The organism is Acidovorax sp. LjRoot194, assembly GCF_964253015.1.
Classification (GTDB): domain Bacteria; phylum Pseudomonadota; class Gammaproteobacteria; order Burkholderiales; family Burkholderiaceae_C; genus Acidovorax.
Window position 1 is genome coordinate 2,122,501 of record NZ_CAXUQB020000001.1, and the last position, 453,575, is coordinate 2,576,075.

Genomic DNA, 453,575 nt, shown 5'->3' on the forward strand with positions numbered 1-453,575 from the left:
ATTTAGGTAGTGCCTCAAGTATTACCGTCGGGGGTAGAGCACTGTTTAGGCTAGGGGGTCATGGCGACTTACCAAACCTATGCAAACTCCGAATACTGACGAGTACAGCTTGGGAGACAGAGCACCGGGTGCTAACGTCCGGACTCAAGAGGGAAACAACCCAGACCGCCAGCTAAGGTCCCTAAAATTGGCTAAGTGGGAAACGAAGTGGGAAGGCTAAAACAGTCAGGATGTTGGCTTAGAAGCAGCCATCATTTAAAGAAAGCGTAATAGCTCACTGATCGAGTCGTCCTGCGCGGAAGATGTAACGGGGCTAAGCCAGTTACCGAAGCTGCGGATGTGCAATTTATTGCACGTGGTAGGAGAGCGTTCTGTAGGCCTGTGAAGGTGTCTGGTGACGGATGCTGGAGGTATCAGAAGTGCGAATGCTGACATGAGTAGCGTTAAAGGGGGTGAAAAGCCCCCTCGCCGTAAGCGCAAGGTTTTCTACGCAACGTTCATCGGCGTAGAGTGAGTCGGCCCCTAAGGCGAGGCAGAGATGCGTAGCTGATGGGAAACAGGTCAATATTCCTGTACCGATCAATAGTGCGATGTGGGGACGGAGAAGGTTAGCTCAGCCAACTGTTGGATATGTTGGTTCAAGCCTGTAGTCGTGCCTGGTAGGCAAATCCGCCGGGCTTAGATGAGGGGTGATAACGAGTCTGCTTGCAGACGAAGTGAGTGATACCCTGCTTCCAGGAAAAGCCACTAAGCTTCAGCTATTGACGACCGTACCGCAAACCGACACTGGTGCGCGAGATGAGTATTCTAAGGCGCTTGAGAGAACTCAGGAGAAGGAACTCGGCAAATTGATACCGTAACTTCGGGAGAAGGTATGCCCCAAGTAGGTGAACCTGTACAAGGCGAGCCCAACGGGGTTGCAAAAAATCGGTGGCTGCGACTGTTTAATAAAAACACAGCACTCTGCAAACACGAAAGTGGACGTATAGGGTGTGACGCCTGCCCGGTGCTGGAAGATTAAATGATGGGGTGCAAGCTCTTGATTGAAGTCCCAGTAAACGGCGGCCGTAACTATAACGGTCCTAAGGTAGCGAAATTCCTTGTCGGGTAAGTTCCGACCTGCACGAATGGCGTAACGATGGCCACACTGTCTCCTCCTGAGACTCAGCGAAGTTGAAATGTTTGTGATGATGCAATCTCCCCGCGGAAAGACGGAAAGACCCCATGAACCTTTACTGTAGCTTTGTATTGGACTTTGAACAGATCTGTGTAGGATAGGTGGGAGGCTTTGAAGTGGCGTCGCTAGATGTCATGGAGCCAACGTTGAAATACCACCCTGGTGTGTTTGAGGTTCTAACCTAGGTCCATTATCTGGATCGGGGACAGTGCATGGTAGGCAGTTTGACTGGGGCGGTCTCCTCCCAAAGCGTAACGGAGGAGTTCGAAGGTACGCTAGTTACGGTCGGACATCGTGACGATAGTGCAATGGCATAAGCGTGCTTAACTGCGAGACTGACAAGTCGAGCAGATGCGAAAGCAGGACATAGTGATCCGGTGGTTCTGTATGGAAGGGCCATCGCTCAACGGATAAAAGGTACTCTGGGGATAACAGGCTGATACCGCCCAAGAGTTCATATCGACGGCGGTGTTTGGCACCTCGATGTCGGCTCATCTCATCCTGGGGCTGTAGCCGGTCCCAAGGGTATGGCTGTTCGCCATTTAAAGAGGTACGTGAGCTGGGTTTAAAACGTCGTGAGACAGTTTGGTCCCTATCTTCCGTGGGCGCTGCAGATTTGAGGAAGCCTGCTCCTAGTACGAGAGGACCGGAGTGGACACACCTCTGGTGTATCGGTTGTCACGCCAGTGGCATTGCCGAGTAGCTAAGTGTGGAAGAGATAACCGCTGAAAGCATCTAAGCGGGAAACTCGTTTCAAGATGAGATCTGCCGGGGCCTTGAGCCCCCTAAAGAGTCGTTCAAGACCAGGACGTTGATAGGTCAGGTGTGGAAGCGCAGTAATGCGTTAAGCTAACTGATACTAATTGCTCGTGCGGCTTGACCCTATAACTTTGATAGCCAACATGCATCCAGAAATGAATGTGTGCCAAGCTCAAAGATTGTTATGCCAAGTTGACGCAGTCAAAACACCAAAAGCTGATTTAACTCTATGAATTCGTTGTACTGAACTCCAAACGTGACGTTCAGTATGGCAACCCTTTATGCCTGATGACCATAGCAAGTTGGTACCACTCCTTCCCATCCCGAACAGGACAGTGAAACGACTTTGCGCCGATGATAGTGCGGGTTCCCGTGTGAAAGTAGGTCATCGTCAGGCTCTTACAGCCCAAACCGCCCTTCTGCTCTATGAGTAGAAGGGCGTTTTGCTTTGTGGCTACGCTTTTGATTGGCACTTTGCAATGAACATGGCCAGGATGACCAGTAATGCCGCAAGCTAAATCCTGGTGTGCTGATTAAAGGCACTGGCGTGCTGAGGACACAATGCAGTTACAAGACATTCTCTATTCGCAAGGGTTCGGGACGCGCCGCGTTTGTGCTGGGTTGATCCAGCAAGGATTCGTCGAGGTGAAACCGGCTGGTGAGTCGGCCTATCAGCAGTTGCTGGAGGCCGCTGCGCACATCGATGAAAACGGCCTGCACCTTCGGGTCCAGGGCGTCGAGTGGCCTTATCACGATAAAGCCTACGTGATGCTGCACAAACCTGCAGGAACCGAGTGCTCGCAAAAACCTTCCACCTATCCAAGCATCTACACGCTGCTGCCTGCTCCGTTGCGCCAACGGCCCACGAAGAGTGCGGTGCAGGGAATTCAGGCCGTCGGCCGCCTCGATCAAGATACGACGGGGTTGCTGCTGCTGAGCGATGATGGACAGTTCATCCATCGCATGAGCTCGCCCAAGAAGCACGTGCCCAAGGTGTACCAAGTGACGACCAAGCATCCTGTGGATGAAGTGCAAGTCTCGAAGCTGCTGGCTGGCGTGGTTCTGGACGACGACCCCAAGCCCGTAAAGGCCGCAGCCTGCGTGATGGTGGATACCCATCGATTGGATCTCACACTGACCGAAGGTAAGTACCACCAGGTCAAGCGCATGCTTGCAGCAGTGGGTAACCGCGTGGAAGGCCTGCACCGGTCCAGCATGGGCGCCATGGCACTTCCCGCGGATCTGGCTCCGGGCCAATGGAAATGGCTCAGTGAAGCGGATCTGCAACTGCTGACCCAAGCTGCTTAATGCGTTTTTGACGACCGTCCAGGTGAGTCCTTCGCGCTGATGAATCGGTCGCCAAAGCCTTCCGTCCATTCCAGCACACGTACTGGCGATGCGTTGGAGTGGGGCGTGTGCCACGGACGCTGCAATCAGTCCGATCATCGCTTGTCACCATTGGCTTACAAAAGCAAAAAATCGTTCTATATCAAGGATGTTACGTGTGCCGCACCGGGCTTTGCCAAGCCACGGCGCTACACTTGAAGGCTGTGTTGAAAGTGGCTTTGTGAAGATTTTTTCGATTGCACGCGTGTGCGTGGCCCTCGGTGGGCTGTGGATGTCGATGGGCGCTGTGTTGGCTGCACCGCCGCCGCCCTTGTTTGTGCTGAACTCTCTGGAGGCCAGTGTCAGTGTCATCGACCCTGCGACCTGGACAGAGACGTCGCGCATTCCGACCGGCAAGGAGCCCCATCACCTCTACCTCACCCCCGATGAGAAGTCGCTCATCGTTGCAAATGCTCTGGGTGACACGCTGACCTTCCTGGATCCGCGCACGGCGCAGGTCCAACGCACTGTGCGCGGCATCGTGGACCCGTACCACCTGCGGTTCACGCCCGACATGAAGTGGTTCATCACCGCTGCGAATCGGCTGAACCATGTGGACTTCTATCGCTGGGATGGCAAGGACATGACGCTGGTTCAGCGGGTCGCCACGTCGCGCACGCCCAGCCACTTGTGGATCGATAGCAAGAGCACGACGGTCTACTCGACCATGCAGGACAGCGACGAGCTCGTGGCCATCGACATTGCGACGCAGACCATCAAATGGCGCATCAAGACGGGCGCCATGCCAGCGGATGTGTACGGCAGCACGGACGACAAACGCGTGTTCGTCGGCCTGACGGGCAGTGACAGTGTCGAGGTCTTCGACGTGTCGGGCCGTGAGCCGGTGAGCATCCGCAAGATCAAGACCGGCAGCGGGGCGCATGCATTCCGCGCGGCAGGGGATGGTCGGCATGTGTACGTGAGCAATCGCGTGGCCAACACCATCAGCAAGATCGACATGAACACCTACCAGGTCGTGGACTCCTATCCCGTACCGGGCGGACCGGACTGCATGGAAGTGTCAGCCGACGGCCGGTTCCTCTATGTGAGTTCCCGCTGGGCGCGCAAGCTGTCGGTCGTGGACACCGAGACAAAGAAGGTGGTCCGCCAAGTCACGGTGGGCAAGTCACCCCACGGCGTATGGACACTGCAGCACGCGCCACGGTGATGGCTGATCCCGGCGTTGCCATGGTGGCACGGCGAACCCCGCGGAGACGGGTGCTTCGGTTTGCTACGGTATTGATAGCTGCTTGCGCTTACGTATCAAGCGGTAGCGCCCAAAATGCTTGTGAGAAACCAATCTATCTGACCTTTGATACTGGTCACATGGAGATCGCTCCCTTGGTGGCCGAGGTGCTCCATCGCCAAAAGGTGCATGTCACCTTCTTCGCGGCCAACGAGCGCACCAAGCAGGGCGACGGAAGCCTGGGCGACCATTGGGCGCCCTGGTGGAAGGCACGGGCGGCCGAAGGCCATGAGTTGGCCTCGCACACCTGGAACCACACCTACTGGCGCGCGGACCTTGGTGACGCGCGCAACCCGTCCTTTCGCGTCCGTCCCTCTGCGGGGTCGCGTGAGGGGCAAAGTTTTGTTCTGACGGCAGCCCAATACTGCGAAGAAGTCACACACGCTGCAGAGCGCCTGAAAGCCATCACCGGCAAACAACCGTTGCCGCTGTTTCGCGCGCCCGGGGGCAAGACCTCACCCCAGCTGCTGGCCAGCGCGGCGGCCTGCGGCTACGCCCACGTGGGTTGGTCGCCAGCGGGCTTTCTCGGGGACGAACTGCCCAGCGAGAGCGCCAGCAATGATTCCCTGTTGCGCAAGGCGCTGCGCGATGTGCGCAGCGGCGACATTCTGCTGGCGCACCTGGGGATCTGGTCGCGCAAGGACCCCTGGGCGCCTGCGGTGCTGGAGCCATTGATTGTGGGTTTGAAGGAACGTGGATTTTGCTTTCGCACGCTGCGTGAGCACCCCGACTACGCCAAGCCCGCAGGGCGGTAGCGGGCGTTGGGGGCCGGGCGATCGGCACACGACACGATGCAGCGCAGCAACGCGCAGGACTAAACCGGATGGAGCATGAGCATGGGTTGGCTAGGCAACGGGTTTGACACCGCGCAGCAGTGGCTGTTCGAGAGCGTGATGCAGCCCCTGATGTTTGCCATGGGGCTGGGCAATCAGCTGGAAAGCGGCTACGAAGCGTCGGGCTGGATCCTGGTGGGGGTGCTGCAGCTGGTGGTGATTGCTGCAGTGATAGGCCCTCTGCAGCGCTGGAAGCCCGTGGAGGCCGTCACCGACCGGGCCACGATCCGCACCGACATCCTGTACACGCTGATCCACCGGCTGGGTCTTTTCCGGCTCGGCCTTTTCCTGGCGGTGGACCCGCTGGCGGATTCCCTCTTTGGCGCCTTGCGGGTGGCCGGCGTCAGCACCTTCCAGCTCGACGGCGTGTGGCCTGGCATCACCGATGTGCCGTGGGTCAGTCTGCTGCTGTACCTCGTGGTGTTCGACTTCGTGGACTACTGGATCCACCGCGGTCAGCACCACTACGAATGGTGGTGGCGTCTGCATTCACTGCACCATGCGCAGCGCCAGATGACCATGTGGAGCGACAACCGCAATCACCTGCTCGACGACCTTCTGCGCGACACCATTCTGGTGGTGGTGGCCCAGCTCATCGGTGTGGCGCCTGGCCAGTTCATTGCCATCGTGGCCATCACGCAGCTCAGCGAGAGCTTTCAGCATGCCAACGTGCGGTTGTGGTTCGGGCGCTGGGGCGAACGGCTGTGGGTCAGCCCGCGGTTCCACCGTCTGCACCACAGCATCGGTATTGGCCACGAAACACTCAAGCCTCTTGCGCCAGGGGCTGGCGGTGGGGCCACGCACCGTGTGGTTCTGGGCGGGCACAACTTCGGTGTACTGCTGCCTTGGTGGGACATGCTGATGCGCACCGCCAACTTCGAACAACGTTACGACCCCACCGGCATCCGTGACCAGGTCGAGCCCGGCCCGGGCGGCCGCGTGCGCGACTACGGCACCGGCTTCTGGTCGCAACAGTGGCGGGGCGTGCTCCGGCTCATCGGGCGCGCCTGACGGGCCGTGCCACCCTCAGAAGGTATGCTCGCCGACATGGGACTACTGCTTGATTCTTTCTGGCGCGCAGCGGCCTATTGCCTGCGCCCGCGGGTGATGGCGCTGTCGGTACTGCCGCTGTTGGTGATGCTGGGCCTCGCGCTGGGCCTGGGCTATCTGTACTGGGACGCCGCAGTGCAGGGCATGCGCGGCATTCTTGACGCGTCCACAGTGCTGGCCACCTTCTGGAACTGGCTGCAAGGCTGGGGTCTGGGGGATGTGGCCTCGGTGGTGGCGCCTCTGATGGTGATTTTGGCAGTGGCGCCTGTGCTCGTGGTGCTGTCACTGCTGCTGGTGGCGGTGCTGATGACGCCGGCCCTGGTGAGCCTGGTGGCTGATCGGCGGTTTCCCAACCTCGAACGCAAGAAGGGCGGCTCCTTCATCGCCAGCGTGGCGTGGTCGCTCGGTTCGACCGCGCTGGCGTTGATCGCGCTGGTGGTGTCGGTGCCCCTGTGGCTGGTGCCGCCTCTGGTGCTGATTCTTCCGCCGCTGATCTGGGGCTGGCTCACGTACCGGGTCATGGTGTTCGATGCACTGGCCGACCACGCCAGCAAAGAAGAGCGCCAGGAGATATTTCGGCGCCACCGCAGCAGTTTGCTGGGCATCGGTATCTTGACCGGCTACCTGGGCGCTGCACCCAGCATCGTGTGGGCCTCAGGCGTGGTGTTCGCCGCTGCATTTGTCGTGCTCGTACCGCTGGCCATCTGGATCTATACCCTGGTATTCGCCTTCTCGTCGCTGTGGTTCGCCCACTATGGGCTGGCTGCACTGGAGCAATTGCGCGCAGAAAATGCTGCATTGGCCCACGCGCCGCCCGCCGGCACGACACTGACTCCCCGCGGTGCGCCGGACGTTGTGCCACCGGGCGTCGACGCCCCTGTGGCGGTGCCTACAGCACCGCCAGCCCCCGCCGCGCTGCCCGCGCCAGAACCATCAGCCCACGGAACCCCTGCACCATGACGACCCCCCAGTTCGGCCTCATCATCGTCGGCGACGAAATCCTGTCCGGCAAGCGCGCCGACAAGCACATGCCCAAGGTCATCGAGCTTTTGGCCGCCCGCGGGCTGGCCCTGTCGTATGCTGACTATGTGGGCGACAGCCCGGACCGCATCACCGCCACGCTGCAGCGCGCGTTTGCCTCGGGCGACGTCGTGTTTTCGTGCGGTGGCATCGGTGCCACGCCGGACGATCACACCCGGCAGTGCGCTGCGCGTGCCTTGGGACGCGACCTGGCGCTGCACCCCGAGGCAGAAGCCTTGATCCGCGAGCGCATGCAGGATGTGGCGCGGGAGCAGGGCGTGCCGTACGAGGCCGATCGCCCGGACAACCTCCACCGGCTCAACATGGGCACCTTCCCCGCGGGGGCAAGCATCATCGCCAACCCGTACAACAAGATCCCCGGCTTCACCTGCGAAGGGGCAGGGGGCGGGACCGTGCACTTTGTGCCGGGGTTTCCCGTCATGGCCTGGCCCATGATCGAGGCGGTGCTGGACCAGCATTACGCAGCACATTTCAACCGCACGCCGCAGACCGAGCAGTCCGTGGTGGTGTACGGCGCCATGGAGGCTGCTTTGACCCCTTTAATGGAGCGCATCGAAAAATTGCATGCGGGAGTCCGCGTGTTCAGTTTGCCCAGCGTGGATCATCCACAATACGGGCGGCATATCGAGTTGGGCGTCAAAGGGCCCGCGCCGCTGGTCCCAGCGGCGTGGGAAGACCTCCAGCAGGGTCTGCACGAATTTGGTGCGCAATGCGGCCCTGAATTGGTGCGCAATCTTTGAGGCACAAAGATAAATAGTGATTCGCACCTTATTGGTGCAATCCGATGTGTGCGCCCATGGTCTGTAGTCCGTGGCGCTCCTTCATAGTGCGGCGGCTGCACCCAGCTGGCACGCAAACTGCTTTTGTTTACGCAAAATCCTTTTTTCAACAAGCGCTTTACCCAGGAGAACCTGATGGCCAAGACCGTTGCAGACGTGATAAAGATGGTGAAGGAAAACGAAGTCAAGTTCGTTGACTTCCGTTTTACCGATACCCGTGGCAAGGAACAGCACGTGACCGTGCCTGTTTCCCACTTTGATGAAGACAAGTTCACGTCCGGCCACGCATTCGACGGCTCCTCGGTGGCTGGCTGGAAGGGCATCGAAGCTTCGGACATGCAACTGATGCCCGACCCGAACACGGCCAACATCGACCCGTTCTTCGAAGAAACCACGCTGTTCCTGCAGTGCGACGTGATCGAGCCCGGCGACGGCAAGGCATACGACCGCGATCCACGCTCCATCGCCAAACGCGCTGAAGCCTACCTGAAGGCCTCCGGCCTGGGCGACACCGCTTTCTTCGGCCCAGAGCCAGAATTCTTCATCTTCGACGGCGTGCGTTGGTCCAACGAACCCGGCAAGGTCATGTTCGAGATCGAAGAGTACGAAGCCCCCTGGAATTCGGGTGCCAAGCTCGAAGGCGGCAACCGCGGCCACCGTCCCACGGTCAAGGGCGGCTACTTCCCAGTGCCTCCCGTCGACAGCACGCAAGACATGCGCGCTGAAATGTCCCTGATCCTCGAATCCCTGGGCATCCCGGTCGAAGTGTTCCACCACGAAGTGGCAGGCGCTGGCCAGAACGAAATCGGCACCAAGTTCAGCACGCTGGTCGAGCGCGCCGACTGGACGCAGGTCCTGAAGTACGTGGTCTGGAACGTGGCCAACGCCTACGGCAAGACCGCCACCTTCATGCCCAAGCCCTACGCTGGCGACAACGGCTCCGGCATGCACGTGCACCAGTCCATCTGGAAGGACGGCAAGAACCTGTTCGCAGGCGACGGCTATGCCGGCCTGTCGGACTTCGCTCTGTACTACATCGGCGGCATCATCAAGCACGCACGTGCCCTGAACGCCATCACCAACCCTGGTACCAACTCGTACAAGCGCCTGGTGCCCGGCTTCGAAGCCCCTGTGAAGCTGGCCTACTCGGCCCGCAACCGCTCGGCCTCGATCCGCATTCCTTACGTGGCCAACCCCAAGGGCCGCCGCATCGAAGCGCGTTTCCCCGATCCATCGGCCAACCCCTACCTGTGCTTCTCGGCGCTGATGATGGCCGGCCTGGACGGCGTGGAGAACAAGATCCATCCCGGCGAAGCCGCCACGAAGGACCTGTACCATCTGCCGCCCGAAGAAGACAAGCTGGTGCCCACCGTGTGCCACAGCCTGGACCAGGCGCTGGAGTATCTGGACAAGGACCGCGGCTTCCTGACCAAGGGTGGCGTGTTCTCCGATTCCATGCTGGATGCCTACATCGACCTCAAGATGCAGGAAGTCACGCGTTTCCGCATGGCACCTCACCCTGTCGAATACGACATGTACTACTCGCTGTAATTGCCTGCCTGCAGGCTCTTACTTCCCAAAAGGCGGCGCAAGCCGCCTTTTTTCATGGCGCGCTAGCTTTTGACGGCCTGAAACGGAACCAGTGGCTGGGCCGTTGCATCCTTGTACAAAGCCCCGTGGGGGTCTGCTGGTGTTGGATTGGCGATGCACGGTGATTGGTGGATACTCCACCGCACCCCCTGCATGGCAGTGCGAGGAAACCGAATGAAGAAAACGCTCATCTCCCTGTTATTGATCGCTGCGGTGGCTCCGGCCGCCTGGGCGCAAGACCGCATCTACCGCTGTGGCAACGAATACACCAACAACGCCCAGCAAGCCAAGGAGCGCGGCTGCAAGCTGGTGGAAGGCGGCAACGTGACCGTGGTGCAGGGCAACCGCCCAGCGGGCGCTGCGGCCCCTGCAGCTGCGGCCCCTTCAACAGGCGGCGGTGGCGCCACCTCGGCTTCGCCACCGTCTGCGCCGCGCGTGAACACCAACGACCAGAAGGCCCGTGATTCCGATGCGCGCGCCATTCTCGAATCAGAGCTGCGCAAGGCCGAGACCCGCCACGCCGATCTGGTGAAGGAATACAACGGTGGCGCGCCCGAGCGCAATGCGCTCGACCTGCGCAACCCGCAGCGCTACATCGAGCGCACCGCAGAGCTGAAGGCCAACATCACCCGCAGCGAAAGCGACATCGCCGGCATCAAGCGCGAGATCGCGCGCCTGCCTGCTGCCGCCAACTGACTCGCTCACCGCAACCCCGCCCAAACCGCCACCAACCCGTAGTCTTTACAAGCGCGTGAATTCCCAGCACCCCACCGATGCCCCGTCCACCGACACGGGGCGTTTTCATTCTCTGGACCTGATGTCCACCCTGGTGGCCGTGCTGCGGGCCGACGGTGCGGTGCAGTTCGCCAACGCCGCGCTGGAAAACACCCTCGGCCTGTCGCGCCGGACCTTGGAGAACGCGGATTTCTCCACCTTCTTCACCGACCCCGCGCTGCTGCAGACCGCCCTGGCGGGCGCCCGTGGCAAGGACTTTGCCGCGCTGCGCTACGAGGCCGGCCTCAAGCGCGTGCACCAGGACCCTGTGCCCGTGCATGTGAGCGTGGCCGACGCCGAGCAGGTCGGCGAGATTCTGGTGGAACTGTGGCCGCTGGAGCAGCAGGCCCGCCAGGACCGCGAAGAGCGCCTGCTCGACCAGGCCCAGGCCAACAAGGAACTCATCCGCAACCTGGCGCACGAGATCAAGAACCCGTTGGGCGGCATCCGTGGTGCCGCCCAGTTGCTGGAGATGGAGCTCGAAAGCCGCGAGCTCACCGAATACACCCAGGTCATCATCCACGAGGCGGACCGCCTGCAAAGCCTGGTAGACCGGCTGCTGGCGCCGCACCGCCACCCCCATCTGGTGGGCGATGTCAACATCCATGAAGTGTGCGAGCGAGTGCGCTCCCTCGTGCTCGTGGAGTACCCGCAGGGCCTGAAGGTCGTGCGCGACTACGACACCTCCATCCCAGAGTTCCGCGGCGACCGGGCGCAGCTGATCCAGGCCCTGCTGAACATCGTGCAGAACGGCGCCCAGGCCCTGACTGAGCGCATCGCCGCGGGCGACGCGGTCATCACGCTGCGCACCCGGGTGGCACGACAAGTAACGTTTGGTCGCCAGCGATATCGGCTGGCACTGGAATTGCATGTCATCGACAACGGACCGGGCGTACCCGACGCGATCAAGGAGCGGATTTTCTATCCCCTCGTATCGGGTCGGGACGGCGGATCGGGGCTGGGGCTCACGCTGGCACAAACCTTTGTACAGCGGCACCACGGGTTGATTGAATGCGACAGCGTACCGGGTCGCACCGACTTCCGCATCCTGATCCCCTTGCCCTGAGGTCCCTGACACGCAACCACAGGGAAGGTAAGAAAAAGATATGAAGCCGATCTGGTTAGTAGACGACGACCCTTCGATCCGCTTCGTGCTCGAAAAGGCGCTGGCCCGCGAGAACCTGCCCACGCGCAGCTTCACCCACCCCCGCGAAGTGCTCGACGCGCTGGCCGACATCACCGCTGGCGACCCGGCCCGGCAAGGCCCCCAGGTGCTGGTGAGCGACATCCGGATGCCCGGCGGTTCGGGCCTGCAGCTGCTGGAGAAAGTGCGCGAACTGCAGCCTGGCCTGCCCGTCATCATCATGACGGCGTACTCCGATCTGGACAGCGCCGTGTCGGCCTTCCAGCGCGGAGCATTCGAATACCTGCCTAAGCCTTTCGACCTGCCCAAGGCGGTGGAACTGATCCGCCGTGCGGTGGAAGAAAGCCAACGCGAAGAGGTCATCGAAGAGCGCCAGGCCGAGACCCCCGAAATGCTGGGCCAGGCGCCCGCCATGCAGGATGTGTTCCGTGCCATCGGCCGCTTGAGCCAAAGCCAGGTCACGGTGCTCATCACCGGCGAATCGGGCTCGGGCAAGGAGCTGGTGGCCCGTGCGCTGCACAAGCATTCACCGGTGGCCGACGGCCCGTTTGTCGCCATCAACACCGCCGCGATCCCCAAGGACCTGCTGGAGTCCGAACTCTTCGGCCACGAGCGCGGCGCCTTCACCGGCGCGCAGACGCAGCGGCGCGGCCGCTTCGAGCAAGCCGAAGGCGGCACGCTGTTCCTGGATGAAATCGGCGACATGCCGTTCGACCTGCAGACGCGCCTTTTGCGTGTGCTGTCTGACGGCCAGTTCTACCGCGTGGGCGGCCATGCGGCCGTCAAGGCCCATGTGCGCGTGATCGCGGCTACCCACCAGGACCTGGAAAAACGCGTCAAGGAAGGCGGCTTCCGCGAGGACTTGTTCCACCGCCTCAACGTCATCCGACTGCGGCTGCCCGCGCTGCGCGAGCGGCACGAAGACGTGCCCGTGCTCACGCGCCACTTCCTGCAGCAAAGCGCGCGGCAGCTGGGCGTGGAGCCCAAGCGCATTGCCGACTCTGCCATCGCGCGGCTGGAGCAGTTCGCGTTTCCGGGCAACGTGCGGCAACTGGAGAACATCTGCCATTGGCTCACGGTGATGGCGCCTGCCCAGGTCATTTCGCAGCAGGACCTGCCGCCCGAGGTGCTGGAGGCCCCTGTGAACCCCTCAGCGCAGCGCGCAGGGGCCACTGGCGACTTGGCCGGAGCCCAGCAGGCGCCAGCATCTGCCGCTGCGGGGTCTGTTTACGCGGCAAACGCTGCATCCGCAGCGCCCGGCGAGCGGGTCGGTGGTCTGCATCCGCCGGTGCCCTCTGGCGCCGCCTCGACCGGGACCACAGCAGGCTACGGCGCCAACGCAAATTCGACGGCAGCGTGGTCCGGGGCCGTGGATGGCGGTGCGCCTTCGTCTGCCGGAGTTGCGACCGCCGCTGTGGGCGGCGCTCCGGGTGCAGGCGCAGTCAACACCTGGGAGCAGGCGCTGGAGACCGAGGCGCAAAGGCTGCTCGCTGGTGGTCAGCCCGAGGTGTGGGACGCTCTCACACGTCGCTTTGAATCGCGTCTGATCCGTACGGCATTGACCGCGACGCACGGACGCCGCATGGAAGCCGCGCAGCGCCTGGGCATCGGGCGCAACACCATCACGCGCAAGATCCAGGAGCTGGGGCTGGACGCGCCCGACGAAGCATAAAAATGGCCGCTGCCGCTTGATAGACAAGCGGTAAAAGCTATACATTTTGTAGCATCTGCGCGTGATGTGGCATGGCTTGCCGCGTTGCGCTGCAGAAGGCACACACCAGCGCCCCCATCCACAAGCCAAGGCTGGCGCTGTCCTACATTCAAGTCCTCCATGGGCCGACCCGCTTGGCGCGGCGTGACTTCAACAATGAATTCACTGTCAACCAACCGGAGAGCTTCTATGTCGGATTTCAATGATGCCAACCGCGACCCTTTGACCAATGAACCAGGTTCCCATCCTGTGGGCACCGGTGTCGGTGCTGCCCTGGGCGGCGCCGCAGCAGGTGCAGCCGCAGGTGCCTTTGGCGGCCCCGTGGGCGCCGCAGTCGGTGGTGTGGCTGGCGCAGTCGTCGGCGGCCTGACGGGCAAGGCAGCTGCTGAGGCAGTCAACCCCACCGCAGAAGACGCTTACTGGCGCGAAACCTACGAGCGCGAGCCCTACTACGTAGGTGGCCGCACGTATGACCAATACCGTCCTGCCTACGAGCTGGGCTGGTCCTCGGTGGGCCGCTACGAAGGCGACTTCGATTCGGTTGAGCCCCGCCTGGCGGACGACTGGCGCGCACGCCACGCCGATGGCCTGGCATGGTCCGATGCACGCCCCGCAACGCGTGCTGCCTGGGACCGCGCTTCCCGCTACGAAGCAGGCGACACCCGTCCATTCGATGTCGTCGACAACGATGACGTGGTCGATGTGCTGAACGACCTGCTGGAGTCGGCACGCGACGGCGAATATGGCTTCAAGTCGTGTGCCGAACACGCCAAGTCGCCAGAACTCAAAGCGGTGTTCCAGCGCCATGCGCAAGAATGCGCCGCCGCCGGTACCGAGCTGGAGCACGAAGTGCGTCGCCTGGGTGGCGAGCCAGCCTCCGGCGGCACGGTCTCGGGTGCGCTGCACCGCGGCTGGGTGTCTGTGAAGACGGCCCTGTCCATTCAGGACGACAAGGCGGTGCTGGAAGAGTGCGAGCGCGGAGAAGACGCTGCAGTGGCCCGCTATCGCAAGGCACTGAAGAACACGTTGCCCTCCCAGGTGCAGGCTCTGGTGCAGCGCCAGTCGCAAGGCGCACAGCGCAACCATGATGAAGTGCGCGCACTGCGCGACTCGTTCTCCTCGCGCACTTGATCTCCTAGGGGCGCAACCTTCAGACTGAGGGGCAGGGGTTTGGCGTAAAGCCAAACCGCTTCCCTGGTCTTCAAGTTGCCCCTGACTTTGGATCAAAAAAAGGGCTGCCATGTGCAGCCCTTTTGCTATGGAAAGAGCAAAGTTAGTTCATGGATGTCCGCGAGGCGCTAACGTTGCTACGTATTGGCCTTTACCCGAGAGTCGCCACCACCGGCGCGTGGTCACTCGGCTGCGGGTTCTTGCGCGGTGCGCGGTCGACCGTGCACGCAGTCACCGTGGGGCGCAGGGCCTCGCTCACCAGAATGTGGTCGATGCGCAAGCCGCGGTTCTTCTGAAAACCGAGCATGCGGTAGTCCCACCATGAATAGGTTTTTTCAGGCTGCTCGAACATGCGGAAGGTGTCGGTCAGGCCCAGGGAAATCAGGTCCTGAAAATGCTGCCGTTCCTCCACCGTGTGGTGGATCGTGTCCTTGAGTCCTACCGGGTCGAACGAATCACGGTCTTCCGGTGTCACGTTGAAATCGCCCACCAACGCCAGCCGTGGGTGCGCCGCCATCTCCTCGCGCAGCCACCGGTGAAGCGCCTCGAGCCACAGCATCTTGTAGGCAAACTTTTCGGTGCCGGGGGCCTGGCCGTTGACGAAATAACAGTTCACAAAACGCAATGGGCCGGCAGGGGTGTCCAGCGTGGCTGCGATCACCCGGGCCTGCTCATCCGTGTGGCCTGGGATGTTGCGCACCACATCCCGCAGGGGGTGGCGACTCAGGATGGCCACGCCGTTGTAGGTCTTCTGCCCGAAGGTCACCGTCTCATAGCCGGCTTCCTTGAGCGCGTCGTGCGGAAACTTGTCGTCGGTGAGCTTGAGCTCCTGCAGGCCCAACGCGTCCACCGGATTGGCCTGTAGCCAATCCAGCACCTGGGGCAGGCGTACGGACAGGGAGTTCACGTTCCAGGTGGCAATTTGCATAGTTGACATGATGATTGAAACAAGGGCCGCTCAGTGGCATGGGGTATCTGCGACATTCTGGCGGCCGGTAGTGGGCTCTGATTCGTGGATGGTACCTACCATCGGCGCGCGATTGGCATTGCTGGCTGGATCCGGGCGCGGCGCAACTTGCGCTGGCGCCTCTGCCGTTGCGGGAGGTTGTCCGACTTTCACGCGGTGCTTGTGGGGCGAGACTGGTGCCACCTTACCGATGGAGATTGTCCATGCGAGTCATTCATACGCAAACGCTGGCCCTGCCGCTGGCCTTGTCTCTGGCGATGGCCGCCTCGGCAGCGGCCGCGCAGGGCGTCAACACGCCCGCCGTGGTTCCAGGCCTGCAGCCTGCCCAGGCGCCGGCCTCCGCGCCTGCCGCACAGACCCCTGTGGGATCCCCGGTGGGCTCTCCCGGGTCCAGCCTGACGCCCGCCCAGACACCTGCGCCACCTCCCGCGCTTACGCCATCACAGACGCCAGAACCAGCGCCGGCCCAAACCCCATCCCAGACATCTGCACCGGTGTCGCAATAGCGCCGGCCGCAGCCCGCAGTACGCATACCGCGCCGCACACGCTGCTGCACGGAACAACGCTTCACGCTGCGCGCACGTAGCTCACAAAGCTGAAGGGCAGCCCATTGGTGCTGACATGCTCGCTGCGCTCCAATACCACCCATTCGTCGCCCACCACGGGCGCGTATGCATCGCCCTCGAAGTCCCGGTCGATCTCGGTCACTTCCAGCCGGTCGGCCAGCGGCAGGGCCTCCGCATAGAGCTGCGCGCCGCCGATGACCCACACCGTCTGGCCGGCGGTGCACTGCGCCAGCGCTTCCTGCAGGCTGCCTGCGCGGCGCGCGCCGTCAGCCTGCCAGTCACCCTGGCGCGTGACCACGATGTTGGTGCGGCCGGGCAGGGGGCGAAAGCGCGGTGGCAGCGAGTCCCAGGTCTTGCGCCCCATCACCACCGGGCAGCCCTGCGTGAGCTGCTTGAAATGCGCCATGTCCTCCGGCAGGTGCCAGGGCAGGGCGTTGTCCTTGCCGATGACGCCGTTGGCCGCGCGGGCGTAGATGAGGTGCAGGGGCATGTGTGCAGGCTCCTCAGATGTGCAGGGCCGCGGCCACGCCGACGCCCAGGCCCACGGCGGCGACACCGTACATGCCGTATTCCAGCCACTTCTTCTTGGTCAGCAGCGCAATCGCCGCCAGGGCGATGGCCACCTGCAGCGCCGTCGTGGCCTGGGCCCAGCGGTGGTGCTGGTGCATCTGCACTTCGCTTTGGCGGTCGAATTCGTGGGCGTCGGCTTCCAGCTTCTCGGCCACGACCTTGATCTCGTTCTTCTCGGTTTCGTAGCGCTGGATCTTGGTCTGGTAGCCGGCCTTGCGGTCCTCGGGCGCCAGGTCGCGGGCCAGCTCGGCCAGGGACTGCTTGGTGCTCTTGGACTGGAAGTAGTTCCACTGGTTGGACGCCTCGGTCTTCTTGATCGCAGCGTCGTTCTTGAGCAGGCCGGCATTGGCCTGCGTGGCCCCGCCCATGTACGAGAAGATCGCGCCCACCGTGGCCACGATGGCGGTGAACATCGCGATCTTGTTCATCGACGAGATGCCGCCACCCTCGTTGCCGTGCTCTGCAGCATGGTCGCTGTGGTCGCCGTGGCCCTGGGTCGCATGTTCCACCGCGTGGTCGTGGGGCCCGTGTACGTGAAATCCGCCGGAAGACATGGTTGATAGCTCGTGGTGGTGTGGTGGTGGTCTGCAGGCAGGGCACGGTGGCACCTGCCGATGGGCTCAAAAGGTCAGGGGCCGATGAAGCGCCGTGGCGGGATCAGACCGCCACGGGCGCCTTGATGGCTGGGTGGCACTGGTAGTCCAGCACTTCGAAATCTTCGAACTGGTAGTCGAAGATGCTGTCCGGCCGGCGCTGGATGTTCAGCACAGGGTAGGGGTAGGGCGTGCGCGCCAGCTGCGTCTGCACCTGATCGTGGTGGTTGCTGTAGATGTGGCAGTCGCCGCCGGTCCAGATGAAGTCGCCAACTTGAAGGTCGCACTGCTGCGCCACCATGTGGGTCAGCAGGGCGTAGCTCGCAATGTTGAACGGCACACCCAGAAAGATGTCCGCACTGCGCTGGTACAGCTGGCACGACAGCGTGCCGCGCCCGCCGGGCTCCTGCGCTGGCGCCACGTAGAACTGGAAGAACGCATGGCAGGGCATGAGCGCCATCTTGTTGAGCTCGGCCACGTTCCAGGCGCTCACGATGATGCGGCGCGAGTCGGGGTTGGTCTTCAGAGTCCGGATGACGTCGCTGATCTGGTCGATGTGCCCGCCGTCCGGCGTGGGCCAGCTGCGCCACTGCACGCCGTACACCGGGCCCAGGTCGCCATCTTCGCGCGCCCATTCGTCCCAGATGGTGACGCCGCGTTCTTTCAGCCAGTTGTTGTTGCTCGACCCCGTGAGGAACCACAGCAGCTCCTGGATGATGGAGCGCAGGTGCACCTTCTTGGTGGTGACGAGCGGAAAGCCTTCCTTCAAATCGAACCGCATCTGGTGGCCGAACACGCTGGTCGTGCCCGTGCCCGTGCGGTCCGACTTGTGCACCCCGTGGGTGAACACGTGGCGCATGAAGTCTTCGTATTGCGAGCGGACGGGGCGGGCGTGTTCTGTCATGGCGGTTGGAAGGCGAAAGACGCGATTTTAGAGGGGCGCGGGCCGCAGGTGCTGGACAGGCTAAGCTCGCACACCTTTTTGTCCAGCTGCTCTTTTCAGAAAGAAGCCCCCGATCATGCGCCTGGTCTCCCTAGCCCCTTTGTGCCGCGCCGTGCTGGCCGTTCTTCCATTGGCAATCTTGCTGCCAGGCTGCGGCGGCACTGCGCCCACCGCGTCCCACAAAGTCGTGCGCCCCGTGCCCACGGTCGCATCCGCCGCACCGGCCAACCCTTGGGCCAACCTGCAAACCCAGGTGGGCAACTATCCGGTGGGGGGCGCAGACTTCCTGCGCGCCGGCCCGCTGGCCGAGCGGCTGCGCGGGCTGCTCGGCCCGACCAACTACAACGTGCTGCTGGAGAACCTGCAGGTGAGCGGCCCCCTGCGTCAGGACGGCTCGATGCTCTACATCACCGGGAACCGGCAGCATGAGGGCGGCACGGAGGCCGCTGCCGTCGTGGTCCACGCCGCCAACGACACCGTGCGCGTGTGGCTGCTGACCGGTGGGGAGGAATGGGACGTGCAGGACCAGGGCACGCCGAAGACCTTGCCGGCCGACGTCGCCAGAATGATGGAAAACGCAGCGCGCTGAGCAGGCGCCCCCCGCGCGGGGCTGGGCACAACTGGGAATGCATTTCTATAATCAAGAATCATTCTCAAAAAGGCCGCCACGCCATGCCTGCCGCTCATCCCCTGCACGCGCTCTACAGCCACCACCACGGGTGGCTGCAGTCCTGGCTGCGCCGGCGGCTCGGTTGTGCCGACGATGCGGCCGACCTGGCGCAGGACACCTTCGTGCGCCTGCTCGCACGGCCCACCGCCATCGCCCCGGACGCGATGCGCGAGCCACGCGCCTACCTGACCACGGTGGCACGCGGGCTGCTGGTGGACTTCTGGCGCCGGGGTGAACTGGAGCGCGCCTACCTGGCAGACCTGGCCCTGCAGCCCGAGGTGCTGCAGCCATCCCCCGAAGAGCGCCTGGCCGCCGTGCAGATGCTCCACGCGGTCGATGCATTGCTGCAGGGCCTGACGCCGAAGACGCGCGCAGCGTGGCTGATGAACCGGCTCGATGGCCTCACGCATGCAGAGATTGCCGAGCAGCTGCAAGTGTCGGTGCCCCGCGTACGCCAGTACCTGGCCAACGCCATGCGCCACGCCTACCACCTGCGTTTTGGCGGCGCGGCGTGAGCAGTGCGGGTTGGACCACGGGTGGCCCACCTGGCGGTGCAGCCGACGACCATCCCGTGCCGCCTGCCGTGCTGGAGGCCGCCATCGGCTGGCAACTGCGCCAGGGCGAGGGCGATATCTCGCCGGCGGACGCGCAAGCCCTGGCCGACTGGCTGGCGGCACACCCCGACCATGCCCGCGCCTGGCGCCAGTTGGGCGCCATCGACCAGCACCTGACCCGCGCCGCCGCAGGTCCCGGAGCCCGCGCAGCGTTGCTGCTGCCACCGCGCCGGCGCCGTCCAGCCCGTGTGGCGGGCGCCGTGCTGGGCCTGGCGTTGGCGCTGGCCTGCGGCGTGCTGGTGCTGGACCGCTACCAGCCCGTGGGCCAACTGCTGGCCGACCACCGCACCGCCACCGGCGAGCGCCGCACCATCTTGCTGCCCGACCAGACCGTGCTGCACCTGAACACCCGCAGTGCCGTGGATGTCGTGTTCAGCCAAGACCAGCGCACCATCCACCTGCGCGCGGGCGAGGTGGCCGTGGAAACCAGCCATGCCAACCCGGCCGAGCGGCGCCCGTTCGTCGTGCTGACCGAGGACGGCAGCCTGCGCGCCCTGGGCACCCGCTTCACCGTGCGCCGCTGGCCGCAGGCGCACGCCCCTGGCACCGATGGGGCTCAGGGCCGTGGCGCGCCCGCCACCGAGGTCGCCGTCACTCAGTCCGCCGTCGCGGCCCGCCCGGCGACCTGTGCGGCAGCAGCGTCCGAGCCGTGCGCTGCCGAGCGCATCGTGTCGGCCGGGCAGGGCGCGCGGCTGGAGGGCGGGCGGGTGGACCCATGGGCGGCCCCGCCCGATGCCGACGCCTGGAAGGACGGCATGCTGGTCGTGGACAACCAACCCTTGGGCGAGGTGGTGGCCATGCTCGCGCGGCACCGGGTCGGCCGCCTGGCTGTCGACCCCCGTGTGGCCGGGTTGCGTGTGACGGGCACGCTGCCCCTGGCGGACACCGACCAGGCCCTGTTGGCGCTGACCGCGGCCGTGCCGGTGGACGTGGTCTGGACCACGCGCTGGTGGGTCACGCTCAAGCCGCGTGCTGCGCCCTGAGGATGAAAATGTGAAGAAAATCGGCCGCTACCGCTTGATGGGAAAGCGCTAGCAGCTATCAAAAGATGAGCAACTTGGTGCGGCTGATCGACGGTTCCATTCCGTTCAACCCAGATCCAGCAGCCCAAGCAGATCAACCCAGATCGCCCCTGCCAGCCGGCAACTCACCCACCAGCGATGCCGGCCCGAAAAAGAAATTGCCCCGGCCCCCTCTCACTTTTCGGCACCCGTTCGGCAATCAGACAGAGACCGTGCATTGGCGCGGTTGCCCCTCTTTTCTGACGTGACCCGTTTCGGAGCCTGACCCATGCCCTCTGCTCTTCTCCCCTTTCCGCTGAACCCCTGCGCTGCGGCGCTGCTGCTCGCGTTGGCGGCCTCTGCCGCGGCCGCACAGCCAGCCACGGTGCAGGCCCCTGCGGCCCCGGCCAGCGCTGCGGCCGTGCGCGACTACGACCTGCCCGCCGGGCCGCTGGGAGCAGCCCTCAACCGCATCGCGCGCGATGCAGGCTTGGCGCTCACCGCCGATGCGCAGTTGGTGGAAGGCCGCAACGCCGCGCCCGTGCGGGGCCGCTTCGATGCACCCGATGCACTGCGCCGCGCGCTGGCGGGTTCGGGGCTGGAGCTGTTGCGCACCGATGCAGGCGGATACACCGTGCGGCTTGGCGTGCCGATATCCACAGGGCCGTCGGCTCAAGGGTCCGCGCGCGTTGTCTCGCTGCCCGAGGTGCGCGTGGCCGCCGAGACCGACACCGAAGTTGCCATCGGCCCTGTGCACGGTTACGTGGCCAAGCGCAGTGTTACCGGCACCAAGACCGACACGCCCATCATCGAGACCCCGCAGTCCATCACCGTGGTGACGGCCGACCAGGTAGAGGCACAAAAGGCGCAGAGCATCGTGGACGTGCTCGCTTACACCGCAGGCGTCGGTTTTCGCGAGTCGAGCCGCGCCACGGAGGCCTTCGTGCTGCGCGGCTTTCAGGCCGACGGCAATTCGGGCAGCCTGTACCGCGACGGCACCAAGTACTCGAGCGGTCTTTACCAGGGCCAGCAAGAGCCCTACGGCCTGGAGCGCATCGAACTGCTGCGCGGCGCATCGTCGGTGCTGTACGGCAGCGCGGCGCCCGGCGGCGTCATCAACCTGGTCAGCAAGCGACCCACGCTCGAGCCGTTGCGCGAGTTCAATGTCGAGCTGGGTAGCTTCAGCCGCAGGCAAGTCTCGGGCGACTTCGGCGGCAAGCTGTCTGACAGCGGCGAATGGTCGTACCGGGTGACCGGGCTGCTGCGCCAGAGCGACACCTTCATCGACCACGTGAACGACGACCGGGTGTTCATCGCGCCCGCCTTCACTTGGAGTCCGTCGGCCGCCACGTCGCTCACCTTGCTGGGTCAGTACCAGAAGTCCGACAGCCGCTATGTGGCGGCGATGAGCCCTTTCGGCATGATCAAGGCGAATCCCAACGGTCGCATTGAACGCAATCGATTCATCGGCGAGCCCGCGGCGGATCAAGATCGTTTCGAGGATCGGTCGGCGCAGCTCGGGTATCTGGTCGAGCACGCGTTCTCCGACACCATCAAGCTGCGTCAGAACTTGCGCTGGAGCACGCAGGACGTTCGCTACGGCTACACCGCCGATTGGGGCTTTGCTGACGACAACCAACGCGTAATCAACCGGGGCGGCAGTCACACCAGCGCGCGCAACCGCGCATTAACGGCCGACACGAACGTGCAGATCCAATGGGGAAGCGAGGGATCGCGCCACACCACGCTCGTGGGCATCGACTACGCTACCCTGCGTGAGGACGCTGAGCGTTACGACTGGAAAGTCGCTCCGCTGGACCTGTTCGCGCCCGTCTACGGCAGCCCCTGGTTGAATCCCAGCAAGAACATCTATTCCGACAATCGACGCTTGGAGCGCACGGGAGCCTACATGCAGGACCAATGGAAGATCCGCGACCGGTGGGTGTTGCTGGCGGGCGTGCGCTACGACTGGACGGAGAATGGCATCTCGTCCTTCGTGGGCGACGGTAGCTGGTCGTATGAAAAGAACAATGCGTTGACTGGCCGCGTGGGGGCTGTCTATCTGGCGGACAACGGCCTGGCCCCCTTTGCAAGCTTCAGCCAGTCGTTCGAGCCCGCCGCCGGACGTGGCCGCCTGGGTGAGCGTTTCAAGCCCACGGAAGGCAACCAGTACGAAGTGGGTGTGCGCTATCAGCCTGAGGGTTCGCGGACGCTGCTCACCGCATCGGTATACCAACTGACGCAGCAGAACCGGCTGACGCTCGATCCTCTGGACGTGGGCTATCAAGTGCAGACTGGCGAGGTGCGCTCGCGCGGGCTAGAGCTGGAAGCCAAGACACGCGTGGGTAGCCATCTCACGCTGCTGGCAGGCTACGCGTACACCGATGCACGCACCACCCGTAGCAATACGGCTTCGGACGTGGGTGCACGCAACCCCTTCACGCCGCGCCACCAAGCCACTGCCTGGGCTGACTACAACATGGCTGGTGTCGGCTTGCCGGGCGTGCAGCTGGGCGGCGGCGTGCGCTATGTGGGCAGTTCCACGGGCTTTGCATTCCTCAACACCCGTGTGCCGAGCTACGCCGTGTTCGACCTCGTGGCCAGCTACACCACGGGCCCCTGGCGTGTGGCGCTCAATGTGCGCAACCTGGCCGACAAGACCTATGTGTCCAACTGCACCTACGGCTGCTTCTATGGCGAAGCGCGACGCGTGATTGCGACGGCCACTTATCGGTGGTAAGTGGGAAGGGCAGCGCGTTTCTGGCCCTAGCGGGCCAGGCCGCCTGACCTGCAGAAGCAGGGTCGCGCGGTTGGCAGGGCATCCTCAAATTGCTGTTGAGCGCTGACGGTCATTCACATTGTTGCTATCTTTTGTGTAGCTTATGGGTAGTGCTTTCGACCCCGCGCGCTCCGTGTATCCGGGCTGGTTTAGATACCCAATTGACAAATCTAGGTATAAATCCTGAGTATCTGGTGCAAATTAGTATTTGTGGAGGCGTCTGGAGTACCAATCGAGCATCGCAGCATCGGTATCGTTCAGTCCGTCAATGCCTGCATGCCTTGCGCCGGTGTTGAAAGGCAGATTCCCATACCAACGACCGAGGAGACTTTTCCGATGCCACATTCCACCCCTGTCACCATGCCCCAGCGCCTGGCCGTTGCCGTTGCGCTGGCCTTGACGTCGCTGTGCGGCGCCGCCAGCGCGCAGACCGAGCTCGTGATCGCCACCGTGAACAACGGCCACATGATCGAGATGCAGAAGCTCAGCAAGAACTTCGAGCAGGCGAACCCCGACATCAAGCTCAAGTGGGTCACGCTCGAAGAAGGCGTGCTGCGCCAGCGCGTCACCACCGACATCGCCACCAAGGGCGGCCAGTTCGACGTGATGACCATCGGCATGTACGAGGCGCCCATCTGGGGCAAGAAGGGCTGGCTGCAGGAGCTGAAAACCGACGCCGCCTACGACGTGGACGACCTGCTGCCCGCCGTGCGGGGCGGCCTGTCCATTGACGGCAAGCTGTTCGCCGCGCCGTTCTACGGCGAAAGCTCCATGCTCATGTACCGCAAGGACCTGGCCGACAAGGCCGGCGTGCAGGTGCCCGAGCGTCCTACCTGGCCGCAGATCAAGGACCTGGCCGCCAAGATGCACGACCCCAAGAACGGCGTATACGGCATCTGCCTGCGCGGCAAGCCGGGCTGGGGCGACAACATGGCGTTCCTGACCACACTGGTCAACACCTTCGGCGGCCAGTGGTTCGACATGCAGTGGAAGCCGCAGCTCGAATCCAAGCCCTGGAAGGACGCGATCACCTTCTACGTGGACCTGCTCAAGAACTACGGCCCGCCCGGCTCGTCGGCCAACAGCTTCAACGAGATCCTGGCGCTGACCAACTCCGGCAAGTGCGGCATGTGGGTGGACGCGACCATCGCAGCATCGTTCGTGAGCGACCCCAAGCAGTCCAAGGTGGCCGACCAGATGGCCTTTGCCCAGGCGCCCACCATGAACACGCCCAAGGGTGCCAACTGGCTGTGGTCGTGGAACCTGGCCATCCCGGCGGGCTCGAAAAAGGTCGACGCCGCGCAGAAGTTCATCACCTGGTCCACCAGCAAGGACTACATCCAGCTGGTCGCCAAGACCAACGGCTGGGCCAACGTGCCCACCGGCACGCGCAAGAGCACCTACGCGTCGCCTGAGTTCCAGAAGGCCGCCCGCTTTGCCGCCGCCGAGAAGGTCGCCATCGACTCGGCCAACCCGACCGATTCGACCCTGCCCAAGAGCCCGTACGTGGGCGTGCAGTTCGCGGCGATTCCGGAGTTCCAGGCCATCGGCATCGCGGTGGGCCAGCAGATGAGCGCGGCGCTGGCGGGCAAGACGACGGTGGATGCGGCGCTGAAGGCATCGCAGGTGTCGGCGGACCGTGAAATGAAGAAAGCTGGCTACTACAAGTAAGCATTCATCCGGCTACTGCGCGGCCCGATCTGGGGGTGGTGTTCCTCGCCGTACGAGAGTACGGCTGCGGTACAGCACCCCCACCTCGGACCGCTCGCTACGCCGGCTGAACGCTTACTTCTCCGATGTCGGTGGCTTCGCCGGATGCACGCCGACTCGAAGCCTGTCCTGTCGCTCTCTTCGCTCTGGCCTTCAGGGTGTGACCCCGTCCAGATTTCTCCGAGACTCCCATGAACCGCCGCCTGCTTCCCCGCCTGCTGCTCACGCCAGCCATGGCCACGCTCTTCCTGTGGATGATCGTGCCGCTGGTGATGACGATCTACTTCTCGCTCATCCGCTACAACCTCATGCAGCCCGACCAGACGGGCTTTGCGGGGCTGGAGAATTTCGAGTACTTCGTCACCGACCCATCGTTCGGCGCGGCGGTGGTCAACACCGTCTTGCTGCTGGGCAGCGTGATCCTCATCACGGTGTTCTTCGGCGTGGCGATCGCGCTGCTCATCAACGAGCCGTTTCCGGGCCGGGGCATCGTGCGGGTGCTGCTGATATCGCCGTTCTTCGTCATGCCCACAGTGAATGCGCTGATGTGGAAGAACATGATGATGAACCCCATCTACGGCGTGCTCGCGCAGGTGTGGATCTTCTTCGGCGCAGCGCCGGTGGACTGGCTCACCGACCACCCGCTGTTCTCGGTCATCGTCATGGTGTCGTGGCAATGGCTCCCGTTCGCCACGCTGATCTTCATGACCGCGCTGCAGAGCATGAACCACGAGCAGCTGGAAGCCTCGCGCATGGATGGCGCCAACTACCTGCAGCAGCTGCGCTACCTGTACGTGCCGCACCTGGGCCGCTCGGTGGCCGTGGTGGTCATGATCGAACTCATCTTCCTGCTCAGCATCTTTGCCGAGATCTACACCACCACGGCCGGCGGGCCGGGCGATGCGAGCACCAACGTCACCTTCCTGATCTTCAAGCAGGCGCTGCTCAACTTCGACGCGGGCGTGGCCTCGGCGGGCGCGCTGTTCGCTGTCGTGCTGGCCAACATCGCAGCGGTGTTTTTGATCCGCATGGTCGGCAAGAACCTCGACAAATAAGACCAGAGGCAACGCACATGACTGCAACCACCACACGACGCCGTTCCAACTTTCCGCTGGGCCTGCTGGCCCTGCGCACCGCTGCTGCCTGGGGCGTGGCGCTGCTGCTGTTCTTTCCGCTGGGGTGGCTGTTCCTCACCGCCTTCAAGACCGAGCTGCAGGCCATCGCGGTGCCGCCGCTGTTCGTCTTCACGCCCACGCTCGAGAACTTTCATGAAGTGCAAGAGCGCAGCGACTACCTGCTGTACGCCAAGAACTCGGTCATCACCAGCGTGCTGTCCACCCTGGTGGGGCTGATGCTGGCTGCGCCCGCGGCGTATGCCATGGCTTTCTTCAAGGGCAAGTACACCAAGGACATCCTCATGTGGATGCTGTCGACCAAGATGATGCCCGCCGTGGGCGCGCTGGTGCCCATCTACGTGCTGGCGCAAAAGAGCCACCTGCTCGACACGCAGCTCGCGCTGATCATCGTGTTCGCGCTGTCGAACCTGCCCATCATGGTCTGGATGCTGTACTCGCACTTCAAGGACATCCCGCACGAGATCCTGGAGGCCGCGCGCATGGACGGCGCCACGCTGTGGCAAGAGGTGCGCCTGGTGCTGCTGCCGCTGGGCATGGGGGGCCTCGCATCCACCGGCCTCCTGTGCCTGGTGCTGTCGTGGAACGAGGCCTTCTGGAGCCTGAATCTGAGCGCTGCCAAGGCCGGCACGCTGGCCACGCTGATCGCGTCCTACTCCAGCCCCGAAGGCCTGTTCTGGGCCAAGCTGTCCGCCGCGTCGCTGATGGCCATTGCACCCATCGTGGTGTTCGGCTGGTTCAGCCAGAAGCAGCTCGTTCAGGGCCTGACCTTCGGCGCGGTCAAGTAAATCCGCAGCCTGTCTTCCCACAGTTTTTCAAGATTTCAGGAACCTGATTCCATGGCCTACCTTCAACTGCGCGGCATCGAAAAATTCTTCGGCGAGCACCGCGCCATCAAGGGCATCGACCTCACCATCCAGCAGGGCGAGTTCATCGTCTTCGTCGGCCCGTCGGGATGCGGCAAATCCACGCTGCTGCGGCTGATCGCGGGGCTCGAAGCCATCGACGGCGGCTCGCTGATGCTCGACGGCCGCGACATCACGGACCAGCCGTCGAGCAAGCGCGACCTGGCCATGGTGTTCCAGAGCTACGCGCTGTACCCGCACATGAGCGTGTACGAGAACATGAGCTTCGCGCTCAAGCTCGCCAAGGTCGACAAGCAGGTGATCGACGACAAGGTGCAGAACGCCGCGCGCATCCTCAACCTCACCAGCTACCTGCAGCGCACGCCCAAGGAGCTGTCGGGCGGCCAGCGCCAGCGCGTGGCCATCGGCCGCGCCATCGTGCGCGCGCCCAAGGTGTTTTTGTTCGACGAGCCGCTGTCCAACCTCGACGCGGCGCTGCGCGGCCAGACGCGCGTGGAGATCGCCAAGCTGCACCGCGACCTGGGCGCCACCACCATCTACGTGACGCACGACCAGGTCGAAGCCATGACGCTGGCCGACCGCGTGGTGGTGCTGCGAGACGGCGTGATCGAGCAGGTGGGCACGCCGCTGGAGCTGTACGACAAGCCCGCCAACCAGTTCGTGGCCCAGTTCATCGGCACGCCGCAGATGAACGTGGTGCCCGTGGACAAGCTGCCGCAGCCCGTGCAACAGCAGGCCCCAACGGCCCGCGATGGTGCCGCCGTGGGCGCCATCGGCCTGCGCCCCGAGAACATCACCGTGCGCCACACCGGCGCCACGCCTGTGGGCGGCCAGGTGGACCTGATCGAAGCACTGGGCGCCGAGACGCTGATCTACGTCAGCACGCCCGGCGGCGCGCAGTTCGTCTCGCGCCAGAACGACCGCACGGGCCTGCGCGCGGGCGATGCGGTCAGCCTGGACATCGATGCATCGCACGCGCACTGGTTTGACACCGCCGGCCGCGTTGTGGCGGGCCACGCAGCATGAGTGCCGCGCAGACCCTGCAAGGGCAGGTGGCAGCGGTCACCGGCGCTGCCTCGGGCATCGGATTCGCCAGCGCCAAGGCCATGGCCGATGCCGGCGCGCGCGTGGTGCTGATCGACCGCGACGAAGCCGCGCTGATCAAGGCGTGTGCCGCCATCGGCCCCAGCGCCTTGACGCTGGTGCTGGACCTGCTCGATGCCAAACAATGCGCCAGCCTGCTGCAGCGCACGCTGGCGCTCGCGGGGCAGCTCGACATCTTCCACGCCAACGCGGGGCTGTATGTGGGCGGCGACCTGGTGGATGCCGACCCTGATGCCATCGACCGCATGCTGAATTTGAACGTCAACGTGGTGATGAAGAACGTGCACAACGTGCTGCCCCACATGATCGAGCGCGGCCGGGGCGACATCATCGTCACCAGCTCGCTGGCCGCGCATTTCCCCACGCCGTGGGAGCCCGTCTACGCGTCGTCCAAGTGGGCGGTCAACTGCTTCGTGCAGACCGTGCGCCGCCAGGTGTTCAAGCACGGCATCCGTGTGGGCTCCATCTCGCCCGGGCCCGTCATCACCTCGCTGCTGGCCGACTGGCCCGCGGAAAAGCTCGCCGAGGCCAAGGCCAGCGGCAGCCTCATCGAGGCCTGCGAAGTGGCCGACGTGGTGCTCTTCATGCTCACCCGCCCGCGCGGCATGACCATCCGCGACGTCGTGATGATGCCCACGAATTTTGATCTCTGAATACCCGTCTTCACGCACCATGAATTTCATCCTGCATCTGGGCCTGGGCTCCTTCCACCGTGCCCACCAGGCCGTCTACGTCCACCAGCTGCGCCAGCAAGGTGGCACGGGCTGGGCCATCGCGGGCGGCAACCTGCGCCCCGACATGGCCGACACCATCGCGGCCCTGCAGGCGCAGGGCGGCCGCTACACGCTCGAGACCGTCACGCCCCAGGGCGAGCGCAGCTACACCGTCATCGAATCCATACAGCGCGTGATCCCCTACCAGGACGACCTGGCCCCGCTGATCGCTGTGGGCGCCGACCCCACCACGCGCATCATCAGCTTCACGGTGACCGAGGCGGGCTACTACCTCGATGCCCAGAACCAGCTCGACTGGCCCACGTTTGCCGACCTGCGTGCCGACCTCGCGGCCGTGAAAGCCGGCCAGGCAGGCCACACCATCTACGGCGGCCTCGTCAGCATCCTGCGTGCGCGCATGCGCTCGGGCGCCGGCCCCGTCACGCTGATGAACTGCGACAACCTGCGCCACAACGGCGACCGCTCGCGCGGTGGCCTGCTGCAGTTCATCGACGCGCTGGGCGACGCAGAGCTCAAGGCCTGGGTGGTGCAGCACACCAGCAGCCCCAACGCCATGGTCGACCGCATCACCCCACGCCCCACGCCCGACGTGGCCGAGCGCGTGCGCGCGGCCACCGGCTGGGACGACAAGGCGGCGCTGATGGGCGAGAGCTTCATCCAGTGGGTCATCGAAGACGACTTCATCGCCGGCCGGCCCGACTGGGAGACCGTGGGCGTGGAGATGGTGCAGTCTGTGCAGGCGCATGAAGAGGCCAAGATCCGCCTGCTGAACGCCACCCACAGCTGCATTGCCTGGGCCGGCACGCTGGCGGGCTACCAGTACATCCACGAAGGCACGCACGATGCCGCCATCCGCCAGATGGCCTACGACTACGTCACCGACGACGCGATCCCCGTGTTGCTGCCATGCCCCATCGACCTGGCGGCCTACCGTGACGTGGTGCTGGACCGCTTTGGCAACCCCGCCATCGCAGACACCAACCAGCGCGTGGCCATGGACGCGTTCTCCAAGATCCCCGGCATGATCGCGCCCACCATCCGCGACAAGCTGGCGCAGAGCGCGCCGTTCGACAGCGTGGCCATGCTGCCCGCGCTGTTCCTGGCCTACCTGCAGCGCTGGCACGCGGGGCAGATCCCCTACACCTACCAGGACCAGGCCATGGACCCGGCCGTGGCGCACGCCATCTGCGACGCCGCCGACCCGGTCGCCGCGTTTGCCGCGGACACGGTGCTGTGGGGCGAGATGGCATCGCACCCGCGCCTCGTCGAGACGCTGCGCAGCGCCTATGCCCGTGTGCAGGCCTTTGCGGCCGGTCGTGCCGAGCCCGGGGCTTTGGTGTAAGTTGAACGCCCCGCCCACCGGAACGATGCCATGACCGTGAAGACGCCCGTCTCGCCACGCCAGACCAAGCCCGAGCTGGAGCACGACTATGTGCGCTCGACCGAGCTGGGCTACGAGCCGCCGGACACCGCGGGCTTCATCCGCTGCCTGTCGCACGGGTTTCCCACGCCGCTGGCGCGCTGGCACTACCACGACGAGTACGAGCTGCACCTCATCACCGCAACGTCGGGCAAGGTGTTCGTGGGCGACTGGATCGGGCAGTTCCAGCCCGGCCACCTGGTGCTGACCGGCCCGCGCCTGCCGCACAACTGGATCAGCATGGATCTGCCCGAAGGCGGCGTGCCGCTGCGCGACCTGGTGATCCAGTTCTCGCACGCGCCGCTGGTGGCCAGCAGCGAGAGCATCCCCGAGCTGCGCGAGGTGCTGCCCCTGCTGGAGCGCGCGCGCCACGGCATCGAATTCTTCGGCATGGAGTCGCAGGCGCAAGAGCACTGGCACCGCATCAAGGCGCGCCAGGGGCTGGCCCGGTTCGGTGCGTTCTGCGAGTTTCTGAGCGACCTGGCACGCTGCACCGACTTTCGCCTGCTGTCGAGCACCCAGCTGCAAAGCGAGGACAACGATGCCCAGCTGGACCAGATCAACGCCATCGTGAGCCGCATCACCGACCACCTGGCCGAGCCGCTGGCCGCCGCCGACCTGGCGCAGGAGCTGGGCATGACGGAAAGCCGCTTCTCGCGCTTCTTTCGCCGCGCCACGGGCAACACCTTCACCGACTTCGTGAACCTGGTGCGCGTGAACCGCGCCTGCCAGCTGCTCATGGAGTCCGACCGCTACATCACCCACATCGCGTACGACGTGGGCTTCAACAACATGGCCAACTTCAACCGCCGCTTCCTGGACGTCAAGGGCATGACCCCGAGCGAGTTTCGCAAGCAGGGGGCAGGGCGGTTCGGAAAGGTGTGAGATGGGCGGTGCCGTTCGTCGTGCCGTCCGTGGTGCCGTCCGTGACGCGGTAAGTGGTGCGGTAAGTGGTGGTGGGGCCGCAGGCAGATGCCGATGCGGCGATGAAACCACCCACCCCCGTCACCCAACCACCCACCGTTCGGGCTGAGCCTGTCGAAGCCAGGGCGTGCTTTCCGCTGACCCTCTCGCCGTGCGCAGCAATCTTCCATTTACAAGAACCTCGATCCACCATCCACCACCCACCGTTCGGGCTGAGCTTGTCGAAGCCAGGGCCCGCCACCGAGTCCGACCCTTCGCCCGCGTGCCATTCCACCGACCCCGCCATTCACCATGTACCTCGGAATCGATTTGGGCACCTCCGGTGTCAAGCTCCTGCTGCTCGACGCATCGCAGACCGTGCTGGCCACGGCCGACGCTGCCGTGCCCCAGCACCGCCCGCAGCCCACCTGGAGCGAACAGCACCCAGCCGATTGGCTCACCGCCACCGAAAGCGCCGCGGCCCAGCTGCGCGCCCAGGTGCCCGCCGCGTGGGCGCAGGTGCGCGGCATCGGCCTGTCGGGCCACATGCATGGCGCCGTGGTGCTGGGTGCACAGGGCCAGGTGCTGCGCCCCGCCATCCTGTGGAACGACGGCCGCGCCAGCGCCGAATGCGCGCAGCTCGAAGCCGCCGTGCCCACATCGCGCCAGATCACCGGCAACCTCGCCATGCCCGGCTTCACCGCGCCCAAGCTCCTGTGGCTGCGCACGCACGAGCCCGAGGTCTTCGCCAGGATCGAGCAAGTGCTGCTGCCCAAGGACTGGCTGCGCCTGCAGCTCACCGGCACGGCGGTGAGCGACATGTCCGATGCGTCCGGCACGCTGTGGCTCGACGTGGGCCGGCGCGACTGGAGCGACACCATGCTGCAGGCCAGCGGCCTCACCCGCGCGCACATGCCTGCTCTGGCCGAAGGCAGTGCGGCCAGCGGCGTGCTGCGCGATGACGTGGCCCGGCGCTGGGGGCTGCCCCTGGGCGTCGTCGTGGCCGCCGGGGCGGGCGACAACGCCGCCAGCGCCGTGGGCGTGGGCGCGCGGCAGGCGGGGCAGGGCTTCGTGTCGCTGGGCACCTCGGGCGTGGTGTTCCGCGTGACGGACGCGTTTGCGCCCGCCACCGACCGCGCGGTGCACGCATTCGCCCACGCGCTGCCAGGGCGCTGGCACCACATGTCCGTCATGCTCAGCGCGGCCAGTGCCTTCGGCTGGGTCACGCGCCTCACGGGGCAGGCGAGCGAGGCGCACCTGTCGGCCGCCGTGGGCGCGCTTTCGGCGGCACGACAGGCGCAGGCGCCCCTTTTCCTGCCGTACCTGAGCGGCGAGCGCACGCCGCACAACAACGCTGCCGCCACCGGCGTGTTCATGGGCCTCCGGGCCGAGCACGATGCGGCCGACCTGGCCTACGCGGTGATGGAGGGCGTGGGCTTTGGCCTGCTGGACGGCCTCAACGCCATGCGCGCTGCGCGCACGGCCCCGTTGGCCGCATCAGATAGCGCCGCCCTGGCCCTGGTGGGCGGCGGCGCCCGCAGCGACGCCTGGGCGCAAATGCTGGCCAGTGGCCTGGGCTGCGTACTGCACCGCCCGATGGGTGCACACGCCGCGGCTGCGCTGGGTGCCGCACGGCTCGCGGCCATGGCCTGTGGCGGCAATGACGGTCATGACGGCCATGAGGCGAATTGGTGCCAGCCGCTGCCCGCCGACGCCACCTTCACCCCGCAGGCCGCGCAGCAGGCGCTGCTGGCCGAACGCTACGCCCGCTTCGTGGCCCTGTACCCCGCGCTGCAGTCGCAGTTCTGAGCGCGTCCTTGTTTGCCCTTCATTCGCCCTGCCATGTCATCTTCTGCTCCTTCCTCCTCCTTGCCCGTTGATGCGCCTGCCGTCCAGGTCGCCGTGGCCGGCGAGGCCTTGATCGACCTGATCCGCAACCCCGACGGCACCTACCTGCCGTGCCTGGGCGGTGCGCTGTACAACCTGTGCCGCGCGCTGGCGCGCCAGGGCGTGGGCACGCAGTACCTCAACCCGCTGTCGCGCGACCGGTTCGGCCGCGAGCTGGCGGCGCAACTGCAGGGCGACGGCGTGCACCTGGCGCAGCCCGAGCCCGTGCAGCAGGTCACCTCCTTGGCCGTGGTCAACCTCGACGCGCAGGGCCACCCCGACTACGCGTTCTACCGCGACGGCGTGGCCGACCGCGCCGTGTCGGCCCACGGGCTGACAGCCGCATGCAGCGCCTTGCCCGCGCTGCAGCTGGTGTGTACCGGCGCCCTGGCGCTGGACGCGCGCGATGCTGCGGTCTACGTGCCGTGGCTGCAGGCGCAACGCGCTGCGGGGCACTGCGTGGTGGTCGACGCCAACCTGCGCCCGTCCGTCATGCCCGACCTGGCCGCCTACCGCGCACAAGTGCACGCGGCGCTGGCCGAGGCCGACATCATCAAGGCGAGCGACGAAGACCTGGAGCACCTGCAGGTGTCCGGTGCCGATGCACTGGCCCGCGCACGCCACCTGCTGGCCGCCAACCCCCGCGCCGTGCTGATGGCGCTGACCCTGGGCGGCGAGGGCGCCTGGCTGCTGCACAAGAACGGCGGCCAGTGGTTCGCCAAAGAGGCCCAGCCGCTGGCCGTGGTGGACACGGTGGGCGCGGGCGACAGTTTTCTGGCGGGCTTGCTCGCGCACCTGCTGCAGCGGTCGCAGGCGGGCGGGGCTGCTGACGGTGGCTTTGCGGCGTGGCTGAATGGCCTGTCTGCAGATGCGTGCCAGGCAGCTTTGCGCCACGCCCTGGCCAGCGCCAGCCTGTGCGTGATGGAGCGCGGCTGCGTGCCGCCCAGCTGGCAGGCTGCACAGGCGCGGGCGGCGCAATACCCGGCGCTGGCGCGGTAGCACACGGCGATTTTTTGAATGAAAGTTGCTCTACCGCTTGATGAGAAAGCGGTAGAGGCTATCAATTCAATAGCAATTGCAGTCCGTTTGAAACGGCTGCGGTCTGCCGGTCAAAGCTCCTGCGCATACACGATGAAGCCGTGGTGCTTGGCCATCTTGTCGTACAGCATGCCAATACACGCGCGACGACCTGGCGGCCCGCGCTGCGGCGTACACCGCGTCGATGAGCGCACGCCCCACGCCCCGGCCCCGCGCAGTTTCGCGCGTGAACAGGTCGCTCAGGTAGCACACGGGCTCGATGCGCGTCATGCTGCGGTGAAACACGCAGTGCGCCAGGCCCAGTAGCTCGCCGCTGGCGTCGTCCTGTGCCACCAGGCACCACATCGGCTCCGACTCGTCATGAAACCGCTGCCATGTGGTCTGGGTGATGTGCTCGGGCAGCGCGGTGGCGCCAAAGCGGCCGTAGAACCCGTTGTAGCCGTCCCAGAGCGGGCGCCAGGCGGCGTAGTCGGTGGGCTGCAGGGGGCGTACTGAAAATGCGTGGTTCATGGGCAGCTTGGCAGTGTTGCAGGTAGTTATTTTGGCGCAGGCAGTGCTCGAACATTGCATAGCCGCCAGCGATTTGCCTGCAGGGTACAAGGGCGAAAGTTGATGCGATCGTGACGGTGGGTGCGGCTCTTGCCAAGGCACGGGGCGGCAGCGTTGCGCGCTCGCATACGATGTGCGCTGGATTGCATTCCCTTCCTTTTTTTGCGTTCTGCCCAGTCATGAGCTATGTCCTGCACCTTTGGCGCCATCCCGTTCCTGTGTCCAGCGAGGACGCGCAAGCCATGCTGCGCGACCTGCGCCAGCAACTGAGCTTCAGCCCCGATGCTGCTGCGGGCCAACTGCTGGAGGCCATCGCATCCGCACTGCCCCCGGACGGCGAGCCGGACGACTACTGGACCGAAATCCCGGAGCCAGACCCCTTTGCATTGGTGCAAAGTCTCAGTCCCTCGGTGGCCGAGCTGGAGGTCGTACTGCCGGTGATCGAGAAGACGGCCATTGCGCTGGGCTGGGTGGTTTTTGATCCACAGAGCGGGCAGGTGCACACGCCCTCCGGGCAGGTGATCGGCCCTGCCGGGGCCGGCCCGGCCGTGGCGGATGTGCCTGTGTCGCCGGATCTCGACGTGTCACCCTCGGCGCGCAGCCGCTGGGTGCAGCAATCGCTGGAGCCCTTGTTTGCGCAGCGGGGATGGCGCAAGCTGCGGGGCGAAACCTGGTTCCAGAAAAAGCTGCCTGTGGGCGAGGCGCTGGTTTACTCGAAAATGGTGCGGGACACCTTGCACCACGGCGTGTGGATACGCCTTGCGATGCCCTCCCACCTGCAGCACGCGCTCAATATGGATGGCGGGCCAGACTTTACGGTGTCCCTGCAGCACTTCGCGCAGACGCACAGACTGCCCTTCACTTACCTGGAGCCGCCACCACTTTTCAAGCAACGGGCGGGAGGGGTGACCTACGAGTTGCCCATGGGCAGCGCAGACAGTGCTGCCACGCGCCGCGATGAGCTGGCAGCGTTGTACGACGGGCCCGTGCTGGACTGGCTGGACCAACTGCACACCCTGCAGGATCTGGACAGATGGGCCAACCGCGTGCCGGATGAAGAATGCCCCTTCGTGGGTCTGCGCCAACGCAGCGCCTACCGCTTGCTGAACCACCACCCTGATCTGCTGGTGGCTGCCGCAGTCAACGCCCCTGACTTCGAGCAACGCGCGCTGGAGCGGTATGCCCTGTACGAGGCCGATGCCTTTGGCCAGGGGTTGTTGCCACCTCTGCGCAAGCTGCTGGCTGCCTGCGGCCTGCACTTTGCACGCTGATGCAGCTGATGCAGAGCTGATGGTTGGGCGCCGCCTGCTGCACGCCGATGGACGCGGCGGGACAGCCGCTTGGTTTCGTCAGGCCTGCAGCACCCGCCCGGGGTTCATGATCCCCTGCGGGTCCAGTGCCGTCTTGATGGCGCGCATCATGCCCAGCGCCACCGGCGACTGGTACTTGGCCAGCTTGTCGGCCTTCAGCTCGCCGATGCCGTGTTCGGCCGAGAACGAGCCGCCGAACTCTGCCACGGCTTCGTAGACCAAGTGGTTCACCTGCGCTTCGTGGTCGCGCAGGAAGGCCTTGGTATCGCCTTCTGCGGGCGCCTGCACGTTGTAGTGCAGGTTGCCGTCGCCCAGGTGGCCGAAGTTGACCAGGCGCACGCCCGGGATCTCGCGCTGCAGCACCGCGTCGGTGTGTGCCACGAACGCGGGGATGCGCGAGATCTGCACCGAGATGTCGTGCTTGATGTTCAGGCCCTCTTCGGCCTGGGCGAGCGGAATGTTCTCGCGGATGTGCCAGAGCTGGTTCGCCTGCGTGAGGTTCTCGGCCACCACGGCGTCGGTCACGCAGCCTGCTTCGAACGCGGTTTCCAGCAGCGATTCGAAGCGGCCGCGCGCGTGTTCTTCGGATTCGCTGTCGGAGTTTTCGAGCAGCACGCACCAGGGCGCGTTCTCGTCGCCGAGGAACGGCACGCGCAGCTGCGGCATGTGCTTGCCCACCAGGCTGAGCGCGAACTGGCCCATCACCTCAAAGCCCGTCAGGCCCGCGCCCAGCTGCTTGTGGGCCAGGCCCAGCAGCTCGACCGCGTGCTCCATCGACGGCACGGCAGCCCAGGCGGTAAGGCGTGCGGCGGGTGCGGGGTACAGCTTGAGCGTGGCGGCGGTGATGATGCCCAGCGTGCCTTCGCTGCCGATGAACAGGTCGCGCAGGTCGTAGCCGGTGTTGTCCTTGCGCAGGCCTTTGAGGCCGTCCCACACCTCGCCCTGCGGGGTGACGACTTCGAGGCCCAGGCACAGCTCGCGGGCGTTGCCGTAGCGCACGACCTGCGTGCCGCCGGCATTGGTGCCCAGGTTGCCACCGATGGTGCAACTGCCCTCGGCCGCGAGCGACAGCGGGAACAGCAGGTCCGCCTTCTCGGCCACGTCCTGCAGGTTCTGCAGGATGCAGCCGGCTTCCACCGTCATGGTGAGGTTGTCAGTGTCCACGCTGCGCACCGCGTTCATGCGCGAGAGGCTCAGCACGACCTGCGTGCCCGAATCGTCGGGCGTGGAGCCCACGGCCAGCCCGGTGTTGCCGCCCTGCGGGACGATCGCCGTGCCGCTGGCGGCGCAGGCCTTGACCACGGCGGCCACTTCGGGCGTGCTAGCAGGGCGCACCACGGCCAGGGCCTTGCCGCGCACACGGCGGCGCCAGTCCTGCTCCCAGGCGGTGAGGTCGCCTTCGGTGATCACATGGGCGGGGCCGACGATGGCGCGCAGGGTGTCAAGCAAAGTGGTCATGGCAGAGCTTCTTCAAAAATCAGGAAAAAAGGTGTGGCAGCGGTGGCATCGGTCGAAGCGGTGACGGCAGCAGCATCCACGGTGTTGTACGGCATCGACGGCATCAACCTGCGTTGACAGGCATCAAGGCGCAGAGGTGGCCGCAGGGACTGCCGCCGCAGCTGCTGCTGCTGCAGCCGCCGCCTTGGCATTGCGCTGGCGCAGCCGCACGTGCAGCGTGCACGCGGTGAAGAGCACCAGGCACAGCGCCACCTCGGCCCAGGCGAGCCACTGCGACGGCGGCTTGTCGCTCCAGCCGCGCACCACGCCTTCGATGAAGTACAGCCAGATCACCAGGCTGACCCAGCGGTAGGTGTACATGCGGTTCTTGAGCACGCCCGCCAGCGGAATGCACAGCGGCAGCGCCTTGAGCGCCAGCCACGAGCCGCCGGGGCGCAGCGGTGCCAGCACCAGCTCCCAGGCCAGGCACAGCGCGATCAGCCCCAGCAGGCAGCCGGTGGCAACCCAGCGCGTGGCGGCCACGGCGTTGTCGGTGGGAGCTGCGGGCAGCGCAGTGGCTGGCAGGAGATGCGTGGAGGCGGTGGCGGGGGCGGCAGGGGAGGGCGTCATTGGGGTGGCATCATATCGGCCATGCCCTTCTCCTTACAGGCAGTAGCGTCGCGCTTCGAAGCGCTGATGACCGAGCTGTCCCACTTTCCCTGGAGAACCACCGTGCAGACCTTGCGCGAGCGGTTCCGCGAAGACCACCTGGGCCTGACCGCCAGCAGCCTGACCTTCACCACCATTTTGGCGCTGGTGCCATTCTTCACCGTAGCGCTGGCGGTGTTCACCGCCTTCCCCATCTTCGGCAAGCTGCAGGATGCGCTGCAAGGCTGGCTGGTGACCAGTCTGGTGCCCGACAGCATCGCGCGCCAGGTGCTGGGCTACCTGAACCAGTTTGCCGCCAAGGCCAGCGGGCTGGGGGTGGCGGGCTTTTCGATCTTGCTGGCCACGGCGCTGGCGCTGATCCTCACCATTGACCGCACGCTCAACGACATCTGGCGCGTGCAGCGGCTGCGGCCGCTGGGGCAGCGGGTGCTGATCTACTGGGCCGCCATCACGCTGGGCCCGCTGCTGATGGGCGCGAGCCTGGCGGTCACGTCGTATGTGATGTCGGCATCTGGCGGGCTGGTGCGGCGCCTGCCGGACGGGGTGCAGTTGCTGTTCGACTCCATCCAGTTCGTGGTGCTGGCGGGCGGCATGGCGTCGCTGTACCACTATGTGCCCAACACGCCGGTGAAGTGGCGGCACGCGTGGACGGGCGGTTTCTTCGTGTCGGTGTGCATCGAGCTGGCCAAGAAGGTGCTGGCGCTGTACCTGGGCAGCGTGCCGACGTACTCGGTGGTGTACGGCGCATTCGCCACGCTGCCCATCCTGCTGGTGTGGATCTACGTGGCCTGGGTCATCGTGCTGCTGGGGGCGGTGGTGACGGCCTACCTGCCCAGCCTGCTGGCCGGCGTGGCACGGCGGGCCACGGTGGCGGGGTGGAATTTTCAGCTGGCCATCGAGGTGCTGCAGGAGCTGCATCGCGCGCGCAGCCAGCCCATGAAGGGCCTGCGGCCGAGCCAGCTGGCGCAGCTGCTGCGGGTGGACGTGCTGCAGCTCGAGCCCGTGCTGGAGGCGCTAACGGCGCTGGACTGGGTGGGCGAGCTGACCGAGGCCGCCGTGAGCGCGTCCGACGTGCCCGAGCCGCGCTGGGTGCTGCTGGCCGACCCGGCACGCACACTGCTGGCCCCCTTGGCCGAAAAGCTGCTGATCGAGCGCGCGCCGAGTCTGGCACCGTTGTGGGAGCGCTCAGGGCTCGACCGGCTGTTCATGGCAGACGTGCTGGGCGATGCGGCCGAGGATGCGGTGGTGGCGGCGTTGGCGCTCCCAGCCACCCGGTCGTTCCAGTCGTTTGCTATCAAATAAATAGCTGCTGGCGCTTGTTGGATGAGCGGCAGGGGCTTTTTTGCCTGATCAGAAGCGCACCTTGCCCGTCCAGATGTCCTTGTACATCACCCAGTCGCCCATGAAGCTGTAGAGCGGCCGCTTGAAGCTGGCGGGCTTGTTCTTCTCGAAGCCGAAGTGCCCGACCCACGCGAACCCGTAGCCGCACAGCAGGCCGTACAGCAGGTACTGGGGCTGGCCCGTGACTACCAGCGCGGCCAGAAACGCCAGGCTGAGCGTGGAGCCCACGAAGTGCAGGCGCCGGCAGGTGCGGTTGCTGTGCTCGCTGAGGTAGAAGGGGTAGAACTCCGCAAAGCTCTTGAAGCTGCGCGGGTCGGTGCCGGCCGTGGAGGCGGGCGTGGGTGCAGGCGTGGCTTCAGGCGTAGCTTCAGGCGTAGGTGTCGGGGCGCTGACATGCATCGTTGTCTCCTGGTGGTGGTCCACGGCCTGTCACCGACGCTCTTGCACAATCGCTGCAGGCTCTGTGCGCTTTATACGCCTGCGCGCCCGCCAGCGGGTGCCGCCTTGGAGACGCGGGCAGGGCGGCGTGACCGCGCTGGTCGGCCGGTCCGTCCACCCCACAATTTCCAGGTTTTGGAGCGAATGCTTTGAATGCCGCCAGATGATCACCAACTTGCCCGCCGACCCACCGCCCTCGCATCCGCCTGCCAGTACCTTCGCCCCCCAGGACGGTGGCATCGACCCGCACCCCGATCCTAACCCCCGCGTTGAACTCGGCCCCCACCGCGAACACGCTATCGACGCGCTGCGCGGCTTTGCGCTCCTGGGCATCCTCATCGTCAACTCGGGCTGCTTCGCGTCCACCTACTTTGGCCTGGGCGTGTTCGAGCCCGCGTTTTCCCGGCCTGTGGACCAAGTGGTGCGCTGGCTCGTGAGTTTTTTCTTCGAGACCAAGTTCTACCTGCTGTTCTCGCTGCTGTTCGGCTACAGCTTTGCGTTGCAGATGGAGTCGGCCCAGCGCGCAGGCGCTGCGTTCGGGCCGCGGTTTTTGCGGCGCTTGCTGGGCCTGTTGGTGCTGGGCGTGGCGCATGCGTGGCTGCTGTATGCGGGCGATATCCTGGTGACGTACGCCGTGCTGGGTTTGCTGCTGCTGGCGCTGCACAAGCTTCGGCCGGGCAGTGCGGTGGCGTTGGCGCTGGTGTTGCTGGCGCTGGTGTCGGCAGGCTGGGGCTTGATCGCCTGGGGCTTTGCGCAGGCCCCGATGGCAGAGGTGCCGTTGGCAGAGCTGCAGGCCAAGGCGCAACTGGCGGCCGATGCCTACCGTGCCAGCGCTGGGGACGCCATCTTGCAGCGGGGGCGCGACATGGCCGACGGTGTGTGGTTCGTGCTGGTGTTCGTGCAGGGGCCGTGCGCGTTGGCGATGTTTTTGCTGGGGCTGGCGGCGCGGCGTTCGGGCTATCTGGCTGCGGTGGCGCAGCAGCCTGCGCGGCTTGTGCGCTGGATGGCGTGCTGCCTGCCGATCGGGTTCGCAGGGGCTTTCGTGTACGCGTGGGGCCAAAGCAGCGGCACCCGCCAGAGCGACCATGTGGCGGCCGCTGCGCTCGCGGTGGACCTGGCCACGTCGCCTTTTCTCAGCCTGGGCTATGCCGCTGCGCTGTTGTGGGTGCTGCAGCGCGGGCCGCTGGGTCGCCGGCTGGGCGCGGCCCTGGCGCCCGCAGGCCGCATGGCGCTGTCGAACTACCTGCTGCAGTCGGTGGTGGGGGCCGTGGTGTTCACGGCCTATGGCTTCGCGCTGGTGGGGCAGGTGTCGCCGCTGGTGGTGCTGCTGGGCTGCGTGGCGCTGTACGCGGCGCAACTGGCGCTCAGTCGCTGGTGGATGGCGCAGCACGCCTACGGCCCGGTGGAATGGGGCCTGCGTGCGTTCACTCTGCTGCGCAGGCCCGCGTGGCGGCGCGACAGGCTCGCCGGAGACGCCCGAGAGTAAGCGCGTCTGGCGCGCACGGGGCCGTGTACTGCGTTACCGGCCCAGGCCCGATGGGCGGGCCTACTTCGCGAGGAAGTCGCGGATGGCCATCAGCGTCTCGTCGGGCGCCTCGCTCATCTGGTTGTGGCCCACGGGCAGGCTGGTGGTCTGCACCACCTTGCCGGCAGCGCGCGCGGCGGCCACCAGGCCCTGGGCGGCCTTGGGCGCGGTCATCTGGTCCTGCGCGCCCAGGGCGAACAGCACCGGGCACTGCACGGCCGCCATGGCCTGCTCGCCGTTGGCATAGCTGTCGCACGCCACGAAGCCGCGGTGGAACACGTTGACGGCAGTGTTGCTGCGCATCACCTTGCGGCCCAGCGCCATGCCCGCGTTGTAGACCCAGAAGCCCGCGCCCGACGGCGGCGCCAGCGTGCTGCGCGAGAACACGTTGACCATGCGCAGCGCCTTCTCGGGCTCGTTCAGCGCGGCGTCGATCAGTGCGGGCGACACCTTCATCGGGTAGGCCGTGCCCACCAGCACCAAATGGCTCACACGCGCGCCCAGGCGGGCTGCGGCTTCCAGCGCGATCAGCGAGCCGAAGCTGTGGCCCACCAGCGCCGCACGCTGCAGGCCTGCCGCATCGAGCAGGGCGGCGATGAAGTCCGCGCCGGCCTCCACGGTGGCCGGCGCCTCGCCCGCGCTGCGGCAGTGGCCGGGCAGGTCCACCGCCAGCACGTTCCAGCCGTGATTGGCCATGTAGCGGCTTTGCATGGCCCACACGCTGTGGTCGTTCAACACGCCGTGGATGAACACCACGGTGGGCTTGGCGGCGTCGAAGGGCTTGCCGCCGGTGTAGCAGTAGGTGGTACTGCCGTTGACTTGGATCTGCATGGTGATCAGGCCCCCGCTTTTTCTGCGGCCTTGAGGGCGCGCTTCAAGTCGTCGATCAGGTCGTCGGCATCTTCGAGACCGATGGACAGGCGGATCGTGCCCTGCGTGATGCCGGCGTTCACCAGCGCCTCGTCGCTCATCCGGAAGTGCGTGGTGCTGGCCGGGTGGATCACCAGGCTGCGGCAGTCGCCCACGTTGGCCAGGTGGCTGAAGACCTTGAGCGTCTCGATGAACTTCTTGCCCTGCTCGCGGTTGCCCTTGAGGTCGAAGCTGAACACCGAGCCCGCGCCGCGCGGCAGCAGCTTTTGCGCCAGGGCGTGGCTTGCATGCGACTCCAGCATGGGGTGGCCCACGCGCGAGACGAAGGGTTGGCTGGCCAGGAACTCGACCACGCGCGCCGTGTTGCGCATGTGCCGCTCCATGCGCAGCGGCAGGGTCTCGATGCCCTGCAGGATGAGCCAGGCGGTGTGCGGGCTCATGCACGCGCCGAAGTCGCGCAGCCCCTCGCGCCGCGCGCGCAGCAGGAACGCGCCCACCGAGCTTTCCTCGCTGAACACCATGTTGTGAAAGCCTTCGTAGGGCGCAGTGAGCTCGGCGAACTTGCCCGCCGAGCGCGGACCGTCCCAGTCGAAGCTGCCGCCATCGACCACGATGCCGCCCACCACCGTGCCGTGGCCCGACAGGAACTTGGTGGCCGAGTGGTAGACCAGGTCGGCACCCAGCTCCAGCGGCTTCATGAGCCAGGGCGAGGTGAGGGTCGAGTCCACCAGCAGCGGCACGCCCGCCTCGTGCGCGATCGCGCTGATGGTGGGGATGTCCAGCACATCGAGGCCCGGGTTGCCCACCGTCTCGCCGAAGAAGAGCTTGGTGTTGGGCTGCACGGCCGCGCGCCAGCCGTCGATGTCGCCGGGCTTGACGAAGGTGGTGTCGATGCCGAAGCGCGACAGCGTGTAGTGCAGCAGGTTCTGCGATCCGCCGTACAGCGCCGTGCTGGCCACGATGTGGCTGCCCGCACCCATCAGCGTGCAGATGGCCAGGTGCAACGCCGCCTGCCCGCTGGCGGTGGCAATCGCCCCCACGCCGCCTTCCAGGGCCGAGACGCGCTGCTCGAGCACCGCATTGGTGGGGTTGCTGATGCGGCTGTAGACGTGGCCGGGCCGCTCCAGGTTGAAGAGCGAGGCCGCGTGGTCGCTCGACTCGAACACGAACGACGTGGTCAGGTGGATGGGCACGGCGCGTGCGCCGGTGGCGGGGTCAGGCGTGGCGCCAGCGTGCAGCGCAAGCGTGTCGAAGCCGGGGTCGGAGTAGCCGGGCATGTGGTTTGTCTCCCAGAGGGTCAGGCGGATGTTCTGAATCCATGTCCTGCACAGTTGCTTGCGGGACAGGGCACGCGGCATTGTGGGCTATATTTGGTGGCAGACCTGTGCAGCGCGCGACGCGCTCTTTTCGCCTTCCCGGAGACCTACACCATGAAAGTCAGCGACATCCTTCGCGTCAAGGGCAACACCTTGTACACCGTCACCCCCGAGGAGCCGCTGGCCGACGCCGTGAACCTGATGGCCGAGCGCGACATCGGCTCGCTGGTGGTCATGGAGCTGGGTGACCTGGTGGGCATGCTCACCTTCCGCGAGGTGATCCAGGCCATCGTGAAAAACGGCGGCAGCGTGGGCACCATGCAGGTCCGCTCGGCCATGGACGATGCGCCCCTGACCTGCACGATGGAAACCGAGATGGACGAAGTGCGCCGCATGATGCTGGACCGCCACGCACGCTACATGCCGGTGATGGACCGCCGCATGCTGATGGGCGTGATCAGCTTCTACGACGTGGCCAAGGCCGTGGTGGACAGCCAGAACTTCGAGAACAAGATGCTCAAGGCCTACATCCGCGACTGGCCCGAGGACGAATCCGGCGGCTGATGCCGGGGGGCAGGGCATTGCCCCTGCACCCTGCGGCCCCAGCCTTGTTGTTCGCGGGCTGCGGTGGCGTCTTCGTCAGCGCTTGTGCGGTGCCTGCGCGCACAGCCAGGCCTCGATCTCGTCGGGCGGCATCGGCTTGCCGAACAGGTAGCCCTGCATCACCGGGCACCCGTGGGCCTGCAGCCACTGCTGCTGGCCGGGTGTCTCCACCCCTTCGGCCACCACCGCCATGCCCAGGCTGTGGGCAATGCTCAGCACCGACACCGTGAGCGCGCGCGCCGTGGGGCTGGTGGTGAGGTCCCGCACGAAGGCCATGTCCAGCTTCAGCTCCGAAATCGGCAGGCGGTGCAGGTAGCTCAACGACGAGTAGCCGGTGCCGAAGTCGTCCAGCGACAGCCTGAACCCCCGGCTGTGCAGGGTGTCGATGTTGGTCCGCGTCATGGGGCGCGCGTCCATCATCACGCTTTCGGTGATCTCCAGCAGCACGTCGCCGGTGCGCAGGCCGTGGCGCGCCAGCGCCTCGCAGACCTGCTGCGCGAACTCGGGCTGGTGAAAGCTGCGCCCCGACAGGTTGACCGCGACGCAGGGCACGTCATGCCCCGCGGCACGCCAGGCGGCCAGCTGTGCGCAGGCCTGGTCGAGCAGCCACAGCGTCAGCTCGTGGATCAGCCCCGCCTCTTCGGCCACCGCGATGAACCGGCCGGGCGGCACCATGCCCCAGTCGGCATGGTGCCAGCGCGCCAGCGCTTCCACCCCGTGCAGGGTGCCGGGTGAGCTGCTGAGCACCTGCGGCTGGTAGTGCAGCGTGATGCCGCTGCGCTCGGCCATCGCCTGGCGCAGCGCGCGCTCCACGGCCACGCGCTCCTGGGCGTGCCGGTTCATCTCGGCACTGAACAGCTGCAGGCTGTGCCGGTGGTCGCTCTTGGCCTGGTACATCGCCTGGTCGGCGTGGCGCAGCAAGGTGTCGATGCTTTCGCCGTCGCCGGGGAACATGGCGATGCCGATGCTGGCGTGGCAGACGTGCGCCTGGCCCTCGATGTCCATGGGCGCTGCCACGGCCTCCAGCAAGGAGCGGGCCGTCTGCACGGCGCGGTCGGTGTCGCATTCGGGCAGCAGCAGCACGAACTCGTCGGCCGCCAACCGGCCGATCAGGTCGTGCTCTCGCAGCGCACGGGACAGCCGCCGGGCGACCTCGCACAGCACGGCGTCTCCGGCAGCGTGCCCTTGGGTGTCGTTGACCTGCTTGAACCGGTCCAGGTCCACGAACAGCACGGCGCCGCCGTGCCGGGCAGCCTGCAGCTGGGCGAGCCGGTGCTCTGCGCTGTCGTGGAACAGTGCGCGGTTGGGCAGACCGGTGAGGGCGTCGAAGAACGCCAGCTGGTGCAGGCGCTGGCGGGTGGCGTTGCGCTCGATGGCCAGTGCGCACAGGTGCAGGCACATGTCCACCAGCCGCTCGTGCAGGGCATCGGGCTGGCGGGGCTCGCGAAAGTAGAACGCGAGCGTGCCGGCGACCTTGCCCTGGTGGTCGCAGATGGGGCTGGACCAGCACGCCTTGAAGCCGCTGGCGAGGTAGAGCGCGCGGTCCTGGTCCGTCCACAGCGGGTCGGTCGCGATGTCGGTGGTGAGCACCGGCTCGCGCCGGTAGGCGGCGGTACCGCACGAGCCGGCACTGGGGCCGATGGGCAGGCCGTCGATGGCCCGGCTGATGGCGGCGGGCAGGCCCGGTGCGGCCAGCGGGCGCAGACGGCCCTGGTCATCCACCGCCAGCACCGAGGCCGTGACCTCGGGGGCGATGCGTTCCACCTCGTCGCACAGCAAGGCCATGAGCCCGGACAGGGGCAGCTCGTTGACCAGGCCTTCCAGCACGCGCTTTTGCAGCATCTCGTGCATCTTGGTGAGCGTGATGTCGGTGAGGACGGTGATGCTGCCGCCGGGCCCGCCCGAGGCCTCGTCGGAGGCATTGATCATCATCGACACCCAGCGCGGCTGGCCCGACTTGCTGTACAGCAGCGTCTCCACATGGAACGAGCCGCTCGTGCCCAGGCTGCCGCGGATCTGCCCGAGCAGGTCGGGGTCGGAGCGCGGGCCGATGAGCACGTGGCTGAGGTTGCGCCCCAGCACTTCGTGGGCTTCAAAGCCGAACAGGCGGGCGAAGCCCTCGTTCACATACACCACCAGCCGCTCGCTGTTGCTCATCACGATGGCGTTGTCGCTGTCGTCGAGCGCCTTGCGCAAGGGCGCATCGGCCAGCCAGGCGGTGGGGGAGGGGCTTGGGATGCCGGGGCTCGGCGGGGCGGAGGTGGGCATGGAGGTCCCGGTGATCGTGCTGCGATGCTAGCAAGCGCGCAGGACAATGCCAAGGCCGCCAGCGTGGCCGCGCGTTGGCGCGGCGCGCCCAGGCCACACCCGGACTTTGGCGGCCTCTGCTCTGGGATAATCCTGCGCCATGAGCGGCAACACCTTCGGATCCCTATTCGCAGTCACCAACTTTGGTGAATCCCACGGCCCGGCCATTGGCTGCGTGATCGACGGCTGTCCGCCCGGCATGCCGCTGACCGAAGCCGACATCCAGGCCGACCTGGACCGCCGCCGCCCCGGCACCAGCCGCCACGTCACCCAGCGCAACGAGCCCGACGCGGTGGAGATCCTCTCGGGCGTGTACGAGGGCAAGACCACCGGCACGCCGATCGCGCTGTTGATCCGCAACACCGACCAGCGCAGCAAGGACTACAGCAACATCGCCGAGAGCTTTCGCCCCGGCCATGCCGACTACACCTACTGGCACAAGTACGGCATCCGCGACCCGCGCGGCGGCGGCCGGTCGTCGGCGCGCTTGACAGCGCCCACCGTGGCCGCCGGCGCCGTGGCCAAGAAGTGGCTGGCGCAGCGCTACGGCGTGCAGTTCCGGGCGTGCATGACGCAACTGGGCGAGCTGGCCATTCCGTTCGAGAGCTGGGACCACGTGCGCAGCAACCCCTTCTTCGCCCCCGTGGCCGACGTGGCGCAGTACGAGGACTACATGGACGCGCTGCGCAAGGCGGGCGATTCGTGCGGGGCCCGCATCCGCGTGCAGGCCACCGGCGTGCCCGTGGGCCTGGGCGAGCCGCTGTACGACAAGCTCGACGCCGACATCGCCTACGCCATGATGGGCCTCAATGCCGTCAAGGGCGTGGAGATCGGCGCCGGCTTTGCCAGCGTGGCGCAGCGCGGCACCACCCACGGCGACTCGATGACGCCCGGCGGGTTTCGCACCAACAACTCCGGCGGCGTGCTGGGCGGCATCAGCACCGGGCAGGACCTGGAGGTGAGCATTGCGATCAAGCCCACCAGCTCGATCATCAGCCCGCGCGAGTCCATCGACGTGCACGGCCAGAGCACCGAGGTCATCACCAAGGGCCGCCACGACCCCTGCGTGGGCATCCGCGCAGCACCCATCGCCGAGGCCCTGCTGGCGCTGGTGGTGATGGACCACGCACTGCGCCACCGCGCACAGTGCGCCGACGTGGCGCCGCCCGTGCCGCCGATCCAGGCGTCGTTCCTGTAGCCGCGGCGCAGCGTCGCCGCACCTTGGCGTCGGGCGGACCATGGCGGCTGGGCGTGCAGGAATGCGCGCCCTTTTTTTATTCGGTTGAGCAACAAAGGCACACCCATGCGCAGATTGAAGGCACAGGCATCCGTGGGGGCGGGATGGGCGCGCAGCGCTGCGGCGTGGGCGGCGGCAGGCGCTGCGGGCGCCTTGCTGGCGGGCTGCGGCACGGTGGCGCCCCCGCCGGGGCAGGCGGTGCCCGACCACATCGACATCACGCTCATCGGCTTCAACGACCTGCACGGCAACATGGAGCCGCCCCGCATGGCGCACACGGTGCAGACGGCGTCCGGGCCGGTGGCGGTGCCTGCGGGCGGCATGGCGTATTTCGCGAGCGCCATGGCCTCGCTGAAGTCCCGCAACCCGCACCACGCGGTGGTGTCGGCGGGCGACATGGTGGGCGCATCGCCCCTGGTGTCGTCGCTGTTCCTGGACGAGCCGACCATCGAGGCCGTCAACGCGATGCACATCGACTTCAACGCCGTGGGCAACCATGAGTTCGACCGCGGCTGGCGCGAGTTGCTGCGGCTGCAGCAAGGCGGCTGCGAGAAGTTCACCGTGCGCGAGCCCTGCCAGATCAGCCAGCCCTTTGCCGGCGCGCGCTTCGGCTTTCTGGCGGCCAACACCGTGCGGGTGGAAGACGGCCGCACGCTGCTGCCCGCCACCGGCATCAAGCGCTTCACGCAGGGCGGCGCCACGGTCACGCTGGGCGTGATCGGCCTGACCCTGCGCGCCACGCCCACCATGGTGAGCCCGTCCGGCGTGGCGGGCTTGCGCTTCGAGGACGAAGCGGACACGGCCAACGCGCTGATCCCGCAGCTCAAGGCCCAGGGCGCCGACGTGATCGCGGTGGTGATCCACGAAGGCGGCAACACCACCGCAGGCGTAGAGGCCACGAGCTGTGCAGGCCTGTCGGGCGACATCGTGCCCATCCTGGAACGCCTGGACCCAGCGGTGGACGTAGTGGTCTCGGGTCACACGCACCAGGCCTATGTGTGCGACTACGGCACGGTGAACCCGGCCAAGCCCTTCCTTTTGACCAGCGCGGGCCAGTACGGCACGCTGCTCACCGACATCGCGCTGCGGGTGGACACCCGCACGCGCCGCGTGGTGAGCAAATCAGCGCGCAACGTCATCGTGCAGAGCGAGGCCTTCACCGGCAGCCAGGGGCGCGTGGACATGACGGCCGCGGTGCCGTCGTTCACGGCCGACCCGGTGGTGCAAAAGATCGTCGACACCTACCGCGCAGCCGCCGTGCCGCTGGCGCAGCGCCCGGTGGGGCAGGCGGCGGGGCCGATGCGGCGTGTGCCCACCCCATCGCTGGAGAGCACGCTGGGCAACCTGGTGGCCGACGCGCAACTGGCGGCCACGCAGGCGCCGGAGCAGGGCGGCGCGCAGCTGTCGTTCATGAACCCGGGCGGTCTGCGCGCCGACCTGGTGCCGGACGAACAGGGCCTGGTGCGCTACGGGCAGCTGTACGCGGTGCAGCCGTTCGGCAACCAGCTGGTGGTGAAGACCTTCACCGGCGCGCAGATCAAGGCGGTGCTGGAGCAGCAGTTTGCCAGCGGCACCAACACCGTCCAGCGGCCTCGCGTGCTGTCGGTGTCCGCAGGCTTTGCCTACCAGTTCGACCGGGCCCAGCCGCCCGGCGCGCGCGTCAGCCAGTTGGTGCTGCACGGAGTGCCGCTGCAGGACGACACCCCCGTGCGGGTGGTGATGAGCAGCTACCTGGACAGCGGCGGCGACAACTTCACCGTGCTGACCGAAGGCCGCGACCGCCTGGTGGGCGGGCTGGACCTGGATGCGCTCGAAGCGTACTTCCGCACGCAGAGCCCGGTGGCGGTGCCCGCCACAGACCGCATTCGGTCCGCCGCATCTACCGCACCGACAGCACCTGCCGCACCACCGGCGCGCTGAGGCGGGTGTCGGCTACCCCTTTCCAAGGCGCAGCGCGGCCAGCCAGCGCAGGGGGTTGAAGCCCGTCACCAGCCCGGTGGCCACCAGCACCAGCGCGCCGCCCCAGAGCATGCCGGGGCCCAGCGCCTCGCCCAGGAACACATGGCCCCAGGCCACGCCGAACAGCGGGATCATGAACGCCGAACTCATGGCCGCCACCGGCGACACCTGGGACAGCACGCGCAGGTTGAGCCAGTAGGCCAGGCCCGAGGTGAAAACGCCCATCACCACCACCGCCGCCACGGCACCGGTGGTAAAGCGTGCTTCGGGCAGGCTCCAGGCCGCGCCCGGCAGCAGCAGCACCAGCGCGGCGGCGTGGATGCCCGCCGCGATCGACAGGGGCGACATGCGCGTGGTGGCGCGCTTCATCCAGGTGGTGGAGATGCCATAGCAGGCCGACGCGACGATGCAACCCGCCGCAGCGATCAGCAGCGCGGGCGTGGGCTGCACCGGGCCCAGCTGCACGATCAGCGCCACGCCCGCAAAGCCGCACAGGCAGCCCAGCCACTTGCGCAGGCTCAGCGTGTCTTCCTTCATCCACGCAGCGGCCAGCACGCTGAACGGAACGGCCATGGTGTTGAGCAGCGAGCTGTAACCCGCTGGCAGATACAGGGCCGCCCACGAATACAGCAGAAAGGGCGCAGCGACCGTGAGCGTGCCCAGCCCCAGCAGCTCGCGCCAATGGCGCCACGGCCAGCGCTCGCCTGCCACGCGCATGATGCCGATCAGCGTGAGCGTGGCCAGGCCAATGCGCAGCGCCGCCATCACGTTGGGCCCGAGCACGGGGCTGGCGATGCGGATGAAGAGGAAGGAGGCGCCCCACAGGGCAGAGAGCAGCACCAGCTGCAGGAAGTGGCGGGATTTCACCGGGGGCATTGTCGGGCACTGCGCTGGGGCTGGCGGCACTGCTCAAGCGGTGGTTTGGGAAGAAAACGGGCTCTACCGCCCGACTGGTGAGCGCCAGTAGCTATTGAAAATATAGCAATTCAATGGTGGAGTGCGGTGTGCAAATAGCGGAGGTGCGACGCGACGTGCGGCATTCGACATGTAGTGGTCGATGTAGAAGCGATGCGCGCAACTGCCATGGGTACCGCTGCAGCAGGTGCAAGTTCCAAGGGGGCTTACAGCAGGGCGGGCCACCAGCAGCGGGTGGCCAGAGGCCGGTCAACAGGCGTACCAGACGGCTGAGGCCATCACAATAATGCCGCTATAAAAATAATAGCTACTGGCGCCCGTCAGATAAGCGGTAGCCGGTATTTTTGCCAATATTGTCGAAGAACAAGCCACGCCCAACCGGCCCGTGGTGAGCCAGTCGCGACTTACTTGCGGACCTCGTCCACCATCGCGCGGAAGTCGTCGATGTCCTCGAAGCTGCGGTACACGCTGGCAAAGCGGATGTACGCCACCTTGTCGAGCTTCTTGAGCTCGCGCATCACCAGCTCGCCGATGCGCGCGGACATGACTTCACGCTGGCCGAGGTTGAGCAGTTTTTCCTCGATGCGTTCGATGGCGCTGTCGATCTGCGTGGTGCTCACCGGGCGCTTGCGCAGCGCCAGGTTGAACGAGCCCTGCAGCTTGCCGCGCTCGTACTCGATGCGTCGGCCGTCCTTTTTCACGATGGCCGGGAAGCTGACTTCCGGCCGCTCGTAGGTCGTAAAGCGCTTGTCGCAGGCGCCGCACTGGCGGCGGCGCCGGATGAAGTCCCCGTCTTCAGACACCCGTGTTTCGACGACTTGCGTTTCGAGGTGGCTGCAGAAGGGGCACTTCATGGATGCGGATCAGCGTGATTTTTAACGGTAGACAGGGAAGCGGGCGGTCAGGGCGTTGACCTTCTCGCGCACGGCGGCGATGTTGGCTTCGTCGCGTGGGTTGTCCAGCACGTCGGCGATCAGGTTGGCCGTGATGCGTGCTTCTTCTTCCTTGAAGCCGCGCGTGGTCATGGCGGGGGTGCCAATGCGCACGCCGCTGGTCACCATCGGCTTTTCAGGGTCGTTGGGGATCGCGTTCTTGTTGATGGTCATGTGGGCGGCGCCCAGCACGGCCTCGGCTTCCTTGCCGGTGATGCCCTTGGCGCGCAGGTCGACCAGCATCACGTGGCTTTGCGTGCCGCCGGAGACGATGCGCAGGCCGCGTGCGGTCAGCGTCTCGGCCACCACCTTGGCGTTCTTCACCACCTGTTCCTGGTAGGCCTTGAAGTCGGGCTGCAGCGCTTCCTTGAAGGCCACGGCCTTGGCCGCGATCACGTGCATCAGCGGGCCGCCTTGCAGTCCGGGGAAGATGGCGCTGTTGATGGCCTTCTCGTGCTCGGCCTTCATCAGGATGATGCCGCCGCGCGGGCCGCGCAGGCTCTTGTGCGTGGTGCTGGTCACGACGTCGGCGTGGGGCACGGGGTTGGGGTACACACCCGCGGCGATCAGGCCGGCGTAGTGGGCCATGTCCACCATGAAGATCGCGCCCACGTCCTTGGCCACCTTGGCAAAGCGTGCAAAGTCGATGTGCAGGCTGTAGGCCGATGCACCGGCGATGATGAGCTTGGGTTTGGTTTCGTGGGCCTTCTTTTCCATCGCTTCGTAGTCGATGGCTTCGTTGGCGTCGAGCCCGTAGGAGACCACGTTGAACCACTTGCCCGACATGTTCAGCGGCATGCCGTGCGTCAGGTGGCCGCCTTCGGCCAGGCTCATGCCCATGATGGTGTCGCCGGGCTTGAGGAAGGCCAGGAACACGGCCTCGTTGGCAGACGCGCCGCAGTGAGGCTGCACGTTGGCTGCTTCGGCGCCGAAGATCTTCTTGACGCGGTCGATGGCCAGTTGCTCGGCCACGTCCACATGCTCGCAGCCACCGTAGTAGCGCTTGCCGGGGTAGCCTTCGGCGTACTTGTTGGTCAGCTGGGTGCCCTGCGCCCACATCACGGCGGGGGAGGCGTAGTTCTCGCTGGCGATCAGCTCGATGTGGTGCTCTTGGCGAGCGTTCTCGGCCTGGATGGCGGCAAAGACTTCGGGGTCGGCTTGTTCGACAAGAATATTGCGGTCGTACATTTTTTGGCAGTCCTATGAACTTGTGTCCCTTGAAACAAGGGCTGCCCAGGCGAACGGCTGAACGCGGCGGGCATGACACCCGTGCGGCACGCTCCCCAGTGGTTCACAAGAGGCCAGCCCTTGTCGGTTTCCACGTCAGCGGCAGTCCCGTACAGGAGCTGCGCCTATCGCCAGTTGCGTACCCCGCTAGTGTACTTGAGGTGAAGAGTCGGGTGGCATCGCCGGAGGGGGCAAGGTGCGATGCCCTGGCGCAAGAGCTATCGCAAGAAGCGCGCTGCGCGCAGCGCAGCCATCAAGAACCAGTGGCCTGCTATCACAGGTCGGCCAGCAGGGCCACCTTGTCGGCGCTCGGGGCCACGGGGGTCGTGGCGGGCGTGTTGGCGGCAGGCACCATCTGTGGTGTTGCCTGGGTCGACAGCATGGGCGGTGCCGTGGGCATGTTGCGGCCACCGGCCACCTGGCGCAGGCGGAAGTGTTCGGCCATCACCTTGGCGGCATAGCCACCGTCATCGGCCAGGTTGGCAGCACCCACGTAAAAACGCAGGCCGCCTTCCACCGAGCCAGCGCGGGCGATGCATTCCTGCAGCACCTTGACGCCCACGCGCAGATTGCTCACGGGGTCGAACGCGGCAAAGTGGCCACCGAAGTTCTGGTACTTGTCGGTGTGGATGTTGGTCATCACCTGCATCAGGCCCTGCGCGCCCACGGCGCTTTGCGCAAACGGGTTGAAGCTCGACTCGATGGCCATGATGGCCAGGATCAGCGTGGGGTCGATCTTGGCGCGGGCGCCGATGTCGTAGGCCTCGGCCACCAGCACGGCCAGCGGTTCGGGCGCCACGCGGTACTTCTTGCTCAGCCAGAAGGCGACGGCGGCCTGCTCCTTGGGCAGGTCCTTGGGGTTGCCCGCGGTGGCGCGCTCGCTCGCTTCGGGCTCGATGGGCATGCCGACCACTTCAACCTGGCGCGCCTGCAGCCAGTTCATGAGCTGCTCTTCGCCGGCCTGGCGCAGGTCGGGCCGCGCCGTGAGGGTGATGGCCACAAAGGCCACAGCCAGGCCGATGAGGGCGAAGCTGTTGTGGGTGATTTCAACGAAGCCTTCGGTCACGTCGGACACGAAGGTCCGTACGCCGGAGACTAACTTTCCTGACGCTGTCATAGCTCTTCCTTTCTGAAGCGCAGCAGGACAGGCGAGTAGGTCAGTCAGTGACTGAGCCTGCGCCTTTCCCGGCTATCGCCTGGATTGGTACGCCATCGATCCGGGGCCGCACGGTGTGGGAACGTGCTCTGGGCCCTGGTCGACTTAGCCGGGTTCGGCAGCGGGTTGGGGTTTTTACTAGCCCTGTTTTTGGGGCTGGCGGATTCTAGAAGTTCACTAAATACATAGTCAATACTAAGAAACGTATTTTATAGATTGATAAGTCATGAAAAACATGTGAAAAATCACAGGTTTCGGGTGTTTTTGGCTGCGCAGAGCACCATGTGGCGACATGGCTTGTTACAAGCCGATGTCAAATTCAATCGGGCGGGATGGCGCCATTGAGAATGCCGTTTGAGTTCGCTTCGCAACTTTGTTAAGGTTCACCTGCCTGTAGTTTTCAGGCATCGCCGGACGAAATAAGTCTCCCGCCGAAGGCATTCAGTGCCCCGGTGCAGCAGACAAAACTTCCATGGCACCCCCCTGGAGGCAATACCTTGCCTCCTCGCCTTGCGGACCTTCATCTCCGCTTTGCGACCGATGGCAAAGACCGTTGTGTCAGCCGTCAAGCCCGGCAGGCAGGCCTTTTTGGCACTGTCTGTCGGGCTTTCTTGTTGGGGCGTGCGTCTCGTTGATTTCTGAGTGACCTGTGCGCCTGTCACTGCGCCGTCGGCGGCTGCACTTGGGCTGCGTGGTGCGGGACGTGCGCACGTGCTGCACGCGTGGTACATGCAGCTCGTGGCGCCAGCAGATGCTCGCAATACATGGCGCTGTTTCAGTGCTTTGCGCGTGACAGCCCGGCCCGGTCCGCAGCTCACACTTTTTGCCCAATTCGTGCGGACGCTCCCTTGGCAATTGGGCATTGGCGTCTATATATAGATAATGGGGGCTGTCCCTGGTGGCGCGTGGCCACTGACAAGGCCCGCAGCGAGAGAAGTCCTGCCCCGAGCCTTGTGTCAGATCACATCTCGGGGCCTGGCGTGGTGCCCGCAAGGGCCCGAACCCAGAACCCGGTGAAAATAGCCCCTTTGTCGCCTCGGCTCGCATGCAGTGCGGTGGCCGTGGCAGGTCCTTTTGGCAGTGCGCCAGGGGACGCCCTTGTTATCCATTGGATCCATGTTTCCATTTTTTTCCCGCAGCAAAATGTCCGACGCACCTGACGTGAATCCGGCTCCGGCCAAAACCCATGAGCCCCATCCGCTGGATGCGCTGACCGGCGGCGCTTTTTCGGCCGCCACGTCTGGCGAGCGCGCCTCCCGCATCCGTGACTGGCTGGCCACGCAACCCGCGCCCGAGCAATTGCAAGAGGTGTTCAAGGAGCTGAGCGGGCGTGACAAGGGTGCGGCACGTGCCGTGCGCGAGCGCCTGGACGAAATCCGCCGCGCCAAGGGCCAGGAAGTCATCGCGGCCGAGTGGGCCGAGAAGGCCCAGGCCCTGCTGTCCGCACCCAAGCTCAACATCGCCGATGCGCTGGCATGGCAGCGCGATGCCGCCAAGGCAGGTGCGCCGCTGTCGCGCGAGCCGCTGTCGCTGCTCAAGGTGCAGGTGGCCGACCGCGTGAAGGTGATCGAAGATCTGCAGCACCGCGTACAGGTCCAGCGCGAGGCCGCTGTGTTGCTGGCCCAGCGCATCGAAGTGCTGTCCACCAAGCCCTGGCGCGACGCGCAGGCTGCGCTCGAACTGCTGCGTGCCGATGTGGCCCGCTGGCAGGAGCAGGCGCAGGAATTGACCGGCGACGCGAGCTGGGCCAGTGTGGAAGCGCGCTTCCCGCCGCTGCTCGATGCATCGCGCACTCAACTGTTGGTGGTGTGGGAGGCGTTCCAGCCGGCTCTGGCCCAGGCCGTGGCCGCCGCAGAAGACACCAACGCACCGCTGCCGCCGGTGCCCGTGTGGGCCGACGAACTGCGCGCTGCGCGTGGCCTGCCCACGGAAGCGGCTGCCGCTGCTGCAGCAGCAGCCAAGCCTGCCCGCGCGCCCAAGCCCAAGGTCGCCCCCGAGGTGGTCGAGAAGGCGACCCAGGCCGTGCGCACAGCGCTGGACACTCTGGAGAAAGAAACCGCAGAAGGCCATGGCAAAGCCAGCGCCGGTGCTGCCGCCGCGCTGCGTGCGGTGCTCAAGGTGCACGGCAAGCACATCGACAATGCGCTCGAACAACAGGTCCACACGGCCCTGGTGGCCGCTGGCGAGCTGGAAGGCTGGCAGCGCTGGAGCGCCGACCAGGTCCGTGAAGACCTGGTGGCCAAGGCCGAAGCGCTGCTCAACCGCCCCGACGGCCAGGCCCTGGGTGGCCGCAAGATGCAGGAAACCCTGCGCACCCTGCGCGAGCAGTGGAAGCAGGCAGACCAGGGCGGTGCGCCCAACCACGCGCTGTGGAAGAAGTTCGACGAAGCCTGCAACGCCGCGCACAAGGTCGTGGAAGCCTGGCTGGACAAGATCCGCTCGGAAGCCGCAGAGCACAAGGCCCAGCGCCTGGCACTGATCGAAGAGGTCAAGGCCTGGACGCAGGAGCACTCCACATCGGGCGACTGGAAGGCGATCAACCGCGCCCTGCATCAGTTCGGCGACCGCTGGCGCGAAGGCGGCCATGTGGGCGAGAAGCTGTTTGCCGAACTGCAACCGCTGTGGAAGCAGGCGATTTCAGGCGCTGCGGCACCGTTTGAGACTGCACAAAAGGACAGCCTGGCCCGCCGCCACGCCATGATCGACGAAGCGACGGCCCTGGGCGCTGCGCCCGCGCTGCGCATCGACGCGATCAAGGCGCTGCAGCAACGCTGGCAGGCCGAAGCGCAGACCGTGCCGCTGGATCGCAAGCACGAGCAAAAACTGTGGGATGCCTTCCGCAAGCCTATCGACGAAGCCTTCAACCGCAAGTCGGCCGACCGCGAGCGCTCGGTGACCGAGCTGAGCGCGCGCGACCGCGTGGTGCTCGATGCCTCCAAGGCGCTGGAAGCGGCCAACGCCACTGGCGATGCGCAGCAGATCCGCTCTGCCTTGCAGGCACTGGAAGCCGCCCTGCGCGGCCAGGCCCAGGCGGCAGAGGCGGCCAGCGCTGCCGCAAAGGCCGAACCATCCGCGGCCCCGGCGCCCGCGCCGGCAGATTCTGCCGAGCCAGCTGCAGGTGCTGTCGAACCAGTGGCTGGTGAGTCAGCAGCAGAAGGCGATGCCGCCGCTGCCGCCGCTGCCGCCGACGGCACGGACGCGGATGCATCGGCACCCGCGCCTGCTGCTCCGGTCGCTCCACCCAAGCCTGCGCGCCCCGTGGTGGCGGTGCGTGGCGATGACCGCCCCGGCATGAAGAAGGATGCGCCTGCAGCCCCCGGCCGCGGCGCGCGCCCGGGTGACCGCCGTGACGGCCGTCCTGGTGACCGCGATGCAGGCCGTGGTGCCCCGCGCAGTGATGGCCGCTTCGGTGGTGCAGAGCGGGGCGACCGCGGTGGCCGCTTTGGCGACCGCCCAGCATACGAAGACCGTGGCCCCCGTCTGGGTGACACCGCCTTCCGCGCCCAGCGCGATGCCATGGAACATGCGCAGCAGGCCCTGAAGAAGCTGGCAGCCCAAGCCCATGGCGAGGCGCTGACCCAGTTGATGACCGCGTGGGAAAAGCGCGATGCAGCCCTGGTGCCCAGCACCCAGGATCTGGGCTCCGGCGTGACCGCATCCGTGCGCAGCGCCTGGACGCAGGCCGTGTCGTCCGCACCCAAGGGCGAGGCTGGCGAGGCCCTGCTGCGCCTGGAGATGGCAGCCGACGCACCCACGCCGGCCGAGCACATCTCGGCGCGGCGCATGCTGCAGCTGCAATTGCTCACCCGCCGCAATGACCCGGCACCTGCGCAGACCTGGGGTCAGGACGCCGCGCGCGTGCTGGCAAGCCCGAGCGACGCAGGCAGCGCACGCCGCCTGCAGACCGTGCTCAAGACACTGCTGCGCAAGTAAATTGGCGCCAGCCAGCAGGTAATGGCCATGGCTGACGCGTTGCCGCCTGTGCGCATTCGTGCGTTCAGGGTGGCCGACGAGGCCGCCGCAGTCGCGCTATGGCGTGACTGCGGCCTGGTGCGTCCGTGGAACGATCCGCACAAGGATATTGCCCGCAAGCTGCTGGTGCAGCCCGAGCTTTTTCTGGTCGCCACCGTGGCGCACGACGGGGAAGATCGCCTGGTCGGAACCGCCATGGCCGGCTATGACGGACACCGGGGCTCGGTGTACTACCTGGCGGTGGCACCCGGTCACCAGCGCCTGGCGCTGGGGCGGCGGTTGATGGCAGAGGTTGAAGAGCGGTTGCTTGCCATGGGCTGCCCCAAGACCAATGTGCTGGCGCGCACCGGGAACGCCCAGGTGCTGGGCTTCTACGACAAGCTGGGCTACGAGCGCCACGAAGCGTTCAGCCTGGGCAAAAGACTGATCCCCGATATCTGAGAGCGTGTGGGCAGTTGGCGGTGCGCGCAGTGCTGCACTCAACTGGAAACTGACCTGCTGCGCCTGCGCTTTGAAGTAGGGCAGGCCGGTACTGCGCCGGACTCCGCGGCACTCACCAAAGATGCCGCGCACAAACCGTGCACAAACAAAAAAGCCGTTGCGAATGCAACGGCTTTTTATGTGTTTGGTGCCCAGGAGAGGACTCGAACCTCCACGATGTTACTCGCTAGTACCTGAAACTAGTGCGTCTACCAATTCCGCCACCTGGGCTTTCAGATCAGCCTCGAATTATAGGACAACAAATTGGGGTGCCGGATCAAATGGTGAAAATTTTTGAAAAATGTCTCCAACGCTTTCCATGGGAGGCCTTTTGGGGATGCGGTGCGTAGAGAGAGCGAGAGAGGGGGTGTGTGTGCGACACGACACGGCATTGCTTGGCGTAGTGACCGGAGTGTCGGACAACTGCGGGGCAAAGCCCCGCACTTCGCGCCGTAGTGCGCAGCAGCTGTAGCCGGCAACCCGATGATGCCGATCCAGGGATCGCACGTGACCGCAGCCGATGCGCGCCTCTGCGGCTGAACCGGAAAATAAAAAAGCCGCTGTGGGTACAGCGGCTTCGATATTTTGAAAACCTTCACAGGTTCTCGTTAAACTTGGTGCCCAGGAGAGGACTCGAACCTCCACGATGTTACTCGCTAGTACCTGAAACTAGTGCGTCTACCAATTCCGCCACCTGGGCATTTCAGGAAAGACTAAGATTGTATATCAAAAAAACCACCCCCGGCGCGCAGTCCGCGCATTTGTCGGACGAGATTGAAGGCAGCGTGCAGGGGCACCGTGATGGACACGGTTTTGTCATCCGTGACGATGGCGAAGGCGACATCTATATCCCCCCCAATGAAATGCGCGCCGTCCTGCACAAGGACCGTGTGCGCGTGCGCATCGTGCGCCAGGACCGCCGCGGCCGTCCCGAAGGCCGCGTGGTCGAGATCATCGAACGCCCGCCGCAACCCATCATTGGCCGCCTGCTGCAGGAAAGCGGCGTGTGGCTGGTGGCGCCGGAAGACAAGCGCTACGGCCAGGACGTATTGATCCCCAAGGGCGCCACGGGCGCTGCCAAACCCGGCCAGGTGGTCGTGGTCGAACTGACCGAGCCGCCCGCACTGTTCGGCCAGCCTGTCGGCCGCATCACCGAAGTGCTCGGTGAGGTGGACGACCCGGGCATGGAGATCGAGATCGCGGTGCGCAAGTACGGCGTGCCGCACGAGTTCTCGGCCGAGTGCCTGGCCCAGGCCAAGGAGCTGCCCGACAAGGTTCGCGCGCAGGACAAGAAGCGCCGCGTGGACCTGACCGACGTGCCCCTGGTCACCATCGACGGCGAAGACGCGCGCGACTTCGACGATGCCGTGTACTGCGAGCCTGCCAAGGTCGGCCGCAGCAAGGGCTGGCGCCTGCTGGTGGCCATTGCCGACGTGAGCAACTACGTGGAGACCGGCAGCGCCATCGACATCGATGCGTACGACCGGGCCACCAGCGTGTACTTTCCGCGCCGCGTGATCCCCATGCTGCCCGAGAAGCTCAGCAACGGCCTGTGCTCGCTGAACCCCGATGTGGAGCGCCTGTGCATGGTCTGCGACATGCTGGTCACGGCCAAGGGCGAGGTGCATGCGTACCAGTTCTACCCGGCCGTGATGCACAGCCACGCACGCTTCACCTACACCGAGGTGGCGGCCATTCTGGCCAATACCCGCGGCCCCGAGGCGAGCAAGCGCAAGGACCGGGTCAAGGACCTGCTCAACCTGCACGACGTGTACCGCGCGCTGCTGATTGCACGCCAGGCGCGTGGCGCGGTGGACTTTGAAACCACCGAAACGCAGATCGTCTGCGACGAGAACGGCCGCATCGAAAAGATCGTGCCGCGCACCCGCAACGATGCGCACAAGCTCATCGAAGAGGCCATGCTGGCCGCCAACGTGTGCAGCGCCGACTTCATCGCGCAGGGCGGCCAGCCCGGCCTGTTCCGCGTGCACGAAGGCCCCACGCCCGAGAAGCAGGAGATCCTGCGCAACTACCTCAAGGCCATGGCCGTGGGCATGACCATCGGCGACGACCCCAAGCCGGGCGACTTCCAGGCGATTGCCACGGCGACCAAGGACCGCCCCGACGCGCAGCAAATCCACACCATGCTGCTGCGCTCCATGCAACAGGCCATCTACACGCCCATCAACAGCGGCCACTTCGGTCTGGCGTTCGACGCGTACACCCACTTCACCAGCCCCATTCGGCGCTACCCTGACCTGCTGGTGCACCGCGTGATCAAGGCCATCCTGGCCAAGACGCAGTACAAGCTGCCATCGCTGCCCACACCGGGCGAGGCGCATGCCAAGCTGGCCAAGCGCCTGGCCTCCCGCGTCGCCGCGCCCGGCATGAAGCCGCGCAAGGACGTCAAACCGCCGAGCCGCGAAGTCCAGGCCTGGGAGGCCGCCGGCCTGCACTGCAGCGCCAACGAGCGCCGTGCCGACGAGGCCAGCCGCGACGTGGAAGCCTGGCTCAAGTGCAAGTACATGCGCGAGCACCTGGGCGAGGAGTTCAGCGGCGTGGTCAGTGCGGCGACCAGCTTCGGCATCTTCGTCACGCTGGACGCCATGTACGTCGAAGGCCTGGTGCACATCACCGAACTCGGTGGCGAGTACTACAAGTTCGACGAGGCGCGCCAGGAGCTGCGCGGCGAGCGCACCGGTATCCGCTATGCCATTGGCGCGCGGGTGCGGGTGCAGGTCAGCCGCGTGGACCTGGACGGCCGCAAGATCGACTTCCGCCTGGTGCGCGAAGGCGAAGAGCTGCTGGGCCGTGCGCTCAAGGACAAGGGTGTCGGCGGCGGTGGCCCCGGTGGTGGTGGCAGCGCGCGCAAGTCGGGCGGCCGGTCGGGCGGGCGCAAGGCCGACAAGGGCCCAGCCCCGTCAGCCACCGAGCAGGCGGGCCTGTCGCGGGAGCGTGCTGCACGCTCGCCGATCCAGTCCTTGAAAGCGTCGGTCAAGAGCGCCGTGGCCGGCAAGCAAAACAAGGCCAAGGCGCGCAAGCCGCGCCGCAGCTGACCGAGGCGGCGCTCGCCCGTGCCCACGGCTGCGTGCCTGGGCAACGGGCATCTGCCTGCCTGAGCTGGGTGCTCACTTATTGATAGCTGCTAGCGCTTGATGGACAAGCGGTAGCGGCTATTTTTATTTCAAGAAGCCGCCAGCCGCCCGGGCAGATTGGGCAGGCTGGACAGAATGAGCAGCCTCGGCCAGCGACCCCAGAAAACGGGCGTATCGCTGCGCTGTGTCTGCCGGTGCTTCCATCATGGGCAGGTGGCCGATGCCGGGCAGCGTTTCGGCCTTTGCCTGGGGCAGCAGTGTCTGCAGCCGCTGCAGCCCTGACGGGTCGAACACGCGGTCGCTGCCGCCCCACAGCGCAAGGGTGGGGTGGCGCTGCAACTGGTCCAGATGCTGCTCCAGCAGGTAGCGGTCCTTCAACTGCGCGTCCCACAGCCGGGTGTTGGATGCCGCGTTGCGCAAGGCATCCTGCTCGGAGGCCTGCAGGATGGGGTAGGGGAGAAAGGGGCGCTTTTCAAACACCAGCGCCATCATGGCGTCAAAGGCTGCCGCATCGTGCGCCACAAGGGGACGTTGCCCCGCGTCGATCAGCCGGTCCATCGCGCTGGGTTGTGGGGACCGGATGCCGTGCGGTGCACCGATGAAGGCCACGCTGGCCACGCGGTCCGGGTACTGCACCGCAAAAAGCGCGGCGATGGTGCCGCCCATGGAATTGCCCGCCAGGTGAACGCGCTCCAGACCCACAGCATCGAGCCACGCGGCCAGGCGCTGCGTGTGCGCGGCATAGTCGTACGGCTGATCGTCACGCCGGGTGCTCTCGCCAAAGCCGGGAATGTCGGGGGCAATCACCCGGTACTGACCGGTCAGGGGTCGCGCAAAATCCACCCAATGGTCCTTCTCCGCAAAAATGCCGTGCAGCAAGACGATGGGCATGCTGCCGTCGCGCGAGCCCTGCGGCGCGGGGGCTTGGGGCGTGCCGCTGTCCAGATAGTGCACGGTGTGCATCGCGGCGGTGATGGTCTTTTCTTCCATGCCCGACAGGCTGCGGTTCAGATGCAGCAACGGCTCCTTGAACAGCGACGGAGCACCGTAGTAGAGCGCGGGGGCGCTCATCAGGGCCAGGGTTGCTGCAGCAGTAGCAGAAAAGAAAGCGATGCGTTTCAAGAGTGGGTCTCCCTGAGGTGGTGTGTTCATGCTGCGGTGGCGCGGGCTGCGTGGGGGGGTGGGTGGAGCCACGCAGGTCCCCGGTACGTCATCGCGTCATGGCGGCCGGGCGAGGCTACCGAGAACACGCTCATAAAACTTGCAGGTTTGGGCTATGCCAGCGACCAACACACTGACTCTCTGCACTGACAAGGCGCTCTATGTGGGCGAGATTCCGGCCACGGGCTGGCATTGCCATGCGGCTCCGGTTCTGCTCATCGGCCTGTCGGGCCGGTTTGCGTTGCACTGGGGCGCCGGGCGGGCAGAGACGTGCCGCAGCGCGCTGGTGGCGGCGGGCGTCGAGCACGTGTTCGACCCGTGTGGCGAGACGGTGGCGTTGGTGTACCTAGAGCCCGACTCCCACGAGGCACGCAGCCTGCGACGACCGTTCGAGCAACTGGGCGGGGTGGTGCTGGATGTGGCGGTGCCTGTGGCGGCGCGCAGCACCATGGATACCTATCTGCGCCACTTCGACCTGCCCGCATTGCTGCCGTGCGTGGGCGGTGACCCGGGGCGGCCGCTGGATGCGCGGGTGGCGCGCAGCCTGCAGGCTTTGCGCCATCCCCCGCAGGAGCGCCGGGAGCGCATTGCACGCGCCGGGCTGGCCACTGGCGTGCAGCTGTCCACCTCGCGTTTCAACCACCTGTTTCGCGCCGAGATGGGCGTGAGCCTGCGCAGCTACCGGGTGTGGTCGCAGGTGCGGCTGGCCATGGCGGGCCTGGCCGTCAGCCCCCGCCTGACCGACGCGGCACTGCACGGCGAGTTTGCCGACTCGGCCCATTTCAGCCGCATGTTCCGACAGACCTTTGGCATGACGCCGTCGAGCGTGCTCAAGCCCTTGAGGCAAGTCACGCTGCTGGCGTGAGAGTCAGGCAGGCGCTGCACCCAGCAGCGCGCCCTGTGCACATGATGCTGGGGTCGAGGTAGAGGGATAGGTCGAAGTCAATGCAGGTCTGCGGCGGCCTGGGTTGCCTTGCGGCGCAGCTCACCCAAGGCAACGCGCGATGTTCGATGTCGATGTGTATCTGCTGCACGCAATGCGTTGCGTCAGCCGCCCAACCGCCGCGCCAGCGCGCTGGCGGTCAGTGCCTGGCCCGCAGGCCATGCATCCGCAGCCTGGCCGTGCAGGTAGACCGCTTCGCTGGCTGCGCGCAAAGCGCTGGCACCTGCGGCCAGGTGGGCCCCCACCATGCCGGCCAGCACATCGCCGGTGCCTGCCGTGGCCAGCCGGGCATTGCCGGTGGGGTTGATGGCCGGCGCCCGGTCCGCCGCCGCCACCACGGTGCCTGAGCCCTTGAGCACCGCCACACAGTTGAACTGGGCAGCCAGCTGGTGCGCCGCGGCCAGGCGGTCGGCCTGCACCTCGGCGGTGGACAGGCCCAGCAGCCGTGCGGCTTCGAGCGGGTGGGGCGTCAGCACCGTCGGCTGGCCGCGCTGGCCGCGTGCGACCACCAGCGCATGCAGCGCGGCATTGGGGGCGATGGCGTTGAGCGCATCGGCATCCAGCACCAGGCGCGCCGCGCGCTCGATGACGTCGGACAGCACGCGCTCCACCGCCTGGCCGCCGCCACAACCGCAGACGACGGTGAGTTGCTCCAGGTCCAGCGCTTCGAACCGGCGGAACATGAGTTCAGGCTGCTGCAGGTCCAGCTGCAGGTGCCCGTGGTCGAGCAGCGCGACCAGCACCCGGCCCGCCCCCGCATGCAGGGCCGCCGATGCCGCCAGCAGCGCCGCGCCGCCCATGCCCATGCCGCGGTCGGCCAGGCCCTCGCCACCCACCACGGCCACATCGCCGTAGCTGCCCTTGTGGCTGGCATGCGCGCGCGGCGTGGCCTGGGCGGGGCCCGACAGCCAGGCAGAGGGGGTTGCCTGGCCGATGTCCATGCCCAGGGTGTCCAGCCACACCTGCCCTGCCGCATCGCGCCCGGCGGCGGTGAACAGCCCGGGCTTCAGGGTGAGCAGGCTCAGTGTGTGGCGCGCGGGTGCAGTGTGGTGGGCGGCAGGCAGATGGTGCTCGGCCGCAGGCGCGAGGCCGCTGGCAAACTGGCCGGTGTCGGCATCCAGCCCGCTGGGCAGGTCGACGCATAGTACCGGCGCCGGGCTGGTGCGCAGTGCGTGCAGGCAGGCCAGCAGGCAAGGGTCCGGCACACGGCTGGGTGCGGTGGGTTTAGACGACACGCCGATGCCCAGTAGCGCATCGATGCACAGGTCTGCAGCCGTCATCTGCTCGGGCGGGCCATCGGCCCAGCACACGCCCGCATCGCGCGCCCGGTGCCACGACGCCAATGCGTCGGCGGGCGCGCGGTCGGGCTCGCCCAGCCAGGTCAACACCACCTGGCGGCCGCTGCGCTGCAGATGGACGGCGGCTTCCAGGCCGTCTCCGCCGTTGTTGCCCGGGCCGCAGGCGATCCACACCGTGCGGGCGTGTGGGGCAAGGGCCAGGGCCAGGCGGGCCACGGCAGCGCCCGCGCGTTGCATCAGCGTGTGCGGGGGCAGGGCGGCTGCAGCCGCGTGCTCGATGCGCCGGGTAGCGGCGGTGTTGAATAGCGGGTGGGGCTGGTGGGGCGCGATGCGGTGCATGGGGTGTGAGGCTGCGCGCCAGGTGCGGTCCGAGACCGCTGACGGCGCACTGCAATGCTGCAAGCTGTGGTGGCGGTCATTGTGCCCCTCGCGCGCCTCGTGCCCTGCGGGGGTAGGGGGGCTTCATGGTGTTGGTGGGGATCGAAAGATGCCGGCCTCAGCAGCCTGCCTGCCCGGCCGACGACGTTGCACAGCCTGCCGGTGCGCCAGGGGCAACGGCGCGCCGCGTGTGCTGCGGGCGCCGGGGCAGGTCAGAACCTGCGCATGCCCAGGCCGTCGAGGTTGATTTCGGGTTCGCGTTGCGCAACCAGATCGGCCACGGCCCGCGCGCTGCCGCAGGCCAGGGCCCATCCCCCGGCACCGTGGCCGGTGTTGAGCCACAGGCCCGGCAGGCCGCTGGCGCCCACCACCGGCGCGCCGTCGGGCAGCATGGTGCGGGCGCCGCGCCAGATCTGCAAGCTGGCGGACAGCTGTGCGCCGCCCGGAAACCAGTCGTTGAGCGTGCGGTACAGGCGCTGCAGCGTCGGTGTGTGGTGCTCGGCATTGGCACCCGCCAGCTCGGCGCCACCGGCGATGCGCACGCGCTGGCCCAGCCGGGTGATGCTGATCTGCTGGGCCATGTCCACCACGCTGGAGCGCGGGGCGTGGGTGTCTTCCCGCAGCGGCGCGCTGACCGAATAGCCGTACACGGCGGTCATCGGCAGGCCCAGGCCCAGCGCGGGCAGCAGCGCGGCAGAAGCCATGCCCGCGCACAGCACCACCGCGTCGAAGCGGTGCAGCTCGGCCTCGCCCTGCACGGTCACGCCGGTGGGGCTGCTGCTGACGCGGTTGATGCGGGTGCCGAACGCGAACTGCACGCCTGCGCCCTGCGTGCCCTGGCGCAGCAGCTGGGCAAACAGGCGGCAGTTGCCCGCCCAGGCGTCGGGCAGGTGGATGGCGCCGGCCAGCGGTGCTTCGGGCGACAGGCCGGGCTCGATCTTGCGTGCCGCATCGGCATCGATCTCGTGCACGGCCACGCCCGCATCGCGCAGCACCTGCAGCGCAGGCTGCAGCGCCTGGCGTTCGGCCTCGCTGCGCAGCAGCACCAGCCGGCCGTCGCAGGCTTCGAAGTCGAGTTCGTGTTGGGTGGCAATCGTCTTGAGCCGCGCCAGGCTGTACTGCGCCAGGCGTTCGAGGGCTGGGGCGGGGGCACTGTGCTGGCGGGCGGCGCTGCGCCAGCGCCACAGCCACGCCAGGTTGGCGCGCCCGATGCCGCCGGCCAGCCGCAGTGTGGCTTGGGCGCCCGTGAGCCGCAGCGCCTGGCCGAAGCCGGGCACGGCCCAGGGGTTCAGCACATGGGGGGCCAGCAGGCCGGCCGTGGCAAAGCTCGCCTCTTCGGCCGCAGCGCTGCGCTGTTCAAAGACGGTGACCTCGTGGCCGTCGCTGGCCAGTTCGTAGGCAGTGGTGACGCCGACAATGCCGGCGCCCACGATGGCAATCTTCATGAATATGCGGTTTTAGGCCGGTAGCGCTTGATAGGCAAGCGCTGACAGCTATTGTTTTTGTAGTATCTGCTCGATCTGCTGGCCGACATTGAGCACCGCATCATCCCGCAGCGCCCCGTGCCAGACCATGATGCCGACCGGGAGTTCCCCGGCCACGTGGCAGGGCAGCGAGAGCGCGCAGCCGTCCAGCAGGTTGATGGCGCTGGTGTTGCGCAGCAGCAGGTTGTTGACGCGAAAGAACTCGGTGTCGCGCTCGGCCCCGGGGGCCACGTCGGACAGCAGTGGCGCCACGATGGGCACGGTGGGCGACAGCAGGGCATCGTACCCGTCGATGGCATCCTGTATGCGCGCTATCCACTGCTGGCGCGCCTGCAGCAGGTCGATGTATTCCCAGGCCATCACCGTGGCGCCTTTTTCGATGCGCTGGCGCACCCGCGGGTCGTAACGCTCCGGCACCTGCTGGAGCAGGTCGCGGTGCCAGGCATAGGCTTCGGGCGCGGCAAAGCCGTAGGCGGGCTGCTCCTGCACGGCCGGCAGGTCGATGGTGTCAATGGTCGCCCCGGCCGCGCGCAGCGTGGAGAGGGTGCGCTCGAACGCCCGCGCCACGGTGGCGTCCATGCCGTCCAGGAACAGCGTGCGGGGCATGGCCAGGCGGTACTGCGATAGCGGTGCCTGGCTGCGCGTCACGCGCCGCGCGGCCAGTATTTCGTGCACCACGATGGCATCGCGCACCGTGCGGGTCAGTGCGCAGGCGGTGTCGAGCGTGGTGGACAGCGGCACGGCACCCGACGTCGGCACGAGCCGCGCCGTGTTCTTGAACCCCACGATGCCGTTGAGCGCCGCCGGAATGCGGATGGAGCCGCCGGTGTCCGACCCGAGGCCTATAAATGCCGCCCCCGTGGCCACCGAGACCCCGGCGCCTGACGAGGAGCCGCCCGGCACGCGCGGCGCGCCAGGCAGGGCGCCGTGGCGCGCGTCGAATGCCGCCGGAGTGCCGAAGTGCGGGTTCACACCCACGCCCGAAAAAGCGAACTCCACCATGTTCGTGCGGCCGATGACGGCGGCGCCCGCAGCCCGCAGCCGCGCCACCGCAGGGCTGTCCTGGGCGGCTGCCGGCGCCCCTGCCAACGCCGTGGAGCCGGCTGCCGTGGGCTGGCCTGCGATGTCGAACAGGTCCTTGACCGAGACCGCCAGGCCCGCCAAAGGCAGGCGGTCGATGCCAGGTTGCACCGCAGTGGTGCGTGCGGACTCGAAGTCCGTGCGCAGAAAGCTGTGGGTGTTGGCGGGTGCCAGCGCTGCGTCCATGCAGCGCTCGAGCTCGGCTGGAGCGGTGGCGGCGCCACCCTGCAGGCGGGCGCGGGTGGCGGTCAGGTCGGCAAACATGGGTATGCTAGAATCCTTGGGTTTTGCTGGGAGCAGTAGCGCGGGCAGGGCGGCAGTGCAGAGGGGGAATCGATGTCGAGTCGATTCGTTCAATGAAAGCACCGTAGCCGGCGCGTGTGGCAGCTTTCGCAAGACTAATCGCAAACCAGCCCTGTCAAGGTGTTGCGCTGCTGGTGCAAACGCACCGCATCGCAAGTATTGGGGCTGGATTTTAGACCCAACCTTTGGAGTATTTTTATGTCCGTTACCATGCGCGAAATGCTGGAAGCCGGTGTCCACTTCGGTCACCAAACCCGCTTCTGGAACCCCAAGATGGCCCCCTACATCTTCGGCCATCGCAACAAGATTCACATCATCAACCTGGAAAAGTCGCTGCCACTGTTCCAGGAAGCCCAAAAGTTCGCCAAGCAACTGGCTGCCAACCGCGGCACGATCATGATGGTCGGCACGAAGCGCCAAGCCCGTGAAATCCTGTCCACCGAAGCCCTGCGCGCAGGCGTGCCCTTCGTGGACCAGCGCTGGCTCGGCGGCATGCTGACCAACTTCAAGACGGTCAAGACCTCGATCAAGCGCCTCAAGGACATGAAGGCCCAGCAAGAAGCTGGCCTCGACAGCCTGAGCAAGAAGGAGCAACTGACGTTCTCCCGCGAAATCGCCAAGCTCGAAAAGGACATCGGCGGCATCCAGGACATGGCTGCTCTGCCAGACGCCATCTTCATCATCGACGTGGGCTTTCACAAGATCGCCGTGGCCGAAGCCAAGAAGCTGGGCATTCCGCTGATCGGTGTGGTCGATACGAACCACTCGCCTGAAGGCATCGACTACGTGATCCCCGGCAACGACGACTCGGCCAAGGCCGTGACGCTGTACGCCCGTGGTATCGCTGACGCGATCATCGAAGGCCGTGCCAACGCCGTGAACGAAGTGGTCAAGGCCGCTACGACGACCGAGAGCTCCGACGAGTTCGTGGAAGTGCAAGAAGCCGCCGCCTGATACCCGGCTGCGCGACTCGTCGCGAATGAAAGCGGGGCTCCTGGTTAGCCCCCTTTTTTTTAGGCTGAATCCAATCCGATCCGATCGATCAATCGATTGAACTGAACACTGAAGGAATAAAGATGGCTGCAATTACCGCAAGCATGGTCGCCGAACTGCGCGCCAAGACCGACGCTCCCATGATGGAATGCAAGAAGGCCCTGACGGAAGCCGAAGGCGACCTGGTCAAGGCTGAAGAGCTGCTGCGCGTCAAGCTGGGCACCAAGGCTGGCAAGGCCGCTTCGCGCGTCACCGCCGAAGGCGTGGTCGCCAGCTTCATCAACGGCGACGTGGGTGCGCTGGTCGAAGTCAACAGCGAAACCGACTTCGTGTCGAAGAACGACAGCTTCCTGGCCATGGCCAGCGCCGCTGCCAAGCTGGTGGCCGAGCACAACCCTGCCGACATCGAAGCCCTGGGCGCGCTGCCCTACGAGCAAGACAGCTTCGGCCCCACGCTCGAAGACGTACGCAAGGGCCTGATCGGCAAGATCGGCGAGAACATGTCGTTCCGCCGCTTCAAGCGCTTCAGCGGCTCCAACCTGGCGGCCTACCTGCACGGCTCGCGCATCGGTGTGGTGGTGGAGTTCGACGGCGACGCTGCTGCCGCCAAGGACGTTGCCATGCACGTGGCTGCCATGAAGCCTGTGTCCCTGACCAGCGCCGACGTGCCTGCCGACCTGATCGCCAAGGAGCGCTCGGTCGCTGAAGGCAAGGCCGACGAAGCCAACAAGGAGCTGGTCGCTGCCGGCAAGCCCGCGCAAAGCGCCGAAATCACTGCCAAGCGCATCGACGGCGCCGTGCAGAAGTACCTCAAGGAAGTCTCGCTGGCTGACCAGGTCTTCGTGAAGGCCGCCGATGGCAAGCAGACCGTGGCCCAGATGCTCAAGGCTGCCAACACCAACGTGAAGGGCTTCACGCTCTACGTCGTGGGTGAAGGTATCGAGAAGAAGGTCGACGACTTCGCCGCCGAAGTGGCCGCGCAGGTCGCTGCTGCCAAGGCCGCTGCAGCCTGATCGGCTGCACCCAAGCCCTGCCCCCACACTCATTGCCGTACGTATTGCCACTGGAGAAAACACACATGTCCAACGCCGCACCAGCCCACAAGCGCATCCTGCTCAAGCTGTCTGGTGAGGCGCTGATGGGTGATGACTCCTTTGGCATCAACCGCGCCACCATCATTCGCATGGTGGAAGAGATTGCCGAAGTGACCCGCCTGGGCGTCCAGGTGGCCGTGGTGATCGGTGGGGGCAATATTTTCCGCGGTGTGGCGGGCGGCTCGGTCGGTATGGACCGGGCCACTGCCGATTACATGGGCATGCTGGCCACGGTGATGAACGCACTGGCCCTGGCCGACGCGATGGACAAGCAGGGCCTGGTGGCCCGCGTGATGTCCGCCATTGCCATCGAACAGGTGGTCGAGCCCTATGTGCGCCCCAAGGCGCTGCAGTACCTCGAAGAAGGCAAGGTCGTCGTCTTTGCCGCCGGCACCGGCAACCCCTTCTTCACCACCGACACGGCTGCGGCCCTGCGCGGTGCCGAGATCGGTGCCGAGCTGGTGCTCAAGGCCACCAAGGTGGACGGCGTTTATACTGCCGACCCCCAGAAGGACCCCACCGCCACGCGCTATACGAAGCTCAGCTTCGATGAGGCCATGTCCCGCAACCTGGGCATCATGGATGCCACGGCGTTTGCGCTGTGCCGCGACCAGAAGCTGCCGGTGCGTGTGTTCTCCATCATCAAGCACGGCGCCTTGAAGCGCGTGGTGATGGGTGAAGACGAAGGTACGCTGGTTTACGCTTGATGATTTGCCGCCGCGCTGTGCATTGCCGGTGACTGGCTAGAGGAGAACAACATGACGATTGCCGATATCAAGAAAAATGCAGAAACCAAGATGGACCAGTCCATCACGGCGTTCAAGAACAACCTGCAGAAGATCCGCACCGGCCGTGCCAATCCTGCATTGCTCGACTCGGTCCAGGTGGAGTACTACGGCTCTTTCGTGCCGCTGAGCCAGGTGGCCAACGTCTCCCTGATCGACTCGCGCACCATCAGCGTTCAGCCCTGGGAAAAGGGCATGGGTGCCAAGATCGAAAAGGCCATCCGCGAAAGCGACCTGGGCCTGAACCCTGCGTCCATGGGTGACCTGATCCGCGTGCCGATGCCGCCCATGAGCGAAGAGCGCCGCAAGGAAATGACCAAGCTGGCCCGCAACGAAGGCGAGAGCGCCAAGATCGCCGTGCGCAACCTGCGCCGCGATGCCAACGAATCGGTCAAGAAGCTGGTCAAGGACAAGCTGGCGTCCGAAGATGACCAAAAGCGCGCCGAAACCGACGTGCAGAAGTTCACCGACCGCCACATCGCCGAAGTCGATGCACTGGTGGCGGCCAAGGAACAGGAAATCATGGCGGTCTGAGTTCCCGTTACCAGGGTTCTCTGAACGTTTTGCATGTCTGAATCTCCGGTGGTGCCTCACCACATCGCCATCGTCATGGATGGCAACGGCCGCTGGGCCAAGCGCCGCTTTCTGCCGCGCCTGGCAGGCCACAAGCAAGGGGTCGATTCGCTGCGCCGCTGTGCGCGCGCCTGCGCGCAGCGCGGCGTTGCGGTGCTGACCGTCTTCGCTTTTTCTTCCGAAAACTGGAATCGCCCGGCCGATGAGGTGTTCGGCCTCATGGAGCTGCTGGCCATGGCGCTGGCGCGCGAGGTGCCCGAGCTCAAGAAGGACGGCGTGCGCCTGTACTTCGTGGGCGACCGCGCCGGCCTGTCGCCCAAGGTGCAGGCTGGCCTGGCCCAGGCAGAGGCCGCCACCGCCGGCAACGACCGCCTCATTCTGAACGTCTGCTTCAACTATGGCGGGCGCTGGGACATCGCGCAGGCGGCGGCGTCACTGGCCGCGCGTGGAGAGCCCATCACCGAAGCCAGCCTGCAGGGTGCGATGGGCCTCGCCCACGTGTCAGACCCTGACCTGGTGATCCGCACCGGGGGTGAAATGCGGATCAGCAATTTTCTGCTGTGGCAGGCCGCATACTCCGAGTTCATCTTCAGCGACCGGCTGTGGCCGGATTTCGACGAGTCGGCGCTGGATGAGGCGATTGCAGCCTACAGCGGCCGCGAGCGCCGTTTTGGTAAAACCTCCGAACAGATCCTGTCCGCGCATCCCCAGTCGATGCCCGGTTGAGAACCTGAACGGGTTCTGAAAGGTCCCATGCTCAAACAGCGTGTCATCACAGCCCTGGTCCTGCTGGCTATTTTGTTGCCAGCGCTTTTCTATTCGTCCACCGTGCCTTTCACCGTCGTGGTGCTGGTGCTGATGGCCGCCGGTGCCTGGGAGTGGGGGCGCCTGAGCGGTTTTGGCCAGGCGGGGTCTGTGGCCGTGGGCGCTGCGTGCGTGGCCCTGTGCGCCGGCTCGTGGGCGCTGGGCTGGGTGGGCCGTCCACTCACCGGGCTGTGGGTAGTGGGCGGCGGGCTGTGGGTGCTCTCGACCGTATGGCTGCTCAAGGCGGGTGTGCCGGGCTGGGCCCGCATTCCGTCCGCGGTACGTCTGGCCGCCGGGGTGCTGGCACTGTGGTTGGCCTGGCTTGCGGTGGTGCAGGCGCGCAATGTGGGCATCAACTTTTTGCTGTCGGTGCTGCTGCTGGTGTGGGTCGCCGATATCTTTGCGTACTTTGCCGGCCGCGCGTTCGGTTTGCGTTTCACCAAGGGCAAGCTCGCTCCGTCCATCAGCCCCGGCAAGAGCTGGGAGGGCGTGTGGGGCGGTCTGGCCGGCGTGGTGGTCATGGCCTTCATCTGGGTGGCGGCCGATGCCCATTGGCAGGCGGCGGTGCCAAGTTTCTACAGCCGCATGGCACAGCAAGGCTGGTGGCTGCTGGTGATTGCGGCGCTGTTCATGGTCGCCATGAGTGTCTCGGGCGATCTGGTCGAATCGCTGATCAAGCGCAGCGCCGGCGTGAAGGACAGCAGCAATTTGCTGCCCGGACACGGCGGCGTGCTCGACCGTGTGGACGCCTTGCTGCCCACCTTGCCTCTGGCCATGATGCTCACCAGCCTGACGGCAACTTTTTGATGATGAAACAACGACTCACGGTCCTGGGCTCCACAGGCTCCATCGGTACCAGCACGCTCGATGTGGTGGCCCGCCACCCGGACCGCTTCGAAGTATTTGCCCTGAGCGCAGCCACGCAGGTCGAGCTGATGCTGGCGCAGTGCGCGCAGTTCACGCCCCGCTTCGCCGTGATGGCCAGCGAGCCGCATGCGCGGGAGCTGGCCGATAAATTGAAGGCCAATGGCCTCTCAACGCAGGTCCTGCAAGCGGCAGATGCTCTTGAAACGATAGCGTCACATCCTGAGGTGGATGCCGTCATGGCGGCGATTGTGGGCGCTGCAGGTTTGTCGCCGTGCCTCGCGGCGGCCCGCGCTGGCAAGCGCCTGCTGCTGGCCAACAAGGAGGCCTTGGTGGTCGGCGGCGGGTTGTTCATGCAGACCGTGAAGCAGGGCGGGGCCACGCTGCTGCCGATCGACAGCGAGCATTCGGCCATCTTCCAGTGCCTGCCAGAAGACCCCGCCACCTGGCCAGACCGGGTGGACAGCATCCTGCTCACTGCATCAGGCGGGCCCTTCCGCCAACGCGACCCGGCAACGCTGTCAGAGATCACGCCGGCCCAGGCCTGCGCGCACCCCAATTTCTCGATGGGGCGCAAGATTTCGGTGGACTCCGCCACCATGATGAACAAGGCGCTCGAAGTGATCGAGGCGCGCTGGTTGTTCGACCTGCACCCGGACCAGATCAAGGTGGTGATCCATCCGCAGCAGATCATTCATTCGATGGTGCAGTTCAAGGATGCATCGATCCTGGCCCAGCTGGGCACGCCCGACATGCGCGTACCCATCGCTTGCGGCCTGGCCTGGCCCGAGCGCATTGCCAGCGGAGCGAGCCGGCTCGATTTTTCCACGCTGTCTGCGCTGGCCTTCGAGGATGCCGACGCCATCCGCTTCCCCGGTTTGCACCTGTCCTGGCAGGCGCTCAAGGCCGCAGAAGGGACCACAGCCGTCCTCAATGCCGCCAACGAGGTCGCTGTAGGGGCATTTCTGCAGGGGCGGCTGCGGTTTGATCGTATCCACGCGGTAAATCTTGCAACTTTGGATGCGGTGTCGCCCTCCAAGCCAGATTCACTGGCTGCGCTGCTGGACCTGGACGCCCAGGCTCGCCATGCTGCCGAACATGCGGCCGTCCGCATGGCGGCCTGAGCGCCTCCCCAGAGATTTACGGAAACCCCACCATGCTGCTCACCATCGTTGCCTTCATCGTCGCCCTGGGCATTCTGATTGCCGTGCACGAGTACGGGCACTACCGCGTGGCAGTGGCGTGTGGCGTGAAGGTACTGCGGTTCTCCGTGGGGTTCGGCCACCCGCTTCTGCGCTGGCAGCCTAAAGGGTCGCCGACGGAATTCGTGCTGGGAGCTTTCCCATTGGGCGGCTACGTCAAGATGCTCGACGAGCGGGAGGCGCCGGTTGCGCCCGAAGAGCGGCACCTGGCCTTCAACACGCAGCCTTTGCGCTCGCGTGCTGCCATCGTGGCGGCAGGGCCCATCGCCAATCTGCTGCTGGCAATGCTGCTCTACGCCATTGTGAACTGGAACGGCGTGCAGGAGCCCAAGGCGGTGCTGGCCAGCCCGGTGGTGGGCTCTGTGGCCCACAGTGCAGGCCTGCGCGGCGGTGAACTGGTAGCGCAGGCTGCGCTCGGCACCGACGACCTGGAGCCCGTGCGCTCGTTTGAAGAACTGCGCTGGCTGCTGACGCGCGGCGCTCTGGAGGGCGACACCGTGCGCCTGGATGTCCAGCCCCAGTCGGGCGCGGCGCACCGCGAAATCCGGCTCGACATGTCCAAGATCGACACCCGCGAGGCTGACGCACAGCTGTTTCGCAAAATCGGCATTCTGGGGCCGTGGACACGGCCTGTTCTGGGTGACTTGATGGCCGATGGAGCCGCCGCACGCGCCGGATTGCGCCAGGGCGACGTGATCCTGAAAGTGGGCGCCACCGATGTGGTGGACGGCCAGCAACTGCGCGAGCTGATCCGCCAGTCGGTGAACGGTACGCAGCCTGTCACCCAACCGTGGCGCATCGATCGCTCTGGCCAGGTGCTGAACCTGGACGTGACACCAGACGTCAAGTCCGAATCGGGCACGACCGTGGGCCGCATCGGCGCCTATGTGGGGGCGGCGCCGGAATTCGTGACGGTTCAGTACGGTGTGCTGGAGGGCGCGTGGAGTGGCGTGGTCAAGACCTGGGACGTGTCCATCCTCACGCTGCGCATGATGGGCCGGATGGTGATCGGCGAGGCGTCGCTCAAGAACCTGAGCGGGCCGCTCACCATTGCAGACTATGCCGGCCGCTCGGCCAGCCTGGGCCTCACGCAGTACCTGGTCTTCCTGGCGCTCATCAGCGTCAGCCTGGGCGTGCTGAACCTGCTGCCGCTGCCAGTTTTGGACGGTGGGCACCTGATGTATTATCTTTGGGAGGGTGTTACGGGCAAGGGAGTGTCAGACGCATGGATGGAACGCCTGCAGCGCGGAGGCGTTGCAGTGTTGCTTGTCATGATGTCCATAGCCTTGTTCAACGACGTCACCCGGCTTTTTGGCTAACTTTTGCCGCACTTGCAACGCAACTGCGGCTCCAGCTTCATTCATGAAAAAACACATCAATCGCCTGGGCGTGCGTACTGCATCGGCCGTTGCAGCCATGATTTTCGCTGCCAATGCGGCATGGGCATTGGAGCCCTTCAAGGTGCAGGACATCCGCGTCGAGGGTCTGCAGCGCGTGGAGCCTGGCACCGTGTTCGCATCCATGCCGCTTCGTGTGGGCGACGACTACAGCGACGAGAAGGGCGCGGCCGCCATTCGTTCGCTGTTCGGCCTGGGCCTTTTCAAGGATGTACGCCTGGAAGCCAGCGGCAATGTGCTGGTGGTGGTGGTGGAAGAGCGCCCTACGGTGGCGGACGTCGACTTTGCCGGCACACGCGAGTTCGACAAGGACACGCTCAAAAAAGCCATGCGCGATGTGGGCCTGACCGAAGGCCGCCCCTACGACAAGGCGCTGACCGACCGCGCCGAGCAGGAGCTCAAGCGCCAGTACATCAACAAGAGTCTCTACGGCGCTGACGTGGTGACCACGGTGACGCCCATCGAGCGCAACCGCGTCAACCTCACGTTCACGGTGACCGAGGGCGAGCCTGCCAAGATCAAGGAAGTGCGCATCGTCGGCAACAAGGCATTCAGCGAATCCACGCTCAAGGGCCTGTTCGATCAGGACACGGGTGGCTGGCTCAGCTGGTACACCAAGTCCGACCGCTACTCGCGCGCCAAGCTCAATGCCGACCTGGAGACGCTGCGCTCGTACTACCTGCAGCGCGGCTACCTCGAATTCCGCGTGGATTCCACGCAGGTCGCCATCTCGCCGGACAAGCAGGACATCTCCATCATCGTCAACGTGACGGAAGGCGAGCGCTATGTCGTCTCCGGCGTGAAGCTCGAAGGCAACTACCTCGACCGCGATGACGAGTTCAAATCGCTTGTCACCATCCGTGCCGGCGAGCCCTACAACGCGGACCAGATCACCGAGACCACCAAGGCTTTCTCGGAATACTTCGCGCGCTTCGGCTTTGCCTTTGCCCGCGTCGAGGCCGTGCCGGAAATCGACCGCGAGAACAACCGCGTCGCCTTCGTACTGCAGGCCGAGCCGTCGCGCCGCGCCTATGTGCGCCGCATCAACGTCAGCGGCAACAACCGCACGCGCGACGAAGTCATCCGCCGTGAGTTCCGCCAGTACGAAGCCTCGTGGTACGACGGCGAGAAGATCCGCCTGTCGCGCGACCGCGTGGACCGCCTGGGCTTCTTCACGGAAGTGAACGTCGAAACCCAGGAAGTCCCGGGCTCGCCAGACCAGGTGGACCTGGTGATCAACGTGGCCGAAAAGCCCACGGGTTCGCTGCAGATGGGCGTGGGCTTCTCCAGCGCCGAAAAGGTGTCGCTGTCGTTCGGTATCAAGCAGGAAAACATCTTCGGCTCGGGCAACTACCTGGGCATCGATGTGAACACCAGCAAGTACCGCCGCACGCTGGTGTTCAGCACCACCGACCCGTACTTCACGAAGGAAGGCATCTCGCGCACGCTGGACCTGTACTACCGCACGGACAAGCCGTACGAAGACCAGGGCGGCAACTACCAGTTGGTGACCACCGGGAGTTCGGTGCGTTTCGGCGTGCCTTTCAGCGAGACCGACACCGTGTTCTTCGGTGGCGGCCTGGAGCAGACCAAGATCAAGCCGGGCACCAACATCCCTGCCACGTACCTAGCCTACGCCGACCAATTCGGCTACAGCAGCACGTCGATTCCGCTGACTATCGGCTGGTCGCGTGACGAGCGTGACAGCGCGCTCGCACCCAACTCTGGCCGCTACCAGCGCCTCAATTCCGAGTGGTCCGTGGCCGGCGACGCCCGCTACGTGCGCGCCAATTACCAGTACCAGCACTATGTTCCGCTGAACAAGCGCTTCACGCTCGCGTTCAATGGCGAGGCGGGTATCGGCAAGGGCATGAACGGCCGTCCGTTCCCCGTGTTCAAGAACTTCTATTCGGGCGGTCTGGGCTCGGTGCGCGGTTTCGACCAGGGCACGCTGGGGCCGCGTGATGTGACCGGTGCGTCGCTGGGCGGGCCGAAGAAAGTCACCCTCAATGCGGAGCTGATCGCTCCGTTCCCTGGCGCTGGGAACGACCGGACCCTGCGCGTGTTTACCTTCTTTGACGTGGGTAACGTGTACGGAGAGAACGACAAGGTCACCTTCAGTGACATGCGTGCATCCGTGGGGCTGGGTCTGAGCTGGATTTCCCCACTCGGCCCGCTGCGTCTGGCGTTTGCGCAACCGGTGCGCAAGTTCGCTGGCGATAGAATCCAGAAACTGCAATTCCAGATTGGAACGTCTTTCTAATGAAATCCTTTTCTCGCCATATCTCCTTGGCCCTGCTGCTCGGCGCAGTCGCCGTCGCAGCCCCTGTGCAAGCGCAAGAGTCCTTCCGCGCCGGTTTTGTCAATACCGACCGCATCTTCCGTGAGGCCACCACGGCCAAGGCAGCCCAGGCCAAGCTCGAGCAGGAATTCGCCCGCCGTGAAAAAGAACTGGTAGACCTGGGCAACACCCTGAAGACCGCCAGCGAAAAGTTCGAGCGTGAAGCGCCCACCATGGCTGAGAGCCAGCGCACCACGCGCCAGCGCCAACTGGTGGACCAGGATCGTGACTTCCAGCGCAAGCGCCGTGAATTCCAGGAAGACCTGAGCGCCCGCAAGAACGAAGAACTCTCCCAGGTTCTCGAGCGTGCCAACAAGGTGGTCAAGCAGGTCGCAGAAGCTGAAAAGTACGACGTAATCCTGCAAGAGGCCGTCTACATCAACCCCAAGCACGACATCACCGACAAGGTGATCAAGGCACTGAATGCCGCTGCCGGCGCAAAGTAAGCCGCAGCGCAGGACAGGTGGCGCGTGAGCTTGCTTCTCGGGCACATTGTTGATGCGCTCGGTGGCTCGCTGGAGGGAGGGGCGGTGGCTGACACCACCATTTCCCGCATCGCGCCACTGGAGGTTGCGGGCCCGGGGGACCTCAGTTTTCTGAGTAACCCACGCTACCAACAGCAACTGGCCGCCTCCCGGGCGGCCTGTGTCATTGTGGCGCCCGCCATGCGCGAGGTGGCGTTGGCGCGTGGCCCGTGCATTGTTGCGGACAACCCCTACGTCTATTTTGCAAGGGCTACCCAGCTCTGGCGCCAGCATCTGGCACCTGCTGCCGTGCAGGGCTCGGTGCATGCCAGCGCGGTGGTGGACCCGACTGCCCAGGTACACGCCACGGCCACCATCGGCCCGCTGTGCGTGGTCGAACGCGGGGCTCGCATTGGTGCTGGCACCGTGCTCAAGTCGCGCGTCACGGTCGGTGAAGATTGCCACATCGGCGAGCGCTGCATCGTGCATGCCGGCGTGGTCATCGGTGCCGACGGTTTCGGGTTCGCTCCTGAGAAGGGGCAGTGGGTCAAGATCGAGCAGCTCGGCGCCGTCCGCATCGGCGACGATGTCGAGATCGGGGCCAACACCTGCATCGACCGCGGTGCACTGCAGGACACCGTCATCGAAGACGGCGTGAAGCTCGACAACCTGATTCAGGTGGGGCACAACGTGCGCATTGGCAAGCACTCGGCCATGGCCGGTTGCGTGGGTGTGGCCGGCAGTGCGACCATCGGTGCGCATTGCACCGTGGGCGGAGGCGCCATCGTGCTGGGGCATCTGGAGCTGGCCGACAACGTGCACATCTCGGCGGCCACCGTGGTCACGCGATCCATCACCCGGCCAGGCCAGTACACGGGCATGTTTCCCATCGACGACAATGCGCGCTGGGAAAAGAACGCTGCGACACTCAAACAATTGCACAGCTTGCGCGAGCGCATCAAGGCGCTGGAGCAGGCATTGAAAGCAGCATGAACGGAAGAAGAACTCGATGATGGATATCCACGCAATTCTCAAGCAACTGCCCCACCGCTACCCTTTCTTGCTGGTAGACAAGGTGATCGAGCTTGAGAGCAACACCCGCATCAAGGCGATCAAGAACGTCACGTTCAACGAGCCTTACTTCGGCGGGCATTTTCCAGGGCGTCCCGTGATGCCCGGCGTGCTGATCCTCGAAGCCCTGGCCCAGGCGGCCGGGTTGCTGGCTTTCGATGCCATGGGCAAGGTGCCCGATGAGAACAACATCTATTACTTCGTCGGCATCGACGGTGCGCGTTTCAAGCGCCCCGTGGAGCCGGGTGACCAGTTGATCCTGACCATCACCATCGACCGCGTGCGCGGCGGCATCTGGAAGTTCAAGGGCGTGGCGAGCGTGGGCGACGATGTGGCCTGCGAAGCCGAGCTCATGTGCACCATGCGCAGCGTAGGCTGATTGCCGCTGACACCGCTTTGACTTGATCTGTAGACCGTGAGCAATATCCATCCCACTGCCCTCGTGGCAGACGGCGCGAGCCTCGACCCCTCCATCACGGTGGGGCCGTACGCGGTCATTGGTCCGCACGTGAAGATTGGCGCAGGCACGGTCATCGGTCCTCACTGTGTGGTCGAAGGCCACACAACCATCGGGCAGGACAACCGCATTTTCCAGTTCGCTTCGGTCGGTGCAGCAAACCAGGACAAGAAGTACAAGGGTGAGCCCTGCGAGTTGGTCATCGGCGACCGCAATACCATCCGCGAGTTTTGCACGCTGCACATCGGCACGGTGCAGGACAAGGCCGTCACCCGCATCGGCGATGACAACTGGATCATGGCGTACACCCACGTGGCACACGATTGCGTGGTGGGCAACAACACCACGCTGGCCAACAACACCACGCTGGGCGGTCACGTCGAGCTGGGCGATTGGGTCACGGTGGGTGGCCTCACAGGGATCCACCAGTTCGTCAAGGTGGGTGCGCACGCGATGGTCGGTTTTGCCAGTGCGGTGTCACAGGACGTGCCACCGTTCATGATGGTCGATGGCAATCCCCTGTCGGTGCGTGGCCTCAATGTGGAGGGCCTGCGCCGCCGTGGTTTTTCGGCAGAGCGCATCGCGGTGATCAAGCAGGCGCACCGGCTGCTGTACCGCCAGGGTCTGACCCTCGCGGCGGCCCGCACCGCCATTGCCGATTTGCCGGTAGCACACCCCGAAGCGGCGGCTGATGTGGCGATGGTGCTCGGCTTTCTGGACCATTCCACACGCGGCATTGCCCGCTGATCGCCAGCATGAACGCATCCCCCCGCGTCGCCATGGTGGCGGGCGAAACATCGGGCGATCTGCTGGCCGGGCTCCTGCTCGATGGCATGCAGTCGCATTGGCCTGCGCTGCAGTCCTTCGGCATCGGCGGGCCGCAGATGGCGCGCCGCGGATTCGAGGCCTGGTGGCCGAGCGAGAAGCTGGCCGTGCACGGCTACAGCATGGAGGTGCTGCGCCGCCTGCGTGAGTTGCTGTCCATCCGCAAGTCGCTGCGGAGCGACCTGTTGAAGAACCGACCCGACGTGTTCATTGGCGTGGACGCCCCGGATTTCAACCTGGGACTCGAGGCCGACCTGCGAGCCGCGGGCATCAAGACAGTGCACTTCGTCTGCCCCTCGATCTGGGCATGGCGCGCAGACCGCGTCGAGAAGATCCGCCGCAGCGCGGACCATGTGCTGTGCATCTTTCCGTTCGAGCCCGAACTGCTCGCCCGGCACGGCATCGAGGCGACCTACGTCGGCCACCCGCTCGCTGGTGTGATTCCGATGGTGCCCGACCGCTCTGCCGCGAGAGCGCAGTTGGGCTTGCAGGATGCGGACGAGGTCGTGGCCATCCTGCCGGGCAGCCGCTCGTCCGAGATCCAGTACATCGCCAAACCATTCTTCGAGGCTGCAGCGCTTATCCGTCAAGCGCGGCCAGCTATCAAATTGGTAGTACCCGCGGTACCCGCCTTGCAAAGCCGTATTGCGCAGGTTGCGCAGGAATGCGGCTTGCAGGATGCGGTACAGATCGTGGCGGGCCAGTCGCATGCCGTGCTGGCCGCCTGTGATGCCACGCTGATCGCCAGCGGCACGGCCACGCTCGAGGCAGCGCTGTTCAAGCGGCCGATGGTCATCGCATACCACATGCAGCCCCTGAGCTGGTGGCTCATGCGCCGCAAGCAGTTGCAGCCCTGGGTAGGGTTGCCGAACATTCTGTGCGGTGAATTCGTGGTGCCTGAATTGATCCAGGATGCCGCCACGCCCGAGGCACTGTGCGCTGCCACACTGGATTGGCTGGACGCACGCAGGCACAATCCGTCCCGTATCAGTGCGCTGGAGCAGCGCTTCACCGTGCTGCATGAAAGCCTTCTCCGCAACACACCCCGACTGGCAGCCGATGCGATCCAGAAAATCCTCGCTCCCACAGCCTGAGCAAGCCAGCCTGCAGTGGCACCCCCCCGGACTCCTCGCCGGGGTGGACGAGGCCGGTCGCGGGCCGCTGGCCGGCCCGGTGGTGGCCGCTGCGGTCATCCTGGACGACCTGCATCCTATCGCGGGCCTGGCCGATTCCAAGACCCTAACCGCAGCCCGGCGCGAGAAGCTCTATGACGAGATCCGCGCCAAGGCCCTGTGCTGCTCCATCGCCGAAGCCACCGTCGAAGAGATCGATACCCTCAACATCCTGCAAGCCACCATGCTCGCGATGCGCCGTGCCGTGATCGGCCTGCGCCTCAAGCCCGTGCGGGTGCTGGTGGACGGTAACCGCTTGCCCCTGCTGGACGTGCCCGCCGAGGCCATCGTCAAGGGCGATGCGCTGGTGCAGGCCATCTCGGCCGCCTCCATCCTGGCCAAGGTGCACCGTGATCGCTGGTGCGCACAGATCGACCAGGACTTTCCCCATTACGGCTTTGCCGGCCACAAAGGCTACGGCACGGCCGTGCACATGGCTGCGCTGCGTGAGCACGGCGCCTGCATCCACCACCGACGCTCGTTCGCCCCGGTGGCCCAAAGCCTGTTCGTGTAATTGGCCAGCCCGACCGCGTTGATGACATCACCTTCCGTCACTCCCATCCATTCCCGCGACAACGCATTCGTCAAGGACCTGCGCCGCCTGGCGCAGGACAGCACGGCCTATCGCAAGCAGGGCAGGGTGTGGCTGGAGGGCGACCATCTTTGCCGCGCCGCGCTGGAGCGGCACCAGCGCCCAGCGGTAGCAGTGTTTGCAGAGTCTTTTTGGCCGCTGGCGCAGGTGGAGTGGGCGCAAGCAGCTCCTAAAATCATAGTGCTCTCGGATGCACTATTTGCCGAGATCAGCGGGCTGGAGTCGCCTGCGCGCATGGGTTTTCTTCTCGACCTGGCCTCGCCCAGGGCTTTGCACCCCGACGCCGCCACCGTGGTGCTGGACCGCGTGCAGGACGCAGGCAATGTGGGCTCCATCCTGCGCAGCGCCTCGGCGTTCGGATTCCGTCAGGTGGTGGCCGTCAAAGGCAGTGCGGCGCTGTGGTCTCCCAAAGTGCTGCGTGCCGGCATGGGGGCGCACTTTGCGCTCGACCTGATCGAAGGTGTGGAACATGCCGAACTGCAGGCGCTGCAGGTGCCCCTGCTCGTCACCAGCTCCCACGCAGGCGACTGGCTGCACCGCGCCGCATTGCCCTGGCCCTGTGCCTGGGTGATGGGGCACGAAGGGCAGGGCGTGTCGCCGGTGCTGGAAGAGCGCTCTGCGCTGCTCATCCGCATTGCGCAGCCTGGCGGCGAGGAGTCGCTGAACGTGGCGGCCGCTGCCGCCATTTGCCTGCATGCGAGCGGTGCTGCGCGCTGAAGGCGTTGAGCTCGGGGGGGCTTCGCGAGTGGGTTGGCAAGGTGCCGTGAAAGCCCGCCCAAAAGCGAAGCGGGCCGACTTGCTTACTGCTGGTTGCGCAGGAGCTGGCGCACAAAGTCAGCTTGGTTGGGCGCGTCTTTTTCGGTGGTGAACACGACCTGTTGACCTTCGACGCGAATCTTCAGGGCTGACGCGAATTTGCATTGCACCTGACCCGGGCTGGCAGTCTTGGTCTTGACCGCAGGGGGCTGCGGAACAGGGATTCCAGTCGGATCGATGCCCAGTCCACCCAGGTCTTCACTGGGGTGTCGCAGGCGGCGCTGACATCCTGGTCCATTTTGGCGAGATAGGCCTGAGCGCCGGCCCTGCGCTTGATGCGGTCAAGCGGGCCAGTTTTTCCTGTACGCCTGCAGGTTCGTCAGTTTGAAGGCCCTGGTCTTGTCTTCGTGGAAGCCCCGCATCACGCCGTCGCGCTTGCCGGGCAGTTACACCACCTGCTGCTCACCCCCGACATGAGCATCGGTCTGCTTTGCGCAGCAGGCCATAGTTGCGGCCATCGATGCGGGTGGTACGCACGTTGCGCGCTGTGCCTTGCCTTGCGTAACAAGGTTATGCAAGGTCTGCATTTGCCGCTGAGAGGGGCCCGAAGGGTATAATCGGGAGCTTTTCTCGCAACAGCGTCGCCCGATCGCACCCAAAGCAACAATCTATCTGAGAGCAGCCACCAGCACTGCGTACGTTTGCGTGTACGAGTGGCCTGCAGGCGCCGGGCGACCGTAACCATCCGGAGAACCCAGTGCTTTTGTCTCTCAAGGGAAATTTCCCGCCCGCCATCCTGGCGCTCGCAGACGGCACGGTCTTTATCGGCAATTCGATTGGTGCCACCGGCACCACCGTCGGTGAGGTGGTGTTCAACACCGCCATCACCGGTTATCAGGAAATCCTCACCGACCCCAGCTACTGCCAGCAGATCGTGACACTCACGTATCCGCACATCGGCAACTATGGCGTCAACACCGAGGATGTCGAAGCCGACAAGGTCTATGCCGCGGGCCTGATCATCAAAGACCTGCCCCTGCTGGCCAGCAATTTCCGCCAGACGGAAACCCTGTCCCAGTACCTCGTGCGCGAGAACACGGTCGCGATCGCCAACATCGACACCCGCAAGCTGACCCGCCTGCTGCGCAGCAAGGGCGCGCAAAACGGCGCCATCGTCGGTCTGGCACAGGGCCAGGTGGTGACGCAGGCGCTCATCGACGAAGCCCTGGCGGCTGCCAAGGCGGCTCCCAACATGGCCGGGCTGGACCTGGCCAAGGTGGTGTCGACCAAGACCTCCTACGAATGGACGCAGACCGAGTGGGTGCTGGGCACGGGCTACGGCAAGCTCGAGTCTCCCCAGTTCCACGTGGTGGCTTACGACTACGGTGTGAAGCTGAACATCCTGCGCATGCTGGCCCAGCGCGGCTGCAAGGTCACCGTGGTGCCCGCGCAGACGCCTGCCGCCGATGTGCTGGCTATGAAGCCTGATGGCGTATTCCTGTCCAACGGCCCTGGCGACCCGGAGCCCTGCGACTACGCCATCGCCGCCACCCGCACCATCGTCGACAGCGGCGTGCCGACGTTCGGCATCTGCCTGGGCCACCAGATCATGGCCCTGGCTGCGGGCGCCAAGACCTTCAAGATGACGAACAGCCACCACGGCGCCAACCACCCCGTGAAGGACCTGGACAACGGCCGTGTGAGCATCACCAGCCAGAACCACGGTTTCGCGGTGGACATGCAGTCGCTGCCGGCCCACCTGCGTGCCACGCACGTCAGTTTGTTCGACGGCACGCTGCAGGGCCTGGCGCACAAGGACAAGCCGGCGTTCTGCTTCCAGGGCCACCCCGAGGCCTCGCCCGGCCCGCACGACATCGCCTACCTGTTCGACCGCTTCACCGACGCCATGCGCGCGGCCAAGGCGGCCTGAAATCAAGGAACAGCGCCATGAAATTTTTCAGCTTCCCCCTCGCGACCCTCGAAAAAGCGATCCACAAGCGCGTCCTGACGCTGCCGTCGCCCCACCGCGAATGGTTCACCGAGCGATGGGCGCAAAAGCCCTACAAGAAGGCCTTTGTCGAAAACAAGGCGATGCCCCTGATCACGCTCGTGGCCAAGGGCAAGACGCTGGACGACGCAGAGTTCGAAGAGCTGCTCAAGGACTGGGAAGTGACCTTTTATGACGCTGAAGAGGAAGTCCTGCGCCCGCTGATCCAGGGCGACGGCCTGCTGCAACTGATGCAGAAGAACCTTCCCCCTGCGCGGGCCGAGGCGCTGCTCACCAAGCTGACCGCCCGCCGCCCCCAGGCAGACGCCGCACCCTCTGTAGAGACCCCTGGCTCCCAGGCAGCCGAACCTACGATCGACTGATCGACGCACCATGCCAAAACGCACAGACATCAAAAGCATTCTCATCATCGGCGCTGGCCCGATCATCATCGGCCAGGCCTGCGAATTCGACTACTCCGGCGTACAGGCCTGCAAGGCCCTGCGTGAAGAGGGCTACAAGGTCATCCTGATCAACAGCAACCCCGCAACGATCATGACCGACCCGGCCACGGCCGACGTGACCTACATCGAGCCCATCACCTGGCAGACGGTCGAGAAGATCATTGCCAAGGAGCGCCCCGACGCCATCCTGCCCACCATGGGCGGCCAGACTGCGCTCAACTGCGCGCTGGACCTGTGGCACAACGGCGTGCTCGACAAGTACAAGGTCGAGCTCATCGGCGCCACGCCCGAGGCCATCGACAAGGCCGAAGACCGCCTGAAGTTCAAGGACGCCATGACCAAGATCGGTCTGGGCTCCGCGCGCTCGGGGATCGCCCACAGCATGGACGAAGCCTGGGCTGTGCAAAAGAGCGTGGGCTTTCCTACCGTGATCCGCCCCAGCTTCACGCTGGGCGGCACGGGCGGCGGCATTGCCTACAACCCCGAAGAATTCGAGACCATCTGCAAGCGCGGCCTGGAAGCCTCGCCCACCAACGAGCTGCTGATCGAAGAGTCGCTGCTCGGCTGGAAGGAATACGAGATGGAAGTGGTCCGCGACAAGGCGGACAACTGCATCATCATCTGCTCCATCGAGAACCTCGACCCCATGGGCGTGCACACCGGCGACTCAATCACCGTGGCCCCCGCGCAGACCCTGACCGACAAGGAATACCAGATCCTGCGCAATGCCTCCCTGGCAGTGCTGCGCGAGATCGGCGTGGACACGGGCGGCTCCAACGTTCAGTTCTCGATCAACCCGCAAGACGGCCGCATGGTCGTGATCGAGATGAACCCGCGCGTCTCGCGCTCCTCGGCGCTGGCCTCCAAGGCCACGGGTTTCCCCATCGCCAAGGTCGCTGCCAAGCTGGCCGTGGGCTACACGCTCGATGAGCTGCGCAACGAGATCACGGGCGGCATCACGCCCGCATCGTTCGAGCCCTCCATCGACTACGTGGTCACCAAGATCCCGCGTTTCGCGTTCGAAAAATTCCCCACGGCCGACAGCCGCCTGACCACGCAGATGAAGTCCGTGGGCGAGGTCATGGCCATGGGCCGTACCTTCCAGGAATCCTTCCAGAAGGCCCTGCGCGGCCTGGAAGTGGGCGTGGACGGCATGAACGAGAAGACCCAGGACCGCGAAGTGCTCGAAAAGGAGCTGGGCGAGCCCGGCCCCGAGCGCATCTGGTACGTGGGCGATGCCTTCGCCATGGGCTTGTCGGTCGACGAAGTGTTCGACCTCACCAAGATCGACAAGTGGTTCCTGGTGCAGATCGAGCAGATCGTGAAGATCGAGCTCGACATCGACAAGCTGGTGGCCGAAAAAGGCGAGGGCGCCCTGGCTGCGCTCGACGCGGGCACGCTGTTCACGCTCAAGCAAAAGGGCTTCTCCGACCGCCGTCTGGCCAAGCTGCTCAAGACCACCGAAAAGGCCGTACGCGAAGCACGCCACGCGCTGAAGGTGCGCCCGGTGTACAAGCGCGTGGACACCTGCGCGGCCGAGTTCGCCACCAACACGGCGTACCTGTACTCCACCTACGAAGCTGCCACGCACGGCGGCGTCGCGGAATGCGAGTCGGAGCCCACCAACAACAAGAAGATCATGGTGCTGGGCGGTGGTCCGAACCGCATCGGCCAGGGCATCGAGTTCGACTACTGCTGCGTGCACGCGGCGCTGGCGATGCGCGAGGACGGCTACGAGACCATCATGGTCAACTGCAACCCCGAGACCGTCTCCACCGACTACGACACTTCCGACCGCCTGTACTTCGAGCCTGTGACGCTCGAGGACGTGCTGGAGATCGTGGACAAGGAAAAGCCGGTCGGCGTGATCGTGCAGTACGGCGGCCAGACGCCTCTGAAGCTCGCCCTCGGCCTCGAAGCCGCTGGCGTGCCCATCATCGGCACAAGCCCCGACATGATCGATGCCGCCGAAGACCGCGAGCGCTTTCAAAAGCTGCTGGGCGAACTCGGCCTGCGCCAGCCGCCCAACGCGACTGCGCGCACCGAACCCGAGGCCCTGGAAAAGGCCGCCGCCCTGGGCTACCCCCTGGTGGTGCGCCCCAGCTACGTGCTGGGCGGCCGCGCGATGGAAATCGTGCACGAGCAGCGTGACCTGGAGCGCTACATGCGCGAAGCCGTCAAGGTGAGCAACGACTCGCCCGTGCTGCTGGACCGCTTCCTCTCCAACGCCATCGAGTGCGATGTGGACTGCGTGCGCGACTCGGCCGGCGTCACCTTCATCGGTGGCGTGATGGAGCATATCGAGCAGGCCGGCGTGCACAGCGGCGACTCCGCCTGCTCGCTGCCGCCGTACTACCTGTCGCAGCCGACCATCGACGAGATCAAGCGCCAGACCGCCGCCATGGCCCAAGGCCTGAGCGTGGTCGGCCTGATGAACGTGCAGTTCGCCATCCAGGAAGTCGACGGCAAGGACGTGATCTACGTGCTGGAAGTGAACCCGCGCGCCTCGCGCACGGTGCCCTTCGTCAGCAAGGCGACCGGCATCCAACTGGCCAAGGTGGCCGCGCGCTGCATGGCCGGCCAGACGCTGGCATCGCAAGGCATCACCAAGGAAGTGACGCCCCCGTACTTCAGCGTGAAGGAGGCCGTGTTCCCCTTCGTGAAGTTCCCGGGCGTGGACACCATCCTCGGCCCCGAGATGAAGTCCACCGGCGAAGTCATGGGCGTGGGCAAGACCTTCGGCGAAGCCTTCGTGAAGAGCCAGCTCGGCGCGGGCACCAAGCTGCCCACGTCGGGCAAGGTGTTCCTGACCGTGAAGAATGCCGACAAGCCCCGCGCTGTCGACATCGCTCGCCAGCTTGTCGCCCTGGGCTTCGAGCTCGTGGCCACCAAGGGCACAGCCGCCGCGATTGAGGCGGCCGGCGTGCCGGTCAAGGTGGTCAACAAGGTGACCGAAGGCCGCCCGCACATCGTGGACATGATCAAGAACAACGAGATCGTGATGGTGATCAACACCGTGGAAGAGCGCCGCAACGCAATCGCCGATTCACGCGCCATCCGCACCTCGTCGCTGCTCGCCCGCGTGACCACCTTCACCACCATCTTCGGCGCCGAAGCGGCGGTGGAAGGCATGAAGTACCTGGACAACCTGGACGTGTACTCGGTGCAGGAACTGCACGCGCAACTGGCGGCCTGAAGGCCCCCAAAAGCGGCATAATTGGCCGCTGAACAACACCGCCGCGCGGCAACGTGCGGCGGTTTCCTTTTGTAGGGTCGCCAATCGCACAGCATTGCTTGCCATGCGGGCTGACCGACCGGTGCAGCGCTAGAGGCGCGCGCCGGCCTTGTTGACCTATGGAGACGAACGAAGAACATGGCCACCATTCCAATTACCAAGCGCGGCTCTGAAAAGCTCAAGGAAGAACTGCACCGCCTCAAGACCGTGGAACGCCCCGCGGTCATCACTGCCATCGCCGAAGCCCGTGCGCAGGGCGACCTGAGCGAAAACGCCGACTACGACGCCGCCAAGGACCGCCAGGGCTTCATCGAAGGCCGCATCCAGGAAATCGAAGGCAAGCTCTCGGTGGCGCAGGTGATCGACCCCAGCGCTGTCGACGGCGGCGGCAAGGTGGTCTTCGGCGCCACGGTCGAACTGGAAGACGAAGAGTCCGGCGAAGCCGTCAAGTACCAGATCGTGGGCGAGGACGAGGCAGACCTCAAGCAAGGCCTGATCAACATTTCGAGCCCCATCGCCCGTGCGCTGATCGGCAAGGAAGAGGGCGACACCGCCGAAGTGCAGGCACCCGGTGGCGTGCGCCGCTACGAAGTGGTGGGCGTGAGCTACCAGTGATCATGCGGGGCATGTTCCAGCGTCTTCCCGCCCTGGTGGCTGCCCTGTGGTGGGGCAGTTTGACCACCATCGGGTTCCTGGTGGTGCCCCTGCTGTTCGCGCACCTGCCGTCTCCCTCCATCGCCGGCAACATGGCGGCCAGGCTGTTTGCCGCGCAGACCTGGGTGGCGGTCGTGTGCTGCGTGGCACTGCTGCTGATGTCTCGCCCCAAACAGGCGATAGCGCAGTACCCGTGGGCGAAGTTTGCTATGATTTTTATACTGGGCGGCATGCTGCTGGCACTGCTGTCCCAGTTTGGCGTGGCGCCCCGCATCGTGGCTCGCCAGGACCTGCGCCTGTGGCACAGCGTGGGGTCCGTCATGTATGTGCTGCAGTGGGGCTGCGCGTTGGTGGTGCTCTGGAGCACCCTGCGTCCGGGTGCCACCGATGCACCTGTGGCCTACGCTGACGATGCGTCTGTCGACACCGATACTGTCTAAAACCGTTGGGCGGTTGACGCTCGGCAGTGCTGCGAGAGGGGCGAACCGTTCCTCTCCCCGTCAGAAAGTCAGCAGGTCAATCAGCTGCTGAAGGCGCCTGCACCGGCATCTGCTCAGGCATCCGGCACCCTGGCGTTGTGATGCGGTGCACTGCGTGACGCTGGTGCCCGCAGTGCGCCTTTATTTATTCCCGCCAATGCTCTGCCACCCAAGTCGCCGGCCGGATGTAGCGAAACCGGCGGTTGCGCCGCCCGGCCAGCGCATCGGGCGGATTGCATTCCCCGTGGAAGACCACGATGCGGGCTCCCGGCGGCACAAAAGGGGGCCGCCAGTAGTTGGTGGGCCAGCGGGGAATGCCGTGGTATTTGAAGCTCGGGCACCACTCTGCGGGCCAGTACTGCAGCTTGCCTTGCTTGTGCAAGAAGTCTGACAAATAGGCCTGCTCGTTGCGAAACTCCTGCCGAATCTCGGCGAAGTGCGCGCGGAAATGCTCCAGCACGTCCGGGTGCGCGCCCAGCTCGAACCGGTAGACCGATGAGTTGCCGGTGATGCGCCACGGGCGCTTGTAGTCGTGAATGATCAGGAACTGGCCAGGCTGGGTGAAGAACCCTTCCAGGCTCCCGGTGATGACCACGTCCACATCCAGAAACAAGGCAGTGCCCCGCAGCCCGTGCAGATCGGCAGCAAAGGTGGCCAGCTTGGTCCAGCCGCGCTCCGGAATGCCGGGCGGCAGGTCGAGCGCCGGAATGGGCAGGCACAGCACCTCGCTGCGAATGCCGGTACTGTCGTCCGTCAGGCAGACGAAGCGAAAGTCCCCAGGCAGATGCCTTCGCACCATCGCGTAGAGCCGATTGACATATTCGGGGCCGTATTTCGTGCCCCACTTCATGCAGAGGATGTGGCGCACGGGCGCCGGGCCGGCCGGGCCGGGTGGGGCGGCAGAAGCTGCAGTTCCTGCAGAGGCTGCAGGGACGCTCATCAGTCAGCCTGGCGCTTCTTGATGGATTTTTGCTTGGGCTTGGCGCGCTTGATCTGGCCGCCGGAGGTCAGGCGCTGGTTGCCCAGCACGCGCAGCTGCTTGATTTCCGGGCGCTGGCCGCCGCGCTTGCTGAACTTGAGCACCTTCACATCGCGTGGGCCGGGCATGCGGTCGTCGTCCACCGTCTTTTCCTTGGCCGGGACGGGGCGCCAGAGCACCAGCAGCTTGCCGATGTGTTGCACGGGGGCGGCATTGAGGTCGGCGGCAAGTTCCTGGTACATCAGCTCGCGGGCTGCGCGGTCATCGCCGAACACGCGGACCTTGATGAGTCCGTGGGCATTGAGCGCGGCGTCGATCTCTTTTTTGACGGCAGGGGTCAGGCCGTCGCCGCCGACCAGGACCACGGGGTCCAGATGGTGGGCATCAGCGCGGTGAAATCGGCGCTCGGCGGGGGTCAGTTGAATTTGGGGCATGGGCCGTATTATCCGCGGCCTGCCGTCCGGTGGCCGTATTTCGTCGGGCGCGGGGGGCGCAAGGACGGCAATATCGCGTGTCGAGAGACAATACGGCGGTATGAAAGTCAAAACGCAGAGCAAGAAGGTCAACAAAGCCTGGCTGAACGACCACGTGAACGACACGTACGTCAAGCTGGCCCACAAAGAGGGCTACCGCGCACGGGCGGCCTACAAGCTCAAGGAGATCGACGAGCAATTCGGGTTGGTCAAGCCGGGCTACACCGTGGTGGACCTGGGCTCGACGCCCGGGGCCTGGAGCCAGTACCTGCGCCGCCGGATGTCGCCCACCGGGGCGGCGGCGGGGCAGCTCAACGGGACCATCATCGCGCTGGACATCCTGCCTATGGAACCCGTCGAGGGCGTCATCTACCTGAACGGGGATTTCCGCGAGGCCGATGTTCTGGCACGGCTGGAAGAGGCCCTGGCCGGCAAGGTGGTGGACGTTGTGGTGTCCGACATGGCGCCCAACCTGTCGGGCATCGAGTCGGCCGATTCGGCCCGTATCGCCCATCTGGTCGAACTGGCGGTGGATTTTGCTTGCAACCATTTGAAACCGGACGGGGCGCTGGTGGTGAAGCTGTTTCACGGCAGCGGGTACAGCGACCTGGTGACGCTGTTCAAGCAGACCTTCAAGGTGGTGAAACCCGTCAAGCCCAAGGCGTCGCGCGACAAATCGTCGGAAACTTTCCTGGTGGGAATGGGCCTGAAAAAAGCGGCCTGACGCGCCTTGTCCAAGGTCAAGAAGCGTGAATTACGGCCGCAAAGCCCGTGCTGTTTCCATGGCCGCTAGGGGGAATAGCTATGGCCGGGTGTCTTGAAAGACCTAAAATGAGCCACACATGCGAGCCGTGACGTGACGTGACGGCAGTGTGTCCGTTTTCTGTTTCCTGCAACTGGAGCCCCGCTTGAATAATCAGTGGTTTTCAAAAATTGCCGTGTGGCTGGTCATTGCCATGGTGCTTTTTACGGTGTTCAAACAGTTTGACACCCGTTCAGGCGCCAGCGCAGGCCACGTCGGCTACTCGGAATTCCTTGAGGAAGTCCGCAGCAACCGCATCAAGAGTGCAACCATCCAGGAAGGCCAGGGCGGCACCGAGATCGTGGCCGTCACCAACGACGACCGCAAGATCCGCACGACCGCCACCTACCTCGACCGTGGCCTCGTGGGCGATCTCATCAACAACAACGTCAAGTTCGACGTCAAGCCGCGCGAAGAAGGCTCCCTTCTCATGACCCTGCTGGTCAGCTGGGGCCCCATGCTGCTGCTGATCGGCGTGTGGGTGTACTTCATGCGCCAGATGCAGGGCGGCGGCAAGGGCGGTGCCTTCAGCTTCGGCAAGAGCAAGGCGCGCATGCTGGACGAGAACAACAACCAGGTCACGTTTGCGGACGTGGCCGGTTGCGACGAGGCCAAGGAAGAAGTCAAGGAAGTCGTCGACTTCCTCAAGGACCCGCAAAAATTCCAGAAGCTCGGCGGTCGCATTCCGCGCGGTCTGCTGCTGGTGGGGCCTCCCGGTACCGGCAAGACCCTGCTGGCCAAGTCCATCGCGGGCGAAGCCAAGGTGCCGTTCTTCAGTATCTCGGGTTCTGACTTCGTGGAAATGTTTGTCGGCGTGGGCGCAGCCCGGGTGCGCGACATGTTCGACAACGCCAAGAAGAACGCTCCCTGCATCATCTTCATCGATGAAATCGACGCCGTGGGCCGCCAGCGTGGCGCGGGCCTGGGTGGCGGCAACGACGAGCGCGAACAGACCCTGAACCAGATGCTGGTCGAGATGGACGGCTTCGAAACCAACCTGGGCGTGATCGTGGTGGCTGCCACCAACCGCCCGGACATTCTGGACGCGGCCCTGCTGCGCCCCGGTCGTTTCGACCGCCAGGTCTACGTGACGCTGCCCGACATCCGTGGCCGCGAGCAGATCCTGAACGTGCACATGCGCAAGATCCCGATCGGGCAGGACGTGGCCCCGAACATCATCGCCCGCGGTACGCCCGGCATGAGCGGTGCCGACTTGGCCAACCTGTGCAATGAAGCTGCCCTGATGGCTGCGCGCCGCAACGCACGCACCGTGGAAATGCAGGACTTCGAGAAGGCCAAGGACAAGATCCTCATGGGCCCCGAGCGCAAGAGCATGGTCATGCCCGAAGAAGAGCGCCGCAACACGGCCTACCACGAGTCGGGCCACGCCCTGATCGGCAAGCTGCTGCCCAAGTGCGACCCGGTGCACAAGGTCACCATCATCCCCCGCGGCCGTGCCCTGGGCGTGACAATGAGCCTGCCTGCACAGGACCGCTACAGCTACGACCGCGAGTACATGCTCAACCAGATCAGCATGCTGTTCGGTGGCCGTATTGCTGAAGAAGTGTTCATGAACCAGATGACCACTGGTGCCAGCAACGACTTCGAACGTGCCACGCACATTGCGCGCGACATGGTCACCCGTTACGGCATGACGGATGCCCTGGGCCCGATGGTCTATGCGGAAAACGAGGGCGAGGTGTTCCTGGGCCGTTCGGTGACCAAGACCACCACGATGAGCGAGCAGACCATGGAAAAGGTCGACATGGAAGTGCGCCGCATCATCGACGAGCAGTACAACTTGGCCCGCCGCCTGATCGAAGAGAACAGCGACAAGATGCACGCCATGGCCAAGGCCCTGCTCGAATGGGAAACCATCGACACCGAGCAGCTGGACGACATCATGGCCGGCAAGGAACCACGTCCGCCCAAGGACTGGACGCCACGCACGCCTCCCTCATCGGGCGGCGACAACTCCAGCGGCGGCACACCTGCCGTGGCCACGGACACCGCTCCTTCGGCTGCCTGAAGGCTGAGGTGCATTTGAACCGCTGAACGGGGCCTTGTGCCCCGTTTTTCTGTTTCCGCACTGCCGATCTTGCAGCGTTGCATTTCACTCCTCCTGTCCATGCCCATCTCCCAGCGATTTGTCCGCTGCTTTGTTGCGTTCAATAGCTGCGTGCGAATGGAGCATCTCCGGTGACCATGATCTGGCAGACCTCCCGCTTCGTCATCGACCTCTCCCGTCCGCAGATCATGGGAATCGTCAATGTGACGCCCGATTCGTTTTCGGATGGCGGACACCACGGCTCCACCACTGCGGCGTTGCGGCATTGCGAGCAGTTGCTGAGCGATGGCGCGGACATCCTCGACATTGGTGGCGAGTCCACGCGCCCAGGCAGCCCGGCGGTGCCTCTGGATGAAGAGCTTGCCCGCGTGGTGCCCCTGGTACGGGATGCCATCAGCCTCGGCGTGCCGATTTCGGTAGACACCTACAAGCCCGAGGTCATGCAAGCCGTCCTGGACCTGGGCGCTGACATCGTCAACGACATCTGGGCGCTGCGCCAGCCGGGCGCCGTCGCCGCCGTGGCCGCGCACCCGCGCTGTGGCGTGTGCCTGATGCACATGCACCGCGATCCGCAGACCATGCAGGCTGCGCCCATGGAGGGCGATGTCGTAGCGCAGGTGCTATCTTTTTTAGAGCTGTCAGCGCAGAATCTGCTGGCCGCAGGCGTGCAAAAGGATCGCATCGTGGTCGACCCGGGCATTGGCTTTGGCAAGACCGTGGCGCAGAACTTCGCCCTGCTGGCGCACCAGCAACGGCTGCGCGATGCGGGCCATGCGGTGTTGGCCGGGTGGTCGCGCAAGTCGTCGCTGGGTGCGGTGACGGACCTCCCTGTGGACCAGCGCATGGTGCCCAGCGTGACCGCAGCCGTGCTGGCTGTGGAGCGGGGAGCATCTGTCTTGAGGGTGCATGACGTGCGGGATACCGCGGCGGCGTTGAAGGTGTGGGGTGCGATGCAGCAGCAGGCCGCGGGCTGACGCTGCGATGTGTCGCCCGCGCTGGTCGGCGCAGGCGGTGCGGTTTTTTCAGGGCGCCGAGGGGCGCTCTACAACGAATAACGAGATACACGAGGAGACGCTCGAACATGACACGCCAATATTTTGGAACCGATGGCATCCGCGGTACGGTGGGGCAGCCCCCCATCACCCCGGACTTTGTGCTGCGCCTGGCCCATGCCGTGGGCCGCGTACTGCGCCGCACCGAAGAGCGCCCCACGGTGCTGATCGGCAAGGACACCCGCATCTCCGGCTACATGCTCGAGAGCGCGCTCGAGTCCGGCTTCAACTCCGCCGGGGTAGACGTGGTGCTGCTCGGCCCTCTGCCCACCCCCGGTGTGGCCTACCTCACGCGGGCCCAGCGGGCCAGCCTGGGGGTGGTCATCAGTGCCAGCCACAACCCGTATCCCGACAACGGCATCAAGTTCTTCAGTGCCCAGGGCACCAAGCTGCCCGACGCGTGGGAGCTGGCGGTAGAGACGGCCGTGGCAGAACCACCCGTGTGGGCGGATTCGGCCAGCCTCGGCAAAGCCCGGCGCCTGGACGATGCGGCCGGCCGCTACATCGAATTCTGCAAGAGCACCTTTCCGCAGGACCTCACTCTCAAGGGCGTCAAGATCGTGGTGGACGCTGCGCACGGTGCGGCCTACCAGGTGGCGCCCAAGGTGTTTCATGAGCTGGGGGCCGAGGTGCTGTCCATCGGCTGCGCGCCCGACGGCCTCAACATCAACCGCGACGTGGGTGCCACCCACCCCGATGCGCTGGTGCGCGCCGTGCGTGCCAACCGCGCGGATTACGGCGTTGCCCTGGACGGCGATGCCGACCGGCTGCAGGTGGTGGACGCCACCGGTCGTTTGTACAACGGGGACGAGTTGCTGTACCTGATGGCCGCCGACCGCATGGGCCGCGACGAGCATGTGCCCGGCGTGGTGGGCACGCTGATGACCAACATGGCGGTGGAAGTCGCATTGCAGGCGCGCGGCGTGAAGTTCGTGCGTGCCAAGGTGGGTGACCGGTACGTGCTGGAAGAGCTGGCCCGTAACCGCTGGGTGCTGGGCGGAGAGGGCTCCGGCCATCTGCTGGCCCTGGACCGCCACACCACGGGCGACGGCCTGGTGAGTGCGTTGCAGGTGCTGCAGGCCTGCGTGCGCAGTGGCCGCACGCTGTCCCAGTTGCTTGCCGAGGTCACGCTGTATCCGCAGGTACTGCTCAACGTCCGTCTGGCGCCGGGGCAGGACTGGAAGGCCAATCGTCTCTTGGAGGACACCACGCGCAGCGTGGAGCAGGAGCTGGGCTCGTCAGGCCGTGTGCTGATCCGCGCCAGCGGCACCGAGCCGCTGCTGCGGGTGATGGTGGAAGCGCGTGATGCCCAGCAGGCCAGCCTGTGCGCGCAAAAGCTCGCCGACGCGGCCCGTGCTGGCTGATCGCGCCGAAGCATCTCGCGGGCAGCCGGCCCAGCCGCTCAGCCCGGCCAGCCCAGCCCAGCCCAGCCCAGCCAGTCGCTTACCTGTCTCCGCTTGCCGAAAAGTGGGCGGGTGGGGCGATCCGGTACGCTGTCACCGTGACTGCCGAAGCCACCTTACCGAAGCCACTTTAAGCCGCTCAGGATTCCTCTCATGTCGTCTGCCGCTTTGACTTCCACTTCGACACCCATCGCCATCGCCATCGACGTCCGGCGCGTGGACTTTGCCAACGCCCGCGATACACAGGCCTTGGTCGATCTGCTCGACGGCTATGCGCGCGACGCAGCGGGCGGCGGCGAGCCGCTCAGTGACGAGGTGAAGCAGGGGCTGCCAGAGGCGCTGCGGCAGCGCCCACAGGCCTTCAGCGTGATCGCCTGGGCTGCAGACCCTTTGGCTTCAGGGGGCGAAGTGCCCGTGGGGCTGGTCAATTGCCTGGAGGGCTTTTCTACCTTTGCCTGCAAGCCTTTGGTCAACTTGCACGACGTGGTTGTCGCGCCCGGGTGGCGCGGCCACCGCATCGCGCAGAGCATGCTCAAAGCCGTGGAGGCGATGGCGCGCGAGCGTGGCGCCTGCAAGCTGACGCTGGAGGTGCTGTCGGGCAACCACAGCGCCCTGCGCGCCTATGAGCGCGAGGGCTTTGCGGCCTACACTCTGGACCCCAGCATGGGGCAAGCGCAATTTTTGCAGAAGGTGCTGGACGGGGCAGGGTACCTGCCGCCGGCCGCACCCTGAAAATTTCCCAGGAGATAACACCGCATGAAGACATCGTGGGACCAGATCGCTGTGATGGGGTTTGCCGCATTGACAGCGTTGACAGCCCTGGCTGCGGCGCCCTCGGCGCATGCCGGCAAGACGCTGGACGGCATCAAGGCGCGGGGGCAACTGGTGTGCGGCGTCAACACCGGCCTGGCCGGGTTTGCGATGGCCGACGCGAGCGGCAAATGGTCGGGCCTGGACGTGGACGTGTGCCGCGCTTTGGCGGCCGCGGTGCTCGGTGATGGACAGAAGGTCAAGTACGTGCCGGTGGACGTGCCCCAGCGCTTTACCGCGCTGCAGTCGGGCGAGGTGGACGTGCTCTCGCGCAACACCACGTTCTCGCTCACGCGCGACGCATCGCTGGGCTTGCACCAGACGGTGGTGACCTACTACGACGGGCAGGGCTTCATCGTCCCCACCAAGAGCAAGATCAAGAGCGCCCGCCAGCTCAAGGGGCAGACCGTGTGCGTGCAGTCGGGCACCACCACCGAGAAGAATCTGCTCGACTATTCACGCGCCAACGGCCTGGACGTCAAGCCCGTGATGTTCGAGAAGATCGACGTGGCCACCAGTGCCTATCTGGCGGGCCGCTGCACGGCCTACACCACGGATGCGTCGGGCCTGGCGTCCTTGCGCAGCACTGTGCGCGACGGAGCTGCGGTACACACCATCCTCCCGGACCTGATCTCCAAGGAACCCCTCGGCCCCCTGGTACGCCGGGGCGACGACGAGTGGTTTGCGGTGGTCAAGTGGGTCATTTACGGCCTCATCGAATCCGAAGAATATGGCGTGACGCAGGCCAACGCGGACCAACTGAAAGCCAGCAGCACGAACCCGGTCGTGCAGCGCATTCTGGGCACGTCGGAAGACACGGGCAAGCTGCTGGGCCTGGACCGGGACTGGATGCTGCGGGCCGTCAAGACCACGGGCAATTACGGCGAAATCTTCGACCGCAATGTCGGCCCCAAGTCCGCGCTGGGACTGCCCCGCGGGCTGAACAACCAGTGGAACAAACAGGGGCTGATGTACGCCTTCCCGATCCGTTGAAGACTTGACGGTGTTTACGGCGTAACGGCGTGGGGTGTGACTGCTACCGCGGTGGATACGGCCCAGCGTGCCGGTAGGCCTGCTGCTGCGTGGGTAGCAGCAGCAACAGCAACAGCGCAGAAGCACCTTGGGGCTGCAAAGAGGTCGGCTCTTGGCTTGCTATTAAAAATATAGCTGCTTGCGCTTGTCTATCAAGCGGTAGGTCTTGTTTTTATCTAGATCCGATGCGCAGTGGCCCTGAGCTGGAGGCAAAGTTGTCGCACTGCAGAGGTGTGTTGTCTTGGCGCAAAGACAGTCAGTGCACCAGTTGCTGCCGCATGAAGACTTCCAGCTCCGGTGCGGCCAGGGGCATACTGAAGTGGTAGCCCTGCGCCTCGTCGCAGCCTTGTTCCAGCAAAAAGGCCAGCTGCCCTTCCGTTTCCACACCCTCTGCCGTGGTGCGCATGCCCAGTGCCTGGGCCATGCGGATGATGGCGCTCACGATGGCTCGGTCGTTGCCATCGTCGCCCAGGTCGCGCACGAACGATTGGTCGATCTTGAGCTTGAAGATCTGAAAGCGCTTGAGCTGGCTCAGCGATGAGTAGCCCGTACCGAAGTCGTCCATCGACATGCGTACGCCGCGCGCATGCAGTTGGTCCATGGTGGCCACGGCGGCATGGGGGTCGTCCACGGCCACGCCTTCGGTCAGCTCTAGTTCCAGCGCATTTGGCGGCAGGTCGAACTCCGCCAGGACGCGGCTCACCATCTCGGGCAGTTGCGGCTGGCGGAACTGGATCGCCGACAGGTTCACTGCCATCATCAGGCCAGGGAATCCATCGGCGCGCCACACCTTCAGCTGTGCCAGCGCCGTGCGAAGTACCCACTCGCCAATCTGCAGGATCTGGCCGCTGTCTTCGGCGATAGGGATGAACTCTGCAGGCGAGATGGCGCCCAGTTGCGGGTGGTTCCAGCGCAGCAGGGCCTCCACGCTGCGCACGGCGCCTGTGGTCAGGCTCATCTGGGGCTGGTAGTGCAGTTGCAGCTGGTTGCGCTCCAGGGCGCGGCGCAGGGCGTTTTCAAGCTGCAGCGCGCGCACGGACTGGGCCTGCATCTCGGGCGTGAAGAACTTGAAGGTGTTGCGCCCATCGAGCTTGGCCCGGTACATGGCCACGTCGGCCGACTGGGTCAGCGTGTCGAAGTCGGCGCCGTCCTGCGGAAACAGTGCGATGCCCATGGAGGGCGCCATGGTCAGCTCGTGGTGATCGATCTGGTAATGCTGGCGCGAGGCCTCCTGCAGCTTGCCTGCCACGCGGGCTGCGCCGTGGGCATTGGCACCCGGTAGCAGCAGCACGAACTCATCGCCGCCCAGGCGCGACACGGTGTCCTTGTCCCGCACCACGGCGCGCAGCCGCTTGGCGATCTCCACCAGCAGCACATCGCCCACGCGGTGGCCCAGCGAGTCGTTCACGTGCTTGAAATGGTCCAGGTCCAGGAAGATCACGGCCAGCGGCGTGTTGCCCTCCTGCGCCACGCGGATGGCCTGCTGCGCCCGTTCGGACAGCAGCGTGCGGTTGGGCAGGCCGGTCAGGGCGTCGTAGTGGGCCAGCCAGTAGATGCGCTCCTGGTCCGCCTTGCGGTCGCTGATCTCGCGGTGCAGGTTGTCCACCGTCTCGCGCAGTTCCTGGGTGCGGTCCTGTACCTGTTGCTCCAGGTCCTCGTGCGCCCGCGCCAGGGCCGCTTGGGCCTGTTTGCGCTCGGTGATGTCCATGGTGATCCAGATGGCGCCCTGCGACGCGTCCGCAGGGTCCAGCGACTTGCTGCGCACTTCGCAGATCACGGGGGTGCCGTCCTTGCGGCACAACTCCACCTCGCCCTCGTAGGTCAAGCCTGCCGCCATGGGCGGATAGCACCGGCGGCCCACCTCGTCCCAGGCCGCGTCGCTGGCATACCAGCGGCGCGACGAGCTGCCGACCAGCTCGCCAGGCTGGTAGCCCAGCATCTGCTCGAAATGGTGGTTGCAGCGCGTCAACTGCCGGTCGCGCAGGAAGACGATGCCCACCATGGCACTGTCGAACAGCAACTGTTTTTCGCTAACGGCCGCGTTCAGTGCGGCTTCGGCGCGTTTTTGTTCGTCGATGTCGTCAACGATCCAGATCGAGCCTTCGGCCGTGTCGTGCGGATTGATGAGGCGCCCCGTGAGGCTTCCCCAGAACAGGCTGCCATCGCGCCGGCGCAGGGGGCGTTCGATGCGAAACGACTGGCCCTGTGCCAGCACCGGGTAGGCCGTGCGCCCCAGTTCCCTGAAGGCGTCGCGGTCGGGGTAGAAGGCTTCGGTGTTTTGCCCCACCACCCGCTCGGCACTGGCGTAGCCAAAGATCTCCGCATACCGCTGGTTGCACCGCACCACGCTGCGCTGGCGCAGAAAGACGATGCCGACGCCTGCACTGTCGAGCAAGGTTTGCTGTTCGCGCAAGGCGCGCTGCAGGGGTGTTTGGGGGGCGGCTCCAGGACGCTGCAACTCTGGAGCGCCGTAGGGCGCGGACATGGAAACCGGGAGCGATGGAATGCCGGAGGCAGGAAATTTGTACCAAATTGTAGCAGTGCCACCTCACAGCCGAACCTGCGGGCGGATGGCTGCTCGGTAGTGCAGCCCCTGAGCACCTGCACAGCAGGCGTTGCTCGTGCTCACCTTCACCTGCTTGCTGGCCCCTTCAGAGCTTTGCAGCTACAGCAGGCTGTGCCAGATGGCTGCGCAGGTACGCTTCGAAGTCAGCTGCGGGCAGGGGCCGGCTGAAGAGGTAGCCCTGGCCCTCGTCGCACCCCTGCGCCCGCAAGAAGTCGAGCTGCCCATCGGTCTCCACGCCCTCGGCCGTGGTCTGCATGCCCAGGGCTTGGGCCATGCGGATGATGGCGCTCACGATGGCGCGGTCGTTGGCATCGTCTTCCAGGTCCCGCACGAACGACTGGTCGATCTTGAGCTTGTAGATCTGAAAGCGTTTGAGATAGCTCAGCGACGAATATCCGGTGCCGAAGTCGTCCATCGACAGGCGCACGCCACGGTCGTGCAGCTGGTCCATCATGGCCAGCGCGGCGGCGGGGTCGTCCACGGCAGCGCCCTCGGTCAGCTCCAGCTCCAGCCGCCGCGCGGGCAAGCCGGCCTGCACCAGGCAGCGCGTGACCATCTCGGGCAACTGCGGGTGGCGGAACTGCACGGCCGACACGTTCACCGACACGGCCCTGAGCGGCAGTTGCATGTCCAGCCAGCGCTTGATGTCGTTCACGGCGGTGCGGATCACCCATTCGCCGATCGCGACGATCATGCCGCTGCTCTCTGCCACCGGCACGAACTCGGCGGGTGACACCATGCCCAGCTCGGGGTGGCGCCAGCGCAGCAGGGCCTCGGCGCCCACCAGCTTGCGGGTGTCCAGCGACACCTGGGGTTGGTAGTGCAGCTCGAACTGGTTGCGCTCCAGGGCGCGGCGCAGGGCGTTTTCGATCTGCAGCGCGCGTGCGGTGCGGGCCTCCAGGTCGGCGGTGAAGAAGCCGTACCGGTTGCGTCCATTTTGCTTGGCGCGGTACATGGCTGCATCGGCCCGCTGGTAGAGTGTGTCGAATGTTTCACCGTCCGCCGGGTACATCGCAATGCCCACCGACAGCGTGGTCGTGAGCTCGTACGGGTCAAGCTGAAAGGGTTCAGCCACCGCTACCAACAGCTGGTTGGCTACCTCCGCGGCCGCGGCTGCCGAGGTGGCGGGCAAGAGCAGCAGGAACTCGTCGCCACCCAGGCGCGACACGGTGTCGTGCGACTGCAGCAGCGACTGCAGCCTGCGCGCCACCGCCACCAGCAACACGTCGCCAATGCGGTGGCCGAGCGAGTCGTTGACGTTCTTGAAGTGGTCCAGGTCCAGAAACAGCAGCGCCAGGGTGCCGCCGCGGGCCCGCTCGTCGTCGATGTACCGCTGGGCCCGCTCGGCCAGCAGTGCGCGGTTGGGCAGCTCCGTGAGCGGATCGAAATGCGCCAGGCGCTGGATGCGGTCTTGCGCCTCGCGCTGCTGGGTGATGTCGCGAAACAGCGTGATCGAATGCGTCACCACCCCTTTGCCGTCGCGCACGCTGCTCACCGACAGCCACTGCGGGTAGGTCGTGCCGTCCTTGCGGCGTCCGCGGACCTCGCCCTCCCAATGCCCATCCTGCGTGAGCCGCGCATACACCGTGTCGGCATCGAAATCCCGCACGGACTCTGCCGCGGTGAGCAGGCGCACCGACTGGCCGATGGCCTCCGCCTCTGAATAGCCCGTAATGCGCGTGAACGCCTTGTTGATGCGTACGACGGTGTGTGTCGCGTCGGCGATGACGATGGCTTCGCTGCTCTGGTCGAACACCTGGGCGGTGAGCTGCAGCTGCTCTTGCGACCGCTTGCGTTCGGTGATGTCGCGCGAGAGCACGATGTACCGTGGTGCATCGCCGCCAGGCGCGGCGGTCTTGCGCGCGGCAGACAGCTCGAACCAGCTGGTGCCCAGGCCGGGCAGGTCGACCATGATCTGCCGCCCGTTGGACCAGCCGTGCTGCTCGGCCTCGTGCAGCACGTCCATCACTGCAAGCGCCGCCAGCGCGGGCAGCATGTCCGTCACATTGCGCCCGATCAAATCCTCCACAGGAGCCATCAGCAGTTCTGGCCGCTGGCTGTGCACGCTGCAATAGCGGCCCTCCTGGTCGATTTCGAACAGCGGATCGGGGATGGCGTCGATGGTGGCGCGCAGCTGCTGCTGCGTGGCCTGGATCTCGGCCGTGCGCTGCTCGACCTGTTGCTCCAGGCCTTTTTCGTGCGCCTTGAGCCTGAACAGCAGCCAGGCGAGGTACGCCATCATCAGTGCAAACCCCAGGCCCAGGGCACACCGCACGGCCAGCACGCCGGGGTGGCCCCAGCCCTGCGCAGGGGCCAGGCTCAGCATCCACTGCCCGTTGGGCAAATTGAGCGGCCTGCCAACAGCCTGCTCGGCGGCGGGCGGTGGCACAGAAGCTGCAATGGTCTGCTCTTCCTGCGTGCCAGGCCGCACGCGCCACAGCCGGTAGTGGTAGCCGCGCTGGGTCAGCTGCGGCAGCCGCGCCACGTCCAGCACCTCGGGCAGGCGAATCGTGACGTACGTGAAGCCCCAGAACGTGCGCTGGCCCTGCGCGTTGTCGAGGTACACCGGCTGGCGCCCCACCACGCCCAGCCCGCCCTGCACCAGCTCCAACGGGCCTGCCAGCGTCAGGCGGCCGGACTCGCGGGCGCGCGCGGCCTCGGGGCCCTGGCGGGGGTCGTTGAGCTGGTCGAATCCGATGACGTTTTCATTGCCCTGGCGCGGCACAACCTGCTTGACCACCCCCTGGGGCGCCAGCCCCATGGCTGCGATGCCGGGGTAAAACGGCAGCAATTGCGTGCCGATGTCTTCGAACTGGGTGACGGTACCCCGGCCCTGCCGGACCAGAGCCACCAGGGTGTTGTTGGCCGACAGCGCCAGCTCGATGGCCCGCTGCAGCGCCTGCACATGGTCGCCTGCGATATCGGCCACCTGGGTGCGCTGCTGATCGCGCTCTTGCTGCTCCAGCGTCCAGATCAGCCCGGCCGCACACAGCTCTGACAGAACAAAAACCACCAGTGGTCCCGTGAGGGACCTGCGGGATCGGGCGGGGAGGGTGGTCTGCACGGCGAGGTTTCCTGAATCCATTATGCAGGCGCACGGGCCCCCTCCCGCGTCGTGGAAAACGCTTGCCTGTCATGCCGCTGACATGCCATCGACATGCCGATGTCATGGGCCCATCCCACACTGCGGCGCAGGGAACAGATTCCCTGGCCGCTGCGGGAATGTTCGCTCCTGTGGCCCTACATCAGGAGATGTTGCACCATGAATGAGCTGTCCGCCTTGACGCCGATCCTGCCCCACGATGCGCTGCCCCATGGCGCCCTGCAAGCCCCAGGTGCCGTGCCCGGCGCAGCAAGGACAGCGCCCGAGCGTGGCGCCATCCAGGTGACCTGGGCGCGGCACGAAGATGAAGTGCGCCAGGCGCAGAAACTGCGGTTCGATGTGTTCGCGGCGGAGATGGGCGCTCGATTGACGACCCCCATCGCCGGCCACGACGTGGACCTGTTCGACGATTATTGCGAGCACCTGTTGGTGCGCGATGCTCAGAGCCAGCAAGTCATTGGGACTTACCGAGTGCTCACGCCAGCCCAGGCCCGCCGCGTCGGCAGCACCTACAGCGACACTGAATTCGATCTGACCCGCCTGCGCACCCTGCGTCCGCGCATGGTCGAACTGGGCCGCAGCTGCGTGCACCCGGACCACCGCCACGGCGGCGTGATCATGGCGCTGTGGAGCGCGCTGGCCGACTTCATGGTGCGCAACCAGCTCGACACCATGATCGGCTGCGCCAGCATTCCCATGCTGCACAACGGCGTGATCAGCGGCGATGCCGCCGCCAGCATCTGGAACCAGGTGCGCCAGACGCACCTGGCCCCCATCGAATACCACGTGCTGCCCCGCCTGCCGCTGCCCATCGACCAACTGGACGGCTCGGTCTTCGTGGAGCCGCCGGCCCTGATCAAGGGGTACCTGCGCCTGGGTGCGCGGGTGCTGGGCGCCCCCGCGTGGGACCCGGACTTCAACACGGCAGACCTGCCCATGCTCATGCGGCTGGCAGACCTGCACCCGCGCTACCGCAAGCACTTTCTGGGGGCCTGATGCGCGCCGCGTTCGACGCGCTCGGCGACTGGACTGCACACGTGGGAGGTGGGCAGGACCCTGCCGCCGACGCCGCCGACGACGCGCATCCACCAGGACACCGGCATCTGCGAGCGGTGTTCATCTCCGACCTGCACCTGGGCACCCCCGGCTGCCAGGCCGAGGCCCTGCTCGACTTCCTGAAGCACCACCCCAGCGACCATCTGTACCTGGTGGGAGACATCGTGGACGGCTGGCAACTGCGCCGCCGCTGGTTCTGGCCCCAGGCCCACAACGACGTGGTGCAAAAGCTGCTGCGCCGTGCGCGCAAGGGCTGCCGCGTGGTCTTCGTGCCCGGCAACCATGACGAGTTCGCCCGCGCCTTCGTCGGCCACTCGTTCGGCGGCATCGAGGTGGCCGAGGACACCGTGCACACCACGGCCGACGGCCGCACGCTGTGGGTGACGCACGGCGACTACTTCGACGGCGTGATCCAGTGCGCCAAGTGGCTCGCCTACGTGGGCGACAATCTCTATGAGTTCACCCTCAAGCTCAACCGCTACCTGAACACCCTGCGCGCGCGCATGGGGCTGCCGTACTGGTCGCTCTCGGCGTACCTCAAGGGCAAGGTCAAGAAGGCGCTGAACTACGTGACCGACTTCGAGGTGGCGGTGGCTGCCGAGGCCCGCCGCCGCGGCCATGGCGGTGTGGTGTGCGGCCACATCCACCGTGCCGAGATGCGCGAGATCGACGGCACGCTGTACTGCAACGACGGCGACTGGGTGGAGAGCCGCACTGCGCTGGTAGAACACATGGACGGCCGGCTCGAACTGGTGCAATGGCATGCGCCCGCGCCGCAACGCGCAGCGTCCCCTGTGGCAGCGGAGGCTACGGTATGAGAATCGCACTGGTCACCGACGCATGGCGTCCCCAGGTCAACGGTGTGGTCACCACCCTCCTGGAGCTGGTGCATGAGCTTGAGGCGCTGGGGCACGAGGTGCGGGTGATCGAGCCCGGCCAGTTCCAGACGCGTCCCTGCCCGGGCTATGCGGGCATCGACCTGGCGGTGCGCCCCGCAAAGCAGGTGGCCCGCATGCTCGACGAGATCCAGCCCGACGCCATTCACCTGGCCACCGAGGGTCCGCTGGGCTGGGCCGGGCGGCGCCATTGCCTGCGCAAGGGCCTGGCCTTCACCACGGCGTTTCATACCCGCTTTCCGGAGATATTGCAGGCAGCCCTGCGCGTGCCGCTGTCGTGGGGGTATGCGCTGTTCCGGCATTTTCATCGGCCTTCGTCAGGTGTCATGGTGCCCACCCAGGGCGTCCTGCAGATGCTGGCACAACGGGGCTTCGGCAACTTGCGCCTGTGGACGCACGGCGTCGACACGCAGGCATTTTCTTTCCACGGCGAAGTGGCCCACAGCCCGCTCACGGGCACGCTGGCCCATCCCGTCGCCTTGTACGTGGGGCGGGTGTCGTACGAGAAGAACATCGAGGCCTTCCTGCAGCTGGACATGCCGGGAACAAAAGTGGTCTGCGGCGTCGGGCCGCTGGAGGCGCGCCTCAAAGCCCGCTACCCGCAGGTCCGCTGGCTGGGCATTCTGGAGCGGTCGGCGCTGGCTCGGGTGTATGCGGCGGCCGATGTGTTCGTGTTTCCAAGCCGCTCGGAAACCTTTGGCCTTGTGATGCTGGAAGCCATGGCCTGCGGTACGCCGGTGGCGGCATTCCCGGTCGACGGGCCCATGGAAGTGCTCGGGGCCCATGCGGGCGAGGCACCGCAGGGCGGCGTGCTGCATGACAGCCTGCTGATTGCTGCGCAGGAAGCGCTGGCCATTCCCCGGTGTGAGGCGCGTGCCCGTGCATTGGATTTCACCTGGGCACACGCGGCACGCCTGTTCGAGCAGCACCTCGTACCTGCGCGCTCCGGCACAGTGACGGTGCCGCCATCTGTCACAAAATCTGTCACATCACTGTCATCTGGGCGTTAAATACTGAGGTCATCCCGCATTTGCCGCGTTGGCGTACCCATGCTGCCTTTGCTTTCCGATGACGCTGCCGCCATGCGGTTCGATACCGCTGCCATGACCGAACACCCTCTCGCTGCCTTGTCACATGACCGTCATGACGGTGCCCCGGCTGCACTGACGCAGGCCGCGCAGTTGCCTGCGTTCCTTGACCGCGACCACAGCATCCTGGCCTTCAACGAGCGCGTGCTCGACTGGGCGGTGCGCAGCGATGTGCCGCTGCTGGAGCGGCTGCGCTACCTGTGCATTGTTTCCTCCAACCTCGACGAGTTCTTTGAAGTGCGGGCTGCGCCGCACATCACCGCAGCGCAAAAAGGCGAAACGCAGGGCCGCTATTCCACCGCCTCGTTCGAAGCCGTCGCCGCCAAGGTGCACGGCCTGGTCGAGCGCCAGTACGCGCTGTACAACGAGGCGCTGGTCCCCGCGTTTGCCGAGCATGGCATCCGCATCTTGGGTCACGGCGAGCGCTCGCCAGCGCAAAAGCGCTGGGTGCTGGACTACTTTGCCAGCGAAGTGCGGCCCCTGTTGATCCCGGTGGGGCTTGATCCAGCGCACCCGTTTCCGCAGGTGGCCAACAAGTCGCTCAATTTCATCGTGCGCTTGAAAGGGCACGATGCCTTTGGCCGCGAAAACGAAATCGCCATCGTCAAGGTGCCACGGGCGCTGCCGCGGCTCGTGCGCATCCCGGAGCGCGTGGCCTCCGAGCGGAACCTCTTCGTCAGCCTGTCCAGCATCGTGCGGTCCCATCTGGAGGATTTGTTCCCCGGCCGGGAGGTCACGGAGTTCTCGCAGTTCCGGGTGACCCGGCACTCGGACCTGGCACTGGACGAGGAAGACGTCCGCAACCTGCGGACCGCGCTGCGCCAGGGGCTGCAGCACCGCCACTACGGCCAGGCCGTGCGGCTGGAAGTGTCCTCCGGCTGCTCACAGTTCCTGTATGACTTTTTGCTCGCGCAGTTCGGCCTGCCTGCGGCGGCCCTGTACCGTGTGCAAGGCCCCGTGAACCTGGTGCGCTTGACGCAACTGGTGGACCTGGTCAACGACCCCTCGCTGATGTTTGCGCCGTGGAACTCCGCGTGGCCGCGCCAGTTGCAGCCCGGCATGCCGATCATGGAGCAGCTGCGGCGGCGCGACGTGCTGATCCACCAGCCGTTCGAGAGCTTCGACGGCCTGCTGGCATTCCTGCGGGAGGCGGTGAACGACCCCAACGTGCTGGTCATCAAGCAGACCATCTACCGCACGGGGTCGGACTCCGAACTCATGGACCTCCTGACCGAGGCGGTGCGCCGCGGCAAGGAAGTGATGGCGGTCGTGGAGCTCAAGGCGCGCTTTGACGAAGAGGCCAACATCAACTGGGCTGAGGCGCTGGAGTCCATCGGCGCGCAGGTGGTGTACGGGGTGGTGGGCCTCAAGACCCACGCCAAGATGCTGCTCGTCACTCGCAGGGAAGGGCGGCAGCTCAAGCGCTACGGGCACCTGTCCACCGGCAACTACAACATGCGGACCGCCAAGCTCTACACCGACCTGAGCTACCTCACCGCAGACGAAGACATGACCGCCGACATGGACGGCGTCTTCAACCATCTGGCCAGCCAGAACCGGCCCCCCCGGTTGCGCAAGCTCATGTTGGCCCCGTTCCATCTGCACCGGCGCATGCTGGAGAAGATCGAGCAGGTGGGCCTGGCGGCCAGCCGGGGCGAGGATGCCCGCATCGTCGCCAAGATGAACTCTCTGACGGACGAGGCGCTCATGCGGGCCCTCATCCTGGCAGGGCAGCGCGGTGCGCGCATCGACCTCATTGTGCGCGGTGCGTGCATGCTGCCGGCCGGGCTGCCGGGCGCGACGGAGAACATCCGGGTGCGCTCGGTCATCGGACGATTCCTGGAGCACACGCGGGTCTTCTACTTTCTGGCGGGCGAGCAGGAGGACCTGTACCTCTCCAGCGCCGACTGGATGAACCGCAACATGATGCGGCGCGTGGAACTGGCCTGGCCTGTGACCGACCCGGTGCTGCGCCAGCAGATCGTGGACGAGTGCCTGGTAGCCTATCTGCACGACAACCGCGATGCCTGGACGCTGAACGCCGAGGGCGGTTACGACCGTGCGGAGCACCCGACCGACGGCGTGGGTGCGCAAGACGCACTGATGGTTCGCTACGGGCCTGTGCCGCCCGCGGGGGCTGTCGAGCAAGGGGCTGCATGATGGACCTGATCCTGTGGCGGCATGCAGAGGCGGAAGAGCCGCAAGAGGGCCATGACGACCTGGCACGGGCGCTGACGCCGCGGGGTGAAAAACAGGCCGCGCGCATGGCCGCGTGGCTGGACCGCCAACTGCCCGAAGGGCTGCGCGTGCTGGCCAGCCCCGCGCGGCGTACCGAACAGACGGCCAGCGCCCTCGGACGCAAGTTCAAGATGCGCGCCGAATTACTGCCAGGGTGCACGCCGCAGGAGCTGCTGGAACTGGTGCAGTGGCCGCGTTCGAAGGGCGCGGTGCTGGTCATTGGCCACCAGCCTGTGCTGGGGCAGACCATTGCGCAACTGATGGGGCTGCAGGCCGCAGACTGCGCGGTCCGCAAGGGGGCGGTGTGGTGGCTGCGGCAGCGCCAGCGCCTGGATGAAAGCCAGACATTGCTGTTGGCTGTCCAATCGCCGGACCTGCTGTAGGCGTTGCCTCGCGATGGGGCGGCCGGCGGCGGCTGCAGACCAGCCCCTAAGCCCCTCAGCCCATCAACCCCTTAGGCACGGAATACCTCGGTCAACGCGTTGACCAACATCGCCCTGTGCTTGCTGGGCGCGTCTTCACCGGCCACCTTTGCAATAAGTTTATTTGCGGGTGGCCTTGGCCGTCTTCGCTGCAGGCTTGGCCGCGCTGGATTTTGCGGGTGCGGGTGCAGCAGGTGCAGGCTTGGCACTGGTTGCCTCTGCTTTAGGGCGGCCTGTCTTGATGGATGGCACGGCTTGCAAGGCAGAGCGCAGGGCGCTGTCCGACAGGGCCGCCAGCACCTTCAGGCCGGCACGCAGCAGCTCGCTTTTCTTGACGGGCTGGGCCAGTGCGGCCGAGCGCTGCTTCAGCGTCTCGATCACTGCGTATTCATCTTTGGGGATGGTGAAGCTGTCGCGCACCAGCTTGGGCTTCTTGGCCTTGCTGTCCTTGGCGCTGTCGGCCACCGGGGCCTTGGCGGGCTTTGCAGCCTTGACGGCTTTTGCAGCAGGTGGCTTGGGTGCCGCGGCCTTGGGCTTGGCGGCGGGCTTTGCTGCAGCCTTGGTCGTTGGCTTGGTAGCGGGCTTGGCCACCGGCTTGGGCGCTGCAGCAGTCGCTTTCACCGGTTTGGCGACGGGGGCCGGGGCGGCAGCAACGGCGGGAGGGGTGGGGGTGCTGGAGGTCTGAGCGCTGGAAGTTGTCATGGTGCAGGTTGAATAAACGGTATAAACAGTTTATACCGTTTTAAGACCACACTCAGCCAGGACGCCGCTGGCGGCGGCGCACCGCAGTCCGCACCATTCAGGCCAGACTGACGGCCAACTCCCACGGGGTCTTCAGCCAGGCCTGCGTTTCCTCGCGCAGCAAGTGCGCCGACTGCGGGTATGCGGCGGCCCAGCCAGGGCGCGCTGCCAGGTGAAAACGCGGGCCATCCTGCCTCAGCGCCAGGCCGGCGGTGTCCGGGTCGCGGCGGGCGTGGCACAGGGCCACGGCCAAGCGCAGGCTCAGCAACTGCAGCGCGAACATCGGGTCCAGCAGATCCGCCTCGATCTTGCGGACCTTGCCGCGTTGCCCTTGCACCAGAATGCCCAGACGGTGCAGCTCCGGTACGGCAAAGCCGGCGGCATCGGTGTTGTCGAGGATGTAGGCGCCGTGGCGGTGGTAGTCGCTGTGCGATATCAGACAGCCGATCTCGTGCAGGCGCGCTGCCCAGTCGAGCTTGCGCGCGGCGCGCTCGCTGCCGGCCGGTGCTGCCTGGTCGAACAAGGCGCATGCCGTGCGCGCCACCCGCTCAGCGTGCTCGGTGTCCACGCCGAAGCGCTGCATCAGCCCGTTCACGGTGGTGGTGCGCAGGTCGGTGCCGGGCTGTTCACGGTCCAGCAGATCGTACAGCGCGCCCTGGCGCAGCGCGCCTTGTGCGACCTGCATCTGGTCGATCTCCAGCAGGTCGAACACGGCCCGCAGCACGCTGACGCCGCCACCGATCACGGCCCGGCGCTCTTCCTTCAGACCGTCCATGCGCAGGCGGTCGGCAGTCTGTGCGCGCAGCAACCGTTCGTGCAGCCACGCCAGTCCCTCGCGGGTGATGGTGCCGGGTGTGCCTCCGGCAGCGGCCAGAATGTCGCCCACCGCACCCGCCGTGCCGGACGAGCCATAGGCCACCTCCCAGGCATCCGGGCGAAACGTTCCCAAAGCCTCGTCGAGCACGGCCTTGGCCGCAATCTCCGCGGCAAGGAATGCCGTGGCCGTGAATTCGCCTTGCGGAAAGTAGCGCTGCGACCAGGCCACGCTGCCCACGCGGAACGATGCCACCGCATGGGGCGTGAATTGCTGTCCCAGAATGAGTTCGGTAGACCGCCCGCCGATGTCGATGACCAAACGGCGTTCATCGGACTGGGGGAGCAGGCGTGCAACGCCCTGGTAGATCAGGCGCGCTTCTTCGGGCCCCGACACCACGTCGATCGGGTAGCCCAGCATCTCGCTGCCGCGCGACAGGAATTCCTCGCGGTTGCGCGCCTCGCGCAAGGTCTGCGTGGCCACGGCGCGCACCTGGGCGCGGGGAAACCCCGCCAGGCGCTCGCCAAAACGCGCGAGACACGCCCAACCGCGCTCCATGGCTTCGGGGGTCAGGTTGCGGTCTTCGTCCAGGCCGTTGCCCTGGCGGACAGTTTCTTTCAGATATTCGACCCGCTGTATGTGACCGAATTCGTAGCGCCCAATTTCAAGGCGAAAACTGTTGGAGCCGAGGTCGACTGCGGCGAGGCGTGTGCCGTTGTGCATATTGTTCTGGTAGGAGCTTCAACCGGCATCCTACCGCGTGCCACGGCGCATGGAAGCTGCTGCCCGCGCACGGCAGGAGAAGAGGAGGGAATGGCCAGCGTCAAACCAGTGTGTGTTGGTTGTGTGACGGGTTCGTGACATTGCCTTAGAGGGCGTTTCCCTCTGTAGTAGCTGGATGAGAGGGTGGCTTTTTGTCACTGAATTGTCATCTTGCACCCCTAGAGTTCACGGTGTTCCTGTTAACCCTAGTCCAAAGGTAACCTCATGAAACGCACATTTCTCAAAACCGTTGCAGTCGCACTGGCCACCTTCGCGGTCGGTGGTGCCTTTGCAGCGGACATCACCGGCGCTGGCGCTACCTTTCCCTTCCCCATGTACGCCAAGTGGGCAGAAGCCTACAAGAAGGAAACCGGCACGGGCCTGAACTACCAGTCCATCGGCTCGTCCGGCGGCATCCGCCAGATCCGCGCCAAGACCGTCGTGTTCGGCGCCACCGACGCCCCGGTCCCCGGTGCTGACCTCGACAAGGACGGCATGGTGCAGTTCCCCGCCATCATCGGCGGCACGGTGCCCGTGATCAACCTGGACGGCTTCAAGCCCGGCGAACTGCGCGTCACGGGCCCTGTGCTGGCCGACGTGTTCCTGGGCAAGATCGCCAAGTGGAACGACGCCAAGCTGGCGGCCCTGAACCCCGGCAAGACCCTGCCTGACCAGAACATCACCGTGGTGCACCGCGCCGACGGCTCCGGCACTACCTTCAACTGGACGGACTACCTGTCGGCAGTCAGCAAGGAATGGGCTGACTCCGTGGGCAAGGGCGCTGCCGTCAAGTGGCCCGCAGCATCGTCCGTGGGCGGCAAGGGCAACGAAGGCGTCGCCGCCAACGTCTCCCGCGTGAAGGGTGCCATCGGCTACGTCGAGTACGCCTATGTGAAGAAGAACAACATGAACTTCCTGCAGCTGCAAAACGCTGACGGCAAGTACGTGAGCCCGGACGACAAGACGTTCGCTGCCGCCGCTGCCAGCGCAGACTGGTTCAGCGTTCCCGGCATGGGCATCTCGATGGTCAACGCCAAGGGTGCCGACAGCTGGCCCGTCAGCACGGCCTCGTTCATCCTGATGTACAAGGACCCGGCCGACAAGGCGCAATCGGCCGAAGTGCTCAAGTTCTTCGAATGGGCCTTCAAGAATGGTAAGGGCATGGCCACCGAACTGGACTACGTGCCGCTGCCTGACAGCCTGACCGCCGAGATCCGCTCGAAGGTCTGGTCGCAAATCAAGAAGTAAGTAATCCGAACAATAAAAGCAGTCTGCCCCAAAATAGTACCCATCGGCCGGCCGGTCTGGCCGATGGGTACTGGTTTGTGGGGCCTCCAGAAGCCAGATGGGAGTCAACATGAGCGTGGGAACCACCATGAGTTCGCAACCCGTGTCCGTCAACAAAGTGACGGGCGCCCCCACAGAGTCCATGGTCTCGATTGCCAAGCGGCAACGCCTGCAGGACATCTTTTTCCATCGCCTGACCCAGAGCCTCTCGCTGCTGGTGCTCGCAGCGTTGCTGGGCATCATCGTCTCTCTTTTCGTCTACGCGTGGCCTACGTTCCACAAGTTCGGTGCCCAGTTCATCTGGCGTGTCGAATGGGACATCATCAATGAAGAATTCGGTGCCGCGATCGCCATCGTCGGTACCCTGGCCAGCGCGGGCATTGCACTGCTGATTGCGGTGCCGCTCGCCTTCGGCATCGCTCTGTTCCTGACGGAAACCTGCCCTGTGTGGCTGCGCCGCCCGCTGGGTACGGCCGTGGAGTTGCTGGCGGCCGTGCCATCCATCATCTACGGCATGTTCGGCCTGTTCGTGTTTGCGCCGCTGTTCGCAGACTACTTCCAGATGCCGGTGCAAAAGCTGCTCGGCTCCATGCCGCTGGTGGGCTTCCTGTTCGGCGGCAGCACCAACGGCTTCGGCATCCTGGCGGCGGGCATCGTGCTCGCGTTCATGGTGCTGCCCTTCGTGGCTGCAGTGATGCGTGACGTGTTCGAGATCGTCCCTCCCATCCTGCGCGAGTCGGCCTATGGCCTGGGCTGCACGACATGGGAAGTGGTGCGCCGCGTGGTGCTGCCCTACACCCAGAAGGGCGTGATCGGCGGCGTGATGCTGGGCCTGGGGCGCGCTCTGGGCGAGACCATGGCCGTGACCTTCGTCATCGGCAACGCCAACCGCATGCCCACGTCGCTGTTCTCGCCCGGTACGTCCATCGCTTCCACGCTGGCCAACGAGTTCGGCGAGGCTGCGGACTTCCACCTGTCCACGCTGTTCGCCCTGGGCTTCCTGCTCTTCGTCATCACCTTCGTGGTGCTGTCGGTCGCCAAGATCATGCTGCTGCGCGCCGAGAAGGCCAAGGGCCTGTAAGCCCTTCCATGAATCCACTCTATTGAGGCCAAGCTCCATGGAATTCAACCAAACAATCTACAAGAAGCGTCAGCGCTCCAATGCCATCGGTCTGACCCTGTCCCTGGGTGCGATGGTGCTGGGCCTGTTCGTGCTGCTCTGGATCCTGAGTGTGCTGCTGTCCAACGGCTTCGCCGCGCTGGACTGGAACATGTTCACCCAGTCGACCCCGGCCCCGGGCTCCGAAGGCGGTGGCCTGGCCAACGCCATCGTGGGCAGCCTGATGATGGTGGGCTTCACCGTGCTGGTGTCCACGCCCATCGGCGTGTTGGCCGGTGTTTACCTGGCCGAGTACAGTGGCCAGAGCAAGACGGCAGAGCTGACCCGCTTCGTGACCGACATCATGCTGTCTGCGCCGTCCATCGTGCTGGGGCTGTTCGTCTACGCGATCGCCGTGGCCACCGTGGGCAACTTCTCCGGCTGGGCCGGCAGCCTGGCCCTGTCGCTGATCGCAGTGCCTGTGGTCGTGCGCACCACGGAGAACATGCTGCGCCTGGTGCCCGGCAGCCTGCGCGAAGCGGCGTTTGCCCTGGGCGCACCGCGCTGGAAGGTCTCCGTCATGGTCACCCTGCGCGCAGCGCGCAGCGGTGTGATGACCGGCCTGCTGCTGGCCGTGGCCCGCATCAGCGGCGAGACGGCGCCCCTGCTGTTCACCGCACTGAACAACCAGTTCTTCAGCACCAACATGAACGCCCCGATGGCCAATCTGCCCGTGGTGATCTTCCAGTTTGCGCTGAGCCCGTATGAAAACTGGGTGCGCCTGGCCTGGGGTGGTGCATTGCTCATCACGCTGTCGGTGCTGATCCTCAACGTCGTGGCGCGGGTTTTCCTGCGCGAGAAGACCCGCGGCTGACCTGTCTGACCAGACACGCAGACACGCACCCCCAGACATCTCCATTTTCAGGATTTGACAATGAACGCCACCGCTACCGCCACTGCCAGCAAGAACGCGCTGGAACTGCGCAACCTGAGTTTCTTCTACGGAAAATTCCAGGGCCTGCGCAACGTCAGCCTCAACATCGCAGAGCACAAGGTCACCGCTTTCATCGGCCCCTCGGGCTGCGGCAAGTCGACCCTGCTGCGCACGCTGAACCGCATGTACAGCCTGTACCCAGGCCAGCGTGCCGAGGGCACGATCAACTTCTACGGCCAGGACATCCTGGATGCCAAGCAGGACATCAACCTGCTGCGCGCCCGCATCGGCATGGTGTTCCAGAAGCCCACGCCGTTCCCCATGTCCATCTACGACAACATCGCCTTCGGCGTGAAGCTCTACGAGAGCCTGAGCAAGAGCGAGATGGACGACCGCGTGGAATGGGCGCTGTCCAAGGCCGCGCTGTGGACCGAAGTGAAGGACAAGCTGCACCAGAGCGGCCTGTCGCTGTCCGGCGGCCAGCAGCAGCGCCTGTGCATCGCACGCAGCGTGGCGGTGAAGCCTTCGGTGCTGCTGCTCGACGAGCCCACCTCGGCGCTGGACCCGCTGTCCACCGCCAAGATCGAAGAGCTGATCGACGAACTCAAGCACGACTACACCATTGCCATCGTGACGCACAACATGCAGCAGGCCGCACGCTGCAGCGACTACACCGCTTACATGTACCTCGGTGAAATGATCGAGTTCGGTGCCACCGAACAGATCTTCTTCAAGCCCGAGCGCAAGGAAACCGAAGACTACATCACCGGCCGTTTCGGCTAAGGAGACAACGAGATGCCCGATAAACATCTTTCCTCGCAGTTCGACAGCGAACTCAACAGCGTCTCCGCCCGCGTCATGGAGATGGGCGGCCTCGTGGAGTCGCAGATCCGCCAGGCGGTTTATGCCCTGTCCCAGTTCAGCCTGGAGGCCGTGGAAACCGTCGCCTCAATGGAGACCCGCATCAACGCGATGGAGGTCGAGATCGACCAGGAGCTGTCCTCCATCATCGCCCGCCGCCAGCCCACCGCGCGCGACCTGCGCCTGCTGCTGGCGTTCTCCAAGGCCACGGCCAACCTCGAGCGCATGGGCGACGAAGCCAACAAGATGGCACGCATGGTGCGCTCCATCATCGAGAGCGGCGCCCCGCGCTCGCTGCCGTCGAGCGACCTGCGCACTGCCGCCGAGCTGGCTTCGGGCCTGCTGCGCAAGACACTGGACGCATTTGCGCGCCTGGACGTGAAGGCCGCCGTGGCCATCCTCAAGGAGGACGACCTCATCGACAAGGAGTTCGACGGCTTCGTGCGCAAGCTCGTCACCTACATGATGGAAGACCCCCGCACCATCTCCCCCAGCCTGGACCTGCTGTTCCTGGCCAAGGCGATCGAGCGCATCGGTGACCATTCCAAGAACGTGGCCGAGCTGATCATCTATCTGGTCAAGGGCAAGGATGTGCGCCACACTGCCCTCGACGAGATCGAGTCGGCCGTGCTGTAAGAAGAAAGGGCTTTGGCAACACCATGACAGAACTCACCCCCACGCTTCGCCGCCACGCGGGACGCTGCTTTCTGAGCGCAGCGCTTTCTCACCTGGGGGCGGCCCAGCGATGAGAAAACTCCCACGCGTCCTCATCGTCGAGGACGAACCCGCGATTGCCGAGCTGATTGCCGTCAATCTGCGCCACAACGGATTCCAGCCCTTCTGGGCGGAAGACGGCGAGTCCGCCCAGCGCGAGCTCGATGCCGTGCTGCCCGATGTCATCCTGCTGGACTGGATGCTGCCGGGCCAAAGCGGCCTGTCGCTGGCCCGCAAGTGGCGTGCCGACAGCCGCACCAAGCCGATCCCCATCCTCATGCTCACCGCCCGCGGCGACGAGCCGGACAAGGTGGCGGGGCTCGATGCCGGTGCCGACGACTACATCACCAAGCCGTTCTCCACGCAGGAGCTGCTGGCCCGCATCCGCGCCGTGCTGCGCCGCCGCGCGCCGGAGCAGGTCAGCGACAGCGTGACCATCGGCGAGCTGGTGCTCGATGCCGGAACCTACCGCGTGACCTTCCAGGGCCAACCGCTCAAGGTGGGCCCCACGGAGTTCAAGCTGCTGCACTTCTTGATGAAGCATGCCGAACGCGTGCACAGCCGCTCGCAGCTGCTCGACAAGGTGTGGGGCGACCACGTCTTCATCGAGGAGCGCACGGTGGACGTGCACGTCAAGCGCCTGCGCGAAGCCCTCGGGTCCGCGTCCGTCATGGTGGAGACCGTGCGCGGCGCAGGCTACCGCCTCACGGCGCAGCCGCAGGTGCAGTTGCAGGCCTGATATCCATTTGCCTTCAAAAATATAAAACCCGTTCACGCTGAGCTTGTCGAAGCGCCGCGCGAGGCTTCGACAAGCTCAGCCCCAACGGCATTAAATGATTGAACGCAAATCCGTATGAGCTTGTTTTTCTTGCTGTCTTGAACGGGGCGCACGCGTTGCGCCCCTGGTGTTTTTGAAAAGGCGTTGCTGACCGGATGCTGTGGCGAATTACGTATTTTCTGCTCTGGCAGATTGCGGGCGGTAGCCTGGGCTGGTGGCAGGGGGGGCCGTGGGGCGCCGTGCTGGGTGCCGCGCTGGCCGGCTGGGCCTGGTTCGTGTGGGACCTGCTGCGCGGTGTGCGCGTCCTGCGCTGGCTGCGCACGGGCGACCTGACCGATGTGCCGTCCATGCGCGGCATCTGGGGCGAGGCGGCCGACCGGGCACGGCGTCTGCTGCGCCGGCAGGAGGCGCAGATCCGCGACAGCCAGGACCGGCTGCAAGAGATTCTCGCGGCGCTGCAGGCCACGCCCAACGGGGTGGTGCTGCTCGATGCGCAGGGCCGCATCGAGTGGTGCAACCAGATGGCCGCTAACCAGTTCGGCTTTGATGCGCAGCGCGATGTGATGCAGTCCATCGGCAACCTGGTGCGCGACCCCGAGTTCACCGCGTATTTTTCAGAGCAGAACTTTGCGCACGACGTGGTGCTGGAAGGACGCTTCAGCACGCCGTCGCGGCCGGTGCGGATTTCGGTGCACCTGCATCCCTACGGCGACGGGCGCACCTTGCTGCTGTCGCGCGACGTCACGGCCCTGGAGCAGGCGGACGCCATGCGGCGCGACTTCGTGGCCAACGTGTCGCACGAGATCCGCACGCCGCTCACGGTGCTGACGGGCTTTGTGGAAACCCTGCAGACCCTGCCGTTGAATGCGGACGAGCGGTCCCGCTACCTCGGGATGATGGCCCAGCAGGCCCAGCGCATGCAAAGCGTGGTGCAAGACCTTCTGACCCTGTCCCGGCTGGAAGGCAGCCCGCCGCCCGGCATGGCCGAATGGACCCCGGTGCAGGCGCTGCTGCAGCGCTGCGAGGAAGAGGGGCGCGCGCTGTCTGCGCTGCTCACGCAAAACCTGCCGCGGCAGCATGTGATGGTCTTTCCGGGGGCTGAGAGCCTGCGCATGGAAGGCCAGATCGCTGGCGTGCCTGCCGAGCTGCAAAGTGCCCTGTCCAACCTGATCAACAATGCCGTGCGTTACACGCCAGCAGGTGGCTCCATCACGATCGCCTGGCAGCGCAAGGACGACGGCAGCGCCGTCTTTTCGGTGCAGGACACCGGTCCCGGTATCGCGCCCGAACACATCCCCCGCCTGACCGAACGCTTCTACCGCGTGGACCGCAGCCGCTCGCGCGAGACCGGTGGCACCGGCCTCGGGCTGGCCATCGTCAAGCACGTGCTGCAGCGGCACGGCGCCACGCTCGAAATCACCAGCACCTTGGGCAAGGGCTCGGTGTTTGCGGTGACCTTCCCGGCCAACCGGCTGCGCGGGTTTGCGCTGCCTGCCGCAGCGGTCACGGCCTGATGCGTCCTGATGCTGATCTGATGCGGCCAGACGCGGACAGGTTCTGACAGATGCGTCTTGGGTGCTGCCCGATTCGTATCTGACGACGGGCCGCTCAGCGCGCCATCAGGGCGGTTTCAGCTGGACTGGTGCCGGTGAACGGCCCGCCACACCATGCCCATGAACAACGCCGCCGTCGCCAGCAGCGCGGCCGCACTGGCGGACCAGAACGGCGTGGGCGATGGGGTCACCGCCCATACGCCCGAGCCGTGGTAGGCCCACAGGTAGCCGCCGCCCAGGCCCGCGCCCCACAGCAGCACGCAGTACACCAGCAGCGGCGCCACCGTGATGCGGTAGCAGCGCAGCACGAAGACGCACAGGGTCTGCATGGCGTCCGCCAGGTGGTAGGCGGCCACCCACACCAGCACGCCCCCGGCCATGGCGACCACGGCAGCGTTGCTGGAGTAGATGCTGCCCAGACGGTGCCTTGCTATGAATAACGTAGCTGCCAGCGCAATGGCAGCCAGCGCAGCAAGCTTGAAACCCAATAAGACCACCTGCCGGGCACGCACCGCGTCGCCCGCCCCCAGCCAGTAGCTGGTGCGTGCGCTGGTGGCAATCGACAGCGACAGCGGAACCATGTACAGCACGGCCGCCAGGTTGGACGCGATCTGGTGCGCGGCCGATGCGATGGTCCCCTGTCGCGCAATGAACAGCGCCATGAGCGTGAAAGAGGTCACCTCCACCATCACCGCCAGCCCCGCGGGTACGCCCAGCCGCGCAAAGCTGGCGATGGTGGGCCAGTGGGGCGGCTCGATGCGCCGCCACAGTTGCAGTGGCTCGTAGATGTCGCGCGTGCGCAGCAGCCAGACCGCCAGGCCCAGCATGCTGCAGTTGACGACCAGCGTCGCCCAGGCGCAGCCCACCACGCCCTGCGCAGGCAGCCCCAGGCCCCCGAAAGTGAACCAGATCGACAGCGGCAGCTTGATGAACAGCGAGCCCACCTGCAGCCAGGTGACCAGATGCGGGCGGCCCAGCGCCTGGTTCAGCGTGCTGTAGATGCGAAAGAGCAGGGCCGGTGGCAGCGCCAGGGCCAGCACCGCCAGATAGCGTCCCACTTCGGCGCGCAGGGCGGGAGGCACTTCCGTCCAGCGCAGCAAAGGGCCGGGCGACAGCAAAATGGCCATGCCCACCGCCGAGGCCGCGGCACACAGGTACAGCGCCTGCCGGAACGAGCTGCCGATGGCTGCGGTCTGTTGGGCGCCACGCTGCTCTGCCCACACGGGCAGCAGCGCCTGCAGTACGCCGATGAGCGCTACGTACACGCTGATGAAGATGGCCGAGCCGACCGACAGCGCGGCCAGCGAAGCCTCGCCGTAGCGGCCCGCGACGATGGTGTCCGTCACGCCGAACGCCATGACGGCCAATTGCCCGGTCAGCACAGTGATGGCGTGCCGGGAGATGGTGGATAGCTCGGACATATCAGTTTCTTGTTGTTCTGCACGCGGCTGTCAGCGCTCGCAGGCCTTGCGCCCACAGCATGCGGCACGCGGCGCGGTTCAGGCCGGCAGGCGCCGTCAAAGCGGATTTGCCCAGCCGCTGGCGTCCGTCCGCTTTAAGGACGGTACTCACCGGCCGGGGAGTGTGTCACCGCGCTGCGCGCCGGAACACCAGGAGGTGATCGTTCTTGTCGGTAGGGCGCGGCACCACGGCCATGCGCTCCCACCGGGCCGCGTTGACCATGCGCTCGGACGCGGGCCAGGACTCCATGTCCGCCACCAGCCAGTTGCACTCGTCCTGCAGGCCCGCGCGCTCCAGGGTGAGGTTGCCGTGGTACTGCAGCGCGGCCACCTGCGCGCGGCTCAGACCCACGGTCTGCACGCAGCCCGGGTCGGCGCCCAGCACTGCTTGCACCGCGCGCACCTGCGGGCCGTAGCTGCGGGCGTAGTCCAGCAGCGGTAGCCACAGCGTCATCAGCAGCACCCAGCCTAGCGCCGCGCCGCCAGCGGGCAGCACCAGGCTCTTCCAGATGGGCGCGCGGTCGCGCGAGGCGCGCCACCACACCAGCACACACCAGCCGGCAGTCGCCGCCAGGGCCACCACCAGCGCCAGTGCAGAAAACTGCGGCACGAAGCCGGGCGCGAGCTTGGCCACGTTGGCCGCCGGCTTGGCCGGAACACCCGTCTGCATCGCGATCCAGATCACCCAGATGGCCAGGGCCGACACCGTGAAGAACAGCAGCGTGAACCAGTCGATCAGCGCGCCCACACTGCGCCGCAGGGTGGGCAGGGCAAAAGCAGCCAGCGCAGCCAGCGCCGGCAGGCCCAGCAGCAGCGCCCGGTCCGCCGGCTGCGTGGTAAGCGTGGCGGCAATCGATACGGCAGAAAACCACAGGGGCAGCAGCAGGTGCCGATGGCCTTGCCGGCTGAAGATCTGCTTGCGCCAGCGCCACAGGGTCCACAGGGCCAGGGGCCAGGCGGGCCAGCCAAACCACAGCAGCAGCCGCGCCAGGCTTTGCCATTCCTTGCCGCCAAAATTTGCGCCCACGATCCGCCAGCGCCACAGGTCGAGCTTCCAGGCGACCAGCGCAGCCACCACGGTGATGGCGGCCAGCGCCAGGGTCCAGGGCAGGCGGCGGTCGGTGCTGCTGCCCGGGGCCAGCACCACCAGCACCACGCTGCCCACGCCCAGCAAGGTGGCCAGCGCCGGGGCGCCTGCGAGCGTCAGGCCCAGCATGCCCACCACCAGCGCGATGGCAGGGGCCACGGTGCGGTGGGGCATGGCCGCTACGGCAAAGAAGAGCAGGGCAGTGCAGCTGAGCTGCACCAGATAGCTGGTCACCTCGTGCGACAGCTGGGCCAACCCCAGGCAGGCGATCAGGGCGAGCAGCGCGCCGTCGGCGATCGCGCGGGCATAGTCGGGCGGGTTGGCCTCGCCGCCAAACGCAAAGGCCACTGGCTGCGCGCCCGGGCTGCGTGCCAGGTAGTACACGCCGTACCAAGTGGCCATGAGGGTGATCACCAGCAACGCGGCAAAGGGCACGCGCACCGCCATCTCGGGCGACAGCAGCCACGATGGCGTGATCTGGATCGCCCAGGCGCCCAGCCAGTAGGGCAGCAGCCCCTCGGTCTCGGGGGCCATGCCGCCCAGCAGGGGCGCCAGCCACGGCGTGCGCTGCTGCGCCAGCTCCAGCATGTAGCCGAATGCGGTGACATCCGCACTCTTCCAGGGATCACGGCCCACGAAGCCCGGCACCACATAGGCGATGCACAGCAACAGCAGCGCCCACCGCGGCAGGGGGCGGACGGCGCTTTGGGTCACGATGGCGGGGGTGGGAGGAGTCACGCGTCAGAAAGGCAGCAAAAGCGGAGCCGTCGAGAATAAGCGCAAAAACGCACCAAAACGATACAGGATGCAGGGACCGCCAGCGTCGGGATCAAAAACTCCCGCGTTCTTGTCCCCGCCGGCCCGTGGCCAGCGCGGTGATGCCCACCACGAACCAGCCGCTGCAAAGCAAAAAGGCAGCACGGTTGCCCGGGCTGCCTTTTGTGGCGGTAACGCGCAGGAGGCGAATTACTTCGCTGCGGTCTTGCCGAAACGGTTGCGGAAGCGCTCGACGCGGCCACCCATGTTGTCAACCGACTTTTGCGTGCCGGTGTAGAAGGGGTGCGACTCAGAAGAGGTATCCAGCTTGAACAGCGGGTATTCCTTGCCTTCGAAGGTTTCGGTTTCCTTCGTGTTCACGCACGAACGGGTCACGAACTTGAAACCGTTGGACAGGTCCGAGAACAGGACTTCGCGGTAGTTGGGGTGAATGCCTTCTTTCATGATCAATCCTTGTCAAGTGCGGGAGCCGTGCTGAACCCGGTGCAACCTTTGCGCCGTGGAACATCCAGCGTACTTTCCGCAGAAAAAGCCCTCTATTATGGCACAGGGCAAATATGTGTCTTTTTCAACGTCGCTGCGCATCCGTCATAGCGATGGAAACCGGCGCGGCCCAAGACCAGTGCCACCGTGGAACTGGCTCTGCCAGGCCACGGGTGGCGTCCCCCTCCCGGGGAAGGCGCCAAAGGCGACTCAGGGGGGCTTACCCGCCTCTTCTCATCATGTCGAAAAAGTCCACGTTGGTCTTCGTGGCCTTCATGTTCTTGATCATGAGCTCCATCGACTCAATCTCGTCCATGTTGTACATGAACTGGCGCAGGATGCGGGTCTTTTGCAGAATCTCGGGCGCCAGCAGCAGCTCTTCGCGGCGCGTGCCGCTCTTGTTGAGCTCGATGGCGGGGAACACGCGCTTTTCGTACAGGCGGCGGTTCAGGTGGATTTCGCAGTTGCCGGTGCCCTTGAATTCTTCAAAGATCACTTCGTCCATGCGGCTGCCGGTGTCGACCAGTGCGGTGGCGATGATGGTGAGCGAGCCACCTTCCTCGACCTTGCGCGCCGCGCCGAAGAAGCGCTTGGGGCGCTGCAGCGCGGCGGCGTCCACACCACCGGACAGCACCTTGCCGGACGACGGCACGACGTTGTTGTAGGCGCGGGCCAGGCGGGTGATGGAGTCAAGCAGGATCACCACGTCCTTCTTGAGCTCGACCAGGCGCTTGGCGCGCTCGATCACCATCTCGGCCACGTGCACGTGGCGGGCGGCGGGCTCGTCGAAGGTGGAGGCGATGATCTCGCCCTTCACCGTGCGCTGCATTTCGGTCACTTCTTCAGGGCGCTCGTCCACCAGCAGCACCATCAGGTGCACATCGGGGTTGTTGGCCGTGATGGCGTGGGCGATGTGCTGCATCATCACCGTCTTGCCGCTCTTGGGCGGGGCGACGATCAGCGCGCGCTGGCCGCGGCCGATGGGCGCGATGATGTCGATGATGCGGCCGGTGATGTTCTCTTCGCCCTTGAAGTCCCGTTCCAGGCGCATCTGCTCCTTGGGGAACAGGGGCGTCAGGTTTTCGAACATCACCTTGTGCTTGTTCTGCTCTGGCGGGCCGTCGTTGACCTTGTCGAGCTTGGTCAGGGCAAAGTAGCGCTCGCCGTCCTTCGGCGTGCGCACTTCACCTTCGATCATGTCGCCGGTGTGCAGGTTGAAGCGGCGCACCTGGCTGGGCGAGATGTAGATGTCGTCCGTGCTGGCCGTGAAGCTGGTGTCGGGGCTGCGCAGAAAGCCGAAGCCGTCGGGCAGGATTTCCAGAACGCCATCGGCAAACACCTGCTCGCCGGCTTTGGCGCGCTTCTTGATGATGGCAAACATCAGCTCCTGCTTGCGCATCCGGCCGGTATTTTCGATTTCGAGTTCTTCGGCCTGCTTCAGGACTTCAGACACGTGCAGTGCCTTGAGTTCGTTTAAGTGCATGGAGTGACTCCTTGGCGGAGCTGGTGTGAATCTTGGGGGAGAGGGCAGGTGCCGGGAAAGCTGCTGTTTGCAGGCCTGGCATGCCGTGGATCTTGTTCCGGCTGCCAATGCGTGCAGGCCGGTGATCGGAAAGAATTATGACAGGAAAAAAATCGGGATATTCAGGGGCTTGCGATTTGATCGTTTGCCCGCGCTACCCACCGTGCGCAAGCCCACAGAAAAGAATGCCCCGCCAGACTGCCAGGTCTGCGGGGCATGGGGAGGATCAGGCCAGTTGCTGATCGATGAAGGCGGTCAGCTGGGCCTTGCTCATGGCGCCGACCTTGGTGGCGGCCAGTTGGCCGTCCTTGAAGAGCATCAGGGTGGGGATGCCGCGGATGCCGTACTTGGCGGGGATCTCGCGGTTCTCGTCCACGTTCATCTTGGAGATCTGCAGCTTGCCCTGGTAGGTGCCGGCCACTTCGTCCAGGATGGGGGCGATCATCTTGCAGGGGCCGCACCATTCGGCCCAGTAGTCCACCAGCACCGGGGTGCCGGCTTGCAGCACGTCGGCGTCAAAGCTGGCGTCGGAGAGATGTTTGATGAGTTCGCTGGCCATGGCGTATTCCTTGTATCTGGGCGGGTTGCGACCGGGGTACGTATAAAGTCTGGGCATTGTGACAGAAACCAATCCCACGTACACCGGTGTGGCCGGGCCCTGTGACGCTATGACTGTCATAGCGAAAACCGATCAGTGCACCCTCTTGTGGCGGCGTGTTCTGGCCCAGGTCGCCCACCACATAGTGCAGTGCGCAGCCCACCCCGCGCGCACGGTGGTGCTGGTGCCGTATGCGCAGCTGATGCCCTGGGCACAGCGGTATTGGGGCATGGCGCACCCGGATGGCTTTGCGCCCCGGTTCGAGACCACGCGCAACTGGGCGCGCCAACTGGCGGCTTTCGTGCCGCAAGGGGACGACCTGGCGGGGGACGTGGCGCGCGATACGCTCACCGCGCGCCTGTTGCTCGACAAGGCCGGTTTGTCGGCGCAGCGTGATGTGCTGGCCACGCCCCTGCAGGAGGCGGCGGCCCAGCTGGCACCGGCAGTGGCTGCCGTGCCGCCGTCGCAGCGCGAGGCCTGGGGCGAGCAGGCGCGCGCACTGCTCCCGCCCGCGGACGAAGGCTCGGCCCTGCGGTTCGAGGCCGTGGTGGCGCGCATTGCGCTCGAATGGGTGCTGGCTTCGCGCCACGCCACCGACGTGCTGTTCGAGCCCGGCGTCGCAAGATCGGTCGACGCGCTGGTGCTGCTGCCCGGCTTTCAGCCCGATGCGCTGGCGCAGACCCTGCAGGCGCATTGGGGCGACAAGGCAGCGTCGCTGTCGCTGTGGAACCCGTCTGCCGACAGCCCCGCGGTCGGCCGGGGCCACGTTGCGCTGCACGCGGCGCAGGACGCCGAAGACGAAGCCCAGCGCGCCGCCGCCTGTGTGTTGGCGCACCTGGCCGCGGGGCGCATTCCGGTGGCCCTGGCCGCCAACGACCGCGCGCTCACCCGCCGCATCGGGGCGCATCTGGCCAGCGCCGGCGTTTCGGTGCGCGATGAAAACGGTTGGACCCTGTCCACCACCCGGGCCGCGGCGCGCCTGATGGCCGCGCTGACCGCCTGCGCGTGGGATGCGACGTCCGACGCCGTGCTGGACTGGCTCAAACACGTGCCCAGTGTCGACACCACCTTGCTCGCCCGGCTGGAGCGCGCACTGCGCAAGGCCGCCATGGCATCGTGGGGCCATGCGGCACAGCACGACTGGGCCAGCGTGCCCGAAGTGGCGCCTGCAGTGGCCCAGGTGCAGACCTGGCGCGACAGCCTGCGGGCCGCGCGGACCTTGCCGGAATGGCTGCAGGCCCTGCGTGCACTGCTGGTCGACACCGGTCAATGGACCGTGCTGGAGGAAGACGCCGCCGGCGCGCGCGTGCTGTCGGCCCTGCGCCTGCAAGACGGGCAAGAGGCAGAGCTCGACGGCTGGGGCGAGGGCGCAGGCCGCCGCATGACGCTGGCCGAGTTCACGCGCTGGGCCAATGAAGTGCTGGAGGCCGCCCGCTATGTGCCCATGCACACCGGCGACGCACCCGTGGTGGTGCTGCCCATGCCCCAACTGCTGGCGCGCCCGTTTGCCGCGCTGGTGCTGCCCGGCTGCGACGAGAAGCGGCTGCAGGCCGCGCCAGAGCCTCCGGGCGAGTGGACGCAGGCGCAGCGCGAAGCCTGGGGCCTGCCCACGCGGGCATCGACAGAGATGGCCCAGCGTGCCGCGTGGCAACACGCGCTGCAGACCCCCGCCGTGGATGTGCTGTGGCGCACCGGCGACGAGGGCGGCGAGCCCCTGCTGGCCAGCCCGCTGGTGCTGGCCTTGCAGCTGGATGGCCAGGCACCGTTTGGCGTGGACAGCCGCACGCAGCGCACGGTGGACGCAGCCCCCACCGAGCGGCCCCAGCCCCAGGGGCATCGACTGCCCGTGCTGCGCCTGTCGTCCACGGCGTATTCCGACCTGCGGCATTGTCCGTACCGTTTTTTCGCGCTGCGCCAACTGGGCTTGCAGGAGTCCGATGAACTGGCCGCCGACGTGGACAAGCGCGACTTCGGCAACTGGCTGCATGCGGTGCTGCAGCACTTTCATGAGGCGCTGCTGGCCGACCCGGTGCAGAGCCCCGCAGAGCGCGTGGCCCGCATGGACGCCGCCTCCCTGGCCGTGACGCGCCAGCAGGGCCTGGGCGCGGGCGACTTCCTGCCCTTTGCGGCCGGCTGGCCGCAGGTGCGCGACGGCTACCTGCGCTGGCTGGCCCAGCACGAGCAGACCGGCGCCCACTTTCGCCAGGCCGAGCTGCGCACCACGCAGCCGCTGGGCAGTCTGGAGCTGATCGGCACGCTCGACCGCGTGGATGTTGTAGACGCCGTCAATGCGGTGGCTGCGCAGGGCGATGCTTCCACGTTGGTCATCGACTACAAGACCGAGAACGACACCGTGACGCGAAAGCGCATCCAGTCTGGCGCCGAGGACACCCAGCTCGCGTTCTACGCCGCGCTGCTCAGCCACGACACGCTGCGCGCCGCCTATGTGAACGTGGGCGAGCGCGGCGAGACGCAGATGCACGAACAGGAAGAGGTGGTGCACCTGCGCGACCTGCTCGTCGAAGGCATACAGCACGACTTCGAGCGCATCGCCGCGGGGGACCCCTTGCCTGCGCTGGGAGAGGGCATGGTGTGCGAGTACTGCGCGGCGCGTGGGTTGTGTCGTAAGGATTTCTGGAATGAGTAGAGTGCACCCCCCTGAGGCGCTGCGCGCCTTCCCCCCGCTCTCGCTTCGCTGCGCTACGCGGGCAGGGGGACGACACCCTCGCTGCGGGGCGGCCCTTGCTCGGTGTCTCCACGCCTTGACCGCGCCAGTTTCAACGTCCGCTTGCTCATCGCCGTTCAAAAGGACCTCTTCAAAGGGGCTCGTTAAATGAACGCCGCCTACGAACACAACGGCAGGCCCGTCTCGCGCGAGGCTTTCTACGCCATCGCCTGCGACCCGCAGCGCAGCGTGGCGGTGGAAGCCTGCGCCGGTGCAGGCAAGACCTGGATGCTGGTGTCCCGCATGTTGCGGGCGCTGCTCGATGGCTGCGCGCCGCACGAGATACTGGCCATCACCTTCACCAAGAAGGCCGCGGGCGAGATGCGCCAGCGGCTGCAGGAGTGGCTGGAAGCCTTTGCCCATGCCCCGCTGCCCGACCTGACCCGCGAGCTGATGGCGCGCGGAATCAGCCCCGAGGGCGCTCTGGACAAGCGCGAGGCGCTACAAAATCTATACCGCCAGATGCTGGCCAGCGGGCGGCCGGTGCAGATCCGCACCTTCCACAGCTGGTTTGCCGCGCTGCTGGGTACGGCCCCGCTGGCGCTGCTGCAATCGCAAGGGCTGCCCGCGCACTTCGAGCTGCTGGAGGACGACGCCGAGGCCGTGCGCGAGGTCTGGAGCCCCTTCCTGCAGGCCGTGGCCGACAGCCCGGACTTGCGGGCCGACTACGAAGCCGTGGTGGCCCAGCACGGCCGCTCGCAAACGCACAAGGCGCTGGCGGCTGCGCTGTCCAAGCGCGTGGAGTTCGACCTGGCCGATGCGGTGGGCGTGGTGGATGCCTCGGTGCCGCCCTTTCAGGCGGCGTACCCAGACCTCGCAGGCCGTAACGACCCGGCCGATGCGCTGCAGGGCGACGTCTGCCACCAGCGCTGGCTCGCCCGCGCCAAGGCCCTGGGGGCCGAAGCCAACAAGACCCCGCAGAAGGCGGCCGACGCCATCATCGACGCGCTGGCGTGTGCTGACCTGAACCAGCGGCTCGACCAGCTGCGCCGCGCGATGTTCGTGGCCAAGGAAGACCGGCTGTCCAAGAACCTGGAGAAGTTCCCGGCCGCGCAGGAGGCCGAGCCCGAGCTGCAGCGCCTGCTGCTCGCACGGCGCCAGCACGCCGCCTGGCAGCACCAGCAGCGCATGGCACGCCTGGCGCGGCGGCTGATCGCGGAGTTCGCCGCGGTGAAGAACCAGCACGGCTGGGTGGACATGAACGACGTGGAGCGCACCGCGCTGGTCATGCTGTCCGACCCCATCCTGTCGGGCTGGGTGCAGGAGCGGCTGGACGCCCGCGTGCGCCACCTGCTGGTCGACGAATTCCAGGACACCAACCCGCTGCAGTGGCAGGCACTGCACGCGTGGCTGTCGGGCTACGCGGGCTCGGGCGGCGGCGCCACGGCGCCGAGCGTGTTCATCGTGGGCGACCCCAAGCAGAGCATCTACCGCTTTCGCCGCGCCGAGCCGCAGGTGTTCATCGCTGCGCAGGCCTTTGTGCGCAACGGCCTGGCGGGCGACCTGCTCAGCTGCGACCACACGCGCCGCAATGCCACCGGCGTGATCGCCGCCGTCAATCACGTGATGGGCACGGCGCAGGCGCAGCACGAGACCACGGGCTTTCGCGACCACACCACCGAGTCGACCGACTCGGGCACCTTGCTGCGCTTGCCGGCCATCCTGCCCGCGGATGCCGACGATGGCCCCGGCGCCGACCCCATGGCCTGGCGCGACAGCCTGACCGAGCCCCGCCACGAGGCCGAGGAAACCCAGCGCATGCGCGAATGCACCCAGGCCGCCGCCTGGGTGGCCGCGCAGATCGCGCAGGGAACGCCGCCGAACGAAGTGCTGGTGCTGGCCCGCAAGCGCGACCGCCTGGCGGCCATGCAGGACGCCCTGCGCGCCCTGCACCTGCCGTGCGTGCAGCCCGAAAAAGCCGACCTGTTCGACGCGCCCGAGGTGCAGGACATCGTGGCGCTGCTGGACGCGCTGGTGTCCACCGGGCACGACCTGTCGCTCGCGCGGGCTCTGCGATCGCCGCTGTTCAGCCTGCCTGATGACGCCCTGGTGGCGCTGGCCCTGCTGCGCCGCCAGCCGGAGCACGCTGGCACCAGCTGGTTCGATTTGCTACAAAAAACAGAGCTGCTAGCGCCCGACTATCAAGCGGTAGGGCCTGTTTTGATGCAATACAAGGCCTGGGTGGACAGCCTGCCGCCGCACGACGCGCTGCACGCCATCTACCAGCACGGCGACGTGCTGGCCCGCTTTGCCGCCGCAGCGCCTGCCACCCAGCGCCTGGCGGTGCAGGCCAACCTGCGCGCGCTGCTGTCGGCCGCGCTGCAGCACGACGGCGGGCGCTACCTCACGCCCTATGCGTTTGTGCGGGCCATGAAGCGCGGCGGCGTGCGCGCGCCGGGCCGTGCCGATGCCCAGGCGATCCGCCTGCTGACCGTGCACGGCGCCAAGGGGCTGGAGGCGCGCTGCGTGCTGCTGCTGGACACCGACACGCGCTCGCAAAAGGCCGAGACCATGGGCGTGCTGGTGGACTGGCCGGGCGAGCAGACCGCGCCCACGGGCTTCGTCTTTCTGGCCAGCGAATCGAGCCCGCCGCCCAGCGCGGTGGACGTGCTCGCCACCGAGCAGCAGGCCCGCCAGCGCGAAGAGCTCAACATGCTCTACGTGGCCATGACACGCGCCAAGCACTGCCTGGCGATCTCGTCGGTGCAGCCCAGCGCATCGGCGCCGGGCAGCTGGTGGAACCGCCTCACGCCGCTGATGGAGGATGTGCGCGTGCACGGCCCGGATGCCTCAGAAGAGGGGCAAGCCCAAGGCGCCGAACATCCCGAAAACGCTGAATACGCCGAAGAGGGTGGTGCCGAAAATTCACCGGGCATCGCATCGCCCGAGCGCTTCACGCTGGCCGAGCTGCCGCCCGTCCCCGAACACCTGCGCATGCCTGCCGCCAGCCCCGCAGCGCCTGCTGCAGATGCATCCACCGTCAGCGCGGTGGACTTGGAGCACGGCGTCGCGACACCGTCCACCCCCGCATCGCGCCTGGGCGAGGCCATGCACCAGTTGCTGGAGCAGTCCGGCGTGGCCGGTGCGCCGCTGGCCGACCTGCGGGCCCACGGCTGGCCCGCCGGGCGTGTGGCCCGCCTGGCGCAGGACTTCGACATCGCCACCGCCGCGGCCCGGGTGGCCGCGCAGACCGCCCAGCGCATTCTGGCGGGCGAGGGCGCCTGGGCGTGGGACCCTGATGTGGTCGACACCGCCATCAACGAAGCCCCGCTGCGCCACGGCGGCCAGAGCCTGCGCCTGGACCGCCTGGTGCACTGCACGCAACCGGCCGAGCGTGCCGGTTGGTGGGTGCTCGACTACAAAAGCGCCGCCGAGCCCGAGCGCCAGCCCGCTCTCATGGCCCAGCTGCGCCGCTACCGCGACGCAGTGCAGCGCCAGACGCCGGGCGAGCCGGTGCGCGCAGCTTTCCTGACAGGCGATGGGCGGATGGTGATCGTGCAGGAGGGTAATGCCGAGGTTGCGAGGGTTGCCGCGCCTGCCGTGGAGGCACCACCCGCCGCAGTGGTGGCGCAGGCAGCAGCACCAACGCCAGCACCAGCACCAGCACCAGCACCAGCACCAGCACCAGCACCAGCACCAGCACCAGCACCAGCACCAGCACCAGCACCAGCACCAGCACCAGCACCAGCACCAGCACCAGCACCAGCACCAGCACCAGTGTTGGCGCCGCCAGCTGCCGCTGGCCCCGCCCATCCGGCCGCCCCCGCGGGGAGCGGCCAGGGCATCAGGCATACTCCGGCCCCCGCTGCGCCGCCTGCAGCGCCCGCGCCCACATCCACGCCCGCTGCGCCTGCGGGCACCGACTCCGATTCGCCCCAGCGTTCACTGTTCTGAACCTGGCACGCCGCTACCCGCTACCGCCACACGCTCCCCTTCACAAGGTTTCCTTCATGACAACAACCACGCCTTCTTCGCCCGACCCGGTGGCCGACCTGCACTGCGAAGTCGCAGTGATCGGCGGCGGCCCCGCCGGGCTGATGGCGGCCGAAGTGCTGGCGCAGGGCGGCGTCGGCGTGCATCTGTTCGACGCCATGCCCTCCGTGGGTCGCAAGTTTCTGCTGGCCGGCAAGGGCGGGCTCAACCTCACGCATTCCGAGCCGCACGACGCCTTCGTGGGGCGGTACGGATCGCGGCAGCCCCAGGTCGCGCCGCTGCTCCAGGGCTTTGACGGCCCCGCGCTGCGCGCCTGGGCACAAGGCCTGGGGGTGGAGACTTTTGTCGGCACCTCGGGCCGCGTGTTCCCGGCCGACATGAAGGCCGCCCCGCTGCTGCGGGCCTGGCTGCAGCGCCTGCGGGGGCAGGGCGTGCAGTTCCACATGCGCCACCGCTGGCTGGGTTGGGCGGGCGATGGCGCACTGCGGTTTGCTGCTCCACCGGCGGGCGGTGAGCCTGCCGAATCGACGGTGCGCGTGCGCGCCGTGGTGCTGGCCCTGGGCGGCGGCAGTTGGGCGCGCCTGGGGTCCGACGGCGCCTGGGTGCCCTTGCTGGCCGAGCGCGGCGTGGCCGTGGAGCCGCTGCGGCCGTCCAACTGCGGCTTCGACGTCATGCGCTCGGCCGCGCCCACCGGCGAGACCCGCCGCGAATTCCTGCAGGAGCTGCTGGGCCGCACGCCCGCCCCGGTGGTGGGGTGGACGCCGCACTTTGCCGAGCGCTTTGCGGGCCAGCCCTTCAAGACCGTGCAGCTGAACTTCACCGACAGCCAGGGCCGCACCTTCAGCCGCCGCGGCGAGTTCGTGGCCACCGCCACGGGCGTGGAGGGCAGCCTGGTCTACGCCGTGTCGCACCTGCTGCGCGACGAAGTGCAGGCCCATGGGCACGCCACCTTCCACCTCGACCTGCTGCCCGACCACAGCCCCGAGCGTGTGCTGGTCGAAGTGCGCCACCCGCGCGGATCGCGCTCGCTGTCCAGCCACCTCAAGAGCCGCCTGGGGCTGGATGGCATCAAGGCCGGCATCCTGTACGAACACCTGGGCAAGGACGGCGTGAACGACGCCGTGGCCCTGGCCCACGCCATCAAGGCCCTGCCCATCACCGTGGTCGCCACCCGCCCGCTGGACGAAGCCATCAGCACCGCAGGCGGCGTGGCCTTCGAAGCGCTTGACCCGAGCCTGATGGCCACGGCAGTGCCCGGCGTCTTCTGCGCCGGCGAAATGCTCGACTGGGAAGCCCCCACCGGCGGCTACCTGCTCACCGCCAGCATGGCCAGCGGCCGCGTGGCCGCCGAAGGCGCCCTGCGCTGGCTGGCGCAAGGCGTTTGAGAGGGCGCGACGGTTAAAACTGGCGCGTCACCACCGCGAGCGCACCCGTGGATCCGGCTCCGCCGGTCCACCGGGTGCGTCCCCCTCGGGGGGAAGACGCGCAGCGTCTCAGGGGGAGTCAGAGCTTCAGGGGGGAGTCAGAGCTTCAGGGGGGTCAGAATTTAGCTCGGTAGTACAGCATGGGCCCGCCCTTGCGCGCCCGCAGCACCAGGCGCGAACCGCCCTGCAGCTGCACCCCGATGGCGCCGAACTCCGGCACCAGGCCGCGGGTGCGCGACGAAGCCCACTGCATCTCCACACGGGTGCCGTACACCGGCTGCTGCTGTTGCCAGATCAGGCCCATGGCATCGGGCGACTGCGACAGCTGCGGCGTCTGTGCCCAGGCCGACACATCCAGGTGCCGGCCGCTGTCCAGGCGCGAGCGCCACCGCACGCCCAGGTCCAGGCTGGTGGGGGCGACTGCGCCATTGCTGTTGTTGAAAGCGCTGGCATGGGAGGAGAGCGCACTCGCCGACGGCGCAGCCGACGTCATCCCCAGCGAGAAGCCCACGCTGCGCGGCGCATCGGGCGTGAGCCAGCGCGTCACGTCGATGTGCTGCGTGGTGTTGGCAAAAGCGCTGGCTCCGCTGGCGCCACCGGCGCGCTGGGATGCGTTGCTCCACGGGACATCGCCCAGCTGCGGTAGCAACAAGCTGTTGACTTCGTAGGCCGTGGGCGACGCGGCGGTGCGGGTTTCGGTCTGCAACGCCAGCATGGCTTCGTCACCGAAGGTGTTGGTGTCTGCCGCAAAGGCAGGCATTGCGAGCGCCAGGGTGAGGCACGGAGTCATCAACGTGCTCGCCCGCACCGTCACGGCGGTGCGCGGGGCGGCACTATTCGGTGAGCGGGCTTTGCACAACCCAAGAATTTTTGTTGCCGCGAATGGTTGGTTGGAAGACACCTGCGCTGTGTGGATGTTTGGCATTGCGGCACCCATGAAAAGAAAGGATGAAGCGATGCAACAAAGTGTGCAGCGAGGCCTTTTTGGGGTTCAGCATCCATCGCCTCAAAGCCGCGTGGGAAATCGCCGACATTTCGGGCGCTCCGTGGGTGCGGTGTCGGGGTATCGGGGTGTTGGGGCAGGCGTATGCAATGGCTGAGCGTCAGCGGCGCTGCGCACAATACGCGCTACGCCGTGCCTTGTGCGCATCGACGCGCAAAGGCCAGAGAGTTTGGTCAGAAGGAACTGATGTGAATCCAGAGCAGCACGAACGGCACTCTGGCGATCTTTGCGCCGCCTGCAGAGGTGCAGCGCGGCATAGGCAAAGAAAAAAGAAGAAGTTGACGAGCCTTACCCCCGGCACTGACTCCACAGTTAGGGCTGCTTGGTTCCCCACCTGACCCGGTTGGCCGCTTCACCATGCGGGGAGGCCCGTCACCCACGATTGTACGCCGGATGTGGGGCTGCTTTTTTGGGTGGGAGCGCATTGCCACAGCACCCGAAAGGCTTCAGCCCGTCGGTCGGCTCCAAGTCGGTGCGGGTTGCCGCACGCACAAGTCCCAGTGGTCGGGTGCCCCATCACCGCGGACTGCCCAATCGCCCGGCCCAACCCGTAGAATCGACCGAATGTCCTATCTCGTGCTCGCCCGCAAGTACCGTCCCCGCAATTTCACGGAAATGGTGGGGCAGGAGCACGTGGTGCAGGCGTTGACCAACGCCCTCACGCAGCAGCGGCTGCACCATGCTTACCTGTTCACCGGTACTCGGGGCGTGGGCAAAACCACGGTGTCGCGCATTCTGGCCAAGTCGCTCAACTGCCAGGGTACGGATGGCCATGGCGGCATCACCGCTACGCCCTGCGGCGTGTGCCAGGCGTGCACCGACATCGACAGCGGCCGCTTCGTGGATTACACCGAACTGGACGCCGCCTCCAACCGGGGCGTGGACGAGGTGCAGAGCCTGCTGGAGCAGGCCGTGTACAAACCAGTGGCGGGGCGCTTCAAGGTCTTCATGATCGACGAAGTGCACATGCTCACGAACACAGCGTTCAACGCCATGCTCAAGACGCTGGAAGAGCCGCCCGAATACCTCAAGTTCGTGCTGGCCACGACCGACCCGCAGAAGGTGCCGGTCACCGTGCTGTCGCGCTGCCTGCAGTTCAACCTGCGGCCCATGGCGCCCGAGACCGTGCTCGACCACCTGACCCGCGTGTTGGCGCAAGAGAACGTGCCCGCCGAACCCCAGTCCCTGCGCTTGCTGGCGCGCGCGGCGCGCGGCTCGATGCGCGATGCGCTGTCGCTCACCGACCAGGCCATCGCCTTCGGCAGCGGCCAGTTGCAGGAAGCCGGCGTGCGCCAGATGCTGGGCGCGGTGGACCGCTCGTACGTGTTCCGCCTGATCGACGCCCTGGCGCAGGCCGACGGCCGGGCGGTGGTGGAAACGTCCGATACGCTGCGCCTCAACGGGTTATCTGCTGCTTCCACGTTGGAAGAGATGAGCGCGGTTCTGCAGCGCATGGCGGTGTTCCAGGCCGTGCCGCAGATGGCCGCTGCCGTGGATGCCAACGACCCTGAAGCCGTGGAAACGGCACGCCTGGCCAGTGTGCTGCCCGCCGACGAAACCCAGTTGCTGTACAGCCTGTGTCTGCACGGGCGCGGTGAGCTGGGCCTGGCGCCGGACGAGTACGCCGCGTTGACCATGGTGCTGCTGCGCCTCCTGGCCTTCAAGCCCAGCGGCGAATCGGCTGAAAAAAAAACTCTGACGCGGGCTGAAACCGCCCCGGTGCAAGTCCCCGCAGGACCTGCACCGGTCGCTGCGGCTGCTCCTGCTCCGGCGGTGACGCACGCCGCGCCGGCCGTCGTGCGGCCCGTGGCTGCTGCAGTGCCTGCTGCGGCACCAGAAACCGCTGCCGTCGCGCCCCAGCCACCGGCAGTGCAGCCCCCCGCTGCGGCCGCCGTGGCCGCCGCGCCGTCTCCTTCCGCACCACCGGCAGCGCCTGCCGCCGCGATGTCTGATGATGATGCATCGTCGGAACCGCCGCCCTGGCCGGGCTCCGACGAAGAGGCGGGCGGCGCAGTGGTCGCGGTGGCGCCCGCAGCCTCCGGCACGGCCATGGCCTTGCCTGTGCGCGATGCCCAAAGTTTTGAGCGCAATGCCCGCCCGCCGCAAGCTGAATCAGCGCAAGGCGCTCCTGAATTCGTAGCAATACCCGTGCGTGTGGCGCCCGAGCCCGGCGCGCGCATGCAGCCCACACCCCATTCGGCCCCGGTGCCCGTGTCCTCACGCTACACCCCCACCGAAGAGGGCGACGTGTGGCACACCACCGTGCAGCAACTGGTGGCGGCAGAAGCCATCACCGCCCTGGTGCGCGAACTGGCCCTGCAGTCCCAGCTGGTGGCGCGCGACGGTGCGCACTGGCTGCTGCGGGTGGAGCGCGAATCGCTCAACCAGGCCACGGCCCGCGAGCGCCTGCGCGCTGCGCTGGAGAATGCCGGGCATGCCAGCCAGATCAGCGTGGAGGTGGGTGTGGTCATCGACAGCCCCGCGCGCCGCAACGCCGCGGCCGCGGCCGAGCGCCAGCGCCGCGCCGAGGACATCGTGGCCAACGACCCCTATGTGCAGTCGCTGGTGCGCGACTACGGCGCGAAAATCGTGCCGGGCAGCATCAAGCCGGTGTAGAGGATGAAGCTCCCCCTGAGTCGCCCGTGCACCCCGGGGCAGCCGCCAGAGGCTGCTGCTCTTCGGGACCGTCCAAGCCTGCGCGGGCAGGCTTGGAGTCGCGGACCTCAGCCCCTCTCTCGCTGCGCGGGAGGGGGACGCACTCGGTGGCCTGGCGGAGCCAATTCCACGAGTGCACTGGCCTGTGGAGCGCCCGTTTCTGAGGCTTGCGGCGTTGCAAAGCACAATGTTGTTTGTGCATTTCAGATACCGAATTCAGGCCCCTTCAGGGGCATCGATCAACCAGAAAGAAAGCAAAGGAAACACACCATGTTCAACAAAGGACAACTCGCCGGCCTCATGAAGCAAGCCCAGGCGATGCAGGACAACCTCAAGAAGGCCCAGGACGAGCTGGCGTTCGTCGAGGTCGAGGGCGAATCCGGCGCCGGCCTGGTCAAGGTCGTGATGACCTGCAAGCACGACGTCAAGCGCATCACCATCGACCCGAGCCTGCTGGCCGAAGACAAGGACATGCTGGAAGACCTGGTGGCGGCAGCGTTCAACGCGGCGGTGCGCAAGGCGGAGGAGACTTCGCAGGAGAAGATGGGCAAGCTGACGCAGGGGATGCCAGGCCTCCCCGGCGGCATGAAATTCCCGTTCTGAGGATGGCTACCGAGCGGGCGATCTGCGTCGTTGGGCGGTGCTCGGAATCCTCACGTACTTCAAGTACGTTCCGGTTCCTGCGCTCCGTCCGCCTAGCAGCTCGCTACGCCCTTGACGGCGGCGTTTGAATACCGGATTCAGCAAGAAATTTTTTAGTGGGTGGTTCGTGGTTGCGGCTTTGCTAGGGTGAAGCCTTCTCCCACTAAATCACCGTTCGGGCTGAGCTCGTCGAAGCCAGCATCCGCACCCCAGCCGTTCGGGCTGAGCCTGTCGAAGCCAGGGCACGCACCTCCAGCCTTTCGGGCTGAGCCTGTCGAAACCGTTCTTGGCGCCACACGTACCCCAAGTTTTCCAGATTTCCATCCCACTCCATGTCCACCACCGATTCCCTAGACGTTTTGATCCAGGCGCTGCGCCGGTTGCCGGGGGTGGGGATCAAGTCTGCGCAGCGCATGGCGTTCCATCTGCTGCAGCATGACCGGGAGGGGGCGCAGGTGTTGTCGCAGGCGCTTCAGCATGCCGTGGGGTCGGTGCACCACTGTGCGCGCTGCCACACCTTCACCGAGGCCGAGGTGTGCAGCACGTGTTTGGACCCGTCGCGCGATGCGTCGCGGCTGTGCGTGGTGGAGACGCCGGCGGACCAGGCGGCGATGGAGCGCACCGGTGCGTTCAAGGGGCTGTACTTTGTGCTCATGGGGCGGCTCAGTCCGCTCGATGGTGTGGGGCCGAAGGAGATCGGCCTGCACAAGCTGCTGCAGCGCGCTGCCGAGGAGGGGGTGCAGGAGGTGATCCTGGCCACCAATTTCAATGCCGAGGGCGAAGCCACGGCGCATGTGATCAGCGAGACGCTCAAGAGCCGCGGCGTGCACGTGACACGGCTGGCGCGCGGTGTGCCGGTGGGCAGCGAGCTGGAGTACGTGGACCTGGGCACCATCGCGCATGCGCTGTCGGACCGCCGCTGACCGAATCCGCGGCCGGGGCCCATGCCGAGTCGTTAGAATACTCACAATTTAATAGCTGCTAGCGCTTGCGTACCAAGCGGTAGCGGCCCAAAAGGCATACAAAATGAATACCACCATGCATGTCGCACGGTTTACGGTGGCCTACTGGTGCGTGCTGATCGCGGCGTTGCTGCCGCTGGCCTGTTCATGGCTCGCCAAGAGCGGCAACTGGGGCAAGCCGCGCAAGGACGGCGGCTTCGACAACCACGACCCGCGCGCCTGGATGGCGCGCCAGACCGACTGGCGCGCGCGCGCCAACGCGGCGCAGGCCAACAGTTTCGAGACGCTGCCGTTCTTCATCGGTGCGGTCATCATTGCGCACCTTTTGGGTGCCGGGCAGACGCTGCTCGACATCCTGGCTTTTCTGTACGTGATGCTGCGCGTGTTCTACATCCTGATGTACGTGTCCGACATGCCGACGGTGCGCAGCGCCGTCTGGGCTGCAGCCCTGCTGGTGAACATCGCGATCCTGTTTGTGGGGTATCGGTAGCCTGGTACTGGCAGCCCCACGAGGCACTGCCCTCGGGGTGATGCGTGCCCTCCCGCCGGACGGTGCGAACTCTGTGAAGTGGCGGAGCCAGACATGCGGGTGCGCTTTTCTGGGGGGCGCCGGTGTCAGGCGATCCGCCCGAGGGGTGGCGTGCCCTCACTCGCTGGTCGTCGTAAAGTGCTACGGCCCATGAAAACTGGCGCACGTCAAAGCCAGTGCATCCGTGGATCTGGCTTTGCCAAGCCACCGGGTGCGTCCGCTCCCGCGCAGCGAGAGAGGGGAAGGCGCCGAAGGCGGCTCAGACGTACATACCCTTTCCCTACGTACAAACCCGCTGGGAATCCCCCTAATGCGGAATGGCCCACTCTGCGGCACGATTGTTGCGGTGCAACAATGTCTATTTTCTGATCCCATGAACCGTCCTTTGCACACCCGCCGCGCCTTTGGTGCACTGTCTGCTGCTTCCGCAGCTGCGGTGTTTGCGCCTGCGGCCGTGCGGGCCCAGACGGACGCCACGCCGCTGGGCCGCGTCACCATCGCGGTGGGGGGGCAGGGCGTGCTGTACCACCTGCCTCTGGCGCTGGCGGACCAGTTGGGGTTCTTCCGGGCCGAGGGGCTGGACGTCACGGTGCGGGACTTCGCCGCCGGTGCGTTGGCAGTGCAGGCGGTGCAAGAGGGGGCGGCAGACGTCTGCGCTGGTGCTTTCGAGCACACGCTGCGCCAGCAGGCGCGGGGGCAGGCCTACCGCTCGCTGGTGGTGCAAGGGCGCGCGCCGCAGTTGGCTTTGGGTGTGTCGCAGCGCTCCCTGCCGTCCTTCAAGGAGCTGGGCGATCTGGAAGGGCGGCGCATCGGCGTGTCGTCGGTGGGGTCGTCCACCCACCTGGCGGCCAGCCTGCTGCTGGCGCGGGTGGGGCTCTCATCCAAGGATGTCTCGTTTGTGCCCGTGGGCTCCGGCACGGCGGCGCTGAATGCGCTGCGCGCCGGGCAGGTGCATGCGCTGTGCCATGCCGACCCGATCATGACCTTGCTGGAGCAAAAGGCCGACACCCGCATCGCGGGCGACATGCGCTCGCTCAAGGCGGCGCAGGAGATATTCGGTGGCAACATGCCCGCCAGCTGCCTGTACGCACCGCAGGCCTTCATCCAGAAAAACGCACCGCAGGCACAGGCGCTGGCCAACGGCATCGTGCATGCGCTCAAGTGGCTGCAGACCGCGGGCCCGGCCGACCTGGTGAAGGCGGTGCCGCCGGGGTATCTGATGGGCGACCGGGGGTTGTACCTGGCGGCCTTCAGCCGCGTGCGCGAGACCTACTCCACCAACGGGCTCATGGCCGACGACGGTGCGGCCACCGCCTTGCGCGTGCTCGCGCGGGTGCACCCCGAGATGGCGGATTTCAAGGTCGACCTGGCGCGTACCTACACCAACGAATTCGTGCGCAAGGCACGGCAGAAATTCAACGTCTAGGCATTGGCAGGACCTGCCAGAGCCTGAAGGGGTGCTGGGGGATGAAAAGGGATTGGCGGGCCACGCCTACAGCAGGCTGGCGCTCCGTCCTGCGACGCAAAAATCAGCCAACGGATGGACTACAGTCCTGGGCAGTCGGCACTGCGCACCATCCCGGCATTGCACTGTGCCGTCGTCGCCCACACCGCTTCCACGCTCGTTGTTTTCTTCTTTTTTCTACATCAAGGATCGCGCCATGACGTTCAGCCTCAGCATCGGCCCTCTCGTTTCCCTGATCGCCGGCATTCTCATTCTGGTGATGCCCCGCCTGCTCAGCACCATCGTGGCGCTGTACCTCATCATCATGGGCATTTTGGGGCTGCTGGGCATGCACAACCTGCGCTTTTGAGCCCAGCCCCAGCGCTCGACTGAGGGCTAAGGCAGCGCTGTAGCCATCAGGCAGTCTTGTGGAGGGCAGCGCGGCTGCCCTCGTCGTCCGTGCGCTTCAGCGGCGCTTCACCTTCGACGGCGTGCCACCCTTGCGCGCCGGTGCCGACACCGAACGCTTGCCGCCACCACTGCTGTTGGCCGAGGCGCGCGTGCTGCCGCTGCTGCGTGCGCTGGCCTGGGCCTGCCGCACGGGCAAGTACACCACCACCTGCTGCCCCAGCTTGAAGGCTGCATTGGCGCGCACGTCGTTCCAGTCGGCCACGCTGGAGGCTGCCAGCTTGTAGCGGCGCGCGATGCTGGCCACGGTTTCACCCTTGCCGGCGCGCACAGTCGTCTTGCGCGTCACCATCTCCGGCGCAAAGGCCAGCTGGCCGTTGTCCGCCAGGTGCGACGACACATCCTGGCGGATGGCTGCCGAGCGCGGCACCATCAGCGCCGATCCCGCCTTGATGAGCATGCGCGGCGGGATGTTGTTCAGGCTGCGCAGGTCGTTCTCGCTCATGCCCGCACGCTGGGCGGCGTCGGCCACCGTCATGTTGGAGGGCACGGACCACACGGTCCAGCTGGCGTACTGGCCTTCGCGGCGCGCTTCCAGGTTGCGCTGGAAGACCTTGGCGTTGTCCCACGGCAGCAGAATCTGCGGCGTGCCGGCGGCCAGGATCACAGGCCGGTGAAACGACGGGTTCAGCGCGCGGAAGTCATCCTCGCGGATGCCGGCCAGCTGGGCCACCAGCGCCACGTCCATGTCGTGCGTGATGTCCACGGTCTGGAAGTACGGGTGGTTCTCGATCAGCGGCAGCTCGGTGCGGAAGGCCTCGGGGTGCGCCACGATGTTCTTCACCGCCTGCAGTTTGGGCACATACATGCGGGTCTCGGCCGGCATGTTCAGGTCGGTGTAGCTGGTACCCAGGCCTTGCTTCTGGTTGCGCGCAATGGCGCGGCCCACGCTGCCTTCGCCCCAGTTGTAGGCGGCCAGGGCCAGGTGCCAGTCGCCGAACATGCCGTGGAGCTTTTGCAGGTAGTCGAGCGCGGCGCGGGTCGAGGCCAGCACATCGCGGCGGTCGTCACGGAATGCGTTCTGCTTGAGGTCGAAATAGTTGCCGGTGGCGGGCATGAACTGCCACATGCCGGCCGCCTTGGCGCTGGACACCGCCTGGGGGTTGAACGCGCTCTCGATGTACGGCAGCAGGGCCAGCTCGGTGGGCATGCCGCGGCGCTCCAGCTCTTCGACGATGTGGAACAGGTACTTGCTCGAGCGCTCGGTCATGCGCTGCATGTAGTCGGGCCGGGTGGCATACCACTGCTCGCGGTCCTGCACCAGTTCGTGCTGCAGGTCGGGCATCGCAAAGCCGCGGCGGATGCGGTCCCACAGGTCGGCGGGGGCCGACAGCGATGCGACTTCGCCGCTGGCGGCCTGCGCAGCGGTGATGGGGCGCAGCGGGCCGTTGGGAATGACGGGGGTGTGCGGGGCGCGGGCCGCCGGCGTGCTGGCGGTGGTGGTGGCCTTGGCGTCCTTGGCTGCAGTGTCTTGCGTGGTGCCTGTGGTGGCGCAGCCAGTAAGCCATACGGCGGCTGCCAGGCAGGCAATGTGCAAAATTTTCATCGGAACTCGTTCTTCCATTGGCGCAGTGCGGCCAGAACCGCTACGGCGTCGTCTTCGTGGACCTGCGCATCGAAAACCTGGGCCGCGTGGGCCACACCAGGCTGCCGTGTGCGCAGGAAGGGGTTGATGTCTCGCTCCAGCGCCATGTTGGAAGGCAGCGTGGGCTGATTGCCGGCACGCAGCGCTTCGCACTGGTTGCTGTAGTGGAGCAAAGCTGCGTTGCCGGGTTCCACGGCGCGCGCAAATTTGAGGTTGGACAGTGTGTACTCGTGCGTGCAGCACACGCGGGTGTCGCCCGGCAGCGCCGCCAGCTGGTCGAGCGAGCCGAGCATCTGCGCTGGCGTGCCTTCGAACAAACGCCCGCATCCGCCAGAAAACAGTGTGTCGCCGCAAAACAGCAGCGGCGCCCCATCGAACGCCGCGCAATAGTAGGCGATGTGGCCCGCCGTGTGTCCAGGTACGTCGAACAGGTCGAAGTGCAGGCCCAGCGCGTCGACGGTATCACCCTGCGCCAGGCGCACCAGCGGCTCGGGAATGCGCTCGCGGGCCGGGCCGTAGACCACGGCGCCGGTGGCGTCGCGCAGCGCATCGACCCCACCGACATGATCGGCATGGTGGTGCGTGACTAGAATGGCCTGCAACTGCACGCCCAGGCGCTGCAGTGCCTGCACCACGGGCACGGAATCCCCAGGGTCGACAACGATCGCATGGCGCCCGTCGTGCAGCATCCAGATGTAGTTGTCGGTAAAGGCGGGCAGCGGCAGCAAGTTCATGAGCGATCAAATTATAGGTTTGCACCGGTGGTTCGACTCCCCGCCGGGCCGGTACCTGCTGGCATGGGAGCAGGCGCGCTTCGATGACGCGGTGGCCGACATCTTTGGCTACCACAGCCTGCAGCTCGGCATGCCGCTGCTGGACGGCCTGCGCGCCAACCGCATGCCCCACCAGTGGCTGGCCCTGGGGCAGGAGGGTTTTGCCGTGGGGCACGCACCGGGTGCGGCCCACATGATGGCTGGCGCAGACCGGGGCATCGCCGTGGATGGGCGCGCGGACCCTGGTGCCGTGGCACAGCCCCAGCGCCGCACCATCGACTTGCTGGCAGAGTCCGTGGCCCTGCCGTTTGCAGAAAACAGCCTCGACCTGCTGGTGCTGCCCCACACCCTGGAGCTGAGCATCGACCCCCACGCCACGCTGCGCGAGGTGGAGCGGGTGCTGGTGCCCGAGGGGCGGGTGGTCATCAGCGGCCTGAATCCCGCCAGCCTGTGGGGCCTGCGCCAGCGGCGGGCGCGGCTGTACCAGCGCCTGGGCAAAGGCCACCTGTACCTGCCCGACGTGGGCGAGTTCATCGGCTACCGCCGCCTGCGCGACTGGCTGCGGTTGCTCAGCTTCGAAGTCGAATCGGCCCAATTTGGCTGTTATCGTCCTGCAGTGCGCAGCACCCAGTGGCTGGACCGCTTCGGCTTCATGGACCCCTGGGGCGAGCGGTGGTGGCCCATCTTCGGGGCAGCGTACTTCGTGGTGGCCGCCAAGCGGGTGCACGGCATGCGCTTGCTGGGGCCCGCCTGGCGCACCCAGCGCCAGCGAGCTGCGGGCACGGTGCCCGTGGCCAACCGGGCCCACGCGGCTGGCGCGCCAGCGGTACCCGCGGCGCGGCCCGCCACCCGCAAGCCCCACGCATCGTTCAAAAAACGCGACAAAGACAGGAACACGGTTTGAATCAGGTAGTGATATACACAGACGGCGCCTGCAAGGGCAACCCCGGCCCCGGCGGATGGGGCGTGCTGCTGCGCGCGGGCGACACCGAAAAAGAGCTGTTCGGCGGCGAGCTGGGCACCACCAACAACCGCATGGAGCTGATGGCGGTGATCGAGGCGCTGACGGCGCTCAAGCGGCCCTGCGCGGTCACGCTGTTCCTCGACAGCGAATACGTGCGCAAGGGCATCACGGAGTGGATCCACGGCTGGAAGGCCCGGGGCTGGCGCACGGCGTCCAAGCAGCCCGTCAAGAACGTGGAGCTGTGGCAGCGCCTGGATGCGCTGGTCAGCACCGGCGGCCACCGCATCGACTGGCGCTGGGTGAAGGGGCACTCGGGCGACCCCGGCAATGAACGGGCGGATGGCCTGGCCAACAAGGGCGTGGACAAGGCCCTCGGCAGGGGTTGAAGCGCGCTTTTTGGCATTGAAGCTGGCACGCGGTGTGCATTCCAGCAACACAGCGCCTCGGGATATTCGCCTGAGCGCCTGGGTGAGTGGTCGCTTTGTGTAAAGCCTGCGTAAAACCGGGGAATTGACCTTCGGTCAAGGCGCCAGTCACTGCAGTGTCTGACACGGACTGATACATTCTTTGGTTGCATTCCGCTCTTCCACCGGTTTCATTGATCCATGGCGTCCAAGAAAAGAACCATCGTTTTCGCTGTCATCGGCATTGCAGCCGCCCTGGGTGCTGCATGGTGGCTGCAAAAGCCCACCCAGGCTCCGCGCACTGATGGGGCGCCGGCAGCGCCTGCAGCCGCCAACGGCGCGCCTGCGGGCTCTGCACGCGGTGGAGCGCAGGGCGGTGCAGGCCGGGTGGCGTCGGTAGAGGCCGTGGCCGTGCGCCAGATGGCGATGCGTGACGATGCCGAGGCCGTGGGCAGCCTGCGGTCGCGCCAGAGCGTGGTGCTGCGCCCTGAGGTCAGTGGCCGCATCACCCAGCTGAACTTTCGCGACGGCCAGCGCGTCAAGCGCGGCCAGGTGTTGGTGCAGTTCGACGACCAATTGCCCCGCGCCCAGATCCAGCAGAGCCAGGCGGAGATGTCCATCGCCCAGGCCAACCACAAGCGCAACCAGGAGCTCGTGGCCCAGGGCTTCATCAGCCAGCGTTCGGTGGACGAGAGCGCAGCCAACCTCGAAGTGGCGCAGGCCAAACTGTCGCTGGCGCAGGCCACCGCATCGCGCCTGAAGATAGTGGCACCCTTTGACGGCATTGCCGGCATCCGCGGCGTGAACGTGGGTGACTACCTGAAGGACGGTGCCGACATCGTCAACGTGGAAGATCTCGACGCGGTGTACGTGGACTTCCGCCTGCCCGAGCGCCTGCAGAGCAAGGTGCGCACTGGCCAGACGGCGCAGGTCTCCTTCGATGCGCTGCCAGGCGTGCGCTACGGCGCCGTGGTGCAGGCCATCAATCCCCAGATCGACGCCGATGGCCGCTCCATCGCGGTGCGCGGCTGCATCGACAACCGCCGCCTGCAGCTGCGCCCGGGCATGTTCGCCCGCGTGACCGCCGTGTTTGCCGAGCGCGCAGATGCGAGCGTCATCCCTGAAGAGGCCGTGGTGCCTGAAGGTAGCAACCCCTATGTGTTCAAGATCGTCGAGGGCAAGGAGCCTGGCAGCCGCATCGCCCGCCGCACACCCGTGAAGCTGGGTGTGCGCACCCCCGGGTTTGTCGAGGTGGTGGATGGCTTGAAAGCGGGCGACGTGGTCGTTTCGGCGGGGCAGCAGCGCATCCAGAAGGACGGCGCTGCGGTGCGCGTGGTGGAACTGGGCAAACCCTCCAGCGGCGCCGCGCCTGGGGCCGCACGTGCAGCATCGGGCCCCGGGGCTGCGGTCAGCGCAGCGGCGCCGGCCGATGCGCCTGCCAACGGCGCGGCGGGTGCGCCCAATGGTGCCCCCATGGCTGCGGCCGCTGCACCCGCTGCGGTGCCGGCAGCCCCGGCGGCAGCGCCATCCGCCGCGGCCCTGGTGGCACCGCTGCCAGGCACCAACCCTTGCCTGGCCGCCGGTGGGCCCGGCGGGCGCGCCGCGCCATCTGGTGCACGTGCACCTGCCTGATCCCTTCCCCGCCCGCCCGACCGACCGACTGACCGAAGCCCCCCACTGCCATGCAACTCGCTGAAATATCGATACGCCGGCCGGTCTTTGCCACCGTTCTGTCGCTGCTGGTGCTGCTGATCGGTGCGGTGAGCTTCACACGCCTGTCGGTGCGCGAATACCCCAAGATCGACGAGCCCGTGGTCACTGTCAGCGTGCGCTACGCGGGCGCCTCGGCCGAGGTGATCGAGTCGCAGGTCACCAAGCCGCTCGAAGACTCCATCGCCGGCATCGACGCGGTGGACGTGATCACCTCCATCAGCCGCCCCGAGCAAAGCCAGATCAGCGTGCGCTTTCGGCTGGAGAAAGACGCCGACAACGCCGCCGCTGAAGTGCGCGACCGCACGGCCCGGGTGCGCAACCGCCTGCCCGACGCAGTGGACGAACCCGTCATCGCCAAGGTCGAGGCCGACGCCTCGCCCGTGATGTGGCTGGCCTTCAGCAGCGACACGCGCAGCCCGCTGGAGATCAACGACCTGGTCAACCGCATCGTCAAGCCGCGCCTGCAGACGGTGACCGGCGTGGCCGACGTGCCCATCTACGGAGAGCGCAAATACGCCATGCGCGTATGGCTCGACCCTGAACGCATGGCCGGCTACCGCCTGACCACGCAGGATGTGGAAGACGCGATCCGCAAGAACAACCTGGAGCTGCCCGCGGGCCGCATCGAGTCGCAGCAGCGCGAGTTCAGCGTGACCTCGCAGACCGACCTGTCCACGCCCGGGCAGTTTGCCGAGGTGGTGATCCGCACCGTCAACGGGTTTCCGGTGCGCATCCGCGACGTGGCGCGGGTCGAAGAGGGTGCCGCCAGCGACCGCAGCCGCGTGCGCCTGAACGGGCGCGAGGCCATCTCGGTCGGCGTGATCCGCCAGGCCACGGCCAACCCGCTGGAGCTGGCGCAGGGCGTGCGCGCGATGATGCCCGTCCTCAAGTCCGACCTGCCGCCGGACATCGTGATCGACGTGGCCAACGACAACTCGCTGTTCATCGACCGGTCCATCAAGAGCGTGTACTCCACCATCATCGAAGCGGTGGTGCTGGTGGCGCTGGTGATCTTCGTCTTCCTGCGCACGCTGCGCGCGTCCATCATTCCCATCATCACCATCCCGGTGAGCCTGGTGGGCAGTTTTGCGCTGATGTCGCTGGCGGGCTTTTCGATCAACACGCTCACGCTGCTGGCGCTGGTGCTGGCCATCGGCCTGGTGGTGGACGATGCCATCGTGATGCTGGAGAATATCTACCGGCACATCGAAGAAGGGCTCGACCCGTTCTCCGCCGCGATCAAGGGCGCGCGCGAGATCGGCTTTGCCATCGTGGCCATGACGCTCACCCTGGTGGCGGTGTATGCGCCGCTGGCCTTCACGCCCGGGCGCACCGGCCGGCTGTTCGTGGAGTTTGCGCTGGCGCTGGCCGGGGCGGTGGTGGTGTCGGGCTTCGTGGCGCTCACGCTGTCGCCCATGATGTGTTCGCTGCTGCTCAAGCACAACCCCAAGCCCAATTGGTTTGACCGCTCCATGGAGCGCTGGCTCACCGCGCTGTCGGACGCGTATGGCCGCCTGCTGCGCTGGATCGTGACCGCCCGCTGGGGCGGCGGCGCGGGCCAGGAGGGCGCCGGCCGCGGCAGCCGCATCCGCGGCGCGATCTTCCAGGCCCGCTGGATCGTGATCGCCATCATGGCCGTGAGTGGCGTGGCCCTGGTCCTGGTCTATCCCACCATGCGCCAGGAGCTGTCGCCGCTCGAAGACCGCGGCACAGTGCTGGTCAACGTCACTGCGCCGGACGGCGCCACTCTGGACTACACCAACCGCTACGCGCTGGAGCTGGAGAAAATTGGGCAGCAGTACCCCGAGTTCGACCGCATCTTCGCCAACATCGGCAACCCCACCGTGGCCCAGGGCAGCGTCATCTACCGCACGGTGGACTGGGAAAACCGCAAGCGCACCACCCTGGAGCTGGCGCGCGAGCTGCAGCCCAAGGTGGGCACACTGCCGGGCGTGAGCTCGTTCCTCATCACCCCGCCATCGCTGGGCCAGGGCTTTCGCGCACGGCCGCTCACGTATGTGATCCAGACGTCCGACAGTTATGAAAACCTTAACCAGGTGGCCACTGCCTTCATGGCAGAGATTGCGCAGAACCCCGGCATCATCGGCCCCGACATCGACCTGCGCCTGAACAAGCCCGAGCTGCGCATCGAAGTCAACCGCGAGCGCGCGGCCGACCTGGGCGTGAGCGTGGACGTGGTCGCCAAGGCCATCGAAACCATGCTGGGCGGGCGCACCGTCACGCGCTACAAGCGCGATGCGGAGCAGTACGACGTGATCGTGCAGACGGCCGCACGCGGCCGCACCACGCCAGAGAACATCGACACCATCTACGTGCGCGGCCGCAACGATTCGATGATTCCGCTGTCCAGCCTGGTCACCGTGCGTGAGAGCGTGAGTCCCCGAGAGCTGAACCACTTCGGCCAGCGCCGCTCGGCCACCATCACCGCCAACCTGTCGCCCGAGTACTCGCTGGGCGAGGCGCTCAAGTTCATGGACGACACCGCCGCCAAGGTGCTGCGCGCCGGCTACACGACCGATCTGAACGGCACCTCGCGCGAGTTCAAGAGCTCGCAGGGCGCGCTGGGCGTGGTGTTCTTGCTCGCGCTGGTGTTCATCTTCCTGGTGCTGGCAGCGCAGTTCGAAAGCTTCATCGACCCCCTGGTGATCATGGTGTCGGTGCCGCTGTCGATGATCGGCGCCCTGCTGGCGCTCAAATGGAGCGGCGGCTCGCTCAACGTGTATTCACAGATCGGCCTGATCACGCTGGTGGGCCTGATCACCAAGCACGGCATCCTGATCGTCGAGTTCACCAACCAGCTGCGCGAGCAGGGCATGGACATGGTCGATGCACTGGTCAAGGCCTCGGCCCAGCGCCTGCGCCCCATCCTGATGACCACCGGCGCCATGGTGCTGGGCGCCATTCCCCTGGCGCTGGCCACCGGCGCGGGCGCCGAGACCCGCATGCAGATCGGCTGGGTGATCGTGGGCGGCATGTCGCTGGGCACGCTGCTCACCATCTTCGTGGTGCCCACCATGTACACGCTGTTCGCACGCAGGACGGTGCCCGGGGCGAACACGGCGGTGGCGACCGAAGAGCCGGCGCATGCGGTGCACATGCACGACTACGTGGGCAAGTAAGTAGGAAGTAGGGGCCTCGCCGTACTGACCCATCAGAGCAAAAACACAAAAGGCCCTGTCGGGGCCTTTTGTTTTTGGGGGCTGATGGAGAAGATGGTTCGGCTTCAGAAGTGCAGCAAGCCCTGGAGACTGCTGCTCCTGCAGATCCATCCTCGACCATTCCATTTCCGTTCGGGCTGAGCCTGTCGAAGCCTTTCGCAGTGCCTCTGCAGGCTCAGTGTAAACGGCTTGATGGGCATCAGCCTGCTGGCGCTGCCAGGACTTGCAGTGCATCAGCGATCTCCTGCTGACCCTGCGGCCGCACCAGCCGCTCCACTTCCTTGCCGTCCTTCAGGAACACCAGTGTCGGCCAGAGCTTCACGCTGAAGCTGCGGCCCAGGCGCTGGCCGGGGCCGTCTTCCACCTTCACGTGGGCGACGTCACCACGGTCCTTCAAGGCGCCTTCGATCAGCGGCTGTGCGCGCTGGCAGTGGCCGCACCAGGGCGTGCCGAACTCCAGCACGGCAGCGCCCGTCAGGCTGTCGATATCTTCGCGAGCAGGGGGCTGGGCAAGGTGTGTGGCGGTGTAGGGCATGGCGGTTCAACGAGTGAAATGAAAAGTTGGGACACAGGTTATGGCGAGGGAGCGCGCTCTGCACCAGCGATGTGCCCATGGCTGTGTCAGATCATGCCTTCAAAGACCATCACATCCACCGTGTCGCCCACCGCCACGTTGCCCTGGCCGTGGTGCAGCACGATGAGGCCGTTGGCCTGCACCATGGAGCTGAGCACGCCCGAGCCCTGGTTGCCGGTGGTGCACACCTGCAGCGTGCCGTCGGCGGCGGTGGTGACGGTGCCGCGCTGGTATTCGGTGCGGCCGGGCTTCTTGCGCAGGGGCTCGGTACACACGGCGCGCAGCAGGGGCGGCGCAGGGCGGGTGCTGCCCATCATGCGCAGCAGGGCAGGACGCACGAACGCGAGAAAGGTCACCATCACCGCCACCGGGTTGCCCGGCAGGCCAAAGAGGACTGCACCTTCACCCCCGCCTGTGCCTGTGCCTGTGCCTGCACCCGCGTCACTATTGCTACTGTTTTGATAGCTGATGGCGCTTTCTGGATGAGCGGCAGGGGCTTTTTTTGCTTCAAACTGGGTGCTTGGCAGCGTGCCGGCGATGGTTCCCACCGCCATCGGGCGGCCCGGGCGCATGGCGATGCGCCAGAAGGCCACGTCGCCCAGCTTCTTCATCATGGTGCGGGTGTGGTCAGCCTCGCCCACGCTCACGCCGCCGCTGGTGATGATGGCGTCCGCCGGCCCTGCGGCCTGGCGGAAGGCGGCTTCGAGCAGCGCGGGCTCGTCGCGCACCACGCCCAGGTCGATCACCTCCACGCCCAGGCGGGTGAGCAGGCCGAACACGGTGTAGCGGTTGCTGTCGTACACCGCGCCTTCGCGGGGCGGCTCGCCCAGGCTCAGGATCTCGTCGCCGGTCGAGAAGTACGCCACCCGCAGGCGCCGGAACACCGTCAACGTGGGCAGGCCCAGGCTGGCCACCAGGCCCAGCGCTGCGGGCGTCAGCAGCTCGCCACGCGCCAGCGCCACGCCGCCTTGCATCAGGTCTTCGCCCTTGAAGCGGCGGTTGTCGCCGGTGCGCAGCACGTCGGCCGCAATGCTGATGCGCTGGCCACTATCCGCTGTGCTGCCGGCTGTGTCGGAAGACGTGGTGGTGAACTCCTGCGGCACCACGGTGTCCAGACCCGCGGGCATGATCGCGCCGGTCATGATCTTCACGCATTCGCCAACTGTCACGCTGCCCGTCCACGCCTTGCCTGCCAGCGCCGTACCCACCACGCGCAGCGCCAGGGGCTGGCCCGCTACCAGCTGCGCGCCTGCGAAGGCGTAGCCGTCCATGGCGGAGTTGTCGTGCGGCGGCACGCTGATGGGCGACACCACATCGCGGGCCAGTACGCGGCCCAGTGCGTTGAAAAGCGGCAGCTCCTCGGTGTCCTGCACGGGCTCGACCAGGCGCTCCAGGAACGCGTTCACATCGGAGGCTTTGAGCGCCTGCGGGTCGTAGCCCTGAAGTTCAGCAGCGATCTGGGCAATGGTCTTCATGGGCAGCAAACAAACAATCAATCAATCAGTCGGGTATGCCGCGCGGCAATCGTCACAGGACGTCGCGTCACCGGGAGCGACAGGCGGGAAAGGGGTCGGAGGTCAGCAAAAGCAGCATGTGCAGCTTGTCGTACGCCACGTTGTCGACGATCACGGCGCGCGGCAGCAGGCCCCAGGGATGAAAGCCCGCCTGCTCGTACAGCCGCACCACATGGGTGTTCGACGCGGTCACCGTGAGCACCAGCTGCGTGAGGCCGGGGACCTGGCGCGCAGCCAGCACGCAGGCTGCAATCAGCTGCCGCCCGATGCCCTGGCGCTGCGCACCGGGCGCCACCATCATGCCCACCACGCTGGCGCAGTGGCGCTGCTGGGTCCGCTGCTCGCGCTCGCAGCCCACGCAGCCGAGCAACCGGCCGGTGGCATCGAACGCACCGAGAAAAAACGTGCCCGATGCCACCGGCCCGAAGCGCCCGGCGTATTCCTTGGCCGCGCGGCCGATGGACGACGCGTAGTCCGAGGTGAAGGCGTCGGGTGCCGTGCGCAGCGCTTCATCGCGCACCGCCTTGTAGGGCACGGCGTCGGCCGCTGTGAGTGCGCGGATGCGTACCGCCGCAGGCTGGGCGGCAGTAGTCGCCACCGGAATCGACGTCGCTGCGGTGCCTGCGCTGTGGGGAGTGGGCATGGGGAACAAAAGCGGGGGATGGGTTGGTGCAGACCGGAGCAGGGGAGAGCCGTGCGTGCAGGCGCGGCAACTCAGCGCCCCGCCGTGCCCTCCAGCGCATGCAACTCGGCCAGGGTGTTGGCGTTGAAGAACGCTTGCGCGTCATCCCCAGGCTGATCGAACGGCACCAAGGCACAGCGGTGCTGGCCGGTCCACGCGTCGATCTTGCGGCCACCGGCCTGCGTGAAGGCCACCAGGCTTTCCAGCAGCTCCACGCGCAGCAGGCAGAACACCGGCTGCGGGCGCACGGTGATACGCCCCTGACCGTCGTCCTCGGGCGCGCAGGCCATGGCGATCTCGGCGTCCTGCTCGCTGGCGGCAGCGGCCAGGCGGGTTGCCAGGTCCAGCGGAAACAGGGGCGTGTCGCACGGCACGGTCAGCAGCCACGGTGTTTCGCAGCGCTCCAGCCCCGTCAGAAAGCCCGCCAGCGGCCCCGCATAGTCGGCCAGCACATCGGGCCACACCGGCGCACCGAACGCCTCGTACGCGGCCAGGTTGCGGTTGGCATTGACCATGGTGGACCCGGTCTGCATCTGCAGCCGCATCAGCGTGTGCAGCGCCAGCGGCAGGCCGCGAAAGTTCTGCAGGCCCTTGTCGACCCCGCCCATGCGGGAGCCCCGGCCGCCGGCCAGCACGAGGCCGGTGATGTCTTGGGTATCAATCATTCGTGATCTTCAAAGAAACTCAGACGGGTGCTTCGCGTGATCCTGGAACGGGCGCGGCCAGGCCAGTGCACCCGTGCAACCGACTTCGCCAGGCCACCGGGTGTGCCCCCCTGCCGCACGCAGCGAGAGCGCGGGCAGACGCCGAAGGTGGCTCAGGGGGCGCTTCACTTCATCCACCGATATAACTCATCTCCACCCGGCGAGCACCGCCGCCCGCGTCCGCAGGCAGGCTGCTGCGCAGCTCCGAATAGCGGTCGGTGCGCTGCTGCCAGATGGGGGCGATGGCCGATGCGATGGCCTCGTCGCTGGCACCACCGCGCAGCAAGGTGCGCAGGTCGTAGCCCTGGGTGGCGAAGAGGCACAGGTAGAGCTTGCCTTCGGTGGACAGGCGCGCGCGGTTGCAGTCGTGGCAAAACGCCTGGGTCACGCTGCTGATCACGCCGACCTCGCCCAGGCGCGGGTCGTGCTCGCCAGCGGCGTTGGCGTAACCCCAGCGTTCAGCGGTTTCGCCGGGTGCGCTCGGGCTCAGCGCCACCAGCGGCAGTTCGGCGCGCAGGCGCTCGATGAGCTCGGCCGAAGGCAGCACCTCGTCCATGCGCCAGCCGTTGGTGGCGCCCACGTCCATGTATTCGATGAAGCGCAGCGTGGTGCCCGTGCCCCGGAAGTGGCGCGCCATGGGCAGCACCTCGTGGTCGTTGGTGCCACGCTTGACGACCATGTTCACCTTGATTTGCGAGAGGCCCGCCGCGTGCGCCGCCTCGATGCCCGCCAGCACGTCCGCCACCGGAAAGTCCACATCGTTCATGCGGCGGAACACCGCATCGTCCAACCCATCGAGGCTCACGGTCACGCGGTTCAGGCCCGCGTCCTTCAGGGCCCGGGCCTTGCGCGCGAGCAGCGACCCGTTGGTGGTGAGCGTCAGGTCGGGCGGCAGGCCGTCCACGGTGCGCAATTCGGCCAGTTGCGCCACCAGGGCTTCAAGGTTCTTGCGCAGCAGCGGCTCGCCGCCGGTCAGGCGGATCTTGCGCACGCCATGCGCCAGGAAGAGCCGCGCCAGCCGCGTGATCTCTTCAAAGCTGAGCAGGGCGCCGTGTGGCAGGTAGGGGTAGTCCTTGTCGAAAACTTCCTTGGGCATGCAGTAGTTGCAGCGGAAGTTGCAGCGGTCCGTCACGCTGATGCGCAGGTCCCGCAGCGGCCGGCCGAGCGTGTCGGTGAGCAGCCCGGTAGGCGCCGAGGCGTGCAACGGCACCTTCGCCGCCAGAGCGGCGATGCGTTGGTCCACCAGGGGGATCACTCGTTCGGCCATGGGGTGATTTTGCCGCATGGGCTTCGCCTCGCGGGGGAAGCCCTTGGTGCCGGAGTTGATCGGGGTCAGTTTTGGCGCAGCAGTGCCTTGAGCGTTAACGTAAGCAGACCAAGATGCCAAGTTTTCGTAAGCAATGAGTTGACTGTTTCTTCGATGACGGCTATTGATTTTTATGACTCGGGACGTTGTATTTCACCTCGAGTGGCTAAGCTGGATAATTTCTCCATTTTTTTTAATCCTGATGTGCGCAGTTCCTCCAACTTCCTGAGGGCTAAGCGATCCTTTAATATCCCAAATGTCCCCGTTCAAATTTGCAGAAAAAGGTCTTTGCTCTTTTATTTGATTGACTCCATAAATTTTAATTAAAATTATTTCTGCCACAGCGATTGCGGTTGCCTCATCTGGCAGAAATCCTTCCTTGGGAGTGAAGCTTTGCGTATCGCGTCCTGCGGCATACGGGGAGAATAATATCAATGAAGTAGAGAGCATCAGTCCAAATATCATATTAATTTTGCTTTGACCTTTTTGATGGTTCCGTCTCTTTCAGTCTTGTAATCGTGGCGCTTTAAATTTTCAGACGGTGTTCCGACATATCCGTCAATGCCATGTCCGTCTGCATCACGTGAATCTGAAGTAGAAAAATCTTCGCTATCATCCTCTGGATCGGGGCCGTCATGAGTATGGTAGTGGGCTGTCGCTTTGGTGTTTGGGGGCACGAACCCGGGCCTCCCGGGTTTCAGCAGATTTTCCACCGCGTTTTGGTCGTGTGTATTAATATTTGCCTTTGTTGTCTTGATAAATCATCCGGCCAAACTCAGGGTTTTTCTACTTGGTGCAGGATTGATATAATTTATCTCGGCTTTTGCCGAGGTGAGGTTTTTTAACTTTTTTTAGCGACCTTTTGTAGTGAAATATGATTTTTCTGGCTGATCCAAACTGCTATTCGAAAAAAATTCAATGTAGGCGGCTTGTGGTTTTTCGGAGTTCTTGCATGACTTGTACCAAATCCGCACAGCAATTCCGGTGTTGAGCTTCGAGATTTCTTCATCCCCTCCAAATGCCGAGTATGCCTCTTTTAATTCTCCCAGTTTTACGGAGACAATCTTTCTATCAGGGTATTTTTCTATTTTTATTTCTTGATTGTTTTTCTCAATTAAGTATCCGGCAAGATTTCTGTTGGATGTTTGTCCTTCTTCTCCGTCTGGTACCGGCAACACACATTTCGCTTGTGCTGAGAAAGAAAAAAATGCCAAGCATACGATTGTATGTTTGTGAATATTCATGAGCAGTTTGTTCGTTGTTACTGTACTTTTGCATTGGTTATGCCGCCGTTAGGCAGTTCGCCATTCCTGATGTAGTCTATTGAGTTATTCGGATTGTTTGTTTTAAAATCTTCGGAGGCACTGCATAGTTTTTCAATGTCTTCATTTTGAGTGCGCGTGCATCCTAGAGTAGGGTTCCAGCCTTGCCGGGGGGAAAAGGGATCCTTTAAACTCGATCCTCCTCCATGAATCCATCTTTGCCTATTATCCGTCGTCATCCATTTGGCCGGCCCAAATGCTTTGTTGAACTTTGGGTATTGGCATTTTGTGAATTTCCCACTGTATGCATCCGAGGCGCCAGCTTTCGCCTTGCTGGTAACCTGATTTCTCGATTCCATTTCTAGTATCGACCTGCCGTTGGAGTCCATCATTATGGTTTTTCCATTGTTTATGTCGGTGTAAACTAGTGCGTTGCCTGAGCCATTTCCTATAGCGTCCAACCCTAAAGGGTCTAAAATCTGCACTGGATTCAAGTTCGCATATTGATATGGTCTCGGCCCGCCTGCCAGTCCAATAGGATCCTGAGTCACATACTGCCCAACCCCCGGGTCGTAGAAGCGAAAACGGTTGTAATGCAGCCCGGTCTCCGCATCAAGCTGCTGTCCCTGCAAGCGGATGGGTTGATGGATGCGGTGGGGGTTGTACTCCTGCTCGATCTCGCCCCAGGCGCCGTATCTTGCAGCCCAACTCACCTGTCCCGCCTCTTTTCCGTTGGCGTTGACCAGCGCAATGGGTGTGCCCAGGTGGTCCGTCAGGAAGTGCCGGATGGTCAGCGGGTGGGCATCCTCGGTGTGGGCTTGGGTGTCCTTGAGGAGCTGCAGTGACTGTTCCACTTGGCTTCGCATCTCCTGCGGCAGCAGGGCGGACAGCTGGAAGTCCGGCTGCAGGACCTCCTTCAGCGCTTGGTGCAGCATTTCCTGATCGCGGTGCTGCAGCTCTGGTTCTGGCGCTTGTGGGTCGCCATTGCCGGCCAGGTCCAGCAGTGTTTTGACGGGGTTGGTCTGCCCATCTTTGTGGCGCTCGATCTGCAGCAGGGGCACAAAGCTGCCCGGCTCGTACACCGTGTGCTGGATCTGACCTTGGGATTGGGTGTGCACCAGCCTGTCCCCATCCCAGCCGTAGTGTGTGTTCTGGCTGTCCTTGCCGGTTTTCTGGTGTGCCTTGCTCACCCTGCGTCCGAACGCGTCGTAGCGATAGCTGGTTTTGCTTTGCACCTGTCCTTGCGGGTCGATCTGTGTGACTTGCCTGAGCTGGTGCAGGGCGTCATAGCGCAGGGCGGTGGTGCTGCCGTCGCCATGGCAGGCTTCGATCCGGTTGCCCCAGTCGTCGTACCGGTAGTGGGTCGCTCCTTCATCATCTACGCCCTGGCTCCAGCCGATGCGGTTGTCCCGCCAGCGCTCCACGTACTCTGTGGCCGGGCTGTCTGTGGTGGGTTGAGGCTGCAGCAGGTTGAAGCGTGGGTCGTGCAGGTGCTGCTGGACCTGGGCGGCCCAGTCAGGGTTGCCTGTGTTCTTGGTTATTGAGCGTTGAATGGTTGCCTGCTCGGGCAGCCGGTTGCCCGCCGGGTCCAGTCTCCAGCGCGCTTGCTGCTCACCCTGGGCACTGGCGCTGCGCTGGCCTGTCAGGCGCTGGCGGGCGTCGTACTGGTACGCGTCTGCGTGGGTCGGGGTCTGGATGCCCACCAACTGGCCCAGGCTGTCGTAGGTGTAGCGGCGTTGCCGCAGGCCGCCGATGAGGGGCGCTGCGCTGGCGGGGGCACTGTTTTGTCCGGGCAGGCCTTGCCAGCGCTGGTGCAGCAGGCGGCCCAGGGGATCGAGCTGGCGGCTCTGGGTGAGCGCTGCGCTGGCCATCTCGCCAGGCAGCAGGTGCAAGGTGCGGCCCACTTCGCGGTGCAGCTTGTCGCGCTCCAGCGCCACCAGGGGCATCTGGTTGAGCAGCACGCCGTGCACGTGCCCTGAACCGCAGCTGAGCCAGTCGAGCTGGCCGATACCCTGCAGTTCGCTGGTCTCGCGTTGCCCCAGGGCGCCCAGGCGGTGGTGGATGCGGTGTTCGAATTCAATGACAGGCTCGCCGCTGGAGTTGCTGTACAGCGTTTGCACTTCGCCAGTGGGGCGCCTCAGGGCATCGCGCTGCAGGTCCACGCGGCTGGTTTGGTGCAGCCGGTGGACTTGCAGATTTTGCAGCAGGGGACTGCTGGCCAGAGTTTGGGCGTCGTGCTGTTGGCTCAGGGCACTGTGAAGCTGCTGGGTGTTGATCTCCAGCCAGGCGGTGATCAGGGCGGCTGGCGCACTAACTGCCTCAGCACCTAATGCATTGCCGTGTTCTTGCTCTCCAGACCCTTCCAACTCCCAGCCCTGGGTGTCCAGGAGCTCCCCGCTGTCGCTGTAGCCGAACTGGTGGATCTGCAGGTCTGTGTCTGCGTCGCGTGTGGCCGACTCTGCTTCACCAACCCTCCTAACCTTGCCGGTCACGCGGTAGATCAGCCGCCCTGCGCTGTCGTAGTGGTAGCGGCTGCACACAGTGCCATGGCCTTGGCTTTGCGCGCCCATGCCGCTGTCCTGCGCATCGGTCTTCTCGATCAGCTGGCCTGCCGCGTCGTAGCTGTAGCTCTGGCTGCGCCCATCGAACCCTGTCTCCCGGACCAGTCGGTCTTGGCTGTCGTAGGCGAAGCGGGTGACCGCGTGGTTCTCGTTCACGAGCTCGGTCAGGCGCCCGGCCACGTCGTAGCGCAGGTGCAAGCTTGCGCCCGCCTGGGTCTGCGCGGTGACGCGGCCCCACAGGTCGTGCCCGTAGGTGATCGTGGTGGTCTGCACCGGCGCACCGGATGGTCCTGCTGTGGGGTTTGCCAGGGCGCCCAGCGTGATGGCCTGCACCTGCTCGTTGTCGCCCCAGCGGTATTGCACCAGCGTGCCGTCCGCCTGGGTCGTCTGCTGCAGTCGCCCCATAGCATCGCGCTGGTGGCGTATGCGTTGACCCAGGGCATCGGTCTCTTCGATGAGCTCGCCCCAGGCGTCGTGCTGCCAGCGGCTGGTGTGGCCCGAGCAGTCGGTGTAGCTCGCGAGCTGGCCGACGGCGTTGTAGCCCAGGGTCTTGCGCCCGCCCTGGGCATCGATCAGCGCAATGGGCTGGTCCACCCAGGCGCGGGCGTTGCCTGCGGCGGCGTGGGGCGGGCCGCTCAGGTATTCCAGTCGGGTGGTGAGGGCGATGTCGCCCGCCACCACGGTGGTTTGCACCAGGCGGGCCCAGGGGTCGTACTGGTAGTGGGTGTGGATGCCACTGGCGCTCGTGCTGTGCAGCAGCAGGTCGTCGGCGGCGGTGCCGGGCAGGCCCCAGCGCTGCTGGCTGCTGCGGCCGTCGGGCCCTTGGACCCCGAGCAGGTGGCCCTGGCCGTCGTAGCGCCAGTGGGTGGTGCGCCCCAGGGCGTCGGTGGCGGCAATGCGCCGGCCTGCGCTGTCGTACTGGTAGTGTGCTTCGCTGCCGTCCGGGTGCACCTCGCGGGTGATGCGCTTGAGGCCGCCGGTGCCTTCGTGGTGGTACCGGGTCACGCGCTGCAGGCTGTCGCGCACGGTGGTGCAGCTGGCGGCCCGGGGGGCCTGGGGGTGGGCCTCTTCGTAGTCGAAGTAGTAGCTCAGGCCTTCTTCGTTGTGGTGTTCGGCCACGCGGGCGCCGGGGCGGGGGGAGAGGTGGCCGAGGTTGCCGCTGGCGCGCTGGTCTTGGCGCTGGTCTTCGTAGATGTAGGTGTGCTCGGGGCCGTTGCCCACCCGGTGGGCGACCATGCGGTGGGCGCTGTCGTAGGTGAACTGGCGGGTGCGCCGGCCGTCTCGGGCGTGCACGGCGATGAGGTCACCCTGGGGGCTGTAGTAGTAGCGCACCAGGGGGATGGGGTCGTGCCTGTGTGCGCCAGCACCGGAGCCTGAGCCAGAACCCGCATGCTCGGGGTCGTGCGGGTTGTGGGTGCAATCCACGCCGATCAGGCGCAGGCCGCTGTCGGGGTTCAGGCCTGGTAGGGAGGTCTGAGTGGACGTGGCCGTTGCTGCGCCGTTAGGCTGGTTGTACAGCAGCGCATAGCGCCGGCCCGCCCCGTCGGTGATGCCTTGCAGGCGTCCGTGCTCGTCGTGCTGGTAATGCTGGCTGCGTCCGTACGCATCCATCAGGCCGATGAGCCGGCACAAACCTTTGGAAGAGCCCTCGGCCTGCACCTTGAAGAGCCAGACGGTGCGCCCGCCCTGCGTGGCGGCCAGGACGTAGTCGGAGCCGGCCTTGGCGGCGGCAGGAACGTGGGCCCAGCGCTGTTGCTGGTGCCAGGGCAGGAGTTCTTCTGCGGTGTTGGGGTGGGGGTTGGAGGTGGAGGTAACAGTGGCCGCCGTATCCGTCGCCGGACTGTTCCCGGACAGTTTGGTCAGGGTCGGCGCCACGCCCATGCCCCCTCCGCGCATCAGCAGCAGGCCTTCGCTGTCGCTGTGCAGGCTCTGGCCCGGCTCCAGCGCTTCGTCGAACGTGATGACGCGCCCGCCCGCATCGCGCAGCAGGGTCTGTGTGGCTTGGAGCTCGATGCTCAACTCGTGCGGCAGCTTCCAGCCGTAGCCCAACAGCCCGCAGTCGCCGCCGTGCTCCGCGTTGACGTAGCTGCTGTACTGGCGCTGCCACACCAGCGGCATGGGGCCGGGCAAGGCAAAGTCCAGGTCTTCCGTGCCCACCAGCACTTTGGCGCCCAGCGTGGGGTTGACGGGGCTGCCGATGGCTTTGCCGCCCGGGCAGCTGGAGCAGGCGATGCCCCCTTGTGAGCCGATCAGCACGGTCAGCGATCCCTGCGTGATCGGCCCTCCGGACTTCGTCAGATCTCCCAGCCTTGCTGCCGGCTTGCCCATGGTGATTCCCTCTCGATATCATTTTTTGTGTAGCGATGTCCCCTCTGGAAGGGGGCTTCAAATCGCCGCGCATGATAGGTTCGAGGGAGTGCAAAACAGCTGCCGGGGCGTGCTTGTTTTATCGTCCGATACAACTCTTACGCGGTCATGAGAGACCTGTCGAAAAGACGTTGTAGTTCAGTGTTTCATTGGGATTTTCGAGGTGCATACGCATTTGAAAATCTTGATGGCGAGGGCGATACGCCGGGCTTGCTACACCTGCTGCTGAAGCAGCGCAGACGTCGACGGCGTCGTCGACGTTGCTGTCAGTTATGCAATGGGCCGCTGGTGGCCTGAAACAACCCGGCGCGGCGCAGTGCGCTGGCGAGCGCGCCCGGCAGCGCCAGGCGCCGCCAGGGCGCTATTACACGCAGCGCGCGCCGTCCACCTCGATGCACACGCCGCTGATGAACGCGCCTTCGTCGCTGGCCAGGTACAGCGCGGCGTTGGCCACGTCCAGCGCGGTGGAGAAGCGGCCCAGCGGGATGGTGGCCAGAAACTTGGCGCGGCGGGCTTCGTCCACCGGGCCGCCCGCGAATTCGGCGGCCAGGCCAGTGTCGGGGTTGAACACGGGGTTGATGCAGTTCACACGGATGTTGTCGGGGCCCAGTTCGGCGGCCATGGACTTGCTGGTGATGATGACGGCGCCCTTGGAGCCGTTGTACCAGGTCAGGCCCGGGCGGGGGCGCAGACCGGCGGTGGAGGCGATGTTGATGATGCTGCCGCCGCCCGCCTTGCGCAGTTCGGGCACGGTGTGGATGGCCGACAAGTAGATGCTTTTCATGTTGATGGCATAGACCTTATCGAAGTCTTCTTCGCTCACTTCCAGCATGGGGCGGTTGCGGTGTGTCCAGCCGGCGTTGTTCACCACCACGTCCAGGCGGCCGTACAGGCGCACCGTTTCGGCCACCAGGGCCTTCACTTCGGCAGAGCTGGTGACGTCGGCCTTCACGAACGCCGCCGTGCCGCCAGCGGCGGTGATCTCGGCCACCACGCGCTGGCCGCCGGCTTCGTTGATGTCGTTCACGATGACCTTGCCGCCTTCAGCGGCCAGGCGCTTGGCGATGCCTTCGCCGATGCCGTTGCCGGCGCCGGTGACGATGATGGATTTGTTCAACACGCGCATGGAAAGGCTCCTCGATTCAGTCAATCAGATACAACAATAAAAACGTGAACAATCAAATTCGATAGCAGCTGACGCTTGTGTAGAAAGCGGTAGCGGCATTTTTGAATGCGATAGCAGGGGGTCACGCGGGTGGCACCGTCGCAGTGGCCGTCTCGGGAGCGCGGTCGGCGTCGAGTGCGGCCTGTAGCGCAGCCTGCACCGCGCCTGCGACCTGGGGCGCGCGCCGGTAGAACTGCGGAAAGTACTCCTTCACGCCGTCGCCGTTGAAGTCCCAGCCCGTGCACTGCCCCAGGTGGCGTGGCGGCTCGTCGGGCTGGGCCGATGCGAACACGGCGGGCACCGACTGGAACGCCGCGGTCGCCAGGTTGAACAGCAACTCGCGCAGGTGCGTGCAGCTTTCCACGCCGCCCAGGTGCTTCTGGATGGACTGGCGCCAGCCGCGCGCCATGCTGCAGCCGACCATGCGCTGCAGTGCGGGCTGGGCGGCGGTGCAGTCCTTGAGCGGGTGCGCGTCCATGGCGACGTCGATGGCCTGCACCACGAGCTGGCGGTTCACCGTCACGCGCAGCCACATGTGGTGGATGGGCTCGCCGGCCCGGCGCGTGCCGGTGGGGTCGCGGAAGGAGGGTGCGTCGTAGGCCTTGCTGTCGTGCAGCTCGCCTTCGATATCCCACAGGCCGTCTTCACGCTCGAAGCCCTGGTAGTTCACCCGGCGGACGTGCTTCAAGGTGCGGGGTGCAGGGGGGCTCAGCGGCATGTGGTTTGGGGCGTCGACAACAAGAAGAAGCACAGGTTAGGGCCGGCGGGCCGCGCCGTCGCGCGCGAACGCGACAGGCCGAGGGCGGAAGGGCCGGCCGCGCAGCGATCAGCCGTACTTGATGGCCACGGTTTTGAGCGTGGTGAAGCCGTACAGCGCCTCGAAGCCCTTCTCGCGGCCGTAGCCGCTCGACTTGACGCCGCCGAACGGCAGCTCCACACCGCCTGCGGCGCCGTAGTTGTTGATGAAAACCTGGCCGCTGTGCACGCGCTTGGCCATGCGGAACTGGCGGGCGCCGTCGCGGGTCCAGATGCCGGCCACCAGGCCGAATTCAGTCGCGTTGGCCAGCTCTACCGCGTGGTCTTCGTCCTGGAAGGCCATGGCCGACAGCACGGGGCCGAAGACTTCTTCCTGCGCCAGGCGGTGGTTCACCGGCACGTCGCGCAGCAGCACGGGGGCCTGGTAGTAGCCGGTGTCGGGAGCGTCGGGCACCACGATGCCCTGGCCCACCATGGGGATGCCGGCCACCTGTGCGTCCGACAGGAAGTCCCACACGCGCTGCTGCTGTGTCTGGCGGATCAGCGGGCCCAGGTCCAGGTCCATGGCGGCGGGGCCCACGCGCAGCTTGTCAAACGCCTTGCCCAGGCGCTCGAGCAGGGGCTCGTAGATCAGCGAATCGATCAGCACGCGCGAGCCGGCCGAGCAGGTCTGGCCGGAGTTCTGCACGATGGCGTTGATGACCACGGGAATGGCGGCGTCGAGGTCGGCGTCCGCAAAGATGATCTGCGGGCTCTTGCCGCCCAGCTCCAGCGTCACGGGGCAGTGGCGCTCTGCAGCCACCTGCTGGATCAGCGTGCCGATCTTGGGGCTGCCGGTGAAGCTGATGTGGTCGATGCCGGGGTGGCGCGCCAGTGCGTCGCCCACCTCGTGGCCGTAGCCGGTGACGATGTTCAGCGCGCCGGACGGAAAGCCCACCTCGGCCGCCAGTTGCGCCACGCGGATCAGCGACAGGCAGGCGTCTTCGGCCGGCTTGACCAAGCACACGTTGCCCGCCGCCAGGGCGCCGCCCACGCTGCGGCCGAAGATCTGCATGGGGTAGTTCCAGGGGATGACGTGGCCCGTCACGCCGTGGGGCTCGCGCCAGGTGAGCACGCTGTAGCCGTCGGGGTAGGGGATGGTCTCGCCGTGGAACTTGTCGCAGGCGCCGGCATAGAACTCGAAGTAGCGCGCCAGCGCGATCGCATCGGCCCGCGCCTGCTTGGTGGGCTTGCCGCAGTCGCGCTGCTCCAGCGCTGTGAGCTCGTCGGCATGCTCCAGGATCTTGGCCGAGAGCTTTTGCAGCAGCCGGCCGCGCTCCACGGGGGCCACCTTGTGCCACACCGCGTTGTAGCACTGGCGCGCCGCATGCACCGCCGCGTCGATGTCTTCGGCGTTGCTGCGCTGGATCTCGTCGAAGGGCTGGCCGTCCGACGGATCGATCACGGGAATGGTGCGGCCCGAGGCGGACGCCACGGAGGCGTTGGCAATGTAGTTCAGTTGCATGGCCGCCATTTTGCCCGGAAATGGAATGTGTGCTTAGTATTTGTGTGCAAAGCGCTGCTGCCGCCCTGCCAGCAGGCGCAGTGCGCTATGGATATGAGAGCGAATTCAGTGGCAGGACGCGCGCAATGCGGCCAGGTCCAGGATCTCGACCTCGCCGCGCTGCACGCGCACCAGGTGGCGCTGCTCCAGGTCCTTGAGGATCTGGTTGGTGGTCTGGCGCGAGATGGCCAGCATCAACGACAGCTGCTCCTGCGAGATGGACAGCACGCGGCGCGACTGGCCCTCGGCCGTCCACTGGCCGTAGCCCTCGGCCATCATCACCAGGCGGCGCGCCAGGCGCTGCGGCGCGGGCAGCAGGGCCAGCTCTTCGATGGCGACGAAGGCGGTGCGCAGCTTGTCGGTCAGCAGCAGCGCCAGCGCATGCCAGTGCACAGGGTGCGCCTGCAGCCAGGCCTGGAGCCGCTCGTGCGGCACCTGCACCAGCGTGCTGGCCTCGGTGGCATGCGCGTCGTGCGTGCGGGCCGAGCCGTCGAACACCGAGATCTCGCCAAACCAGTGCGGCGGCTCCAGCCGCGTGAGCAGCGCCGAGCGCGCCTCGTTCGCCCGCCCGCCCGTGCCCGAGATACTGATGGCCCCGCGCACCACCGCATACAGCCCGCAGGGCGCATCGCCGCGCAGGAACAGCACCTCGCCCGCGTTCAGCTGGCGCAGGTGCGCCATGTCGATCAGGGGCTGGGCAAAGTCGGGCGGCAGGTGCGCAAACCAGCGGCCGGACGCAAGGATGGGCAGGTAGGCGGCAGGGTCGGTCATGCGGGCTGGATGGGGCCTGAATGCGGCGCGGTGTGGGGTGAAGGTGGGTTGAGGGAGGGCGGGGATAAGCCGGTGCCAGTGTGCCTTTTTTGTCGTGTGCACGACAGACGCTGGCGGGGCCGCGGCGCGAGTATCGATGCTGCTCAAAACAATAGCCGGAGACACCCATGAAAACCCTGATCGATCACCTGGCCCAGTACGCCGACTACCACCGCGACCCGCGCAACATCCACACCCATTTTGTGGGCGTGCCGATGATCATGTTCGCGGTGGTGGTGTTGCTGTCGCGCCCCGCGTGGATGGTGGGCGATCTGCCGCTGACGCCGGCGCTGCTGTGCGCGCTGGCCGCCAGCATTTTCTACATGCGGCTGGACACGCGTTTCGGCCTGACCATGGCCGCGATTTTGGCGGCCATGCTGGCCGTGGCGCAATGGCTGGCCGTGCAGAGCCTGGCCGTGTGGCTGGGTGCAGGCATCGGCCTCTTCGCGGTGGGCTGGGTGATCCAGTTCGTGGGCCACTACTACGAGGGCCGCAAGCCCGCGTTCGTGGACGACCTGATGGGCCTGCTGGTGGGGCCGCTCTTCGTGGTGGCCGAGTGGGCCTTTGCGCTGGGCCTGCGCAAGGACGTGCAGGCCGCCATCGAAGCGCGCAGCGGTCCGGTGCGCCTGCGCACGGGGCAGGCCGCGGCATAACGCACGCCGCTGGCTCGCTGCGCGCGCTTCCTGCTTTGTCTTCCTTTTCGTCTTTCTTCTCCTTGTCGTCGGGATAGCGGCATCCTGCCCACGGCGCCTGTCCAGGTGCCGTGGGCGCTGCCGTTCGTACCCGCATTGAACGGAGCGCGGCCCCCGCTGGCCGCGTGCGCCCATGAGTTTCGTTGCCATCTTGCCCACGCTGCTGTTCATCGCGCTGGGCCTTGTCATGTTCGGCCTGGGGTTGTCGCTCACGGTGGGGGACTTCGCGCGGCTGGCGCAGCACCCGCGCGCGGTGCTGCTGGCCCTGGTGCTGCAGGTGCTGGTGCTGCCCGCGGCGTGCTACGCGCTCATCGTGCTGCTGGGCGTGGCGCCGCTGTACGCCGTGGGGCTGATGCTGCTGGCCGCATCGCCCGGCGGCGTGTCGGCCAATTTGTTCAGCCATTTGTTCGGTGGCAACGTGGCGATGAACATCTCGCTCACGGCCATCAACACCGTGCTGTCCATCGTGAGCCTGCCGCTCATCACCAACTGGGCCATCGGCACCTTTGCGCACACGGGGCAGGTGGTGCCGCTGCAGTTCGGCAAGGTGGTGGAGGTGATCGTCATCGTGCTGGTGCCGGTGGTGCTGGGGATGTGGGTGCACCGGCGCGCACCGGCCTTCAGCGCCCGCATGGAAAAGCCGATGAAGATCTTCAGCGCCGTGGTGCTGGCCGCGTTCGCGCTGATCGCCATCGCCAAGGAATGGACGGCGCTGGTGGAGTCCTTCGCAGGCATCGGCCCGGCAGTGCTGCTGTTCAACGCCATCAGCCTCGCATCGGGCTACTACCTGGCGCGTGCGGCGGGGCTTGCCAAGTCCATGGCCACGGCCATCAGCTTTGAGATCGGCATCCACAACTCCACGCTCGCCATCTTCATCGCGCTGTCGGTGCTGGAGAACTTTCAGCTCGCGCTGCCGGCGGCCATTTACTCGGTCAGCATGTATGTGATGGCGACGCTGTTCGGCATGGTGGTGCTGCGGCGGCGCGGCGCGACCCCTGCAACGTGATCTGCGTGCGGCGGGGGAGCGATGAGGTTGTGAGCCGCGGCCGCCGTTCGGGCTGAGCCTGTCGAAGCCTTGCGCAGCGCTTCGACAGGCTCAGCGTGAACGGCGATGGGCGGTTCGGTGCAGGCTGCCGGCATCACGGCATCACGGCATCACGGCATCACGGCATCACGGCATCACGGCATCACGGCAGGCGTTCGCCTGCCACGGGCCGCGCCCGGTACAGCACCCCGGCCGTGCACACCGCACACAGCGCCACCAGCGCACACAGGTAGGGCAGGGCTGCTGACAGCGGCGCGCCCAGCTGGTTGAGCCGCAGCGACGCCTGCACGCCCGAGGAGCTGGGCAGCAGCCAGCGCAGCCACTGCAGCGGCCCGGGCAGCGCCTCCACAGGCCAGGAGAAGCCAGCGACAAAGGCGATGGGCAGGGTGGTGAACAGCAGCACCTGCAGCGCGCGTTCGCGGTTGCCGAACCACAGCCCCAGCAGCGCGCCCAGCGCCGCGATGGCGGGCACGTAGCAGGCCAGCAGGGCCAGCGCGCCCAGCGGGTTGCCGCCGCGCGGGTAGTCGTGCAGCACGAAGATCCAGCCAAAGTAGAACAGCCCGCTGGCCCAGCCCAGCGTGCACAGCGCCAGCAGGCGCCCCAGCCAGGTGGTGGCATCGGCGCGGTGCTGCCCGGCCTCCACCCAGGTGCCGGCCAGCAGGGCCGCGCCCATGAGCAGCGTCTGCTGCAGAATGAGCAGCGCCACGGCGGGCACCACGAAGCTGCCGTAGCCCTCGGTGGGGTTGAACAGCGCCACCAGCTGCAACTGCACCGGCGCGCGGCTGGCGCGGGCCTGCTGCGCGCTCTGGCCGCCGGCCTGCAGCTTGCGGATCTCGACCCCCGCGGAGACGGTGCCCACGGCCTCGGCAAAGCCGTACTGCACGGCCTTGTTGAGCAGCGCATATGCGCCATTGGCCTCGATGCTGACCACGGCGCTCTCGCCGCGCACCACGCTGCGCTTGAGGCCCGCGGGGATGACGGCATAGCCTTCGATCTCGCCGCGCCACAGGGCCTCCTGCGCCTCACGCTCGCTGCCGGTGACCAGGCGCACCTCGATGCGCGGGTCGGCATCGGCAAACCGCGTGATCTGGCGCGACAGGCTGCTGCGGTCCATGTCCACCACGGCCACGGGCACGCGGGTGAGCACCTCGTCGGCGTAGAACCAGGGGTAGAAGAAACCGTAGAGCACGGGCGCGCCGATCAACAGCAGCAGCACGCCCTTGTCGCGGGCCACGGTGGCCAGGGCCAGCAGCCAGGCGTGCAGCAGGTTGCGGGGTGCGGTGGGTGGTGGGGGCAGGGCTGTCATGTCAGATGGAGGCGGCGGCGCTGTGCCGCCGGCGATGTGTAGGGCGCGCGGGTATAGCTCTCTCTCCCCTTGCGGGAGAGGGCTGGGGAGAGGGGGAGGTGGTTGCGGGCACTCTGCCACTTGCTAAGGCCCCCTCTCCCCAACCCCTCCCCCGCGAGGGGGGAGGGGCTCTGTGGGCGTGGCAGCCGCTGGCGAGGTGCACAGGCATTGCTCCCTCTCCCCCCGCGGGAGAGGGCGGGGGAGAGGGGGTTGCAGCCGCATGCCCGTCGCCGCACTTCATCTCACCGACCTCCCCACGTCTCGGGCCGCTGCACTGCGCGGTGCAACCCCGCCGTGCCCACCAGCCACAACACCAACGCGGCCACCAGCAGCGCCACCACGGTCGACACGCTGGTGGCCAGCGGCGCGCCCATCTGCAACTGCTCGATCTGCAGGCGGATGTAGTGTGTGAACGGCATTGCCTCGGCCCAGGCGCGGGCGCTGGCAGGCATGCCGGCCAGTGGAAACGCCACGCCGCTGAAAGCGAAGGCCGGTGCGGCAAAGAAACCCGCGCCCGACAGCGCCGTGCGCAGCGAGCGGCTGACCGCCGCCAATGCCGCGCCCGCAGCGAGCGACACGGCCATCAGCAGCGCCAGCGCGCCTGCCACCCACCACAGGCTGCCCGGCGGGTGCCAGCCCCGGCCCCAGGTGATGCCCACCAGCGCGAGCAGTCCCACCAGCGTGAGCAAAGCCCAGGGCAGCGCCAGCTTGCCGATCAACGCGCCTGCGGTGCTGAAGAATGGACCCCTGCCCAGCCATTCCCCCACGCTGCGGTCGCGCAGCTCGCGGCCCACGGCCCAGGCGCCGGCCGTCATGGCCAGGATGTGCAGCAGCGCGGGGATGAGCGCCGCGCCCAGAAACTGCTCGTAGTTGCTGGACACATTGAACAGCGCGACCATCTGCGTGTGGATGGGCTCCATGCTCACCCGCACGGCCCGGGCCGGTTCGCCGCGCTTGTTGCGCGCGGCCATCTCGATGCCGGCCGACAGCGTGCCCACCGCCGTGCGCACGTCGCGCTGCAGCAGGCCCGAGTGCGTGCCCATCTGCGCGTTGTGCAGCAGCGTGACCTGCGCAGCGCGGCCTTCCTTCACGGTGCGTGCAAAGTCGCGGGGAATGATCACCACGGCATACACGTCGATGCTGCGCAGCCCGCGCTCGGCCTCGGCCCCGTTGGTGTAGTGCTGGGTGATCTGCACGCCCGGCGTGGCGTCCAGCATGCGCACCAGTTGGCGCGACAGGCTGGAGTGGTCCTCGTCGACCACGCCCACGGCCAGGTGGCGCGGCAGCCCGGCTGAAAAGATCCACCACAGCAGCGCCACGCCCAGCAGCGGCACCCAGGTGACCATGGCCAGGTCCCAAGGGTCGGCCCAGAGGCGGCGGGCTTCGCGGCGAAAGCTGTTTACTATCGAATTCATAGCTGCTCGCGCTTGCTAGACAAGCGGTAGAGGCACTTTTTGATTGAATTCCCGCTGCTGGGCAGGGCTCGAGTCTGAGTCCGAGCCCGAGTCCCCATCGGAGTCCGACGAGCCGATGCGCAAAGCCGCACCCCGCCCCCGCCCGTTCGGGCTGAGCCCGTCGAAGCCAGGGCGCCAGTGCTGCGCAGTCTTGCGGCCCTCACGTGCCGAATGGCGCAGCGCAGCCACAGGGGGCTGAGGAAGCACATCGAAGCCACCACGCCCGTCACTGCACCAGCACCGTCATGCCGGGGCGCGCGCCTTCGATGGGGGCGGCAGGCCGGGCGCGCACTTCGAACGTGCGCACATCAAACCCCTGGCCCGCACGCGTGGCGCGCCAGGTGGCGAAGTCGGGCAGGGCGGCGGTGTGGTAGACCTTGAACTTCACGGTCTTGCTGCCGTCCTTGCCGTCTTTGCCGTCTTTGCCGCTCAAGGCTGGCAGTGTGGCGTCGAATTCCTGGCCGATGGCAAAGCGCTGCAGGCGGTCCTCGCGCACGTTCAGCACCACCCACTGGTCCTTCAGGTCCACCACCGTGACCACGGCCACGCCCTGGGGCGACAGCTCGCCGGTGCGCGCAAGCACCTTGGCCACTTCGCCGGCCACGGGGCTCTTGAGTTCGGTCTCGGCCTGCGCGGCCTGCACCTCGGCCACCACGCCGGCCACCTGGCGCGCCTGGGCGCTGGCGGCCGAGCGGTCTTCGGGGCGGGCGCCGGCGCGGGCCAGGTCGTACTGCGCCTTGGCGGCCAGCGCCTGGTCGCGCGATGCCTTGAAGTTGGCCTCGGCCTCGTCGCGCTTTTGCGCAGCCACCAGGCCCTCGCGTGCCAGGCCGTCCACGCGTTTGAAGGACGACTCGGCCAGCTCGGCAGCGGCTACGGCGCGCTGCCAGTTCAGACGGGCCATCTCCACCTCCTGCGGGCGGGCGCCGTGCTGGGCCTTGTCGGCCACGGCCTGGGCGGCCTCTTGCGCGGCGGTGGCCTGGGCCAGCTTGGCCTGCACCTCGGGGCTGTCCATGCGGATCAGCGGCGCGCCCACGGCGATCTGGTCGCCTTCCTTCACCAGGATCTGTGCAATGCGCGCGGTGACCTTGGGGGCGATGTCGGCCTCCTGCGCTTCCATCTGGCCCTGAAAGACCTCGGGCGCGGGCTGCGAGGCCTTCCACAGGCCGAAGCCCACGAAGCCCGCCACAGCCACCACGGCGACCGTGCCGATCACCGAGGCCTTCTTGCCGTTGCTTTTGTTGTGGGTGGGGCCGGACGTGTGGGCCGTGTGGGCCGCGGGGGCCTTTGTCGCATTGGTGGCGGAGCTGGCCGTGCTGGCGGTGGGGGGCGCGCCGGCGGGGCTGCGGGCGCCGGTGTCGGTCGGCTCGGAAGGGGTGTTCGTGTGGTTGCTCATGGGTGGGCTCACTCTACTTTCAGGGCGTCGGCGCGCGCCATGTATTTGCCAAAGTCTTCCGACAGGCCGCAGCTCTCCAGCAGGTCGGCCAGGGCCTTCACGTAGTCGTGGGCGGCCTGGGCGCGTTCGGTCTGGGCCTTGGCCTGGTTGACCTGTGCGTCGATCAGATCGAGCGTGGTGCTGGTGCCGGCTTTCAGGCCCGAGGTGCGCAGGCGCAGCACTTCGTCGGCCAGCTCCAGGCTGGGGGCCATGGCCAGAAACTGCCTGCGGGCCTGTTCCACGCCCAGCCAGCGCTTTTCCACCAGCAGGGCGATGTCGTTCTGCGCCTGTGCGCCGGTGCGCTCGGCCTGTTCGATCTGGCGGTTGGAGGATTCGGCCAGCGCGTTGCGGTCGATGGAGTCCCACAGCGTCCAGCGCACGCCCACGCCCGCCACCCAATCGGCCTCCTTGCCGGTCTTGAGCTGCCGTTGGCCGAAGGCAAACACCTGGGGCTTGCGCAGCGCCTCTTGTGCGGCGCGCAGCTGCGTGGCCTGCTCCTTCTTGGCGGCGACCTTGGACAAGCCCGGGTGACGTGCAAGCGCGGTGTCGGTGAACTGGGCCAGGGGCGGCAGCGGCTCGCTCAGCACGAACAGCGGGCTGGTGGGCGTGACGCGCTCGGTCGCCTTGAGGGTGCGGGTGAGTGCGGTGGCGGCCAGCTCGGCATCGTCGCGCGCCTTGCGGGCGTTGCGGCGGGCTTCTTCCAGCGCAGAGCGGGCCTGCAGGCGCTCGACGCGGGCGATCACGCCAGCATGAAGCATCTTCTGGGCGGCTGCATCGTGCTGCTCGATGGTGACCAGGGCCGCCTCGCGCAGCACGGCGGCGCGCTCGGCCAGCTGGGTGCCGAAGTAGCGCTGCACCAGCAGCGTGGTTGCCTCATGGCCCGTCTTGGCGGCGTCTGCTTCGGCCTCGTGCGTCATCGCATCCAGCAGGCCGCGCGCCGCGTTGCTGGCACCACCCATGTAGATGGGCCACACGGCCGAGACAGACGATGTGGTGTCGGTCTTGTGGCGGTTGAGCGTGTAGCTCGATGGCAGGTGCGGCAGTTGGGCCAGTGGTGCGGCCAACTGCGGCGGCAACTGCGACAACACGCCGGGCAACACGCGGTTGAGCGGGTTCAGGTCCACGTCCAGGTTGGCGTTGTAGGCATAGGCTGCGCCTGTCAGGTTCACCACCGGGCCGCCCAGGCGCTGCATCGCATCGCGGCGCAACTGCGCGCTTTCGACGGCGTTCTTGGATGCAGCGAGCTGGTCGGAGCGCTGGCCCAGTTGCTGCAGCGCGGTGTCGAAGGCCATGGGCTCGGCCTGCGCGGGCAGCGCGGTGAGCGCCAGCGGGGCGGTGGCGATCAGGCACAGCAAAGCTTCGCCTGTCCGGCGCGTGCGCCGGTGCGGTCGGTTAAGGGTCATGGTGTCAGCTCTTGGGGGTCAGGCCCGGCGTGGAAGGGGGATGGCCGGTGGTGCATTGCCAGGCAGGTGGGTGGAGTTGTAGCAGCACAGGGCTTGCGGGTCAAAAGGGCGGTGCGCAGGGCAGGGCGGTGTCAGCGGGCACCCACGGGGGTGAGGGCATCGCTGTGCTCGGCCAGCCAGCGCACCGAGAGGTCGCTGCCGTGCTGGCTGGGGTGGAAGTCGCGCCGCAGGTAGGCGCGCCAGGGCTTCCAGGTCTCGCGCACCAGGCCGCCGCGGCCCAGCAGCGTGCGTGCCGCGCCGGCCCAGGTGCTCCACTTCCACAGCGTGCCGTCCTGGCGCAGGTTGGCCACGGTCTGGCGCAGCGCATCGGCCAGGAACACCACGGTGATGCGGCGAAACCAGGTGATGCGCCAGTCGTGGTTGCCGCCCAGCGCCTGGTACAGGTCGAACGCCGTGTTGCGGTGCTCGGACTCTTCGGCGCAGTGCCACTGCCACATGGTGGCCAGGCGGGGCTCTGCGCCCTCCAGCGTCTCGGGGTGGGCCAGCAGCCATTCGGCCAGCAGCGCGGTGAAGTGCTCGTTGGCGGCGGTGACGGCCAGCGGGTGGCGCGGGTCGGCGCCTTCAAAGAGTTTCATGCGCTCTTGCGCGCGCGGGGCCCATGCGTTGACGAAGCCCTGCTTTTCAAGGTGGCCGTTGAACAGCGCATGGATGCGGCGGTGGGTGGCTTCCTGGCCGATGAAGCCGCGCACCTCGTCGGCAAAGCGGGCCTGCTGGTCCGGCGGCAGCGCCTTGTGGCCGCCCTTCACCGAGTCGATGAAGAACTGCTCGCCCACCGGAAAGCTCATCGACAGCGCATTGAAGAAGGCCGAGCGGAACGCGTCGCCGCCGCACCAGTGGCGCGCAAACGGCGTTTCAAGATCGATCAGCAGGCGGCGGACAACAAGCTCGGTCATGGACAATACTCCCTGGATATCCCGGCGAGGCGGTGTGGTACTGATGTGTACCAGCGGTTCGCATCATGCCTTCCGGGTGTGGTACTGTCAAGTACCGGTCCATGCCGCCCCCCATTTCCGCTTTCAGGACTTCTGCCGCCGCAGCACGCATGACGCCCCTTGACGCCCCGGCCTCCGCCCCGCTCGCCACCCCCGCCCCGGAACCCCGCGCCCGCCTGCTCGAAGGCATGGCCCGCGCGGTCGCATCCAAGGGCTACGCCGACACCACCATCGCCGACATCGTGCGCGAGGCCAGCGTGTCGCGCCGCACCTTTTATGAACACTTTGCCGACAAGGCCGAGTGCCTGATCGCGCTGTACGAGCTGGCCAGCGGCAATGCGATCGGCGTGCTGCGTGCCGCCATCGACCCGCACAGTGACTGGCAGGCGCAGGTGGAGCAGGCCATGGGCGCGTACTTCGGCGTGCTGATGCGCAACCCGGTGCTGCTGCGCACGCTGTTCATCGAGATCCTGGGCCTGGGCGCACCGGGCCTGGCCGCGCGGCGGCGCGCCAACCAGCAACTGGCCGACCTGATGCTGGACGTGGTGAACAACCGCACCGGCGAGCGCCTGCGCAAGACGCCGCTGCAGCCCACCATGGCGATGGCGGTGGTGGGCGGCATCAACGAAATGGTGCTGCAGTCCATCGAGCAAGGGCGCGCCGGCGAACTGCAGGAGCTGGTGGCCCCCGCGGCCGCGCTGCTGCGGGCGGCGGTGTTTGCGGAGTTCTGATCCGCGTCTCCGACGCACGGGATATCCGGCCTGCTGGTGAAGAAGGGCCGCTGCCACTGCCGAGCGTCTCCCCGCTGCGCCTTCAGACCTCGTTGGCGATCTCGATCAGATTCTCGTCCGGGTCGTAGATGTAGACCGAGCGAAGCCGTTGGCGCGCCCCCGTGGCACCCACCGGCCCCTGTACCACCGCGATGCCCTGCGCCTGCAGGTGTGCCAGTACATCCTCGATGGGCGTAAGGGTGATGAAGCAAAGGTCGCCCGAGCCTGCCGTGGCGTGGCGCACATTGGGGTCCACCACCGTGCCCACTTCGTGCAGATTGATCTTCTGGTCGCCGAAGTGCAGCGCGTGGCGCCCGGGCTTGAACTCGCGCGTGGCCATGCCCAGGACGCGTTCGTAGAACGCAATGGTCGCCGGGATGCTGGCGACGGTCAGGACCAGATGGTCCAGGGATTGCACGGTGATGGGCATGGGGCTCCTGGAAACGGTTGTTCAATGGTGCGAGGCCTGCGGAAGGCCCGCGTGCGAATGCGGATGAGGATGCGGATGCGGGCCGAGGCCGTGCGAGCATATGCAAGCCGCAGCCTTGCATCGCCCAACCTGGGTTAACCCGCCGGCATCAACCCCCCAGGTGCAGCGCTGTCACAGCCTGCTCTCTACGCTGTTGCGCATGGCCGCTTGCGCCACGGCATCGAGCGCGCCGTCGACCACGTTGTGCTGTGCCAGCACGTGCAGGGCCCCTTGCTGGATGAGCCGGTCCACCAGCCGCAGGGTCATCGACTGCGTGCGGCCCGCTGCGCTGGTGAACAGGAAGAAGGTGCCGTTGGAGCCGATCCACGACAGCTGCGTGCGCTCCCAGCGGCCCGCGACGAGCAGATTCACCCAGCAGCCAATGGCCAGCTGCGGCGCACTGGTCTCGCTGGCTGCGGCAGGCGCCAGCGCGGCGGGCAACGGGTTTTCGGATTCAGGCGCCTGCGATGACTCCATGAAGCCCGACTCCTTGGCCTCGGACGGGGCGACCCAGGGGTCATCGTCGTCGTCGTTGAGCGCAGGCACCGGCGCTGCAGACGACAGTGGGGGTGGCGGTGGTGCTGCAGCCGGTGCGGGTGCCTCGGCCGGCGGTGCCGTGCGGGACGAGGCAGGGCGCGGGGCCTGCTTGAACGCCTGCTGGTGCAACTGCATCAGCAACTGGAACACGGCCTCGGTGCGGTCCGGCGGGTAGTCGATGGACGCGAGACCCTCGCGCAGCTTGGGCAGCAATTTGGGCAGCAGGCGCGCCAGGCGGCCGGTGTTGGTGCGCGTCAGCTCGGGTTGGGCGCTCCAGATGAGCGCATCCACAAGCTCCTGGTAGCGGCCCGGGTCGATGCTGCCGGTCTTGTCGGTCAGCCGCGCCTGGGCCACGACCTTGGCCCAGGGGCCCAGCAGAAAGCGCAGGATGGCGTCGGGCACCTTGTCGATGTCGGGCAGCAGCCAGATGTCGCGGGACACCTTGGCGGCCAGCAGGTGGCGCTGCTCGGCGTGCTGCAGCGTCTCGATGGCGCGCTGGCGCTCCTGCTTGCGTTCCTTCTCGCTCTCGGCCCACTTGGCGTGCAACTGCTGCAGCACCTGCTCGAAGTCATCAGCCCCTTCAATCGTGGCGGTGGCCAGCGGGCCCGCGATGTTCATCAGCGAGCGCATGAAGCTCTGAAAGCCAGTGGCTTCGGTGCTGTCAAAAGCCAGGCTGCGCTCGGTCATGTCCTGCAGCAACTGGCGCGCGGGGTGTTCCTTGTGGCTGAAAAAGCGAGGGTCGGCCAGCGCCAGCTGCATGAGCGCCGGCTCCATCGCCCGCACGAACTGCTGCACGGGCCACAGCAGCCGGGTGTCCCGGGCGATGTTGTCCACCATGAGCGCGACCACCTCCATGCTCAGGGCCTGGCCCAGCCCGCTGGCAGGCTGGCGGGGCGCGGCGGCGGGGGCAAGGCTGTCGGCGCTACTGGCTGCAGCAGCGGGGCGCGGACTGCCCAGGCGCTCCATCATCTGGCCGACCTGGTTCATCTCCTGCAGCGCCTCGAAGGCGGCAGGCACCGTCATGGCGAAATCCGTGGCGGGCGGGTCCACGCGGGGCAGCGGGTCCAGCCCGTCGAACTCCCGCGCAAAGCGCTCGGCGAAGTCCTCCTGCACCTCGCCAAGGGCACTGGACCCCGGCGCGGGCGCCGGTGCCACGGGCTCGTTCAGTTCGCCCAGCAGCAGGCGGCGCAGCCGGTCGAGCGTGAGCAGGGAGTCGGCGGGCACCGACGCCGCGGTGGCGAATTCGTTGTCGGCGGCAAAGCCCTGCGCGGCACCGGCCCCGGCGGGCGCGGCATACACCACCTGGCCGTCGGCCTGCCGCCTGGCATAGCCCACGGGCTGCACGCCGGTGTGCCTGAGCTTGTCGGTCTGCGCCAGGTACAGCGCGCGCAGCTCACTGCCCAGCGCCTGGGCCATCGGGCCGATCCAGTCGTGGCGCACCTGGTCGGAGACCTGCATCTGCGACACCACGGCTTGCAGTGCCTGCAGGAAGACGTCGGGGCGCAAGGGGTTCTGGTCGGGCTGCACGCTGGGCAGCCCCTGGGCTGCGCACACCAGCGCGTCCAGGTCGGCCAGGGGCCCGTCCACCGCGGAGATCAGGATCTGCCGCGCGCGGGCGCGCTCCACGCTGTCGCTGATCTGCGACTCGTCCATGAGTTCGAGTTCATCGAAATGCACGGTGAACAGCGAACGCGTGGTTTTTTCGGCGCTGCGGCTGGACGATTGCTCGATGGACTTGCGCAGCGCCTCGGGGTAGCGGTCGCTCATCACGTTGGCCAGCCGCGTGATCTGTTGCCGCGCCTCGTGCATGGCCTGGTGCTCCCCCGCGGTGCGCACCGCGTCCAGGCGCGCCTGCAGCGTCATGCGGGCGGCTTCGGCCACGCGTTCCATCAGATACCTGGAGTCCGCCACCACGCCGGGAAAGAGGCTCTGGTACGCCGCGCTGCGGTCGTCAGAGGGGTGCGAGGCCGGTGTGGTGGTGCTGTTCAAGGCCATCTTCTGGGGGGTGAAGGGATCCGTAACCGCCATGGTAAGCGGCAAAAAGGGGGCCGCGGCCCCCTGGTTGCATTTTTAGCGGCGGGCGGGCCGGGCCCGTCCCCGCGTTCGCTCACCCCCCGTGAAACTTCACCACCAGCGGCACGATCAGCAGCGCCACGATGTTGATGATCTTGATCAGCGGGTTGATGGCCGGGCCGGCGGTGTCCTTGTAGGGGTCGCCCACGGTGTCACCGGTCACGGCGGCCTTGTGGGCCTCGCTGCCCTTGCCGCCGTGGTGGCCGTCTTCGATGTACTTCTTGGCGTTGTCCCAGGCGCCGCCGCCGGTGCACATGCTGATGGCCACGAAGAGGCCGGTGACGATGGTGCCCATCAGCAGCCCGCCCAGCGCCTTGGGTCCCAGGGCCAGGCCCACGACGATGGGCACCACCACGGGCAGCAGGCTGGGGATCACCATCTCCTTGATGGCGGCGGTGGTCAGCATGTCCACGGCCTTGCCGTATTCGGGCTTGGCCGTGCCTTCCATGATGCCGGGGATGTCGCGGAACTGGCGGCGCACCTCCACCACCACGGCGCCGGCGGCGCGGCCCACGGCTTCCATCGCCATCGCGCCGAACAGGTAGGGGATCAGCCCGCCGATGAACAGGCCCACGATGACCAGCGGGTCGGACAGGTCGAACGTGATGGCGCGGCCGTAGCTCTCGAGCTTGTGCGTGTAATCGGCAAACAGCACCAGCGCGGCCAGGCCCGCCGAGCCGATGGCGTAGCCCTTGGTCACTGCCTTGGTGGTGTTGCCCACGGCGTCCAGCGGGTCGGTGATGTCGCGCACGCTGCTGGGCAGCTCGGCCATTTCGGCAATGCCGCCGGCGTTGTCGGTGATGGGGCCGTAGGCATCCAGCGCCACCACGATGCCCGCCATGGACAGCATGGACATGGCCGCCACCGCAATGCCGTACAGCCCCGCCAGCTGGTAAGCCGCCAGGATCGCCAGGCAGACGAAGATCACCGGCCAGGCGGTGGAGCGCATCGACACACCCAGGCCCGCGATGATGTTGGTGCCGTGCCCGGTGGTGGACGCCTGCGCGATGTGCTGCACGGGCGAATACTGCGTGCCGGTGTAGAACTCGGTGATCCACACCAGCGCGGCCGTCAGCACCAGGCCGGTGGCGCAGGCGCCGAACAGGCGCATCTGGCTGCCGCTGGCCATGATGGCGTTGTCCGGCATGATCCACACCGTGACGAAGTAGAAGGCGATGAGCGACAGCACGCCGGCGATCGCCAGGCCCTTGTAGAGCGCGGGCATCACGTTCTTCATGCCGGGCGAGGCCTTGACAAAGAAGCAGCCGATGATGGACGCCACGATGGACACGGCGCCCAGCGCCAGCGGGTACACCACCGCATTGACCGGGGCCGCCGCCACCAGCAGCGCGCCCAGCACCATGGTGGCGATCAGCGTCACTGCGTAGGTCTCGAACAGGTCGGCCGCCATGCCGGCGCAGTCGCCCACGTTGTCGCCCACGTTGTCGGCGATCACGGCGGGGTTGCGCGGGTCGTCTTCAGGGATGCCGGCTTCGACCTTGCCCACCAGGTCGGCGCCCACGTCGGCACCCTTGGTGAAAATGCCGCCACCGAGCCGCGCAAAGATGGAAATCAGCGATGAGCCGAACGCAAACCCGATCAGCGGGTTGAGCAGCGTGGCCAGGCTGGCGGTGGGCGTGAGGTTGCCGTTGCCCACCAAAAACCAGTAAAAGCCCGTGACGCCCAGCAGCCCCAGGCCCACCACCAGCATGCCGGTGATCGCCCCGCCGCGAAACGCCACGTCGAGCGCCGGGCCGATGCCGTGCGTGGCGGCCTGCGCCGTGCGCACGTTGGCCTTGACCGACACGTTCATGCCGATGAATCCGCAGGCGCCCGAGAGCACCGCGCCCACCACGAAGCCGATGGCCGTGGTGCCGTCCAGGAAGATGCCGATGAGCACGGCCAGCACCACGCCGACGATGGCGATGGTCTTGTACTGGCGGGCGAGGTAGGCGGCGGCGCCCGCCTGGATGGCGGCGGCGATCTCCTGCATGCGGGCATTGCCCGGGTCCTTGGCGAGGATCCATCCCCGCGCCCAGATGCCGTAGGCCACCGCAATCAATCCGCAAACCAGAGCCAGTATCAGGGGGGCAGTCAGCGCTGTAGTTCCAGCCATTGGTCGCTCCTTTCAATCTTTTCAGTTGCACGGAAGGAAACATCACAACGCAGGTCGGTGGTGCTTCCGCTGCGTTGCTTCCTCGTGCTACCGGGCCCGCCAGGGGGCAAGGAGTCGATTGGCCAACAGGCCCAATTTACAGGCAAACGCGGGTTTGCAAGCGAGCAGAAAGGGGCGTGCCCCTAAAATCAGGGTTAATCCCGACGCTGCGCGACTTGCCGCACGCATCGCGGGTTACGTTCAGCAACCACCATTCAAAGACATGTCCCTCAACAAAGTCACCCCCGGCAAGAACATCCCTGAAGCCTTCAACGTCGTCATCGAGATCCCGATGAACGCCGACCCGATCAAGTACGAAGTGGACAAGGAATCCGGCGCGATCTTCGTGGACCGTTTCATGACCACGGCCATGCACTACCCGACCAACTACGGCTACGTGCCGCAGACGCTGTCGGGCGACGGCGACCCGGTGGACGTGCTGGTGATCACACCGTACCCGCTGCACTCGGGCGTGGTGGTGCCCTGCCGCCCCCTGGGCATCCTGATGATGGAAGACGAGGCCGGTGTCGATGGCAAGGTCATCGCCGTGCCCACGTCCAAGATTCTGCCCATGTACGACCACTGGAAGACCATCGACGACGTGAACGCCATGCGCCGCAACGCCATCGCCCACTTCTTCGAGCACTACAAGGACCTGGAAAAGGGCAAGTGGGTCAAGGTGCTGGGCTGGGAAGGCATCGACTCCGCCAAGAAGGAAGTCACCGACGGCATCGCGGCCTACCAGAAGGCCAACAACGCCTGATGGCCCAGCCTGGCCTGCCGGGCCGGGTGTGAGGAAAATTTGCCGCTGGCGCTTTATGGAAAAGCGCCGGCAGCTATGAAAAAAGAAGCAATTGAAGAAAGCGCACAGGTTCCGGACCTGTGCGCTTTTTTCATGGCCGGGCGCCGCCCGCCGTGGCCTGCGCCGTGCCGCGACCGTTCTCCGAATATCTGCCGAACATCCCCCGCCGCTGTCATGCACCCGCAACACGGGCGCCCTAGGCTCGGGCGCTTTCGTGGGTCTTTGATTCTCTTCTTCCTTCATCCATCTATTCAACAGGCCCGGCAGGGCAGGGAGCGGCAGCAATGGCAATGGCAGTGGCACTGGTGCATTCATGGCGGCGCATGGCCGTGGGCGTGGCAACCGCGGTGGCAATGGCCGCCGCATTGGCGGGCTGCGGTGGCAGCGATGACGATGGCCGTGCGCAGCCCATTGCGTCGCTGCGGCTGCTGGGCAGCACGTCGCTGCCCACCGGCACGATGTTCGAAGGGGTCGAGTTCGGCGGCATCTCGGGCCTCGACCGCGCGGCGGACGGCAGCTATTGGGCCATCTCCGACGACCGGGGCGGCGAGCGGGGCACGCCGCGCTTTTACAACCTGGGCATCGACTACGACGCCAGCGGCAGCGTCAAGGTCAAGATCAACCGCCAGACGAACATGCTGCGCGAGGACGGCACACCGTTCCCCGCCACGGCGCGTACGGTGGACCCCGAAGCCATCCGCACCGCGCCGGACGGCAGCCTGTACTGGGCCTCGGAGGGCAACTGGAGCGCCACGGCCGCCAGCCGCTTTCAGCCCTTCGTGCGGCAGATGACGCGCGAAGGCCGCTTTGTGCGCGAGTTCTCGCTGCCTGCCATGTACCAGTACGCGGACAACACCACCGACGGCGCGCGCAGCAACAAGGTGTTTGAGGCCCTGGCCGTGGCGCCCGATGGCACGGTGTACGCGGCCAATGAAGACGCGCTGATCCAGGACGGCCCCCTCACCAGCCTGCAAGGCGGCAGCGTGGTGCGCGTGACCGCTCTCGACCCCGCCACCGGCAAGCCCAAGGGGCAGTACGCCTACCAGTTGCCCAAGATTCCGGTGGACGCAGCACCTGGCGCCCCGTTCGGGCCGGACAACGGCCTGTCGGACATGCTGGCCGTGGGCAATGGCCAGTTCATCGCGGTGGAGCGCGCCTTTGCCTCGGGCGTGGGCAACACCATCCGCCTGGTGTGGACCGAGATCACCAGCGCCACCACCGACGTGATCGGCACCGCGCGACTGGCGGGAGCCACCTACACCCCCATGACGCGGCGGGTGCTGCTGGAGATGCCGCTCACCTGGCAGGGCGTGAAGCTGGACAACATCGAGGCCATCACCTGGGGCCACACGCTGCCCAACGGCCACCGCACCCTGGTGCTGGCGGCGGACAACAACTTCACCACAGACACGCAGGCCAACCAGTTCATCGTGCTGGAGGTGGTGCCGCAGTAGCGCTGCCAACTGCGCCCGCCGCCTGCGGTGAGCCGAAGAGGCTGCGCCGCAGGTAGCCAGTGCGCTAGGCGCTATCAAAAATGGAGCTTTCAATACTGCACGCCACCCCTGCCGCATGACGCTCGGTTGCGCAAACCGTGGAAACACCTGAGAGGAAATGCTGCGTCTCGCTGATAGAGTGAGGCAGCATTTTGTTACAAATAGTGGGCCCATCGCGGCACCGCTGTCTGAAGGGTGATTCATGAAAGTTTCCGATCTGCGCATCGGCGTCAAGCTGGGCTTGGGGTTTCTGGCATTGGTAGTGCTGACGGCTTTGCTCGGCGCCATTGCGCTGGTGCAGATGTCGCGCATTCACGCCAATGCTGAAGAGATCGCCACCAACCTGCTGCCCAGCGTCACGCAGACCGGCGAGCTGCGTGTGCTGCTCAACCGCATGCGGCGTGCCGAGGCGGGCGTCGTCACGGCGCGCAACGCGGCTGAGGTCAAGGCGTTCTCCGAACAGGTGGCCGCGCGGCACAAGGATCTCGACCGTGTCGAGGCCACGTATGAAACCCTGATCGACATCCCCAAGGAGCGCGAGGTCTACGGCGACTACAAGAAGCGCAAGGTCGCGTACGTCGAACTGCAGGCCAAGCTGATCGACATCGCCAAGAGCGTGGACTTCAGTACCACAGAGACGCTGGAGCTCACCAGCGACGCCATGGCCATGCTGTACGCTGGCGAGTCCGAGGCGGCTTTCGTCGCCACGGCGGAGACGCTGGGCGAGCTGCAGAAAATCAACACCGAGGCCGCGCAGCAGGCAGAGGTCGATGCGCTGCAGGTCTTCAACCTGGCCCGCATCTGGGTGCTGGGCACGCTGGCGGTGTGCGTGGTGCTGGCCGCGGTGCTGGGCATCGCCATCACCCGGGCGGTGACGCGACCCGCGCACCACGCGGTGCAGGCCGCCCGCGCCATTGCCGGCGGCGACCTGACGTCCGAAGTACCCGCCGGCGGCAAGGATGAAATGGGCCAGCTGCTGGCGGCGCTGGGCGAGATGCGGCAAAGCCTGGCCAACACCGTGAGCACAGTGCGCAGCAGCGCAGAAGGGGTGGCATCGGCCAGCTCGCAAATCGCCTCCGGCAACAACGACCTGTCGGCCCGCACCGAGCAGCAGGCGTCGGCCCTGGAGGAGACGGCAGCCTCGATGGAAGAGCTGGGCTCCACCGTGCGCCAGAACGCAGACAACGCCCGCCAGGCCAACCAGCTGGCGATGAGCGCATCCACCGTGGCCGTGCAGGGCGGCGACGTGGTAGCCGAAGTGGTGGAGACCATGAAAGGCATCAACGACAGCAGCAAGAAGATCGCAGACATCATCAGCGTGATCGACGGCATTGCTTTCCAGACCAACATCCTGGCGCTGAACGCTGCGGTGGAAGCAGCCCGGGCCGGCGAACAAGGCCGGGGCTTTGCGGTGGTGGCCGGTGAAGTGCGCAGCCTGGCCGGGCGCAGCGCCGAAGCCGCCAAGGAAATCAAGGCCCTGATCAATGCGAGCGTGGAGCGCGTGGAACAAGGCACGGCCCTGGTGGACAAGGCCGGGGCCACGATGACCGAAGTGGTCAGCTCCATCCGACGGGTGACCGACATCATGGGCGAGATCAGCGCGGCCAGCAGCGAGCAAAGCGCAGGCGTGGGCCAGGTGGGCGAAGCCGTCACGCAGATGGACCAGGCCACGCAGCAGAACGCGGCGCTGGTCGAAGAAATGGCGGCGGCGGCCAGCGCGCTGAACGCCCAGGCGGGCGAACTGGTGAACGCGGTGGCGGTGTTCAAGCTGGAGGCGGGAGTGCAACAGCGCAGCGCAGCCTCACCATCGAAGCCGGCACCACCTGCGCGCCATTACACCGCTGCGCCCCCAGCTGCGCGCAAGGCCCTGTCGACCCCGGCGCCCCACCTGGCTGCACACAGCGCCAGCAGGTCCGCCACGCCCGCAGGCGCCGCACCTGTGAGCAAGGCGCCTGCAGCCAGCCTGCCCGCGCCCAAGTCCGTGGCAAAACCGACTGCGAAGCCAGCGGCAGCACCGGCCAAGGCCCCCGCACCGGCCGCGGGTGGGGATGATGACTGGGAGAGCTTCTGAGCGAAGGTCATCCCGGATATTCAAAGAAAAATGCCGCTACCGCTTGCTGGATAAGCGGTAGTCGCTATAAAAAAAGAAGCACGCGAGAGAAGGATTCTCCGCGTGCTTTTTTGCGTGTCAGGCACTGAGGGTGGCGATGGGGGCCATGCTGCCAGGCCCGGGCCTCACCGCTCGGGGTCGGGGTAGATCAACTGCAGACCCGGCAGGGTGGGCCGCTGGAACTTTTGCCACGCAGCGCCTTGCGGCTGTGCCAGGCGGTCGGCCACGGCCCACCAGGCGCTGGGGTTGAGGCCAATGCCGAAGTGGCTGGCCACCACCTCGATATTCTCGGTGTCTGGGTTGTGCGCCGCGGGCGCCTGGATGCTGCCGCGCCAGGCCACCACGCCGTCGCTGCGCGAATAGATGCTGGTGGTGGGCACCGGGGGCGCCTCGGGCAGGTTGTAGTTGGCGGTCTCGCGCTCGATGCTGCGTCCACTCGCGAACTGGTAGATGCGCCACGCGTTGGTCGATGTGTGGTGCCCTGCAAACGGCGTACCCAGCGTGATCACGCAGCGCACCCGGTCCGGCATTTCCTTGGCCAGTTCGCGGGCGTACACGCCGCCCAGGCTCCAGCCCACCAGGCTGACCTTGCGCCCGCTGGCGTCGCTGGCCGCCTGCAACTGGCGCTTGGCGTTGTCCAGCACACCTTCGCGGGGCCCCAGGTTCAGGCCCTGGCCCCAGCCCTGCGTGGCGTAGTTGCGTGAATCGAGGTAGCGGCGCAGCGGGATGGTGGTGGCGTCGCCCGCGGTGAGCCCGGGGAACACGATGACCGTGTGGCCGTCGCCCCGCGGAGCCCGCTGCAGCACGGGCCAGGCGGGCAGCACCGCGCCAAACTCCCACGGCGCGCGCAGCTCCAGGGCCAGCAAACGCAGCCCGGGCGGCGGCATGTGGGCGGGGTCGCCGGTCTCGGTTTTCTTGCTGAAAAATGGCATCGGGTCGTGCTTCCAGACGGGTTGGTGCGCCGGGTGGGTGGGGTGTCTGGTGACGGTAGCATTTTTTTGCGCCCACACGCCCTGCGCGCGTGGAGCCAGCTCTCCAAACTGCACACCCGCCAGGGGTGCGCCAGCGAGACATGGTCAGTCAGTTATGCCAAAAAGTGCTGGCTGATGGGCCTTTGCGGCTATATGGTGTGCAGTCAACGATCAATCCGTGCTTTCACTGAGGAGTCGCAAAAGATGCACCGTCTGAACATTTCCACCCGCCTTGCGGCCGCCTTTGCCGCCATGGTGCTGCTGCTCGTCATCCTGGGGGGAGTGGCGTTGGCGCATTCGGCCAGCCAGCGCGCGTCGCTCAACGACATCGTCACCATGCGCATCCCCATCACCAAGACCATGGGCACGCTGGCCGATGGGGTGAATGTGCAGGCCATCCAGTTCCGCAACCTGGCGCTGTTCACGTCCGAAGACATCATCAAGCAGTCGCTCGAGCGCGTGGCCGCAGCGCGGGCGTCGATTGCCAAAGAAATGCCGGTCATCGTCAGCCTGATCCGGTCCGACAAAGGCAAGGAGATCCTGGCGCGCATGCAGCAAAACCGCAGCAGCTTTCTGGCGCTGGGCGACGAGTACATCGGCCTGATCCAAAAGGGGCAAAAGGACGAGGCCCTGAAGCTGCTCGAAGAACGCCTGCGCCCCACCCAGCGGGCTTACCAGGCCACCATCCAGGAGCAGGTCGACTTCCAGGCCCAGGTCACCGCCGATGCGGGCGAGCGGGCCGAAGCCGCCGCCAGTGCACTGCAGCGCGACGTGCTCATCGCAGGGGCTGCAGCCATTGCGCTGGCGATCTTTCTGGCCATCACCATCATCCGCTCCATCACCCGCCCGCTGGCCCGGGCGGTGGAAGCCGCCGACCGCGTGGCCAGCGGCGACCTGAGCGGCCACATCCACGTGCAGTCGAAGGATGAAACCGGCCAATTGCTCGGCGCGCTGCAGCGCATGCAGCAAAGCCTGGTGACCACCGTGAGCACCGTGCGCGGCAATGCAGAAGGGGTGGCATCGGCCAGCTCGCAAATCGCCTCGGGCAACAACGACCTGTCGGCGCGCACCGAGCAGCAGGCGTCGGCCCTGGAGGAGACGGCAGCGTCGATGGAAGAACTGGGCTCCACCGTGCGCCAGAACGCAGACAACGCGCGCCAGGCCAACCAGCTGGCGATGAGCGCATCCACCGTGGCCGTGCAGGGCGGCGACGTGGTGGCCGAAGTGGTCGAGACCATGAAAGGCATCAACGACAGCAGCAAGAAGATCGCGGACATCATCAGCGTGATCGACGGCATTGCTTTCCAGACCAACATCCTGGCGCTGAACGCTGCTGTGGAAGCAGCCCGGGCCGGCGAGCAAGGCCGTGGCTTTGCCGTGGTGGCCGGTGAAGTGCGCAGCCTGGCCGGCCGCAGTGCCGAAGCCGCCAAGGAAATCAAGGCCCTGATCAATGCGAGCGTGGAGCGCGTGGAACAAGGCACTGCATTGGTGGACAAGGCCGGAGCCACCATGACCGAAGTGGTCAGCTCCATCCGCCGGGTGACCGACATCATGGGCGAAATCAGTGCGGCCAGCAGCGAGCAAAGTGCAGGCGTGGGCCAGGTGGGCGAAGCCGTCACGCAGATGGACCAGGCCACGCAGCAGAACGCGGCGCTGGTGGAAGAAATGGCGGCGGCGGCCAGCGCGCTGAACGCCCAGGCGGGCGAACTGGTGAACGCGGTGGCGGTGTTCAAGCTGGAGGCGGGAGTGCAACAGCGCAGCGCAGCCTCACCATCGAAGCCGGCACCACCTGCGCGCCATTACACCGCTGCGCCCCCAGCTGCGCGCAAGGCCCTGTCGACCCCGGCGCCCCACCTGGCTGCACACAGCGCCAGCAGGTCCGCCACGCCCGCAGGCGCCGCACCTGTGAGCAAGGCGCCTGCAGCCAGCCTGCCCGCGCCCAAGTCCGTGGCAAAACCGACTGCCAAGCCAGCGGCAGCACCGGCCAAGGCACCCGCCATGGCCAGGGCACCCGCACCGGCCGCTGGTGGGGATGATGACTGGGAGAGCTTCTGAGGCGGTAAGCCGTCAGCGAAAACGCATCACGTCACGATGTAGTTGCCAGGCGGCGCCAAGCGCTTTGCGGGTTGCTGTTCAACCGTTCGGCTCTGCGGCGGCCCGGCCTGGGGCGCTGCCGCTCTCTGCGGGGTGTCGAAACGGGCTACGTTCCTGCAGGTCATTTAAGTAGCCCCGGATTCCTTCAGTCTCCCGCTCCAGGAACCGCTCCACCGCCTCGGCGAATGCCGGGTGTGCCAGCCAGTGTGCGCTGGTGGCTTGAACTGGGAGTAGAGCGCGGGCCATTTTGTGTTCGCCCTGTGCACCACCTTCAAATCGCTGCACGCCGTGCTCGATGCACCACTGCAGTGGCTGGTAGTAGCAGGCCTCGAAGTGCAGGCAGTCCACTCGCTCCAGGGCACCCCAGTACCGGCCGTAGGCTGCGATGGGTGTTGTGTTTTCAGACTCGCTGGGTGCGCTACCGCTGGATGGGTGGTCGCTGATAGCTATCAAACTGCTAGCAATCGGATGTCCGTCGCGTTCGGCGATGAACAGCAACCACGCTTGCGGCAAGTGTGCTGCCATGCGGGCAAAAAAGTCGCGGGTGAGGTAGGGCGGGTTGCCATGTTCGAGGTAGGTGCGCTCGTAGCAGCGGTAGAAAAAGTCCCAGTCCGCCGCGCTGATGTCGGTGCCGCGCGCCCAGCGAAAGCGCACTCCCGCATCGGCCACGCGGCGGCGCTCCTGGCGGATCTTCTTGCGCTTGTCCTGGGTCAGGCTGGCCAGGAAGTCGTCGAAACTGTGGAACGGCCGGCCGCCGCTGTGCTGCGCAGGGGGCGCTGCGTGGGTGGCAAGTGGCACCGTTGCAATGGGCGCTGCTTGCGACCCGGCATGGGGCGTGGCGGGACCGGCATCGCTGTTGGCCGGAGCCGTGTTCGTCCAGTGGAACTGCACGGTGCGGCGCAGCATCAGCTCCTGCTCGGCGCTGGCTTCGATGTCCGCATCGCTCGCAAAGAGCATGTGCACCGACGACACGTTTTCTTCATCGCACCACTGGCACACCGCCTGCAGCAGCAGCGCCCGGGTCTCGTCGTCGCGTGCCAGCAGGCGGCTGCCCGGCACCGGGGTGAAGGGCACGGCGATCACGGCCTTGGGGTAGTAGGGCACGCCGTGCTGCTCGTAGGCGCTGGCCCAGGCCCAGTCGAAGACGTATTCACCGTACGAGTGGTTCTTGAGGTACAGCGGGCAGGCGGCCACCAGGGTGTCGCCGTCCCACAGCGTCATGAAGCGCGGCGCCCAGCCGGTGCGGGGCGTGGCGCTGCCGCTCTCGTGCAGTGCGGCCAGGTACTCATGCCGCAGGAAGGGCGTGGGGTGGCTCTGGCGCGCGAGCAGGGCATTCCAGGCGGCTGCGTCCACATCGAGCGGGGACGCGAGGACGCGGGCGATAATGGCAGCTTCCTTAGCCATGCGCTCTCCCGTGCCGCCCACTGCGGTGCGGGCCTGCATTGGCGGTATCCAACCCGGCCACAGGGGCCGACTCCAGTTCCATGACGCTCTCCATTTGCACTGCGCAGCTCAACTTTGTCGTGGGCGATATGCCCGGAAATGCGCAGAAGATCATTGCCGCTGCTCGCGAGGCCCACGCCCAGGGCGCTCGGCTGCTGCTCACTCCCGAGCTGGCGATCTGCGGCTATGCGGCCGAGGACCTGTTCCTGCGCCCCGCCTTCATCGCGGCCTGTGATGATGCCGTGAAAACCGTGGCCCGCGAGACGGCAGGGTTGAAAGGCCTGGTCATCCTGCTGGGCCACCCGCAGGCCCTGGCACCCGATGCGCCGGCCTTCAGCCCCTGCCACAACGCGGCCAGCGTGCTGCGCGGGGGCCGTGTTGAGCAGACGTATGCCAAGCGCGAGCTGCCCAACTACCAGGTGTTCGACGAGCGCCGCTACTTCGTCGCGGGCCATGCGCCCTGCGTGTTCGAGGTGGAGGGCGTGCGCGTGGGCGTGCTGGTCTGCGAAGACGCCTGGTTTGCCGCCCCTGCACGCGATGCCGCCGCGGCCGGCGCGCAGCTGCTGGCCGTCATCAACGCGTCGCCCTTTCACCTGGGCAAGAGCGCCGAGCGCGAGGCCACCATGCGCGAGCGCGTGGTCGAAACCGGCCTGCCGCTGGTCTATGCCCACTTGGTGGGAGGACAGGACGAGGTGGTGTTCGAAGGGCGATCGTTCGCGCTGAATGCGGATGGCTCGGTGGCTGGGCGCGGCCCGGGGTTTGAAGAAAAACTGGTGTTTGCGCAGGTCCAGCAAGCGCAAGACGCTATCAAAATAGAAGCAACGGTGGGGCCCGAGAAAAGTCTGGAGGCAGACCTCTGGGATGCCTTGGTGCTGGGTGTGCGCGACTACGTGGGCAAAAACGGGTTCCCGGGCGCGCTGCTGGGCCTGTCGGGCGGTATCGATTCGGCGCTGGTGCTGGCCATTGCAGTGGATGCGCTGGGCGCCGACAAGGTGCGCACGGTGATGATGCCGTCGCCCTACACGGCAGACATCAGCTGGATCGACGCGCGCGACATGGCCGACCGCATGGGCGTGCGCTACGACGAGATTTCCATCAAGCCGCAGTTCGAGGCCTTCAAGTCCGCGCTGGCCAGCGACTTCGCCGGTTTGGCCGAGGACACGACCGAGGAAAATCTGCAGGCGCGTATCCGCGGCACGCTCCTCATGGCCTTGTCCAACAAGTTCGGCTCCATCGTGCTCACCACGGGTAACAAGAGCGAGATGGCCACCGGCTACTGCACGCTGTACGGCGACATGGCAGGTGGTTTTGCGGTGATCAAGGACGTGGCCAAGACGCGGGTGTTCGACCTGGCGCGCTGGCGCAATGCCAATGACCCCTACGGCACGGGCACCAACCCCATACCGGAGCGCATCATCACCCGGCCGCCCAGCGCCGAACTGCGGGCAGACCAGAAGGACCAGGACAGCCTGCCGCCGTACGATCTGCTGGATGCCATCGTGGCGCGCTTCATGGAAAATGACGAGCCCATCGAATCCATCATCGCCAGCGGCTTTGCGCGCGCCGATGTGGAGCGCGTGACGCGCCTCATCAAGCTCAACGAGTACAAACGCCGGCAGGCACCCGTAGGGATAAGGGTGACGCGCCGCAGTTTCGGCAAGGACTGGCGTTACCCTATCACCAGCAAATTCAGGGCGTAGCGCTCCGGCGCTTCGCTTTCAGCCCGTTTTTTTATATTTCTTCAGGAGACACGCCATGAAAATGATCACCGCCGTCATCAAGCCCTTCAAGCTCGAAGAAGTCCGCGAGGCCCTGGCCGAGTGCGGCGTGACGGGCCTTACCGTGACCGAGGTGAAGGGTTTTGGCCGCCAGAAGGGCCACACCGAGCTGTACCGCGGCGCCGAGTACGTGGTGGACTTCTTGCCCAAGGTGAAGGTCGAGGTCGTCGTCAAGTCCGAGGACGTGGACCGCTGCGTGGACGCCATCGTGAACGTGGCGCGCACCGGCAAGATCGGCGACGGCAAGATCTTCGTGACGTCTGTGGAGCGTGTGGTGCGCATCCGTACCGGCGATCTGGACGACGCCGCTGTCTGATCCACCTGCCGCAGACGGACATGCGGCAGTTGAAAAAACAAAAGGGGCGGATATCCGCCCCTTCGCTTTTTACCCCCTCGGGTCCGTATCGCGATGTCGCAACAGCCAGCCTGTCTGCCTGTGTGTCTGTATGTCTGTCTAGTCAGATCACGGATCGCAGCGGGACGGGCGCCTGGTCAGGGCCTGCGGATTGCACCAGCGTGCGCAGCAACGCTTCGGTGTCGGTGGAGGTGTGCAGCAACCCCATCTGCCATTCGCCCATGAAACCACTGGCCACGCTGTGGTCCAGAAAGCCCATCAGCGCGTCGTAGTAGCCTGCCACATTGAGCAAGCCCAGCGGCTTGTCGTGGTAGCCCAGCTGGCGCCAGGTCCACACCTCGAACAGCTCTTCGAACGTGCCAATGCCGCCCGGCAGGGCGAGGAAGGCGTCGCTGCGCTCGGCCATCATGGCCTTGCGCTCGTGCATCGTCTGCACGATGTGCAGCTCGTCGCACAGGCGGTTGGCCAGTTCCTTGTCCACCAGCGCCTGCGGTATCACGCCGACCACGCGGCCGCCGGCTTGGCGTGTGGCCTCGGCCACCGTGCCCATGAGGCCACTGCGGCCACCACCGTAAACCAGCTGGCCGCCATGCTGGCCGATAAAGCGGCCCACGGCCTTGGCGGCCTCGGTGAACGCGGGGTTCTCGCCGGGGCGCGAGCCGCAGTAGACGCAGACGGAGAACGCAACGGGAATAGCGGGAATAGCGGAAATAACGGGCTCAGCCATGAAAAAACCTCTGAAAAAGTGCCGCGGCCCAGATGCCGCCGCACAGCAACAACGCCAGCAGCACGGCAGCACTGCCCATGTCCTTGGCGCGCTTGGACAGGTCATGCCATTCGGGGCCGATGCGGTCGATGGCGGTTTCGATGCCGGTGTTGAGCAGCTCCACGATCATCACGATCAGCACGGAGCCCGCAAGCAGTGCCACTTCGACCCAGCTGCGCCCCAGCCACAGCGAGAGCGGCAGCATCACGGCGGCAGCGATGGCCTCTTGCCTGAACGCCTTCTCACCCCAGCCGGCACGCAGGCCCTCCAGCGAATAGCCGGCGGCATGCCACATGCGGTTCAGTCCGGAACGGCTCTTTTGAGGGTTGACGGGCGAAGTTGGTTGGATTGGCTCTGGGGGGCGCATAGACATTTCCGCATTGTCTCGCAGCTGCATGACAGCTTGCGCCGCCCGCAGCGGCGCGGAAAGGCTATTTTTTAGCGAGCTCGAAGTGCACCAGCCGTGTGCCCGCCATCGCGTCATGCCAGAACTGGCGCTCCGGGTGAAACCGGCTCAGGATGGCCCACACAGCCACCCAGCCGCCCAGGAGCACCAGCACTTCCAGCACCGGCACGCCAAACAGGTAGGCCGCCAGCGGCGGCAGAAACCACACCCAGCTGAGCACGTAGCGCAGCAATGCCCGCAGCTGTGTGATGGGCTGCCCGGCCTTGTCGACCACCCGGATCAGCCAGGTCTTTTGCGCGAGGGTCTGGCCTTTGGCCCAGAACCATGTGAAGTAGATGCCGAACACCACGAACAGAAAAGCCTGCAGCGCGTGGCGGTTGTCCATGGCATTGCGCGTCTGGCTGAGCGTGCCGAAGAGGTAGCCGGCAATGAAGACCACGCCGAACATGAGCATGCCCTCGTACAGCCAGCAGGCCATGCGGCGCCACAGGTTGGGCGCGGTCAAGCCGAGGGGCTGGGAAGGGGCGGCGGTGGTGCTGGAGGTCGCTGTGGCGGCCTGCGGTGCGCTGGCGGGAGTGGAGGCGGTCATCCGGTGGTGAACAAGTCAGGCCAGGCCGGCAGCGGCCCGGTTATTGAGGGTACAAGCCGGAATTATCGGGTGTGACGGGCGGCGCGGCCACGGGGGCCTCTGCGGGACTGCTGCCCAGCGGTGGCAACGCTGCGGGCACGGCCACGGGCACCGACACGGGAGCGGTTTCCACCACCACGGAGCCGGTGGACTGCGACGCTGATGCGTTGGGGGCAGACGGTGCGGCAATGGACGACGGCACCGGCGCCGCCATGCGGGGCGAATGGTCGGTGACCGGGGGAATCTTGGGAGCGTTGGGCCGGGCCGGGTTGGCGGCGGTCGCGGCCGGCACCTGGGCCAGCTTCTTGGGGGACACGGGGTGCAACGCGGTGGCTGCTCCCTTGGGCTTGGGCACGGCCAGGGCGGCCAGGGCCCGGCGCTCGTCATCGGTCAGGGCCTGGTAGGCCTCCCACTGCGCGCGCTTGTCATCGGGCGCCAGGCGGTTGGTCACGGCGTAGTTCAGGCGGGCCTGGTTGCGCTGCTGCGCGCTCAGGCTGGCCCAGTCGGTCATGCGCTCGTGGAATTTCGCCTGCTCTTCCTCGGGCAGGCTCGAGAAATTGGCGGCCAGCGCCAGCCAGCGGCGCTTTTGTGACTCGCTGATCAACGCCCAGCGCTCGGCCAGCGGGTAGAGCGCCAGTTTCTGGGGCGTGGTCAGGGTCTCCCAGCCCGGGCCGGTTTCTATCTGGGGCACCGACATGGCACCAGCGCGCGACGGCGCGCGTGCATTGTTGGGGCTGGCCACCGCGGCTTCTGCACCAGCGGAGAGCACCGTACCGGGCACCATGCGCATTTGCCCGAGCACCTGGCCGCCGACCACGGCGAGCGCGCCCAAGAGCGCCAAAGCCAGCACGAAGGCTGGCAGGGCGGGGGAAGCGTCAGAAGGGCTTGGGTGCATGCAGTACGGGGTTGGCGGTGTCAGGCGGCTCAGTTCGACTGCGCGGAAGTCTTGAGAAACTGTACGAAGCCCGGATCGGCATACGCTGCCGGCGGCAGATCATCGGTCAAAAGGGCGGCGTCCACTTCGGCCACGTCATTGGCGCTGTTTTCGTCCTGGGCAATGTTGATCATCACGAGGCCGACCACCAATGCCATCAATGGGACGGCGGAGACAAGGGCGCTCCACCAGCCGCTGCGCTCGCTGCCGCCTCGGCCCAGGGTGGCCGTGCCGCCCGCGTTGACAACCACCGGGGCCGCCGCGCGCACGGGTGCAGCCACCTTCTTGCGCTGGGCCAAAGCCTGCATCCGCGAGGCTCGCAGGCGCTCGGCAATGTCATAGGGGAGGGCGTCGGTGCCGCCGGACAAACGTGCCGTCACCCGCCGTGCGAAGACGTCGGCGGCTGCTTGTGCCTGTGGCGAGGGGGTCTGTACAGTGTTCATAGCTCTATTCCTTTGGCCTTCAGTGCCTTGCTCAGGGTTTGTATCGCCCGAAAACAGTGCGTTTTGACACTGCCTTCAGAGCAACCCATGGCGGCAGCCGTTTCTGCTACATCCATTTCTTCCCAGTAACGCATGAGGAACGCTTCTCGTTGACGTGGCGGAAGTTCGGCGATTTCGGCTTCGATTTCATGGAAAGTCTGGGCCCGGCGGGTCAGATCTTCTGCACTCTCGGCCCGCTCGCTGCCTTCCGGGCCGGAATACGCTTCCAATAGATCAAAATCCATGCCATCTTCGCCGGGGCCCTCGAAGTCGCTCATGCTCGAAAACAGTGCATTGCGTGTCTTCTGGCGCCGAAACCAGTCCAGCGTGCAGTTGGACAGGATGCGTTGAAAGAGCATCGGAAGCTCGGCCGGCGGTTTGTCGCCGTAGTGCTCCGCCAGCTTGAGCATGCTGTCCTGCACGATATCAAGAGCCGCTTCCTCATTGCGCACGTGGTAGACCGAACGCTTGAAAGCGCGCTTTTCTACACTTTTGAGGAAATCGGAGAGTTCTTGTTCAGTGGCCAAGACAGGTCGGTCCGGGATGGAGTGGTGCCGCAGTCTCCCCAAAAATGGGGCTATGCGACACGGTAAGCCCCCCATTATCGCACCGGCTGGTGATTTTTTTGGCGACCGGCGGTTTTACATGTGTTGCAGTGCGATAATCGCCGCTGCAATTCAAAAGGCAAACGGGTCACGGTCCGGCGCGGCAATCATCCACGCTCATGTCCTTGGCCTCAAGTTCCAAGCTGGCTTCACAAGAGCGCGTGCAAGGGGCACCCAAGGTTTTTCGTCAGAGAAATTCACAAAGGTTGATCGATCATGGAAATCTCCAAGGCTGAACTCTCGTCAGCTGCCGCTGCTTCGCAGGGCAACACTTCCCCCTCTTCCTCTGCTTCTTCGGCACTGGCTTCGCAAGACCTCATGGGGTCCGAGATCCTCATCAAGTCGCTGCAGGCCGAGAACGTCCAGTACATCTGGGGCTACCCCGGTGGCGCGGTACTCTACATCTACGACGCGCTGTACAAGCAAGACACCATCCAGCACGTGCTGGTGCGGCACGAACAGGCTGCCGTCCATGCCGCTGACGGCTATGCCCGTGCGACGGGCGAAGTCGGCGTCGCGCTGGTCACGTCAGGCCCGGGCCTCACCAATGCCGTCACCGGCATCGCCACGGCGTACATGGATTCGATCCCCATGGTGATCATCTCCGGCCAGGTGCCCACGCCCGCCATCGGGCTCGATGCCTTCCAGGAGTGCGACACCGTCGGTATTACCCGCCCCATCGTCAAGCACAACTTCCTCGTCAAGGACCCGCGCGACCTGGCCGCGACGATGAAGAAGGCCTTCCACATCGCACGCACCGGCCGCCCCGGCCCCGTGGTGGTGGACGTGCCCAAAGACGTTTCCTTCAAGAAGGTGCCGTACAGCGGCTATCCACAATCGGTGGAAATGCGCTCGTACAACCCGGTCAAGAAGGGCCATGGTGGCCAGATCCGCAAGGCGCTGCAACTGCTGTTGGCGGCCAAGCGCCCCTACATCTACACCGGCGGCGGCGTGCTGCTGGGCAACGCCACCAACGAGCTGCGCACGCTGGTGGACATGCTGGGCTACCCAGTCACCAACACGCTGATGGGCCTGGGCGCCTATCCGGCGTCGGACCGCAAGTTCCTGGGCATGCTGGGCATGCACGGCACCATCGAAGCCAACAACGCCATGCAGAACTGCGATGTGCTGCTGGCCGTCGGCGCGCGTTTTGACGACCGCGTGATCGGCAACCCCAAGCACTTTGCCCAGAACGACCGCAAGATCATCCACGTCGACATCGACCCGTCGAGCATCTCCAAGCGCGTGAAGGTCGACGTGCCGATCGTCGGCGACGTGAAGGACGTGCTCACCGAGCTGATCTCCATGATCCGCGAGAGCAGCACCAAGCCAGATGCAGGTGCGTTGGCGGCCTGGTGGGACACCATCGAAGGCTGGCGCAAGCGCGATTGCCTCAAGTACAGCATGGGCAGCGGCGACGTGATCAAGCCGCAGTACGTGGTCGAAACGCTGTGGAACATGACCAAGGACGCGGACACCTACATCACGTCGGACGTGGGCCAGCACCAGATGTGGGCCGCGCAGTACTACCGCTTCGACGAGCCGCGCCGCTGGATCAACTCTGGCGGTCTGGGCACCATGGGTGTGGGCATTCCCTACGCCATGGGCATCAAGCTGGCCAAGCCTGACTCCGAAGTGTTCTGCATCACCGGCGAAGGCTCGGTGCAGATGAACATTCAGGAGCTGTCGACCTGCCTGCAGTACAACACGCCGATCAAGATCTGCTCGCTGAACAACCGTTACCTGGGCATGGTGCGCCAGTGGCAAGAGATCGAATACTCCGGCCGCTACAGCCACAGCTACATGGACGCGCTGCCCAACTTCGTGAAGCTGGCCGAAGCCTACGGCCACGTCGGCCTGCTGATCGAGAAGCCTGGTGATGTGGAGCCCGCGCTGCGCGAGGCCCGCAAGCTCAAGGACCGCACCGTGTTCCTGGACTTCCGCACCGACCCCACCGAGAACGTGTTCCCGATGGTGCAGGCCGGCAAGGGCATCACTGAAATGCTGCTGGGTTCCGAGGACCTGTAAACACAGGCCTTCGGCTCCCGCCGCGGCCTCCAGCGACGGTCCTGCCGTGGCTGTGGGCCAATCTCCTGCTATCACTTCGATAGCTTCACTTCGACGAATCTATTGTCTGCCGAGCCTGCGTATTACCGTGCGCAGGGGAGGGCAGCGAAAAGAGGAATGTCTTCATCATGAAACACATCATTGCCGTCCTGCTGGAAAACGAACCCGGTGCGCTGTCGCGCGTCGTCGGCCTGTTTTCCGCCCGTGGCTACAACATCGAATCGCTCACCGTGGCGCCCACCGAGGATCCATCGCTGTCGCGCATGACCATCCAGACGACGGGCTCCGACGACGTGATCGAACAGATCACCAAGCACCTGAACCGCCTCATCGAAGTGGTCAAGGTGGTCGACCTGACCGAAGGCGCCTACACCGAGCGCGAGCTCATGATGGTGAAGGTGCGGGCGGTGGGCAAGGAGCGCGAGGAGATGAAGCGCATGGCCGACATCTTCCGCGGCCGCATCATCGACGTGACCGAAAAGAGCTACACCATCGAGCTCACCGGCGACCAGTCCAAGAACGACGCGTTCCTGCAGGCCATCGACCGCACGGCCATTCTCGAAACCGTCCGTACCGGTGCCAGCGGCATCGGCCGCGGCGAACGAATTCTTCGCGTGTGACGGATCTGCCTTCGACCGGCTAGCGTCGTTGGGGAACCTTGCCGTGCCAAAGCACTGTCTGCGGCTCCCCGCCTAGCCATCCGGCCGCATCCAAGTCCTATGTAAGACAATTCACCGTTTTTTCCACCCTGACAACGTATTTTTACCGGAGCGACCCATGAAAGTTTTCTACGACAAAGACACCGACCTGAGCCTGATCAAGGGCAAGACCGTGGCCATCATCGGCTACGGCTCGCAGGGCCATGCCCACGCACAAAACCTGAACGACAGCGGCGTGAAGGTCGTGGTCGGCCTGCGCAAGGGCGGTGCATCGTGGGACAAGGTCGGCAAGGCCGGCCTGAACGTGCTGGAAGTCAACGACGCGGTTAAGGCTGCCGACGTGGTCATGATCCTGCTGCCTGACGAAGACATCGCAGCCGTCTACAAGAACAACGTGGAACCCAACATCAAGCAAGGCGCATCGCTGGCCTTCGCCCACGGTTTCAACGTGCACTACAACCAGGTCGTGCCCCGCGCTGACCTGGACGTGTGGATGGTCGCTCCCAAGGCCCCTGGCCATACCGTGCGCAACACCTACACGCAAGGTGGCGGCGTGCCCCACCTGGTCGCCGTGCACCAGGACAAGTCCGGCAAGGCCCGTGACCTGGCCCTGAGCTACGCTGCTGCCAACGGCGGCGGCAAGGCCGGCATCATCGAGACCAACTTCAAGGAAGAAACCGAGACCGACCTGTTCGGCGAACAGGCCGTGCTGTGCGGCGGTGCCGTCGAGCTGATCAAGATGGGTTACGAAACCCTGGTCGAAGCCGGCTACGCCCCTGAAATGGCCTACTTCGAATGCCTGCACGAACTCAAGCTCATCGTGGACCTGATCTACGAAGGCGGCATTGCCAACATGAACTACTCGATCTCGAACAACGCCGAATACGGCGAGTACGTGACCGGCCCTGAGGTGATCAACGAAGAGTCGCGCAAGGCCATGCGCAACGCGCTCAAGCGCATCCAGAACGGCGAATACGCCAAGATGTTCATCCAGGAAGGCCGCCTGAACTACCCATCGATGACGGCCCGCCGCCGCAACACCGCCGACCACAGCATCGAAGTGGTGGGCGGCAAGCTGCGCGCCATGATGCCCTGGATCGCCAAGAACAAGCTGGTCGACCAGACCCGCAACTGATTCTTTCCCTGCGGGGATGGATTCACAAGGCCACTTCGGTGGCCTTTTTCGTTGCTGGGGCCGTTGCAGGGCAGGGCGCGTTGATTTTGATGACGCCAAACCCTCTGCAGTGCTGCCGCGCCCGTGGGGTGCTCCACTGGCAGGCGCTACACTGCTGCCTTCGCCTTTTGCGCATGCAGCGCTCTGTCCGTTCCCCGGAACCAGGCTGAAAAACTATAAATTTAATAGCAGCTTGCGCACGACAGGCAAGCGCTGGAGGACAATGGAATGCATGATGGCAACGAGTCTGCCGAGAACCCGGAGGTGATGGTGCGCAAACGGCGCAAGGGCATCTACATCCTGCCCAACCTGTTCACACTGGCGGCATTGTTCGGTGGTTTCTATTCCGTCGTGATGGCCATGAACGGGCGGTTCGACCAGGCAGCGATCGGCGTGTTCTGCGCCATGGTGCTCGACAGCCTGGACGGGCGCGTGGCCCGCATGACCAACACCCAGAGTGCCTTCGGTGAGCAGATGGACTCGCTGTCCGACATGGTGTCTTTCGGCGCGGCACCAGCCTTGATCGCTTACGAGTGGTCCCTGCAGGGCCTGGGCCGCTGGGGCTGGATTGCCGCTTTTGTGTACTGCGCCTGCGCGGCGCTGCGCCTGGCACGGTTCAACGTCAACACCAGCGTGGTCGACAAGCGCTACTTCCAGGGGCTGCCGTCGCCTGCCGCTGCCGCGCTGGTGGCCGGCTTCATCTGGCTTATGACCGAGCTGGGTGTGCACCCTGGCGAGGACGGGTGGCTCACCTGGTCGCAGATCACCTGGATCATGTTTGCCTTCACGCTGTACTCGGGCCTCACCATGGTGACCAACGTGCCGTTCTACAGCTTCAAGGATGTGCAGATGAAAAAGAGCGTGCCTTTTGCCGCCATCGTGCTGATTGCGCTGGGCATTGCCGTCATCAACATCCACCCGCCCAGCGTGTTGTTCGGTGTATTCGTTCTGTACGGCCTTAGCGGTTACGGAGTGTATGCCTGGCGCAAGGCCAAGGGGCAGCACAGCAGCGTGATCAGCACTTCCACCGACGAACCGGATGAGCGCGGGCTGCACAAGTGAGCACTGCCGCGCCAGCGCAGTTGTGCTACATTGCGCTGCATGAACACGTTTGCCCTGGCTCTACTGCTACCTCCCCACGGGCGGAGACAGTAGGCGCACGCGCACACTTTTTCTTCAAAGGCCCGTATGCACCCGCAACGGGCCTTTTGCTTTGGGCGCCAGATTTTTGACGTTGCGGGACCCCACCCACCGATACCAGGAGAACGACATGGCTGACAAACTGATCATTTTCGACACCACCTTGCGCGATGGGGAGCAGTCCCCCGGCGCCTCGATGACCAAGGACGAGAAGCTGCGCATCGCGCGCCAGCTCGAGCGCCTGAAGGTGGATGTGATCGAAGCCGGTTTCGCGGCCAGCTCCAACGGTGATTTCGAAGCGGTGCAGAGCATTGCCAATGCGATCAAGGACTCGACCATCTGTTCGCTTTCGCGGGCCAACGACCGCGACATCTCGCGGGCGGCCGAGGCGCTCAAGGGCGCCAACAGCGCGCGCATCCACACGTTCATCGCCACCAGCGCGCTGCACATGGAAAAGAAGCTGCGCATGACGCCCGAGCAGGTGCTCGAGCAGGCCAAGCAGTCGGTGCGCTTTGCGCGCAACCTGGTGGCCGACATCGAGTTCAGCCCGGAAGACGGCTACCGCAGCGACCCGGACTTTTTGTGCCGCGTGCTCGAAGCCGTGATCGCAGAAGGCGCCACCACCATCAACGTGCCCGACACCGTGGGCTACGCCATCCCTGAGCTGTATGGCAACTTCATCAAGACGCTGCGCGAGCGCGTGCCCAACAGCGACAAGGCCATCTGGTCTGTGCACTGCCACAACGACCTGGGCATGGCGGTGGCCAACTCGCTGGCCGGCGTGAAGATCGGCGGCGCACGCCAGGTCGAATGCACCATCAACGGCCTGGGCGAGCGTGCCGGCAATTGCTCGCTGGAAGAAGTCGTCATGGCGATCAAGACACGCCGCGATTATTTCGACCTCGACCTGAACATCGACGCCAAGCACATCGTGGCTGCCAGCCGCATGGTCAGCCAGACCACCGGCTTCGTGATCCAGCCCAACAAGGCGGTGGTGGGGGCGAATGCGTTTGCGCACGCCAGCGGCATCCACCAGGACGGCGTGCTCAAGGCCCGCGACACCTACGAGATCATGCGTGCCGAGGACGTGGGCTGGTCGGCCAACAAGATCGTGCTGGGCAAGCTCAGCGGCCGCAACGCCTTCAAGCAGCGCCTGCAGGAGCTGGGCGTTCAGCTCGACAGCGAAACCGAGATCAACGGCGCCTTCGCCAAGTTCAAGGAACTGGCAGACCGCAAGAGCGAGATCTTCGACGAGGACATCCTGGCGCTGGTCAGCGATGAAAGCGTGACCAGCGAGAAGGAGCAGTACGGTTTCGTGTCGCTGTCGCAGCACAGCGAAACCGGCGAGCGTCCCCAGGCCACCATCGTTTTTACGGTCGAAGGCAGGGAAGTGCAGGGCAAGTCCGACGGCAATGGCCCCGTCGACGCATCGCTCAAGGCGATCGAGTCGCACGTCAAGAGCGGGGCCGAGATGGTGCTGTACTCCGTCAATGCGATCAGCGGCTCCACAGAGAGCCAGGGCGAGGTCACGGTGCGCCTGCAAAACAGCGGCCGGGTGGTCAACGGTGTGGGGGCTGACCCGGACATCGTCGTGGCGTCTGCGAAGGCCTACCTGAGCGCGCTGAACAAGTTACAAAGTAAAGCTGATCGGGTGGCAGCACAAGGTTGATCCGTGAATTTATAATTTCATTCACTTTCTCGGAAAGTCGCGCAAGGTATTGATCTTGCGCGACTTTTTTTGATTTAGTACACTGCTCAACACTTTTTACCGTTTGGAGCATTTGGATGCACCATCTCCGCCGCGCTGCAGTGAACCGTTTCTTACAGCTTTTGGGCTTTGTCGTCGTGAGCGCGGCGTTGGCTGCGCCTGTCGCGCATGCCCAGGAACGCAAGAAAGCTTCCGTCAAGAAACAACAGACCAGCGCGTCCAGCGCCAGCGCCAAGCGGGCCGTTGCGCCACGCAAGGCCGCCACGGCCACCAAGCCCGTGCGTGTGTCTGCCAAGACTTCCAAGGCCGCCACCCGTGTCGCTTTCATTCCGGCCAAGCCTTCCTTTGGCCAGATCGCCGGGCTTCACGAGGTCAATGACCCGCTCGACCTGAAGTCCAGCGTGGCCCTCGTCATCGATCAAGATACGCACGAAGTGCTGCTGTCCAAGAACGACCACGCCGTGCTGCCCATCGCCTCGCTGACCAAGCTGATGACGGGCATGATCATTTCGCAGGCCAAGCTGCCGATGGAAGAGCCCATCACCATCACCCAGGACGACGTGGACACCGAAAAGGGCAGCCGGTCGCGCCTGGTGGTGGGTGCCACGCTCACGCGCGGCGAGATGCTGCACCTAGCGCTCATGTCCAGCGAGAACCGCGCGGCGCATGCCCTGGGCCGCACCTACCCTGGTGGGCTGGAGGTTTTCGTGACGCAGATGAATGCCAAAGCCAAGCTGCTGGGCATGACCGACACGCGGTATGTGGAGCCTACCGGCCTGTCGAGCCGCAATCAGTCCAGCGCCCGCGACCTGGCCACCTTGGTCAACGTCGCGCATGGCGACCCGCTGTTGCGCGAACTGTCCACTTCGCCCGGCTACGAAGTGGCGGTAGGCCAGCGCACGCTGCAATACAACAACACTAACGGCCTGGTGAAGAACCCCACGTGGGACATCGGCTTGCAGAAGACCGGCTACATCTCGGAGGCAGGCCGTTGCCTGGTGATGCAGACCCAGATCTCTGGCCGCAAGCTGATCATGGTGTTCCTGGACTCGGCAGGTAAATTCAGCCGCCTGGGAGACGCAGAGCGTGTGCGGCATTGGGTTGAAACCCTGCCTTCGTCACTGGCTGCACCGCTGCAGGCCCGCGCCGCGATTCCTGCTGTGAAGTAAGCAGGGTCGAGGGTGGGCGGGTGGGCAGGCGCGACGTGCGAGCTGCCTTTGCGATGTCCAGCTAATGTGCTGAACCCTGCGGGATGCGCAACATGAACAAAGGCCGACTGTGGCAACACAGGTCGGCCTTTTTGCTGGATAAGTCTGTGACGGCTTCAGACCGCAGCACGGCCCCAGAACAGGGCAGCACAGCACAGCAGTTGCATCGCGGCTGTCTGCGGATCAAACACAGGATGTGGCGCCTTGGCTGGCTCCGGTGCCGTCAGCCCAGCCCTGTGCCGCGTGCCGCAGCGTCGGCGGTCAGCTCCGCGCTGGCGGTGTGCCCAAGCGCGTGTGATATCTCCTTGGCCGTCGCCTGCAGCTTGGGCAGCCAGCCTTCGTCCAGCCTGTCTGCCGGGGCCGAGATGGACAGGCCCGCCACAAGCTTGCCTTGGTCGTCGTACACGCCCGCTGCCATGCAGCGCACGCCCAACTCCAGCTCTTCGTTGTCGCGCGCCATGCCGTACTGCCGCGCCTTGGCCAGCTCGCGTTCCAGTAAGGGTAGCTGCGTGATGCTGTTGCGCGTGTGGCCTGCCAAGCCTGTGCGGGTGGCGTAAGCGCGCACGCGCTGCGGGTCGTCCAGTGCCAGAAAGAGCTTGCCGGTGGAAGTCAGGTGCAGCGGGGCCCGCCCGCCGATGGCGCGCACCACCTGCATGCCGGAGCGCTCGCTGTAGGCGCGCTCCACGTACACGATCTCATCGCCCTGGCGCATGCTCAGGTTCACCGGCTGCTGAATCAGCTTGTGCAGGTTGCGCATGGGTGTCAGCGCCGCGTCGCGCACACTGAGGCGCGCCTTGACCAGGTTGCCCAGCTCCAGCAAGCGCATGCCCAGGCGGTAGCTGCCCGATTCCGGCCGGTCCACAAACCGCCCGATCGTGAGGTCGTTCAGGATCCGGTGGGTGGTGGACGGGTGCAGACCTGTCTTCTCGCTGATTTCCTTGAGGGAAATGGCTTCCTCGCGCGAAGCCAGCACATCGATCAGCGTGAACATGCGCTCAAGGACCTGAACGCTGGGTTTGATAGGAATGCTCGGATCGTTTTTTTTCATGGCGGCGGTGCTGTGGCGACCGCCGCATTTTATCTTGTGAAATGCAAACGCGCTGTCAGGGGTTGGGAGTGACGGTGTCGCCGGTGCGCAGCCACTGCCCGTCGGTGCGCAGTTCGTGGGGGTGAAAGCGCGCTTTGTAGTTCATCTTGGGGCTGGCTTCGATCCAGTAGCCCAGATAGACGTGGGGCAGGTCGAGGGACTTCGCCTGCGCGATCTGCCACATCACGTTGTAGGTGCCGTAGCTGCAGTGCGGCTCGGGTTCGTAGAAGGTGTACACCGCCGACAGGCCGTCGTCCAGCACGTCCAGGATGGACACCATCTTGAGCGCGCCCGGCTCGCCGTGCGCATCCAGCTCGCGGAACTCCACCAGCCGTGAATTCACCCGGCTTTGCAGCAGGAACTGCGTGTACTGGTCGATGCTGTCGTGGTCCATGCCGCCGCCTGAATGGCGGCCGTTCTGGTAGCGCAGGTACAGCTGGTAGTGCTCCGGTACGAAGCACAGTCGCAGCACCCGCGCCTGCAGGTTGCCGTGGCGGGCCACGGACCGCCGCTGGCTGCGGTCGGGCTTGAATTCATTCACCAGCACGCGCAGCGGCGTGCAGGCCTGGCAGCCGTCGCAGTAGGGGCGGTAAGTGAACATGCCGCTGCGGCGGAAACCCTTCGCGACCAAGTCTGAATAGACATCGCTCTGGATCAAATGGCTGGGCGTGGCGACCTGCGAGCGTGCCTGCCGGTCCGGCAGATAGCTGCAGGGATACGGGGCCGTCGCGTAGAACTGCAGGGTCTGCAGCGGAAGGTCGTTGAGTTGCGTCATGCCGTAAAGACTGTGGAGGGCAGCAGCTCGGTCCAGTATACGGGGTCGAATCTCCATGCGGGTGCGGGCAAACGCTGGGCTTGCTGCACGTGTTCGACGAAGGTGCGCCGGTCGATTTCGCGGCCACCCAGGGACGCCAGGTGGCGGGTGTTCTGCTGGCAGTCGATGAGCTGCACGCCGTGGTGGCGGCACAGTGCCACCAGGGCCGACAGCGCGATCTTGGAGGCATCGGTGGCGTGCGCAAACATGGATTCGCCGAACACGGCCTGTCCCAGGGCCACGCAATAGAGCCCGCCCACCAGCCGGCCATCGACCCAGGTCTCCACGCTGTGCGCGTGGCCGGCCTCGTGCAGGCGGGTGTAGGCGTCCATCATTTCCGGCACGATCCAGGTGCCGGCCTGGCCGTCGCGCTCTTTGGTCGCGCAGGCCGTGATCACGGCGTCAAATGCGTGGTCGATGCGGATCTCGGCACGCGGATTGGCGCGAAACGCCTGCAGCGTTCTGCGCAGGGACCGGTGCAGCTTGAACTCGTCCACATGCAGCACCATGCGCGGGTCGGGCGCCCACCACAGGATGGGTTGCCCCGGGCCGTACCAGGGAAAGGTGGCTTGGCCGTATGCCGCCTGGAGATGTGCGACATCCAGCACGCCACCCGCGGCCAGCAGGCCGGGGGCAGGGTCGTCCGCACCCCACGCCTGGTCAGGGTGGGGTAGGGGGTCTTCGGGCTCCAGCCAGGGCAATTGCGGGGGCATGGGTCAAGCGGGCAGTGGCAGGATCATGGCCATTGTCCGGCATATTGTGTCGCCGGGGCACCAGCGCATGCAGACGAGATGGCCGGGCAATAAAAAAGCCCACCATGCTGTGCACGGTGGGCTTAGTATGGCTCCTCGACCTGGGCTCGAACCAGGGACCTACGGATTAACAGTCCGGCGCTCTACCGACTGAGCTATCGAGGAATGTTCGGTATGACTTGCAACTGACTAATTGAAAGGCCCCGCGTACACATGCAGGGCCTGCAAAATTCTTGGCTCCTCGACCTGGGCTCGAACCAGGGACCTACGGATTAACAGTCCGGCGCTCTACCGACTGAGCTATCGAGGAACAAGACTTAGATTATATACACAAAAATAGCGATCTGAAAACTCGCGGCACGCAATGTGCGGCCTGCATACGCGATGCGTGCCGGGGCAGGTCAGCCCTCTGCCGCACATCAGGGTTCGGGGCGCAGCCACAGCCACACCAGCACGCACGCCATGCAGGCCGACGCCACCGCAGCGACCCAGGTCCGTGCCCCGCCCATCCACAGCACGGCGGCACTGGCCGTCATGAAGATGGCCGCACTCCATTTGGCGCGGCGGCTGACCTTGCCGCCCTGGGCCCAGTTGCGCAGCAGCGGCCCGAAGAGCCGGTGGTTCCACAGCCACTGGTACAGCCGCGGAGAGCTGCGCGCCGCCGCCCATGCGGCCATCAGGATGAACACGGTGGTCGGCAGGCCCGGAACGATCACCCCGATGATGCCCATCACCAGGCACAGCACGGCAAACGCCAGCAGCAGCCACCGCACGGGCCACGGCAGCGGGCGCAGTGGCGGGCCGTCGGTAGCGGCATGGGGGTTGGCGTCAACGTGGTCTGGGTCTCTGGGCGTGGTGGCCATGGGGCTTATTGTCGCCCCGTGCTGGCCGGTGGCGGCTCTTTCAGCGCGCGGTATGCCGCCGCGCTATGCTGCGCCCCACCAGGTCCGATCCATCATTTCTTCACGATCCCCACCATGACCGTTCACACCATCCTCAAGATGGGCGACCCGCGCCTGCTGCGCATCGCCCAGCCTGTCACCGAGTTCGACACCGACGCACTGCACCTGCTGGTGCGCGACATGTTCGACACCATGCGCGCCGTCAACGGCGCGGGCCTGGCCGCGCCGCAGATCGGGGTGGACCTGCAGCTGGTGATCTTCGGCTCCAACGACCGCAACCCCCGCTATCCGGACCGCCCCGTGGTGCCGCCCACGGTGCTGCTCAACCCGGTGATCACGCCGCTGGGCGATGAGGAAGAAGAAGACTGGGAGGGCTGCCTGTCGGTGCCCGGCCTGCGCGGCAAGGTGCCCCGGTGGGCGCGCATCCGATACACCGGGTTCGACCCGTATGGCGACCCCATCGACCGCACGGTCGATGGCTTTCATGCACGGGTGGTGCAGCATGAATGCGACCACCTGGTCGGCAAGCTTTATCCGATGCGGGTGCGCGATTTCACGCAGTTCGGCTTCACCGAAGTGCTGTTCCCCGAGATCAGCGCGGACGAAGACGACTGAGCAGCGTAACAGCGCCGCAGCGCCGCGCGCGCTTTCGTTTTCAGTCCGACAGCTCGCGCAGCAGCTCCGTCTCGATCTGGATCTGTCGCGCGTTGTTCTGCAGCTCGGGCCCTTGCACCAGGAAGGTGTCTTCCACCCGCTCGCCCAGCGTGCTGACCTTGGCGAGCTGCACGCTCAGGTGGTGGTGGGCCAGGATGCGGGCCACCAGGTACAGCAGGCCGGCGCGGTCGCTGGCCGAGATGGCCAGCAGCCAGCGCTGCGCTTTTTCGTCCGGCCGCAACGTGACGCGGGGCGCCACCGGAAAGCTCTTGACCCGGCGCGACACGCGCTTGCGGGCAGGCTCGGGCAGCGGGCCGCCGGTTTCGATCACCCGCACCAGGTCGCTTTCGACCATGTGCGTCAGTTCGCGGTAATGCCCGGGTTGTGACGAGGCCACCACCTGGAAGGTATCGAGCGCATAGCCGTTGTTGGCCGTGTGCACGCGCGCATCCAGGATGGAAAAGCCCGCACGGTCGAAATAGCCGCAGATGCGCGCGAACAGGTCTTCCTGGTCGGCGGCATACACCATCACCTGCAGGCCGTCGCCCGCCAGCGACTGGCGTGCGCGCACCACCGGCTTGGCCGTGCCCACGTGCCGCGACAGGTGCCGCGTGTGCCAGGCAATGTCGGCCGCCTCGTGGCGCATGAAGTAGCTCACATCCAGCGTGGCCCACAGGGTCTTGTGCGCCTCGAACGGCAGAGCGCTCAGCGCCAGCAGCACCAGCGCCTCGCGCTTGCGTGCTTCGATCTCTGCGGCGGCGTCCGGCGCGCGGCCGCCCAGGGTGCGCAGGGTGGAGCGGTACAGGTCTTCCAGCAGCTTGCCCTTCCAGGCGTTCCAGACCTTGGGGCTGGTGCCGCGGATGTCGGCCACCGTCAGCAGGTACAGCGCCGTCAAGTACCGCTCGTTGCCTACGCGCCGCGCAAAGGCAGCAATCACGTCGGGGTCCGACAGGTCTTCTTTCTGGGCGATGCGGCTCATCGACAGGTGCTCGCTGACCAGGAACTCGACCAGTTGGGCGTCCTCGCGGTCCACGTCGTGCTGCCGGCAGAAGTTGCGCACCTCCTGCGCGCCGATCACCGAATGGTCGCCGCCGCGGCCCTTGCCGATGTCGTGGAACAGCGCGGCCAGGTACAGCAGCCAGGGCTTGTCCCAGCCGCCCGCCAACTGCGAGCAGAACGGGTACTCGTGCGCATGCTCGGCCATGAAGAACCGGCGCACGTTGCGCAGCACCATCAGGATGTGCTGGTCCACCGTGTAGACGTGGAACAGGTCGTGCTGCATCTGCCCCACGATGCCGCGAAACGCCCACAGGTAGCGCCCCAGCACCGAGGTCTGGTTCATCAGCCGCATGGCATGCGTGATGCCCGAGGGCTGCTGCAGGATGCGCATGAAGTTGGCACGGTTGACCGGGTCGCGCCGGAAGGCGCCATCCATCACGCCGCGGGCGTTGTACAGCGCCCGCAGGGTGCGGGCCGACAGGTCCTTCAGGCCCACCGTCGTCTGGTAAAGCAGGAAGGTCTCCAGGATGGCGTGCGGGTCGCGCTGGTACAGGTCGTCGCTCGCCACCTCGATGAGGCCGGCTTTTTCGAAGAAGCGCTCGTTGATGGGCCGCGGCTCGTGGGTGGAGGGGTTCAGCCGCTCCTCGATGTTCAGCAGCAGGATCTGGCTGAGCTGGGACACCGCCTTGGCCGCCCAGTAGTACCGGCGCATCAGGCTTTCGCTGGCGCGCATCGGCAGGCGCGATCCGTCGGGGGCCTGCGAGCGATAGCCGAACGATTCGGCCACGGCCGTCTGCAGGTCGAACACCAGCCGGTCTTCATGCCGCCCGGCGGCCGCATGCAAGCGCGCGCGAATGAGGCACAGCACGGCCTCATTGCGTTCGATCTGGCGCACCTCGAAGGCCGTGGCCATGCCGCTGGCGGCCAGCTCTTTCCAGTTGCGGCCCAGGCCCGCGCCCTGCGCCACCCACAGAATCATCTGCAGGTCGCGCAGCCCGCCAGGCGACTCCTTGCAGTTGGGCTCCAGCGAGTAGGGCGTGTTCTCGTACTTGTTGTGGCGCTGGCGCATCTCCAGCGTCTTGGCCACCAAAAACGCCTGAGGATCCATCTGCAGGCGGTACTGGCGCTGGAACTCCGCGAACAGCGCCGCGTTGCCGCACACCAGGCGCGACTCGAGCAGCGAGGTCTGCACCGTGACGTCGCCCGCGCTCTCGGCCAGGCATTCGGCCACGGTGCGCACGCTCGAGCCGATCTCCAGCCCCGCATCCCAGCAACTGCCGATGAAGCCTTCGAGCTGGGTGCGCAGCACGCTGCCGGCCTCGGGCGCCGCGCCGTTGGGCAGCAGCAGCAGCACGTCGACGTCCGAATACGGAAACAGCTGGTCCCGCCCGAACCCGCCCACCGCCACCAGCGCCATGTCGGCCGGCAGCTCGGCGCGCTGCCACAGGGTCTGCAGCAGGTTACCGGCCAGCGTGGAGAGCTTGCGCAGCAGTACGCGGATGCCCCGCGTGGACGCCACCGAGGCCTGCAGTTCGGTCAGCAGTGCGGCCTTGTCGCGGCGGTAGGCGTCCCGCAGGGCATGCACGTCGGCCAAGGGGCGCGCTTCAGGCAGGGCATGGATGTCGGTCATGGTCGTCGTGGTTCGCGATGAAGGTGGGCCATGCAAACAGCCATGCAAGAGTTGTGCGCGCAGGCGGGCAAGGGCCGGCGCAGGGTCAGGTCTTGGTCGCGGTGACGAAGGACGGCAGCGGCGGCGAGCCGGCCGACAGCGTCATCACTTCGTAGCCCGTTTCGGTGACCAGCACCGTGTGTTCCCACTGCGCAGACAGGCTGTGGTCCTTGGTCACGATGGTCCAGCCGTCGTTGCCGAATTCCTTCACCTCGCGGCGGCCGGCGTTGATCATGGGCTCGATGGTAAAGACCATGCCGGGCACCAGCTCGTCCAGCGTGCCGGGGCGGCCGTAGTGCAGCACCTGGGGCTCTTCATGAAACTTCTGGCCGATGCCGTGGCCGCAGAACTCGCGCACGATCGAGAAACCCTGCGCTTCGGCGAATTTCTGGATGGCGTGGCCGATGTCGCCCAGGTGGGCGCCGGGCTTGACCTGCACGATGCCGTGCCACATGGCGTCGAAGGTGATGGCGCACAGGCGCTTGGCCGCGATGGAGCCTTCGCCAATGATGTACATGCGGCTGTTGTCGCCGTACCAGCCGTCCTTGGTGATCACGGTCACGTCCACGTTGACGATGTCGCCCTTCTTCAAAGGCTTGTCGTTGGGGATGCCGTGGCACACCACGTGGTTGACCGAGGTGCACAGCGAGGCCGGGTAGGGCGGGTAGCCGGGGGGCTGGTAGCCCACCGTGGCCGAGATGGTGCCTTGCTGCGCCATGCATTCGGCGCCCAGGCGGTCGATCTCTTTGGTGGTGATGCCGGGTTTGATGTGCGGGGCGATGTAGTCCAGCACTTCGGAGGCCAGGCGGCACGCCAGGCGCATGCCTTCGACGTCCGCGGCGCTTTTGATGGTGATGCTCATGCCGCAATTATCCCATCGCACCCCGTCCGCTGCAGCAGCGCCCGGTGAGCCCGGTAAAATGCCGGGCTGACCACTTGGCTCCCGCCCACCGGCCGGGGGCTTCGCGTCAGCGCCACCACGTACCCTCACACCCAACAGGCCGCTACAGTGACCTTGCACATGACCACGCTGGCGGGCGGCAACGCCCTCAGCACCTTCCGCGCCCAGCAACTCCAACCGGCCCTGCAAGCCATCCACCCCAAAATCGACGGCATTGCAGCGCGCTTCGTGCACCTGGTCGCCACGGATGCGGCCCCCACCCCCGCCGAGCACGAACGCCTGTCGGCCCTGCTCACCTACGGCGACCCGTACGCGGGGCCTGAAGACGGCGCCGCAATCCTGGTCACTCCCCGCCTGGGCACGCTGTCGCCTTGGGCCTCTAAGGCCACCGACATCGCGCGCAACTGCGGCATTGCCATCCGCCGGGTGGAGCGCATCACCGAATACCGCGTCAGCCTCAAGTCCGGCCTGCTGGGCCGCACGCCCGAGCTGACCGCCGAGCAACTGGCCCAGGTCGCCGCCCTGCTGCACGACCGCATGACCGAGTCCGTGGTGGCCGACCGCGCCGCCGCAGCAGCGCTGTTCACCGAGCTGCAGCCCGCCACCATGGAGCATGTCAACGTGCTCGGCGGTGGCCGCGCCGCGCTGGAGGCCGCCAACACCCGTTTCGGCCTGGCCCTGGCCGAGGACGAGATCGACTATCTGGTCAACGCCTTCACGGGCCTGGCGCGCAACCCCACCGATGTGGAGCTGATGATGTTCGCGCAGGCCAACAGCGAGCACTGCCGCCACAAGATCTTCAACGCCCAGTTCACCATCGACGGCGTGGCGCAGGACAAATCGCTCTTCGGCATGATCCGCAACACCCACCAGCTGGCACCCCAGCACACGGTGATCGCGTATTCGGACAACGCCTCGGTCATGGAAGGCGGCGAGGTCGAGCGGTTTGTGGCCAAAATGGCCTCTACCGCTGATTCAGCGGGCGCTACCAGCTATCAAAAGAGTAGCGCCACCCAGCACGTGCTGATGAAGGTGGAAACGCACAACCACCCCACGGCCATCTCGCCCTTCCCGGGCGCATCGACCGGCGCGGGCGGCGAGATCCGCGACGAAGGCGCCACCGGCCGGGGCTCCAAGCCCAAGGCGGGCCTCACGGGCTTCACCGTGTCCAAGCTCTGGGGCAGCACCGTGGGCAAGCCCGAGCACATCGCCAGTCCGCTGCAGATCATGGTGGAAGGGCCCCTGGGCGGCGCGGCGTTCAACAACGAATTCGGCCGCCCCAACCTGGCTGGGTACTTCCGCGAATACGAACAGGAAGTCGCCGGCGTGCAGCGCGGCTACCACAAGCCCATCATGATCTCCGGCGGCGTGGGCGTGATCGACGCGGGCCTGACGACCAAGATCGAATTCCCTGCCGGCTCGCTGCTCATCCAGCTGGGCGGCCCCGGCATGCGCATCGGCATGGGCGGCAGTGCTGCCAGCTCCATGGCCAGCGGCACCAATGCGGCCGAGCTCGACTTCGACTCCGTGCAGCGCGGCAACCCCGAGATCGAGCGCCGTGCGCAGGAGGTTATCAACCACTGCTGGGCCCAAGGTGCCAATAACCCCATCCTCGCCATCCACGACGTGGGTGCGGGCGGCCTGTCCAACGCCTTCCCCGAGCTGACCAACGACGCCGGCCGCGGCGCGCGCTTCGACCTGCGCGCCGTGCCGCTCGAAGAATCGGGCATGGCGCCCAAGGAAATCTGGAGCAACGAAAGCCAGGAGCGCTACGTGCTGGCCATCGCGCCCGAGTCGCTGCCCCTGTTCAAGGCGTTCTGCGAACGCGAGCGCTGCCCCTTCGCCGTGATCGGCACGGCCACCGAAGAGCGCCAGTTGGTGCTGGAAGACACCGCCGTGGTGGCGGGCGACCAGAAGCTGCCGGTGGACATGCCCATGAACGTGCTGCTGGGCAAGCCGCCCAAGATGCACCGCGACGTGGCCACCGTGCAGCGCCAGTTCGCGCCCATGGACCTGACCGGCGTGCCGCTGCAAAAGGCCGTGATCGACGTGCTGGCCCACCCCACGGTGGCGTCCAAGCGCTTTCTCATCACCATCGGCGACCGCACGGTGGGCGGCCTGTCGCACCGCGACCAGATGGTCGGCCCCTGGCAAGTGCCGGTGGCGGACTGCGCCGTGACGCTGGCCGATTACAAGGGCTTTGCCGGCGAAGCGATGAGCATGGGCGAGCGCACGCCGCTGGCCGCCATCAACGCACCCGCATCGGGCCGCATGGCGGTGGCCGAGGCCATCACCAACCTGCTGGCCGCACCCATCGAGCTGCCGCGTGTGAAGCTGTCGGCCAACTGGATGGCCGCGTGTGGCGAGCCCGGCGAAGACGCCGCGCTGTACGAGACCGTGAAGGCCGTGGGCATGGAGCTGTGCCCCGCTTTGGGCATCAGCATCCCCGTGGGCAAGGACAGCCTGTCCATGCGCACTCAGTGGTCGGAGGGCGCGGACAAGAAGAAGGTGACTTCCCCGGTCAGCCTGATCGTGAGCGCGTTCGCCTCGCTGTCCGACGTGCGCGGCACGCTCACGCCCCAGCTCGATGCCACCGAGGACGACACCACGCTGGTGCTGATCGATCTGGGCAAGGGCCAGAACCGCATGGCCGGCAGCATCCTGGGCCAGACGCTGGATCAGAGCGGCGACGTGGTGCCCGACCTGGACGACCCGCAGGACCTGGTCAACACCGTCAACGCCGTGAACGCGCTGCGCGCCCAGGGCCGCATCCTGGCGTACCACGACCGCAGCGACGGCGGCCTGCTGGCAGCCGCGGCCGAGATGGCCTTTGCCGGCCATGTGGGCGTGTCGCTCAACGTGGACCTGCTGGTCACCGAAGGCGACGGCATCAGCGACAGCCGCATGGAAACCGGCGACGCCAAGAACTGGGCGCAGCAGGTCGGCGCACGCCGCGAAGAACTCACGCTCAAGGCCCTGTTCAACGAAGAACTGGGCGTGGTGCTGCAGGTGCGCACCGCAGAGCGCAACGATGTCATGCAGGTGCTGCGCGAGCACGGCCTGTCCAAATTCAGCCACTTTGTCGGCAAGACGCGTCCGCAGTCGTCGAGCATCGACGCCGGCAAGGGCGAGTTGCAGGTCTGGCGCGACGCCAAGGCCGTGTTCAGCGCCAAGCTCACCGACCTGCACCAGGTGTGGGACGCCGTGAGCTGGAAGATCTGCCAGCAGCGCGACAACCCCGCCAACGCGGATGCCGAGCACGCCACCGCGGGCGAGGCCACCGACCCCGGCATGCACGTGCACCTTACGTTCGACGCGGCCGAGAACGTGGCTGCGCCGTTCCTGAACCTGGCCAAACCCCGGGTCGCCATCCTGCGCGAGCAGGGCGTGAACTCGCACATCGAGATGGCCTACACCTTCACCGAGGCGGGTTTCGAGGCGTACGACGTGCACATGACCGACCTGCAGACCGGCCGCGTCAAGCTCGAAGATTTCAAGGGCGTGGTCGCCTGCGGCGGCTTCAGCTACGGCGACACGCTGGGCGCCGGCATCGGCTGGGCACGCTCGATCACCTTCAACCCGGTGCTGTCCGAGCAGTTCCAAGGCTTCTTCGGCCGCACGGACACCTTCGGCCTGGGCGTGTGCAACGGCTGCCAGATGTTTGCCGAGCTGGCCGACATCATCCCCGGTGCGCAGGACTGGCCGCGCTTCACCACCAACCAGAGCGAGCGCTTCGAGGCCCGCCTGTCGATGGTGGAAGTGCTGGAATCCCCCAGCCTCTTCTTTGCCGGTATGGCGGGCAGCCGCCTGCCGATTGCAGTGGCGCATGGCGAGGGCTATGCCAACTTCAAGTTCCGCGGCAACGCGGCGCAGGCCATCGGCGCGATGCGCTTCGTGGACAACCACGGCGCGCCCAACGAGCAGTACCCGTTCAACCCCAACGGCAGCACGGGCGGCCTGACCGGCGTGACCACGGCGGACGGCCGCTTCACGGCCATCATGCCGCACCCCGAGCGCGTGTTCCGCAACGTGCAGATGAGCTGGACCAGCGGCGACCGCAGCGAGCTGAGCCCCTGGATGCGCATCTGGCGCAATGCGCGCAAGTGGGTGGGATAAGGGCTGGGTGAGGGCTCAGGCTTGGCGGGTGCCAGCGACGCTGGCTGGTGCATTCCAGCCGGCAGGAGCCTGGTTCACCTGACTTGACGCCGGGCCCTTGGCCTGCTGATCGGGCAGAGTCCGGGCCCACAGCATCGCGCCGCTAGAAGCGGCCTGCGGGTAGCTTCAGCCGTCTTCAGTCCACCACCGGACGCTGGTACATCAGCAGCCGCCCCTTGTAGGCGGGCGCGGTATCCAGCGCAGGGTGGTCCAGCCGCTCTTCGACCACTTCGAACCGGTGCACGGCCATCTGCTTGTGGAAGGTGGATCGATTGCCCCGGTTCGGGTCCACGATCCAGATCTGCGCGCCGCTGCCGGCATGGCGGTCCAGAAAGGCCGCGAGCGATGCGCGCGCATCGCGTTCGTACAGCACGTCGCTGCCCATGATCAGGTCGAAATGGCCCTGCACCGCACCCGCCTGGGCATGGCCGTGGTTGTGTTTGTGGTGGTCCGCACCCCAGTGCCCGGTGCGGTACCGCAGGGGCGACAGGCCGTTGAGGCGCGTGTTCTCCTGCAGGAACTGCTGGGCCATCGGATGGCAGTCGCTGGCGGTGACGTCCACGCCGCGGCGGTGGCACACCAGGCTGGCCAGGCCAAGGCCGCAGCCGATCTCCAGCACGCGCTCTCCGGTCTGCAAAGGCCGGCTGGCCATGCGTTGCGCCAGCTGCGCACCCGAAGGCCACAGCAGGCCGAACAGCGGCCAGGCGGCCGATGAGATGCCCAGGGCTTCGGCGGCACCGTCGGGGTCGCTGAATTGCTGCTTGTCCAGCAGCGAACGGATGATCAGGTCGGCAACGCCGGCGATGGCGATGTCTTCCTGCTTGGTGAGATAGCCTGGCATGGCGGGGCGCGAAGCCCGTCCAAGCGCTGGCTTGCAGGGACCCCCTCGAGTGGGTGGGTGAAGCAGCCAGTATGCGCCTTGCCGCGGCGTGGCCGCCGGGCGGCGCCAGCCTTGCGCCCGGCGGGCTCTGGGACTGCATGGCTGGCGGCGCCGCGGTGGCCGCCGCCGCGTTGCTATAGTGCAGCCCACAGCGGCGGTGCGGCAAGCCCGCGCCCGAGGCCGTTTTGGCGGGCACCACGGCGCCGTGCGACCCGCTGGACAACCTCATCCACAACCATTTTCTTCAAGGATTCCCCATGGCCTCTGGCAGCTTGCTGGCCCTGCTCGACGATATCGCCACCATCCTCGACGATGTGGCGCTGATGACCAAGGTCGCAGCCAAGAAGAGCGCGGCCATGGCCGACGACGTGTCGGTCATGACCAAGGTGGCCGCGCAGAAGACGGCCGGGGTGCTGGGGGACGACCTGGCGCTCAACGCCCAGCAGGTCACCGGCGTGCGGGCCGAGCGCGAGATTCCCGTGGTCTGGGCCGTGGCCAAGGGGTCGATGATCAACAAGGTCATCCTGGTGCCCGCAGCGCTGCTCATCAGCGCGTTTGCGCCCTGGGCCGTGACCCCGTTGCTGATGATCGGCGGCGCCTTCCTGTGCTTCGAGGGGTTTGAGAAGGTGGCGCACAAGCTGCTGCACGCACCCCATGAAGACGCGGCCGAACGCGAAAGCCACGCCCAGGCCAACGCCAACCCGGCGGTGGACCTAGTGGCTTTCGAGAAGGACAAGGTCAAAGGCGCCGTGCGCACCGACTTCATCCTGTCGGCAGAAATCATCGCCATCACGCTGGGCACGGTAGCCAACGCGCCGTTCTCGCAGCAGGTGGCCGTGCTGTCCGGCATCGCCGTCATCATGACCATCGGCGTATACGGTTTGGTGGCCGGCATCGTCAAGCTGGATGACCTGGGCCTGTGGCTCAGCCGCAAGGCCAGCAGCGCGGCGCAGGCCGTGGGCAACGGCATTTTGCGTGCAGCGCCCTGGCTGATGAAGGGCCTGTCCATCGCCGGCACGGCGGCCATGTTCCTCGTGGGCGGTGGCATCCTGGTGCACGGCGTGCCGGCCCTGCACCACGCCGTCGAAGGAACGGGCGCGGCCGCCGCACAGTGGCCGGTGGGTGGCCTGTGGGCAGTCCTGGTGCCCAACCTGCTCAACGCCGTGGTCGGCATCATCGCCGGGGGGCTGGTGCTGGCCGCGGTGACGTTGGTCAAGCGCGTGCGGGGCAAGTCGGCGGCGCATTGAGTGCTGTGCAGGGCCGCCCCTGGCAGTGTGGCAAGGCCTGCAGATGCAGGCCTTTGTTCTTTCTTGATGTATGTCTAAGGGCGGGTGAGCGGGCCTTGAGATAGGGCAAGACCGGCGGGCGGCCGCAGCAGTTCAATGGATGCACGGGGGTCGTCCCCGTCCAACCGATGTGAACTGAACATGAAAAAGAACCTGCTGGCTGTCGTTGCCCTGTGTGTCCTGTCCTCTGGCGCTGCCATGGCGCAACAGGCCGAAGGCCCCTGGATGGTCCGTGCCCGTGCCGTGCACCTGGACAGCGCCAACAAGGACAGCACGCCCCTGGGCCTTGCCATCAACGACAAGACGATTCCTGAAGTCGACGTCACCTACTTCTTCAACCAGAACATCGCGGCCGAGCTGATCCTGACCGTGCCGCAAAAGCACACGCTTAGCGCCGGTGGCACCGCCATCGGCTCGCTCAAGCACCTGCCGCCCACGCTGCTGGTGCAGTACCACTTCAACGCGCCCGGCTTCAAGCCCTATGTGGGCGCGGGCGTGAACTACACGCGCTTTTCCGGCGTGCGCCTGCCCGCGGGCGTGGACATTGACCGCAACAGCGTCGGCCCCGCGCTGCAGGTGGGTGTGGACATTCCGCTGGCCAAGAATCTATACCTCAACTTCGATGTGAAGAAAGTCTTCATCAAGACCGATGTGTCGGCCGGCGGCGCGAAGCTGGGCACCTTCAAGGCCGACCCGGTGCTGGTGGGCGTGGGCCTGGGCTGGAGGTTCTAGGGGCTCCCCCTGAGGCGCTGCGCGCCTGCGTGGCAGTGCCAGAGGCACGGCCTCTTCGGCCTGTCCAAGCCTGCGCAGGCAGGCTTGGAGCCGCAGGCCTCAGCCCCTGAGGGGGACACCTCCTGTGGACCGGCAACGCCGGGCCCACGGTGGCGCTGGCCTGGGCAGCGCCGGCATTGATCGGGCGTGGCGGTTGACGGCTGGCTTGCATGCCATGGTCAGCACACCGTGCGTCCCGATCTGGCTATCTCCACCAGCGTCACCAACGTGCGAGTGTCAGGCCAACAGTCCGCAGCCCACCGGCTTGAGCACGCGTTCGGTGGATGCCGGGTACTTGGCCAGCTTGGACGCAGGCCTGCGCGGGCGCTGCACCAGGTCACCGCCGCAGTTGGGGCAGATGTGGTCGAGACGCGTGCCGGCGCAGTCACGGCAGAAGGTGCATTCGAAGGTGCAGATGCGGGCGTCGGTGGAGTCGGGCGGCAAATCTTTGTTGCAGCATTCGCAGTTGGGTCGCAGCTCGAGCATGGGTGTCCTTGGGTGGTAGTAAGGATGAAGATGGGGAAGTGGCGGTGCCAAGCGTATGCCAAGCCTTTGCTGCAGGGCAAGGTGCCGATGGGGTGTGCACCGGCAGTCCAGCCCACTGCGCCAGCGCGCGCCTCGGTCCTTTGTCAGTGGCTCCACGCCGCCGCAACGCAGCTACGCAGCTACGGCTTGCGGCCTTGCGGTGGCGCTGGCGCGGCAAGCACCACCTCGGCACCCCACATCCGCTTCCACAGCCAGGGCAGAGCAGTGGCCAGGTCCGGGCGCTGCATCTGCAGCGTGGCGGCGCGTTGGCCTGTCGCCATCTCTGCGGGTGTGCCCAGGTTGAAGTGAAAGCTGTAGGTGGGCTCGTTGCCCATGCGCAGGTCGGTGATGAAGACGTCGCCCCCGGCGTCTTCACTCATTTTGAAGAAGCCGTGGCTGAATCGGGCCACGCGGTCCACCAAGGCGTTGTCTTGGTAGCGTGTGTACAGATGCCCGCCCCGCTCGTGGGCGGTCCACCGCACGGGGCGGCCGCCATCCAGCAGCGAGTAGTAGCCTTCGTAGTAGTGCGTGGGCGTCATGGCGACGGCGCGCCACAGCACGGTGTTGAAAGGTGCCGGCGTGACGAGCAACTGCCCGGGCGTGAGATGCGGCACCGGCGCGGACGCCAGCACCTGGCGGGTGACGATCTGCTGCGCGGCCACGCCCCAGGCCAGGTAAGCCGTGCTGAGCACCAACCCCGCCCGAGCCCAGGCGATGCCGCGTCCCTGGCGCATGCTCAGCGCAAACCCCACGCCTAGCAGCAGCGGCACGGTGTACAGCGGGTCGATGATGAACACGCTGCCCACGGCATACGGCGTGTCGGTGAAGGGCCGCAGCAGCTGCGTGCCGTACACCGTCATCCAGTCCAGCAGCGGGTGGGTGATGAGGGCGAGCCACAGGGCCAGCCACCAGCGCGTGAACAGGTCCGCTTCGCGGTGCAGGCGCGACACCAGCCATGCCATCGGCACCGACAGCAGCGTCAGGTAGAACAGGGCATGGCTTGCCGCGCGGTGCAGCACCATGTTCAGGATGGCATCGCCGTGGCTGACGAAGGCATCGAGGTCAGGCAGCGTGCCGGCAATGCCGCCCCACAGCGCGGCCTTCCACACGGCGGTGCGGCGGCCCAGGGTGGCGATGGCGACAGAGGAGCCCAGAACGAGTTGGGTGACGGAATCCATGCGGGCGTGTGGTGCGGATGCGGAGCAGGGTGGGGGGATGGAGGGTGGGGGCGATGGCTGGTGATGTCACCGTCGCCGTTCGACCCTATCAGGTCTGCACGACGATCGGGAATTCTCCCCGCACGCCGTCGGCCGCGGGGGCGAAGCGGACCGTGAGCGCCGCACGCTCCTTTTCGCCCAGACGGCTCCAGAGGTAGTCGCGCGCATTGCCGGCGTCGCCCGCCACGTACATCTGCGTGGTCAGCAGTTCGCGCCCTGGCAGCCGCACCTTGAAGTGGATGTGCGGCGTGCGGCCGGTGTACGGCGCGGGCCGTATGGTGCGAAAGCGGTAGCGCCCGTCGCGCCCCAGCACCACGCGGCCAAAGCCCTGGAAGGCCGGTGCCGCCTTGCCGCCGTCGCCCGGGTGGTGGTAGTGGCCGTCGGCATCGCACTGCCAGATCTCGACCGTGCCGCCCGACAGCGGCACGCCCTGCGTGTCGGTGACCCGGCCTTCCACCCAGACAGCCTCACCCTGGGTATAGCGCAGCATCCCGTTGCGCAGCAGGTCGCCGTCGCTGTCGGCCGGGATGTCCACGGGGTAGTAGGGCCCTTCGGTCTGGCGCGGCGTGGGCATGGTGCGGGCCTGGGCCGCTGCGGGCTGCACCAGCGCCGGCGCGGCGACCAGGGCAGCACCCCGCAGGCCCTGCTGCAGCCACTGGCGGCGTGTGGTGGCGATGGGGGCGGTGGAGGCAGGGTGCAGTGGCGAAAGACTCGGAGTGGCAATGTCGGGCATCGTGGGCTCCTGCCTGGGGCGGCTGCGGGTAGTGATCGGCTCCGTGTGGGTCGCACGGCGGTAGGAGCCGCCCGACGCGCAAAAAGTGCCGCAGTGTCGTGCAGGCCGGTGAGGGCTGCGAGGGCGCCCTTTGCGCCGCAGGCAACGGGGAAATGACCTACACGCAGCATCATCCCGCCGCCGCAGAATGTCCCGGCGGTCGTGGGGTTATATTGCCTTTCACGGTCCAGCCTGCGTGCGGGATGGTCGGCTCGGAGACTGTAGGCTCTACGGCGGTTCCGCTCTTTCACCAGCAGTGGCAAGCCATGCCGCGCGAGACGCTTCAAGATCCATGCCTTTGCCCAGCCCCTCCGATGACGCTACCGATGACATTGCGCGCGGTCTGAACCAGCGCCCTGCCAGCATCTCCCCCAAGTACTTCTACGACCAGCACGGCTCAGAGCTCTTCGAAGAGATCACACGGTTGCCCGAGTACTACCCCACTCGCACCGAAACCGCGCTCATGCAGCAGCACGCAGACAGCATTGGCCGGGCCGTGGGCCCGGGCCGTACGCTGATCGAGCTGGGCGCGGGCAACTGCCAGAAGGCGCGCGCGCTGTGCCGCCTGGTGCAGCCGGCCTGTTTTGTGGGCGTGGACATATCGGCCGACTTTCTGCAGGCCGCGGTGCAGGGCCTGCGCGATGACTTTCCGGGGCTGGATGCGCGCGCCGTGGGCGGCGACATGACCCGGGGCGTGGTGCTGCCCGCAGACATTCCGCGCAAGGGGCGGCTGGTGTTCTACCCGGGCTCGTCCATCGGCAACTTCGATCCGCCGCACGCCCTGGAGCTGCTGGCCCACATGCGCGAGCTGATTGACGACGATGGTGGCCTGCTCATCGGCATCGACCTGCCCAAGGACGTGCAGGTGCTCGAAGCCGCATACGACGACGCAGCAGGCGTCACGGCCGCGTTCAACCGCAACGTGCTCACGCATGTGAACCGCCTGATTGGCAGCGACTTCGACGTGCAGCAGTGGCAGCACCGCGCGTTCTTCAACCAGGAAGAGTCGCGCATCGAGATGCACCTGGAAGCCCTGGCCGACGCGCAAGTGCGCTGGCCCGGCGGTGCCCGCCGGTTTGACCAGGGCGAGCGCATCCACACCGAAAACAGCTACAAATACCCCCTACCCGTTTTTACCGACATGCTGGCGCGCGCCGGGTTCTCCCAGGCCCAGGCCTGGACGGATGACCGCGGCTGGTTTGCCGTGGTGCATGCGCGCCCTTGAGGATTTACTCACTATGACCAACATGGATGTGTGCCCCCCGTTGACCGCGCTGCTCTCGCGCTACGCCGCCGTGCGGGACCACTCCGTGGCTCTGGTGGCGCCCCTGTCGGCCGAAGACTGCGGCGCGCAGTCCATGCCCGACGCCAGCCCGGCCAAGTGGCACCTGGCGCACACCACTTGGTTCTTTGAAACCTTCGTGCTGGAACCGAACGAGCCAGGCTTCGCACCGTTCGATCCCGCGTTCCGCGTGCTCTTCAATTCCTACTACAACGGCGTGGGCGCCAAGCACCCGCGTGCACAGCGCGGCCTGCTCACCCGGCCGTCACTCGATGCCGTGCGGGCCTATCGTGCCAACGTGGACCAGCGCATGGCGCGCCTGTTGCCCACCGTGCTGAACGACGCTGCGCTGTGCTCGTTGATCGAGCTGGGCCTGCAGCACGAGCAGCAGCACCAGGAGCTCCTGGTAACGGACGTCAAGCACCTGCTGTCGTGCAATTCCACATGGCCGGCGTACGGCACCGCTGCCGATTCGGCGGGCGACCTGGCCCTGGTGCCTGCCACCGAGCCCTTCGGGTGGCTGACGCTTGACGGCGGGCTGGTGGACATCGGCCACCGGTGCGACGGTTTTGCCTTCGACAACGAAAGCCCGCGCCACCGCACTTATCTCGCGCCGTACGCGCTGGCCTCGCGGCTGGTGACCAACGCGGAATGGCTGGCCTTTGTCGAAGGCGGCGGCTACGACAACCCCGCCCACTGGCTGGCCGAAGGCTGGGATTGGCGCGTGGCCCAGGGGCTTGACCACCCCCTGTACTGGCAGCAGTTGGACAGTGGCGTCTGGCATGTGTTCACCCTGGAAGGACTGCAGCCGCTGCGGGGTGACTTACCGGTGGTGCACCTGTCGTATTACGAGGCCGATGCCTACGCCCGCTGGGTGGGCGCGCGCCTGCCCACCGAAGCCGAGTGGGAGCATGCTGCGCAAGCCGTAGCGGCTGACGGGCATGATGATGAAGGCCACGATGGCCAAGCGCTGGAACAACTGTTCGGCAGCGCCTGGCAATGGACGCAATCGAGCTACGCCGCGTACCCGGGCTTTCGCACCGCCGAAGGCGCGGTGGGCGAGTACAACGGCAAGTTCATGGTCAATCAGTACGTGCTGCGCGGCAGCTCGTGCGCCACACCTGCCGGGCATGCGCGCAGCACCTACCGCAACTTCTTCCCGGCCACGGCGCGTTGGCAGTACACGGGGCTGCGCTTGGCGCGTGACGCTTGAGTCGCTTTACCGGGGCATCTGGCCCGCTCAGGGTTCCATGCGGAAGGTGTGCTGCAGCACCAGCCGGGCGGGCTCGCCGTTGCGCACCAGCGGCGCAAACTTCCAGCGACGCACCGCATCGATCGCCGGCTTGTGCAGAGCATCTTCGCCCGTTCCCGACACTACGCGCGTGGTACCGACCAGCCCGCTGGGCATGACCTCGAACGACACCGTCACGTCGCCGCGCGCTTTTTGCGAGGTGTCGTTCAGCAGGAAAGACGGGTAGCGCGGCAGCGGCGCCTCCAGCAGCGTCAAAGGCGTATCCAGCGGCGGCGACACCTGCTGCCGCAGCAGTTGCTCGTCCTCCTTCTGGCGGAAACTGGTGACGTGGGATTCGGTCACATCCGCTCCGCGGGGCGGGGTGAACAGTGAGGAACTGCAGCCGGCCAGAGTCAGCAGGCCGAGGGTGAGCGGTGCAAGAGTAGATAGGCGGAACATGGCGATGGAGGGTCAGGGCGCCCCGCGATCTGCGGGGCCATCCCGCCAGTATCCCGCAACTGGCATCCGCTGCGGTCGAACGGTCGAACGGTCAGACGGCGTCGAGTGCCTGCACCAGGTCCGCCTGCAGGTCGTCGATGTGCTCGATGCCCACCGACAGGCGCACCATGCTTTCGCTCACGCCTGCCTTGGCCAGCTCTTCGGGGTTGAGCTGGCGGTGCGTGGTCGATGCAGGATGCGTGGCCAACGATTTCGCGTCGCCGATGTTCACCAGGCGGGTGAAGAGTTGCAGCGCATCCAGAAAGCGCGCACCGGCCGCCCGTGGGTCGGCATCGGCGCTCTTGAGCCCGAAGCTCAGGATGCCGGATGCCTTGCCGCCGGATTGCCGCTGCACCAGTGCGTGGTCCGGGTGGTCCGGCAGGCCCGCGTAGCGCACCCATTCCACCTTGGGGTGGCTTTGCAGGTACTTCGCCAGCGCCAGCGTGTTGTCGCAGATGCGGTCCATGCGCAGGGCCAGGGTCTCGATGCCTTGCAGGATCAAGAAGGCATTGAGCGGTGCCAGCGCCGCGCCGGTATTGCGCAGCGGCACCACGCGCGCGCGGCCGATGAAGGCGGCGGGGCCCAGCGCCTCGGTGTAGACCACGCCGTGGTAGCTCACGTCGGGCTCGTTCAGGCGCGGAAAGCGCGCCTTGTGTTCGGCCCATGGGAACTTGCCGCTGTCCACGATGGCGCCGCCCACGCTGTTGCCGTGGCCGCCCAGGTACTTGGTGAGCGAGTGCACCACGATGTCGGCGCCATGCTCGATGGGGCGCAGCAGGTAGGGGCTGGGCACCGTGTTGTCCACGATCAGCGGAATGCCGTGCGCATGGGCCACATCGGCCAGCGCGCGGATGTCGGTCACGTTGCCCAGCGGGTTGCCGATGGACTCGATGAAGATCGCCTTGGTGCGTGCGTCGATGTGCTGCGCAAAGCTGGCCGGGTCGCGCGGGTCGGCAAAGCGCGTGGTGATGCCCTGCAGGGGCAGCGTGTGCGCAAACAGGTTGTAGGTGCCGCCGTAGAGCGTGCTGGCCGACACGATGTTGTCGCCCGCCTCGGCAATGGTCTGGATCGCGTAGGTGATGGCCGCCATGCCCGAGGCCACGGCCAGCGCCGCGATGCCGCCTTCGAGCGCCGCGACGCGCTTTTCCAGCACGTCGGTCGTCGGGTTCATGATGCGGGTGTAGATGTTGCCCGGCACTTTCAGATCGAACAGGTCCGCGCCGTGCTGCGCGCTGTCGAAGGCGTAGGCCACCGTCTGGTAGATGGGCACGGCCACGGCCTTGGTGGTGGGGTCGGGCGAGTAGCCTGCGTGGACGGCAAGGGTTTCGATCTTCATGCGGAGGGGTCTCCCGTTGGATGGAATGAAAACGCTGACACGGGCGCCTGCGGCAGGGGTGCGCGCGGGCGGCAGCGGCCATTCTTGCACCGGGGCGGTGCGCATGGGTCGAATCGTTGGCTATGAGCTTATGCGCAGAATGCAGGCGCACCCCAGCCTGCAGATTTGAAGTGAAAAATGCCTCCAGCGCTTTCTGGTAAAGCGCCAGAAGCTCTCATTTTGAGAGCGCCTTCCCAGGCAGCCGTGCCCGGTAGAACTGCAACGGCACGGCCAGCGCCTCCGTCTCCTTGGCGTGCTGGTTGAGCAACGACTTCTTCATCTTGCCCACCACATGCATCTCGCACGATGAGTCTTTTTCCAATTGACCAGCATCTATGTTTCGGCCTTGATGGCTCCGAAAAGAGTACGTGGGTGCTTGGCGTAATCGCGAGGCTGGTCTTCGCTCTCTTGCTCTTACATGCCGCAAGCCATTGTTGGAGAGTTGTTCATTGCTTACTTGTTACTAATGCAGTTGGCCTGCTTGAAATTATTGATTTTTTGATTAGTACAATTTAGAGGCTTATGTTGTTTTGTGGGTTAATTTTATATTTAATTTTGATTTGCCAATTATTTTCCAAATAATTGATGTAATTTTTGTCAAAAGTCACATTTGCACACAAATGGAAATTGCTCCATAAATAAAATCTGGACGATTTTGTCTGATGAACCGGGCATCGGTCACCGTCCGCGCGAAGCCAATAAATAGCAATAGATCAAGCTAGGTTTCAATGTTGTTGCGCACGATGCTTTGCTAAATTGAGAGAGGGTTTCCATGTGCTTCGCGGCTGTCAGCCGTACAGCCGCTGTGTTTTCGCGGTGGCTGTGCTGTGCTTTTGTGTTTTTGTTTTCTTGCTCCGTATGGGCTAGCGATGCAGCTGGTGTGTCGTGGCTACAGGCGCAAGTCCAAGTCAATGGCAGTCTCGCTCAAGAAGGGGCCTCTGTAGCGTTGCCCTTGCAAAGCCGTGCTGAGACCGCAACAACACTCAAAGCCTTTGTTGGCACTATTTCTCCGCAATTGCTGAACGCTGTTCAATCCGCTGGTGGTGATGCGGTCGAGATAACGGCGAGAAAAGCCTTGACCGAGCTGCTATTGTCCATCAACTCTACTACCTACCTCAACGCATTGTTACTGCAACAAAATGCCGACGGCGGGTTTGGTGCGGTGCAAGGTTATGCCAGCAACGTGCAAGACACGGCATGGGCGTTATCAGCACTGAATGCTTCTGCCGGTGCCAATACAGGTCCTGCGGGGCAGGCTGTGGCCTGGCTCTTGGATGCGCAGCAACTCGACGGCTCATGGAACTTGTCGGCCGATAGCGATGATCTCATTCCCACTGCACTTGCCATCCAAGCACTTCAACCCTATCGACAGACCGCCGTCGTCGCATCGGCGCTCAGTAAAGCGCGTTCTTGGTTGCTGAGCGAACGTAATAGCATGCTCACTTGGGGTAACTCTGTACGCAATGCGCATGCATTGGCCGCCGTGCTTCCAGGGCTAACCAACGCTGCCACTGTGCAAGTCGCCGTTGATGGATTGCGAGCAGCACAGCGCCCTGACGGAAGCTGGGACGCAGACCCTTACACCACGGCCTTGGCTTTGCGAGCCTCCTCTATGGCTCGCCAGCCTGTCACTGATCCCGATTTGACCAGTGTGAAAGGCGTTTTGGTCAATAGCGATACTGGCCTTCCATTGGCGGGCGCACAGGTTCGTTTGTCGCCTGGCAGTCTAGCTGTTGTCACTGATGCACAGGGGCGTTTCGAATTCTTGCAGTTGGACCCGGGTACCCACAGACTCACCATCGATGCTTCTGGCTACCTCTCGCTGTCTGCAGATCTTGGGCTGCTCAAAGGTCAGCAGTTGGACTTGGGCGTGGTCCGCCTTAAGACTCTTACTCCCAGTAGTGCCAGCACCGTCAACGTTTCGGGTGTTGCCAAATTCACCGCCGACGGGGTGAGCTACCAGCCTGCGGCCAACGCCACGGTTTCGGTGGGCAAATGGAGCACGCAAACCAACGCGAATGGCGAGTACGCCCTGGAGGGGCTTCCAGCAGGCGCTATGGATCTCAAGGCGAGCTACTTGTCATATGAAGCCGTCGAGGTCAGTTTCAGTGCCTTGGCAGGGCAGCAAGTCCGGTTGGATCCTGTTTTCCGCCGCAGCGCCGCGCAAGGCATGCTCAAGGTGGTTGTCCGCAACCAGGTGACAGGCGCAGGGATTGGCATGGCCAGCGTGTCGCTCAATGGGCTGATCCGCAATACCAATGCCAAAGGCGAAACAACCTTTGACGTCGGCATCGTAGCCGGAGACAACACCGTTGCCGTGACTGCCAGCGGCTTCGAGGTCCGCATCATCACCATGAAAGTACAGGGCAATCAGACCATCACATTGCCCGTCACGTTGACCCCGCAAAGCGCCATTCCAGGCCAGACGGTATTGCAAGGCGTTGTTTCGGATGCCTCCACTCGGCTGCCTTTACCAGGCGTTACGGTAGCGGTGGATGGCACAGGCCGCACCGCCATTACAGATGCCGCCGGGCGCTACACCATTGCAGGTGTGCCGGACATTGCCGGTTCACGCACCATTTCGATGGAGAAGGCGGGCTATCAACGTTTTGAGCAAACCATCACGCTCGTGAAAGACGGTACGCACCAGTTTGACTTGCCGCTGTATCCCAGCATCAACTCGCAGCAGCCTATTTCCATCTGGGCCAGTGTGACCGACAAAGCAACTCACCAGCCCATTGCTGCAGCTACGGTCACCCTTTCAGGCAGCAATCCGCATGTAGCGCAGACCAATGCACAGGGGGTCTCAGAAATCTCCGGTCTTAATGCTGGGGCCACCCAAGTCCAAGTGTCTGCGCAAGGGTATGACAGCGTGGCTTTTTCGGTGAATCTGGCCGTCGGCACACGTTATGAGCTGCCCGTGGAACTAGTCTCCAGAGCACAGGGCCCCAACCGCATTCACGGTGTGGTTCTAAACGCGCAAAGTCAGCGTCCGGTGGCAGGGGCTAAAGTGGTTTTGGCGGGTGCCAACCTGTTGGAGACGACATCCGGTGCTGATGGCAGCTACGAGTTTGTCAACATCACTCCAGGCCGTTGGAACATTTCTGCAACCTCGTCCGGATACCAAGGCACCAGCAGCGGTTTTGATATTGCTTCGAGCACCGCCACCAACCTGCCGCTGCAGCCTGACTTTGGCCTGGATGCCAACAGTACGCTGCAGACCGTGGCCGTGGGGCATCCGAACCTATCCAATGCAGCCATAGGCTACATGTTCATCTTCGGCGAGCAAGGCACTACTGGGCAGGTTGTCAGCAACGATGGAGCCATCAACTACAGTTTTGTTGTCGATGCAACGGGCGTGGTTGAACTAATGGTTCCCAGCGACCGGTTTTTGAATGAGCCAGGCAAGGTCGTGGACAAGGCTCTGCTGGTGTACGCGAACAAAGGTGTGAGCGCATATTTCTTGAACCGTGAAATGTACAGCACAGATATGTCCTACCTGCTGGACACCACGGCTTTGGGGTCGGAATACCGCATAGTCGATTGGTATCACTCGTTCGGTGATATCCAGTTTTCAATCACGGCGGTGGAGGACGGCACCGTTGCCACCATCACGCCCGTCAGCGACTTGGCGACGGGACAGCGAGCCAAGCAGCCATTTGACGTGAAGCTGCAAAAGGGCCAATCGGTTATCTATACCACCTTCAATGAGATCACAGGCACCCATATACAAGCCAACAAACCGCTGGCTGTGTTTGCGGGAACACAATGCTCCAACGTGACGGTTTATGCGACTGCTTGCGATCACCTGTTCACCCAATTGCCACCCGTGAAGCACTGGTCCAGCGAATATGTAGTGCCAAAAACAGCCAATACCGGGACCGTGGGCAATCTGGTCCGCATTGTGGCCAACACCCCTGCAACGCAAGTGAGTGTGGATGGTGCCTTGGTGGCAACCCTCAATCCGGGGGAGTTTCATCAGCTTACAAACGCGCAAAGCTTCCATCTCGTCGCCTCTGCGCCAGTGTTGGTGGGACAGTTCCTCAAAGGATCTTCGGCCACCACCAGTTCGACCCTTGGAGACCCGGCCCTCACTTATGTGGGGGGAATAGACCAGACCCTATCCGAATACGTGTTCACGGCACCTACCAACCTCTCGCCGTTCAAGGAAAATTACCTGAACATCGCGGTTCCCACCACGGCATTGAACAGCCTCCAACTCAATGGGGTGGCTGTCAATGTGTCTGCCTTCGCCCCTGTGGGCGCCAGTGGCTATAGCGTCGGCCAAGTTCCTATACCGACCGGCCCAGGGCGTATCAAGGCAGCCAAGCCGTTTCTGGCCACCATTGCTGGCTTCAGTTACTTCGACAGCTACCTCACCATCATCGGTGCCAAATATTCTGCCGGTGCCTCGCCCGCCAACATCCGTGGCAGCGTCAGCGTCAGCACCGACAAGCCCTCTTACCCCGCGGATACGGCGGTTCAATTGAGAGCCTCTGTGCTCAATCTTGGCATGGCGCCAACCGCCTTCACATTGGCATTGCGCATCACTGACGCTACCGGCATAGAAGTAGCGCAATTTGCCGAACACGATATGGGTGACGTGGCTGCAGGTGCCTCGGTGCCCTACACGAAAGTCTGGAGCACAGCGCGCTACCCCGCTGGCGCCTACACGCTCATCGCAACGCTGCTGAACACGAAGTGCGAAGTGGTGGACATTGGCAGCGCCTTGTTTTCCATCAAGGCAGATGTCGTGCAAGGTGCCGGCAAAGCTGCGCTGACTGTGGCCGTTGACAAAGCCGAGTACGCGCCCAATGACCGTGTTCGCATTAGCAACCTTGCCCGCAACCTGACGGTCAATGCGCCCGTCGACAACGCCCGGGTTCGCATCACCGTGCGCAACCCCAGCAATGCCGTTGTTTACACCTACACCCATGTGCTGGGTCAACTGCAGGCCGGCGGGCTTTGGTCTAACGACACCCAGCAAGCACTCCAAACTGCGATGGAGGGGACCTACACGGTAGAAGCCGTTCTGATTGGTAGCGGGAACAATCTCAAGTCGGCAATCGTGCTGCCTGCGAATCTGCCCAAGGCCTACGACATGGATGTGAGTTTGGCAACGGCCACCGCTAACTATGTGGTGCGGGCCAATCCTGCGCTAGCACCCGGGGCTCCTGGTGCACCTGGAGCACCCGCCGGCCCAGGGGCGCCAGGTATGGCTACCCCTGTTCCCGTCAACGATCCGTGGTTCCTGTGGCTCATCAGCGTATTGCTGGTATTTGTTGCGACATATCGATTGCGTGCCAACGCGCGCCAGCCCAGCTTGGCGCAACACGGAAGGTCTGTGCCATGAAGGCGCCGCAGAAAACCCCCGCTGCCGCCACCGGCCTTTGCCTGGTACCTGCCAGTGCCATCACCCCCTATTCAAGAGAGAACGACCCCATGCGCCCATCGCAGGCTCCGGCAATCGAACGCGCCCGCAGTCATCACCTTGCCTTGCCCAGTGGGCTGAACCATTCGGTGGGCTGGTTCAAGCGCACGGTGGTGTGGCTGTTCGTGGCCTCCGTGCTCAATACCGTAGGGTTGCCACTGGTGCACGCACAAATAGCGCAGCGCAGCCAGTGGGCGGCACAGCAACGCGTGCAAAGCGGCCAGCCATCAGAGCAATATGCCGACTCCCTGAAGCGATTGACTCAGGTGCTGAATCCCGAATCTGCGTCCGCCAGCATCGCCTCCACGCCCACCCCCATAGCATCCAGCTTGCCCACTGCGCAAACCCTGGATCGCCAAGCCCAGACGCTCCAGCAGGAATGGCAGGCCTTGCGCAATACCTGGCAAACCGCAGGTGTTGAGGCTAGCGTTCTGAACCGCCAACTTGCCCAGGAAGCTGCCTTTGCAGAGAAGCATGAACAATTGATCAAGCGCCTCAAAGCAGTGCAAGAAAGCAGTGGCATCAACCAGGCCTCAGCCCTGCAGGTGCTCAAGGAGTTTGTCGATGCGGAGGCTCCCCGCAAAAACCACCTGCCCGTCAACCTGGACAAGCTGCCTTGGCAGGCAGAACGTGCCGTTCTTCAGCCGGCTGCGCAGGCTGATGACCGCGAGCCCACACCGGTTGAATCCAACGCCAAGGCAGCCGCAGTGCACAACACCAAAGCCGCTACCGCCCCCGGTACTGCGGACTTGGCCTCCACACTGGACGCACCGCACACCGACGCCATCAAGGCCCTGGCGCAAACCCTGGGCCGCAACCCGCACAAAATTTACCAATGGGTGCACGACAACATTTACTACGTACCCACTCAGGGCAGCGTACAAGGCGCGCAAGACACACTGGATAAAAAGTCCGGCAACGCCGTCGATACCGCCAGTTTGCTGTTGGCCCTGCTGCGTGCCAGCGGCATCCCCGCGCGGTACGTGACCGGCACCGTGGACATACCTGCTGCCCAAGCGCGCAATTGGGTAGGCGGTGCCCATACCGTCGACGCCGCCCAGCAGATATGGGGGCAAGGCGGGGTGGCCAACGTAGCGCTGGTTTCGGGCGGGCAAACCAAAACCCTGCGCATCGAACACACCTGGGTGGAAGCCCTCATCCAATACCAGCCGGGCCGCGGCGCCCGCCATACGGCAGGCCAAAGCATCCCCGACACCTGGGTGCCTATGGACGCGAGCTACAAGCAATACACCTTCAAGCAGGGCATGGACCTGCCAAACGCCGTGCCGCTGGATGCCCAGGCCCTGTTGACTGCGGCCCAGCAAGGCGCAGACATCAACATGTCCGAAGGCTGGGTGAGAAACCTCAACACCACCGCGCTGCAAAGCCAACTAAACAGCTACCAGACGCGCCTTAAAGCCTATATAGACAGCCAGAACGCAGGCCAAAGCACCGTGGGCGACGTGCTGGGCACCAGGCAGGCCACGATTGACCAGCTGCCCTATCTGGCAGGTAGCTTGCCCTACAGCATCAAGACACGCAGCCAAACATACAGCGACCTGCCGGCATCCAGCCAGGCGCAGTTCAAGTATGAAATCTATGCAGACGCACGCACAGCTGCCTTGGGAGGCAACCCCCTGCTGACCTGGCAAAGCCCCACGGCGGCGATAGCGGGCAAAAAAATCACCCTGGCCTGGGTCGCAGCCAGCGCAGCCGACGAAGCCGCCATTGCAGCAATCATCCCCCGCCCAGCCCCGGGTCAACAACTGGATACCGGCCTGCTGCCAAAGGGGCTGTCGAGCAGCATCCACCTCAAACCCCAACTTCTGGTAGACGGTCAGGTGCAAGCCCAAGGGCCCGGCATGCGCGCAGGCACCGAAGTGATCGGCCAAGGCAGCTTTACCCGCTACGGCAGGCAGGACTGGGACGAAACCCAAGACCAACTCATCGCAGGCCAGCAAACAGCGCTGGGCGTATCCATCCAAGGCATCAGCCAAAAGCAACTGGAAACGCTCAAGACCCGGATGGAGGCCACCCAGCAAAAGCTGCAGCAAGCCCAGGCCGCGCCAGAAAACCAAAGGGCGGCCATGCTGCAGGGAATGACGGGCGACCAACTCACCGGCGACCTGCTCACGGCCACGCTGTGGGGCTACTTTGCAGCGCTGCAAAGCCACGGCGCCATTGCCAGCGCGCAGGCGCAGATGTTCGACCGGCCAGCGCTAAGCTACGGCCTGTTCCACGCGCAGGTACGGCCCAACAAGCTGTACGGCGTCGTCACCACGGGCATCACGTTCGAGGGGTTGAACATGGACATCGGGCATCTGCGGCACGCCCGGTGGGTCAAAAACGACGATCCCAATGCCGCCATCAACAACAAACCGGAACTGACCGCCAATGGCAAGACGGCAGCGCAGAACCGGTGGATCGCGTACAACAAACTGCGCGGGCAGTACAGCAGCGCCATGGAACACGCGGTGCCAGAGCAGTTCTGGGTGGACAAAACGCAATGCCGGTACGACAACGAACAAGGGCAGGTGCAGAACCCTGCGAAGCAGGACTGCGCCCAAGCCATCTCCGCAGTCAAAGCGATTGCCATCGCCCAGGCGCAAGGCCAGCGCATCTACACGATCAACCAAAGCAACGCGGCTACAGCTTTGCCCAAGCTGCCGGTGGGTGGTACGGTGGGGCAGGAGATCCGCTCTGCCATCCAGGCAGGCAAGGAAGTGACTGTGCATGAGCGGCAAATCAGTGCACACGGGTTCACGGGCTATGGGTATGTAATCACCGACCCCCAAACGGGCGCTGGGGCTTATTTGATAGAGGGCAAAGGCAATGGGGGCGTGCTCCTTTTTACTGCACTAATACTTCTCGGGCTTACAGTTGTGGCATTTTTTTCTGTGCCAATGCTTGGCGCTGCAGTGGGTGCGCTAACTATTGGAATGGGAATAGCTTTGACCACGGCTTTTTCTCTTATGTCTTTGTCTCTGCTGGGAGTGATCGGTGATTTTTGGTGCGCTAAAGGACTTAGTTTGGCTTTGAGTTCAATATTGGGTCAGTCGGCCACTTTTCTGCTGGCTGACCTAGTGGCTCTTGGAGTCGTCACATTCTTAAAACAGCTTATTCTCAATAGTAATGTTGTGAGATTTTTTGGTTGGAATTTGGGTGTTTTTACTTCTGATGCGGTGTGCAAATGAATGACACTTTTAAATTGTTTTTATTGTTTTTTGTTGTTTCAATAATTATTGAGATGGTGGATTACTTTATTAAGCTGAAAGTGGTAAATGAAAATTCTCGAAAATTAATTTTGACTAGATTTTATCTTGGAATTGTTTTTGTTTTAATTGTCGTATTGACATATTTTATTTTTTTCGCGCATTCCGACCTGGCAAACGTGATTATTATATTTGCAACAATCGATATTTTTATGTATTATGGGAGATATATTTCCTTAAATAAATAATGATAAAATAATAGAATGCATGCTTTAATCCCCAAAAGTGGATGCACGACAACATCTACTACCACCCCAGCCAGGGCAGCATCGGGCATCTGCGGCACGCCCGGTGGGTCAAAAACGACGACCCCAATGCCGCCATCAACAACAAACCGGAGCTGACCGCCAACGGCAAGACCGCAGCGCAGAATCGGTGGATCGCGTACAACAAACTGCGCGGGCAGTACAGCAGCGCCATGGAACACGCGGTGCCAGAGCAGTTCTGGGTGGACAAAACGCAATGCCGGTACGACAACGAACAAGGGCAGGTGCAGAACCCTGCGAAGCAGGACTGCGCCCAAGCCATCTCCGCAGTCAAAGCGATTGCCATCGCCCAGGCGCAAGGCCAGCGCATCTACACGATCAACCAAAGCAACGCGGCTACAGCTTTGCCCAAGCTGCCGGTGGGTGGTACGGTGGGGCAGGAGATTCGATCAGCGGTGCTGGCGGGTAAGGAGGTGACGTTTCATGAGCGACAAATCAATGCGCACGGGTTCACGGGTTATGGGTATGTCATAACGGACCCTCAGACCGGGTCCGGGGCTTATCTAATTGAGGGGAAAGGAAGTGGAGGATGGTTCTCGCTAGTATTTAATGCTGCGACGGCATTAATTGTAATAATTGGAATTGCTGGATTTTTTTGCTCTTGCTGGAATAATTGCTCCGATTGCATTTTTGTCATATTTTACTCTTGCCTTGGCTATGTTGGCTATAGCGTCTGTATACCTTGCAGGAGATGATTTTGATTCGTTTAATTGTGGCGGTTTGGCAAGCTGTAATATTCCAAATGTTATTCAAATAATTGTTGCGACTGTTGGTATGGTTGTTTTGTTGTCCTCGTCTTCGCCTCTGGGCGTTATCTTAGGTCTGTGGGTTGCATATGTTTATTTTAGAGGTGGGTATTTTAAATGAATTATAATTTCGGTGCGCTTTTTTATATTTTGAGTATTTTTATTTTTATTTTTATTTTTAGAATAATAGCCAAAAGAAGTTTGAAATCCACGATTGAATTAAGAGATGACGGATTTTTTTATAAAAACTCATTCATAGAAGCAACGGGGCTTTATTCAGGAATAAAAAAAATCTCTTTGAATAAGAATTTTTTCGGCGCTGATTTGCGTATTGAAGGTGCTATTGAGGTGCGTCAAAAATTCTTCGGAGCTAGCGCGAGAAGAGTAATTCAAATATCTGATTTAAGTGAGAAGATTGCGAGAAAAGTTTTTGCGGATATTAATTGTAAGATTATGGAGCGTGAGAGGTTTCAGTCCGAAGGAGGTTGAGCTCGGAGTTAACCGCTACAAAAATTTTGGCCAGAGCAGTTGACGAAGCTGCCATTGCCGCCCCCATTCCACAAATCAGTTCCCGGTCAGCAAGCCCAACAAGCTGTACAGAATCGTCGCCACGGAATCACGTTCCAGAGGCTAAACATGGACATCGGGCATCTGCAGCATGCCCGGTGGGTCAAAAACGACGACCCCAATGCCGCCATCAACAACAAACCGGAGCTGACCGCCAACGGCAAGACCGCAGCGCAGAATCGGTGGATCGCGTACAACAAACTGCGCGGGCAGTACAGCAGCGCCATGGAACACGCGGTGCCAGAGCAGTTCTGGGTGGACAAAACGCAATGCCGGTACGACAACGAGCAAGGGGAGGTGCAGAACCCTGCGAAGCAGGAGTGCGCCCAAGCCATCTCCGCAGTCAAAGCGATTGCCATCGCCCAGGCGCAAGGCCAGCGCATCTACACGATCAACCAAAGCAACGCAGGCACGGCAGTGTCAAAGCCACCGGTAGGCCGCACAGTGGCACAGGAGATCCAGTGCGCAGTGCTGGCGAATAAGGCTTTGGTCAATGTCTACCGAGAGGCCGAGCCTTGTAGAAGGTCAATGGAAGGTCTTTGGCTTGGTTCAGCATTTGACGTTTGATCTTGCCCACCACGTGCATCTCGCACGGCTTGCAGTCAAAGCGCAGGGTGAGTTTTTCCTTGCCGTTGATCAGCATCAGCGGCTCGGCCTTGATGGTGCCCTGCACGCCCGTCACGCCCTTGGCCTGCTTGGGGCACAGGCTCATCGAAAAGCGCACGCAGTGCTTGGTGATCATCAGGCTGACTTCGCCTTCCTCCTCGTGCGCCTCGTAGGCCGCATCGATCACCTTCACGCCGTGGCGCACGTAAAAGTCGTGCGCCTTCTGGTTGAACACGTTGCCCAGGAACGAGAGCGTGTCTTCGGGGTAGGGCACGGGTGGGTCGACCGGCACAGCGCGCTGCAGGCGCGCAAAGTTGCGCGCGCGGCAGTCTTCCAGGTCGGCCAGCGCGTCGCGGCGCAGCGCGTTGAGCACCGACGCGGGCACGAACCAGGGCTCGGACAGTTGCAGAGCGATGTCGTGCACCGCAAAGATGGTGGCGCCGAAGCGGCCGAGTTGCTCGCGCAGGCTGGCTTCCGCTTTGGCGGCGTCCGTGGCGCGCTGGTGGGGCTGCTCTACGTCAGCGCAGCCCACGTTGCCGTCCTCGTCGGTCAGCATCAGGCTGAAGCCGGCCGGCGTTTCGCTCAGGTGCGCCCACAGGCCTATGCGGCGGTCGCTGGACTTTTTCTCCAGCGTGCGCACCCAGTCCATGTCGCGGTTGCGGTTGACTTCGGTGCCCTTGCGCAGATCCTTGAAGCCGTCCATGGGGTCCTTGGGGTACACCCGCCACTGGCCCACGCTGCGCGCGGACACGGGCTCGGCCACGTTGATGGCCATGCCCACCAGCTCCTTGTGCAGGTCGTAGTAGCACAGGCCGTCGCCGTTGTGCAGCACGGTGGCGGGGTCGCTCACCTCCAGCTCGACGAAGTCCGGCCCCACCTTGGTCACCCAGCCGATGGCCTGGCCCGGGTTCTTGGGGGTGTCGAATGCGCCGATGTCTTCCTTGCGGCCGGTCACGAAGTAGTCGGTGAACTCGCGGTTGAAGTTCTGCAGCGGGTCGGGCGTGAAGGTGAAGGTGGTGGCGCCGCTGGAAGAGCGCGACAGAGGCCGGCCGGCACTCTCGCGCTCTTGCAGGATCTCGTCGATCAGCGTGCGGTAGTGGGCGGTGATGTTCTTCACGTAGCCCATGTCCTTGTAGCGCCCCTCGATCTTGAAGCTGCGCACCCCGGCGTCGATGAGCGCGCGCAGGTTGTCGCTCTGGTTGTTGTCCTTCATGGAGAGTACGTGCTTGTCGTGCGCGATGAAGCGGCCCTGCGCGTCGGTCACCTGGTAGGGCAGGCGGCAGGCCTGGCTGCAGTCGCCCCGGTTTGCGCTGCGGCCGGTCTGCGCATGGCTGATGTTGCACTGGCCGCTGTAGGCCACGCACAGCGCGCCGTGGATGAAGAACTCGATGTTGGCGCGTCCCGGCGCATCCACCGGCCCCAGCGCCTTGTGCACGGCGGCGATCTGCTGCACCGTGAGCTCGCGCGCCAGCACGATCTGCGACAGGCCCGCGTCCTGCAGAAAGCGCGCCTTCTCGGGCGTGCGGATGTCTGTCTGGGTGCTGGCGTGCAGCTGGATGGGCGGCATGTCGTCCATCGCCAGCAGGGCCATATCCTGGATGATGAGCGCGTCGGCACCGGCCTCGTACACCTGCCAGGCCATCTGCCGCGCGGCGTCGAGCTCGTCGTCGCGCAGGATGGTGTTCAGGGTGATGAAGATGCGGCTGTTGAAGCGGTGCGCGTGCTTGACCAGGCGCTCGATGTCCCGGATGTCGTTGCCCGCGCCGGCCCGTGCGCCGAAGGCCGGGCCGCCGATGTAGACGGCATCGGCGCCGTGGTTGATGGCTTCGATGCCGATGTCGGCGTCGCGCGCGGGCGAGAGCAGTTCAAGCTGGTGGGGCAGGAGGGACATGGGGCGTGATTATCCCAGCCATGCTGCGGTGTGGGGCATCCGGATGCGCAGGTCCGAGTGCGGTATTGCCACTATTAGCCCGCTTAATGACCCGCCAACTTGCTATGTTTACATAGCATTTATGCGCCAACAGCGTCTCAGGTGGCTAGGATGCGGGGCCGCGCTGTGCCCCAAGGTGGTGCATGGTGCCGGGCTTGACCCTTTGCCACCATTCTATTTCTGGAGACTTCCAACGTGTTTCGCCGTGCTTCCCGCCCCTTCGTGCAATTGACCATCGCCGCAGCCTGCGCTGCGGCTGCCCAAGCGGCTCTCGCCCAGGACGTCCAGACCGTCAAGATCGCCCACGCAGGCCCCGTGTCGGGCGGCATCGCCCACATCGGCAAGGACACCGAAAACGGCGTGCGCCTGGCCATCGACGACCTGAACGCGCAGAACCTGGTCATCGGCGGCAAGAAGATCAAGTTCGAGCTGGCGGCCGAAGACGACGCGGGCGACCCGCGCCAGGCCACCGCCGTGGCGCAAAAGCTGTGCGACCAGAAGGTGGCGGGCGTGGTGGGGCACCTGCAGTCGGGCACGTCCATCCCTGCAGCCGCCATCTACGACAAGTGCGGCGTGCCGCACATCACGGCGGCGGCCACCAACCCGGACCTGACCAAGCCCGGCTACAAGACCACCTACCGCCTGATCGCCAACGACAGCGCGCTGGGCGCGGCGCTGGCGATCTTCTCCGCCGACCACTTGAAGCTCAAGTCCGTGGCCATCATCGACGACCGCACGGCGTACGGCCAGGGCGTGGCCTCGGTGTTCAAGGCCACCGCGCTGCAAAAGGGCCTGAAGGTGGTGGGCGAGGAGTTCACCAACGACAAGTCCACCGACTTCATGGCCATCCTCACCTCCATCAAGAACAAGAAGCCCGACGCGATCTTCTACGGCGGCCTGGATGCGCAGGCCGGCCCCATGCTGCGCCAGATGGAGCAGTTGGGCTTGGGGCAGGTCAAGTTCTTCGGCGGCGACGCGCTGTGCACCGAAAAGCTGCCCGAGCTGTCGGGCAAGAGCCCCGCGCTCAAGAACGTGACCTGCGCCACGGGCGGAGCGTCCGTCGACAAGATGCAGGGCGGCGCCGACTGGAAGAAGCGCTACGACGCCAAGTTCCCCGGCCAGTTCCAGATCTACAGCCCCTACGCCTACGACGCCGCCATGGTGCTGGCCGACGCGATGAAGCGCGCCAACTCGGTGGACCCCAAGGTGTACATCCCCTTCATCGGCAAGACCGAGTACAAAGGCGTGACCGCCAACATCGCCTTCACCGCCAAGGGCGAGCTGACCACGCCTGCCGTGACGCTGTACACGTACAAGGACGGCAACCGGGTTGCGCTGAACTGAAGCTCTGCGTGGCGGTGAGCGCTTCCCCACCGGGTGGCGCTCTCGCCGCAGCCGCCGCCTTCGCCGAATGCGCCGCTGCCGACGGTTGGCGGGGCATCCCGGTTTACAGTGCAGGCCTGCACAGCATCAGGAGCACAGGCATGCGGGGATTGTTCGGTTTGGTCGGGTTGGTCGTGGTGCTGGGCATCGTCGGTATCGTGGCCAAGAAACAGCTGTCGGCCACGCGCGCGCCGGCCGCTGCGCTGCAGCAGGCGCCTGCGCCGGGCACCGGGGCGTCGGCCCCCGTGATCAACCCCACGGGCAATGTGCGCGAGCAAAGCCAGCAGGTGCAGCAGCAAGTCCAGCAGCAGCTCGACGACATCATGAAGCAGCGCACCCAAAACCTCCCTGAAGCCGACAAGTGATGCGGACATGACAGCCGCAGCAGTGTCGAGCGACGAAGACGGCATGCGCCTGGCGCTGGCCGAGGCACAGGCCGCCTTCGACGCGGGCGAGGTGCCCGTGGGCGCCGTGGTCGTCAAGGATGGCCAGGTGATTGCCACCGGCCGCAATGCCCCCGTGCAGTCCCACGATCCCACGGCCCACGCAGAGATCGTGGCACTGCGGGCTGCGGCGCAGCGCCTGGGCAACTACCGGCTCGACGGCTGCACGCTGTACGTCACGCTGGAGCCCTGCGCCATGTGCAGCGGCGCCATGCTGCATGCGCGCTTAGCGCGGGTTGTGTACGGCGCTACGGAGCCCAAGACTGGCGCCGCAGGCTCGGTGCTGGACCTGTTTGCGCACACCGCCATCAACCACCAGACCGGCGTGCAGGGCGGGGTGTTGGCGGCCGAATGCAGCGCGCTGCTCACCGGCTTCTTCGGCGCCCGGCGCAGCCAGCAGCGCGCCGATGCACGGGCCCGCCACCCTTTGCGCGACGATGCGCTGCGCACGCCCGATGCCGCCTTTGCCGATCTGCCGGGCTACCCGTGGGCACCCCGGTACGTCAGCGACCTGCCTACCCTGGCGGGCCTGCGCATGCACTACGTGGACGAAGGCCCGGCGGATGCGCCCCGCACCTGGCTGTGCCTGCACGGCAATCCGGCCTGGAGCTACCTGTACCGGCACATGCTGCCGGTGTTTGTGGCCGCGGGCGACCGCGTGGTGGCGCCCGACCTGATCGGCTTCGGCAAGAGCGACAAGCCCAAGAAAGAGGCCGTGCACCAGTTCGAGTGGCACCGCCAGGTGCTGCTGGAGCTGGTCGAGCGGCTTGACCTGTGCAACGTGGTGCTGGTGGTGCAGGACTGGGGCGGCATTCTGGGGCTGACCTTGCCCATGGCCTGCCCGGACCGTTTTGCGGGCCTGCTGGTGATGAACACGGTGCTGGCCACGGGCGATGCGCCGCTGCCTGACGGGTTTGTCGACTGGCGCGCGATGTGCCGCGACAAGCCGCTGTACGGCGTGGGGCGCCTGCTCGCACGCGGCAACCCGCACCTGACCGCCGCCGAATGCGCGGCGTACGACGCGCCGTTTCCGGACAAGGGCTATCGCGCCGCGCTGCGCGCGTTCCCCGAGCGCGTGCCGGACCGCACCGATGCGCCCGGCGCGGCGCTGTCCCGCCAGGCGCGTGACTTCTGGCAGCACCAGTGGCAGGGCCAGAGCCTGATGGTCATCGGCGCGCGGGACCCGGTGCTGGGACCCGCCACCATGCACGGGCTGCACCGCCACATTCGCGGCTGCCCCGCGCCGACGGTGCTGCCAGACGCCGGGCACTTCGTGCAGGAGCAGGGCGGCGCGATCGCCCGGCAGGCTGTGGAATACTTCTCGTTTCCCGGGGCCGGCCGCTCTGCCGGCTGACCTGGCCCCGCACGACCCCTCTTTTTGACGGAGCAGGCCGCTTCACGGCCTGAGCGCTTTGCACGACCACGCACACGATCACGACCATTCCGAGTGCAGCCACGACCACGGCCCCCAGCACATCTACATCTACTCGCCCTCCAGCGCCGTGCGCGACAAGGCCGCGTTCAAGCGCGGCATCGCCCGCCTGAAGGCGCTGGGCCATGAGGTGGAGGTGGATGTGGACGCGCTGGCCACGCACACCCGCTTTGCAGGCGATGACGACACGCGCCTGGCCGCCATCCACCGCGCGGCGGCCAGCGGCGCCGATGTGGCGCTGATCTCGCGCGGCGGCTACGGCCTGTCGCGCATCCTGCCGGGCATTCGCTACAAGGCGGTGGCCAAGGCCATCGCGGGCGGCATGCGCTTCGTAGGGGTCAGCGACTTCACGGCGTTCCAGATGGCGCTGCTGGCCAAGACCGGCGCGACCTCGTGGGCGGGCCCGTCGCTGGGCGCCGACTTCGGCGTAGCGGGCGAACCGGACGACATCATGGAAGCCTGTTTCGACGACTTGCTCACCGGCCACGGCGAAGGCACGGGCTGGCGCATGAACAAGGAAAAGCCCAACGCCACCACCGGCAAGCCCGCAGTGCCCAACGTGTACGTGAAAAGCGCCACGCTGTGGGGCGGCAACCTGGCGGTGCTGGCCTCGCTGGTGGGCACGCCGTACCTGCCGGCCATCAAGGGCGGTGTTCTGTTCATCGAAGACGTGCACGAGCATCCCTACCGCATCGAGCGCATGCTCACCCAGTTGCTGCACGCCGGGGTGCTGGCCCAGCAAAAGGCTGTGGTGCTGGGGCAGTTCACCAACTTCAAGCTTGCGCCGCACGACAAGGGCTACAAGCTGCAGTCGGTGGTGGACTGGCTGCGCACGCAGATCAAGGCGCCGGTGCTGACCAACCTGCCGTTCGGCCATGTGGAGACCAAGGTCCTGCTGCCCGTGGGCGCCACGGTGTCGCTGTCGGTGGAAGAGCGCGATGCGCTGATCTACTGGGGGCACCAGAGCTGACGCTGGCCTTGGAGGGCTGAGCGCTTGCGCGGCGCTCAGTGCATGGGCGGCAGATGGGGCGCCTGCGGCGGGCGCGGCGACCGCGGCAGTTGGCCTTGGAACAGGATGGTGAGCTCATCGATGGTCCGCTGCGCGCTGATGTCGCCGCGCAGCAGTAGCAGCGTCTTGAACAGGTCGATGCGCAGGTACCACAGCGCCTCGATGTCCGCGGCGTAGCGCAGGCGCATGCTCATCCGGGCGACTTCGCACCCTGTCGTGCCCATCAGGCTTTGCAGCATGGCCCGGCGCACGTCCTCCAGGCCCTGGTCGCGCACCCACGCCGTGGACGACGGCTTGTCACGGCCGAGCAGGTCGTGCAGGTTGTTGCGAAGGTTGGGCTTGTTGAACCGCATGGCGGGTGCGCGTGAAGGGTTTATGTAACAGGGCCGGCCAAATTACGCGGGAGCACCCATCGGCGCAAGGGGAGTGCTCCTCGTTTTGCGTAAAGACAACAAATCAGCCCGCTTTATTGCGAACTTTTCCTCCATTCGGGTCACTGGAGGCTGAGCATTCACACAACGCGCCGGGTGGAGTGCAGGACTGCGGGGCAACCTGTATCGCGTTGGGCATGGCACGTTGCGTCAAAGCGCCGGGTGGTTTCATCGCCCTGCGGCGCCTCGGGCCGCGCAGGTCGCCGCAACCATTGTTGACGCTTTTCCCTGTGCGTCAAAAGAAAGCTTGGTCTAAACTGATTCACATGATGTTACTAATAGGCCAGCGTTCATGAGTGTGCTCTCAACGATGGTCTTCGCAGACATATCGGGCAGTGCGGCGCTGTACGAAGCCTTGGGCAACGAGCGGGCCGCCGAGGCGGTAACGCAGGTCACGCAACGGATCAGCACCACCATACAAACCCACGGAGGGCGGGTCGTCAAGTCGCTGGGCGACGGCGTGCTGGGCGTGTTCGGCGACGCGGCCAGCGGTGTGGCGGCCATGGCCACCATGCTGCGCCAGCACAAGCTGCGGCAGGACCGCTGGCCCCAGCCGTTGCGCATGGATATCCGGGTGGGTGTGGCCAGCGGCGAAGTCATCGACGTGGACGGTGACTGCTATGGCGATGCCGTCAACGTCGCGTCGCGCCTGTGTGAGCGCGCCGGCCCCGCCGAGATCTGGGCCACCGAAACCACCGTGCTGCTGGCAGGGGCCGGGCCCGACGTCTGGTACCGCAAGCTGGGCATGATGGAGATCCGCGGCAAGGCCGAGTCGCTCATGCTCTACCACGTGGAATGGCGCGAAGACGAAGCACCCGACTCCCTCACCATGCAGGCCGCGCTGGTCAGCAGCTTTGCGCCGGCCGATTCCATTCTGGGGCAGATCCAGTTTTCGTGGCACGGGGTCGACATGTCCTTCACCTCGTCGGACGCGCCCGTGCATGTGGGGCGGGCCAACCACGCGCAGCTGTGCATCAACGACCCGCGCGTGTCGCGCCTGCATGCCCGCATCGACTGGCGCAACAGCGGGTTCGTGCTGACCGACATGAGCAGCTTCGGCACCTGGGTGCGCTTTGACGGCAGCGATGCCCCGGTGCGCCTTCGGCGCGATGCGTGCATCCTGCACGGCACGGGGCGCATCGCGCTGGGCGTGTCGTTCAACGAGCCCAGCGCGCCGGTCATGAACTTCCAGGTCGCAGGTGCGAACGTCCACCTGGGTTGACGGCCGGGCCACTCTTTCGGCATGCGCGCACCCGCCGCGCCGGCCCCTTCAAGACAGTATCGGAGACAGATCAATATGGCATGGATGAAGCGGACCGCCGTCGGCCTGGTGGCGGTGGCGTTGCTCGCCGGGACCGGCGCAGCGGTGTATGTGCAGCGCAGCTTTGCGGCGCTGGACGGCAAGCTCAGCGTGGCGGGCCTGGCGCAGCCGGTGCAGGTGCAGCGCGATGCGGCCGACGTGACCCATGTGCGGGCCCAGACCCCGCAGGATGCGTGGTTTGCCATGGGCTATGTGCACGCGCAGGAGCGCACCTGGCAGCTCGAGTTCAACCGCCGCGTGATGCACGGCGAGCTGTCCGAAGTGTTCGGCCCCGCCACGCTGGAGACCGACAAGCTCATGCGCTCCCTGGACATCATGGGCGTGGCGCGCCGCCAGTACGCCGGGCTGCCGCTGTACGCCAAGGAGGCGCTGCAGGCCTACAGCCAGGGCATCCACGCCTTTCACAAAAAGCGCCCGCAGGTGCTGCCGCCGGAATTTCTGCTGTTGGGCGCCAAGCCCGGGGGCGACCGGGGTGCCGTGTGGGAGCCTGAAGACAGCGTGGGCTGGGCGCTGATGATGGCGCTGGACCTGGGCGGCAACTGGGGCACCGAGTTCGCGCGCCTGTCTGTTGCCCGCACGCTCGACACCGACAGGCTGTGGCAGCTGATGCCGCCATACCCTGGCGAAAAGCCCGCCGCATCGTCAGACCTGGCAGCGCTGTACCGCCAGCTGGGCGTGTACCGGGCCGCCGGTGCAGGGCCCACCGCGGCCGGGCAGGGCAATGTAGTCACCGCCACCGCAGCCACCAATGCGGCGGCAAGCGGCAATCACCCAGGCCCGCTGTCGCGCCAGATCAGCGCCAGTATGCTGGCCTGGGCCGACGAGCTCACCCGCAACGCAGGCACCAACGAAGGCAAGGGCAGCAACAACTGGGTGATTGCCGGCACGCGCACCGTGAGTGGCAAGCCGCTGCTGGCCAACGACCCGCACCTGGGCCTGTCCGCCCCTGCCATCTGGTACTTCGCGGGGCTGCAGGCACCGGCGGGCAAGGCCGCCGACGGCACGCCGATTGCGCCCATCGACGCCGTGGGTGCCACCTTGCCGGGCCTGCCCTTCGTGGTGCTGGGTCGCACCGACAAGGTCGCCTGGGGCTTTACCAACACCGGCCCCGATGTGCAGGATTTGTACCTGGAGCAGATCAACCCCGCCGACCCCACGCAGTACCGCACGCCCGACGGCTGGGCGCCGTTCACGGTGCGCAACGAGACCATCCGCGTCAAGGGCGAGGCCGATGTGCAGGTGCCGCTGCGCAGCACGCGGCACGGCCCGGTGCTGAGCGACGCGCAGAAGTCGCACGCCGAGGTGCTGGACCTGGGCAAGTACGTGCTGGCGCTGCGCTGGAGCGCCCTGGACGACGACAACCAGACGGTGGTGGCGGGCTTCAAGACCAACCAGTCCAAGAGCGTGGACGAGCTGTTTGCGGGCCTGGAGCACTACCACTCGCCCATGCAGAGCGTGGTGGCGGCCGACGACCAGGGCACCATCCGCTTCAAGGCCGCAGGCCGCGCGCCGCTGCGCGATGCCGCCAACGACATCCGCGGCGTGGCCCCGTCGCCGGGCTGGGATGCGCGCTACGACTGGAAGGGCTGGATACCGTACGACCAGACCCCGCAGGACGACGGCAGCAAGGGATGGATCGCCACGGCCAACCAGCGCGTGACGGCCCCCGGCTACCCGCACTTCCTGACCCAGGACTGGGCCTTGCCCTACCGCTACGACCGCATCGCACAATTGATCGAAGCCACGCCGAGGCACGATGCGGCCAGCATGCAGGCCATTCACCGCGACATCACATCGCTCGCGGCGCGCCGCCTGCTGCCGTACTTGCAGCAGGCACAGTCATCCCATGCATTGGCAGCCGCAGCGCAGAAACAGCTGCTGGGCTTCGATGGCTTGATGGACGCCAACAAGCCGGCCCCGTTGATCTTCGCCGCCTGGACGGACGAGCTGGCCCGCGGCCTCATCGTCCCGCGCATCGGCGAAGACCGCTTCACCGCCACCTATGGCAAGCGCGACTACCGCGCGGCGCTGGAGGGCATCCTGGAGCGCAACGACACCTGGTGGTGCCAGCCCGCGACCTGCGCCGAGCAGTCCGCCGCCGCCCTGGGCCGTGCGCTCGACCGCCTGCAGGCGGACTATGGCGCAGACCCGGCGCAGTGGCGCTGGGGCGCGGCACACCCCGCGCTCAGCGTGCACCGGCCTTTTGGCAACGTGCCGGCCCTGGCCCGCTTCTTCGACGTGAGCGTGCCCTCGCATGGCGATGGCTACACGGTGAACGTGGGCCAGTACAACGCGGGCGAGGCCAGCGGCCCGTTCGTCAACCGCCATGCGGCATCGCTGCGCGCGGTGTACGACCTGGCCGACCTGGAGCAGTCGCGCTTCATCTACCAGACGGGCCAGAGCGGCTTGGTGTTCTCGCCGCGCTACCGCGACATGAGCGCCACCTGGGCGGCCACCGGCTACCGCGTGCTGCAGCGCGAGCCCGCACGCTGGGTGCATACGCTCACGCTGACCCCCGACACCGCTGCGAAGTGACGCGGCCTGCAAGGAAGAATCCATGGGTTTCGTACCGTTGATCGACGTCAGCCGCGGCGGCTTGACCGAGTGCCAGCACTGGGGTGCCGTGGCGGTGGCCAACCGCGATGGCCGGGTGCTGGCGCAGGTGGGAGATCCGTACACCGTCACCTTCACCCGCTCCACCATCAAAGCCTTCCAGGCGCTGCCGTTCATGCAGGCAGGCGGCGCCGCCGCACTGGGCTGGGGCCAGGGCGAGCTGGCGCTGCTGTGCGCCAGCCACAATGGCGAACCGATGCACGTGCAGCAGGCCGAGCGCATGCTGGCCAGCGTGGGCAAGGACTACCACGCACTGCAGTGCGGCTGCCACCGGCCGCTGTTCGCAGAGCTGGGGCTGGGCACGCTGCCCGCAGGCTTCGTGCCCGACGAGCGCCACAACAACTGCAGCGGCAAGCACGCGGGTTTTGTGGCGCACTGCGTGCACCAAGGCTTGCCGCTACAGGGGCACCTGGACCCGGCGCACCCGCTGCAGGTAGCTATTCGCGACCATGTGGGGCAGGCTGTGGGCCTGGCGCCCGACCAAATGCCCATGGGCATAGACGGCTGCTCGGCGCCCAACTACGCCATGCCGCTGGCCCACCTGGCGCGGGGCTATGCGCGGCTGGCAGGCGGCGCGCCGGACACTGACCTGCACGGCAGCCTGATTACGCTCGCCGACGCGATGGTCGCGCGGCCAGAGCTGGGCTCTGGCACCGGGCGGCACGACCTGCAGTTCATGCAGGTGGGGCAGGGCGACTGGGTGTCCAAGACCGGCGCTGACGGCGTGCAGGTGGCGGGCAGCCGCAGCCGCGGCGAGGCCTTTGCGCTCAAGGTCATGGACGGAAACATGGTGGCGCAGGTGGCGGCTGCCGTGGAGGTGATGGACCAGCTCGGCTGGCTGGATGCCAGTCAGCGCGAGGCACTGGCCCCGCGCCGGTCCGCACGCATCTTCAATGCCAAGGGGCTGCCGGTGGGCGAGCGGCGTGCGGTGTTCAAGCTGGAGCCTGCCAGCGCCTGAGCCGGGTGTTTGACAGTGGTTCTGCCGGGGCTGTCGTGCGGGCCACTGCGCTGCGCGCGCCGGAATTTGATTGAAAAATGCCGCTACCGCTTGACTAGTAAGCGCTAGCAGCTACAAAAATGGTAGCAAACGGCTCCGTGTCGGGCAGCACATAGATCACGCCCCGCGACTGGCCGAACAGCGGTGCGATGAACTGGTTGTAGAACGCCTCGGGCGCATTCACGCAGCCGTAGCTGATGCGCTTGTCCTGCGCACCCTGGCTGGCCAGGCGCTGGTGGCGGCGCTCGGCGGCGCTCACGCTGCGCACCCGGTGCAGCGACACGGCGGCGTCGTAGTCGATCCAGACGATGTCGTCGCCCTTCAAATTGCGCCCGGGCTCGGTGACGAAGCGCCCAGCGGGCGTGGTGCGCTCTTCGGGGCGGATCTGCGACAGCGGGCGCTGGCCGATGTCCGGCGCCGACCGGTCGCCGAGCGCCGCGCCCAGCAGCACCGGCGAGCTGCCCAGCCACTGCCCCTGTGCCGAAAACACATGGATGCGAGCGGCAGGCTTGTCGATCACGGCAAACGGCAGGCCCTGGTGGTCGGCCGTATCGGTGGCCCAGCGCACCAGCCGGCGCGCCGTGGGTGAGGCATCCTGGGGCAATGGCGCAGCGGCCGCGGGCACGGCTGCCAGCACGCCACCAGCCGCCAGGGCATTCAGAGCAAAACGGCGGTTCACAGATCCAGAATACATGTTCTCATCCAAAAAGCGTGTCTACACGCACAGCCGCCAAAACTGGCATGCCCCAGGCCCGTGCACCCGTGGATCTGGCTTCGCCAGTCCACCGGGTGCGTCCCCCTCGGGGGAAGGCGCCGCCAGGCGACTCAGGGGGGCTTTCTATCCACTGCAATGCCCTCAATAATGCCTGCACCTGTGACTCTTGCGAAGCTTTGTGCTTCGGCCCAACATGTTTGACCGTCTCCGCAAAGCATTCAGCGCCACTGGCTCCTTGGGCGCCCCCGGCCGGCCTGTGACCAACCGGGATGTGTCCCGCTGGGCGGCGGACCAGCGCCTGCCCATCGTCGCCCACGCCACCGACGGGCATTTCGACCTGGGCGGCGACATCCACGGCCACCCCTGGCGGCTCGAGTGCAGCACGCCCACGCGCGACTACGTGCAAGGCCTGGAGCTGCGCGGCCGCGCCGACGTGGGCGCCGACCCTGACGCCGCGGTGATGGTGATCAACCGACCCCTGCAGGAGGTGCTGGAGCGCACCGCCTACGACGAGATCACCGACACCCTGCAGACGGCCATCAGCACCAGCCTGCCCGAAGAAATGCGATGGCTGTCGATGTACGAGGAAGTGACCTGGCCCGGCCTGCCGACCTCGTTCCGCGACCATTTCACCGTGGTCGCCGAGCGCATCGAGCAGGCCCAGCGCTGGATCCACGCGCCCGTGGTCTCGCAGCTGCTCAACGCGGTGGAAGGCGAGGGCGGTGCCGAACGCGCCAAATCCCCCATGGTGCTGATGCTCGCGCGCGGCAAGGTCTATCTGCGCCTGGAACACACCCAGCGCAGCCTGGCCGAGATCGCGCACGCCAAGCAACTCCTGCTGGTCGCCGGCCAGGCAGCCTTGCAAAACCTGCCCCCCATGTCGGTGGCGGGGCCGGATGACGAGGCGGGTTTCGGCCGCTGACATCGCACACTCTCGCTGCAAAACAAAAACGGGGCCTGTGGCCCCGTGTTGTTTGGTGTCGTACGCCCTTGCCCTCTGAAACTGGCACGCCCCCGGCCAGTGCACCCGTGGAACTGGCTTCGCCAGGCCACCGGGTGCGTCCCCCTCCCGCGCACAGCGCGAGAGAGGGGGAAGACGCGAAGCGGCTCAGGGGGTGTTTACTTAACTTCCGCGAGTGATCGGCACACCCGCATCGCGGCCATAGGCGCCGTACTTGCCCAGCTCCCACTTGGCGATCGCGTTGCGGTGCACCTCGTCCGGGCCGTCGGCAAAGCGCAGGGTGCGCGCACCGGCGTAGGCATACGCCAGCGGGAAGTCGTCGCTCATGCCGCCGCCACCGTGCACCTGCATGGCCCAGTCGATGACCTGGCAGGCCATGCTCGGGGCCACCACCTTGATCATGGCGATCTCGGTCTTGGCGACCTTGTTGCCGGCCACGTCCATCAGCCAGGCGGCCTTCAGGGTCAAGAGGCGGGCCATGTCGATCTTGCAGCGGGCTTCGGCAATGCGTTCCTGCGTCACGGTCTGCTGCGCCACGGTCTTACCGAAGGCCACGCGCGACGAGGCGCGTCTGCACATCAGCTCCAGCGCGCGCTCGGCCAGGCCGATCAAGCGCATGCAGTGGTGGATGCGTCCAGGGCCCAGGCGCCCTTGTGCGATCTCAAAACCGCGGCCTTCGCCCAGCAGAATGTTGGAGACGGGCACGCGCACGTTCTCGAAGGTCATCTCGACGTGGCCGTGCGGCGCGTCGTCGTAGCCGAACACGTTCAGCGGGCGGATGATGGTGATGCCCTTGGCATCTGCGGGCACCAGTACCATGCTCTGCTGCGAGTGGCGCGGCGCTTCGGGGTCGGTCTTGCCCATGGTGATGAACACCGCGCAGCGCGGGTCGGCCGCGCCGGAGATCCACCACTTGCGGCCGTTGATCACATACTCGTCGCCGTCGCGGTCGATGCGGGTTTCGATGTTGGTCGCATCGCTCGATGCCACGTCGGGCTCGGTCATCGCGAAGGCCGAGCGGATATTGCCTTCGAGCAGCGGCTTGAGCCAGCGGGCCTTGTTGGCCTCGTCGCCGTAGCGGGCGATGGTCTCCATGTTGCCGGTGTCGGGCGCCGAGCAGTTGAACACCTCGCTCGCCCATGGCACGCGGCCCATGATCTCGGCCAGGGGCGCGTATTCCTGGTTGGTCAGGCCTGCACCGTCGTAGCCCGAGGCTGCGGCGCTGTCCACCGGCAAAAACAGGTTCCACAGACCGGCGGCCTGGGCCTTGGGCTTCAAGTTCTCGATCGTGGACAGAGCCGTCCACCGCTTGCCGGCCGCGGTGTTGGCGATCAGCTCGTTCTTGTACGCCACCTCGTTCGGATAGATGTGGTCATCCATGAACTGGAGCAGCCTGGACTGCAGTTCCTTGGTTTTGGGCGAGTAGTCAAAGTCCATGGGTGTCGTCTCCGTTGGTAATCGTGGGATCGTCAGGGCGGCGTCGGTGCCGCGCTATCGCGTGGGTTTCGGTGCGGGCTTGGGTGTGGTCTTCATCCGCGCTGCGCGAACGACCACGCCAGCTCGGCCATGGGCCGCGCCGTGTCGCCCGAGGCCTTGGCCTGCGCGCTGGACGCTGTGCCAGCCTCCACCCGCTTGGCAATGCCTTGCAGGATGGCCGCGATGCGGAACATGTTGTAGGCCAGGTAGAAGTTCCAGTCGGCGCGCAGTGCGTCGGGCGTAGCGATGCCGGTGCGCTCGCAATAACGGCGGATGTAGCTGTCTTCGTCGGGGATGCCCAGCGCCGCGAGGTCCTGCCCGGCGATGCCGCGGCCCATGGCGGCGGGGATGTGCCAGCTCATGCAGTGGTAGCTGAAGTCCGCCAGCGGATGGCCCAGTGTGGACAGCTCCCAGTCGAGCACCGCGATCACGCGCGCCTCGGTGGGGTGGAACATCAGGTTGTCGAGCCGGTAGTCGCCGTGCACGATGGACACGTGCCCCTCGTCCCGCGCGCTGGCGGGCATGTGGGCGGGCAACCATTCCATGAGCTTGTCCATCTCGGGGATGGGCTGCGTGACCGACGCGACGTACTGCTTGCTCCAGCGGCCGATCTGGCGGTCGAAATAATTGCCGGGCTTGCCATAGCCGGCCAGGCCCCGGTCGGCGAACTTCACGCTGTGCAGCGCAGAGATCACGCGGTTCATCTCGTCATAGATCTCGGCGCGCTCTGCGGGGGCCATGCCGGGCAGGGACTGGTCCCACAGCACACGGCCCTGCATGCATTCCATGACGTAGAAGGCGCGGCCGATGACCGATTCGTCCTCGCACAGCACGAACATGCGGGGCACGGGTACGTCGGTGCCGTACAGGCCGCTCATCACCGCGAACTCACGCTCGATGGCATGGGCCGAGGGCAGCAGCTTGGCCACCGGGCCGGGCTTGGCCCGCATCACGTAGCTGGTGGTGGGCGTGATGAGCTTGTAGGTGGGGTTGGACTGCCCGCCCTTGAACATCTCCACCGTCAGGGGGCCGGCAAAGCCCTCCATGTGCTGTGCCAGCCAGGCCGTCAGCGTGTCGATGTCGAACGCGTGCTGGTCGGAGACGGGCCGGGTGCCCACGAAATGGTCAAAGTTGCTCATGGGTGGGCGAGGGGTGTGTTGTCGTTCTTCAGTTGTCGGTTTCGGCAATGCGCATCAGCGCCTCCCGGTCGCGCACCACCAGGCCGCCCGGCTCGATGCGGATGGCATCCTCGCGCTCCATGGCCTTGAGCTCCTGGTTCACCCGCTGGCGCGACGCACCCAGCAGCTGCGCCAGTTCTTCCTGCGCCAGTTGCAGGCCGATGCGCATCTCGCTGCCGTCCGACAGGCTGGGCACGCCGTAGCTGCGCACCAGGTGCACCAGCTGCTTGGCCAGGCGCGAGCGCAGGGGCAGGGTGTTGAGGTCTTCCACCAGCCCGAACAGCTGCCGTATGCGCCGTGCATGCAGGCGCAGCATGGCTTCGTACAGCTCGGTGTGCGCCGCGAGGATCTTCTTGAAGTCGGCCTTGGCCACGCACAGGATCGTGGTGTCCCCATGTGCATAGGCATCGTGCGTGCGCCGGTCCCCGTCGAAGATCGCCACGTCGCCGAACCATATGCCCGGCTCCACATAGGTCAGCGTGATCTGCTTGCCTGATATGGAGGTGGAGCTCACCCGCACCGCACCGCGCGCGCAGGCAATCCACTCCTCGGGCGGGTCGCCGCGGGCGGCGATGAGGCCGCCGTCCTTGAAGCGTTTGACGTATGCACATCGCAGGATGTCGTGGCGTAGCGAAGGTGAAAGGGATGAAAACCAGCGACCTGAGTTGATCGCTTCACGTTCTTCGATAGTAAGAATCGGGTCGTCCATGGCCTGTCTTTTGCGTGACTAGAAACAGGACCATTGTCGCGTGAGGGACCTTCGCGCTGCGTCAGGGTTGTCACCTGCGCGTCTGCACGTGCGCGCAGAAAAAAGCCCCTGGGTGCCGACGGGGCACGCAGGGGCTTGTGGAGTGCTTGGCACGCGGCGCGGACACCGCCGCGGCGCAGGGCGCGCGGTCACTCGTAGCGCGGCGCGCGCTTTTCCAAAAAGGCGGTGATGCCCTCGCCGCCGTTGAGGTGGTGCAGGTTCTTCACGAAGTGGTCGCGCTCGTGGCCCAGGTGCTGGGTCAGGCTGGCACCGGGCGCGTCGTTGAGCAGCTCCTTGATGCTGGCGAGCGCGTTGGGCGCCTTGCCATTGAGCTGCTCGGCCAGCGCCAGCGCCGCATCGAGCGCCGCCCCGGGCTCGGCCACGCGGTTGACCACGCCCAGCGCGTGCAGGCGTTCGGCGCCGATGCGGTCGCCGCCCATCAGGATCTCGGTGGCCGCCTGCCGGGGCAGGGCCTGCGACAGGCTCCAGCTCGCGCCGCCATCGGGCGACAGCGCCACGTTGCTGTACGCCATCACGAACACCGCGTTGCGCGCGGACACGATGAAGTCGCAGGCCAGCGCCAGCGAAAAACCCGCACCGGCCGCTGCACCTTCGACCGCTGCGATCACGGGCTTGGGGTAGGTGCGGATGGTCTCGATCCAGTTGTGCAGGCCTTCGATGCTCTGGGCCTGTACCTCGGGTGGCTGCTGGCGGTTGGCCAGCAGGCGCTGCAGGTTGCCGCCGGAGCAGAACATGCCGTCCGAGCCGGTGATGATCACGCTGCGGATGTCGGCGCTGCCTTCGGCCACGCTCAGCGCCTCGATGCCCGCCGCGTACATCGACGGGTCGATGGCGTTGCGCCGTTCGGGATTGCTGAGGGTCAGGATCAGGGTCTGGCCCTGGCTGGTGCTCTTGAGTTCTGCGGGCATGTGCGTGACCTGGTGGACAGTGGGGGCGGTGGCTGTAACGACTGCTGAGGCATCCGGTCAGAACCGGAGTGCCTCATTCCTCTACGTGCGTGAGGCTCAGGCCGATGGCGCCGCGCCGGCGCAGCCAGGGGCTGGGGCGGTAGCGGGTGTCGCCGTACACCGTTTGCATGTTGAACAGCACCTCGAGGATGTTGGTCGGGCCCCAGCGGTCGCCCATGGCCAGCGGGCCCAGCGGGTAGCCCAGGCCCAGGGTCACGGCGGTTTCCAGGTCCTTGGGCGAGCAGATGCCCTGCTGGCAGATGTCGGCCGCGATGTTGACGATGGTGGCCACCACGCGCTGTGTGACAAAGCCGCCACTGTCGCGGATCACGCTCACGGCCTTGCCGTCGCGGGCGAACAGGGCGTGCGCCGCGTTGCGCATGTCGACGCGCGTGGCCGGGTTGGTGGCGAGCACGCGGCGCTTGGTGGCGGCGTCCTCCACCAGCATGTCGATGCCGATGGTGCGGGCCGGGTCCAGCCGCTCGACCACGGCGACGGTGGTCACGTCAAAGCCCAGCGGCGCGACCAGTGTGAGGGCGTGGGGCGAAGGCGACTGGCCGGTTTCGATGTTCGCGCCCAGTTCCTTGAGCAACTGGTACAGCTCGGCACGCCGCGCGGCGCGGGGCGATACCCATACGGGGGGAATGTCGGCCACCACCGGCACGGGCGGCTCGGCGGGCACCTGGGCTGCGCCGTCGGTGTACTTGTAGAAACCTTCGCCCACCTTCTTGCCCACCATGCCGCCGGCCAGGCGCTGCGCGGTGATCACGCTGGGCCGAAAGCGTGGCTCGTCGTAGTACTGGCGGTAGATGGATTCCATCACCGGGTGCGACACGTCCAGCGCCGTCAGGTCCATCAGCTCGAAGGGCCCGAGCTTGAAGCCCACCTGGTCGCGCAGGATGCGGTCGATGGTGGCGAAATCGGTCACGCCTTCGCCCACGATGCGCAGCGCCTCGGTGCCAAAGCCGCGCCCGGCGTGGTTGACGATGAAGCCCGGCGTGTCTTGCGCCTGCACGGGGGTGTGGCCCATCTGCTTGGCATAGGCCGCCAGCGCGGTGCAAACGGCGGCATCGGTCTTGAGGCCGGCGATCACCTCGACCACCTTCATGAGCGGCACGGGGTTGAAGAAATGAAAGCCCGCCAGGCGCTCGGGCCGCTGCAGGCCCGCGGCAATCGCGGTGACGGACAGCGAGGACGTGTTGGTGGCCAGCACCGCGTCGCTGCGCACCACGGCTTCCAGCTCGGCGAACAGCGTCTTCTTGACATCCAGGCGCTCCACGATGGCTTCGACCACCAGATCGCAGCCCGCCAGGTCGGCCACCGCATGCACCGGGTGCAGCCGCGCGGCCAGGGCCGTGGCCTCGTCGGCCTCGATGCGGCCCTTGGCCACCAGTTTGGCCCACTGCTCCTGCAGGGCGGCCTGGGACGCCTGGGCTGCGCCGGGGTTGGCGTCCAGCAGAAATACCTGGCTGCCGGCCTGCGCGGCGATCTGTGCAATGCCCCGACCCATGGCGCCGGTGCCTACGATTCCGATGTTGGGAAACTGAATTTTCATAGCGCCATTATGGCTCTGGCGTTGAGCGGGACTTATGTGCAAGAATGGGCCGCACCATAAATAGAACCTATTGTGAAAATCCGTAACACCGTACTTGGAGCCGGGCTGTGGGTGGTTGCTGCGGGCGCCGGTGCACTCTCGCTTGGCGGCAGCAGAGGCACAGTGGTGTTGGGTGCGCCCCTCGATGTGTCGTTCGACGTGCAGCCGGACCCCGGCGCTGATGTCGCATCGTCGTGCGTGTCGGCCCAGGTGAAGGCCGGCGACACACCCATCGGCGACGCCAGGGTTCGCATCACGCCGCTGCCCGAGATGCGCGGCCGCTCGCCAGCCGTGCGCGTGCAGGCCAGTGTGGCCATCGATGAGCCTGTGCTCACCGTCACGCTGTCTGCAGGCTGCAGCAGCAAGATCACCCGTACCTATACCTTTCTCTCCGAGCTGCCGGCCACCGTGGCGCGCTCGACAAGCCCGGTCGATGTGGCCAGGCTGTCGTCCGCGCCCCTGAGCTCGTCGGACGCAGCACGTGCCGCAGCGGGCGCCAACGCTGCCGCAGCGCCCGGCGCTGGTACTGCAGCACAACGTGCATCCGCAGGCTCTGCACCCGATGCAGCGCCCAATACGACGCTAAATACGGCGCCCAGTGCAGCAGCCGGTACACCCCCCACCCGCGCCGCAGCGGCCAGCCGGCCTGTGGCGCCGCGCGCTGCCGCCAACCCTGCGCCGGCCCGCAGCGTGCCGCCGCGCCAGCCTGCCGCTGCAGCGCCCAAGGCCGCCGAGCGCTCGCGCCTGGTCGTGGAGCCGCTGGACCTCTGGCTCGACCGCCCCGTGGCGTTGCGCACGTCCCCCGAGCTGCTGGTCACGCCGTCGGACCAACCCTCTGCACAACGGGCCCAGGCCGCCGCCGTGTGGAAGGCGCTGAACGCGCAGCCCGAAGACATCAACCAGGACGCGGACCGCCTGAAGGCGCAGGAGGCCGAGATGGCCGCGCTGCGTGCCCAGGCCAGCCGCGACCGCGCCAGTGCCGCGCAGGTGCAGCAGCAACTGGAGCAGGCCCAGGAAGAGCGCTTCCCGGCGATGGTGGTGTATGTACTGGGCGGCCTGCTGGCCGCCGCGCTGCTGCTGGTGGCATGGGTGCTGGTGCGGCTGCGCACCAACTCCGAAAAGGCCATCCGCGACTGGCGCGATTCCGTCGCAGCGCTGGGCGGGCGCGACCCGGCACTTGCCGCCCGTGAAGCGGTGCTGGGCCTCACGCCCCATCCGGGGGATACCTGGTTGCCACCGGACACCACGCCCGGTGCCGCGCAGCAGGCGGGCCCTGCCGCGGCACCGCCTGCGCGCGGGCCCAAGCTGAGTTCTGGCGCCGTGCCGCTGGTGCCGTCGTTCGTGGACACCAATCCAGCACCCACTGCCACGGCGCCGACGCTGGCTAGAACATCGGGCGTTGCACCTGCCATCGCGCCCGCCGTGGCCACGGCCACAGCCCCCGCGGTGGCTCCTGCGACTGCCAGCAAGACCGCATTGCACATCGTCAGCCCCGAAGAGCTGTTCGACATTCAGCAGCAGGCCGAGTTTTTCATCTCCGTGGGCGAGCACCACCAGGCCATCGAGGTGCTCAAGAAGCACATCGCAGAGCGCGGCGACGTCTCGCCGCTGGCTTACCTGGAGCTGCTGCGGCTGTACCACACGCTGAGCCGGGTGGAAGAGTTCGCGCAGCTGCGCAAGCAGTTCATGCAGTCGTTCAATGCGCAGGTGCCGGAGTTCACCGGCTTTCACCGCACGGGGCGCATGCTGTACCACTACACCGATGCGCTCGCCGAGATCGAGGCGGAGTGGACGTCGCCTTCCGTGATGGCGCTTCTAGAGAAGTTTTTGTTCCGGCGCGACGGCGTCGGCGCCATCGAGCCCTTCGACATGGCGGCCTACGACGAGCTGCTGCTGTTGCTGGCCATCGCGCAGACCACCCCCGCTTCTGCACGGGGCGATGCGGCGTCGCCACGCCAGCGCACCACGCCGCTGGCACCGGACCGCATGGACTCGGTGGTGATGCCCGAGCCGCCCGCACAGCCTGCCGTCAAGCGCGACGACCTGCCGCTCGATTCGCTGGCGGCCAGCCTGGAGTTTGAATTTGACGAGTCGCTGCGCACGCCGCGCGCGGTGCAGCCGCCAGAGCCGCCAGCGGCCACGCGTCCCACGGTGGTGGCGCCCGGCGTCGCGGTGGACACACGGGGCGCGCCGCTGGACCTGGACTTGTCCGAGCCTCCCCACCTCACCCTCAGCGACTTGCCCGCCGTGCCGGTCACTCCCCCTCCGCCATCGGGCGGGGCCGTGGGCTTTGGCATGGACAACGACCTGATGGAATTGCGGCTGGAGCTGGAGCACAAAGAAAACAACCCCAAGGGCCGGCCCTGAGCCTGAGGGGCTGACGGTGCGGGGCTGAAGGCTCGCTGGCCTGTGCTGGGTGCAGCGCACACCGGGCTGGAGCGCGCTACTGGGCATAGGTTCAGCGGCCCAGTAGTTCAGCAGCTTGGTAATCTATCCATGCCGCTCCAGCGGGCGATATACCCAACGCCGCCGCGGGCCGCAGCCCGCAGGGCCCCCTGGTTCAGGCGGCGCCGCCTGCCACCTGCATCGCGCGCATCAGCGCTGTGGCTTCGGCCTCCGGGTCGGGCGCGTTGACCAGCGCCCTCACCACCGCAATAGACCCCACGCCCGTCGCCAGCACTTCCGCGAATTGCCCGGCACCGATGCCGCCGATGGCCACCTGCGGGTAGTGCCGCAGCAGCCGGGCGTACACGCCCAGGCGGCCCACGCCCTGGGGTGCGGTGGCCATCTTTTTGAGCGTGGTGGGGAACACGGCGCCCATGGCGATGTAGCTCGGGCCCACCGCATCGGCGCGCACCATCTCGGCATACCCATGGGTGCTCACGCCCAGGCGCAGGCCCGATGCGCGCAGGGCCTGCAGATCGGCCGGGCTGAGCGCATCCAGGTCCTCCTGGCCCAGGTGGATGCCATAGGCGCCCGCGGCGATGGCCACCTGCCAGTGGTCGTTGATGAACAGCAGCGCGGACGTGCCCAGCACGGCCTGCACGGCGGCCCGCACTTCGCGGTCGATGGCCGCCGCGTCGTCGGACTTGAAGCGCAGTTGCACCGTGGGCACGCCCGCGCGGGCCATGCGGCCCACCCAGTCGGCGTCGGGCAGCACGGCGTACAGGCCCAGGTGCTGCGGGCAGGGGGCGAATGCCTGCGCGCGCGGCACGGGCTGCAGGTCAAAGTCCTCGGGCGCGTCGGGCCAGATTTCGGGCTGCACGGCGCCGGTGCGCTCGGTGCGCGCCTGCCAGGCCTGTGCCACGCATTCGGCGTCGTGGGCGATGAAACCCAGGGTGCTGCAGGCCTGCAGTGCCGCCAGATAGGCCGGGTCCTGCCGGGTGGGGGCAGGCGCCGCCTGGGGCGCAAAGCCCGCAAAGGTGGCGGCGTGGTGCGCAACGATCTGTTGCGCCAGGGCTTTCGTATCAAGCATCTTGAGCATGGTGCCAAAAAGGGGTGCCCAGCACGGGCGTGCTGGGCTGGGCGGCATCCTGCGCCGACATGGCGCCGGCCCGGCGCGCGGTGCGCCCGGCGTTCACCGCGTCGGCAAACGCGCCGGCCATGGCCACCGGGTCCTGCGCGAGGGCGACGGCGGTGTTCAGCAGCACGCCGTCGTAGCCCCATTCCATCACCTGGCAGGCGTGCGACGGCAGGCCCAGCCCGGCGTCCACCAGCATGGGCACGTTCAGCCGCTCGCGCAGCGTCTGCAGGGCATACGGGTTGACGGGGCCGCGCCCGGTGCCGATGGGCGCGGCCCAGGGCATGACGGCCTGGCAGCCCACGTCCACCAGGCGCTGGCACAGCACCAGGTCTTCGGTGCAATAGGGCAGCACCTGAAAGCCTTCCTTGATGAGGTGTTCGGCCACGCCCACCAGGTTGAGCGTGTCGGGCTGCAGGGTGTAGTCGTCGCCGATCAGTTCGAGCTTGATCCACGGCGTGTCGAACACCTCGCGCGCCATCTGCGCGGTGGTGATGGCCTCTTGCGCGCTGTGGCAGCCCGCGGTGTTCGGCAGCACCGGCACGCTGAGCTTGCGCAGCAGCTCCCAGAAGCTGTTGCCGCTCTCGGCCGGGTTGCTGCCCTGGCGGCGCAGCGACGCCGTGACCATGGCCGGCTGCGCGCGCTGCACGGCGGCCTCCAGCACGGCGGGCGAGGGGTAGCGGGAGGTGCCCAGCAGCAGCCGGCTGGCAAACTGCTGGCCGTACAGCACCAGGGGGTCGTGGGGCGTCGGGGTGGTCATGTCTGTACTATGAATTTGATAGCTGTTGGCGCTTGCTGGATCAGCGGTAGGGGCCGATTTTGCTCGAATTTGAGGGTGGATCAGCCCCCCGTCACGGGCGAGATGACCTCCACCCGGTCGCCCGGCTGCAGCGTGTGGGCGGCATAACGTGTGTTGGGCACAAAGGTGGTGTTCACCGCCACGGCGAACGGGGGCCGCGCGGCGATGGCGGCCACGGCGTCGGCCACGGTGGCGCCCTCGGGCAGGTCGTGCGGGGTCTGGTTGATGGAGATGTTCATGCGATGGCGCGGGCTGCTGATTCTGTGGCGCCGGCCGGGCCCTGTGGGGTGGGCTCCAGGTCCAGCGTCAGGTCAAAACGTTGCGAAAGCTGCGATTGTCCCGCGTTCAGCACCTCCAGCGTCACATCCAGCAGGGCGGGCGCGATCATGAAGCCGTGGCGGTACAGGCCGTTGATCTCCAGCACGCCGGGACGCGGCTGGCGGATAGCGGGCAGGTTGTCGGGCAAGGTGGGGCGGCACTGCGTGGCCAACTCCAGAATACGGCCTTCGCCAAAACCCGGGTGCACGGCGTAGGCGGCAGACAGCAGCTCCAGCGTGGAGCGCACGCTGGCAGGCGACAGGTCGTCAGACTCGATCTCGGTGGCGCCGATGACGAACAGGTGGTCTTCCTTCGGCGCGATGTAGATGGGGTAGCGCGGGTGCACGAGCCGCGTGGGGCGCTGCAGCGTCACGTCGGGGGCGTGGATGCGCGCCACTTCGCCGCGAACGCCGCGCAGCGCGGCCCACTGGGGCCGGGCGCCCAGGCCGCGGCAGTCGAGCACCCAGTCGGGCTGGCCCGGCTGGCCGGGGGCAAAGGCGTCGGGCGAGCGGGGTGCGTGCCAGTGGGTGCGCACTGCCAGCCGCTGCATCTCCACCACCAGGGCGGCGAGCAGCTGGCGGTTGTCCAGCTGGCCTTCGCCGGGCAGGTACAGGCCCTGCGCAAACCGGTGGGCCAGCGTGGGCTCGGCCTGGGCCAGGCCGGTGGCATCGAGCTTTTGCAGGCTGGGCAGCTCCGGCACGGTGCGCTGGTTGGTCTCCAGCTGGCGCGTCAGGCGCTGGGCCTCGGCGGCATCCTGACGGTGCCAGACGATGAGGGTGCCCGCCTGCTGGAAGAACACCGGCTCGGCCAGCGGCGCCAGCAGCTGAGGCCAGCGGGTGAGGGCGTGGTGGCCCATGCGCACCACGCCGGGCTCGGTGATGGCCGATTCGGCCAGGGGCGCCAGCATGGCCGCCGCCACGGTGGCGGCCGAGCCTTCGGCGGCCGGGCCGCCGGCGTCGTAGATGTCGACACGGTGCCCCTGGCGGGCCAGCTCCACGGCCAGAAGACGGCCCATGAGGCCTGCGCCCAGGATGGCAAAGGAAGAGGGTGACAGGGGCATAGGCGATTCGTGTGTCCGTGGGCTGCAGGCCAGGCGCGACGACAGTGCGAGCCAGGGTGCAAGGACAAAACGGGGCTGTGCCGTTGGTGGAAACTCCCCACGCCAGCATGACCTGGATCGGGTAGCGGGGCGGTTGCATGCCGGTGGCGATGCGGGGCCCCAGGGTATTTCTCAGTCCCCTTGCCGGCCATGCATCCATGACCGGGCGGGACACCCCTGTTTCGTCCGGAAAAATCAATTACAGCACATCCCTCTGCCGCGCCTTTTTGATGTGGCGCATAGGCCATAATTTTTGCCATGACATCTTCGACTCAGGCGCCCCCCGCGGCGCGGCGCTACGCACGCGTGCTTTCCATTGCCGGCTCGGACAGCGGCGGCGGGGCGGGCATCCAGGCCGACCTCAAGACCTTCAGCGCCCTGGGCTGCTACGGCATGACGGCGATCACCGCCATCACCGCGCAGAACACCTGCGGCGTCACCGGCATCCACGGCATTCCGCCCGAGATGCTCAAGGCCCAGATCGACGCGGTGGTGCAGGACATCGGCGTGGATGCGGTCAAGATCGGCATGCTGCATTCGCCCGAGGTGGTGCGCGTGGTGGCCGACGCCATCCGCACCTACCAGCTGCCGCACGTGGTGCTGGACCCTGTCATGGTGGCCACCAGCGGCGACCGGCTGATCGCGCAGGAGACGGTGGGCGTGCTGGTCCAGGAGCTGTTCCCGCTGGCCGAGGTGATCACCCCCAACCTGGACGAGGCCGGCTGGCTGCTGGGCCGCACGATCGAGGGTGTGGATGCGTTGCAGGGCGCGGTGGATGGCCTGCTGGCGCTGGGCGCGCCCGCCGCGCTGCTCAAGGGCGGGCACTTGCCCGGCGACTGGGTGGTGGACCTGCTGGGCACGCGCGGCGGCGTGGCGCAGCGGCTTGAATCAGCGCGCATCGCCACGCACAACGGCCACGGCACGGGCTGTACGCTGTCGTCCGCCATTGCCGCGCACCTGGCGCTGGGCCTGCCGCTGCAGCAGGCGGTGGAGCGCGCCCGCAGCTACATCCTGGGCGCCATCGCCGCCGGTGCCGACGTGCACACGGGCAAGGGACATGGCCCGCTGAACCACGGTTATGCGCCGGTGCCGCAGGTCGTGGTTTATTGATTCGGCGTTCTTCAACTTGAATCGTTCACGCTGAGCTTGTCGAAGCGCCGCGCAAGGCTTCGACAAGCTCAGCCCGAACGGTTTGTTCAAGTTAAATAAAAGATGCCGCAGCAATGGGGATGGTGCGGGACTGATGTATGGCTTTTAGGCTGCTACCGCTTGTCCATCAAGCGGTAGCAGCTATGAATTTGGTAGCAACGCCAGGGTGAAGGCGTTGCAGGCATCGCCAGGCTCGCAGGTCAGGCAGCGCGCGGCCGTGTGGCCAGCGCCAGCACAAAGCTGAACGCCAGCGCCGGCAGTGCCGACCCGGCCCCGGGCACCACTTGCGGGGCCAGGTGGTACACCGCAATGCCCAACACCCAGATGGCCACCGGCGCCGCATTCACGCGGCGTGCGTTGGCCAGCAGCGCGGGCGCGTTGGCGCCGAATGCCAGGCGCCCCAGGATCACGCCGAACAGCGGCACGAACACCGAGCTGAGCAGCAGCAGGAAGGGCTCCAGGCTGTGCATGGGCAGCACCAGCGCGAGGGCAGTGCACACGGCGGCCACGCCCAGGCCCCAGCGGCGCACGCTCCAGCGCGGCAGCAGGCTGTGGGCCGACACCGCGCCCGAGTACGTGTCGCCATAGGCGTTGTCCACCTCGTCGATGAGGATCAGCGACAGCGCGATCAGCCCGCCCTGGGCCAGCAGCAGCGCCTGCACCAGGTCCTTGCTGGGCAGCGTCAGCGCCACCAGCACGCCCAGGGTGTAGCACCACATGTTGGCCAGCGCGTAGCCCAGCCAGGTGCCGCGCAGCGCAGCGCCGCCGCTCTTGCCGTGGCGCGCGTAGTCGGCCACCAGCGGCAGCCACGAGATCGGCATTGCGATCACCAGGTCCAGCGCGGGCAGCACGCCCATGCCGCCTTCGCCCTTGCGCGTCCACAGCGCTTCAAAGCCCTGGGCCTGCGCCAGCGACAAGAACTGCCACGAAAGCCACAGCAGCGACAGCACCACCAGCGGCAGCGCCACGCGGGCGATCACCTTGCGCACCAGTTGCACCATCGATCCGCTGATGAGCAGCATCACCACGCCGCCCCACAGCAGTGTGGCCAGCACGGGCCAGTGCGCGCCGGCCAGGGTGCCGGACTGCTGGCCGATGGCCACCGTGGCATCGCGCATGACCACCAGCTCGAAGGTGCCCCAGCCCACCAGCTGCACGATGTTCAAGATGATCGGCAGGCTGGCGAACGTGCGGCCGTACACCGCGTGCATCAGCCCGGCGCTGGCCAGGCCGCTGTCGCAGCCCAGCTTGGCCACCCAGCCCAGCAGGCCTGCGCCCACGATGGAGCCGCAGACGATGGCGATCAGCGCCTCTTGCGTGCCCAGCGCGGGCATCAGATACGCGCCCACCTGCATGACCAGCAGGCCCACGCCCAGGCTGAACCAGAGTGAGGCGTGGTCGTGCCACTGGAAGACGCGGCGGTCGGGGGAGACGGGGGCCAGCGCTTCGTTGGTGGCAGCGGGCGCGGCGGTGTGGACAGGCATGGAGGGCTCCGTAGACAGACAGGCGTACAGAGCAGGGGCGGCCCGGGTGGCTGGCGCCCGGCAGCGCAAGGGTTGCAGGGCGTGGCGTCGTCGGACTTGGCTTCCCTGCGCGAGGATGATCTCACGCACACAGCCGTCAGGCGATCGGACGGCGGGTGTGCAACAGGTTCAAAGGGTGTGATCTCAGCCCCGCGCTCGGCGGGACACCCCTAGCATTGCCGCCCGAAGGCAGCGGCGCGATTGTGCCACGCGGAAACGGTCGGTTACGACCGGGGCGGCAAAGGGGGCAGGGCGTGAGCGCGGGTGAAGGAACTCCCCACGCACGCCCAGTCTTGGAACTTAGCAGCCCCGCGATGGCATCAGCCCTTGGCTTGCGCGCCGGCCAGCATGGCCTGCAGTGCGGCACGCAGCACGCCCGTGCCTTCCTCCGGACTGAGCAAGCCCGCGCTCACGAAGGCGCCGTTGACCAGCACCGCCAGCTGGGCAGCCAGCCGGTCCGGGTCGGCCGCCCCGAGCCGTACGGCGATGGCGCGCAGCTTTTGGCGCAGCGCCTGCATGTGCCGCTGCGATACCAGGCGCGCGGGGTGGTCCTGCTCGGCAAATTCGGCCGCCACGTTGATCTGCGGGCAGCCCCGGTAGTTCGAGCGCGCCAGGCGCTCGCCGATCCAGCCCATGTGCGCGTCCAGCTCGCCCGCCGGGTCATCGCGGAACTGCTGCGCCACTCCGTCCCACGTGGCCCAGAAGTCCACATCCTCCCGCTCCAGAAACGCCACGATGAGGTCGTCCTTGGTGGGGAAGTAGCGGTACAGGCTGGTCTTGGCGACCTCGGCCTCCAGCACCACCAGGTCGACCCCCACGGCGCGCACGCCGCGTTCGTAGAACAGCCGGGAGGCCGTGTCCAGGATGCGGCTGCGCACATCGGCGCCGTCGCTGGCGGCCGCTTTGGCAGCGCGCCTGGGCGCTGGGCGGGTGGGAGCGGCTGTGGCGCTTGCGCTGGCGTCCACCGACGGGAAACCCCGGCCGGCAACGGATTCAGACATTTTTGCGTTGGGCATGTTGACAATGATACAGACCTGTCTGTAATATTTAAAGAACAGACAGGTCTGTATCTTTTCGAGCCCAACCCATCGAGGACTGCCCCATGAATTCCACCCAGCCATCCATCGCCGTATTCGGTGCCGCCGGCCATACCGGCCAGTTCGTGGTGCAAGAGGCGCTGCGGCGCGGCCTGTCCGTTGTCGCCGTGGGCCGGGACGCACGCAAGCTGGCCGACACCATGCCGCCGGGCGTGGCCTGCCGTATCGCCGACCTGGCCGACCCGTCGAGCCTGGACCCGGCGTTTCCCGGCTGCGCCGTCGTCATCAACTGCGCCGGGCCGTTCATGGACACCGCCGTGCCGGTGGGGCAGGCCGCCCTGCGGGCAGGGTGCCACTACCTGGACGTGACGGCCGAGCAGGCCAGCACCCAGGCCACCTTGGACGGGCTGGATGCTCCGGCCCGCGCGGCGGGCCGTGTGGTGGTGCCGGCCGCTGCCTTCTACGGCGGGCTGGCCGACCTGCTGGCCAGCGCGCTCGCCGCACCGGGCCCTATCGACATGATCACCGTGGCGGTCGCACTCGACCACTGGTGGCCCACGGCGGGCACGCGCCGCACCGGCGAGCGCAACACCGCGCCCCGGCTGGTGGTCCAGCAGGGCCGACTGGCGCCCCTGGTGCCGTCCGCCGACGTGCCGGACTGGACCTTTGCCGAGCCGCTGGGCCGCCAGGCCATGGTCGAGATTCCGTTCAGCGAAGTCATCACCCTGGCCCGTCACCTGCCCGTGGGCGAGATCCGTTCGCTGCTCAATCGCTCTGCGCTGCAGGACATCCGCCATGCGGCCACCCCGCCACCCACGGCCACGGACGGCACGGGGCGCTCAGCCCAGCGGTTCGAGCTGGCCGTCCATGTGGTGCAGGGCGGCTCCAGCCGCATGGCCGGCGTGCGCGGCCAGGACATCTATGCGGTGACGGCGCCCATCGTGGTGGAGGTGGCGCAGCGCCTGCTCGGCCCTGCGTACCCGCACCGCGGCGCGCTGGCCCTGGCGCAGGCCGTCGATCCGGTGGACGTGCTGCAGTCGCTCCACGCGGCAGGTGCACTGCAGTGGTTTGGAGATGGTGCGCCGACCTGACCGGCGATAACCGCAACAACCGCAGTAACGGCGTTCACGGCGCTGCGCCGTGATGGCTGTTCAAGCTGCAGGGAGCTTCACGGGGATCGCGTAGTGCATCACCGACTGCTCGGACGTCGGGTGGTACTGCGCATCGTAGATCTCCAGGTCCGGCCCCAGGGAATGGGCCTGGCCGGACGACATCATCCAGCTGCCATAGATGTAGTTGACCGTGGCATCTACATTTTGCGCGGGGCCGCGGTGGGTGAACCGCGCATAGGTCGCTGCTGGAAGCTCCAGCGCGGCCATGCCCGGTGGAACATCGCCGGGGCCTTGGACCTCGGTGCAGGCCAGGTAGCGCAGTTGCTCGCTGTCGGGCGCGGCCGGTGCCACCACGCCGTAGCAGACGCCGGGCACCGCGTTGGCAATTTCTTTCAGCCGCGGAATGAACTGTCCCCACAGGGGTGGCAGCTTTTGGCCCAGGTTGTTTTTCTCGGAGTCGATGCCGTAGTAGTCGGTGGGCAGGCCCACCATGCGCATCGCCGGCCGGGCTTCCATCGCGGGTGTCAGCGAGACGTTGTGCCGCAGGTGCGCCAGGTAGCTCGGGTCCAGCATGATCTTGCGCACGAAGAGCGAGCGATTGCCCATCTTGCGGTATTGCGACGGGGTCAGCCGAAAGCAGTCCTTGAACGCACGGGTGAAGCTCTCCTGGGTGTCGTAGCCCGCGGCCAGCGCGATGTCCAGCACGCTCAGGCGGGTGCTGGCCAGTTGCTCCAGCGCCTTGGCAAACCGGCGCGAGCGGATGTAGGTCTTCAAGGTCTCGTGGGTCAGCGCCTTGAAGATGCGCTGGAAGTGCCACTGGCTCAGGCCCGCGGCCCGTGCCACGTCGGCCAGCTCGATGTCGGATTCGAGATGGGCCTCGATGAAGTCGATGCCCTCCTGGAGTTGTCGCAGATGCAGCACGGGAGTCGGGCCTGTGGTTCAAGGTGTTTCGAAGAAACCGGTCATGGCCACCAGCCGGTTGTCGCCGTTGTAGCGGCCATAGCTCACCCCTTCGCCAATCACCTGGCCGTTGCCGTCCAGCATGTTCCATTTGGCAATGCTCTGCTGGTGGTGGCTGGCAAAGTAATGGGTCACGAAGTGGCCGCCGGGCACCTGGCGGTGAAAGTCGTCCATGTAGGCTGTCAGCTGCGTCCAGCCTTCCGTGGCGGCCAGCGGGTCGTTGTAGGTGCAGGCAGGGTCGAGGGACTGGGCGAACAGCGCGTCGCGCTCGGCAGCCGAGTCGGTCTTCCACGACGCGGTGTAGGTGTCCCAGATGGATTGAAGGGGTTGAGGGCTCATGGTGGTGCTCCGATGGGTGTTGAAGGGAGACGCCATCGTGCCGGGCACGTACGTGCCGATTGGACATTTTGTGCTTATTTTTGCGGCCCTAAGGTCTTCCGAGAGTCCTACGTGATACACACGTCGTTTTCAAATATTGGGGGCAGCAAATGCATTGTTCCGTGTGTGGCAGGACGCACCCGCAGGAATCTATTGAAATCATGTTTCGCTTGCCAGACGAGGCGGCAGCACTTTTGGAGCAAAAGCAATAAGAGCGCGTTCAGGCCAACGAGGATCTATGCGCAATCGACGGGGAGCGATTCTTTGTTCGAGCCGTTTTGCCTCTACCCGTAGTCTCACGGACGCGACCCTACAACATTGGGATATGGGTGGAGCTGGACCGGACTTCACTTGAGCGTGTCGGCGTGCTATGGAACGATCCAAATCAAACGAGTGAGCCGCCATTCAGCGTCCGCATCTCAAATGAAATCCCGTTGACTGGAGGCTCCTGCGGAACTGCGGCGACTTTGCACCTCACGGGACCTACCACGCGGCCAAATGTGCTGGTGTTGCCCGCAAATGTTTGTCTTTACGAAGAGCAAGCAAACGGCATCACCACCCACCGCGCAGGTGAATACAGTGAGTTCGCATTGTCGAGAGAAGGGCTTGGCTCTGAATCCTGAGCAAGCTGAGATATAGGGCGTCGCGATGAAGTCAGAATGAGACTTTTCGTCCAAGCCACATTTGTGAGAGGCGCGGCGGATGTGGCCCATCCGCGCTGTTCTCAGGCTTGGGCGCCTTGTGCCACACCCAGCAATTGGTGCAGCCGCGCACTGGTGGTCGTGTACTGCAGCGCCACCTTGTCGCCCTTGAGCGCCTCGGCCGCGCCGAACGCAGCCAGCGTGGCTTCATGAAAGCCGCACAGGATCAGCTTGCGCTTGCCGGGGTACGTATTGATGTCGCCCACCGCGTGGATGCTCGGCACGCTGGTGCGGAACGCCTCGGTGTCCACCACCAGCTGCTTGCGGTCCATGGCCAAGCCCCAGTCGGCAATGGGCCCCAGGCGCGGCGAGATGCCCAGCACCGGCACCAGCAGGTCCAGCGCCAGCGCGCGGGTACTGCCATCGGCATCCACCAGCTGCAGTGCGGCCAGCCGGTCGCCCGCAGTCTCGATGCCCGTGATCTGCGCGGCCTCGACATGGATGCGGCCTGCATCCCGCAACTGCTGCAGGCGCTGCAGCAGGGCGTCAGGCGCCTGGAACACATCGCGGCGGTGCAGCAGGCTCACGCGGGTGGCCTGGCCTTGCTCGGCCAGCTCCACTGCACGCGCCACGGCGGGCTCGTCGCCCCCGTGCACCACCACATGCTGCCCGGCCAGCTCGGTGTTGGCAGGCAGGCTTTGGTAGTGCACCTGCGTGCCCACATATTGCTCGATGCCGTCCACCTTGAGCGCGCGCGGCACAAAAGCGCCCACGCCCGCCGCGATGAACACGCTGCGGGCCAGCAACTGCGCACCCTGCGATGTCTCGACCAGCAGGCGTCCGTCGTCCTGTAGAGACAGCGCAGCGACCAGCGTGTTCAGGTGCCAGTGGGTGTTGAAGGGCTCGATCTGCCGCAGCAGCAGCGCCGCCAGCTCGCGCCCGGTGCACACCGGAATGCCCGGAATGTCATAGATGGGCTTGTCGCCATACAGCTCGACGCACTGGCCGCCCGCATGGGGCAGGGCGTCGATCAGGTGGGCGTTGATGCCCTGCAGGCCCAGCTGGAAGACCTGGAACAGGCCCACGGGGCCGGCGCCGATGACGACGGCATCGGTTTCTTGAATCATGGTCGTGGGGCCCGGGTGGCAGCGTCAGGCGCCACGTCGCGTTGGATCGACACAAACCGTTCACGCTGAGCTTGTCGAAGCGCGGCGCAAGGCTTCGACAAGCTCAGCCCGAACGGTGGGAGGTGGAGGATCACTTCACCAATTCATTGACTTTGCCGGGCTTGCCATTCCACTCGTCCGCATCGGGCAGGGCGGGCTTGCGCTTGGTGATGCTCTTCCAGCCGTCGGCAAAGGACAAATCGGCGTTGAGCTTGATGAAGGCGATCTGGTCTGCGGGCAGGTCTTCTTCGGCAAAGATGGCGTTGGCCGGGCACTCGGGGATGCACACGGCGCAGTCGATGCACTCATCGGGATCGATGACGAGCATGTTCGGGCCTTCGCGGAAGCAGTCCACAGGGCACACGTCCACACAATCGGTGTACTTGCACTTGATGCAGTTTTCGGAGACGACGTGGGTCATGACAGTGTTGTGTGGGTCGGTGAAAACCCTCGATTTTAAAAGCTTTCACCGACCTTTGGTTACAGGGCCCCTCTCTTGGGAGGGATGTCTTACGAATTTGCCTTCAAACGCCTGACGTCGTTGGTTCGCCTTGCCGTGCCAAAGCACTGTCTGCGGCTCCCGCCTGGTCACGCGATGGAGGGTCAACCCGTCTCTGGCCTGATGTGGATCAGTTCACCAGCACGGCGCCGGCCGTCTTGTGGCTGGCGGTGTCCACCAGGATCAGGGAACCGAGCACGCGTGCCGTGCCGAACGCAGCCGCCGGGATGGCCTCTTGCAGCAACAAATCCACATGGCCGATGGCGTTGGGGTCGAGCTGCGTGGCGGCTTCTTCGGCCAGCGTGTTGATGTTGAGCTTGTGCACCACGGCTTTCACCTTGGCCTTGACCCAGCGGTGGCCGTGCAGCGCCCAGTAAACGCGGCCCGCGACCAGGGGTTCGTCGTCCATCCAGGCCACCGTGGTGCGCAGCTCACGGCTGGCGGGCCAGGCGGGTGCGGGGGCCGGGGTGTCGCCAAAGTCGTCGTCGGCGGGCGCAGCGGCAGCCGCCGTGGGTGCGGCCAGGATCCAGTCGCCGCGCGAGACGTCCACCTCGCGGTCCAGGATGATGCCGGCGCTGGTGCCGGCAGGCACATCGGTGGGCCGGCGGGCGTGGTCCAGCACCTGGGCCACGGTGGCCAGCTGGCCGCTCGGGAAGATCTGCACAGCCGTGCCGGGCGCAACGCGGCCCGACGCCACACGGCCCCAGAACACGCGGCGGCCCTGGGATGTGTCCGACGACGAGGACGAGGATTTCTCGACCCACTGCACGGGGAAGGCCACGGGCAGGGCGATGTCGGCGGGCGTGTTGGGCAGCTCTTCCAGCACCTGCAGCAGCGTGGGGCCTTCGTAGCCGCACCAGCCGGGGTGGGCATCCACCACGTTCCAGCCCTTGAGGGCTGACACGGGCACCGTCGCGCGCACGGCAATGCCGGCGGCCTGGGCAAACGCGGCCAGCGCGCCCTGGATGTGCTTCCAGGCAAGCGCTGGGTCTTCCACCGCATCAAGCTTGTTCACGGCGAACACCAGAGAGTGCACGCGCAGCAGGTGGGCCAGCAGGCTGTGGCGGCGGGTCTGCGGCAGCAGGGCCAGGTCGGCGTTCTTCCAGTCGAGCTTGGTGGCATCGACCAGCACCACGGCGGCATCGGCGCTGCTGGCGGCCGTGACCATGTTGCGGGTGTACTGCTCGTGGCCGGGCGCATCGCCGATGATGAACTTGCGCGACTCGGTGGCGAAGTAGCGGTAGGCCACGTCGATGGTGATGCCCTGCTCGCGCTCGGCGGACAGGCCGTCGGTCAGCAGGGCCAGGTCGGTCTCGCCCTGGCGCTGCACACCGGCCAGGTGGTCCTGCAGCACGGCCTTGCTGTCCACCAGCAGGCGGCCGATCAGCGTGCTCTTGCCGTCGTCCACCGACCCGCAGGTGATGAACTTCAGGGCGGAAGCATGGTTGTTTGGGGCTGTACCGCTTGCCTGCAAAGCACTGCTAGCTATCGAATTCATAGTGGTCATCAGAAGTACCCGTCTTTTTTGCGCTTTTCCATCGAAGCTTCGCTCGTCTTGTCGTCCATGCGCGTGGCGCCGCGCTCGCTGACGTCGGCGGCCAGGGTCTCGATCACGATGTCGGCCGCGGTGGCGGCGGTGCTCTCCACCGGCGCGGTGCAGGTGATGTCGCCCACGGTGCGAAAACGCACGTCGCGCGTCTCCACCACATCGCCGTCGCGCGGCGGGGTCAGTTCGGTCACCGGCATCAACATGCCGCGGCGGTCCACCACCTGGCGCTTGTGGGTGTAGTAGATGCTGGGCAGCGCAATGTTCTCGCGGTCGATGTACTGCCACACATCGAGCTCGGTCCAGTTGCTGATCGGGAACACGCGAAAGTGCTCATTGGGCTGCAGGCGGGTGTTGAACAGGGTCCACAGCTCGGGCCGCTGGGCCTTGGGCTGCCACTGGCCGAAGCTGTCGCGGTGCGAGAAGATGCGCTCCTTGGCGCGGGCCTTTTCCTCGTCGCGGCGCGCACCGCCGATGAGGGCGTCAAAGCGGAATTCCTCGATCGCTTCGAGCAGCGTGACCGACTGGTGCACATTGCGGCTCTCGCCGGGGTGCGACAGGCGCACGGTGCCGCGCGCCATCGAGTCTTCGACACTGCGCACGATGAGCTCGGCGCCCAGCTCCTTGGCGCGGAAGTCGCGGAAGTCCGTCACCTCGGGGAAGTTGTGGCCCGTGTCGATCATGAGCAGCGGGTACGGAATTCCGCCGCCGCTGGCCTTGGTGCCAAACGCTTTCTCGGCGCACTTGAGCATCACCAGCGAGTCCTTGCCGCCCGAGAACAGCAGGGTGGGGCGCTCGAAGGCGGCGGCGACTTCGCGCAGGATGAAGATGGTTTCTTCTTCCAGCGCGTCCAGGTGCGAGTTGTTCAGGTGGTAGCTCATGTCGTTGTTCTGCAGCTGCGCGGCATCGGTGCGGGCGTTCATGGTGGGATCAGTGGTGTTTCGTGCGGATGCGCGTTCGAACCATCAGAACCGTTCGGGCTGAGCCCGTCGACAGGCTCAGGACAGGCTTGTTGAAGCTCTGCGCGGCGCTTCGACAAGCTCAGCGTGAACGGTTTCTGGGTATCAGTGAGCTATGTGAAGGCCGCACTCACGGTTGTCTTCGCCCTTGGTCGGGTCCACGTAGTCGAAGTTGTTGGGCAGGCCGTGCTTCACGCAGTATTCGTGCAGCTCCTTGGACGACCAGTGCAGCAGCGGCGCCACCTTGATCAGGCCGTCGGGGTTGATGCTCACTGGGTCCATCTGCGCGCGCACGGCGGTGTCGGTGGCGCGCAGCGCGGTGAACCAGACCTTGGGGGCGGTCTCGCGCAGGGCGCGGGCAAAGGGCTCGAGCTTCACTTCTTCGGTGAAGGCCGCGTGGCGTGGGTCGTCCAGCGCAGGCGTTGGGCCGTCCACCGCCTCGCGGTGCGCACGCGAGCGCAGCGGCAGGTAGATCTTGAGGTTCAGGCCTAGCTGCCGGGTCACCTCGTCGGCAAAGCGGTAGGTGGCTTCGGTGTTGTAGCCGTTGTCCATCCAGACCACCGGCACAGCGGGGTTCATCGCGGACACCATGTGCAGGATCACTGCCTCGAACGGGCGGAAGTTGGTGGTGACGATGGGGCTCTGGCCCAGGCCCAGCGCCCAGGCGACGAGGCCTTCGGCGTTGCGGCCCAGGTCGGCATTGACGCGTGCGAGATCGAATTGGCTCATGGTGGGGTGCTCGTGGATGTGCGTAGCAGCGCTGCGGCCTGGCTCAGGCGGCAGCCTTGTCGGCAAAGATGGGCTGCGGGTGCACCGCGTCGCCCTGGTAGAAGCCGGGGAACATCTCGAACTGGCGCTGCGCGTCGGCCGGGTCCACGCCATCGCGCAGCACGGCCGACGAAAAGCCGGTGCGCTGCATCTGCACCAGCTGGTCGATCAGCACGTCGCCCGTGGCGCGGATGTCGCCCGCAAAGCCGCGGCGGCGGCGCAGCAGGAAAGCCTGGCTGAACGCGCGGCCATCGGTGAAGTTGGGGAAATGCAGGTCCACGCGCTCGACGCCGTCGAGCGGCAGCGCCAGTGCGTCGGCATCGTTGGCCAGCGCCACGGTGCGGGCATCGCCCTCTGCGGGCGGCTGGTGGTCTTGGGAGGCAAGAATTTTCATGGGTCTTATCAGGGCTTGGCGGCTGGCGATCAGGCGGTGGCCAGCTCTTCCTTGGCGGGGTGGCGGGCGGTCTTGGCGGCTTCCTTGAAGGGGTCGAGGCCGGTGCGGCGCACGGTGGTCTGGAAGGTCTCGCCGCTTTCACGCAGGCTGCGGTAGGTGGTCAGCACGGCTTCGATCACGTCGGGCACTTCGGCGGCCGAGAACGACGGGCCGATCACCTTGCCGGCCACCGCGGCGCCCGACAGGTCCGAGCCGTCCGATCCACCGAGCGTGACTTGGTACCACTCCTTGCCGTCCTTGTCGACGCCCAGGATGCCGATGTGGCCGCTGTGGTGGTGGCCGCAGCTGTTGATGCAGCCGCTGATGTGCAGGTCGATCTCGCCGATGTCGTCGAGCTCGTCCAGGTCCTGGTAGCGCTGGGTGATGGCCTCGGCAATCGGCAGCGAGCGGGCGTTGGCCAGCGCGCAGAAGTCGCCGCCGGGGCAGGCGATCATGTCGGTGAGCAGCTGCACGTTGGCGCTGGCCAGGCCCAGGGCCTTGGCTTCTTCCCACAGGTCGAACAGGCGGCTGGCGTGCACCCACGGCAGCACCACGTTCTGGTCGTGCGTCACGCGGGCTTCACCGGCGGAGTACTTGTCCACCAGGTCGGCCACGGCGATCAGCTGTTCGCTGGTCGCGTCGCCGGGCGACTGGCCGGGGCGCTTGAAGGACAGCGTCACGGCGCGCAGCTGCGGGTTCTGGTGCGCATGCACGTTGCGCTGCAGCCAGCGGCCAAAGGCCACGTGCTCGGCGGCCTGGGCCGTGAGCGATGCCTGCAGTGCCGCAGGGTCCACGTCGGCGATATCGGCCGGCGGGGGCGCCACGAAGCACGCGGCCACGCGGTCGAACTCGGCCTGGGGCACGGTGTGCGGGCCGCCGTCGATCTCCACGATCTGGCGGTACTCTTCTTCCACATCGTCGATGTACTGCTGGCCTTCGGACTTGACCAGGATCTTGATGCGGGCCTTGTACTTGTTGTCGCGGCGGCCGTGCTCGTTGTACACGCGCACGATGGCCTCGATGTAATTCATGATCTGGTTCCAGGGCAGGAACTCGCGGATCACCGTGCCGATGACCGGCGTGCGGCCCATGCCGCCGCCCACGAAGACCTTGAAGCCGATCTCACCCGCCTCGTTCTTGACCAGGTGCAGGCCCACGTCGTGCCAGCCGGTGGCGGCGCGGTCGTCCTTGGCGCCGCTGATGGCGATCTTGAACTTGCGCGGCAGGAACGCGAACTCGGGGTGCAGCGTGGTCCACTGGCGGATGATTTCCGCATAGGGGCGCGGGTCCACGATCTCATCCACGGCCACGCCGGCCAGCGCGTCGGTGGTGGTGTTGCGGATGCAGTTGCCGCTGGTCTGGATGCCGTGCATGTCCACGGTGGCCAGCAGGTCCATCACGTCGGCGCTCTTGGACAGCGGGATCCAGTTGAACTGCACGTTGGTGCGCGTGGTGAAGTGGGCGCAGTTCTTGGGCAGGAAGGTGGTGCCCAGCAGGCCCTGGCCTTCCATGGCCGCCTTGAACACGGCCGCTTCGGGCTCGTCGTACTCGCGGGCGATGGTGGCCAGCACGCGCAGCTGGCGGCTGGCGATCTCGCCGTAGGGCACGGCCACACGCAGCATGGGGGCGTAGCGCTGCACGTACCAGCCGTTTTGCAGGCGCAGGGGGCGGAAGTCGTCCTCGGCCAGTTTGCCGGCCTGCCAGCGGTTGAGCTGGTCGCGGAACTGGTGCGCGCGCTGCTCTACAAACTTCTTGTCGAAAGGGGTGTATTGGTACATCGTGGACCCATCAGATCATTATTAATTTGGCGCCCGCCCAGGCCAGCAGCACGGACAGCGCGGAGCGAATCAGGCGTTCAGGCGTGCGGGTGACCAGGCGCGAGCCCAGCCAGATGCCCGGCAACGAGCCAGCCAGCAATTGTGCAAGCAAAGGCCAGTCCACCGAGCCCAGCGTGGCATGGCCCAGGCCCGCCACCAGCGTCAGCGGCACCGCGTAGGCGATGTCGGCGCCGATCACCCGGGGCAGGGGCAGCAGCGGGTAGACCAGCAGCAGCACCGTGACGCCGATGGCGCCAGCGCCCACCGAGGTAAAGGTGACCATGGTGCCGATCACGGCGCCCAGCAGCACGGGCAGGGACCAGTGGCGGGGGCGGGTGGCGTGCTCGGCACCGGCCACGCGCTTGGCGTGGTCGGCCGCCTGCCGTTCGCGCGAGAAAGCCACCACCTTGTACAGCGTGGCCGCAGCCGTCAGCAGCAGCGCAAAGCCTAGTGTGGTCGTCATGATGCGCTGCGCCGTGCCGCTGGCGGGGCCCAGAATCTGCAGCGCCCACAGCGACACCAGCGCAGCCGGGATGCTGCCCGCGCACAGCTGGCCCACCACGCGCCAGGGCACCAGGCGCTGGCGCGCCATGCTCACCGTGCCGCCCATCTTGGTGAAGGCGGCGAACAGCAGGTCGGTACCGATGGCCAGGTGCGGCTTCACGCCGAAGAAAAAGATCAGCACAGGCGTCATCAGCGAGCCACCGCCCACGCCGGTCAGGCCGACGATCAGCCCCACCGCAAACCCCGCAAAAACAAACGCCAATTCATGCATGGCAGCGAATGTAGAGGCCTCGCTTATGAAAACAAACTATTGTTTTTGACTTCCAGTATGTCGTTTTTCGTATAAGCAAGGATTGGTGCGGGATGTAGCGGGGTCGCTGTGCTGACTCGGCAGGGTGGCCGTCGCCCCATCACAGCCGCTCGCTGCCCAAGGCTTTGGCCAGTTTGGCGTCTAGCGGCAAGGGTTCGCCCTGCAGCCTGGCGGCCAGCAGCTCTGCGCACAGCAGCGCCAGCGTGAGGCCGCGGGCGCCCATGGCGGTGCAGACCCAGACGCCGGGCAGGGCGGCGTGGTCGACCGGGCCGACGATCGGCAGGCGGTCGCCGGCGGTGCAGCGCACACCGGCCCAGGACTGGATCGCACCGGCAGGTCGCGTCGGGCTGGCGGTTGCTGCGGGGCGCTCGTCGGAGGGCAGCACGGTGCCGAAGGCAGGCTGTAGCTGCTGCGCCACCGCAGGCAACAGCGTCTGCAGCTTGGCCCAGTTGGTGGCATGCGCGGCCTGCTGGTCGGCGGGCGACGGCGGCAGGGTGCTCACACCGCGCTCGAAGGTGGAGCCCATCACCCAGGCGGTGGGGCGGGGATTGCTCGCGCCCGCCCCGCTGGTGCCGTCAGCTTTGTCATCGCTGTGGGGAAACCGGGGGACCATGTTGCCGTGGCCATTGACCGGGAAGGGCACAGTAGGCGCATCTGCGCCGTCTGCCGCCGAAGCCCACGACACCTGGCCGCGCACACGCTGCAGGGGCCAATGTGTCGGCAGCAGGTGCGGACTGCCGGACCCTGCCGCCACGATGACGACAGGCGCTTCGGCCAGCACCTTGCCGTGTTCGTCCAGAGCCTGCCAGTGGCCGGTAGCGCCAGGGGAGGCAGTCTGGGCCGCTGTGTCGGTGGCAGAGTCTTCTTGCTCTGGGGCTGGTCCGTCCGCAGGAGCATGTTCCACACGCCGTAATTGCGCCACCTTGCACTGCCCCCGCCAAGCGATGCCCGGCTGCGCCATCAGCGCCGCCACCAGGCGGGGCGGCCGCACCCAGCCGCCCTGGTGGTGCCAGCACGCGGTGGTGGACGCAGGCAGGCCCGCAGCCTGCAGGGTTTCGGCACTGGCAACCTCGCTCCAGTCGGCACCAGACCCCTCGGCCCAGTCGGCCGCCAGGCCCGGCGTGCCATCGGTGCGGTGCTCCAGCACGCCGCAGGGCGACCAGTCCACGCCCTCCCTCAGCAGCCAGCCAGCCTGCTGCAAGGTGGTGCGCACGCCGCTGCGCGACAGCCGCGACAACACGCTGTCGTCGGGCGACACGTGAGATGCGAACACGCCCGCAGGCAGGCCCGACGCGCCCGCCGCGGGGGCGTCGGCCTGGTCGAGCACCTGCACCTGCCAGCCACGGCGCGCCAGGCTGGCGGCGGTAGCCGCGCCGGCCATGCCACCGCCGATCACGATGCACCGGCCGGGCGGCTGCGGGGCGAGCCCTGCGCCCTGGTACCAGTCCTTGTTGGATGTGCGGGGCTCCCAACGCGGGTCGTACACCGCGTGCAGGTTGTCGCGCTTGGGCGGCACTCCCGGTACGCGCGTCACGTCGAAGCCGCACTGCGCCAGCGCATCGCGCACGGCGCGCGCAATGGTCCAGGTGGCCAGCCGCGTGCCCCGCCGGCAGCAGCGCGCCACGGCTTTGAGGGTGTGCGGGTCCCAGATCTCCGGGTTGCGCTGCGGGCTGAAGCCGTCCAGATAGACCGAGTCCACTGTCACGCTCTGCGCGCGCAGCATGGCCTGCGTGTCGCCCACAAACAGGGTGAGCAGCACACGGCCCTCGTCAAAGCGCAGACGGTGCACGCCCGGCAGCAGGCCCCACCACTGGCGGTGCAGTTCCTCGGCCAGCGGCGCCAGGTCGGGGTGGGCCGTGGTGGCGCGCAGCAGGTCGGCCGCGCTCACGGGCCAGGCCTCGGTCGACACGAAGTGCAGCAGGGTGGGGCGTGCGGGGTCGGCCCGCCAGGCAGCCCAGGTCACCAGGAAGTTCAGCCCGAAGCCGAACCCGGTTTCCAGAATGCGCCATTGCGGCTGCCCCGCCCACGCCGCGGGCAGGCCGCAGCCGTGCAGGAAAACGTGGCGGGCCTGGTCCAGGCCGCCTTTTTCACTGTGGTAGCGGTCGCCGAAGCGGGGGCTGTAGGGGGTGCCGTCCGGCAGCCAGTCCACTGGTTCGGACATGAGGCTTGGACGTGTGTGCTGACTGGGTGTTGCGACGGGTGCGAAAGGGTGCGCGGTTCGCTGCTTACTCGCTGGGGGGCACGTAGCCGGCCGCAGCATCTGCGCCACCGCCAAAGAAGTGATTCTCCATCTGCCGCGCCAAGTACTGGCGGGCGCGGGCGTCGGCCAGGTTCAGGCGGTTTTCATTGACCAGCATGGTCTGGTGCTTGAGCCAGCCGGCCCACGCTTCCTTGCTCACGCTTTCCCAGATGCGCTTGCCCAGCTCGCCGGGGTAGGGCGGAAAGTCGAGGCCCTCGGCTTCCTTGTTGAGCTTGATGCATTGGACGGTGCGTGCCATGGGGTTTCCTTGTGTATGAATGTGGGGTGAGCCGCGTCCTGGAGGTGGTGCGGCTCAGATGATTTGGATATAAAGAACTGAAATCTCAGTAGTTCCAGTTTTGTAGAGGGGCTTTCAGAATGCGCTTCATCGGTGATTTGCACCGTTCAGCATTCCAAAAAAGAGGCCTCCCAATGAACTTTCGCCGCGACTTTATCAAGTTTCCCTTCGCCGCCGCCCTGGTGGGCAGCTTGGCCCTGACGGCATTGCCGTCGTTTGCGCAGTCCGTGACGCTGCTCAATGTGTCGTACGACCCCACCCGCGAGCTGTATGTCGACTTCAACCAGGCGTTCGCCAAGCACTGGAAAGCCAAGACCGGCCAGGACGTGACCGTCAAGCAAAGCCACGGCGGCTCGGGTAAGCAGGCGCGCTCCATCATCGACGGGCTGGACGCCGACGTGGCCACCCTGGCGCTGGCCGGCGACACCGACGCGCTGCACACCAACGGCGGCTGGATCCCCAAAGACTGGCAAAAGCGCCTGCCGCACAACAGCTCGCCCTACACCTCCACCATCGTGCTGGTGGTGCGCCAGGGCAACCCCAAGGGCATCAAGGACTGGGATGACCTCGTCAAGCCCGGCATCAGCGTGATCACGCCCAACCCCAAGACCTCGGGCGGCGCCCGCTGGAACTACCTGGCCGCCTGGGAATTCGCCAAGCGCAAGTACGGCGGCGACGCCAAGGCCAAGGACTTCGTGGCCAAGCTGTACGGCAACGTGCCCGTGCTGGACACCGGCGCGCGCGGCTCCACCATCACGTTTGCCCAGCGCAACCAGGGCGACGTGCTGATCGCCTGGGAGAACGAGGCCTACCTGCTGGAAAAGGAATTCGGCACCAAGTTCGACGTGATCGCGCCCTCGATCTCCATCCTGGCCGAGCCCGCCGTGACGGTGGTAGACAAGAACGTGGACAAGAAGGGCACACGCGCCGTGGCCGAAGCCTACCTGCAGTACCTGTACACCGAAGAAGGCCAGGACATCGCCGGCAAGCACTTCTACCGCCCCGCTGTGTCCGACAAGGCCAAGGCCAAGTACGCCAAGCAGTTCCCCAAGCTGAACCTGTTCACCATCAACGACGCGTTCGGTGGCTGGGACAAGGCGGCCAAGGAGCACTTTGCCGACAACGCCAGCTTCGACCAGATCTACACCAAGAAGTAATTTCACCCCGAAGCGGCCCTGCGGCCGCCTCCCCTCAAGGGGCGCCACCCGTGGCCCGGCGAAGCCGGATCCACGGTGGCGCTGGTCTGACCACGCCCTCTGGAATCCTCTCTCATGTCCGCTCTTCTCATCGCCGGCAGCCCCTCCGAGCGTTCCCGCTCCGCCGCTCTGCTGGACGCTGTCGCCCAGCGCCTGACGGTGCGCGGTGCGCTGGTGGACCGTATCCACATCCGCGACCTGTCGCCCCAGGCCCTGCTGCTGGCTGACTTCGGCCATCCCACTGTCGTGGGTGCCGTGGACCAAGTGGCCCAGGCCAGCGTGCTGGTGGTGGCCACGCCGGTCTACAAGGCCGCGTACAGCGGCGTGCTCAAGGTCTTTCTGGACCTGCTGCCGCAGACGGCGCTCAAGGGCAAGATCGTGCTGCCCCTGGCCACCGGCGGCAGTCCGCACCACATGCTGGCGCTGGACTATGCGCTGCGCCCCGTGCTGCAGTCGCTGGGTGCCAAGAGCATCCTGCCGGGCATCTACGCCACCGATGCCCAGGTCACGCTGACGCCCGAAGGCGCCTACCACGTGAACGAAGACATCGCCACGCGGCTGGACGAGGCCGTCAACGTGCTGGTCACGGAAACCCTGCGCCCCTCGCCCGCCCAGGCCACGCGGTTTGCGCCGGTGCACTTCTCCCAGGTGCGATGTAGCGTCTGACGGGCACCGCCCGCCGTGCGCGCCCCCACCGTGGGGTGTCGCAGCACAGCCGGGCTCCCGCATTTTCCGGTTCCCCTTTTTTTGACAGGCCCGCTGCCCTGAGCGGTGGGCAGGGCGGAGCACTGCCCGGGTTCAGACGCCACCTTTTTCCATGATTCAAAGGACATTCACCATGAGCACACTGACACGCGACGGCGCAGCCAGTTCAGACCGCGCGCAACATGCCCCGCCCGCCGGCGGCTTGGCCGCCCTGCGCAACATGTTCATAGGCTTTGTGGTCTTCACGGCCTTCGTGTTGATCGCTGCCTTCCTGCTGGCACAGCCGGTGCAGGCCCAGACCAAGGGGGAGTTGCGCATCGGCTACCAGAAGGCCGCCAGCCTCTTCGTGCTGCAAAAGGCCACGGGCACGTTGGAGAAGAAGCTTGCGCCCCTGGGCTTCGGCGTGAAGTGGGTGGAGTTTCCGGCGGGGCCCCAACTGCTTGAAGGCCTGAACGTGGGCGCCGTGGACGTCGGCTATGTGGGCGAGGCACCGCCCATCTTCGGCCAGGCCGCAGGCGCCAAGTTCGTCTACTTCGGGCACGACCCCGCCGCGCCGCGCGCCGAGGCCATTCTGGTGACCAAGGAATCGCCCATCAAGTCGGTGGCCGACCTCAAGGGCAAGAAGGTCGCGCTCAACAAGGGCAGCAACGTGCACTACCTGCTGGTCAAGCAGCTGGAGAAGAACGGCCTCAAGTTCACCGACATCACGCCCGTGTACCTGGCCCCGGCCGACGGCCGCGCAGCGTTCGAAAGCAAGAACGTGGACGCCTGGGTGATCTGGGACCCGTTCCAGGCCGCGGCGGAAAGAGCCACCGGCGCCCGCGTGCTGGCCGACGGCACGGGCGGCGTGGTCAACAACTACCAGTACTACCTGGGCGCGCGCGACTTCGTCACCAAGAACCCCAAGGTCATCGCAGCGCTGTTCGAAGACTCGGTGGCGCAAGGCATCTGGCTCAAGAAGAACCTGCGCCAGGCCGCAGAGCTGATCGCGCCGCTGCAAGGCCTGCCGGTGGACGTGGTCGAGCTGGCGCTGCAGCGCTACGAATTCAACGTCAAGCCCATCACGCCTGCGGTGGCGGCCGACCAGCAAAAGATCGCCGACACGTTCTTCGAGCTGAAGCTGATCCCCAAGGCCATCAAGGTGAGCGATGCCGTGGTGCTCGGCGCGCAGCCCTGATGCTCCGGCCCATTGAACACGCATCCATTTTCAGAAGAACACCATGACGACTTCGATCTCCCTGTCCCGCCGCCGCCTCGTCCAGGGTGCGGCCAGCGCTGTCGCGCTGCCGGCCTTTGGCGCACTGGCGCAAACAACCCCGGCGCGTGAGTTCCGCATCGGCCACCAGAAGGGGTTTTTGAGCCTCCTCAAGGGCCGCGGCACGCTAGAGAAGCGCCTGACCCCGCTGGGTGTCTCCATCAAATGGACCGAGTTCACCGCCGGCCCTGTGCAGCTTGAAGCACTGAACGTCGGCTCCATCGACTTCGGCGACGTGGGCGAAGCCCCTCCGATCTTTGCGCAGGCTGCAGGTGCTCCGCTGGCCTATGTGGCGGCCACCGTGCCACGCCCCAAGGCGGAGAGCGTGCTGCTGCCCAAGGGCTCGCCGATCAAGACCGTGGCCGACCTCAAGGGCAAGAAGATTGCGCTCAACAAGGGTAGCAACGTGCATTACTTCCTGGTCAAACTTTTGGAGAAGCACGGCCTGAAGTACAGCGATGTGAATGTGGCCTTTCTGCCGCCCGCGGATGCGCGCGCCGCTTTTGAAAAAGGCTCTGTGGACGCCTGGGTGATCTGGGACCCGTTCGCCGCCGCGGCCGAAAAGACGCTGGACGCCCGCCTTCTGGCCGACGCCACGGGCGTGGTGGGCAACCGCGCGTATTACTTCTCGTCGCTGCAGTATGCGGACAAGAACACCGATGTGCTGCGCATCGCGATCGAAGAGATCAACAAGATCGACATCTGGGCCAAGGTCAACCGCGACCTGCTGGCGGCCGAACTGGCCCCGCTGTTCGGCATCCCCAAGGCCGTGCTCGATTTGTCCACGTCGCGCGCCGAGTACGGCACCGGCCCGGTCACCCCCGAGATCCTGGCCGAGCAGCAAAAGATTGCCGACACCTTCTTCAACCTGAAGCTGATCCCCAAGCGCATCCAGGTGCGCGATGTGGCGCGCTCGCCGTGGTAGAGGGTGCACCCCCTGAGTCGCTTCGCGCCTTCCCCCTCTCTCGCTGCGCGGGAGGGGGACGCACCCGGTGGCCTGGCAGAGCCAGTTCCACGGGTGCACTGGCCTGGGCCGCGCCAGTTTTCAACGCCATGCGTCACACAGTCCGCCGCAATTGAAACCAAGGAGCCCTGACATGCCCACCGCTTCCGCTAACCCTGTCCACGACGCAGCGCGCCGCGTGCTGCGCACCACGGCCAACGCCTGGCGCCTGAAGGCACCGGCGCGCAGGCCGGTCCGTACGCGCAGGCGTGTGCAGGCCGATGTGGCGGCGGGCGGCATGCGGGCTTGTCCATTGCGTTTCGGCTTTTCGCTGGCGGGCTACGGCCTGGCCTTCTCTTACTGATCCCCTCACGGCACACGTTCAAGGCACGCGACGATATGAAGATCTTCTGGTTCATCCCTACCCACGGCGACAGCCGTTACCTTGGCACGGCCAAGGGCGCACGCCAGCTCAGCCTCGAATACCTGCAGCAGGTGGCAGTGGCCGCCGACAGCCTGGGCTACGAAGGCGTGCTCATCCCCACCGGCCGTTCGTGCGAAGACCCGTGGGTGATCGCGTCGAGCCTGCTGGCGGTCACCAAAAAGCTCAAGTTCCTGGTCGCCGTGCGCCCCGGCCTGCACCAGCCCGCGTTGGCCGCCCGCATGGCCGCCACGTTTGACCGGCTCTCCGGCGGGCGCCTGCTGGTCAATCTGGTGACGGGTGGCGACCGGGCCGAGCTGGAAGGCGACGGCGTGTTCCTGGACCACGCCACGCGCTACGAGCAGTCGGCCGAGTTCATCCGCATCTGGCGCGAGATCCTCACGCGCAGCCACCGGGGCGAAAGCTTCGACTACGAAGGCAAGCACCTGTCGGTCAAGGGCGCCAAGCTGCTGTTCCCGCCGCTGCAGGAGCCGCACCCGCCGGTGTACTTCGGCGGCTCGTCCGACGCTGCGCACGACCTGGCGGCCGAGCAGGTCGAGACCTACCTCACCTGGGGCGAGCCCCCGGCCGAGGTCGCCAAGAAGGTGGCCGACGTGCGCGCCCGGGCCGCCAAGCACGGCCGCACCGTGAAGTTCGGCATCCGCCTGCACGTCATCGTGCGCGAGACCGAGGCGCAGGCCTGGGCCGCAGCCGAAGAGCTCATCAGCCATGTGGACGACGAAACCGTGGCACGCGCCCAGTCGGTCTTTGCGCGCATGGACTCCGAAGGCCAGCGCCGCATGGCCGCGCTGCATGCCGGGGGCGTGAAGCGCAGCCGCGCAGATCTGGAGATCAGCCCCAACCTGTGGGCGGGCGTGGGCCTGGTGCGCGGTGGCGCGGGCACCGCCCTGGTGGGCGACCCTGAGACGGTGGCCGCGCGCATCACGGAATACGCAGACTTGGGGCTCGACCACTTCGTGCTGTCGGGTTACCCCCATCTCGAAGAAGCCTACCGCTTTGCCGAGCTGGTGTTCCCGCTGCTGCCGCTGGCCGTGCGCGAGAAGCTCACCGGCGGCAACCCGCTGGGTCCTTTCGGCGAAACCGTGGCCAACGACTTCGTGCCACGCGCTTCGCAAAGCTGAACGCACCGACGAGGAGCCACGCCATGAGCATCCAGTCCATCAACCACGTGCAGCTGGCCTTTCCGGCCGGTGCCGAGGCGCCCATCCGGCGCTTTTACGCCAGCCTGCTGGGCCTGCCCGAGGTGCGCCTGCAGGCGGGCAACACGCTGCGCTTTGCCGCGGGCACCCAGCGCATCGACCTGGTGCCCACCGAGCACTGGCAGCCCGCGCCCGCGGTGTCGCACCTGGCATTCGAAGTGCAGGACCTGCCGGCCCTGCGCCACCGCCTGCTGCAGGCCGACCTTCCGCTGGTGGAGAACCGCGCGCTGCCCGGCTATCTGCGCTTTTACGTCAAGGACCCGGCCGGTAACCAGCTGGAGTTTCTAGAGCCCGATCACGAACAGGAAATCACCCCATGACCCCAACCCAGACCGTCCGCGAGCTGCAGGTATCGCCTGTGGCCGATTCCGTCGATCTGCCGATCGACAAGCCCGTGCTGCCTGCAGCGCTGTCCCGCTTCCTGTCCGGCCTGCTGCAGCGCCTGCTGCCCTGGGCCGTGCCCGTGGGGCTCATCGTGCTGTGGCAGATCGCCTCGTCGCAGGGCTGGCTCTCCACCCGCGTGCTGCCGGCGCCGCTCGAAGTCATCAAGGCCGCGTGGACGCTCACCGTGTCGGGCGAGCTGTGGACCCACGTCAAGGTGAGCGCGGGCCGCGCGCTGGCAGGCCTGGCCATCGGCGGCGGGCTGGGCCTGCTGCTGGGCCTGCTCACCGGCTCGGTGCGCTTGTTCGAGACCCTGCTCGACTCCACTATCCAGATGGTGCGCAACATCCCGGCGCTGGCGCTGATTCCGCTGGTGATCCTGTGGTTCGGCATCGACGAATCGGCCAAGCTGTTCCTCATCAGCGTGTCGGTGTTCTTCCCGATCTACCTCAACACCTTCCACGGCATCCGCAACGTGGACCCGGGTCTGATCGAGATGGGGCGCACCTATGGCCTCGGCCGTTGGCAGCTGTACAAACAGATCATCCTGCCCGGCGCGCTCTCCAGCATTCTGGTGGGCCTGCGCTTCTCGCTGGGCCTGATGTGGGTGATCCTGATCGTGGCCGAGACCATCTCGGCGCAGGCGGGCATCGGCTACCTCACGATGAACGCCCGCGAGTTTTTGCAGACCGACATCGTGCTGGTCGGCATCCTGCTGTACGCACTGCTGGGCAAGCTGGCCGACCTGTTCGCCAAGGGCCTGGAGCGCTACTGGCTGCGTTGGCATCCGGGCTACCAGACGCCGTAAGGCGCACTGCAGCCCGACCCTCCATTCCAAGAATTGCGGACCACCATGACCACCTCTTTCAACCTTCACCGGCGCACCGTGCTGGGTGCCATCGCCGCGTTGTCGAGCGGTTTGGCCGCCGCGCAGGGCAAGCCTGAAACCTTGCGCATCGGACTTCAAAAGTCATCGACGCTCACCACCATCCTGCGCACGCGCGGCACGCTGGAGCAGTTGCTCGCGCCGCTCAACGTCAAGGTGACGTGGCACGAGTTCACCAGCGGCCTGCCGCTGCTCGAAGCGCTGAACCTGGGCAACATCGATGTGAGTGCCGACGTGGCCGACACCGTGCCGGTGTTCGCCCAGGCAGCGGGCGCCAACCTGACCTTCGTGGCGCAGGAATCGCCTTCGCCGTCGGCCCAGGCCATCGTGGTGCGCGCCGACTCGCCCATCAAGACCGTGGCCGAGCTCAAGGGCAAGAAGATCGGTTTTGCCAAGGCCGCCGGCGTGCATTTCTTGCTGATCGCTGCGCTGGAAAAGTCCGGCCTGTCGTTCAAGGACATCGAGCCTGCGTACCTGACCCCCGCGGATGGCCGCGCCGCCTTCGAGCGCGGCGCCATCGACGCCTGGGTGGTGTGGGACCCGTTCCTTGCCGCCGTGCAAAAGCAGTCCGCCGTGCGCGTGCTGGCCGACGGGCGCGACCTGGCCTCCTACCAGCGCTACTACCTGGCCGGCACCCCGTTTGCCCAGGCGCGGCCCGACGTGCTGCGCGTGTTCTTCAACGAGCTGCAAAAGGCCGGCGTGTGGGTCAAGCAAAGCCCCAAGGACGCGGCCGCGCTGCTGGCGCCCGTGTGGGGGCTGGATGCGGGCGTGATCGAGCTGGCCAACAGCCGCCGCAGCTACGAGGTGCGGGCGGTGGTGCCCGCTGCACTGACCGAACAACAACGCATCGCCGATGCCTTCTTTGCCGAAAAGCTGCTGCCCAAGCGCGTGAACGCGCTGGACGTGCCGCTGTTCAAGACCGGAGCCTGACACCATGACCCAGACGACCAACACCCCCGCCGCGCAAGGCGTGCGCCTGGAAGTGCGCGGCGTGGACAAGCGCTATGGCGCGCGCGACGTGCTCAAGAAGACCGAACTCGTGATCGAGCCCGGCCAGTTCGTGGCCATCGTGGGCCGCAGCGGCTGCGGCAAGAGCACGCTGCTGCGGCTGGTGGCGGGGCTCGAATCCGTCTCGGGCGGCGCGATCCGCCTCGATGGCAAGGACGTGGCCGGGCTCAGCGACGACACCCGCATCATGTTCCAGGACTCGCGCCTCTTGCCCTGGAAGCGCGTGGCCGACAACGTGGCCCTGGGCCTGCCGCCTGCGCGGCGCGGCGCCGCCGCCGACGTGCTGGCCCGCGTGGGCCTGGGGGACCGCCTGACCGAGTGGCCCGCGCGCCTGTCCGGCGGCCAGCGCCAGCGCGTAGCCCTGGCCCGTGCCCTGGTGCACAACCCGCGCCTGCTGCTGCTGGACGAGCCTCTGGGCGCGCTCGATGCGCTGACCCGCATCGAGATGCACCGCCTCATCGAAGGCCTGTGGCGCAGCAGCGGCTTCACCGCGCTGCTGGTGACCCACGATGTGCAGGAGGCCGTGGCCCTGGCCGACCGTGTGATCCTGATCGAGGACGGCCAGATCGCGCTGGACCAGCGCATCGACCTGCCGCGCCCCCGGTCGCACGGCGACGCTGCCTTTGCCGCCATCGAAAAACGCATCCTGGACCGCGTGCTGCAAAAGCCCGACGGCGAGCCGGCGCACGAAGCGCCGTGGCCCGGCGTGCCTGCGCATGGTCTGCGCTGGGCGGTCTAGCCGTTTCTAGGGCCTGCTGCCTTTCGCTGCTTTCTTCCTGTCTTCTGTCATTCCTTTCTTCGCCCTACGGCCCCATCAAGGAGAACCCCATGTCCATCCAAGCCATCAACGTCCGCAACCAGTTCAAAGGCAAAGTCCGCGAGATCGTGCGCGGCGATGTCGTCTCCGAGGTCGATGTCGAAACCCCCTGGGGCATCGTCACGTCGGTCATCACCACGCGCTCGGTGGACGAGCTGGCCCTGGTCGTGGGCTCCGACGTGGTGGCGCTGGTGAAGTCGACCGAGGTATCCATCGCCAAGCTGTGATGGATTTTGATAAAAATATGCCTCTACCGCTTGCTGGTAGAGCGCTGGCAGCTATAAAAAATATAGCGTTTGCATATTGACCCGGCGGCGCTGCCCACAGTGCGGCTCGCTCCCCAGGCCCTCTCGCAGGGCCTGATCCTTTTCGTACCCGCTAGCGCGATGAAAGGGTGCTTAGGCGCATGGATGCGCTGAATTCCACGGGCTTACCGACTGTCCGACTGGCCTAGCCAGTACCGTGAGCGTTCGACATCTCAAGGTTGCGGCACTCAACGTTATATCTTATGATGGATGTCATGCGAAAATCCACACCCAACGCCAGAGCCGCCGCCAAGGAGGCCACGCACGAGCGCATCGTGTCGGTGGCCTCGCGCGCGATCCGGCGCGAGGGCTACCACGGCACGGGCGTGGCGGACATCATGAAAGAGGCGGGCCTGACGCACGGCGCCTTCTATGCGCACTTCGACTCCCGCGAGGCCATGCTGGCCGAGGCCGCTGCCAAGGCATGCACCGAATCCGCAGCGCTGGCGGCCGGTGCCGCGGCCGGCGAGCCGTCGCCCCGCGCGCTGGCCGCCATGCTCTCGGCCTACTTGTCGCGCCAACATGTCGAGAGTGTCGAGATGGGCTGCCCCCTGGCGGCCCTGGGCTCGGAGACATCGCGCCAGGCACCCGAGGTGCGCCGCGTGGCCACCCGGCATATCAAGGAAATGGTCGATCTCATCGGGCGCCAGTCGCCGCAGTGGGGCCAGCCCGCAGCCCACGAACAGGCGCTCGTCACCATGGCCACGATGGTGGGTGCGCTGGTGCTGTCCCGCGCGGTGGACGAGCCCGCGCTGTCGGACTGCCTGCGCGAGGCCGCGCTCAAGCACCTGATACAGCTGACGAACTCGACGCACGCTGCAGACGCTGCACCTGCCACGCCGCCCGGCGCGCCCGGCTGACTTCCCCAGTGGCGCGCTTTTTTTTGCCTTTACATATGATGATCATCATGCGAATTTGCTTGCGATCTGCACCGCCTAGTGTTGTGCCTTTTACTCAGGAAGCCCCATGAAAGCCTTTGTCCTCGACCGCTACGCCAAGCAGGGCCCACTGCGGCACGCCGATGTCCCCGCGCCGGACCTGCGCGACGACGAGGTGCTGGTGGCGGTGCATGCCGCCGGCGTGAACCTGCTCGACGCCAAGATCCGCAGCGGCGAGTTCAAGCTCATCCTGCAGTACGCCATGCCGCTGGTGCTAGGGCACGACGTGGCGGGCGTGGTGGTGCGGGTGGGGACGCGCGTGCAGCAGTTCCAGCCGGGCGACGAGGTCTACGCCCGGGCAGACGATTTCCGCATCGGCACCTTTGCAGAACTCATCGCCGTCAAGGCATCGTCGGTGGCCCGCAAGCCCCGCGGCCTGACGATGGAAGAGGCCGCATCGATCCCGCTGGTGGGGCTCACGGCCTGGCAGGCGCTGGTGGAAAAAGCCCAACTGAAAAAAGGCCAGAAGGTCTTCATCCAGGCCGGGTCCGGCGGGGTGGGCACCTTTGCCATCCAGCTGGCCAAGCACCTGGGCGCCACCGTCGCCACCACGGCCAGCGCGGGCAATGCGGCGCTGGTCCACAGCCTGGGCGCCGATGTCGTCATCGACTACAAGACGCAGGACTTCGAAGAGGTGCTGCGCGACTACGACGTGGTGCTGCACAGCCAGGATGGCAAGGCGCTGGCGAAGTCGCTGCGCGTGCTCAAGCCCGGCGGCCAGGTGGTCTCGATCTCCGGGCCGCCCGACCCGGCATTCGGCCAGGCCATTCGCGCCCCCGGCTTTGTGCGGCTGGTGATGCGCCTGCTGAGCGCGGGCACCCGGCGCCGCGCCAAGGCACTGGGCGTGGGCTACTCGTTCCTCTTCATGCGGGCGCACGGCGCGCAGCTGCAGGAGATCACGCGCCTTGTCGAAGCGGGCGCCATCCGCCCGGTGGTCGACAAAGTCTTTCCGTTCAGCGCCACCAACGACGCCCTGGCCTATGTGGAATCGGGCCGTGCCAAGGGCAAGGTCGTCATCCAGGTGGTGTGAGCCAGCAGGCCGCTGCACATCCTTTTTCTCACGCCGTCAGTCCCCACCCAACGTCCCATCCGTTCCACCTGTCCCTCTGGAGATTTTCATGAAGATCGAAAACGCTGTCGTCCTCATCACCGGTGCCAACCGCGGCATCGGCCTGGCATTTGCCCGCGAGTTGCTCGCCCGCGGCGCACGCAAGGTCTACGCCGGTGCGCGCGACCCCGCCACCGTCGCGTCCCAGCCTGGGGTGCAGGCCCTGCGCCTGGACGTCAACAACCCCGCCGACGTGGCCGCTGCGGCCGCCGCCGCGCCCGATGTGACGCTGGTCATCAACAACGCCGGCATCGCCCAGCCCGGCGGCTTCATGGACGCCGACAGCGAAGAGGTGGCCCGCCGCATCTTCGACACCAACTTCTTTGCCGTGCTGCGCGTGAGCAAGGCCTTTGCACCCATCCTCGCGGCCAACGGCGGTGGGGCGCTGCTCAACGTGCTGTCGGTGGCATCGTGGGTCAATGGCGGCGAGCTGGCGGCGTATTCGGCCAGCAAGTCCGCCGCCTGGTCGCTGACCAACGCGCTGCGCCACGAACTGGCGGCGCAAAAGACGCAGGTGCTGGGCCTGCACATGGCCTATGTCGATACCGACCTGACGCGCGGCTTCGACGTCCCCAAGTCGAGCCCGGAGCAGATCGTGCAGCGCGCGCTGGATGGCTTGGCTGCCGGTGCGGACGAAGTGCTGGCCGATGAGCTCACGCAGCACGTCAAGCTGTCGATGACGGCCACGCGGCCGAGCTACCTGCCGCAGCCCGCCTGAGACACCAGCGACTTCCCCGGCTGAACCGGCCGCTTCCATTCGTCCCGCCAGATTGCAAGGTCTGGCGGGGCGGCTGCGTTTGGCAGCGGCCATCGGGTGGTGCGGCCTGGATGCCGGGGCACTTCCACGGCCCGCGCTTATGCCGTGGTGGCTGCAACTCATGCCCCATACATCTAAGTCAAAGCTTATGAGTAATGACCATTTATTCGTATAAGAAACTTAATTTACATTGCTTCTGGTTGTTTAGTTTTGTGGATGCACGGCAGGTTGCCCGGTGCGACAGATCGTTGTCGACACGGGCCTCCGCCCCAGCATCCGCCCATTTTTTTCCTATCTTCCAGGAGCCTTTTCATGTCCATCCAAGCCATCAACGTCCGCAACCAGTTCAAGGGCAAAGTGCGCGAGATCATTCGCGGCGACGTCGTCTCCGAAGTCGATGTCGAAACCCCCTGGGGCATCGTCACGTCGGTCATCACCACCCGCTCGGTGGACGACCTGGCCCTGGTCGTGGGCTCCGATGTGGTGGCCCTCGTCAAGTCCACCGAAGTCTCCATCGCCAAGCTCTGATCCGGAAGCAGCCATGACCGCGACACGGACTTCGCCATCGTCGACAGAGTTTTCGCGCCAGCGGCGCACGCTGCTGGGCCGCGCTGCGGCCAGCGTGTGCGCGCTGGCCTGTGGTGTGGGCGGTGCCCCGGCGGTATGGGCCCAGGCGACGGCGGTGCCCGAGTCTTCGCGCATCCTGGTCGGCTTTGGCGCGGGCGGCGGCATCGACCTGCTGGCCCGCGTGCTGGCCGAGCGCATCCCCGCGCACCTGGGCGGCAAGCACAACATCATCGTGGACAACCGGCCCGGTGCCGGCGGCCAGATCGCGGCGCAGGCACTGCTGTCGGCGCCTGCGGATGGCACCACTTTTCTGATCGCCCCGCTGATCACGCCGGTGCTTTCGCAGATCGTCTACAAGAAGCCGGGTTACGACCCGGCCAAGGATTTCACGCCGGTGGGTCTGCTCGCGCACTTCCAGTTTGCGCTGGCCGTGCCGGCCAACCACCCGGCGCGCAACGTGGCCGAGTTCGTGGCCTGGCTCAAGGCCCACCCCGACCGCGCCAACTTCGGCAGCCCCGCAGCCGGCAGCCTGCCGCATTTCTTCGGACTGCTGCTGGGCGGCGCGGCGCAGATCGACATCGTGCACATCGCCTACAAGGGCGGCGGGCCCATGCTGTCGGACCTGGCGGGCGGGCAGATCAGCTCGGCCATCCAGACCACCACCGAGCTGCTGCCGCTGCACAAGCAGGGCAAGATCCGCATCCTGGGCACCTTCTCGGAAAAGCGCACGCGCGAACTGCCCGATGTGCCCACCTTCGCCGAGTCCGGCTACCCCAAGGCCGTTGGCAGCGGCTGGTACAGCCTGTGGGCCCGCAGCGGCACGCCGGCAGCCACCGTCACCGCTTTCAACCGTGCGCTCAACAAGGCGCTGGCAGACCCGGTGGTCAAGGCACGGCTCGACGAGATCGCGCTCGACCCGGACCCGCGCACGCCGCAAGCCCTGGAGCAACTGCGCGTGGCCGAGATCGCCAAATGGCGGCCGGTGATCGAGTCGTCCGGGTTCTGGGCGGATTGACCGTGGCCCAGGCTCCCAACATCGTTTTCATCCTGGCCGACGACCTGGGCTGGGCGGACCTGGGCGTCTACGGCGCCACGGACTTCGCCACGCCCCACCTGGACCGCCTGGCCGGGCAGGGTGTGCGCTTCACGCAGGCCTACGCCAATTCGGCCGTGTGCTCGGCCACGCGCATCGCGCTCATCACCGGCCGCTACCAGTACCGGCTGCGCGCGGGGCTGGAAGAGCCCATCGCCTTGCGCGACACCGGCCTGGGCCTGCCGCCGGAGCACCCCACGCTGCCGTCGCTGCTGAAAGCCGCGGGGTACGCCACCGCGCTCATCGGCAAGTGGCACCTGGGCTTGCCGCCGCAGTACGGGCCGTTGCAGAGCGGCTACGACCGCTTCTTCGGCAACCTGCACGGCGCCATCGACTACTTCACGCACAAGCCGGGCGTGGGCGACGACGTGGCGCGCGACCTGTGGGAGAACGAGGTGCCTGTGGAACGCGCCGGCTACTACACCCAGGTGCTGGCCGACGAGGCCACGGCGTACATCAACGCCCGCGCAGGGAAGGGTGCCGAAGAACGCAAGCCGTTCTTCCTGTCGCTGCACTTCACCGCGCCGCACTGGCCCTGGGAAGGGCCGGGCGACGAGGCCGTGGCGCACCAGATCAAGAGCCTGTTCCACTACGACGGCGGCAGCCTGCGCAAGTACGGCGAGATCGTCGAAGCGCTCGATGCCGCGGTGGGCCAGGTGCTGGCGGCGCTCCATGATGTGGGCGAGGCCGACAACACCATCGTCGTCTTCACCAGCGACAACGGCGGCGAGCGCTTTTCCAAGACCTGGCCTTTCACCGGCCAGAAGACCGAGCTGCTCGAAGGCGGCCTGCGCGTGCCCACGCTCTTGCGCTGGTCCGCACGCATCGCGCCGCAGGTGCAGCACCAGGTCACCGCATCGATGGACTGGCTGCCCACGCTGCTGGCCGCTGCTGGGTTGTCGCCGCATGCGGACTACCCGAGCGATGGCGAGAACATCCTGCCGGTGCTGCAAGGCGCTGCGCCCGTGCACCCGCGCACGCTGTACTGGCGCTACAAGGCGCAGGCCCAGCGCGCGGTGCGCGACGGCAACTGGAAGTACCTCAAGGTCAATGACAACGAGTTTTTGTTCGACGTGGCCGAGGACGAACGCGAACGCGCCAACCTGCGCGATCTTGAGCCCGCGGTCTTCGCGCGCCTGAAGACGCAGTGGGCCGCGTGGGACGCGCAGTTCTTGCCCATCACCGACGACGTCTACACCCATGGCGTGACGCCCGACATCCAGGCCGACCGCTACGTGCCGCACCGGCTCACGCGGGGATAGCCTCAGGTCGCAGCGCAGCCTCACGCGTTGCGGCGGTGCCAGAAGAAAAGGCGAGCCACGGCTCGCCTTTTTGCGTTCTGGTCAGTAGCCCGATACGCACCAAACGCCTACCGCCCGCTGCCTACCGCTTGGCGCGAGCCCGCGCAGGCACCGGCGCGCAATCCGCACACCGCCCGTACAGCGTCAGCTCGTGCCGCTCCACGGTGAAGCCCTTGGGCGCCAGGTTGCGCAGGTCGCCGGGGCACTCGTGCACGTCGAACACCCGCGAGCACACCGTGCATTGAAAGTGATGGTGGTGGTCGTGCGCGGACGACTCGTACCGCGGGCTCTCGCCCGGCAGGTTCACCACCTGCACCGACCCGTCTTCCACCAGCGCCTTGATGTTGCGGTAGACCGTCGCCAGGCCCAGGCCCTGCACGCTCTCCCGCGCGCTGTCCAGCACCTCCTGCGGCGTCAGCGGGCGGTGCGCGTCCGCGATGGCGGCGTGGATGGCGGTGCGTTGCTTGGTGGATCGTTCCATCGGGGAAAACAGGGTGGCGTGGGGCAGGGGAATGCGAATTATCGGTGACGGCACTCCCTGCAGCCCGCGATGCCGGGCGTGTGGTTTCTTGTGCGGGCCACCGGATGGGTTCTTTTTGATATCAATAATGCATTATCATTAAAGACTGATCTGGCATCGCCAGGTTTTTGCGCGCCGATCGCTGGCTGCCCTTGTGCCCCTGTGCCTCGGTGCAGAAACCAGCCTGCCTCCCTTTCCCGCGCCTGACTGGAGAACCTCCCCGTGCTCGAAGCCATCGGCCTGACCAAACGCTACGGCGACCACACCGCCCTGCACCCGCTCGACCTGTGCATTCGCCCGGGCGAAATCTATTGCCTGCTGGGCGCCAACGGCGCGGGCAAGACGACCACCGTCAACCTGTTCCTCAACTTCATCGACCCCGACGGAGGGCAGGCGCTGATCCACGGCGTGGACGTGACGCGCGAGCCTGTGGCCACCAAGCAGTACCTGGCCTACATCCCCGAGCAGGTGAACCTGTACGGCACGCTGACCGGGCTGGAGAACCTGCGCTATTTCGCGGCGCTGGCCCTGGGCGAGCCGCCGCCGCGCACGCGCCTGCTGGAGCTGATGGCCCAGGTGGGGCTCGACGCCGGCGCGGCCGACAAGCGGGTGGCCGCGTATTCCAAAGGCATGCGCCAGAAGATCTGGATCGCCGTGGCGCTGGCCAAGGACGCCAAGGCGCTGCTGCTGGACGAGCCCACATCGGGGCTCGATCCGCATGCCGCGGCCGAGTTCACCACGCTGCTGCAGCGTGCCAGCGACGCGGGCGTGGCCATCCTGGCCACCACGCACGACCTGTTCCACGCCAAGCAGACGGCCACGCGCATCGGCATCATGAAACAGGGGCGCCTGGTCGAGAGCCTGGACAGCCAGCAGATCAGCGACACCGACCTGCAGGCCCTGTACCTGCGGCACATGCGGGGCGGCCAATGATCTGGCTGATTGCCTTCAAGGACCTGCGCGAGCGCCTGCGCGACGGGCGGCTGTACTGGGCCGGCGGCATGGTCATGCTGCTGCTGTTCACCGCGCTGGCGGTGGGCTACGGTCACCAGAAAGAGGCACGCGCAGAGCAGGCCGCGGCCCAGAACTCCGACTACCAGGACTGGCTCAAGCAGGGCGCACGCCACCCGCACGACGCGGCGCACCAGGGCATGCACGCCTTCAAGCCCGACGCGGCGCTGGCGCTGCTCGACCCCGGCATCAACCCCTACATCGGCAGCACCGTGTGGCTGCAGGCGCACCGGCAAAGCGAGGTGAAGTTTCGCCCCGCGCAGGACGCCACCGGTCTGCAGCGCTTTGGCGATTTGTCGGTGGGCTGGATCCTGCAGGTGCTGGGCCCCTTGCTGGTGGTGGTGCTGGGTTTCAACGCCTTTGCGGGCGAGCGCGAACAGGGCATCCTGCGCCAGACGCTGAGCCTGGGCGTGCCGCCGCTGCGCCTGCTGTGGGGCAAGGCGGCGGCTTTGGGCCTGGGCCTGGCAGCGCTGCTGCTGCCGGCCGCGTTGATCGCGGCGGCGGTGGTGGCCCTGTCTGTCGCCAGTGGCGAACGCGGCGACGCCTTGCTGCGCTTTGCAGGCCTGGCACTGGGCTATGCGCTGTACCTGGCGATCTTCGTGTTCGTCACGCTCGGTGTGTCGGCCGCATCGCGCACCTCGCGCGTGGCCATCACCGTGCTGCTGGCGCTGTGGATCGCCAACACCGTGGTGGCGCCGCGCGTGATGTCCGAGCTGTCGCGCGCCGTGTTCCCCAGCCCGACGCGGCTCGAGTTCAACCAGGCGCTGGACGCCGACCGCAAGGCGACTTCCGACAAGGTCTGGATGCAGGCCTTCGGCACCACCGAGCGCTGGAGCCGCGATGTGCCCCTGAACAAATGGGGCATTGCGCTCAAGCTCGACGACCAGTCCAGCTACGCCGTGTACGACCGCCACTTCGGGCGGCTGTGGGACACCTGGGAGAACCAGCAGGCGGTGCAGGAGGCCGGTGGCCTGCTGATGCCGCTGCTGGCCATACGCACCTTCTCCACCGCCATGGCGGGCACCGACTTCGTGCACCACCGTGACTTCACCACCGCTGCGGAGCGCCACCGCCGCGTCATCCAGGACATCGTGAGCCAGGACCTGGTGGAGCACGCCGACCCGCTGGGCCACCAGCACTTTGCCTACCAGGCCAGCCCGTCGCTGTGGGCGCGCGTGCCGGCTTTTGAATACCACGCGCCCTCCGTGGGCTGGGCGCTGGCCCGCAGCGGTACGAGCCTGGCGGTGCTGTGCGCCAGCCTGGCGCTCGCCGTCGCATTCGCCTGGGCTGCCGTGGGGCGCCAGCGGGCGCTGTAAGGAAACCATCCGTGCAAGCATTTCAGTTCCAACGATTTCGCATGGTCGCCCGGCAGGAGCTGCGCCTGCTGCTCAAGGAGCGCAGCCTCTGGTGGGTGGGTGGCCTGTTCCTGCTGCTCATCGGCTATGCGCTCTTCAACGGCGTGCTGCAGACCACGCAGCGCGACAGCGCGCAGGCGGCCCTGGTGGCGGCCGATGGGCAGGCGCGCGCCGGCCAGCTGGCGCAACTCCAGCGCATCATGGCGGGCACCGAAACCCCCACGCCGTTCGGCAACCCGGCCAACCCCGCCAACATGGCCGGCGGCCTGGGCGCGCACTACGCCGTCATGCCCAGCGCCGCGCTGGCGCCGGTGGCCCTGGGGCAGACCGACCTGTTCCCGTCGCAGTTCAAGGTCACGCACCAGAGCAAGGTCAACTTCCTGCACAACAACGACATCGAGAACCCCTGGCACCTGCTCAGCGGGCACTTCGACCTGGCGTTCGTGGTGGTGTACCTGCTCCCGCTGCTGATCTTCGCGCTCAGCTACAACCTGCTGTCCGGCGAGAAGGAAGACGGCACCTTGCGCCTGCTGCTCTCGCAGCCGCTGGCCTTGCCGACGCTGATTGCCGGCAAGATCGCGGTGCGCGCCGCGGTGCTGCTGGGCGCCGCCGTGCTGGTGCCGCTGGCGGTGCTGCTGGTGGCGCGCCCGCAGGCCCTGGCCCTGCCCGGCGCCACGCTGTGGTGGGCGCTGGTGGTGGGGGCGTATGCGCTCTTCTGGTTCACCGCGGTGGTGGCGGTCAATGCCTTCGGCCGGTCTTCGGCCACCAATGCGATGGTGCTCATCATCGGCTGGGTGGTGCTGGTGCTCGTGGTGCCGGTGCTGCTGAACATCGCGGTCACGCACACCAGCCCGGCGCCCTCGCGCGCTGAGCTGGCCACCCGCACCCGCGTGGTCACCGCGCAGGCCATGTCGCAGAACGCCGCGCTGCTGGCCACCGACTACGAGCATGTGGACAAGCCCGACGTGCTGGTGCCCAAGGACGGCCGCCTGGCCATGAGCGGGCGGGCCATGGCCAACTACCGCATCCAGCGCCAGGTGGACGACACGCTGCAGCCCGAGCTGGACCGCTTCGATGCGCAGCAGGCGCAACAACAGGCGCTGGTGGCGCGCTGGAGCGCCGTGTCGCCTGCGGCCGTGGCGTACGAGGGCATCACCGCGCTGGCGGGCACGGGGCACAGCCGCAACGCCTGGTTCATGGCGCAGATCACGGCCTACCACCAGGCGTGGAAGGACTTCTTCTTTCCCCGCATCGACGGCGGCCTGGCCATCACCGAGGCGGACTTCGCGCACATCCCCGCCTTTGCATGGCGCGACGAAGCGCCGGGCACTGTGCAGGCCCAGGCCGCGCGGGCCGTGCTGCAGCTGCTGCTGCCCACCCTGGTGCTGCTGGGCGTAGCGCTCTGGCGCCTGCGCCGCTACCGCTTGGTTTAGAGCGGATGAAAAACTCTTCTGGCGTTGTTGCTGCGTCTTGTCGTACTAGTCGTACTGCCTGCGACGCAGCGCCTAGCCAGAACCGCTTCGCTGAGTTTTTCAGCCGCTCTTAGCCCCCGATCCCTTGACACCCACCCATCCAAAAAAACCCGAGAGGACGATTCCATGACCCCCTTCACCCGCACCGCCCGTGGCGCTGGCGGTGGCTGCTGCCACGCACGCCAGCTGGGCCCAGACGCCAGAGCCCGACCGCGAATTGCCCGCGGTCAGCATCGTGGGCGGGCAGGACCGCGACAGCCTGCAGCTGGACCAGCGCAGCACCAGCGCATCGCGCCTGGGCCTCACGCTGCGCGAAACGCCCGCGTCGGTGGAGATCCTGTCGCAGGACGTGATCCAGGAGCGCGGCGCACGCACCTTGAGCGAGGCGCTGCGCGGTGCGGCCGGCATGGCAGGCGGGGGCACGCCAGCGGCACCCACCACGCTGTCGATGCGCGGCTTCACCAACGTGCTGTACCTGTACGACGGCGTGCGCATGTCCGGCGCGGGCGTGACCAACCGGGTGCAAGACACCTGGAACTACGAGCGCATCGAGGTGCTCAAGGGCCCGGCGTCGGTGCTGCAAGGCGACAGTGCCATTGGCGGCATCGTCAACTTCCAGACCAAGCGGCCGGACCGTGGCAACCCCGGGCGCGAGGCCTTGCTGTCCTACGGCAGCTACGGCTCCACCCGGGCGGCGGTGGGCCTGGGCGGTGCCGTCGGCGAGACGGGCGCCTACCGCATCGACTACAGCCGCAACGACACCCGCGTGGGCACCATCGACCGCAACAGCGAAAGGCTCGAGCACCTGACCACCGGCGTGTCGTTCGACCTGGCGCGCGCCACCCGGCTCGATGTGTCGTTCGACTATGCCCGCGACGAAGGCCACGCCTACTGGGGTACGCCGCTCATTCCCGGCAGTCTGGCGACCCAGCCCACCAGCGTGGTCAGCACGCCCGACGGCCGGGTGGTGGACCGGCGCATCGCGCGCAACAACTACAACATCCTGGACGACAAGAACCAGTCCGAGGCCTACTGGCTGCGCGCCCGCATCACCCACCGCCTGACACCCGAGTGGACGCTGCGCAACGAGCTCACGGCCAACCAGGTCGACCGCCTGTGGCGCAATTCCGAGAGCGCGGTGTTCACCGCCCCCGCGTCCATCACGCGCGACCAGACCACCATCGCGCACGACCAGCGCTACCTGTCCAACCGGCTGGATGCCGCGCACACAGGGCGCCTGGCGGGCCTGGAGAACAAGTTCGTGGTGGGCGGCGAGATCAGCAAGACCGACTTCGACAACACGCGGCGCTTTTCCAACGGCTCGGCGGCCACTGCTGCCAGCCTGCGCGTGCCGCTGTTCGACCCGGCCGTGGGCACCTACAACGACGACCCGGCGCTGATGGCGGGCGGCGGCAACCGCACCAACTTCACCTCGGACGTGCGCAGCACCTCGGTGTTTGCCGAAGACTCGCTCAAGCTCACCCCGGCCTGGACGCTGGTGGGCGGCCTGCGCCACGACCGCGTGGACGTGGACCGCAGCGTGGCCGACCTCAACCTGGGCACGTTCAGCGCCTTCGGCACAGAGTACTCGTCCAACTCCGCGCGGCTGGGCACGGTGTTCGACCTCAGCGCGGCATCGTCCGTCTACGCGCAGTACACCAACGCCACCATTCCGGTGGGCTCGCTCTTCCTGCTGTCGGCGGGCAACGCGGCGTTTCCACAGTCCAAGGGCAAGCAGCTCGAACTGGGCTTCAAGCAAAGCCTGGCCAGCGTGGAATGGACGGCGGCGGCCTATCACATCGCGCTCGACAACGTGCTCTCGCGCGACCCGAACAACGCCAACGTCACCATCAACAACGGCCGGCAGTCGTCGCGCGGGGTCGAGCTGGCCGCTGCGTGGCGCGCGACGAAGCAGCTCACGCTGTCGGGCAATGTGGCGGCGCTCGATGCGCGCTTCGACACACTGACCGAGGCGGGCGGCGTATCGCGCGTGGGCAACACGCCGCCCAACGTGCCCGAGCGCATCGTGAACCTGTTCGCCAACTATCGGTTCAAGGACCTGCCGCTCGATCTGTTCCTGTCCATCAACCACACCGGCAAGATGTACACCGACAACGCCAACCAGATCCGCATCAACGGCCACACCACGGCCGACGTGGCGGCCAGCTGGCGCATTAAGCCGGTGCTGCTGACCTTCCGTGTGCGCAACCTCACCGACAAGCTCTATGCCAGCTTTGCAGGCCGGGCCACCAGCCAGGTGCTGATCGCGCCGCAGCGCACCTTCGAGCTGTCTGCCCGGTATGACTTCTGACGCGAGGGCGCACCGTGCCCCTAGAATCGCCCCGTTGGTGCTCGCAGCATGGTTCGCATGCCGCAGTTCAACGGGAAGCAGGGAGGCACCACCGAACAGGACCGTGCCGCGCCTGCGCTGCCCCCGCAACGGTCAACGGATGGGTCGCCACCTCGGCAGCCCGCTCCCCTTACGCACAGCCACTGGGTTGCCTTGAACAAGCACCTGGGAAGGCTTTGGGGGATTCTTCCGCCAGCCCGGATACCGGCCAACAAGTGGGTGGTGCTCTCAGGGAGCGCTGCCGTGACGCTCAAGCGCTGGCGGGAGGCCGGCGCCGGGTCTATCTGTTTTCCATCATCGTATGAGCCACTCTTTTCATCCCCTGCGGATGGCCGCGCTGCCGTTGGCCTTGGCCGCTGCTTTCCCTTTGCATGCCCAGACCGCAGGCACCTTGCCCGACGTCGTCGTGAACGAGTCCGCCACACCCGGCCCGCTGCTCGATCAGCGCACCGACAGCGCATCGCGCCTGGGCCTCACGGTGCGTGAGACACCCGCGTCCATCGACGTGGTGCCGCGCGAGGTGCTGGCCGAGCGCGGCCTGCGCACGGTGACCGAAGCCGCCCAGGCCGCAGTCGGGGTGACGGCGGGGGACTTTCCGGCCGAGCCCAGCGCATTCTCGATGCGCGGCTTTGCCAACAGCCAGATCAACACGCTGTACAACGGCATCAAGATCGGCCCGCCCAACATGACATCGCGCGTGATGGACGCGGCCAACCTGGAGCGCATCGAATTCTTGAAGGGCGCGGCATCGCTGATGTCGGGCGAGGGCGCCGTGGGCGGTGCCGTCAACTTCGTCACCCGCGCGCCGCACCGCGGCGCGGTGCAGAGCGAAGTGACCGGCGCGGTCGGCTCGTTCGGCGAGCGGCGCGTGGCCTTTGGCTCGGGCGGCACCACGGCCTGGAAGGACCTGGACTACCGCATCGACGTGAGCGGCTCGAACAGCGACGGCTTCGTCAACGACACCGGCCAGCGCAACCGCCACATCTCGGGCGGGCTCGACTGGCACGTGGCGCCGGGCGTCAAGCTCTTCGTGGCCGGCGAGGCCAAGCGCGACAACGGCAGCAGCTACTGGGGCACGCCGCTGGTGTCGGCCAACGCCCCGGGCATTCAGCCGGTGGGCGGTGTGGTGTCGGGCACCTACACCTCCAACTACAACGGCACCAACCTGGGCCCGGTGGCCATCGACCGCCGCACGCTGCGCACCAACTACAACGTGCAGGACAACCGCAACGAGGCCCGCGAGACCTGGCTGCGCGCGGGCGCCGACTGGCGCATCGACAGCGCCTTCACGCTGCGCACCCAGTTCTACCGCTACACCGCCGACCGCACCTGGTTCAACAACGAGATCGCCGCGTTCAACGCCACCACAGGCCTGGTGGACCGCGAGCGGTTCTTCCTCGCGCACGACCAGACATCGGTGGGCAACAAGACCGAGCTGCAGTGGGACAGCCAGGTGGCAGGCCGCGACAACCGCCTGGTGGCAGCGTTCGAATACAGCGACCTCGACTTCATCCGCCCCGGTGCGGCCAACTTCCCCGGCGACAGTGTGAGCCTGGTGAACCCCGCGCGAGGCACCTACGGTCCGCTCACCCAGCAGCGGCAGACCACCGGCATCCGCAACACCGTGCTGGCGCTGGAAGACCGCCTCAAGCTCACGCCCACCGTGGCGCTCATCGGCGGCGTGCGGCACGAGTCCATCGAGCTCTCTCGCACCTCGGCCAACGCCCAGGGCGTGCAGCGCAACGGCTTTCCGTTCGACAAGACCTGGCGCCCCACCACTGGCCGCCTGGGCTTTACCTGGGAAGCTGCGGCGGGCATCACCGTGTACGGCCAGTACGGCACGGGCGCCGACGTGGCGGCCAACAACATCTTCCTGCTCAGCGGCACGCAGCCGCTGGACCTCACCCGCACCCGCAACGCCGAGGTGGGCGTGAAGCAGGGCTTCTGGCAGGACCGTGGCGAGTGGACCGTCGCGCTGTACGACACCAAGCGGCGCAACGTGTATGCGGGGCAGGGCGGCCAGACGCTGGCACGCGCCGGCGCCCTGCAGTCGCGCGGGGCCGAGGCCTCGGTCGCATTGCGGCCCGATGCGCAGTGGAGCGTGTGGGGCAACCTGGCGCTCAACCGCGCGCGCTACCAGGACTACGCCCTGGCCGGCGGCGGGTCGCTGTCGGGCAACACACCGCCCAACGCGCCGCGCGTGGTGGCCAATGCGGGCGTGGGCTACCGCTTCGTCGCGGGCGTGCCGATGCAGCTGTCGGCCTCGGTGCGGCATGTGGGCGAGCGCTTTCACAGCGACGCCAACACCGTGCGCCTGGCCGCCTACACCGCGCTGGATGCGGCTTTGACGGTGGACGTGTCGCGCGGCGTGCAGGTCACGCTGCGCGGGCGCAACCTGGCCAACAAGGTGTATGCCGCCTGGTCGGACCCGTTCTACCCGGACCAGATCCTGCTGGGCGCGCCGCGCAGCGTCGAGCTGGCCGTGCGCTGGGCGCTATAAGCTCGCCGCATGTCTCCACCCCTGGCCACGCCCACCCCCGTGCTGCAGCTGCAGGCCGCAGGCTTTTGTACCGACGGCGGGCGCGAACTGCTGGCGCCCATCGATGCGACCGTGCACCGCGGCGAATGCGTGGCCCTGGTGGGGCCCAACGGTGCGGGCAAAAGCACGCTGCTGAAAATGCTGTGCGCACGCATCGCGGCCACGCACGGTGTGGTGCGGGTGCAGGGGCACGACCTGGCCGGCTGGCCTGCGCCGGACCGCGCACGCCACGTGGCGGTGCTCGCGCAGTCCGAATCGGTGGACCTGGGCCTGCTGGTGCGCGACTACGTGGCCATCGGCCGGCTGCCGCACCAGCACCGCGTGGCCCGCGCCGAACACTCGCGGGTGGTGGACGCCGCGCTGCGCACCTGCCGGATCGACACCCTGGCCGCGCGCGGGCTGTCGACCCTGTCGGGCGGCGAGCGCCAGCGCGCGCACCTGGCGCGGGCGCTGGCACAGGAGCCCACGCTGCTGCTGCTGGACGAGCCCACCAACCACCTGGACCTGGCGGCGCGCGCCGACCTGCTGGCGCTGGTGCGCGGCCTGGGCATCACGGTGGTGGCGGCGTTGCACGAACTGGGGCTGGTGCCATCCTTCGCCGACCGGGTGTGGATGCTGCAGGCCGGCCGCCTGGTGGCCGACGGCCCCCCGCGCGAGGCGCTGAGCGCGCAGCGCGTGGCCAGCGTGTTCGGCATGGAGCTGGTGCACACCCGGCACCCACGGCACGGCGGCACGCTGTGGTCGTTCGAGAGGGAGGCCGCATGATGAAGGCGGTGCTGCAATCCTGGTTGTTGTCCATGTCGTTGCTGCTGGCTGCCGCAGGCCCCGCCGCTGCAGCGGGTGCTGTGGCGGGCTTTCCGGTCACCGTGTCCAACTGCGGCGACACCCTGCGCTTCGATGCCCCGCCCCAGCGCCTGGTGGTGCACGACCTCAACATGACCGAGATGGCGCTGGCCCTGGGCCTGCGCCCGCAACTGGTGGGCGTGACGGGCATCACCGGCTGGTACAAGTCCGACGCATCGCTGCGCGAGACCCTGGGCGACGTGCCCGAGCTCGCGCCCAAATACCCTACGCTCGAAAACCTGCTCGCCGCGCGGCCCGACCTTTTCATGGCGGGCTGGTACTACGGCATGCAGCCCGGTGGCGAGGTCACACCCACCACGCTGGCACGCCACGGCATCAAGACCCTGGTGCTGACCGAAAGCTGCTCGCACACGCTGCGCGACAAGCCCCGCGCCACCCTGGACCTGCTCTACGGCGACATGCTGCGCCTGGGCACCGTGTTCGGCCGCCGCGATGCGGCCGAGCGGCTGGTGGCCCAGTGGCAGGCGCGCGTGCGGGCCGCGGCGCAGCCCGCGCTGCCGGCCGCGCCGCGCGTGTTCGTCTACGACTCGGGCGAGGACAAGCCCTTCACCGCCGGGCGCGCCGCCATGCCCACCGCGCTGATCGACGCCGCTGGCGGCCGCAACGTGATGGACGGTCTGCCCATGAGCTGGGGCACCGCGTCGTGGGAGGCCGTGGCGGCCAGCAACCCGCAGTTCATCGTGCTGCTCGACTACCAGAACGGCCAGGGCCCCGACCACCTGCGCCAGGTGCTGCAGTCGCACCCGGCCATGCGGCTCACCGACGCGGTGCGCAACGGCCGCTTCATCCCGCTGCGCTATGCCGAGCTCACGCCCGGCCCGGCCAACATCGGCGCCATCGAAAAGATCGCCCGCGCGCTGCGGGCCGTGCCATGACGCTGCCGCGCTGGGCCTTGCCGCTGGCCGCCGTGGCCTTGCTGCTGGTGCTGGCCCTGCTGTCGCTGACCATGGGCAGCACCCCTGTCGCGTGGCACGAGGCCCTGGCCGCGCTGGCGCGCCCCGGGGGGGCGGATGGCTCCATGGCGCAGGCCATCGTGCGCGACCTGCGGCTGCCGCGCGTGCTGTTGGCGCTGCTGGTGGGCGCCACGCTGGCCATGGTGGGCAGCTTGCTGCAGACCGTCACCCGCAACGACCTGGCCGACCCCTTCCTGTTCGGGCTGTCGTCGGGCGCATCGGCCGGTGCGGTGGCGGTGCTGGCCTGGGCGGGCGACTCGCTGGGCGCCTGGACCTTGCCGCTGGCCACCTTCGCCGGGGCCATGGTGGCCGCGGCGGCCGTGCTGCTGCTGGTGCGCCGCGCGGTGGGGCAGGGCCCGGCGCAGACGGTGCTGGCGGGGTTGTCGGTGTCGTTCCTGTTCGGCGCGCTGACGCACGCGCTGGTGTTTGCCGGCGACCAGCGTGCGGCGCATGCAGTGGTGTTCTGGTCCATGGGCGGGCTGGGCCTGGCGCGGTGGGAAAACCTGTGGCTGGCATTGGCGGGCCTGCTGGTGGTGGCGGCCTTCGTGGCGCTGCGGCACCGCGCGCTCGATGCGCTGCTGGCGGGCGATGACACCGCGCACAGCGTGGGCGTGGCGCCCGAGCGGCTGCGGGTGCAGGTCTTTCTCGTCGCTGCCGTGGCGGCTGCCTGCTGCGTGGCGCTCACGGGGGTGATCGGCTTTGTGGGGCTGATGGTGCCGCACGTGGCGCGGCGTTTTGTGGGCCCACTGCATGCGGCATTCGTGCCGTGCGCGGCCTTGCTGGGCGCCACGCTGCTGCTGGGCAGCGACCTGCTGGCCCGCACCGTGCTGGGGGCGCAGGAGCTGCCCGTGGGCATCGTCACCGCAGGCCTGGGCGCCGTGTTCGTGATGCTGTGGCTGCGGCGCATCGCGGTGCGCTAAGGCTGGCCCAGGTACCCGGCCGTCCGACGGCCATCGATTCACTTCCCGCAAAAGAGTTGGCACCTTGGGAGCCGCTTCGGGCGGCGCTTGCGTTCGCCTCCTGCTCGCGCTGCAGCCAGTCCCACATAGACATTTTGGGCGGAAAGTTATCTCTATATATTGTTTATCGTTTTAAATTCGTTATTTTAAGATTGACAGGTTATTTGAACTACAACATACAGCCTGTGACCTTCTTCGCCCACCCGACCTATCGCCTGGCTGTGCGCGCCCTTAACGCGCCACGCTCGCTTCCCGCCAGGAGCCAGCCATGAACTTCCAACAACTGCGCTCCGTGCGCGAAGCCGTCCGGCGCGGCTTCAACCTGACCGAGGTGGCCAACATGCTGCACACCTCGCAGCCGGGCGTCAGCCGCCAGATCCGCGAGCTGGAGGAGGAGCTGGGCGTGGAGATCTTCGTGCGCGCGGGCAAGCGCCTCACGGGACTGACTCCACCGGGCGAGGCGCTGCTGCCCACGGTGGAGCGCCTGCTGCTCGAAGCCGACAATTTGAAGCGCGCGGGCCAGGACTTCAGCGCCAGCTCGCAAGGGCGGCTGTCGGTGGCGGCCACGCACTCGCAGGCGCGCTACGCGCTGCCCCAGGTGGTGCGCGACTTCCGGGCGATGTTCCCGCAGGTGTCGCTGCACCTGCACCAGGGATCGCCGCGCCAGGTGGCCGAGATGCTGATGTCCGGCGAGGCCGACATCGGCGTGGCCACCGAGGCGCTGGCCAGCTACGACGGGCTGGTCACGCTGCCGTGCTACCGCTGGACGCACAGCATCGTCGTGCCCCCGGGCCACCCGCTGCTGGACCTGGAGGGCCCGGTCACGCTGGAGCAACTGGCAGAGCATTCCATCATCACCTACGAGCTGGGCTACACCGGCCGCGCGCACATCGACGAGGCCTTTGCGCGCGAGGGCATTGCGCCCGACATCGTGCTCACCGCCATGGACGCCGACGTGATCAAGACCTATGTGGAGCTGGGCATGGGCGTGGGCATCGTCGCGTCCATCGCGGTGGATGCCGAGCGCGACCGCCACCTGCGCCTGATCGATGCGGGCCACCTGTTCGAGGTGAACCTCACGCGCCTGGGCCTGCGCCGTGGGGCCTGGCTGCGGGGCTATGCCTACCACTTCATCGAGAGCTTCGTGCCCACGCTCACCCGCGACGCGGTGGAGAAGGCGGTGCAGCAAAGCGCGCACGGCCTGGGCCAGGGCGCGGGCGATGCGCCAGGCGACGACGCGGGGCATACCGATATCTGAATTTCTTCGTTGGCGCGGCGGGCCGAGGTTTCTACGCTGAGGGGTTTGTGACCTGCCTTCGGGCCACAGTTTCCAGGACCACCATGACCTCATCTTCCGCACCCGCCACGCCGGCGCCACGCGCGCCGCGCACCCTCCAACTCGGCCTGGTGCTGCACGGCGTGGGGGCCGGGTGGGGCGACTGGCGCCACCCGGATGCCGTGACCGACGCCAGCACCAATTTCGCGTTCTACAAGGCGCAGGCGCAGCTGGCCGAGCAGGCGCGGTTCACCTTCCTGTTCGTGGCCGACAGCGTGCACATCACGCCGCGCTCCAGCCCCCACTACCTCAACCGCTTCGAGCCCATCACCATCCTGTCGGCGCTGGCGGCCGCCACCTCGCACATCGGCCTGGTGGCCACGCTCACCGCCAGCTACAGCGAGCCCTTCACCGTGGCGCGGCAGTTCGCCTCGCTCGACCATATCAGCGGCGGGCGCGCGGGCTGGAACGTGGTCACGTCGTGGCTGGACGGCAGCGCACGCAACTACAGCCGCCAGGAGCACTACGCCCACGACGTGCGCTACCGCCTGGCGGGCGAGCACCTGGATGTGGTGCAGGGCCTGTGGGATTCGTGGGAGGACGACGCCCTGGTGCACGACAAGGCCACCGGCCAGTTTTTCGACGAGGACAAGCTGCACAAGCTGGACCACCAGGGCGAGTTCTTTGCGGTGGAAGGGCCGCTGAACATCGCCCGCTCTCGCCAGGGGCAGCCCGTGATCTTCCAGGCCGGCGCCTCGCACGACGGCAAGACCTTTGCCGCGCAGCGGGCCGACGCCATCTTCTTCCATGCCGACACGTTCGAGGACGCCCAGGCCTACTACCGGGACGTGAAGGCCCGCGTGCGGGCCGAGGGGCGCAACCCCGACGAGGTCTTCTTGCTGCCGGGCTTTCGGCCCATCGTGGGCCGCACGGAGCAGGAGGCCGCGCAGCGCTACGAGGAACTGGCCGCGCTCGTGCCCATCGAGAACGCCATCGCCGCGCTGGCGCGTCCGTTCAGCGATCACGACTTTTCGCAGTACCCGCTGGACGAACCCTTCCCGGACCTGGGCGACCTGGGCCGCAACAGCCAGCAAAGCGCGAGCGACCGCATCAAGCAGCACGCCCGCGAGCACGGCCTGACGCTGCGCGAGGTGGCGCTGTGGCACGCCCGGCCCAAGCGCACCTTCGTCGGCACGGCGGAGCAGGTCGCCGATGAAATCCAGCGCTGGTTCGAGGGCGGCGCGGCCGATGGCTTCAACTTCTTCGAAGCGCTGCCCAACACCTCGCTCAAGGCCTTTGTCGAGCTGGCCGTGCCGGTGCTGCAGGCGCGTGGGCTGCTGCGCACCGAGTACGCTGCCGAGACCCTGCGCGGCAATCTGAGCCTGCCGGTGCCGGAGAACCGGTACACCGCACGGCGCAACGGGGCGGCGCGGGCGGCTGCTGCACCCGACGCCCCGTCCGCGTCGACGGTGCCCAGCGCTCAGGACGCCGTGCCTGCATGACGCTGGCCGCAGCCGCGACAGGGCTTGATCCGGCCAGTGATCGGCACCCCGGTGGGTGATTGACGCCCCGGGGTCCGTGAAGGAGCGGGCAGCCAGCCCGCGCCCGGCAGCACAGGGGCCGCTAGTTCTGAATGAAAATGGCCTCTACCGCTTGATGGTCAAGCGCTAGAAGCTATTGAAATGATAGCGGTGGCCTGGCGCCCGCCGCTGGCGCATCACCGCGGCAGGCAGCCCGCCAGGCCTTTGTCCGCCGCCACATCGGCCAGCGCCAACGGCGTGGTCTCGTCGTTCTGCGGCGGCGCCTTGGTCAGCCGCACGCCGTTGTTCCAGCGCCACCGCTGGCCGTCGAAGCTGTAGACGAAGGTGTGGGTGCGGTTGGAGCGCAGGTGCGCGGGCGTCAGCGTGATGGCCGCCGCCTGGGCCTGCGACCCGGCGCTGGCCTGCGCCACGTTGTCCTTGACCACGATCTTGCCCACGTACGGCGTGATGGGCGACTCGGTGCGCGTGACCTCGCGCTGCACCTGCGCGGGGCTGTAGCCGGTCTGGGTCCACTGGCCTTCGTTGTCGGGCTGCACCGTGCGCTCCCGGCCTGCCAGCGACTGCGTGCAGGCGGCCACCAGCGTGTCGAAGTCTGTCTCGGCCGTGCTGGCAACTGCAGGCACGGCAGCGTGGGTGCCCAGTCCACCACCCAACCTGTCGCAGGCCGCCAGTGCCACCCCAGCGGCCACCACGGCCACGCAGAGCGCGGCACGCTGCAGTCTGCGGTTGGTGATGCTGGTCACGGTCGATGTGGGGGAGCGGGAAGGCGGGTTCAGGAGGTTTGGCACCGGCCCATTGTGGCCGGGCTGCCCGCAGCCGCCTTGACCTGCATCAAGCGTGCGTGTTGCCGCTGGTTCCGTCGGTCCTGTCGTTCGCGGGGCCGCCGTCCCGCGCGCCCCGCGCCGCCAGGGGCAGCCACACCCGGGCGGCCAGCCCCGTGGCCTGCGCACCGGGTTCTGCCTCGCCCAGCTCCAGCCGTCCGCCCATCAGCTGCGCATAACGCGCCACGATGGACAGCCCCAGGCCCGCGCCCTGGCCCAGTTGCAGGCCCGGGTCGCCCTGCGCCCAGCGCTGCTGCAGCTGCCCGGCCAGGTCGGGGCCCACGCCGGGGCCGTTGTCGGCCACGCACAGCACGGCGTGCTCGGCCTGTAGGTGCAGCGACACGGTGATGCGCGGCGGCTGGCCGCGGCCGTAGCGCAGCGCGTTGTCGAGCAGGTTGTGCAGGATGCCCTCCACCAGCGCCAGGTTGGCTTGCACTGCCACGGCGTGGTCCAGCCCCTCGGCACCCAGGTCCACGCCCAGCGCATCGGCGCGCGGCAGGTAGCGCAGCACGACCTCACGCACGGCGGTGTTCAGTGCCAGGGGCTGCAGCGCCAGCGCGATGCCGCCTTCGGTCGCCCGGGCCAGGGCCAGCAGCTGGTCCACGGTGCGGCTCGCGCGCTGCTCGGCGGCGGCGATGCCTTCCAGTTCACCGCGCCACACGGCGGGGTCGCTGTGCGCCAGCGCGTGCGCCGCCTGGGTGCGGATGCCGGCCAGCGGCGTGCGCAGCTCGTGCGCCACGTTGCCGGCGAATTCGCGCTGCGCATGCAGGCTTTGCTGCACGCGGGCCAGCAGGCCGTCCAGCGCCTCGCCCAGGCGCTGGACGTCGCTGGTGGCGGCGCCCTGCGTCAGGGCCTGGGGCAGCGGCTGCAGGTCGGCCGCGTCGCGGCGGTCCATGGCGTCCTGCAGGTCGCTCAGCGGCCGCAGGTCGCGCTCGATGCCGCGCAGCAGCCACGAGCCCAGCGCCACCAGCAGCCACAGCTGCGCCAGGCCCGAATACACCAGCAGCCGGCGCAGCAGCTGCGTGCGCTCCGCCGTGGTCTGCGCCATCACCACGGTGAAGGGCTGCGGCCCGTCGATGCGCAGGCTCACCCGGCGCAGCTCCCGGCCGTCGCGCCGCAGCGGCGAGAAGGTGTGCGTGCTGCCGGGCGCAACGCCGTCGGGGGCCAGGTCCGCCTCGCCCGCCACCAGCGCGCCGCCGTCGCCATACACCGCAAACCACACGGTCTCGCTCTGGTCGAACCGCAGCAGCCCGACCTCGCGCTGTGTCAGGTCGAGCTGCAGCGGCGCCGTGCCGGGTGCCGCGTCGCCGCCGCGCACGTGCGCCGCCAGTGCATGCGCGTCGTCCAGCAGCGCGCGGTCGAAGGCCTCCGCCACGAAATGGTTGCCCACGCCCAGCACCACGGTGCTGCCCAGGCCCCAGATCAGCACCAGCGACAGCAGCACGTGCCGCCCGATGCGCTCGCGCAGGGCGGGGCGCTGGCGCGCGGGCGTCGTGTCAGCGGGGCGTGGCACTGCGCTCCACCTGCGATGCACGAGGCCGGCGCCGCGCAAGGGCCTCGGCGGGGCGGTGCCTCATTCTTCCTCCAGCAGGTAGCCCAGCCCGCGCAGCGTGCGGATGGCCGCGCCGCTGCCCGCGATCTTGCGGCGCAGGCGCGAGAACGACGCCTCCAGCGCGTTCTCGCCCAGCGCCTCGCCCGCATCGGACAGGCGCGACGACAGATCGCCCTTGCTCAGCACGCGGCCGGGCGGGGTCATCAGCTCCCACAGCAGGTCGAACTCGCGCGCGGGCAACTCCAGCGGCTGCCCGGCCACGCTCACGCGGCGGGCCTGCCGGTCCAGCGCCAGCTGGCCCACGGTCACCAGGTCGGCCGTGCCGCTGGCGCGGCGCAGCAGGGCGCGCAGGCGGGCTTCCACTTCCTTGAGTTCGTAGGGCTTGCCCAGGTAGTCGTCGGCTCCGGCGTCCAGGCCGGCGATGCGCTCTTCGGTACTGTCGCGCGCGCTGAGCACCAGCACCGGCGTGCGGTCGCCGCGGGCGCGGGCGCTGCGCAGGGCGGTGAGGCCGCTGCCCAGGCCGCTGCGCGCGTGCGCTGCATGGGGCAGGTTCAGGTCCAGCAGCACGGCGTCGAAGGCCTGCACCGCCCACCAGTGCTGGGCCTCTTCCACCGTGTGGGCCAGCTCGACGCGGTGGCCTGCGTTTTCAAGGCCCCGGGCCATGGTGCGGCTGAGCACGGGGTCGTCTTCCACCAGAAGGAGGCGCATGGTCGGTTCAAAGTTCTACGTGGAATTACGCATGGCCCAGATCAGCCAGCGATCAGGTTCGGTGGGGATAGTTGCGCCGTCAGCATACCCCAGCCACCGGTGCGGACCGGCTCGCCGGGGTGTCCCCCACAAGCTTTTCTGGAGACAACATTTCATGGTCAACCGCAACTTAGCCAGGGGCGTCGTCCTCATGGCGCTGGCGCTGGGCTTTGGCCTGCCGTCGGTGGGCTATTCGTTGGGCAAGCTCAGCCACGCCGGGCCCGGCCTGTTCCCGTTCATCGTGAGCTGCATGCTGTTCGCCATCGGCGTGATCACCGTGGTGCGCTCGCGGCTGGTGGCGCCGGCGCCGCTGAATTTCCAGGTGCGCAACATCTCGATCATCCTGGGCAGCCTGTGCGGCTTTGCGGCGCTGTCGCACTACGTGAACATGATCGCGGGCATCGTGTTCCTGGTGTTCTGCTCGGGGTTTGCGGGCACGTCGTACTCGGTGGTGCGCAACCTCAAGATCGCCGCGGTGCTGGTGGGCATCGCCTTCATGTTCCAGAAGCTTCTGGGCGTCAACCTGCCGCTGTTCTGAGAGCACCACCATGGAAGTCCTTCACAACCTCGCGTTCGGCTTCGGCCACGCGCTCACGCTGCAGAACCTGATGTTCTGCGCCCTCGGCTGCACCGTGGGCACCCTGGTGGGCCTGCTGCCGGGCCTCGGCCCGCTGGCCACCATCAGCCTGCTGCTGCCGCTGACCTATTCCATCGACACCACCGGCGCGCTCATCATGCTGGCCGGCATCTACTACGGTGCGCAGTACGGCGACAGCGTGAGCGCCATCACAATGAAGATCCCGCACGCCAGTTCCATCGTGGCGTGCATCGACGGGTACCAGATGACCTTGAAAGGCAAGACGGGCCTGGCACTGTTCACGGCGGGGGTGTCGAGCTTCATCGGCGGCACGGTGGCCATCCTGGTGCTGACCTTCCTCGCGCCCAGCCTGGGCGAGGTGGCCTTCCTGTTCGGCCCTGCGGACTACTGCGCGCTGATGCTGGTGGGCTTCGTGTGCGTGAGCTTCGTGACCACCGGCAGCCTGCTCAACGGCCTGGCCATGTGCATGGTGGGCGTGCTGCTGGGCTCGATCGGGACCGACGTGAACAGCGGCACGGCGCGCTTCACGCTGGACATGCCCTTCCTGGCCGACGGCGTGGGCATCGTGAGCATTGCGCTCGGGTGCTTCGGCATCGCCGAGATCACCAAGAACCTGGATGCGCGTGAAGAGCGCTCGCCCTTCAACGGCACGATCAAGCTCATCCCCACCTGGCCCGAATTCAAGCGCATCATCCCCAGCGCGCTGCGGGGCAGCGTGGTGGGCTCCATCCTGGGTATCCTGCCCGGCGGCGGCCCGACGATCGCCCAGTTCGCAGCCTACGCGCTCGACAAGAAGGTCAGCAAGTACAAGCACGAGATCGGCAACGGCTCCATCGAAGGCGTGGCCGGCCAGGCCGCTGCCGACGAGGCTGCCGCCCGCACCAGCTTCATCCCGCTGATGAGCATCGGCATCCCCGAGAACGCCGTCATGGCGCTGATGATGGCCGCGTTCATCATCAAGGGCATCCAGCCCGGCCCCAACATGATCGCCGGCCACCCCGAGCTGTTCTGGGGCCTGGTCGCCAGCATGTGGATCGGCAACTGCTTCCTGCTGATCCTGAACGTGCCGCTGGTGCGCTACTGGCTGTCGGTGTTCAAGATCCCGTACAACGTACTGTTCCCGGCCATTCTGTTCTTCTGCTGCATCGGCACGTACAGCATCAACAACAACCTGGACGACGTGTTCATCACCGTGGCCTTCGGTGCACTGGGCTACCTGTTCATGCGGCTCGAGATGGACCCGTCGCCGCTCATGCTGGGCTTCATCCTCGGCCCCATGCTGGAGGAGAACTTCCGCCGCTCCATGCTGCTGTCGCGCGGCAGCTTCGATGTGTTCGTCAACCGCCCCATCAGCGGCACGCTCATCGGCCTGATCGTGCTGTTCATCGCCTGGCAGACATTCGGCTTCTTCCGCCAGCGCGGAAAGGCCAAGGACCTGGAGGTGGTGGCACCGGCTGCGACCTGAGACCACCTGAAGAAACCACCTCAACGACCCGACAGATTGACTCTCTGTAAGCTGCCCCGGCAGCCTTGACAAGGCCGGTCACCCTGCGTGACCGGCCTTTTTTTTATCGCTGTGTCGCCCCAAGATGAAAAGCGGCCCCGTCGGGAGGCCGCGACCACACGAAGTGGGGAGCGTGGGGGTCATTTCTCACGCTTGCCACCACGTCGGCAGCAACGCCCGCACCTCGCTGCGCCCGAACCGGTCGTCCATCAGGTGCACCACGCCCTCGTCGCTGGGCGTGCGGATCACGCGGCCCGCCGCCTGCACCACCTTCTGCAGGCCGGGGTACAGGTAGGTGTAGTCATACCCGTCGCCGAACAGGGCCTGCATGCGCTGGCGGATCTGCTCATTGACCGGGTTGACCTGCGGCAGGCCCAGCGTGGCCAGGAAGGCGCCGATCAGCCGGCGCCCGGGCAGGTCGATGCCCTCGGCAAACGCGCCGCCCAGCACCGCGAACGCAATGCCTTCGCTGGTGTCGGTGAAGCGGTCCAGGAACTGCCGCTGCTCGGCCTCCAGCATGCGGCGCGACTGGCGCCAGTGCGGCAGGTGCGGGTGGTTGCGCTCGAACACATCGGCCACCTGCTGCAGATACTCGTAGCTACTGAAGAACGCCAGGTAGTTGCCCGGCCGCGCGGTGAACTGCCGCGCCATCAGGTCGGCAATGGGCGCCAGCGACGCATTGCGGTCCGGGTAGCGGGTGGAGATGTGGCGGGCCACCTGCACCTGCAGCTGCGCGCTGGCAAAAGGCGATTCCACATCCACCCACACATGCTGGTCGGGCAGGCCCAGCAGGTCGCCGTAGTAGCGCGCAGGCTGCAGCGTGGCCGAAAACAGCGTGCTGGTGTGCGCAGCCTGCAGGCGCGGCTGCAGGAAGGGCGCGGGCACCACGTTGCGGATGCACAGCGTGGAGCCGCCCGGCGCCGGTGCCTTGCCGGCTGTGCGCTGCGGGTGATGCGGGCGCTGCGTGGGCTGGTGGGGCTGGGTGATGTCCACCAGCGAATGCGTGTCCAGCAGCTCCGCCATGCGCACCAGGTGCAGCGCATCGAAGTAGAACGCCTGCAGCGCCGCATCGGGCTCGGCCGGGTGGTCGGCAAAGTGGTCCGACAGCGTGCTGCCGCACTGCTGCAGCGCGGCCAGCAGCTTGTCGGGGAAGGCATCGAAGACCGCGTAGTGGGCGCCAGCCGCGGTTTGTTCCTTGTCCAGCGCCACCCAGCAGCGGCGCACCTTGTCCAGCGCCTTTTTCACGGCGGGGTGGCGCGTGGCGGCGGGCGACTGGCGGGCCAGCGCCAGGCTGTCCGGGCGCAGCTCGGCCGTGTACATCTTGCGGCCGCGTTCCACCAGGTTGTGGGCCTCGTCCACCAGCAGCGCGGCGCGCCACTGGTTGGCCTGCGTCAGGCCATGCAGCAGGCCGCCCAGGTCGAAGTAGTAGTTGTAGTCGCCCACCACCACATCGGCCCAGCGCGCGAGTTCCTGGCTCAGGTAGTAGGGGCAGACCTGGTGGGCCAGCGCCACCTCGCGCACGCGGGCCTGCAGCAGCGGGGCCGGGCCCTGGCAGCCGCCTTCGGTGGCTGGGGCCACGGCGGCGGCGCGGGCCGCAGGCAGCCGGTCGTAAAAGCCCTGCGCCAGCGGGCACGACTCGCCGTGGCAGGCCTTGTCGGGGTGTTCGCAGGCCTTGTCGCGCGCCACCAGCTCCAGCACGCGCAGCGGCAGGCCCGGGGCGGTGGCGGCAGGTGGGGCCAGGCGCTCCAGCGCATCCAGCGCCATCTGCCGGCCGGAGGTCTTGGCCGCCAGAAAGAACACCTTGTCGATCTGCTGCCCCGGGATGGCCTTGAGCAGCGGGAACAGTGTGCCCATGGTCTTGCCGATGCCCGTGGGCGCCTGGGCCAGCAGGCAGCGGCCCGACGCGGCGGCCTTGTACACCGCCTCGGCCAGCGGGCGCTGCCCGGCGCGAAAGGTGCCGAACGGAAACGCCAGCGCACCCAGGGCCGCATCGCGCACCGCACGGTGCGCCACCTGGGCCTCGGCCCAGGCCAGGAACCGCTCGCACTGCGCCTCGAAGTGCTGCTGCAGGTCGGCCGCGGTGTGGCGGTCGGTGAACACGGTTTCCTTTTGCGTGCCGATGTCGAAGTACACCAGCGCCAGGTCGATGTGGCTCCAGCCCTCCTGTTGGCACAGCAGCCAGCCGTAGATGCGCGCCTGCGCCCAGTGCAGCGCGCGGTGCGATGCGGGTTGCCGGTCCAGGCGGCCCTTGAAGGTCTTGACCTCGTCCAGGCGCTGCTGCGCCGCATCGACGCCATCGGCCCGGCCGCGCACGCGCAGCGTCTTGTACTGGCCCGCCAATGCCACTTCGGCGCGGTAGCCAGCGCCCCGGCGCGTGGCCACGGTGGCATGGCCCGCGATGCCCTCCAGCGCCGTGGGCGCCGGGGTGAAGCGCAGGTCCAGGTCGCCCTGCTTGGCGGTGAACTCGCACAGCTCGCGCACCGCCACGGTGTAGGTCATGGCGGGGGCTCGGCGCAGGGTAGGGCGGGGAGGTCGCCGGCCAGCGTGTCGCCGGTGGCCGAGGCGTCGTTGGCCGATGCATCGTTGGCGGGCACCGCGGTCTGCCCTGCCGCATGCCCCGCCGTCTGCTCCGCAGCTTCTGCGGCCTCGCCCAGGTGGGCCTGTGCCAGCTCGGCCTCGCTGCGCATCGGCGTGGCCTTGCACAGCGCCATCCACACCGCGAAGGGCAGGGTGCAGCTGGCATGCCGCGCGGGCCGCAGCAGCTCGAACCGGCTGTGCGCGCCATCGTCCAGCTTGCCGTGCAGCACCCAGATACCGAAGTGCTCCGGGATCTCCTCCGGCTGGGCGATGCCTGCCGGGAACACGTAGTAGCACTCCTCGCACAGCCACTGGTAGGCCTGGCGCTTGGCGTCGTGCCGCAGGTCCGACAGCAGGTCGGCCCGGCTCGCTTTGACCTCGTGCACCATGGGCTGCAGGTAGGCCGGCACGGACGTGTTGCGCACCGAAAACAGGTCGGGCCGCGCCATGCGCCACACGTTGGCGGCGGCGCGGGCTGCGGGCGAATCGGTGTCCTCGTTCCACAGCGGGGTGCTGCGGCCGTGGCCGATGGGTGCGGGGGCGGTCGGCAGGGCGGCGTCCGCCGCGGGGAGCGTCTGCGGCGCCGGCCCGTCCACCACCGCGCGCAGTGACAGCTCGCGCCACACGATGCGCCCCGCCGCCAGCAGGTGCTCGGCGAACCTGGCGGCCAGCCGGTCGTGCGTGCTCAGCGCCCGCACGCTGCGCTGGCGTGCCACGGCCAGCGTGCGGATGCCCTCGTCGGTGAGCCGCAGGGACTCGAACCCCTCGGGCGACACCTGCAGCATCACCAACTGCGCGGCCAGCAGGTCGATCTCCAGCGCGTCCTTGCACGGCCACCCCGCCGAACGCCAGATTTGCATGAGGCGCGTGCGGTGAAAGCGGGTGAGCTGGATGGCGGGCGCAGGGGCCGATGCGGGGGAGGGCAGAGCCGTCATGGGGTGGTGGGGTCGGCAGGCTGGGTACTGATTTTAATCACAGTGCCTTGCAGATGCCCAACGCGGGGTCGCGATCATGCGGCGGGCGAGGGGTTTTGGGATGTTTTTGGGCCCTACCGCGCACTGCATGCGCGGTAGCTGCTATCAAAAATGGAGCATCCTGAAACAAGGGCTGGGGGTGTTCCGAATTGCTTCTCCATCGCAGTCTGTATCCGTCGAAGGTATTAACACTGATAATCATTGAAAGCGAAAAGAAAGATTAATGAAATATGAATGAAAGCTTGGAAAGGGGTTAATACCGATTTGCCAGCAGGCAGCTATCTCGTGTACATTGTGATACATGCTCAAGTCCATCTATTGATTTTCTGATGTATGGATTTTGAGTTTTTGAAAATACCAATCTATTCCAGATGATTGAAATTCTCTGGTTTACGAAATTGATTATCTGCCTCTTGGCTGTCCGTCTGCCCAATATCCTTCGTCATCATCATTATTATGAAAATCAAAACCAGAATACTGTGGCTGTGCGCGGCCACTCTGGCCGGCATGATCGCGCTGTCTGCCGTGGCGCTGAACACGCTTTACCAGTCGATGATGAACGAGCGCAAAGCCCAGTTGGCCAACCTGGTCACGCTCGCCCAGGCCGCCGCCCAGAAGTCCTACGAAAAGGAAAAGAGCGGCGCCCTGTCTCGCGAAGACGCCATCAAGGAGGCCTCGCTCGTGATCAGCGCCTTTGTGCACAAGGACAAATATTTCTTTGTGCGCGGCTACTCACACGACCTGTCCTTCATTCACCCCAATCCCAAGCGGGTGGGCGCCCTGAGTGACAAGGGCCATAAAGAATCGGGCGAGCGGTTTCGCGTTTCCATGCAGGGGCGCACCGTGGGCTTCGTCGTTCAGTCCGGCACCCGCCCGGGGGTGAAGGAGCCCGTCGACAAGCTCTACGCCGTGATCCGGTTCGAACCCTGGGACTGGATCATCGGCTTTGGCGACTATGTGGACGACATCGAGGACGCATTCTGGCGCAACGCGGCCATCCTGCTGTCCATCGGCGCGGTGCTGATGCTCGTCGTGGCCATCATGGCCTGGCAGATGCTGCGCACCCTGGTGCGCCAGCTGGGCGGCGAGCCGCAGTACGCGGCCGACGTGGTCACCCAGATCGTACAGGGCAACCTGGCGGTCGACGTCAAAACCCTGCCCGGCGACACGTCGAGCATCCTGCACGCCATCCGTGCCATGCGCGACAACCTGGCCCGCCTTGTGACCCAGGTGCGCGACAGCACCGACTCGATCAACACCGCATCGGACGAAATCGCGGCGGGCAATGGCGATTTGTCGGGCCGCACCGAGTCGCAGGCCAGTGCCCTGCAAGAAACGGCAGCGTCGATGGAGCAGCTGACGGCCACCGTGCAGCAGAACGCAGCCAACGCCCGCCGCGCCGACGAACTGGCGCGCGCCGCCTCGGCCACCGCCGTGCGCGGCGGCGACGTGGTGCAGCAGGTGGTGAGCACCATGGGCTCCATCGAGCAGTCCTCGCGCAAGATCGTGGACATCATCAGCGTCATCGACGGCATTGCGTTCCAGACCAACATCCTGGCGCTGAACGCGGCGGTAGAAGCCGCCCGTGCCGGCGAGCAGGGCCGCGGCTTTGCGGTGGTGGCCAGCGAAGTGCGCTCCCTGGCCCAGCGCAGCGCTGCAGCGGCCAAGGAGATCAAGGGCCTGATCGACGACTCCGTGGCCAAGGTGGGTGCAGGCACCCAGCTGGTGGAGCAGGCCGGCGCCACCATGCGCGAGGTGGTCGATGGCGTGAAGAACGTGACCACCATGGTGGCCGAGATCAGTTCGGCCAGCGCCGAGCAGAGTGCAGGCATCGCCCAGGTCAACCAGGCCGTGTCGCAGATGGACCAGGGCACGCAGCAGAACGCGGCGCTGGTGGAAGAGGCCCTGGCAGCAGCGCAGTCGCTCAGCCAGCAGGCCGTGGCGCTGTCGCAGACGGTGGGCCAGTTCCGCCTGGTGGCCTGATCGCCCTGGCCGTTGTTCAGGCACCTGGAACCGCAGCACGGACTGAGCGGCGGTTTGACCTCTCCAGGCGCAGAGCTATCTGCGGAATGAGGTCACCAGCCGTTGCGATTGAAGCGAAAAAAGCGCCGCGGTGGGATGAACTGTTGAATCCATTCAACAAGCGGTTGAATGCAGATGCGCGTCCCTAGAATCCGCCGCAACGCAGGCCGACCGACGCTGCAAGCCCCGCGCTGAGGAGCTGCCCAGGCGGGCCAAGGTGGACCCAAGCCCCAGCCAGCGCAGCCTCCGGCGCGGGCCAGCCCACAGCCGCCAGTCGAGCATCCGCGCCAACACCCATGACCACCGCATTGTTGCCAGCGCATCGCCGGCATGCCGCACAGCCAGCCTGCGCCCGGGCAACGGCTCAGATCGCAAGAACATCCACAAGGAACCCACCGTTGATGCACACCCCTGAACTCGCCGTGTTGGACCTGACCTCGCGCATCGGCGGATACGCACTCGCCCACCTGGGCGTGGCGGGTGCATCGGGTCACGGTGCCTGGGAGAGGCTGCCGCTTGGAGACGTCGCGGGCGCGCTGGAGATCAGCTGGTACCGCCCCGCTGCGGTGGCCGATCTGAAGAAGATGCCTGCGCAGCCCGACGCGCTGGCGATCCTGGTGGGGCCCGGCGGCTTCACCCTTCTGCCTGCCATTTTGGCGCTTGCTGCCGTGCGTTCCGCGCCTGCGGTCTGGTTCATTCTTCTACCCAATGCGGTGATGGAAGACATGGAGATCTCCAAGTTCCTGCGCACCCATGGGCGCGCTGGAGTGCACAAATACCAGTTGCCCAACAGCGACCCGCAGACGCTGTGGTTCGTGCTTATGGAGCAGTTGGGCAAGGTCCCGCGGGTCAATGATTATTTCAACGAAGACAGAAGGTCGGACGATATGAGTTCCAATTTGAAGAGTTCCATGGATGCCGCGATGACCATCGACGGCGCACAGGCGGTCGCCCTGGTCGACTACCGCAGCGGCATGTGCCTGGCCCAGGCCGGGGGCGGCATGAACCTGGACCTGGCAGCCGCCGGCAACACCCGGGTGGTGCAGGCCAAGCTCAAGACCATGGAGGCACTGGGCATCAAGCGCGGTATTGAAGACATCCTCATCACCCTGGCCGACCAGTACCACCTGATCCGCCTGGTGCCCAACAATGACGGGCTCTTCCTGTACCTGGTGCTGGACAAGGCCAAAGGCAATCTGGCCCTGGCCCGCTACAAGCTGACGGACATCGAGCGGTCGTTGAAAGTGTGAGACCGGGCTGGCACGCCCGGTCTCTGCGGACGCGTGGGCTGCACCAGCGTGCACTGCGTCGTCCGCGCGTCGTGCCGTACAGCCAGCGGAACGCTGGCTGCTCAGGCTGACGCGTGCACCTTGCGCTGATTGGCCAGCGAGGCCGGTTGTAGCGGGGGGCGTCCACCCGCTGGCTGATGAGACCCGAAGGTCGTTGTCTGCGGCCCGGGTCCAGAAGCGACTACGAAGCCCGTGCCCGCCCACGGCTGCAGGGTTTGATGACAGGGCGCCTTGAGCGCTTGCCATCCCGATCCTTCTCGCGCACCAGATCGACTTGGGGCGAAGAAACAAAATTGCCGGCAAGTACCGGACAGGTGCACGGGCAGCACCCTCGGGACCTCACTGGCCGATACCCGTGCTTATGACTGACGACCGCGAATATGCAGGTTGTCCCGCGTCGTATAGACCGGCGTGAAGAGGTCAATGAACGGCAGTTTCAGGGCCTTCCTGCCTGCGCACCCAACTCCGTACAGCCTATTCCCTCGTCTCCAGCGGTCGATCACACACTTTACGCTGCGTCCAGTTGAGTGGGTTAAATTTGGCATTTACTGCCAGTATGATGTCGGAAACTGACATTTTGTTGTTGTGATCCGCCGCATAGAAACCTCCCGCCTCACCGTTGCCCGTGCCGCTGCCCGCCTGTTTGCAGAGCAGGGCGTCAGCGCGACCAGTGGCAGCGACATCGCTGCGGCAGCCGGTATTTCAGAGCGCACGGTGTGGCGGTACTTTCGCAACAAGGAAAGTTGCGTCGCGCCCTTGTTCACGCAGATCTGGCAGCGCTTTTACCGGGAGCTGCGCGCCTGGCCGCTCGCTGAGCCGATCGAGGTGCACCTGGCCAACCAGTTTGCGCTCGACAAACATTCGCCAGAAGAGATCGCCGACATGGTGCTGGTGGTCCGGTTGATCGCCGCGCTGCCCGACGAGCCCGACCTGCGCTCCATCTGGCTGCACGCGTACCACGATGGCGAGGAAGAAATGGCGGCGCTGATCGGCGACCGGCTGGGGCGCTCCCACCATGATTTCGACGTGCGCCTGTGCGCCGCTGCCGTGATGGGTGCGGTGCGAACGGTGGACGAGACCATCAGCCGGGCGGCCGTGCGCGATGCACGGGCCTTCACCACCACGGAAGTAGTGGCGCAGATGTCCCGGGCCATCCGCGCCGTGAGCCACCTGCCGTTTTGCGACCCGGTGACGCCGCGGCCTTTTGGTGATGCTGCACCGCCACCGGCTGTAACCAAGGCGGCAAAACGCCAACGAAAGTAAACGCCCCACGCTAGTGCGGCTAGCGCTCCTCTTCTGCTGACCCAATCCCGACTGCGCTGCCTTGGCGCGCAACGCAACGCTCTCTACCCAACCACCACCATGGCCATTTCCAAGAAAAAACCCCTGCGCACCGGCATCATCGCGCTGGTGCTGCTCGCGGCAGCTGCTGCAGTCGTCAAGTGGCAGTTCTTCCCCGCCAAAGTGCCCAACAACTTCATCACCGCCACCGCCGCCACGGGCGATCTGGAGGACACGGTGCTGGCCAGCGGTACGCTGCAGGCCTTCAAGCAGGTGAGCGTGGGCGCGCAGGTGTCGGGGCAGATCAAGTCGCTGAAGGTGGCACTGGGCGACAACGTGAAGGCCGGGCAACTGGTGGCCGAGATCGACTCCATGACGCAGCAGAACACCGTGCGCAACTCCGAAGCAGCGCTGGCCACGGCGCAGGCCAACCTGCGCGCGCGCCAGGCATCGCTGTCGCAGGTGGAGCTGGCCTACAAGCGCCAGCAGCAGCTGCGCGCGGCCGACGCCGGCCCGCAGGCCGACCTGGAGGCGGCCGAGGCCACGTACCGCACCACGCTGGCCGACATCGATGCCCTGAAGGCCCAGATGCAGCAGGCCGCCATCGCGGCCGACACGGCCAAGGTCAATCTGGGCTACACACGCATCGTCGCGCCCATCGACGGCCAGGTGGTGGCGGTGGTCACGCAGGAGGGGCAGACCGTCAACGCCAACCAGGCCGCGCCCACCATCATCAAGCTGGCCAAGGTGGACACCATGACCGTGAAGGCCCAGATCTCCGAGGCCGACGTGACCCGCGTCAAACCCGGGCAGAAGGTGTACTTCACCATCCTGGGCGAGCCCGACCAGCGCTACCAGGCCACGCTGCGCGCGGTAGAGCCCGCGCCCGATTCCATCGCCAACGAGTCGTCGCTCTCCAGCACGGCCACCAGCAGCAATGCCACGGCCACCGCCATCTACTACAACGGCTTGTTCGACGCGCCCAACCCCGATGGCAAGCTGCGCATCTCCATGACGGCGCAGGTCTACATCGTGCGGGCCGAGGCCAAGGGCGTGGTCACCATCCCGTCGGCCGCGCTGGGTGCGCGCAACGCCGACGGCACCACCACCGTGCGCGTGGTGGACGCCGAGGGCAATGCCGCGCCCCGGCAGGTGAAGATCGGCCTGAACAACAACGTCAACGCCCAGGTCACCGAGGGCCTGGCTGCCGGTGACAAGGTGGTGCTGGGCGACGGCGCCACCGCACCATCGGCGACCAACCCGGGCCGCATGCGCGGCGGCCCGCCACGGCAGTGAGTGGGGCGATGCAGGCCATGCAAGGCAAGGCACACGAGCCCGGCGGGGCGGTGACAAACACAACTGCAGCAACCGCAGCAACTACAGCGGCAGTGCAGCCGCTGCTGGACCTGCGCGGCGTCACGCGCGAGTTCCCGGCCGGCGACCAGGTGCTGGCGGTGCTCAAGGACGTGCACCTGACCATCCACGCCGGTGAGATGGTGGCCATCGTCGGGCAGTCGGGCTCGGGCAAGTCCACGCTGATGAACATCCTGGGCTGCCTGGACACGCCCACCCGCGGCAGCTACCGCGTGGAGGGGCGCGAGACCGGGCAGCTGGCGCCCGACGAACTGGCCGAGCTGCGGCGCGAGCACTTCGGCTTCATCTTCCAGCGCTACCACCTGCTGTCGGACCTCACGGCCCAGGGCAATGTGGAAGTGCCCGCCGTGTACGCGGGCCGCACGCGTGCGCAGCGGCGCGAACGCTCGGCCGCGCTGCTGGCGCGCCTGGGCCTGGCCGACCGCATGCACCACACGCCGGGCAAGCTGTCGGGCGGGCAGCAGCAGCGCGTGTCCATCGCCCGCGCGTTGATGAACGGCGGCCGTGTGATCCTGGCCGACGAGCCCACCGGCGCGCTGGACACGCACTCCGGCGCAGAGGTGATGAAGATCCTGGCAGAACTGCATGCCGAGGGCCATACCATCATCATCGTCACGCACGACATGGGCGTGGCCGCGCACGCGCAGCGCGTGATCGAGATCCGCGACGGCGCCATCGTGGGCGACACGCGGCGCGCAGATGCGACCGCACCCGGCACCGGTGCCACACGCCCCGCCAGCCGCGCGCCTACGGGGCTCTTTGCGCGCCTGTCGGCCTTTGGCGACCGGTTTCGCGAGGCCTTCCACATGGCCCTGCTGGCCATGAACGCGCACCGGCTGCGCACCTTTTTGACCATGCTGGGCATCGTGATCGGCATCGCCTCGGTGGTGTCGGTGGTGGCGCTGGGCGCGGGCACGCAAAAGAAGGTGCTGGCCGACATCAGCGCCATCGGCACCAACACCATCGAGGTGTTCTCGGGCTCGGGCTTTGGTGACGTGCGCTCGGCCGCGGTGCGCACCCTGGTACCGGCCGATGCCGACGCCCTGGCCGCCCAGCCGTATGTGGACAGCGTCACGCCCAACCTCAACGCCGCAGCGCGGCTGCGCTGGCGAAACGTGGAGCTGACCGGCACCGTCAACGGCGTGGGCGAGCAGTACTTCCGCGTCAAGGCGGTGAAGATCGCGCAGGGCACGGTGTTCGACGCCAGCGCGGTGCAGGGGCGCCAGCAGGTCGCGGTGATCGACGACAACACCCGCGCCAAGCTCTTCCCCAACACACCCAACCCGGTGGGCGAGGTGGTGCTGCTGGGCAGCGTGCCGGTGCGGGTGATCGGCGTGGCCGCCAAGAGCGAGAACGCCTTTGGCAACAGCGAGGCGCTGAATGTCTGGGTGCCCTACACCACGGCCATGGGCCGCATCGTGGGGCAAAACTACCTGCGCAGCATCACCGTGCGCGTGGCCGACACCGCGCCCATGGCCGCTGCGGAGCAGGGCATCAACCAGTTGCTCAAGTCGCGCCATGGTCGCGAGGACTTCTACGTGCTCAACACCGACAGCATCCGCCAGACCATCGAGACCACCACGCAGACGCTGACCTTGCTGGTCGCATCCATCGCCGTCATCTCGCTCATGGTGGGGGGCATCGGGGTGATGAACATCATGCTCGTCTCCGTGACCGAGCGCACCCGAGAGATCGGTGTGCGCATGGCCGTGGGCGCGCGCCAGGGCGACATCCAGCAGCAGTTCCTCATCGAGGCGGTGCTGGTGTGCCTGCTGGGCGGTGGCCTGGGCATCGCCATCGCGCTGGGCTTGGGCGCGCTGATCACCAGCGTGGCGCCGGTGGTGCCGCTGGCGTTCTCGGTGAGCTCCATGGTGTGGGCGTTCGCCTGCTCCACGCTGATCGGCGTGGTCTTCGGCTTTTTGCCGGCGCGCAGCGCGGCGCGGCTCAACCCCATCGATGCGCTCGCACGGGACTAGATGAAGCACCCCCTGAGGCGCTTTGCGCCTTCCCCCTCTCTCGACTCGCTGTGCGAGTCGGGAGGGGGACGCCCCCAGCGCGGCGGGGCGGCCCTTGCGCGGGGGCGCTGGCATTGGGCGCGCCAGTTTCGAGCGTCGTGGGTGGCGCATGGCGCAGTGAGCACCTAATACCTGAATACCTGAATACCTGAATAGATGATGAACATGAAGGACCGGCTGCAAGTGATGACCATCAAAAAATCTTCCTTCGCCCTGGTTCCCCTGGCGCTGGCTTTGCTGGCTGGCTGCTCCGGCACGCGCACGGCCTACCAGGCGCCCGGTGTCAACGTGCCTGCCGCTTGGGAGCAGCAGCAGGCCACCATATTCGCCCAGCTGCCCGACCAGTGGTGGCGCCAGTTCGATGACCCCGCGCTGAGCCAGGTGGTCGAATCCGCTCTGGCGCGCAACAACGACCTGGCTGCCGCCGCACTGCGCGTGCGCCAGGCGCAGTTGCAGGCGGGTATCACCGCCGCAGGGCTGGGCCCGATAGTGGCGGGGCGCCTGTCCAGCGGTGCGTCGCGCCGGCTGGACGGGGGCGGCAACTCCACGGTGCGCAGCAGCGGCGCATCGCTGTCGGCCAGCTACGAGGTGGACCTGTGGGGCCGGGTGGCCAGCACGCGCGATGCGGCCGAGTGGGCCGCCCGCGCCACTGCCGAGGACCGCGAGGCCGCCGCCCAGGCCCTGGCCGGCACGTCGGCGGGGCTGTACTGGCAACTGGCCTATCTGAACCAGCGTGTGGCCAGCGGTGGCGACAGCCTGGCCTATGCCCAGCGCACGCAGGAGCTGGTGCGCTCACAGTACGACGCGGGCTCGGTATCGGCCCTGGAACTGCGCGAGGCCGAGCAGACCGTGGCCAGCCAGCGCGCCGCCCTGGCCCAGCTGGAGCAGCAGCGTGTGGAAACCCGCAACGCCATCGCTGTGCTGATGAACGCGCCCCCCGGCGCCGCCACCCTGGCCGAGGTGCTGCCCACTGAGCCACAGCGCCTGCCTGAAGCCGCGTTGCCCCCGGTAGCCGCTGGTGCGCCCGCCGAGCTGCTGTCCCGCCGCCCCGACCTGCGCGCCGCCGAGGCCCGTCTGCGCAATGTGCTGGCCAGCGGCGACGCCACGCGCGCCAGCTACTACCCGGCGCTCAGCCTGACGGGGGACCTGGGTACGTCCAGCACCTCACTGCTGCGCCTGCTCTCCAACCCCGTGGCCACCCTGGGTGCGGGGCTGAGTCTGCCTTTTTTGCGCGCGCAAGAAATGAAGCTGTCGGGCCAACTGGCGGCCGCGCAGTACGAGGAGGCGGTCACCAACTTTCGCCAGACTCTGTACACCGCGTTGGCCGATGTGGAGAACGCCCTGTCGGCCCGCACCCAGCTGCTGCGCCAGGGTGAACAACTGACCCTGCAATTGACGGCCGCCCGCGAGGCCGAACGCTTGTACGAGGTGCGCTACCGCGCCGGTGCCACGGGTCTGCGCACCTGGCTGGACGCGCAGCAACGACGCCGCACGGCAGAGCTGGCGGTGCAGGAGAACCAGCTGGCCCAGCTCAATGCGCTGGCCACGCTGTACCGGGTGCTGGGGGGCGCGGTGGTGCCAGAGGGACGCTGAGGATGCATGCGGCAGCGCCGCGGATGGCCGCTATGGCGCTGTAGGTCCGCCACGCTGTCAATCAACGGGGTTTCTGACGCAGGGAGGGGCTGATGTCGGGCACTGTGTCATCTCCACAGGGCTTCCAAACGCACGCATTCACCACTCCGCAAAACTCCCATCCTTGTGCCGCCACACCGGATTGCGCCACCGGTGTCCTTGCTGCGCACGCTCCCTCACGTACTCTTCGTTCACCTCGATGCCCAACCCCGGCCCGTTCGGTATGGCCACCATCCCGTCCTCGTACGCAAACACTTCCGGGTTGGACACATAGTCCATCAGGTCGTTGTCCTGGTTGTAGTGAATGCCCAGGCTTTGCTCCTGGATGAAGGCGTTGTAGCAAACGGCGTCCAGCTGCAGGTTGGCGGCCAGGGCGATGGGGCCCAGGGGGCAGTGCAGGGCCAGGGCCACGTCGTAGGCCTCGGCCATGGTGGCGATCTTGCGGGTTTCGGTGATGCCGCCGGAGTGTGACGGGTCGGGCTGGATGATGTCGGCATACCCCCCCTTCAGCACGCGCTTGAAGTCCCAGCGGGAGTACAGGCGCTCTCCCAGGGCGATGGGGGTGGATGAGATGCGGGCGATCTCTTTCAGCGCCTCTTCGTGCTCGCTGAGCACGGGTTCTTCGATGAACATCAGGCGGTAGGGCTCCAGCTCCTTGATCAGCACCTTGGCCATGGGGCGGTGCACGCGACCATGAAAGTCCACGCCGATGCCCACGTTGGGGCCCACGGCCTCGCGCACCGCGGCCACGTTCTGCAGGCAGCGCTCCACCTTGTCGTAGGTGTCCACAAACTGCATTTCTTCGGTGCCGTTCATCTTCACCGCGGTGAAGCCGCGGGCCACGGCGTCCCGGGCCTGCTGGGCGGTCTCGCTGGGGCGGTCGCCGCCGATCCAGCTGTACACCCGGATGCGATCGCGCACATTGCCGCCCAGCAGTTCGGACACGGGCACGCCCAGGGCCTTGCCCTTGATGTCCCACAGCGCCTGGTCGATGCCGGCCAGGGCGCTCATGTGCACGCCGCCACCCCGGTAGAAGCCGCCGCGGTACAGCACCGTCCAGTGGTCTTCGATGTGGCGCGGGTCCTTGCCGATGAGGTAGTCGCCCAGCTCTTCGACCGCGGCGGCCACGGTTTGCGCGCGGCCTTCCAGGATGGGCTCGCCCCAGCCGACGATGCCTTCATCGGTTTCGATTTTCAGAAAGCACCAGCGCGGGGGCACCAGGAATGTGGTCAGTCGGGTGATCTTCATGGGAGGGCGGATGGAAAGGAAGCCGTGGGAATGCGGATGCGGGTGATGAGCGGCAACGCAGCAATAGGACGTCTAGGCAGCCGGGCCCGTGGCGGCATTGGGGTGCGCACCGTGTGCCGGGCTGTAGGCGTCCTGCCACGCGGTGACGAACGCAACGGCCTTGGCGGCCACGTCGCCTGCGCTGTCGCCCGGGCGGTACAGGGCGGAGCCCAGGCCGAAGCCGCTGGCCCCGGCCGCTGCGTAGGTGGCGATGCTCTCGGGCACGATGCCGCCCACCGGCACCAGCGCCATGGGCGGGGTGATGACCGCGCGCCAGGCTTTGAGCACATGCGGCGGCAAGGCCTCGGCCGGAAAGAGCTTGAGCATGTTGGCGCCCGCGGCCAGCGCTGCATAGGCCTCGGTCAGCGTGGCCACGCCGGGTGCGCAGGCCATGCCGGCCGCGCGGGCGGTGCGGATCACCGCGGGGTCGCTGTGGGGCATGACGATGATCTGCCCGCCCGCGGCGGCCACATCGGCGCAGGCCTCGGGCGTGAGCACCGTGCCGGCGCCCACCAGGCAGTCGGCGGGCAGCGCATTGCGCAGGGCGCGGATGCTGGCCAGGGGCTGGGGAGAGTTCAGCGGCACCTCGATGATGCGAAACCCCGCGTCGTACAGCACGTGGCCGATGGCCACCACCTCGTGCGGCTGCACGCCGCGCAGGATGGCGATCAGGCCACAGGCCTGCATGGTGCTGAACAGGTTCTTGTCGATGGGGTTCATGCGGCTTGGCTCCTGGGGAATGGGGTGGGCTCTGCGCCCAGGGTTGTCGTCAACCCGGCAGCGATAGCGATCTGCCACAGGCCCGTGACGGTGGCCTGCGCAGCGATGGTGGGCTGTGTAAATCCATAGGCCTGCAGGGCGATGGCGTAGCGGCGGCACAGGTCGGCCTCGCCGCACAGCACCAGCGGGATGGGGGCGGCGCCAGTGGGCGGGTGCAGGCGCGCCAGGCTGGCGATCTCGTGCCCGATGAGGATGCCCGACAGGTAGTCCGCCTGCGCCGCGGCGGGCAACGCGCCCGTCAGGCCCAGCGTGCGGGTGCTGAAGATGTGCGACAGCAGGCCCAGCGCCGCATCGCTGCCGCGCGCCACCTGCAGGCCCTGCGCAAAGGCGGCGTCGTCAGGCGCGGCCGGTGCCTGCATCGTCTTGCCCAGGATGGTGTGCCCGCGCAGTGCGGCAAACACTTCGCCGGTCATGAAGGTGTGGAACCCCTGGATGCTGCGCCGCGCGCCGTCGCCCTGCGCCACCACCCACTTGCTGTGCGTGCCCGGCAGGCCGACCAGCACGGGGCCTGGGCTGGCGACGGATGTGTCGGCCAAGACACCCAGCACCTGCGTTTCCTCACCGCGCATCACGTTGGGCAGGCCGGTGCGCTGCAGCAGCCCGGGCACGATGTGCAGGGGGGTGCCGCTGCCACGCTGCACCACGGTCAGCCCGCGCGCCAGGTCGTCCAGCGAGGTGGGGGCGTCCAGGTATTTGGCTTCGCGCCAGCCCTGCGCACTGCCCACCATGCCGCAGGCCAACACGGGCACGGAGGGCAGGATGGCCAGCCAGTCGCCGCAGGCGTCCTGCAAGGCGCGCTCGAAGGCCGCACCGGGCTCAGCATCGGCCTGGCCCGAGGGTGCCGGGGGCAGGTTCATGATGCCCCAGGGGCGGTTGCGTTGCTCCAGCACCTGCCCGTGGGCACCCAGGCGAAAGGCGCGCAGCGAGCTGGTGCCCCAGTCCAGGGCCACCAGGCGGGTGTCCGAGAGGTTGGCGGTATCTGCCATGGTGTACTTATTTGCCCCAGCGCAGCACCAGCGGGTCCAGCCGGCGCGCGATGTCGATCAGGCCCCGGCGCACTTCGGTGTGCATGGCCGGGAAGGGGTGGCGGCCCGCTTCGCAGGCGATCACGCCGCCTTCCTTCATCAGCGCCTTGGCGGTCAGGATGCCGCCCTGGCGGTTTTCGTGGTTGATGAGCGGCAGCCAGCGCTGGTATAGCGCGAACGCCTGGTCCATGTCGCCCTGGCGGTGGGCTTCGATGATGGGGCGGATGCCGTCGGGGAAGGCGCCGCCCGTCATCGCGCCGGTGGCGCCCGCATCCAGGTCGGCCAGCAGGGTGATGGCCTCTTCGCCGTCCCACGGGCCTTCGATGGCGGCGCCGCCCAGGCGGATCAGCTCGCGCAGCTTGCTGGCGGCGCCGGGCACCTCGATCTTGAAGTAGGCCAGGTTCTCGATCTCCTGCGCCATGCGGGCGAGGAACGGGGCCGACAGCACGGTGCCGCTGGCGGGCGCGTCCTGCACCATGATCGGGATGCTGATCGCATCGGACACGCGGGCATAGAACTCGTAGATCTGCGCCTCGGGCACGCGGAAGGTGGCGCCGTGGTAGGGCGGCATGATCATCACCATGGCGGCGCCCATGTCCTGCGCGGCGCGGCTGCGCTCGGCGCACACGCGGGTGCCGTAGTGGGTGGTGGTGACGATGACCGGCACGCGTCCGGCCACATGCTCCAGCGAGACACGGGTGAGTGTCTCGCGCTCGGCGTCGGACAGCGAGAACTGCTCGGAGAAGTTGGCCAGGATGCAGACGCCGTCCACGCCGGCGTCGATCATGAAGTCGAGGCAGCGCTTCTGACTCTCGATGTCCAGGGTGCCGTCTTCATGGAACGTGGTGGGCACTACGGGGAAGATCCCGCGGTAGCGTGGGCTCTGCAGGGAAGGCGTGGCTGGCATGGCGGAGGATGGGTGAAAATTTGAATGAAATACGGCTCTGGCGCTTATCTGGAAAGCGCTAAAAGCTATGAAATATGTAGCGCGTCCTGTAGCGGATGGGCCATTGGTATCAGTGCGAGTGGCGAGGGACGGCAGAGCCGCGGCAGCCGACCAGGAAGTCGAAGTCGCAGCCGTCGTCGGCCTGCAGTACGTGGTCCACATACAGGCGCTGGTAGCCACCGCGCCCGCCCATGTCGGTGCTGGCCAATGCGGCCAGGCGCGCGGCCAGTTCCTCGTCGCTGATATCGAGGTGCAGGCGGCCTTGTTCGCAGTCCAGCTCGATGAAATCGCCATCGCGCACGGCGGCCAGCGGGCCACCCGCGGCGGCCTCGGGCGCCACATGCAGCACCACGGTGCCGTACGCCGTGCCGCTCATGCGTGCGTCGGAGATGCGCACCATGTCCTTGACGCCCTGGCGCAGCAGCTTGGGCGGCAGGCCCATGTTGCCCACCTCGGCCATGCCGGGGTAGCCCTTGGGGCCGCAGTTCTTCATCACCATCACGCAGCTGGCATCGATGTCCAGGTCCTCATCGACGATGCGCTCCTTGTAGTGCTCCAGGTTCTCGAACACCACGGCGCGGCCGCGGTGCTTGAGCAGCTCGGGCGATGCGGCGGAGGGTTTCAGCACCGCGCCACGCGGCGACAGGTTGCCGCGCAGGATGCAGATGCCGCCGTCGGCGATCAGCGGGTTGTCGATCGTGCGGATGACCTCGTCGTTGTATTGGGGCGCCTCGCGCACGTTGTCCCACAGTGTCTTGCCGTTGACGGTCAGTGCGTCGGGGTGGGGCAGCAGGTTGTTCTCGCCCAGTCTGCGCAGCACCGCGGGCAGACCGCCGGCGTAGTAGAACTCTTCCATCAGGAAGCGGCCCGAGGGCTGCAGGTCCACCAGCGTGGGTGTGCCGCGGCCGATGCGCGTCCAGTCCTCCAGGTCCAGCTGCACGCCAATACGGCCCGCGATGGCCTTCAGGTGGATCACCGCGTTGGTCGAGCCGCCGATGGCCGCGTTGGTGCGGATCGCGTTCTCGAACGCTTCGCGCGTCAGGATCTTGGAAAGCGTGAGCCCTTCGTGCGCCATCTCCACGATGCGGCGGCCCGACATGTGGGCCAGCACGTAGCGGCGCGAGTCCACCGCGGGTATGGCCGCGTTGTGCGGCAGCGATGTGCCCAGCGATTCGGCCATGCAGGCCATGGTGCTGGCCGTGCCCATGGTGTTGCAGGTGCCGGCGGAGCGGGACATGCCGGCCTCGGCCGCGAAGAACTGGTGCTCGTTGATCTCGCCGGCCTTCAGGGATTCGTGCAGGCGCCACACGGCCGTGCCCGAGCCGATGTCCTTGCCGTCGAGCTTGCCGTTGAGCATGGGCCCGCCCGTGACCACGATGGCCGGCACGTCGCAGCTGGCCGCGCCCATCAGCAGCGCGGGCGTGGTCTTGTCGCAGCCCACCAGCAGCACCACCGCGTCGATGGGGTTGCCGCGAATGGCTTCTTCCACGTCCATGCTGGCCAGGTTGCGCGTGAGCATGGCCGTGGGGCGCAGGTTGGATTCGCCGTTGGAGAACACCGGGAACTCGACCGGAAAGCCGCCCGCCTCGTAGATGCCACGCTTGACGTGCTCGGCGATCTTGCGAAAGTGCGCGTTGCAGGGCGTGAGCTCGGACCAGGTGTTGCAGATGCCGATGATCGGCCGGCCGTCGAACTCATGGTCCGGAATGCCCTGGTTCTTCATCCAGCTGCGGTACATGAAGCCGTTCTTGTCGGCTGTGCCGAACCATTCGGCGGAGCGGAGTTTGCGCGGGGTGGTGGTCATTGTGTTGGCGGGTCAGAGAGAAGATGAGGAAGAAGGTCAGGAGCGCTTGGCAGCGCGGCGCGTGAGCAGGCGCTGCAGCAGGCAGAAGACGAACAGCAGCACGCCGACGACGATGCGCGTCCACCACGAGCTGAGCGTGCCGTCGAACGAGATCAGTGTCTGGATGATTCCGAGCATCAGCACGCCGAACAGCGTGCCCACCACATAGCCGACGCCGCCGGTGAGCAGCGTGCCGCCGATCACCACGGCGGCGATGGCGTCGAGCTCCATGCCCACGGCGTGCAGGCCGTAGCCCGACAGCATGTAGAACGTGAACACCACGCCCGCCAGCGCCGAGCAAAAGCCCGAGAGCGTGTACACCCCGATCAGCGTGGCGCGCACGGGCAGGCCCATCAGCACGGCGGAGTTCTCGCTGCCGCCCACGGCATACACCGCGCGGCCGAACGGCGTGCAGTGCGCGACGAACAGCGCCGCCAGCAGCAATGCGATGGCAATCAGCGCGCCCAGCGACAGCGACGCACCCTCCCACAGCGGCAGGCGCCACTGCGAGATCTCGGAATACGCCTCGTGCGTGATGCTGATCGAGTCGATGCTGATGAGGTAGCACAGCCCCCGCGCGAGGAACATGCCCGCCAGCGTCACGATGAAAGGCTGCAGCCGAAACCGCTCGATGAGAAAGCCCATGAACGCGCCGAACAGCGTGCCCATCAGCAGCACCACCGGAACGGCCACCAGCGGGCTCCAGCCCTTGTGCTCCACCAGGGCGGCCAGCACCATGGTGGTCAGCGCCACCACCGAGCCCACCGACAGGTCGATGCCGCCCGACAGGATGACGAACGTCATGCCCACCGCCACGATGATGAGGAAGGCGTTGTCGATCAGCAGGTTGAGGAACACCTGGGCCGAGAAGAACCCGGTGTACATCACCGATCCCAGCGTGGCCATGGCCACGAAGAGCGAGATGGTGGCGGCCAGCGGCAGGTACTTGGGGTTGAGCCGCGAGCGTGTGCCGGCGGCCTGGGGCGCGGATGAGGAGGCCACGGTGCTCAAGCCTGCAGTCTTCGGAACGGCGCTCATGACAGGGCCCCCGCGCCTGGTCGGCGTGCGATGGCGCCGACCTGCGCGCGAAACTCGGGCGACTGCAGCAGCATCACGATGAACACCACCACGGCCTTGACCACCAGGTTGACCTCGGGCGGCACGCCCAGCGAGTAGATGGCATAGGTCAGCGTCTGGATGATGAGCGCGCCGATCACGCTGCCCACCAGGCTGAATCGCCCGCCGGTCAGGGCGGTGCCGCCCAGCGTCACCGCCAGGATGGCATCGAGCTCCAGCAGCTGGCCGGCGTTGTTGCCGTCGGCGCTCTTCACGTTGGAGCTGATCAACAGGCCCGCGATGCCCGCGCACACGCCGCAGAAGACGTAGGCGGCCACGGTCAGGCGGCCCGCCTGCACGCCCGCCACCCGCGCCGCCGTGGGGTTGATGCCCACCGCCTGCACGAACAGGCCCAACGCCGTGCGCGTGACGGCCAGGTACAGCACGGCAAACACGGCTGCCACGATGAACAGCGAGAACGGCAGCCCGGCCAGGTACCCGCCGCCGATGAAGAAGTAGGGCGTGTAGTAGATGGTGATGATCTGCCCGTCGGTGATCAGCTGGGCGATGCCCCGGCCCGCCACCATGAGGATCAGCGTGGCGATGATGGGCTGCATGCCCACGCGCGCCACGAGCACGCCGTTCCACAGCCCGCAGAGCAGGGCCACGCCAATGGCGCCCAGGATGGCCACGGGCAGCGGAAAGCGGCTCTCGGTGCCCGACACCGAACCGCCGATCATCCAGGCCGCCACGGCGGCGGCAATGGCCACCACCGCACCCACCGAGATGTCGATGCCGCGCGTGGCAATGACCATCGTCATGCCCAGCGACACCAGCACCAGCGGCGCCGCGCGGTTGAGGATGTCGATCAGGCTGCCGTACAGGTGCCCGTCGCGCCACTCGATGCGCAGAAAGCTGGCGTTGAAGGCCGTGTTGACGGCCAGCAACAGCAGCAGCGTGATGATGGGCCAGGCCAGGCGGTGGCGCAGCAGCCTGCTGACAAGAGAGGGGGTGTTGCGTTCTTCAAGCATGTTGTTCAGCGGCGATCAGTTCGTAGACGGCGTCTTCGGTGCTGCCAGCGGGCAACTCGCCGACCTTGCGGCGGTCGCGCAGCACCACGATGCGGTGGGCCACGCGCACCACCTCGCTCATCTCGGACGAGATGAACAGCACGGCCATGCCGGCCTGCGCCAGGCGCAGGATCTGGTCCATGATTTCCTGCTTGGCCGCCACGTCGATGCCGCGGGTGGGCTCGTCCAGGATCAACAGGCGCGGCTCAATGGCCATCCAGCGCGCGAGGATGGCCTTTTGCTGGTTGCCGCCCGACAGCAGGCCGATGGGGGTGTCCACGCTCGCGGTCTTGATGCCGAGCAGCTGCACATAGCGGTCGGCAATGGCCGTCTGCTCGGCACGCGAGAGGAACTTGCCCACGCCCATGCGCGCCTGCAGCGCCAGGGCGATGTTCTCGCGCACCGACAGCTCGGCCACGATGCCGTCGGTCTTGCGCTCTTCGGGGCACAGGGCGAGGCCCTGGCGGATGGCATCCATGGGGTTGGAAAAGCTCACCGCCTTGCCGTCGATGCGCAGCATGCCGCGGTCGGGCTGCTCCAGCCCGAACAGCAGGCGTGCTAGCTCGGTGCGGCCCGCGCCCAGCAGGCCCGCCAGACCCACCACTTCGCCCGCGCGGATCTGCAGGTCCAGCGGCTGCAACTGGCCGGTCTGCCCCAGGCCTTCGGTCTGCAGCAGCGCGGTATCCGACGCATTCGCCACGGGCGGTGGCGATGTCTGCGCGGCCTGCGCAGCCAGGTCGCGGCCCAGCATGGCGGCGATCAAGGCTTGGGGGCCCAGGTCGTTGACGGCCCATTCGCCCACCCAGGTGCCGTTGCGCAGCACGGTGATGCGGTCCGACACGGCATACACCTGGTTCAGGAAGTGCGTCACGAACACGATGGACAGGCCCTCGCTACGCAGCCGGCGCAGCACCTCGAAGAGCTTTTGCACCTCGTCGTCGTCCAGGCTGGAGGTGGGCTCGTCCAGGATGAGCACGCGCGCTTCGATGCTCAGCGCGCGCGCAATGGCGACCAGCTGCTGCACGGCCACGGGGTAGTCCGACAGCAGGCGCGTCACGTCGATGTTCAGCCCAATGCGCGCCACCAGCTCGCGCGAGCGCTGGTGCATCTGCGCCCAGTCGATGCGAAAGCCCTGCGCGATGCCGCAGCGCGGGTAGCGGCCCGCAAAGATGTTCTCGGCCACCGAGAGGTTGGGGCAGAGGTTGACCTCCTGGTATACGGTGCTGATGCCCAGGCGCTGCGCGGCCAGCGGCGAGTCTGGCCACACCGCGTCGGCCCCCAGCCGCATCTGCCCGCCGCTGGGCTTGATCACGCCCGTCAGCACCTTGATGAGCGTGGACTTGCCCGCACCGTTCTGCCCCATCAACGCATGGATCTCGCCGGGGTACAGGCGCAACTGCACATCGCGCAGCACGGGGATGCCCGCGAACTGCTTGTGGATGCCCGTGAGTTCGAGCACGGGGGCAGGGATGTGAGCGGTGACCGCGTCCATGGGGCTCAAGCCTTGTTCTTGTTGTAGACGTCGACCAAGACCGCAGCGAGCAGGACCACGCCCTTGATGACCTGCTGGTAGTCGATGCCGATGCCCAGGATGGACATGCCGTTGTTCATCACGCCCATCACGAAAGCGCCGATCACCGCGCCCATCACCTTGCCCACACCGCCCGAGGCAGACGCACCGCCGATGAAGCAGGCCGCGATCACATCCAGCTCGAAGCCGAGGCCCGCCTTGGGTGTGGCGGTGTTGAGCCGCGCGGCGAACACCAGGCCCGCCAGCGCCGCCAGCACGCCCATGTTGACGAAGGCGTAGAACGACAGCCGTTCGGTCTTGATGCCCGAGAGCTTGGCCGCCTTTTCGTTGCCGCCCATGGCGTAGATGCGCCGGCCGATGGTGGTGCGGCTGGTGATGAAGTCGAACAGCACGATCAGCAGCGCCATCACGATGAGCACATTGGGCAGGCCCTTGTACGAGGCCAGCAGGTAGCTAAAGTAGATGAGCAGTGCGGCAAACACCGCGGTGCGCGCCAGGAAGAACGCGGTGGGCTCCACATGCACGCCGTGGCGCAGCCGGTTGGCCCGGGCGCGCAGGCCTGCGACCACCAGGGCGGCAGCCACCGCCACGCCCAGCAGCAGCGATGTGAGCTTGATGCCCTCCATGCTAAACAGGTCGGGCATGAAGCCCGAGCTCAGCATCTGGAACGCTTCCGGAAACGGGCCCACCGACTGCCCGGCCAGCAGCGCCAGCGCCAGGCCCTTGAACACCAGCATGCCCGCCAGCGTGACGATGAACGACGGGATCCGCGAGAACGCCACGAACCAGCCCTGCATCGCACCGATGAGGCCGCCGCAGGCCAGGCAGGCCAGCGTGGCGGGCACGAAGTGCCACTGGTACTGCACCATCAGCACCGCAGCCAGCGCGCCGATGAAGCCGCACACGGAGCCCACCGACAAATCGATGTGCCCCGCCACGATCACCAGCAGCATGCCCAGCGCCATGATGACGATGTAGCTGTTTTGCAGCACCAGGTTGGTGAGGTTGAGCGGCTGCATCAGCGTGCCGTCCGTCATGTACTGGAAGAAGCCCATGATGGCGACCAGCGTGATCAACATGCCGTACTCGCGCAGGTTGTGCTTGGCGTGGTCCAGCAGCGAACGGGTGGGGCGCGCGGGCGCACCCGGTGCAGGCGCGGCCGAGGCCGTGGGGGAGGGATTGGTCATCTGGCTCATGGTTGTTATGCGTTGCGCTGCGGGTGGCTGTCTGATGCGGGGGGATTGGCGCTGGCACTGGCGCGGCCCAGGCCAGAGCCGCCGTGCAAGGGCCGCCCCGCCGCGCGGGCGGCGTCCCCCTCGGGGGGGATGGCGCGAAGCGACTCAGGGGGGGCAGCCACTATCACGCGCATGATCTTTTCCTGCGATGCCTCGGCGGTCGGCATCTCGGCCACGAAGCGCCCCTCGTTCATCACGTACAGGCGGTCGGTGATGCCCAGCAGCTCGGGCATCTCCGACGAGATCACGATCACGCACTTGCCCTCGGCCGCCAGCTGGGCGATCAGGGTGTAGATCTCGTACTTGGCGCCCACGTCGATGCCGCGGGTGGGCTCGTCGAGGATGAGCACCTCGGGGTTGGTGAAGAGCCATTTGCTCAGCACCACCTTCTGCTGGTTGCCGCCCGACAGGTTGAGCGTCTTCTGGTCCACGCCCGAGCAGCGGATGCGCAGTTTCTCGCGGTAGTCCTGCGCCACGCGGTGCTCCTGCCCGCCGTCGATCACGGTGGCGGTGGACACGCCGCCCAGGTTGGCCAGCGACACGTTGAACTGGATGTCCTCGCTCAGCACCAGGCCGTTGCCCTTGCGGTCTTCGGTCACGTAGGCCAGGCCATGGGCCACGGCCTTTTCCACGGTGCTCACATCGATGGGCCGGCCGTGCAGCAGCACCTGGCCGCTGATGCGCTCGCCCCACGAGCGGCCGAAGATGCTCATGGCCAGCTCGGTGCGGCCCGCGCCCATCAGGCCGGCAATGCCCACGATCTCGCCCTTGCGCACCTGCAGGTTCACGCCCTTGATGAAGGCACGGTCGGGGCGCTGGGGGTGCCAGGCGTGCCAGTCGCGCACTTCGAACACGGTCTCGCCGATGCGGGGCTCGCGTGGCGGGTAGCGGTCGGCCATCTCGCGGCCGACCATGGCCTTGATCACGCGGTCTTCGCTCACGGGCGCTGCGCCGCAGTCCATCGTCTCGACGGTGCTGCCGTCGCGCAGCACGGTGATGGAGTCGGCCACGCGCGAGATTTCGTTGAGCTTGTGCGAGATCAGGATGCAGGTGATGCCCTGGGCCTTGAGCTCCAGCAGCAGGTCCAGCAGCGCCTGGCTGTCGTTCTCGTTCAGGCTGGCGGTGGGCTCGTCCAGGATCAACAGGCGCACCTGGCGCGACAGCGCCTTGGCGATCTCCACCAGCTGCTGCTTGCCCACGCCCAGGTGGGTGACCAGCGTCTCGGGCGATTCGCGCAGGCCCACCTTGTGCAGCAGCGCCTGCGTCTTGCTGTGCGCGGCCATCCAGTCGATGACGCCGTAGCGCGCGGTCTCGTTGCCCAGGAAGATGTTTTCGGCGATGGAGAGCAAAGGCACCAGCGCCAGCTCCTGGTGGATGATGATCACGCCCAGGTGTTCGCTGTCGCGGATGCCGCCGAACTGGCGTTCCTCGCCGTCGTAGACGATCTCGCCGCTGTAGCTGCCGTGCGGGTACACGCCGGACAGCACCTTCATCAGCGTGGACTTGCCCGCGCCGTTCTCGCCGACGATGGCGTGGATCTCGCCGGCCTTCACGCGCAGGTTCACCTGGTTCAGGGCCACCACACCGGGGAAGGTTTTGCGGATGTTCCGCATTTCAAGAAGCATGGACTGACTAGGCTCGTACAGGGGGCCGTCTGGGGCCCTGAAAGTCTTGCTGCCGGGTGGTGTCCCGGCAGCGAGGCATGGCGTGGAGCGTTTCACAAAACTCAGCGCAGCGGTTCTGGCTAGGCGCTGGGTCGCAGGCAGTACGCCAGTACGACAGGACCCGGCAACGACGCCAGAAGAGTTTTTTGAGACGCTCTGCACTACTTGATCTGCGATTCCTTGTAGTAGCCGCTACCCACCAGGATGGCGTTCCAGTTGGATGCATCGACCGACACCGGCTTGAGCAGGTACGAGGGCACCACCTTCACGCCGTTGTTGTAGGTCTTGGTGTCGTTGATCTCGGGCTGCTTGCCCGACAGCGTGGCGTCCACCATGTTGGCGGCCACCTTGGCCAGCTCGCGCGTGTCCTTGAACACGGTGGAGTACTGCTCGCCCTTCAGGATGGACTTGACCGAAGGCACCTCGGCGTCCTGGCCGCTGACCACGGGGCAGGGCTGCTGCGTGGTGCAGTAGCCCACGCCCTTCAAGGACGACAGGATGCCGATGGACAGGCCGTCGTACGGCGACAGCACCGCATGCACCTTGTCCTTGCCGTAGTAGGCCGACAGCAGGTTGTCCATGCGCGCCTGGGCGACCGAGCCGTCCCAGCGCAGCGTGCCCACCTTGTTCATGCCCGTCTGCTTGCTGCGCACCACCAGCTTGCCGCTGTCGATGTACGGCTGCAGCACGCTCATCGCGCCGTCGTAGAAGAAGAAGGCGTTGTTGTCGTCGGGCGAACCGCCGAAGAGTTCGATGTTGAACGGGCCCTTGCCTTGCTTGACGCCCAGCTTGTCCACGATGGACGTGGCCTGCAGCACGCCGACCTGGAAGTTGTCGAACGTGGCGTAGTAGTCCACGTTCTTCGAGCCCTTGATCAGGCGGTCGTACGCGATGACCTTCACGCCCTTGTCCGCTGCGTTCTGCAGCACGCGCGAGAGCGTGGTGCCGTCGATGGAGGCGATCACCAGCACCTTGGCGCCCTTGGTGATCATGTTCTCGATCTGGGCCAGCTGGTTGGGGATGTCGTCGTCCGCGTACTGCAGGTCGGTCTTGTAGCCGCGCTCCTTGAGTACCTTGACCATGTTGTCGCCGTCGGCGATCCAGCGCGACGAGGACTTGGTGGGCATCGAGATGCCGATGCTGCCCTTGTCCTGGGCCGATGCCACCGACGTGGCGCCGATGGCTGCGAGCGCCACGGTGGCCAGCACGGCCTTGAAAATTGCACGCTTCATTTGTTGTCGTCTCCTGTTGTGAATCTTTTGCTTTGAGGGATGCCAGTGGCGTCATGGCCTTTGCAACTGGCGCGGCCAAAGGCCAGTGCCACCGCGCAAGGGCCGCCACGCAGCGAACGCTGCGTTTCACTTGCGGGCGCTGGTGGCGTCCCCCTCAGGGGGAAGACGCCGCAGGCGGCTCAGGGGGGTCAATACTTGCGGTTAGGAAATTCTTTCGCCGCGACCTCCATCGGGAAGATGCCTTCTTCCGTCACGATGCGCTTTTGCACCGTCTTGCCGGCCTTGATGTCCTTGACCGCGCTCATCAGCTGCGGGCCCAGCAGGGGGCTGCACTCCACGCTCACGTTGAGCTTGCCGGCGATCATGGCTTCGAAGGCGCCCTTGACCGCGTCGATGGAGATGATGGTGATGTCCTTGGCGGGCTTCATGCCGGCCTCTTCGATGGCCTGGATCGCGCCGATGGCCATGTCGTCGTTGTGCGCGTACAGCACGTTGATCTTCTTGCCCTCGGCCTTGAGGAAGGCTTCCATCACTTCCTTGCCCTTGGCGCGGGTGAAGTCGCCGGTCTGCGAGCGCAGGATCTTGAACTTGGGGTCGGCCTTGATGACTTCCTCAAAGCCCTTCTTGCGGTCGATGGCGGGAGCCGAGCCCACGGTGCCCTGCAGCTCGACGATGTTGACGTCGCCCTTTTGGTCCTTCATCTTCTCGACCAGCCAGCGGCCGGCCTTGCGGCCTTCTTCCACGAAGTCCGAGCCCATGAAGGTCACGTACAGCGAGGTGTCCTTCACGTTGACGGAGCGGTCGGTCAGCACCACAGGGATCTTCGCGGCCTTGGCTTCGCGCAGCACGGGCTCCCAGCCGGACTCGACCACGGGCGAGAAAGCGATCACGTCCACCTTCTGCGCGATGAACGAGCGGATGGCCTTGATCTGGTTCTCCTGCTTTTGCTGGGCGTCCGAGAATTTCAGTTCGATGCCGGCCTCCTTGGCGGCCGACTTGATGGATTCGGTGTTGGCAGTGCGCCATTCGCTTTCGGCGCCGACCTGGCTGAAGCCCAGGACGATGGGCTTTTGTGCCCAGGCGGCCGAAGGCAGCAGCGCGGCCACGGGGGTGGCTGCGAGAGCTATGGCAAGGGTGCGGCGGTTCAGTTTCATCATCATTTGTCTCCTGGTTTCTTTAATGGTTGGTTGATGACAGCGTTGCGGGATCGATCGTGCGTCTTTTTCTCGTCTCTCTTGACTCTGTTTGATTCGTTCAGGCCAGCATGTAGCCGGTCTTGACGGTGGTGTAGAACTCGGCGGCGTAGCGGCCCTGCTCGCGCGCTCCGTAGCTCGACTCCTTGCGCCCGCCGAAGGGCACGTGAAAGTCCACGCCCGCCGTGGGCAGGTTGACCATGGTCATGCCCACCGCCGCGTTGCGCTTGAAGTGCATGGCGTGCTTGAGCGATGTGGTGCAGATGCCCGCGCACAGGCCGTAAGGCGTGTCGTTGGCCAGCGACAGCGCGTGGTCGTAGTCGTCGGCGCGCAGCACGCAGGCCACGGGGCCGAAGATTTCCTCGCGGGCGATGCGGTGCTCGGGCCGTGCCAGGAAGAGGGCGGGGCTCATGTAGTGGCCGGGCGTGGCGCGCTCCATGCGCTCGCCGCCCCACACATGCTCGGCCCCTTCGGTGCGGGCGATATCGACGTAGCTGAGGTTCTGGTCCAGCTGGGTGCTGTCCACCACCGGGCCCATTTCAATGCCGCGCTCCAGCGCATTGCCGACCTTGAGGGCCGTGAGTCGCTCGCGCAGGCGGGCCACGAAGGCGTCGTGCACGCGCGCTTCCACGATCAGGCGGCTTGACGCCGTGCAGCGCTGGCCGGTGGAGAAGTACGAGCCCTGCAGCGCGCAGTCCACGGCCTGCTCCAGGTCGGCATCGGCCAGCACGATCAGCGGGTTCTTGCCGCCCATCTCCAGCTGCACCTTGGCGCGCCGTGCCGAGGCCGCGCGCAGGATGCGGTCGCCCGTGGAAACCGACCCCGTGAAGCTCAGCGCATTGACCAGCGGGTGGTCCACCATCGTCTGGCCGACCTCGCGGCCGCTGCCCATCACCAGGTTGAAGGCACCGGCGGGCAACCCGCTGCGGCTGATGATCTCGGCCAGCGCCCAGCCACAGGCCGGCACCAGCTCGGCCGGCTTGAAGACCACGGTGTTGCCGTAGGCCAGGGCTGGGGCGATCTTCCAGGCCGGGATGGCGAACGGAAAGTTCCACGGCGCGATGATGCCCACCACGCCCACGGGTTCGCGGGTGATCTCCACCTGCACGCCCTGGCGCACGGACGCCATCAGCTCACCCTGGATGCGCAGTGCCTCGCCAGCGAAGAACTTGAAGATCTGCCCGCTGCGCGCGACCTCGGCGATGGCCTCGGGCAGGGTCTTGCCTTCTTCGCGGGCCAGCAGCGTGCCCAGGGCCTCCTTGCGGGCCAGCAGTTCGCTGCCGATCATGTCCAGCACGTCGGCGCGGCGCTGCGGGTTGCTCTGGCTCCAGCTGGGCAGGGCATCGGCGGCGGCACGTACGGCCAGTTCGGTCTGGTTGCGGTCTGCACGGGCGTATTCGGCCACCACTTCGCGGGTGTCCGATGGGTTGGTGCTGACGCCGGTGGTGGTGCCGATTTCCCAGCGGCCGTTGATCAGGTGCCGGGGGTTCTGCTGCATGTCGCCGAACTTCATGGGGGTCTTAATGAGCCGTTGTGACTGTTGCGGCGAAGTCTATGGATGATTTTGATATCAATCCAATCATTTTTTCGTCAAAATACATATCGATAACCGCATTCTGGAAAACCCCAGCCACCACGCCTCGCGGCGCCCCTCCCCATGAGTACCTACAACCACTGGTTCATCCGCGCCCGCCTCAAGACGCGCCAGCTGCTGCTGCTGGTGGCGCTGGCCGAGGAGGGCAACATTCACCGCGCGGCCCAGGTGCTGAGCATGACGCAGCCTGCAGCGTCCAAGCTGCTCAAGGACCTGGAGGATGTGCTGGAGGTGCCCCTGTTCGAGCGCCTGCCCCGCGGCATGCGCCCCACCTGGTACGGCGAGACCATGATCCGCCACGCGCGCATGGCGCTGGCCAACCTGAACCAGGCGCACGACGAGATCGGCGCGCTCAAGCGGGGCCACTACGGCCAGGTGGGCATCGGCGCGATCACCTCGCCGGGCCTGAGCCTGCTGCCGGCGGCGGTGGCGCTGGTCAAGCAGGAGCACCCGAGCCTGCGCATTTCGCTGGACATCGAAACCAGCCCGGTGCTGCTGGAGCGCCTGGACCAGGGCAAGCTCGACATCGTGGTGGGGCGCCTGTATGAAGAGCACGACAAGAGCAACCTGCGCTATGAGCCGCTGACCGAGGAGCTGGTCTGCGCCATCACCCGGCCGGGGCACCCGTTGTCGAGCATGAGCGGGCTGACGCTGCGCGATGTGCTGTCGGCCAGCTGGATCGTGCCGCCCGCGGGGAGTGTGCTGCGGCACCGGTTCGACCTGATGTTCCAGCAGGATGGCCTGGCGCCGCCGGTGAATGTGGTGGAGACAGCGGCCCTGTTGTTCATGACGCGGATGCTGCAGCAGAGCGACATGGTGGCGGTGGTGGGGGCGGATGTGGCGCATTACTACGCGTCGCATGGGATCGTGGCGGTGTTGCCGATGGCGATGCCTTGCCATATGGATGCGTTCGGGATCATCACGCGGACGGATCGGCTGTTGTCACCAGCGGCGAAGGTGATGATGAGGGCGTTGAAGCAGACGAGTCTGGTGCAGTATGGGAGGAAGCTGGAGGTGGGGGAGTGAGAGGCGTTGTGTGCGCTCACCGGCCGTTCGGGCTGAGCCTGTCGAAGCTTTTGTACGTCATCACTGTCCGGTCGGGTAGAGCTTGTCGAAACCTGGGCGCATCGATCCACGCCCGTTCGGGTTGAGCCTGTCGAAACCTTGCCCGTCCGCAACTCCATCTCTTCGGGTTGAGCTTGTTGAAACCTGGGCGCTGCTCGCGAGCTCGCTGGTTTGAGAGGTGTGCCTGTGTTGAGGGCGGGAGCCGGGGTGCGCGCCCGGCGGCGCGGTAACTTTCTCTTGGTTCGCCAAGAGGGTGTAGAAGAAATCTACTTCAGCCGGCTCAACAGCATCCTGGACTGCGCGAGCCATACCCATGCCTGCGCATAAAACGGCTTGCGATCATGGTGCATCACAAGCCTTCGGTTGCGCTCCAGCCATGCGTGGGTGCGCTCCACCACCCAGCGCTTCTTAGGCATGACTACCGGTTTCTCTTCGCTCCACAACGATTGCTGCGCGTCATCCCAACGGTGCCGTGCGCTGTGGCGCACGATCTGAACCCGCACACTGTGCGCCTTTTCGATCTCTTGAGCACATTGCCCAGCGTACGCGCTGTCGGCCCACAAAACCTTCAACGAGCCGCCCGTGCGTGCGCATGCCTGTGCCACTGCCTGCCCAGCCGCTGCCCGGTCCTGTACAGCGGCACTGGTAACCACCACGGCCAGCAGCAAGCCCAGCGTATCCACCACCAAGTGGCGCTTACGCCCTCGGACCTTCTTGCCAGCATCAAAGCCCAGCGTTCCGCCTTGAGGGCTGCCACGGTTGGACTGGGAGTCGATCACGCCTTCGCTCGGTTGTGCGGCACGCTCCACACGTAGGCGCCACTGCTGGCGCAGGCGCTCGTGCAGCGCTTCAAACTTGCCCTGCCGAGCCCAGCGTACAAATGCCTTCTGCACCGATTGCCAAGGCGGATAGATCTGGGTGGGCAGGTTGCGCCAGGAAGAGCCTGTACGCAGCACATAGCAACACGCTTCGACAACGCTACGCCGGCTGTAGGTTGCGGGCCTTCCGCGCAAGCCTGGCTCTGGCTCGAACAGGTCCTGGGCCAGCGCCCATTCGGCGTCGGTGAGCGCACCCGCCATGCCCGAGGAACTGCCGGGGCGATGTTGGGCGGTGTAGCCGTAACGCGTGCCCAACTGTTGGGGCTGGGCGCGAGCGAGCTGTTGCTTGGGTCGTGTCCGTTGCAAACCAGCAGCCTTCAAAGCAGCGCGCATGGTCACAGTGCTGGGGGCATTGCGGCCCATGCGCTCACCCCACGCCAGAGCCAGTTCGGGAAGGGTCGCCTGCGAGTTATCGCGCACCACTTCTCGCAGGGCTGCGTACTCCCCAGGAGATATCACTGGGGGCCGGCCAGTCTTTGCCATCGTATTGCTCCTGTGGAATCGGCACGATGGGATCATAATTTATTTCTTCTACACCCTCCAAGAGAAAGTCACCAAAGAGAAGGCGACCCCCAGTCTGCGACCCCTTCGCTGCGCTACGGGGCAAACCTGCATCGGTGCGGTTGCGGGGTGCGCCGTGGAACTCACTGCGCGCCGTTGGCGCTACGTTCAGACAGCCACGGCGAGCTAGATGACGAGGCATGCGCGCTCCGACGCGCATGCTCACCCCGCAACCGCCCCGCCGCAGGCGCAGCCACAGGGGGTGGACAGCCGAACAGCCACACGGGCCATCGCGTTGCTCGGCCCCGAACGCGCAGGCGCTTCGCGCCGCGACCGCCAGGCCGAGCGCAGCGATGGCCCGTGTGGATGTTCTCTCCCCCCATCCCTTCAGGATGCGCCGAGGAGCGCAGGGCGTGGGGTGAGCGTGTGCCGAAGGACACACGCATCGTGAACTGACTCGCTGCGGATGTTTGAGCGTAGCGCGGCAGCGCGCAGCGAGTTCCGCAGCGCACCCCACGACCGAGCACCGCAGGTTGCCCCACTCGCCCGCAGGGCGAGTGGGGACGCAGGCTGTAGGGTCGCCCTTTCTTTGGTGACTTTCTTTCGGCGACGCGAAAGAAAGTTACTCGCACGCCGGGCGACTCCCGGCCTCCGCCCTCAACAAAGGCATGCTGCCCATCAGCGAGCCTGCGAGCAGCGCCCAGGTTTCGACAGGCTCAACCCGAACGGCTGTGGACCGATGCGCCCAGGTTTCGACAGGCTCAACCCGAACGGCTGTGGGCCGATGCGCCCAGGTTTCGACAAGCTCAACCCGAACGGACGTGGGTCGCTGCGCCCAGGTTTCGACAGGCTCAACCCGAACGGGCGGGGGTAACCCTAAACCCACCCAGCATCCACCTTGAACTCCTGCGCCGAACACATCGCCGCATCATCCGACGCCAGAAACAACACCATCCGCGCAATGTCATGCGGCCGCAGCTTGTCCGGCAAACACTGATTCCGCGCAATCTCCTCCTCGCCCTTCGCGTCCAGCCACAGCTTGATCTGCCGCTCCGTCATCACCCACCCTGGCGACACGGTATTGATGCGGATCCGGTCCTGCCCCAAGCTCTTGGCCAGCCCGCGCGTGAGGCCGTTCACCGACGACTTCGCAATCGCATAGCAAGGGTAGCCCGTGCCCTTGCCCTGCCAACCGGTAGAGCCCAGATTGATCACCGAACCACCCCCCAGCCTGCGCATGCCCGGCACTGCCACCTGGATGGCAAAGAACGCGGGCCGTTCGTTGATGGCCATGCGCTCGTCGTAGTACGCGGGCGTCACCGACTCGAGCGTGTGGCGGTCGTCGCTGGCCACGTTGTTCACCAGCGTGTGGAAGTCGCCCAGCTCCGTGGCGGCGTCCTGGATGGCGGCGCGCAGGGCGTCGATGTCGCGCACGTCGCACACGCGCCACCAGGGGCGGGCGAATCCGGCGTCTGCCAGTTGCTGCGCCAGGTCTTCGCTGGCCTGCCGGGCCACGTCGACGAAGGCCACGCGCGCGCCCTGCTGGGCGAACGCGGCCACGATGGCGGCGCCGATGCCGCTGCCGCCGCCGGTGACAAACACCGAGCGCCCGCGCAGGCTGGGAAAGAGCGACAGGCCGTCGGGCAGCAGGGCCGATGCCCCCGGGACGGCGGCTGTGGGGGTCGAATTTGGTGACATATCAATATTGGTATCGATGGATGATAAAAATATAAATTACAGGCATCAGTTTGCGTTGATAAGATGCCGACCGTCAAGAGCCCTGCAGCAGACAGGGCCAAAAACAATCACCGGAGACAACGCGTGAGCCAGCTCAATATGTCCACCGCCGCGCCACAGGCTGCGGCTTTCTCAGTGCCCACCATCGGCACGGTGCGCTGCGTGCAGGCGCTGGAGTCGGAACTGGGCGAGGGCCTGATGTGGTCCGTGCGCGAACAGGCGCTGTACTGGGTGGACATCCTCGCGCGGCACCTGCACCGCTGGGACCCGGCCAGCGACGCATACCGGCGCTGGACCTTTGCCGAAGAAATCTCTGCGCTGGCCGAGCGCGCCCATGCGCCGGGCCTCATCGTGACGCTGCGCCGGGGTTTCGCGCTCTTCGACCCGGCCGCCGATGAACAGCCCCGCTACGTGCACCAGCCCGAACTGGAGCGCGCGGGCAACCGCTTCAACGACGGCAAGTGCGATGCGCAAGGGCGCTTCTGGGCGGGCTCCATGGACTTTGCGTGCGAGGCCCCCACGGGCGCCCTGTACCGCTACGACCCCGATGGCCGCTGTACCCGCCATGACGACGGTTTTGCCGTGACGAATGGCCCCACGTGGTCGGGCACGGGGCAGGGCCTGGCGATGTACTTCAACGACACCGTGCAAGGCTGCACCTACCGCTACGACACCGACACCGCCACGGGCACCTTGACGAACAAGATGCTGTGGATGCGCTGGCTGCCCGAAGACGGCGTGCCCGACGGCATGACCACGGATGCACAGGGGCGGCTGTGGATTGCGCACTGGGGCGGCTCGTGCGTGACCTGCCACGACCCGGTGACGGCGGCCGAGTTGGGCCGCGTGGCCTTGCCGGTGAGCCAGGTCACCAACTGCGCCTTCGGCGGGGCCGACTTGCGCACGCTGTTCATCACCTCCGCGCGCGGGGGCCTGACGCCTGCACAGCTGGCGGCCGAGCCGCTGGCCGGGGCGCTGTTCGCCGTGTCCGTGGACAGCGCGGGCTTGCCCGCCCACCTGTTCGGCGGTTGACCGAGGCGGCGGCGTGCAGCCCTGCACCCCACCGCATCGCATCGCATCGCATCGCACCGCATCGCGCAGCATGGCAAGCGGGCCGCAGTTCCCCTGCCTTGCCTTGTGCACCCTTCAACGTCTGCCTTTCAAGAAAGCCTGCCCATGACCGAAGCCACGCACCCCATCGTCTGGCTCCACCACGCCAACCAGCACCTGGGGCTGGTTCCCACCCTGGGCGGCAGCGTTGCGGCCTGGCAGGTCGATGACCCGCGCGGGTCGCCCGAGCGCATCGACCTGTGGCGGCCCTGGGACGGCCAGACGCCCGACCTGTACAAGCTGGCATCGTTCGCGATGGTGCCCTGGTCCAACCGCATCAGCGGCGGCGGGTTCTCGCACGGCGGGCAGTTCCATGCCATGCAGCCCAACCGCACTGGCGAGCCGTACCCTATCCATGGCGACGGCTGGCTGCAGCCCTGGTCCATCAGCCAACCGGCCAGCGACACGCTGGAGATGGCGCTGCGCTCCGAGCGCTTCGACGGCAACCCGTACGACTACGACTGCGTGCAGACCTTTCGCCTGGTGGATGGGGGCCTGGACCAGAGCCTGCGGGTGCGGCACCTGGGCACCCGGCCGATGCCGTACGGCCTGGGCCTGCACCCGTGGTTCCCGCGCACACCGGCCACACACATCACCGCCCCGGTGGAAGCCGTGTGGCTCAGCGGCAGCGACCCGATACCGACCCAGCACACCGCGCAGTTTCCCGACAGCTGGAACCTGAGCGAGGGCATCCCTGCGAACGGCAGCCTCATCGACAACGCCTACACCGGCTGGGGCGGCACGGCCCGCATCGAGTGGCCCGAGCGCGGTTTGCAACTGACGGCCCGCATGCCGGACTTCGAACGGGACGGCGGCGCGTCGGAACACTACTGCCTGATCTACCGCCCGCCGCAGGGCCCGGCGTTCTGCTTCGAGCCCATCACCCAGCCCATCGACGCGTTCCACCAGCCCGGGCAGCCGGGGCTGCGCACGCTGGCGCAGGGGGAGTCGCTGGAGTTGAAGGTGCAGTGGCGCTACGAATCGCTGCCGGGTTGAAGCGGGGCTGCAACCCGAAGTTCAGATCAAAATTGCCTGCTACCGCTTGACCAGAAAGCGCTGGAAGCTATTGATTTTGTAGCAAACGTGCTCGGGCACAGTCACCATCACCCTCACAGCACCTGGAACCCATGGGTGCCATCGCGCCCCAGTTGCGCGACCAGGCCAAACTCCCAATCCAAATACGCCTGCATGGCTTCGCGTGGGCTCTCCGTGCCTTCGTACGGCCGGCGGTAGCGGTCGATGCGGGGCGAGGCCAGGCGCGTCTCGCCGTGTTCCAGCGGCAGGCCCTGGGCGATCCAGGCCAGCGTGCCGCCTTCCAGCACCAGGACCTCGGCACCACCCGTCAAACGCTCCAGGTCCTTCGCCGCGAATTTGGCCAGCAGGCTGCTGCCGCAGGTCAGCACGTAGCGCTGCGCCTTCGGAATGGACTGCACGGCCTGCGCCAGTTGCGAGCGGATCACGAACCACGCGCCCGGGATGTGGCGCAGGGTGTAGTTGGCGCTGGTGGTCAGGTCCAGCACGGCGGTGTGACCGGGGCTTTCGTCTTTCAGCCAGGTAACCAGTTGCGCGGGCGTGGTCCAGCGGATGGGGCCTTCGGGCTCGGGCACGGCGTTGGCCACGGCACCGGTTTCAGTGAAGTCGGCAGGCTGCGCACCATCCAGCACCCACACCTCCCAGCCCATCTGCGCCAGCCACGACGCGCTCATGTTGGCGCGCACGCCGTCGTCGTCCACCAGCACCAGCCGCGCGCCGCGTACCGCGGCCGTGTGGTCGGTTTCCTGCACCAGCTGGCCGCCCGGTGCGTTGCGAAAGCCCGGCAGGTGGCCCGCCGCAAACTCTTCGGGGGTGCGCACGTCCAGCGGGTAGGTGGTGCGCTGGGCCTCGGCGGCAAAGCGGGCCAGGTCGGCGGTCTGCGCGCGCTGCACGCGGGCGCGGTCGGCCACGTTGCGGGCCTGTGCGGGGGCGCGGGTGCGGTCGGCATGCACGGCGGGGTCGAAGCGGCGCGTGGCGCCGCGCTCCAGCGTCTGCCCGGCCAGCAGCCAGCCGATGGTGCCGTTGCGCAAGGCGGCCACGGGGTTGGGGATGCCCGCGTTCACCAGCGACTGCGTGCCGATGATGCTGCGGGTGCGGCCCGCGCAGTTCACGATGATCTGCGTGGCCGGGTTGGGCGCGAGCGCCTGCGCGCGCAGCACCAGCTCGGCGCCGGGCACGCTCACGCCGGTGGGTATGTTCATGGTGTGGTACTCGTCGTAGCGGCGGGCGTCCAGCACCACCACGTCGGCCCGGGCGTCGATGAGCGCCTGCACTTCTTCAGCCGCCAGCGAGGGCGTGTGGCGCTCGGCCTCCACCAGTTCGCCGAAGGACTTGCTGGGCACGTTCACGTCGATGAACAGCTCGCCCCCCGCGTCGCGCCAGCCCTGCAGGCCGCCTGCGAGCAGGCTCACCTCGGTGTAGCCCAGCGCCTGCAGCGTGCGCGCAGCAGGTTCGGCCAGGCCCTCGCCATCGTCGTAGACCACGATGAAGGTGTCGCGGCGCGGTATGCGCGCGAACGCCTCCAGCTCGATCTTGCTGGCGGGCAGGTTGGCGGCGAACAGCGGGTGGCCTTGGGCGAAGGGGTCTTCCTCGCGCACGTCGAGCAAGGCGATTTCATGGCGGGCGAGCAGGGCCTCGCGGACCTGGAGGACGGATGTCTGGGGCAGGGCGGGAGCGGTCATGGGCAAAGTCTTGGAGGGCTGGATCTGTGCTGGAAGGTCAGGCGGCAGCGGCGGGGTTGCGGGACAGGTCCCAGATATTGGGCAGCGTGGCGTTGCTGTAGCCGGAGATGAACGGCTTGGCCGAGCCGTCTTCCAGGTACACGCTGCGCTGCACGGCGCCGATGTTGGCGCCATACACGTGGATGCTGATGGACGTCTGGCCCTCCCACGCGTTGTTCACCCGGTGCACGTCGCCGATGGTGGGGGACACGGCATCCACGTCACCGGGATGCAGGCGGTGCGGCGAGCCCTGGGGCGCCCAGCGGCCGTCGGCGGTGCGGGCAAACGCCTGCGAGTCCTCGGACCCGCGCAGCATGCCGATCAGGCCCCACACCGTGTGGTCATGGATGGGGGTGGCCTGGCCGGGGCCCCACACAAAGCTCACCACCGAGAAGCGGCCGAGCGCATCGGCATGCAACAGGTACTGCTGGTAGCGCTCGGGGCTGGGCTGCGCATAGGCAGCGGGCAGCCAGTCGTCGTGCGCCACCAGTGCGCCCAGCAGCGCGCCGCCGCGCGCCAGCAGGTCGGGCTCGGGCGGCGCGCTGTCCACCAGGGCGGCCAGTTGCTGCACGAAGTGGCGCAGGCGGGCGGTGTCGGGGGCTGCGGGCGTCGCGGTGGACGCGGGCAGCGGCAGGGCGGTAGAGGCGACGGCATTCATGGGTGGTATTGCACCAGCGCCGGGCATCGGGGTGTGCGGAATCTTTTGCATATGCATCTCCGTTTTTCTTCGTTCTCTTTGCGGGCCGCGCCGTCTTCAATGCGGGCAGTGCGGTGCGGGTCACCGTGGTCTTATTCATTACACGAGGTGCAGAGCATGAACGACAAGGGCCCTATTCTGGGGGGAGCAGGCACGCAGTGGTCGCGCCGGCAGTTGCTGCGCGTGGCCGGTGGCGCCAGCGTGGTGGCAGCGTCCGGCGTGGTGGGCAGCCAGGTGCTGGCGGCCGGCAAGCTGCGCGAGGTGAAGCTGGCCTGGAACGCCAACGCGATCTGCCTGTCGGCCGCGCCCGTGGCGGTGGAGCGCGGCATTTTTGAAAAGCACGGCCTCAAGGTCGAGCTCATCAACTTTGCGGGCTCCACCGACCAGTTGCTGGAGACCATCGCCACGTCCAAGGCCGATGCCGGCGTGGGCATGATCCACCGCTGGATCAAGCCGCTGGAGTCGGGCTTCGACGTGAAGCTGGTGGGCAGCTCGCACGGCGGCTGCTCGCGGCTGGTAGGGTATGAGGCGGCGGGCGTGACCAGCCTGCAAAAGCTCAAGGGCAAGACGATTGCTGTGTCGGACCTCAACAGCCCGGGCAAGAACTTCTTTGCCGTGCTGCTGACCAAGGCCGGCCTCCACCCCGACAAAGACGTGACCTGGCGCCAGTTCCCCGGCGACATGCTGGGCCTGGCCGTGGAAAAGGGCGAGGCCCAGGCCATTGCCGACGGGGACCCCAACCTGCTGCTCATCCAGCGCCGCACCAAGGGCCTGGTGGACCTGGCCTCGAACCTGTCGGGCGAGTACGCCGCCAAGACCTGCTGCGTGCTGGGTGTGAGCGGCGCCATGGTGCGCAACGACAAGGGCACGGCAGCGGCGCTCACGCGGGCCATCATCGAGGCGTCGGACTTCGTGGCCGACAACCCCAACGAGACCGCGCGCATTTTCAGTCCGTATTCCAAAGTGCCGCAGGAAGACCTGCGCGCCGTGCTGGGCACGCTCACGCACCGCAGCCACCCGGTGGGCACGGCACTGCGCCAGGAGATCGAGTTCTATGCGCGCGACTTCAAGCTGGTGAACGTGCTCAAGCCCTCGACCGACCCGGCGCGCTTTGCGGCGCATGTGTACGCAGACGTGCTGGCTTAGCAGGGAGCACCCCGCTGAGTCGCTGCGCGCCATCCCCCCGCTCTCGCAGTGCGTTGCACTGCGGGCAGGGGAACGCAGCCCTCGCTGCGGGGCGGCCCTTGCCCGGCTGCCCTGGCATGGGCCGCGCCCCCATCGCACCGCTACGCACCGCTACGGCGAAGAAGCATTCACCGTGATGAACCCACACCACTGGACCTGACATGAGCACTGTTGCCGACCAAATCCTGCGCGCACCACCGGGCATCAGCCCCAAGCCATCGCCACCACCCCTGCCTGCGCCCGGCGCATCACCGCGTGCCTCCATCAGTGCCCGGCCTGCCGCCGTGCCCGACTTCAAGGCGGCCCATGCCTTACAGCGTTTCTGGTGGACAGGGCTGGCCGCCGCCATGGCCTGGGGGGCACTGGCCGTGCTGACCTACGTCTGGCCCAACAAGCCGGCGGGTTTCAGCGAATGGGCGTTTACCGAAGAGTTCGCAGCCGGTGCGGCAGTCATTGCGTTGGCGCTGGCGGTGGTGGCTTTGGCGCCCCGCGTGCTGGGTGCGGTGGGCCAGCGGCTGCGGCCTGCAGGCCCTTGGCTGGTGGCCATTGCCGTCGGTCTGGCGGTGTGGGAGGTGTTCACCGCCAAGCTGGGCACGCTGCCGCCGCCATTCTTCGCGCCGCCGCAAAGCCTGGTCGAGGTGTACGTGACCGACTGGGCGCGGCTGCTGGAGAGCGCCGTGGCCTCGGTTCGTCTGCTGGCGCTGGGCATCGCCATTGGCGCTGTGGCGGGCTTCGTCACCGGCGTGCTGATCGGCTGGTCGCGCCAGGCCAGCTACTGGATCCACCCGGTGCTGCGCATCCTGGGCCCCGTGCCCACCACTGCGCTGCTGCCGGTGAGCTTCTATTTCTTTCCGTCCAGCTGGTCCACCGCCATCTTTCTGATCGCACTGGGCACGGCCTTCCCCGTGGCCATCCTCACCTGGTCGGGCGTGGCGGGTGTGCACAAGAACTACTACGACGTGGCCCGTACCCTGGGCGCATCGCCCTGGTTCCTGGTGCTGCGCGTGGCCATTCCGGCAGCGCTGCCGCAGGTGTTCGTGGGCCTGTTCATGGGCCTCGGGGCCGCGTTCTCCACGCTGGTGGTGGCCGAGATGCTGGGCGTGAAGGCGGGCCTGGGCTGGTACCTGACCTGGGCGCAGGGCTGGGCGGCGTACCCCAACATGTATGCGGCGCTCATCGTGATGGCGCTGCTGTTCTCGGGCGTGATCACGCTGCTGTTCGTGCTGCGCGACCGCGTGCTGTCGTGGCAAAAGGGGGTGGTGAAATGGTGAGTTCCGTGGCAACCCCCGCCGTGCCGGAGGGTGCACGCATCGACGTGCCGGCAGGTCAAGGCGCACGCATCGATGTGCCCGAAAGTAAAGGCGCACGCATCGATGTGCGCAATGTGAGCCACTGGTTCGACCTGCCCGCCGGCCCGCTGCATGTCATCGACGAGCTGGACTTGTCGATTGCGCCCGGCGAATTCGTCGCGCTACTGGGCCCCAGCGGCTGCGGCAAGAGCACGCTGCTGCGCCTGGTGGCGGGCCTGGAGCCCGCCACCGCCGGCGAGCTGCTGCAGGACGGCGCGCCCATCACCGAGCCCGACCCGTCGCGCATCGTGGTGTTCCAGGACCCCACGCTCTTCCCTTGGCGCACGGTGTGGGACAACGTCGCCCTGGGCCTGCAGGCGCGGGGCATTTTGAAGACGCAGCGCCACCGGGTGGACGAAGCCCTGGCCCTGGTCGGCCTGCAGGACTTTGCCAAGGCCTTCCCGCACCAGCTGTCGGGCGGCATGGCGCAGCGCGTGGCGCTGGCGCGCGCGCTGGTCAACGACCCCAGCCTGCTGGTGCTGGATGAACCCCTGGGCAAGCTCGACTCGCTTACGCGGCTGACGATGCAGACCGAGCTGGTGCAGCTGTGGCAGCGCACGGGATTCTCGGCCCTGCTGGTCACGCACGATGTGGAAGAGGCGCTCTTCATGGCGCAGCGCGTGGTGGTCTTCTCTGACCGGCCGGCCCGTGTGAAGCAGGTGCTGGTCAACGACCTGCCGTACCCGCGCCACCGCGGCGACCCGCGCCTGGCCGCACTGCGCCACGAGGCGCTGGCGCTGCTGGGGCTGGACGCGAGCTGGTAACCACGGAGCGCCGGTTTTTCCCCTTGTTTCCCGATCTGTTGAACGGCCTGCTCGAAGGCTTGCACGCTGCGCAGCAAGGCCTGCGCGCGCTGCTGCACCTGCTGGGCCTGGCGCCCGATGTGCATGGCCAGCCGGCCTGGCCGCTCGCCCATCGCATCGCGGCAGAGATGCTGGTGGTGGACGCCGGCCACGCCCGGCGCGTGCTGCTGTCGCTGCTGTGTGCAGCCGGTGCGGTGTTGGTGCTGGGGCTGTCGCTGCCCTGGCGCCGCGCCCGCATGCCGCTGTGGGTCGCTGCCATCGCGCTCTTGGTGCTGGCCCCGTGGCCGCAGGCACACCTGCTGCTGGCGCCTGCCGTGCCCACCAGCCTGCACCAGTCACCCACCGGCTTTGAAGCCACCGGCATCGTGCGCGGGCAGGCGGTGTACCAGCAGCACTGCGTGCGCTGCCACGGCACCGATGGGCGCGGCGAAGGCCCGGACGCCGCACAACTGGCGCAGTGGCCGCCCAACCTGAACGGCGCGCTGCTGTGGAAGCGGCTGGACGGAGAACTCTTCTGGCGTGTGCGCGAAGGCATGCACAACCGCGCCGGCGTGGTGACCATGCCCGGCGTGGGCGATGCGCTGCGCGACGATCAGATCTGGGAGGTGCTGGACTACCTGCAGGCCCATGCGGCCGGGCAGATGCTGCGCGAATCGGGTACCTGGGACCGCCCCGTGCGCCTGCCCGCCATGGCCGTGTCGTGCCGCCAGGGGCGGGTGCGCCACAGCCGTGACCTGGCAGGCCAGCGCGTGCGCGTGGTGGCCGCATCGCAGGGTGCGCCGGCGGTGGCTGATGACCCGCGCCTGGTCACGCTGGTCGCGGGTCTGCCCGCGGGGGCCGATGCCGAATGCCAGCCGCAGGGCGGCGCAGACGCGGTGGCTGCCGCCCAGCAGGCATTGGCCCTGGTGCTGGGCGTGTCGACCGGCGAACTGCCGGGCTACCAGCTCATCGTCGACCGTGCGGGCTGGCTGCGCGCCCGGGGAGCGCCCGGCCAGGCAGCGTGGTCGGAGGACGACCTGGTCTGCCGCTCCAGCGTGACTGCAGCGCCTGGGGGCGTTTCGCCGGCCAGCCGTGGCGGCAGCGATGCGGCGCCCGCGGCGGATGGACTACAGGCACTCATTCGCCGCATGGATGCAGAGCCGGTGCGTTTGCTGCGGGGTGGCTTTCCGCATTGACTGCCAGCGGAGCTGCCGCTGTGTCGGCCGGCCCGCGCCTCTGGGCTGCGGGCTGACTTCTGGATGCGCTTCCTGCGGCCGGGCTACCTGGCCGCAGGCGGTGCCGGGTCCACTGCAGGCGGAGGTGGTGCCAGGTTGTGAAGCATCGCCATCGCCAGCGTTTCGTACAAAGGCCGCGCCAGCATGCGAGAGACCAGGCTGGCCAACATCGCCGCAGCCATGAGGCTGAGCACCATGGCGTGGCCGTCCACCATCTCCATGACGATGATGAACGCCGTGAGCGGGGCCTGCGTGACGGCCGCGAGAAAGGCCGCCATGCCCATCGCGATGAGGGCAGGGCCGATGTCCGTGCCCAGCAGCACCGACACGTTGTGCCCCACGCCCGCGCCGATGGACAGTGACGGCGCGAAGATGCCGCCCGGCACGCCCAGCCAGGCCGACAGCCACGTGGCGATGAACTTGAGGGTGACGTAGAGGGCTGGTACGTCGGCCTGCCCGGCCAGCATGTGCTTGACCGCCTCGGACCCTGCGCCGAAAGTGGCGCCCCCGGTGACCAGGCCGATGACGGCCACCACCAGCGCGCCGCACGCGGCAAAACGCAGCGGAAAGCGCGCCCGCAGCCGGGACATGCGCTCGGTACGGCCGGTGAGCGAGGCCGCCAGCAGCTTGGCGAACAGGCCGCCCAGCACGCCGCAGGCCAGGGCGACGGCCAGGCCGGGCACCAGCGCGTCCCAGTCCAGGCGCGGTACCTGGATGCGGCCGAAGTAGCTCAGGTTGCCGAACACCGAGACGCCCATCAGCCCCGCCAGCACGATGGCCGTGATGATCACGCCGCTGCTGCGCGATTCCATCTTGCGCGACAGCTCCTCGATGGCGAACACCACGCCCGCCAGCGGCGCATTGAACGCCGCCGCAATGCCGGCGGCCCCGCCCGCCACCAGCAGCGCATGGGCCGTGATGCCCGAGCGCGGGTCGAACCACCGCCGCGCATGGTGCATCACGCCCGCCGCCACCTGCACCGACGGCCCCTCGCGCCCGATGGACAGGCCCGCCAGAAAACCGGCGCTGGCCAGCACGATCTTGGCGAACGACAGCCACAGCGAGACAAAGCGCCCGCGCTGGTTCGCGTCGAGCACAGGCTCCAGGGCCGTCATCACCTGCGGGATGCCCGAGCCCGCCGCACCCGGCGCCCAGCGCCGCGTGGCCTACACGACCGCGACGGTGACGGCCGGCATCCACACCAGCACAGCCCAGCCGCCGCGCCAGTGGTAGATGTGCATGAACAGCTCGAACGCGGCATCGGCCATCAGCGTGAAGGCCACCACGCAGAGCCCGGCCGCGCACGCACAGGCCAGCACGATGGTGCGGTCCACCCAGCGCCGGCCGTTCTTCAGTTCTTCACGGACATTCGCAAGGAAGTTGGGCTCTTGGTTCATCGCCTTTCAAAGCATGCAATTGCCATGCCGCGCAAGGCGGGCAGGGTCGGCAGGGCAGGGTCCAAAGGCAGTATGCATGCGCCAACCTGCGGCGCGCTGCGTGGTAACCGTGCCACATGACCCCCGGCGGGCCGTGTGGAAATGCCCGCCGGTACGGATGGGTATTTTCTACACTGCGCTTGTCCACACCACCCCATCCACGCACCGGGTACACCGCCATGCCGCAGACGATCACCTCGAACCGCGAGAATGCATCGCCCCGTGCCTGGCTGGTGCTGGCACTGTTCGGGCTGTCGCTGGCCGCCGTGGCGCTGGTGTTTGTGTTCGCGGCCATCGTGCCCACGCTGTATGACGGCTGGCGCATGCGGTCCTGGCAGCCGGTGCCCGCAAGGCTGGTGGACGCGGCCATCGAAACCCATGGCAGCGCCCGGCGCAAGACCACCTACAGCGTGCGTGCCGAGTACGTCTACGAAGTGGGTGGTGTGCGCCGTACCGGATCGCGGCCCGCCATCAACGGTGGCGCCGACGATATCGGCCACTTCCACTACGGCCTGGGCGTGCGGTTGCAGCAGGCTCTGCAGGCGGGCGAGCCTGTCACCGCATACGTGAACCTGGCGCAGCCGGCCCAATCGGTGCTGGACCGCACCATTCGCTGGAACCTGCTTGGTTTCTGGATGATTTTTGTCGCCGCCTTCGGTGGCGTGGGCGGCACGCTGATGGCCTGGGCGCTGCGCAACTACCGCAGGGGCGCCAACGCCAGCACTTACGCCACGACGGTGGCCGGCGGCGCGATACAAGGCCTTGCGCCGGTGGAAGGCAGCCTGGGTGGGCCCATCTCCGCCCACCAGAAACTGGAGACGATGCTGCTGGCGGGTTTTGCGGCCATCGCGCTGCCGCTGAGCGTGTGGATGTGCCTGCGGGTGCTGCCCCGGGCCTGGCAAGGCGAACCTGCCGCCTGGGTCGTGCTGATGTTTCCGCTGGTCGCCGCGGGCCTGCTGCGGGCGGTGTACAAGCGCGCCCGCATGCGCCAGCGCTTTGGCGATGCGCAGTTGGTCCTCAGCCCGCTGCCGGCCCGCCAGGGCGAGCCATTCATGGCCCATGTCGATATCCGGGCCGCTTACCGGCCCAGCCTGCGCTATGCGGCGCGGCTGCAATGCCTGCGCAACCGCACCACGCGCATCGGCGACGAAGTGCACACCACCGAGCAGGTCGAGTGGAGCGCCAGCGCGCGGGCCCGGGTGAGCGACGAGGGCAGTGGCATGCTGCGCCTGCAATGGCGACTGCAGGTGCCGCACGGCCTGCCTGCATCGACCGAGCCGGGCATCCTGTGGCGGCTTGAAATCCACGACGAGCACGAGGCCCAGGGATACCGTGCGCAGTTTCTGCTGCCGATGGTCGATGCAGCCGATGCGGCCGAGCGAGGCCCTGCACCCGCCGGCCAGAGTCAAGGCACGCAAGTGCTGGCGGACGATGAAGGGCGGATGCCTGGCGCCGATCCTTTCGGTGCCGTCTGCTCCATGCAGGCCGTCGCGGAGGGCGGTGCGCAGCTGGAGCAGCCTGCAGGCCGCATGTGGCGCGCGCAGCGCATCCTCATCCTCACGGTGTGCCTTGTCGGCGTGCCGTTGCTGCTGGCCGTGTCCGCGACAGCGCCGCCCGCCCTGCGGTTGGCGGCTTTTCTGGCGGCCGGTATGGCGGTGGCGTGGGCGCTCTTCGCGGTGGGCAACCGGCGCAGCAGCTATCTGAACGCGCAGCAGGGCATTCGCACGGAGCGTAGGCTGCTGGGCCTGCGCACGTCGTTCCAGCAGGTGCCAGCGGACCAGGTGCAGCAATTGGCCATCCGCCTGGCTTACACCCAGAGCCTGGGCGACGGTCCGCGCGAAGAGATCTACACCTTGTATGCCCAACTGCACGGCGGCGCCAGCGTGGTGCTGGCCGACAGCATCAGCGGCCAGCCGGCCGCGCGGCAGGCCTTGCGCGAGGTGGCCCGGGTCAGCGGGTTTGCGGCCGCTGGCTGATCCTCAGGAAGGCGATGACACGGCTTGGTGCGTGAGTCGGAAGCACTGCAGCATGCGCATCGCAACGCAACGCAACGAAACGCATCCGCAGCATGTTGGTGGCCCAGGGGTATGTCTGCGACAACCGCAACCACCGCTTCAAGCGCGTGTTGCGACAAGAAGCCCGCGGACTTTGCAGACCTTCCCTTCAGCGCTGAGCCATCCACCAGCGCATCACACCCTCGCACCCATCCTCCACCACATCCAGCACATGCTCAAACCCGTCGGCGCCCCCGCAGTACGGGTCGGGCACCTCGTGGGCCTGGAGTCGGGTGCAGAAGTCCGTCAGCCTGCGCAGCCGGTCTTCGCTGCCGGGCGGGCACAGCGCGCGGGCGGCGTGTTCGTTGTGGTCGTCCATCACCAGTACCAGGTCGTAGTCGCTGAAGTCGCGCCGGGTGAGCTTGCGCGCGCGCTGGGCTGACAGGTCGTACCCGCGGCGCGCTGCGTGGGCCTGGGCGCGCTGGTCGGGCGGCTCGCCCACGTGGTAGCCGTGTGTGCCGGCCGAGTCCACGCGGATGCGGTCCGCCAGGCCGGCGTCGGCCACCATTTTCTGCGGCACGCCGTGGGCCGTGGGGCTGCGGCAGATGTTACCCATGCAGACCATCAGCACGGACATCGGCTCGCCCGATGTCGATGGGTCGTGCCGGGTGTGCTCCAGGGGCGGTTGCTTGATCGTCTTATGGTCCATGGTGCTCGGCCGGGTGGTTGATGATGGGAGCGGTGGCCGATTCTGCATGGTCTGGCCCTCGCACCGCGATCGTGCACTTGCCTGCACGCGCGCAGGCCCGCGTCCTTCAGGCGGCCATCGGTGCGGAGGTGGCTTCGCGGCGCGATTCCACGTTGCAATTCTTTGCTGGGCTGCTTGGGCAGGCGCGCCTATATTGGCGGCAAGGCCCTCCGTTGGGGGGCGTGATGTATGCCTTGCCACTGCGGCCACCTTAACCATTCGCGACCCTGGAGCCTCACCGCATGACCCTTTTGACGCCGGAGCAACAACGCGTGGAGGCCGAGCTGCGAGAGCTGGTGGGCCACGCAGCTTTCGCACTCACCGCCGAAGGCCGGGGCGTGCTCACCGCGGAGGAGGCCACCGTGGTGGTGGACGTGCCCGCGCATGCACGCCACGTGGTCTGCAGTACGGGCCTGGGCTCGCTGCCATCCGACCCAGCGGCCCGCCAATCCGTTGTGATGGCCGCGCTGCAGTACAACATGTTCCTGGCCGAGGGCGACGGTGCCGCGGTGGCCGCGCACCCCAATGGCGACGGGAGCCTGTACCTGTGCTATCGGCTTCCACTCAACGGCCTGGACGGCACGGTGCTGGCCAACGTCATCGCCAATCTGGCGGCCCGCGCCGGCCCGCTCGCCCAGCGACTGTGGGGATCGCAGGCCGGGGCTGCCACGGCAGCCGTTGCCGCTGCGGTACCCGCGCCCGCACTGTCGAGCCAGTTCATGAACCTGCGGGCCTGATCCCATTCACGCACAGCCGTCGAGGCGCCCACCATGTCCAGCCATTTCCCCTCCATCAGCCAGCCTTTCATCGCGCCGCTGTCGCCGTCGCAGGGCGGTTTGCCCCAGGGCGTGCCCAGCCTGTTCACGCCGGGCACGTTGCCGCACGACATGCCCGGCACGCAACTGGGCGGCGACCTGGCCGACCCTGGGTTGACCGCGTCGACAACGGTGTTCCACATGGCGCTGGTTGTGCCAGATGGCTTTCCGCCACTGCCTGCGGACGACGGCGCTGCGCCTACTGCGTCTACTGCGTCTACTGCGCAAGGCACCAAGCGTGCCCGGGGAGACGAGGGGGGCGATCCCACCACCGAAGCCAGCACCAAGAAAGCGCTGCTCATGTCCTCGTCCGGCAGTGCGGTCAAGGCATCCACCGACCCCATGAGCAGCAGTGCAGCGCTGCAATGGGCCCTGCGCGAGTCGCTGGACGCCACCCGGGCCACGCCTTTGCGCGACAAGCCCAAGACCGAAGAGCTTTGCAGCAGGCTCGAACGGCCCAGGTGGGATACCCCCCTGATCGGCAGAGTCATTTCCCGCAAGGACGGCGAAGGCCACGCGCAGGACCTGCGCCACGTGGTGGCCTACGAAACCATGCAGTCCTCCGTGCAGGCCGTGTTGCGAATCTCCAAGACCGATCAACAGAACTACGCCACCCTGGACCGGCTCGCTGACGCCATGGGCGACGTCTCGCCCATCAAGGACGACCACCAGCGCGGCTTGGCCACAGCAGGCAAGCTCAACAATTTCTTGTTCGTCTGCAAAGGCAACTTCTTTCTGGGCGATGCGTTGGAGAACCAGCGCGCGGGCTCCTCCACGGCGGCACTGCACCACACAGAAGATCAGCGGCTGCAGCAACTCAGTTCGGCCACTGGCGAGGCCGGGATCACCGCCGTGCTTCGCCAGGCCACGGGGAGCCTGAGTGGTCCCATCCTGGACACCACACTGCAGGCCTATGGCCTTCCGGCGGCCGGGCCGAGGCCCGAGCCGAAATCCGGCGAAGACCCGAAGCTGGTGGAAAAGACTTACGACACCGCAAAAAAAGCGTTGCAGGAGGAATTGGCGACCCGCATCCTGGCCTCTCTGCCCACGCTCGATGCCTATCAGGCAGCAACCGACCCCACCCGCAAAGAGTCTTGCTTCACCTTGCTGAAAAGCGACGTTGCCCATCTGATCGAAGGGCTCGCGGACAGCACGGCCTACGACGTGAGCCGCACCGCCCACACCGACCTGAGCGAGAAGCAGAAAGCCTTGAACATGGCGTTTGGCATGTTCCGTGCCGCGGAGCGCACAGGAAGCGCCGATGAACTGGTGCAGGCCGTCAAGATCATGAAATCCATTGACGATGCTGCCCGGGAGCTGGCGCCGGAAGTGTCGGCGCGCAAGGGCAGCACGGCGACCAAGCTGAGCTTCGGACCGTTGTATGAGCAGACGAAGAAGTAGGCACGGTGGGCCAAGTCAGCCAGAGGCCGCATACCAGCACTGCTTGTCGGCGCTCAACTGCGCCTTGGATTTGATGGATTGAAGCTCCAACGTTGGTTGCATGTCATCGGCCCGGTAGTGCCCTGCAGCGCGTAAGGATTCTTTGCCATGTGCCGCATTCGTCCTGCTTGAGCCTTCAGCCGTGCGCATAAAAAAGCCCGCGTTGCGCGGGCTTTACAGGGGCTGGCTCGGTGGACCGGTGCCGTGTTCAGGGCCTTTCGATGGACCGTGGCTGCGCTGCCTCATAGTCGGTCCCAACGGGTGGCTGAGGTTCCACCACTTGCCCCACGGCAGCGCCGCCAAGGGCACCGGCAATCGCGCCCGCCGTACCACCAACGAACACGCCCACCGGCCCGGCCACGGCGACACCCACGGCAGCACCTGCAGCGGCGCCTGCCATCACGCCGCCGCCCATCAGGGCAGATTGCGATTCGCGGCGGGACTCGCTGTCGGTCAGCGCGTGCTGCGCGGCGGGGTCGGGGTCCTGTGATGGAACACCGTGGCCAGGGACGGCCTGGGCTGCCAGGTCTGCGTCGACCGCCATGTGCGTGTCGGTGCTGGTGGCCGCAGGATGTGCCGTAGTGTCGGCGGCAGGGTGGAGGATGGGGTTCATGAGGTGCTCCTTGTCATGTCTTTGAACAGGCGGGGCAGGGCCCGCTGAACAAATTCTTGGGCTGTCTGCACACCTGATTCGCCATCCATCGATTCGCTGGCCTGTCGGACAAAAGCCTGTAGCGCCGCTAGGTCTTGACCGCGGTCAAGAACAAGGCTGGAACAGGGCTGCAGCGGGAGTCGAAACAAGGCTGGACACGAATCGACGCAGGCACCAACGGGGTCGATTCTGTGTGGCTGTGCGGCCCCTGCATCGCAGCCTAAAAGTGCCCGTCCGCGCGACCGAATTAAAGACGCGGCTGAAGGTGACGCAAGTTAAGGATGCGATTGCAACTGCCGGGCCCATCAGCGTTGCCACTGCGGTCGTCGCTGTCGGCGCAAGTCAAGCCACGCGCACTTCAAAGTACGCACCATCAGCTTCGCCCAGGTCCCGAAAACCCGCCTGCTTGGCGGCGACGCTGGCGCGGCCCCAGTGCTTGAGCAGGGTGAGGTCGCCGGGCGAGACGATCTCTGGGGGGGACTCTTCCAGGCTCGACATGGTGTCGAGGGCTGCAGCCACCTGCTCGGGGCCGCCGAACTGCTTTTCCAGCTCTTTGGCATAGCGCCGCTCGGCGTTCGCCCGCTGCTGGGCAGGCAGTTCTTCGGGGTAGTCGCGCAGAGTGACCGTGTAGCAGGCTTCGAGGGTGTCCATGGCGTTCTCCTGGTTGAATGACTGTATAAATGTACAGTTATTTGGGCAGGCACGGCTATGGGATCAACCCTGACAGACCCGTTTTCTCGCAACGACAACGCAGGGCAAGCACCAAAAAAACAGAAGAAATTGCCAGCTACCGCTTGTCCAGAAAGCGCAAGGCGCTATCGAAAACGTAGCATTTACTGCGCGGGGCGTTGCAGGCTGCGACGGGCTGTCACCTCATCGGCTTTCCCCAGGCGCTGTACACGCGCCTTCACTTTGCCTTTGCGCCGGCAGAAGGTTTTCTGCCTGCGGGCTTGGCGGCGTTGAGTGCCACCGCAGCGCGGATGAGCGCCTTGAAAGCGTCGGCGTCCACGGTGTCGCCCTCGTGGATGTCGATGGCCCGCCGTGCATTGCCGTCCAGGCTGGCGTTGAACAGCCGCGCCGGGTCGGGCAGCGACGCGCCTTTGAGGAACGTGAGCTTGACGGCCGCCTTGTAGCTCTCGCCAGTGCACAGGATGCCGCCCAATGACCACACGGGCGTGCCCATCCACTTCCACTCTTCCACCACATCGGGCGCCGCTTCGTGGATAAGCGCGCGCATGCGGGCCAGCACCGGGCCGCGCCAGTCGGTGAGGTTGGCGATGCGCTGGTCGATGAGGGTCGATGCAGGCTGGGTGGTTGTGGTGGGTCTGGACGGCATGTGCGTGTCTCCTGTGGCGCAGTGATCGTGCGACGGGGGCGGATCAGCTCGGCGTGGCGGTCGTGCCCGCGCCCTGGAGGACTCCAGCGATGAACCGCGACTTTTCCTCGCGATAGCGATCCATGCCCTCGGTTGCAAAACGTTGTTTGAGCTGGTTGTACTGCGCCACCAGGTCAGGGTTGGCGCGCAAGGCATCGCGAAAGTGCAGGAAGAATTCGAACTCCGACCCGCTGGCCACCACCTGCAGAGCAACGTCCATGGAAGCGCTGGGCGCCAGTAACATGCACAGCGCGGGCGTGCGCAGCGTGTCTGTCTTGACGACATAGCCTGCAGCTTCCAACGTGGTGACGCTGCGTGCGTGGTCCTGCAGAGGTACCAGTACGCAGATGTCCAGGTCGCCCTTGGAGATGGCGCCTGCAATCGACGACGCACCGATGTGTTCGATGCGGGCGAGCGGAAGGATTGCCGCCACTTGGGCGGCCACATCCGCAAACACGGCTGCGGCCTTGGTCTGGTACTGCGCGGGTTCCTGCAATTTCATCGGGTGCGGGATATATGCAAACAATCCACAACGCAGTGACTGATCACGGGCGGTCTGAGTCTGTGGAGGATGTGCTGCGGGGTATTTTGCGGATCACGGACCAGTATTCGACACTTGCGTCCTCGTCCACCGTCACCGGTACACGGCTCGCATAAAGCCGGTCTCGACCGTTCTTCTTGGGTCCCGATATCCAGTAGTGATCGCCGCTTTCTTCTTCAAAGTAGTTGGCTTTGAACCCTTTGCCTTTGAGGCTTTGGAATGCCTTGCCTTGGTAGTAGACCGTTGCGCCAGTCCTGGAAAAAGATACGCGTCCAATGCGCGCGGCGCCGCTGAGACCGCCCGCCTTGTTTTCGATGTACATGATGCGTTTCTTCATCTTGATGCCTCATCAGTTTCGCGAAGATGGAATGGAAGCCTCGATTGGGTTCCCGCTCATGGACCACGCTTTGGTTAACGGAGCAGAGCGGGTCCGGTATCCCGTGAAGTGAGCCATTCGAACCGGTTGCCCGGCTGCGGACCGTCACTCTAACCGAGCCTTGTTTCCATCGAAACCCGCCGCGCGCCATCTATGAGGCCTGCGACTTTGCAAACACGTTTTTCTTCGTTGGTGCCGCGCGTCCCCGCGCGGATCATGCCCTTCAACCATACCGACCAACGTTCCCAATTACCCCCCCCCAGGAGCCCGCTATGCCCGTCCAGTTCATCGGCATGATCCAGCCGCACGAAGTCTCTGAAACCATCCCGCGCAAGGGCCCGGCGATCGACCCGGCCTACGTGCGTGCCTTCGCCCAGGCGCACGAGCATGCGGGCTTCGACCGCATCCTGGTGCCTGCCAGCTCGTCCAGCCCCGACACGCTGCTCACGGCCACCTATGCGGCGTCGGTCACAGAGAAGATCGGCCTGCTGCTGGCCCACCGCCCAGGCTTCGTGGCCCCCACGCTGGCTGCGCGCCAGCTGGCCACGCTGGACCACTACACCGGTGGCCGCCTGGCGGTGCACTACATCAGCGGCGGCTCGGACGAAGACCAGCAGCGCGACGGCGACTTCCTGAGCCACGACGAGCGCTATGCGCGCACGGACGAGTACCTCACCATCCTGCGCCGCGTGTGGGCCGAAGACAAGCCGTTCGACCACGAAGGCACCTACTACCGCGCCAAGGGCGCCGTGTCCGAGGTCAAGCCCCTGCAGGGCCAGCGCGTGCCCATCTACTTTGGCGGCGCATCGGCACCCGCATTGCAGGTGGCGGGCAAGCACGCCGACGTGTACGCGCTGTGGGGCGAATCGCTGGCCCAGGCCGGCGACCTGGTGCGTCGCGTGCGTGCGGAGGCCACGCTCAACGGTCGGCATGTGGACTTCAGCATCTCGTTCCGCCCCATCCTGGGCAAGACCGAAGAAGAAGCCTGGGCCAAGGCCGACCGGATCTTGGACAACACCCGCCGCCTGCGCGTGCAGCAGGGCTACGCGCGCGGAGTGGGCCCGCAGCAGAGCGAAGGCGCGCAGCGCCTGCTGGCCGATGCCGCCAATGGCGACCGCGTGGACGAACGCCTGTGGACGGCGGTGGCGCGCGAGATCGGCGGGCGGTCCAACTCCACGTCCCTGGTCGGCACACCCGAGCAGGTGGCCGACGCGCTGCTCAAGTACTACGACCTGGGCATCACGACCTTCCTGATCCGGGGCTTCGACCCCTTGGTGGATGCCATCGACTACGGCCGCGAGCTGTTGCCCCTGGTGCGCGCCAAAGTCGCCGAGCGCGACGGCGAGCACGCGGCGCACACCCTGCGCAAGGCGGCGTGATGAGCGGCCGCATCGACCACGCCGAGGGCCACCGCCACAGCATCGACAGTGACGGCGCAGGCAGCGCCGGCCACCCCAGCCGCCCCGGCACATCACGCCGCCAATGGCTGCAGCAGGCGGCAGCGCTGTCGGTGGGCGCCACCGGCATCCTGGGCCTGGGCTCTGCCGCGCATGCACAGGCAGTGGCGCCTGCCGCATCGCTCGTCCTAGGCGATCAGGCCGGCGGGCTGCGTGCCCTGTTCGAAGCCGCCAAGACGCTGGACGGCGCACCCTTTGCCTGGCGCTGGGCCAACTTCCAGGGCGCCGCGCCGCTGTTCGAAGCGCACCGCAGCGGCGCGGTCGACACCGCCATGGCAGGCGACCTGCCTGTGCTGGCCGCCGCTGTGGGCAAGACCCCGCTCAAGATCGTGGCGACCCGCGCCGGCCAGCCCGACTCGCTGGGCATCGTGGTGCAGGGCAACTCGCCCCTGCGCAGCGTGGCCGACCTGCGGGGCAAGACGGTCATCGTGTCGTCCGCCCGCGGCAGCATCTCGCAGTACCAGCTGTACGGCGCGCTGGAAGAGGCGGGCGTCAAGCGCGAGGAGGTGACGGTCAAGTTCGTGCTGCCCACCGACGCAGCCGCCGCGTTCGCATCCAAACAGATCGACGCCTGGGCCATCTTCGACCCCTACTACACCATCGCCCTGCAGCAGGGCGGCCGCATCCTGCGCGACGGGCGCGGCATCAACACCGCGCTGGGTTTCATCACCGCCACCGAGGCTGCGCTGGCCGACCCCGCCAAGCGCGCCGCTATCGTGCAGTACCTGGACCGCCTGGCCCGCGCCGGCGACTGGGCCCTGGCCAACCGCGAGGCGTATGCGCAGGTCTACACGCAGCTCACGCGTTTGCCCATCGAGGCCTCGCGCATCATCACGGGGCGCGCTGCCATTGCGGCGCGGCCGGTGACGCAGGCGGATGTGACTGCGCTGCAGACGGTGGCGGACCGGTCTGCGCGGGATGGAATCTTGCCGGTGCGGGTGGATGTGGCGGGGATCACGGATGTGGGGGTGTGGAGAGGCGTGGCTTGAGGGCAGGGCAGCCACGACTTTTGATTCAATGAGGCTCTGCCGCTTGATAGGTAAGGGCCACAAGCTATCAAAATAAGAGCGGTAATTGTGCCGCTCTTTTCCATTGCTCACTGTCATTACTATGGCGATGAATCGCAAAGGCTGGTGCCGTGCGGTCGTGAAGCCAGCCGGATGGAAACGCATCACTCGATGCGCAACTGCATCCGGCAGTTGCTCAACTCACATTGCCTTGGGCTGGATTTTCAACAGCGAATCACCGTTCTCATTCGCTCTCGTATCCCTTCGCGGCATTGGCAAGATACATTCCCCCGACGCAACGTTTCCGATGTGGAATCTGTAAAAAAAGGACTGGCACGTGCATTTTGTGGATCGTTTGATAGCTTCTTTTCCGCCCGCCTTGCAGCCTCCGGAAGAACTGGTTCGCTACTTTCGCTGGATTGCGTCGCAAGAGCCCGTGAACGATCGCAACTATTCCTTGATTGATCCGTCGCAAACCTCTTCAGAGGTGAGTCTCGAACTGGCGGACAGATGGAGTGACATTACTGCCGATAGGCTGGCGCCTTTTTGCCGCACGGGCGGCGACGGCAGTGTGGCTGCGTTGTGGCGCGACGAAGAGGGTGAGCTTCGCTTCGTGCACCTGGGTTCTGGTTCCGGGTCGATCATGGTCGGCGTGCTCGCTAACAACGCGGTGGACTTTCTGCGGCTGCTCGCCATCGGCTATCAAGAACTTTGCTGGCCCGATCACCTGCCCCTCACGCCCATGGAGGCGTTCATCCACGAAAACGGTGAGCCTGACGAATGGGATGATGATGCAGAGCCGCCAGTCGTTCCGTTGGCGCTGCAGCAATGGCTCCAGCAGGAGTTCGACGCAGACATTCCATTGACCGCGGCCGAGTTGACGGGTGTTCTACCTAGCTACGATAAAGCGGGAGCTTCGGACCCTTTCTACCAATGGATCGCCAAGGTGGAGAACTGGCATGAAGAAAAATAGCGAGGGGCTGAATCGACGGGCGCCAGCTTCTTGAACTGTCACCAGCCCTGATTTCTTACCCCCGATGTACGACCCCATCAAGGACGGCATGGACAAAGCCGTCCGTTTTGTCCGATACATGGTGGAAAAGCCACCGGAGCACCTGTCCGCCTGGGTGCATTGCTACTGGGAACTGCGCACGGAGGTCACGCTGGCGCAGGACTTCCACCTGCGCGCCATTCCCGACGCGTGCGTGAACATTTTGTTCAACCAGGTGGACACCGACATCGCTGGTGTCACCGCGCTGCGCACCACGTATGAAATGCTCAACCTCGGCACGTCGTTCCACTACGTGGGCATTCAGCTGTTGCCCGGTGTGTGGCAGGGCGACCCCGAGGAGATTGCGGACCAGTTCGTCGGCACGCCGTATGGGGGCAGCCTGCCGCTGGTAGCCGTGGGCAGGCAACTGGCGGGCCGCGATTTTGCGGGGATGCGGGACGTTCTGTCAGACCTGTTGCAGAGGTTCATCGACGCCGGGCTGGTGGTCAGCAACGCCGTGACCGCGCGGATATTGGCCGGGCTGGATGACATTCGCACGGTGGCCGACATGGCTGCGGTGGCCGGGCTGTCTTCGCGGCAACTGCAGCGCACGCTCAAGCAGACCACGGGCTTTGCGCCGCACGACCTGCTCAAGGTGCTGCGCATGCAGCAGTCGTTCAAGCAGCACTATCTGGACTTGTATGCGGACCAGTCGCACTACATCCATTCCTTTCGCAAGGCCACCGGCTGCACGCCCGCCCAGTACATCGACCGGTTCGATGTCTGATCGCTGTCTGATCGCTGTGTGATCGATATGTGATGGATGTCTGATTTACACAATACGACCTGACTGCAAATTTCTAGACTGGGCGCTTCTTCGTCATCAACTACAAGGAGCGCCACATGGCAACGTCGAATGCAATCGGATGGTTTGATATCTATGTCCACGACATGAACCGGGCCGTCGCCTTTTACGAGAGCGTGCTGCAGCACAAGCTGGAGGCCATCGGCGATCCGACCGGCGAGACGCAGATGAGGGGCTTCCCCACCGACATGGGGGTCTACGGCGCAGGGGGTGCCTTGGTGAAGTCGAGCCATGGCCGGCCGGGCGCGGGCGGGACGTTGGTGTACTTCAGCGTGCAAGACTGTGCACAAAAGGAATTGCGCGTGGCACCGGCGGGCGGTCAGGTGGTGCGGCCCAAATTCTCGATCGGCGAGTTCGGTTGGGTCACGCTGTGCCAGGACACCGAAGGCAACCTGTTCGGTTTGAGCTCGATGAAGTAAGGCGGCGGTCCTCCCGCTGGAGCAGTGCGCGTTGCCTGGGCTAGCAACCCACCTGTCGACTGGGCCAGAGCAGCAGCCCGCGCGCGTGGATCAGTTGTGGGTGGAGTCCACAGCGCCGCCCACCGCCCGCATCCCCACCAGCCCCGGCATCGCCCCGCGCATCGCCTCCAGAAACAGCCGCAACCGCGCCGGATAAAACCGCGCGTACGGGTACACCAGGTACACCGGCAACGGTGACGCGTGCCAGGTAGGCACCAGGTGCAGCAGGTCTCCGCGGCGCACATCGCCGTCCACGATCCATGCCGATGAAATGCATGCCCCCAGCCCGGCCAGTGCGGCGCTGCGCAGGGCGTACAGGCTGTCGGTGGCCAGCCGCGGCGTGATGCCGAAGGTGTGGGCCTCGCCGCTGGGCTCGTGGGTCAGCGTCACGTCGCGCCGGTAGAAGGTGCTCAGCGCCAGCCAGGGCAGCGGCTGCAGGTCCTGCGCATGCTCTGGCACCGCGCGGCCCGCCATTAGGGCGGGAGAGGCCAGCACGATGCGCGGCACCTCGGCCAGGCGCACGGCCACGACGGAGGGGTCGTCCACCGCGCCGACCTGGATGGCGCAGTCGATGCCTTCGGCGATGAAATTCGGGCGCCGGTCGTGCAGCATCCATTCCACATCCACCTCGGGGTAGCGGCGCAGGTAGGCCATCAGCGGGGCGATGAACTGGTCCTGCCCGAAGGCGTGCGGCGCCAGCACGCGCAGGGTGCCGCGCGGGGTGTCGGCCGTGCCGCGCAGGTCGTCCTCCATGGCGCGCCAGTCTTCGAGCAGGGCCTTGGCGTGGTCAAAGCAGCGCTCGCCATCCTTGGTGAGCTTCATCACATGCGTGGACCGCTGCAGCAGCTTGATGCCCAGGCTGCGCTCCAGCGCCTGCAGGCGGCGGCTCACGGTGGGCTGGCTGGTGCCCAGCTGCTGGGCAGCGGCAGACAGGCTGCCGGTTTCGACGATGCGGATGAAGGTCTGCATCAGCTCGATGCGGTCGGCGCCTGGTGGCAGGGCGATGGTCATACGCCAAGCGTATAACAAATCTGCAGCCCAGCCCACTACCCAGTGCGCTGCAAGCCAAGAACAATCGCACCATTCCTTTTTGTTGAACAGGTGTCGAGATGTCTTCCATTCAAAACGTGCATGCAAGCCCTGCCATCGGCACCGCGCCGGGGCAGCCTCCGGCCGAGGGGACGGTGAGCGCGCCGCTGTTGCTGCTGATGGCCACCACGGCGGGGCTGAGCGTGGCGTCGCTGTACTACAGCCAGCCCATGCTGGGCGTGCTGGGGCCGGACATGCAGGCCGACAGCCGCGTGGTGGGCCTGGTGCCCACGCTCACGCAGCTGGGCTACGCGCTGGGCATCTTGCTGCTGGCCCCGCTGGGCGACCGGTACGACCGGCGCCGCATCATCGTCATCAAGTCGGTGGCGCTGATGCTGGCACTGTTGCTCAGCGGCCTGGCGCCCGGCATGGGCGCGCTGCTGGCGGCCAGCCTGGCCGTGGGCCTGGCGGCCACGGTGGCGCAGGACGTGGTGCCTGCTGCCGCCACGCTGGCCCCGGCCGCGCAGCGCGGGCGCATGGTGGGCACGGTGATGACGGGGCTTCTGCTGGGCATTTTGCTGTCGCGCGTGGTCAGCGGCTTTGTGGCGCAGCAGTGGGGCTGGCGCACGGTGTATGTGGCGGCGGCTGTGGCGATTGCGCTGCTGACGGTGGCGGTGTGGCGCGGGCTGCCGCGCTTTGCGCCCACCACGCAGCTGGGCTATGGCGCGCTGATCGGCTCGATGGTGGCCTTGTGGCGCCAGCACGGTGCGCTGCGCCGCGCGGCCTGGGCACAGGGGCTGCTGGCCGTGGGCTTCAGCGCGTTCTGGTCCACGCTGGCGGTGATGCTGCACAGCCAGTTCCAACTGGGTACGGCGGCGGCCGGTGCGTTTGGATTGGCGGGGGCGGCGGGTGCCTTGGCTGCACCGCTGGCCGGGCGGCTGGCCGACAAGCGCGGGCCCGAGGTCGTGACCCGCTATGGCGCCGGGTTGGCGGCAGCATCATTTGCCGCGATGGCGCTGGCACCCTTGCTGCCCGCCCAGGCGCAGCTGGCGCTGATCGTGGTGAGTGCCATCGGCTTCGACTTCGGCGTGCAGGCCACGCTGGTGGCGCACCAGACCATCGTGTACGGCATCGACCCCGCCGCACGCAGCCGGCTCAATGCGCTGCTGTTCACCGGCATGTTCATCGGCATGTCGGCCGGTGCCGCGCTGGGCAGCCTGGCGCTGGCGCAGTGGGGCTGGCTGGGCGTCGTGGCGTTGGCTACCGTGGGGTCGCTGGCTGCACTGGCGGTGCGGATGGCAGGGCGTGTGCGCTGATTTTTGGATAAAAATTGCCTCTACCGCTTGCTGGGTAAGCGCTAGTAGCTATCAAAAAAAGAGCGGCCATGGAGCCGCTCTTTTTCTGGACTGCGCCACGCTGGCCAAGCGGTCGGTGGCCTCAGTCGCCAGGCCTCAAGCATCAAGCATCAAGCCTTTTTCACCTCGATGTGATACAGGCCCCAGGGGCACAGGCCAAAGCGTTCCTTCACCGGCTTGTCCTTGAAGGCGGGCAGCACGTCGGCGTCGTACACCGCCCACTGCGGGCCCAGGCCGCCCAGGGCCATGGGCTGGCCGTCGATGTGGGTGGCGACGAGCATGCGGTACGCCTGCGCGTCGGCCATGCTGAGGGTGACGTTGTAGCCGTCCACCGCGCGCAGCACCAGCTGCACCGGGCTGCCTGCGGCCACGCCGGCTGCGGCCAGCACGGTGGTGAGCAGGGGGCCTGTCAGGGTGTGGGGCTTGCTGTCGTACTCCAGCGTGGGCTTGATGGTGATGGCGGGCATGCGCTGCAGGGCGGCGGCGTCCAGCGCATGGGCGTTGCTGAACTGGATGCCGTGCTTGCCCATCATCTGGTCGATGGCAGGGTCGAGCGCGCCGCGGTTGGGCTTGGTGATGGCGCCGCTGATAGTCAGCAGCGTGGGGCCGGTGGCGGCCTTGGCTGGCGGTGCGGCGTGGCTGCTGCAGCCGGTGGCCGACCACAGGCTGGCGGTGCCCAAAGTGGCGGTGATGAAGCGGCGTTTGTTCATGTGGATGGGCTCCTCGGTGCAAATGAGGGGCGCATCCTAAGCGCAACCGGCGCCAGCGCCATGCAAAAAATGGCACGCTGGGGCCGCCGCTCCATACGCCGGGGCCACCACCGCCCAGGCTCACGCCGCCTTGTCTGCGGCCAGGGGCTGCAGCACGGTCTTGAAGCTGCGGTCCCACAGGGGCGCGACCTGCGCGGGGCCGTCCAGCACGCCCAGCTGCAGGAAGGCATCGGCCACGGCCTGGTGGCCCTTGACCACGCCGTCGTCCACGGGGCGCAGGTCGTAGTCGGTGCTGCGGTTGTTCCACAGCTCGATCAGGTCGCCCACCGGCACACGGGTTTCGGCAGACTGGGCGCGGGCGTAGTCGAGGTAGTTGCCGTTGGCCCAGAGGTAGGCGCGGCGCAGGCGCTGCAGGTAGTCGCTGATGGCAGCGTGGCGGGCCGGGTCTTCCACCGCGCGTGGGTTGGCGTAGATGGGGAAGTTGCCCGACAGGTACCCCTGGCCCGTCTTGAGCACGCGTGCGCCGTAGCGCAGCCGCGCCAGCTGGCCGTTGTAGCCGTAGATGGCCCATGCATCCAGGTCGCCCCGGTCGAAGGCCGACAGCCCGTCGGCCGGCGTGAGGTTGATGGCGTTGATGTCGGCGAACGACAGGCCCGCCTCGGCCAGCTGCCGGCTCAGGTAGTAGTGCGAGGTGGTGGCGCGCACGTAGCCCACGCGCTTGCCCTTGAGGTCGGCGATGCGCTGGATGGGCGTGTCCTTGCGGGCCAGCGTGACCTGGTTGTTGAGGTCTTCGCGCACCACGGCGATGAAGCGCACCTGGGCTTTTTGCCGCGCGGCGAACAGGGCCGGGATCTCGCTGCCCGAGCCCAGGTCCAGCGCGTCGCCGTTCAGGGCCTCGATGTGCAGCACGCCGTTGTTCAGCTCGCGCCATTCGATGCGGTAGGGCGTGTTGCCCTGGCCGGACGCAGCGATGAGGGCGCGCCACAGGCCCTTGTAGGTGCCGATGCGCAGAGTCACTTTGGAGAGGTCGGGGCCAGGCGGGGCGGCCAGCGCGGGCACGCCCGCCGTGGCGGCCCAGGCGGCGGCGCCCAGGCCGGCCTGGATGAGGTGGCGGCGGTTGAGTGTGGGGGTGCAGTTGCGATGCATGGTGGTCGGGCCTTTTATGGGTCGGTGGGCAGCAGCAGAGGGGTTGTGTGCTTGGGCAGCGAGATTCCGCCAAGCCCGGCCTGCGCGCAAAGACCTTTGCGTAGCATCGTTATGCGTGAAACGCAGCACCCAGCGGGGTGCATGCATGCACGCGGTGCACGGGGTTGTCGCGGTGGTCGCGGCACGGCGCTGGTTCATGACAAAACCGTATGTGGTCACGCGGATTTCTTCGTTGGCATGGCGGCGGGGCGCTTCTAAGGTGGGCGGGTCCGTGCATTCCAACCCCCACCGATACCGAAAGCCACCGCCATGTCCGCCGTCCTCAAACCCCTGCCCACCGCCCAGCTCGCCCTCAACCCCGCGCCCCAGCGCAAGGACTGGTTCGACGCCCCGGTGGCGCGCCCCACAGTGGAGGCCGAGCGCCGCCACCGGCAGGAGACGCTGGCCGTGGCCTTCCGGTTGTTTGCGCAGCAGGGCTTCAACTACGGGCTGGCAGGCCACATCACCGCGCGCGACCCGGAGTGGACGGACCACTTCTGGGTGAACCCGCTGGGCCTGCATTTCTCGCAGATCAAGGTGTCCGACCTGCTGCTGGTCAACGCTGCCGGCGAGATCGTGGTGGGCCAGGGCCCGCTGAACCGCGCGGCGTTCGCGATCCACTCCGCGCTGCACGAGACGCGTCCCGACATCGTGGCCGCCGCGCACACGCATTCGACCTACGGCAAGGCCTGGTCAGCCCTGGGCCGCAAGCTCGACGCGCTCACGCAGGACTCGTGCATCTTCTATGAAGACCACGCGCTGTTCGACGACTTCACCGGCGTGGTGCTGGAGACCGACGAAGGTTTTCGCATCGGCGAAGCCCTGGGCGCGCAAAAGGCCGTGATCCTGCAGAACCACGGCATCCTCACGGCAGGCCCGTCGGTGGAGGCCGCCGCGTGGTGGTACATCGCGCTGGAGAACGCCTGCCAGGCCCAGTTGCTGGCCGAAGCCGCCGGCACCCCCAAGCCCATCCCGCACGAGATCGCGCAGCGCACGCATTCGCAGATCGGCGGGCCGGGTGGCGCGCAGTTCGCGTTCAAGAGCCTGTTCGACATCATCGTGCGCGACCAGCCCGAGGTGCTGCAGTGAATGCGCCCCTGACGTGGGGGCAGGCCGCACGCGCGCTGGCGGTGGAGTTCGGTGCGCGCGCCGCGGTGCACGACCGCGACGCGAGCTTTCCGCACGCCAACTTTTACGGGCTGCAGCAGGCCGGCCTGCTGGCCCTGGCCGCGCCGCGGTCACTGGGCGGGCAGGGCGCGTCGGCCGCGCAACTGGCCGAGGTGATCGGCGCCATCGGCCAGGGCTGCCCGGCCACGGCGCTGGTGCTGACCATGCAGTACATCCAGCAGCGCGGCATGGGCCGCCCTGGCTCGCCCTGGCCGCAGGCACTGGCGCAGCAGCTGGTGAATGAATCGGTGCATGAGGTGTCGCTGATCAACGCACTGCGCGTGGAGCCCGAGCTGGGCTCGCCCGCGCGCGGCGGGCTGCCGGCCACGGTGGCGCGGCACACGGCCGAGGGCTGGCGCATCAGCGGGCACAAGGTGTATTCCACCGGCGCGCCCATCCTGCGTTGGTACGTGGTGTGGGCCCGCACGGACGAGGACGCGCCGCGCACCGGCGCCTTCCTGGTGCGAGCGGGCCTGCCCGGCATCCGCATCGAGGAAACCTGGGACCACCTGGGCCTGCGCGCCAGCGGCAGCCACGATGTGCACCTGCACGATGTGCTGATCCCCCACGCACACGCGCTGGACCTGCGTCTGCCACAGGACTGGGCCCGCGGCGAGCCCGCCATGCAGGCCGAGATGACGGTGATGCTGGCTGCGCTGTACACCGGCGTGGCACGCGCCGCGCGCGACTGGCTGGTGCAGTTTCTGCGGGAGCGCGTGCCCGCCAGCCTGGGCGCGCCGCTGGCGACCTTGCCCCGCGCGCAAGAGGCCGTGGGCCGCATCGAAGGCCTGCTGCTCACCAACGACCGCCTGATCGCCAGCCTGGCCCATGACCTGGATGCCGGCACGCTGGTGCCCACCGTGGACAGCGGCCTGGTGAAGGCCCTGGCCACGCGCAACGCCATCGAGGCCGTGCAGGCCGCGCTGGAGCTGACCAGCAACCACGGCCTGGCCCGCAAGAACCCGCTGGAGCGCCACCTGCGCGATGTGCTGTGCGGCCGCGTGCACACGCCGCAGGACGACAGCGCCTATGTTGCCGCGGGCCGCCGGGCGCTGGCCGTGGGGGCCGCATGAGCGCGGTGCTGACTGCGCATGACCCTGGCAGCGGGAACGTCGATGCACGTGACGACACGGACGCCAGGGTTGATGCGGATCGCTGGGTCGTTCTGAACCAGACGGGACCCGAAGCCGACGCGCTGGTGGCGGGAGCGGGCCTGCCCGTGGTGCTGGCCGCCGACGACGCCGACGTGCCCGCCTGGGAGCGCGCCGCCGACGTGGACATCCTCTTCACCGGCCCGCGCAACGGCTGGCGCCAGGCGCCGGCCACCGCACCCGCAGGCTGGCCCGGGCGATTGAAATGGGTGCACGTGGCATCTGCCGGCATCGACTTCTTTCCGCCCTGGCTGCTGCAGGTGCCGCAGGTGACCTGCTCGCGCGGCGTGGCGGCCGTGCCCATTGCCGAGTACGTGTTGACCGCGCTGCTGACGCACCAGCGCGCATGGGACACGCTGCAGGTGTCGGGCGCCGGGCCGTGGCGCGAGACGTTTGCGCGGGTGGACCAGCAACTGCCCGGCACGCTGCAGGGGCGGGCCCTGGGCATCGCGGGCTACGGCGCCATCGGGCGCGAGGTGGCGCGGCTGGCGCAGGCCTTCGGCATGCAGGTCACGGTGCTGCGCCGCGGCGGGGCGGATGTGCAGGGCGATGATGGTGTGCGCACCGCCCCCTCCATCGAGCAGCTGCTAGCGGCCTCGGACCACCTGGTGCTGGCCCTGCCGATCACCGCGCAGACCTACCACCTCATCAACGCCGCCACCCTGGCGCACGCCAAGCCTGGGCTGCACTTGGTGAACATTGCGCGCGGAGCACTCGTGGACCAGCAGGCGCTGCTGCATGCGCTGGGCAGCGGCCGCCTGGCGGGCGCCACGCTGGATGTGACCGACCCCGAGCCCCTGCCCGACGGTCACCCGCTGTACACCCACCCGCGCGTGCGGCTCACGCCCCATGTGTCGTGGGCGGCGCAGGGCGCGGCAGAGCTCACGGCCCGCAAATTCGTGGCCAACCTGGCGCGGCATGTGGCGGGGGAGCCGCTGCAAGACGTGGTGGACGGGGCGCGCGGGTACTGATGCCAGGTCGCGCGGGCGGGCAGGGTCCGCACGCGGCCAGTGCCTGCATGCGAAAACCGCATATGGATGGTCGCAAGGCTTCGTTGGCGATGCGGGGGCCGGGTGGTGCAATGGCCGCAAGCGTCTTTTCGATATTGCAACCCTTCCCATCACTCACACCATGCAGCGCCGCCAATTCCACCATCTGCTGACCGCCTCCGTCGCCGCCAGTTCGTTCCTCTCGCCCGTGCTCACCCACGCCCAGCAGCGCGTGTTGCTGCGCGCTGGCGACCAGAAGGGCGGGCTGCAGGCCCTGCTCGACGCTGCGGGCGAACTGAAGAACCTGCCCTACGACATCAAGTGGAGCGAATTCCCGGCCGCAGCGCCGCTGGCAGAGGCGCTCAACGCCAACGCCGTGGACTTCGGACCCATCGGCGATGCGCCGCTGCTGTTCACCCTGGCCGCGGGCAGCCGGGTCAAGGCGTTTGCGGCCAACCGGTCGGATGCGTACGGCACCGCCGTGCTGGTGGCGCCCAACTCGCCGCTCAAGACGGCGGCCGACCTCAAGGGCAAGAGCATCGCTACCAACCGCGGCTCCATCGGCCACTTCGTCACGCTCAAAGTGCTTGAATCCGCCGGGCTCAAGGCCGACGACGTGCAACTGCGCTTCATCCCGCCGCCGGACGCCAAGCTTGCGCTCACGCAGGGCTCGGTGGACGCCTGGGCCACGTGGGAGCCCTACACCGCGCTGGCCGAAACCAGCGGCCATGCGCGCGTGCTGGTCAGTGGCCGGGGGCTGTGGACGGGCCTGTCTTTCCTGGCCGCCACCGACGCGGCGCTGGCCGAAAAACGCACCGTGCTGCAGGACTTCAAGGAGCGCGTGGCACGGGCGCAGGTCTGGTCGTACCAGAACTCCAAATCTTTTGGCCAGTCTCTGGCCCGCATCGTCGGCATCCCGGCCGACGCAGCGCAGCTACAGTTCGACCGCCGCGCCACCCGCTGGCAGGACATCGACGCCCAGGTGCTGGCGGACCAGCAGAAGACGGCCGACTTCTATCTGGCGGCCGGGCTCATCAAGCAGCGGCTCGATGTGCGGGGCACGTTCGATACGAGCTTCAATGTGGGCAAGGGCTGAGCGAGACGTCTGCGACGCTTTCGTCGTGAAGCAGGCCTCCTCGCTTTTCAGGCGGGGCTTGGTGGGGCGCGCTGCGAGGCTTCGACAAGCTCAGCCCGAACGGGTGGGGGTGAGGGGCCATCGGCCGAGGGCCATCCCCGCCCATTCGCGCTAAGTCTGTCGAAGTGCTGCTCCCGACCCACCGCTCCGTGAACGGTCAACCATCGATCGAACCGCGGTCCAGACCTTCAACCCGCGGGGTGCATAGCGCGCGGCGCAAGCACCATCGCGCCAGCCGCACCACAATCGGGTCCCATGACCTCTTCCTCGACGATGCTGCGGCTGATCAGCCTGGCGGCCTTTTGCAGCATGGCGTCCATGCGCGTGTGCGACCCGATGCTGGTCGCACTGTCCCTCGAATACCAAATCACCACCGGCGATGCCTCAGCCGTGATCGCGGCGTTTGCCGTGGCCTACGGCGTGCTGCAGCTGGTGTACGGCCCGCTGGGCGACCGCATCGGTAAGGTGCGCGTGATCATCGGCGCCACGGCGGCGTGCGCGGTGTTCAGTGCCGTCACCGCACTGGCGCAGAGCTTCACGCTGCTGGTGGTGGCGCGCGCCGCCATGGGTGCGGCCGCGGCGGGGATCATTCCGCTGTCGATGGCCTGGATCGGTGACGAGGTGGCCTACGAGCAGCGGCAGGAAACCCTGGCGCGCCTCATGGTGGCCACCGTCACCGGGATGATGGCGGGCCAGTGGTTTGGCGGCTTTGCCACCGAAACGCTGGGCTGGCGCGCGGCGCTGGGCGCATTGGCCGTGCTGTTCTTTGCCGCCGCCACGCTGCTGCTGCGCCATGCACGCGCCAGCGGGGCGCTGCGGCCTGCCGCCGCACCGGGCGCACCGGCCTTCTCGCTGGCCAATTACCTGGCGGGCACTTTGGCCCTGCTGCGCATCGAGCGTGTGCGCTGGGTGCTGACGGTGGTGGCCATCGAGGGGGCGCTCGCGTTCGGCACGCTGGCTTTTGTGCCGGCACGAATGGTCGATGGCTTCGGCTTATCGGCCGCCGCGGCCGGGGGCGTGATGGTGCTGTACGGCGTGGGCGGCCTGATCTACAGCGTGTTCGCGCGCCGCTGGCTGGCCGCGCTGGGAGAGCGGGGCCTGGCCATCACGGGCGCCACGCTGATCGCCGTGGGCCTGCTGTCTTTGGCCTGGGCCCCGGCGGTGGGCTGGGCGATGCTGGGCTGCTTCATGGCGGGCATCGGCTTTTACATGCTGCACAACACGCTGCAGGTGCAGGCCACGCAAATGGCACCGCAGGCGCGGGGCGCGGCGGTGACCATGTTCGCGTGCCTGCTGTTCCTGGGCCAGTCCACGGGTGTCTTGATCGTGGCGTTCAGCGTCGACCGGGGCTGGCTGCCGCCCGTGTTCTCGGTGGCGGCGCTGGGCGTGTTCGTGCTGGGCCTGCTGGTCTCGCGCCGGGTGCAGGCGCGCGGGGCCGTGGTTGCAGGCGCCTGAGGCGCAAGGCCCCGGCGGGGCCCCTTTGTCCGCCACCGCTGGGGGATACCCGCAGACCTTCGGCCTGCAGGGTTTTCGCTTGTAGACTCCGAGAGGACCGTGTGCGGTGGCATGCCCAGAGGGCAAGCACCATGCGCACACGGCCCCGCCCTGGCTGCAGCGCACCTGCGGGCCACTCCCCACTTTGGATCATCCACTACGACACAGACTCCGGGCCGACCTTTTTGCCATGACCGATTCCTTCCCGCCCGCATCCCTTGGATTTCCGCACGCCGCTGGCGTGATGAGTGACAAGATCCGGCACTACGACTGGGCCAGTCACCCGCTGGGCCCCGCCGAAGGCTGGCCGCGGGCGCTGCGGTTTGCGGTGGAGATGGTGCTGTCGTCGGACTTTCCCAAGTGCCTGATGTGGGGCGAGGACCGCTACTGCTTCTACAACGATGCATTTGGCACCATTCTGGGCGACAAGCCCGACGCGCTGGGCCGCCCGGTGCAGGAGGTGTGGAGCGAGGTGTGGGATGTGATCGGCCCCATCGTGGACAAGGCGTTCCAGGGCGAGTCCACCTTTGTCGAGGACTTTCCGCTCACCATCAACCGCCACGGCTACAGCGAAGAGGCGTACTTCACCTTCTGCTACAGCCCGGTGCGCGACGACAACGGCGCCGTGGTCGCCATGATGGACACGGTGATCGAAACCACCGGCAAAGTGGCAGCCGAGCGGCGCTTGCGCGAGGCCGCAGCGTCGCTGGAGCAGCAGGTGGCCGAGCGCACGGCCGACCGCAACCGCCTGTGGCTCGGCTCGGACGCGCTGCTGATGGTCACGCGCTTCGACGGCCACATCGTGGCGGTGAACCCGGCCTGGACGTCGGTGCTGGGCTGGACGGAGCAAGAAACCGTGGGCCGGCCCGTGCAGGCCTTTGCCCACCCGGAGGACGAGCCCACGCTGGTGCGCGAGCTTCAGTCGCTGCAAAAGGGCGCGCCCAAGCGCCAGGGCACGCTGCGCTACCGCCACCGTGACGGCACGGACCGCTGGGTGGCGTGGACGGCCGCGCCGGCCGACGGCTTCGTGCAGGCCGTGGGCCGCGACGTGACCGAGGAGCGCGCCCAGGCCGAGGCCCTGCGCAGCGCCGAGGAGCAATTGCGCCAGAGCCAGAAGATGGAAGCGCTGGGGCAGCTCACGGGCGGCATCGCGCACGACCTGAACAACATGCTGCAGGGCATCGTCCTGCCGCTGCAGATCATCCGCCAGCGCATTGCCCAGGGCCGCGAGGAAGAGGCGGGCAAATACATCGACGCCGGCCTGGCCGCCGCCAAGCGCGCAGCGGCGCTCACGCAGCGGCTGCTGGCGTTCTCGCGCCGCCAGCCGCTCGACTCGCGCGCGGTGGACCTGGGCGCGTCGCTGAGCAGCCTGGAGACCATCGTGCGCAGCACCTGCGGCGAAAACATCACGCTGCAGATGTCGCTGCAGCCGGACCTGTGGCCGGCGTACACCGACGTTCACCAGTTCGACAACGCGGTGCTGAACCTTTGTATCAATGCCCGCGACGCCATGCCCGACCGGGGCACCCTGCGCATCGCGGCCGACAACGTGCAGTTGCAGGCATCGGGCGACGACTCGGTGCTGGGCCTGGACGCTGGCGACTACGTGCGCGTGGCCGTGAGCGACACCGGCACCGGCATGCCGGCCGATGTGATGGCCCGCGCGTTCGACCCGTTCTTCACCACCAAGCCGCTGGGGCAGGGCACGGGGCTGGGGCTGTCGATGATCTACGGCTTCATGCGGCAGTCCGGCGGCATGGCCGTGCTGGAGAGCACCGTGGGGCAGGGCACGCGCGTGTCGCTGTACTTTTGCCGGTCGCGCGCCGAAGCCCCTGCCGAGCGTACCGAGCCTGCCACCCCGCTCACCAGCCCGCGCCGCCCGGACTCGGCCCTGGTGGTGGAAGACGACGACACCGTGCGCGCACTGGCCGTGGAGCTGCTGCGCGACAACGGCTTTTACGTGATGGAGGCCGCGTCGGGCAGCGCGGCCATGGCCTTGCTGTCGGGTGCCGTGCACTTCGATTTGCTGCTGTCCGACGTGGGGCTACCCGGGCCCAACGGCCGCCAGGTGGCCGACTACGCGCGCGAAAAGCTGCCCGCCATCAAGATCATCCTCATGACGGGCTACGCCGAGCAGGCGGCCATGAACCCGCAGTTCCTGGGCACGCAGATGGAGCTGCTGGTCAAGCCTTTCGATGCGCAGGCGTTGGTCAACAAGGTGCATGCTGTGATGGGGACGGGCGGGTAGGCTGGGGCGCTGTCAGGGGCGCGACGGCGCTGATCTGTCGGACTCTGATCCGTGCGTGCCTGACGCTGGCCCAACGGGCCGGTGTGTTCATGTTTGCACTGGTATGCCCGCCTGTGATCTGAAATGCCTTCTACCGCGCATCTGGTAAGCGCTGAATGCTATCAATAATATAGCAAGTGCAGCCGCTAGCACTGTTCATATAAGCGTCAGGTCTAACCAATCGATTTTTCTATCGTTTGAGATATGAGGCTTTGCCGATACATTTCCTGCATCCCTTTTTTTCACTGACATGGGCGCCGCAGCGGGTTGACAACAGCCTGTGCGGCGCTCTGGCATTTCCATGATCGATTTACGGGGTATCACCCAAACCTACCAGGGCTCACAAGGCCCGGTCGAGGCCTTGAAGGGCATTGACCTGCACATCACGTCCGGCGAAGTGTTCGGCATCATCGGCAAAAGCGGCGCCGGCAAGAGCTCGCTGGTGCGCGTCATCAACCTGCTCAACCGCCCCACCACGGGCCAGGTCATCGTGGACGGCCGCGACCTGACCCAGCTGAACGATGCGCAACTGCGCGAAGCCCGCCGGGACATCGGCATGGTGTTCCAGCATTTCAACCTGCTGTCTTCGCGCACCGTGTTCGACAACGCCGCACTGCCGCTGGAGCTGGCCGGCATGGACAAGGCGGCCATCCGCGAGCGCGTGAACCCGCTGCTGGAGCTGGTGGGCCTGTCGGCCCTGGCAGACCGCTACCCCGCGCAGATCAGCGGCGGCCAGAAGCAGCGCGTGGGCATTGCGCGCGCGCTCGCCAGCCGGCCCAAGGTGCTGCTGAGCGATGAAGCCACATCTGCGCTGGACCCGGAGACCACACGCTCCATCCTGGACCTGCTGCGCCAGGTCAACCGCGAGCTAGGCCTCACCGTCGTGCTCATCACCCACCAGATGCAGGTCATCAAGCAGGTGGCCGACCGCGTGGCCGTGATCGAGGCCGGCCGCATCGTGGAGCAGGGCCGCGTGCTGGAGGTCTTCACCCGCCCGCAGCAGCCCATCACCAAGAGCCTGATCGACGAGATCCTGCCGCAAGAGCTACCCCCCAGCGTGCTCGGCCACGTGCGCAAGCTCGCCAGCCAGCTGGGCGCCGGGCGCACCGGCCGGCTGCTGCGCCTGTCGTACGCGGGTGACAGCGCCTACCAGCCCATCCTGTCGCAGCTGATCCGCGAGTTCGGCGTGGACATGAGCATCCTGCACGGCCAGGTGGACGAGATCCAGGACGAGACCTTCGGCTCGCTGGCCGTGTACGCCAGCGGCGAGGCCGAGCGCCTGTCCGGCGCCGTGGCGCACCTGCGCGCGTGTGGTGTCGAGGTCGAAGAAGTCGCTGTGGCAGGCTGAAAGCAGAGGAAACAACCATGTTCAACAACTTCACCCCCGCCATGCTCGACCTGTTCGCGTCTTCGCTGTGGGAGACGCTCATCATGGTCGGCATCTCCGGCATCGTCGGCGGCCTCATCGGCGTGCCGCTGGGCGTATTCCTGCGGCTAACGGACCACGGCGGCGTGCTGGAAAACGGCCCCACCAACAAGCTCGTGGGCTGGCTGGTCAATGCCGTGCGGTCCACGCCATTCATCATCTTGCTGGTGGCCATCATCCCGTTCACCCGCTTCATCACCGGTTCGTCCATCGGCACGGCCGCTGCCGTGGTGCCGCTGACCATCGCCGCCGCGCCGTTCGTGGCGCGCCTAGTCGAAGCGGCCTTGCGCGAGGTCGACCATGGTCTGGTCGAAGCCGCCCAGGCCATGGGCGCCACCACCAGCCAGATCGTCTGGAAAGTGCTGCTGCCCGAGGCGCTGCCCGGCATCGTCGCCGGCCTGACCATCACCTTCGTGAGCCTGACGGGTTACTCCGCCATGGCCGGCGCCATCGGCGGTGGCGGCCTGGGCGACTTGGGCATCCGCTACGGCTACCAGCGCTTCTTGCCCGAGATCATGTTGGCCGTGGTCCTGGTGCTGATCTTCTTCGTGCAGGCCGTGCAAAGCCTGGGCGATTGGGCGGTGCGCAGGCTGAGCCACCGGTGAATCGTCACCAGGTCGCCGTCGTTTTTGCTATAAATTCGGTAGCTTTTGCCGCTTGATCATCAAGCGGTAGAGCCCGTTTTTTTATCAAGCGCATGTGCTGCCTGTCGCCACACCATGACTCCATCTGACAAGAACTCCACCACCTCCGACGAATGCGCCCAGTTGCGCACAGCCCTGCTCGGCCTGCACCGCACCTTGGTGGACCTTGAGCGGCGCGACTATGAGAAGCAACACGGCCAACAGTCTGCGGGGCAGTTTCTGCAGCTCATGGCCTACGACGAATCCATGCGGTGGCTGGAGCCGTTGAGCCGGTTGATCGTGATGCTGGACGAGGCGCTGGACGCGCAAGGCAAGGGCACTGACAGCGTCGCCCCCACGGTGGTCGCGCAGCGGGTGCGCGACCTTCTGCGGCTCAATCGGGAGGAGCCTGGAGAGTTTGGCGCGCGTTACCTTCACCACTTCGACCAGTCGCCCGACCTGGCCGTGGAACACGCGGGCCTGCTGCGTGCGTTGAGCCGCTAAAACTTCAAGCAGTTAAGCGTTAGATGCACATCCACTGAGGCTCTGGAGCCGCCGCGCCGTGCCGTTCCGCGTTGGTGCGGTCGGTGCGGCACTGTGCGACCTCACCGCCCCCGTGTCCCGCGTGGCCGGCACGCACGACCTGCACTGCGTGGAATGGCGGACACGGCACCCGCCGGAAGGCGCGCGTGTTTCACTCCGTCGATATCTTGTGCTCGGCCACCAGCTTGCTAAAGCGTGCGGTGTCGCTCGCAATCTGCTGCGCCATCTGCGCCGGGGTGTTGCCGACGGGCTCGGCGCCGATGTCCTGCATGCGCTTCTTGAAGTCGGCCGACTGGATCACCTTGACCATTTCAGCGTTGAGCCGTTCCACGATTTCTGGCGGGGTGCGTGCGGGTGCGAGCACTCCGAACCAGGTGCCGATGTCGAAGCCCGGAAAGCCGCTTTCCGCCAGCGTCGGCACATCGGGCAGTGATGAAGACCGCTTGGCCGTGGTCACTGCCAGCGCGCGCAGCTTGCCGCCCTTGAGGTGGGGCAGTACTGGGGTCACGGTGTCGAACGACATCGACACCTGGCCGCCCAGCAGGTCGGTGGTCAGCGGGCCGCTGCCTTTGTAGGGCACGTGCAGCAGCGGCTGGCCGATGGCCGCGGCGAACTGCGTGCCGATCAGGTGCTGCGCCGTGCCTGCGCCGTTGGAGCCGTACGAGAACTTGTCGGGTGACGCCTTGATCAGCGCCACAAGCTCCTTCACGTCCTTGGCGGGCGTGGTGGCGGCCACCGCGAGCACGTTTGGCACCAGCGCCACGGTGGTGATGGGCGCAAAGCTCTTTTGAAAGTCATAGCCGAGCTTCTTGTACACGCTGGTGGCGATGGTGTGGTGCACCGCGCCCATCAGCAGCGTGTGGCCGTCCGGCGCGGCCTTGGCGACGTAGTCGGCGCCGATGGTGGCGCCCGCGCCGCCGCGGTTCTCCACGATCACCGGTTGGCCCAGGGCTGCGCCCAGTTTTTCGCCCAGCGCGCGTGCCAGCACGTCGGTGGTGCCGCCCGCGGCAAAGGGTACGACGATGGTGACGGGCTTGGTCGGCCACGCGGGCGTTTGGGCCCAGGCCTTGGTGCCAGGTGTCCCGCACACGGCTGCCGCGATGGCGGCAATGGCGGTGTTGGCGATGAGGCTGCGGCGTGAAAGCAGTGTTTGCGGCTGCGAGGCCCGGGCGGGCTGCTGCGTGCCGGTCGAGAAGGGAATGGCGATGGGGTTCATGTTTGTCCCCGTTGTGTTTTTTGTGGTTGTCGTGGCGTGTACGGCTTCGCTGGCAGTGCTACGCGGGTCTTGCTTTGCCGGGGGAAGAAAGTGCCCGGTTGCGCGGGGCCCCTGGCTGGCGGTGTCTTCGCACCGCAGGGCAGGGGCTCGCCTCGCCCGGTCTCAAGCGGCGCGCTGCAGAGGCTGGTGCGCCAGCAGTGCGCACACGGCGTCCGTCACCTGCGCCGTGGTGGCCGTGCCGCCCAGGTCGCGGGTGTGCAGGGCCGGGTTGGCGGTGACCTGCTCGATGGCCTGCATGACCTGCCGGGCGGCTGCAGTCTCGCCCAGGTGCTCCAGCAGCATCACCACCGACCAGAAGGTACCGATGGGGTTGGCCAGGCCCTTGCCCATGATGTCGAAGGCCGATCCGTGGATGGGCTCGAACATGCTGGGGTAGCGGCGCTCGGGGTCGATGTTGCCGGTGGGCGCAATGCCCAGGCTGCCGGCGAGCGCGGCGGCCAGGTCCGATAGGATGTCGGCGTGCAGGTTGGTGGCGACGATGGTGTCCAGCGTGGCGGGGCGGTTGACCATGCGGGCCGTGGCGGCGTCCACCAGCTCCTTGTCCCACTTCACGTCGGGGAACTCCTGGCTGACCTTGGCGGCGATCTCGTCCCACATGACCATCGCATGGCGTTGGGCATTGCTCTTGGTGATGACGGTGAGCAGCTTGCGCGGCCGGGACTGCGCCAGTCGAAACGCAAGGCGCAGGATGCGCTCCACACCCACGCGGGTCATGATGGAGACATCGGTGGCCGCCTCAATGGGGTGGCCCTGGTGCACGCGGCCGCCCACGCCGGAGTATTCGCCTTCGGAGTTCTCGCGCACGATGACCCAGTCCAGGTCCTTGGGGGCGCAGCGCTTGAGCGGCGCGTCGATGCCCGGCAGGATGCGCGTGGGCCGCACGTTGGCGTACTGGTCGAACCCCTGGCAGATTTTCAGGCGCAGTCCCCACAGCGTGATGTGGTCGGGGATGTCCGGGTCGCCGGCCGAGCCGAACAGGATGGCGTCCTTGCCGCGCAGGGCATCGAGCCCATCGGCGGGCATCATCACGCCGTGGGCGCGGTACCAGTCGCCGCCCCAGCCGAAGTTCTCGAACTCGAACTGCAGGCCGGGATGCTGGGTGGACAGGGCTTCGAGCACGCGCTGGCCGGCGGGAATCACTTCTTTGCCGATGCCGTCTCCGGGAATGGTGGCTATTGCGTAGGTGGTCATAGGAGTAGGGCGTTGAACAAACGCGTTGGGTGGCTGAATGGATGGAGCGGACTGTAGGCCTGGACGCGGCGCAGGAACGGCGATAAAGTGAATCCATCGTTAACCCTGGGTTGAAGGTCTCGCCGATGAGTTCCAGCACCATCCAGCCTGCAGAGCTGGGCTTTTTCTCCACCCTGGCCGCCAGCCCCAGCCTGAGCGCCGCCGGGCGCGAAATGGGCGTCTCCACCGCAGCCGTCAGCAAGCACCTGGCGCAGATGGAGCGGCGACTGGGCGTGGTGCTGGTGAACCGGTCCACCCGCCGCATGAGCCTCACGCCCGAGGGCGAGCTGCTGCTGGAGCACGCGCGCCGCATCCTGCGCGAGATCGACGCGCTGGACGAGCTCATCGTGCAGTCCCGCGCCAGCCCCAAGGGCCTGCTGCGCGTGAACGCCACGCTGGGCTTCGGGCGCATGCACATCGCGCCGGCCATCTCCGACTTCGTGCGGCTGTACCCCGAGGTGGATGTGCAATTGCAGCTGTCGGTGCACCCGCCGCCCATCACCGACGACGCCTACGACGTGTGCGTGCGGTTCGGCGAGCCGCCCGACGGCCGTGTCGTCGCCCGCCGCATCGCCCCCAACCGGCGCGTGCTGTGCGCCGCGCCGGCCTACCTGGAGCGCCACGGCCGGCCCCGCGTGCCGCGCGACCTGATGGCCCACCAGTGCATCGGCATCCGCCAGGGCGACGAGGCTTATGGCCTGTGGCGGCTGACCACCGGGCGGGGCAGCAAGGCGCACACCGAGTCCATCAAGATCACCGGCAACCTGACCACCAACGATGGCGAGATCGCCGTGCTGTGGGCTTTGCAGGGCCACGGCATCGTGATGCGCGCCGAGTGGGATGTGAACCGGCACCTGGCGCAGGGCCTGCTGGAGCCCGTGCTGCCGCAGTACCAGACGCCCGCGGCCGATGTGTATGCGGTGTACCCGCAGCGCCACCAGTTCTCCACACGGGTGCAGACCTTCGTGAAATTCCTGGCCGAGGCGCTGGCGAAGTCGGGCACGCTGGCGGGTGTGGATGTTGGGGGCATCGCAGGGGCGGGTGCGAGGGCAGGGGCCAAGAACGCTGTGGCAAGGCGCTCCGCCAAGGTGCCTTGAGGTCGCGGCGCCCCAGGAACCACGGGCTGGTGCTTCAGGCCGAAAGCCGCACCATCAGCAGCCCTGCGCATACCAGCACGGCCGACACGATGCGCGCCGGGCCCATCCGCTCCTTGAGCAGCCAGGTGGATATCAGCGCCACCAGCAGCACGCTGGTCTCGCGCAGGGCGGACACGGCGCCCATGGGGGCCCGCGCCAGCGCCCACACTGCAATCCAGTACGCCCCCATCTGCATGGTGCCCGCGGCGCTGCAGCGCCAAAGCATGGCCCTGTCCACGCAGAAGGTGCGGGGCCCCTTCCACAGCAGCACGATGAGCGCCGTGGCAATGCCGTCGCCCAGCGTCAGCACGACTGCAAAGCCGATGGCCGAGCCCGCCTGCCGTGCGCCCAGCGCATCCACCACCGTGTACGCCGCGATCAAGAGCCCGGTGAGCAGCGCGTAGCCCACGGCCTGGCGCTGCGTGGTGCCGGTGCTGCGGACCCATGCCAGCGACAGCACGCCGACGCACAAGCACATGACGCCCCACACCGCGCCGGTGCTGGGCCATTCGCCCGCCAGCCATGCCGCACCCGCCATCACCAGCAATGGCGCCGAGCCCCGGGCGATGGGGTACACCTGGCCCATGTCGCCGTGGTTGTAGGCGATGGGCAGGGCGAAGTGGTAGGCGGTGTGCACTGCGATCGACAGGGCCAGCAACGGCCAACTGGCCGACGCCGGCATGTCCACCCAGGGCAAGGCCAGCAGCGACAGGCCGCTGCCCAGGAGTGTGGTGATGGCCATGGCGGTGATGCGGTCGCCGCCCACCTTGATGGCGCTGTTCCAGCCGGCATTGAGTGCGGCGGACAGCAGCACGATGAGGAAGATGTCGTTGGTGAGCATGAGGGCGCGCAGCATTTTGTTTCGAAGCAGAATCATCTTTTTGGGTCAGACTTCTGTAAAGTGAAGTTCAATGACTGTTGAATTCAGAATTTCTGATGCGAAACCTCAACCTCGACCAGCTGCAGACTTTGATTGCCATTGCCGACCTGGGAACGCTCGCTGCAGCGGCCCAGGCGCTGCACCTGGCGCCCCCCACGGTGAGCCTGCACATCAGCGAGCTGGAGTCGCGCCTTGACGCCACGCTGGTGGTGCGCGGACGGCGCCATGCCAGCCTGACTCCCGCAGGTCAGGTGCTGGTGGATGGCGGGCGGCGGCTGCTTGCTGCGTCTGACGAAATGGTGGAGCAGGTGCGCCGGCGCGCGCAGGGGCTGGAGGGTGTGGTGCGCCTGGCCACCACCGCGGGTGTGAGTGTGGGCCTGCTGCCGCCCTTGCTGGAGTGGCTGGCCCGCCAGAGTCCTGGCGTGGACGTCAAGCTCGATGTGCTCAGCTCGGCCGACGCCATGGCCCGCCTGCGCGCGGGCACGCTGGACCTGGCCATCGTGGCGCTGCCCCAGACATCCGGCGGCGGTGTGCAGGTGGACCCCTGGCGCAGCGACCCCATGGTGGCGTTGATCCCCGCCGCGTGGGATGCCCCGGCGCAGGCCACGCCGCAGTGGCTGGCCGATCAGCGGTGGATGTCGTTCGGCCCGGCCACGCAGATGTACCGGCTCACGGCCGGCTGGTTTGCCCAGGCAGGACTGAACCCGCGGCCCCGCATGGAACTGAACCACCCGCTGGCGCTGCGCAGCCTGGTGGTGGCCGGACACGGCGTGACCGTGCTGCCGCTGGAGCAGCCGGGCGTGGCGGGCATCCATGGCGAGCAGGACACCGCGGGCCTGCAGGTGCGCCCGCTGCACCCGCCCTTGCTGCGCGAACTGGGGCTCGCACGCAGGGCGGCCGAGGCGCAGGACCCGGCCATCCTGGCGGTGTGGCGCGCGCTGGACACGTTTGCGAACGTGGTCGCACCGCCTCCGCCTTCACACCGTGTCGTGCAGGCCTGAAAGAAAGTAACGCGCCGCTTCTGGCAAAGGCCTGTCCTTGCGGATGATGGAGCCGAAAGCGCCCATCTTGTGCTTGATGTGGCACGGCAGGATGCACAGCAGATTGTGCCGCGCGTAGATGTCGGCGATCGACAGGGGAATCACCGCAATCATCGTGGTGTCCGCAATCAGGCGCATGGTGGTCAGGATCGACGCGGTTTCGACCAGCCCGCGGGGCAATGGCGCATGGATGGCGCGGAACTCCTGCTCCAGCACCTCCCGCATCGGGCTGCCAGAGGGCTGCAGGATCCATGAATATTCGAGCAGGCTGTCGAATGGAACATGCTTCCTGCTGGCCAGCGGGTGGTCGACGCCCACCACCACGGACAGCGTCTCGTTCGCCAGCGGCTGGAAGATGAAGTCGGCCCGGTGTTCCGGCGCCACCCGGCCCACGGCGATGTCGATGGAGCCGTCCTTGAGCATCTCCACCAGCCTGTCGCTGGTGTCCAGGGTCACGTGGATCGTGATCAGCGGATAGGTCTTGTTGAGCGCGATGATGGCCTGATTGAGCAGCGTGGGCAGCGGCGCCATGATGCAGCCGACCGACACCCGCCCGGAGCTGCCGAGCTGCAGCTCGTCGAGCTCCCGCACCATGGATTCCAGCGAACCGCGCATACCCTGGAAAAACCCCAGCACCTTTTCGCCGGCCTGGGTCATCTTCTGGCCGCGCCCGTCGCGCTCGAACAGCCGCTGCCCCAGCGCCGACTCCAGCTCCTGAATCATCTTGGTGGCCGCCGGCTGGCTCATGCCCAGTTCAGCGGCCGCACGGCGCAGCGTGCCGTGGTCCGCAAAGCTGAGCAGCAAGGCCACCTGGCGCATGCGCAGGCGGTTGAGGATCTGGGAGACCAAAAGCTGTGTGGTTTCAGGCATTTCTAACAGCACAAAAGTTTGCGTGTACCAAATAGTACATATGAATCATAAATGATAGCCAGAGGTTATCTATCGAGTGCAACTTTTCAATATACGTTAATAGTATTTGTTCTTATATTCGCCACCCATCCGCTTACTGAAGCTTTTTGTAACCACTCTTTACATGATGAAGACAGCAAAGCCCGTCGTTGCCATCACCCTCGGAGACCCGGCAGGCATAGGCCCCGAGCTGATCGCCAAACTGCTGAGCCAGCCGGGCATCACCGATCAGGCCAACATCGTGGTGGTGGGGGACGAGTGGGTGTGGCAAGAGGGCCAGCGCGTCGCCGGCGTCGAGGTGCCCACCGAAGTGGCCGAGAGCTTGGCAGGCGTTCGCAGCCGTTCGGACACCGGTCGCCCCGCCTTCCTGAGCGTGGCCACCATCAACCCGGACCAGGTCGAGATCGGCCAGGCCAGCGCGGACTGCGGAGCCTCGGTGCTCCGGGTGCTGAACGGGTGCATGGATGGCGCCAAGGCCGGCGAGGTGGATGCCATCTGCTTTGCGCCCCTGAACAAACACGCCATGAAGCTCGGCGGTCTGGCGCACGAAGACGAGCTGCACCACTTCGCCGAGTACCTCGGTGTGGATGGCTACTTCTGCGAGTTCAACACCCTGGGCGACCTCTGGACGTCGCGCGTCTCCTCGCACATTCCGCTCAAGGACGCCGCCCAGATGCTGAGCCAGGAGCGCATCGTCGCTGCGGCCCGGCTCATCTACCAATCGCTGCAGGCCAGCGGCCACCCAGAGCCCAAGGTGGCGGTGGCTGCGTTCAACCCGCATGGCGGCGACGGCGGCGTGTGCGGGCGCGAGGAGATCGACATCATCGCCCCCGCTGTCCAGCAGCTCAGGGACAGCGGCTTTCCGGTGGATGGCCCGTTCCCGGCCGACACGATCTTCCTCAAGGCCCGCGACGGCCTGTACCAGGCCATCGTGACCATGTACCACGACCAGGGGCAGATCGCCATCAAGCTCATGGGCTTCAGCAAAGGCGTCACGGTGCAGGGAGGGCTGCCTGTGCCCATCACCACACCGGCCCACGGCACCGCCTTCGACATCGCAGGCAAGGGTGCTGCGGATGTCAACGCGACCTGCAACGCCTTTCAGATCGCCACCCGCATGGGCCTGAGCCAATGGCAGGCCCGCCAGCGGTCCACCGCTACCCACTGACGACCAAGAAGACGCCTGAACATCATGAAAATCAAATCCGTCCGTGCCCGTGTTTTTCAATGGAAGGGCAAGACTGTCCCGCCGCAGGGCAACTTCTGCTCCAACGCCATGGACCTGCTGTATGCGCCGCAGGAGACCATGAGCACCTTCCGCTTCCATGCGTGGACGGTGGTCGAGATCGAAACCGACGACGGCATCGTCGGCCTGGGCAACGTGGCGCTCGCACCCACCATCGCAAAAGCCATCATCGACCAGTACCTGGCGCCGCTGGTGATAGGCCAGGACCCTTGGGACTACGAATACCTGTGGCAGCGCATGTACCGCGCCACCCATGCCTGGGGCCGCAAGGGCGTGACGATGGCGGCGATCTCCGCGGTAGACCTGGCCATCTGGGACATCCTGGGCAAGAGCGTGAACAAGCCCGTGTTCAAGCTGCTGGGCGGGCGCACCAAGGAGAAGATCCCGTGCTACTACTCCAAGCTGTACCGCACCAACCTCGACGACATGCAGGACGAGGCCCAGAGCTTTCTGGAGCAGGGCTTCACCGCATTCAAGATGCGCTTCGGCTACGGCCCGGCGCACCTGCAGCAGGGCGTGAAGGAAAACCTCAAGTCCGTCGAAGCCGTGCGCGAGGTGATCGGCTATGACAACGACCTCATGCTCGAGTGCTACATGGGCTGGAACGTCGAGTACGCCAAGCGCATCCTGCCCAAGCTCGAAAAGTTTGAACCCCGATGGCTCGAAGAGCCCGTCATCGCGGACGACATCGACGGCTATGCCGAGCTCAACCAGCTCACCAGCATCCCGATCTCTGGCGGAGAGCACGAGTTCAGTCTCTACGGGTTCAAGCAGCTGCTCGACAAGAAAGCGGTGAGCGTGGTGCAGTACGACACCAACCGCGTCGGCGGCATCACCGCAGCCCACAAGATCAACGCGCTGTGCGAGGCCTACAGCGTGCCCGTCGTCCCGCACGCAGGGCAGATGCACAACTACCACCTGACCATGAGCACCCTGGCCTCGCCCATGGCCGAGTACTTCCCCATCTTCGACGTGGAGGTGGGCAACGAGCTGTTCTGGTACATCTTCGACGGCGAGCCGATTGCGGAGAACGGCTTCATCCAGCTGAAGGACGACGTGCCGGGCCTGGGGCTGACGCTCAAGACGGAGTACCTGGACCAGTTCGACATCACCGAGTGAACAGCATGCCCGGACTCTCCAGCCCGCGCTACCGCGGTATCTTCCCCGTGGCCCCGACCACCTTCCATGAAGACGGCACCCTGGACCTTGCGAGCCAGAAGCGCTGCGTGGACTTCATGATCGACTCGGGCGTGGACGGCCTGTGCGTCCTGGCCAACTTTTCCGAGCAGTTCCTGGTCTCGGACGATGAGCGCGAGACCTTGACCCGCACCGTGCTCGCGCATGTGGCAGGCCGTGTGCCCGTCATCGTCACCACCACCCACACCAGTACCGCCATCTGCGCCGCGCGCAGCCGCCGGGCGCAGGACATGGGCGCGGCCATGGTGATGGTGATGCCGCCTTACCACGGGGCCACGTTCCGATTCAGCGAAGCGCAGATCCATGCGTTCTACGCACAAGTGTCCGACGCCATCGGCATTCCCATCATGGTGCAGGACGCGCCCGCTGCCGGCACGCCGCTGTCGTCCGCCTTTTTGGCACGCATGGCCCAGGACATCGAGCAGGTCTGCTACTTCAAGATGGAAACCGCGGGCGCCGCCAACAAGCTGCGCGAGCTGATCGCTCTGGGCGGCGAGGCCATCGAAGGCCCGTGGGACGGCGAAGAGGCCATCACCCTGCTGGCAGACCTGGAGGCTGGTGCCACCGGCGCCATGACGGGTGCCGGCTTTGCGGACGGCATCCGGCCCATCATCGATGCGCACCGCAGCGGCGACCGCGACGCAGCCTTTGCGCAGTACCAGCGCTGGCTGCCGCTGATCAACCACGAGAACCGGCAGGCCGGATTTCTGGCTGCCAAGGCGCTGATGAAAGAAGGGGGCGTGATCGCCTGCGACGCCCCCCGGCACCCCTGGCCACCCCTGCACCCCCAGGTACGCGCGCAACTGATCGACATCGCGCGGCGCCTGGACCCCCTGGTGCTCCGCTGGGCACGCTGAAAGAACCGACATGCTTCGTTACGACAACCTCATCAACGGCGAACGTGCGCCTGCTGCTGCCTATGCGGCGAACACGAACCCCAGCGACGTGTCCGACGTGATCGGTGAATACGCCCAGGGCGACACCGACGACGTGAATGCCGCGGTGCTGGCCGCGAAAAATGCGTTTGCCGCATGGAGCCAGACGGGCATACAGGCCCGGCACGACGCACTCGAAAAGATCGCTGCCGAGATCCTGGCCCGCAAGGAAGAGCTGGGCAACCTGCTGGCCCGCGAGGAGGGCAAGACACTCCCCGAGGCCATCGGCGAGGTGACGCGGGCAGGCCATATCTTCAAGTTCTTCGCCGGCGAATGCATGCGGATGGCGGGAGACACCCTTCCATCGATCCGCCCTGGCGTGGGCGTGGACGTCAGCCGCGAGCCGGTCGGCGTGGTGGGGCTGATCACGCCCTGGAACTTCCCGATCGCCATCCCTGCATGGAAGATCGCGCCCGCCCTGGCTTTTGGCAACTGCGTGGTCTTGAAGCCCGCTGAGCTGGCGCCCGGCTGCGCCTGGGCCTTGTCGGACATCATCCTGCGCAGCGGCATTCCGGCTGGTGTGTTCAACCTGGTCATGGGCCAGGGGCGCGTGGTGGGCGAGGCGATGACCCGCCACCCCGACATCGCTGCCATCAGCTTCACCGGCTCGGTGGGCGTGGGCCGCTGCATCTCCGTGATGTGCGCACAGCTGGGCAAGAAGGTGCAGGTGGAAATGGGCGGCAAGAACCCCCAGGTCGTGCTGGACGATGCAGACCTTGCCCAGGCGGTCGAGCTCAGCGCGCAAAGCGGTTTCTATTCAACGGGCCAGCGCTGCACGGCCTCGAGCCGGCTGATCGTCACCGACAAGATCTACCCTGCGTTCGTGGCGGCGCTGCAAGAGCGCCTGCAGAAGATCAAGGTGGGCGATGCCCGTGCCATCGGCACCGACATGGGGCCCGTGGTCAGCCAGAGCCAGCTCGAGCAGGACCTGGAGTATGCCGAGATCGGCCGTGCCGAAGGCGCCACCCTGGCCCTGGGCGGGCATCCGGTGCGCTGCCACACCGGCAGCGCGAACAAGGGCTATTTCATGGCGCCCACGCTGTTTGTGGACAGCCTGCCGTCGATGCGCATCAACCGCGAGGAAATCTTCGGGCCGGTGGCCAGCGTCATCCGCGTGCGGGACTACGAAGAGGCCCTGCAGGTGGCCAACGACACGCCCTTCGGCCTGTCCGCCGGCATCGCCACCGCCAGCCTCAAGCATGTCATGCACTTCAAACGCCATGTGCAGGCCGGCATGGTGATGGTGAATCTGCCCACCGCCGGCGTGGACTACCACGTGCCCTTCGGCGGACGCAAGGCAAGCAGCTACGGCCCCCGCGAGCAGGGCACCCACGCCAAGGAATTCTTCACCACTGTGAAGACGGCCTACATCCACGCATGACCGTGAACGAATTTCCTTCTTCCTCCTTGCAGGTCCTGGACCCGCGCGTGGCACCGGTATTTGCGGGCGCGTCGCTACGCCGACTGTGCACAGGCGCCATATGGAGCGAGGGCCCCGTCTGGCTGCCGCACGACGATTCGGTGCTGTGGAGCGACATTCCCAACAACCGCATCCTGCGCTGGTCTGCCAGTGCCGGCATGTCGGTGTGGCGCGAACAGGTCGAGTTCACCAACGGCCATGTGCTGGACAACGAAGGCAATCTTCTGCATTGCTCGCACGGGCTGCGTGCCATCGTTCGCACTCCGCAGGTGCAGGGCATCGTGCGCGCCGACACCATCGACGAGGTGGTGGTGCGCGAGTTCCGGGGCAAGCGCCTGAACTCCCCCAACGATGTCGTGGTGCAGCGCAATGGCTGCATCTGGTTCACCGACCCCCCCTACGGAATCCTGAGCGACCGCGAAGGCTACAAGGCGCCGCGCGAGCTGCCAGCGAACCATGTGTTTTGCTATGACCCGGCGGACGGCGCGCTGCACGCCGCGTCCGACTTCGTGCAGGAGCCCAACGGGCTGGCTTTCTCGCCCGACGAGCGCTTGCTGTACGTGAGCGACACCTCCGCTGCCCTGAGCGCGGACGGCACGGGCAACCACCACATCGTGGTGTTCGACGTGAACGGGCACAGCCTGGAGAACCCGCGCGTGTTCGCCGACATCTCGCCCGGCCTGCCGGATGGGTTCCGCGTCGACCACTGCGGCTGGATCTACACCAGCAGCCTGGACAGCGTGCAGGTGTACCACCCCGACGGGACGCTGCTCGGAAAGATCCTGGTGCCTGAAAAGGTCGGCAACCTCACTTTCGGAGGTGTGCGGGGCGACACGCTGTTCATCACCGCCAGCACGTCGCTCTACAGCATCGTTCTCAATACCCGCGGAGCCTTCCGACCATGACCGACAACATTCTTTTGCTGGTGGAAAAGTGCAGCCACTGCCTGAGCTACTACGACATCGACAGCGGCGAGCGCCTGGCCAGCATCCAGTTGCCTGACTTTCCGCACGAGTTCGTGATCGACTCCAACGAGCAGTACGCGTACATCGGCCACTACGGGGTCGAGACATCCGGCCACCTGGGCTTTGGGGGCACGCAGATCTTCCAGGTGGACATCGCCCGCCGCGAGCTGGCCCGCACCATCGACATCGCTCCCTTCAACCGGCTGCACGGCATGCAGATGGACGCGCAGGACCGCCTTTATGCCCTGAGCGAGGACTGCGCGCAGCTCGTGGTCCTCGACCACCCCGCCACCGATACTGCACCCCGCCGGGCGGTCAGCACCGGCGGCATCAAGAGCCACCTGTTCGCCCTGACGCGCGACGGCCAGACGGCTTACTCGATGAACCTGCTGTCGCACACCGTGACGAAGATCCGGCCGCACGACGCTACCGTGGCCCCCGTCGCATGCTCGCCCGGCGAAAAGCCCGAGGGCTACGCGCTGAGCGAAGACGAGAAGACGCTGTATGTGACCTGCCGCTGGAGCAACACCCTGTGCGCGATCGACACGGCGACCATGCAGGTGAAGTACCAGGCGCCGTCCCGCGACGATGCCACACGCCTGTACCTGTACCGCGACGGTCGGCTGGTGGTGACCAACTACGGGGCACGCAGCCTGTCGATCGTGGACCCGGCAACCCTGCACGAGCTGGCCCATGTGCAAATGGACGCCCGGGCCATCGCCCTGAGTTTTCATCCCACCCGGCCGCTGGCGTTTGTGAGCCAGGACAACGACCTGCTCGGCTACTTCAACATGGAGACGCTGCAGTTCGAGCGCTTCGTGGCCACACAGCGCGAACCGGATGTCTCGCGCGTGCTGTGCCGCGCTTGAGGTGGGTTGCCCATGAATGATTTGATGCAGTGGCTGTTGACGCCCATCAGCGGCGCCACACACCACGAGATCGCCCCCTGGGCCTACTGGCATGCACGCGTCATGGTGCTGGCGTGGGCGGTGCTGCTGCCCCTGGGCATCTTGGTCGCCCGTTTCTTCAAGGTGATACCGGGCCAGAACTGGCCCACCGTGCGCGACAACAAGGCCTGGTGGCATGCGCACCGCACCCTGCAATACAGCGGCTTTGCGCTGATGCTCGTCGGCATCGGCCTGGCCTGGAGCAATGCCCGTGCGGCGGGCCAGGCGGCCGCCTTGCACGGTGCCATGGGGTGGTGCGTGCTGGGGCTGGCGATCGTGCAGGTCGCGTCGGCGTGGGCCAGGGGCACCAAGGGCGGCCCCACCGCGGCGCACATCCGCGGAGACCACTACGACATGACGGCCACCCGGGTCACTTTCGAGTATGTCCACAAGGCCGGTGGCTACATCGCGCTGTTGGCAGCTGTCGTCACGATCTTCCTGGGCCTCTATGCGGCCGATGCGCCGCGGTGGATGTGGATCGTGCTGGCCGCCTGGTGGCTGGTACTGGGCACGGCATTCGCCTACCTGCAGTACCGAGGCCGCTGCATGGACACCTACCAGGCCATCTGGGGCCCCGATACCGGCACGCCGGCGAGCCGGCAGCCGCCTGTGGGCTGGGGCGTGCGGCGCTACACGGCCGCGCAGTGGCAAAAGAAGTTCGGGCCGCCGCCACCGGCCGCACCCACACCACACCGATAAGCACAGGAGCACACATGGCAGGACTGGAACTACGCAACGTGGTCAAGCGCTTCGGCGACGTGACTGTCGTGCAGCAGATGGACTTGGCAATCCACGAAGGCGAATTCATCGTGCTGCTCGGGGAGTCCGGGTGCGGCAAGAGCACCACGCTTCGGATGATTGCGGGCCTGGAAGAAGTCACGCAAGGGCAGATCCTGATCGGTGGCAAGGACGTCACCCACTCCGCCCCCATGGACCGGGACATCGCGATGGTGTTCCAGAACTACGCGCTCTATCCGCACATGAATGTCGCCGAGAACATGTCCTTTGCGCTGCGGCTCTCGGGCCGGTCCAAGGCCGAGATCGCTGACAAGGTGACCGGGGCGGCCCGTATTCTTAACATCGAGCATCTGCTCGAGCGCAAGCCCAAGGAGCTGTCGGGTGGGCAGCGCCAGCGTGTGGCCATCGGGCGGTCCATCGTGCGGGAGCCCAAGGTGTTCCTGTTCGACGAGCCGCTGTCCAACCTGGACGCCAAACTGCGGGGCCACATGCGCGCCGAGCTGGCCATGCTGCACGAACGGCTGGCCAAGACCACGGTGTACGTAACCCATGACCAGGTCGAGGCCATGACGCTGGCCTCGCGCATCGTGATCTTCGACAAGGGGCGCATCCAGCAGATCGGCACGCCGTCCGAAGTGTTCACGCGTCCGGCCAGTCTGTTCGTGGCGGGGTTCATCGGCACGCCCACCATGAACTTCTTCAAGGCCCGCTACACCACGGAGCAAGGCCTTGGCGTGCTGCGCGGCGAGGGGTTTGCCTGGACCGCGCCCGACTGGCTGGCGGCCCAGCCTCCGCGCGCGGACCAGGCGCTGACGCTGGGCCTGCGCCCCCAGGCCCTGCGCCCCCGCGCCGGCCACCACAGCGTGCTCAGCCTGAATGTGGATGTCGTGGAGTACCTCGGCACCGAGAGCCAGGTGGTGGGCCACATGAACACGCCCGCCGGCCAGCGCGTGGCGGCCATGCTGCCCGGCAATGCACAAAGCCAGTTGCGCCAGCGGATCGACCTGGGTTTTGACACCGCAGACATGCATGTGTTTGACACCGACTCCGGCACCTCTCTGCACCCTTGAATCCCCCAAGCACTGAACCAATGAACTTGTTCCCACAGGTTTCACGGATTCCCCCCGTCTGAACGTACCCCCATTCGCCCCCCAGGAGACACCCATGAAAAGACGCGATTTCGTAAAAAGTGCCAGCGCCACGGTGTTCGGTGCCAGCCTGCCTTTCAGCGGCATCCACGCGCAGAGCCGCTACTCCAAGTACGCAGGCCAGACGGTGACCTTCAGCGTGCCGTCGCACCCGCACTACGACGCCATGATGAAGATCCTGCCGGAGTTCACCAAGGAGACCGGCATCAAGGTGGAGACAGACCGCTTGGCCATGGGCCGCATGAAGGAAAAGCAGCTGCTGGAAATGGCCAAGCCGCAGGGCGATTACGACCTGGGCTGCTATGTGGTGATGTGGAAGGGCGAGTACGTCGCCAAGAACCTGATCCGGCCGCTGGAGCCATTCTTTCAAAACCCTGCACTGGCCGACCCCGCCTACGACATCAAGGACATCATCCCGGTCTACCTGGAAAACCTGGGCCTGGTGGGCGGCCCCAAGGGCTACCTGGCGGGGCCGGGCGCCAAGCTCTATGGTCTGCCGTACGGCGCTGAGACGTCCGTCCTGGCCTACCGCAAGGACATCTTTGCCAAACACAACCTCAAAGTCCCCGAGACGTATGCCGAGTTTGGCCAATTGCTCCGGGTCATCAATGACAAGGAAGGCATCGGCGCCTTGGCGTCGCGCGGACAGGCAGGCCACCAGGCGGTGCATGCCTGGCTGCTGCACCTGAATCCGCTGGGCGGCAGCGTGTTCGACGACCAGTGGCGCGCGCGATTCAACGACAAGGCGGGCATCGCCGCGCTCAAGTTCCTGCAGGAAGTGGTTGCCACCGGCCCTGCAGGCATTGCCGGGTACGGGCAGGGCGAGAGCAACACGGCATTTTTGCAGGGGCAGGCCGCCATGTACCTCGACTCGACGTCTCTCGCGGGCTTGGTGAACGACCCGGCCAAGTCGAAGGTCGTAGGCAAGGTGAGCTGGGCGCTGCATCCGATGGGGACCCGCCGGGCGTCGCAGTCCGGCGGCCTGGGCCTGGCGATTGCCAAGAATGCCAAGAACGCCGACGCGGGCTTTCTGCTCATGCAGTGGCTGACGTCGAAGGCGCAGGACAAGGCGGTGACCAAGGTGGGCGGCGCGCCCACGCGCAACTCGACGATGTCCGACGCCGACCTGGTGCGGCAGTACCCCGAGTTCATCACCTTCAAGGAGGCGCTCAAGTACTCCAACCCGGACTGGCGCCCCATCATTCCTGTCTGGGACAAGATCAATGTGCAGGCGCTCGGCGTGGGCATCTCGGAGGCGCTGACCGGCAAGAAAACCGCCGAGGCCGCGCTCAATGATCTGGTGGCCCCCGTCACGCAGATCATGCGCGAAGCCGGCTACAAGGTCTGAGGAGCGCACGGCATGCGCACACCCGCCTGGGTTCCTCTTTTGTACGTAGGGCCCGCCGCGCTGATCATGGCAGCGGCTTGCCTCTACCCGGTCCTCTCGGCCTTTCAACTGGGCCTGTACGACTGGAGCATGGGCACGCCGTGGAGCGAAGCCCGCTGGGTCGGCCTCGATGCCTTCGTGGCGGCCTTCACCAACCCGCGGGTGTGGTCGTCGCTCTGGACGACGCTGCTGTTCGCCGGCGTCTGCGTCACGGCCGAGATGCTGCTGGGCATCGCGCTGGCATTGGCGCTGGAGCGGCCCGTGCGGGGCACGGCCATCTTCCGCACCTTGTTCATCCTGCCGATGATGATCGCGCCCATCGCCGTGGGCCTGGCGTGGCGCTACATGTTCGATGCGCAGTTCGGCTTGATCAACGCCGTGCTCGGCCTGTTCAAGATCGCACCCTTGACCTGGCTGGCAGACCCCACGCTCGCGTTCGCTGCGATCGTGATCGCCGACATTTGGCAGTGGACGCCGTTCGTTTTCATCATGATGGTCGCGGCGCTGGCCAATGTGGATGGCGCCGTGATCGAGGCATCGCGCATCGACGGCGCTAACTGGTGGCAGATGACCACGCTGGTGAAGCTGCCCATGATCGCGCACGTCATCGCCATCACTTTGATGATGCGGCTGGTGGATGCTTTCCGGGTGCTGGAAGTCATCTACGTGCTCACCTTCGGCGGGCCTGGCGATTCGACCGAAATCCTGGCCCTGCACATCTACAAAACCGCCTTCGTGGGCCAGCAACTGGGCGTGGCTGCAGCGATCTCGGTGCTGTTGCTGGTGGTGGTGGCCGCGCTGTCGTTTGCAGCGCTGCGCATCTCCAACCCGCTGGATGCCAAGAAGTGAATGAGGCCGTGACATGTCCATGAAACGCTCCCCCGTGATCGTCACCGCCCACTACGCCATGCTGGTGAGTCTGGCGTTCCTGTGCATCGCTCCCATCGTCGTCATTTTTGCGACCAGCCTTCGCCAGCAGGTCGACATCTTTGCGGAGCCGCTCAACTTCATCTTCACCCCGACGCTGGAGAACTACCGCGGAGTCCTGCAGGAAGACAAGTTCGACCGCTACCTGTACAACAGCCTGTTCGTCGGCATCGTCTCCACGGCGGTCACGCTGATCCTGGGCTGCATGGCGGCGTATGGCCTGGCGCGCTTTCGCTTCCCCGGACGGCATGCGCTGGCGTACACCACGCTGCTGCTCAGAACGGTGCCCCTGGCTGTCATGGCGATCCCGGTGTTCCTCATCTGGAACGAATGGCATCTGGTCAACAGCCTGTGGGGGCTGGTGCTGCTGTATGTGGCGGTGAACCTGCCGTTCACGATCTGGCTGCTGTACGGCTTCGTGCTCCAGGTGCCTGTCGAGCTGGAGGAAGCCGCCGCCATCGACGGCTGCGGCCCCATCCGCGTGTTCACCAAGGTGCTCCTGCCGCTCATGGCGCCGGGGCTGGCCGCGGCGTCGATCTTCACGTTTCGCATTGCCTGGAACGAGTTCATCCTGGCGCTGGTACTCACCGACCGCCACTCCCGCACCTTGCCGGTGGCCGCTTCGCTCTTCATCACCGACATGGGCGTGGATTGGGGGCGCGTCATGGCCATGGGCAGCCTCATCGCCATACCGCCGCTGATCTTCACCTTCGTGGCGGCGCGCCAGATCATCACCGGGCTGACTGCAGGCGCTGTGAAGGGCTGACAGGCCTCGCTCGCCCATTTGCTAGCCCACTCACTCGACCATCCGGCCTCTTCGTTCGCTCGACGGTTCTCGTTGGCACCCGCTTTCCCCTCCATTTTTGTCCTTGCATCGCACCTTATGAGATTCACGCAGAAGCTGAGCATTGCGCAGAAACTTTTTGCCTTGTCGACCACGCTGGCCGCGCTGGTGTTGCTGGGGGCGTGGCAGGTGTCCCGGTGTCTCAGCACCATTCTGGGCAAGGCAGCGACCTTGGCCGACGCGGGCCCCATCGCCGACAGCGCAGGGGCCGCGCAGCAGATGCTGGGCATCACGGTGGCGTTGGTGGTGGGCGGGCTGCTGGCCCTGGCGTGGTGGGTGGGCAGTGTTTTGCGCAGGCGGGTGGCGCTGGCACGCAAGTTCAATGACGATGTGCGGGTGGGCAACCTGACCACGCTGATCCACGACCCGGTGGCCGACGAGTTTTCGCCCCTGATGACGGCGATGCGCGAGATGCAGGAGTCGTTGACCAAGGTGGTCACCAAAGTGCGGGCGGGCGCACAGGAGGTGTCCATCGCCAGCGACGAAATATCGCAGGCCAACACCGACCTGTCCGAGCGCACGGAGCGCCAGGCCATGTCGCTGCGGCAGACGTCCGACGCCATCGACGCGCTGGCCAGCAGCGCCTCGCTGGTCGGCGAGAAGTCCGACTCCGGCAACACGATTGCGCAGCAGACGGCAAAGGCGGGCGAGCACGGCAACCGGGCCTTTGCCTCGGTGCAGCAGACGATGCAGCAGATCGCCTCGGACTCGGCACGCGCCTCGGACATCATCTCGCTCATCGACGGCATTGCGTTCCAGACCAATATCCTGGCGCTCAACGCCGCAGTCGAGGCGGCCCGCGCCGGTGAGCAGGGCCGGGGATTCGCCGTGGTGGCCAGCGAAGTGCGGTCGCTGGCCCAGCGCAGCGCTGGTGCAGCCAAGGAGATCAAGGAACTGCTGACCGGCAGCAACGACCGCATCGCCACCGGCGCGAACCTGGTGCACACCGCCGCCAAGCAATTGACCGGCATGACCGACGCCATCCACAGTGCGACCCGCATCATGACGGAGATCGCGCAGTCGAGCCGCACCCAGCGCCAGAACGTTGGCGAAGTGATCCAGTCCATCGAGATGATCGATCAGGCCACGCAGCAGAACGCCGCGCTGGTGGAGCAGACGGCCGCTGCGTCCCAGCAGCTGCGCATGCAGGCGGCCCGTCTGGTCGAGTCGGTGAACGTCTTCACGCTGAACGGTTCGGCGCGCGAGGCGGAAGAGCAGGTGCGGCGCGCCGTGGCCCTCATCCAGCAGGTGGGGCCGGAAAAGGCCTACGCCGAATTCACCCGCGGCACCGCCTTCAAGGACCGCGATCTCTACATCACCGTGTACGACTTCGGCGGCCGCAACCTGGCCCATGGCGCCAACCCCGCCAACGTGGGCAAGACCCTGATCGACATGAAGGACTTCAACGGCGTGCTCATCGTCAAGAACTCCCGCGATCTGGCCCGGGACCGCAACAGCGGGTGGTCTGCGCCGTACCACATTCTCAATCCGGTGACGCAGCGCGTCATGGTGAAAAAGGCCTACGTGCAGCGGGTGGGGGACACGTTCGTCTCGTCCGGCATCTACGTGCTGGACATCGAGTGAACGTGGGCATTCACATGGACATGGGCGAAGGCATGCGCATGACAGGGCGGATGGACGCAGGCTTGAATAACCGAGTGAGTGCAGGTCCGTATGCGATTGGGATTGGAATTGGGATTGCCCGCGTGATTGCAGGTGTTGTCGAAGTCATGAACCAACCAGGGAATGGGTGAAAGACCGTATGAAACGAAGAGCCTTGATCCAGTCGGCATGCGCCGCAGCCGTCCCCGTAGCCTTTGCGCCCTCGGCGCGATCTGCCGACATCTACGCCCGCTACCGGGGCCAGAAGGTGAGCCTGTGCCTGCCCAAGCACCACCACTACGACGCTGCCGTCAAACTGTTTCCCAGGTTCACCGAAGAGACCGGCATCAAGGTCGAGTTCGAGCAACTGCCCATCGCGGACATGAAGAAAAAGCAGTTGTCCGAGATGGCCAAGGGCCAGGGGGACTATGACCTGATCTCGTACGTCGTCATGTGGAAGGGCGAGTACGTCAAGAAGAACTTCATCCGGGAGATCGAGCCCTTCCTCAAGAACCCGCAGCTCACCCTCGGCGACTTCGATCTGCCCGACATCATCCCCAGCTTTCTCGAAAACATCGGGCTGGTGGGCGGGTGGAAGGGCTACCTGGCAGGCGGCGCGGCCAAGCTGTACGGCATGCCCTACGGCGCAGAAACCTCGGTGCTGGCGTACCGCACCGATGTCTTCGAGAAGCTCAATGCGAAGCCGCCCACGTCTTACTTCGAGCTCGAGCAGTTGCTGCCCTTGTTGCATGACAAGGCCGGCATGGGGGCGCTCGCATCCCGCGGAAAAGAGGGGCACCAGTGCGTGCACGCCTGGCTGCTGCACCTGAATCCGCTCAATGGCGGCATCTTCGAGAACAGCTGGCTGCCCCGCTTCAATGATGCGGCGGGCGTGCGCGCGGCGCAGCTGCTCAAGAAAATCATCGACACCGGACCGGCAGGGGCGCTCAATTTCGGCCAGAGCGAGATGATCAATGCCTTCCTGCAGGGCGAGTCCGCCATGTACCTCGACTCCACCCTGATCTTCGGCGCGGTGCGCGACCCCAAGCTGTCCAAGGTGAACGGCAAAGTGGCCTTTGCCAGGCATCCGCGCGGCAGCCGGTATGCATCACAAACCGGAGGCCTGGGCCTGGCCATCCCCACCAACTCCAAGAACGCCGACAGCGCGTTTTTGCTGATGCAGTGGCTCACGTCGAAAGCCCAGGACAAGGCGGTGTGCCACCTGGGCGGCGTGCCGCATCGCATGTCTACCCTGGCGGACGAGGGACTGGGCAAGAAGTACCCGGAGTTCCAGATGCTGTCGCGCAGCATCGGGGACGCCAATCCCAACTGGCGGCCCATCATTGCGCAGTGGGACGAGATCAACACCGATGTGCTGGGCAAGAGCATCCACAGCGTGATAGCCGGCCGCCAGCCCGCCGAGGCCGCGTTGAACGATGCGGCGCAGGCGGTGAAGAAAATCATGCAGCGCGAGGGCTACATCACCTGACGGGCCATGCCGAAGGGTGCGCCGCGCGATCTGCGGTGCGGGCAGTTCGGCGGGTGCTAGAGGTACGGGGCGGGGTGACGCACGGTGGGGCGAACTCCAGCGGTGCATGTGCGCCATGGCAGATGGTGTGCGAACAGATGGGTGGGTTGCCTTCGAAACCCTCGCACGCCCTCGACCACACTCCACTAGCTCTTCAGATCCCTGGTCCATGTCAGACCCTCGGAGTCTTCGGCTCCCTTGCTTCTTTCAAACACGCTTGCAAAAGAAGGTGGTGCCGCAGAAGGCGCCATCAGGCATCAGCGCGTAGTCGGGCACCACGCCCACCCGCTGCCAGCCGGCGCGCTGGTACAGGCGCTCGGCGTCGCCACCGGTCACGGTGTCCAGCACCAGCACGGTCTTGCCCGCATCGCGTGCGGCTTCGTCCACGGCGGCCATCAGGCGCTGGGCCACGCCCTGGCGGCGGGCGCTGCGGTGCACCAGCATCTTGGCGACGTCGGCGCGGTGGGGCTGGTTGTCGGGCATGGCGGTGATGAGCTGCACCGTGCCGACGATGCCTCCCTGCGCGTCCTCGGCCGCCAGTAGCACGCGCTCGTTGCGCGCCACGCCATCCGCCACGCTGCGCCAGAAGGCCAGCGCCTTGTCGTGCGGCAGGGGCCACATGAAGCTGACGGATGCGCCGCCCTGAACGCAGTCGATCAGCACCTCGGCCAGGGCCTCAGCGCAGGCGGCGGCCTCGTTGGCGCCCAGGCGGCGGATGGTGATGTTGGGCGCGTCGGCGGCAATGGCTGCCTGGGCCGTGGAGGCTGAGGGTGACAGGATGGCGTCGGTCATGGTTTTCTTCGGGCGGTGGGGGCGAAGGAGAGGGTGGTCAAGGCGACCACGTAGCGCGCAGGCTGCGCGCCCGGGTTGTGGAACACGATGGGCTGGTTCAGCTGCATGGCCAGGCAGTCGCCCGCGGCCAGTGCCCAAGTGGTCTCGCCCACGGTCAGGTCCATGCGGCCTTCGATCAGCCAGACCTGCTGGTGGATGTCGGCGTCATGCACCGCGGAATCGAGCGACACGCGCTGGCCGGGCGGGAAGACCACCTCCACCAGTTGCAGCGGCGAAGTGGCGGGCGGCGAGAGCCGGCGGCGCACATAGCCCGAAGCCGGATCCTGCCACTGCGGCTGATCGGCAGCGCGGATCAGGGGCGATGGGGCTGTACCGGGGTCGCTGTCGCTGCTGTCCTCGAAGAACGACGCCAGCGCCACGCTCAGGCCGATGGCCAGCTTGTCGAGCACGGCCGCAGTGGGGCTGCTCTGGCCGCGCTCGATCAGCGAGATGTTGGAGCGGCTCACTCCACTGCGTTCTGCCAGGGTCTCCAGCGAATAGCCTCGTGCGGTGCGCAGATCGCGCAGGCGTTGGGCAATGCGGGTGTTGATGTCCATGAAGGCAGTTTAATGGAAATTAAATCCATAAAACTGGATGCGGCGGATTTCCACGCTGATGGATTCATCACTCGACGCGCGACGGTGTCGCCGTCGAATCGGGGGTGCTCCTGTTTTGATAGCTGCTTGCGCTTGACAGGCAAGCGGTAGAGCCACTTTTTGCTCATAAGTGCGCTGCAAAATGCTTTGGCACGGTGCACGCCGCCACTCCTGATACTGTGTGTGCGTTGTATTCGCCATAAAAATCCCAGGAGACAAGACACATGAACCTGCCTTTGCAACCGCTGGACGCCGACCTGTTCACCCGTGCGCAGCATCTGCTGGACGATGAATGGCTGACCCGCGACCCCGACCTGGCGCCCGTCCTGCCCACCGTGCTCGCGCGCAACGTGGGCCAGGATTGGCACAAGGCGGGCACCTTCCGGCATCACCTGGTCGGCGTGGCGCGGTCGCTCACGGTATGGCAGCAGCCGCGCGATGTGCGGCTGCTGGGCCTGTTGCACAGCGTGTACGGCAATGCCTTCGTGGACCTGGTGAAGTTCGACCCCGCCAAGGAACGGGCCCGCGTGCGCGAGATCGCGGGTGAGTCGGCCGAGCACCTGGTGTATCTGTTCTGCACGCAGTCGCGCACGCAGTTCGTGCAAAAGGTGCTGGCCGGTGCGCTGGAGGGCGACGGCAGTCTGGTGCTGGAGCAGGACGCGGGCAAAGGCGGCGGGCGCCACGTGCTCACGCCCTACGAGGTGGCGGTGTTCATCATCGTGAGCATGGCCGACACCATCGAGCAGTGGTTCAGCTGGCAGGACGACATCTTCTCGCGCTTTCCGTCGGTGCAGCACCGTCCGCAACCGGTGCACTGGGCGGCCTCGCTGTGGCCCGGCCCGATGCGGCCCACTGGGCGCATGGTCTCGCAGATCAATGGCCTCGCGCTCGCACTGCAGCACCCGGGTCTGAAGGGCCTGCTGCCCACGCCGCCCGTGTTCGCCCACTGCACCCAGCCCCTGGCCGCAGCGGACGAGGCGGCGGCCACATCGCTGTACTGGTCGGTCATCCAGCAGGACCAGCCGCTCGTGGACCTGGACGTCGCCACCGGCGTGCTGGAAAGCGCCGTGCGCCACAACCCGTGGGTGGGCGAGCCGCAGATGGTGCTCGCGCAGCTGTACCTGTCGGCTGGGCGCCAGGACGATGCGCGGGTGGCCGCCACCAGCGCGCTGCAACTCTTCAGCGCCTGGGGCAATTCGTGGGACAAGCGTGTGCAGTGGGACGCCTGGGTGGCGTGGACGCGCATCCTGCTGCAAGGCGCCACCGTGGACGGCACCTGGCCCGAGCGGCTGGACAAGCTGAACAACGTGGCGCTCAGAGCTTAGGTAGCCTTCAGCTTGCCTCAGGCCGGGGCGACGCCGACATCCTTGGGTTGAACCAGTGCCCGTGCGGATCTGTGCATGTGCGGCTTTGTTATGCCCATGGGTTCTAAGAAAATAAGAACCTATTTGTTCCAGTTTTATTGGGTAAACCCTAATATGCGAAACATCTCTTAACGAAAAGGTATCCCTCGTGAACAAGCGCTCGCTGCTGCAAACCACTCTCGCCCTGGCCCTGGCCGCAGGTTTCTCTACCGGCGTGATGGCGCAAGACAAGCCGCTGAAGATCGGCGTGACGGGCGGCCCCCACGCCCAGATCTTCGAGCAGGTCAAGAAGATCGCCGAGAAGGACGGCCTCAAGATCCAGATCGTCGAATTCAGCGACTACGTGCAGCCCAACGCCGCGCTGGCCGCTGGCGACCTGGACGCCAACAGCTACCAGCACAAGCCCTACCTGGATGCCCAGGTCAAGGACCGCGGCTACAAGCTGGTGCCCGTGGGCTACACGGTCAATTTCCCCATCGGCCTGTACTCCAAGAAGGTCAAGAAGCTCGAAGACCTGAAGGAAGGCGCCAAGTTCGGCATCCCCAACGACCCCACCAACGGTGGCCGCGTGCTGCTGGTGCTGCAGGACAAGGGCCTGATCAAGCTGCGTGACGGCGCGGACCTCAAGGCCACGCCGCTGGACGTGGTGAGCAACCCCAAGAAGCTCAAGTTTGTCGAACTCGACGCGGCCCAACTGCCCCGCTCGCTCGATGACCTGGACGCTTCGGCCATCAACACCAACTTCGCGCTGTCCGCAGGCCTGAACCCCGGCAAGGACGCCATCGCGCAAGAAAACGCCAAGAGCCCCTACGTCAACCTGATCGCCGTGCGCGAAGCTGACAAGGACAAGCCCTGGGTGGCCAAGCTGGTCAAGGCCTACCAGTCGGAAGAGGTGAAGAAGTTCATCCAGACCGAGTTCAAGGGATCGGTGCTGCCGGGCTTCTGATGGCCCCCAGAACCGGTGCCGGCATGAACGCCGACATTGTTTCGATATGAAAATGGCTGCCACCGCTTGGTATAAAAGCGCTGGCAGCTATTTTTTGATAGCAAAGTGCCGCAGTGCGCTTGCGTGGGGCAGGGCCGCCGCAGCCGGTGCGCTTGATACCCCCAGGTGCACCCCCTAGGATGTGTGGTCCCCCGTTTGCAAACCACCGGCATCGATCACCAAGGAGAGTACCCCCATGGCCCAGCTCAACATCGCCGTCATCGTCGGCAGCCTGCGCAAGGATTCTTTCAACCGCCAACTGGCCACTGCGCTCGCCCGCCTGGCGCCGCAGGACGTGAAGTTCACCCAACTGCGCATCGACGACCTGCCGCTGTACAACCAGGACGACGACGGCCAGCAGGCCGCCTCGGTGCTGCGCTTGAAGGGCGAGGTCCAGGCCGCGCACGGCGTTCTGTTCGTGACACCGGAATACAACCGGTCCGTGCCCGGCGTGCTCAAGAACGCCATCGACCACGCCTCGCGTCCGTACGGCCAGAGCGCATGGGCCGGCAAGCCGGCGGGAGTGATCGGTGCGTCGGTCGGCGCCATCGGCACTGCGATGTCGCAGCAGCACCTGCGCAACGTGCTGGCCTACCTGGACATGCCCACGCTCGGCCAGCCCGAAGGTTTTATCCACGCCAAGGAGGGTTTGTTCGATGCCGACGGCAACGTGGGCGAGGCCAGCCGCAAGTTCCTGCAAGGCTGGGTGGACAAGTACGTGGCCTGGGTGCGCCAGCACCAGGCGTAATGCCGGCGACGGGCTGAAGCCCGCCACCCTGCGAAGCGGTTGCCCGGATGGCCAGGGTGGCCAGCCGCTTTTCAAAGGGCGCAAGGTGTGCGCCCGGAGTCCGCCAAGGCACGGGCAAAAATGCACGAGCCCCGCGACGCGGGGCTCGTGCACTTGTCTTGATCAGCCGCTGCATTCACCGCGGCATCCACCACGGCATACCCTGCAGGGCGCGACAGCGTCAGGCCGCTTGCGTAACGCTGGCCTGGTTGGCGGCTGCCGCCGTGTGCGCCTGCACATCACGGTCAGCGTTGACCAGGGCTGCAGCCTTGGCGTCAGGCCCCATGGCCACACCTTCAGCGCGCACAAAGCGCACGTCGGTGATGCCGAAGAAGCCGAACACCACCTTCAGGTAGCTCTCCTGGTGTTCCATGGCCTGGCCACCTTCGCTGGTGGAGTACACGCCGCCGCGGCTCGATGCCACGATCACGGTCTTGCCGCCGGCCAGGCCCACAGGCCCCTTGTCGGTGTACTTGAAGGTGCGGCCGGCCTGGGCGAGGCGGTCGATCCAGGCCTTGAGCTGGCTGGGGATCGAGAAGTTGTACAGCGGCGCACCGATCACGACCACGTCAGCGGCCAGGAACTGGCTCACCAGCGCTTCGGACAGCGCGTTTTCCTGGCGCTCCACGTCGGTGGCAGCGGCCTGGCCGGTGCGAAAACCCATCGACTGGGCCGACAGGTGCGAAGGCGCCTGGGCGGCCAGGTCCAGATATTGCACGGTGGTGCCGGGGTGTGCAGCCTTCCAGGCAGCCACGGTGCGGGCGGTCAGCTCGCGGGAGACGGATTGTTCGCCGGTGATGGCCGAGTCGATGTGAAGCAGTTGCATGAAAGAACTCCTTGGAGTGTGTTGGATATGTGTTCGGTAGGTGCCACGGCGTGTGGCCATGGGATGAATTGTGGGCACTCATCAAAATGTTGATAAGGTAGTGAACTTGCGATAGATTGTTCTATCAGTGGAACGATGTACTTTATGCAAGACCTCAACGACATGCTGTATTTCGCTGAAGTGGTGGAGCGCGGGGGCTTTGCAGCCGCCGGCCGCGCCCTCGGCATTCCCAAGTCCCGCCTGTCGCGGCGCGTGTCGGACCTGGAAACCCACCTGGGCGTGCGCCTGCTGCAGCGCACCACCCGCAAGCTGTCGCTGACGGAGGTCGGTGAGGCCTACCTGCGCCATTGCCAGGCCATGCGCGAGTCGGCGCAGGCGGCGGCAGACACCGTTGCCCAGGTGCAGACGGCACCGCGCGGCACCATCCGCGTGAGCTGCCCCGTGACCCTGGCGCAGACCGTGCTGGCCGAGCTGATGCCCAAGTTCCTGGCCACCTACCCGGAGGTGCGCGTGGAGATCATGGTGAGCAACCGCGCCGTGAATCTGGTGGAGGAGGGCGTCGACGTGGCGCTGCGCGTGCGGCCTTCGGTGGAGGACAGCGGCAGCATGGTGGTCAAGCGGCTGGACCACGCCACGCAGATCCTGGTGGCCAGCCCCGAGCAACTCATCCGCCAGGGCACCCCCGAAACGCTGGAAGACCTGGCGCGCCTGGACAGCATCGCCATGTCGGCGCCCGACGGGCGCTCCACCTGGAACCTGATCGGCCCCGGCGGCGTGCACCAGGTGGTGCACCACGCGCCGCGCTATGTGGCCGACGACCTGCTCACGCTCAAGATCGCGGCCATGGCCGGCACCGGCATCTGCTGGATGCCGGACTACATGTGCTACGACGAGATCCGTGCCCGCCGCCTGGTGCGCGTGCTGCCCGACTGGGCACCGCTGCCCGCCATCGTGCACGCCGTCTTCCCGTCGCGCCGCGGCCTGTCGCCCGCGGTGCGCCGGTTTCTGGACTACCTGGGCGAGGCGATGCCGGGCCGCAGCAGCCAAGTCACCCGGCAGGCGATGGACGGTGTGGACGGCTCCAACATCTGAGTGGTGCGGAGGTGATCCTGGAAACGGCAAGGCTCGGCGCGGTGGACTGTGCGGGCATCTCGGTCCGCCAGGCCTGCGGCAGTGACGCCGCATCGCTCATCGCCATCATGGACGACGCCACGCGGTACAAAGTCGAGCGCGGGGACCTGGCCTGGGGGCCGCACGGCGACTCCGCCCGCCGCGTGGTGCGCGCCATCGAGCGTGGCGAGATGCATGTGGTGAGCTACGCTGGCCAGGACATCGGCACGGCGTGCATCCAGTGGGACGACGAGCTCTACTGGGGCACACAACCGCCCGTGGCGGGCTACCTGCACGGCTTGGCCATCAACAACGGATTTCATGGCGCGGGCATCGGCAGCTGGGTGATGGACTGGGCGCAACGCCATGTGTCGGCGCAAGGCAGGGGCTGGCTGCGGCTGGACTGCGCGGCAGGCAATCCCGGCCTGTGCCACTATTACGAGCGGTGTGGTTTCGTGCGGGTGGGCGAGCAGGTTTTTGCCAACGGCCATGTGGCAGCGCTGTACCAGCGCGCGGCAGACCGGGCGATGTACCAGCAGCCATTGACCCCCTACCTCGGCCGAGCGTCCACCTGACGCAGAGGTTTGTACCGGCGCCCCATTTTTGGCGCCACAATGCAACCAATTGAAACTGAGTGGGACGCCGCGCACAACCGTGCGCGCTGCCCGGTACGCGCCTTGACTTCAGCCCACCCCATCGACCAGCACATCCGGCAGGTGCGCATGCACCCGTCCGTGCGGGCCATCGTGATTCCTCCGTGCCCGGAGTCGCTCCTGCGGCTGCAGGCCATCATGGCCGAGCCGGAGATCGACGCCGATGCGCTCGACCAGTTGGCATCGTCCGACGTGGCCATGGCGGCGGCGTTGATCCGCCTTGCCAACAGCCCGCTGCACGCGCTGGCGCAGCCGGTGCAGACTGTGGGCATGGCGCTCACGGTGCTGGGCTTGCACCCGTCGGTGGAGCTGCTGTCGGCCTTCATCACCCGCAACGCGCTGCTGGTGCGCTCGCCGCTGCTGGACCATTTCTGGGAAAGCTCGCAGCGCCGCGCCATTGCCTGCGAGCACATCGGCCGCCAGCTCTACAGCTTCGACCCCGGCCTGGGCTACAGCTTCGGGCTGTTCTGCCATGTGGGCATGCCGGTGCTGGTGAAGGCGGTGCGCGGCTACGGCTCCACGGTGACCGAAGCACTGGCCCGCAGGGACCGCACCTTCACCCAGACCGAAAACGCCAACCACCGCACCGACCACGCGGTGATGGGCGCCATCGTGGCCCGCACCTGGCATCTGCCCGGCGACGTGGCGCAGGCCATTTGGCTGCACCACGACTTTGCGTGCTTGGGCGACGAGCGCTTCAACCCCACGGTGCGCCACCTGGTGGCCCTGGGGCTGCTGGCCGAGTACCTGGTCAACCACCACGACAACTTGCCGCCCACCCGCGAATGGCAGGACCACGGCCAGGCCTGCATGGATCACCTGGCCGTGCCGCCAGAAGAGCTGGACCACTGGATCGACGAGCTGCACCCAGCCTTCGAGGCCGTGCGGTTCTAGGAGCCTGTCAGGGCCCCGCGTCGATCAGGTCTGCGATGCGCACGTGGCCCAGGCGCCGTGCTTGCTGCGCGGCAGTCAGTCCTTCCTGGTCTGCCAGTGCGCGATTGGCACCCAGGGCCATGATCCGCTGAACGGTGTCCGCCTGGCCGTTGGCAGCGGCCAGCATCAGTGCCGTTTTGCCCGTGTCGTCGCGGGCGTCGATGGGCGCGCCTTGCTGCACCAGTTGCTCCACGCGCTGGGTGCGGCCCTCACGCGCTGCCTGGCGCAACGCCTGCGCCACCGCATCGCGGGGTTCGCCAGCAGTGCTGGGTTTTGCTGCAGCGGCACCGGCCGCAACGCCCCCGCTGGCCGCATTGCTGTTTTGCAGGCTACGGGCTGGAGGCGCTGCGGGGGATGCCTGGGCGGCAGGCGCCTGGGCGGGCGCAGGCGCGTTTGCGGGTGCAGGTGCCTCGGCAGATCGCGCCGCATCCCTGGCGGCAGGCATGCGTTGCGCGGTGGCCCGCTCGCGCAACGCTTCAGGCGCGGCGGATGGGTTGGGCAGACCTGCAGGCGGCGACGGTGATGGTTGCGGCGACTGCACGGGCGCGGGTGCTGGCGCAGGCGCGGTCTGTGGTGCCACAGCGCCATCGGTCACCAGCGGAGCGGGCGCGGGCTGCCGGGGTGCTGCTGCCTTGCTGCCTTGCTCTCGCCGGGCGGACTCGGCCTTGGCGGCCGCAGGGGCAGGGGCCGACTTGGCCAGCGGCCTCATGGGTGTCTCTGCCGGGGCAGCCCGTTCTTGTGCTGCGCGTTGGGCCGCACGTCTTTGCTGGTCCGCAGTGCTGTCTTGCGTTGCCTGGGAGGGCGCTGCCGCGGGCGGTGGGGGCGCCGGGACAGCATTGGCATCCGCCGCCGCAGAAGGCGCGGTGGGTGGTGCGGTGGGTGGTGCAGTGGTTGGTGCTGCAGGTTCAGGCGCCGGCAACTCCGCGGGGGGCGTTGCGGCCACCTGGCGCTCGCCGAATGCCACTTCGCGTTCTTCAGGCGTTCCGCGCTGGAACTGCAGCAGCAGCAAACCGGTCAGGCCCATCACCGCCACCGTGGCCAGGGCCGACAGCTTCCAGTACGACTGGTTCGCGGCGGCGCGCCCCGGTGCGGCTGTGTTCGGCGACGGCGCTGCAGCGGCAGACGCGGAGCCTGATCCTAAGGCCGCAGCCGCCAGCATCTGGGCATGCGCACGCACGGCATCGCGGACCTGCGCGCCGGGGCGGGCATCGTCCTGGGCGCTGGCTTGGCGGTACCGCTCGGTCAGCTCGTCGTGGTCCGGCGCGCTCATGCAAACTCCTGCAGATGCTGGCGAAGGCTGGCCCGCGCATAGCGCAGGCGGCTCTTGGCCGTTTCAAATGTGACACCGGTGGCTTGTGCAATCTCCTGCACGCTCAGGTCGCCTTCGGCCTGCAGCAAAAAGGCCTCGCGCTGCTCGAAGGGCAGCTGCTCCACCGCAGCGATCAGGGCGGCGGCCTGCTCGCGGGACTGCAGCTGGCGCACGGGTCCGAAGCCGGAGTCGGCGGCCAGCGTGTCCGCCAGGCTGCGCTCCGTGTCGTCGTTGGCATCGAGGCTCAGGTGCTGCCGGGCGGTTCGGAGATGGTCCACCAGCCGGTTGTGCGCCAGGGTGAACAGCCAGGTGCGGAACCGGGCGGTGGCCTGGTAGCCGCCCGCACTGCGCGCCACGGCAAACCAGACATCCTGCAGCAGGTCGTCAGCCACCGCCTGGACCTTGACGCTGCGATAGACGAACCGCCACACCGCCAGCTCGTGCCGGCCGTACAGCGTGTCGAAGGCACCCATGTCTCCGGCGGCAAAACGCTGCATCAGCGTTTCGTCGGCATCATCAGCGTTGTCGGAGGAGGGGGCGGTCGGCACCCGCGCATTATGCGAGGCGCCCATTCACCGTCGGCGCGTCGCGTGGCAGGCCGGCATGCACCGGCTGCGGCCTGCGGGCCGTTCAATTCGGGTCGGGCACATACGACACGTTGTCCGACTGCGGGAACGCGCGGGGCGACGGTGCGCGCGCAGGCTGCTCGCGGATCACGCCGCTGGCCACTAGGTTGGCGCGGCTGTCGTAGCGGATGCTGATCACCTCGTTGGGCTGGTCCTGCAGGCGCGTGAAGGTGGTGTGCGACACGACCGAGGTCTCGCGCTGGCCATGGGCGGTGCCCAGCCGGGGCGAGGGCGCCGGCATTGACTTGGCCACGCTGTTGGCGGACCGCTCCGACAGCGCTGATGGCGCAGCGGCAGAGGAGTCCGCTTCAGCGGCCGGTGCAGGCGCCGCTGACGCTGCCGCTGCAGGCGATGCGGGTGGCGGGGGCAGGGCACCGGCAGATGGCATGCTGCGCTGCAGCTCGGCGCTGTCGCGTGCCTCGCGCCGCTGGCGGTAGGGCTCGGGCGTGATGGACGGCACGGCTACAGGCTGCTGCTCGCGGAACAGCGCCACCCCGATCACGCCCACGTTGGCTGGACGGCCCGTGCGGCCGGCATAGGAGTTGGCGATGCTGGAAAATTCGAACGCTGCCACCTCGCTGCTGCTCTTGCGCCAGCCGGTGATCTGGTAGCGCTCGTATGGCGAGAACACATACCCGCGCTGGTCCCAGGCTGCGGTCTCGCCGCTGAGCACGTTCACACCGTCCACCGACGGCACGGCCAGCAAGCGCTCCCCGCTGCGGTTGTGCACCGTGACGGCATAGCGTGCCCCCGGCCGGCCCGCCACCCAGTACTCGCCCTTGGCGTAATGCACCGGCAGCGTGGCGCCGGTGTCGCGGTCTACGATGGTGATGTCGGCCAGGCGGCCGACGGCATGCGCCGGCGCGCTGGCCAGCGTCAGCACGGCCGTCAGGGCCGCGACTGCGGCGTGGGTGATTGCGGGGAGGGGGAATGCACCGGTTGTCATGGCAGCTCCATCAGAGTGGTTGTTGGTGCTGGGTGAAACGAACGGGGCGGGCGAATGGGGTTAAGCGGCGCTGAAAAATTTGAAAATTTTTCCAAAGTTCAGGATGCACGGCCTGCCTGTGCCTGTGCGTGTGCCTGGGCGGCGAGGCCATGGAGCCGCCGCGGCCGGTCATGGCGCCCGTTAGCATGGCGCGATGCTGTCTGCCAAACCCTACCTCCAGAGCGCCTTCATCCGCCCGGATGCAGCTATCGACTACGACACCTACCCCTACAACATACCCGCCATCCGCGAGTTGGGCCGGCTGGAGTTTCACCCGGACGTGACGTTCTTCGTGGGTGAAAACGGTTCTGGAAAGTCGACGCTGCTGGAAGGCATTGCCCTCGCCCTCGGCTACAGCCCCGAGGGCGGCACCCGCAACTTTCAGCTGGCCACCGCGGGGTCCGAGTCATCCCTGCATGAGGTGCTTCGGCTGGCACGCAGCTACCGCGCGCCGAAGGATGGCTACTTTCTGCGGGCCGAGAGCTTCTTCAACGTCGCTACCTACATGGACGAGGTGGGTTACCTGGAGTCCTACGGCGGAAAGTCGCTGCATGCCCGCTCGCACGGCGAGGCGTTCATGGCGCTGCTCACCCACAAATTCCAGGGCAAGGGCCTGTACCTGCTGGACGAACCTGAATCCGCGCTGTCGCCCAATCGGCAGCTGGCTGCGCTGGCGGCCATCCACCGGTTGGTCGAGGACAAGTCGCAGTTCATCATCGCCACGCACTCGCCCATCCTGCTGTCTTACCCTAACGCCAAGATCATCCAGTTCCACGGCGGCGGCTTGTCCGAAGTCGCGTTCGAAGACACCGAGCACTATGTGGTGACACACGACTTTTTGAACAACTATCCGGATCGGCTTCAGCGCCTGCTCGAGGGGTGAGCGCCCCGAAGTGAATCAGCCTATAGACCTTTTGGAGATTAAGTAAGAGCTATATATTCGTTTGGGTTTTAAAGGCCGGCTCGCAGAATGACCCATCAGACATTCAAGGAGCAAGTTCCATGGCCACCCTGCGACTCGGCGATACCGCCCCCGACTTCACCCAGGAATCCACTGCCGGCACCATCCATTTTCACGAATGGGCGGGTGATTCGTGGGTCGTGCTGTTCTCGCACCCCGCCGACTTCACGCCCGTTTGCACCACCGAGCTGGGCAAGACGGCCGCGCTGGGCGGCGAATTCGCCAAGCGCCGCGTTTTGCCCATCGCCGTGAGCGTGGACCCCGTCGATTCGCACAACCGCTGGGTGGGCGACATCAACGAGACGCAGAACACCACGGTGAACTTCCCCATCCTGGCCGATGCGGACAAGAAGGTGGCAGACCTCTACGACATGATCCACCCCAACGCATCGACCACGGTCACGGTGCGCAGCGTGTTCATCATCGACCCCAAGAAGGTCATCCGCACGACCTTCACCTACCCCGCCAGCACGGGGCGCAATTTCGACGAGATCCTGCGCGTGATTGACTCGCTGCAGCTGACCGACAGCCACAAGGTGGCCACGCCCGCCAACTGGAAGGACGGCGACGACGTGATCATCGTGCCCAGCCTGCAGGACCCGGCCGAGATCGCGCAGCGCTTCCCCAAGGGCTTCAAGGCCGTGCGCCCCTACCTGCGCATCACGCCCCAGCCCAACAAGTAAGCGCGGCAGAAAAGGAAGACAAAAACCACAACAACAGGGCAGGGCCGCTGCGCAACGCAGTGGCTGGCCCCCTGATCTTCGTGACCACCACCTCCATCATCATCGTTCCCGGCTGGCGTGACTCCGGTCCCGGCCACTGGCAGAGCCTGTGGGCCGAGCGCCTGCCGCATGCCAGCCGCGTGGTGCAGGACGACTGGATCACACCGACCCGCGCGGCCTGGGTGGGCCAGCTTGAAAAAACCGTGCTCGCCGCGCCCCACCCGGTGGTGATCGTGGCGCACAGCCTGGGCTGCATTGCGACGAGCCACATCAGCCCCGAGGTGGCAGCCCGCGTATGCGGCGCCTTGCTGGTGGCCCCGGCCGACCCGGAGCGCCGCGCGGTGCTCAGCGACTTCGCGCCGGTGCCGTATGCCGCACTGCCGTACCGCAGCATCGTGGTGGCCAGCAGCAACGACCCGTACTGCCCCATCCGCCTGGCGGGCGCCTATGCGCGGGCCTGGGGCAGCGAGTTCGTGCGCATGCAGAACGCGGGGCACATCAACATCGAATCCGGCCATGGCGAATGGCCTTTGGGATGGGCGTTGCTCCAGTCGCTGGAGGGTGAACCCGCCCTCCGGGCCCAGGCCGCCCAGCCGGCCCCGCAGCAGGCGCAGGCGTCTTCGGCCGCGCTGTAGACTGCAGGCTATCAATTTTGTAGCTGCTGGCGCTTGTCCTGCAAGCGCTAGAGGGGTCTTTGGCTGTGAGCGCAGTCCTGGCGCCCGACACGCATCAGCGGCGGATTTCGTCCACCGCCCGGCCATAGAAAATCTATATGCCAATAGCTGATTATTTAACAAGAATATATTCTTTTGAGTTTTAAGCCGTTGATCCACACAATGGCGCATCTCCAGTACCAGCACCTTCGGGCGAAGCGACCATGACCTCTTTAAAACTCAAGACTCTCCTGGCCTCCCTGGCCCTGGCCGCCAGCGGCATGGCCGCAGCGCAGAACTCACTGCTCAATGTGTCGTATGACGTGGCGCGGGAGTTCTACAAGGACTACAACGCCGCCTTCACTGCCCACTACAAGAAGACCACCGGCCAGGACATCAAGATCGACCAGTCGCACGCCGGCTCCAGCGCCCAGGCGCGCGCCGTGAACGACGGCCTGGCGGCCGACGTGGTCACCATGAACACGACCACCGACGTGCAGTTCCTGGCCGACAACGGCGTGGTGGCCAAGGACTGGACCAAGAAGTTTCCGCACGACGCATCGCCCACCACCTCGACCATGCTGTTCCTGGTGCGCAACGGCAACCCCAAGGGCATCAAGGACTGGGAAGACCTCATCAAGCCCGGCGTGCAAGTCATCGTGGTGAACCCCAAGACCGGCGGCAACGGCCGCTATGCCTACCTGGCCGCCTGGGGCGCCATCCGCGAAAAGGGCGGCACCGAAGCGCAGGCCGCTGAATTCGTGAGCAAGCTCTACAAGAACGTGCCCGTGCTGGCCAAGGGCGGGCGCGATGCCACCGCCACCTTCCTGCAGCGCAACCAGGGCGATGTGCTGATCACGTTCGAGTCCGAAGTGGTCTCCATCGACCGCGAGTTCGGTGCTGGCAAGGTCGATGCGATCTACCCGTCGGTGAGCGTGGTGGCCGAAAACCCCGTGGCCGTGGTGGAGCGCACCGTGGCCAAGAAGGGCACGGCCCAGCTGGCCAAGGCGTACCTGGACTACCTGTACTCTGACGAAGCCCAGGAAATCGCCGCCAAGCACGCCATCCGCCCGCGTTCGGAAGCCGTGCTCAAGAAGTACGCCGACACCTTCAAGCCGCTCAAGCAGTTCACGGTGGCCAAGTACTTCGGCTCGCTGACCGAAGCGCAGAAGGTGCACTTCAACGACGGCGGCCAGTTCGACAAGATCTACACGCCCGGCGCCAAGTAAGCCAGCGCGCTTCGTCTCTACCTCCTCACTTATGACCACCGCAACTGCAGTGGCCGCAGCCCCGGCCGGACGGCGCGCGCCCAAACGCGTGCTGCCCGGCTTTGGGCTGACCCTGGGCTACACGCTTTTCTATCTGAGCATCATCGTGCTGATCCCGTTGTCGGCACTGATCTTCAAGACCTTCACCCTGACCTGGGAGCAATTCTGGGCCGCCATCAGCGCGCCGCGCGTGATGGCTTCGTACCGCCTTACCTTCGGCGCCTCGTTCCTGGCGGCACTGGTCAACCTGGTGTTCGGCCTGCTGATCGCCTGGGTGCTGGTGCGCTACAAGTTTCCGGGCAAGAAGATTGTGGACGCGCTGGTGGACCTGCCGTTTGCGCTGCCCACCGCCGTGGCCGGCATCTCGCTGACCGCCTTGCTGGCCGGCAATGGCTGGGTCGGCAGCATCCTGGAGCCCATGGGCATCCAGCTGGCGTTCAAGCCCGCGGGCATCGTGATCGCGCTGATCTTCATCGGCCTGCCGTTCGTGGTGCGCACCGTGCAGCCCGTGCTGGAAGACGCTGAAAAGGAACTGGAAGAAGCCGCCACCTGCCTCGGGGCCACGCGCCTGCAAACCTTCACCAAGGTCATCCTGCCTTCCATCACCCCCGCGCTGCTCACCGGCTTTGCCATGGCATTCGCAAGGGCGGTGGGGGAGTACGGCTCGGTGATCTTCATCGCCGGCAACATGCCCATGGTGTCTGAAATCACGCCGCTCATCATCATCGGCAAGCTCGAACAGTACGACTACGCCGGCGCCACCGCCGTGGCCGTGGTCATGCTCGTGATCTCGTTCATCCTGCTGTTGGTCATCAACGCACTACAGGCCTGGCAGCGACGCCACGCGGGAGCTCCAGCATGAGCGGCAACAACTCCCGCACCATCCGCCGCGCACAGGCGGGCACGACCGAAGCGCCCTGGGTCCGCTACACGCTGATCACCATCGCGCTGATCTTCATGCTGCTGTTCCTGGTGCTGCCGCTGGCCGCCGTGTTCGCAGAGGCTTTGCGCAAAGGCTTTGGCGCCTATCTTGAAGGCCTGCGCGAGCCCGACGCCTGGGCGGCCATCAAGCTCACGCTGATCACCGCCGCCATCGCGGTGCCGCTGAACCTGGTGTTCGGCGTAGCGGCCGCCTGGTGCATTGCCAAGTACGAGTTCAAGGGCAAGGCCTTCCTGACCACGCTGGTGGACCTGCCGTTTTCCGTCTCTCCCGTGGTGGCCGGCCTGATCTACGTGCTGATGTTCGGCGCGCAGGGCTGGTTCGGCCCCTGGCTGCAGGCGCATGACATCAAGATCATCTTTGCGGTGCCGGGCATCGTGCTGGCCACGGTGTTCGTGACCTTCCCGTTCATCGCGCGCGAACTGATCCCGCTGATGCAGGCGCAGGGCAACGACGAGGAGCAGGCCGCCATCGTGCTGGGCGCCACCGGCTGGCAGACCTTCTGGTACGTGACGCTGCCCAACATCAAGTGGGGCCTGCTGTACGGCGTGATCCTGTGCAACGCACGGGCCATGGGCGAGTTCGGCGCGGTGTCCGTCGTGTCGGGCCACATCCGTGGGCAGACCAACACCATTCCCCTGCACGTCGAAATTCTCTACAACGAGTACCAGTCCGTGGCCGCGTTCGCCGCTGCATCGCTGCTGGCCTTGCTGGCCCTGGTCACGCTGGTCATCAAGACCATTGCCGAACACCGCAACGAGCAGGCACAAAAGGCTGCTGCCCAATTGCCCCCCGAGCGCCCCGCACCGGCTGTTGTTACTGCCGCGCGCTGAAGGAAGAAGAATATGAGCATTGAAATCCGTAACGTGAGCAAGCAGTTCGGCGACTTCCACGCACTGCGCGATGTCAGCCTGGACATCGCCTCCGGCGAACTCATCGCGCTGCTCGGCCCCTCGGGCTGCGGCAAGACCACGCTGTTGCGCATCATCGCGGGCCTGGAGACGGCCGATGTCGGGACCATCCACTTCAGCGGCGAAGACACCACCGACGTGCACGTGCGCGAGCGCAACGTGGGCTTCGTGTTCCAGCACTACGCGCTGTTCCGCCACATGACCGTGTTCGAGAACGTGGCCTTCGGCCTGCGCGTGAAGCCCCGCGGCGAGCGCCCGAGCGAAGCGCAGATCAAGCAGAAGGTGACCGACCTGCTCAAGCTCGTGCAGCTCGACTGGCTGGCCGACCGCTACCCTTCGCAGCTGTCCGGCGGCCAGCGCCAGCGCATCGCGCTGGCCCGCGCGCTGGCGGTGGAGCCCAAGGTGCTGCTGCTCGACGAGCCCTTCGGCGCTTTGGACGCCAAGGTGCGCAAGGAACTGCGCCGCTGGCTGCGCCGCTTGCACGACGAGCTGCACGTGACCAGCATCTTCGTGACCCACGACCAGGAAGAGGCCCTGGAGGTGGCCGATCGCGTGGTCGTGATCAACCAGGGCCGCATCGAGCAAAGCGGCTCGCCCCAGCAGGTGTGGGACCAGCCCGCGAGCCCCTTCGTCTACGGCTTCCTGGGCGACGTGAACCTGTTCCATGGCCGCGCCCACGAAGGGCTGGTGCACCTGGACGGCATGCAGATCGACTCGCCCGAACACCAGACCGCGCAGAACGCCAAGGCCTTTGCCTATGTGCGGCCGCACGACCTGGATGTGCAGCGCTACTCGCCCGGCGCCGGGCTCGACGCCGAAGGCCGCCCGCGCGGCATCGTGGCGCAGCTGAGCCGCGCCATCGTGGTGGGCCCCATCGCGCGGCTGGAACTTATTCCTTCCGACGATCACAAACCAGCGGACAATGCGTCCCCGGACCACTTGATCGAAGCGCAGATCCCTGCGCAGCAGTTCAAGGAGATGGGTTTCAAAGAGGGTGAAACGCTGGTGGTGACACCGCGCCGCGCCCGGGTTTTTCTGGACCACGCCGCGGGGATCTGATTCCCCCCTGAGTCGCCTTCGGCGCCATCCCCCTGTGGGGGACGCACCCGGTGGACTGGCGGAGCCAGATCCACGGGTGCACTGGCGCGGACCGTGCCCGTTTCACCGGCGGCACCGTTTGCAACGGCTTATTGGATGAGGGATAAAAAATGAATTGGTTGACCGCGAACCCGCGCCGTGTGCTGGCACTGATCAGCGCTGCCTGCGTGGCCATGCTGGCTTTTGGCATGTACCTGCAGCATGTGGTGGGCCTGGAGCCTTGCCCCATGTGCATCGTTCAGCGCTACGCACTGATCGGCGTTGCCATCTTCACCGGCCTGGCCGCCGCGCGCGACTCGCGCGGCTGGTGGATGTCGATGGCGGGCATCGCCGTCATCGCCTCCGGCTTCGGCGCCTTCGTGGCAGCCCGCCAGAGCTGGCTGCAGTGGTACCCGCCCGAAGTCGCCACCTGCGGCCGCGACTTCTACGGCATGATCGAAAACTACCCCATCAGCCGCGCCATCCCCATGATCTTCCGCGGCTCGGGCGACTGTGCTGCCATCGACTGGACCTTCCTGGGTGGATCGATTGCCAACTGGTCGTTCGTCTGCTTCGTGGGCTTTGCGGTGGTGCTGCTGGCGTTGCTGGTGCGCGCTCTGAGGGGCGGCAGCCATAAAGGTTCGGGGTATTCGATAGCGTGACGCCACCAGGTGTTGGACATACAGAAAAGGCGCTCATTGAGCGCCTTTGCTTTGGGTACAACTTGCTGATTGTTCTCAAGTCAGATTGGATTGTTCGCGTAGCCGGCGGACATCAATATTTCCGTAGACCGCGTCAAGTCCATCGATGAAGTAGCGACTGACGGCATTGGTGAATGTGGCCCCTGAAAAATAGCTTTCGAACCCATACATCGCTTCATCTTTTTCAGTCGCAAGCCGAATGACGGTCCTGTCGAAGTCACGAAGTACAAGCCCATCATTGGTGTTGACGATATGGAATGGCTTGTGAAATTCTCGTGCTTCTGCATGCCCACACCACACCCAGTTGCCCCGCATAAACTCGTCACCCGTGCTTTTGCCTTCGAATATGGATTGAGCAAGGCGTATCGAATCAGGATCAACGCGATACGAATCACCGGAACAATTCAGGATGCAGATGTGCATAGCGGGTTCAGGTTCAAGTACCTGTCCAATCAGCGATTTGCCTGAATGCGTCAAAACCTCGAACAGATCCCCTCGTTCAAGCAATTTCCGGCCTGTCTTCTTATGTGCTTCGGATGACTGCCGCCTTTTGAGGCGTGCTGGCTTTTCCGTGAGGCGCGTCCTGAGGTCTTGGACTGCGGCGGACCATTCAGCGAGCTCCCCGCTTTCCAGCCAAAGGTCTCGAAGTTCGGAGGGTTCGATTTCTATTCTGTCGAGCACAAGAAGCGCTGTCTCCAATAACGCTTTGCTTGGCACCAGATTCATCGACTTTACCCACCTATCGACCGACTCCGAATAAGCGTCGATTGAGCCGGGCCGCCCGAGCAGGCTGGCAACGACCTCGCTTGCCGCGATAGCTTCACCCGCAGTTGTCGCATCCAGTGGCCGAAGGCCAACGTCCATGACATTTTGGAGGGTGATCTCGACAATCTTCAAACTTGAAGATTTTTCGAGATGGCTGACCCAATCAAGAGCAGCATCGTTTCCAAATGATTGATGGGACCACGCACCCATTTAAAACCTTTCTCATCAGTTGCAGATCGCAGTAGCGGTGATCCCCAGTGATCCACTGCTTGGAAACACCAACCCCTGCGTCCCATCCACCCACGCCGGCAGTTTGTCCATTACGCGGGCCAGCAGCGGCGCCGCCTGCCAGTGTGCCAGCCAGGCCTGCAGATGGGGCCAGGGCTGGGCGTCCCACCACGGTGCATCGATCGCCGCGAACTGGCGCACGAACGGGCTGATGGCCATGTCGGCCAGCGCCGCATGGGTGCCGAACAGGTGGGGCTGGGTGGACAGGCGCGCGTCCAGCAGGCCCAGCCAGGCAGTGGCTTTGGCACGCTCGGTGTCGATGTCGGTGTCCGGGTAGCGGCTGGGGTACTTGCAACGGTCCAGCGCGTGTTTGAACGGGCCATCGCATTCGGCAATCAGCGCCAGCATGTCCTGCAGATTGCCATCGCTCGGCGCCAGCCAGTCGCAGGGGTCGTGCCGCTGCAGGGCCCACAGCATGATGTCCAGGCTCTGGTCCAGCACCTGCCCGTCCGCCAGCACCAGCACGGGCACGGTCGCTTTGGGCGAGGCCTGCAGCAGGCCCTGGGGCTTGCTGCGCAACACCACCTCGCGCAATTCGCAGACCTGGCCGCTGACGGCCAGCGCCAGCCGTGCGCGCATGGCATACGGGCAGCGGCGAAAGGAGTAGAGAACGGGCAGGGCGCTCAAGCGGAGCCGTCCTCGCCTGTCACCCCACCTGTCGCCTCATCCGTGACGATGCGCCGCGCCGGGTTGCCCGGCTGGCGTGCGCCCAGGTGGGCTTCGCCGCGTTGGTCTGCCAGGTCCATCTGGCGTTGACGCTCGGCCAAGGCACGTTCCTGCTCTGGCGTTCGGGTGCCGTGGCAATAGGGGCAACTTACGCCGCGCACATAGTATGGCGACGCAAGCTCGGCCTCGCCCAGCGGCATGCGGCAGGACCGGCACAGCTGGTGGTGGCCGCGCACCAGGCCGTGGCCCACCGACACGCGCTCGTCGAACACGAAGCAGTCGCCCTGCCAGCGGCTGGCGTCCTCGGGCACGGTTTCCAGATATTTGAGGATGCCGCCTTCGAGGTGGAACACCTCCTCGAACCCCTGCGACTTGAGCAGCGCGGTGGACTTCTCGCAGCGGATGCCGCCGGTGCAGAACATGGCCACGCGCGGCTTGCCGGCCAGCACGCCGCCCGGTTGCGACTGCGCGGCCACCCAGGCCGGAAACTCCGCAAAGCTGCTGGTGTGCGGGTTGACGGCACCCTGGAAGGTGCCGATGCCCACTTCGTAGTCGTTGCGCGTGTCGACCACCACCACGCCGGGGTCGTCGATGAGCGCGTTCCAGTCCTCGGGCCTCACATAGGTGCCCGCGTTGCGCGCCGGGTTCAGGCTCGGCACGCCCAGGGTGACGATCTCGCGCTTGAGCCGCACGCGCATGCGGTAGAACGGCAGGCGCTCCGCATACGCCTCCTTGTGCTGCAGGGCGGCGAACCGCGGGTCGCTGCGCAGCCAGGCCAGCACGGCGTACACGCCCTGCGGTTCGCCCGCGATGGTGCCGTTGATGCCCTCGGGCGCCAGCAGCAGCATGCCGCGCACGCCGTGTGTGTCGCACAGGGACTGCAAGGGCTCGCGCAGGTCTGCAAAGTCCGGCAGGTCGACGAACTGGTAGAGGGCGGCGGTGAGAAAGCGGGGTGTGACCGAGTCCACAAAAATAGCGGGAGGGATGAGAAAAGGGAGGGGCAGGGGGCTGATGATAGCGGTCACTTTTCGTTACGATGTGCGTTGGGGCGCGCACGGCACGCTCTCACCACCGCGGGACGCAGGGCTTTTATGGGCAAGGAATCCACAGTCAACCTCTTTCGCCGGCTGGAGCAGCTCAACGGCATCGGCGCCGCGCTGTCGCGTGAGCGGGACATCGACCGGCTGCTGGAGAACATCCTGGAGGCCGCCAAGGCCATCACCGGCGCCGATGGCGGCACGCTCTACAGCGTGACGGACGACGGCACGGCGCTCAAGTTCGAGATCCTGCGCACGGATTCGCTCGGCATCCGCCTGGGCGGCACCACGGGCAAGCCCATCGACTTTCCGCACCTGCCGCTGCGCCACGCCGACGGCTCGCCCAATGATTCGCTGGTGGCCGCGCACGCCGCCATCCACGACCGCACGGTGAACATTGCCGATGCGTATGCCGCGGCGGGGTTCGACTTCTCGGGCACGCGGGCGTTCGATGCGCGCACCGGCTACCGCTCGCGCTCGTTCCTGACCGTGCCGATGAAGAACCACGACCATGAGCTCATCGGCGTGCTGCAGCTCATCAACCCGCACGACCCGGACACCGGCGACGTCACCACGTTCTCGGAGGCCGACCAGAGCCTGGCGGAGTCGCTGGCATCGCAGGCTGCCATCGCGCTCACGAACCGGCTGCTCATCACACAGCTGGAGCGGCTGTTCGAGTCGTTCGTGAACCTCATCAACCTGGCCATCGACGAAAAGTCCCCCTACACCGGCGGCCACTGCCAGCGCGTGCCGGCGCTCACCATGATGCTGGCCGAAGCCGTGAACGCCACGCAGAGCGGCCCGCTGGCCGGCTTCAGCATGAGCGACCGCGACCGGTACGAGCTCAAGATGGCCGGCCTGCTGCACGACTGCGGCAAGATCACCACCCCCGTGCACGTGGTGGACAAGGCCACCAAGCTGCAGACCCTATACGACCGCATCGGCGTGGTGGACACCCGCTTCGAGGTGCTCAAGCGCGATGCCGAGCTGGCCGCGCTGCGCCGCCAGCTGGCGCTGCGCCCGGTGGTGGACGCGCGCGCCGAGGGCCAGGAGCTGCTGGGCCTGCAGCACGAGATCCAGGCGCTGGAAGAAGACCGCGACTTCCTGCGCCGCTGCAACACCGGCAGCGAAGCCATGCGGGCCGAAGACCAGCAGCGCGTGCGCGACATCGCCGCCCTGCGGCACTGGCGCAACCCGCAGGGCGTGCAGACCAGCTTTCTGACCGCCGAAGAGGTGGAGAACCTCACCATCCGCTCGGGCACCCTGAACCAGGCCGAGCGCGACACCATCAACTACCACATCGTCGCCACCATCAAGATGCTGGAGACGCTGCCCTGGCCCCGGCACCTCAAGAACGTGCCCGAGTACGCAGGCGGCCACCACGAGCGCATGGACGGCAAGGGCTACCCCCGAGGCCTCACGCGCGAGCAGATGTCGCTGCAGGCCCGCATGATGGGCATCGCCGATATCTTCGAGGCACTGACCGCGGCCGACAGGCCGTACAAAAGCGGCATGACGCTGTCGCAGGCGCTGGCGATCATGTGCCGCATGCGGGACAACGGGCACATCGACCCGGACCTGTTCGAGGTATTCGTGCGCGAAGGGGTGTACCTGCGCTACGGCCAGGAATTTCTCGACGCCGGGCAGGTGGATGGGGTGGACATCGCGGCGCTGGGGTTTGCGTAGCGCCGGCTTGGCCGCCTGACCCCGTCCGTGGACCGTGGAACGAACGCCTGCGCCACCCTGCCAATGCCGCTGCACGTCTGAACGCCCCCGCGCCTCGGGCTTGTCTCCACCTCTGGCAAGGGAGCATTTGCTATATTTTTAATAGCTATTGGCGACCGTCCAGAGAGCGGTAGCTGCCTTTTTTATTCCAATTCATCGATCTCGCTGCGCGCCTGGGCCATCAACCAGTCGCAGAAGGCCGCCATGGCGCCGGTGGCCGGGCGTGACTGCAGCCGCGTGATCCAGTAAGAGCCGCGCTGCAGCTCCTGCGGGAACGGCCGCACCAGCCGCCCCTGGCGCAGCTCGCGCGTGAACATGCGCACCGGCAGCAGTGCCATGCCGGCGCCCTGCGCAGCGGCTTCAGCCAGCGTGAGCGATGAGTCGAACACGGCGCCGCGCACCACCGGGCAGGGTGCGCCCGCCGCCTCGAACCAGGCCGCCCACTCGTCGGCGCGGTAGCTGCGCAGCAGCGGCTGGCGCGCCAGGTCGGCAGCGGTGCGCAGGCCGTGGGCCAGGGCCGGGGTGCACATCACCGACATCGGCGCGTCCATGATGCGTTCGGCGTGCGTGCCATGCCACGCGCCGTCGCCGAACCGGATCGCAAAGTCCAGCCCTTCGCCGGCCATGTCCACCCGGTTGTTGTGGGTGAGCAGGCGCAGGTCCACGAACGGGCACGCCGCCTGAAAGTCGCGCAGCCGGGGCAGCAGCCAGCCGACGGCGAACGTGCCCACGGCGCCCACGGTCAGCACCTCGCGCGGGCGGGTGTCGCCCAGCTTCTCCAGCGCCCGCGCCAGGTTGGCGAACGACTCCACCACCACGGGCAGCAGCGCCTGGCCCTCGTCCGTCAGCGCCAGGCCGCGCGGCAGGCGGCGAAACAGCGGCTTGCCCAGGCGGTCTTCGAGCTTGCGGATGTGCTGGCTCACCGCGGTCTGGGTGACGTGCAGTTCCTCGGCCGCGCGCGTGAGGTTCAGGTGGCGCGCCGAGGCTTCGAAGGCGCGCAGGGCGTTCAGTGGCAGGTGCATTGCGAAGGCTGAGAGCGGATCACACAACTCGGCGCAGCGGGTCGGGCCAGGCGATGCGATGCGGACAGTGCGGTAGTACTGGGACCCGGGCGCCGCAGTGACGCCGAAAGCGTTGTGTGTGCCGCTCCAAGTTTTTGTTGGGGCTGGCGGCAATTATTGTCGATGGTGCTGCGGGCCCGGAGTCCTTATCGTTCAGGCCTTGTTTCCACTTCACTCCCCATTTTTATGCAAAGACGACAGTTTTCCTTGGGCTTGATGGCCGCTGCAGCGGTACCTCTGTGGGGTTGTGCCGGCGCCGGCAATGCCGCCGGCGGGCCGGGTCGCGCTGCCGGCGGCCACATTGCGCGGGCCTGGAACGACACCCTGGCCGGCATCGAACGCACCGCCCAGGGCCGCCTCGGTGTGGCCATGCTCGACACCGGCACGGGCTTGGCGCTGGGCTGGCGCCAGGACGAGCGTTTTGCCATGGCCAGCACCTTCAAGGCGGTGCTGGCGGGCTGGATGCTGGCGCTGGTGGACCAGGGCAAGGAGCGCCTGGATACGCGCGTGCACTACGCCGCGGCCGATGTGGTGGCGTATTCACCCGCCAGCGGCCCCCGCGCGGGCGACGGCGGCGGCCTGACGGTGGGCGAGCTGTGCGCCGCCACCGTGAGCCTGAGCGACAACACCGCCGCCAACGTGCTGCTGGCGCGCCACGGCGGGCCGGCCGCGTTCACCGCCTTCGTGCGGTCGCTGGGCGACGGCATCACCCGGCTGGACCGCACCGAGCCCACGCTGAACGAAGCCCGGGTGGGCGACCCGCGCGACACCACCACGCCGCTGGCCATGCTGCAGACCCTGCAGAAACTGGTGCTGGGCGACGTGCTCACCCCCGCGTCGCGCGCCTGGCTGCAGCGCTGGCTCGTGGAGACCAGCACCGGCGACAAGCGCCTGCGCGCCGGCGTGCCGGGCTGGAAGGTGGGGGACAAGACGGGCACCACCAACAGCGGCACCTCCAACGACATCGCTGTGATGTGGCCGCCAGGTGGCGGGGCGCCGGTGGTGGTGACTTGCTACATCACCGCGTCGACGGCGTCGTCTGAACAGCGCGATGCGGCGATTGCGCAGGTGGCGCGTGCGGTGGTGGCTGCCAGGCAGGGGTAGCTTTCAGTCCCGGTCAAGCCTCAGTCACCGCTTCACCGTTCGGGCTGAGCCTGTCGAAGCCTCTCTTGGCGCTTCGACGGAGCTCAGCGTGAACGGTTTGTGGTGATGGGGCTGGGCATGCGAACCAGGGATAGGTCTCAGTCACGGCAGACCGTTCGTGCTGTGTCTCAGCCGCCACCGACCGTTCGGGCTGAGTCTGAGTAGCCACCCACCGTTCGGGCTGAGCCTGTCGAAGCCTTGCGCGGCGCTTCGACGAGCTCAGCGTGAACGGGTGTGAGGTTGCCATGCCCTACGGTCACGCCAACTGAAAACCGCAAGCCGCAAGCCGCAGGCCACCAACCAAAAATTCAGAGCTTCTTCACCAGCACCTGGCTTCTGCGGTCCCAGTTGTACTTGCGCTTGCGTGCATCCGGCAGCCAGTCCGGGTCCACCGGCTGAAACCCGCGCTTGATGAACCAGTGCATGGTCCGCGTGGTCAGCACGAAGATGCTGTCCAGTCCCAGGATGCGGGCGCGCTGCTCGATGCGCTTGAGCAGCTTTTCGCCGTCGCCCGTGCCCTGGCTTTGGGGCGACACGGTCACCGCGGCCATCTCGGCCGTCCGGGCTTCGGGGTAGGGGTAGAGCGCTGCGCAGCCAAAGATCACGCCGTCGTGTTCGATGATGGTGTAGGTGGCGATGTCGCGCTCGATCTCGGTGCGGTCGCGCTTGACCAGCGTGCCGTCCTTTTCGAACGGCTCGATCAGTTGCAGGATGCCGCCCACGTCGTCGATGGTGGCCTCGCGCAGCTCTTCAAGCTTTTCGTCGATGACCATGGTGCCGATACCATCGTGCACGTACACCTCCAGCAGCAGCGACCCGTCCACCGCAAACGGCAGGATGTGGCTGCGCTCCACGCCGGCCTTGCAGGCCTTCACGCAGTGCTGCAGGTAAAAACCGGTGTCGGTGGGCGTTTGCGCCTCGGGCAGCGTGGCCAGCAGGGCCTGCGCGGCGGCCAGCGGCAGCTCGGTGTCGATGGGGTTGTCTTCGCTCTCGGGCTCGTTCGGCTGCATGCGGATGCCGGGCACCTCGGTCAAGAAGATCAGCTTGTCCGCGCGCAGCTCGATGGCCACGCTGGTGGCCACTTCTTCCATGCTCAGGTTGAAGGCCTCGCCCGTGGGCGAGAAGCCGAAAGGCGACAGCAGCACCAGCGCCCCCATGTCCAGCGTGCGCTGGATGCCGGCCACGTCCACCTTGCGCACCAGGCCCGAGTGCTGAAAGTCCACCCCGTCCACGATGCCCACGGGCCGCGCCGTGAGGAAGTTGCCCGAGATCACCCGCACCGTCGCGCCCGCCATGGGCGTGTTGGGCAGGCCCTGGCTGAACGCGGCCTCGATCTCGTAGCGCAGCTGGCCCGCGGCCTCCTGCGCGCAGTCAAGCGCCACCGAGTCGGTGATGCGGATGCCGTGCGAGTATTTGGCCGCATGCCCCTTGGCCGCCAGCTGCTCGTTCACCTGCGGGCGAAAGCCGTGCACCAGCACGATCTTCACGCCCATGGCCTGGATCAGCGCCAGGTCCTGCGCCAGGCTGTGCAGCTTGCCCGCCGCAATCGCCTCGCCCGTGAGGCCGATCACGAACGTCTGGTTGCGAAACTTGTGGATGTACGGCGCGACCGAGCGGAACCAGGGCACGAAGGTGAAATTGAAAACGGCGGACATGGCGGGTGGTGTGTGAAAGCCTGCGGTGTAAATCCGCTGTAGGCGCGCATCATAAGCATGCAGGGCATCCTTGTGGTGACCGCGCGCCTCATTGCGTGGCGCCGTGGCGCTGAAACAGCGCCAGCCGCTCGGCAAAGGGCTCCAGAACCAGCGAATCTTCCGCACCGCCGCACGACCCGGGCCGCACGGCGAGCGTCAGGCCCTGGGCCGCCAGCAGCGCCTGCATCTCGTCCTGCGCGATCATGCCGTGGTCCATCAGCGCACCCACCAGGGCGTTGAGCGCGGGCTGGTGGCCGTGCAGCAGCGCCTGGGTGCGCTGGTACTGCGACTGGAGCAGGGCCTCGATGGCGGCATTGCTGGGGCCGACGTCGGTGTTGATGTGGTTGTCCATCTCCACCGTGGCGTCGGTGCGGCTGATGCGCGCGCCAAAGCCATGGTGGCGCACGTAGCGCGCGGCCTCGGCCGTCACCTGCTTGTAGTCCTGCTCGGCGCCCGTGGTGCAGGCCATCTCGCCGAACACCAGCTCTTCGGCCACGCGGCCGGCCAGGCCCACGCACATCATGTCCAGCGCATTCTGGCGCGTGGTGACCTTCAGGCCCGCAAAGCTGTTGTAGCCGCCCTCGAACGAGGCGATGTTGATCTTCACCTCCTGCGGGGCCTGGCCGAACAGCAGACAGTAGACCAAAGCATGCCCGGCCTCGTGCACCGCCAGCAGCGCGCGAAAATCCGCGTTGGCGCGCTGCTTGAGGCGGTTGAGTTCCAGCGCCACCGCGAACTGGCGCTCGTGCGTGCCGCCGTGGGCGTCGGTGCCTTGCACGGCCAGGTGGCGGCGGTCTGCCGCGAGGTGGATGGCGAACACCTGCGACAGCGGCAGCGATTGCTCCATCACCCACAGCGTGGCCTTGACCAGATTCGCGCTCAGGATGGCGTGCACCGACGAGAACAGGGGCCGTGTGCCCTGCGCGGGGAAGACCGCGTTGGCGTAGATCTCGCGCTGCACGTCCTCTCCGATCGCAAAGCGCACGCCGCACTGGGCGGCCACGTCCTGCACGTAACGGTCGCACAGCTGGCGGATCAGCAGCTCGTACGTGGCGCGGCTGAACGACGGGTAGATCACATGCTCGTTGCCCAGCCGCGCGATCTGCTCGGGCTTGAAGCGCTCGGACAGCGCCTTCTTCACGTCGATGATGGACAGCTTGCGCGTGAGGCGGTGAAAGATGTCGGCGTCGGTGTCGCAGTCTTCCACGCGCTGCGCGGTCTCGTGGTACATCTCGTCGAGGTTGCCGCACACGAAGACCAGCAGCCGGCTGTAGTCGGTCTCCCACGACTGGTTGGAGCGCTGGAACTCCATGTACATCGCCAGCACCTTGGCCGAAGGCCATTGCATGATCTCCGCCAGGGGTTCGGAGAGCTTGAGCATGCGCTTGAGCTCCTGCGCGTCCCACGCGTCGAGCTGAAAGCGGTAAGGCTTCTTGCCCGCGCGTTCGTTCTCGTCGTCCTCGGCGCGCTCGGCCTCGTAGTGGCTGTCGGCCAGCTTGCGTTCGATGTTGGACAGGGCCGTCAGCGCGGGCGGCAGGCGCCCGTCCGACAGCAGGGACCAAACGTCCTGGTAGCGCTCGACCTTGGCCTCTTCGCCCTTGCGGTCCACCGTGCGAAAGCGCTGGAACTCGTCCAGCACCAGCATGCCCGGCGCGCCTTCGGAGATGCCGGAGTCCGCCAGCATGCCGGAGATGGTGGAGCTGCGGTAGCCCGCGCCGTGGCTGAAGCCGTCCATCTGCACTTCGACAAAGCGGTCGTAGAAGCCCAGCAGCTGGGCCAGGCGCCGCGTGAGCTGCGTCTTGCCCGTGCCGGTCAGGCCCCACAGGCAGACGATGACCGGGCGGCGGATGAGCTGCGGCAGCACGTACCAGGCGCGCACCGCATCGATCACGCGGTCGATGACCTCGTCGATGCCGACGAGCTCGGTCTTGAGTTGCGCCGCGGTGTCGGCCAGGTGCTGCTGGCGCTGGGCCAGTTCGGCGGCGGTGGGCAGCCGGTGTGTTGGCACAGCCGCTGCACTGTGCGCGGGTGGCAGCCCGTGCAGGGCCACAGTGGCGTCCACGTTCAGCGTGCGGGGTTCCGCCGGGTCGGGCGTTGCCCTGGATGCAGGTTGCCCTGGGTGCCCAGGTTGGGCGACGCCCCACGGCGCCCGGGTGTCCGCCAGTGCGGCGGCGGGATGGTTGTTGTCAGTCATGGAAAGAAACGTCTGTTCGTGTCGCCTTGCGCAGGGCGACCTTGTCCGCGCGGCGCTGGGCGCCGGCGCTTCGGATGTGCTTGCCTGCCGCACTCGACAGGCTGCGCTGGGCCAGCGCAGTGGCCACAGGGTTTCGGGGCGGGCCCGAGGCCTCGAGCTTCAGAACCAGGGGCTGCTTCATGCGGCGCAGCTTCTTGACTTGACCCTGGGCAAAGGCCCGAGAGATTTTTTGAGCACTCATGTGCACTCCACAAACAAAAAACCCCGGCAAGGTAGCCAGGGCTTGTGGAGCGCTGCACGGGGTGCAATAGCGCGCTTGTCGGCCTTGGCTGGACTTGTGAATGCACAGTCCAGCCGGGGCGGTGGACTGTGGTCAGGTGATTGCGGACAAAGGAACAAACATAGCGGTGACCTCCAGTGGTTTCAGCGGCTGCGTGGCGGTGTGCCCGTGGCTGAAAGAAAGAAGCGCGAATTGTGGCGAGGGCTCTGCGGCTTGGCAAGCGCTCAGGGCCGTCGCAGCCTGCATCTGTCGCATGAAAGGCACAGTGCGCCGCAGCCGGCGCGTGTGCGCGGGTGGCCGTGGGGCAGGGCGGGTGCGTGCCGGGCTAGGCCTGGCGGCGGTAGCTCCACCCGGCCGCGTGCAGCCATTCCTGCTGGTCGCGCGCCTGCACCACCAGCTCGACCAAGTCGCGGCCGTCGTTCAGGGGTACCTGAACGGTCATGCCCGCGCGGTCGGGCGACAGCGGCAGCAAGAACTGGCTGTCGTCCCAGAACAGGTAGCCGGGCAGGTCGGGCAGTTCGCGGAGCGTTGCTGCGGGCACGCCGAACGCGAGCGGAATCGATTCGGGCGCCTCGTTCGCCAGCAGCCAGTGGCTGTCCAGGCGCGCCACCCACGGTGCGGGCAGCGGCGCGGCGGCGCGGGGCATCTGCTGCGCCATGGGCATGGTCACCCAGTAGTGCCCGGCCGTGGCAGGCTCGCGCGACAGCAGGTAGCGGCGGCCGTCGGCCTGCTCCCAGCGGTACTGGGTGCGCGGCTGCGCGTCGGACCACCACCAGCCGTCGCTGCGCAGGCGCAGCCCGGCGCTCAGCATCGTCCAGCTCCTGGCCTCGGCAGACCACACCCACAGGTCGATCTGCTGGCTGTCGGGCGAGGTGGCTTTCAAGGGCTTGGCGGACCGGCCGTAGATGCCCAGCACCGCATCGACCGCGCTGGCCGACGAGGTGGCCAGTGACGGGGCCGCCGTCAAGACCTTGGGCGGCAGCGCTGCGAGCTGCCCGGTCTCCTGCAGCGCCCGCAGCAGGATGCCTTCGGCCACCGGCCCGGGCTTGAAGGCCGATGCGCTGCCGGTGATCAGCAGCGCCATGCCCGCCTGCGGCAGCACGTAGAAGTCGCTCGAATAGAACATGGTGCCGCCGCTCTTTTGCCAGGCCAGCACGCCCGCGGCAGACAGGCCCTGCTGCTGCGCGCTGTCCCACCCCAGGCCCCACTGCCAGTCGGGCGTCAGGTCGGCGCGCAGGCCCGGGTTCTGGCCGCGGCCCATCTCCAGCACACCGGCCTTGGAGACGACGCGCCGGCCGTCGTATTCGCCGCCCTGCAGCAGCATGGTGGCCAGCTTCATCATGTCGCCGGGCGTGGTGCACAGCCCGCCGGTGGCGTAGCCCATCACGAACTCCTGGGCCTGGCGCTGCTTGCGGATGTAGCCGTGGGCGAAGCTGCCTTCGGGCAGCGGCAGCAGGGTGTAGCCCGAGCGGGCCATGCCCAGCGGGTTGAGCAGGGCCGACTGCACGAACGCCGGGTAGGTCTGCCCGGTCACTGCGAGCACGATGCGCTCGATCAGCGTGAAGCCGTCGTTGCAGTACACCGCCAGCGCGCCGGGCGCGTGCTTGAGGTGGGCGTCGGCCAGCGCTTCTTCCAGCTCGGCGGCATAGCCTGGCAGCGGCGCGGTGGCGAACAGGTTGTGCGTGTGCGTGCCCGGCAGCCCCGATGCATGGCTGAGCAGGTGGCGCACGGTGATGTCGCGGTAGCCCGGCGACAGCATGGTGAACTGCGGCAGGTAGCGCACCACCGGCGCATCGAGCTGCACCAGCTGCCGGTCCACCAGCACCATCACGGCCAGCGCCGCCACCACCTTGCTCACGGAGCCCACGTTGAAGCGCGTGTCCGGCGTCGCCAGCGCGCGGGTGGTGTCGTCCAGCACGCCGAAGGCCTCCTGCCACACCAGCCGGTCGCCCTGCAGCAGGGCGACGGAGGCCGCCCGCGCCTCACCGCGCTGCATGGCTTGGCGGATTTCGCTGCGGCCCCAGGCCATGGTGGCCGCGAGCGTGGGGCCGGGGTTGCCGGTGCCTCCACAGGCCGGCAGCAGGGGCGCCAGGGTGGCGGCGCCGGCCCACGCCAGCCAGTCGCGGCGCGAGGGGTGCGGGGGCTGTGCGGGCGTCGCGCTGTCGTCCGGTGAAAACGGGGTGGCTGATGTCTGCGGGAGCATGCGGTCAAAATCCTGAGGGGCACCCGCCACGCAGACATCGTCGGGGCGGAATGGGGTGTGCGCATTACATCCTGAAATCCACCCCATCAAAAAGTAGCACTCGGCAAAAAGACGGCACCGAGCGGGGCCTGCGCGGGTGCCGTGCGAGGTGCGGCGCGGCGGTGCGCATGGCCTGTGTTGCACAGGGCCAACGCCTGCCTCCGATAATGCGTGCCTTCATGACCGAATCCGCGCCTCCTACCTCCCCGCCAGCAGCAGCCCCGCCCACTGCCCCCAAAACCGCGCCGCTGCGCATCACCTTCCCGGAGTCGCTGCCGGTGTCGGGCAGGCGCGAGGAGATCATGGCGGCCATCGAGAAGCACCAGGTCGTGATCGTGTGCGGCGAGACGGGCTCGGGCAAGACCACGCAGCTGCCCAAGATCGCGCTGGCGCTGGGCCGTGGCAAGTGCAATGCCAAGCCGGGCCAGAAGGGCCAGCTCATCGGCCACACCCAGCCGCGCCGCATTGCCGCCAGCAGCGTGGCCAAGCGCATTGCCGAAGAACTGAACACCCCGCTCGGTGACGTGGTGGGCTTCAAGGTTCGCTTTCAGGACCGGCTGTCGCGCGATGCGTCGGTCAAGCTGATGACCGACGGCATCTTGCTGGCCGAGACGCAGACCGACCCGCTGCTCAAGGCCTACGACACCATCATCATCGACGAGGCGCACGAGCGCAGCCTGAACATCGACTTCCTGCTGGGCTACATCCGCCAGATCCTGCCGCGCCGGCCGGACCTCAAGGTCATCGTCACGTCGGCCACCATCGATGCGGACCGGTTTGCGAAGCATTTCGAATCCACCAAAGGACCCGCGCCCATCATCTACGTGTCGGGGCGCACGTTCCCTGTTGAGCAACGCTGGCGCGCCTTCGAGGACACGCGCGACTACGGCCTCAATGAAGCCATCGCCGATGGGGTGGACGAACTCTGGCAGGGCAATGCCGGTGGCGACATCCTCATCTTCCTGCCCGGCGAGCGCGAGATCCGCGAGGCGGCCGACCACCTGCGCAAGCACCTGGCCCACCAACCGGTCATGCGCAATGCCGAGGTGCTGCCGCTGTTCGCCCGCCTGTCGCAGGCCGAGCAGGACCGCATCTTTGACGGCCACACCGGCCGCCGCCTGGTGCTGGCGACCAATGTGGCCGAGACCTCGCTCACCGTGCCGGGCATCCGGTACGTCATTGACGCAGGCACGGCGCGCGTGAAGCGCTATTCTTTCCGTAGCAAGGTGGAGCAGTTGCTGGTCGAGCCCATCAGCCAGGCCGCGGCCAACCAGCGCGCGGGCCGCTGCGGGCGCGTGGCCAACGGCATCTGCATCCGCCTGTACGACGAGGCGGACTTCAACGCCCGCCCGCGCTTCACCGACCCCGAAATCCTGCGGTCATCGCTGGCCGGCGTCATCCTGCGCATGAAGTCGCTGCACCTTGGCGACGTGGTGCAGTTTCCGTTCATCGAGGCCCCGTCGGGCCGCGCCATTGCCGACGGCTACCAGCTGCTGGCCGAGCTGGGCGCGGTGGACGAGGCCAACGAGCTCACGCCCATGGGCGTGGAGCTGTCGCGCCTGCCGCTGGACCCGCGTGTGGGCCGCATGATTCTGGAGGCGCGCGACCGCAAGGCGCTCGACGAAGTGCTGGTCATCGCCAGCGCCCTGAGCGTGCAGGACGTGCGCGACCGGCCCATGGAGGCCCAGCAGCAGGCCGACCAGGCGCATGCCAAGTTCGACGACGAAAAGAGCGAATTCAGCGGCTACCTCAAGCTCTGGAAGTGGATCAACGAGGCCCGCGGCGGCGCGCCCACGCTGCCCTCGGCCCGCGCGCAGAAGGCCATGGCCCACCAGCGCGCCCCGTCGCAGGCCCACCTGCCCGTGGCCCAGCGGCTGGTGGCCGCTGCGGCACCCGCGCCCGCCGTGGCCAGTGCCTCGGCACCGGCGCCCACTCACAAGCTGAGCAACCGCCAGTACGAGCAGTTGCTGCGCCAGAACTTCATCAGCATCCGCCGCCTGCGCGAGTGGCGCGACATCCACACCCAGCTGCTCACCGTGGTCACCGAGCACAAGTGGCCCATCAACACGCAGCCTGCCAGCTACGAGCAACTGCACCTGTCCATGCTGGCCGGGCTGCTGGGCAACATCGGCGCGCGCAGCGAAGAGGAAGACTGGTACCTGGGCGCGCGCGGCATCAAGTTCTACAAGCACCCGGGCGCGCACCTGTCGAAGAAGCCCGGCCGCTGGATCGTAGCGGCCGAACTGGTGGAGACCACGCGCCTGTTCGGCCGGGGCATCGCCGCCATCGAGCCGCAGTGGATCGAGCAGGTGGGCGGCCATCTGCTGAAAAAGCAGCTGCTCGACCCGCACTGGGAGAAGAAGTCGGCCGAGGTGACGGCACTGGAGCGCGCCACGCTCTACGGCATCGTGATCTACAGCGGCCGCCGCATCAACTTCGGCAAGATCGACCCGTACGCTGCACGCGAGATCTTCATCCGCGAAGCGCTGGTGGGTGGCAACTGGGAGACCAAGCTGCCGTTCTTGGCCGCCAACCAGAAGATGATTGCCAAGGTCGAAGAGCTCGAACACAAGTCGCGCCGACAGGACGTGCTGGTGGACGACGAGCTCATCTACGCCTTTTACGACCAGCAACTGCCGCCGGACATCTGCAACGGCCATGGCTTCGAGGCCTGGTACCGCGAAGAGTCGAAGAAGCGCCAGATGGGCGCCGCGCCCGGCCAGCCCGAGCTGCTCAAGCTCACGCGCGAAGAACTCATGCGCCACGAGGCCGCGGGCATCACCAGCAACGCGTTTCCCAAGACGGTGCGCCTGGGTGGGGTGGACTGCACAGCCACCTACCTGCACGAGCCCGGCGACCCGCGTGACGGCATCACCGTGACCATCCCGCTGTTCGTGCTCAACCAGGTGAACGACGAGCGCTGCGAGTGGCTGGTGCCCGGCATGCTCAAGGACAAGATCCAGGCCCTGCTCAAGAGCCTGCACCAGCGCCCGCGCAGCCGCTTCGTGCCGCTGCCCGAGTCGGCCACGCGCCTGGCCGCGTTGTTCAACACGCCCGAGCGGTTTGGCACCGGCAGCCTCACGGACGCACTGCTCAAGCAGGTGCGCGACGAGACATCGCTCGATGTGAAGCGCGCCGACTTCAAGCTGGACATGCTCAGCCCGCACCTGTTCATGAACTTCCGCGTGGTGGACGAGCACGGTCGCCAACTGGGCCATGGCCGCAACCTGGGCGCCCTGAAGGCCGAATGGGGCGCCAAGGCGCGGGGCGCCTTCCAGGCGCTGGCGGGACTCAAGCTCGGTGGTGGCAGCGGTGGTGGCGCTGCAGACAGTGCAAATATTGAGCAAAAACAGCCTCTACCGCTTGCTGGGCGAGCGCAAGCAGCTATTGAATCAGTAGCAAAAGGCGGGGCGGGTGCCAAAGCCGCACCGGCTGCAGCGCCGTCTTCTGCCCCGGCTGCGCCCGCGGGCCAGCGCTACACCGCCTGGACCTTTGGCGAGCTGCCCGAGCTGATGGAGATCAAGAAGAGTGGCCAGACCCTGGTGGGCTTTCCGGCGCTCATCGACGGCGGTGATGCGGTGACCATCGAAGTCTTCGACGAGCCCGAAGTGGCCGCCGCCAAGCACCGCGCCGGGCTGCGCCGCCTGTTTGCGCTACAGATCAAGGACGCGCTCAAGTACCTGGAAAAGAACATCCCCGACCTGCAGAAAATGGCCGTGGCCTACATGCAGGTCGGCCGGTCGCCGGACGGCACCGGCGGCGGCACGCAGGAAGAGCTGCGCGCCCAGATCATCGACGTGGCGCTGGACCGCGCGTTCCTGCTCGACCCGCTGCCCACCGACGAGTACGCCTTCAAGCGCCGCATGGAAGAGGGCCGGGGCCGCCTGACCTTGATCGCCAACGAAGTGGCGCGGCTGGCCTCGGGCATCCTGGTCGAGTACGCCGCCGCCGCCCGCAAGATCAAGGACACCAAGAACGCCCCCGACGCCACGCAGGACGCGCAGCAGCAACTGCAGCGCCTGGTGCCCAAGCAGTTCATCGCGCAGGCGCCCTGGACTCAGCTGGCGCACTTTCCGCGCTACCTCAAGGCCATCACGCTGCGGCTGGACAAGTACCGCGCCGACCCCGCCCGCGACGCCGCCAAGCTGGCTGAACTGCGCCCGCAAGAGCAGCGTTACTGGCGCCTGGTGGCCGAGCGCAAGGGCGCGGTGGATGCCCGCATGCAGGAGCTGCGCTGGCTGCTGGAAGAGCTGCGCGTGAGCTTCTTCGCGCAGGAACTGCGCACGCCGCAGCCAGTGAGCGTCAAGCGGCTGGACAAGCTGTGGGCGCAGATTCAGAGTTAGGCAGTTCGCGTGATGGTCGCCAACTTGAAATTGAAAGCTATATAGCGCCTCTCGACTAAAGTGAAGGAAATAGCTGATTGATCAAATCCCGCACTGCCATGAATTCCCAGCTCAAGTTAGGTTTCAAATGCACCTCGCCATGCGCTAGTGCGTTGCGAATATGGCGGAAGGCTTCCACCAGCCCCTTGGCAAAGTCCTGCTCGTGTAGAGGTCCCACAAAGGGTGTGTGAGGTACTCCCATGAAACGCAGCATTGCCAAATGCTCAGCCTCTCGCTCGGCACGGTAGGCCGAGGCTTCGAAATTAACGTCCAGCAACCAGCGCCGTTCTAGCGCAGTGTCTAACAGCGCTTTAAGAGTGAACTTATCCGTATTTAGCCCTTCCATTTTGGCGCGCGCCTTGATGGCGGCTTCCCCCGCCACATGTATTTGCATCAGAGCCACCTGCAACAAGCGGTAGTTAAAGAATGCGTACAGCCAAGTGTTGCGCGCGTTCTCGTAATGTTGCTGAACGTCTCTAGGTGCGCCGCCGTGTAGTGCTAAACCCTCGATTAACGCGTGGTGCTGTTCCAAAGTGCGATCGCCGATAGACCACCAGCGCTCATCTCGCGCCAATACGGAGGCTAGCGGCTCTAGGCCATCTGGTAGGTCAGTCATGATGAAAAAGTGCCCAAGCAAGGTAAGCCAGCGCGCGTGTTGGAGTCGGGAACCACCTCGGCTTCGACTTCGCAGAACATGTACAGGGGGTAGCCGACTTCGGCGACGTTTCAGGCCTTGAACGTTTACGTAATCAGATAGCCGGCATAGCCAAAGCCTCTATTAAAAAGAAACTCGCAGACCGACACGCCAAAAGCTGCGTGTATGTCACGGGCAAATGCCAGCCGGCAGCTGTCAACAGTGCATCAAAGGTTGCTATGGTTGTCGCATCTGGCGTTATGCGTTTCCTCCCGGCAATTCTAGGTGGGTGCCATACGTTGGAGCATAGTGGGACTGCAGGAGTGTTGAGGTAGGCGGGATAGCTGGGCCCGCGTCGCAAGGGCTCGTGCGTCACATGTGTGACCGTGCATCGGGCCATCCCCCTTGTCTCCGTCTGATGTGGCCCCTAGGCTGGAGGGCTAAGGAGACTGTCTGCCTCATGCGCCCTCACTACAAGTTCTGGCCCCACCGCCTGCCCAAGGCCATCACGCTGCCTGCCACCTCGCTGTGGGACAACCTGGCCATCAGCGCGCGCCGCTACCCGGACAAGGCGGCGCTGGTCTTTTTTGGCAGCACGCTGACCTACCGGCAACTGGTGGAAGGTGCCGAGCGCCTGGCCGCGCGGCTGGCGGACCTGGGCGTGCAGCGCGGCGACCGCGTGGTGCTGTGCATGCAGAACTGCCCCCAGCTGGTGATGGCGCACTTCGCCATCCTGCGCGCCAACGCCGTGGTGGTGCCGGTCAACCCGATGAACCGGGCTGAAGAGCTCAAGCACTACATCACCGACCCCGACACCAAGGTGGCGCTGACCACCGGCGACCTGGCCGCCGAGATGGCCAAGGCCAGCAACGCGCTGCCCGCGGGCGAGCGCCTGGCGCACCTGGTGGTGACGCAGTTCACCGATGCCTTCGATGTGAATGTGACCGGGGCCGATGCCCCCCCGGAGGCCTGGATGGAGTGGCTGGGCACACGCCACCCGCTGCCCGTGCTCGACGGCGGCCAGGCCCATGCGTGGACCGACGCGCTCGACATTGCGCAGGCGCCGCCCGAGCTGCTGGTGGGCCCGAACGACCTGGCGCTGCTGCCCTACACCAGCGGCACCACCGGCCTGCCCAAGGGCTGCATGCACCTGCACAAAAGCATCGTGCACAACGCGGCCGCGGGCGCGCTGTGGGGCACGGGCTCGGTTGACAGCGTCACGCTGGCCGTGGTGCCCATGTTCCACATCACCGGCATGGTGAGCGTGATGCACACGGCCATCTACTCGGCCGCCACGCTGGTCATCATGCCCCGGTGGGACCGCGACCTGGCCGGGCGCCTCATCTCGCGCTACCAGGTCACCAACTGGACCAACATCCCCACCATGGTCATCGACCTGCTGGGCAGCCCCAACTTTGCCAGCTACGACCTCTCCAGCCTCGTCTACATCGGCGGCGGTGGCGCGGCCATGCCGCAGGCCGTGGCGCAGCGCCTGCTGGAGCAGTACGGGCTGCGGTATTCCGAAGGCTACGGCCTGACCGAGACCGCCGCGCCGTCGCACTCCAACCCGCCGGACCACCCCAAGCAGCAGTGCCTGGGCATCCCGTTCATGAGCACCGATGCGCGCGTGGTCGACCCCGACACCCTGCAGGAAATGCCCGTGGGTGAGCAGGGCGAGATCATCATCCACGGCCCCGAGGTGTTCGAGGGCTACTGGAAACGCCCGGACGCCACGGCTTCGGCCTTCATCGAATTCGAGGGCAAGCGGTTCTTCCGCTCGGGCGACCTGGGCCGCATGGACGAGGACGGCTATTTCTTCCTGACCGACCGCTTGAAACGCATGATTAACGCCAGCGGCTTCAAGGTCTGGCCGGCCGAGGTCGAGGCGCTGATGTTCCGCCACCCCGCCATCCAGGAGGCCTGCATCATCGCCGCCAAGGACAGCTACCGCGGCGAGACGGTCAAGGCCGTGGTGGTGCTGCGCGCATCGCACAAGGACACCACCACCGAGCAGCAGATCATCGACTGGTGCCGCGAGAACATGGCGGTCTACAAGGTGCCGCGGATCGTGCAGTTTGTGAGTGCATTGCCCAAGAGTGGCAGTGGAAAGGTGATGTGGCGCGCGCTGCAGGAGCAGGAAGCGCAGCAGTAGCACGGCGAGCCCGGGCTGAAGCGATGCCCACCTTGGCTCCCTCCCGGCGTTCAGAAGGGCCGGGGAGAGGGGCCGTGTTCAAGGCCCCGCTTGCACCCCTCAGTGCTGCGGCCCCGCCAGCGTCAACTCGCCCAAATCCCGCTCCAGCAGGGCCGGGTCGCCCAGCTGCAGTTCGATCAGGCGGCGCAGGTGGGTCACGCTGTCCAGGTCGATGCCGCGGCACAGCAGGCCGGCGTGCAGGCCCTCGACATGGGCGATTTCGGTGGACATGGCGATGTGGTTGCCCGTCTCGGCCAGCGGGATGGTGAGCTGGCACAGCATGCCTGCTTCCAGGTCAGCCTGGGCGGGGGCCACCAGCAACGCGCCCTTCAGGGACAAGTCCAGCACATGCACGCTGAACGCATCCGTGGCGGTGGTCAGCAGGGCCGGTGCGTCGAAACCAACGCGGACGAAGTGGCGCCGTTCATGGGGCATCGCTGTCTCCTGGGCGAAGCGGGTGGTGGGGCACATGCTACTCCAAGCGCACCGGTCGGAAATTACGTTTGGATGTTTTTACTAGCTTTCGGTAACATATGGCTTTCTCCCATGGGATCAGCTTGTGAAGTCATGCGCATCCCTGATTGAAGCCTGGTGCGCCGCGCGGAGGCCCTGGGCGGTGTTCACGGTGCTGACGGTCGTGCTGTACGTCAGCCTTTTTTGCGCTGGCGCGCAAGCTGCGCCGCGCGAGCTGCGCGTCGGCGTGTATTCGAACGAACCCAAGCTGTTCGTGGACGCGCAGGGCCAGCCGTCCGGCATCTTCGTGGACCTGCTGCAGCTGGTGGCCGCGCGTGAACAATGGACGCTGCGCTACGTGCCGTGCGAATGGCAGGACTGCCTGGACGCTCTGGCCGCGGGGCAACTCGACCTGATGCCCGATGTGGCCCGCACGCGCGAGCGCGAGCGCCTGTACGACTTTCATTCCCTGCCGGTACTGCACAGCTGGTCTCAGGTCTACCGCGCACGCAGTAGCACCATCCAGTCGATGTTCGATCTGTCGGGCAAGCGCGTGGCGGTGCTCAAGGGCTCGGTGCAGCGCACGACCTTCCTGAGCATGATGGACAGCTTTGGCATTGCGGTGCTGCTGGTGGACGCGCCCACGCTGGTGGAGGCGTTCGAGTTCGTGCAGCGCGGCGACGCCGATGTGGTGATTTCCAACCACCTGTTCGGCAATCTGCAGGCAGGGCGCTTCGGCCTGGTCGATTCGGGCATCGTGTTCCAGCCGTCGTCGCTGTACTTTGCCACCGGCCCGGGCCGCAATGCCGATGTGCTGGCCGCCATCGACCGGTCGGTGCAGGGCTGGAGATCGGGGTCCGAGCCGCGCTATACACAGGTCATGAGCCGCTGGGCGGGGCCTGATGAAGGGGCGCAGATGTCCTCGGCCATGGGCTGGGCCATGGTGGCGCTGGCGGTGTTTGCGCTCATGGCGGCCGTGTCGGCCGTGCTGCTGCGGCGCAAGGTGGACGAGCGCACGCGCAATCTGCAGGCCAGCGAGCAGAAGCTGTCCGCCATCCTGGACAGCGTGGGCGCCTTCATCTACATCAAGGGCCAGGACTTTCGCTACCAGTACGCCAACCACCACATCCAGGAACTGTTCGGCCGGCCGGCCCAGGACGTGGTGGGGCTCGACGATTCCGCATTCTTTGACTGGGCCACCACCCAGCAGCTGCAGGCCAACGACCGGCGGGTGCTGCAGCAGGGCGAGCGGCTGGAGGTGGAGGAAGTCAACAAGCACCTGGGCACCGGCGAAACGCGTGCTTACCTGTCCGTCAAGATTCCGCTGCGGCTGCCCGATGGCAGCATCCATGCGCTGTGCGGCATCTCCACCGACATCACCGAACGCCGCAGGTCCGAAGAGTCGCTGCGCATCGCCGCCACGGTGTTCGAGTCGTTCGAGGGCATGGTCGTGACCGGGCCGGACCAGCGCATCCTGACGGCCAACCAGTCGTATGCACGGGTCACGGGCTATTCGGTGCAGGAGCTTGTCGGCCAGACACCGCGGCTGCTGCAGTCCGGCCGCCACGACGAGCACTTCTACACCGCGCTCAAGGACGCGCTCGAAGCCACCGGCGCCTGGCAGGGCGAGGTCTGGAACCGCCGCAAAAATGGCGAGGTGTACCCCGCGTGGATCACCGTCACCGCCGTGCGCGCGCCGCAGGGCGAGATCACCCACTATGTGGGCACGCAGACCGACATCTCCGCACGCAAGTCGGCAGAAGAAGAGATCCGCCTGCTGGCGTACTACGACCCGCTCACGGGCCTGCCCAACCGGCGTCTCATGGCCGACCGCCTGCAGCACGGGCTGGCCAGTGCTGCGCGGCTGGGCACTGGTGGAGCACTGCTGTTTGTGGACCTGGACAACTTCAAGGACCTGAACGACACCCAGGGCCACGAAATCGGGGACCAGCTGCTGTGCCAAGTGGCGTCAAGGCTGGGCGGGGTGCGCCAGGGCGTGACCGTGGCGCGCCTGGGTGGCGACGAGTTCGTCCTGCTGATCGAGGGGCTGAGCCCCCAGCCCACAGAAGCCGCGGCGCAGGCCGAAGCCGTGGGGCGCACCGTGTTGCTGGCGCTGGGGCAGGGCTACCCGCTGGGCGGGCGCATGTACCACGGGTCTTGCAGCATCGGCGTGGCCTTGTATGCCGATGCGCAGGGCTCGGTGGACGAGCTGCTTAAGCGCGGCGACCTGGCCATGTACCAGGCCAAGGCGGCAGGGCGCAACACGCTGCAGTTCTTCGACCCCCGCACGCAGGCGGCCGTGTCGGCCCGCACGGCGCTGGAGGCCGACCTGCGCGACGCGCTGCGTGAGCGCCAGTTCCTGCTGCACTACCAGCCGCAGATCAGCGAGTTCGACGGCATGGTGGGGGCCGAGGCGCTGGTGCGTTGGCAGCACCCAGTGCGCGGCCTGGTGTCGCCGGCCGAATTCATCCCGGTGGCCGAGGCATCGGGCATGATCGTGCCGCTGGGCGCGTGGATCTTGCGCACGGCGTGCGAGCAGCTGGTGCAGTGGGCCCAAAGCCCTGTCACCGCGCACTGGAGCCTGGCCGTGAACGTGAGCGCGCGCCAGTTCCGCCACCCCGACTTCGTCGACGATGTGCTGACGATGCTTGAAGAGACCGGCGCCGACCCGCAGCGCCTGAAGCTGGAGCTGACCGAGACCCTGCTGCTGGACGACGTGGAAGACACCATCTTGCGCATGACCACGCTGCGCGCACTGGGTATTCGCTTCTCACTGGACGACTTCGGCACGGGCTACTCCAGCCTGGCCTACCTCAAGCGGCTGCCGCTCGACCAGCTCAAGATCGACCAGGGCTTCGTGCGCGATCTGCTCACCGACGCCAACGACGCCAGCATTGCACGCACCATCGTCACCCTGGCGCAGACCATGGACCTGGGCGTGATCGCCGAGGGCGTGGAGACCGCCGAGCAGCGCGACATGCTGGCCAGCCTGGGCTGCCACGTGTGGCAGGGCTACCTGTTCGGACGGCCGGGCCCGGCCAGCGCGCTGCTGAACGTGCCCGAAATCGTGTTGGCCTGAGAACATCGTCGTCGCCTTCTTCACTGTCTTAGCGGTGGAGGCCTCGGGCACGGCCGGCATGGCGGGAGGATGCACGGTCTGTTGACCTGACTGTCTTGCGGTCGGGCGGCCAGTCTGTCGCCATTGGATGACACCGCTTCGCGGCGCGATGCAGTAGGCTCAGGAGCGCTTGAGAGTCCAGTGATTTGTGGACATGGTGCACGGTTGGCGTGCGTGGCGCGTTGAACAACTAGGAGCACCCCATGACACACACCACAACCCTAACGATGACCTCCGGTCTTCGCCTTTTCTTTTCTGGCGCCGCCGCTGCGCTGCTGATGGCTGTGGCGGGCGGTGCGCAGGCACAGGGCTACGTCAACGCCACCGTCGGCGGTGAGCTGGCACCGGGTGTGTACGGGCGCATCAACATCGGCAATGCGGCGCCGCCGCCTGTCATCTACGCCGAGCCCGTGGTCATCCACCGCCCCGCGGTCGTGGTGCCCCGCGCGCCCATCTACATGTACGTGCCGCCGGGCCATGCCAAGAACTGGGGCAAGCACTGCGGCCGCTACAACGCCTGCAACCAGCCGGTCTACTTTGTGCAGGAGCCACCACCGCGCCGGGGGCCTTCCCACCACCGCGGCCCGCACGGGCGCGATGACCGCCGCTGGGACGACGACCACCGCCATGGCGGCAAGCACGACCGGGACCGTGGCCGTGATCGCCACCGCGAAGACGACCGGGGACGCGGCCACGGCAAGGGCCACGGGCAAGGCCACCGCGATTGAGGGCTGAGCTGGCGGCCTGAAGCGTCCAGCGCCTTGTCTAGCCTCCCGCGCCTTCCTGAGCCCATAGGCCTCGAAGGCGCTGCCATTTGCGCCAGCGCAGGCGCTGTGCAGGTGGTAGCGGTTAAGCTCGGGCCTCTATGGCCCAAGTCACTTTCTCACCCCCGTTCACCACCCCTTCGGACGTCGCCAATCATCTGAGCCAGCGCGGCTATGCCGTGCTGTCCCCGGCAGACGTGGCCCGCTTCATCGGCGGCGACTTGCCGGCGTTGATGGCGCTCAATCGCGACTGGGACAGCCTGCCGCCCGATGAATTTCTGAAAGACGGCGGACGCTACCGCCGCCGTCGCCACGCTTGCTTCGTGGTGCAGGGCGGACAGGTGCAGCAGGTGCCGCACCGCGCCCACTGGCAGCCGGTGGAATACAACGCGCTGCACGGCGGCATGGAGCGCTGGTTCGCGCCCATGGAGCCCGCCACCGTGGCCCAGCCCGCATGGCATCAGTTGCTGGCGGCTCTGGCCAATGTCTCCGACGCCGTGTTTGCAACCAACGCCAATGCGCCGCAGCCCTGGTTCGTGGAGGCGCACCAGTTCCGCATCGACACCACCGACGGCATCGGCCGCCCCACGCCCGAAGGCGCGCACCGCGACGGCGTGGACCTGGTGGCCGTGTTTCTGGTGGGGCGCGCGGGCATCAAGGGTGGAGAGACGCGGGTGTTCGAAGCCCATGGCCCGAGCGGCCAGCGCTTCACCCTGACCGAGCCATGGTCGCTGCTGCTGCTGGACGACGCGCGCATGATCCATGAGTCCACCCCCATCCAGCCGGTGGACGCTGCGGGCCACCGCGACACGCTCGTCGTCACCTGCCGGCGCGGCAACTTCCAGGGTGCGGACGTGGTGGGGACGGTGCCGGCGGGCGGCTGACCCGGCCAGGCCTGCGGGATGCTGGCCGGCGCAGCGTCAAACCCTGCGGGCTCGCGGGAATGACTGCGCCGCATTTGATGCGAATCAAGATGCAAGGTATGGTGGACGTTCACACTGGCGTCAGACGGGCCCGCCACAAGCCGGCCCATCCCCCTTTCCATCCACTCCAAGGAGAAGCACCATGTTCAAGCACATTCTGGTTCCTGTAGACGGCTCGGAGACCTCCGCACTGGCGGTGTCCAAGGCCGCCGCCCTGGCCAAGACCTTTGGCAGCGCAGTGACGGCGGTGTATGTGGTCGACCCCTATCCCTTCACCGGCGTGGGCGCTGATTTCGCCTACGGCCAGGCGCAGTACATCAACGCCGCCACCGCAGAGGCCAACAGTGCGCTCGAAGCCGCGCGCAAGGCCATGGCCGAAGCGGGCGTGCAGGTGACCACCGTGGTCGGCGAAGGCCATGCCGTGCACGACGGCATCCTGCGCGCGCTGGAGAGCACCGGCGCCGACCTCATCGTGATGGGCTCCCACGGCCGCCGCGGCCTGGAAAAGCTGGTCCTGGGCAGCGTCACCCAGCGCGTGCTGGGCGTGGTGCACATCCCCGTGCTGGTCGTTCGCACCTGATACCGCAAACAGCACCGCCCCATGACAAACGGCTCCCAAGGGAGCCGTTTTCATTGCAGTTCTTGACGCCCCTGCCCATCGTCAGCAGCCCGCAGAACAAGCGCGCCCCCAGGCCAGTGCACCCGTGGATCTGGCTCCGCCAGGCCACTGGGTGCGTCCCCCTGGGGGGAAGGCGCAAAGCGACTCAGGGGGTTACTCTATTTTTGCTCCAGAGGCTTCCACGATGCCCTTCCACTGAACATATTCGGTCTTGAGGAGCGTACCCAGCTGTGCAGGCGACATGGCTTCAGGCTCCGCACCCTGGGCATGGATGGCGGCCTTCATGTCGGCCGTGCCCAGCAGTTTGTTGACCTCCGCATTCACCGCGGCCACCACGGCGGCAGGCGTGCCGGCGGGCGCAAACACGCCGTACCACGTGCTCACGTCAAAGCCCTTGAAACCCGACTCGGCCACGGTGGGCACGTCGGGCAGCGACGAGCTGCGCTTGGCCGACGTGACTGCCAGCGGGCGCAGTTTGCCGGACTTGATCTGGCCCATGGCGGACGGCAGCGACGACACCAGCAGGTCTACATTGCCCGCCAGCGCATCCATCAGCGCGGGGTTGGAGCCCTTGTACGGGATGTGGCTGAGCTTCACGCCCGCGGCCTTCTCGAACAGATCGCCCGCCAGGTGGATGGACGTGCCGTTGCCGGGCGAGCCGTAGGTCACGGTGCCGGGCGCGGCCTTGGCGGCGGCCACCACGTCGGCCAGGCTCTTGTACTTGGAGTTCACGCTGGTGGCGATGACCACGGGCGTGTAGGCCACGTGGGCCACGGGCGTCAGGTCCTTGGTGGGGTCCCAGGGCAGGTTCTTGTACAGCCAGGGGCCGATGACCAGGTTGTCCTTCTGGCCCATCACCAGGTCGTAGCCGGTGGGGGCGGCCTTGACGGCCTCGCCGATGCCGATGGTGCCGCCGGCGCCGGCCTTGTTGTCGGCCACCACGGTCCACTTGGCGCTCTCGGTGAGCTTGGTGGCCACCAGGCGCGACAGGATGTCGGTGCCGCCGCCGGGCGGGAAGGGCACGATCAGGCGGATGGGCTTGTTGGGGTAAGCGCCGGACGCGGCCGGGGTGGCGGCCGTCTGGGCCTGGGCGGTGGCGCCCATCGCCAGGGCGAGCGCGGTGAAGGAAGAAAGCAGGGTGCGAATCATGGTCAGATATGTCTCCGTCGGTTCAATGAAATGGGCGGGCGGCGTTGCCCATGTGCATGGGCCGCGCGCCGCTCTGCCGGTCTTGGTGCCAGCACCCGGGGATGATCGCTGATCCGCCGCGGGGCCTGCCTTGCCAATGCAGGGTGGCAGCATCGCCGCTGGCGATGGCTGCCGCACCGGGCGGCGAAGGCATGGACTACATGCGCTCGAAGATCGCGGCGATGCCCTGGCCGCCGCCGATGCACATGGTCACCAGAGCGTAGCGGCCCTGCACGCGCTGCAGTTCGTGCAGCGCCTTCACGGTGATCAGCGCGCCGGTGGCGCCGATGGGGTGGCCCAGCGAAATGCCCGAGCCGTTCGGGTTGACCTTGGCCGGGTCCAGGCCCAGGTCTTGGGTGACGGCACAGGCCTGCGCGGCAAACGCTTCGTTGGCCTCGATCACATCGAGGTCCGCCACGGTAAGGCCGGCCTTCTGCAGCGCCGCCTGCGTGGCCGGCACCGGGCCGATGCCCATGTACTTGGGGTCCACACCCGCGTGGGCATAGGCCACCAGGCGGGCCAGGGGCTTGGCGCCGCGCGCCTTGGCGGCGCCGGCTTCCATCAGCACCAGCGCGGCGGCGGCGTCGTTGATGCCCGAGGCGTTTCCGGCCGTCACCGTGCCGTTTTCCTTGGCGAACACGGGCTTGAGCTTGGCCATGTCGGCCAGCGTGGCGCCGGGGCGAAAGTGCTCATCGGTCGCGTACGACACGTCACCCTTCTTGCTCTTCAAGGTCACGGGCACGATCTGGTCCTTGAAGTAGCCGGCGGCCGTGGCGCGCTCGGCGCGGTTGTGGCTCTCCACCGCCAGCTGGTCCTGCTGCTCGCGGCTGATGCCCCACTTGGCGGCGATGTTCTCGGCCGTCACGCCCATGTGGATGTTGTGGAACGGGTCGTGCAGCGCGCCGATCATCATGTCCACCATCTTGGTGTCGCCCATGCGGGCGCCCCAGCGCATGTTCAGGCTCGCGAACGGTGCGCGGCTCATGACCTCGGCACCGGCGCCGATGGCGACGTCCGTGTCGCCCAGCAGGATGGACTGGCTGGCGTTCACGATGGCCTGCAGGCCCGAGCCGCACAGGCGGTTGACGTTGTAGGCAGGGGTGCCCTCGCCGCAGCCGCCGTTAATGGCCGCCACGCGCGACAGGTACATGTCCCGGGGCTCGGTGTTGACCACATGGCCGAACACCACATGGCCGACGTCCTTGCCGTCCACGTTGGCGCGCGCCAGCGATTCCTTGACGACCAGGGCGCCCAGCTCGGTGGGCGGAATGTCCTTGAGGCTGCCGCCAAAGGTGCCGATGGCGGTGCGCACTGCGCTGACGACGACGACTTCACGGGTCATGGGGAGGTCCTTTCAGAGAGGTTTTGAATCAAATGGGCCGCTACCGCTTGTCCATCAAGCGCCAGCAGCTATCAAAATAGGAGCTTTCTGTTCACGCGTCCCGTACGTCAGCCACCGGGTTGGTGCCGAAATCGGCGCGGTCCAGCCAGGCCAGCACGCGCTCTGCGGCGTCGGCAGGCGACGTGAGCTGCCCGCCCGTCTTGAGGTTGGCAAAGTTCTGCTGGTCCGGGAAGGCATCGGGCGCAGCGCCGCGCAGCTGCACCTGCATGTCGGTGTCGATCACGCCCGGCGCCAGCGAGCACACCTTGGCGCCGTGGGGCTTGATGGCTTCGTCCAGCGCCACGCAGCGCGTGAAATGGTCCATGCCCGCCTTGGCCGCGCAGTACGCGGCTTGCGAGGCCATGGCGCGGCGGCCCAGGCCCGAGGAGATGTTGAGCACCTTGCGCGGCACGCTCGTCCACGCATCGGTGGCGCCCAGGAAGGCGGCGGTCAGCTGCATGGGCGCCTCCAGACCCACGCGCAGGGCGGTGGCCAGGTCGGCGGCATCGCTGCCGGACAGCGGGGCGATGC

At 66.5% G+C, this 453,575-nt stretch carries 377 protein-coding genes, 4 tRNA genes, 2 rRNA genes, 1 other RNA gene, 5 pseudogenes and 2 riboswitches (2 of these 391 only partly in view); of the genes and pseudogenes, 226 read left to right on the top strand and 163 right to left on the bottom strand.

What is annotated here, in order from left to right; genetic code table 11:
• From ACSQ3N_RS09615 to ACSQ3N_RS09680, 14 genes are all read left to right on the top strand, one after another.
• Positions 1–2,061 (top strand): 23S ribosomal RNA (locus ACSQ3N_RS09615); it begins 818 nt to the left of the window's first position.
• A 159-nt stretch (positions 2,062–2,220) separates the two neighbouring features.
• Positions 2,221–2,333: ribosomal RNA gene (gene rrf, locus ACSQ3N_RS09620) — 5S ribosomal RNA — on the top strand.
• A gap of 164 nt (positions 2,334–2,497) precedes the next feature.
• Positions 2,498–3,244, top strand: coding sequence for a 16S rRNA pseudouridine(516) synthase (locus ACSQ3N_RS09625; RefSeq protein WP_056163464.1), 747 nt, complete (start codon positions 2,498–2,500; stop codon positions 3,242–3,244).
• Between the two features lie 259 nt (positions 3,245–3,503).
• Positions 3,504–4,490: a YncE family protein gene (locus tag ACSQ3N_RS09630; RefSeq protein WP_082516746.1), complete on the top strand. Its 987-nt coding sequence runs from the start codon at positions 3,504–3,506 to the stop codon at positions 4,488–4,490.
• Between the two features lie 20 nt (positions 4,491–4,510).
• Entirely contained in the window at positions 4,511–5,323 is an 813-nt protein-coding gene (locus ACSQ3N_RS09635; protein ID WP_436147941.1) for a polysaccharide deacetylase family protein, read from the top strand.
• A gap of 81 nt (positions 5,324–5,404) precedes the next feature.
• Complete coding sequence (locus ACSQ3N_RS09640; protein WP_056163795.1) at positions 5,405–6,412, top strand: sterol desaturase family protein; 1,008 nt, start codon at positions 5,405–5,407, stop codon at positions 6,410–6,412.
• Between the two features lie 36 nt (positions 6,413–6,448).
• Positions 6,449–7,411 (top strand): EI24 domain-containing protein, encoded by a 963-nt coding sequence (locus ACSQ3N_RS09645; protein ID WP_200926867.1) that lies wholly within the window; start codon positions 6,449–6,451, stop codon positions 7,409–7,411.
• Positions 7,408–8,232, top strand: a complete 825-nt coding sequence (locus tag ACSQ3N_RS09650; RefSeq protein WP_056163471.1) for a competence/damage-inducible protein A — start codon at positions 7,408–7,410, stop codon at positions 8,230–8,232. The genes ACSQ3N_RS09645 and ACSQ3N_RS09650 overlap by 4 nt, the downstream gene beginning before the upstream one ends.
• A gap of 174 nt (positions 8,233–8,406) precedes the next feature.
• The gene (gene glnA / locus ACSQ3N_RS09655; protein WP_056163798.1) at positions 8,407–9,822 is read left to right on the top strand and encodes a type I glutamate--ammonia ligase; all 1,416 of its coding nucleotides are present in this window, start codon (positions 8,407–8,409) and stop codon (positions 9,820–9,822) included.
• A 213-nt stretch (positions 9,823–10,035) separates the two neighbouring features.
• Positions 10,036–10,557 (top strand): hypothetical protein, encoded by a 522-nt coding sequence (locus ACSQ3N_RS09660; RefSeq protein WP_056163474.1) that lies wholly within the window; start codon positions 10,036–10,038, stop codon positions 10,555–10,557.
• A gap of 121 nt (positions 10,558–10,678) precedes the next feature.
• Complete coding sequence (glnL, locus tag ACSQ3N_RS09665; protein WP_056163801.1) at positions 10,679–11,701, top strand: nitrogen regulation protein NR(II); 1,023 nt, start codon at positions 10,679–10,681, stop codon at positions 11,699–11,701.
• Positions 11,702–11,741: 40 nt separating this feature from the next.
• Entirely contained in the window at positions 11,742–13,451 is a 1,710-nt protein-coding gene (gene ntrC / locus ACSQ3N_RS09670) for a nitrogen regulation protein NR(I) (protein WP_056163477.1), read from the top strand.
• Positions 13,452–13,719: 268 nt separating this feature from the next.
• Complete coding sequence (locus tag ACSQ3N_RS09675; protein ID WP_235507258.1) at positions 13,720–13,860, top strand: hypothetical protein; 141 nt, start codon at positions 13,720–13,722, stop codon at positions 13,858–13,860.
• Positions 13,833–14,621: a ferritin-like domain-containing protein gene (locus ACSQ3N_RS09680; protein ID WP_235507259.1), complete on the top strand. Its 789-nt coding sequence runs from the start codon at positions 13,833–13,835 to the stop codon at positions 14,619–14,621. The genes ACSQ3N_RS09675 and ACSQ3N_RS09680 overlap by 28 nt, the downstream gene beginning before the upstream one ends.
• Before the next feature lie 190 nt (positions 14,622–14,811).
• On the opposite strand, the gene xth is transcribed toward ACSQ3N_RS09680, so the two are convergent.
• Positions 14,812–15,588: an exodeoxyribonuclease III gene (gene xth / locus ACSQ3N_RS09685; RefSeq protein WP_056163483.1), complete on the bottom strand. Its 777-nt coding sequence runs from the start codon at positions 15,586–15,588 to the stop codon at positions 14,812–14,814.
• Positions 15,589–15,830: 242 nt separating this feature from the next.
• Between xth and ACSQ3N_RS09690 the strand changes: the two genes are divergently transcribed.
• The gene (locus ACSQ3N_RS09690; RefSeq protein WP_436146136.1) at positions 15,831–16,133 is read left to right on the top strand and encodes a hypothetical protein; all 303 of its coding nucleotides are present in this window, start codon (positions 15,831–15,833) and stop codon (positions 16,131–16,133) included.
• A gap of 61 nt (positions 16,134–16,194) precedes the next feature.
• Here the strand turns inward: ACSQ3N_RS09690 and ACSQ3N_RS09695 are convergent, their stop codons facing one another.
• From ACSQ3N_RS09695 to ACSQ3N_RS09705, 3 genes are all read right to left on the bottom strand, one after another.
• Positions 16,195–16,683: a dihydrofolate reductase gene (locus ACSQ3N_RS09695; protein ID WP_056163486.1), complete on the bottom strand. Its 489-nt coding sequence runs from the start codon at positions 16,681–16,683 to the stop codon at positions 16,195–16,197.
• 13 nt (positions 16,684–16,696) lie between these two features.
• Complete coding sequence (locus ACSQ3N_RS09700; protein WP_056163488.1) at positions 16,697–17,317, bottom strand: DUF4337 domain-containing protein; 621 nt, start codon at positions 17,315–17,317, stop codon at positions 16,697–16,699.
• Positions 17,318–17,420: 103 nt separating this feature from the next.
• Positions 17,421–18,260: a thymidylate synthase gene (locus ACSQ3N_RS09705; RefSeq protein WP_056163491.1), complete on the bottom strand. Its 840-nt coding sequence runs from the start codon at positions 18,258–18,260 to the stop codon at positions 17,421–17,423.
• A 115-nt stretch (positions 18,261–18,375) separates the two neighbouring features.
• Between ACSQ3N_RS09705 and ACSQ3N_RS09710 the strand changes: the two genes are divergently transcribed.
• The 13 genes from ACSQ3N_RS09710 (at position 18,376) to ACSQ3N_RS09770 (ending at position 34,119) form a co-directional block, all read left to right on the top strand.
• Complete coding sequence (locus ACSQ3N_RS09710; RefSeq protein WP_056163494.1) at positions 18,376–18,888, top strand: hypothetical protein; 513 nt, start codon at positions 18,376–18,378, stop codon at positions 18,886–18,888.
• A gap of 83 nt (positions 18,889–18,971) precedes the next feature.
• Positions 18,972–19,484 carry a sigma-70 family RNA polymerase sigma factor gene (locus tag ACSQ3N_RS09715; protein WP_056163498.1) on the top strand — a complete coding sequence of 171 codons (513 nt, stop codon included), beginning with the start codon at positions 18,972–18,974 and terminating at the stop codon, positions 19,482–19,484.
• Positions 19,481–20,566 carry a FecR domain-containing protein gene (locus ACSQ3N_RS09720; RefSeq protein ID WP_436146137.1) on the top strand — a complete coding sequence of 362 codons (1,086 nt, stop codon included), beginning with the start codon at positions 19,481–19,483 and terminating at the stop codon, positions 20,564–20,566. Before ACSQ3N_RS09715 ends, ACSQ3N_RS09720 begins: the two co-directional genes overlap by 4 nt.
• Before the next feature lie 307 nt (positions 20,567–20,873).
• Positions 20,874–23,324 carry a TonB-dependent siderophore receptor gene (locus tag ACSQ3N_RS09725; RefSeq protein WP_056163505.1) on the top strand — a complete coding sequence of 817 codons (2,451 nt, stop codon included), beginning with the start codon at positions 20,874–20,876 and terminating at the stop codon, positions 23,322–23,324.
• Between the two features lie 375 nt (positions 23,325–23,699).
• Positions 23,700–25,034: an ABC transporter substrate-binding protein gene (locus ACSQ3N_RS09730; protein ID WP_056413437.1), complete on the top strand. Its 1,335-nt coding sequence runs from the start codon at positions 23,700–23,702 to the stop codon at positions 25,032–25,034.
• Between the two features lie 230 nt (positions 25,035–25,264).
• Positions 25,265–26,128: a carbohydrate ABC transporter permease gene (locus tag ACSQ3N_RS09735; protein ID WP_056163511.1), complete on the top strand. Its 864-nt coding sequence runs from the start codon at positions 25,265–25,267 to the stop codon at positions 26,126–26,128.
• Between the two features lie 17 nt (positions 26,129–26,145).
• Positions 26,146–26,994, top strand: a complete 849-nt coding sequence (locus tag ACSQ3N_RS09740; protein ID WP_056163515.1) for a carbohydrate ABC transporter permease — start codon at positions 26,146–26,148, stop codon at positions 26,992–26,994.
• A gap of 51 nt (positions 26,995–27,045) precedes the next feature.
• Positions 27,046–28,098 carry an ABC transporter ATP-binding protein gene (locus tag ACSQ3N_RS09745; RefSeq protein WP_056163517.1) on the top strand — a complete coding sequence of 351 codons (1,053 nt, stop codon included), beginning with the start codon at positions 27,046–27,048 and terminating at the stop codon, positions 28,096–28,098.
• Entirely contained in the window at positions 28,095–28,829 is a 735-nt protein-coding gene (locus tag ACSQ3N_RS09750; protein ID WP_056163520.1) for an SDR family oxidoreductase, read from the top strand. The genes ACSQ3N_RS09745 and ACSQ3N_RS09750 overlap by 4 nt, the downstream gene beginning before the upstream one ends.
• 19 nt (positions 28,830–28,848) lie before the next feature.
• Positions 28,849–30,252, top strand: coding sequence for a D-arabinitol 4-dehydrogenase (dalD, locus tag ACSQ3N_RS09755; RefSeq protein ID WP_056163523.1), 1,404 nt, complete (start codon positions 28,849–28,851; stop codon positions 30,250–30,252).
• Positions 30,253–30,282: 30 nt separating this feature from the next.
• Positions 30,283–31,215, top strand: a complete 933-nt coding sequence (locus ACSQ3N_RS09760; RefSeq protein ID WP_056163527.1) for an AraC family transcriptional regulator — start codon at positions 30,283–30,285, stop codon at positions 31,213–31,215.
• A gap of 330 nt (positions 31,216–31,545) precedes the next feature.
• Positions 31,546–33,042, top strand: a complete 1,497-nt coding sequence (xylB, locus tag ACSQ3N_RS09765) for a xylulokinase (protein WP_056163530.1) — start codon at positions 31,546–31,548, stop codon at positions 33,040–33,042.
• A 33-nt stretch (positions 33,043–33,075) separates the two neighbouring features.
• Entirely contained in the window at positions 33,076–34,119 is a 1,044-nt protein-coding gene (locus ACSQ3N_RS09770) for a PfkB family carbohydrate kinase (protein ID WP_056163532.1), read from the top strand.
• A gap of 110 nt (positions 34,120–34,229) precedes the next feature.
• On the opposite strand, the pseudogene ACSQ3N_RS09775 reads toward ACSQ3N_RS09770, so the two are convergent.
• Positions 34,230–34,668 (bottom strand): annotated as a pseudogene (locus ACSQ3N_RS09775) (GNAT family N-acetyltransferase).
• Between the two features lie 218 nt (positions 34,669–34,886).
• Between ACSQ3N_RS09775 and ACSQ3N_RS09780 the strand changes: the two are divergent.
• Complete coding sequence (locus tag ACSQ3N_RS09780) at positions 34,887–35,978, top strand: hypothetical protein (protein WP_056163539.1); 1,092 nt, start codon at positions 34,887–34,889, stop codon at positions 35,976–35,978.
• Between the two features lie 78 nt (positions 35,979–36,056).
• On the opposite strand, the gene ACSQ3N_RS09785 is transcribed toward ACSQ3N_RS09780, so the two are convergent.
• Both ACSQ3N_RS09785 and ACSQ3N_RS09790 read right to left on the bottom strand, forming a co-directional pair.
• Positions 36,057–37,475: an FAD-binding oxidoreductase gene (locus ACSQ3N_RS09785; RefSeq protein ID WP_056163541.1), complete on the bottom strand. Its 1,419-nt coding sequence runs from the start codon at positions 37,473–37,475 to the stop codon at positions 36,057–36,059.
• 123 nt (positions 37,476–37,598) lie between these two features.
• Positions 37,599–38,084, bottom strand: coding sequence for a DUF2069 domain-containing protein (locus ACSQ3N_RS09790; RefSeq protein ID WP_056163544.1), 486 nt, complete (start codon positions 38,082–38,084; stop codon positions 37,599–37,601).
• 21 nt (positions 38,085–38,105) lie between these two features.
• On the opposite strand from ACSQ3N_RS09790, the gene ACSQ3N_RS09795 reads away from it, so the two are divergent.
• The gene (locus tag ACSQ3N_RS09795) at positions 38,106–39,425 is read left to right on the top strand and encodes a YihY family inner membrane protein (protein ID WP_436146138.1); all 1,320 of its coding nucleotides are present in this window, start codon (positions 38,106–38,108) and stop codon (positions 39,423–39,425) included.
• Positions 39,426–39,473: 48 nt separating this feature from the next.
• Here ACSQ3N_RS09795 and ACSQ3N_RS09800 read toward each other — a convergent pair whose 3' ends face one another.
• Complete coding sequence (locus ACSQ3N_RS09800) at positions 39,474–39,863, bottom strand: DUF962 domain-containing protein (protein WP_056163805.1); 390 nt, start codon at positions 39,861–39,863, stop codon at positions 39,474–39,476.
• A gap of 202 nt (positions 39,864–40,065) precedes the next feature.
• On the opposite strand from ACSQ3N_RS09800, the gene ACSQ3N_RS09805 reads away from it, so the two are divergent.
• A complete protein-coding gene (locus tag ACSQ3N_RS09805; RefSeq protein ID WP_436146139.1) occupies positions 40,066–41,388 on the top strand; it encodes a DUF418 domain-containing protein in 1,323 nt (440 codons plus the stop codon).
• A gap of 60 nt (positions 41,389–41,448) precedes the next feature.
• On the opposite strand, the gene ACSQ3N_RS09810 is transcribed toward ACSQ3N_RS09805, so the two are convergent.
• Positions 41,449–42,258 carry an alpha/beta fold hydrolase gene (locus ACSQ3N_RS09810; RefSeq protein ID WP_056163550.1) on the bottom strand — a complete coding sequence of 270 codons (810 nt, stop codon included), beginning with the start codon at positions 42,256–42,258 and terminating at the stop codon, positions 41,449–41,451.
• A 5-nt stretch (positions 42,259–42,263) separates the two neighbouring features.
• Entirely contained in the window at positions 42,264–43,574 is a 1,311-nt protein-coding gene (locus tag ACSQ3N_RS09815; RefSeq protein WP_056163552.1) for an O-acetylhomoserine aminocarboxypropyltransferase, read from the bottom strand.
• A 153-nt stretch (positions 43,575–43,727) separates the two neighbouring features.
• Here ACSQ3N_RS09815 and ACSQ3N_RS09820 point away from each other — a divergent pair, with 153 nt between their 5' ends.
• Positions 43,728–44,177, top strand: a complete 450-nt coding sequence (locus tag ACSQ3N_RS09820; RefSeq protein ID WP_056163554.1) for a CBS domain-containing protein — start codon at positions 43,728–43,730, stop codon at positions 44,175–44,177.
• 75 nt (positions 44,178–44,252) lie between these two features.
• Here ACSQ3N_RS09820 and ACSQ3N_RS09825 read toward each other — a convergent pair whose 3' ends face one another.
• Positions 44,253–46,484, bottom strand: coding sequence for a sensor domain-containing protein (locus ACSQ3N_RS09825; protein ID WP_056163557.1), 2,232 nt, complete (start codon positions 46,482–46,484; stop codon positions 44,253–44,255).
• 139 nt (positions 46,485–46,623) lie between these two features.
• Here ACSQ3N_RS09825 and aroC point away from each other — a divergent pair, with 139 nt between their 5' ends.
• Entirely contained in the window at positions 46,624–47,721 is a 1,098-nt protein-coding gene (gene aroC / locus ACSQ3N_RS09830; protein ID WP_056163561.1) for a chorismate synthase, read from the top strand.
• Positions 47,722–47,826: 105 nt separating this feature from the next.
• Positions 47,827–49,680, top strand: a complete 1,854-nt coding sequence (locus ACSQ3N_RS09835) for a bifunctional metallophosphatase/5'-nucleotidase (RefSeq protein ID WP_436146140.1) — start codon at positions 47,827–47,829, stop codon at positions 49,678–49,680.
• A 12-nt stretch (positions 49,681–49,692) separates the two neighbouring features.
• Here the strand turns inward: ACSQ3N_RS09835 and ACSQ3N_RS09840 are convergent, their stop codons facing one another.
• From ACSQ3N_RS09840 to ACSQ3N_RS09855, 4 genes are all read right to left on the bottom strand, one after another.
• Positions 49,693–50,595, bottom strand: coding sequence for a DMT family transporter (locus ACSQ3N_RS09840; RefSeq protein WP_056163568.1), 903 nt, complete (start codon positions 50,593–50,595; stop codon positions 49,693–49,695).
• A 443-nt stretch (positions 50,596–51,038) separates the two neighbouring features.
• Positions 51,039–51,488, bottom strand: coding sequence for a transcriptional regulator NrdR (nrdR, locus tag ACSQ3N_RS09845; RefSeq protein WP_056163571.1), 450 nt, complete (start codon positions 51,486–51,488; stop codon positions 51,039–51,041).
• A gap of 21 nt (positions 51,489–51,509) precedes the next feature.
• On the bottom strand, positions 51,510–52,754 hold the full coding sequence (gene glyA, locus ACSQ3N_RS09850; RefSeq protein ID WP_056163574.1) for a serine hydroxymethyltransferase: 1,245 nt from the start codon (positions 52,752–52,754) through the stop codon (positions 51,510–51,512).
• 36 nt (positions 52,755–52,790) lie between these two features.
• A riboswitch (ZMP/ZTP riboswitch) is annotated at positions 52,791–52,942 on the bottom strand.
• Between the two features lie 125 nt (positions 52,943–53,067).
• Positions 53,068–53,910, bottom strand: coding sequence for a lytic transglycosylase domain-containing protein (locus ACSQ3N_RS09855; protein ID WP_056163577.1), 843 nt, complete (start codon positions 53,908–53,910; stop codon positions 53,068–53,070).
• A gap of 1,155 nt (positions 53,911–55,065) precedes the next feature.
• On the opposite strand from ACSQ3N_RS09855, the gene ACSQ3N_RS09860 reads away from it, so the two are divergent.
• Positions 55,066–57,882, top strand: coding sequence for a DUF349 domain-containing protein (locus tag ACSQ3N_RS09860; RefSeq protein ID WP_436146141.1), 2,817 nt, complete (start codon positions 55,066–55,068; stop codon positions 57,880–57,882).
• A 48-nt stretch (positions 57,883–57,930) separates the two neighbouring features.
• On the top strand, positions 57,931–58,362 hold the full coding sequence (locus ACSQ3N_RS09865; RefSeq protein ID WP_369817113.1) for a GNAT family acetyltransferase: 432 nt from the start codon (positions 57,931–57,933) through the stop codon (positions 58,360–58,362).
• A 185-nt stretch (positions 58,363–58,547) separates the two neighbouring features.
• Here the strand turns inward: ACSQ3N_RS09865 and ACSQ3N_RS09870 are convergent.
• Both ACSQ3N_RS09870 and ACSQ3N_RS09875 read right to left on the bottom strand, forming a co-directional pair.
• Positions 58,548–58,632, bottom strand: a tRNA-Leu gene (locus tag ACSQ3N_RS09870).
• A 384-nt stretch (positions 58,633–59,016) separates the two neighbouring features.
• Positions 59,017–59,101: transfer RNA gene (locus ACSQ3N_RS09875), tRNA-Leu, on the bottom strand.
• Positions 59,102–59,120: 19 nt separating this feature from the next.
• Between ACSQ3N_RS09875 and rnr the strand changes: the two genes are divergently transcribed.
• Positions 59,121–61,457 carry a ribonuclease R gene (rnr, locus tag ACSQ3N_RS09880; RefSeq protein WP_056163582.1) on the top strand — a complete coding sequence of 779 codons (2,337 nt, stop codon included), beginning with the start codon at positions 59,121–59,123 and terminating at the stop codon, positions 61,455–61,457.
• 123 nt (positions 61,458–61,580) lie between these two features.
• Here the strand turns inward: rnr and ACSQ3N_RS09885 are convergent, their stop codons facing one another.
• Entirely contained in the window at positions 61,581–62,618 is a 1,038-nt protein-coding gene (locus ACSQ3N_RS09885; RefSeq protein WP_056163584.1) for an alpha/beta fold hydrolase, read from the bottom strand.
• A 154-nt stretch (positions 62,619–62,772) separates the two neighbouring features.
• Between ACSQ3N_RS09885 and ACSQ3N_RS09890 the strand changes: the two genes are divergently transcribed.
• Entirely contained in the window at positions 62,773–63,522 is a 750-nt protein-coding gene (locus ACSQ3N_RS09890) for a helix-turn-helix domain-containing protein (RefSeq protein ID WP_056163587.1), read from the top strand.
• A gap of 182 nt (positions 63,523–63,704) precedes the next feature.
• On the opposite strand, the gene ACSQ3N_RS09895 is transcribed toward ACSQ3N_RS09890, so the two are convergent.
• The 3 genes from ACSQ3N_RS09895 to ACSQ3N_RS09905 form a co-directional block, all read right to left on the bottom strand.
• Complete coding sequence (locus ACSQ3N_RS09895) at positions 63,705–65,237, bottom strand: NAD(P)H-hydrate dehydratase (RefSeq protein WP_436146142.1); 1,533 nt, start codon at positions 65,235–65,237, stop codon at positions 63,705–63,707.
• Positions 65,238–65,488: 251 nt separating this feature from the next.
• On the bottom strand, positions 65,489–66,721 hold the full coding sequence (locus tag ACSQ3N_RS09900) for an FAD-dependent oxidoreductase (RefSeq protein WP_056163593.1): 1,233 nt from the start codon (positions 66,719–66,721) through the stop codon (positions 65,489–65,491).
• A 48-nt stretch (positions 66,722–66,769) separates the two neighbouring features.
• On the bottom strand, positions 66,770–68,104 hold the full coding sequence (locus tag ACSQ3N_RS09905) for an amidase (RefSeq protein WP_056163596.1): 1,335 nt from the start codon (positions 68,102–68,104) through the stop codon (positions 66,770–66,772).
• A 237-nt stretch (positions 68,105–68,341) separates the two neighbouring features.
• On the opposite strand from ACSQ3N_RS09905, the gene rpsB reads away from it, so the two are divergent.
• The 21 genes from rpsB to ACSQ3N_RS10010 all read left to right on the top strand — a co-directional run bounded on the left by rpsB (position 68,342) and on the right by ACSQ3N_RS10010 (position 90,313).
• Complete coding sequence (gene rpsB / locus ACSQ3N_RS09910) at positions 68,342–69,097, top strand: 30S ribosomal protein S2 (RefSeq protein ID WP_056163599.1); 756 nt, start codon at positions 68,342–68,344, stop codon at positions 69,095–69,097.
• A gap of 122 nt (positions 69,098–69,219) precedes the next feature.
• On the top strand, positions 69,220–70,149 hold the full coding sequence (gene tsf, locus ACSQ3N_RS09915) for a translation elongation factor Ts (protein WP_056163602.1): 930 nt from the start codon (positions 69,220–69,222) through the stop codon (positions 70,147–70,149).
• A gap of 65 nt (positions 70,150–70,214) precedes the next feature.
• Complete coding sequence (gene pyrH, locus ACSQ3N_RS09920; protein ID WP_056163606.1) at positions 70,215–70,937, top strand: UMP kinase; 723 nt, start codon at positions 70,215–70,217, stop codon at positions 70,935–70,937.
• Between the two features lie 51 nt (positions 70,938–70,988).
• A complete protein-coding gene (gene frr, locus ACSQ3N_RS09925; RefSeq protein WP_056163609.1) occupies positions 70,989–71,549 on the top strand; it encodes a ribosome recycling factor in 561 nt (186 codons plus the stop codon).
• Between the two features lie 33 nt (positions 71,550–71,582).
• Complete coding sequence (gene uppS, locus ACSQ3N_RS09930) at positions 71,583–72,314, top strand: polyprenyl diphosphate synthase (protein WP_436146143.1); 732 nt, start codon at positions 71,583–71,585, stop codon at positions 72,312–72,314.
• Positions 72,315–72,341: 27 nt separating this feature from the next.
• The gene (locus ACSQ3N_RS09935) at positions 72,342–73,199 is read left to right on the top strand and encodes a phosphatidate cytidylyltransferase (RefSeq protein ID WP_436146144.1); all 858 of its coding nucleotides are present in this window, start codon (positions 72,342–72,344) and stop codon (positions 73,197–73,199) included.
• A 2-nt stretch (positions 73,200–73,201) separates the two neighbouring features.
• The gene (ispC, locus tag ACSQ3N_RS09940) at positions 73,202–74,380 is read left to right on the top strand and encodes a 1-deoxy-D-xylulose-5-phosphate reductoisomerase (protein ID WP_436146145.1); all 1,179 of its coding nucleotides are present in this window, start codon (positions 73,202–73,204) and stop codon (positions 74,378–74,380) included.
• 32 nt (positions 74,381–74,412) lie between these two features.
• The gene (gene rseP, locus ACSQ3N_RS09945; RefSeq protein WP_436146146.1) at positions 74,413–75,777 is read left to right on the top strand and encodes an RIP metalloprotease RseP; all 1,365 of its coding nucleotides are present in this window, start codon (positions 74,413–74,415) and stop codon (positions 75,775–75,777) included.
• 43 nt (positions 75,778–75,820) lie between these two features.
• Complete coding sequence (gene bamA / locus ACSQ3N_RS09950) at positions 75,821–78,118, top strand: outer membrane protein assembly factor BamA (RefSeq protein ID WP_056163623.1); 2,298 nt, start codon at positions 75,821–75,823, stop codon at positions 78,116–78,118.
• Positions 78,118–78,642 (top strand): OmpH family outer membrane protein, encoded by a 525-nt coding sequence (locus ACSQ3N_RS09955; RefSeq protein WP_436146147.1) that lies wholly within the window; start codon positions 78,118–78,120, stop codon positions 78,640–78,642. The genes bamA and ACSQ3N_RS09955 overlap by 1 nt, the downstream gene beginning before the upstream one ends.
• Before the next feature lie 24 nt (positions 78,643–78,666).
• Positions 78,667–79,653 (top strand): UDP-3-O-(3-hydroxymyristoyl)glucosamine N-acyltransferase, encoded by a 987-nt coding sequence (lpxD, locus tag ACSQ3N_RS09960; protein WP_056163630.1) that lies wholly within the window; start codon positions 78,667–78,669, stop codon positions 79,651–79,653.
• A gap of 16 nt (positions 79,654–79,669) precedes the next feature.
• Positions 79,670–80,110 carry a 3-hydroxyacyl-ACP dehydratase FabZ gene (gene fabZ, locus ACSQ3N_RS09965; protein ID WP_056413333.1) on the top strand — a complete coding sequence of 147 codons (441 nt, stop codon included), beginning with the start codon at positions 79,670–79,672 and terminating at the stop codon, positions 80,108–80,110.
• 36 nt (positions 80,111–80,146) lie between these two features.
• Positions 80,147–80,935 carry an acyl-ACP--UDP-N-acetylglucosamine O-acyltransferase gene (gene lpxA / locus ACSQ3N_RS09970; RefSeq protein WP_436146148.1) on the top strand — a complete coding sequence of 263 codons (789 nt, stop codon included), beginning with the start codon at positions 80,147–80,149 and terminating at the stop codon, positions 80,933–80,935.
• Between the two features lie 8 nt (positions 80,936–80,943).
• Positions 80,944–82,107 (top strand): lipid-A-disaccharide synthase, encoded by a 1,164-nt coding sequence (gene lpxB, locus ACSQ3N_RS09975; protein WP_436146149.1) that lies wholly within the window; start codon positions 80,944–80,946, stop codon positions 82,105–82,107.
• Positions 82,073–82,699, top strand: a complete 627-nt coding sequence (gene rnhB, locus ACSQ3N_RS09980; protein ID WP_436146150.1) for a ribonuclease HII — start codon at positions 82,073–82,075, stop codon at positions 82,697–82,699. The genes lpxB and rnhB overlap by 35 nt, the downstream gene beginning before the upstream one ends.
• Before the next feature lie 21 nt (positions 82,700–82,720).
• On the top strand, positions 82,721–83,494 hold the full coding sequence (locus ACSQ3N_RS09985) for a TrmH family RNA methyltransferase (protein WP_436146151.1): 774 nt from the start codon (positions 82,721–82,723) through the stop codon (positions 83,492–83,494).
• 796 nt (positions 83,495–84,290) lie between these two features.
• On the top strand, positions 84,291–85,463 hold the full coding sequence (gene carA / locus ACSQ3N_RS09990; RefSeq protein WP_436146152.1) for a glutamine-hydrolyzing carbamoyl-phosphate synthase small subunit: 1,173 nt from the start codon (positions 84,291–84,293) through the stop codon (positions 85,461–85,463).
• A 17-nt stretch (positions 85,464–85,480) separates the two neighbouring features.
• A complete protein-coding gene (locus tag ACSQ3N_RS09995; RefSeq protein WP_436146153.1) occupies positions 85,481–85,903 on the top strand; it encodes a hypothetical protein in 423 nt (140 codons plus the stop codon).
• A 10-nt stretch (positions 85,904–85,913) separates the two neighbouring features.
• Positions 85,914–89,180 carry a carbamoyl-phosphate synthase large subunit gene (gene carB / locus ACSQ3N_RS10000; RefSeq protein ID WP_436146154.1) on the top strand — a complete coding sequence of 1,089 codons (3,267 nt, stop codon included), beginning with the start codon at positions 85,914–85,916 and terminating at the stop codon, positions 89,178–89,180.
• Between the two features lie 177 nt (positions 89,181–89,357).
• Positions 89,358–89,834 (top strand): transcription elongation factor GreA, encoded by a 477-nt coding sequence (gene greA, locus ACSQ3N_RS10005; protein ID WP_056163656.1) that lies wholly within the window; start codon positions 89,358–89,360, stop codon positions 89,832–89,834.
• 11 nt (positions 89,835–89,845) lie between these two features.
• Positions 89,846–90,313: a DUF4149 domain-containing protein gene (locus ACSQ3N_RS10010; RefSeq protein WP_436146155.1), complete on the top strand. Its 468-nt coding sequence runs from the start codon at positions 89,846–89,848 to the stop codon at positions 90,311–90,313.
• 184 nt (positions 90,314–90,497) lie between these two features.
• Here the strand turns inward: ACSQ3N_RS10010 and ACSQ3N_RS10015 are convergent, their stop codons facing one another.
• Together ACSQ3N_RS10015 and ACSQ3N_RS10020 are read right to left on the bottom strand one after the other, a co-directional pair.
• Positions 90,498–91,292, bottom strand: a complete 795-nt coding sequence (locus ACSQ3N_RS10015) for a glycosyltransferase (RefSeq protein ID WP_436146156.1) — start codon at positions 91,290–91,292, stop codon at positions 90,498–90,500.
• Positions 91,292–91,765 (bottom strand): YhbY family RNA-binding protein, encoded by a 474-nt coding sequence (locus ACSQ3N_RS10020; protein WP_436146157.1) that lies wholly within the window; start codon positions 91,763–91,765, stop codon positions 91,292–91,294. Before ACSQ3N_RS10020 ends, ACSQ3N_RS10015 begins: the two co-directional genes overlap by 1 nt.
• A gap of 100 nt (positions 91,766–91,865) precedes the next feature.
• Here ACSQ3N_RS10020 and ACSQ3N_RS10025 point away from each other — a divergent pair, with 100 nt between their 5' ends.
• The 6 genes from ACSQ3N_RS10025 (at position 91,866) to ACSQ3N_RS10050 (ending at position 98,932) form a co-directional block, all read left to right on the top strand.
• A complete protein-coding gene (locus tag ACSQ3N_RS10025) occupies positions 91,866–92,528 on the top strand; it encodes an RlmE family RNA methyltransferase (protein ID WP_056163667.1) in 663 nt (220 codons plus the stop codon).
• A gap of 184 nt (positions 92,529–92,712) precedes the next feature.
• Complete coding sequence (gene ftsH / locus ACSQ3N_RS10030; protein ID WP_056163669.1) at positions 92,713–94,635, top strand: ATP-dependent zinc metalloprotease FtsH; 1,923 nt, start codon at positions 92,713–92,715, stop codon at positions 94,633–94,635.
• A gap of 176 nt (positions 94,636–94,811) precedes the next feature.
• Positions 94,812–95,648: a dihydropteroate synthase gene (gene folP, locus ACSQ3N_RS10035; protein ID WP_056163815.1), complete on the top strand. Its 837-nt coding sequence runs from the start codon at positions 94,812–94,814 to the stop codon at positions 95,646–95,648.
• Between the two features lie 107 nt (positions 95,649–95,755).
• Entirely contained in the window at positions 95,756–97,090 is a 1,335-nt protein-coding gene (gene glmM / locus ACSQ3N_RS10040; RefSeq protein ID WP_056163672.1) for a phosphoglucosamine mutase, read from the top strand.
• Positions 97,091–97,282: 192 nt separating this feature from the next.
• The gene (locus ACSQ3N_RS10045; protein ID WP_056163675.1) at positions 97,283–97,861 is read left to right on the top strand and encodes a GNAT family N-acetyltransferase; all 579 of its coding nucleotides are present in this window, start codon (positions 97,283–97,285) and stop codon (positions 97,859–97,861) included.
• 24 nt (positions 97,862–97,885) lie between these two features.
• Positions 97,886–98,932 carry an amino acid ABC transporter substrate-binding protein gene (locus ACSQ3N_RS10050; protein ID WP_082516750.1) on the top strand — a complete coding sequence of 349 codons (1,047 nt, stop codon included), beginning with the start codon at positions 97,886–97,888 and terminating at the stop codon, positions 98,930–98,932.
• Positions 98,933–99,227: 295 nt separating this feature from the next.
• Here the strand turns inward: ACSQ3N_RS10050 and ACSQ3N_RS10055 are convergent, their stop codons facing one another.
• Both ACSQ3N_RS10055 and ACSQ3N_RS10060 read right to left on the bottom strand, forming a co-directional pair.
• Positions 99,228–101,456 (bottom strand): bifunctional diguanylate cyclase/phosphodiesterase, encoded by a 2,229-nt coding sequence (locus ACSQ3N_RS10055; RefSeq protein WP_056163678.1) that lies wholly within the window; start codon positions 101,454–101,456, stop codon positions 99,228–99,230.
• 166 nt (positions 101,457–101,622) lie between these two features.
• Positions 101,623–104,601, bottom strand: coding sequence for a bifunctional diguanylate cyclase/phosphodiesterase (locus ACSQ3N_RS10060; RefSeq protein ID WP_436146158.1), 2,979 nt, complete (start codon positions 104,599–104,601; stop codon positions 101,623–101,625).
• 198 nt (positions 104,602–104,799) lie between these two features.
• Between ACSQ3N_RS10060 and ACSQ3N_RS10065 the strand changes: the two genes are divergently transcribed.
• The 5 genes from ACSQ3N_RS10065 to ACSQ3N_RS10085 all read left to right on the top strand — a co-directional run bounded on the left by ACSQ3N_RS10065 (position 104,800) and on the right by ACSQ3N_RS10085 (position 110,301).
• Positions 104,800–105,636, top strand: a complete 837-nt coding sequence (locus tag ACSQ3N_RS10065; RefSeq protein ID WP_056163683.1) for a GNAT family N-acetyltransferase — start codon at positions 104,800–104,802, stop codon at positions 105,634–105,636.
• Positions 105,636–106,514: a UDP-2,3-diacylglucosamine diphosphatase gene (locus ACSQ3N_RS10070; protein WP_056163685.1), complete on the top strand. Its 879-nt coding sequence runs from the start codon at positions 105,636–105,638 to the stop codon at positions 106,512–106,514. The genes ACSQ3N_RS10065 and ACSQ3N_RS10070 overlap by 1 nt, the downstream gene beginning before the upstream one ends.
• Entirely contained in the window at positions 106,511–107,602 is a 1,092-nt protein-coding gene (locus ACSQ3N_RS10075; protein ID WP_056163689.1) for a glycosyltransferase family 4 protein, read from the top strand. Before ACSQ3N_RS10070 ends, ACSQ3N_RS10075 begins: the two co-directional genes overlap by 4 nt.
• Before the next feature lie 93 nt (positions 107,603–107,695).
• A complete protein-coding gene (ppk1, locus tag ACSQ3N_RS10080; RefSeq protein WP_436146159.1) occupies positions 107,696–109,840 on the top strand; it encodes a polyphosphate kinase 1 in 2,145 nt (714 codons plus the stop codon).
• Complete coding sequence (locus ACSQ3N_RS10085) at positions 109,837–110,301, top strand: SixA phosphatase family protein (protein ID WP_436146160.1); 465 nt, start codon at positions 109,837–109,839, stop codon at positions 110,299–110,301. The genes ppk1 and ACSQ3N_RS10085 overlap by 4 nt, the downstream gene beginning before the upstream one ends.
• Before the next feature lie 159 nt (positions 110,302–110,460).
• On the opposite strand, the gene ACSQ3N_RS10090 is transcribed toward ACSQ3N_RS10085, so the two are convergent.
• Both ACSQ3N_RS10090 and ACSQ3N_RS10095 read right to left on the bottom strand, forming a co-directional pair.
• Positions 110,461–111,042 carry a hypothetical protein gene (locus ACSQ3N_RS10090; RefSeq protein ID WP_436146161.1) on the bottom strand — a complete coding sequence of 194 codons (582 nt, stop codon included), beginning with the start codon at positions 111,040–111,042 and terminating at the stop codon, positions 110,461–110,463.
• Between the two features lie 97 nt (positions 111,043–111,139).
• Positions 111,140–112,618, bottom strand: a complete 1,479-nt coding sequence (locus ACSQ3N_RS10095; RefSeq protein ID WP_436146162.1) for a Ppx/GppA phosphatase family protein — start codon at positions 112,616–112,618, stop codon at positions 111,140–111,142.
• A gap of 264 nt (positions 112,619–112,882) precedes the next feature.
• Here ACSQ3N_RS10095 and pstS point away from each other — a divergent pair, with 264 nt between their 5' ends.
• The 7 genes from pstS to phoR all read left to right on the top strand — a co-directional run bounded on the left by pstS (position 112,883) and on the right by phoR (position 119,844).
• Positions 112,883–113,905, top strand: coding sequence for a phosphate ABC transporter substrate-binding protein PstS (gene pstS / locus ACSQ3N_RS10100; protein ID WP_436146163.1), 1,023 nt, complete (start codon positions 112,883–112,885; stop codon positions 113,903–113,905).
• A gap of 97 nt (positions 113,906–114,002) precedes the next feature.
• Positions 114,003–115,025 carry a phosphate ABC transporter permease subunit PstC gene (gene pstC / locus ACSQ3N_RS10105; RefSeq protein WP_056163703.1) on the top strand — a complete coding sequence of 341 codons (1,023 nt, stop codon included), beginning with the start codon at positions 114,003–114,005 and terminating at the stop codon, positions 115,023–115,025.
• 37 nt (positions 115,026–115,062) lie between these two features.
• Positions 115,063–115,917, top strand: coding sequence for a phosphate ABC transporter permease PstA (pstA, locus tag ACSQ3N_RS10110; protein WP_056163706.1), 855 nt, complete (start codon positions 115,063–115,065; stop codon positions 115,915–115,917).
• Positions 115,918–115,977: 60 nt separating this feature from the next.
• A complete protein-coding gene (gene pstB, locus ACSQ3N_RS10115) occupies positions 115,978–116,760 on the top strand; it encodes a phosphate ABC transporter ATP-binding protein PstB (protein WP_056163709.1) in 783 nt (260 codons plus the stop codon).
• Positions 116,761–116,772: 12 nt separating this feature from the next.
• On the top strand, positions 116,773–117,474 hold the full coding sequence (phoU, locus tag ACSQ3N_RS10120) for a phosphate signaling complex protein PhoU (protein ID WP_056163712.1): 702 nt from the start codon (positions 116,773–116,775) through the stop codon (positions 117,472–117,474).
• 109 nt (positions 117,475–117,583) lie between these two features.
• Positions 117,584–118,291 (top strand): phosphate regulon transcriptional regulator PhoB, encoded by a 708-nt coding sequence (gene phoB / locus ACSQ3N_RS10125; RefSeq protein ID WP_056163714.1) that lies wholly within the window; start codon positions 117,584–117,586, stop codon positions 118,289–118,291.
• A 194-nt stretch (positions 118,292–118,485) separates the two neighbouring features.
• Positions 118,486–119,844 carry a phosphate regulon sensor histidine kinase PhoR gene (phoR, locus tag ACSQ3N_RS10130; RefSeq protein WP_436146164.1) on the top strand — a complete coding sequence of 453 codons (1,359 nt, stop codon included), beginning with the start codon at positions 118,486–118,488 and terminating at the stop codon, positions 119,842–119,844.
• 116 nt (positions 119,845–119,960) lie between these two features.
• Here phoR and ACSQ3N_RS10135 read toward each other — a convergent pair whose 3' ends face one another.
• From ACSQ3N_RS10135 to trxA, 5 genes are all read right to left on the bottom strand, one after another.
• Positions 119,961–121,304 carry an MATE family efflux transporter gene (locus ACSQ3N_RS10135; protein ID WP_436146165.1) on the bottom strand — a complete coding sequence of 448 codons (1,344 nt, stop codon included), beginning with the start codon at positions 121,302–121,304 and terminating at the stop codon, positions 119,961–119,963.
• Positions 121,305–121,470: 166 nt separating this feature from the next.
• Positions 121,471–123,168 carry a hypothetical protein gene (locus ACSQ3N_RS10140; RefSeq protein ID WP_436146166.1) on the bottom strand — a complete coding sequence of 566 codons (1,698 nt, stop codon included), beginning with the start codon at positions 123,166–123,168 and terminating at the stop codon, positions 121,471–121,473.
• Positions 123,169–123,396: 228 nt separating this feature from the next.
• Positions 123,397–123,651: a type B 50S ribosomal protein L31 gene (locus ACSQ3N_RS10145; protein ID WP_056163725.1), complete on the bottom strand. Its 255-nt coding sequence runs from the start codon at positions 123,649–123,651 to the stop codon at positions 123,397–123,399.
• A gap of 259 nt (positions 123,652–123,910) precedes the next feature.
• Entirely contained in the window at positions 123,911–125,173 is a 1,263-nt protein-coding gene (gene rho, locus ACSQ3N_RS10150) for a transcription termination factor Rho (protein WP_056163728.1), read from the bottom strand.
• Between the two features lie 265 nt (positions 125,174–125,438).
• Positions 125,439–125,771, bottom strand: coding sequence for a thioredoxin TrxA (gene trxA / locus ACSQ3N_RS10155; RefSeq protein WP_056163731.1), 333 nt, complete (start codon positions 125,769–125,771; stop codon positions 125,439–125,441).
• 109 nt (positions 125,772–125,880) lie between these two features.
• On the opposite strand from trxA, the gene ACSQ3N_RS10160 reads away from it, so the two are divergent.
• The 3 genes from ACSQ3N_RS10160 (at position 125,881) to ACSQ3N_RS10170 (ending at position 133,853) form a co-directional block, all read left to right on the top strand.
• Positions 125,881–128,457 (top strand): PD-(D/E)XK nuclease family protein, encoded by a 2,577-nt coding sequence (locus tag ACSQ3N_RS10160; RefSeq protein WP_436146167.1) that lies wholly within the window; start codon positions 125,881–125,883, stop codon positions 128,455–128,457.
• A gap of 186 nt (positions 128,458–128,643) precedes the next feature.
• The gene (locus ACSQ3N_RS10165; protein WP_436146168.1) at positions 128,644–132,429 is read left to right on the top strand and encodes a UvrD-helicase domain-containing protein; all 3,786 of its coding nucleotides are present in this window, start codon (positions 128,644–128,646) and stop codon (positions 132,427–132,429) included.
• A 56-nt stretch (positions 132,430–132,485) separates the two neighbouring features.
• Positions 132,486–133,853 carry a TIGR03862 family flavoprotein gene (locus ACSQ3N_RS10170; protein WP_436146169.1) on the top strand — a complete coding sequence of 456 codons (1,368 nt, stop codon included), beginning with the start codon at positions 132,486–132,488 and terminating at the stop codon, positions 133,851–133,853.
• A gap of 154 nt (positions 133,854–134,007) precedes the next feature.
• Here the strand turns inward: ACSQ3N_RS10170 and ACSQ3N_RS10175 are convergent, their stop codons facing one another.
• The 3 genes from ACSQ3N_RS10175 to ffs form a co-directional block, all read right to left on the bottom strand.
• On the bottom strand, positions 134,008–134,652 hold the full coding sequence (locus ACSQ3N_RS10175) for a hypothetical protein (RefSeq protein ID WP_436146170.1): 645 nt from the start codon (positions 134,650–134,652) through the stop codon (positions 134,008–134,010).
• Between the two features lie 73 nt (positions 134,653–134,725).
• Positions 134,726–134,926: a hypothetical protein gene (locus tag ACSQ3N_RS10180; RefSeq protein ID WP_436146171.1), complete on the bottom strand. Its 201-nt coding sequence runs from the start codon at positions 134,924–134,926 to the stop codon at positions 134,726–134,728.
• A gap of 246 nt (positions 134,927–135,172) precedes the next feature.
• Positions 135,173–135,269, bottom strand: an RNA gene (ffs, locus tag ACSQ3N_RS10185) — signal recognition particle sRNA small type.
• Between the two features lie 190 nt (positions 135,270–135,459).
• On the opposite strand from ffs, the gene dnaX reads away from it, so the two are divergent.
• From dnaX to ACSQ3N_RS10215, 6 genes are all read left to right on the top strand, one after another.
• Positions 135,460–137,511: a DNA polymerase III subunit gamma/tau gene (gene dnaX / locus ACSQ3N_RS10190; protein WP_436146172.1), complete on the top strand. Its 2,052-nt coding sequence runs from the start codon at positions 135,460–135,462 to the stop codon at positions 137,509–137,511.
• 309 nt (positions 137,512–137,820) lie between these two features.
• Positions 137,821–138,153, top strand: coding sequence for a YbaB/EbfC family nucleoid-associated protein (locus ACSQ3N_RS10195; RefSeq protein WP_056163744.1), 333 nt, complete (start codon positions 137,821–137,823; stop codon positions 138,151–138,153).
• Positions 138,154–138,524: 371 nt separating this feature from the next.
• Entirely contained in the window at positions 138,525–139,115 is a 591-nt protein-coding gene (gene recR, locus ACSQ3N_RS10200; RefSeq protein ID WP_436146173.1) for a recombination mediator RecR, read from the top strand.
• Positions 139,116–139,218: 103 nt separating this feature from the next.
• Positions 139,219–139,644 (top strand): MAPEG family protein, encoded by a 426-nt coding sequence (locus ACSQ3N_RS10205; RefSeq protein ID WP_056163749.1) that lies wholly within the window; start codon positions 139,219–139,221, stop codon positions 139,642–139,644.
• Positions 139,645–140,056: 412 nt separating this feature from the next.
• Entirely contained in the window at positions 140,057–141,109 is a 1,053-nt protein-coding gene (locus ACSQ3N_RS10210; protein WP_436146174.1) for an ABC transporter substrate-binding protein, read from the top strand.
• A gap of 235 nt (positions 141,110–141,344) precedes the next feature.
• The gene (locus tag ACSQ3N_RS10215; RefSeq protein WP_082485775.1) at positions 141,345–141,497 is read left to right on the top strand and encodes a DUF3096 domain-containing protein; all 153 of its coding nucleotides are present in this window, start codon (positions 141,345–141,347) and stop codon (positions 141,495–141,497) included.
• 96 nt (positions 141,498–141,593) lie between these two features.
• Here the strand turns inward: ACSQ3N_RS10215 and ACSQ3N_RS10220 are convergent, their stop codons facing one another.
• Positions 141,594–143,141: a transglycosylase SLT domain-containing protein gene (locus ACSQ3N_RS10220; RefSeq protein ID WP_056163758.1), complete on the bottom strand. Its 1,548-nt coding sequence runs from the start codon at positions 143,139–143,141 to the stop codon at positions 141,594–141,596.
• Positions 143,138–143,914 (bottom strand): hydroxyacylglutathione hydrolase, encoded by a 777-nt coding sequence (gloB, locus tag ACSQ3N_RS10225; RefSeq protein WP_056163761.1) that lies wholly within the window; start codon positions 143,912–143,914, stop codon positions 143,138–143,140. Before gloB ends, ACSQ3N_RS10220 begins: the two co-directional genes overlap by 4 nt.
• Here gloB and ACSQ3N_RS10230 point away from each other — a divergent pair.
• The 4 genes from ACSQ3N_RS10230 to ACSQ3N_RS10245 all read left to right on the top strand — a co-directional run bounded on the left by ACSQ3N_RS10230 (position 143,913) and on the right by ACSQ3N_RS10245 (position 150,174).
• Positions 143,913–144,857, top strand: coding sequence for a class I SAM-dependent methyltransferase (locus tag ACSQ3N_RS10230; protein WP_082516752.1), 945 nt, complete (start codon positions 143,913–143,915; stop codon positions 144,855–144,857). The two genes, gloB and ACSQ3N_RS10230, sit on opposite strands and share 2 nt — an antisense overlap.
• A complete protein-coding gene (gene rnhA / locus ACSQ3N_RS10235) occupies positions 144,854–145,303 on the top strand; it encodes a ribonuclease HI (protein ID WP_056163766.1) in 450 nt (149 codons plus the stop codon). The genes ACSQ3N_RS10230 and rnhA overlap by 4 nt, the downstream gene beginning before the upstream one ends.
• Before the next feature lie 219 nt (positions 145,304–145,522).
• Positions 145,523–146,953, top strand: coding sequence for an efflux RND transporter periplasmic adaptor subunit (locus ACSQ3N_RS10240; RefSeq protein WP_436146175.1), 1,431 nt, complete (start codon positions 145,523–145,525; stop codon positions 146,951–146,953).
• A 50-nt stretch (positions 146,954–147,003) separates the two neighbouring features.
• Positions 147,004–150,174, top strand: coding sequence for an efflux RND transporter permease subunit (locus tag ACSQ3N_RS10245; protein WP_436146176.1), 3,171 nt, complete (start codon positions 147,004–147,006; stop codon positions 150,172–150,174).
• A 238-nt stretch (positions 150,175–150,412) separates the two neighbouring features.
• On the opposite strand, the gene ACSQ3N_RS10250 is transcribed toward ACSQ3N_RS10245, so the two are convergent.
• The 13 genes from ACSQ3N_RS10250 to ACSQ3N_RS10310 form a co-directional block, all read right to left on the bottom strand.
• Positions 150,413–150,748 carry a thioredoxin family protein gene (locus ACSQ3N_RS10250; RefSeq protein WP_436146177.1) on the bottom strand — a complete coding sequence of 112 codons (336 nt, stop codon included), beginning with the start codon at positions 150,746–150,748 and terminating at the stop codon, positions 150,413–150,415.
• An 86-nt stretch (positions 150,749–150,834) separates the two neighbouring features.
• Positions 150,835–152,262: a molybdopterin molybdotransferase MoeA gene (locus ACSQ3N_RS10255; RefSeq protein WP_436146178.1), complete on the bottom strand. Its 1,428-nt coding sequence runs from the start codon at positions 152,260–152,262 to the stop codon at positions 150,835–150,837.
• A gap of 67 nt (positions 152,263–152,329) precedes the next feature.
• Positions 152,330–152,944, bottom strand: coding sequence for a GNAT family N-acetyltransferase (locus ACSQ3N_RS10260; protein ID WP_082516753.1), 615 nt, complete (start codon positions 152,942–152,944; stop codon positions 152,330–152,332).
• 71 nt (positions 152,945–153,015) lie between these two features.
• Positions 153,016–153,648, bottom strand: coding sequence for a molybdenum cofactor guanylyltransferase MobA (mobA, locus tag ACSQ3N_RS10265; protein WP_056163780.1), 633 nt, complete (start codon positions 153,646–153,648; stop codon positions 153,016–153,018).
• A gap of 169 nt (positions 153,649–153,817) precedes the next feature.
• On the bottom strand, positions 153,818–154,954 hold the full coding sequence (gene moaA / locus ACSQ3N_RS10270; protein WP_056163829.1) for a GTP 3',8-cyclase MoaA: 1,137 nt from the start codon (positions 154,952–154,954) through the stop codon (positions 153,818–153,820).
• A gap of 192 nt (positions 154,955–155,146) precedes the next feature.
• The gene (locus ACSQ3N_RS10275) at positions 155,147–155,458 is read right to left on the bottom strand and encodes an NTF2 fold immunity protein (RefSeq protein WP_082516754.1); all 312 of its coding nucleotides are present in this window, start codon (positions 155,456–155,458) and stop codon (positions 155,147–155,149) included.
• Positions 155,455–155,751 carry a DUF4329 domain-containing protein gene (locus ACSQ3N_RS10280; RefSeq protein ID WP_082516755.1) on the bottom strand — a complete coding sequence of 99 codons (297 nt, stop codon included), beginning with the start codon at positions 155,749–155,751 and terminating at the stop codon, positions 155,455–155,457. The genes ACSQ3N_RS10275 and ACSQ3N_RS10280 overlap by 4 nt, the downstream gene beginning before the upstream one ends.
• Before the next feature lie 93 nt (positions 155,752–155,844).
• Entirely contained in the window at positions 155,845–156,237 is a 393-nt protein-coding gene (locus tag ACSQ3N_RS10285; RefSeq protein ID WP_156371940.1) for a hypothetical protein, read from the bottom strand.
• A 17-nt stretch (positions 156,238–156,254) separates the two neighbouring features.
• Positions 156,255–161,144, bottom strand: a complete 4,890-nt coding sequence (locus tag ACSQ3N_RS10290) for an RHS repeat-associated core domain-containing protein (protein ID WP_436146179.1) — start codon at positions 161,142–161,144, stop codon at positions 156,255–156,257.
• A 403-nt stretch (positions 161,145–161,547) separates the two neighbouring features.
• Positions 161,548–162,309, bottom strand: coding sequence for an SDR family oxidoreductase (locus tag ACSQ3N_RS10295; protein WP_056167948.1), 762 nt, complete (start codon positions 162,307–162,309; stop codon positions 161,548–161,550).
• 121 nt (positions 162,310–162,430) lie between these two features.
• Positions 162,431–163,066, bottom strand: a complete 636-nt coding sequence (locus ACSQ3N_RS10300; protein ID WP_436146180.1) for a DUF2889 domain-containing protein — start codon at positions 163,064–163,066, stop codon at positions 162,431–162,433.
• 108 nt (positions 163,067–163,174) lie between these two features.
• A complete protein-coding gene (locus ACSQ3N_RS10305) occupies positions 163,175–164,608 on the bottom strand; it encodes an aldehyde dehydrogenase family protein (RefSeq protein WP_056169177.1) in 1,434 nt (477 codons plus the stop codon).
• 105 nt (positions 164,609–164,713) lie between these two features.
• Entirely contained in the window at positions 164,714–165,418 is a 705-nt protein-coding gene (locus ACSQ3N_RS10310) for a Crp/Fnr family transcriptional regulator (protein ID WP_056167951.1), read from the bottom strand.
• Between the two features lie 167 nt (positions 165,419–165,585).
• On the opposite strand from ACSQ3N_RS10310, the gene ACSQ3N_RS10315 reads away from it, so the two are divergent.
• On the top strand, positions 165,586–166,110 hold the full coding sequence (locus tag ACSQ3N_RS10315; protein ID WP_056167953.1) for a DUF962 domain-containing protein: 525 nt from the start codon (positions 165,586–165,588) through the stop codon (positions 166,108–166,110).
• A 172-nt stretch (positions 166,111–166,282) separates the two neighbouring features.
• The gene (locus tag ACSQ3N_RS10320; protein ID WP_056167956.1) at positions 166,283–167,155 is read left to right on the top strand and encodes a bile acid:sodium symporter family protein; all 873 of its coding nucleotides are present in this window, start codon (positions 166,283–166,285) and stop codon (positions 167,153–167,155) included.
• A 181-nt stretch (positions 167,156–167,336) separates the two neighbouring features.
• Here the strand turns inward: ACSQ3N_RS10320 and ACSQ3N_RS10325 are convergent, their stop codons facing one another.
• From ACSQ3N_RS10325 to ACSQ3N_RS10345, 5 genes are all read right to left on the bottom strand, one after another.
• Complete coding sequence (locus tag ACSQ3N_RS10325) at positions 167,337–168,500, bottom strand: ABC transporter permease (protein ID WP_056167959.1); 1,164 nt, start codon at positions 168,498–168,500, stop codon at positions 167,337–167,339.
• A gap of 281 nt (positions 168,501–168,781) precedes the next feature.
• Positions 168,782–169,954: an ABC transporter permease gene (locus ACSQ3N_RS10330; protein WP_056167961.1), complete on the bottom strand. Its 1,173-nt coding sequence runs from the start codon at positions 169,952–169,954 to the stop codon at positions 168,782–168,784.
• 265 nt (positions 169,955–170,219) lie between these two features.
• Positions 170,220–171,386, bottom strand: coding sequence for an HlyD family secretion protein (locus ACSQ3N_RS10335; protein WP_436146181.1), 1,167 nt, complete (start codon positions 171,384–171,386; stop codon positions 170,220–170,222).
• Positions 171,387–171,394: 8 nt separating this feature from the next.
• Positions 171,395–172,828, bottom strand: coding sequence for a TolC family protein (locus tag ACSQ3N_RS10340; RefSeq protein WP_436146182.1), 1,434 nt, complete (start codon positions 172,826–172,828; stop codon positions 171,395–171,397).
• Positions 172,829–172,959: 131 nt separating this feature from the next.
• Positions 172,960–173,781, bottom strand: a complete 822-nt coding sequence (locus ACSQ3N_RS10345; RefSeq protein WP_436146183.1) for a metal-dependent hydrolase — start codon at positions 173,779–173,781, stop codon at positions 172,960–172,962.
• A 149-nt stretch (positions 173,782–173,930) separates the two neighbouring features.
• On the opposite strand from ACSQ3N_RS10345, the gene ACSQ3N_RS10350 reads away from it, so the two are divergent.
• The gene (locus ACSQ3N_RS10350) at positions 173,931–174,551 is read left to right on the top strand and encodes a TetR/AcrR family transcriptional regulator (protein ID WP_436146184.1); all 621 of its coding nucleotides are present in this window, start codon (positions 173,931–173,933) and stop codon (positions 174,549–174,551) included.
• A gap of 82 nt (positions 174,552–174,633) precedes the next feature.
• On the opposite strand, the gene ACSQ3N_RS10355 is transcribed toward ACSQ3N_RS10350, so the two are convergent.
• From ACSQ3N_RS10355 to ACSQ3N_RS10365, 3 genes are all read right to left on the bottom strand, one after another.
• Positions 174,634–175,020 (bottom strand): VOC family protein, encoded by a 387-nt coding sequence (locus tag ACSQ3N_RS10355; RefSeq protein WP_436146185.1) that lies wholly within the window; start codon positions 175,018–175,020, stop codon positions 174,634–174,636.
• 171 nt (positions 175,021–175,191) lie between these two features.
• On the bottom strand, positions 175,192–177,591 hold the full coding sequence (locus ACSQ3N_RS10360) for a DUF1631 family protein (RefSeq protein ID WP_436146186.1): 2,400 nt from the start codon (positions 177,589–177,591) through the stop codon (positions 175,192–175,194).
• A gap of 112 nt (positions 177,592–177,703) precedes the next feature.
• Positions 177,704–179,785: a sodium-translocating pyrophosphatase gene (locus ACSQ3N_RS10365; RefSeq protein WP_056167976.1), complete on the bottom strand. Its 2,082-nt coding sequence runs from the start codon at positions 179,783–179,785 to the stop codon at positions 177,704–177,706.
• A 262-nt stretch (positions 179,786–180,047) separates the two neighbouring features.
• Between ACSQ3N_RS10365 and ppa the strand changes: the two genes are divergently transcribed.
• The 3 genes from ppa (at position 180,048) to ACSQ3N_RS10380 (ending at position 184,190) form a co-directional block, all read left to right on the top strand.
• Entirely contained in the window at positions 180,048–180,587 is a 540-nt protein-coding gene (gene ppa / locus ACSQ3N_RS10370; RefSeq protein ID WP_056167978.1) for an inorganic diphosphatase, read from the top strand.
• Between the two features lie 323 nt (positions 180,588–180,910).
• Positions 180,911–182,080, top strand: coding sequence for an esterase-like activity of phytase family protein (locus ACSQ3N_RS10375; RefSeq protein ID WP_436146187.1), 1,170 nt, complete (start codon positions 180,911–180,913; stop codon positions 182,078–182,080).
• A gap of 241 nt (positions 182,081–182,321) precedes the next feature.
• Positions 182,322–184,190, top strand: coding sequence for a methyl-accepting chemotaxis protein (locus tag ACSQ3N_RS10380; protein WP_436146188.1), 1,869 nt, complete (start codon positions 182,322–182,324; stop codon positions 184,188–184,190).
• Positions 184,191–184,354: 164 nt separating this feature from the next.
• Here ACSQ3N_RS10380 and ACSQ3N_RS10385 read toward each other — a convergent pair whose 3' ends face one another.
• Positions 184,355–185,161 (bottom strand): alpha/beta hydrolase, encoded by an 807-nt coding sequence (locus ACSQ3N_RS10385; RefSeq protein ID WP_436146189.1) that lies wholly within the window; start codon positions 185,159–185,161, stop codon positions 184,355–184,357.
• A gap of 243 nt (positions 185,162–185,404) precedes the next feature.
• On the opposite strand from ACSQ3N_RS10385, the gene ACSQ3N_RS10390 reads away from it, so the two are divergent.
• Positions 185,405–187,255, top strand: a complete 1,851-nt coding sequence (locus ACSQ3N_RS10390) for a methyl-accepting chemotaxis protein (RefSeq protein WP_436146190.1) — start codon at positions 185,405–185,407, stop codon at positions 187,253–187,255.
• Between the two features lie 78 nt (positions 187,256–187,333).
• Here the strand turns inward: ACSQ3N_RS10390 and ACSQ3N_RS10395 are convergent, their stop codons facing one another.
• On the bottom strand, positions 187,334–188,698 hold the full coding sequence (locus ACSQ3N_RS10395) for a GNAT family N-acetyltransferase (protein WP_056169196.1): 1,365 nt from the start codon (positions 188,696–188,698) through the stop codon (positions 187,334–187,336).
• An 80-nt stretch (positions 188,699–188,778) separates the two neighbouring features.
• On the opposite strand from ACSQ3N_RS10395, the gene ACSQ3N_RS10400 reads away from it, so the two are divergent.
• Together ACSQ3N_RS10400 and ACSQ3N_RS10405 are read left to right on the top strand one after the other, a co-directional pair.
• Positions 188,779–190,437, top strand: coding sequence for an NAD+ synthase (locus ACSQ3N_RS10400; protein WP_056167989.1), 1,659 nt, complete (start codon positions 188,779–188,781; stop codon positions 190,435–190,437).
• Positions 190,438–190,492: 55 nt separating this feature from the next.
• Entirely contained in the window at positions 190,493–190,831 is a 339-nt protein-coding gene (locus ACSQ3N_RS10405; protein WP_056167991.1) for a P-II family nitrogen regulator, read from the top strand.
• 142 nt (positions 190,832–190,973) lie between these two features.
• On the opposite strand, the gene ACSQ3N_RS10410 is transcribed toward ACSQ3N_RS10405, so the two are convergent.
• The 6 genes from ACSQ3N_RS10410 to ACSQ3N_RS10435 form a co-directional block, all read right to left on the bottom strand.
• Positions 190,974–191,597 (bottom strand): TIGR00730 family Rossman fold protein, encoded by a 624-nt coding sequence (locus ACSQ3N_RS10410; protein WP_056167995.1) that lies wholly within the window; start codon positions 191,595–191,597, stop codon positions 190,974–190,976.
• The gene (locus ACSQ3N_RS10415; protein WP_156372099.1) at positions 191,590–192,003 is read right to left on the bottom strand and encodes a diacylglycerol kinase; all 414 of its coding nucleotides are present in this window, start codon (positions 192,001–192,003) and stop codon (positions 191,590–191,592) included. Before ACSQ3N_RS10415 ends, ACSQ3N_RS10410 begins: the two co-directional genes overlap by 8 nt.
• 64 nt (positions 192,004–192,067) lie before the next feature.
• Entirely contained in the window at positions 192,068–192,631 is a 564-nt protein-coding gene (locus ACSQ3N_RS10420) for an RDD family protein (protein WP_056167999.1), read from the bottom strand.
• A gap of 40 nt (positions 192,632–192,671) precedes the next feature.
• Positions 192,672–193,565, bottom strand: coding sequence for a DUF3106 domain-containing protein (locus ACSQ3N_RS10425; protein WP_056168002.1), 894 nt, complete (start codon positions 193,563–193,565; stop codon positions 192,672–192,674).
• Positions 193,566–193,594: 29 nt separating this feature from the next.
• Positions 193,595–194,047: a DUF3619 family protein gene (locus tag ACSQ3N_RS10430; protein WP_056168004.1), complete on the bottom strand. Its 453-nt coding sequence runs from the start codon at positions 194,045–194,047 to the stop codon at positions 193,595–193,597.
• Positions 194,044–194,613 carry an RNA polymerase sigma factor gene (locus ACSQ3N_RS10435; RefSeq protein ID WP_056168007.1) on the bottom strand — a complete coding sequence of 190 codons (570 nt, stop codon included), beginning with the start codon at positions 194,611–194,613 and terminating at the stop codon, positions 194,044–194,046. Before ACSQ3N_RS10435 ends, ACSQ3N_RS10430 begins: the two co-directional genes overlap by 4 nt.
• Positions 194,614–194,907: 294 nt before the next feature.
• On the opposite strand from ACSQ3N_RS10435, the gene ACSQ3N_RS10440 reads away from it, so the two are divergent.
• The 6 genes from ACSQ3N_RS10440 to pbpG all read left to right on the top strand — a co-directional run bounded on the left by ACSQ3N_RS10440 (position 194,908) and on the right by pbpG (position 202,608).
• Positions 194,908–196,719 (top strand): acetolactate synthase 3 catalytic subunit, encoded by a 1,812-nt coding sequence (locus ACSQ3N_RS10440; protein ID WP_056168009.1) that lies wholly within the window; start codon positions 194,908–194,910, stop codon positions 196,717–196,719.
• A gap of 167 nt (positions 196,720–196,886) precedes the next feature.
• Positions 196,887–197,378 (top strand): acetolactate synthase small subunit, encoded by a 492-nt coding sequence (gene ilvN / locus ACSQ3N_RS10445; protein ID WP_007857867.1) that lies wholly within the window; start codon positions 196,887–196,889, stop codon positions 197,376–197,378.
• A 157-nt stretch (positions 197,379–197,535) separates the two neighbouring features.
• Positions 197,536–198,552, top strand: coding sequence for a ketol-acid reductoisomerase (ilvC, locus tag ACSQ3N_RS10450; RefSeq protein ID WP_056168011.1), 1,017 nt, complete (start codon positions 197,536–197,538; stop codon positions 198,550–198,552).
• A 267-nt stretch (positions 198,553–198,819) separates the two neighbouring features.
• Positions 198,820–199,653, top strand: a complete 834-nt coding sequence (pssA, locus tag ACSQ3N_RS10455; RefSeq protein WP_056168013.1) for a CDP-diacylglycerol--serine O-phosphatidyltransferase — start codon at positions 198,820–198,822, stop codon at positions 199,651–199,653.
• A 208-nt stretch (positions 199,654–199,861) separates the two neighbouring features.
• Entirely contained in the window at positions 199,862–201,400 is a 1,539-nt protein-coding gene (locus ACSQ3N_RS10460) for a 2-isopropylmalate synthase (RefSeq protein WP_056169201.1), read from the top strand.
• Positions 201,401–201,516: 116 nt separating this feature from the next.
• Entirely contained in the window at positions 201,517–202,608 is a 1,092-nt protein-coding gene (gene pbpG / locus ACSQ3N_RS10465) for a D-alanyl-D-alanine endopeptidase (protein WP_056168016.1), read from the top strand.
• Positions 202,609–202,870: 262 nt separating this feature from the next.
• On the opposite strand, the gene ACSQ3N_RS10470 is transcribed toward pbpG, so the two are convergent.
• From ACSQ3N_RS10470 to ACSQ3N_RS10495, 6 genes are all read right to left on the bottom strand, one after another.
• Positions 202,871–203,695 (bottom strand): IclR family transcriptional regulator, encoded by an 825-nt coding sequence (locus ACSQ3N_RS10470; RefSeq protein WP_436146191.1) that lies wholly within the window; start codon positions 203,693–203,695, stop codon positions 202,871–202,873.
• 55 nt (positions 203,696–203,750) lie between these two features.
• Positions 203,751–204,509, bottom strand: a complete 759-nt coding sequence (locus ACSQ3N_RS10475) for an arginyltransferase (RefSeq protein ID WP_056168021.1) — start codon at positions 204,507–204,509, stop codon at positions 203,751–203,753.
• On the bottom strand, positions 204,506–205,261 hold the full coding sequence (gene aat / locus ACSQ3N_RS10480) for a leucyl/phenylalanyl-tRNA--protein transferase (protein WP_056168025.1): 756 nt from the start codon (positions 205,259–205,261) through the stop codon (positions 204,506–204,508). The genes ACSQ3N_RS10475 and aat overlap by 4 nt, the downstream gene beginning before the upstream one ends.
• Positions 205,262–205,389: 128 nt before the next feature.
• Positions 205,390–205,465: transfer RNA gene (locus ACSQ3N_RS10485), tRNA-Asn, on the bottom strand.
• Positions 205,466–205,534: 69 nt separating this feature from the next.
• Positions 205,535–205,610, bottom strand: a tRNA-Asn gene (locus ACSQ3N_RS10490).
• 109 nt (positions 205,611–205,719) lie between these two features.
• Entirely contained in the window at positions 205,720–206,163 is a 444-nt protein-coding gene (locus tag ACSQ3N_RS10495) for a YbaN family protein (RefSeq protein WP_436146192.1), read from the bottom strand.
• Between the two features lie 114 nt (positions 206,164–206,277).
• On the opposite strand from ACSQ3N_RS10495, the gene def reads away from it, so the two are divergent.
• Positions 206,278–206,817: a peptide deformylase gene (gene def, locus ACSQ3N_RS10500; protein ID WP_056421319.1), complete on the top strand. Its 540-nt coding sequence runs from the start codon at positions 206,278–206,280 to the stop codon at positions 206,815–206,817.
• 40 nt (positions 206,818–206,857) lie between these two features.
• On the opposite strand, the gene ACSQ3N_RS10505 is transcribed toward def, so the two are convergent.
• Together ACSQ3N_RS10505 and map are read right to left on the bottom strand one after the other, a co-directional pair.
• A complete protein-coding gene (locus ACSQ3N_RS10505; RefSeq protein ID WP_436146193.1) occupies positions 206,858–209,485 on the bottom strand; it encodes a [protein-PII] uridylyltransferase in 2,628 nt (875 codons plus the stop codon).
• Between the two features lie 85 nt (positions 209,486–209,570).
• Positions 209,571–210,386 (bottom strand): type I methionyl aminopeptidase, encoded by an 816-nt coding sequence (gene map / locus ACSQ3N_RS10510; RefSeq protein ID WP_436146194.1) that lies wholly within the window; start codon positions 210,384–210,386, stop codon positions 209,571–209,573.
• 147 nt (positions 210,387–210,533) lie between these two features.
• Between map and purL the strand changes: the two genes are divergently transcribed.
• Positions 210,534–214,541 carry a phosphoribosylformylglycinamidine synthase gene (purL, locus tag ACSQ3N_RS10515; protein ID WP_436146195.1) on the top strand — a complete coding sequence of 1,336 codons (4,008 nt, stop codon included), beginning with the start codon at positions 210,534–210,536 and terminating at the stop codon, positions 214,539–214,541.
• 175 nt (positions 214,542–214,716) lie between these two features.
• On the opposite strand, the gene ACSQ3N_RS10520 is transcribed toward purL, so the two are convergent.
• Positions 214,717–215,421: a class I SAM-dependent methyltransferase gene (locus ACSQ3N_RS10520; RefSeq protein ID WP_436146196.1), complete on the bottom strand. Its 705-nt coding sequence runs from the start codon at positions 215,419–215,421 to the stop codon at positions 214,717–214,719.
• Positions 215,422–215,717: 296 nt separating this feature from the next.
• On the opposite strand from ACSQ3N_RS10520, the gene ACSQ3N_RS10525 reads away from it, so the two are divergent.
• Both ACSQ3N_RS10525 and ACSQ3N_RS10530 read left to right on the top strand, forming a co-directional pair.
• Positions 215,718–216,707: a DUF808 domain-containing protein gene (locus ACSQ3N_RS10525; RefSeq protein ID WP_056168040.1), complete on the top strand. Its 990-nt coding sequence runs from the start codon at positions 215,718–215,720 to the stop codon at positions 216,705–216,707.
• Between the two features lie 180 nt (positions 216,708–216,887).
• Positions 216,888–217,478 (top strand): OmpW/AlkL family protein, encoded by a 591-nt coding sequence (locus ACSQ3N_RS10530; protein ID WP_056168043.1) that lies wholly within the window; start codon positions 216,888–216,890, stop codon positions 217,476–217,478.
• 276 nt (positions 217,479–217,754) lie between these two features.
• On the opposite strand, the gene ACSQ3N_RS10535 is transcribed toward ACSQ3N_RS10530, so the two are convergent.
• The 3 genes from ACSQ3N_RS10535 to ACSQ3N_RS10545 form a co-directional block, all read right to left on the bottom strand.
• Positions 217,755–218,003, bottom strand: coding sequence for a DUF1272 domain-containing protein (locus ACSQ3N_RS10535; RefSeq protein ID WP_056168046.1), 249 nt, complete (start codon positions 218,001–218,003; stop codon positions 217,755–217,757).
• Positions 218,004–218,182: 179 nt separating this feature from the next.
• Positions 218,183–219,220, bottom strand: coding sequence for a metal-dependent hydrolase (locus ACSQ3N_RS10540; protein ID WP_056168049.1), 1,038 nt, complete (start codon positions 219,218–219,220; stop codon positions 218,183–218,185).
• Between the two features lie 88 nt (positions 219,221–219,308).
• Positions 219,309–219,992, bottom strand: a complete 684-nt coding sequence (locus ACSQ3N_RS10545) for a protocatechuate 3,4-dioxygenase (protein ID WP_235507372.1) — start codon at positions 219,990–219,992, stop codon at positions 219,309–219,311.
• 331 nt (positions 219,993–220,323) lie between these two features.
• Here ACSQ3N_RS10545 and egtD point away from each other — a divergent pair, with 331 nt between their 5' ends.
• Together egtD and egtB are read left to right on the top strand one after the other, a co-directional pair.
• Positions 220,324–221,256, top strand: coding sequence for an L-histidine N(alpha)-methyltransferase (gene egtD, locus ACSQ3N_RS10550; RefSeq protein ID WP_056168050.1), 933 nt, complete (start codon positions 220,324–220,326; stop codon positions 221,254–221,256).
• 13 nt (positions 221,257–221,269) lie between these two features.
• Positions 221,270–222,526 (top strand): ergothioneine biosynthesis protein EgtB, encoded by a 1,257-nt coding sequence (gene egtB / locus ACSQ3N_RS10555; protein WP_056168053.1) that lies wholly within the window; start codon positions 221,270–221,272, stop codon positions 222,524–222,526.
• A 27-nt stretch (positions 222,527–222,553) separates the two neighbouring features.
• Here the strand turns inward: egtB and ACSQ3N_RS10560 are convergent, their stop codons facing one another.
• The 3 genes from ACSQ3N_RS10560 to ACSQ3N_RS10570 all read right to left on the bottom strand — a co-directional run bounded on the left by ACSQ3N_RS10560 (position 222,554) and on the right by ACSQ3N_RS10570 (position 224,739).
• A complete protein-coding gene (locus ACSQ3N_RS10560; RefSeq protein WP_082516919.1) occupies positions 222,554–223,003 on the bottom strand; it encodes an energy transducer TonB in 450 nt (149 codons plus the stop codon).
• A gap of 91 nt (positions 223,004–223,094) precedes the next feature.
• Positions 223,095–224,378: an O-acetylhomoserine aminocarboxypropyltransferase/cysteine synthase family protein gene (locus ACSQ3N_RS10565; RefSeq protein ID WP_056168057.1), complete on the bottom strand. Its 1,284-nt coding sequence runs from the start codon at positions 224,376–224,378 to the stop codon at positions 223,095–223,097.
• 214 nt (positions 224,379–224,592) lie between these two features.
• Positions 224,593–224,739: a hypothetical protein gene (locus tag ACSQ3N_RS10570; RefSeq protein ID WP_156372072.1), complete on the bottom strand. Its 147-nt coding sequence runs from the start codon at positions 224,737–224,739 to the stop codon at positions 224,593–224,595.
• A 450-nt stretch (positions 224,740–225,189) separates the two neighbouring features.
• On the opposite strand from ACSQ3N_RS10570, the gene ACSQ3N_RS10575 reads away from it, so the two are divergent.
• From ACSQ3N_RS10575 to ACSQ3N_RS10595, 5 genes are all read left to right on the top strand, one after another.
• Positions 225,190–229,770, top strand: coding sequence for a carboxypeptidase regulatory-like domain-containing protein (locus tag ACSQ3N_RS10575; protein ID WP_436146197.1), 4,581 nt, complete (start codon positions 225,190–225,192; stop codon positions 229,768–229,770).
• Positions 229,767–233,042, top strand: a complete 3,276-nt coding sequence (locus ACSQ3N_RS10580; protein ID WP_436146198.1) for a transglutaminase-like domain-containing protein — start codon at positions 229,767–229,769, stop codon at positions 233,040–233,042. The genes ACSQ3N_RS10575 and ACSQ3N_RS10580 overlap by 4 nt, the downstream gene beginning before the upstream one ends.
• 307 nt (positions 233,043–233,349) lie before the next feature.
• Complete coding sequence (locus ACSQ3N_RS10585) at positions 233,350–234,081, top strand: hypothetical protein (protein WP_436146199.1); 732 nt, start codon at positions 233,350–233,352, stop codon at positions 234,079–234,081.
• 168 nt (positions 234,082–234,249) lie between these two features.
• Positions 234,250–234,621 carry a hypothetical protein gene (locus ACSQ3N_RS10590; protein WP_156372075.1) on the top strand — a complete coding sequence of 124 codons (372 nt, stop codon included), beginning with the start codon at positions 234,250–234,252 and terminating at the stop codon, positions 234,619–234,621.
• A gap of 147 nt (positions 234,622–234,768) precedes the next feature.
• Positions 234,769–235,266: a hypothetical protein gene (locus ACSQ3N_RS10595; RefSeq protein ID WP_436146200.1), complete on the top strand. Its 498-nt coding sequence runs from the start codon at positions 234,769–234,771 to the stop codon at positions 235,264–235,266.
• Here ACSQ3N_RS10595 and ACSQ3N_RS10600 read toward each other — a convergent pair.
• Complete coding sequence (locus ACSQ3N_RS10600; RefSeq protein ID WP_436146201.1) at positions 235,190–237,196, bottom strand: peptidase U32 family protein; 2,007 nt, start codon at positions 237,194–237,196, stop codon at positions 235,190–235,192. The genes ACSQ3N_RS10595 and ACSQ3N_RS10600 overlap by 77 nt on opposite strands.
• A 234-nt stretch (positions 237,197–237,430) precedes the next feature.
• On the opposite strand from ACSQ3N_RS10600, the gene ACSQ3N_RS10605 reads away from it, so the two are divergent.
• The 4 genes from ACSQ3N_RS10605 (at position 237,431) to ACSQ3N_RS10620 (ending at position 241,463) form a co-directional block, all read left to right on the top strand.
• On the top strand, positions 237,431–238,579 hold the full coding sequence (locus tag ACSQ3N_RS10605) for a branched-chain amino acid ABC transporter substrate-binding protein (RefSeq protein WP_369817154.1): 1,149 nt from the start codon (positions 237,431–237,433) through the stop codon (positions 238,577–238,579).
• 140 nt (positions 238,580–238,719) lie between these two features.
• Complete coding sequence (locus ACSQ3N_RS10610; protein ID WP_056168072.1) at positions 238,720–238,983, top strand: hypothetical protein; 264 nt, start codon at positions 238,720–238,722, stop codon at positions 238,981–238,983.
• A gap of 7 nt (positions 238,984–238,990) precedes the next feature.
• The gene (gene tadA, locus ACSQ3N_RS10615) at positions 238,991–240,415 is read left to right on the top strand and encodes a tRNA adenosine(34) deaminase TadA (protein ID WP_436146202.1); all 1,425 of its coding nucleotides are present in this window, start codon (positions 238,991–238,993) and stop codon (positions 240,413–240,415) included.
• Between the two features lie 58 nt (positions 240,416–240,473).
• Positions 240,474–241,463, top strand: coding sequence for an LD-carboxypeptidase (locus tag ACSQ3N_RS10620; RefSeq protein ID WP_436146203.1), 990 nt, complete (start codon positions 240,474–240,476; stop codon positions 241,461–241,463).
• Between the two features lie 35 nt (positions 241,464–241,498).
• Here ACSQ3N_RS10620 and ACSQ3N_RS10625 read toward each other — a convergent pair whose 3' ends face one another.
• On the bottom strand, positions 241,499–241,855 hold the full coding sequence (locus tag ACSQ3N_RS10625; protein WP_056168081.1) for a hypothetical protein: 357 nt from the start codon (positions 241,853–241,855) through the stop codon (positions 241,499–241,501).
• Between the two features lie 370 nt (positions 241,856–242,225).
• Here ACSQ3N_RS10625 and ACSQ3N_RS10630 point away from each other — a divergent pair, with 370 nt between their 5' ends.
• The 3 genes from ACSQ3N_RS10630 to ACSQ3N_RS10640 all read left to right on the top strand — a co-directional run bounded on the left by ACSQ3N_RS10630 (position 242,226) and on the right by ACSQ3N_RS10640 (position 246,825).
• Positions 242,226–243,155: an adenylate/guanylate cyclase domain-containing protein gene (locus tag ACSQ3N_RS10630; RefSeq protein ID WP_436146204.1), complete on the top strand. Its 930-nt coding sequence runs from the start codon at positions 242,226–242,228 to the stop codon at positions 243,153–243,155.
• A 75-nt stretch (positions 243,156–243,230) separates the two neighbouring features.
• Positions 243,231–245,789, top strand: a complete 2,559-nt coding sequence (locus ACSQ3N_RS10635; RefSeq protein WP_056168085.1) for a penicillin acylase family protein — start codon at positions 243,231–243,233, stop codon at positions 245,787–245,789.
• 22 nt (positions 245,790–245,811) lie between these two features.
• Positions 245,812–246,825 (top strand): asparaginase, encoded by a 1,014-nt coding sequence (locus ACSQ3N_RS10640; protein ID WP_056168088.1) that lies wholly within the window; start codon positions 245,812–245,814, stop codon positions 246,823–246,825.
• Between the two features lie 94 nt (positions 246,826–246,919).
• Here ACSQ3N_RS10640 and ACSQ3N_RS10645 read toward each other — a convergent pair whose 3' ends face one another.
• Positions 246,920–247,558, bottom strand: coding sequence for a hypothetical protein (locus ACSQ3N_RS10645; protein ID WP_436146205.1), 639 nt, complete (start codon positions 247,556–247,558; stop codon positions 246,920–246,922).
• Between the two features lie 214 nt (positions 247,559–247,772).
• Between ACSQ3N_RS10645 and ACSQ3N_RS10650 the strand changes: the two genes are divergently transcribed.
• Positions 247,773–248,501: a hypothetical protein gene (locus ACSQ3N_RS10650; protein ID WP_056421248.1), complete on the top strand. Its 729-nt coding sequence runs from the start codon at positions 247,773–247,775 to the stop codon at positions 248,499–248,501.
• A gap of 201 nt (positions 248,502–248,702) precedes the next feature.
• On the opposite strand, the gene ACSQ3N_RS10655 is transcribed toward ACSQ3N_RS10650, so the two are convergent.
• The 5 genes from ACSQ3N_RS10655 to ACSQ3N_RS10675 all read right to left on the bottom strand — a co-directional run bounded on the left by ACSQ3N_RS10655 (position 248,703) and on the right by ACSQ3N_RS10675 (position 254,465).
• On the bottom strand, positions 248,703–249,977 hold the full coding sequence (locus ACSQ3N_RS10655; protein WP_436146206.1) for an acyl-CoA dehydrogenase family protein: 1,275 nt from the start codon (positions 249,975–249,977) through the stop codon (positions 248,703–248,705).
• 92 nt (positions 249,978–250,069) lie between these two features.
• Positions 250,070–251,155, bottom strand: a complete 1,086-nt coding sequence (locus ACSQ3N_RS10660; protein ID WP_436146207.1) for a phosphotransferase — start codon at positions 251,153–251,155, stop codon at positions 250,070–250,072.
• A 28-nt stretch (positions 251,156–251,183) separates the two neighbouring features.
• A complete protein-coding gene (locus tag ACSQ3N_RS10665) occupies positions 251,184–251,903 on the bottom strand; it encodes a Crp/Fnr family transcriptional regulator (RefSeq protein WP_056421251.1) in 720 nt (239 codons plus the stop codon).
• Between the two features lie 188 nt (positions 251,904–252,091).
• Positions 252,092–252,871, bottom strand: coding sequence for an oxepin-CoA hydrolase, alternative type (locus tag ACSQ3N_RS10670; RefSeq protein ID WP_436126400.1), 780 nt, complete (start codon positions 252,869–252,871; stop codon positions 252,092–252,094).
• Between the two features lie 73 nt (positions 252,872–252,944).
• A complete protein-coding gene (locus tag ACSQ3N_RS10675) occupies positions 252,945–254,465 on the bottom strand; it encodes a 3-hydroxyacyl-CoA dehydrogenase (RefSeq protein ID WP_436146208.1) in 1,521 nt (506 codons plus the stop codon).
• Between the two features lie 165 nt (positions 254,466–254,630).
• On the opposite strand from ACSQ3N_RS10675, the gene ACSQ3N_RS10680 reads away from it, so the two are divergent.
• On the top strand, positions 254,631–256,871 hold the full coding sequence (locus ACSQ3N_RS10680) for a hypothetical protein (RefSeq protein ID WP_436146209.1): 2,241 nt from the start codon (positions 254,631–254,633) through the stop codon (positions 256,869–256,871).
• 193 nt (positions 256,872–257,064) lie between these two features.
• Here ACSQ3N_RS10680 and ACSQ3N_RS10685 read toward each other — a convergent pair whose 3' ends face one another.
• From ACSQ3N_RS10685 to ACSQ3N_RS10700, 4 genes are all read right to left on the bottom strand, one after another.
• Positions 257,065–257,979, bottom strand: a complete 915-nt coding sequence (locus tag ACSQ3N_RS10685; protein WP_436147942.1) for a thiamine phosphate synthase — start codon at positions 257,977–257,979, stop codon at positions 257,065–257,067.
• Entirely contained in the window at positions 257,972–258,784 is an 813-nt protein-coding gene (locus tag ACSQ3N_RS10690) for a thiazole synthase (protein ID WP_436146210.1), read from the bottom strand. The genes ACSQ3N_RS10685 and ACSQ3N_RS10690 overlap by 8 nt, the downstream gene beginning before the upstream one ends.
• An 80-nt stretch (positions 258,785–258,864) precedes the next feature.
• Positions 258,865–259,062, bottom strand: coding sequence for a sulfur carrier protein ThiS (gene thiS / locus ACSQ3N_RS10695; RefSeq protein WP_056168117.1), 198 nt, complete (start codon positions 259,060–259,062; stop codon positions 258,865–258,867).
• Complete coding sequence (locus tag ACSQ3N_RS10700) at positions 259,059–260,201, bottom strand: FAD-dependent oxidoreductase (RefSeq protein WP_056168123.1); 1,143 nt, start codon at positions 260,199–260,201, stop codon at positions 259,059–259,061. The genes thiS and ACSQ3N_RS10700 overlap by 4 nt, the downstream gene beginning before the upstream one ends.
• A 297-nt stretch (positions 260,202–260,498) precedes the next feature.
• Between ACSQ3N_RS10700 and thiD the strand changes: the two genes are divergently transcribed.
• Positions 260,499–261,350 (top strand): bifunctional hydroxymethylpyrimidine kinase/phosphomethylpyrimidine kinase, encoded by an 852-nt coding sequence (gene thiD / locus ACSQ3N_RS10705; RefSeq protein WP_056168125.1) that lies wholly within the window; start codon positions 260,499–260,501, stop codon positions 261,348–261,350.
• Between the two features lie 239 nt (positions 261,351–261,589).
• Here thiD and ACSQ3N_RS10710 read toward each other — a convergent pair whose 3' ends face one another.
• Positions 261,590–262,873: a purine-cytosine permease family protein gene (locus ACSQ3N_RS10710; protein ID WP_436146211.1), complete on the bottom strand. Its 1,284-nt coding sequence runs from the start codon at positions 262,871–262,873 to the stop codon at positions 261,590–261,592.
• A 359-nt stretch (positions 262,874–263,232) separates the two neighbouring features.
• Positions 263,233–263,913, bottom strand: a complete 681-nt coding sequence (locus tag ACSQ3N_RS10715) for a TetR/AcrR family transcriptional regulator (RefSeq protein WP_436146212.1) — start codon at positions 263,911–263,913, stop codon at positions 263,233–263,235.
• 101 nt (positions 263,914–264,014) lie between these two features.
• On the opposite strand from ACSQ3N_RS10715, the gene ACSQ3N_RS10720 reads away from it, so the two are divergent.
• On the top strand, positions 264,015–265,040 hold the full coding sequence (locus tag ACSQ3N_RS10720) for a saccharopine dehydrogenase NADP-binding domain-containing protein (protein WP_436146213.1): 1,026 nt from the start codon (positions 264,015–264,017) through the stop codon (positions 265,038–265,040).
• A gap of 60 nt (positions 265,041–265,100) precedes the next feature.
• On the opposite strand, the gene ACSQ3N_RS10725 is transcribed toward ACSQ3N_RS10720, so the two are convergent.
• Complete coding sequence (locus ACSQ3N_RS10725; RefSeq protein WP_436146214.1) at positions 265,101–265,982, bottom strand: GyrI-like domain-containing protein; 882 nt, start codon at positions 265,980–265,982, stop codon at positions 265,101–265,103.
• Positions 265,983–266,000: 18 nt separating this feature from the next.
• The gene (locus tag ACSQ3N_RS10730; RefSeq protein ID WP_436146215.1) at positions 266,001–266,360 is read right to left on the bottom strand and encodes a nuclear transport factor 2 family protein; all 360 of its coding nucleotides are present in this window, start codon (positions 266,358–266,360) and stop codon (positions 266,001–266,003) included.
• A gap of 266 nt (positions 266,361–266,626) precedes the next feature.
• On the opposite strand from ACSQ3N_RS10730, the pseudogene ACSQ3N_RS10735 reads away from it, so the two are divergent.
• Positions 266,627–267,022, top strand: a pseudogene (locus ACSQ3N_RS10735) (DUF2199 domain-containing protein); the annotation flags it as partial.
• Between the two features lie 101 nt (positions 267,023–267,123).
• Here ACSQ3N_RS10735 and ACSQ3N_RS10740 read toward each other — a convergent pair.
• The 10 genes from ACSQ3N_RS10740 to ACSQ3N_RS10785 form a co-directional block, all read right to left on the bottom strand.
• Positions 267,124–268,167 (bottom strand): NAD(P)/FAD-dependent oxidoreductase, encoded by a 1,044-nt coding sequence (locus ACSQ3N_RS10740; RefSeq protein WP_436146216.1) that lies wholly within the window; start codon positions 268,165–268,167, stop codon positions 267,124–267,126.
• Positions 268,168–268,297: 130 nt separating this feature from the next.
• A complete protein-coding gene (gene fdxA / locus ACSQ3N_RS10745; protein ID WP_056744243.1) occupies positions 268,298–268,627 on the bottom strand; it encodes a ferredoxin FdxA in 330 nt (109 codons plus the stop codon).
• A gap of 208 nt (positions 268,628–268,835) precedes the next feature.
• Positions 268,836–270,212: a GTP-binding protein gene (locus ACSQ3N_RS10750; protein WP_436146217.1), complete on the bottom strand. Its 1,377-nt coding sequence runs from the start codon at positions 270,210–270,212 to the stop codon at positions 268,836–268,838.
• Positions 270,212–271,174 carry a sulfate adenylyltransferase subunit CysD gene (cysD, locus tag ACSQ3N_RS10755; protein ID WP_436146218.1) on the bottom strand — a complete coding sequence of 321 codons (963 nt, stop codon included), beginning with the start codon at positions 271,172–271,174 and terminating at the stop codon, positions 270,212–270,214. Before cysD ends, ACSQ3N_RS10750 begins: the two co-directional genes overlap by 1 nt.
• Positions 271,175–271,315: 141 nt before the next feature.
• Entirely contained in the window at positions 271,316–271,939 is a 624-nt protein-coding gene (locus ACSQ3N_RS10760; RefSeq protein ID WP_436146219.1) for a phosphoadenosine phosphosulfate reductase domain-containing protein, read from the bottom strand.
• Positions 271,940–271,982: 43 nt separating this feature from the next.
• Positions 271,983–272,372 (bottom strand): DUF934 domain-containing protein, encoded by a 390-nt coding sequence (locus ACSQ3N_RS10765; protein WP_056168156.1) that lies wholly within the window; start codon positions 272,370–272,372, stop codon positions 271,983–271,985.
• A gap of 29 nt (positions 272,373–272,401) precedes the next feature.
• Positions 272,402–274,189 (bottom strand): nitrite/sulfite reductase, encoded by a 1,788-nt coding sequence (locus ACSQ3N_RS10770; RefSeq protein ID WP_436146220.1) that lies wholly within the window; start codon positions 274,187–274,189, stop codon positions 272,402–272,404.
• Between the two features lie 10 nt (positions 274,190–274,199).
• Complete coding sequence (locus ACSQ3N_RS10775) at positions 274,200–275,003, bottom strand: sulfite exporter TauE/SafE family protein (protein ID WP_436146221.1); 804 nt, start codon at positions 275,001–275,003, stop codon at positions 274,200–274,202.
• Positions 275,004–275,142: 139 nt separating this feature from the next.
• On the bottom strand, positions 275,143–277,203 hold the full coding sequence (gene mnmC, locus ACSQ3N_RS10780; RefSeq protein WP_436146222.1) for an FAD-dependent 5-carboxymethylaminomethyl-2-thiouridine(34) oxidoreductase MnmC: 2,061 nt from the start codon (positions 277,201–277,203) through the stop codon (positions 275,143–275,145).
• Positions 277,204–277,267: 64 nt separating this feature from the next.
• A complete protein-coding gene (locus ACSQ3N_RS10785) occupies positions 277,268–277,540 on the bottom strand; it encodes an oxidative damage protection protein (RefSeq protein ID WP_056421269.1) in 273 nt (90 codons plus the stop codon).
• 173 nt (positions 277,541–277,713) lie between these two features.
• Between ACSQ3N_RS10785 and ACSQ3N_RS10790 the strand changes: the two genes are divergently transcribed.
• The 17 genes from ACSQ3N_RS10790 (at position 277,714) to ACSQ3N_RS10870 (ending at position 292,441) form a co-directional block, all read left to right on the top strand.
• The gene (locus ACSQ3N_RS10790; RefSeq protein ID WP_056168167.1) at positions 277,714–278,736 is read left to right on the top strand and encodes a sulfate ABC transporter substrate-binding protein; all 1,023 of its coding nucleotides are present in this window, start codon (positions 277,714–277,716) and stop codon (positions 278,734–278,736) included.
• 114 nt (positions 278,737–278,850) lie between these two features.
• Entirely contained in the window at positions 278,851–279,441 is a 591-nt protein-coding gene (ssuE, locus tag ACSQ3N_RS10795) for an NADPH-dependent FMN reductase (protein WP_436146223.1), read from the top strand.
• Positions 279,442–279,700: 259 nt separating this feature from the next.
• Positions 279,701–280,657: a sulfonate ABC transporter substrate-binding protein gene (locus ACSQ3N_RS10800; RefSeq protein WP_082516979.1), complete on the top strand. Its 957-nt coding sequence runs from the start codon at positions 279,701–279,703 to the stop codon at positions 280,655–280,657.
• A gap of 43 nt (positions 280,658–280,700) precedes the next feature.
• On the top strand, positions 280,701–281,660 hold the full coding sequence (locus ACSQ3N_RS10805; RefSeq protein ID WP_436146224.1) for a sulfonate ABC transporter substrate-binding protein: 960 nt from the start codon (positions 280,701–280,703) through the stop codon (positions 281,658–281,660).
• A 172-nt stretch (positions 281,661–281,832) separates the two neighbouring features.
• Positions 281,833–282,042, top strand: a complete 210-nt coding sequence (locus tag ACSQ3N_RS10810) for a hypothetical protein (RefSeq protein ID WP_056168174.1) — start codon at positions 281,833–281,835, stop codon at positions 282,040–282,042.
• Positions 282,043–282,077: 35 nt separating this feature from the next.
• Positions 282,078–283,241, top strand: coding sequence for an FMNH2-dependent alkanesulfonate monooxygenase (gene ssuD, locus ACSQ3N_RS10815; RefSeq protein ID WP_436146225.1), 1,164 nt, complete (start codon positions 282,078–282,080; stop codon positions 283,239–283,241).
• A gap of 23 nt (positions 283,242–283,264) precedes the next feature.
• Entirely contained in the window at positions 283,265–283,639 is a 375-nt protein-coding gene (locus ACSQ3N_RS10820; protein ID WP_056168179.1) for a VOC family protein, read from the top strand.
• Entirely contained in the window at positions 283,636–284,508 is an 873-nt protein-coding gene (gene ssuC / locus ACSQ3N_RS10825; protein ID WP_436146226.1) for an aliphatic sulfonate ABC transporter permease SsuC, read from the top strand. Before ACSQ3N_RS10820 ends, ssuC begins: the two co-directional genes overlap by 4 nt.
• A 45-nt stretch (positions 284,509–284,553) precedes the next feature.
• Complete coding sequence (locus ACSQ3N_RS10830) at positions 284,554–285,516, top strand: aliphatic sulfonate ABC transporter substrate-binding protein (RefSeq protein ID WP_436146227.1); 963 nt, start codon at positions 284,554–284,556, stop codon at positions 285,514–285,516.
• Between the two features lie 4 nt (positions 285,517–285,520).
• Positions 285,521–286,333: an ATP-binding cassette domain-containing protein gene (locus tag ACSQ3N_RS10835; RefSeq protein WP_436146228.1), complete on the top strand. Its 813-nt coding sequence runs from the start codon at positions 285,521–285,523 to the stop codon at positions 286,331–286,333.
• Between the two features lie 89 nt (positions 286,334–286,422).
• Positions 286,423–286,638 (top strand): TOBE domain-containing protein, encoded by a 216-nt coding sequence (locus ACSQ3N_RS10840; RefSeq protein ID WP_007857120.1) that lies wholly within the window; start codon positions 286,423–286,425, stop codon positions 286,636–286,638.
• A 281-nt stretch (positions 286,639–286,919) separates the two neighbouring features.
• Entirely contained in the window at positions 286,920–287,576 is a 657-nt protein-coding gene (locus tag ACSQ3N_RS10845; protein WP_436146229.1) for a TetR/AcrR family transcriptional regulator, read from the top strand.
• 106 nt (positions 287,577–287,682) lie between these two features.
• Positions 287,683–288,684 (top strand): NADP-dependent oxidoreductase, encoded by a 1,002-nt coding sequence (locus ACSQ3N_RS10850; protein WP_436146230.1) that lies wholly within the window; start codon positions 287,683–287,685, stop codon positions 288,682–288,684.
• 88 nt (positions 288,685–288,772) lie between these two features.
• Entirely contained in the window at positions 288,773–289,480 is a 708-nt protein-coding gene (locus tag ACSQ3N_RS10855; protein ID WP_436146231.1) for an SDR family oxidoreductase, read from the top strand.
• A 351-nt stretch (positions 289,481–289,831) separates the two neighbouring features.
• On the top strand, positions 289,832–290,047 hold the full coding sequence (locus ACSQ3N_RS10860) for a TOBE domain-containing protein (RefSeq protein WP_056168199.1): 216 nt from the start codon (positions 289,832–289,834) through the stop codon (positions 290,045–290,047).
• A gap of 13 nt (positions 290,048–290,060) precedes the next feature.
• Positions 290,061–291,101, top strand: a complete 1,041-nt coding sequence (locus tag ACSQ3N_RS10865; RefSeq protein ID WP_436146232.1) for a Bug family tripartite tricarboxylate transporter substrate binding protein — start codon at positions 290,061–290,063, stop codon at positions 291,099–291,101.
• Positions 291,059–292,441: a sulfatase family protein gene (locus ACSQ3N_RS10870; protein WP_436146233.1), complete on the top strand. Its 1,383-nt coding sequence runs from the start codon at positions 291,059–291,061 to the stop codon at positions 292,439–292,441. The genes ACSQ3N_RS10865 and ACSQ3N_RS10870 overlap by 43 nt, the downstream gene beginning before the upstream one ends.
• Before the next feature lie 121 nt (positions 292,442–292,562).
• On the opposite strand, the gene ACSQ3N_RS10875 is transcribed toward ACSQ3N_RS10870, so the two are convergent.
• A complete protein-coding gene (locus tag ACSQ3N_RS10875; RefSeq protein ID WP_056421279.1) occupies positions 292,563–292,961 on the bottom strand; it encodes a Fur family transcriptional regulator in 399 nt (132 codons plus the stop codon).
• A gap of 261 nt (positions 292,962–293,222) precedes the next feature.
• Here ACSQ3N_RS10875 and ACSQ3N_RS10880 point away from each other — a divergent pair, with 261 nt between their 5' ends.
• The 10 genes from ACSQ3N_RS10880 to ACSQ3N_RS10925 all read left to right on the top strand — a co-directional run bounded on the left by ACSQ3N_RS10880 (position 293,223) and on the right by ACSQ3N_RS10925 (position 307,281).
• Positions 293,223–293,933, top strand: a complete 711-nt coding sequence (locus tag ACSQ3N_RS10880; RefSeq protein ID WP_056168206.1) for an ABC transporter ATP-binding protein — start codon at positions 293,223–293,225, stop codon at positions 293,931–293,933.
• Positions 293,930–295,327, top strand: coding sequence for an ABC transporter permease subunit (locus ACSQ3N_RS10885; RefSeq protein ID WP_436146234.1), 1,398 nt, complete (start codon positions 293,930–293,932; stop codon positions 295,325–295,327). The genes ACSQ3N_RS10880 and ACSQ3N_RS10885 overlap by 4 nt, the downstream gene beginning before the upstream one ends.
• Before the next feature lie 11 nt (positions 295,328–295,338).
• Entirely contained in the window at positions 295,339–296,799 is a 1,461-nt protein-coding gene (locus tag ACSQ3N_RS10890; RefSeq protein WP_436146235.1) for an ABC transporter permease subunit, read from the top strand.
• Positions 296,800–296,989: 190 nt separating this feature from the next.
• The gene (locus ACSQ3N_RS10895; protein WP_436146236.1) at positions 296,990–299,149 is read left to right on the top strand and encodes a TonB-dependent receptor; all 2,160 of its coding nucleotides are present in this window, start codon (positions 296,990–296,992) and stop codon (positions 299,147–299,149) included.
• Positions 299,150–299,170: 21 nt separating this feature from the next.
• Positions 299,171–299,415: riboswitch (cobalamin riboswitch) on the top strand.
• Between the two features lie 74 nt (positions 299,416–299,489).
• Complete coding sequence (locus ACSQ3N_RS10900; protein ID WP_436146237.1) at positions 299,490–301,688, top strand: TonB-dependent receptor; 2,199 nt, start codon at positions 299,490–299,492, stop codon at positions 301,686–301,688.
• Positions 301,689–301,697: 9 nt separating this feature from the next.
• Positions 301,698–302,492, top strand: a complete 795-nt coding sequence (locus tag ACSQ3N_RS10905) for an ABC transporter ATP-binding protein (RefSeq protein WP_436146238.1) — start codon at positions 301,698–301,700, stop codon at positions 302,490–302,492.
• Complete coding sequence (locus tag ACSQ3N_RS10910) at positions 302,489–303,466, top strand: ABC transporter substrate-binding protein (protein WP_436146239.1); 978 nt, start codon at positions 302,489–302,491, stop codon at positions 303,464–303,466. Before ACSQ3N_RS10905 ends, ACSQ3N_RS10910 begins: the two co-directional genes overlap by 4 nt.
• Complete coding sequence (locus tag ACSQ3N_RS10915) at positions 303,463–304,464, top strand: FecCD family ABC transporter permease (protein WP_436146240.1); 1,002 nt, start codon at positions 303,463–303,465, stop codon at positions 304,462–304,464. The genes ACSQ3N_RS10910 and ACSQ3N_RS10915 overlap by 4 nt, the downstream gene beginning before the upstream one ends.
• Before the next feature lie 307 nt (positions 304,465–304,771).
• Positions 304,772–305,761, top strand: a complete 990-nt coding sequence (locus ACSQ3N_RS10920; RefSeq protein WP_436146241.1) for a CysB family HTH-type transcriptional regulator — start codon at positions 304,772–304,774, stop codon at positions 305,759–305,761.
• An 83-nt stretch (positions 305,762–305,844) separates the two neighbouring features.
• Positions 305,845–307,281 (top strand): LLM class flavin-dependent oxidoreductase, encoded by a 1,437-nt coding sequence (locus ACSQ3N_RS10925; RefSeq protein ID WP_436146242.1) that lies wholly within the window; start codon positions 305,845–305,847, stop codon positions 307,279–307,281.
• A gap of 215 nt (positions 307,282–307,496) precedes the next feature.
• Here ACSQ3N_RS10925 and ACSQ3N_RS10930 read toward each other — a convergent pair whose 3' ends face one another.
• The 3 genes from ACSQ3N_RS10930 to ACSQ3N_RS10940 all read right to left on the bottom strand — a co-directional run bounded on the left by ACSQ3N_RS10930 (position 307,497) and on the right by ACSQ3N_RS10940 (position 310,401).
• Entirely contained in the window at positions 307,497–308,063 is a 567-nt protein-coding gene (locus tag ACSQ3N_RS10930) for a hypothetical protein (RefSeq protein ID WP_436146243.1), read from the bottom strand.
• Positions 308,064–308,151: 88 nt separating this feature from the next.
• Positions 308,152–309,654, bottom strand: coding sequence for a sensor histidine kinase (locus ACSQ3N_RS10935; RefSeq protein WP_436146244.1), 1,503 nt, complete (start codon positions 309,652–309,654; stop codon positions 308,152–308,154).
• A gap of 60 nt (positions 309,655–309,714) precedes the next feature.
• The gene (locus ACSQ3N_RS10940) at positions 309,715–310,401 is read right to left on the bottom strand and encodes a response regulator transcription factor (RefSeq protein WP_436126440.1); all 687 of its coding nucleotides are present in this window, start codon (positions 310,399–310,401) and stop codon (positions 309,715–309,717) included.
• Between the two features lie 154 nt (positions 310,402–310,555).
• On the opposite strand from ACSQ3N_RS10940, the gene ACSQ3N_RS10945 reads away from it, so the two are divergent.
• Complete coding sequence (locus tag ACSQ3N_RS10945; RefSeq protein ID WP_056168236.1) at positions 310,556–310,978, top strand: tripartite tricarboxylate transporter TctB family protein; 423 nt, start codon at positions 310,556–310,558, stop codon at positions 310,976–310,978.
• A gap of 10 nt (positions 310,979–310,988) precedes the next feature.
• Positions 310,989–312,503 (top strand): tripartite tricarboxylate transporter permease, encoded by a 1,515-nt coding sequence (locus ACSQ3N_RS10950; RefSeq protein ID WP_056168239.1) that lies wholly within the window; start codon positions 310,989–310,991, stop codon positions 312,501–312,503.
• A gap of 186 nt (positions 312,504–312,689) precedes the next feature.
• Here the strand turns inward: ACSQ3N_RS10950 and ACSQ3N_RS10955 are convergent, their stop codons facing one another.
• Together ACSQ3N_RS10955 and ACSQ3N_RS10960 are read right to left on the bottom strand one after the other, a co-directional pair.
• Positions 312,690–315,041, bottom strand: coding sequence for a helicase C-terminal domain-containing protein (locus ACSQ3N_RS10955; protein WP_436146245.1), 2,352 nt, complete (start codon positions 315,039–315,041; stop codon positions 312,690–312,692).
• Entirely contained in the window at positions 315,038–316,054 is a 1,017-nt protein-coding gene (locus ACSQ3N_RS10960; RefSeq protein ID WP_235507377.1) for a hypothetical protein, read from the bottom strand. Before ACSQ3N_RS10960 ends, ACSQ3N_RS10955 begins: the two co-directional genes overlap by 4 nt.
• Positions 316,055–316,549: 495 nt before the next feature.
• On the opposite strand from ACSQ3N_RS10960, the gene ACSQ3N_RS10965 reads away from it, so the two are divergent.
• The 6 genes from ACSQ3N_RS10965 (at position 316,550) to ACSQ3N_RS10990 (ending at position 325,667) form a co-directional block, all read left to right on the top strand.
• Positions 316,550–318,076, top strand: a complete 1,527-nt coding sequence (locus ACSQ3N_RS10965; RefSeq protein WP_436146246.1) for a methyl-accepting chemotaxis protein — start codon at positions 316,550–316,552, stop codon at positions 318,074–318,076.
• A 440-nt stretch (positions 318,077–318,516) separates the two neighbouring features.
• A complete protein-coding gene (locus ACSQ3N_RS10970) occupies positions 318,517–319,365 on the top strand; it encodes a hypothetical protein (protein ID WP_436147943.1) in 849 nt (282 codons plus the stop codon).
• 624 nt (positions 319,366–319,989) lie between these two features.
• A complete protein-coding gene (locus ACSQ3N_RS10975; RefSeq protein WP_436146247.1) occupies positions 319,990–320,667 on the top strand; it encodes a TetR/AcrR family transcriptional regulator in 678 nt (225 codons plus the stop codon).
• Between the two features lie 99 nt (positions 320,668–320,766).
• Positions 320,767–321,981, top strand: coding sequence for an efflux RND transporter periplasmic adaptor subunit (locus tag ACSQ3N_RS10980; RefSeq protein ID WP_436146248.1), 1,215 nt, complete (start codon positions 320,767–320,769; stop codon positions 321,979–321,981).
• Between the two features lie 50 nt (positions 321,982–322,031).
• Positions 322,032–324,035: a MacB family efflux pump subunit gene (locus ACSQ3N_RS10985; protein ID WP_436146249.1), complete on the top strand. Its 2,004-nt coding sequence runs from the start codon at positions 322,032–322,034 to the stop codon at positions 324,033–324,035.
• Between the two features lie 225 nt (positions 324,036–324,260).
• A complete protein-coding gene (locus tag ACSQ3N_RS10990; RefSeq protein ID WP_436146250.1) occupies positions 324,261–325,667 on the top strand; it encodes an efflux transporter outer membrane subunit in 1,407 nt (468 codons plus the stop codon).
• 138 nt (positions 325,668–325,805) lie between these two features.
• On the opposite strand, the gene dgoD is transcribed toward ACSQ3N_RS10990, so the two are convergent.
• From dgoD to ACSQ3N_RS11055, 13 genes are all read right to left on the bottom strand, one after another.
• Positions 325,806–326,954 (bottom strand): galactonate dehydratase, encoded by a 1,149-nt coding sequence (gene dgoD / locus ACSQ3N_RS10995; protein WP_436146251.1) that lies wholly within the window; start codon positions 326,952–326,954, stop codon positions 325,806–325,808.
• 72 nt (positions 326,955–327,026) lie between these two features.
• Complete coding sequence (locus tag ACSQ3N_RS11000) at positions 327,027–327,713, bottom strand: 2-dehydro-3-deoxy-6-phosphogalactonate aldolase (protein WP_056421291.1); 687 nt, start codon at positions 327,711–327,713, stop codon at positions 327,027–327,029.
• Positions 327,710–328,759 carry a 2-dehydro-3-deoxygalactonokinase gene (locus ACSQ3N_RS11005; protein ID WP_436146252.1) on the bottom strand — a complete coding sequence of 350 codons (1,050 nt, stop codon included), beginning with the start codon at positions 328,757–328,759 and terminating at the stop codon, positions 327,710–327,712. Before ACSQ3N_RS11005 ends, ACSQ3N_RS11000 begins: the two co-directional genes overlap by 4 nt.
• 7 nt (positions 328,760–328,766) lie before the next feature.
• A complete protein-coding gene (locus tag ACSQ3N_RS11010; RefSeq protein ID WP_436146253.1) occupies positions 328,767–329,705 on the bottom strand; it encodes a dihydrodipicolinate synthase family protein in 939 nt (312 codons plus the stop codon).
• 109 nt (positions 329,706–329,814) lie between these two features.
• Positions 329,815–331,548, bottom strand: coding sequence for an IlvD/Edd family dehydratase (locus ACSQ3N_RS11015; RefSeq protein ID WP_436146254.1), 1,734 nt, complete (start codon positions 331,546–331,548; stop codon positions 329,815–329,817).
• A 36-nt stretch (positions 331,549–331,584) separates the two neighbouring features.
• Entirely contained in the window at positions 331,585–332,625 is a 1,041-nt protein-coding gene (gene yjfF / locus ACSQ3N_RS11020; protein ID WP_436146255.1) for a galactofuranose ABC transporter, permease protein YjfF, read from the bottom strand.
• Positions 332,622–333,674 (bottom strand): ABC transporter permease, encoded by a 1,053-nt coding sequence (locus ACSQ3N_RS11025; protein WP_436146256.1) that lies wholly within the window; start codon positions 333,672–333,674, stop codon positions 332,622–332,624. Before ACSQ3N_RS11025 ends, yjfF begins: the two co-directional genes overlap by 4 nt.
• The gene (locus tag ACSQ3N_RS11030) at positions 333,667–335,205 is read right to left on the bottom strand and encodes a sugar ABC transporter ATP-binding protein (RefSeq protein WP_436146257.1); all 1,539 of its coding nucleotides are present in this window, start codon (positions 335,203–335,205) and stop codon (positions 333,667–333,669) included. The genes ACSQ3N_RS11025 and ACSQ3N_RS11030 overlap by 8 nt, the downstream gene beginning before the upstream one ends.
• A gap of 5 nt (positions 335,206–335,210) precedes the next feature.
• Entirely contained in the window at positions 335,211–336,440 is a 1,230-nt protein-coding gene (mmsB, locus tag ACSQ3N_RS11035) for a multiple monosaccharide ABC transporter permease (protein WP_436146258.1), read from the bottom strand.
• A 5-nt stretch (positions 336,441–336,445) separates the two neighbouring features.
• Positions 336,446–338,104, bottom strand: coding sequence for a multiple monosaccharide ABC transporter ATP-binding protein (mmsA, locus tag ACSQ3N_RS11040; RefSeq protein ID WP_436146259.1), 1,659 nt, complete (start codon positions 338,102–338,104; stop codon positions 336,446–336,448).
• A 200-nt stretch (positions 338,105–338,304) separates the two neighbouring features.
• The gene (gene chvE / locus ACSQ3N_RS11045) at positions 338,305–339,375 is read right to left on the bottom strand and encodes a multiple monosaccharide ABC transporter substrate-binding protein (protein ID WP_436146260.1); all 1,071 of its coding nucleotides are present in this window, start codon (positions 339,373–339,375) and stop codon (positions 338,305–338,307) included.
• A gap of 188 nt (positions 339,376–339,563) precedes the next feature.
• Entirely contained in the window at positions 339,564–340,529 is a 966-nt protein-coding gene (locus ACSQ3N_RS11050) for an ABC transporter substrate-binding protein (protein ID WP_056169251.1), read from the bottom strand.
• Between the two features lie 100 nt (positions 340,530–340,629).
• Positions 340,630–342,081: an aldehyde dehydrogenase family protein gene (locus ACSQ3N_RS11055; protein WP_436146261.1), complete on the bottom strand. Its 1,452-nt coding sequence runs from the start codon at positions 342,079–342,081 to the stop codon at positions 340,630–340,632.
• 144 nt (positions 342,082–342,225) lie between these two features.
• Between ACSQ3N_RS11055 and ACSQ3N_RS11060 the strand changes: the two genes are divergently transcribed.
• The gene (locus ACSQ3N_RS11060) at positions 342,226–343,188 is read left to right on the top strand and encodes a LysR family transcriptional regulator (RefSeq protein ID WP_056168290.1); all 963 of its coding nucleotides are present in this window, start codon (positions 342,226–342,228) and stop codon (positions 343,186–343,188) included.
• Between the two features lie 305 nt (positions 343,189–343,493).
• Here the strand turns inward: ACSQ3N_RS11060 and ACSQ3N_RS11065 are convergent, their stop codons facing one another.
• On the bottom strand, positions 343,494–344,588 hold the full coding sequence (locus ACSQ3N_RS11065; RefSeq protein WP_082516853.1) for an IS5 family transposase: 1,095 nt from the start codon (positions 344,586–344,588) through the stop codon (positions 343,494–343,496).
• An 894-nt stretch (positions 344,589–345,482) separates the two neighbouring features.
• On the bottom strand, positions 345,483–346,304 hold the full coding sequence (locus tag ACSQ3N_RS11070; protein ID WP_436146262.1) for an SDR family NAD(P)-dependent oxidoreductase: 822 nt from the start codon (positions 346,302–346,304) through the stop codon (positions 345,483–345,485).
• A 138-nt stretch (positions 346,305–346,442) separates the two neighbouring features.
• On the opposite strand from ACSQ3N_RS11070, the gene ACSQ3N_RS11075 reads away from it, so the two are divergent.
• Both ACSQ3N_RS11075 and ACSQ3N_RS11080 read left to right on the top strand, forming a co-directional pair.
• Complete coding sequence (locus tag ACSQ3N_RS11075; RefSeq protein WP_436147944.1) at positions 346,443–347,375, top strand: SMP-30/gluconolactonase/LRE family protein; 933 nt, start codon at positions 346,443–346,445, stop codon at positions 347,373–347,375.
• 144 nt (positions 347,376–347,519) lie between these two features.
• Entirely contained in the window at positions 347,520–348,449 is a 930-nt protein-coding gene (locus ACSQ3N_RS11080; protein ID WP_436146263.1) for an aldose 1-epimerase, read from the top strand.
• Between the two features lie 113 nt (positions 348,450–348,562).
• Here ACSQ3N_RS11080 and ACSQ3N_RS11085 read toward each other — a convergent pair whose 3' ends face one another.
• Both ACSQ3N_RS11085 and ACSQ3N_RS11090 read right to left on the bottom strand, forming a co-directional pair.
• The gene (locus ACSQ3N_RS11085) at positions 348,563–350,167 is read right to left on the bottom strand and encodes a rhodanese-related sulfurtransferase (protein ID WP_436146264.1); all 1,605 of its coding nucleotides are present in this window, start codon (positions 350,165–350,167) and stop codon (positions 348,563–348,565) included.
• A gap of 37 nt (positions 350,168–350,204) precedes the next feature.
• Positions 350,205–350,864 (bottom strand): cysteine dioxygenase, encoded by a 660-nt coding sequence (locus ACSQ3N_RS11090; protein WP_436146265.1) that lies wholly within the window; start codon positions 350,862–350,864, stop codon positions 350,205–350,207.
• A 156-nt stretch (positions 350,865–351,020) separates the two neighbouring features.
• Between ACSQ3N_RS11090 and ACSQ3N_RS11095 the strand changes: the two genes are divergently transcribed.
• From ACSQ3N_RS11095 to ACSQ3N_RS11110, 4 genes are all read left to right on the top strand, one after another.
• The gene (locus ACSQ3N_RS11095; RefSeq protein ID WP_436146266.1) at positions 351,021–352,049 is read left to right on the top strand and encodes an ABC transporter substrate-binding protein; all 1,029 of its coding nucleotides are present in this window, start codon (positions 351,021–351,023) and stop codon (positions 352,047–352,049) included.
• Positions 352,050–352,249: 200 nt separating this feature from the next.
• The gene (locus tag ACSQ3N_RS11100) at positions 352,250–353,359 is read left to right on the top strand and encodes an ABC transporter permease (RefSeq protein WP_436146267.1); all 1,110 of its coding nucleotides are present in this window, start codon (positions 352,250–352,252) and stop codon (positions 353,357–353,359) included.
• Entirely contained in the window at positions 353,353–354,201 is an 849-nt protein-coding gene (locus ACSQ3N_RS11105; RefSeq protein ID WP_436146268.1) for an ABC transporter ATP-binding protein, read from the top strand. Before ACSQ3N_RS11100 ends, ACSQ3N_RS11105 begins: the two co-directional genes overlap by 7 nt.
• A gap of 23 nt (positions 354,202–354,224) precedes the next feature.
• Positions 354,225–355,415, top strand: coding sequence for a c-type cytochrome (locus ACSQ3N_RS11110; protein WP_436146269.1), 1,191 nt, complete (start codon positions 354,225–354,227; stop codon positions 355,413–355,415).
• Here ACSQ3N_RS11110 and ACSQ3N_RS11115 read toward each other — a convergent pair.
• A pseudogene (locus tag ACSQ3N_RS11115) lies at positions 355,357–356,851 on the bottom strand (chloride channel protein). The gene ACSQ3N_RS11110 and the pseudogene ACSQ3N_RS11115 overlap by 59 nt on opposite strands.
• Before the next feature lie 218 nt (positions 356,852–357,069).
• On the opposite strand from ACSQ3N_RS11115, the gene ACSQ3N_RS11120 reads away from it, so the two are divergent.
• Positions 357,070–358,866 carry a DUF3592 domain-containing protein gene (locus tag ACSQ3N_RS11120; protein WP_436146270.1) on the top strand — a complete coding sequence of 599 codons (1,797 nt, stop codon included), beginning with the start codon at positions 357,070–357,072 and terminating at the stop codon, positions 358,864–358,866.
• Between the two features lie 187 nt (positions 358,867–359,053).
• On the opposite strand, the gene ACSQ3N_RS11125 is transcribed toward ACSQ3N_RS11120, so the two are convergent.
• Positions 359,054–359,509, bottom strand: a complete 456-nt coding sequence (locus tag ACSQ3N_RS11125) for a low molecular weight protein-tyrosine-phosphatase (RefSeq protein WP_436147945.1) — start codon at positions 359,507–359,509, stop codon at positions 359,054–359,056.
• A 365-nt stretch (positions 359,510–359,874) separates the two neighbouring features.
• On the opposite strand from ACSQ3N_RS11125, the gene ACSQ3N_RS11130 reads away from it, so the two are divergent.
• Both ACSQ3N_RS11130 and ACSQ3N_RS11135 read left to right on the top strand, forming a co-directional pair.
• Positions 359,875–360,369 carry a type III secretion system chaperone gene (locus tag ACSQ3N_RS11130; protein ID WP_082516931.1) on the top strand — a complete coding sequence of 165 codons (495 nt, stop codon included), beginning with the start codon at positions 359,875–359,877 and terminating at the stop codon, positions 360,367–360,369.
• A 33-nt stretch (positions 360,370–360,402) separates the two neighbouring features.
• Positions 360,403–361,848: a hypothetical protein gene (locus ACSQ3N_RS11135; RefSeq protein WP_436146271.1), complete on the top strand. Its 1,446-nt coding sequence runs from the start codon at positions 360,403–360,405 to the stop codon at positions 361,846–361,848.
• Between the two features lie 247 nt (positions 361,849–362,095).
• Here ACSQ3N_RS11135 and ACSQ3N_RS11140 read toward each other — a convergent pair whose 3' ends face one another.
• The 5 genes from ACSQ3N_RS11140 to ACSQ3N_RS11160 form a co-directional block, all read right to left on the bottom strand.
• The gene (locus tag ACSQ3N_RS11140) at positions 362,096–362,431 is read right to left on the bottom strand and encodes a hypothetical protein (RefSeq protein ID WP_056169271.1); all 336 of its coding nucleotides are present in this window, start codon (positions 362,429–362,431) and stop codon (positions 362,096–362,098) included.
• A gap of 450 nt (positions 362,432–362,881) precedes the next feature.
• Positions 362,882–363,190, bottom strand: coding sequence for a hypothetical protein (locus tag ACSQ3N_RS11145; protein ID WP_056168319.1), 309 nt, complete (start codon positions 363,188–363,190; stop codon positions 362,882–362,884).
• A 256-nt stretch (positions 363,191–363,446) separates the two neighbouring features.
• Positions 363,447–363,875 (bottom strand): DUF1801 domain-containing protein, encoded by a 429-nt coding sequence (locus ACSQ3N_RS11150; protein WP_056168321.1) that lies wholly within the window; start codon positions 363,873–363,875, stop codon positions 363,447–363,449.
• A gap of 43 nt (positions 363,876–363,918) precedes the next feature.
• The gene (locus ACSQ3N_RS11155) at positions 363,919–364,416 is read right to left on the bottom strand and encodes a GrpB family protein (RefSeq protein WP_056168325.1); all 498 of its coding nucleotides are present in this window, start codon (positions 364,414–364,416) and stop codon (positions 363,919–363,921) included.
• A 43-nt stretch (positions 364,417–364,459) separates the two neighbouring features.
• Positions 364,460–364,792, bottom strand: a complete 333-nt coding sequence (locus tag ACSQ3N_RS11160; RefSeq protein ID WP_200926905.1) for a 1-deoxy-D-xylulose-5-phosphate synthase — start codon at positions 364,790–364,792, stop codon at positions 364,460–364,462.
• Positions 364,793–365,103: 311 nt separating this feature from the next.
• On the opposite strand from ACSQ3N_RS11160, the gene ACSQ3N_RS11165 reads away from it, so the two are divergent.
• The 5 genes from ACSQ3N_RS11165 to ACSQ3N_RS11185 all read left to right on the top strand — a co-directional run bounded on the left by ACSQ3N_RS11165 (position 365,104) and on the right by ACSQ3N_RS11185 (position 369,570).
• Entirely contained in the window at positions 365,104–366,210 is a 1,107-nt protein-coding gene (locus ACSQ3N_RS11165; protein WP_056168328.1) for an LLM class flavin-dependent oxidoreductase, read from the top strand.
• Complete coding sequence (locus tag ACSQ3N_RS11170) at positions 366,210–367,277, top strand: ABC transporter substrate-binding protein (RefSeq protein WP_082516932.1); 1,068 nt, start codon at positions 366,210–366,212, stop codon at positions 367,275–367,277. Before ACSQ3N_RS11165 ends, ACSQ3N_RS11170 begins: the two co-directional genes overlap by 1 nt.
• Positions 367,278–367,632: 355 nt before the next feature.
• Positions 367,633–368,268 carry a hypothetical protein gene (locus tag ACSQ3N_RS11175; protein WP_200926906.1) on the top strand — a complete coding sequence of 212 codons (636 nt, stop codon included), beginning with the start codon at positions 367,633–367,635 and terminating at the stop codon, positions 368,266–368,268.
• A gap of 64 nt (positions 368,269–368,332) precedes the next feature.
• Entirely contained in the window at positions 368,333–369,073 is a 741-nt protein-coding gene (locus ACSQ3N_RS11180; protein WP_436146272.1) for a helix-turn-helix domain-containing protein, read from the top strand.
• Positions 369,074–369,189: 116 nt separating this feature from the next.
• Positions 369,190–369,570 (top strand): VOC family protein, encoded by a 381-nt coding sequence (locus ACSQ3N_RS11185; RefSeq protein ID WP_436146273.1) that lies wholly within the window; start codon positions 369,190–369,192, stop codon positions 369,568–369,570.
• A 90-nt stretch (positions 369,571–369,660) separates the two neighbouring features.
• On the opposite strand, the gene ACSQ3N_RS11190 is transcribed toward ACSQ3N_RS11185, so the two are convergent.
• The gene (locus tag ACSQ3N_RS11190) at positions 369,661–370,620 is read right to left on the bottom strand and encodes a LysR family transcriptional regulator (protein ID WP_436146274.1); all 960 of its coding nucleotides are present in this window, start codon (positions 370,618–370,620) and stop codon (positions 369,661–369,663) included.
• A gap of 98 nt (positions 370,621–370,718) precedes the next feature.
• Here ACSQ3N_RS11190 and ACSQ3N_RS11195 point away from each other — a divergent pair, with 98 nt between their 5' ends.
• A complete protein-coding gene (locus ACSQ3N_RS11195) occupies positions 370,719–371,954 on the top strand; it encodes an MFS transporter (protein WP_436146275.1) in 1,236 nt (411 codons plus the stop codon).
• A 149-nt stretch (positions 371,955–372,103) separates the two neighbouring features.
• Here ACSQ3N_RS11195 and ACSQ3N_RS11200 read toward each other — a convergent pair whose 3' ends face one another.
• Together ACSQ3N_RS11200 and ACSQ3N_RS11205 are read right to left on the bottom strand one after the other, a co-directional pair.
• A complete protein-coding gene (locus ACSQ3N_RS11200; protein WP_436146276.1) occupies positions 372,104–372,703 on the bottom strand; it encodes a molybdopterin-dependent oxidoreductase in 600 nt (199 codons plus the stop codon).
• A gap of 120 nt (positions 372,704–372,823) precedes the next feature.
• The gene (locus tag ACSQ3N_RS11205) at positions 372,824–373,849 is read right to left on the bottom strand and encodes an ABC transporter substrate-binding protein (protein ID WP_436146277.1); all 1,026 of its coding nucleotides are present in this window, start codon (positions 373,847–373,849) and stop codon (positions 372,824–372,826) included.
• Between the two features lie 309 nt (positions 373,850–374,158).
• Between ACSQ3N_RS11205 and ACSQ3N_RS11210 the strand changes: the two genes are divergently transcribed.
• From ACSQ3N_RS11210 to ACSQ3N_RS11250, 9 genes are all read left to right on the top strand, one after another.
• A complete protein-coding gene (locus tag ACSQ3N_RS11210; RefSeq protein ID WP_436146278.1) occupies positions 374,159–374,977 on the top strand; it encodes a class II aldolase/adducin family protein in 819 nt (272 codons plus the stop codon).
• Positions 374,974–376,128: an acyl-CoA dehydrogenase family protein gene (locus ACSQ3N_RS11215; protein WP_436126472.1), complete on the top strand. Its 1,155-nt coding sequence runs from the start codon at positions 374,974–374,976 to the stop codon at positions 376,126–376,128. The genes ACSQ3N_RS11210 and ACSQ3N_RS11215 overlap by 4 nt, the downstream gene beginning before the upstream one ends.
• A complete protein-coding gene (locus tag ACSQ3N_RS11220; protein ID WP_436146279.1) occupies positions 376,125–377,177 on the top strand; it encodes an NAD(P)-dependent oxidoreductase in 1,053 nt (350 codons plus the stop codon). The genes ACSQ3N_RS11215 and ACSQ3N_RS11220 overlap by 4 nt, the downstream gene beginning before the upstream one ends.
• A 160-nt stretch (positions 377,178–377,337) precedes the next feature.
• Positions 377,338–378,291 carry an ABC transporter substrate-binding protein gene (locus ACSQ3N_RS11225; RefSeq protein ID WP_436146280.1) on the top strand — a complete coding sequence of 318 codons (954 nt, stop codon included), beginning with the start codon at positions 377,338–377,340 and terminating at the stop codon, positions 378,289–378,291.
• A 294-nt stretch (positions 378,292–378,585) separates the two neighbouring features.
• On the top strand, positions 378,586–379,785 hold the full coding sequence (locus ACSQ3N_RS11230) for an MFS transporter (RefSeq protein ID WP_436126475.1): 1,200 nt from the start codon (positions 378,586–378,588) through the stop codon (positions 379,783–379,785).
• Between the two features lie 229 nt (positions 379,786–380,014).
• Complete coding sequence (locus tag ACSQ3N_RS11235; RefSeq protein WP_436126476.1) at positions 380,015–382,072, top strand: PAS domain S-box protein; 2,058 nt, start codon at positions 380,015–380,017, stop codon at positions 382,070–382,072.
• Between the two features lie 340 nt (positions 382,073–382,412).
• The gene (locus ACSQ3N_RS11240) at positions 382,413–383,459 is read left to right on the top strand and encodes a methionine ABC transporter ATP-binding protein (protein ID WP_436146281.1); all 1,047 of its coding nucleotides are present in this window, start codon (positions 382,413–382,415) and stop codon (positions 383,457–383,459) included.
• Positions 383,460–383,476: 17 nt separating this feature from the next.
• Complete coding sequence (locus tag ACSQ3N_RS11245) at positions 383,477–384,142, top strand: methionine ABC transporter permease (protein ID WP_056168360.1); 666 nt, start codon at positions 383,477–383,479, stop codon at positions 384,140–384,142.
• Positions 384,143–384,256: 114 nt separating this feature from the next.
• Positions 384,257–384,664 carry a hypothetical protein gene (locus tag ACSQ3N_RS11250; RefSeq protein WP_436146282.1) on the top strand — a complete coding sequence of 136 codons (408 nt, stop codon included), beginning with the start codon at positions 384,257–384,259 and terminating at the stop codon, positions 384,662–384,664.
• Positions 384,665–384,854: 190 nt separating this feature from the next.
• Here the strand turns inward: ACSQ3N_RS11250 and ACSQ3N_RS11255 are convergent, their stop codons facing one another.
• Positions 384,855–385,919, bottom strand: coding sequence for a Bug family tripartite tricarboxylate transporter substrate binding protein (locus ACSQ3N_RS11255; protein WP_436146283.1), 1,065 nt, complete (start codon positions 385,917–385,919; stop codon positions 384,855–384,857).
• Between the two features lie 162 nt (positions 385,920–386,081).
• Positions 386,082–387,170 carry a tartrate dehydrogenase gene (locus tag ACSQ3N_RS11260; RefSeq protein WP_436146284.1) on the bottom strand — a complete coding sequence of 363 codons (1,089 nt, stop codon included), beginning with the start codon at positions 387,168–387,170 and terminating at the stop codon, positions 386,082–386,084.
• Between the two features lie 125 nt (positions 387,171–387,295).
• Here ACSQ3N_RS11260 and ACSQ3N_RS11265 point away from each other — a divergent pair, with 125 nt between their 5' ends.
• Complete coding sequence (locus ACSQ3N_RS11265) at positions 387,296–388,306, top strand: LysR family transcriptional regulator (protein WP_436146285.1); 1,011 nt, start codon at positions 387,296–387,298, stop codon at positions 388,304–388,306.
• Between the two features lie 34 nt (positions 388,307–388,340).
• On the opposite strand, the gene ACSQ3N_RS11270 is transcribed toward ACSQ3N_RS11265, so the two are convergent.
• On the bottom strand, positions 388,341–389,201 hold the full coding sequence (locus ACSQ3N_RS11270) for an EamA family transporter (RefSeq protein WP_436146286.1): 861 nt from the start codon (positions 389,199–389,201) through the stop codon (positions 388,341–388,343).
• Between the two features lie 80 nt (positions 389,202–389,281).
• Between ACSQ3N_RS11270 and ACSQ3N_RS11275 the strand changes: the two genes are divergently transcribed.
• Positions 389,282–390,226, top strand: coding sequence for a LysR family transcriptional regulator (locus ACSQ3N_RS11275; protein ID WP_056168373.1), 945 nt, complete (start codon positions 389,282–389,284; stop codon positions 390,224–390,226).
• Here the strand turns inward: ACSQ3N_RS11275 and ACSQ3N_RS11280 are convergent.
• A complete protein-coding gene (locus tag ACSQ3N_RS11280; protein WP_056168375.1) occupies positions 390,203–391,135 on the bottom strand; it encodes a LysR family transcriptional regulator in 933 nt (310 codons plus the stop codon). The genes ACSQ3N_RS11275 and ACSQ3N_RS11280 overlap by 24 nt on opposite strands.
• A 163-nt stretch (positions 391,136–391,298) precedes the next feature.
• On the opposite strand from ACSQ3N_RS11280, the gene ACSQ3N_RS11285 reads away from it, so the two are divergent.
• From ACSQ3N_RS11285 to ACSQ3N_RS11350, 14 genes and pseudogenes are all read left to right on the top strand, one after another.
• Positions 391,299–392,342, top strand: a complete 1,044-nt coding sequence (locus ACSQ3N_RS11285; protein ID WP_436146287.1) for a 4-hydroxythreonine-4-phosphate dehydrogenase PdxA — start codon at positions 391,299–391,301, stop codon at positions 392,340–392,342.
• Positions 392,343–392,366: 24 nt separating this feature from the next.
• Positions 392,367–393,539, top strand: a complete 1,173-nt coding sequence (locus tag ACSQ3N_RS11290; RefSeq protein WP_056168381.1) for an L-rhamnonate dehydratase — start codon at positions 392,367–392,369, stop codon at positions 393,537–393,539.
• Between the two features lie 5 nt (positions 393,540–393,544).
• Complete coding sequence (locus tag ACSQ3N_RS11295) at positions 393,545–394,474, top strand: dihydrodipicolinate synthase family protein (RefSeq protein WP_436146288.1); 930 nt, start codon at positions 393,545–393,547, stop codon at positions 394,472–394,474.
• 10 nt (positions 394,475–394,484) lie between these two features.
• On the top strand, positions 394,485–395,933 hold the full coding sequence (locus tag ACSQ3N_RS11300; protein ID WP_056168385.1) for an aldehyde dehydrogenase family protein: 1,449 nt from the start codon (positions 394,485–394,487) through the stop codon (positions 395,931–395,933).
• Entirely contained in the window at positions 395,930–396,877 is a 948-nt protein-coding gene (locus ACSQ3N_RS11305) for an SMP-30/gluconolactonase/LRE family protein (protein WP_436146289.1), read from the top strand. The genes ACSQ3N_RS11300 and ACSQ3N_RS11305 overlap by 4 nt, the downstream gene beginning before the upstream one ends.
• A complete protein-coding gene (locus ACSQ3N_RS11310) occupies positions 396,874–397,806 on the top strand; it encodes a YncE family protein (protein WP_436146290.1) in 933 nt (310 codons plus the stop codon). Before ACSQ3N_RS11305 ends, ACSQ3N_RS11310 begins: the two co-directional genes overlap by 4 nt.
• Before the next feature lie 12 nt (positions 397,807–397,818).
• Positions 397,819–398,583 (top strand): cytochrome b561 domain-containing protein, encoded by a 765-nt coding sequence (locus ACSQ3N_RS11315; RefSeq protein WP_436146291.1) that lies wholly within the window; start codon positions 397,819–397,821, stop codon positions 398,581–398,583.
• A 14-nt stretch (positions 398,584–398,597) separates the two neighbouring features.
• Positions 398,598–399,692: an ABC transporter ATP-binding protein gene (locus tag ACSQ3N_RS11320; protein WP_436146292.1), complete on the top strand. Its 1,095-nt coding sequence runs from the start codon at positions 398,598–398,600 to the stop codon at positions 399,690–399,692.
• 94 nt (positions 399,693–399,786) lie between these two features.
• Complete coding sequence (locus tag ACSQ3N_RS11325; protein WP_436146293.1) at positions 399,787–401,118, top strand: extracellular solute-binding protein; 1,332 nt, start codon at positions 399,787–399,789, stop codon at positions 401,116–401,118.
• A gap of 12 nt (positions 401,119–401,130) precedes the next feature.
• Complete coding sequence (locus tag ACSQ3N_RS11330) at positions 401,131–402,006, top strand: carbohydrate ABC transporter permease (protein WP_056168401.1); 876 nt, start codon at positions 401,131–401,133, stop codon at positions 402,004–402,006.
• A gap of 19 nt (positions 402,007–402,025) precedes the next feature.
• Positions 402,026–402,850: a carbohydrate ABC transporter permease gene (locus tag ACSQ3N_RS11335; RefSeq protein ID WP_436146294.1), complete on the top strand. Its 825-nt coding sequence runs from the start codon at positions 402,026–402,028 to the stop codon at positions 402,848–402,850.
• Between the two features lie 612 nt (positions 402,851–403,462).
• A pseudogene (locus tag ACSQ3N_RS11340) lies at positions 403,463–403,954 on the top strand (methyl-accepting chemotaxis protein); the annotation flags it as partial.
• A 30-nt stretch (positions 403,955–403,984) separates the two neighbouring features.
• Positions 403,985–404,512 (top strand): annotated as a pseudogene (locus ACSQ3N_RS11345) (cache domain-containing protein); the annotation flags it as partial.
• A 178-nt stretch (positions 404,513–404,690) separates the two neighbouring features.
• On the top strand, positions 404,691–406,019 hold the full coding sequence (locus ACSQ3N_RS11350; RefSeq protein ID WP_436146295.1) for an ABC transporter substrate-binding protein: 1,329 nt from the start codon (positions 404,691–404,693) through the stop codon (positions 406,017–406,019).
• A gap of 246 nt (positions 406,020–406,265) precedes the next feature.
• Here the strand turns inward: ACSQ3N_RS11350 and ACSQ3N_RS11355 are convergent, their stop codons facing one another.
• The gene (locus ACSQ3N_RS11355; RefSeq protein WP_436146296.1) at positions 406,266–406,850 is read right to left on the bottom strand and encodes a GNAT family N-acetyltransferase; all 585 of its coding nucleotides are present in this window, start codon (positions 406,848–406,850) and stop codon (positions 406,266–406,268) included.
• On the bottom strand, positions 406,847–407,446 hold the full coding sequence (locus ACSQ3N_RS11360; protein WP_436146297.1) for a helix-turn-helix domain-containing protein: 600 nt from the start codon (positions 407,444–407,446) through the stop codon (positions 406,847–406,849). Before ACSQ3N_RS11360 ends, ACSQ3N_RS11355 begins: the two co-directional genes overlap by 4 nt.
• Before the next feature lie 263 nt (positions 407,447–407,709).
• Here ACSQ3N_RS11360 and ACSQ3N_RS11365 point away from each other — a divergent pair, with 263 nt between their 5' ends.
• The 3 genes from ACSQ3N_RS11365 to ACSQ3N_RS11375 all read left to right on the top strand — a co-directional run bounded on the left by ACSQ3N_RS11365 (position 407,710) and on the right by ACSQ3N_RS11375 (position 410,582).
• Positions 407,710–408,810 carry a DUF6817 domain-containing protein gene (locus ACSQ3N_RS11365; RefSeq protein ID WP_436146298.1) on the top strand — a complete coding sequence of 367 codons (1,101 nt, stop codon included), beginning with the start codon at positions 407,710–407,712 and terminating at the stop codon, positions 408,808–408,810.
• 187 nt (positions 408,811–408,997) lie between these two features.
• Positions 408,998–409,795 (top strand): MetQ/NlpA family ABC transporter substrate-binding protein, encoded by a 798-nt coding sequence (locus tag ACSQ3N_RS11370; protein WP_056168414.1) that lies wholly within the window; start codon positions 408,998–409,000, stop codon positions 409,793–409,795.
• A gap of 235 nt (positions 409,796–410,030) precedes the next feature.
• On the top strand, positions 410,031–410,582 hold the full coding sequence (locus ACSQ3N_RS11375; protein WP_056168416.1) for an NADPH-dependent FMN reductase: 552 nt from the start codon (positions 410,031–410,033) through the stop codon (positions 410,580–410,582).
• A 220-nt stretch (positions 410,583–410,802) separates the two neighbouring features.
• Here the strand turns inward: ACSQ3N_RS11375 and ACSQ3N_RS11380 are convergent, their stop codons facing one another.
• Entirely contained in the window at positions 410,803–411,447 is a 645-nt protein-coding gene (locus tag ACSQ3N_RS11380) for an FMN-dependent NADH-azoreductase (protein WP_056168422.1), read from the bottom strand.
• A 144-nt stretch (positions 411,448–411,591) separates the two neighbouring features.
• On the opposite strand from ACSQ3N_RS11380, the gene ACSQ3N_RS11385 reads away from it, so the two are divergent.
• The 3 genes from ACSQ3N_RS11385 to ACSQ3N_RS11395 all read left to right on the top strand — a co-directional run bounded on the left by ACSQ3N_RS11385 (position 411,592) and on the right by ACSQ3N_RS11395 (position 414,104).
• Positions 411,592–412,539, top strand: coding sequence for a LysR family transcriptional regulator (locus tag ACSQ3N_RS11385; protein WP_436146299.1), 948 nt, complete (start codon positions 411,592–411,594; stop codon positions 412,537–412,539).
• 11 nt (positions 412,540–412,550) lie between these two features.
• Positions 412,551–413,132 (top strand): GNAT family N-acetyltransferase, encoded by a 582-nt coding sequence (locus ACSQ3N_RS11390; RefSeq protein ID WP_436146300.1) that lies wholly within the window; start codon positions 412,551–412,553, stop codon positions 413,130–413,132.
• 102 nt (positions 413,133–413,234) lie between these two features.
• Positions 413,235–414,104, top strand: coding sequence for an HDOD domain-containing protein (locus ACSQ3N_RS11395; RefSeq protein WP_436146301.1), 870 nt, complete (start codon positions 413,235–413,237; stop codon positions 414,102–414,104).
• 7 nt (positions 414,105–414,111) lie between these two features.
• On the opposite strand, the gene ACSQ3N_RS11400 is transcribed toward ACSQ3N_RS11395, so the two are convergent.
• From ACSQ3N_RS11400 to ACSQ3N_RS11410, 3 genes are read right to left on the bottom strand one after another with little or no spacing between them, the layout of a single operon-like run.
• Complete coding sequence (locus tag ACSQ3N_RS11400) at positions 414,112–415,413, bottom strand: ankyrin repeat domain-containing protein (protein ID WP_436146302.1); 1,302 nt, start codon at positions 415,411–415,413, stop codon at positions 414,112–414,114.
• On the bottom strand, positions 415,410–416,024 hold the full coding sequence (locus tag ACSQ3N_RS11405) for a sigma-70 family RNA polymerase sigma factor (protein WP_436146303.1): 615 nt from the start codon (positions 416,022–416,024) through the stop codon (positions 415,410–415,412). The genes ACSQ3N_RS11400 and ACSQ3N_RS11405 overlap by 4 nt, the downstream gene beginning before the upstream one ends.
• Positions 416,025–416,082: 58 nt before the next feature.
• On the bottom strand, positions 416,083–417,024 hold the full coding sequence (locus tag ACSQ3N_RS11410; RefSeq protein WP_436146304.1) for a hypothetical protein: 942 nt from the start codon (positions 417,022–417,024) through the stop codon (positions 416,083–416,085).
• A 193-nt stretch (positions 417,025–417,217) separates the two neighbouring features.
• On the opposite strand from ACSQ3N_RS11410, the gene ACSQ3N_RS11415 reads away from it, so the two are divergent.
• The 8 genes from ACSQ3N_RS11415 to ACSQ3N_RS11450 all read left to right on the top strand — a co-directional run bounded on the left by ACSQ3N_RS11415 (position 417,218) and on the right by ACSQ3N_RS11450 (position 424,257).
• Positions 417,218–417,946 (top strand): AAA family ATPase, encoded by a 729-nt coding sequence (locus ACSQ3N_RS11415; protein WP_436146305.1) that lies wholly within the window; start codon positions 417,218–417,220, stop codon positions 417,944–417,946.
• A gap of 119 nt (positions 417,947–418,065) precedes the next feature.
• Positions 418,066–418,707, top strand: coding sequence for a peroxiredoxin (locus ACSQ3N_RS11420; RefSeq protein WP_436146306.1), 642 nt, complete (start codon positions 418,066–418,068; stop codon positions 418,705–418,707).
• A gap of 80 nt (positions 418,708–418,787) precedes the next feature.
• Entirely contained in the window at positions 418,788–419,381 is a 594-nt protein-coding gene (locus tag ACSQ3N_RS11425) for an RBBP9/YdeN family alpha/beta hydrolase (protein ID WP_436146307.1), read from the top strand.
• Positions 419,382–419,623: 242 nt separating this feature from the next.
• Positions 419,624–420,628: a sulfate ABC transporter substrate-binding protein gene (locus ACSQ3N_RS11430; RefSeq protein WP_056168445.1), complete on the top strand. Its 1,005-nt coding sequence runs from the start codon at positions 419,624–419,626 to the stop codon at positions 420,626–420,628.
• 31 nt (positions 420,629–420,659) lie between these two features.
• The gene (gene cysT / locus ACSQ3N_RS11435; protein ID WP_056168448.1) at positions 420,660–421,529 is read left to right on the top strand and encodes a sulfate ABC transporter permease subunit CysT; all 870 of its coding nucleotides are present in this window, start codon (positions 420,660–420,662) and stop codon (positions 421,527–421,529) included.
• Positions 421,526–422,440 (top strand): sulfate ABC transporter permease subunit CysW, encoded by a 915-nt coding sequence (gene cysW, locus ACSQ3N_RS11440; RefSeq protein ID WP_436146308.1) that lies wholly within the window; start codon positions 421,526–421,528, stop codon positions 422,438–422,440. The genes cysT and cysW overlap by 4 nt, the downstream gene beginning before the upstream one ends.
• A 12-nt stretch (positions 422,441–422,452) precedes the next feature.
• On the top strand, positions 422,453–423,577 hold the full coding sequence (locus tag ACSQ3N_RS11445; protein WP_056412545.1) for a sulfate/molybdate ABC transporter ATP-binding protein: 1,125 nt from the start codon (positions 422,453–422,455) through the stop codon (positions 423,575–423,577).
• A 149-nt stretch (positions 423,578–423,726) separates the two neighbouring features.
• A complete protein-coding gene (locus ACSQ3N_RS11450; protein ID WP_436146309.1) occupies positions 423,727–424,257 on the top strand; it encodes a disulfide bond formation protein B in 531 nt (176 codons plus the stop codon).
• Positions 424,258–424,332: 75 nt separating this feature from the next.
• Here the strand turns inward: ACSQ3N_RS11450 and ACSQ3N_RS11455 are convergent, their stop codons facing one another.
• From ACSQ3N_RS11455 to trhO, 3 genes are read right to left on the bottom strand one after another with little or no spacing between them, the layout of a single operon-like run.
• Entirely contained in the window at positions 424,333–425,271 is a 939-nt protein-coding gene (locus ACSQ3N_RS11455) for a DUF4259 domain-containing protein (RefSeq protein ID WP_436146310.1), read from the bottom strand.
• 15 nt (positions 425,272–425,286) lie between these two features.
• Complete coding sequence (locus ACSQ3N_RS11460) at positions 425,287–425,976, bottom strand: glutathione S-transferase (protein WP_436146311.1); 690 nt, start codon at positions 425,974–425,976, stop codon at positions 425,287–425,289.
• Positions 425,973–426,983: an oxygen-dependent tRNA uridine(34) hydroxylase TrhO gene (gene trhO, locus ACSQ3N_RS11465; protein ID WP_436147946.1), complete on the bottom strand. Its 1,011-nt coding sequence runs from the start codon at positions 426,981–426,983 to the stop codon at positions 425,973–425,975. Before trhO ends, ACSQ3N_RS11460 begins: the two co-directional genes overlap by 4 nt.
• 123 nt (positions 426,984–427,106) lie before the next feature.
• On the opposite strand from trhO, the gene ACSQ3N_RS11470 reads away from it, so the two are divergent.
• Positions 427,107–428,738, top strand: coding sequence for an HD-GYP domain-containing protein (locus ACSQ3N_RS11470; protein ID WP_436146312.1), 1,632 nt, complete (start codon positions 427,107–427,109; stop codon positions 428,736–428,738).
• A 182-nt stretch (positions 428,739–428,920) separates the two neighbouring features.
• Here ACSQ3N_RS11470 and ACSQ3N_RS11475 read toward each other — a convergent pair whose 3' ends face one another.
• The gene (locus ACSQ3N_RS11475) at positions 428,921–429,799 is read right to left on the bottom strand and encodes a LysR family transcriptional regulator (protein ID WP_436146313.1); all 879 of its coding nucleotides are present in this window, start codon (positions 429,797–429,799) and stop codon (positions 428,921–428,923) included.
• A 225-nt stretch (positions 429,800–430,024) separates the two neighbouring features.
• On the opposite strand from ACSQ3N_RS11475, the gene blaACA reads away from it, so the two are divergent.
• Entirely contained in the window at positions 430,025–430,942 is a 918-nt protein-coding gene (gene blaACA, locus ACSQ3N_RS11480) for an ACA family class A beta-lactamase (protein ID WP_436146314.1), read from the top strand.
• 347 nt (positions 430,943–431,289) lie between these two features.
• On the opposite strand, the gene argA is transcribed toward blaACA, so the two are convergent.
• The 4 genes from argA to ACSQ3N_RS11500 form a co-directional block, all read right to left on the bottom strand.
• A complete protein-coding gene (argA, locus tag ACSQ3N_RS11485; protein ID WP_056168478.1) occupies positions 431,290–432,636 on the bottom strand; it encodes an amino-acid N-acetyltransferase in 1,347 nt (448 codons plus the stop codon).
• A gap of 88 nt (positions 432,637–432,724) precedes the next feature.
• Positions 432,725–434,869, bottom strand: a complete 2,145-nt coding sequence (locus ACSQ3N_RS11490) for an AAA family ATPase (RefSeq protein WP_436146315.1) — start codon at positions 434,867–434,869, stop codon at positions 432,725–432,727.
• Positions 434,862–435,110 (bottom strand): hypothetical protein, encoded by a 249-nt coding sequence (locus ACSQ3N_RS11495; protein WP_436146316.1) that lies wholly within the window; start codon positions 435,108–435,110, stop codon positions 434,862–434,864. The genes ACSQ3N_RS11490 and ACSQ3N_RS11495 overlap by 8 nt, the downstream gene beginning before the upstream one ends.
• Positions 435,111–435,474: 364 nt before the next feature.
• A complete protein-coding gene (locus tag ACSQ3N_RS11500) occupies positions 435,475–437,352 on the bottom strand; it encodes a serine hydrolase domain-containing protein (protein WP_436146317.1) in 1,878 nt (625 codons plus the stop codon).
• A gap of 218 nt (positions 437,353–437,570) precedes the next feature.
• On the opposite strand from ACSQ3N_RS11500, the gene hrpA reads away from it, so the two are divergent.
• The gene (hrpA, locus tag ACSQ3N_RS11505; RefSeq protein WP_056169301.1) at positions 437,571–441,734 is read left to right on the top strand and encodes an ATP-dependent RNA helicase HrpA; all 4,164 of its coding nucleotides are present in this window, start codon (positions 437,571–437,573) and stop codon (positions 441,732–441,734) included.
• A gap of 55 nt (positions 441,735–441,789) precedes the next feature.
• On the opposite strand, the gene ACSQ3N_RS11510 is transcribed toward hrpA, so the two are convergent.
• Positions 441,790–442,389, bottom strand: coding sequence for a hypothetical protein (locus ACSQ3N_RS11510; protein ID WP_436146318.1), 600 nt, complete (start codon positions 442,387–442,389; stop codon positions 441,790–441,792).
• A gap of 478 nt (positions 442,390–442,867) precedes the next feature.
• On the opposite strand from ACSQ3N_RS11510, the gene ACSQ3N_RS11515 reads away from it, so the two are divergent.
• Positions 442,868–444,559 carry a long-chain fatty acid--CoA ligase gene (locus ACSQ3N_RS11515; protein WP_056168490.1) on the top strand — a complete coding sequence of 564 codons (1,692 nt, stop codon included), beginning with the start codon at positions 442,868–442,870 and terminating at the stop codon, positions 444,557–444,559.
• Between the two features lie 99 nt (positions 444,560–444,658).
• Here ACSQ3N_RS11515 and ACSQ3N_RS11520 read toward each other — a convergent pair whose 3' ends face one another.
• Positions 444,659–445,033, bottom strand: a complete 375-nt coding sequence (locus ACSQ3N_RS11520) for a PilZ domain-containing protein (protein ID WP_056169305.1) — start codon at positions 445,031–445,033, stop codon at positions 444,659–444,661.
• A gap of 181 nt (positions 445,034–445,214) precedes the next feature.
• Between ACSQ3N_RS11520 and ACSQ3N_RS11525 the strand changes: the two genes are divergently transcribed.
• From ACSQ3N_RS11525 to ACSQ3N_RS11540, 4 genes are all read left to right on the top strand, one after another.
• Positions 445,215–448,130 (top strand): EAL domain-containing protein, encoded by a 2,916-nt coding sequence (locus tag ACSQ3N_RS11525; RefSeq protein ID WP_436146319.1) that lies wholly within the window; start codon positions 445,215–445,217, stop codon positions 448,128–448,130.
• Between the two features lie 242 nt (positions 448,131–448,372).
• The gene (locus ACSQ3N_RS11530; protein ID WP_082516936.1) at positions 448,373–448,897 is read left to right on the top strand and encodes a hypothetical protein; all 525 of its coding nucleotides are present in this window, start codon (positions 448,373–448,375) and stop codon (positions 448,895–448,897) included.
• A 137-nt stretch (positions 448,898–449,034) separates the two neighbouring features.
• A complete protein-coding gene (locus tag ACSQ3N_RS11535; RefSeq protein ID WP_056168494.1) occupies positions 449,035–449,817 on the top strand; it encodes a 2OG-Fe dioxygenase family protein in 783 nt (260 codons plus the stop codon).
• Between the two features lie 181 nt (positions 449,818–449,998).
• Positions 449,999–450,436, top strand: coding sequence for a universal stress protein (locus tag ACSQ3N_RS11540; protein WP_056168496.1), 438 nt, complete (start codon positions 449,999–450,001; stop codon positions 450,434–450,436).
• Between the two features lie 192 nt (positions 450,437–450,628).
• On the opposite strand, the gene ACSQ3N_RS11545 is transcribed toward ACSQ3N_RS11540, so the two are convergent.
• The 3 genes from ACSQ3N_RS11545 to ACSQ3N_RS11555 form a co-directional block, all read right to left on the bottom strand.
• A complete protein-coding gene (locus ACSQ3N_RS11545; protein ID WP_056168498.1) occupies positions 450,629–451,624 on the bottom strand; it encodes a tripartite tricarboxylate transporter substrate-binding protein in 996 nt (331 codons plus the stop codon).
• 196 nt (positions 451,625–451,820) lie between these two features.
• Positions 451,821–453,005 carry a beta-ketothiolase BktB gene (bktB, locus tag ACSQ3N_RS11550; RefSeq protein ID WP_056168501.1) on the bottom strand — a complete coding sequence of 395 codons (1,185 nt, stop codon included), beginning with the start codon at positions 453,003–453,005 and terminating at the stop codon, positions 451,821–451,823.
• Between the two features lie 91 nt (positions 453,006–453,096).
• A protein-coding gene (locus ACSQ3N_RS11555; RefSeq protein WP_436146320.1) for an SDR family NAD(P)-dependent oxidoreductase crosses the window boundary here: on the bottom strand, positions 453,097–453,575 show its 3' portion. Its footprint extends 286 nt past the window's final position; only the last 479 of its 765 coding nucleotides appear in the window; its start codon lies off the right edge, out of view — the gene reads right to left on this strand; it ends in the stop codon at positions 453,097–453,099.

Excerpts from the sequence above, each read along its gene's own strand:
- ACSQ3N_RS09625 (WP_056163464.1), top strand. The coding sequence starts at position 2,498 with ATGCAGTTACAAGACATTCTCTATTCGCAAGGGTTCGGGACGCGCCGC.
- ACSQ3N_RS09635 (WP_436147941.1), top strand. The coding sequence starts at position 4,511 with ATGGTGGCACGGCGAACCCCGCGGAGACGGGTGCTTCGGTTTGCTACG.
- ACSQ3N_RS09640 (WP_056163795.1), top strand. The coding sequence starts at position 5,405 with ATGGGTTGGCTAGGCAACGGGTTTGACACCGCGCAGCAGTGGCTGTTC.
- ACSQ3N_RS09645 (WP_200926867.1), top strand. The coding sequence starts at position 6,449 with ATGGGACTACTGCTTGATTCTTTCTGGCGCGCAGCGGCCTATTGCCTG.
- ACSQ3N_RS09650 (WP_056163471.1), top strand. The coding sequence starts at position 7,408 with ATGACGACCCCCCAGTTCGGCCTCATCATCGTCGGCGACGAAATCCTG.
- glnA (WP_056163798.1), top strand. The coding sequence starts at position 8,407 with ATGGCCAAGACCGTTGCAGACGTGATAAAGATGGTGAAGGAAAACGAA.
- ACSQ3N_RS09660 (WP_056163474.1), top strand. The coding sequence starts at position 10,036 with ATGAAGAAAACGCTCATCTCCCTGTTATTGATCGCTGCGGTGGCTCCG.
- glnL (WP_056163801.1), top strand. The coding sequence starts at position 10,679 with ATGTCCACCCTGGTGGCCGTGCTGCGGGCCGACGGTGCGGTGCAGTTC.
- ntrC (WP_056163477.1), top strand. The coding sequence starts at position 11,742 with ATGAAGCCGATCTGGTTAGTAGACGACGACCCTTCGATCCGCTTCGTG.
- ACSQ3N_RS09675 (WP_235507258.1), top strand. The coding sequence starts at position 13,720 with ATGAACCAGGTTCCCATCCTGTGGGCACCGGTGTCGGTGCTGCCCTGG.
- xth (WP_056163483.1), bottom strand. The coding sequence starts at position 15,588 with ATGCAAATTGCCACCTGGAACGTGAACTCCCTGTCCGTACGCCTGCCC.
- ACSQ3N_RS09690 (WP_436146136.1), top strand. The coding sequence starts at position 15,831 with ATGCGAGTCATTCATACGCAAACGCTGGCCCTGCCGCTGGCCTTGTCT.
- ACSQ3N_RS09695 (WP_056163486.1), bottom strand. The coding sequence starts at position 16,683 with ATGCCCCTGCACCTCATCTACGCCCGCGCGGCCAACGGCGTCATCGGC.
- ACSQ3N_RS09700 (WP_056163488.1), bottom strand. The coding sequence starts at position 17,317 with ATGTCTTCCGGCGGATTTCACGTACACGGGCCCCACGACCACGCGGTG.
- ACSQ3N_RS09705 (WP_056163491.1), bottom strand. The coding sequence starts at position 18,260 with ATGACAGAACACGCCCGCCCCGTCCGCTCGCAATACGAAGACTTCATG.
- ACSQ3N_RS09710 (WP_056163494.1), top strand. The coding sequence starts at position 18,376 with ATGCGCCTGGTCTCCCTAGCCCCTTTGTGCCGCGCCGTGCTGGCCGTT.
- ACSQ3N_RS09715 (WP_056163498.1), top strand. The coding sequence starts at position 18,972 with ATGCCTGCCGCTCATCCCCTGCACGCGCTCTACAGCCACCACCACGGG.
- ACSQ3N_RS09725 (WP_056163505.1), top strand. The coding sequence starts at position 20,874 with ATGCCCTCTGCTCTTCTCCCCTTTCCGCTGAACCCCTGCGCTGCGGCG.
- ACSQ3N_RS09730 (WP_056413437.1), top strand. The coding sequence starts at position 23,700 with ATGCCACATTCCACCCCTGTCACCATGCCCCAGCGCCTGGCCGTTGCC.
- ACSQ3N_RS09735 (WP_056163511.1), top strand. The coding sequence starts at position 25,265 with ATGAACCGCCGCCTGCTTCCCCGCCTGCTGCTCACGCCAGCCATGGCC.
- ACSQ3N_RS09740 (WP_056163515.1), top strand. The coding sequence starts at position 26,146 with ATGACTGCAACCACCACACGACGCCGTTCCAACTTTCCGCTGGGCCTG.
- ACSQ3N_RS09745 (WP_056163517.1), top strand. The coding sequence starts at position 27,046 with ATGGCCTACCTTCAACTGCGCGGCATCGAAAAATTCTTCGGCGAGCAC.
- ACSQ3N_RS09750 (WP_056163520.1), top strand. The coding sequence starts at position 28,095 with ATGAGTGCCGCGCAGACCCTGCAAGGGCAGGTGGCAGCGGTCACCGGC.
- dalD (WP_056163523.1), top strand. The coding sequence starts at position 28,849 with ATGAATTTCATCCTGCATCTGGGCCTGGGCTCCTTCCACCGTGCCCAC.
- ACSQ3N_RS09760 (WP_056163527.1), top strand. The coding sequence starts at position 30,283 with ATGACCGTGAAGACGCCCGTCTCGCCACGCCAGACCAAGCCCGAGCTG.
- xylB (WP_056163530.1), top strand. The coding sequence starts at position 31,546 with ATGTACCTCGGAATCGATTTGGGCACCTCCGGTGTCAAGCTCCTGCTG.
- ACSQ3N_RS09770 (WP_056163532.1), top strand. The coding sequence starts at position 33,076 with ATGTCATCTTCTGCTCCTTCCTCCTCCTTGCCCGTTGATGCGCCTGCC.
- ACSQ3N_RS09780 (WP_056163539.1), top strand. The coding sequence starts at position 34,887 with ATGAGCTATGTCCTGCACCTTTGGCGCCATCCCGTTCCTGTGTCCAGC.
- ACSQ3N_RS09785 (WP_056163541.1), bottom strand. The coding sequence starts at position 37,475 with ATGACCACTTTGCTTGACACCCTGCGCGCCATCGTCGGCCCCGCCCAT.
- ACSQ3N_RS09790 (WP_056163544.1), bottom strand. The coding sequence starts at position 38,084 with ATGACGCCCTCCCCTGCCGCCCCCGCCACCGCCTCCACGCATCTCCTG.
- ACSQ3N_RS09795 (WP_436146138.1), top strand. The coding sequence starts at position 38,106 with ATGCCCTTCTCCTTACAGGCAGTAGCGTCGCGCTTCGAAGCGCTGATG.
- ACSQ3N_RS09800 (WP_056163805.1), bottom strand. The coding sequence starts at position 39,863 with ATGCATGTCAGCGCCCCGACACCTACGCCTGAAGCTACGCCTGAAGCC.
- ACSQ3N_RS09805 (WP_436146139.1), top strand. The coding sequence starts at position 40,066 with ATGATCACCAACTTGCCCGCCGACCCACCGCCCTCGCATCCGCCTGCC.
- ACSQ3N_RS09810 (WP_056163550.1), bottom strand. The coding sequence starts at position 42,258 with ATGCAGATCCAAGTCAACGGCAGTACCACCTACTGCTACACCGGCGGC.
- ACSQ3N_RS09815 (WP_056163552.1), bottom strand. The coding sequence starts at position 43,574 with ATGCCCGGCTACTCCGACCCCGGCTTCGACACGCTTGCGCTGCACGCT.
- ACSQ3N_RS09820 (WP_056163554.1), top strand. The coding sequence starts at position 43,728 with ATGAAAGTCAGCGACATCCTTCGCGTCAAGGGCAACACCTTGTACACC.
- ACSQ3N_RS09825 (WP_056163557.1), bottom strand. The coding sequence starts at position 46,484 with ATGCCCACCTCCGCCCCGCCGAGCCCCGGCATCCCAAGCCCCTCCCCC.
- aroC (WP_056163561.1), top strand. The coding sequence starts at position 46,624 with ATGAGCGGCAACACCTTCGGATCCCTATTCGCAGTCACCAACTTTGGT.
- ACSQ3N_RS09835 (WP_436146140.1), top strand. The coding sequence starts at position 47,827 with ATGCGCAGATTGAAGGCACAGGCATCCGTGGGGGCGGGATGGGCGCGC.
- ACSQ3N_RS09840 (WP_056163568.1), bottom strand. The coding sequence starts at position 50,595 with ATGCCCCCGGTGAAATCCCGCCACTTCCTGCAGCTGGTGCTGCTCTCT.
- nrdR (WP_056163571.1), bottom strand. The coding sequence starts at position 51,488 with ATGAAGTGCCCCTTCTGCAGCCACCTCGAAACGCAAGTCGTCGAAACA.
- glyA (WP_056163574.1), bottom strand. The coding sequence starts at position 52,754 with ATGTACGACCGCAATATTCTTGTCGAACAAGCCGACCCCGAAGTCTTT.
- ACSQ3N_RS09855 (WP_056163577.1), bottom strand. The coding sequence starts at position 53,910 with ATGACAGCGTCAGGAAAGTTAGTCTCCGGCGTACGGACCTTCGTGTCC.
- ACSQ3N_RS09860 (WP_436146141.1), top strand. The coding sequence starts at position 55,066 with ATGTTTCCATTTTTTTCCCGCAGCAAAATGTCCGACGCACCTGACGTG.
- ACSQ3N_RS09890 (WP_056163587.1), top strand. The coding sequence starts at position 62,773 with ATGCCAGCGACCAACACACTGACTCTCTGCACTGACAAGGCGCTCTAT.
- ACSQ3N_RS09895 (WP_436146142.1), bottom strand. The coding sequence starts at position 65,237 with ATGCACCGCATCGCGCCCCACCAGCCCCACCCGCTATTCAACACCGCC.
- ACSQ3N_RS09900 (WP_056163593.1), bottom strand. The coding sequence starts at position 66,721 with ATGAAGATTGCCATCGTGGGCGCCGGCATTGTCGGCGTCACCACTGCC.
- ACSQ3N_RS09905 (WP_056163596.1), bottom strand. The coding sequence starts at position 68,104 with ATGTTTGCCGACCTGACCGCCACCCGCGCCCGCCTGCAGGGTGGCGCC.
- rpsB (WP_056163599.1), top strand. The coding sequence starts at position 68,342 with ATGTCCGTTACCATGCGCGAAATGCTGGAAGCCGGTGTCCACTTCGGT.
- tsf (WP_056163602.1), top strand. The coding sequence starts at position 69,220 with ATGGCTGCAATTACCGCAAGCATGGTCGCCGAACTGCGCGCCAAGACC.
- pyrH (WP_056163606.1), top strand. The coding sequence starts at position 70,215 with ATGTCCAACGCCGCACCAGCCCACAAGCGCATCCTGCTCAAGCTGTCT.
- frr (WP_056163609.1), top strand. The coding sequence starts at position 70,989 with ATGACGATTGCCGATATCAAGAAAAATGCAGAAACCAAGATGGACCAG.
- uppS (WP_436146143.1), top strand. The coding sequence starts at position 71,583 with ATGTCTGAATCTCCGGTGGTGCCTCACCACATCGCCATCGTCATGGAT.
- ACSQ3N_RS09935 (WP_436146144.1), top strand. The coding sequence starts at position 72,342 with ATGCTCAAACAGCGTGTCATCACAGCCCTGGTCCTGCTGGCTATTTTG.
- ispC (WP_436146145.1), top strand. The coding sequence starts at position 73,202 with ATGAAACAACGACTCACGGTCCTGGGCTCCACAGGCTCCATCGGTACC.
- rseP (WP_436146146.1), top strand. The coding sequence starts at position 74,413 with ATGCTGCTCACCATCGTTGCCTTCATCGTCGCCCTGGGCATTCTGATT.
- bamA (WP_056163623.1), top strand. The coding sequence starts at position 75,821 with ATGAAAAAACACATCAATCGCCTGGGCGTGCGTACTGCATCGGCCGTT.
- ACSQ3N_RS09955 (WP_436146147.1), top strand. The coding sequence starts at position 78,118 with ATGAAATCCTTTTCTCGCCATATCTCCTTGGCCCTGCTGCTCGGCGCA.
- fabZ (WP_056413333.1), top strand. The coding sequence starts at position 79,670 with ATGATGGATATCCACGCAATTCTCAAGCAACTGCCCCACCGCTACCCT.
- lpxB (WP_436146149.1), top strand. The coding sequence starts at position 80,944 with ATGAACGCATCCCCCCGCGTCGCCATGGTGGCGGGCGAAACATCGGGC.
- rnhB (WP_436146150.1), top strand. The coding sequence starts at position 82,073 with ATGCGATCCAGAAAATCCTCGCTCCCACAGCCTGAGCAAGCCAGCCTG.
- ACSQ3N_RS09985 (WP_436146151.1), top strand. The coding sequence starts at position 82,721 with ATGACATCACCTTCCGTCACTCCCATCCATTCCCGCGACAACGCATTC.
- ACSQ3N_RS09995 (WP_436146153.1), top strand. The coding sequence starts at position 85,481 with ATGAAATTTTTCAGCTTCCCCCTCGCGACCCTCGAAAAAGCGATCCAC.
- carB (WP_436146154.1), top strand. The coding sequence starts at position 85,914 with ATGCCAAAACGCACAGACATCAAAAGCATTCTCATCATCGGCGCTGGC.
- greA (WP_056163656.1), top strand. The coding sequence starts at position 89,358 with ATGGCCACCATTCCAATTACCAAGCGCGGCTCTGAAAAGCTCAAGGAA.
- ACSQ3N_RS10010 (WP_436146155.1), top strand. The coding sequence starts at position 89,846 with ATGTTCCAGCGTCTTCCCGCCCTGGTGGCTGCCCTGTGGTGGGGCAGT.
- ACSQ3N_RS10015 (WP_436146156.1), bottom strand. The coding sequence starts at position 91,292 with ATGAGCGTCCCTGCAGCCTCTGCAGGAACTGCAGCTTCTGCCGCCCCA.
- ACSQ3N_RS10020 (WP_436146157.1), bottom strand. The coding sequence starts at position 91,765 with ATGCCCCAAATTCAACTGACCCCCGCCGAGCGCCGATTTCACCGCGCT.
- ACSQ3N_RS10025 (WP_056163667.1), top strand. The coding sequence starts at position 91,866 with ATGAAAGTCAAAACGCAGAGCAAGAAGGTCAACAAAGCCTGGCTGAAC.
- folP (WP_056163815.1), top strand. The coding sequence starts at position 94,812 with ATGATCTGGCAGACCTCCCGCTTCGTCATCGACCTCTCCCGTCCGCAG.
- glmM (WP_056163672.1), top strand. The coding sequence starts at position 95,756 with ATGACACGCCAATATTTTGGAACCGATGGCATCCGCGGTACGGTGGGG.
- ACSQ3N_RS10045 (WP_056163675.1), top strand. The coding sequence starts at position 97,283 with ATGTCGTCTGCCGCTTTGACTTCCACTTCGACACCCATCGCCATCGCC.
- ACSQ3N_RS10050 (WP_082516750.1), top strand. The coding sequence starts at position 97,886 with ATGAAGACATCGTGGGACCAGATCGCTGTGATGGGGTTTGCCGCATTG.
- ACSQ3N_RS10055 (WP_056163678.1), bottom strand. The coding sequence starts at position 101,456 with ATGTCCGCGCCCTACGGCGCTCCAGAGTTGCAGCGTCCTGGAGCCGCC.
- ACSQ3N_RS10065 (WP_056163683.1), top strand. The coding sequence starts at position 104,800 with ATGAATGAGCTGTCCGCCTTGACGCCGATCCTGCCCCACGATGCGCTG.
- ACSQ3N_RS10070 (WP_056163685.1), top strand. The coding sequence starts at position 105,636 with ATGCGCGCCGCGTTCGACGCGCTCGGCGACTGGACTGCACACGTGGGA.
- ACSQ3N_RS10075 (WP_056163689.1), top strand. The coding sequence starts at position 106,511 with ATGAGAATCGCACTGGTCACCGACGCATGGCGTCCCCAGGTCAACGGT.
- ppk1 (WP_436146159.1), top strand. The coding sequence starts at position 107,696 with ATGACCGAACACCCTCTCGCTGCCTTGTCACATGACCGTCATGACGGT.
- ACSQ3N_RS10085 (WP_436146160.1), top strand. The coding sequence starts at position 109,837 with ATGATGGACCTGATCCTGTGGCGGCATGCAGAGGCGGAAGAGCCGCAA.
- ACSQ3N_RS10090 (WP_436146161.1), bottom strand. The coding sequence starts at position 111,042 with ATGACAACTTCCAGCGCTCAGACCTCCAGCACCCCCACCCCTCCCGCC.
- ACSQ3N_RS10095 (WP_436146162.1), bottom strand. The coding sequence starts at position 112,618 with ATGCACAACGGCACACGCCTCGCCGCAGTCGACCTCGGCTCCAACAGT.
- pstS (WP_436146163.1), top strand. The coding sequence starts at position 112,883 with ATGAAACGCACATTTCTCAAAACCGTTGCAGTCGCACTGGCCACCTTC.
- pstC (WP_056163703.1), top strand. The coding sequence starts at position 114,003 with ATGGGAGTCAACATGAGCGTGGGAACCACCATGAGTTCGCAACCCGTG.
- pstA (WP_056163706.1), top strand. The coding sequence starts at position 115,063 with ATGGAATTCAACCAAACAATCTACAAGAAGCGTCAGCGCTCCAATGCC.
- pstB (WP_056163709.1), top strand. The coding sequence starts at position 115,978 with ATGAACGCCACCGCTACCGCCACTGCCAGCAAGAACGCGCTGGAACTG.
- phoU (WP_056163712.1), top strand. The coding sequence starts at position 116,773 with ATGCCCGATAAACATCTTTCCTCGCAGTTCGACAGCGAACTCAACAGC.
- phoB (WP_056163714.1), top strand. The coding sequence starts at position 117,584 with ATGAGAAAACTCCCACGCGTCCTCATCGTCGAGGACGAACCCGCGATT.
- phoR (WP_436146164.1), top strand. The coding sequence starts at position 118,486 with ATGCTGTGGCGAATTACGTATTTTCTGCTCTGGCAGATTGCGGGCGGT.
- ACSQ3N_RS10135 (WP_436146165.1), bottom strand. The coding sequence starts at position 121,304 with ATGTCCGAGCTATCCACCATCTCCCGGCACGCCATCACTGTGCTGACC.
- ACSQ3N_RS10145 (WP_056163725.1), bottom strand. The coding sequence starts at position 123,651 with ATGAAAGAAGGCATTCACCCCAACTACCGCGAAGTCCTGTTCTCGGAC.
- rho (WP_056163728.1), bottom strand. The coding sequence starts at position 125,173 with ATGCACTTAAACGAACTCAAGGCACTGCACGTGTCTGAAGTCCTGAAG.
- trxA (WP_056163731.1), bottom strand. The coding sequence starts at position 125,771 with ATGGCCAGCGAACTCATCAAACATCTCTCCGACGCCAGCTTTGACGCC.
- ACSQ3N_RS10160 (WP_436146167.1), top strand. The coding sequence starts at position 125,881 with ATGACTGTCATAGCGAAAACCGATCAGTGCACCCTCTTGTGGCGGCGT.
- ACSQ3N_RS10165 (WP_436146168.1), top strand. The coding sequence starts at position 128,644 with ATGAACGCCGCCTACGAACACAACGGCAGGCCCGTCTCGCGCGAGGCT.
- ACSQ3N_RS10170 (WP_436146169.1), top strand. The coding sequence starts at position 132,486 with ATGACAACAACCACGCCTTCTTCGCCCGACCCGGTGGCCGACCTGCAC.
- ACSQ3N_RS10175 (WP_436146170.1), bottom strand. The coding sequence starts at position 134,652 with ATGCCTGCCTTTGCGGCAGACACCAACACCTTCGGTGACGAAGCCATG.
- ACSQ3N_RS10180 (WP_436146171.1), bottom strand. The coding sequence starts at position 134,926 with ATGTCGGCGATTTCCCACGCGGCTTTGAGGCGATGGATGCTGAACCCC.
- dnaX (WP_436146172.1), top strand. The coding sequence starts at position 135,460 with ATGTCCTATCTCGTGCTCGCCCGCAAGTACCGTCCCCGCAATTTCACG.
- ACSQ3N_RS10195 (WP_056163744.1), top strand. The coding sequence starts at position 137,821 with ATGTTCAACAAAGGACAACTCGCCGGCCTCATGAAGCAAGCCCAGGCG.
- recR (WP_436146173.1), top strand. The coding sequence starts at position 138,525 with ATGTCCACCACCGATTCCCTAGACGTTTTGATCCAGGCGCTGCGCCGG.
- ACSQ3N_RS10205 (WP_056163749.1), top strand. The coding sequence starts at position 139,219 with ATGAATACCACCATGCATGTCGCACGGTTTACGGTGGCCTACTGGTGC.
- ACSQ3N_RS10210 (WP_436146174.1), top strand. The coding sequence starts at position 140,057 with ATGAACCGTCCTTTGCACACCCGCCGCGCCTTTGGTGCACTGTCTGCT.
- ACSQ3N_RS10215 (WP_082485775.1), top strand. The coding sequence starts at position 141,345 with ATGACGTTCAGCCTCAGCATCGGCCCTCTCGTTTCCCTGATCGCCGGC.
- ACSQ3N_RS10220 (WP_056163758.1), bottom strand. The coding sequence starts at position 143,141 with ATGAAAATTTTGCACATTGCCTGCCTGGCAGCCGCCGTATGGCTTACT.
- ACSQ3N_RS10230 (WP_082516752.1), top strand. The coding sequence starts at position 143,913 with ATGAGCGATCAAATTATAGGTTTGCACCGGTGGTTCGACTCCCCGCCG.
- gloB (WP_056163761.1), bottom strand. The coding sequence starts at position 143,914 with ATGAACTTGCTGCCGCTGCCCGCCTTTACCGACAACTACATCTGGATG.
- ACSQ3N_RS10240 (WP_436146175.1), top strand. The coding sequence starts at position 145,523 with ATGGCGTCCAAGAAAAGAACCATCGTTTTCGCTGTCATCGGCATTGCA.
- ACSQ3N_RS10245 (WP_436146176.1), top strand. The coding sequence starts at position 147,004 with ATGCAACTCGCTGAAATATCGATACGCCGGCCGGTCTTTGCCACCGTT.
- ACSQ3N_RS10250 (WP_436146177.1), bottom strand. The coding sequence starts at position 150,748 with ATGCCCTACACCGCCACACACCTTGCCCAGCCCCCTGCTCGCGAAGAT.
- ACSQ3N_RS10255 (WP_436146178.1), bottom strand. The coding sequence starts at position 152,262 with ATGAAGACCATTGCCCAGATCGCTGCTGAACTTCAGGGCTACGACCCG.
- ACSQ3N_RS10260 (WP_082516753.1), bottom strand. The coding sequence starts at position 152,944 with ATGCCCACTCCCCACAGCGCAGGCACCGCAGCGACGTCGATTCCGGTG.
- mobA (WP_056163780.1), bottom strand. The coding sequence starts at position 153,648 with ATGATTGATACCCAAGACATCACCGGCCTCGTGCTGGCCGGCGGCCGG.
- moaA (WP_056163829.1), bottom strand. The coding sequence starts at position 154,954 with ATGGCCGAACGAGTGATCCCCCTGGTGGACCAACGCATCGCCGCTCTG.
- ACSQ3N_RS10275 (WP_082516754.1), bottom strand. The coding sequence starts at position 155,458 with ATGATATTTGGACTGATGCTCTCTACTTCATTGATATTATTCTCCCCG.
- ACSQ3N_RS10285 (WP_156371940.1), bottom strand. The coding sequence starts at position 156,237 with ATGAATATTCACAAACATACAATCGTATGCTTGGCATTTTTTTCTTTC.
- ACSQ3N_RS10290 (WP_436146179.1), bottom strand. The coding sequence starts at position 161,144 with ATGGGCAAGCCGGCAGCAAGGCTGGGAGATCTGACGAAGTCCGGAGGG.
- ACSQ3N_RS10295 (WP_056167948.1), bottom strand. The coding sequence starts at position 162,309 with ATGCGCGTGTTGAACAAATCCATCATCGTCACCGGCGCCGGCAACGGC.
- ACSQ3N_RS10300 (WP_436146180.1), bottom strand. The coding sequence starts at position 163,066 with ATGCCGCTGAGCCCCCCTGCACCCCGCACCTTGAAGCACGTCCGCCGG.
- ACSQ3N_RS10305 (WP_056169177.1), bottom strand. The coding sequence starts at position 164,608 with ATGCAACTGAACTACATTGCCAACGCCTCCGTGGCGTCCGCCTCGGGC.
- ACSQ3N_RS10310 (WP_056167951.1), bottom strand. The coding sequence starts at position 165,418 with ATGACCGACCCTGCCGCCTACCTGCCCATCCTTGCGTCCGGCCGCTGG.
- ACSQ3N_RS10315 (WP_056167953.1), top strand. The coding sequence starts at position 165,586 with ATGAAAACCCTGATCGATCACCTGGCCCAGTACGCCGACTACCACCGC.
- ACSQ3N_RS10320 (WP_056167956.1), top strand. The coding sequence starts at position 166,283 with ATGAGTTTCGTTGCCATCTTGCCCACGCTGCTGTTCATCGCGCTGGGC.
- ACSQ3N_RS10325 (WP_056167959.1), bottom strand. The coding sequence starts at position 168,500 with ATGACAGCCCTGCCCCCACCACCCACCGCACCCCGCAACCTGCTGCAC.
- ACSQ3N_RS10330 (WP_056167961.1), bottom strand. The coding sequence starts at position 169,954 with ATGAATTCGATAGTAAACAGCTTTCGCCGCGAAGCCCGCCGCCTCTGG.
- ACSQ3N_RS10335 (WP_436146181.1), bottom strand. The coding sequence starts at position 171,386 with ATGAGCAACCACACGAACACCCCTTCCGAGCCGACCGACACCGGCGCC.
- ACSQ3N_RS10340 (WP_436146182.1), bottom strand. The coding sequence starts at position 172,828 with ATGACCCTTAACCGACCGCACCGGCGCACGCGCCGGACAGGCGAAGCT.
- ACSQ3N_RS10345 (WP_436146183.1), bottom strand. The coding sequence starts at position 173,781 with ATGACCGAGCTTGTTGTCCGCCGCCTGCTGATCGATCTTGAAACGCCG.
- ACSQ3N_RS10350 (WP_436146184.1), top strand. The coding sequence starts at position 173,931 with ATGACGCCCCTTGACGCCCCGGCCTCCGCCCCGCTCGCCACCCCCGCC.
- ACSQ3N_RS10355 (WP_436146185.1), bottom strand. The coding sequence starts at position 175,020 with ATGCCCATCACCGTGCAATCCCTGGACCATCTGGTCCTGACCGTCGCC.
- ACSQ3N_RS10360 (WP_436146186.1), bottom strand. The coding sequence starts at position 177,591 with ATGGCCTTGAACAGCACCACCACACCGGCCTCGCACCCCTCTGACGAC.
- ACSQ3N_RS10365 (WP_056167976.1), bottom strand. The coding sequence starts at position 179,785 with ATGGCTGGAACTACAGCGCTGACTGCCCCCCTGATACTGGCTCTGGTT.
- ppa (WP_056167978.1), top strand. The coding sequence starts at position 180,048 with ATGTCCCTCAACAAAGTCACCCCCGGCAAGAACATCCCTGAAGCCTTC.
- ACSQ3N_RS10375 (WP_436146187.1), top strand. The coding sequence starts at position 180,911 with ATGGCAATGGCAGTGGCACTGGTGCATTCATGGCGGCGCATGGCCGTG.
- ACSQ3N_RS10380 (WP_436146188.1), top strand. The coding sequence starts at position 182,322 with ATGAAAGTTTCCGATCTGCGCATCGGCGTCAAGCTGGGCTTGGGGTTT.
- ACSQ3N_RS10385 (WP_436146189.1), bottom strand. The coding sequence starts at position 185,161 with ATGCCATTTTTCAGCAAGAAAACCGAGACCGGCGACCCCGCCCACATG.
- ACSQ3N_RS10390 (WP_436146190.1), top strand. The coding sequence starts at position 185,405 with ATGCACCGTCTGAACATTTCCACCCGCCTTGCGGCCGCCTTTGCCGCC.
- ACSQ3N_RS10395 (WP_056169196.1), bottom strand. The coding sequence starts at position 188,698 with ATGGCTAAGGAAGCTGCCATTATCGCCCGCGTCCTCGCGTCCCCGCTC.
- ACSQ3N_RS10400 (WP_056167989.1), top strand. The coding sequence starts at position 188,779 with ATGACGCTCTCCATTTGCACTGCGCAGCTCAACTTTGTCGTGGGCGAT.
- ACSQ3N_RS10405 (WP_056167991.1), top strand. The coding sequence starts at position 190,493 with ATGAAAATGATCACCGCCGTCATCAAGCCCTTCAAGCTCGAAGAAGTC.
- ACSQ3N_RS10410 (WP_056167995.1), bottom strand. The coding sequence starts at position 191,597 with ATGGCTGAGCCCGTTATTTCCGCTATTCCCGCTATTCCCGTTGCGTTC.
- ACSQ3N_RS10415 (WP_156372099.1), bottom strand. The coding sequence starts at position 192,003 with ATGCGCCCCCCAGAGCCAATCCAACCAACTTCGCCCGTCAACCCTCAA.
- ACSQ3N_RS10420 (WP_056167999.1), bottom strand. The coding sequence starts at position 192,631 with ATGACCGCCTCCACTCCCGCCAGCGCACCGCAGGCCGCCACAGCGACC.
- ACSQ3N_RS10425 (WP_056168002.1), bottom strand. The coding sequence starts at position 193,565 with ATGCACCCAAGCCCTTCTGACGCTTCCCCCGCCCTGCCAGCCTTCGTG.
- ACSQ3N_RS10430 (WP_056168004.1), bottom strand. The coding sequence starts at position 194,047 with ATGAACACTGTACAGACCCCCTCGCCACAGGCACAAGCAGCCGCCGAC.
- ACSQ3N_RS10440 (WP_056168009.1), top strand. The coding sequence starts at position 194,908 with ATGGAAATCTCCAAGGCTGAACTCTCGTCAGCTGCCGCTGCTTCGCAG.
- ilvN (WP_007857867.1), top strand. The coding sequence starts at position 196,887 with ATGAAACACATCATTGCCGTCCTGCTGGAAAACGAACCCGGTGCGCTG.
- ilvC (WP_056168011.1), top strand. The coding sequence starts at position 197,536 with ATGAAAGTTTTCTACGACAAAGACACCGACCTGAGCCTGATCAAGGGC.
- pssA (WP_056168013.1), top strand. The coding sequence starts at position 198,820 with ATGCATGATGGCAACGAGTCTGCCGAGAACCCGGAGGTGATGGTGCGC.
- ACSQ3N_RS10460 (WP_056169201.1), top strand. The coding sequence starts at position 199,862 with ATGGCTGACAAACTGATCATTTTCGACACCACCTTGCGCGATGGGGAG.
- pbpG (WP_056168016.1), top strand. The coding sequence starts at position 201,517 with ATGCACCATCTCCGCCGCGCTGCAGTGAACCGTTTCTTACAGCTTTTG.
- ACSQ3N_RS10470 (WP_436146191.1), bottom strand. The coding sequence starts at position 203,695 with ATGAAAAAAAACGATCCGAGCATTCCTATCAAACCCAGCGTTCAGGTC.
- ACSQ3N_RS10475 (WP_056168021.1), bottom strand. The coding sequence starts at position 204,509 with ATGACGCAACTCAACGACCTTCCGCTGCAGACCCTGCAGTTCTACGCG.
- aat (WP_056168025.1), bottom strand. The coding sequence starts at position 205,261 with ATGCCCCCGCAATTGCCCTGGCTGGAGCCCGAAGACCCCCTACCCCAC.
- ACSQ3N_RS10495 (WP_436146192.1), bottom strand. The coding sequence starts at position 206,163 with ATGGCCACCACGCCCAGAGACCCAGACCACGTTGACGCCAACCCCCAT.
- def (WP_056421319.1), top strand. The coding sequence starts at position 206,278 with ATGACCGTTCACACCATCCTCAAGATGGGCGACCCGCGCCTGCTGCGC.
- ACSQ3N_RS10505 (WP_436146193.1), bottom strand. The coding sequence starts at position 209,485 with ATGACCGACATCCATGCCCTGCCTGAAGCGCGCCCCTTGGCCGACGTG.
- map (WP_436146194.1), bottom strand. The coding sequence starts at position 210,386 with ATGAGCATCACCATCAAAAGCGCCGCGGACGTCGAAGGCATGCGCCTG.
- ACSQ3N_RS10520 (WP_436146196.1), bottom strand. The coding sequence starts at position 215,421 with ATGCCAGGCTATCTCACCAAGCAGGAAGACATCGCCATCGCCGGCGTT.
- ACSQ3N_RS10525 (WP_056168040.1), top strand. The coding sequence starts at position 215,718 with ATGGCCTCTGGCAGCTTGCTGGCCCTGCTCGACGATATCGCCACCATC.
- ACSQ3N_RS10530 (WP_056168043.1), top strand. The coding sequence starts at position 216,888 with ATGAAAAAGAACCTGCTGGCTGTCGTTGCCCTGTGTGTCCTGTCCTCT.
- ACSQ3N_RS10535 (WP_056168046.1), bottom strand. The coding sequence starts at position 218,003 with ATGCTCGAGCTGCGACCCAACTGCGAATGCTGCAACAAAGATTTGCCG.
- ACSQ3N_RS10540 (WP_056168049.1), bottom strand. The coding sequence starts at position 219,220 with ATGGATTCCGTCACCCAACTCGTTCTGGGCTCCTCTGTCGCCATCGCC.
- ACSQ3N_RS10545 (WP_235507372.1), bottom strand. The coding sequence starts at position 219,992 with ATGCCCGACATTGCCACTCCGAGTCTTTCGCCACTGCACCCTGCCTCC.
- egtD (WP_056168050.1), top strand. The coding sequence starts at position 220,324 with ATGCCTTTGCCCAGCCCCTCCGATGACGCTACCGATGACATTGCGCGC.
- egtB (WP_056168053.1), top strand. The coding sequence starts at position 221,270 with ATGACCAACATGGATGTGTGCCCCCCGTTGACCGCGCTGCTCTCGCGC.
- ACSQ3N_RS10560 (WP_082516919.1), bottom strand. The coding sequence starts at position 223,003 with ATGTTCCGCCTATCTACTCTTGCACCGCTCACCCTCGGCCTGCTGACT.
- ACSQ3N_RS10565 (WP_056168057.1), bottom strand. The coding sequence starts at position 224,378 with ATGAAGATCGAAACCCTTGCCGTCCACGCAGGCTACTCGCCCGACCCC.
- ACSQ3N_RS10575 (WP_436146197.1), top strand. The coding sequence starts at position 225,190 with ATGTGCTTCGCGGCTGTCAGCCGTACAGCCGCTGTGTTTTCGCGGTGG.
- ACSQ3N_RS10580 (WP_436146198.1), top strand. The coding sequence starts at position 229,767 with ATGAAGGCGCCGCAGAAAACCCCCGCTGCCGCCACCGGCCTTTGCCTG.
- ACSQ3N_RS10585 (WP_436146199.1), top strand. The coding sequence starts at position 233,350 with ATGCACGACAACATCTACTACCACCCCAGCCAGGGCAGCATCGGGCAT.
- ACSQ3N_RS10590 (WP_156372075.1), top strand. The coding sequence starts at position 234,250 with ATGAATTATAATTTCGGTGCGCTTTTTTATATTTTGAGTATTTTTATT.
- ACSQ3N_RS10595 (WP_436146200.1), top strand. The coding sequence starts at position 234,769 with ATGGACATCGGGCATCTGCAGCATGCCCGGTGGGTCAAAAACGACGAC.
- ACSQ3N_RS10600 (WP_436146201.1), bottom strand. The coding sequence starts at position 237,196 with ATGTCCCTCCTGCCCCACCAGCTTGAACTGCTCTCGCCCGCGCGCGAC.
- ACSQ3N_RS10610 (WP_056168072.1), top strand. The coding sequence starts at position 238,720 with ATGCGGGGATTGTTCGGTTTGGTCGGGTTGGTCGTGGTGCTGGGCATC.
- tadA (WP_436146202.1), top strand. The coding sequence starts at position 238,991 with ATGACAGCCGCAGCAGTGTCGAGCGACGAAGACGGCATGCGCCTGGCG.
- ACSQ3N_RS10625 (WP_056168081.1), bottom strand. The coding sequence starts at position 241,855 with ATGCGGTTCAACAAGCCCAACCTTCGCAACAACCTGCACGACCTGCTC.
- ACSQ3N_RS10630 (WP_436146204.1), top strand. The coding sequence starts at position 242,226 with ATGAGTGTGCTCTCAACGATGGTCTTCGCAGACATATCGGGCAGTGCG.
- ACSQ3N_RS10635 (WP_056168085.1), top strand. The coding sequence starts at position 243,231 with ATGGCATGGATGAAGCGGACCGCCGTCGGCCTGGTGGCGGTGGCGTTG.
- ACSQ3N_RS10640 (WP_056168088.1), top strand. The coding sequence starts at position 245,812 with ATGGGTTTCGTACCGTTGATCGACGTCAGCCGCGGCGGCTTGACCGAG.
- ACSQ3N_RS10645 (WP_436146205.1), bottom strand. The coding sequence starts at position 247,558 with ATGTATTCTGGATCTGTGAACCGCCGTTTTGCTCTGAATGCCCTGGCG.
- ACSQ3N_RS10650 (WP_056421248.1), top strand. The coding sequence starts at position 247,773 with ATGTTTGACCGTCTCCGCAAAGCATTCAGCGCCACTGGCTCCTTGGGC.
- ACSQ3N_RS10655 (WP_436146206.1), bottom strand. The coding sequence starts at position 249,977 with ATGGACTTTGACTACTCGCCCAAAACCAAGGAACTGCAGTCCAGGCTG.
- ACSQ3N_RS10660 (WP_436146207.1), bottom strand. The coding sequence starts at position 251,155 with ATGAGCAACTTTGACCATTTCGTGGGCACCCGGCCCGTCTCCGACCAG.
- ACSQ3N_RS10665 (WP_056421251.1), bottom strand. The coding sequence starts at position 251,903 with ATGGACGACCCGATTCTTACTATCGAAGAACGTGAAGCGATCAACTCA.
- ACSQ3N_RS10670 (WP_436126400.1), bottom strand. The coding sequence starts at position 252,871 with ATGCCCGCAGAACTCAAGAGCACCAGCCAGGGCCAGACCCTGATCCTG.
- ACSQ3N_RS10675 (WP_436146208.1), bottom strand. The coding sequence starts at position 254,465 with ATGAAAATTCAGTTTCCCAACATCGGAATCGTAGGCACCGGCGCCATG.
- ACSQ3N_RS10685 (WP_436147942.1), bottom strand. The coding sequence starts at position 257,979 with ATGCTTGATACGAAAGCCCTGGCGCAACAGATCGTTGCGCACCACGCC.
- ACSQ3N_RS10690 (WP_436146210.1), bottom strand. The coding sequence starts at position 258,784 with ATGACCACCCCGACGCCCCACGACCCCCTGGTGCTGTACGGCCAGCAG.
- thiS (WP_056168117.1), bottom strand. The coding sequence starts at position 259,062 with ATGAACATCTCCATCAACCAGACCCCGCACGACCTGCCCGAGGGCGCC.
- ACSQ3N_RS10700 (WP_056168123.1), bottom strand. The coding sequence starts at position 260,201 with ATGCCCCTGTCACCCTCTTCCTTTGCCATCCTGGGCGCAGGCCTCATG.
- thiD (WP_056168125.1), top strand. The coding sequence starts at position 260,499 with ATGACATCTTCGACTCAGGCGCCCCCCGCGGCGCGGCGCTACGCACGC.
- ACSQ3N_RS10710 (WP_436146211.1), bottom strand. The coding sequence starts at position 262,873 with ATGCCTGTCCACACCGCCGCGCCCGCTGCCACCAACGAAGCGCTGGCC.
- ACSQ3N_RS10715 (WP_436146212.1), bottom strand. The coding sequence starts at position 263,913 with ATGTCTGAATCCGTTGCCGGCCGGGGTTTCCCGTCGGTGGACGCCAGC.
- ACSQ3N_RS10720 (WP_436146213.1), top strand. The coding sequence starts at position 264,015 with ATGAATTCCACCCAGCCATCCATCGCCGTATTCGGTGCCGCCGGCCAT.
- ACSQ3N_RS10730 (WP_436146215.1), bottom strand. The coding sequence starts at position 266,360 with ATGAGCCCTCAACCCCTTCAATCCATCTGGGACACCTACACCGCGTCG.
- ACSQ3N_RS10740 (WP_436146216.1), bottom strand. The coding sequence starts at position 268,167 with ATGATTCAAGAAACCGATGCCGTCGTCATCGGCGCCGGCCCCGTGGGC.
- fdxA (WP_056744243.1), bottom strand. The coding sequence starts at position 268,627 with ATGACCCACGTCGTCTCCGAAAACTGCATCAAGTGCAAGTACACCGAT.
- ACSQ3N_RS10750 (WP_436146217.1), bottom strand. The coding sequence starts at position 270,212 with ATGACCACTATGAATTCGATAGCTAGCAGTGCTTTGCAGGCAAGCGGT.
- cysD (WP_436146218.1), bottom strand. The coding sequence starts at position 271,174 with ATGAACGCCCGCACCGATGCCGCGCAGCTGCAGAACAACGACATGAGC.
- ACSQ3N_RS10760 (WP_436146219.1), bottom strand. The coding sequence starts at position 271,939 with ATGAGCCAATTCGATCTCGCACGCGTCAATGCCGACCTGGGCCGCAAC.
- ACSQ3N_RS10765 (WP_056168156.1), bottom strand. The coding sequence starts at position 272,372 with ATGAAAATTCTTGCCTCCCAAGACCACCAGCCGCCCGCAGAGGGCGAT.
- ACSQ3N_RS10770 (WP_436146220.1), bottom strand. The coding sequence starts at position 274,189 with ATGTACCAATACACCCCTTTCGACAAGAAGTTTGTAGAGCAGCGCGCG.
- ACSQ3N_RS10775 (WP_436146221.1), bottom strand. The coding sequence starts at position 275,003 with ATGCATGAATTGGCGTTTGTTTTTGCGGGGTTTGCGGTGGGGCTGATC.
- mnmC (WP_436146222.1), bottom strand. The coding sequence starts at position 277,203 with ATGTCCGAACCAGTGGACTGGCTGCCGGACGGCACCCCCTACAGCCCC.
- ACSQ3N_RS10785 (WP_056421269.1), bottom strand. The coding sequence starts at position 277,540 with ATGGCACGCACCGTCCAATGCATCAAGCTCAACAAGGAAGCCGAGGGC.
- ACSQ3N_RS10790 (WP_056168167.1), top strand. The coding sequence starts at position 277,714 with ATGAACTTTCGCCGCGACTTTATCAAGTTTCCCTTCGCCGCCGCCCTG.
- ssuE (WP_436146223.1), top strand. The coding sequence starts at position 278,851 with ATGTCCGCTCTTCTCATCGCCGGCAGCCCCTCCGAGCGTTCCCGCTCC.
- ACSQ3N_RS10800 (WP_082516979.1), top strand. The coding sequence starts at position 279,701 with ATGTTCATAGGCTTTGTGGTCTTCACGGCCTTCGTGTTGATCGCTGCC.
- ACSQ3N_RS10805 (WP_436146224.1), top strand. The coding sequence starts at position 280,701 with ATGACGACTTCGATCTCCCTGTCCCGCCGCCGCCTCGTCCAGGGTGCG.
- ACSQ3N_RS10810 (WP_056168174.1), top strand. The coding sequence starts at position 281,833 with ATGCCCACCGCTTCCGCTAACCCTGTCCACGACGCAGCGCGCCGCGTG.
- ssuD (WP_436146225.1), top strand. The coding sequence starts at position 282,078 with ATGAAGATCTTCTGGTTCATCCCTACCCACGGCGACAGCCGTTACCTT.
- ACSQ3N_RS10820 (WP_056168179.1), top strand. The coding sequence starts at position 283,265 with ATGAGCATCCAGTCCATCAACCACGTGCAGCTGGCCTTTCCGGCCGGT.
- ssuC (WP_436146226.1), top strand. The coding sequence starts at position 283,636 with ATGACCCCAACCCAGACCGTCCGCGAGCTGCAGGTATCGCCTGTGGCC.
- ACSQ3N_RS10830 (WP_436146227.1), top strand. The coding sequence starts at position 284,554 with ATGACCACCTCTTTCAACCTTCACCGGCGCACCGTGCTGGGTGCCATC.
- ACSQ3N_RS10835 (WP_436146228.1), top strand. The coding sequence starts at position 285,521 with ATGACCCAGACGACCAACACCCCCGCCGCGCAAGGCGTGCGCCTGGAA.
- ACSQ3N_RS10840 (WP_007857120.1), top strand. The coding sequence starts at position 286,423 with ATGTCCATCCAAGCCATCAACGTCCGCAACCAGTTCAAAGGCAAAGTC.
- ACSQ3N_RS10845 (WP_436146229.1), top strand. The coding sequence starts at position 286,920 with ATGATGGATGTCATGCGAAAATCCACACCCAACGCCAGAGCCGCCGCC.
- ACSQ3N_RS10850 (WP_436146230.1), top strand. The coding sequence starts at position 287,683 with ATGAAAGCCTTTGTCCTCGACCGCTACGCCAAGCAGGGCCCACTGCGG.
- ACSQ3N_RS10855 (WP_436146231.1), top strand. The coding sequence starts at position 288,773 with ATGAAGATCGAAAACGCTGTCGTCCTCATCACCGGTGCCAACCGCGGC.
- ACSQ3N_RS10860 (WP_056168199.1), top strand. The coding sequence starts at position 289,832 with ATGTCCATCCAAGCCATCAACGTCCGCAACCAGTTCAAGGGCAAAGTG.
- ACSQ3N_RS10865 (WP_436146232.1), top strand. The coding sequence starts at position 290,061 with ATGACCGCGACACGGACTTCGCCATCGTCGACAGAGTTTTCGCGCCAG.
- ACSQ3N_RS10870 (WP_436146233.1), top strand. The coding sequence starts at position 291,059 with ATGGCGGCCGGTGATCGAGTCGTCCGGGTTCTGGGCGGATTGACCGTG.
- ACSQ3N_RS10875 (WP_056421279.1), bottom strand. The coding sequence starts at position 292,961 with ATGGAACGATCCACCAAGCAACGCACCGCCATCCACGCCGCCATCGCG.
- ACSQ3N_RS10885 (WP_436146234.1), top strand. The coding sequence starts at position 293,930 with ATGATCTGGCTGATTGCCTTCAAGGACCTGCGCGAGCGCCTGCGCGAC.
- ACSQ3N_RS10900 (WP_436146237.1), top strand. The coding sequence starts at position 299,490 with ATGAGCCACTCTTTTCATCCCCTGCGGATGGCCGCGCTGCCGTTGGCC.
- ACSQ3N_RS10905 (WP_436146238.1), top strand. The coding sequence starts at position 301,698 with ATGTCTCCACCCCTGGCCACGCCCACCCCCGTGCTGCAGCTGCAGGCC.
- ACSQ3N_RS10910 (WP_436146239.1), top strand. The coding sequence starts at position 302,489 with ATGATGAAGGCGGTGCTGCAATCCTGGTTGTTGTCCATGTCGTTGCTG.
- ACSQ3N_RS10915 (WP_436146240.1), top strand. The coding sequence starts at position 303,463 with ATGACGCTGCCGCGCTGGGCCTTGCCGCTGGCCGCCGTGGCCTTGCTG.
- ACSQ3N_RS10920 (WP_436146241.1), top strand. The coding sequence starts at position 304,772 with ATGAACTTCCAACAACTGCGCTCCGTGCGCGAAGCCGTCCGGCGCGGC.
- ACSQ3N_RS10925 (WP_436146242.1), top strand. The coding sequence starts at position 305,845 with ATGACCTCATCTTCCGCACCCGCCACGCCGGCGCCACGCGCGCCGCGC.
- ACSQ3N_RS10940 (WP_436126440.1), bottom strand. The coding sequence starts at position 310,401 with ATGCGCCTCCTTCTGGTGGAAGACGACCCCGTGCTCAGCCGCACCATG.
- ACSQ3N_RS10945 (WP_056168236.1), top strand. The coding sequence starts at position 310,556 with ATGGTCAACCGCAACTTAGCCAGGGGCGTCGTCCTCATGGCGCTGGCG.
- ACSQ3N_RS10950 (WP_056168239.1), top strand. The coding sequence starts at position 310,989 with ATGGAAGTCCTTCACAACCTCGCGTTCGGCTTCGGCCACGCGCTCACG.
- ACSQ3N_RS10955 (WP_436146245.1), bottom strand. The coding sequence starts at position 315,041 with ATGACCTACACCGTGGCGGTGCGCGAGCTGTGCGAGTTCACCGCCAAG.
- ACSQ3N_RS10960 (WP_235507377.1), bottom strand. The coding sequence starts at position 316,054 with ATGACGGCTCTGCCCTCCCCCGCATCGGCCCCTGCGCCCGCCATCCAG.
- ACSQ3N_RS10965 (WP_436146246.1), top strand. The coding sequence starts at position 316,550 with ATGAAAATCAAAACCAGAATACTGTGGCTGTGCGCGGCCACTCTGGCC.
- ACSQ3N_RS10970 (WP_436147943.1), top strand. The coding sequence starts at position 318,517 with ATGCACACCCCTGAACTCGCCGTGTTGGACCTGACCTCGCGCATCGGC.
- ACSQ3N_RS10980 (WP_436146248.1), top strand. The coding sequence starts at position 320,767 with ATGGCCATTTCCAAGAAAAAACCCCTGCGCACCGGCATCATCGCGCTG.
- ACSQ3N_RS10990 (WP_436146250.1), top strand. The coding sequence starts at position 324,261 with ATGACCATCAAAAAATCTTCCTTCGCCCTGGTTCCCCTGGCGCTGGCT.
- dgoD (WP_436146251.1), bottom strand. The coding sequence starts at position 326,954 with ATGAAGATCACCCGACTGACCACATTCCTGGTGCCCCCGCGCTGGTGC.
- ACSQ3N_RS11000 (WP_056421291.1), bottom strand. The coding sequence starts at position 327,713 with ATGAACCCCATCGACAAGAACCTGTTCAGCACCATGCAGGCCTGTGGC.
- ACSQ3N_RS11005 (WP_436146252.1), bottom strand. The coding sequence starts at position 328,759 with ATGGCAGATACCGCCAACCTCTCGGACACCCGCCTGGTGGCCCTGGAC.
- ACSQ3N_RS11010 (WP_436146253.1), bottom strand. The coding sequence starts at position 329,705 with ATGCCAGCCACGCCTTCCCTGCAGAGCCCACGCTACCGCGGGATCTTC.
- ACSQ3N_RS11015 (WP_436146254.1), bottom strand. The coding sequence starts at position 331,548 with ATGACCACCACCCCGCGCAAACTCCGCTCCGCCGAATGGTTCGGCACA.
- yjfF (WP_436146255.1), bottom strand. The coding sequence starts at position 332,625 with ATGAGCGCCGTTCCGAAGACTGCAGGCTTGAGCACCGTGGCCTCCTCA.
- ACSQ3N_RS11025 (WP_436146256.1), bottom strand. The coding sequence starts at position 333,674 with ATGCTTGAAGAACGCAACACCCCCTCTCTTGTCAGCAGGCTGCTGCGC.
- ACSQ3N_RS11030 (WP_436146257.1), bottom strand. The coding sequence starts at position 335,205 with ATGGACGCGGTCACCGCTCACATCCCTGCCCCCGTGCTCGAACTCACG.
- mmsB (WP_436146258.1), bottom strand. The coding sequence starts at position 336,440 with ATGAGCCAGATGACCAATCCCTCCCCCACGGCCTCGGCCGCGCCTGCA.
- mmsA (WP_436146259.1), bottom strand. The coding sequence starts at position 338,104 with ATGCTTCTTGAAATGCGGAACATCCGCAAAACCTTCCCCGGTGTGGTG.
- chvE (WP_436146260.1), bottom strand. The coding sequence starts at position 339,375 with ATGAAGCGTGCAATTTTCAAGGCCGTGCTGGCCACCGTGGCGCTCGCA.
- ACSQ3N_RS11050 (WP_056169251.1), bottom strand. The coding sequence starts at position 340,529 with ATGAAACTGAACCGCCGCACCCTTGCCATAGCTCTCGCAGCCACCCCC.
- ACSQ3N_RS11055 (WP_436146261.1), bottom strand. The coding sequence starts at position 342,081 with ATGAAGTTCGGCGACATGCAGCAGAACCCCCGGCACCTGATCAACGGC.
- ACSQ3N_RS11060 (WP_056168290.1), top strand. The coding sequence starts at position 342,226 with ATGAGTACCTACAACCACTGGTTCATCCGCGCCCGCCTCAAGACGCGC.
- ACSQ3N_RS11065 (WP_082516853.1), bottom strand. The coding sequence starts at position 344,588 with ATGGCAAAGACTGGCCGGCCCCCAGTGATATCTCCTGGGGAGTACGCA.
- ACSQ3N_RS11070 (WP_436146262.1), bottom strand. The coding sequence starts at position 346,304 with ATGTCACCAAATTCGACCCCCACAGCCGCCGTCCCGGGGGCATCGGCC.
- ACSQ3N_RS11075 (WP_436147944.1), top strand. The coding sequence starts at position 346,443 with ATGTCCACCGCCGCGCCACAGGCTGCGGCTTTCTCAGTGCCCACCATC.
- ACSQ3N_RS11080 (WP_436146263.1), top strand. The coding sequence starts at position 347,520 with ATGACCGAAGCCACGCACCCCATCGTCTGGCTCCACCACGCCAACCAG.
- ACSQ3N_RS11085 (WP_436146264.1), bottom strand. The coding sequence starts at position 350,167 with ATGACCGCTCCCGCCCTGCCCCAGACATCCGTCCTCCAGGTCCGCGAG.
- ACSQ3N_RS11090 (WP_436146265.1), bottom strand. The coding sequence starts at position 350,864 with ATGAATGCCGTCGCCTCTACCGCCCTGCCGCTGCCCGCGTCCACCGCG.
- ACSQ3N_RS11095 (WP_436146266.1), top strand. The coding sequence starts at position 351,021 with ATGAACGACAAGGGCCCTATTCTGGGGGGAGCAGGCACGCAGTGGTCG.
- ACSQ3N_RS11100 (WP_436146267.1), top strand. The coding sequence starts at position 352,250 with ATGAGCACTGTTGCCGACCAAATCCTGCGCGCACCACCGGGCATCAGC.
- ACSQ3N_RS11105 (WP_436146268.1), top strand. The coding sequence starts at position 353,353 with ATGGTGAGTTCCGTGGCAACCCCCGCCGTGCCGGAGGGTGCACGCATC.
- ACSQ3N_RS11120 (WP_436146270.1), top strand. The coding sequence starts at position 357,070 with ATGCCGCAGACGATCACCTCGAACCGCGAGAATGCATCGCCCCGTGCC.
- ACSQ3N_RS11125 (WP_436147945.1), bottom strand. The coding sequence starts at position 359,509 with ATGGTCTGCATGGGTAACATCTGCCGCAGCCCCACGGCCCACGGCGTG.
- ACSQ3N_RS11130 (WP_082516931.1), top strand. The coding sequence starts at position 359,875 with ATGACCCTTTTGACGCCGGAGCAACAACGCGTGGAGGCCGAGCTGCGA.
- ACSQ3N_RS11135 (WP_436146271.1), top strand. The coding sequence starts at position 360,403 with ATGTCCAGCCATTTCCCCTCCATCAGCCAGCCTTTCATCGCGCCGCTG.
- ACSQ3N_RS11140 (WP_056169271.1), bottom strand. The coding sequence starts at position 362,431 with ATGGCGGTCGACGCAGACCTGGCAGCCCAGGCCGTCCCTGGCCACGGT.
- ACSQ3N_RS11145 (WP_056168319.1), bottom strand. The coding sequence starts at position 363,190 with ATGGACACCCTCGAAGCCTGCTACACGGTCACTCTGCGCGACTACCCC.
- ACSQ3N_RS11150 (WP_056168321.1), bottom strand. The coding sequence starts at position 363,875 with ATGCCGTCCAGACCCACCACAACCACCCAGCCTGCATCGACCCTCATC.
- ACSQ3N_RS11155 (WP_056168325.1), bottom strand. The coding sequence starts at position 364,416 with ATGAAATTGCAGGAACCCGCGCAGTACCAGACCAAGGCCGCAGCCGTG.
- ACSQ3N_RS11160 (WP_200926905.1), bottom strand. The coding sequence starts at position 364,792 with ATGAAGAAACGCATCATGTACATCGAAAACAAGGCGGGCGGTCTCAGC.
- ACSQ3N_RS11165 (WP_056168328.1), top strand. The coding sequence starts at position 365,104 with ATGCCCGTCCAGTTCATCGGCATGATCCAGCCGCACGAAGTCTCTGAA.
- ACSQ3N_RS11170 (WP_082516932.1), top strand. The coding sequence starts at position 366,210 with ATGAGCGGCCGCATCGACCACGCCGAGGGCCACCGCCACAGCATCGAC.
- ACSQ3N_RS11180 (WP_436146272.1), top strand. The coding sequence starts at position 368,333 with ATGTACGACCCCATCAAGGACGGCATGGACAAAGCCGTCCGTTTTGTC.
- ACSQ3N_RS11185 (WP_436146273.1), top strand. The coding sequence starts at position 369,190 with ATGGCAACGTCGAATGCAATCGGATGGTTTGATATCTATGTCCACGAC.
- ACSQ3N_RS11190 (WP_436146274.1), bottom strand. The coding sequence starts at position 370,620 with ATGACCATCGCCCTGCCACCAGGCGCCGACCGCATCGAGCTGATGCAG.
- ACSQ3N_RS11195 (WP_436146275.1), top strand. The coding sequence starts at position 370,719 with ATGTCTTCCATTCAAAACGTGCATGCAAGCCCTGCCATCGGCACCGCG.
- ACSQ3N_RS11200 (WP_436146276.1), bottom strand. The coding sequence starts at position 372,703 with ATGAACAAACGCCGCTTCATCACCGCCACTTTGGGCACCGCCAGCCTG.
- ACSQ3N_RS11205 (WP_436146277.1), bottom strand. The coding sequence starts at position 373,849 with ATGCATCGCAACTGCACCCCCACACTCAACCGCCGCCACCTCATCCAG.
- ACSQ3N_RS11210 (WP_436146278.1), top strand. The coding sequence starts at position 374,159 with ATGTCCGCCGTCCTCAAACCCCTGCCCACCGCCCAGCTCGCCCTCAAC.
- ACSQ3N_RS11220 (WP_436146279.1), top strand. The coding sequence starts at position 376,125 with ATGAGCGCGGTGCTGACTGCGCATGACCCTGGCAGCGGGAACGTCGAT.
- ACSQ3N_RS11225 (WP_436146280.1), top strand. The coding sequence starts at position 377,338 with ATGCAGCGCCGCCAATTCCACCATCTGCTGACCGCCTCCGTCGCCGCC.
- ACSQ3N_RS11230 (WP_436126475.1), top strand. The coding sequence starts at position 378,586 with ATGACCTCTTCCTCGACGATGCTGCGGCTGATCAGCCTGGCGGCCTTT.
- ACSQ3N_RS11235 (WP_436126476.1), top strand. The coding sequence starts at position 380,015 with ATGACCGATTCCTTCCCGCCCGCATCCCTTGGATTTCCGCACGCCGCT.
- ACSQ3N_RS11240 (WP_436146281.1), top strand. The coding sequence starts at position 382,413 with ATGATCGATTTACGGGGTATCACCCAAACCTACCAGGGCTCACAAGGC.
- ACSQ3N_RS11245 (WP_056168360.1), top strand. The coding sequence starts at position 383,477 with ATGTTCAACAACTTCACCCCCGCCATGCTCGACCTGTTCGCGTCTTCG.
- ACSQ3N_RS11250 (WP_436146282.1), top strand. The coding sequence starts at position 384,257 with ATGACTCCATCTGACAAGAACTCCACCACCTCCGACGAATGCGCCCAG.
- ACSQ3N_RS11255 (WP_436146283.1), bottom strand. The coding sequence starts at position 385,919 with ATGAACCCCATCGCCATTCCCTTCTCGACCGGCACGCAGCAGCCCGCC.
- ACSQ3N_RS11260 (WP_436146284.1), bottom strand. The coding sequence starts at position 387,170 with ATGACCACCTACGCAATAGCCACCATTCCCGGAGACGGCATCGGCAAA.
- ACSQ3N_RS11265 (WP_436146285.1), top strand. The coding sequence starts at position 387,296 with ATGAGTTCCAGCACCATCCAGCCTGCAGAGCTGGGCTTTTTCTCCACC.
- ACSQ3N_RS11270 (WP_436146286.1), bottom strand. The coding sequence starts at position 389,201 with ATGCTGCGCGCCCTCATGCTCACCAACGACATCTTCCTCATCGTGCTG.
- ACSQ3N_RS11275 (WP_056168373.1), top strand. The coding sequence starts at position 389,282 with ATGCGAAACCTCAACCTCGACCAGCTGCAGACTTTGATTGCCATTGCC.
- ACSQ3N_RS11280 (WP_056168375.1), bottom strand. The coding sequence starts at position 391,135 with ATGCCTGAAACCACACAGCTTTTGGTCTCCCAGATCCTCAACCGCCTG.
- ACSQ3N_RS11285 (WP_436146287.1), top strand. The coding sequence starts at position 391,299 with ATGATGAAGACAGCAAAGCCCGTCGTTGCCATCACCCTCGGAGACCCG.
- ACSQ3N_RS11290 (WP_056168381.1), top strand. The coding sequence starts at position 392,367 with ATGAAAATCAAATCCGTCCGTGCCCGTGTTTTTCAATGGAAGGGCAAG.
- ACSQ3N_RS11295 (WP_436146288.1), top strand. The coding sequence starts at position 393,545 with ATGCCCGGACTCTCCAGCCCGCGCTACCGCGGTATCTTCCCCGTGGCC.
- ACSQ3N_RS11300 (WP_056168385.1), top strand. The coding sequence starts at position 394,485 with ATGCTTCGTTACGACAACCTCATCAACGGCGAACGTGCGCCTGCTGCT.
- ACSQ3N_RS11305 (WP_436146289.1), top strand. The coding sequence starts at position 395,930 with ATGACCGTGAACGAATTTCCTTCTTCCTCCTTGCAGGTCCTGGACCCG.
- ACSQ3N_RS11310 (WP_436146290.1), top strand. The coding sequence starts at position 396,874 with ATGACCGACAACATTCTTTTGCTGGTGGAAAAGTGCAGCCACTGCCTG.
- ACSQ3N_RS11315 (WP_436146291.1), top strand. The coding sequence starts at position 397,819 with ATGAATGATTTGATGCAGTGGCTGTTGACGCCCATCAGCGGCGCCACA.
- ACSQ3N_RS11320 (WP_436146292.1), top strand. The coding sequence starts at position 398,598 with ATGGCAGGACTGGAACTACGCAACGTGGTCAAGCGCTTCGGCGACGTG.
- ACSQ3N_RS11325 (WP_436146293.1), top strand. The coding sequence starts at position 399,787 with ATGAAAAGACGCGATTTCGTAAAAAGTGCCAGCGCCACGGTGTTCGGT.
- ACSQ3N_RS11330 (WP_056168401.1), top strand. The coding sequence starts at position 401,131 with ATGCGCACACCCGCCTGGGTTCCTCTTTTGTACGTAGGGCCCGCCGCG.
- ACSQ3N_RS11335 (WP_436146294.1), top strand. The coding sequence starts at position 402,026 with ATGAAACGCTCCCCCGTGATCGTCACCGCCCACTACGCCATGCTGGTG.
- ACSQ3N_RS11350 (WP_436146295.1), top strand. The coding sequence starts at position 404,691 with ATGAAACGAAGAGCCTTGATCCAGTCGGCATGCGCCGCAGCCGTCCCC.
- ACSQ3N_RS11355 (WP_436146296.1), bottom strand. The coding sequence starts at position 406,850 with ATGACCGACGCCATCCTGTCACCCTCAGCCTCCACGGCCCAGGCAGCC.
- ACSQ3N_RS11360 (WP_436146297.1), bottom strand. The coding sequence starts at position 407,446 with ATGGACATCAACACCCGCATTGCCCAACGCCTGCGCGATCTGCGCACC.
- ACSQ3N_RS11365 (WP_436146298.1), top strand. The coding sequence starts at position 407,710 with ATGAACCTGCCTTTGCAACCGCTGGACGCCGACCTGTTCACCCGTGCG.
- ACSQ3N_RS11375 (WP_056168416.1), top strand. The coding sequence starts at position 410,031 with ATGGCCCAGCTCAACATCGCCGTCATCGTCGGCAGCCTGCGCAAGGAT.
- ACSQ3N_RS11380 (WP_056168422.1), bottom strand. The coding sequence starts at position 411,447 with ATGCAACTGCTTCACATCGACTCGGCCATCACCGGCGAACAATCCGTC.
- ACSQ3N_RS11385 (WP_436146299.1), top strand. The coding sequence starts at position 411,592 with ATGCAAGACCTCAACGACATGCTGTATTTCGCTGAAGTGGTGGAGCGC.
- ACSQ3N_RS11400 (WP_436146302.1), bottom strand. The coding sequence starts at position 415,413 with ATGAGCGCGCCGGACCACGACGAGCTGACCGAGCGGTACCGCCAAGCC.
- ACSQ3N_RS11405 (WP_436146303.1), bottom strand. The coding sequence starts at position 416,024 with ATGGGCGCCTCGCATAATGCGCGGGTGCCGACCGCCCCCTCCTCCGAC.
- ACSQ3N_RS11410 (WP_436146304.1), bottom strand. The coding sequence starts at position 417,024 with ATGACAACCGGTGCATTCCCCCTCCCCGCAATCACCCACGCCGCAGTC.
- ACSQ3N_RS11415 (WP_436146305.1), top strand. The coding sequence starts at position 417,218 with ATGCTGTCTGCCAAACCCTACCTCCAGAGCGCCTTCATCCGCCCGGAT.
- ACSQ3N_RS11420 (WP_436146306.1), top strand. The coding sequence starts at position 418,066 with ATGGCCACCCTGCGACTCGGCGATACCGCCCCCGACTTCACCCAGGAA.
- ACSQ3N_RS11430 (WP_056168445.1), top strand. The coding sequence starts at position 419,624 with ATGACCTCTTTAAAACTCAAGACTCTCCTGGCCTCCCTGGCCCTGGCC.
- cysT (WP_056168448.1), top strand. The coding sequence starts at position 420,660 with ATGACCACCGCAACTGCAGTGGCCGCAGCCCCGGCCGGACGGCGCGCG.
- cysW (WP_436146308.1), top strand. The coding sequence starts at position 421,526 with ATGAGCGGCAACAACTCCCGCACCATCCGCCGCGCACAGGCGGGCACG.
- ACSQ3N_RS11445 (WP_056412545.1), top strand. The coding sequence starts at position 422,453 with ATGAGCATTGAAATCCGTAACGTGAGCAAGCAGTTCGGCGACTTCCAC.
- ACSQ3N_RS11450 (WP_436146309.1), top strand. The coding sequence starts at position 423,727 with ATGAATTGGTTGACCGCGAACCCGCGCCGTGTGCTGGCACTGATCAGC.
- ACSQ3N_RS11455 (WP_436146310.1), bottom strand. The coding sequence starts at position 425,271 with ATGGGTGCGTGGTCCCATCAATCATTTGGAAACGATGCTGCTCTTGAT.
- ACSQ3N_RS11470 (WP_436146312.1), top strand. The coding sequence starts at position 427,107 with ATGGGCAAGGAATCCACAGTCAACCTCTTTCGCCGGCTGGAGCAGCTC.
- ACSQ3N_RS11475 (WP_436146313.1), bottom strand. The coding sequence starts at position 429,799 with ATGCACCTGCCACTGAACGCCCTGCGCGCCTTCGAAGCCTCGGCGCGC.
- blaACA (WP_436146314.1), top strand. The coding sequence starts at position 430,025 with ATGCAAAGACGACAGTTTTCCTTGGGCTTGATGGCCGCTGCAGCGGTA.
- argA (WP_056168478.1), bottom strand. The coding sequence starts at position 432,636 with ATGTCCGCCGTTTTCAATTTCACCTTCGTGCCCTGGTTCCGCTCGGTC.
- ACSQ3N_RS11490 (WP_436146315.1), bottom strand. The coding sequence starts at position 434,869 with ATGACTGACAACAACCATCCCGCCGCCGCACTGGCGGACACCCGGGCG.
- ACSQ3N_RS11495 (WP_436146316.1), bottom strand. The coding sequence starts at position 435,110 with ATGAGTGCTCAAAAAATCTCTCGGGCCTTTGCCCAGGGTCAAGTCAAG.
- ACSQ3N_RS11500 (WP_436146317.1), bottom strand. The coding sequence starts at position 437,352 with ATGCTCCCGCAGACATCAGCCACCCCGTTTTCACCGGACGACAGCGCG.
- hrpA (WP_056169301.1), top strand. The coding sequence starts at position 437,571 with ATGACCGAATCCGCGCCTCCTACCTCCCCGCCAGCAGCAGCCCCGCCC.
- ACSQ3N_RS11510 (WP_436146318.1), bottom strand. The coding sequence starts at position 442,389 with ATGACTGACCTACCAGATGGCCTAGAGCCGCTAGCCTCCGTATTGGCG.
- ACSQ3N_RS11515 (WP_056168490.1), top strand. The coding sequence starts at position 442,868 with ATGCGCCCTCACTACAAGTTCTGGCCCCACCGCCTGCCCAAGGCCATC.
- ACSQ3N_RS11520 (WP_056169305.1), bottom strand. The coding sequence starts at position 445,033 with ATGCCCCATGAACGGCGCCACTTCGTCCGCGTTGGTTTCGACGCACCG.
- ACSQ3N_RS11530 (WP_082516936.1), top strand. The coding sequence starts at position 448,373 with ATGACACACACCACAACCCTAACGATGACCTCCGGTCTTCGCCTTTTC.
- ACSQ3N_RS11535 (WP_056168494.1), top strand. The coding sequence starts at position 449,035 with ATGGCCCAAGTCACTTTCTCACCCCCGTTCACCACCCCTTCGGACGTC.
- ACSQ3N_RS11540 (WP_056168496.1), top strand. The coding sequence starts at position 449,999 with ATGTTCAAGCACATTCTGGTTCCTGTAGACGGCTCGGAGACCTCCGCA.
- ACSQ3N_RS11545 (WP_056168498.1), bottom strand. The coding sequence starts at position 451,624 with ATGATTCGCACCCTGCTTTCTTCCTTCACCGCGCTCGCCCTGGCGATG.
- bktB (WP_056168501.1), bottom strand. The coding sequence starts at position 453,005 with ATGACCCGTGAAGTCGTCGTCGTCAGCGCAGTGCGCACCGCCATCGGC.